Consider the following 461,373-nt stretch of genomic DNA (forward strand, 5'->3'; position numbering starts at 1 on the left):
ATCTGCCTGGCGGCTTTAGCGCGGTGGTCCCACCTGACCCCATGCCGAACTCAGAAGTGAAACGCCGTAGCGCCGATGGTAGTGTGGGGCCTCCCCATGCGAGAGTAGGGAACTGCCAGGCATCAAATTTAGTGTGCTGATATGGCTCAGTTGGTAGAGCGCACCCTTGGTAAGGGTGAGGTCCCCAGTTCGACTCTGGGTATCAGCACCAGTTAAGACACGAGTTCGGTAAATAAAAGAATTTGCCTGGCGGCTGTAGCGCGGTGGTCCCACCTGACCCCATGCCGAACTCAGAAGTGAAACGCCGTAGCGCCGATGGTAGTGTGGGGTCTCCCCATGCGAGAGTAGGGAACTGCCAGGCATCAAATAAGAGAGAGCCCTTCGCACATGCGAAGGGCTTTTTTCGTTGTGTGGCAATAACGCTTTCACTTTCTGGCGTCTGTTATCCCCTCACTCTGCCGTCAGTGCATCTGCCAACAGTCAAAAAGCGAAGCTGCCTGAGTTATTCAGGCCATAAAAAACCCGGCACCAGGCCGGGTTAACAGGTTGTCTGAGCGTCTTATCAGTGGATAACCTGCGACAGAAACGCCCGGGTGCGCTCCGATTTTGGATTGGCAAAGAACTCCTGCGGTGGCGCGACTTCGACGATCTCACCGCGATCCATAAAGATCACCCGGTCTGCGACCGTTCGGGCAAAACCCATCTCGTGCGTTACACAGAGCATCGTCATCCCATCTTCAGCCAGGCCAATCATCGTATCCAGCACCTCTTTCACCATTTCAGGATCCAGCGCCGACGTTGGCTCATCGAACAGCATAATTTTCGGCTTCATACAGAGCGAGCGGGCAATCGCCACACGCTGCTGCTGACCGCCCGAGAGCTGTCCGGGAAACTTATGCGCATGTTCAGCGATACGCACGCGCTGCAGATAGTGCATGGCCAGTTCGTCCGCTTCCTTCTTAGGGATCTTCCTCACCCACGACGGCGCCAGCGTGCAGTTCTGCAACACGGTCAGGTGGGGGAAAAGGTTGAAGTGCTGGAAGACCATACCGACTTCGGTGCGCACGCGCTCAATATTACGCACGTCATCGTTGAGGTGAATTCCATCCACCACAATGCGCCCCTGCTGATGCTCCTCCAGATGGTTGATGCAGCGAATTGTGGTCGATTTTCCGGAGCCGGATGGGCCGCACAGCACGATGCGTTCGCGGGGTTTTACCTGCAGATTGATGTCTTTCAGTACGTGGAACTGCCCGTACCATTTATTTACGTTCTCAAGCGAGATCATCAGCGGGTCGGAAGAGTGTGTCATAGAGTCAGTCATGTAAAACCTCAGTGCGGTGTACGCCCGGTGTGAAAGCGCTTTTCCAGATACTGGCTATAGCGCGACATGCTAAAACAGAAGATCCAATAGACCAGCGCAGCAAATACATAGCCCTCGGTCGACATGCCCAGCCAGGCCGGATCGACCGTCGCCTGCTGGACGCTGCTGAAGAGATCGAAGAGGCCAATGATGATGACCAGACTGGTATCTTTAAACAGGGCGATGATGGTGTTCACCAGGCCGGGGATCGTGAGCTTCAGAGCCTGTGGCAGGATCACCAGCATCTGTGTCTTCCAGTAGCCGAGCGCCAGCGATTCGGCGGCTTCATACTGCCCTTTAGGCAGCGCCTGCAGGCCGCCGCGAACTACCTCGGCCACATAGGCGGACTGGAAAAGGATCACCCCGACCAGCGCACGCACCAGCTTGTCGATCGTTGTGCCTTCCGACATAAACAGCGGCAGCATTACGGATGACATAAACAGCACGGTGATCAGCGGAACGCCACGCCAGAACTCGATGAAGATAATCGACAGCGTGCGCACCACTGGCATCCGCGAACGACGACCCAGCGCCAGCAGGATGCCCAGCGGCAGTGCACCGGCAATCCCGACCGAGGCGATAATCAGCGTCAGCGTTAACCCACCCCATTGACGGGTTTCAACCCGCTCCAGCCCCAGATAACCGCCATAGAGCAGGAACCAGACTGTCAGCGGATAGATGACCGCCCAGGCGGCGATATAACGTCCGCGATAAGGCAGGCTTTTCACGAACATCGGCACAATCGACAGCAGGCCAATCACCAGTGCCAGGTTAATGCGCCAGCGCAGCTCATGCGGGTAGAGCCCATACATGAACTGACCAAATCGCGCATGGATAAAGACCCAGCAGGCGCCCTCTTTGGTGCAATCGGCGCGCGTGGAGCCGATCCAGTTGGCCTGAAAAACCAGCCAGTTCAGCGCGGGCGGAATGACATGCCAGATTATCCAGAGGCATAGCAGCGTCAGTAAGGTATTAAACCAGCTTGAAAACAGATTTTTACGAGCCCAGAGCCAGGCGCGACTGAACAGCGTCGTCGGGACGGGGGGCGTTTCATGTGTAGTCACAGACATAGGGATCCCGTTCTCTTAACGCTCAACCAGCGCAATCTTGCGGTTGTAGACGTTCATAAGCAGCGATATCAGCAGGCTGATAATCAGGTAAACGCCCATCGTGATCGCGATTGTTTCGATAGCCTGACCGGTCTGATTCAGGACCGAGCCGGCAAACAGCGACACCATATCGGGATAACCGATGGCGGCGGCCAGTGAGGAGTTCTTCACGATGTTCAGATACTGGCTGGTCAGCGGCGGAATAATCACCCGCATGGCCTGCGGGATAATCACCTGGCGCAGCGTCACCGGATTCGGCAGGCCCAGCGAACGTGCGGCTTCATGCTGACCATGCGGTACCGACTGAATGCCGGAGCGGATAACTTCCGCGATAAACGACGAGGTATAGATCGAGAGTGCCAGCGTCAGCGCCGCCAGCTCCGGAATCATCACCGAGCCACCCCGGAAGTTGAACCCGCGCAGTTGCGGCACATCCCAGTGCGTTGCCGGACCAAAACCCATGTAGGCCAGCAGCGGGAAAAGGATCAGCATCCCCACCGCAGCGGGCCATGTGCGACGTAACTGACCGGTTTTCAGCTGGTGCGTTCGGTTAAAGCGGAACAGGCCATAGCTCACAGCCAGTGCCAGAAGCAGCGCGATAACAAACGGCCAGCTGCCGGGGGCGTAGGTCGGCCACGGCACGTAGAGCCCGCGATTGCTGACATAAGCCAGATCGAAGGCGTTCAGCGCCTGGCGCGGGCCGGGCAGGTTGCGCAGTACCGCAAAGTACCAGAAGAAGATCTGCAGCAGAGGCGGGATATTACGGAAGGTTTCGATATAGATATTTGAAAGCTTCCGCAGCAGCCAGTTGTCAGACAGGCGGGCCAGACCGACCGCGAATCCGATAATCGAGGCGAAAACAATACAGAGTGCAGAGACCAGCAGCGTGTTGGTTAATCCGACCATAAACACGCGCGCGTAGGTATCTCCCTCCGTGTACTCAATCAGGTGCTGCACGATGCCGAAACCGGCCGTGCGCTCAAGAAATCCGAATCCCGATGTAATGCCGCGACTGGCGAGGTTGATAATGGTGTTGTGCACCAGATAACCCACCACACCAAGCACCGCGACGACGGCGATGAGCTGATAAATCCAGGCGCGAACCGTGGGATTACCAAATGAAAAATCCCTTTTCACGGTTGGGCGTTGTGACATGTTGAAACCTCAGTAACGAAAGCTGGGGTAGGGCACCGCAGAATACGGTGCCCGATTGGCGAGGTCTGTTAACGTACCGGCGGTGCGTACTGAATGCCGCCCTGGTTCCACAACGCATTCTGACCGCGAGCAATCTTCAGTGCGCTATCTTTACCGACGTTACGGTCAAAGCTTTCCTGATAGTTGCCCACCTGCTTGATGATGTTGTAGGCCCACTTGTTATCCAGCTTCAGATCTTTACCAAAATCACCTTCTGATCCGAGCAGATGCGCCATATCCGGCGTCGTTGGCTTCGCGGCCATCTGGTCGACGTTCTTCGAAGAGATACCCATCTCTTCCGCGTTCAGCATGGCGTAGAGCGACCATTTCACGATGGTGAACCAGTCATCATCGCCGCGGCGTACCAGCGGCCCCAGCGGCTCTTTAGAAATCACTTCTGGCAGCACGATGAAGTCGTCAGGCTTGCCCAGCTTGATACGCAATGCATAAAGCTGAGACTGGTCAGAGGCCAGCGTGTCGCAGCGACCGCTATCCAGCGCCTTAGCCGACTCATCAGAACGATCAAAGGTCACCGGGGTATATTGCATCTTGTTGGCTTTGAAGAAGTCCGCCACGTTCAGCTCGGTGTCGGTGCCCGCCTGGATACAGACGGTGGCGCCATCCAGCTCTTTCGCACTTTTCAGACCGGCTTTCTGGTGAGTCAGGAAGCCGATGCCGTCGTAATAGTTCACGCCCGCAAACAGGAAGCCCATACCGCCATCACGCGATGAGGTCCAGGTGGTGTTACGTGACAGCACATCGACTTCGCCGGACTGCAGGGCGGTGAAACGCTCTTTGGCGGTCAGCGGGGTATATTTGACTTTGGTGGCATCGCCAAATACTGCGGCAGCCGCAGCACGACAGACATCCACATCGATACCCGTGAACTTGCCACTGGCGTCGGCATAGGAAAAGCCCGGCAAGCCGTCACTGATCCCACATTGAACAAATCCTTTTTTCTTGATCGCATCCAGTGTGGTGCCTGCGTGTGCCTGCTGAGCAAGGCCAGCCAGCGCAGCAGCGGCGATCAGCGTAGAGAGCATCATCTTTTTCATAAAGCATCCTGTGTGGCGGGATTATGTTGTTATGTTTGCGCACTTTAGTGTGCGTTTTTTTCCTGTCTGTGGCAGTCAGCCATCCACGACTCTGCAAAGCTGATGCCAGGTTTGCAGAGGCCTGAATAGGATTGAAAGAACGGCTAATAATCGGAAGCACCCTGAAAGTTCCGCTAATATCGCGCACCAAAAGGAAGCAATGCGAGTCGACCCGATCACATTTAGTGCAAATAGTTTCACTAAATGAGAGCAGTGTGAGCGTTCACTCAGGGCGAAATGTATGGAAAGCATCTGTTGCTTTTTAATGCGCAGAAAATCACACAATCAGAGGTGACAGGGAGGGAGAGCCAGACCAGAAGTAAAACAGCAGAGAGAACAGGGAAAGCGAGGGGGCGAAATATCACGCCAGCAACTGCAACTATAGTTACCATATTGCGGGCAACTGTTTCACGTCCTGTGCCGCGACTTTGTGGGATAACGCACAAATAAAAACGCCAGCCCGAAGGCTGGCGTGATTAACAGACTGAACTAAAAATCAGTTCATGCCGTATTTTTTCAGTTTCTTACGCAGCGTACCGCGGTTGATACCCATCATCAGGGCAGCACGGGTCTGGTTGCCACGGGTATACTGCATCACCATGTCCAACAGAGGCTGCTCGACTTCAGCCAAAACCAGCTCATACAGGTCGCTCACATCCTGACCATTCAGTTGAGCAAAATAGTTCTTCAGTGCCTGTTTAACCGAATCACGCAAAGGTTTTTGAGTTACCTGATCCTGTGAGTTAACGGTAGAAACGGTCAGTACGTCAGAATTTACGCGTTGTTCGAACATAGTTCTTTCAGCTCTTTATTTCGTTACGCAAGATTTTCGAAGTATGCCTCCAACGCCTCCAGCTGTTCGCTGGCATCCTCAATGGCGTTGAATGTGCGCCGAAACTGGTCATTAGGGGCATGCTCCTGCAGGTACCAGGAGACGTGCTTGCGCGCTATACGGTATCCCTTGCCTGAACCGTAAAAGTCGTGCAGCTCACGTATATGCGAAACAAGCAAGCGCTTGACCTCTGCCAGCGGCAGCGGGGCAAGCAGCTCCCCAGTGTCCAGATAATGCTGGATTTCCCGGAAGATCCACGGTCTTCCCTGAGCAGCGCGTCCTATCATCAGAGCATCGGCCCCTGTATAGTCGAGCACCGCTCTGGCTTTATGCGGGTCAGTTATGTCTCCATTCGCGATAATCGGAATGGAAACACTCTGCTTAACTGTCCGAATGCTGTCATATTCAGCTTCTCCGTTGAACAGGCAGGCACGAGTGCGGCCATGTATCGTCAGAGCCTGGATACCGCAGCGTTCAGCCAATTGGGCAATCGCGACACAGTTCCTGTTTTCAGGATCCCAGCCAGTACGAATTTTCAGCGTGACCGGCACGTTCACTGCATTAACCACTGCGGAGAGAATCGACTCCACCACGGCGGGATATTGCAGCAAGGCTGAACCCGCCATTTTGCGGTTAACCTTCTTGGCAGGGCACCCCATATTAATGTCGATAACCTGTGCACCAGCTTCAACATTAATGCGTGCAGCTTGCGCCATTTCGCTGGGATCGCAACCGGCAATCTGCACGGCGCGAATGCCTGGCTCATCACTGTGCACCATACGTAAGCGAGATTTGTCGCTTGCCCAGACTTCGGGGTTTGATGACAACATCTCAGAAACTGCCATGCCTGCACCCATTTCATGACACAACGTCCTGAACGGCCTGTCGGTAATACCGGCCATAGGCGCTGCAATCAGTCGATTTCTCAGCTGGAGGTTTCCAATACGCATGAAGTCAGAATGGCCATACTGTGTCTGCAAGGCGGCGTATATTACGCATTTTTGCAGGAAGATGAAAGGCCAAACTTTGAACAATCAGCAAGAAAGATCAATGAAAACGGGGTGATGACAGGAACTATTAATAATTAAACTTAAATATCAGACACTTAATAATTTATGCTGAAATTGTGAACAAAAGTTTTTCCAGAAAAGTACGCCAATTCACCAGATAATAAACGTCACATGCCGTGATTAACGATACAAGCATCCAGTCCAGGTCAGAAAAGCCCGCAACTTACGCTGCGGGCTGGTTGAATATGCTGTTACGACGCTTTGCGCCTGAAACTGCGCTATCCGTGAGGCAGAGGGGGGCAAAAATCAGGATTTAATTCCGGTAATCCGGCACCACTCCTCTTTGACCGCCACCGGGTCGAGAGCGAATTCGCCCGCGTAGGCTTCACAGACACCCTCCGCCTGGCTCTCTAACACACCGGACAGGCCCAGATGGCCGCCAGACTTCGGCAACACGCTAATCAGCGGGGCCAGCTCACGCAGCGGGCCTGCCAGGATATTGGCGACGACCACATCCGCCTGCAGATTATCGGGCTGCTGGTGGGGCAGATAGAGCGACAGACGGTCGGCAACGCCATTACGCTCGGCATTATCCCGGCTGGCCTGAATCGCCTGCGGATCGATATCAATGCCGATCGCCTGAGCGGCACCCAGCTTCAGGGCGGCGATCGCCAGGATCCCCGAACCACAGCCGAAATCGATCACGGTCTTGCCGGCCAGATCCAGCCCGTCAAGCCAGGTGAGGCAGAGCGACGTCGTGGGATGCGTGCCGGTGCCGAATGCGAGCCCGGGATCCAGCATCACGTTGACGGCATCGGGATCCGGCACGTCGCGCCAGCTTGGACAGATCCAGAGACGCTCGCCAAAACGCATCGGGTGGAAGTTTTCCATCCATTCGCGCTCCCAGTCTTTGTCTTCGATCTGCTCGATCCGGTGGCGAAAACCTGCACCCAGCAGCGGATGCTGGGCCAGTTCGGCGGTGACAAAAGCCATGTCCGTCTCTGCATCAAACAGGCCGATAACATCAGTATCGCCCCACAGGCGTGTCTCACCCGGCAGCGGTTCATAAACCGGCGTGTCGTTGGTATCCTGAAAAGTCACGGAGACGGCACCGATCTCCATCAGTGCGTCGCTCAGCGTTTCCGCATGTTCACCTGAGCTGTTTATTTTGATTTGAATCCACGGCATAACGTCTCTCTTTCCGTCAATGTTGCGACGCGTCGACCCTATGCGGCGCGCGTCCAAACAGGTTGCCCACTAAAAAGGCCAGCAGGCTCAGAATCAGTGAAGGCACGATGGGGTGAAAACCCAGAATCTGCAGGTTGAGGCTCGCCAGAAAGGCGTAGCAGCCTCCGCCCACCACCATGCCGGTAATGGCACCAGCGGCATTGGCGCGCTCCCAGTAGAGGCCCAGAACCAGTGGCCAGAGGAACACCGCCTCAAGGCCGCCAAAGGCCAGCAGATTCAGCCAGATAATCATATCGGGCGGGTTCCATGCCGCAATCAGCAGCAGGATACCCAGTGCAAAGGTAATGGTGCCAGACAGCCGTCTCAGCCGCGTCTCATTCTCCAGATGTTGCGGGGCGACACGCAGATAGAGATCTTTTATCAGCGTAGCCGACGCCTGCAACAGCTGGGCATTGATGGTCGACATAATGGCGGCCATCGGTGCAGCCAGAAACAGACCGGCCGCCAGCGGCGGCAGAACGGTAATCATCAGGGTCGGTATTACGCTATCCGGCACGGTCAGGTTCGGCAGGACGGCCCGGCCCAGCGCACCGGCCAGATGCATACCCAGCATCAGGATCACCACCACGATGGTGCCCAGAATAATAGCCCGATGCACGGCCTTGCTGTCTTTGTATGAGATGCAGCGCACCGCCGTATGGGGCAGGCCAATTACTCCAAAGCAGACCAGAACGATAAACGAACTCAGGAACGTTGGCGTAATAATCTCGCCAGGCCCCTGCGGCGACAGCAGCGCAGGATCGATCGCATGCAGTTTCTCAACGGCCATGCTGAGGCCGCCAGCCTGATGGATCACCGCGAACAGCAGCAGGAAGGTGCCAATCAGCATCACGATTCCCTGCATCGCGTCATTGAGAACGCTGGCGCGGAAGCCGCCAAACGCCGTATAGAGCGCGATGGTGCCGCCAAAGATCAGCAATCCTTTGTCATAGGGGATGCCCGCGGCTGTTTCGAGCAGACGGGCACCGCCAATAAACTGCACCGTCATGGCGCCGATAAAGGCGATTAGCAGGCTCAGGCTCGCCAGCCAGATCAGCAGCGGGCTCTGATAGCGGGCATAGAGCATATCATTCAGCGTGACTGCATTATATTTCCGCGCCAGGATGGCAAACTTTTTCCCCAGCACGCCCAGCGAAAGCCAGACTGCGGGCACCTGTACCATCGCCAGCAGAACCCATCCCAGCCCATATTTATAGGCCGCACCGGGACCGCCGATAAACGAGCTGGCGCTGATATAGGTGGTGGTGAGGGTCATCGCCAGCACAAATCCGCCCATCGAGCGGCTGCCAAGGAAATATTCCGTCAGAAAACTGCCCTGACGCCTTTTGCGCACGGCAAAAATCGACAGTGCAGCAATCAGCACCAGATAGATCAGTAACGGCAGGATAATTTCACCGTTCATTTTTATCCTCCAGCGGCATATCGCGGAAAATCATCCGCACCATCAGCCAGCACAGAAAAATGAACAACAGGGGAGCAAACAGGCAGGAGAGTTCGAACCAGCGCGGCAGTCCGGTCACACCGCTTTCGCTGCCACCCAGCCAGGCGGAAAGCCCCCAGGCAGCCAGCCAGAGCAGGGTGAGATAGAGAGACCAGCGTGCCTCTTTATGTGCCTGGATAAAACGAGCATCCATGATTCAACCTTAACGCCAGCGGCAAAAGAAAAAGGCCGGATTAACCGGCCTCTGACTGACTCAGCGTTGCGATTACTTCTCGTGCAAGCCGAGTTTTTTCTCCAGATAGTGGATATTGGTTCCACCGTGCTGGAAATTCTCATCGGACATGATTTTCATCTGCAGATCAACGTTGGTCTTGATACCGTCGATGATCAGTTCCGCCAGCGCATTCTTCATGCGGGCGATGGCCACGTCACGCGTTTCGCCGTAGGTGATCAGCTTGCCGATCATGGAATCGTAATAAGGCGGCACGGTGTAGCCTGAGTAAATGTGCGACTCCCAGCGCACGCCAAAACCGCCTGGCGCGTGGAAGCGGGTGATTTTACCCGGGCTTGGCAGGAAGGTCACCGGATCTTCGGCGTTGATACGGCACTCAACCGCATGTCCGCGAATCACCACTTCATCCTGTTTGATCGACAGGGGCTGACCGGCAGCAATACGCAGCTGCTCTTTGATCAGATCCACACCGGTGATCATCTCTGTCACCGGATGTTCCACCTGAATACGGGTGTTCATTTCAATGAAGTAGAACTCACCGTTTTCATACAGGAACTCGAAGGTGCCTGCGCCACGATAGCCGATCTCAATACAGGCTTTTGCACAGCGATTGCCGATGAAGCTGCGCAGCTCCGGCGTGATGCCCGGACCTGGTGCTTCTTCGACCACTTTCTGGTGACGACGCTGCATGGAGCAGTCGCGCTCGCCCAGATAGATCGCGTTGCCCTGACCATCGGCCAGAACCTGAATCTCGATATGACGCGGATTCTCCAGATACTTCTCCATGTACACCATGTCGTTGTTGAAAGCCGCTTTGGCTTCCGCTTTCGTCATGTTGATGGACTGTTCCAGATCTTTGTCGCTGCGCACGACGCGCATACCACGACCGCCGCCGCCGCCAGACGCTTTGATGATGACCGGATAGCCGATGCGCTTAGCAAAGGCACGGTTCTTTTCCATGTCATCCGTCAGCGAACCGTCAGAGCCCGGTACGGTCGGGACGCCAGCTTTCTTCATCGCGTTGATCGCAGAAACTTTGTCGCCCATCAGACGAATCGTTTCGGCTTTCGGACCGATGAAGATAAAACCAGAGCGCTCAACCTGCTCGGCAAAATCGGCATTCTCAGACAGGAAGCCGTAGCCCGGGTGAATCGCGACTGCGCCCGTGATCTCTGCAGCAGAGATCAGCGCCGGGATGTTGAGATAACTTTTAACTGACTGCGCAGGGCCGATGCAGACGGTTTCGTCTGCCAGCAGCACATGCTTCAGGTCACGATCCGCGCTTGAGTGTACCGCAACAGTCTTGATGCCCAGTTCTTTACAGGCACGCAGAATGCGCAGCGCAATCTCACCGCGGTTAGCAATAACAATTTTATCCAGCATGATCTGCCCCGTTACTCGATGATAACCAGTGGCTCGTCAAATTCGACCGGCTGACCGCTCTCAACCAGGATCGCTTTCACCACGCCTGATTTGTCTGCTTCGATCTGGTTCATCATTTTCATGGCTTCGACGATGCACAGGGTATCGCCCGCATTCACTTTCTGACCGACTTCCACAAAGGCTTTCGCATCCGGGCTCGGCGTGCGGTAGAAGGTACCGACCATCGGTGAACGCACGATGTGACCGCTGATTTCAGCCGGTGCCGCGTCGGCAACCGCCGCAACAGGCGCAACCGCCGTCGCCAGCGCAGGCTGCTGAACAGGGGCAGCGTAAGCCTGCTGCATCATCGGGTAACCGCTATTTGCAGGTGCACGGCTGATGCGAACGGATTCTTCACCTTCAGAGATTTCCAGCTCAGAAATGCCAGACTCTTCAACCAGTTCGATCAGTTTTTTAATTTTACGAATATCCATGAGTGGGGTTCCGTACTCAGTTTGATTAATTAGTTTGAGACAGGCGTTTGACTGCCGTTTGTAAAGCCCATGTGTAGCCGTCAGCGCCAAGCCCACAGATCACGCCAGCAGAAACATCAGAAAGATAGGAGTGATGACGGAAGGGCTCGCGGGCATGCACATTGGAGAGATGAACCTCGATAAAGGGTATTTCTACCGCTAACAAGGCATCACGCAGTGCGACACTGGTATGGGTAAACGCGGCAGGATTAATGATGATGTAATCCACATTGCCTTTGGCCTCATGAATGCGATCAATCAGCTGAAATTCAGCATTGCTTTGCAGGTGGCTCAACTCCAAATTCAGCTGGTCTGCCTGGCGTGTCAGATCGTCAACAATCTGACGCAGCGTGGTGTGACCATACTTCTCAGGTTCGCGGGTTCCCAGCAGGTTAAGGTTGGGTCCGTTCAAAAGCAGAATATGTAATTTATGCGCCATCGTGCTGCCATCTCCCGCAATCATTGAGGCATCGCGTAAAATACCTTGCGAATCTTCATTTGTCACCTTTCAGGATGAAAAAGAAGACCCGACGAGCAATAAAGCCGGGCATTATATCCGTTTCGTGTCATTTCGCAGCAAAATACTGGTCTTATCTGCGAAGATGATCGGATGTGGCCTGGAGGCCACATCTTTTATCAGAAAACAGCAGAGGAAAACAACGGGCGAAGCGCTAACGGGGCCACCCTTTGAGGAATTTTTTGTAACGCCAGGCTAACAGTATCGCCGCCAGCAGCGCATAGATAAGTGGCTGGGGGGAGAGGATTTTTACCGACCAGATATAGTGGATCGGCGCCAGGATAGCGACCAGATAGACCAGATTATGCAGGGTCTGCCAGCGTTTGCCGAGTTTGCGCTGCGCGCGCTGAAACGAGGTCAACGCCAGGGCCAGCAAGATCAGCCAGCTGATAATGCCCAGCGTCAGATAAGGCCGGGAGATCAGCTCGCTGCCCAGCAGACGCAGGTTATCGATGCCCAGTTCCAGCAGGTAGTAACTCAGCAGGTGGAGAGAGGCCCAGACAAATGTCCAGACGCCCAGCAGACGACGGGTGCGGATTAACAGCGGCTGTTTACCGTAACGGGCCAGCGGTGAAACCAGCAGCGTACCCAGCAGCAGCTTCAGCGCCATCCGGCCGGTAAAGTGCTGAATATCTTTGGCCGGATCCGCGCTCAGTCCACCCTGCATCGCGGCAAGGATCAGATAGACCAGCGGCAGAAAGGCCGCCAGATGCAGGATCACCTTGAGCCACACGATCTGTTTCAGTGTCAGGCGCACCACTTAGTAATTCTCCCGTAAATCCATGCCACGGTAGAGCGAAGCCACCTGATCGGCATAGCCGTTGAACAGCAGGGTGGGTTGACGTTCAACCTTCAGCGTGCCGCCCGGACCAATGAAACGCTCGGTCGCCTGCGACCAGCGCGGATGGTTAACATGCGGGTTCACATTGGCATAAAAACCATACTCATCGGCGGCGATCTGGTTCCAGGTGGTCGGCGGCTGTGTCGCGGTCAGCGTAATTTTGACGATCGACTTGATGCCCTTGAAACCATACTTCCACGGCACGGTTAGCCGAATCGGCGCACCATTCTGCGGAGGCAGCGCTTTACCATAGACGCCGGTCGTCAGTATCGTCAGCGGATGCATCGCCTCATCCAGACGCAGACCCTCGACATAGGGATAGTTGAGGCCGCCACCGATAAAACGATCTTTCTGGCCCGGCATCTGCTCAGGATCGTAAAGGGTCTGGAAAGCAACAAAGCGCGCCTTGCTGGTGGGTTCCGCCAGAGAGAGCAGCTTATTCAGTTCAAAGCCTATCCAGGGCACCACCATCGACCAGGCTTCGACGCAGCGCATGCGATAGATCCGCTGCTCCATGGCGAACTTTTTAAAGATGTCATCCATATCCAGCGTCACCGGCTTCGCGACTTCCCCGTCAATGGTCAGTTTCCATGGCTCCGTTTTCAGGGTTCCGGCATTGGCGGCGGGGTCGGCCTTGTCCAGCCCGAACTCATAGAAGTTGTTATAGCCGGAGACTTTATCTGCGGGCGTTAAGGTGAGGTCGGCCTGATATTGCGCGGGTCTGGTGAACTCCAGCGGCCGGCCTGCGGGGGCGGCCGGGCGATCGTTGCCTTTAAACCAGCTGAGAATGTCGGCATTTGCCATGCCCGGCATCCCCATCGCCGCCGCGCTGAGTCCCAGCGTTTTCAGCACCTGACGGCGCTTCATATTAAAAATGCTTTCCGGCGTTACGTCGCCTTCGGTCAGATAGGGTGTGCGTTTCATGGGCCTTCTCCAGACAGGATGTCATCAACCAGCATGATGACTATCGCTGATATCAGCCAGTTTCGCCGTGAAAATGTGAAATTTCCTGGCTGCGCTTAGCGATGAGATTGCACTGAAAAGTGTCGGGATCAACGTCAGCTTCGCTATCACGACGATATACTTCGGCTTCATGCGACCCGGCGCTGTCGACAGCGGCAAATTATGCTATTTTTGCTCGCGTTTTCGTCAGGCTGACGGTACAAGGTTGGGTGATCCGGTTATCACCCCAGTAAGACAGGCACAGGGATGCGACTAACCACAAAATTATCGGCGATTATTACGTTTTTAAGCCTGCTGGCCATGTCACTGATGCTGGCGGGCTGCGTATTCAGCGTGATCTGGTTCAGTCATGAACGGGTTGAACATCGGGCGCAGGCGCTGGCCACGGAAGTGGATCAGGCGATGTTCACCCAGACGCCGTCAGAGATACAACGCTGGCTGGTGCGCATGATGCCGGTCATGAATGCCGAGCAGATCCTGCTTCACAACGGCAGGCAGACGTTTCTCACCCTCTCCCGACATGAAAACCCGATGCTGGAAGATGAGCCTAACCGGTTTATCCAGGTTGATGTGCCGTTGATGCATCAGACCGGACTGGCACTGCGGGTCGTCACCCTCGATCCCGCCAGAACCTGGCTGGGCTCGATCACCGGCACCTCCACGCTGAGCCTGCTGTTTGCCATCATACTGGTGATGAGCCTGACGCTGCTGATGATGCATCGCTGGCTCACGCGTCAGTGGCGCGGCATGGAGCATCTTGAAGCGCGGGCCGAGGCGATTATCAGCGGAGAGCGGGGCGTGATGCCGGAGCGCGCCATGGATGAGTGGCCACCCCGCGCCAGCCGCGCACTGGATGTGCTGCTGGCCGATCTGCAGGAGGCGGGCGAACAGCGTCTGCGTATCGACACGCTGATCCGCACCTTTGCCGCCCAGGATGGCCGCACCGGCCTGAATAACCGGCTCTTCTTCGATAACCAGCTGGCGACGCTGCTGGAGGATCAGGAAAATGTCGGCACCCACGGCGTGGTGATGATGATCCGTCTGCCCGATCTGGACACGCTGAGAGACGCTCTGGAGCCGGGGCTGCCAGAGGAGTACCTCTTTAACTTCGTCAATATGCTTTCCACTTTTGTGCTGCGCTATCCCGGCGCACTCCTGGCGCGCTACTTCCGCAGCGATTTCGCCGTACTGCTGCCGCATCGCAGTCTTAAAGAGGCCAACGCGATCGCCGATCAGCTGATCAATGCGGTGGACTCTCTGCCGCCGATGCGGCTGGTGAACCGGGATGATCTGATTCATATCGGTATCAGCGCCTGGTGCAGCGGTCAGACGGTGCCACAGGTGATGGAAAATGTTGAGATGGCGACGCGTCGCGCGACGCTGCTGGGCGGCAACAACTGGACCAACGGCGCCGGTAATCCGCAGGATGCCGGGCGGGGAAGCGTACGCTGGCGGACGCTGCTGGAGAATACGCTGAGTCGGGGCGGGCCACGGCTCTACCATAAGCCCGCCGTCAACCTCGAAGGCAAGGTGCAGCATCGGGTCATGCTGACCCGCATCTTCGACGGCGATAAAGAGGTGCTGGCCGCGGAGTATATGCCACTGGTACAGCAGCTCGGCATGGCGGAGAGCTGGGATCGCCAGCTGATGACTCGCATCGCGGCGCTCTCTGAACTCTGGCCCGAAGAGACGCTGGTGATCCCGGTGACGATTAACTCACTTCTGCAGCGCCCCTTCGTGCTCTGGCTGCAGAACATGCTGCTGCAGTGCCCGAAATCGCAAAGAAAACGATTTTTATTTGAACTTGCCGAGGCAGATGTTTGTCAACACATCAACCGGTTAGCGCCGGTATTCCGTGCGCTGAAGGCTTTTGGCTGCCGGATTGCGGTGAATCAGGCCGGTTTAACCGTGGTCAGCAGCGCCTATATACGGCAGCTGCCGCTGGAAGTGATCAAGCTGGATGCCGGTCTGGTGCGCAACATCGAGCGGCGGACCGAAAATCAGCTGTTCGTGCAGAGTCTGCTGGAAGTCTGTAAGAGTACGGGTGTGCGGGTGTTTGCTGCCGGCGTCCGGACGAAAGCGGAGTGGCAGACGCTGGCGGCGCTGGGTGTGGCTGGCGGTCAGGGCGATCTTTTTGCCCCTTCGCTTCCGGTTAACAGTAACGTGAAAAAGTATTCACAACGTTACCGTATTTAATCAATTGCCGTCGTGCAGACGGCAATGTGCGGTTTTTTTTAATGTTTAGCCGCGTCTGAATCCCGGACTTTTCTGCCGGAAATGTTAGATTTTATGTCGGGCAGGAAAGGGGCCGATATCGCGAAAGGCACTACTGATGGCCTCTGGTCGCCATTCTGCCATGACAGATCGCCGGTTCGGATGACTTAAACGCAATCAGGCCTCTTTTTTCACCGAAGCAGAACGTTTTTGCGCCTTGTGGCCGCTTCGTGTGGTTGGTAAAGTAAGCGGATTTTATTTTCCGCCCCCAGCTTGCAGGATTATCCCTTAGTATGTTTAAAAAATTTCGTGGCATGTTTTCCAACGACCTGTCCATTGACCTGGGTACTGCGAATACCCTGATTTATGTAAAAGGACAGGGCATCGTGCTGAACGAGCCTTCCGTTGTCGCTATCCGACAGGACCGTGCCGGTTCACCGAAAAGTGTCGCGGCCGTGGGTCATGACGCCAAACAGATGCTTGGCCGTACGCCCGGCAATATTGCCGCTATCCGTCCGATGAAAGATGGCGTTATCGCTGACTTCTTCGTGACCGAAAAGATGCTGCAGCACTTCATCAAACAGGTTCACAGCAACAGCTTTATGCGTCCCAGCCCACGTGTGCTGGTCTGTGTCCCCGTCGGAGCAACCCAGGTTGAACGTCGCGCCATCCGTGAATCCGCCCAGGGCGCAGGCGCTCGCGAAGTCTTCCTGATTGAAGAGCCGATGGCTGCCGCGATCGGTGCAGGTCTGCCCGTGTCAGAAGCGACCGGTTCAATGGTCGTCGATATTGGTGGCGGTACCACTGAAGTCGCCGTGATCTCCCTGAACGGCGTGGTTTACTCCTCCTCGGTCCGTATTGGCGGCGATCGTTTCGATGAAGCTATTATTAATTATGTGCGTCGTAACTACGGTTCACTGATTGGTGAAGCGACCGCAGAACGCATTAAGCATGAGATCGGTTCTGCCTATCCGGGCGACGAAGTCCGTGAAATCGAAGTGCGCGGCCGTAACCTGGCAGAAGGTGTGCCGCGTGGTTTCACGCTGAACTCCAACGAAATTCTGGAAGCGCTGCAGGAGCCGTTAACCGGCATCGTGAGTGCGGTGATGGTTGCCCTTGAGCAGTGTCCGCCTGAGCTGGCCTCTGATATCTCAGAGCGCGGCATGGTGCTGACCGGTGGTGGCGCGTTACTGCGCAACCTGGATCGTCTGCTGATGGAAGAGACGGGCATTCCGGTCGTGGTAGCTGAAGATCCGCTGACCTGCGTGGCACGCGGTGGCGGCAAGGCGCTGGAAATGATCGACATGCATGGCGGCGATTTGTTCAGCGAAGAATAATTGCCTCAACCGGCTGAGAACGCGATGATCATGCAAGGGAGCGGCATGTGAACCGGCGAAGTCTGTACCGGTACATTGCGTTCAGCCCAGGGAAGCACGGCATTCTGCCGCTGCTTCCTCTCCTGTTGTCGAGGATCACGCAGATTATATGAAGCCGATTTTTAGCAGGGGGCCTTCCCTGCAGTTGCGTCTTTTTCTGGCGGTTATTGTGGCCATTGCCATCATCATCGCCGACAGTCGTGTGGGCTCTTTCACCCAAATACGCAACTATCTGGATACGTCGGTCAGCCCGTTTTACTTCCTGGCCAATGGGCCACGTCAGCTGCTGGATGGCGTGTCAGAGTCGCTGGCGTCCCGTCAGCAGCTGGAGCAGGAAAACAAAGCCTTACGTCGTGAGCTCTTCCTGAAAAACAGTAACCTGCTAATGCTGGGGCAATATAAGCAGGAAAACGCACGTCTGCGTGAACTGCTGGGTTCACCGCTGCGCCAGGATGAGCAAAAGATGGTGACGCAGGTCATTTCGACCGGCACCGATCCTTATACGGACCAGGTGGTGATCGACAAAGGCAGCGTTAACGGCGTCTATGAAGGACAGCCGGTGATCAGTGATAAAGGCGTGGTCGGTCAGGTTATTGCGGTCGGGCAGCTCACCAGTCGCGTGCTGCTGATCTGCGATGCCTCTCATGCTCTGCCGATTCAGGTTCTGCGCAATGACATTCGTGTGATTGCGGCGGGTAACGGCTGTACCGAAGATCTCCAGCTTGAGCATCTGCCGGGGAATACGGATATCCGGGTCGGCGATGTGCTGGTCACGTCCGGCATCGGTGGTCGCTTCCCTGAGGGCTATCCGGTCGGGGTGGTCTCCTCGGTGAAAGTGGATACTCAGCGCGCCTACACGGTGATTCAGGCCCATCCGACCGCCGGGCTGCAGCGTCTGCGTTATCTGCTGCTGTTATGGGGAGCGGATCGCAATGGCGATATGCCGCTGCCGCAGGATGAAGTTCATCGCGTGGCGAATGAGCGTCTGATGCAGATGATGCCGCAGGTTTTACCGCCTGCAGGTGAAATGGGCCCGCCTGCGCCTTCCACGCAGATGGGACCGCCTGCACCTTCCACCAGCAGCAGCAGTAGCGGGCAGAGCGGCACCTCGCGTTCACGCGGGGGCCAGCCTTGAGTCGATATCGCAGCCAGGGACGTTGGGTCATCTGGCTCTCTTTCCTGGTGGCGCTCGTCCTGCAGATCATGCCGTGGCCGGATGAGATTTATATGTTCCGGCCTTCATGGCTGCTGCTAATCCTGATCTACTGGGTGCTGGCCCTGCCACATCGGGTCAATGTCGGCACCGGTTTCGTGCTGGGTGCCATCATGGATCTGATCGCGGGCTCCACGCTCGGTGTGCGGGCGCTGGCGCTCAGTATCATCGCCTACCTGATTGCCTTTAAGTTTCAGCTGTTCCGTAATTTAGCGTTATGGCAGCAGGCGCTGATGGTAATGGTCCTGTCGCTGGCGATGGATGTGATCGTCTTCTGGGCTGAATTCCTGGTAATCAACGTTTCATTCCGACCTGAAATTTTCTGGAGCAGTGTTGTCGACGGTATTCTCTGGCCCTGGCTATTCTTGTTAATGAGAAAAATTCGTCGTCAGTTTGCTGTTCAATAAGGAAATTTATGGTAACCCTCTATCTTGCTTCCGGTTCACCGCGTCGCCGTGAGCTGCTGACTCAGCTTGGCCTGACATTCGAACGCATCGTGACTGACGTTGAGGAGCAGCGTCAGCCCAACGAAGCGGCAGCAATCTATGTCCGCCGTCTCGCTAATGACAAAGCGCAGGCGGGCGTCCGGCTGGCCGCGCAGGATCTGCCTGTGCTGGGCGCGGATACCATCGTGGTGCTGAATGGCGAAGTGCTGGAAAAACCGCGCGATGCCGCCGATGCACACGCAATGCTGCGCAAACTCTCCGGGCAGACGCATCAGGTGATGACCGCGGTGGCGCTGGCTGACAGTCAGCAGGCGCTGGATTGCGTCGTGACGACGGATGTGACCTTCCGCACCTTAACCGGCAGCGACATCGACGACTATATCGCGACCGGGGAACCGATGGATAAAGCGGGCGCGTACGGTATTCAGGGCAGGGGAGGAAACTTTGTCCGCAAAATTAATGGAAGTTACCATGCAGTGGTGGGATTACCCCTGGTTGAAACAGCGGAGCTGATCAGCCATTTCCAGTCACTGCGTGCCGTAAGGGGTCAACATGACGGCTGAATTACTGATTAACGTCACGCCTTCTGAAACGCGGGTGGCCTATATCGACGGTGGCATCCTTCAGGAAATACACATTGAGCGTGAAGCGCGGCGCGGCATCGTTGGCAATATCTATAAAGGACGGGTAAGCCGTGTTCTGCCGGGTATGCAGGCGGCCTTTGTTGATATCGGTCTGGAAAAAGCAGCGTTCCTGCACGCCTCGGATATCATGCCGCACACGGAATGCGTCGCGGGTGATGAAAAGAAAAACTTTGTCGTTCGTGACATCGCCGAGCTGGTGCGTCAGGGCCAGGATCTGGTGGTGCAGGTGGTGAAGGATCCGCTCGGCACCAAAGGTGCGCGTCTGACCACCGACATCACGCTGCCGTCGCGTTACCTGGTCTTTATGCCCGGCGCATCGCACGTTGGGGTGTCTCAGCGCATTGAGAGCGAAAAAGAGCGCGACCGGCTCAAGGCGGTGGTGGCGGATTATTGCGATCATCTGGGCGGCTTTATTATCCGCACGGCGGCAGAAGGGATCGGTGAAGAGGAGCTGGCGCAGGATGCCGCGTTCCTCAAACGTCTCTGGACCAAAGTCAGCGAGCGTAAAAAGCGTAACCAGACCCGCTGTCTGCTCTACGGCGAGCTGGCGCTGGCCCAGCGTATTCTGCGCGACTTCGCCGGTGCTGCGCTGGACCGCATCCGGGTCGACTCCCGCCTGACCTGCGACATGCTGGTGGAGTTCACCAGTGAATATATCCCGGAAATGGCCGGTAAACTGGAGCTCTACAACGGTAAACAACCTATTTTCGACCTGTTTGATGTCGAAAATGAGATTCAGCGCTCGCTGGATCGCAAGGTTGAGCTAAAGTCAGGCGGATACCTGATTATCGATCAGACCGAAGCGATGACGACCATTGATATCAACACCGGTGCCTTTGTCGGTCATCGCAATCTGGATGAGACCATATTCAACACCAACGTTGAAGCCACTCAGGCGATTGCGCGCCAGCTGCGACTGCGTAATCTGGGCGGCATTATCATTATCGACTTCATCGATATGAGCAACGAAGACCATCGCCGGCGGGTCCTGCATTCGCTGGAGAGCGCGCTCAGCAAAGATCGGGTGAAGACCGGCATCAACGGCTTCTCTGCGCTGGGACTGGTGGAGATGACCCGTAAGCGAACCCGTGAAAGCATCGAGCATGTGCTGTGTCAGGATTGCCCGGTCTGCAAAGGGCGCGGCACGCTGAAAACGGTTGAAACCGTCTGCTACGAAATCATGCGTGAGATTGTCAGGGTACACCACGCCTACGATTCTGACCGTTTTCTGGTCTATGTCTCCCCGACGGTCGGCGAGGCGTTGAAAACTGATGAGTCGCATGCGCTGGCCGAAGTGGAAATCTTTGTCGGCAAGCAGGTTAAAGTGCATGTCGAGGCGCTCTACACGCAGGAGCAGTTCGACGTTGTTATGATGTAATGCCAGCCCGGTCACCGGGCTGATTCAGCGCCCTTGTTGGGGATAAAATGCGTACAGGCGCTTTTATCTGAAGACGGTCGGGTATGCGGACCCATTATCCACTGTTTACGGAACACAAGGAGAGGCGTGAGTGAGGCAGTTGCCGAGGATTTTGTTACTGCTGGTCGCGGCAATCATCGTGATTGTTGCGCTGCTGGTCAGTGGATTGCGTCTGGTGATGCCGCATCTCGACAGCTATCGCAGCAACCTTCTGCAATTCATCTCTGCGCGCAGCGGTGTGCCGGTCGAGGCCAGCCAGCTTCAGGGAAAATGGGAGAACTTCGGCCCGACGCTGCAGGTTCGCGATCTCAGCGTGGATCTGCATGACAACGGCCGGCTCACCATCAAACGCATCCATCTCGCGCTCGACGTCTGGCAATCCCTGCTGCACTGGCGCTGGCAGTTCCGCGATCTCACTTTCTGGCAATTACACCTCGACAGCAATCGTCCACTGCTGGATAACGACAAAGAGAAAAACAGTTTCCGTCCGGCGCAGATCAATGAACTTTTCCTGCGTCAGTTTGACCACTTCGATCTGCGCGACAGCACCATCCGTTTTCGCACCCCTTCCGGCCAGCACGCTGAGCTGACGATCCCCCGCCTGACCTGGCTCAACGAAAATAACCGCCACCGTGCCGAGGGTGAAGTCAGCCTGTCGAGCTTTACCGGCCAGCATGGCGTGGTTCAGGTGCGGCTCGACCTCAATGACAGCAACGGGCTGCTGAACGATGGCCGGATCTGGATGCAGGCCGACGATGTGGATATGCGACCGTGGCTGGGCCGCTGGATGCGTGATAACACTCGTCTGGACAGTGCCCGTTTCAGCCTGGCCGCCTGGGTCAGCCTGCGTGATGGCGACATCTATGCGGGCGATCTGCTGTTGCGCCAGGGCGGTGCCAGCTGGCAGGGCGAAACCGGACGGCACCAGATCACGGTCGACGGGCTGACCGCGCACCTGTCGCGCTTCCGGAATGGCTGGGTAGTCAACGTACCGCAGACCCGCCTCAGCACCGACAACCAGCCCTGGCCCGCAGGCCACTTCTCGCTGTTATGGCGTCCCGAAGACAAACAGCTGCCAGGTACCGAAAGTCAGGCTGAAGTCCGCGTGCGCGCCACGCAGCTGGTGCTGAAACACATTGCGCCGATCGTTCCGCTGTTCGCGCCGCTCTCTCCGGCGCTGTCTGAGAACTGGCAGGCGCTGCAGCCGCAGGGCACCGTCGATGGCCTGGCGCTGGATATACCGCTGCAGCAGCCTGAAAACACCCGTATGCAGGTGAAGTGGCACGATTTCAGCTGGCAGCACTGGAAGCTGCTGCCGGGTATCAGTCACCTCAGTGGCGAGGCGCGCGGCAGCCTGACCCATGGACAGGTCAGCGTCGATATGGGCGCGGCGACCGTTCCCTATGGCGACATGTTCCAGGCCCCGCTGGAGATTAAAAAGGTGACCGGCGCGCTGCGCTGGCTGCGTGATGAACATGGACTGACGCTGGCGGGTGAGGATCTGGATCTCCAGGCGCGTTCACTTCATGCGCGTGGAGACTTCAGTTACCAGCAGAACAGCGGAAGCGAGCCACGTCTGGATATTCTGGCCGGTATCCGGGTGACGGATGCAGGTGATGCCTGGCGCTATTTCCCGGTTCCGCTAATGGGCAACGGCCTGACACACTATCTGAGCGGGGCCGTGAAGGGCGGCAAAGTCGATAATGCCACGCTGCTGTTTGCCGGTAATCCGGCTCTGTTCCCGTTTAAGCACAATGACGGCATGTTTCAGGTCTGGGTGCCGCTGCGTCAGGCGACCTACGCGTTTCAGCCAAAATGGCCTGCGATCAGTAATCTCGATATCGATCTCAACTTCCTGAATGATGGCCTCTGGATGAACGCGCCGGTGGCCAGACTGGGCGAGGTGGAGGCGCGCAACGTCAGCGCAGTCATTCCTGACTACCTGAAAGAGAAGCTGATTATCGATGGCGATATCAGCGGGCAGGGCCCTCAGGTCGCGGATTATTTCCAGCAGACGCCGCTGAAGCCCTCTCTGGGTGCCGCGCTGGAGCAGCTGCAAATCAGCGGACAGGTCGGGGGGCATCTGAACCTGGATATCCCGCTGGATGGCGAGCAGGTGCATGCCAGAGGCAACGTCGACCTGCAAGATAACGCGCTGTTTATCAAACCGCTAAAAACCACTATTAACCGTCTCTCAGGCCGCTTCCGCTACGACAACGGCAATCTGGTCAGCGACGATCTGCGTGCAGAGTGGTTTGGTCAGCCGATGGGCGTGCGTTTCAGCACCCGGGAGAACCCGGATGACTTCGGCGTCAACGTCAGCCTTCAGGGCGACTGGCAGCCCGCTAAAATCCGTGAGATCCCGGCCGCCGTCAGCAGGCAGCTGGGTGGACATCTGCCGTGGCAGGGCGAGGTCGGCATTACGTTACCGCATCAGGGCGGCGCACGTTATGACGTCGCGTTGAACGGCAATGCAAAAGAAGTAAGTAGTCGCTTACCTGCGCCGCTTGCAAAACAGGCTGGCGAGGCGATGCCTGTTACCATTCAGGCCAGTGGTGACCTGCACCATTTCGATCTCAGCGGCAGCGTTAACGGCAACCAGCGTTTCAACAGCCGCTGGCTGCTGGAGCCGACGCTGCGTGTGGATCGCGGTATCTGGCTGAACGATGCACGCAAAACGCCGGCACTGCCCGATCGCGCGGGTATGGTGCTGAATCTGCCTGCGCTGGATGGCGAAGCCTGGGTGGCGATGCTGGCCGCCGGGGATTCCGCAGGCGGACGGAAAGCGGACAGCGGTGATTTCCAGACCGGCCCCGTCACGCTGCCCGGCAATGTCACCCTGCGCAGCCCGGCGGTCACGCTGGGCGGGCAGCAATGGCATGATGTCGATGCGACCCTGGCACAGAGTGCGGGCGGCAAAAGTCAGGTCAGCGTGAATGCGAAAGAGCTGCGCGGCAGACTGACTATGGCGCCTGCTGCGCCGTGGCAGGTCAGCCTGGATTATCTCTATTACAATCCGCAGTGGGAGAACGGGGCCAGCGAAGGCGGCAAAGGCGCTTCTCAGCAGGCCACGAAGATTAACTTCAGCCAGTGGCCCGCGCTGCAGCTCTTCTGCAAAGAGTGCTGGGTGCTCGGCCAGAAATATGGTCAGGTATCCGCACTGCTCCAGCCTCGCGGGGATACGTTAGCACTTACTAACGGAAAGGTGGATACCGGCAGTTCACAGCTGAAAATCGACGGCGAGTGGGTCAACCGCCCGGGCGACCCGCGCACCTCGCTGAAAGGCACGCTGAAAGGGGCGAATATCAACAACGCCACCAACTGGTTTGGCGTGAATACCCCGCTGCGCGATGCACCTTTCGATATCGCCTACGACCTGCACTGGAAATCGGCGCCGTGGCAGCCCGCTGCAGAAACCCTGAGCGGCACCCTGAAAACCCACTTCGGCAAAGGGCAGATCGCGGATGTGAACACCGGCACGGCGGGGAAAATCCTGCGTCTGGTGAGCTTCGATGCGCTGCTGCGTAAGCTGCGCTTCGACTTCAGCGACACCTTCACCAACGCCTTCTACTTCGACTCCATTAACGGCACGGCCTGGATTGAAAACGGCGTGATGCGCACCGACAACCTGCTGGTAGACGGACTGGAAGCCGACATCGCGATGCAGGGTAAACTCGACCTGGTGAAGCGCCAGATCGATATGGAAGCGGTGGTCGCGCCGGAGATATCGGCGTCGGTCGGCGTGGCAACCGCCTTTGCCATCAACCCGGTGATTGGCGCGGCAGTTTTTGCGGCCAGTAAAGCGCTGGGACCGCTGTGGAATAAGATCTCACTGCTGCGTTATCACATCGGCGGCCCGCTGGATAAACCGGAAATCAATGAGGTACTGCGCAAACCGCGTGAAACTGACAACAAGTGAATTTGACGCCGTACCGGAATTACCGCAGGCTATGATTATCTGAGCACATAATGAGTGAGAAACGATGACTCTGAACCTGGTAAGTGAGCAGTTACTGACTGCTAACGGCATTAATCAGCAGGACCTATTTTCCCTGTTAGGGCAGCTTTCAGAACGTCGTCTGGATTATGCCGATCTCTATTTTCAGTCCAGCTTCCACGAATCTTGGGTGCTGGAAGATAAAATCATCAAAGATGGCTCATACCATATCGATCAGGGTGTGGGCGTGCGCGCGGTCAGCGGAGAGAAAACCGGCTTCGCCTATGCGGACCAGATTACGCTGAATGCGCTGCGTCTCTCGTCTGAAGCGGCGCGCAGCATCGTGCGCGAGCAGGGCAATGGCAAAGCCCACACGCTCTCTGCCGTGATGAACCGCTCACTCTATCCGGCGGTCGATCCGCTGAGCAGCCTGACGCGTGAAGAGAAAATTGCCCTGCTGCATCGCGTCGATAAAGTGGCCCGCGCCGAAGATCCGCGCGTGCAGGAGGTCAATGCCAGCCTGACCGGCGTCTACGAACAGGTGCTGGTGGCAGCCACCGACGGCACGCTGGCCGCCGATGTGCGACCGCTGGTGCGCCTCTCTGTCAGCGTTCAGGTGGAAGATCAGGGCAAGCGCGAGCGCGGTGCCAGCGGCGGCGGTGCGCGTACCGGCTATGCGTTTTTCCTGGCGGATGAGAATGGTGAAGTCCGCGCTGACGCCTGGGCGCGGGAAGCGGTGCGCATGGCGCTGGTGAATCTCTCTGCGGTCGCCGCGCCAGCCGGTGCCCTGCCAGTGGTGCTGGGTGCGGGCTGGCCTGGCGTCCTGCTGCATGAAGCGGTCGGTCACGGTCTGGAAGGCGATTTCAACCGTCGCGGCACCTCCGTCTTCAGCGGTAAAATCGGTCAGCAGGTTGCGTCTGAACTCTGTACGGTGGTCGATGATGGCACCCTTGAAGGGCTGCGTGGATCGCTGGCGATTGATGATGAGGGCGTGCCGGGTCAGTACAACATGCTGATCGAGAACGGCGTGCTGAAAGGCTACATGCAGGACAAGCTGAATGCGCGACTGATGGGCGTCAGCCCGACCGGCAACGGCCGTCGTGAATCCTATGCGCACCTGCCGATGCCGCGCATGACCAACACCTACATGCTGGCGGGTAAATCCTCACCGCAGGATATTATCGAAAGCGTGGATTATGGCATCTATGCGCCAAACTTTGGCGGCGGTCAGGTTGACATCACCTCCGGCAAATTTGTCTTTTCTACCTCAGAGGCCTATCTGATCGAGAAGGGCAAAATTACTAAGCCGGTTAAGGGTGCCACGCTGATTGGTTCCGGTATCGAAGCGATGCAGCAGATCTCGATGGTGGGTAATGACCTGGCGCTGGACAAAGGCGTCGGCGTCTGCGGCAAAGAGGGACAGAGCCTGCCGGTCGGCGTCGGTCAGCCAACCCTGAAGCTCGATAAACTGACCATCGGCGGCACTGCCTGATGTGACCTCCGCAACCTGCCGCCCGGCGGGTTGCGGAACGGTTACCCGCACGCTTCCGGCAGGCAATGGACCTGCTGAAAGCGCAGGGAAGAAACGTGCACCTCAGTAAAAGATCCTCTGCCGCTTTCCGGCACTTCGCTGGACTGGTTTCAACGCCTGCGCGGGCAGAGGTTTTCAACGCCCTTCTGTCAGCTTTTACGATGCAGCTGATACTGCTCAGCCACCTGTTCAAAATAGCCGGTCAGATAATCGATACAGACCTGCACCTTCAGCGGTAACTTATCCTTCTCGGTGTAAAGCGCATAGACCGGACGCGGGTCAGACTGATACTGCGGAAACAGAATATCGATCTCGCCCGCGGTAATCTCATCGATCACCCACATCATCGGAACATAGGCGATGCCATTGCCCGACTTCAGCCAGCGCAGCAGCGTCAGCGAATCGTTGGTGACAAAACGGCCCTGCGGTGCCAGGCGCGTCACTAATCCTTCCGGCGCAATCAGCTCGAAATTGTTGTCGGGCCGCACGCTATATTCCAGCCAGGAGAAGTTATCGATATCACCCGGCTTCTCCGGCGTGCCATGCTGTGCCAGGTAGCTTTTTGCGGCGCACACCACCATCGGCATCGCGCCAAGACGCCGGGAAAAGAGGCTGGAATCTTTCAGCGCGCCGACGCGGATCACCAGGTCCAGCCCGTCGGCGATCAGGTCCGGCGCCGGTACGCCGGTGACCAGGTTCACGCTCAGCCCCGGATACTCCCGCAGCATTTCGCTGGTCATCCCGGCTAACACGTTTTGCGCCATGGTCGAGGAGCTGCCAATCCGCAGTACGCCAATGGGCGTATTGTTAAACGCATAGAGCTGTTCATGCACCTGCGTCGCTTCCGCCAGCATCCGGCGGCAGCCCTGATAGTAGATTTTGCCCGCCTCGGTCAGCCCGATACTGCGGGTGCTGCGATTCAGCAGCTTGACCTGCAGTGCATCCTCCAGTCTGGCGACGATCTGACTGATTGAGGAGACGCTCAGATGAAGCTGACGCGCCGCAGCAGTGAACGAACCCAGTTCGACCACCCGGGCGAAAACGGACATACCTTTCAGTCGTTCCATTGTTTACTCTGGCTTAAAAGTGATTTAGATCACATTCTGTAGAAAATGGTTAGTAATGCACGTTATTATAAGCGCGCCGGGGTATTTCCCGGTGATTCTTCATTGCCTGATACCCCTCGATGATACGCTATTATTAAGCCAGCTGCGGTTCCGATAGCGCTGGCAGAGGGTTTTGCTGTGGCATCTGCAGAAGGCAAAGGCGTGTCCCGGCAAGGTCGAACTAAGGATTTCTGATGAGTGTGCTTCCGGTATTTGTCATGTTTGGGCTCTCTTTCCCGCCCGTTTTCATCGAACTGATTATTTCACTCATGCTGTTCTGGTTAGTGAAACGCGTGCTGACGCCGAGCGGCATCTACGATCTTGTCTGGCATCCGGCACTTTTTAATACAGCGCTTTACTGCTGTGTGTTTTACCTTGTCTCCCGTTTATTAGTCTGAGGTTTAAGTGAAAGCACTCATAAGAAAAATCGCGCGTTACGCGATTACGCTCCTGCTGGTCATCATCGCAGTGGTTATCATCTTTCGTGCCTGGGTCTTCTATACCGAATCCCCCTGGACGCGTGATGCACGTTTCGCGGCTGACGTGGTGGCGATCTCGCCCGATGTCACCGGCCTGATCACCGATGTACCGGTTCATGATAACCAGCTGGTGAAGAAGGGCGATACGCTGTTTGTGGTGGATCGGCCGCGCTATCAGAAAGCGCTCGCGCAGGCTCAGGCGGACGTTGAATATTACCAGGCACTGGTCAGCGAAAAACGCCGTGAAGCCGGACGTCGTAATCAGCTTGGCACCTCGGCGATGTCGCGCGAAGCGATTGAACAATCCAACAACGATCTGCAAACCAGCGAACATCAGCTGGCGAAGTCGATGGCGACACGCGATCTGGCGGAGATCGATCTGGAGCGCACCAACATCAAAGCGCCATCCGATGGCTGGGTCACTAACCTGAACGTCTATCAGGGCGAGTTCATCACCCGCGGCTCCGTGGCGGTGGCGCTGGTTCAGCAGCACTCCTTCTATGTGCTCGCTTACCTGGAAGAGACCAAACTGCACGGCGTGGAGAAGGGCTTCCGGGCCGAAGTCACGCCGCTCGGCAGTAACATAGTGCTGCGCGGCACCGTCGACAGCGTGGCCGCGGGCGTCACCAACAGCAGCAGCTCGGTTGACAGCAAAGGGATGGCGACGGTGGACTCCAACCTGGAGTGGGTCCGACTGGCGCAGCGTGTGCCGGTACGTATCCGGCTGGATCAGCAGCCTGGCAATCGCTTCCCGGCGGGCACCACGGCGACGGTGGTCATCACCGGGCAGGGGGATCGCCAGCCTGAACAGGTTTCGCCGCTGGTCCGTCTGCTGAATCGCCTGCGTGAGTTTGGTTAAGAGGGCGATATGATCGAGTTCCTGCGGTTCCCGGTAAAACTCACCTTCGCGCTGGTTTTAGCGCTGATGGTGGGCTTCCACCTTAACCTCGAAACGCCGCGCTGGGCGGTGATGACCGCCGGGATTGTGGCGGGCGGCACCGCCTTTGCTGCGGGGGGTGACCCCTATTCAGGGGCGCTGCGCTATCGCGGTGTTTTGCGTATTATCGGGACCTTTATCGGCTGTATCGCCGCGCTGACCATCATGATCGCCACCGTTCGGGCGCCGGTCGTGATGCTGCTGCTGTGCTGCATCTGGGCAGGGCTCTGCGTCTGGCTCTCCTCGCTGATCAAGGTCGAAAACTCCTACGCGCTGGGACTGGCAGGCTACACCGCGCTGATTATCGTGGTGACGGCGAACGCCAGTGGCGGGCTGACGCTGGTGCCCCAATATGCGGTCGAGCGTTGCAGCGAGATTGTGCTCGGCATCCTGTGCGCCATCCTGGCCGATATGATCTTCTCGCCCCGTTCAATCAAAAAAGTGATCGATGCAGAGGTCGATTCGCTGCTGGTGGCGCACTATCACCTGCTGCAGCTCTGCGTCGCCCACGGTGATAAAGAGGAGGTGGACAAAGCCTGGAGCGCGCTGGTCCGGCGTACCACGGCGCTGAACACCATGCGCAGCCAGCTGATGATGGAATCCTCCCGCTGGAAGAACAGCCATCGCCGTTTGCAGATGCTGAATACGCTGTCGCTGACGCTGATTACCCAGGCCGCCGAAACCTTTCTGATCCAGAACTCCCGCCCTGACTACATCCCGCCTCAGTATCGCCTGATGGTTGAGAAGCCCGCCACCACGGTAGAAGAGGTGCACAAGCGGATGAAAGTGATGCGACGGGTGATGGGCGCCAGCGACAAAACGACGCCGGTCACGCTGAGCAGCTGGGTCGGTGCCGCCACCGAATATCTGCTGCTGATCAACGGCATTAAAAGCAACAGCCGGATTACCTCCCTGGAAGAGACGATTCTGCAGCGCGAAGTCGTGATTCAGGCGCGTTCTGCGGAGACACATCATGCGATGATCAACGGTATCCGGACCTTTGTGGCGACCGCGCTGGGTTCGCTGTTCTGGCTCTACACGGGATGGACCTCCGGCAGCGGCTGCATGGTCATGCTGGCGGTGATCACCGCGCTGGCAATGCGTATGCCAAACCCGCTGATGATGGCGAAAGACTTCCTCTACGGCATGACGGTCGCGGTTCCGCTGGGGGCGTTCTATTTTATGTATGTCCTGCCCGCCACGCAGCAGAGCGCGCTGCTACTCTGCATCGCCATCGGGCTGCTGGGTTTTATTGGCGGCATCTTTATCCAGCGGCGTCAGCTCGGTACACTCGGCGCACTGATTGGTACGCTCAACGTGCTGGTGCTCGATAACCCGATGCAGTTCCACATCAACGTCTTTCTCGACAACGTGCTTGGCCAGGTTATCGGCTGCTTTGTGGCGATGATGGTGATCCTGCTGATCCGCGATAAATCGAAAGCGCGCACCGGCCGTAAACTGCTGAACCGCTTTATGTATGCGGCCGTATCGGCGATGACGACCAATCAGGCGCGTCGGCGCGAAAACCATCTGCCGGCGCTCTATCAGCAACTCTTCCTGCTGCTGAACCTGTTCCCCGGCGATATCAATAAATACCGTATCGCCTTAACGCTGATCATCGGCCATCAGCGGTTGCGGGACGCGGAAGTGCCGGTCAATGCCGATCTCTCAGCGTATCACCGGCAACTGCGCTACACCGCAGATCGGGTGATCGCCGCCAGCAGCGATGACAAGCGGCGTTACTACTTTGAACGGCTGCTGAAAGAGCTGGCGGTCTATCAGGAAAAGCTGGCCCATTACGAGGCACCTGAAAGCGTTACGGAGCCGGTAAAACGGCTGGCGCTCATGCTCGACAAATATCAGAACACCCTCATCCAAATCTGAATCTGGCCGCTGCGACCGGCAGCGGCCCGTCCAATCTCCGCCCGTCATAAAACCTGCTGCTTTTGCCAACTATACTCTCTGGACGGAAGCGTAAAACTGACAGGAGCGAATCAATGAAATCACTGCAAGAGAGCGAACTGTTCCGGACCGGCTATTTAGCGGATGGCCAGTGGCATCAGGCAGCCTCCACCTTCGACGTCACCAATCCGGCGACCGGCGAGGTGATTGCGCAGGTGGCAAAAGCGGGTAAAACGGAAACGGAACAGGCTATCGCCGCCGCAGAGCGCGCCTTTCCCGCCTGGCGGGCGCTCACCGCAAAAGCACGCTCTGAGATCCTCACACGCTGGTACCAGCTGATTATTGAGAACAAACGCTGGCTGGGCGAGCTAATGACCCTGGAACAGGGCAAGCCTGTGAAAGAGGCGGAAGGTGAAGTCGAGTATGCCGCCAGCTTTATTCAGTGGTTCGCCGAGCAGGCAAAACGGGCCAACGGTGAGATCATTCCGCCCGCGAAACCAGGCTCGCGTATCCTGGCCACCCGCGAACCGATTGGCGTGGTGGCGGCCATTACGCCGTGGAACTTCCCGATGGCGATGCTGACCCGCAAGCTGGGGCCGGCCCTGGCCGCAGGCTGCACCGGCATCATCAAACCTGCCAATAACACGCCGCTCTCCGCCTTTGCGCTGCTGGCGCTGGCGAAGCAGGCGGGCGTACCGGATGGCGTGCTGAATGCGGTGGCCGGTGACACTCACGCCATCAGTGACGCGATTATGGCCAGCCACGTAGTGCGCAAAATCTCATTTACCGGCTCGACGCAGGTGGGCAAGCTGCTGATGCGCAATGCCGCCGAAACCATGAAAAAAGTGTCGATGGAACTGGGCGGTAATGCTCCCTACATCGTGTTTGAGGATGCTGACATTGATGCCGCCGTACAGGGCGCGATCGCTAACAAATTCCGTAACGCGGGCCAGGTGTGCGTCAGCGTGAACCGCTTTTACATTCACAATGCGATCTATGATCGTTTCACGCAGCAGCTGGCGGCCGAGGTCAACAAGCTGAAAGTCGGTAACGGCATGGAAGAGGGCGTGATCGTCGGCCCCCTGATCGACGCCCCGGCGGTGGAAAAGGTGGAGCAGCACGTCAAAGACGCCGTCGCCAGAGGCGGCAAATTACTGGCGGGGGGCGAACGCCATGCTCTGGGCGGCAACTTCTGGCAGCCCACGGTGATCGCCGAAGCCCACGAAGAGATGCAGCTCGCGCAGGAGGAGACGTTCGGCCCGGTGGCAGCCTGTTTCCGCTTTGATGATGAAGAGGATGTCATCCGCCGCGCCAATGCCACGCCGTTTGGTCTGGCCGCCTACTTCTATACCCAGAATCTGCAACGGGTGTTCCGCGTCTCAGCGGCGCTGGAGAGCGGCATGATCGGCATTAACGAATGTGCCGTTTCAACCGAGCTGGCCCCCTTCGGCGGCGTGAAAGAGTCGGGGCTGGGCCGTGAAGGTTCGGTACTGGGGATGGAGGAGTATCTGGAAGTCAAAACGCTCCATCTGGGCGGTTTGGGCTGACGGACAGAAACGGGCGGCAGAGGTCGCCCGCAGACGGAGCATGGGAGCGGTCAGCATGAAAATCGAGCGTTTTGATTTTAATGAAATTGTCGATCAGGCCCATTTCTTCCGCCAGTTCAGCGAGCGATTTGCGCTGGAAGAGCGCCGCATCTGCGATCTGGATGGATTATGGGATGTGGTGACGGGCGACCTGTTACCCATGCCGCTGGAGATTGAATTTATCAATCTGGGCAGGGGGCAGCGACGGCGTTATGGTGCGCTGATTCTGTTGTTCGATGAAGCGGAAGAGGAGCTGGAAGGGCAGCTTCACTTTAACGTCAGATAAAAAAAGGCCCCGGAGAGCGGGGCCAAAGGGTTCGTCATTATTCTGACGAGGAATTACTTATAAAGCTGTGCGGTGATGTGGTAGTTGTCACCGGTACGCGCTTCAATCACTTTGTAGGCGCTGGCACCCTGCGCATCGGCTTTCTGAGAAAGCTCAGCACGGTAATCCATTGGCGCACCCGCTGTGCCACTGATGGTCACGGTTCCCGCAGGCTGCAGATTCTGAGTCTGGTCGCCGGTTACCAGCTGCGCGGCAGATGCGCCGAACGCCATAACGGAAAGCAGGCTGACTGTAGCGATGGTTGTTTTGATATTCATGTTCGTCTCCTCAATATATTCAACAACCTGCGGTTCATCGTAAAGGCGGGTCGTCGATATTTTCAACGCCGTTCAGGCGTCATCATGGTCGGTTATTTGTAAAGTTCAGCGGTGATATGCCAGGTGTTATCCTGGTTGTTTTCAATGATCCGATAGTGACCGGCACCCTGGGCATCCGCTTTCTCTGACAGCACCTGACGGACATGCGTCTGGTCGCCATTACGGCCACTGATGCTGATGGTCTGGTTCATCGACTGCAAACCCTGCGCTTCCTGATTAGTCACCAGGCTGGCAGCGCCTGCACCCATTGAGATCAGGGAAAGGCCAAGGGCGGCGATAGCTAATTTCATTTTCATAATCAACTCTCCTGCAATATCTGTTTCTGCTTCCGCTCTCCGGCACGGCAGTGTGCGTGTCTGACAAGATAGGCGGGCTTAATCGGGCTACGTCTTAGTTATAAAGCGCGGCGGTAGCGTGGTAGTTGCCGTTGTTATAAGCCTCAATGACGCGATAGGCTTTTGCGCCCTGCTGATCGGCTTTGTCACTGAGCTGCTGACGGATATCCATTGGTGAACCGGCAACGCCGCTGACGCTGATGGTGCCTGCAGGCTGCAGATTCTGCGCCTGGGCAGCATCGATAGATTCTGCTGCTACAGCGCCAAATGAAAGAGCGGAAAGGATACTCAGAGTGGCGATGGTAGTTTTAACGTTCATAGATATTTCCTCGTCGTCTATTTTTATCTTTCTGGTTTGTGTGATTTGCGTCACGAAAAGAAGTATAGAACTAATAACGACAGAAATTAATATCCCGCTAATAATGTTTTTTTGTGATACTTTATCCTTATGGCTACTTTTAATAACTCAACGTTATAAAAAACGTTTAAAAAATAGCCTTTTCGCCGCTTTTAAGTGCAAAAACAGTGATATAGATCACTTTAACTTTTAGTGCGAAATGCAGGGGTGTTTCAGGCTGGGGTTTGATCTGGATCCGGGCAATGGTGCCGGATTAATGTTGTAAGGCAGCGTAAAATAGCGCAGAAGGCGAAGCAGAAGATGATTTCTGCCCACAGGCGCCGTAATTAAAGCGGTCTGTGGTGCAGGGCCAGGCGGGCAAACCGGAAAGCCGTGGTAAGGCGCGGGAAGCTGACGGCCAGGTCTGTACCGGAAGCCGTCAGTCTGCTATCAGAGTTCCTGCTCAAACAGGTTGAGAATGGCGCTGTGCAACTGCTTCACCGTAAAGTCGCGCGCACGGGTAATAAAAATCGTGTCATCACCGGCAATCGTTCCCAGAATCCCTTCCGATTTACCCAGCGAATCCAGCAAGCGGGCAATCAACTGCGCGGCACCAGGACTGGTATGGATTACCACCAGGGCGTCATTGTAGTCGATATCCAGTACCAGATTTTTCAGCGGGCTGGTGGTGGTCGGTACGCCAAGTTCTGCCGGCAGACAGTAAACCATCTCCATCTTGGCATTGCGGGTACGCACCGCGCCAAACTTCGTCAGCATGCGTGAGACTTTGGACTGATTGATATTCTCAAAGCCCTCATCCTGCAGCGCCTGAACAATCTCGCCCTGGGAACTGAATTTTTCTTCTTTTAATAAGGCTTTGAAAGCCTTGATCAGATCGTCTTGTTTAGATGGGTTTCGCATAGGTTACCAATATATAGAGTGAATAACCGCGCATCCGCCCGCGGCAGAGTGGTGATTATGCATTTAAATGCATTTTTATGCAATCGTTCGATTGGTGAGCGGGGTTCGGGCGGCTGGCGGGCGGCGATAATAGCAAATAAATCCGCTCAGACCAAAACCCCCGTCACAGCCGCAGAAAGCGAAGGTTGCAAAGTTGTTATATTATTGGTGGTGTAGTAACAGAAAACGCACGCAGCCGTTCTCTGTCTGACGACGGCAAGGTTGTCGGTCATTCAGGCGTAATGATAAGTAACTTTTGAATCCGGAGATTAAGTGCGAAAGCACGTAGAATTAACAGCGGATAATTATCATCGCCTGAGCAGTTGATTAAGGTCTGACACAGATAGAATTTCGGCCCATCTCTGCCCCACCTTAATAAGGAGTTAAGAATGAAAGTTGCCGTTCTCGGTGCCGCTGGCGGCATAGGCCAGGCGCTCGCACTTCTGCTCAAAACCCAGCTTCCTGCAGGTTCAGAACTCTCACTGTATGACATCGCGCCGGTTACGCCTGGCGTTGCCGTTGATCTCAGTCATATCCCTACTGCCGTCTCCATTCAGGGATTCAGCGGCGAAGATGCAACACCGGCTTTACAGGGCGCAGACGTGGTATTGATCTCCGCCGGTGTCGCCCGTAAGCCCGGTATGGATCGCGCAGATCTGTTTAATGTGAATGCCGGCATCGTTCGCAACCTGATTGAACAGGTGGCCACGACCGCACCGAAGGCGCTGATTGGTGTCATTACCAATCCGGTTAATACCACCGTGGCTATCGCGGCAGAAGTGCTGAAAAAGCACGGCGTCTACGACAAAAATCGTCTGTTCGGTGTCACAACGCTGGATATCATCCGTGCCAATACTTTTGTGGCGGCGCTGAAGGGCAGGCAACCTGACCAGGTTGAAGTCCCGGTTATCGGCGGGCACTCCGGCGTGACGATCCTGCCGCTGCTGTCTCAGGTTAATGGCGTCAGCTTCAGCGATCAGGAGGTTGCCGATCTGACTAAGCGGATCCAGAACGCCGGAACAGAAGTGGTGGAAGCCAAAGCGGGTGGCGGATCGGCGACGCTGTCGATGGGTCAGGCTGCTGCCCGTTTCGGTCTGTCTCTGGTACGCGCGCTGAATGGCGAGCCGAATGTAGTGGAGTGTGCCTATGTGGAAGGCGAAGGCGAATATGCACGCTTCTTCTCACAGCCGCTACTGCTGGGTAAAAACGGTATTGCGGAACGCAGGCCGATTGGCACGCTGAGCGCGTATGAGCAGCAGGCGCTGTCGGGCATGCTGGAGACGCTGAAGAAAGATATTGCTCAGGGTGAAGCGTTCGTTAAGCAGTAACGCACTCCACAGCGTGAAAACGCCCGGCTCAGCCGGGCGTTTTGCGTTACAGACCGCCAGATTTATAGGCGCGTGCAGCCGGTGTGCCGTTGCTGGCAGGCAGCTTCTTACCCAGCGTTTCCATGCGCATCTGGAAGGGCGGGAACGGCATCTCAATACCGTGCTGATCGAATCCACGCAGAATCAGTTGATGCAGTTCATGACGCAGCGGCATCCGGTGTCCCATCTCTGCGGCATGTACGCGCAGTTCAAACAGCTGAATACCCTGCTGCAGATCCACAAGGAAGGCTTCCGGCTGTGGGGTGTCCAGCACATAGCTGCAGCGTTCGGCCGCCTGTATCAGAATGGTGGTGACCTCTTCACTGCTGACTTTAGCCGGGGCCGGGATAGTCAGTACCACGCGCGTGACCGAATCGGACAGCGACCAGTTGATAAACTGCTCCGTGATAAAGGCTTTGTTCGGCACGATAATCTCTTTGCGGTCCCAGTCGGTAATGGTGGTCGCGCGGGTATTGATCCGGGTGATACTGCCGGTCAGGTCACGGATCGTTACGGTGTCGCCGATACGGATCGGTTTTTCAAACAGAATAATCAGACCAGAGATAAAGTTGGCAAAAATCTCCTGCAGACCAAATCCCAGTCCCACACCGAGTGCTGCAACCAGCCACTGCAGCTTCGACCACTCAATCCCGATCATCGAGAACCCAATCAGCCCGCCAACCAGCAGCAGCAGATACTTGGTCAGGGTCGTGATGGCGTAGCCTGTGCCGGGTGTCAGATTCAGGTGCTGCAGCAGCGCCAGTTCAAGCAGCGCGGGCATATTGCGCACCAGCTGGGTAGTGATGATAAACACCAGAATGGCAATCAGCACCGCTCCCAGGGTGATTGGCTGGATCGACTCCACACCCTGCACGGACGTACTGACATCCCACAATTGAATATTCTCCAGGAAGCCAAAGGCGGAGTGGATTTCCGACCAGAGCACAATCACGGAAACCAGGGCAATCAGCGTCAGGATAGAACGCACCAGCCGCAGTGACTGGGCGCTGATCGCATCCAGGTCGATCACCGGCTCTTCGATTTCAATCGCATCGGTGTTCTGAGTGCCTTGCTCTTTCTCTTCTTCGCTGCGCGCCCGATTGGCCAGCATATCGGCGCGGCGCTGACGGGCGCGGTCAAAGCCGAGCCGGCGGCGCTGAATCAGCATCCAGCGCCGGATGATGTAGTAGATGACCAGCAACAGGAACCAGATGGCGACGGAGGTTTCCAGACGCGCCAGCAGCGCCTGCGCGGTCGCCAGATATCCCACGGCGGAGGCGAGGGCGGCCATCAGCGGCATGGCGATCATCAGGTTCCATAGCATCCGGTTGACCATGTTCTCGCCGTTCCCCTCTTTATCGAGGTAGAGCGGAATACCGGAACGCTTCAGGCTCACGGTGACAATACTGATTGCCCCACAGATCAGGATAAAGCAGAGACGGCCCAGCGATGCAGAGAACTGGCGATCTTCCAGATTCCCTAAGGCGATCAGCAACATGATCAGCGGCACAATCAGGCCGATGCTCAGCGAATAGTAGCGCATGGCGCGCGCCACCCGGTTCTGCGGCCAGCGGAAATGCACGATAAACAGGCCGTTGGGCCGGGCAAAGGCGGCGCTGATCATAAAGACCCACAGCAGGGGTAGTGTGGCGGTAATGCCATCACCAATCGCCACGGCAATAGGGTAGGGCCAGGCGTTCTGCAGGCCATAGCCCAGCGCCCCCCACAGCACCGGCAGCGGCAGCGCCACCAGAATCGACCAGAACACCGTACGGATGGTCAGGCGGAAGCGATCCTGCGTGACCTTACCGACTTTACTGGCGGAGCGTTCAAGAAATGCATTGAAGTGACGGCGTGAGCTGATACTGAAACCGACCAGCAGCAGCGCGCCAATAATCGGCAGCACCGAATGGCGGCTGGTAAACATCATCGCCATCGCTTTGCCGAGCTGACCCAGGGTGTCCAGCGACAGCAGGCGGGAGAGATCTTTCGCCAGATCCAGCGGGTAGCTCAGGCTGATCGGGCTGACATCGGCGGTCCAGAACAGGTAGCGGTGGGTTGCATCCTTGACCTCGGTCAGCGCGTCCTGCAACTGAGTGTTGCCGACTTTCAGTTTGGTGATCTCCAGGATCAGCGTGTCGCAGCCGGAGATCAGAGAGTTAAGCAGCTCACGCTGGGTGCGGAGCTGGGCATCAAGAATACGTTTCTGATCGGCCGTGTAGGCCTGACCATCGGCCTGGTGTCCTTTACGCAGGGACTCCTGGCGCTCCAGCAGATCTTCGTAGTAAAGACGCTGCACGCGAAGCTGCGCCATCTCATTGTCAATCTGCTGTGATTTCGGCATCTCCGGCAGACGCGCAACCTGCGCGCGCAGCGCTTCCCCCAGCAGGTTCGAGGCGCCCAGCCACTGCGACTGTTCGCGCAGGGTAGAGAGCGCCTGACGGACCTGAATAATCTGGTTGGTGGCAAGGCGCTGCTGCGACGCCACCAGATCCATGCGCTGCGCCTGCTGATTCAGCGCACCAGAGAGTTCGCGGTTGACCCGGAACTGATCGCTGATCGCCGGCGGCAGATCGCCACTGTTTTCGGCCAGCTGTTCGGTGCGCGCCAGCGCAACTTCCGCCTCACGCTGCCGCTGGTCGTTGAGCTGATTGCGCAGCGCCTGCAGATAGTTATCCAGCTGCGTCGCTTTACGCTGATGGACCTCTGCGCGCATCCGCGCCAGCTCCTGACGGTTGTTGGCTGAAAGCTGCGCCAGTTCGAGTTCATCGACGCGCGCTTTGTTGGCGGCGTTTTCAGCCTGGCGGGCCGCCAGTTGCAGCTGACCCTGAGGCGAACTGCTGCTGACGCCCTGTAAGCGGCGTTCGCTCTCTGTCATCGCCCGGCGGGCGTCGGTCTGCTGCTGGGGCAGCTGAGATAAGGAGTCACTGATCTCCCGCGCCCGATCCTGCTCCTGTCGCGCCTGACGACCCTCCTCCAGCAGCTGACTGCTGACCTGCAGGATCTCCTGATCCAGCTCGGCGCTGCTCATATTGCTGCGCACGGTTTTCCCGCTGTCGCTCAATGCGGCAATCTGCTGACGCAGTTCACGCGCCAGACGCGGGAAATCGTCAATGACCTGCTGATATTGCGCGGCGCGCTCCAGTGATTCATCGCGTTCAGAGAGGAAATTCAGGGCAGCTTCGATCGTCTGGATCTGCTCCGCCTGCGTCGGGGAGCTTTTGGCCGATTTGATCTCTTCCAGCTGCTGTTTAAGCTGGCTGGCGTCAGGAAGGCTGGCCGCAGAGGCCGGGCTGCTGAGCCAGAGGCTCAGCAGCAGGAGGAGAATCGGGCGCACAGAGGACTCTCAATTTAGTCAGTGATGACGTCAGACATGTCCGTGGCGACCGGCAGCGCAATTGCCAGCGGCTGGCCGAGACGGGTTTTGCTTTCCGCTTCCAGGCTTTCCGCCAGTTTGACGCGGCCTGGTGCGAACAGGTTGATTACAGTCGAGCCGAGTTTAAAGCGGCCCATCTCCTGACCTTTCAGCAGGACCACCGCGCCTTCATCTTCGGCTGCCGGATAGTGCCAGCGTTTAATCACCCCTTCACGCGGCGGCGTGATAGTGCCCGCCCAGACGGTTTCGATGCTGCCGACGATGGTGGCACCGACCAGGATTTGCACCATCGGGCCGATATCGGTTTCAAAGTAGCAGATCACGCGCTCATTGCGGGCAAACAGGTTCGGGATATTACGCGCGGTCAGTGGGTTGACCGAATAGAGGTCGCCAGGCACATAGATCATCTCGCGCAGGATACCGTTGCACGGCATATGGACGCGGTGATAGTCGCGTGGTGCCAGATAGGTGGTGACGAATTCGCCCTCCACAAAGCGGGCTGCCATGCGCTCATCGCCCGCCAGCAACGCTTCCAGGGAGTAGTGATGACCTTTAGCCTGGAAAATCTGGTCGCCGTCAATGTGACCGAGCTGGCTGATCGCGCCATCTGCGGGCAGGGCGATCAGGCTGGCATCGGCATCGACCGGACGCGCGTCATCTTTCAGCGGACGCACGAAAAAGTCATTAAAGGTGCGATAGCTGGCCGTGTCAGGCTTACGTGCCTCTGCCATGTCTACCTTGTAAAACCAGACAAAGATGTCGATGACCAGTTTGGTTAACCAACCACCGCGGCGACTGGCGCCCCAACCGGCAAGTTCAGTCAGCCATTTCTTCGGGAGAATATGATTCAAGCCGAGTTTTAAACGATCAAACACCTTAGCCTCCTGGCTATTTATGACGTTGTAAAAAAGGGGGCGGATTGTAGCAGTGCCCCGTTCAGATCGCGACTATATCCGATTTCCGGCACGCTGCACGTTCCGTGTGCACGACTGGAATGCACTTCGCAAAATGCAGCGGCTGGTGGGCGCAGAGGCGGTTATACCGGTTAACTCTCACCGTCAGGGAAATTTTTACGCGTTTTTACCTGCGCCATGCTCTCCAGGATACGGTGGTAGTTATCGAAACGGGAGCGGTTGATTTTTCCCTCTTCAACCGCTTCGCGAATGGCGCAGCCCGGATCGCTGCCGTGCTTACAGTCTCGGAATTTACATGCGCCCAGGAAGGCGCGGAACTCGACAAACCCACGGGTCACCTGTTCCGGCTCCAGATGCCATAAACCGAACTCACGCACGCCCGGTGAATCGATCACGTCGCCGCCGTGCGGGAAGTGGTAAAGCCGGGAAGCGGTGGTGGTGTGCTGGCCCAGGCCTGAACCGTCGGACACGTCGTTGGTCAGGATAGCGGCCTGCTCATCTTTGTCGAAGCCGAGCAGGGCATTCAGCAGGCTCGATTTGCCGACGCCCGACTGTCCGGCAAAGATACTGACGCGGTCGGTGAGCGCCGCTTCCAGAGCGTCCAGACCATTTTTCGCCCGGCTGGAAACCATGACCACGCGATAGCCAATCTGGCGATAGATATCCATCTGCTGGTCAACACGGAGACGCGCAGCCTCATCCAGCAGATCGGTTTTGTTCAGGACCAGCAACGGTTCGATCTCCAGCGTTTCGCTGGCTACCAGGTAACGATCGATGATGTTCAGCGACAGCTCTGGCAGGATGGCGGAGACGATAATAATCTGATCGATGTTTGCCGCCATCGGCTTTACGCCGTCGTAAAAGTCGGGGCGGGTTAAGACGCTGGTGCGCTCGTGCACCGCTTCGACAATACCTTTGCCGCCGCTGGTTGCCGGACGCCACAACACCCGATCGCCTGTGACCAGCGAACGGATAGTACGGCGGATATTGCAGCGGTGGGTGACGCCTGCGCTATCCTCAACGTCAGCATGCATGCCAAAACGGCTGACAACGACCCCATCTGCAGCTTCACCAAACAGGTTGTCATCCGCTTCCGGACGCTCTCTGCGCTGGTTGAGACGGCGATCGTGGTTTGCGCTTACGCGGCGTTGTTGGCCCTTCGACAGTTTATTTTTACTCACTCACCCTCACAGCGTTAGCCAGATTTCGCCCGGCTGGGCAAAACGTCTATGATACACCTTATTCATTGTGAATGACGACTATAGCAACCGCAGGAAACAGCATGGCTACTGGAAATGAACAGAATCTGATCTGGATTGATCTTGAGATGACCGGACTCGATCCGACGCACGATCGCATTATTGAGATTGCGACCCTGGTGACCGACGCCAATCTTAACATTCTCGCGGAAGGGCCGGTTATGGCCGTTCATCAGTCGGATGAACAGCTGGCGCTGATGGATGAGTGGAATGTCCGCACCCACACCAACAGTGGTCTGGTGGCGCGGGTCAAAGAGAGCAAAATTGACGATCGCGCCGCGGAGCTGGCGACCATCGAATTTCTGAAGCAGTGGGTGCCCGCGAATAGCTCGCCGATCTGTGGCAATAGTATCGGGCAGGATCGCCGCTTCCTGTTTAAATATATGCCCGAGCTGGAGGCTTATTTCCACTATCGCTATCTGGATGTCAGTACGCTGAAAGAGCTGGCCCGCCGCTGGAAGCCCGAGATCCTGCCGGGCTTCAAAAAAGGCGGCACACATCAGGCGCTGGATGACATCCGCGAGTCCGTGGCGGAGCTGGCTTACTACCGCGAACACTTTTTGCAGCTTTAATCGCCGGGGGGTGCGCATGAAATCGCCAGGTTGACGATTAAATCGGCAAACGCGCAGAAAGCGAAAATTTTTGCTTTCAGAGGCTTGCAGCAGCAACGATTTCTCGTATAATGCGCACCCCGTACCGGTGAAGAATTTTGTAACGGTACAAGGCGCGGGAATAGCTCAGTTGGTAGAGCACGACCTTGCCAAGGTCGGGGTCGCGAGTTCGAGTCTCGTTTCCCGCTCCAGATTTAAGATGTAAGCAGTACCCTCTTTGCGGGAATAGCTCAGTTGGTAGAGCACGACCTTGCCAAGGTCGGGGTCGCGAGTTCGAGTCTCGTTTCCCGCTCCAGTTTTATATAGCAGTGCCCTTCTTATGCGGGAATAGCTCAGTTGGTAGAGCACGACCTTGCCAAGGTCGGGGTCGCGAGTTCGAGTCTCGTTTCCCGCTCCAGATTTAACATCACACTGTTTCAGTCAAAACTTGCGGCTGTTTTGCGTCGTAACGCCTTAATGGTTTCCTCAGGGTTATCCACAGCGCGACACCCCATTCTCAGCGCCCGTTAGCGCGATCTGCAAATCATTTCTGAACAGAGTTATCCACAGCTTTCTGTTTTAAGCGAAGCGCTAGTCTCATTATCAAATAAACACAACTTTTTTATAACCTTTTGATATTTTTGCTTTTGATAATATTTCAATTTGTTATCTGGCAGCAAAAACAGCGTCATTGCAGTTGAATGACAACAACTTTTTATTTTTATTCACAGCATGTGGAAAACGATAATCTGCGCCGGGCTGGTCATTCACGCATCGCGCGGTAAACCTTTCTCAACGGCACGCACCAGCCGTTTCTGCTGGGCAGGCTGCACGTCGACAACGAGCTGTTCGCGTTTCTGCTGCTGCTGCGCGATCGCCCACTGAATATGTTCATCCAGCAATTCACTCTCGCCGAGACGCCGTTCCAGCACCGGCATGATGTCGGCCGACCAGGGCGCGTTACCCAGCGCGACGGCGATATTGCGCAGCCAGCGTAAATGTCCGATGCGCCGAATCGCCGAGCCTTCGGTGATGCGCAGAAACTTCGCTTCATCCCACTGAAACAGATCGATCAGCGCCGGCGCATGCAATGCGGCGCGTGGCGAAAAGTCGCTTTCGTCACTGAGCTGACCATAGCGATTCCACGGACAGATGAGCTGGCAGTCATCGCAGCCATAGATCCGGTTGCCCATCAGTGGACGAAACGCTTCCGGGATTGCGCCTTCCAGCTCAATGGTGAGATAAGAAATACAGCGGCGGGCATCCACAACGTAAGGTTCTGTGATGGCGCCGGTGGGGCAGATTGTCATGCAGGCGACACAGCGGCCACACTGCTCCGGCTGCGGCGTATCCACCGGCAGCGGAATGTCGATCAGCAGTTCGCCGAGGAAAAACCACGAGCCCGCTTCGCGATTCAGAATCAGCGAATGTTTACCGGTCCAGCCAAGCCCGGCTTTCGCCGCCAGCGGGCGTTCCAGCAGCGGGGCGGAGTCGACAAAGGGGCGAAAATTAAGCTCGCCACAATGCGCCTGGATCATTTCCCCGAGCTTTTTCAGTCGATTGCGCAATACTTTGTGGTAATCGCGGCCTAACGCATAACGGCTGACATAGCCCAGACGGGGATTTTTCAGCGTGCTGGCAAAGGCGGCTTTAGCCGGAAGGTAGTTCATGCGAACGCTGATCACGCGCAGCGTGCCGGGCAGCAGTTCATGCGGACGCGCCCGCATCATGCCGTGTCGCGCCATCCACGCCATCTCGCCATGATACTGCTTGTCCAGCCACGCCTGCAGACGCGGCTCTTCGGCACTGAGATCGGTGTCGGTGATGCCAACCTGCTGGAAACCGAGTTCGGCTCCCCACTGTTTAATCTGCTGTGCGAGTTGATGAAGATCGAGAGGGTATGACATGAGTGACCAGGATTCGAAGAAAAACAGCCGCAGTTTACCATATTCTGTCTGGCCTGCGCAGGCAGTGGCGCAGCTTGAGCAACAGGGGGCCGACGCACTCGGCATCACCCTGTATGAGCTGATGCTGCGCGCCGGGCAGGCGGCCTTTACGCATCTGACTGCGCACTGGCCGCAGGCCAGCCACTGGCTGATTCTGTGTGGTCACGGCAATAACGGCGGGGATGGCTATGTGGTGGCGCGGCTGGGGCAGGCGGCAGGCAAAACGGTGACGCTGCTGGCGTGCGAAAGTGACAGGGCGTTACCGGAAGAGGCGCAGCGGGCCCGCGATGCCTGGCTGGATGCGGGCGGTGCAATCCATGCGGCCGATGCGGTCTGGCCAGAGCAGGTCGATGTGATCGTCGATGCGCTGCTGGGCACCGGCTGCCAGCGTGCGCCGGACGAACCTTACGCCTCGCTGATCGCACGCGTTAATGCCCATGCAGCGCCGGTTCTTGCCATCGATATCCCGTCCGGCTTATCGGCCCGCAACGGCACGGCGCCCGGCGCGGTCATAGACGCCTGCCATACGCTGAGCCTGGTCGCGCTGAAGCCGGGACAGATAACCGGCAAGGCGCGTGACCACGTTGGCAAACTCTTCGCTGCCGATCTGGGGCTGGCCGCGTTTCTGGCGGGCGAGACGGCCCCCATCGCCCGTTACGACGCCAGCGTACTCTCCCGCTGGCTGAAACCGCGTAAGCCGACCTCGCACAAAGGCAGTCACGGTCGTCTGCTGGTGGTGGGAGGCGATGCCGGTACGGCGGGTGCGGTGCGCATGACGGCAGAGGCGGCGCTGCGCAGCGGCAGTGGATTAGTGCGAGTGCTTACTCACAAAGATAACATCATCCCGATTCTCACCGCCCGCCCGGAAATTATGGTCGATGAACTGACCGACGAACGGCTGACGGAGGCGCTGACGTGGGCCGATGTCATCGCTATCGGCCCCGGTCTGGGCCAGCGTGAGTGGGGAAAGCGGGCGCTGAAGCAGGTCGCGGCCAGTGAAAAGCCGATGCTTTGGGACGCGGATGCACTTAACCTGCTGGCAATCAGTGCGGAGAAACGTCAGAATCGCATTATTACGCCGCATCCTGGCGAAGCGGCGCGTTTGCTGAATATTGAGACCAGTGAAATTGAGAGTGACCGCTTACATGCAGCGCAGACACTGGCGCAGCGTTACGGTGGCGTGGTGGTTCTGAAAGGTGCCGGTACACTGATTGCCAGCGAGCAGGGCGAAATGGCCTTTGCCGATGTCGGCAATGCCGGTATGGCATCGGGCGGAATGGGCGATCTCCTGAGTGGGATCATCGCCTCGCTGGCAGGCCAGAAACTGACGCTGTTTGACGCGGCCTGCGCGGGCTGTGTGGCCCACGGAGCCGCCGCCGATGCGGTCGCGGCGCAACGCGGAACGCGCGGTATGCTGGCAACCGATTTACTGGATCTCCTGTGGCAGTTTGTTAATCCTGAGATGAATAAAGAAGCATGAAGACCTGTGTTATCTCTTTGCCCGATGAGGCGGCTACGCTCAGTCTGGGCGCTCAGCTGGCGCGCGCCTGTGGCAGCGCGGCAGTCATTTATCTCTATGGCGATCTGGGGGCGGGTAAAACCACCTTCAGCCGCGGCTTTCTGCAGGCGCTGGGCCATCAGGGCAACGTCAAAAGTCCCACCTACACTCTGGTTGAGCCTTACGCGCTGGCCGACCGCACCCTTTACCATTTCGACCTCTATCGCCTCGCCGATCCGGAAGAGCTGGAATTCATGGGGATCCGCGACTATTTCAGCGGTGAAGCGATCTGCCTGGTCGAGTGGCCGCAGCAGGGGGCCGGATTCCTGCCGTCGCCCGACCTTACCTTAACGCTGCGCTATGTGGGCGAGGCGCGTGAAGCGGCGCTGACGGCACAATCCGCGTCAGGCCAGCAGTGGGTTGAACGGTTCAGCCAGGGCAGGGAACAGGCATGATGTCACGGATGAAAATCGCGCTGGTGTCACTGCTGCTGCTGGTCTCTGCTCCCCTGTTTGCCGCCACGCTGTCAGATATCAAAGTGGCCAACGGTGACAGCCAGGCAACCATCACCCTGAATTTTTCCGGCCAGCCGATCTATGGCTATTTCCCGCTGCACAATCCCAATCGCGTGGTGATCGACGTCCGCCAGAGCGGTGTGGTGCAGGGGTTACCGCTGAACTTCAGCGGTGAGAACATCGTCAGGCGCATTCGCAGCAGTTCCCCAAAGGACAAGCAGAGCGTGCGGCTGGTGTTTGAACTGACCCAGGCGGGGAAAACCCGGGCGGTCACTCAGCGCGACGGCAACAACTACAGCGTGGTCTTTACCATTACCGGTAAAGCGCCGGTGGTGACGCGCAGCGAGCCCGCACCGGTCATCGCCCCGACGCGCGTACCGACCCCGAGTGCCGCCGCGGCCAATCCGTTTAATGCCAATCCGGTGACCTCGGTGACCAGCACGGCCAGCACCGTGCGCCCCGGCAGTCGCGTCAGCCAGAATGACACCGTGATTGTGGCGATAGATGCCGGACACGGCGGCCAGGATCCGGGTGCTATCGGCCAGCGCGGGTTAAAAGAGAAGAACGTAACGATTGCGATCGCCCGAAAACTGCGGGTGCTGCTGAATAACGATCCGATGTTCAAAGGCGTGCTGACACGCGATGGCGACTATTTTATCTCAGTTATGGGCCGTTCCGATGTGGCGCGTAAAGCCAACGCCAACGTGCTGGTGTCGATCCATGCGGATGCGGCCCCAAGCCATGCGGCGACCGGCGCGTCAGTCTGGGTGTTATCAAACCGTCGCGCCAACAACGAGATGGCTAACTGGCTGGAGCAGAAAGAGAAGCAGTCTGAGCTGCTGGGCGGTGCCGGTGACCTGCTGGCCAACAGCCAGGCCGATCCTTATCTCAGTCAGGCGGTACTTGACCTGCAGTTCGGTCACTCGCAGCGCGTTGGCTATGACATCGCGCAGAAAGTCCTGCAGCAGCTGCGCGGCGTTACCTCGCTGCACAAGCGTCTGCCTGAGCACGCCAGCCTTGGGGTCCTGCGCTCGCCGGACATTCCTTCTCTGCTGGTGGAAACCGGCTTCATCAGTAATTCCTCGGAGGAGCGACTGCTAGGCAGTAGCGCACACCAGGATAAGATTGCGCAGTCGATCTATAAAGGTCTGCGCACTTATTTCCTGGCGCACCCGCTGCAATCCATCCCAAAGGAGGAAAACCTGCCGCTGGGCTCGTCGCCAGCGGTGAGCGTCGCCAGTAATCCGGCGACCGGGGTGACGCAGTATACCGGCGTGACTCAGCGCCATACCGTTACGCGCGGGGAGACGCTCTCCGGCATCGCCGCGAAATATGGTGTCAGCATGGCCACGCTGCGTGAGATGAACACCCTGAAGCGTGATGTGGTGTGGGTCGGCCAGCGGCTGAAAGTCCCGGCCAGTGCGGCCGCCAGCCGGACCACCCGCGCCGCGCCGCGCGGTATGGTTCGCCATAAGGTCGTCGTCGGCGATTCCCTGACCGGGATTGCGGCGCACTACGGCGTCAGCCCGAAAGCCATAATGCAGACCAATAATCTGAAGTCGACCAACGTCATGCTGGGGCAGAACCTGAAAATTCCTGCATCCTGATTGTGTGCCCGGCCGCTGCGCCGGGCTGTCAGCTAAGAGGATATCCACGATGCCGATACAAATTTTACCGCCTCAGCTGGCAAACCAGATTGCAGCGGGTGAAGTGGTTGAACGTCCTGCCTCGGTTGTTAAAGAGCTGGTGGAGAACAGTCTGGATGCGGGCGCAACGCGCATCGATATCGATATTGAGAAGGGCGGCGCGAAGCTGATCCGCATTCGTGACAACGGCTGCGGCATCGTGAAAAGCGAGCTGGCGATGGCGCTGGCCCGACACGCCACCAGTAAAATCGCCTCGCTGGACGACCTGGAGGCGATCATGAGCCTGGGCTTCCGGGGTGAGGCTCTGGCCAGTATCAGCTCGGTCTCCCGTCTGACGCTCACCTCCCGCACTGCCGATCAGAGTGAAGCCTGGCAGGCTTATGCCGAAGGGCGCGATATGGCAGTGACGGTCAAACCGGCGGCACATCCCTGTGGCACCACGCTGGAGGTGCTGGATCTGTTTTACAACACGCCGGCACGCCGCAGATTCATGCGCACCGAGAAAACCGAGTTCGGGCATATCGACGAAGTGATCCGTCGCATTGCGCTGGCACGTTTTGATGTCGCCCTGTCACTGAGTCACAACGGCAAAATGATGCGCCAGTATCGCGCCGTCAACGAAGAGAGTCAGCGCGAACGGCGGCTGGCCGCAATTTGCGGCACCACCTTTATGCAGCACGCGCTGCGCATCGACTGGCAACACGACGAACTTGCGCTGCGCGGCTGGGTAGCCGATCCGGCCGGGTCGCGCCAGGTGACCGAGCTGCAATACTGCTATGTTAACGGCCGGATGATGCGCGATAAGCTGATTAACCATGCTATCCGCCAGGCCTTCCAGACCCAGCTTCAGGATGATCAGCAGCCCGCCTACGTGCTCTATCTGGAGATCGATCCCCACCAGGTGGATGTCAACGTCCATCCGGCCAAGCATGAGGTCCGGTTCCACCAGTCGCGCCTGGTGCATGATTTTATCTATCAGGGCGTAGTCAGCGTGCTGCAGGCGATTGCGACACCCGCGCTGCCTGCGCTGAAGGCTGAAGAAACCGCTCCGCGCTGGCAGCCCGAAAACCGTCAGGCGGCTGGCGGCAACCATTTCGCCCAGCCTGCGTCGTCACCCGGGGAGCGCAAACCGTCTGCCCCCGCCCGGGACACGCCGCCCGCTGCGGCACCGGCCTGGCAGAATAAAGAGAACCTATACCGGCAGCGTGAAGGGGCGGTGTACCAGCAGCTGCTGAAAACGCCCGTCGACAGCGCGCCGCCGCCGGGCGCGCGTGAGCCTGAACCGCGCCGGACCGAAAAGGCTTCGCCGCTGGCGGCCCATGCGCAGAGTTTTGGCCGGGTACTGACCGTGCTGCAGCACCACTATGCGCTGCTGGAACAGGATCAGACGCTCTCGCTGATGGCGCTGCCGGTGGCGGCGCGCTGGCTGAAACAGGCGCAGCTGGAACCGGGCGAAGAGGGGCTGAAACCGCAGCCGCTGCTGATTCCCGTGCGGCTGAAAATGGCCAAAGATGAACGCGAGGCGGCCCGCAAAAATAGCAGCCTGCTCAATCAGATGGGCATCGAACTTCAGGCCGATGGCGACCACGTCACCCTGCGCGCAGTGCCTTTACCGTTACGAACACAAAATTTACAAATCTTGATTCCTGAGCTGTTAGGCTATCTCGCCCGGCAGCAGGAGAACTCTGCGACGCAACTGGCCCGGTGGCTGGCGCGACAGCAGGATACAGAGTCCTCCAGCTGGAATCACTCACAGGCGATTAACCTGCTGGCTGAGCTTGAACGGCTCTGCCCACAGTTACTGAAATCGCCGCCTTCAGGCTTATTACAGCCCCTAGAGATTGAGAGCGCGGTGAACGCGTTGAAGCATGAGTGAATTAAACCAGGCTGGCCGGCCAAAGGCTATTTTTTTGATGGGACCCACGGCATCTGGCAAGACGGCATTAGCCATCGAGCTGCGTAAGCAGCTACCAGTGGAACTAATCAGCGTCGATTCCGCCTTAATCTATCGTCAGATGGATATTGGCACGGCGAAACCGTCGGCTGAGGAGTTAGCCGTGGCGCCCCATCGCCTGCTCGACATTCGCGATCCCGCAGAGGCCTATTCGGCTGCGGAGTTCCGGCGCGATGCGTTAGCAGAAATGGCGGAGATCGTTGCAGCCGGACGAATACCGCTGCTTGTTGGTGGAACCATGCTCTACTTCAAGGCGTTACTTGAAGGATTGTCGCCGCTGCCCCCGGCCGATCCGGAGGTTCGTCAGCAGATAGAGCAAACGGCGCGTGAAAAAGGCTGGGAAGCTTTGCACCGCCAGCTGTGTGAAATTGACCCGGTTGCCGGCAGTCGTATTCATCCGAATGATCCGCAGAGACTTTCGCGAGCACTGGAAGTTTTTTTTATTTCGGGTAAAACTTTAACGGAACTGACTAAAACATCCGGTGAAGCGTTACCCTACGACGTGTACCAGTTTGCCATCGCCCCCGCGAGTCGCGAACTGCTGCACCAGCGCATCGCGTTGCGTTTTGAGCAGATGTTGGCGTCAGGATTTGAAGCGGAGTCTCGGGCCCTGTTTGCACGAGGTGATTTGCATACGGACATGCCTTCCATCCGGTGTGTCGGTTATCGTCAGATGTGGTCTTATCTGTCAGGCGAAATCGATTATGACGAGATGGTTTATCGGGGAATTTGCGCAACCCGGCAGCTTGCTAAGCGCCAGATGACATGGTTACGTGGCTGGGAAAATGTTCACTGGCTTGACAGTGACGAGCCCCGGCTGGCGCGTGATACAGTGTTACAGGTTCTTAGTGCGAAGCATGGGTGATTGTGTACAATTGATGGGTTATCGTGCGCAAATTTTTACGCAGTTTTTTCAGAACCATAGGTTCTACGAGCAACAAACAACAAGCATATAAGGAAAAGATAGAATGGCTAAGGGGCAATCATTACAAGACCCGTTTTTGAACGCACTGCGTCGTGAACGTGTTCCGGTTTCGATTTATCTGGTTAACGGTATTAAGTTGCAGGGTCAGATTGAGTCATTTGATCAGTTCGTCATCTTGCTGAAAAACACGGTAAGTCAGATGGTTTATAAGCACGCCATTTCTACCGTTGTGCCTTCGCGCCCGGTTTCTCACCATAGCAATAATACCGGTGGCGGCAGCAACAATTATCATCACGGTGGCAGCAACACACCTGCACAGCCACAGTCACAGCCACAACAAGACGGTGACCACGCAGAATAACGCGTCGCCGTACAGCCAGGTGCGGAGAACAGCGGTTTTCCGTCCTGGTCTTTTATTAAGCGAGGTTATAGCTTGTTTGACCGTTATGATGCCGGTGAGCAGGCCGTACTGGTACACATATGGTTCTCCCAAGACAAAGAAGTAGAAGATTTGCAGGAGTTCGAAACCCTGGTCTCTTCTGCTGGCGTTGAGGCGCTGCAAGTGGTCACTGGCAGTCGTAAAGCGCCACACCCCAAGTATTTTGTCGGTGAAGGAAAAGCCGTTGAAATTGCCGATGCGGTAAAAACAACTGGAGCATCGGTCGTATTATTCGATCATGCCCTTACGCCCGCTCAGGAGAGAAACCTTGAGCGTCTGTGCGAATGCCGGGTTATTGATCGCACCGGTTTAATTCTGGATATCTTTGCCCAACGCGCACGTACCCACGAAGGTAAATTGCAGGTTGAGCTGGCGCAGCTACGCCATCTTGCCACACGTCTGGTGCGCGGCTGGACTCACCTTGAACGTCAGAAAGGCGGGATCGGCTTACGCGGTCCGGGTGAAACACAGTTAGAAACCGACCGCCGCCTGTTGCGCGGTCGTATCAGCCAGATTCTGTCCCGTCTTGAGCGGGTGGAAAAACAGCGCGAGCAGGGACGTCAGTCGCGAGCCAAAGCGGACATCCCGACCGTGTCGCTGGTGGGCTATACCAACGCCGGTAAGTCGACGCTGTTTAATACTATGACATCGGCCAATGTCTTTGCCGCAGATCAGCTGTTTGCGACGCTGGACCCGACGCTGCGCCGTCTGAATGTCGCCGATGTCGGAGATGTGGTCCTGGCGGATACCGTCGGCTTTATCCGCCATCTTCCTCACGACCTGGTTGCCGCTTTTAAGGCCACGCTGCAGGAGACCCGTCAGGCGACGCTGTTACTGCATGTGATTGATGGCGCAGACCTGCGCGTCACGGAGAATATCGCGGCCGTCGATACCGTTCTGGAAGAGATTGAAGCGGACGAAATCCCGACGTTACTGGTCATGAATAAAATCGATATGCTCGACGGGTTCGAACCGCGTATCGATCGCAACGAAGAGAATCTGCCCGTCCGCGTCTGGCTGTCTGCCCAGACGGGTGAAGGCATTCCGTTGCTGTGGCAGGCGCTGTCTGAGCGTCTGTCGGGTGAAATTGCCCAGCACGCATTACGTCTGCCGCCGGAAGCGGGGCGACTTCGCAGCCGTTTCTATCAGCTGCAGGCGATTGAGAAAGAGTGGAATGAAGAAGACGGCAGTGTAGGATTGCAGATACGTATGCCCATTATTGAATGGATGCGTTTATGTAAACAGGAACCGTCGCTGACCAGTTACATTGTTTGATATTGCCCAAACGCATTTACCTTAAAAATGGAAGATTGTCGCATTTTCGTTGCATGACCGAATACGCAGGATTTACCCGGGTAGCTCGGATTTCAGCAAGGCGGCAACTGAGTGTATCGCCGGACGCTTACGCAGGTAAGTGGCCGGGGTGAGCAAAGGCAGCCAACACTGCTGCAATCCGAAAAATGAAGGGTAAAAACCGTAATTACAATAAATGGAGTAGAAACATGGCGTGGAATCAGCCCGGAAATAACGGACAGGACCGCGACCCGTGGGGAAGCAGCAATAATCAAGGCGGCAACTCTGGGGGGAATAAGGGAGGACGGGAATCCGGGCCTCCTGATCTGGATGATATCTTCCGTAAGCTGAGCAAGAAGCTTGGTGGACTGGGCGGTGGCAAACAGAGCGACAATGGTCAGCGCGGCTCTGGCAGCGGCGGCAAAATCGTGGGCATCGTGGCGGTTGCTGCGGTGGTCATCTGGGCTGCCAGCGGTTTCTACACTATTAAAGAAGCGGAGCGTGGCGTCGTGACGCGCTTCGGTAAATTCAGCCATCTGGTCGAGCCGGGCCTCAACTGGAAGCCGACCTTTATCGATCAGGTGCGTGCGGTTAACGTCGAATCGGTACGTGAGCTGGCGGCGTCTGGCGTGATGCTGACCTCGGACGAGAACGTGGTTCGCGTCGAGATGAACGTGCAGTATCGCGTGACCGATCCTGAACGCTATCTCTATGCGGTGACCAGCGCGGATGACAGCCTGCGCCAGGCCACCGACAGTGCCCTGCGTGGCGTGATCGGGCGTTCTACTATGGATCGCATCCTGACCGAAGGCCGTACCGTCGTCCGTAGTGATACGCAGCGTGAAATCGACGAGACAATCCGCCCTTATAACATGGGTATTGCGGTGCTGGACGTCAACTTCCAGGCTGCCCGTCCGCCGGAAGAGGTGAAGTCCGCGTTTGATGACGCCATTGCTGCACGCGAAAACCGTGAGCAGTATGTCCGCGAAGCCGAAGCCTACGCGAATGAAGTGCAGCCGCGTGCTAATGGCCAGGCGCAACGTATTCTGGAAGAGGCGCGTGCGTACAAAGAGCGGACCGTTCTGGAAGCGCAGGGTGAAGTGGCGCGTTTTGCCAAGATCCTGCCGGAGTATAAAGCCGCACCGGAAATCACCAAAGAGCGCCTGTATATCGAAACCATGGAGCGTGTGCTGAGCCATACCCGCAAAGTCCTGGTTAACGATCGGGGTAACAACCTGATGATGCTGCCGCTGGATCAGCTGATGCGTGGCGGTCAGGCTTCTTCAGGCCAGAACGGTCAGAAGGGCGCGAACGGTGCTTCTCTGCCTGCCATCTCCGACCGCAGCGCAAGCCGCAATGACACGTCGTCATACAGTCCGGACAACATCATGGATCAGCGTCGGGCCAATGCTCAGCGCAGCGACAGCCAGCGCGAAGGGAGAGAGTAATCGATGCGTAAGCCAATAGTATTTTTGATCATTGTCGTGCTGGTGGCGCTCTATGCGTCGCTGTTTGTGGTACAGGAAGGGCAGCGGGGCATCGTCCTGCGCTTTGGTAAAGTCCTGCGTGATGGCGAAAACAAGCCGCAGGTCTTTGCGCCGGGCCTGCACTTCAAGATCCCGTTCCTGGAAACGGTTAAAACGCTGGATGCACGTATTCAGACCATGGACAACCAGGCCGATCGCTTCGTCACCAAAGAGAAGAAAGATCTGATTGTGGACTCCTACATCAAGTGGCGTATCAGCGATTTCAGTCGCTACTACCTGGCAACGGGTGGCGGTGATGTCTCTCAGGCGGAAGTGCTGCTGAAACGTAAGTTCAGTGACCGCCTGCGTTCTGAAATGGGCCGTCTGGATGTGAAAGATATCGTCACTGACTCCCGTGGTCGCCTGACGACGGATGTCCGCGATGCGCTGAACACCGGTTCGGCGGGCAGCGATGATGAAATCGCCACGCCAGCAGCGGATGACGCGATTGCCAGCGCAGCGGCCCGCGTCGAGCGTGAAACCAACAGCAGCGAGCCAGCGCCAAACCCGAACAGCATGGCCGCGCTGGGTATTCAGGTGGTGGATGTGCGTATCAAGCAGATCAATCTGCCGACCGAAGTCTCAGATGCGATCTTCAACCGTATGCGTGCTGAACGTGAAGCGGTCGCGCGTAGCCAGCGTTCGCAGGGTCAGGAAGAGGCCGAAAAGCTGCGCGCCCAGGCGGACTACCAGGTAACCCGTACACTGGCTGAAGCCCAGCGTGAAGCGCTGATCACCCGCGGTGATGGCGATGCGGAAACGGCCCGGTTGTTTGCGGATGCGTTCAGCAAGGATCCTGACTTCTACGCCTTTATCCGTAGCCTGCGTGCTTACGAAAACAGCTTCAGCGAAAATCAGGACGTGATGGTGTTAAGCCCGGATAGCGACTTCTTCCGATATATGAAGGCACCCTCTAACGCGACACGTTAAGAACTGATATAACCTGTGGGCCGACAATGTTGTCGGCCTTTTTTTGGGTATCAGCATGAAAACAAGCATCTGGATGGCGCTGGCACTGGTATTGGTGCTGGAAGGGTTAGGGCCTATGTTTATGCCGCGCGCGTGGCGACGCTGGATACTGACGCTCTCCCGGCTGCCCGACCGTCTGCTGCATCGCTTTGGTGGCGGACTGGTGGTCGCAGGGATGGTCATCTACTGTATGCTCAGTCTGCACGGCAATCTGTAAGCATAGGGTTAAGACCGGCTAAATTGTGCCTTTTGCCGCGCGCATCCCCAACATATTGTAGTGAGCAAAACTCAGACAAAAAAGCGCGCAATCGTATGCTAAAAGTGCTGAAAACCACGGGATCAGATGGTAGAATCCTTTTTTAAGCAATCGGTGATTTTGAGAAATGGGTAAGAACGTCGTCGTACTGGGCACCCAATGGGGTGACGAAGGTAAAGGTAAGATTGTAGACCTTCTGACTGAACGCGCGAATTACGTTGTGCGTTATCAAGGCGGCCACAATGCGGGCCACACGCTTGTCATCAACGGTGAAAAAACCGTCCTCCACCTGATCCCTTCTGGCATTCTGCGCGATAACGTGACCAGCATCATTGGTAACGGCGTAGTGCTCTCTCCTGAAGCCTTAATGAAAGAGATGAAAGGCCTGGAAGCGCGCGGGATTCCGGTACGTGAACGTCTGCTGATTTCTGAAGCCTGTCCGCTGATCCTGCAATATCACGTTGCGATGGATATGGCGCGTGAACGTGCGCGTGGTGCGAAAGCGATCGGTACCACCGGTCGTGGCATCGGACCGGCTTATGAAGATAAAGTTGCGCGCCGCGCACTGCGCGTCAGCGACCTCTTTAACAAAGAAACCTTTGCTGCCAAGCTGAAAGAAGTCGTCGATTTCTACAACTTCCAGCTGGTCGAGTACTACAAAGAGCCGGCCGTTGACTTCGATAAAGTGCTCAGCGATGTGATGGAAGTCGCCGACATCCTGACTGGCATGGTGGTTGACGTCTCTGAACTGCTGGACACGGCGCGTAAGCGTGGCGACCTGATCATGTTTGAAGGCGCACAGGGTACGCTGCTGGATATCGATCACGGCACCTATCCGTATGTAACGTCATCCAACACGACCGCAGGCGGCGTGGCAACCGGTTCAGGTATCGGTCCGCGTTATGTGGACTACGTGCTGGGTATCGTAAAAGCCTACTCAACCCGCGTCGGTGCAGGTCCATTCCCGACCGAACTGTTTGATGAAACCGGCGAGTTCCTGTGTGCGCAGGGCCATGAGTTTGGCGCAACCACCGGACGTCGTCGTCGTACCGGCTGGCTGGATGCGGTCGCTGTTCGCCGCGCTGTTCAGATTAACTCTCTGTCAGGTTTCTGCATGACCAAGCTGGACGTGCTGGATGGTCTGAAAGAGGTGAAAATCTGCGTGGCCTATCGTATGCCTGATGGCCGCGAAGTGACTACTACACCCCTGGCCGCAGAGAACTGGGAAGGCATTGAGCCGGTCTACGAAACTCTGCCAGGCTGGAGCGAGAAAACATTTGGCGTGAAGACGCTGGAAGGCCTGCCTCAGGCTGCACGCGATTACATCAAGCGTGTGGAAGAGGTGACCGGTGTGCCGATTGATATCATCTCAACCGGTCCCGATCGCAGTGAAACAATGATTCTGCGCGATCCGTTTGACGCGTAATCATTCAGGCCGGACACTGTCCGGCCCTTGTTTTTCCACTCTCTGATGCCACTTAATCTCCCTTCGCTTGTCAAATCCTGTGCTGGCTGAAAAAAACGCACGTCAAATCAGACTCTGGTTTATCATCGTAGTTAATCGAATGGCGATCCGATTTAATCCTGATATCAACCCTAAGGCGATTTATGCAATGTCGTGCCTGAAGGTTCACTGAGGTTACTGTGCAGCTCACAAGTTTTACTGATTATGGCCTGCGGGCCCTGATTTATCTGGCCTCTCTGCCCGAAGGCCAGCAGACCAATATTACTGAAGTGACGAACACCTACGGTTTGTCACGTAACCACATGGTCAAAATCATTAATCAGCTGAGCCGGGAAGGGTATGTCGCAGCCACACGCGGCAAAAATGGCGGGATTCGCCTGGGGATGTCGCCCCGTGAGATTGTGATTGGCGATGTCGTACGAAAAATGGAGCCACTACAATTAGTGGATTGTGCCTCCTGTGCTATTACGCCAGCCTGCCGTCTTAAGCAGGCGCTGCATGATGCAGTACAGCGATTTTTGCAGGAGCTGGATAGCTATACGCTGGCAGATTTGGTCGAAGGGAATACACCACTTTATGAAATCATCCTGTCCCTGTCGCCAGCGGAAATAAATATTAAATGACATCGGAGGAACCGTTATGTCAAAAGATCCTTTTCAGGATAGAGAAGCTGAAAAATACGAAAACCCTATTCCAAGCCGTGAATTTATTCTGGCGCTGTTAGAGAAACGTGAAAAACCGGCCAGCCGTGAAGAGCTGGCTGAAGAGATGAATCTGCACGACGAAGAGCACCTTGAGGCGCTGCGTCGCCGCCTTCGCGCGATGGAGCGCGATGGTCAGCTGGTCTTCACCCGCCGTCAGTGCTATGCGCTGCCAGAACGGCTTGATCTTCTGCGCGGTAAAGTGATCGGCCATCGTGATGGCTATGGTTTCCTGCGGGCTGAAGGTCAGAAAGATGACCTCTACCTCTCTGCCGAACAGATGAAATTCTGTATGCACGGGGATGTGATCCTGGCGCAACCGCTGGGTGCCGATCGCAAAGGCCGTCGCGAAGCGCGCGTGGTTCGCGTGCAGGAGCCGCGCAACAATCAGATCGTTGGCCGCTACTTTACCGATGCCGGAGCGGGCTTCGTGGTGCCCGACGACAGCCGCCTGAGTTTCGATATTCTTATTCCACCGGAAGAGACGATGAACGCCCGCATGGGTTCTGTGGTGGTGGTCGAGCTGGTTCAGCGTCCGAACCGTCGCAGCAAAGCGATCGGTAAAGTGACCGAGATCCTGGGCGACGATATGGGTACCAGCCTGGCCGTCGATATGGCGCTGCGCACCCATGAGATCCCGCACACCTGGCCGCCGGAAGTGGAAGCGCAGGTCAGCCAGCTGAAAGAGGAGGTCCCGGAAGAGGCGAAAAAAGGTCGCGTCGACCTGCGTAAGCTGCCGCTGGTCACCATCGATGGTGAAGATGCCCGTGACTTCGACGATGCCGTTTACTGCGAGAAAAAACGCGGTGGCGGATGGCGTCTCTGGGTCGCTATCGCCGATGTCAGCTACTACGTTCGTCCTGGCACGCCTCTGGATAACGAAGCGCATCAGCGTGGCACCTCGGTCTACTTCCCGTCGCAGGTCGTACCGATGCTGCCGGAAGTGCTCTCCAACGGCTTATGTTCGCTCAACCCGCAGGTCGATCGCCTCTGTATGGTCTGTGAAATGACCATTTCCAGCAAAGGTAAACTCACCGGCTTCAAACACTACGAAGCGGTGATGAACTCCCATGCGCGTCTGACCTACAACAAGGTCTGGAACATCCTGCAGGGTGACAAAGAGCTGCGTCAGCACTATGCGCCGCTGGTCAAAGACCTGGAAGAGCTGCACAACCTCTATCAGGTGCTGGATGCGGCCCGCGAAGAGCGCGGCGGCATCTCCTTTGAAACGGAAGAGGCGAAGTTTATTTTCAACGCCGAGCGTCGTATCGAGCGGGTTGAACGCGCCTCGCGCAATGACGCACACAAGCTGATCGAAGAGTGCATGATCCTGGCGAACATCGCCTCGGCACGCTTCGTGGAGAAAAATCAGGAGCCTGCGCTGTTCCGCGACCACGATCGCCCGACGGATGAGAGCATCAAGAGCTTCCGGACCGTGCTCAACGAGCTGGGTCTGAGCCTGCCGGGCGGCAACAAACCGCAGCCTGTTGACTACGCGGCCCTGCTGAAGCAGGTGGCCGACCGTCCTGATGCGGAGATGCTGCAAACCATGCTGCTGCGCTCCATGAAGCAGGCCGTGTACGACCCGGAAAACCGTGGCCACTTCGGTCTGGCGCTCTCGTCGTATGCTCACTTCACGTCGCCGATTCGGCGTTACCCGGATCTGACGCTGCACCGCGCCATCAAATATCTGCTGGCCAAAGAGCAGGATCAGGGGAAAGGGCTGGTTCAGCGTGCGATCAAATACCTCATGCCGAAAGAGCGCAGCGTAGCCAGTGACATGACGACGGCGACCGGCGGCTATCACTACGACATGCCGCAGATGCTGCAGCTGGGTCTGCACTGCTCCCTGACCGAACGCCGCGCCGACGAAGCGACTCGCGACGTCGCGGACTGGCTTAAGTGTGACTTTATGCAGGATCAGGTCGGCAACGTCTTCAACGGCGTGATCTCCAGCGTCACCGGCTTTGGCTTCTTTGTGCGCTTAAGCGATCTCTTTATCGATGGTCTGGTCCATGTGTCTACACTGGACAACGACTACTACCGTTTTGACCCGGTGGGTCAGCGTCTGATCGGCGAATCCGGCGGCCGCACCTATCGTCTGGGTGACGCGGTCGAGGTTCGAGTGGAAGCGGTTCATATGGACGAACGTAAGATCGACTTTGCCCTGATCTCCAGCCAGCGCCAGGTGCGTGGCGAAGGCAAAACCGCGCGTGACCGCGCGAAGCGTGACGATCAGGCGCCCGCAAAACGTCGTCGTAACGTGAGCCGGAAGTCCAATTTTGAGCCGGATGCTGCGTTCCGCGGTAACAAGGGCAAGCCCGATGCCGGAAGTGGCGGGAAAAAAAGTAAAAACGTCTCGGAAAAAACCCGTAAAATCGCCGCCGCCACCAAGGCAAAGCGCGCCAGGAAAAAGGCTGAGCCTGAGAGCTGAGCCTGACCTGATACGCGCATCCGCCCTCTCTTCCCGGAGAGAGGGCGGTTATTCATTCCTATCCAAACACTGAGCAGATCGATGAGCGAAATTATTTTTGGTATCCACGCCGTGCAGGCGCTGCTGGAACGTAACCCACAACGTTTCCAGGAAGTCTTTATCCTCAAAGGCCGCGACGATCGTCGCCTGCAACCCGTGGTCGCCGCGCTGGAAGCTCAGGGGATCGTGATTCAGCTGGCGGACCGTAAATGGCTCGACAGCCAGGTCGAAGGCGGTGTTCATCAGGGCATCATCGCCCGGGTGAAGCCTGGCCGTCAGTATCAGGAGGGCGACCTGCCGGACCTGCTGCAGAGCCTGGAAAAACCGTTCCTGCTGGTGCTGGATGGCGTCACCGATCCGCACAACCTGGGTGCCTGCCTGCGCAGCGCCGATGCGGCGGGCGTACACGCGGTCATCGTGCCGAAAGATCGCTCTGCGCCGCTGAATGCTACCGCTAAAAAAGTGGCCAGCGGTGCGGCCGAAAGTGTGCCCTTGATCCGCGTGACTAACCTGGCCCGGACGCTGCGTCTGCTGCAGGAGTACAATATCTGGGTGGTCGGCACCGCAGGTGAGGCCGACCATACGGTCTTCCAGAGCAAAATGACCGGCCCGATGGCGCTGGTGATGGGCGCGGAAGGCGAAGGAATGCGCCGTCTGACGCGCGAGCATTGCGATGAGCTGATCAGCATTCCGATGGCGGGCAGCGTCTCTTCACTGAATGTGTCGGTCGCGACCGGTGTCTGTCTGTTTGAAGCGGTGCGCCAGCGTAACGCCTGATGTCCCCTGTGATCCTCGCCACAAATTAGTTTCTGTGCCAGGCATAACCGCGCGTCATTCGCATAATTACTGAGTGACATCCGTGAGGAGTGGTTATGACCTGGACAACACACACCGTTTTTAATCAGCCCCATCCTCTGAGCAACAGCAACCTCTTCCTGTCTGATACGCCGCTCGGCGAGGCACTCTCCCGCGAAGGCGCAGGCTGGGACCGGGAGTGGCTGGCGTCGGTGGGCCAGCAACTGGGCAGCGCCGAGTCGCTGGAGCTGGGCCGGCTGGCCAATGCGGAACCGCCCGAACTGCTGCGCTACGACACCCGTGGCGAACGTCTGGATGAGGTCCGTTTTCATCCTGCCTGGCACCTGCTGATGCAGGGCGTCTGTGCCAGTCGGTTGCATAACCTCAGCTGGCAGCCGACGGTGCGGGAGCAGGCCGGGGTGGCGCGCGCGGCGCGCTTTATTCTGCACGCCCAGGTAGAGGCGGGTACCCTCTGCCCGATGACCATGACGCACGCGGCGATTCCGCTGCTTCAGCGCTGGCTGCCCGCCCTGTTTGAGGGCTGGCTCGATCCGCTGCTCAGCGATCGTTACGACACCCATGCCCAGCCCGGCGACCAGAAGCGTGGGCTGCTGATCGGGATGGGGATGACAGAAAAGCAGGGCGGCAGCGATCTGCTCATCAGCACCACCCGCGCGGAACCGCTTGCGGCGCGCGGCCCCGGTGAGGCGTACCGGCTGACCGGTCACAAATGGTTCTTCTCCGTGCCGCAGAGCGATGCGCATCTGGTGCTGGCTCAGACACCTGCCGGATTAAGCTGCTTCTTCCTGCCGCGTCTGCTGCCTGACGGAACCCGCAACGCCATTCAGCTTGAACAGCTCAAAGATAAACTGGGTAATCGCTCAAATGCCAGCGGCGAGGTGGAGTTCCGCGATGCCACCGGCTGGCTGCTGGGGGAAGAGGGCGAAGGCGTGCGGCTGATCCTGAAAATGGGGGGGATGACGCGCTTCGACTGCGCGCTCGGCAGTCATGGGCAGATGCGACGCGCCTTCTCGGTGGCGCTCTGGCATGCCCACCAGCGCCAGGTGATGGGCAAGACGCTGCTGGAACAACCCCTGATGCGTCAGGTGCTGGCCCGGCAGGCGCTGCAGCTGGAGGGACAGACCGCGCTGCTGATGCGGCTGGCGCGCGCCTGGTCACAACCGGCAAACGCGCATGAGGTCACCTTTGCCCGGCTGATGACGCCAGCGGCGAAATATCAGATCTGCAAAGCGGGGATGCCGTTTGTGGCAGAGTCGATGGAAGTGCTGGGAGGGATCGGCTACTGCGAAGCGAGTGAACTGCCTCGTCTCTATCGCGATATGCCGGTCAACAGTATCTGGGAGGGATCGGGCAACGTCATGTGCCTGGATGTCCTGCGTGTGCTCGTCCGCCATGCAGAGGTGATGACGATGCTGAATCAGGAGTTTGAGGCGGTGAAAGGAAGCAATCGTCACTTCGATGCCCGCTGGCGTCAGCTGCGGCTGAAACTCCGTCAGGTGCCCGAAGAGCAGGCGCGCGAGGTGACCTGCGCGCTGCTGCAGCTGGCGACGGGCGCGCAGCTGCTGAAACATGCCGAACCACCGCTGGCCGATGCGTGGTGCCAGCAGTGGCTTGATCCCCGCGGTCTGCGTCCGCTCGATCCGGTCGTGACCGAACGACTACTGGCGCGCGCCTGCGGCCGGTGAGGCGCCATAGAGGATTGCGCTGGCGTACCATAAGCCCGGCATAACCGTTTCGCTCAGCATCACAATCTGATAGTAAGCGGCGCCAGCCTGATTCGCCTGAGCGGCAACGGCCCGCTGGGCGTCATCCGGCGATCCGTGCACGTTAACGGTAATGTTGCCCAGCTTCGGTAATCCGCCACTCTGTGCCCGTGAGATCTCCTGCGCCTGCGACGTCGGCGCGGGCGGCGCTTTAGGCGTCGTCTCCAGCGCGGAACAGCCTGCCAGCAGCAGGCTCATCACCAGTAAATAAGCGGAACGCATAGCAATACTCCTGTTCAGGACGAAACAGTAAGTGTACGTCATCGCCCTGAACGCCGTCAGGATTTCAGGCTGAACACGCTGACCAGCTGCGTCAGGTGATGCCCTTTATCGCTCAGGCTCTGTGCGCTGTTCTCCGCCTGGGCCACCAGTTCGCTGTTCTGGTGCGTGGCCTGGCTGATCTGGTTCATCGCCAGATTGACCTGACCGATGCCCGCCGCCTGCTGCTGCGCCGCCACGTTGATTTCGCCCATCAGCGCCTGCACCTGCTCAATGTGCGTCACAATGTTGCTCATCGCCTCGCGCGTCTGCTCAGACAGCTGATGACCCTCCGCCACGTTGCCAATGGAGGTGGCAATCAGCCCGTCAATCTCTTTAGCGGCCTGCGCAGAACGCTGCGCCAGCGCGCGCACCTCGGCGGCGACCACCGCAAAACCGCGCCCCTGTTCACCGGCACGCGCGGCTTCCACCGCGGCGTTCAGCGCCAGGATATTGGTCTGGAAGGCGATCGACTCAATGACGTGAGTAATGTCCGCAATGCTTTGCGAGGAAACCTTGATGGCTGACATAGTGCTGACCGAGCGCGTTACCGTCTGGCTGCCGTGGCTGACGATCTCGCTGGCTTCGGCCACCAGTGACATCGCCTGCCGGAGGCTGTCCGCAGTGTGCTCAACCGTGGCACCAAACTGCTCCATGCTGGCGGAGGTCTCCTCCACGCTGCTGGCCTGACGGCCGATCTGCTCGCTGATGTTATGACTGCTGGCTGCGATGGTGTCGGTGCCCTGGCTGATCTCCTGGGCGGCACCACGCACCTGACTGACGATCTTCTCCAGGCCATCGCCAATGCCGTTAATGGCGATGATCAGCTGGCCCACTTCGTCACGGCGCGGGGTCTCCATGTGAACCTGCAGATTACCAGCGGCATACTGCTCTGCCAGATGAATGACCTGCTGCAGCGGACGGGTAATCGCCCGGCGGCTGTACCAGACAAACCCCAGCGCAAAGATGACGACCAGCACCAGTCCGGTCATCAGGAACAGATTGCGGCTCTGCATGATCGGTGCGAGCAGGCTGGCCCGGTTGACTTCGCCGGTGATGACCCAGTTCCAGCCCGGCAGCTGCTGCCATGCCAGAATTTTATGCTCACCCTCGATCTCCACCTGCTGCATGCCCTGCGACTGCGTCAGCAGCGGCGTTAAGATGGCGCTGTCCCATGCGGGCTGTTTCCCTTCGTTTTCCTGTGCGAACAGATACTCGCCCTGTGACTTGCCGGGGGTGCCGTTAAGCACAAAGAAGCGACCGCTGTCGCCCAGCCGACGCGCCAGGATCTTTTCACGCATCAGCGCATACTGCTTATCGATTCCTACGCCGACAAACAGGATCGCGACGACTCTGCCACTCTCATCTTTGACCGGCTGATATTGTGTGATGTAGCGATGGCCAAACAGCGTCGCCAGACCCTGATACACATTGCCCTGATGAACGCTTTTCCATGCCGCGCCACTGCGATCGAGCTGGGTGCCAATCGCCCGACTGCCATCCTGCTTTTTCAGCGAGGTTGAGATACGGATAAAATCATCGCCGTCACGCACGAAAATGGTGGCAACGGCGGCAGTGCGTTCGGTGAAATCGTCGACGGCGGTCTGATCGAGGTTCAGCGTCTTTAATCCGGCGCGCAGCACCGGCGTCGAAAAGTCGCCCACCTGCACCCTGGCGGTTTCATCCAGGCTGAAACGCCTGGGCAGGAAGCTGGTAAACAGACTGGTGTAGTGTGTGACCTCTTCGGTCAGGGTGGCGTTGAACATAGTGGCCATTTCACTGATGCCCTGCACCTGATTGTGCATGTCATCGATGGCGAGATTTTCCAGCTGGCGCGAGGCGTTGTGGCTCTGAGTCAGTGTCAGAACCAGCAGCAACAGCGCTACGCTCAGGGACGTCATAACTGACAGCTTAACGCCAAGACTCAGTCCGCTGAGAGAGAGACGCTTCATAAATTACCTTTGAATAAGTTAGAGGGGTACACCATCAACGGCAACGCGCTGAAAAAGTTTAGCGCGATGTCTGCGGCGTTCGTCGCGCAGGACATTTCGCAAACGCCTGTGCAGGACGTACACTTGAACTCCCTGTTTTTCCCCTTTCAGGAGAGACCATGATCGAACTCACCACCGACACGCTGGCCGGTATCGAATGCCTGCACGCCGCGCCCGCCGGACAGCGCCATCAGCCCCTGCCCACTGTGCTGTTTTATCACGGGTTTACCTCCTCTAAAGAGGTCTATGCCTACTTCGCCGTGGCCCTGGCGCAGGCGGGATTCCGGGCGGTGATGCCGGACGCCGAGCTGCACGGTGCGCGTTATTACGGTGACGCAGAGACCCGCCTCGACCGCTTCTGGGAGATCCTGAAACAGAACATTGATGAGCTGCCGCAGCTGGAAGCCGCGCTGCGTGACAGTCACCTGATCGCGGAGGAACGTTTTGCGGTGGCGGGGGCGTCGATGGGTGGCATGACGGCGCTGGGAGCAATGGTGCGTTATCCGCAGATCCGCAGCGTCGCCTGTATGATGGGGTCAGGCTATTTTATGCAGCTCAGCCAGTCGCTGTTTCCGCCGCAGGTGGCCGACACACCGGCGCGAAAGGCGGCATTCGACGCCCGCATGGCACCGCTGGCGGAGTATGATCCCTGCAACCGGCTGGAGGCGCTGGCCGATCGTCCGCTGCTGCTGTGGCATGGTGAGGCGGATGAGGTCGTGCCCTGGGCGGAAAGCGTGCGGCTGGAGAAGGCGCTGCGTGACAACGGGCTGGCGCAGCATCTGACAGCGCTGTCAGAAAAAGCCATCGGGCACAAGATCACTCCGTCGGCCCTGACGGCGCTGGTGCGTTTTTTCACTCATCATCTGTAAAACAGACGGGCGGCGCGTCATGCTGCCGCCCGTTACGTTACGGCCTTACCAGTGCGCAGACGCCTTTTCTGCGGCACGGGCGGGCATGCCGACCGGGTTTCTTTCCGGCGTATCGAGCCGGTTGACGTAGACATAACCCGATGCCACTTCGCTGCTGTGACTTCTCATCTGCTGCGCACAGTCAGCGTGGCTGGCAAGAGCGGGTAGAGACAGGAAGAGACCCAGGAGGGTGGCGATGACGAACCTTTTCATGTCCGACTCCTCACTTCAGGGAACACACTCTGAACGCCGCCACCAGAGCATCTGCGGCGTCTCAGTTAATTTTAGCGATCGGCGACATTATCGCCAGCGTGCCCCACTGAACCTCATCATCAGCCTTTTTGAACAAACCCGGATTAACCCGCTGTATTCCCGTCATTAGCACAAAAAGCCACAGGTTGTGGCACGACGCCTGCGATTTGTTTAAATGTGCGCTTGAGTTCGGGGGCGGTCGCCAGTATGATTACGCGTCAATTTTTCAGCCGCATTCTCAGGCTGTGTCCCACAAGTGCTCGCCCTGGCGAACGTTTGTGGGACACAGCCTATAACGTTCCTTGCTTCCATGGGCCGCGGCTGACCCCGACAGGAGGCTGAATAATCCGTAAGGAGCAATTTCGATGCGTCATTACGAAATCGTATTTATGGTTCATCCTGACCAGAGCGAACAGGTTCCTGGCATGATCGAGCGTTACACTGGTGCTATCACTGGTGCACAGGGCACGATTCACCGCCTGGAAGACTGGGGCCGTCGTCAGCTGGCTTACCCGATCAACAAACTGCACAAAGCGCATTACGTTCTGATGAACGTTGAAGCGCCGCAGGAAGCGATCGATGAGCTGGAAACGAACTTCCGCTTCAACGACGCCGTTATCCGTAGCATGGTTATGCGCGTTAAACACGCGGTAACTGAAGCATCACCGATGGTTAAAGCGAAAGATGAGCGTCGTGATCGTCGCGAAGATTTTGCTAACGAATCCGCTGATGAGTCAGATGCTGGGGATTCTGAAGAGTAATCCATCGTGACGGTTAATCGACTGCGCTTGTCGGGCACTGTGTGCAAGACGCCGGTTCGAAAAATTAGCCCGTCAGGAATTCCTCACTGTCAGTTTGTGCTTGAGCACCGCTCAGTGCAGGAGGAGGCCGGGTTTCACCGGCAAGCCTGGTGTCGTATGCCGGTGATTATCAGCGGCAGCACCCATCAGGTGATTACTCAACATATAACGGTCGGCACGCAACTCTCACTCGACGGTTTCATTAGTTGCCATCAGGCACGAAATGGCCAGAGCAAAGTGGTGTTCCATGCCGAGCAGATTGAATTGATAGATTCTGGAGACTAGCCTAATGGCACGTTATTTCCGTCGTCGCAAGTTCTGCCGTTTCACCGCGGAAGGCGTTGTTGAGATCGATTACAAAGACATCGCAACGTTAAAAAATTACATTACCGAAAGCGGTAAAATTGTCCCGAGCCGTATCACCGGTACTCGTGCAAAATACCAGCGTCAGTTGGCTCGCTGCATCAAGCGCGCGCGTTACCTGTCTCTGCTGCCGTACACTGATCGTCATCAGTAATCGGCAACTGTCCATTAACGACTTTAAGAGGATAAGGTAATGCAAGTTATTCTGCTTGATAAAGTAGCAAACCTGGGCAGCCTGGGTGATCAGGTTAACGTTAAAGCGGGCTACGCTCGTAACTTCCTGGTTCCACAGGGCAAAGCTGTTCCTGCCACGAAGAAAAACGTTGAGTATTTCGAAGCACGTCGTGCTGAACTGGAAGCCAAACTGGCTGACGTTCAGTCTGCAGCGACTGCACGCGCTGAGAAGATCAATGCACTGGGCACCGTGACCATCACGTCTAAAGCAGGCGATGAAGGTAAACTGTTCGGTTCAATCGGTACCCGCGACATCGCTGATGCAGTCACTGCAGCAGGCGTTGACGTAGCGAAGAGCGAAGTTCGTCTGCCGAACGGCGTTCTGCGTACCACCGGTGAGCATGAAGTGGACTTCCAGGTTCACAGCGATGTATTCGCTAAGCTGACCGTAAAAGTTGTTGCTGGTTAATCTGATTAACTGAGCACGACAAAAAAGACGCCGGCCTTGTGCCGGCGTTTTTGTTTTTATCGTTTACCTCACCGCAGTTCGCCGCTTACTGCGCCCGGATAAAGCTGCCGTCCGGCTGACGGGTAAAGAGTACCGGACCGCTGGCACTGTCAACCGTCAGGCCGGTCACCGTGCCCTGCGCATCCTGACGAATCTTCACCTGCTGACCACTTTTCAGTGAGCTGAGCGGCTGATCGTTGCCTTCCACCCGCGCCATCGCAAACACATCGTTCACCGGCAGGCTATTGTCACGAAACAGCTGCGCCAGCGTCTGACCCGAGGCGATAGTCAGGCTGCGCCATGCGCCCTGCGAATCGGCCTTTGGCGTCTGCTGTGAGGCAGAAGAGGAGGGCTGACGGCTGCTGTTGTCATCATAGATATCCGCCTGCATCGGCACCTCTTTTTCTGCAGAGGGGGTCGCAGGCTGTTCGACCGGATAGCGCAGCGTGCTGGCAGGCCAGAGAAACGCTACCAGCATCACCAGCAGGGCCGCCACGATGCCGCGCCGGTGCGGTGCGGGCAGCGGATCCATCCAGCCGATGTGGTCGGTAAAGTGCCAGATACGCTGAAGCCATGCTGGCAGGCGGGACGACGCGTCTGAAGCCATTCGGGGTTCCTCCTCTCCGGCAGGGCGCTGTGGCCTGCGTGCGGCCAGCCAGGCCTGCAGCCGGGAAACGGTCTGTGTTGCACGCATCCTGCGGCGGCGGGGGGCAATCTGGCCCATGTTTACTCTCTTATTAGTATGCTTGAGACGGGGTAAATCCCGTCCATAGTTATAGTATGGGCAATACCGGCGCGAAGTGCCTGCCAGCATTCATAAAATTGACGACTCTATTGTTTCCTTTTCATCAGCAAAAGTCATCTGCGACGCAGGGCATTTTACGCCAGCGGCCTGCGCTGCTATGCTGCCGGTTCGAATTTATCCGAGAGTGAAAGGAACGAAGATGACTACCCCTTCTTTCGACAGCGTCGAAGCACAAGCAAGTTACGGTATTGGTTTACAGGTTGGCCAGCAGTTGCTGGAATCTGGTCTGCAGGGGCTGCAACCAGAAGCACTGCTCGCGGGCCTGCGCGACGCGCTGGAAGGGAACTCGCCGGCCGTTCCGGTTGATGTGGTTCATCGCGCACTGCGTGAAGTGCATGAACGTGCTGAAGGCGTGCGTCGTGAGCGCACCGAAGCGATGGCAGCAGAAGGCCAGGCCTTCCTGCAGGAAAATGCGCAGCGTGAAGGCGTGAACAGCACCGAGTCGGGCCTGCAGTTCAGCGTGATTACCCAGGGTGAAGGTCCAATCCCGTCACGCCAGGATCGCGTTCGCGTTCACTATACGGGCAAACTGATCGACGGCAGCGTGTTCGACAGCTCCGTTGCGCGTGGTGAACCGGCAGAATTCCCGGTAAGCGGTGTGATCCCAGGCTGGATCGAAGCCCTGACCCTGATGCCGGTTGGCTCGAAATGGGAACTGGTGATCCCACAGAACCTCGCCTACGGTGAGCGTGGCGCGGGTGCCTCCATCCCGCCATTCAGCACCCTGATCTTCGAAGTCGAACTGCTGGAAATTCTGTAATCTTCAGCGCTGCAACCCGCGGGTTGCAGCGTTTCCCCGCCTGTTACTGCTGTAAATTCACCTGCCACAACGCAAAGCCCGTCGCATCAGTCCCTTTGGGCTGCAGCGGATATTGCGCATGCTGCTGAATAAACCCGGTCGCTTTCTCACCTGGCGCCGTTTCGAACTGAATGTCGAGCGGTGTGGAGGCGCTTATCGGCGCCAGCCGCCAGTTATTATCCGCCTTTGGCTGCACCTCACCGTGCGCTTTGGTTTCAGCGCTGATGTAGGCGGCCACCACGGCGCGGTTCTCATCCGGCGAGGCAAAGGCGATATAGCGATCGCCGGTGCCGGCAAACTTGCCGCCATAGGCGCGATAGTTATTGGTCGCCACCAGGAAGGTTGCCTGCGGGTCGATGGGCTTACCCTGCCAGCTCAGCTGACGGATACGTGACGACTCCGGATGGATCAGCTGACACTCCGCATCGTAGCGGGCGGGCTGGGTGACATCGATCTGATACGTGACGCCATCGATCACATCAAAGTTATAGGTGCGGAAATCCCAGTTGATCAGCGACTGCGTTTTCGGGCTGTTCGGATCGATCTGATTAAACTGCCCGGCTGAACACTCCAGCCACTCTTTGACCTGCGCGCCGCTGACCTTCATCACCACCAGGGTGTTCGGATAAAGATAGAGATCGGCGGCGTTTCGGAAGGTCAGCGCGCCTTTTTCCACTTCGACATAGCTGGCCGGATCGTTTTTACGTCCGCCCGCCTTAAACGGCGCGGCCGCAGAGAGCACCGGCAGGCGGCCCAGATCGGGGTCGCCCTGGATAAAGTGCTCAACGTAGGCGCGCTGGGCATTGTTGACGATCTGCACCGTGGGATCGTCCTGCACCAGCGACAGATAGCTGTACATCACGTCGGCAGAGCGGCCGATGGGCTTCGCCACAAACTCGCGGGTGGCGCGGTGATCCTCAGCCAGAACGTTTACCAGCGCCGGGTCTTCTGCCGCCAGCGACTTCTTCGCGGCGGTATCGTAGATGGGCCGGGCCTGGGCCTTACCACTGCTTACCTGCCAGCGATCGCCCTCCTTGCTGAGCACCAGGTCAACCACGCCGAGATGATCGCCCCACATGCCCGGCATCACCGCCGGGATCCCGTTCAGCGTACCCTGGGTGATATCGGCGCCCCGGATGGTCGCAAAATCTTTGCCAGGGAAGACCGCATGTGCATGACCGAACAGAATGGCGTTAATGCCCTCCACCTGGCTGAGGTAATAAACCGAGTTCTCCGCCATAGCGTGCCAGGGCTCGCTGCTGAGACCGGAGTGGGGAATGGCAATGATCAGGTCTGCGCCCTGCGCGCGCATCTCCGGCACCAGGCGGCGCGCCGTCTCTGTAATGTCATCGACCCGCACCTTACCCTGCAGATTGGCTTTATCCCACACCATAATCTGTGGCGGCACGAAGCCGATGTAGCCTATCTTCAGGGTCTGCATATTGCCGTCGCGATCCACAACCTGAGTGGATTTGATGAGGTAGGGGGTGAACAGGGGTTTACCGCTCTTCACGTCAATCACGTTGGCGTTTACATAGGGGAAGCGGGCGCCCGCCAGCGCTTTTTTCAGATAGGGCAGACCATAGTTGAATTCGTGGTTGCCGAGATTGCCGACGCTGTAGTCCAGCGTGTTGAGCGCCTTGTAAACCGGGTGGATCTCGCCCTCGCGCAACCCTTTCGCGGCCATATAGTCGCCCAGCGGGCTGCCCTGAATGATGTCGCCGTTATCGACCAGTACGCTGTTTTTTACCTCCTGGCGCGCGGCATGAATCAGCGTAGCGGTGCGCACCAGGCCAAACTTCTCGGTCGGCGTGTCTTTGTAGTAGTCGAAATCCATCATATTGCTGTGCAGATCGGTGGTTTCCAGTATCCGCAAATCCACCGTTGCGGCCTGTGTGGCGACGGAAACGCTCAGGGCCAGTAACATCATTCCGGGCTTAAACATGCTTGCTCCTGCTGCAGATTAATTTAAGGCTCTCAAAATAATGTAAAAGCATGACAGATAGTCATTTTAAATCGTGATGGATATAACGTTTTGGCCGATCGGCCTGCGGCAAAGTCCGATACGACAGCACCACCACAGTGCGGGCGTGGCGATAAGGCGATAACTATGATATTGATATATCTATAAATTGGTTCGCTGATTCGCCCGTTAACCGGCGCATCAGGCGAAACTGCTAAAATGTCACTATCTGACGCTGAGCTCTTCCCGCAGCAGATCGACATAATGAGGTGAAAAATGTTAGAGCAACTCTGCCAGCTGGCACGCGAAGCAGGCGACGCGATTATGCAGGTCTATGACGGCGCCGCGCCGCTTGACGTTTCTCACAAATCGGATGATTCGCCGGTCACCGCCGCAGATATCGCCGCGCACAAGGTGATCCTGGCGGGGCTGAGGGCGCTGACGCCCGATCTCCCCGTCCTGTCAGAAGAGGATCCGCCCGCCTGGGAGGTGCGTCAGCACTGGCAGCGTTACTGGCTGGTTGATCCGCTGGATGGCACCAAAGAGTTTATCAAGCGCAACGGTGAGTTTACCGTGAATATCGCGCTGATCGAGGCGGGCAAGCCGGTGATGGGCGTGGTCTACGCGCCGGTGCTGGACGTGATGTACTCCGCGGCCGAAGGCAAAGCGTGGAAAGAGGAGGGCGGTCAGCGTGAGCAGATTCACGTACGTGACGCCCGGCCGCCACTGGTGGTGGTGAGCCGCTCTCATGGCGACGACGAGGAGATGAAAGAGTATCTGAAGCAACTCGGAGAGCATCAGACCGTCGCAACCGGCTCCTCGCTGAAATTCTGCCTGGTGGCTGAAGGCAAAGCGCAGCTCTATCCCCGCTTCGGGCCGACCAACATCTGGGATACGGGCGCGGGTCACGCGGTGGCGATGGCAGCGGGCGCGCATGTGCATGACTGGCAGGGCAGAACGCTGGACTACACGCCGCGCGAATCTTTCCTTAATCCCGGCTTCCGCGTTTCGCTGTTTTAAGACGGCGCTGAGCCTGAAAACCCCGGCGGGCGCCGGGGTTTTGCTGTTACGCCTTCAGCAGCGAGGTCACCAGTGCTATCACCCGGGTCACCTCATCCTGCGTCAGCGGTCCATCCTTCACGAATCTCACCTTGCCCTGCTTATCCAGCACCACGATCGCAGAGCTGCCCGGCTGAAGCTGCCAGGCACGCTGTACCTCGCCCTTGCTGTCGACAATAAACTGCGACCAGGGATACTGCTGCTTATTGGTTTCGATGCTGCTGCGCACAAACATGCCTGTACCGGGTATCGCATCATCGGTATTCACGATAGTCGTGGTCTGATAACGATCGTGGGGCAGCTTCGCGGCCTTGATCGCCTCTATCAGCGCCGCGTTCATCTGCTTCGCCGATGAGCGACCGGCAATATGCTGGATGACGCGAACTTTTCCACTCAGCTGCGCGCTGTTCCAGTTTTTATAGCTAAACTTCTCCTGCTGCAGGATCAGTTCGCCTTTGTCATTGACGCCCACCGCCGGAACACGCGTCTCCTGTCTGAGATCGTGCGCCATAGCACCTGTCGGGATCAGAAACGAGAGCGCCAGTGCGGCCAGAGTTGTTCGCATTGCTATTTCCTTAGGTGATCAGACCAGTTAGTCATTTTACTGCAATAGTAAGCAGGGATGATGCGCCTGTCCTGGAAAGGTGTCAGGTTTGTTATGCCCGCCACAATTCCTTAACCAATGAAGGTTTATACTGTGTCATGTGAGCCTGATAACAGAGTGTTCTGTAATGATGTGTCAATTCAGTAAAAAAATTCACTTTTTGGCACACCACCCAGACTGAGTGTTCTATAGTTATCGCGAATTCGCGCTTCATGGGCTGGCACCAAATTTGGAAACGGCGAAGCGTGCTTTAAAAATGTACAGGAGTTAGTCAGTATGAAGATCTTCCAGCGCTATAATCCGCTGCAAATAGCGAAATATGTAAAAACGCTGTTCAAAGGAAGGTTGTATATCAAGGACGTTGGCGCGTTCGAGTTTGATAAAGGGAAAGTCCTTATTCCGCGCGTCAAAGACAAACAGCATCTGAGCGTGATGTCAGAAATTAACCGCCAGGTCGTGCGTCTCAAGCTTGAGTTCAACTAAAGACAAGGGCGCCGATGGGCGCCCTTGATGCTTACGGGGTCAGAGGGTCTGCGTCATCACTCTGAACCGGGGCATATCACCCCTTCACCGATGCCCACAGTCTGACACCCGACGCCCGCCAGAACAGGCGCTGAGTGAATCTACTCTTCTTCGCTTTTGGTCATACTCAGCACCGGCGGTCGTTCATCAATGCGGGTGACCAGTAACTGATCGATACGGTAGCTGTCGATATCCACCACCTCGAATTTGTACCCCGCGAACTTCACAAAGTCGGTGCGTTTCGGGATCTTACGCAGCATATACATCATAAAGCCGCCGATGGTTTCGTAGTTGCCGGACTGCGGGAATTCATCAATGTCCAGCACACGCATCACGTCATCGATCGGCGTGCCGCCTTCAACCAGCCATGAATTCTCGTCACGGGCGACGATCTGCTCTTCCATGCCCTGACCGACCAGATCGCCCATCAGCGTGGTCATCACGTCATTCAGGGTAATGATGCCGACGACCAGCGCATATTCGTTCATGATCACCGCGAAATCTTCACCGGCGGTTTTGAAACTTTCCAGCGCCTCAGAGAGGGTCAGCGTATCCGGCACGATCAGCGCAGAGCGAATCTGCAGGCCGCTGTTCAGCGCCATGCTCTGATTGCCCAGCACGCGCAGCAGCAGCTCTTTCGAGTCGACGTAGCCGACGATATGGTCGATGTCGCCGCTGCAGACTAAAAACTTGGAGTGCGGATGCTCGGCGATTTTTGTTTTCAGGCTGGTTTCATCTTCGTGCAGATCAAACCAGACGATATTCTCACGCGAGGTCATGGAGGAGGGAACGGTACGCGACTCCAGCTCGAACACGTTTTCAATCAGTTCATGCTCCTGCTTACGCAGCACCCCGGCCAGCGCACCCGCTTCAACGACGGCGTAGATATCGTCGGAGGTGATGTCATCTTTACGCACCATCGGCAGTTTAAAGAGGCGGAAGAAGACGTTAGCCAGGCCATTAAACAGCCACACCAGCGGGCGCATGACCAGCAAACAGAAGCGCATCGGATTGATGATGCGTAGCGCGATGGTTTCCGGGGCCACCATGCCGACCCGTTTCGGGGTTAAATCGGCGAACAGGATAAACATGCTGGTGACGATGGTGAAGGAGCAGATAAAGCTGAGCTGTTCGGCCAGCGCCGGGGAGACAAACTGATCAAACAGGCCCCGGAAGACCGGCGAAAACGCCGCATCACCGACGATACCGCCCAGAATGGCGACGGCATTGAGACCAATCTGCACCACGGTGAAGAACATGCCTGGCGTTTCCTGCATTTTCAATACGCGCTGCGCATTGACATTGCCTTCATCGGCCAGCAGTTTCAGTTTGATCTTACGGGCCGCGGCCAGCGAGATCTCGGACAGAGAAAAAAAAGCACTGATTACGATCAGCAACAGAATGATGAGTAAGCTATCTAACATATGAGATCCAAAGGGTTATCCACATGTCATTTTTGGCCTGGGCAGCGTGGGTAAGCGCAAACAGAGCGGGTTTATCCATGAAACAGAGCTATCCGTGCCAAAAATGTCTGCGCCATATCGACAGAGAATGAGATGTCGGGGCAGAAATGAAAACAGGCGGGATGCCTGTGGTGGCCGATTATAGCAGGAGCGCTCATCGTGCCGCCAGAGGGCAAACCACCGTGTCACGACGCCTGAGCGGCCAGCGTGTTCCGGATTTATCTGAGTGCGTCATTCCGGACCGATCATTCCCGCCTGCAGGAGTTGTATCCCCCCGTTCATTTACCGACAATATGGCGTTATTTGACTTAGATGTCAGCGTTGCGTCGCCGTTTGCCATAAAGTGCGGCTATGATGAGGGTGTTGCCGTTGCGGTAGTGCGGGCAAAGATGATTAATAAATGCCCCGTGGAAAAGGGGCCGGCATGATTAACAGGAGTACAGGTGCCACGATTTTACACTTATTGCATGGCCAGCCTGCTGCTTGCCGCGCCCGCCCTTGAGGCGGCGACCGTGCGATTGCAGGTAGACGGCTTAACCGGGGATTTGCAAAAGAATGTCAGGGCGCGCCTGTCGACCATTGGCAGCGATGAGGTCTCAAACGATGGCCGTTTTCGGGCACGCGTCTCCGTCGCAATAAAAGAGGGGCTGCGCGCACTCGGTTATTACGAACCCACTATCGACTTCGAATCCCGTCCTGCGCCAGAACAGGGCGGTCGCCCGGTGCTGGTGGCAAAAGTGACGCCCGGCCAGCCGGTTAAAATCGGCGGCAGCACCATCGTGGTCGAAGGCGATGCGCGCAACGACGCCGATTACAAAGCCTGGGTAAAGCAGGGGCGGCCAAAAGTGGGCACCCAGCTCAACCACGGGCAATATGACAAATTCAAAAGCGGCTTCTCTAATCTCGCCCTGCGCAACGGCTACTTCGACGGCACCTTTAAAAAGAGCCAGCTTGGCGTGTCGGTTGAGCGGCACGAAGCTTTCTGGGATATCGATTACGACAGCGGCGAGCGTTACCGCTTCGGCGACGTGACCTTCCAGGGCTCGCAGATCCGCGAAGAGTACCTGCAGAATCTGGTGCCCTTTAAAGAGGGGGACTACTACAACTCCCGCGATTTAGCCGAGCTGAACCGCCGCCTCTCGGCCACCGGCTGGTTTAATTCGGTGGTGGTCGCGCCGGAATTCAGCAAGGGCCGTAAGACCAAAGTGCTGCCGCTGAATGCTGCTATGTCGCCCCGTGTCGAAAACACCATTGAAACGGGTGTCGGCTACTCCACCGATGTGGGGCCACGCCTCAAGGGAACCTGGAAGAAACCCTGGGTTAACGATCGGGGCCACAGCCTGACGGCCAGTGCCTATGTCTCTGCGCCGGAACAGCAGGTCGATTTAAGCTACAAAGTGCCCCTGCTGAAAAGCCCGCTGGAGCAGTACTACACCTTCTCCGGTGGCCTGAAGCGAACCGACCTCAATGACACCAAAGCCGATACCAGTACACTTGCCGTGTCGCGCAACTGGGACAACAGCAGCGGCTGGCAGAAGGCCGTTAATCTGCGCTGGAGCCTGGATCACTTTACGCAGGGCAACGTAACCAATACCACCATGCTGCTCTATCCGGGCGTCAGCGTAAACCGCACCCGCTCGCGTGGTGGCCTGATGCCGACCTGGGGCGACACCCAGCGTTACTCCGTCGATGTCTCAGACACGACCTGGGGATCTGACGTCGACTTCCTGATCTTGCAGGCGCAAAACGTCTGGATCCGCACCCTGGGCGACAGTCACCGCTTTGTGGCCCGCGGCAACCTTGGCTGGATAGAAACCAACGATTTCGACAAAGTCCCGCCGGATCTGCGCTTCTTCGCCGGGGGTGACCGCAGTATTCGTGGCTATAAATACAAAAATATCTCTCCGCGTGATGAAGACGGAAAACTTACGGGTGCCTCAAAACTTGCAACCGGATCGCTGGAGTATCAGTACAACGTCACCGGTAAATGGTGGGGGGCCGTCTTTGTAGACTCCGGCGAAGCGGTCAACGACATCAAACAAAGCAACTTTAAAACCGGCGCGGGCGTCGGCGTGCGCTGGTCTTCACCTGTAGGGCCCATCAAATTTGATATCGCCAGACCTGTTGGTGATAACGAGGAGCATGGATTGCAATTTTACGTCGGACTGGGGCCTGAACTATGAAGCTATGGAAAAAGGTCCTGATTGGTATTCTGATCTTTCTGGTGCTGCTGTTGGGCGGCGTGGCGTTTTTAATCGGTACCACGCCGGGGCTGCATCTGGTGCTGAAGGGCGCATCGCGCTGGGTGCCCGGCCTGTCGATCAAACAGGTAGACGGCGGCTGGCGCAACCTGACGCTCAACGGTCTGCGTTACGAGATGCCGGGCGTCAGCGTGGATGCCGGGCAGATCCATCTGGCAGTGAATCTTAACTGCCTGCTGCACTCGTCGGTCTGCGTGGACGACATCTCCCTGCGCGACATCAGCGTGGTGGTCGACAGCAAAAAGATGACGCCATCTGCGCCAGCGCCGGAAGAGGAGAGTGGCGACACCAACCTCAGCACGCCATACCCGATCACGCTGAGTCATCTTGGCCTGCACAATATTAATGTGAAGGTCGATGACACGGCGATCTCGCTGCTCGATTTCACCACCGGCCTGCAGTGGCAGGATCGCGCCCTGACGCTGAATCCGACCCATATCCAGAGCCTGCTGATTGCGCTGCCCAGGGCGGCGAAAGTTGTGAATGAAGAGGTGGTGCAGCCGAAAGTGCAGCAGCCTCATCCCGCTGAAAAGCCGCTGGGTGAAACGCTGCAGGCGATGTTTGCGCAACCTCTGCTGCCTGCGCTGCCCGATTTCCGTCTGCCGCTGGATATTGATGTGCAGCAGATTCTGGGCGAACAGCTGCGTATTACCGGCGACACCGATATTTCGGTCAGCCGGTTACTGCTGAAAGCCAGAACCGCCGACCGTCAGATGCAGCTGACAACGCTGGACGTGGACTCGAATCTGGGCAAGCTCAACGGCAGCGGACAGGCGACACTGGCGGATAACTGGCCGGTCGATTTCGCCCTCAACGGCACGGTCAACACCGACCCGATTAAAGGCGAAAAGCTGGCGCTGAAGCTGAGTGGCGCGATGCGTGACGAGCTGAAGCTGGGGCTGAACCTCTCCGGCCCGGTCAACGCGCAGCTCGACGCCACGACGCAGCTGGCGGTCGCCGGACTGCCGCTGTCGCTGCAACTGACCAGCCCGCAGCTGCGCTGGCCGTTAACCGGCCCGGTACAGTATCAGGCGGATAAGCTGGACTATCAGTTCAAAGGCAAGGCCACCGACTACGTGATGACACTGCAGACCGCCGTGAAAGGGGAGTCGGTGCCGCCGGCCAGCGTCTCGCTGACGGGTAAAGGCAATGTCGAACAGTTCAGCCTCGACCGCCTGCGCATTGCCGCGCTGCAGGGCAATATTGACCTCACCGCCCTGGTGGACTGGAGCAAAGCCATCAGCTGGCGCAGCGAACTGACGCTGGCAGGCATTAACACCGCGAAACAGTACCCCGACTGGCCCGCGCGACTGGATGGCAAAATCACCACCCGCGGCAGTCTCTATGGCGGCAGCTGGCAGCTGAGCGTGCCGCAGTTGCAACTCAAAGGCAATGTGAAGCAGAACGCGGTGACTGCGGACGGCTCACTTACCGGTAACAGCTACAACCAGTGGACGGTGCCGGGCATCAAACTGGCGCTGGGACGCAACCACCTGGATGTTAAAGGGGCGCTGGGCGACAGCCTGGATCTCGACGCCAGCATCAACGCGCCGCAGCTCGACAATGCGCTGCCGGGCCTGGGGGGGGTTGTCAACGGCACGATTAAAGCGCGCGGCACCCTGAAAGCGCCGCAGCTGCTGGCCGACCTTAACGGTCGCGGCCTGCGCTGGCAGCAGATGCAGATTAACCGCGTTACGCTGAACGGCGACGTTCGTTCCGGCGAACAGGTGGCGGGCAAGCTGCAACTGCGCGTCGAGCAGCTGAAGCAGGATGCGCTGAACATCAGCCTGCTGACGCTGAACGCCGACGGCAACGAAAAGCAGCATCAGCTGAAGCTCAATGTGCAGGGCAAGCCGGTGTCCGGCCAGCTGGCGCTGAACGGCAGCTTCGATCGCCAGACCGAACGCTGGAAAGGGTCGCTCAACGACACGCGCTTTGATACGCCGGTCGGGGAGTGGCGTCTGACCCGCGCGATGGCGATCGACTACCTCAACAGCCGCCAGACGGCGACGATTGGTCCGCACTGCTGGCAGAACCCCAATGCGCAGCTCTGCGTACCGGAGCCGGTCGAAGCCGGACCGGCAGGCCATGCGCATGTGGTGCTGAACCGCTTTGACCTGGCGATGGTTAAACCCTTTATGCCGGATGCCACACAGCTGAGCGGCCTGTTCAGCGGAGATGTGCGCGTAAACTGGACCGCAGAGGGTGGATTGCCGACCGGCACCGTGGCGCTCAAGGGCAACGGCGTCAAAGTGGTGCAGGATGTGCAGGGCAACAGCCTGCCGATCGCCTTTGACACGCTGAACCTGAATGCGGCGCTGCGCAACGGCCGCGCGCAGCTCGACTGGCTGATCCGCATCGCCGGTAACGGGCAACTGGATGGCAATGTGCAGATCGACGATCCGCAAAACCGCCGCAGGCTGGGCGGTAACGTCAACATCCGCAATCTCTCGCTGGCGATGCTCAATCCGGCGCTGATGCAGGGCGAAAAAATCAAGGGCAGTCTGAACAGCGCCCTGCGCCTGGGCGGCAGTATTCAGCAGCCCCAGGTGTTTGGTCAGCTGGGACTGACCGGGGTGGATGTGGATGGCAACTTTATGCCGGTGGATCTGACCAATGCCAGCCTGAACCTGGTGTTCAACGGCATGAGTTCGACGCTCAACGGCCTGGTGCAGACCGCGCAGGGCAACATCAACCTCAGCGGCAACGCCGACTGGAGCCAGCTCGATAACTGGCGTGCGCGCATCGCGGCGCAGGGCAGCCGGGTGCGTGTCACGGTGCCGCCAATGGTGCGTATGGATGTCTCGCCGGATCTGGTCTTTGAAGCGACGCCAGCCGCCTTTAACCTGGATGGCCGTGTCGATATTCCGTGGGCGCGTATCACGGTGCAGGAAGTGCCGGAGAGCGCCACCGGCGTCTCGTCCGATGAGGTGATGCTGGATGAACAGCTGAAGCCGATTGCACCAAAAACCGCCTCGATCCCGATTAACAGTAATCTGGTGATCCACGTCGGTAACGATGTGCGGCTCTCAGCGTTTGGCCTGAAAGCGAAGCTGAATGGCGACCTGAAGATGGTGCAGGATAAATCCGGGCTGGGCCTGAACGGCCAGATCAATATCCCGTCCGGGCGCTTCCATGCCTATGGTCAGGATCTGATCGTGCGTAAAGGTGAGCTGCAGTTTGCCGGTCCGCCGGATCAGCCTTACGTCAACCTCGAAGCGATTCGTAATCCGGATGCCACCGAAGATGGCGTCACGGCGGGTCTGCGGGTCACCGGGCTGGCGGATGAGCCGAAGGCGGAAGTCTTCTCCGATCCGGCGATGTCGCAACAGGAGGCGCTCTCCTACCTGCTGCGTGGTCAGGGATTAGGCAGCGACGGCGACAGTAACGCGCTGACTTCGGCCCTTGTTGGCTTAGGGGTTGCACAAAGTGGTCAGGTTGTGGGTAAAATCGGGGAGACGTTCGGTGTCAGCAATCTTGCTGTTGATACTGCGGGTGTTGGCGACAGCCAGCAGGTGCAGGTCAGTGGCTATGTGCTGCCGGGTCTGCAGGTAAAATACGGTGTTGGCATATTTGATTCACTGGCGACGTTAACCTTGCGTTACCGCCTGATGCCCAAACTCTATCTGGAAGCCGTGTCCGGTGTGGATCAGGCTCTCGATTTGCTCTATCAGTTTGAGTTTTAGCAATGCGAATAATTGTCTACGGCAGTTTACGGCGCAAACAGGGAAACAGTCACTGGATGACGAATGCGCAGTGGCTGGGTGATCACCAGATTGAAGGCTTTGAGCTTTACAGTCTGGGCCATTATCCCGGCGTAATTGAGGGCAACGGAACGGTACATTGTGAAGTGTACCGCATTGATGCCTCAACCCTGGCGGAGCTGGATGCGCTCCGTACCAAAGGGGGAGAGTACAAACGTTATCTGACTCAGACGCCGTTTGGCAGTGCATGGCTTTATGTCTATCAACGCTCAGTGGCAGGACGCCAGCACATCACGAGTGGAGACTGGCTGAAGCGCGATGAGGAGCCAGGGGCCTGAACAAAAACACCGTCCAGATGGACGGTGTTTTTTTTTCGACTTACAGACCGGCAGCAGAATTATTTCTTCTGAGCGCGCTCGTAAGAGGAGATGATTTCGGCTTTAGCCGCTTCGGCGTTGTCCCAGCCATCCACTTTCACCCATTTGCCTTTTTCCAGATCTTTGTAGTGCTCAAAGAAATGGGTGATCTGGGCGCGCAGCAGTTCTGGCAGGTCGTTCACATCTTTGATGTGATCGTACTCTTTAGAGAGCTTGGTGTGCGGAACGGCAACCAGTTTGGCATCTTCGCCAGACTCGTCGGTCATTTTCAGCACGCCAACCGGACGGCAGCGGATCACTGAGCCTGGAACCAGTGGATACGGGGTTGGAACCAGTACGTCAACCGGGTCACCATCCAGAGAGAGGGTGTTGTTGATGTAGCCGTAGTTGCACGGATAGAACATCGCGGTAGACATGAAACGGTCTACAAACAGGGCGCCAGACTCTTTATCAACTTCATATTTGATCGGATCAGCATTCGCTGGGATCTCAATGACAACGTAGATATCTTCTGGCAGGTCTTTACCTGCTGGCACCTGGTTCAAACTCATCGGGCATTCCTTCAATGGTCGTATGTTGAGTGTCGGCTATTATAGCCAACTGACTCTGAAAGTATGCCCTCTTTTTAGCGTTTCGGAATGCGCCCAAAGGCTACTTCGCGGTCACTAACAGCGAAACAATCCCTGCAGCAATCAATGGTCCTACCGGCACACCCCGGAAGAACGCGACACCGATGATCGTGCCGATCAGCAGCCCGCCAATCACCGAAGGCTGGACGCTCATAAAATTCACGCCCCGTCCGCCCAGCCAGGCGACGAAAATACCGACCAGAATCGCCACAATTGACTGCCAGTTAGCAAACGACTTTATCAGCGACGAGGCGGGCAGCGACCCGCTGGCCAGCGGCGCCATCACCGCCACGGTCAGGATAATGATGCCCAGCGTAATGCCCTGTTTTTCCACATAGGGAAAAAACCGGGAGAGTGGGGTCAGTTTGATCGCCAGCAGCACCAGAATGGAGATCGTGACTGCGGTGTTGTGAACGAAGTAACTCAGTACGGCGAGGCCGATAAGAATAAGGGTCGGGACGTAAGGTGCCATGGTCTCTTCCTGAAAGTGAGTGGGCGCACTGACTCGCCAGCGTCAAAACCGCTGCGATCAGCAATCATCAGGGTTAGCGCAGCTGCCTTTACCCAGCGACTGCAGCATCAGCGCCTGATTGCGCACCAGGCTCAGCCCCTGGGCGCTCAGAGCCACGCTGCCCAGCGAACCCTGGGTCTTGAGCCGGCTCCGGCTGGCCTCAAGCCAGCTATCGCGGTAGCTCAGCCACGCACGCTGTGCGCGCCGCAGCGTCGTCTTCTCCTCCCCGCTGAGGCGTGTCATCAGCGTGTTGTACTGCGCATTCATCTCCTGATCCCAGGCCCGCGTCGCCGCCGCGTAGCACTGGTTCATGGCAAGGGTGGTCGAGGCCCTATCCAGGCAGCGGTCGAGGGAGGCATCGGTTTTCAGATCTTCGGCCATCGTCGCGGTGCTCACAAGCAGCAGCATCAGAAACAATCCTGATTTCATCGGTTTCTCCGGATAAAAAGGGGCGGCGTTCAGCTTGCTGGATGTTTCCGGGATGATCAAGGCGTTAACACTCTATTAATCAGGGTTAAAGTTTCGGAGCGTTATTGCCGATACCTCTTCCGCATTAGGGCCGCTTAAATTTTCGCCTTTTCTCATACATGGAAATCATCAGGATGAAACAGATATCACTTCGCACGGGGTTGCTGGCACTGCTGGCATTTATGACACTGCTGCTGCTGGCGGTGAGTTTTATGGGGATCGTGGCAATTAATAAAGGCAACCGCTCGCTGGATGTGATCAACCGCATTCAGGGGATTGAGCTGAACAGCCTTTATCAGAGTAACGCCGATCTGATGCGGGCCCGCGCCAACGCGGCGCTGGCGGTGCGTAAAATCGAAATTGGTATGCTGGAGGAGGGCGCGGCCGTGACCAGGCTGTCGCAGGCCGATGTGGTGTCATCCCAGCAGAACCTGAAACGTTTTGTGGATGCGGGAACGGTGACGGCGCACGGAAAAATGCTGGCGGATGCGATTGCGGCCAGCTACAAGGCCTATCTCGACCAGGGCATTAAGCCGATGATGACCGCGCTGGATAAGCAGTACACCGACGAATATTACCAGCTGCTGGAAGGCAACCTGGCGACGCTGGCGGCCGGATACAACAAGGCCGTCACCGACTTCAGCCAGTTCGCTGAACAGGTGACGCAGGCCCAGCTGGCGCAGGCGGCCCACAACGAAACCAAAATGAAAATCCTGATCGCCGTGGCGGTGATCTTAACCCTGATGCTGCTGGTTCTTGCCTGGCAACTGTTGCGCCGGATGCTGCTGCTGCCGCTGAACCAGGCGATCGTGCATCTTGAGCAGATCTCGATGGGCGACCTGTCACAGGCGCTGCCGCCCTCCGGCAACAACGAACTGGGACGGCTTAACCATGCGCTCGCCGACATGCAGGCGTCGCTGCGCAACTCGGTCAGCCTGGTGCGCGAAGCGAGTATGCAGATCGACATCGGCAGCCGTGAACTGGCGGCGGGCAACGTCAACCTGTCGCAGCGCACCGAAGAGTCTGCCGCTTCGCTGGAGCAGACCGCGGCCAGTATGGAGCAGCTCACAGCAACGGTCCGCCTGAACGCCAGCAATGCTCAGCAGGCGCACAAGCTGGCGAATGCCGTCTCCGACACCGCCGATCGCGGTGCGGAGGTGGTTTGCTACGTAATGGAAAAAATGCATGAGATCACCGACAGCGCCAATCGCATTGGCGATATCCTGAGCGTGATCGACGGCATCGCCTTCCAGACCAACATCCTGGCACTTAACGCAGCCGTGGAAGCGGCGCGCGCGGGCGAACAGGGACGGGGCTTTGCGGTGGTGGCAAACGAAGTGCGCACGCTGGCACAGCGCAGCGCCAACGCCGCCAAAGAGATCCGCACGCTGATCAGCGATTCACAGTCACGGGTGAAAGAGGGCAGCGAGATGGCGACGCGCGCCGGAGAAACCATGGATGAGATTTCGGGCGAGGTGATGCGCGTCACCTCACTAATGAAAGAGATCTCTATGGCCTCCGACGAGCAGAGTCGCGGTATTGAGCAGGTCAATCAGGCCGTGACGCAGATGGATGCGGCAGCGCAGCAGAACGCCGCGCTGGTAGAGCAGGCGACTGCGGCGACGCAGTCGCTGGAAGCGCAGTCCGATCAGCTTCAGGCCACGATGGCGCAGTTCAGGCTGCAGACGGCATAACGATCAGGGGAGCAACCCGCCCTCCGGGCCCGAACGGCGGCGGTCTGCCGGTCGGGCCATCGTTACGCCGGATCAAAAAAGCCAGCGCACGTTAACCGCGCGCTGGCTTTTTGCTTTTCTGGCTTAAACCGCGACCGGATTAGCCCTGACGGCAATCCGGGAACTCGGCCAGGAAACGCTCAACGTCGTTCACCATCGCCTCATTACCGCAGTAGAACGGGCAGCGCTGATGCAGCGTGACCGGTGGAATATCCAGAATACGTCGCTGACCATCGCTGGCTTTACCCCCCGCCTGTTCGGCCAGGAAGGCCATCGGGTTGCACTCATACAGCAGACGCAGCTTACCCTGAGGATGGCTGGCGGTGCTTGGATAGAGGTAGATGCCGCCTTTCAGCAGGTTACGATGGAAATCTGCGACCAGCGAACCGATGTAACGCGAGGTGTAAGGACGGTGGGTTGGCAGATCCTCTTCCTGACAGAACTTCAGATATTTCTTCACGCCCTGCGGGAAACGAATGTAGTTACCTTCGTTGATGGAGTAGGTGTAGCCGGTCTCCGGGTAGGTCATACGCTCGTGGCTCAGACAGAACACACCCAGCGACGGATCGTAGGTAAACGCATGTACGCCTGCACCGGTGGTGTAAACCATCATGGTGGAGGAGCCGTAAACCACGTAGCCTGCAGCGACCTGCTTGTTGCCCGGCTGCATAAAGTCCGCTTCAACCACTGGCGTACCCGGTTCGCTGACGCGGTGATAAATAGAGAAGATTGTGCCGACGGACACGTTAACGTCGATATTAGACGAACCATCCAGCGGGTCCATCAGCACCACATATTTGCCGTTCTCCTCACCTTCGAAGATCACGAACTCATCTTCTTCCTCAGAAGCGATACCGGCGACGATGCCACGCGCTTTCAGGGCTGCCTTGAGTTTTTCATTGGCGAACAGATCCAGTTTCATCTGCTGTTCACCCTGAACATTTTCCACACCACTGGCACCGAGGATATCCACTAACCCGGCTTTGTTGATGTCGCGGTGAATAATTTTGGCACCCAGCTTGATAGCTGAGATCAGTGCCGTCAGTTCACCTGTGGCGTGCGGAAAGTCGTGCTGCTTCTCGACGATAAATTCGCCCAACGTTTTCATAACACATTCCCTGAATCTGCGATGGAGTGGCAGCACGCGTAACAGTCTGCCAACGGATGCGTACGCAGTTTAGCCGATTGAACTTCAAAAACCATAGTCCTAATCCGTTTCTTCCGTCTGCGAGCAGGGTTACACTGTGCGCCGAACTTTTGAGTAATGGATCATGTTATGCGCATTCACATCCTCGGGATTTGTGGCACGTTTATGGGCGGTCTGGCGGTGCTGGCTCGCTCACTGGGTCATCAGGTGACCGGTTCCGACGCCAACGTTTACCCGCCAATGAGCACGCTGCTCGAACAGCAAGGTATTGAATTAACTGAAGGTTACGACGCGAGCCAGCTTGACCCGGCACCCGACCTGGTGATTATCGGCAACGCGATGACGCGGGGTAATCCCTGTGTGGAAGCGGTGCTGGAACGTAACATTCCTTACCTTTCTGGCCCGCAGTGGCTGCATGATTTTGTGCTGCGCGACCGCTGGGTGCTGGCGGTCGCCGGAACCCACGGCAAAACCACTACAGCCGGCATGGCAGCGTGGATTCTGGAGGCCTGCGGCCTGGAGCCGGGCTTCATTATTGGTGGTGTGCCCGGAAACTTCGATGTCTCGGCAAAATTAGGAAAAAGTCCATTCTTCGTCATCGAAGCGGATGAGTATGACTGTGCCTTTTTCGATAAGCGTTCCAAGTTTGTCCACTACGCGCCACGCACCCTGATCCTCAACAACCTTGAGTTTGATCACGCGGATATCTTTGACGATCTGCGCGCCATCCAGAAGCAGTTCCACCACCTGGTGCGGATCGTACCGGGGCAGGGCAAGATCCTGCTGCCGGAACACGATGCTAACCTCAGGCAGGTGATGGCGATGGGCTGCTGGAGCGAGCAGGAGAGCGTGGGCGACCACGGACGCTGGCAGGCGAAGAAACTGACGCCCGACGCCTCACACTGGGAAGTATGGCTCGACGGCGAAAAAGTGGGTGAAGTGAACTGGGCGCTGGTGGGCGAGCACAACATGCACAATGGCCTGATGGCGATTGCGGCCGCGCGTCATGTCGGTGTCCGGCCGGAAGATGCCGGGCAGGCGCTGAACAGCTTTATCAATGCCCGTCGCCGGCTGGAGCTGCGTGGCGAAGTGAACAGCATCAAGGTCTATGATGACTTTGCGCATCATCCGACCGCGATTCTGGCGACGCTGGCCGCACTGCGCAGCAAGGTCGGCGGCCGGGCACGCATCCTGGCCGTGCTGGAGCCGCGCTCTAACACGATGAAGATGGGCATCAGCAAAAACGACCTGGCACCGTCACTGGCGCGCGCGGATGAGGTGTTTCTGTTCCAGCCGCACCATATCCCGTGGCAGGTGTCCGATGTTGCCGAAGCCTGTATCCCGCCAGCCCACTGGAGTGCAGATATCGACACGCTGGTGGAGATGGTGGCAAAAGCCGCTCAGCCAGGCGACTCGATCCTGGTCATGAGCAACGGCGGCTTTGGGGGGATTCATCAGAAGCTGCTGGACAGGCTGCAGTAACACGACAGGCGCCCGCATCGGGCGCTTTTTTTGCCAGCGATACCGGCGGCTGGCCTGTATCAATGACCGAGGCGAACCGGTCAGAACGTGCGTTAATCTGCCTGCAACTGGGGTCAGGTCTGGCTTTAGTTTGCTTCGGCCAGTTCGCGCAGGTACTGGAAAATCTGACGGGCAGATTTTGGCGGCTTGTTGCCCGCTTTCTCTTTCTGCGCGTTACGGATCATGCTGCGTAACTGCTGACGGTCGGCCTCAGGATAAAGTGCAATCACGTCGCTCATCGCCTCATCGCCCTGCTCAATCAGACGATCGCGCAACATTTCCAGCTTGTGGAACAGCGCAACCTGCTGGTTGTGACGGTTCTTGAGCTTGTCCAGCGCCACGCGGATTGGCTCGACGTCGATACTGCGCAGCAGTTTGCCGATCAGCTGCAGCTGACGGCGGCGACCCTCTTTCTTAATGCGCTGTGCCAGTTCGATCTCGGTGCGCAGGCGTTCATCCAGCGGGATCTTATCCAGCGAGTTTTTCCCCAGATCGACCAGTTCGGCACCCAGGCGTTTTAACTCTTCGGCATCGCGTTTAATTTCACTCTTACTGACCCAGATAATCTCTTCATCTTCTTCTTCGTCATTATCTGGCACATCGTCGAGCCACTCATCGGGCTTTTTAGTCATTTCCGGGCTCCCAAAAAAAAGAGGCTAATCCTACCAGTTTATCGGGTGACTGCGAAATTGTTCTCTGACTCTGATAGACTCAAATCATTCACACATAAGATTAGACGGCAGGTCGATGAACGTATCTACTCAGGTTGCAGAACAGCGAAAAGTACTGGAGCAGGCGATTGCGCAGGCACTTGAACTGGCTAAGGCAAGCACTGACAGCGCGGAAGTCGCGGTCAGTAAAACCACCGGCATCGGGGTCAGTACCCGTTATGGCGAAGTGGAAAACGTCGAATTCAACAGCGACGGTGCGCTGGGCATCACCGTTTATCATCAGAACCGTAAAGGCAGCGCCTCATCGACCGACCTCAGCCCGGATGCGATCAAACGTACCGTGCAGGCGGCGATTGATATTGCGCGCTACACCTCCCCCGATCCGTTTGCCGGTCCGGCCGATGCAGAACTGCTGGCCTATGATGCGCCGGATCTGGATCTCTACCATCCGTGGGAGATTGACGCCGATCGCGCTATCGAGCTGGCGGCGCAGGCCGAAGAGGCCGCGCTGCGCGCCGACAAGCGGATTACCAACACCGAAGGCGGCAGCTTCAACAGCCATGTCGGCATCAAAGTCTTTGGTAACAGCCACGGCATGTTGCAGAGCTACTGTTCAAGCCGTCACTCGCTCGCCAGTAGCGTGATTGCCGGGCAGGATGACAACATGGAACGCGACTACGCCTACACCATTGGCCGTGCGTTTGAGGATCTGAAAAGCCCGGAGTGGGTGGGTGCAGAGTGTGCGCGCCGCACGCTTTCCCGTCTGGCACCGCGTAAGCTGCCGACCATGAAAGCCCCGGTGATTTTTGCTGCGGAGGTGGCGACTGGCCTGTTTGGCCATCTGGTGGGAGCGATCAGCGGCAGCAGCGTCTACCGTAAATCGACCTTCCTGCTGGACGCAATGGGACAGCAGATTCTGCCGGAGTGGCTGACCATCAATGAACAGCCGCATCTGCTGAAAGGGCTGGCCTCTACGCCTTTTGACAGCGAAGGCGTGCGTACCCAGTCGCGCGACATCATCAAAGCGGGCGTCCTGCAGACCTGGCTGCTGACCAGCTACTCGGCGCGCAAGCTGGGCCTGACCAGCACCGGTCACGCTGGCGGTATCCACAACTGGCGCATCGCAGGCCAGGGTCACAGTTTCGATGACCTGCTGAAGCAGATGGGCACCGGCCTGGTGGTCACCGAGCTGATGGGTCAGGGCGTCAGCGCCATTACCGGCGATTACTCTCGCGGGGCAGCCGGCTTCTGGGTTGAGAATGGCGTGATTCAGTATCCGGTCAGCGAAATCACCATCGCGGGTAACCTCAAAGAGATGTGGCGCAACATGGTGACCATCGGTGACGACATCGAAACCCGCAGCAACATTCAGTGCGGTTCCGTATTGCTGCCTGAAATGAAGATAGCGGGACAATAAGATGGATTCCTGAAGCAGCCGGCTGGCTGCTTTTTTTTCATCACAATAAAAAAGGAAATAATGATGCGTAAGCATGTGATTGCAATGTTGTCGGCTTCTCTGCTGTTCTCCAGCGTCAGCCTCTATGCGGCGGATCTGGAAGAGGATATGGGCACGCTGAATGCGAACCTGAAAATTGTCAAAAAAACGGACAATGCTCAGGAGATGCAGCAGGCGTTAGCGAAGATGCGCACTGCCGCGCAGGATGCGAAGCAGTCCACGCCGGATAAGCTGGAAGGTCAGCCTGCTGACAGCGCGCAGGTAAAAGCGTATCACGCCGGTCTGGACTCGCTGATTGCCCAGATCGATGTGGTCGATGCGCTGGCGAAAGCGAACAACGTGGATGGCGCAAAGCGCGAAGCCGCTAAATTTGATGACATCCGCAATACCAACCATAAGAAATTCCGTTAATCAGACCGCCGGTCAGCCCGACCGGCGGTTTTTTATCATCACCTCTGCTTATCACGTCCTCCTCTTTTAGCGCTCGTCCACCACTGCGCCGCACGACCTCCCGCTTTATGACCGTCCGGCGTCACGTTCTGTGCAATCTGTGATGTCTGCCGCACTAATCGTGCAGGCTGCGATCTGACGCACAACCTTCACCTCGATTTCCACTTGCTGCTGGAAATGTTGCCTCTCCACAGCCGGTGCGATGCGGGCTAATTTATTTTCAACGCGAATTATCCGGCTTAACAGGAGTAGCAAGGTGAGCAATAACGGCGTCCCGGTGTATGAAGCGCCACCGGAGAAAGTGCAGGCGCTGGCTGAGCGCGTGATGAGGCAGATTGAGGCGATTTACCAGCAGCATGGCATTCAGCCCAATGCGGTGCAGCAGCAGATGCTGCAGTCCCATGTCACCGCCATGGCGTCACGCTCACTGAGCGGGGAGCCGCTGCCGGATGTGGAAGCGGAGCTGTTTGAGGATATTCCGCCGGAGACGTTAGTGCTGGCGCAGCAGGTGGTGGCGCTGTTTGGCAATCTGCCCCGTGAAGAGGCGTGGCTGCTGTCAGTCCATATTGAAGTCGCGCGATCCAACAACTGAAGAGGAACAGAACATGGTCACAGTCGTGATTGGCGATCGGTTAGGTAAAGGGCAGAAAGTGGCGGCAGGCATCGAAAAAGCGGGTGGCCGGGCCATCGTGGTGCCGGGGGTGGCGGCCGACATGAAGCTGGGTGATGTGATGAAGGCTGAAAACGCTGATTTTGGCATCTCTTTCTGCGGCAGTGGCGGTGCAGGCGCGATCACCGCGCAGAACAAACATGGTTACAAAGCAAAACATGGCATGCGCTCGGTCGATGAGGGCGTTACTGCCATCAATGAAGGCGCCACGGTGCTGGGTTTTGGTTTTATGGACAAGGAGGAGTTAGGCGAGCGGCTGGTGCAGGCCTGGAACAGGAAGCACGGCAGCGGATCATGAAAGAACACTACGTGACGCAGGTGACGGTCGACGGCAAAGGCGACACCAAAGCGCAAGCCTTTGCCGATGCCCTGAGCCGTGTGCAGAACCAGGTTCTGCGCGCAACGCAAAAAATCCTGCTGCGCATCGAGCCTCAGGATGTCCGGGTGCTGCGCGCGCAGGAGAGCGTCAGAACCGAGAAGTTTCTCTTCTTCTTTCTGGCGCGTCAGCGCCGGCGCTTCAGCGTCACGCTGGAGATCACCGTCAGCGTCACCGTTTTCGACACGGAGCAGGTGGTGTTCACGACAACATCATAAGCCTGTCAGCATCGGGCCGTTCTGCCACATTTCTGCCGTCGCGACGGTGCGGCGGGCAGCGCGAGGCGGCGGCTGACGCCGGGCGGGCAAAAAACGACAATAAGGTACAACAACATGTTTTTAATCATTTTGTTTAAGTCGTTGATCATTGGCGGGCTGGTTGGCGTCGGCGTGGGTGCAGGCGCCGCGCGCATGTTCCACGCGCCGACGACCCAGGGGATGGGCGCGTTTCGAACGCTGGGCGAGCTGAACTCGTGCGAAGGCGATCCGGCATCCCACTTCTCCTTTGGTCTTGGCTTCTTTTTCAATGCCTGGGCATCTTCTGTTGCAGCCGGTTCCTTCACGCAGGATGTGGATCACCGCATCATCCCGAACTGGGGCGCGGCGGCGCTGATGGTGAAGAATCGTAACGTGGCGGAGACGCTGCACAACCCGAAAAAAATGGCTATCGCCTGCGGCATCATCGGCATGATCGTGGTCGCCTTCCTCAACTCGACCGCCTCGGCGGTACCGGCTGCGCTGCAGGTCACGGCGGTTAAAGTACTGGTGCCTGCCGCGAATCTGCTGGTGAACACCGTCATGCCGGTCATCTTCTGGCTGGCGGCGATCGACGCGGGCAGGAAGTCGGGCTTCTGGGCCACCATTTTTGGCGGTCTGGCGCAGCTGATCATGGGCAACGCCGTGCCGGGCCTGGTGCTGGGAATTCTGATCGGTAAAGGCGTGGAAGAGAGCGGCTGGAACCGGGTCACCAGGGTCATGATGACCGCAATTGTGCTGCTGTTTGTGCTGAGCGGCTTCTTCCGGGGTTTCGACATGAAACTGCTGCAGTCATTCCAGCTCGGCATTCCTGGCTGGCTTGACCTGATCCATAACGCCGTCAGCGGCAAATAGAGGGCGATGCGATGAACGAAAACAGAGGCTTCTGGTACGCAGACTGGTCTTTCCCGATCTTTGTTGGCCTGCTCTCCTCGGGTGTCTTTGCCGGAACCCACATGTATTACCTCTACGGCATCGGTGCGTTTAACGAAGTGGCGTTTGTCTCGATGCTGCGCGCAGGCATGGAAAGCGGCGTCTATGGCGCGGTCGCCGCCTTTGGTGCCAGCTTCCTCTTTGCCCGCATTATCGAAGGCTCGCTGGTAGGCATCCTGGATATCGGCGGCGCGATTCAGACCGGTGTTGGGCTGGGCGTTCCGGCGCTGCTGCTGGGCGCAGGCATCATCTTTCCGGTGGCAAACTTCGCCGCCTCGCTGGCGACCGGGCTGGTGATCGGCCTGGCCATTGGCTACCTGATAATTCTGGCACGTAAATTCACCATCAATCAGAGCGACTCGACTTACGGCGCTGACGTGATGATGGGCGCGGGTAACGCCTCCGGGCGCTTCCTGGGGCCGCTCATCATTCTCTCCGCGATGGGCGCCTCTATCCCGATTGGACTGGGTTCGCTGCTGGGCGCGCTGCTGTTCTATCTCTGGAACAAGCCGATTACCGGCGGCGCGATTCTGGGCGCAATGATTCTGGGTGCGATTTACCCGATTGCGCTCTGATCTCACCGGTAGCCCGGCAGCGGGCTGCCGTTAAGGAGAAACCATGTACGATTTAATTATCCGCGCCGCGCGCCTCTGCGATGAGCAGGTGGTCGATATTGCGCTACAGGATGGCCGCATCGCGGCGATAGGCCATGTGCAGGGCCGCGCCCGCCGCGAGCGCAACCTGGCGGGCCGCTTCTATCTCAGCGCGGGCTGGATCGACTCCCATGTTCACTGTTATCCCAAATCCCCGATTTACCATGATGAGGCGGATGCGATTGGCGTGGCGCACGGCGTCACGACGGTCGTCGATGCAGGCAGCACCGGCGCAGATCACATTGATGACTTTTACCGGCTGACGCGCACGGCTACGACGCAGGTCTATGCGCTGATCAATATCGCCCGTACCGGCATCGTCACCCAGAACGAGCTGGCCGATATGACGCAGATCGATGGCGAGGCGGTGCAGCAGGCGGTGACACGGCTGCCTGATTTTATTGTCGGCCTCAAGGCGCGTATCAGCAGTAGCGTGGTCGGTAAAAATGGCGTGCAGCCGCTGATAAAGGCCAAAGCGATCCAGCAGGAGAGCGGCGGGCTGCCGCTGATGGTGCATATTGGTAACAATCCGCCCGATCTCGACCAGATTGTGGATCTGCTCACCACCGGCGACATCATTACTCACTGCTTTAACGGCAAGCCCAACCGCATTCTGACACCGCAGGGCGAACTGAAAGTGGCGGTAAAGCAGGCCATTGCGCGCGGTGTCCGGCTTGATGTCGGTCACGGCAGCGCCAGTTTCAGCTTTGAGGTCGCCCGGACGGCGATCGCGCAGGGCATTCTGCCCGACACCATCAGCTCAGACATCTACTGCCGCAATCGCATGGCCGGGCCGGTGCACAGTCTGGCGCATGTCATGTCGAAGTTTTTCAGCGTTGGCATGACGCTGCCGCAGGTCATCGACTGCGTCACGGTCAGGGCGGCCGCAGGGCTTCACCTGCAGCGTAAAGGCCAGCTGAAAGTGGGTTATGACGCCGATCTGACGGTGTTTAGCGTTAACCAGGCGATCCGGCCCTTCATCGATTCAGAAGGTGAACAGGTGGCCGGTGACAAACATCTGATCCCGCTGGCGGCCGTGGTCGCCGGAGAGTGGTTTGCGACTGAAGAAGGAGCCGCGCATGAATTCGGTTTATGAAAAGTATGGCCTGAAGCCGGTGATTAACGCCTCTGGCCGTATGACGATCCTCGGTGTCTCCACGCCGTCGAGTGAGGTAATCGACACGGTGAAATATGGCCTCGAACACTACTTCGAAATGAACGATCTGGTGGATAAGACGGGCGCCCATATCGCCGATCTGCTGAAGGTGGAGAACGCGCTGGTGGTCTCCTGCGCCTCGGCCGGTATCGCCCAGAGCGTGGCGGCGGTGATTGTCAAAGATAACGACTGGCTGCTGGATAATCTGCATGCTGCGCCGCTGACCGTTCCGCATCAGATTGTGGTGCCGAAAGGGCACAACGTGAACTATGGCGCGCCGGTGGGAAGTATGGTGGCGCTGGGCGGCGGAGTGCTGGTAGAGGCAGGCTACAGCAACGAATGCTCAGCCGCTCAGCTCGCCGCGGCGATCACACCACAGACCGCAGCCATCCTCTATGTAAAATCGCACCACTGTGTGCAGAAGAGCCATCTTGATGTGGCGCAGGCTGCCGCCGTAGCGCGCGAGCACGGCGTGCCATTGATCGTCGATGCTGCCGCAGAAGAGGATCTGTACTGCTACTACGCGGCGGGCGCGGATCTGGTGATCTATAGCGGTGCCAAAGCGATCGAAGGGCCGACCAGCGGACTGGTGATCGGCAGGCATCAGTATGTCGAATGGGTGAAGCGTCAGAGCAACGGTATTGGCCGGGCGATGAAAGTCGGCAAAGAGGGCATTCTGGGGCTGACCCAGGCCATCGAAAGCTATCTGACGCAGCCGAAGATCAGCGGCGCGCAGATGGTGGAAAAAATGACGCCGTTTATTGAGCAGCTCAACAGCCTGCACGGCGTGACGGCCCGTGTGGTGTGGGACGGGGCCGGGCGCGATATCGCCCGCACGGAGATCGCCTTCGATGAAGCCGCGATCCCGCACCGCACCGGCGATCTGGTGCAGGCGCTGAAAAAGGGCGACGTGGCGATCTACTTCCGCGGCTACAAAGCCAACGAAGGGATCATCGAAGCGGACGTCCGCAGCGTCAGCGCCGATCAGCTGAATACCATCTTTACCCGCATCCAGGCGCTGTTAAACGGAGAAAACCACGCATGACGCTGACCCCCCATTTTTATCAGGATCGTCTCTGCCTGAATGTGCTGGCAGGATCAAAAGAGAATGCGCACGCCATCTGGCAGGCGGCAGAAGGGCATGTGCTGGTGGGCGTACTGTCGAAAAACTACGCCAGCAACGCGGCCGCGATCGCCGATATGCGCGAGTATGCCGCGCTGATCGACAACGCGCTCTCGATCGGGCTGGGCGCGGGCGATCCTAATCAGTCACAGATGGTGAGTGAGATCGCGGCGGTGCTGCAACCGCAGCATGTAAACCAGGTCTTTACCGGCGTCGCCACCAGCCGCGCCCTGCTGGGCCAGTCGCAGACGGTGGTGAACGGCCTGATTTCACCGACCGGCACGCCGGGTCGGGTAAAAATTTCCACCGGGCCACGCAGCGCAAAACAGCGGGACGGGATCGTACCGGTCGAAACCGCCATCGCGATGCTGCAGGATATGGGCGGCAGCTCGGTGAAATATTTTCCGATGGGCGGGCTGCAGGCGGTGGCGGAGTATCGCGCCGTGGCGGAAGCGTGCGCAAAGCAGGATTTCTGGCTGGAGCCGACCGGCGGCATCGATCTGGAAAACTTCGGTGAGATCGTCCGTATTGCGCTGGAGTCCGGCGTCAGTAAAGTGATCCCGCACGTTTACAGTTCGATCATCGACCAGGCCAGTGGCGAGACGCGCGTGGAGGATGTGCGGCAGCTGCTGGCCATCTCTAAAACATTGCTGGCCTGAGGATCGATACGATCGAACCGCCCCGGCACGATCGCGCAGCATGGACGTTGCGCGACGATCGCCGTAGGCTGATTTCCACCTTTTGTCTGCTAACAGGTAACGCTTGTGAGATTTCCCAATCAGCGCCTTGCGCAACTGTTCGATGCCCTGCAAAACGAAACGCTGCCTCAGGATGAGCTGGCGCGGCGCTTTGCGGTCTCGACACGAACCGTGCGCACCGACATTACGGCGCTGAATGCGCTGCTGGCAGAGCATGGCGCGCAGTTTATCCTGAATCGCGGCGCGGGCTATCAGCTGAAGATTGAGGATGCGCAGCGTTTTCAGCATCTGCAACAGCACAGTGCGTCGCCGCTGCGGGTGCCGCGAACCGCACCGGATCGGGTCCGTTATCTGCTGACCCGCTTTCTCACCGCCGCCTATTCGCTGAAGCTGGAGGAGCTGGCCGAAGAGTGGTTTGTCAGCCGCGCCACCCTGCAGAATGATATGGCCGAAGTGCGCGAATGGCTGGGGCGCTATCACCTGACGATCGAGAGTAAGCCGCATTACGGCATGAAGCTGTTTGGCAGCGAAGTGGCGATCCGCACCTGTCTGACCGACCTGCTGTGGCAAATCGATCAGGTGCAGCCGGAGAGCCCGCTGCTGACCATCGAGGCGCTGAACAGCGGCATACTGGAGACGCTGCGCCCGCTGCTGCAGCGCTGTTTCGCCCGGCATAACATCCGGCTCAGTGATGAGGGGGAGCGCTACCTGCGGATCTACTGCGCCGTGGCGGTGCGGCGTATCAGCGAAGGCTATCCGCTTAACGATCCGGGTGCCGAAGAGATTGGCGATGAGGAGCGTGAAGCCGCACATCAGCTGATCACGCTGATGCGACCGCTGGTCAGTAAGCCGATCTCCCCGGCCGAAGAGCACTGGCTGCGGATTAACATTGCGGCGCGGCGGATTCAGGCGGTGGCCCCCAGCGCGATCAACGCAGATGATGGCGATGCGCTGGTGGATTATCTGCTCAGCTTTATCAACACCCACTACAACTTCAATCTGCAGAACGACCAGCAGCTGCGTGCCGATCTGCTTACCCACATCAAGACCATGATTACCCGGGTACGCTATCAGATTCACATTCCCAATCCGCTGCTCAGTAACATCAAGCAGCACTACCCGATGGCCTATGATGTCACTCTGGCGGCGGTAACCAGCTGGGGGAAATATACCCCTTATGTGATCAGCGAGAATGAGATTGGCTTTCTGGTGCTGCACATCGGTGTCGGGCTGGAGCGCCACTATGATGTGGGCTATCAGCGCCATCCGCAGGTGCTGCTGGTGTGCGACAGCGGCAACTCCACGCTGCGGATGATCGAGGCGATGCTGCTGCGCCGCTATCCGCAGCTGCAGGTCACGGCACGGCTGTCACAGCGTGAATATGAGGCGCGCAGCCGCATCGAAGAGGATTTTGTGATCTCGACCATCCGGCTCAGCGAAAAAGAGAAGCCGGTGGTGGTCATGTCGCCGTTTCCCACCGGTTTTCAGCTGGAGCAGATTGGCAAACTGGTGCTGGTCGATCGCACCCGTCCCTATATGCTGGCGAAATTTTTTGATGCGCAGCATTTCCATATTGTTGATCGACCCATGACCCGCTCTGCGCTGTTTCGCCAGCTGTGCGACCAGCTGGAGGCGGAGGGATTCGTGGATGCGGCGTTCTGTCCGTCGGTGGAGGAGCGCGAGGCGATTGTCAGCACCATGCTCGGCGAAGGCATTGCGCTGCCGCACTCGCTGGGGCTGCTGGCAAAGAAAACCGTGGTCTGCACGGTGCTGGCCCCGCAGGGGATCGCCTGGGGCGACGACACCGCCTATGTGATTTTCCTGCTGGCGATCAGCAAAAGTGAGTATGAAGAGGCGATGGCGATCTACGATCTGTTTGTGACGTTTCTGCGTGAAAGGGCGATGACCCGCCTGCGGGACTGCACCGATTTCAGCAGCTTCAGGGCGGTCGCAATGGATTGTCTGAGCCGCCCCTGAGTATCAGTTTTTTTTCGCCAGCAGGCGCGGGATCTCACGCAGACACCAGGATTTGGCTTCGCCCATGCTGTCACGCCGCCACGCCATAATAATATCGACCTCGCGGGTATACTCCGGGCTGACGACCCGCAGGCGACCTTCGGCAATATCCTGCTCCACTAACGAATAGGGCATGGTCGCGACGCCCAGGCCCGCCAGCAGCGCGCGGCGCTTGTCATCCATACTGCTCACGGTCAGGCGCTGCTGCTTATCCAGCAGCTGCACGGTCAGCACCGGCCGCTCTCGGGCGGTGTCTGCCACCGCAATGCCACGGTATTTCACCCGCGTCACTTCTGACTGCGGTTCAGGCTCGTTGTGAATCGGGTGATCGGCGCTGGCGACATAGACACTCATCATGGTGTAGAGCTTGCGGGTATTGATCTCGGTGGAGGCGCGGAAGTGCATATCCGGCGCGATCACGATGTCGGCGCGACCCTGTTCCAGCCGCTCCCAGGCCCCCGCCAGCACTTCGGTAACCAGCGAAAACTGCGTGTTGGCCTTGTCGGCCAGCCGCGTGACCAGCGGAAACAGTGCCTCCACCGGCACCAGCGCTTCGGTCACGATGGTCAGGTGGGTCTCCCAGCCGCGCGCCAGCGCTTCCGCGTCGGTGGTGAGTTTATCGGCGGCTTCCAGCAGCACCCGGCCACGCTCCAGCAGCATGCGTCCCACGTTCGTGAATTTGGTGCGATGACCGGAACGGTCAAACAGCACCACATCCAGCTCCTCTTCCAGCTTCTGCATGGTGTAGCTGAGGGCGGAGGGGACGCGGCCCAGTTCATCCGCGGCGGCGGCAAAACTGCCTCGCCGATCGATCGCATCCATCACACGTAAAGATTCAAGGGTTAACGCACGCTCTTTAGCCATCCCGGTTCTCTGTCAGGAAATTTGAACATGCCGGGCAGATTAACTGGCTAACAATCCGGCGTCCAGACTTTTACCATGAGGGTATAGAGTCCGTGACCGATCCTCGTCAACGGATGCCGGAGGTAAATCATGATCACCACACGCAGCGCGTCCGCATGTGGCCAGGCCGATTTTGGCTGGTTACAGGCCCGCTACAGTTTCTCTTTTGGCCACTATTTTGATCCAAAGCTGATGGGCTACGCGTCACTGCGCGTCCTGAACCAGGAAGTGCTGGCACCGGGCGCGGCGTTTCAGCCGCGCTCCTATCCCCAGGTCGATGTGCTGAACATCGTGCTGCAGGGTGAAGCGGAGTATCGCGACAGCGAAGGCAACACCATCAGCGTGCAGGAAGGGGAGGCGCTGCTGCTCTCTGCGCAGCCGGGGGTCAGTTACACGGAAATCAACCTGAGCAAAGAGCGTCCGCTGACGCGTATGCAGCTCTGGCTGGCCGCCTGCCCGGAGCGGGAAAACCCACGGATGCAGAAAATGGCGCTGGCCGACGGGCAGCTGTCGCAGCTGGTCGCCTCGCCGGATGGCGTGGAAGCGAGTCTGCAACTGCGTCAGCAGGTGTGGATTTATCAGGTTGAACTGGCACCCGGTGAGCAGCACGCGCTGCGCCTGCAGGGGCCACGCGCCTATCTGCAGTCGATTCACGGATCGCTGACGGCCATGTCCGGCACCGACCATCAGGAAAAGCTGGGCTGCGGCGACGGCGCGTTCCTGCAGGAGGAGAAGCTGTTGCAGCTGACCGCGAAAACAGCGACCCGCGCGCTGATCATCGACATTCCTGTCTGAATTACAGGCAATAAAAAAGGCGGCCAGGGCCGCCTTTTTTGCTTTCTGCCGGTTACTTCAGCATGGTGAATGCGGTGGTAACGTGCTTCACGCCGCTGACACGGCTCGCAATATCGGCCGCTGCCTGCGCTTCCTGTGGCGTCACCAGACCCAGCAGGAACACTTCGCCATTCTCCGTCGTCACCTTCACGTTAGACGATTTCACCTGATCGCTGCCCAGCAGCTGTGAGCGGATTTTGGTGGTGATCCAGGTGTCGGACGAGGTGGTGCCGAGCGTCACTTTCTGGCCGATACGGATCTCGTTATACACCTCGGTTGCGCCATCAACGCCCATCGTGATCTGTTTGGCGCGATTAGCAATCTCCTGCGACGGTGCCTGACCGGTCAGCAGCACTTTGCCCTGGTAAGCCGTGGCAATCACGCGGGCATCGGTTTTGATCTGCTGATCTTTAGCTAACGCGTTTGTGACGCGCAGCTCCAGCGTGCCATCATCCACCTGCGTCCCGACAGAGCGGGGATCGGTCGCCGTTTTGGTCGCAACGGCAGCTCCGCCCGCAACGACCGCAACGCAGCCCTGCAGCAGCATGGCAGTTAACAGAATAGCTATAGCGTTCAATGCTTTCATTCGTGCTCCTTCGTTCATTCCTGATGGGGAAAGAGAGTGTTATCGATCAGATCGCACAGGCAATTCACGGTGAGCATATGCATCTCCTGAATCCGGGCACTGCGATGAGAGGGAATACGGATTTCCACATCCTGCGGGCCCAGCAGTCCGGCAAGCTCTCCGCCATCATACCCGGTTAGCGCAACGATAGTCATATCGCGTGTCACTGCGGCTTCCACCGCCTTGATAATGTCACGCGTGTTGCCGCGGGTAGAGATCGCCAGCAGTACATCGCCAGCCTGTCCCAGGGCGCGCACCTGCTTGGCATACACTTCATCATGCAGCCGGTCATTGCCGATTGCCGTCAGCATCACGTTGTCTGCACTCAGCGCCAGCGCCGGTAAGCTGGGGCGTTCGGTCTCAAAACGATTGATCATGCTGGCGGCAAAATGCTGGGCATTGGCCGATGAGGCCCCGTTGCCACAGCTCAGGATTTTATTGCCATTGAGTAACGACTGTACCAGCGTCATGGCCGCACGGGAGATGGCATCGGGCAATGCCTCGGCGGCGGCTATCTGGGTCTGAATACTTTCAGTAAAACACGCTTTAATTCTTTCCTGCACACGACCACCTGGTTCTAAACGTCTGCATTAAAGGCATTCGGCAGCCATTCAAGCGCCGTGCCGGTAATGGCGATGATATCGAAACGGCAATTCACTGTTTCAAAACTGCCGCCGCGTTGCGCCAGCCAGAGAGCGGCAGCGCGCAGCAGCTTTTGTTGTTTATTCCGGGTTATGCTGGCGAGTGCGCCACCATAACGCGCGTCGCGACGGTAGCGGACTTCCACAAACACCCAACAGTGCCCGTCACGCATAATCAGGTCAAGTTCACCATGATGAAAGTGAACATTGCTGGCGACCCATTTCAGGCCAGCCTGCTCCAGATAGCGCCGGGCCGCATCTTCATGCCCGGCACCTATCTGGCGGCGGGTCAGTTGGCCGGTGCGATTTCGCCCCGACGATACTGGTTCCATGTCAACTTCCTGTTGATCACACAATCCGTGTTGGCGCTGAGCCTGCCGGTGTTGCCGTCCAGCGTAAAGCCTGGTGTCTGGCGCATCTGGTTAAAGTGATTCGCCAGCGTCCAGGCATCCATTCCCATGGCGTAGAGGCGCACCAGCGAGTAGTCATTGTTAAATGACTTCGCGGTCTGCTGCATCAGGCCAGGGTTGCTGCCGGAAAGCAGCGGGATGTCACTGAACTGCAGGCCATCCATCTCCAGACGAAAATCGGGACCGGCACCGGCCTGTGCGCTGCGTGAGCTGGCGTAGAGCGAGATGTTGCTGCGGCTGCCGGTGCGCATCGTGATCATCGGTTTGATCAGCTGCAGTTCATCCTGAGTCGATACGATATAGACTGCGTCGACGCTGCCACCGCTGCTGGTGCTGACCGCATCCGGCGTGCTCTGCTGTGGAGCAGGAATCGTCAGCCCTGCGATAGAAACACCCTGCGACGCGGCAGGGGCGGCATTCACCGGCGTACCGGAGAGACTGATGCCTGCGCCACTGTTGATGCCCTGTTTCAGTTCAGCAGTGGAACCGAAGCGCTGCTGCATCACCGTCGTGCCACCCAGCGACTGCCACTCCTGAGCAAAGGCGTTGGTGACGCGATCGCCCAATCCGCTACGCGGAACCAGCAGCAGCGGCTGGCGTTTACCCTGATCCCAGATATGGTGCGCCGCGTCGCGGGCTTCATCTTCAGGCGAGAGCGCAAAGTAACAGATGTTTGGATGATTCTGGATCTGCTCTGGCTCGTTAAGCGCCAGCACATTCAGCGGCGTCTGGCTGTTGGCGACTTTCTCGACGTTGCTCTTCAGCAGCGGGCCGACCACGATGGTGGCGCCATCCTGCTGAGCCTGCTGCATCACCTGCTCAATTGGCTGGCTGCTGGTGTCATACACCTTGATTTGAGCACTGCTGGCCGGTTGTGCGGCAATCGGCTGAGACTGAGACTGAGGCTGAGCGGCGGTCTCGGCAGGCTGCTGCTGCTGTTGCTGCGGTGCGCTAATCGGATCGCTGGCAGAACCTGCGACGGCAGTGGGCTGCGTGCTGGCCGCGGCCTCGGCGGGCTGTGCGGCTGCGGCAGGCTGCGCGGCCGGAGCAGAGAGACCGTTCTTCGCGTCGTTAAAGCCTTTCTGAATCGCGTTGGCAAACACCTGCGCCTGGCCGTTCAGCGGCAGCAGCAGCGCGATCAGGCTGGTTGAGGCTTTGGTGTAGCTCTGCATCTGACTGAGCTGCGTCGGCAGGGTTTTGGCCGCCGGGTTCTGCGGGTAGCGGGTCTGCCAGTCTTTAATGCCTGACTTGAGCATCTCCGCATCCTGGGCATTAGCGCGCCAGACCGCGAGCAGATCCAGCCAGCCCTGCAGCACATTTTCGTCGGCATTGATGACCAGGTTGCTGACTTCCTGCGGTGACATCTGCGTCAGCGTCTGCCAGGTCGCGTCAATATTGCCCTGATGATCGGTGCCTTTCAGCAGCGGCTCCTGGGCGATATAAGAGCGCACCAGTGAGAGCGACGGGCGACCCTGGGCGCTGGCGATCTGCAGGCTGTAGTAGCGCGCCAGCTGATCCTGCGACAGTGCGCCGGTTTTCACCTGGGCTAACAGCGGTTCAGCCTCTTTAGTTTTCTGCTGCGCAATCAGCAATTGCGCGTTGAGCAGCAGAGATTCCTGCTGCTGCGTCTCAGAGAGCTGCTGCGGCAACTGGCTCAGTTGCTGCGTCGCTTCAGGATACTTTCCTTCCTTCAACAGGGCGCGGATTGCGAGTAATTGCCAGTCGGTCTTGCTATCATCGCTGCTTTGCTGCGCCTGTTGAAGATAGTAAGCGGAGCTGGCTGTGACAGGCCCCTGAATATTAACGGTTGAGGTTTGCGGCCCCTGACCGCTACACGCGGCTAAAATCAGCCCAGCAAGAATGACAGGCAGAAAGCGTCCTGCTTTATGACGAACGACTTTTGAAGGAAGCATACTGTATCCAGTGATGTTTTTTTCAAGATGCTCAATATTAAATCGGCAATTCGGATGAAACAATGAAACAACTCGATCGGGCAGAGATTTCTGCCAGCACGCTCTACATCGTTCCAACCCCGATTGGTAATTTGGGTGATATCACCCAGCGGGCGCTGACGGTGCTTTCGAGCGTCGATCTGGTCGCTGCGGAAGATACACGTCATACCGGGCTGTTGCTACAACATTTCGCCATCAATGCGCGACTCTTCTCACTTCATGACCACAACGAACAGCACAAGGCTGAGCTGCTGCTGACGAAGCTGCAGGAAGGTCAAAGCATAGCCTTAGTTTCTGATGCTGGCACGCCGCTGATCAACGATCCGGGCTACCATCTGGTGCGTCGCTGCCGTGAAGCAGGTATCCGTGTGGTGCCGCTGCCGGGTGCCTGTGCCGCGATTGCCGCCTTGAGTGCCGCCGGTCTGCCGTCCGATCGTTTCTGTTACGAAGGGTTTCTGCCCGCCAAAACCAAAGGCCGCTGTGATGCGCTGCGGGCGCTGGTGCAGGAGCCGCGCACGCTGATTTTTTATGAATCCACCCACCGTCTGATCGACAGCCTGCAGGATATGGTCAGTGAGCTGGGCGCTGACCGGTATGTCGTGCTGGCGCGTGAGCTGACCAAAACCTGGGAGTCCATCCACGGTGCGCCGGCAGGCGAGCTGCTGGCCTGGGTAAAAGAGGATGAGAATCGCCGCAAAGGTGAGATGGTGCTGATTGTCGAGGGGCATAAGGTCCTGGATGACGATGCGTTACCGGCTGACGCGCTGCGAACCCTGGCGCTGCTGCAGAAGGAGCTGCCACTGAAGCGCGCGGCGGCGCTGGCGGCAGAGATCCACGGCGTGAAGAAGAATGCGCTTTATAAGTATGCGCTGGCGCAGCAAGAGGCGTGACAAACGGCGGGGAATGTCCTATTATCCCGCGCCGAAGCTGACCAGACAGTCGCCGCTTTGTCGTCGTCCTCACTTGTGGGGAGACGGGCAGAGGGGAGGAAAGTCCGGGCTCCATAGGGCAGGGTGCCAGGTAACGCCTGGGAGGCGCAAGCCTACGACCAGTGCAACAGAGAGCAAACCGCCGATGGCCCAGAAATGGGATCAGGTAAGGGTGAAAGGGTGCGGTAAGAGCGCACCGCGCGACTGGCAACAGTTCGTGGCACGGTAAACTCCACCCGGAGCAAGGCCAAATAGGGGTTCACAAGGTACGGCCCGTACTGAACCCGGGTAGGCTGCTTGAGCCAGTGAGCGATTGCTGGCCTAGATGAATGACTGTCCACGACAGAACCCGGCTTAACGGTCAGCTTCGACTTTTACTGAAAACCCCGCTTCTGCGGGGTTTTTGCTTTTATGACACTCACAACCTTTAACCGCGACCGTGCGGCTCATCCCAGTCAAACGCCGGGCCCAGCGAAATGACGCCGTGCGGGTTGATGGTCTTGTGGCTGCAATAGTAGTGATGACGGATATGCGGCAGGCTGACCGTCTCTGCGATACCGGGCATCTGATAGATGTCGCGCAGGAAACCACTGAGGTTTCTGTAATCAGAAATCCGGTGACGATCGCATTTAAAGTGGGTCACATAGACCGGGTCGAAACGGACCAGCGTGGTCCAGAGTCGGAGATCCGCCTCGGTCAGCTGGTCGCCGGTCAGATAGCGATGCTGGCCTAAAATCTGCTCCAGCCGCGACAGCGAATGGAACAGGGCAGTCACAGCCTCATCGTAGGCGGATTGCGACGTGGCAAAGCCCGATTTGTAGACGCCGTTGTTCACGGTGTCATAGATCCAGCCGTTCAACTCATCGATTTCCTTACGCAGCGCCTCGGGATAATAGTCACCGGCGCGCGCACCCACTGCATCAAAGGCGCTGTTGAACATGCGGATAATATCCGCCGACTCATTGCTGACGATGGTGTTCTGCTGCTTGTCCCACAAAACCGGCACGGTGACGCGGCCGCTATACTGCGGGTCAGCATGCAGATAGAGCTGGTAAAGAAACTCATTCTGATAGAGCTTGTCGCCGGTCGCCTCTTCGAAGGTATCATCAAAGGTCCAGCCGTTCTCCAGCATCAGGGGATGGACGACTGACACATCGATCATGCTCTCCAGCCCTTTCAGCTGACGCATCAGCAGGGTGCGGTGCGCCCATGGGCAGGCCAGCGAGACATAAAGATGATAGCGGTCGCGTTCAGCGGTGAATCCCGCGCTGCCTGTCGGACCCGCACTGCCGTCCGCCGTAACCCAGTTACGGAACGCTGATTCTGAACGCTTAAATCGACCGCCGGTCGATTTGGTGTCATACCAGGTGTCATGCCAGACACCGTCAATTAACTGTCCCATAATGGCTCCAATGCAAACAGGGCGGGGAAACTTCCCCGCCCTGCTAAGTATATGTGGCATTACGCATTACGTGAGATTAGCGCGCAACGGCCTGCGGTTTTCTTTTGCTGATCAGGTGATCAAGGCTGTATGCGCCAGGACCGACCAGACCCAATACCAGGAAGCCACCGGCGATGGAGAGATTCTTCATAAACATCAGCTGGTTGACGCCTTCGGCAAAGTTACTGTGGAACAGGAACGCCGTCAGGATGGTGAAGCCTGCGGTAAAGAGAGCCGTAAAACGGGTCAGGAAGCCAAACAGGATGGCCAGACCACCGCCGAACTCCAGCAGGATCACCAGCGGCAGCATAAAGCCAGGTACGCCCATCGCTTCCATATACTGCTGCGTACCGGCATAACCGGTGATCTTGCCCCAGCCTGCCGTGATAAACAGGATTGGCATCAGGATGCGAGCCAGTAACAGACCAGTATCTTCGAATTTTTTCATCATTTACTCCAGCGCTATCAGTGATGCAGGGCAGGTTGCCCGCAGGGTTTATGCCCGCTGAAAGCAGTGCTGCGTTCATTGGGGTGATGGCTGGAGATGATAGTCGCGCGGCGAAAAGGTTGTAAGCGAGATAAACTGTCAGTGTTTTTCAGAAATTCTGATGAAGAAAAGCCGGCCTTTTCAGGGCCGGCTTTTAACAGGATTAGCGCGGTGGCATGGCGGACTTAATCATGCGCCAGGTGCTCCAGGCGCCAAAGCCCCGTTTTGCCCAGCGTAGCAGCCTGTTAGGGCTGCGAATCGAGTAGACGGCCAGAGCACTGCTGCCGATAGCCAGATAACGACGTAAGCTGAGGAAAGTAAACCAGCCGCGATCGTAGTGGGCGGTGCCTTCCAGCCAGTCACGCCGCGCAGCGCTCAAGTCCAGCCGCTGCTGCTGCACATGCTTAAGCAGTTCATGGATGCGTTCTTCACGCTCGCGGCGGCTCATCAGCGTTGCTCCTCCAGCAATTTACGATCGGTTTCCAGCTCTTTGCGCGTGTGGCGCAACAGCGTGGACTGACGTGTTTTGCGAAGTGTCCAGAGCCCGAAGATAACCGCCAGCAGGAACAGCGTTCCGGTGGTGATGCCAATCGCCATCAGACGATACTGTGCGTCGACCGCCCAGATGATCAGCACCATCAGGCTCATCAGACCGAATGCCGTGAACAGCATGGTCAGGCCTACCATCAACAGCAGCTGTATCAGGTTTGCTTTTTCCTGTTCCAGTTCCACCACTGCCAGACGGACACGCGTCTCAACCATACCCACCAGCGTGGTTACAATACGCTGACCGATGTTAATGACCCCTTTCGCCGGGCCGTGGTTCTGCTGTGAGTCAGTCATGATTAACGACGCGAAATGAGCATGCCCAGTGCGACGCCAATCGCTGCACCGATGCCCACACCATGCCAGGGATTTTCACGCACGTAGCCTTCAGCTTTCTGTGCCGCTTCGCGGGTGGTCGCCGCAATACGCTCGCCAGATTCGCCCAGACGTTCGCGCGAACTGTCCAGCGCCACACGCGCCTTGTTACGCAGTTTATCCAGCTCGCCTTTGGATTTTTCAGTGCCACTGCTCAGCACTTCTTCCAGCGTATCCGCCAGGTTTTTCAGCTCAGCACGCAAATGTTCCGATGATGTGTCTTTAGACATAAAATACTCCTTTAACATCAGTAGGTTAATTCCGATTAATAGGGCTCCGCCTGTAACTTTTTCAGCTCCCGGCGCGCTTCATCCAGCTTTTGTTGTCTTCTGGCCATTTCCCTGTCATGACCCTTTTCGCGCTCTTCCCTGAGTGCGTGCTCGCGTTCCGCCACTTTCTGCTTCTGCGCGTTAATTCTTTCCAGATGGGCTGCTTCGAGTTTTTTATCACTGCAGTCAGCCCGGACTTCTGTCAGCGCACGCTCCAGACCGTTAACCCGGCGCTGGTTGTTGTGCTTCTGTGCCATGCCGATTTCACGCTGAATGTCCTGCTCCTTCTGCTCACACAGCGCTTCGGCGGCCAGCAGTGAACCGGACAGCGAGAAGAGCGTGACACCCAGTAAAATTTGATATTTCATCGGTCCTGGACCCTTCCTTTGCGACCTGATCCGTCATCACTGGCGTAATCATCTGATTTCGGGTGCTGAGGATCGACTCTCGCTTAAGCATAGACAGCGTTAGTAAAAAGTTCAAAGAAGACCGGGAGATAGGGCCTCTTTCAGCCCACCCTGTAACAACGCGGTGGACTGAAGGAGGCGAGTTCGGGCGATCAGGCCAGAGAGAGGTGCTGCGAGTGATCGTGCTGCGCCACAATAAAGCCCTGTGGCAACAGACGACGCAGGACTTTTTGCGCCGCCAGGCTCTGCTCTTCGCTGTCAAAATGGATGACCAGCGCATCACCTGCAGGCGTGATGCTTTTGATACGAATACCCTGCGCGCTTAACTGCTGATAGAGATAAAAACCGTCGGGCAGCGTCGCTCCGGCATGGGAAACCCGAATCTGCACTACCGTTTCGTGTTTGATCAGACCGGGAACAAGACAGAGCGCGGCCAGCGCAAAGGCGGCAGCAATCAGCCACGGTAGCCACCGTTTGGGAACAGCCTGTAGCAGTTTCATTACTCGGCTTTCCCGTTCTGATTCGCCTGACGCTTACGCCATAACACGACCAGGGATCCGATCAGGCCAAAGACCAGCAGCGCCAGTGGCAGCATCATCAGGAAGAACATCATCTCATCTTCGTAACGCCGGAAAATCGGGGTTTTACCCAGCGCAAAGCCGATAACGGTTAAAATCACAACCCACAGGAAGGCGCTTACCCAATTGAAAAACTGGAAACGGGTATTGCTGAGGCCGGACAATCCGGCAATGGTTGGCAAGAGCGTCCGCACAAAGGCGATAAAGCGGCCAATCAGCAGAGCCGACAAACCGTGACGATGAAACATGCTGTGCGCGCGCTGGTGGTACTGGGCGGGAAGGTGAGAGAGCCACTTCTGCACGGTAGGCGTATTGCCCAGCCATCGCCCCTGGATATAGCTTACCCAGCAGCCAAGGCTGGCACCCGTGGTCAATACCAGGATCGTTAACGGGAAACTCATGGTGCCTTTGGCTATCAGCACGCCAACCAGAATCAGCAGGCTGTCACCCGGTAAAAATGCGGCAGGAAGCAGGCCATTTTCCAGAAACAGAATCATAAACAGCACGCCGTAAATGGCCCATACCAGCGTGGGATCGGAAAGAGTTTCGTAATCCTGTTGCCACAGGGCATGCAGCAACGCTTGCAAAATATCCATCAATCATTCCTGAACATCATTGTTAAACATGTCCCACAGGGACTTAAACGCAGACCGGCATTTCGTTATAAATTTTCAGGAGCACAGCCTGGGCGGGATTTTCCGGATCCTTCCAGAATCGATTGTTAAATCAGCGACTTTATAACCCCCTGTCGCAAAGGGTAATAAAAGGGTGATAACTGTAACAAAAATCGCCTGTCTGAGACAGGGAAACTCTCTGACAAGCAGGAGTTTTACCTTGTGAAACGACCTGTAAAAAGGAGCTTTACACGTCCTGACACTATTGCAGATTAACTGACCCTTTCAGGAGGATTCGGGCGCGTTCAGCGGGCGTTATCAGACCCTTCAGGCAGGATGACCGGGTTCTCACTGAACATGTAACGATCCACGTTAAATTCGAAATCATCCGCCGTCGCGTTAAACAGCATCTGCTTAGTATTTTCCAGATGTTGCCACATCGCCAGTTTGCTGGCGGCAGGATCTTTGCGCATCAGAGCTTTGAGGATCTGATCGTGGTCGTCGCACCAGCTGAGAATGCTGCGCTGGTCGATGTGCTCGTGGAGTTTGAGCCAGTAGGGATTGTGCAGGCGGTGCAGCCACATTTTTTCGACGATGGCGGCTAACGCGCTGTTCTGAGTGGATTGGGCAATGCGGACATGAAACTGCATATCCCACTCGGAGTCACGGAAGTGATCCTCCTGGCGGGCTTTCTCCTGAATCGCCATCAGGTCGATAATGTCCTGACGGGTTACCTGAGTGGCGGCAAATTCGGCCACGTTACTTTCAATCAGCTGGCGGGCCTGCAGTAATTCAAACGGGCCAAAGGTGGCGAACTCCAGCTGGCTGCTGCTGACGCTAATGCGTTTCTGTTGCTGACTGGCAATGACATGGATGCCCGAACCTTTGCGGACTTCCACATAACCTTCCACTTCCAGCATGATGATCGCTTCGCGAACCACCGTGCGGCTCACTTCCATCTCTTCGGCAATCAGCCGTTCAGCAGGCAGCTTATCACCCACCGGATAGATCCCGGTTTCAATGCGGCTTTTCAGCTCGCTGGCCAGCTGTTGATAGAGTCGACGGGATTCGGTGAGGTCCATAGCACAATCCTGGTAGCAGACAGATAAGTTGTTATACCACTTCAGGCCCGGCGAGGAAATGGGCTGACCTGCGCCAGCCCGACAGATTAGCTACGGACTGCACTGGCCTGCGGAATAACCGGTTCAGCGTTCAGCTCTGAGATCGGTTTATTCTTCAGCACCGTCCAGATCACTACCGCACCCAGCAGATCGAACACTGCCAGCGCAGCAAACAGCGGGCTGAAGCCCAGCGTATCGGCCAGCGCACCGACGACCAGCGCAAACATAGTGCTGGCGGTCCAGGCAGCCATGCCGGTTAAGCCGTTAGCCGTCGCCACCTCGTTGCGGCCAAATACGTCAGATGACAGGGTGATCAGCGCACCGGACAGCGCCTGATGCGCAAAGCCGCCGACGCACAGCAGCCCGATAGCGACATAGGGGCTGGTGAAGAGGCCAATGGTGCCGGGTGCGATCATCAATACCGCGCCCAGGGTCACGACCAGCTTACGGGAAACGATCAGGTTAACGCCGAACCAGCGCTGAAACAGCGGCGGCAGATAGCCTCCCAGAATGCAGCCAAAATCCGCGAACAGCATCGGCATCCAGGCAAACAGCGCGATCTCTTTAAGATTGAAGCCGTAAACCTTGAACATGAAGAGCGGAATCCAGGCGTTAAACGTTCCCCAGGCCGGTTCTGCCAGAAAGCGCGGCAGCGCAATGCCCCAGAACTGGCGGTTACGGATGATCTCCAGCGCCGACATTTTGCGGGTGTTACCGGTCTGATGCTGCGCTTCCTGACCGGAAATAATGTAATTCCGCTCTTCGTCGCTGAGTTTGGTCTGCTGTTTGGGATGCTTGTAAAAAATCAGCCAGCAGAGCGCCCAGGCCATGCTCAGTACGCCGGTGATGATAAAGGCCATCTGCCAGCTGTGCGCCACGATCGCCCAGACCACCAGCGGCGGAGCCAGCATCGCGCCGATAGAGGAACCGACGTTAAAGTAGCCGACCGCCACCGACCGCTCTCTGGCCGGAAACCATTCGCTGCTCGCTTTCAGGCCCGCCGGGATCATCGCAGCTTCTGCTGCACCGACCGCGCCCCGTGCCAGTGCGAAGCCACCCCAGCTGCCCGCCATCGCGGTGGCGGCGCAGAAGATTGCCCACAGCACTGCAAACATCGCATAGCCGATTTTGGTGCCGAGCAGATCCAGCACATACCCGGCGACCGGCTGCATCAGCGTGTAGCAGGCTGAGTAAGCTGCCACTATGTAGGAGTACTGCTGCGTGGTGATATGCAGCTCTGTCTGTAATGTCGGGGCGGCCACGGCGATCGTGTTGCGGGTCAGGTACCCCAGCACGGTGCCGAGCGTCACCAGCCCTATCATATACCAGCGTAACCCTTTGATCTTACGCATCCTCTACCTCTTCCAGTTCTGTATGCGGTCTTGCCGCTGTTGTTATCTGGAGCGGGACAGCTCGTGATGCAGTTTTGCTCACGCCCGCAGGTTCTGTCACAGCAACCCTGTTTTGACCTTGCCATTTGTCTGTCGTCAGCGATCTCACGACAGAGCGAGAGCCTAACTTGTTATACAACTTTAAAAGTTGAGAGCTATCACAAAAACCCTTTTTGCACTGTGGGATACTGGAAACCTGCGTAATGACAGCCATTTAGCGCGCTACCGGCGACAAAAACGTCCATAAAGGTCGCCCGGCAACGCTGTTTATGTGAGCAGGATCGCAAACAAATCGGTAACACACCAGAATTGGTATGATAACTTTGAGCCATTGGTGGTTCAGTAGATGAGGATGCTTGTATGTCACGTTTCATGACCGAGGATTTTTTGCTGGAGAGTGAATTCGCCCGTCGTCTCTATCACGACTATGCGAAAGATCAGCCGATTTTCGACTATCACTGCCATTTACCTCCGCAGCAGATTGCCGAAAATTATCGCTTCGCCAATCTCTATGATATCTGGCTGAAAGGCGACCACTACAAATGGCGGGCGATGCGTGCCAACGGTGTGGCTGAGGCGTTCATTACCGGAGACGCCAGCGACCGCGAAAAATTTGATGCCTGGGCGCGCACCGTGCCCCACACGATTGGTAACCCGCTCTATCACTGGACCCACCTCGAACTGCGCCGGCCTTTCGGCATCACTGATACGCTGCTTTCAGAAAAAACGGCTGACAGCATCTGGGATCGCTGCAATGCGCTGCTGGCGCAGGAGAGCTTCACCACGCGCGGCATCATGCAGCAGATGAACGTGAAGATGGTCGGCACCACCGATGATCCTCTGGACGATCTGCGGCATCACCGTGCGATGGCAGACGATGCCAGCTTCAGCGTCCGGGTGCTGCCGAGCTGGCGACCGGATAAAGCGTTTAACATTGAAGCGGAAACCTTCCTGCCGTGGATTGCATCGCTGGAGCAACTGACGGACATCAGTGTGCAGCGCTTCGACGATCTGCGCCGCGCACTGTATCAGCGGCTGGATCACTTCGCCGCGCACGGCTGCAGGATTTCGGATCACGCGCTGGACGTGGTCTGTTATGCCGAGGCGGATGACGCCACGCTGGATGCCATTCTGGCGCGTCGTCGCAGCGGTGCCGCGCCCGACCCACAGGAAACAGCACAGTTTAAAACCGCAGTGCTGGTCTGGCTGGGCAGCGAATATGCCCGTCGCGGCTGGGTGCAGCAGTATCACATCGGCGCACTGCGCAACACCAATCCGCGCCAGTTTCAGCTGCTGGGGCCGGATGTGGGCTTCGACTCCATCAACGACCAGCCGCTGGCAGAGCCACTGGCGCGCCTGCTGGGTGCCCAGAACCGGGATAACGCGCTGCCCAAAACCATTCTCTACTGCCTGAATCCGCGCGATAACGAAGTGCTGGCCACCATGGCAGGCAATTTCCAGGGCGAAGGTCAGGCGGGCAAGATGCAGTTCGGCTCAGCCTGGTGGTTTAACGATCAGCTGGATGGCATGCAGCGTCAGATGACGCAGCTGGCGCAGATCGGCCTGCTGAGTCGCTTTGTCGGAATGCTGACCGACAGCCGCAGTTTCCTCTCCTACACCCGCCACGAATATTTCCGCCGGTTGCTGTGCCAGATGATTGGCCAGTGGGTCGAGCGGGGCGAGGCACCAGCCGACGAGGCGCTGTTAGGTCAGATGGTCCGCAACATCTGCTTCGACAATGCCCGTGATTACTTCGGCATCGAGCTGGGAGCCTGATGATGAAAAGGCTGAACCGCCACGACTTTCCGGGTGCGGTCTACCGCGACCGGATCATCCAGTTCGGTGAAGGCAACTTTCTGCGTGCCTTTATCGACTGGCAGATTGACTGGCTGAATGAACATCAGGGCGTTGATGCCGGGATCGTGGTGGTGCGGCCGCGCAACCGTGAGGTCAGCGACAGCCTGAATCAGCAGGATGGTCTCTACACCACGCTGATCCGGGGACTGAACGATCGGGGCGAGCCGATCAGCGAAACCCGGCTGATCCGCAGCCTCAATCGCGAGATCCAGCCCTGGCAGCAGCATGACGCGTTTATGGCGCTGGCCCGCAATCCCGATCTGCGTATGGTCTTCTCCAACACCACCGAAGCGGGGATCACGTTCAGCGAGACGGATCGGCTCTCTGACGCCCCTGCCGGCAGTTTTCCCGGCAAACTGACACAGCTGCTTTGGGCGCGCTATACCCACTTCAGCGGCGCCAGCGACCGGGGCTGGCTGGTGGTGCCGTGCGAGCTGATAGACCACAACGGCGACACGCTGTGCGAACTTGTGCTCCGCTACGCCGACCTCTGGCATCTGCCATCAGAATTTAAAATCTGGGTTAATCAGCACTGTGCCTTCTACAACACCCTGGTGGACCGTATCGTGACCGGTTTTCCGGCGGAGAGTGAGCAGCTGCAAAGCGAGCTGGGCTATGAAGATCGCTATCTGGTGGCAGGCGAAGTCTACTACCAGTTTGTGATTCAGGGGCCATCGGCGCTGTTCAGTGAACTGAAACTGGCGGCGCTGTCGCCGCAGGTCCGGCATGTGGATGATATCGCGCCTTATAAAGCACAGAAGGTCGCCATCCTTAATGGTGCGCATACCGCGATGGTGCCGGTGGCGTTTCAGGCTGGTATTGAGAGCGTTGGTGAGGCGATGGCCGATCCGGCGATCGCCGGATTTGTGGATCGGCTGCTGCGCCACGAGGTGATCCCGACGCTGGATCTGCCGCCAGAGGAACTGCACAGGTTTGCCGATGCCGTCGTGCGCCGCTTCCGCAATCCTTTTATTCGCCACGCGCTGCTGTCGATTGCCCTGAATGGCATGACCAAATTCCGCACCCGACTGCTGACGCCGCTGCTTGCTGCCCATCAGCAAACCGGCACATGGCCGACGCACATGACCTTTGCACTGGCGGCGCTGATCGCTTTCTATCGCGGCGAGTCAGCCGGAAAATCGTGGCCGCTGCAGGATGAGCCGCACTGGCTGGCCTTTTACGCTGAAGCCTGGAAAGCCTGTGAGGCCGACCCGCATTCGCTGCCGCAACTGGTGCAGGGCGTGCTCGGCAACACGCAGCACTGGGGCCAGGATTTAACCTGTCAGCCCGGTCTGGCTGAACAGGTCACTCAACACCTGCAAAACATCGTCGCCCACGGAATGCGTGAGGCGCTGAGCCAACTGAGATAACACTATGCAAGATGCCATTAAAATTGATCCCCGCGACAATATCGCGGTGGCGTTACGTGACTTAGAGGCGGGTGCCACCGTCGAGCTGCCGTCACAAAGTGTGGTACTGCAGCAGGCGGTAGGGCGCGGGCATAAATTTGCTCTGCATCCGGTCGCGCAGGATGCGCTGATTATCAAATATGGGCTGCCGATTGCCCATGCGACTCAGCCGATCGTTGCCGGAGAGCTGATCCATTCGCAGAACGCCCGCACCAATCTCAGCGACCTGGACGACTACGCCTGGCAGCCCGATTTTGTGACGCTGCCGCCACAGCCGGGCGATCGCGAGGTGCAGATCTACCGTCGCGCCAGCGGCGAGGTCGGTATCCGCAATGAGCTGTGGATCCTGCCTACCGTCGGCTGCGTCAACGGTATTGCGCGCCAGATCCTGCAACGCTTCCTGAAAGAGACGCAGCAGGCAGAAGGGACAGACGGCGTGTTTCTGTTCAGCCACACCTTTGGCTGCTCACAGCTGGGGCAGGATCACGAAAATACCCGCACGATGCTGCAGAATATGGTGCGCCATCCCAATGCGGGCGCGGTGCTGGTGATTGGCCTGGGCTGCGAAAACAATCAGGTCGATGCGTTTCGCGACACGCTTGGCGCGTTTGAAAGCGACCGGGTGGCGTTTATGGTGTGCCAGCAGCATGACGACGAAGTTGAGGCCGGAGTCGAGCGCCTGCATGCGCTCTATCAGAAAATGCGCCACGACCGTCGCGAACCCGGCAGGCTCAGCGAGCTGAAGTTTGGTCTGGAGTGTGGCGGCTCGGATGGCTTATCCGGCATTACCGCTAATCCGCTGCTGGGCCGTTTCTCCGATCAGATGATCGCCAACGGCGGCACCACCGTACTGACCGAAGTGCCGGAGATGTTTGGCGCAGAGCAGATTCTGATGAGCCGCTGTCGCGACGAGGCGACCTTCCGCAAAACGGTGGCGATGATCAACGATTTTAAACAGTACTTTATCGATCACCAGCAGCCGATCTACGAGAATCCGTCACCGGGCAACAAGGCGGGCGGCATCACCACGCTGGAGGAGAAGTCGCTGGGCTGTACCCAGAAAGCGGGGCAGAGCCAGGTGGTCGATGTGCTGAAGTATGGCGAGCGGTTAAAAACGCCGGGGCTGAATCTGCTGAGTGCGCCGGGCAACGATGCCGTCGCCACCAGTGCGCTGGCGGGCGCCGGATGCCACATGGTGCTGTTCAGTACCGGACGCGGTACACCCTATGGCGGTTTTGTACCGACGGTGAAGCTGGCAACCAATACACCGCTGGCAGAGAAGAAGCCGCACTGGATCGACTTTAATGCCGGCCGATTGATCGAGGGAATGAGTATGGAGGCGATGCTGGAAGATTTTGTCGACCACATCGTTGCGATTGCCAGCGGTGAGCTGACCAACAATGAGAAGAATGATTTCCGCGAACTGGCGATTTTCAAAAGCGGTGTGACGCTCTGATTAGCCGGGCAAAAATGGCAACTCTGGCGTTGCCATCATCGTCGGTTAATTCTGTGCCCGTCGCGGGTGGCGGAGGCCGATCGCAACGTCGCTTAAAGCATCCCTGCTCGCTCAGCCCGCGCCTTCCCTGGCGCGGGACGCTTTACTCTTCGGACGCCGCCACCCGCTCTTTGAGCGGTTGCGCTATCTGAAAAATTAAGCCCGGCTGGTTTCGCGCTCTGCTTCTGACTGACAGACGGCGGCAGTAAACAGAATATCGGTCGAGGAGTTGAGCGCGGTTTCCGCCGAATCCTGCAGGACGCCGATAATAAAGCCCACCGCGACTACCTGCATCGCCAGGTCATTCGGGATGCCGAACATGTTGCAGGCCACCGGGATCAGCAGCAGTGAACCACCTGCCACCCCGGATGCGCCACAGGCACAGAGTGACGCCACCAGACTCAGCAGAATCGCCGTCGGCACATCGATGCTGATGCCCAGCGTATGCACGGCCGCCAGCGTCAGCACGGTGATGGTGATTGAGGCTCCCGCCATACTGATGGTTGCGCCCAGCGGAATCGACACTGAATAGGTATCCTCATCCAGGCCAAGACGTTTTGCCAGCGCCATATTCACCGGAATGTTGGCGGCAGAGCTGCGGGTAAAGAAGGCGGTGACGCCGCTTTCACGCAGGCAGGTAAAGACCAGCGGATAGGGATTACGACGGATTTTCCAGAACACCAGCATCGGGTTGACCACCAGCGCCATCAGCAGCATACAGCCCAGTAACAGCGCCAGCAGATGGGCATATTGCCACAGCGCGCCAAAGCCGGTTGACGCCAGAATCGACGCCACCAGACCGAAAATCCCGATTGGTGCGCAGCGGATGACGCAGCGCACCAGCCAGGTGACGGCCTCCGAAGCATCATTCAGCACCGCGCGGGTCGTGTCACTGCTGTGACGGAACGCCAGCCCCAGGCCAACGGCCCAGACCAGAATACCGATATAGTTAGCCTGCATCAGGGCAGTAATCGGGTTCGATACCATGCTCATCAGCAGTCCGCGCAATACTTCCGTGATCCCGGAAGGCGGCACGATCTCTGTGCTGCCCACCGCCAGCGTCAGCGTCTGCGGCACCAGATGGCTGAAGGCCACCGCAACGATCGCCGCGAAAAAGGTGCTCAGCAGGTAGAGCATAATAATCGGCCGGATGTTGGTTTTCTGGCCCTGCTGGTGGCTGGCGATCGAGGCGATCACCAGCATCAGAACCAGCACCGGCGCAACCGCTTTCAGCGCACTGACAAACAGTTCACCCAGCAGACCCACCGCCAGCGCGGCATCGTGTGAAATCCAGGCGAGCGCCACACCGGCGATCAGCCCAATCATGATTTGCTTCACCAGGCTTCCGGCGAGCAGCGTGCCCAGACGTGAGGAGAGAGTTTTCTGCATAATATTTTCTATATTTTGTCGCGGATGTAGTTTCAGGCGCGATGTTTTGCATCGGCTAAAACGGTTTGCCCGGCGGAGTATAAGGAAAAGATCTGACGAGAAAAGAGAAAATTCTGTCGCTGTGGCGGAGGTCGGGTTTTTATTATGCTGGATTGTGGAAGTGTGACAGAGGGATGAAATGTCGGGGCAGGGCGCCGCAAAATAAAACAGGGGCATCCGCTGCCCCCGCAGGTAATTATGGTGAGATCCTTTTCTGGTCTCTTTTGCGGTTGACCCAGGCATTAATCAGCAGGGTTGAGGCCAGAATCACGCCAACCACACTCAGTGAGATACCGACCGGAATATGGTAGAGGTCGACAATCAGCATCTTGAAGCCGATAAACACCAGCACAATCGCCAGACCATATTTCAGCATCGAGAAGCGTTCCGCCACGTTTGCCAGCAGGAAGTACATGGCACGCAGGCCCAGAATCGCGAACAGGTTTGACGTCAGCACGATAAACGGGTCGGTCGTCACGGCAAAGATCGCCGGGATACTGTCGACCGCAAAGATCACGTCACTGAGCTCCACCATGATCAGGACCAGCAGCAGCGGCGTGGCAAACAGCACGCCGTTTTTGCGGGTAAAGAACTTTTCGCCGTCCAGATCGTCGGTCATACGTAAGTGGCTGCGCAGCCAGCGCACCACCGGTTTGTCACCCACCGCACTGTCATCCTCTTTCGCCAGCGCCATCTTTACGCCGGTAAACAGCAGGAAGGCACCAAACACATAGAGGATCCAGCTGAACTGCGTTACCAGCCAGCTTCCGGCAAATATCATGATGGTACGCAGCACGATGGCACCCAGCACGCCGTAGATCAGCACGCGCCGCTGCAGGTTGGCCGGAATCGAGAAGTAGCTGAAGAGCATCAGCCAGACGAAGACGTTATCCACCGCCAGCGCCTTCTCCAGTACGTAGCCGGTCAGGAACGCCAGCGTCTGCGTATTGGCGACCTCACGGCCTGCGCTGCCCTCCAGATACCACCAGAAGGCGGCGCTGAACAGCAGAGAGACGGAAACCCAGATAAGCGACCAGACAGCCGCCTGTTTGAAAGACATGGTCTGCGCGCCACGGCGTCCCTGCAGCAGCAGGTCGATAGCCAGCATGATCAGCACCACAACCGCAAAGCTGCCCCAGAGAAGAGGCGTACCCACAGTCTGCATAGTCGTATCCTGTCTTAAAATAAAAAAACGGCTGAAGTCAGAAGACATCAGCCGCTTATTTTTCTGTAAGCAAACCTCGCCTTCCGGCAAGGTCTCACTTACAACACAGAAATCGATTCCGGGTTGCCTGATGACCGGATGCTTTCGCAACGTAGTGACGATCAATCAGCTTACAAGTTACTCCCCTTTGCAGGAGAGTACGTTACGGTTTCGCTACTCAGGAAGCAATCGTTCTCAGTCATATTTAGAAATATTTACACAGCGGCGCGATCCGCCGGGAAGATCACCCCGGTCTGGCGGCGGATCTCCGTCAGCAGCGCCGCCGTGGTGCGCGACACCGCCAGCCCAGGGTGCTCCACCTGACGCCGCGCAACCAGCCGGGCAAAGTCGGCGGCTTCATAGTACATCGTGTTGCTCTGTTGCGGCTCACTCAGCACCTTCTTCTCCCCGCCGCGCGGCGCAAAGATCAGCTGCTGGCACTCCGCTAACTTTTCGATCACCAGCGCGCCCGCTTCCCCCTGAATCTCGCTGGGCAGGCTTGAGTCGCTCACCTTGGAGTGCAGAATCGTCACGTCGAACTCACCGTAGCTCAGCACCACGACGCCATGAGCATCCACGCCGCTTTCCAGCAGCGTTGCGCTGGCCTGCACGCGCGCGGGCGCACCCCACAACGTCACCGCCGCGGCCAGGCAGTAATAGCCAATATCCATTACGGATCCATTCGACCAGCGCGGATCAAAGGTATTCGGGTGCTCACCGTTGAGATAGCGCGGATAGCGTGAGGAGTACTGGCAGTAACTCAGCAGCGCTTTTCGCAGCTTACCGACATCCGGCAGCGCCTGCCGGAGCCGCTGGAAGTTGGGCAGGCTGGCGGTTTTGAATGCCTCAAACAGCACGACCTGATGTTCACGGGCGCAGGCGATCATCTGCTCCACCTCTGCCAGATTCGACGCCAGCGGCTTTTCGCAAATGACATGCTTGCCGTGTGACATAAACAGCCGCGCCTGCTGACAGTGCAGGGCATTGGGGCTGGCCAGATAGACCGCTTCGATTTCCGGGCAGGCGGCCAGCGCGGCCAGCGAGGTAAAGGTCTGCTGACAGGGATAATCGGCAACAAACGCGTCGGCCTGTGACTGGCTGCGTGAATAAACCGCGTGCAGTGTCATCGCGCCGGTTTCATGAGCGGCATCAATAAACTGGCGCGTAATCCAGTTTGTTCCCACAATGGCAAAACGAATCACGTCATCTCTCCGGCAGCAGTAAAACGGCAGAGTAACATCTCTTCCACGCTGCGCAAGGGTGCCGGACGGGCAGAGATTGATCCTGCGATCTGCATTCCACTACTATGCGGACGCGACGATTTTCAGGCAGCAACAGGGAGCGCAGGTGAAAGCAAATAAGCACGCATTAAACTGGACCACACTCTTGATCGCCATTCCGGTCGGCTGCGCGGCATCGCTGGTCACGCTGGCGTTTCGCGGCGTCATTGAGCTGATCAACCATCTGCTGTTTGCCCGCAGCGGTGAGATTACCGAGTCCCTTGCGCTCTGGCCGTGGATCTTCTGGCCGCTGCTGGTGGGCGCAGGTGGCGTGCTGGCCGGCTTTTTTCTGCGTTATGCGGTCGCCCTCGAACAGCAGCAGACGATAAAAACCGATTACCTGGAAGTGATCAACGCCCGGCTCGATGCGGTGCCTACCCGGACCTCGCTGTTTCGCGCCCTGTCGTCGATAGCCAGTATCGGCAGCGGTGCGTCGATAGGTAAAGAGGGGCCGATGGTGCAGCTGTCGGCGCTCTGCGGCAGTGCGATTGGCCGTCTGTTACCTGCATCGCTGAACCTGAAAAACAGCGACGTGGTTGCGATGGCGGCAGCAGCGGGCCTCTCGTCGGTCTATCACGCACCGCTGGCCTCGGCGATTTTCGTGGCGGAGATCGCCTTCGGCATCTCGGCACTGCAGCGGCTGATCCCGCTGATTATCGCCTCCGCCACGGCAGTAATGACGATGTGGACGCTGGGCTTCCGCAACGCGCTCTATCCGCTGGCGGAGGCTGATTTCACCATGGACCTCAGCACGCTGCTGATGACGGTGGTGATTGGTCTGAGCGCCGGTCTGGCGGGCTGGATCGTCATCAAAAGCATCGCCCGCAGCAGACTGCTCTTCAGCCGGATCGCCTCGCTGCCGCTGCGGCTGGGCGCAGGCGGATTCGCCGTCGGCCTGCTGGCGCTGATCTCCACCGATATTCTCGGTAACGGCTATGAGGTGATCGTCAAAGTGATGGCGGGTGACTATCTGCTGCCGGGGCTGCTGTTACTGCTGGTGCTGAAAACGCTCGCCACCAGCCTGTCGGTGGGGTCGAATGCAGTAGGCGGACTTTTTACCCCGTCGCTGCTGATTGGCGCGCTGCTGGGGGTGACGCTCGCTACCGTCGGCGTGGCGCTGCATCTGCCACTCGGCAATGTGCTGCTCTATGCCGCCATCGGCATGGCGGCGGTGCTGGCAGCGGTCAGCCAGGCCCCGCTGATGGCGATGCTGATGGTGCTGGAGATGACGCTCAACAGCAGCCTGCTGTTTCCGCTGATGATCGCCACGGTGCTGGCGTCGATGGTGGTCTATCGCCTGCAGTCTGCCAGTACCTATCCGGTAGTGAGCCATCACTTCAGCCGGTCAGAAGCGAAATATGATTTCGATAATATGCGCATTGCCGAGCTGATTATTCCGGGAGCGGCGCTGCAGCCGGAAGAGTCGGTAGGGCAGGCGCTGGCGGTCAGTTCGCTGAAGCGTGAACGCTACGTCTATGTGATAAACGCGGCAGGTGCTTTTCTCGGCGTGGTGTCGATCCACGAGATCTCGCGCCGGGTGCTGGCGCAGGAGATCACCCTCGACTCACCGGTACAGTGCGTGATGGACCAGGATTTCCCGGTGGCCTATCAGAATCAGAGTATGCGCGAGGGGTGGGAAGCCTTTGCGGCCGTCACGCTGGAGCGGCTGCCGGTGCTCAATAATCCTGAAGAGCGACGCTTTCTGGGGGCGCTGACCAAAACCAGCCTGATCCAGAAAGCGCAGGAGTTTCTTTAAGCGGCGTTGCCGCGCATCGCCTGGTCGGTCATCCAGAGGCGCGCATCAAATTCGAGCTGGTGATAGTCGGGTTCCATGTGGCAGCAGAGCTGATAGAACGCTTTGTCGTGATCCTTCTCTTTCAGGTGCGCCAGCTCATGCACTACGATCATCCGCAGAAACGGCTCCGGCGCGAGGCGGAAAAAGGTGGAGATGCGGATCTCCGCTTTCGCCCTGAGCTTACCGCCCTGAACCCGTGAAATGGCGGTGTGCAGACCCAGCGCGTGCTTCATCACTTTGATTTTGTTATCCCACATCACTTTGCTGATTGGCGGGGCGTTGCGCATATAACGGTTCTTCAGCGCCTGGGTATAGTCATACAGCGCCTTGTCGCTCATGACATCGTGGGTGTCGGGGTAGCGTTCCTGCAAAAACGCACCTAAGCGCTGGTGGGCTATCAGCGTCTGAACCTGCTCAAGCAGCGGGGCAGGATAACCCTGAAGGTAGATCAGTTGGGACATTAGGGATTCCTGGCGAAAAAGAGTATACTGCGCGCCCTTTTTATCGGGGCGAAAATTAATCAAAGTGTACCACGCCGGAGAATTCATGAGCCAACTTGAACTGAACGATCGCACACTGATCCTGCATCGTTTCCCGCAGATGCGTGACGAAAGTCCATTACAAGCCTGGGACGCGGCTGATGAATACCTGTTGCAGCAGGCGCTGCCAGAGGGACCGGTGCTGGTGTTCAACGACAGTTTCGGGGCATTAACCTGTGCACTGAATCCGCGCACCGTCTGGCACGTCAGTGACTCCTGGCTGAGCCAGCAGGCTGCCCGTCAGAACCTGAAATTCAACGATATGGATTACAGCGACGTTCACTTTGTGGATAGCCTGGCCGAACTGCCTGCGGCCCCGGCGGCGGTGCTGATCAAAGTCCCGAAAACCCTGGCGCTGCTGGAGCATCAGCTGCGGGCTATTCGCGAGGTCGTCACTCCCGATACGGTGATCCTGGCGGCGGCGCGAGCCAAAGAGATCCATAACTCGACCCTGCAGCTGTTCGAACAGATCATCGGTGAAACCCGCACCTCGCTGGCGTGGAAAAAAGCGCGCCTGATCTTCAGCCAGTTCACCCGGCCCGCATTGCGCGAGGCAAAGCCGACGCTGGCCTGGCCGCTGGATGGCACCCCGTATCAGATCCATAACTACGCCAACGTGTTCTCACGCGCTTCGCTGGATATCGGCGCACGACTGTTTATACAGCATCTGCCGGAGAACATTGAGGGCGAGATTGTCGATCTGGGCTGCGGTAACGGCGTGGTGGGGCTGATGGCGCTGGCGCAGAACCCACAGGCGGACGTGCATTTTCTGGATGAGTCCTACATGGCGGTCGCCTCCAGCCAGCTGAACGTGGAGCTGAACCGTCCGGAAGATCTGGATCGCTGCCAGTTTCGGGTAAACAACGTGCTGAGCGGCTATCCGTCAGATCGGCTGCATGCGGTGCTCTGCAATCCGCCTTTCCATCAGCAGCACACGGTCACCGACCATCTGGCCTGGCAGATGTTCCGCGATGCGAAACGCACGCTGCAGTATGGCGGCGAACTGCGCATCGTCGGCAACCGTCACCTGGATTATCACCACAAGCTGAAGAAGATGTTTGGTAACTGCACGCTGATCGCCTCCAACCAGAAGTTTGTGGTGCTGCGTGCGGTGAAGATGCGTTAATCAGATTGCCAGGGCCAGCCGGGTCGCCTGCGCAATGGCGCGGCGCGCATCCAGCTCCTGCGCCACGTCGGCCCCGCCGATGACGGTTACGTTCTGGCCTCTGGCGCGCAGCGCGGCTTCCAGTTCGCGCTGCGGCTCCTGTCCGGCGCAGATAATCACATTATCCACCGCCAGCAGCAGGGTTTCCCCATTGCGCCTCAGATGCAAACCGTCATCATCAATCCCCAGATACTCCACACCGCCCCACATCTCAACCCCGCGCGCCTGCAGGCTGGCCCGATGGATCCAGCCGGTGGTTTTTGCCAGCCCGGCGCCCGGTTTACCTGAACGCCGCTGCAGCAGCCAGATCTGCCGCAGCGCGGCGGGCGGCTCGGGCTTCACGATGCCGCCACGCTGCGTCAGACTGTGGTCGATGCCCCATTCCGCATAAAACGAGGTCAGATCCTCATCATGCGAAGGCTGCGACAGATACTCCGCCACATCAAAACCGATGCCACCTGCGCCGATAATCGCCACCCGCTTGCCCACCGGGCGCCTGTCGCGCAGCACCTCCAGGTAGCTCAGCACGCTGGGATGATCGATGCCCGGAATGGCGGGGATGCGTGGCTGGATGCCGGTCGCCAGCACCACCTCATCGGCGTCACTCAGCCGATCCGCATCGACCCGACAGCCGGTCTTTACCGTCACGCCTGCGGCCGCCAGCTGATAGCGAAAATAGCGCAGCGTTTCACTGAACTCCGCTTTGCCGGGGATCTGCCGGGCAAGAATAAACTGTCCGCCAATCTCCGGTGCGGCTTCATAGAGCGTCACCTGATGGCCGCGCTGCGCTGCCTGTAGCGCAAACGCCATCCCGGCCGGGCCGCCACCGACTACCGCCAGCCTGCGCGGTGCGGCGCTGGCCACGACGGGCATCAGCGACTCATGGCAGGCGCGGGGATTGACCAGACAGGAGGTGATCTTACCGGCGAAGACCTGATCCAGGCAGGCCTGGTTGCAGGCGATACAGGTATTGATGCCGTCCGGTTCGCCGCGCTCCGCTTTGCTGACAAAGGCGGGATCGGCGAGAAAAGGGCGCGCCATTGACACCATGTCGGCGCAGCCCGACTGCAACAGCGACTCGGCGACCGCGGGGTGGTTGATGCGGTTGGTGGCGATGACCGGCACGGAAACATGGGCGCGCAGCCGCTGCGTCACCCAGGCAAAGGCCGCGCGCGGCACGCAGGTGGCGATGGTCGGGATGCGCGCTTCGTGCCAGCCGATGCCGGTGTTGAACAGCGTGACGCCACACTGTTCCAGCTCGCGAGCCAGCTGCAGCGTCTCCTCCAGCGTGCTGCCCTCTTCGATCAGGTCGAGCATCGACAGGCGGAAAATAATGATAAAGGCATCACCGGTTGCGGCGCGCACGGCACGGGTGATCGCCAGCGCGAACTGCATCCGCTGCTGAAAGTCGCCGCCCCAGCGATCGCTGCGCTGGTTGGTGTGCTTCACCAGAAACTGATTAATCAGGTAGCCTTCGGACCCCATAATTTCCACGCCATCGTAGCCCGCCTGCTGCGCCAGCCGGGCGCAGCGTGCAAAGTCATCGATGGTCTGTTCAATTGCCGCCTCGCTCATCGCCTGTGGCGTAAAGGGGTTAATCGGGGCCTGACGGGCGGAGGGGGCGACCAGATCGGGCTGATAGCTGTAGCGACCGGTATGCAGGATCTGCAGCGCGATTTTACCCTGATGCTGATGCACTGCCTCGGTGATCTGCCGGTGCCAGTTACACTGGGATTCGTCGGTAAGCATGGCGCCATGCGCCGTGGTGACGCCCTGAGCATTGGGCGCAATGCCGCCGGTGACGATCAGCGCGACACCCTCGCGCGCCCGCTCGCCGTAGAACGCCGCCAGCCGGGCGGCACCCTCGGGATGCTCTTCCAGACCGGTGTGCATCGAGCCCATCAGAAAACGGTTTTTCAGGCGGGTAAAGCCCAGATCCAGAGGCGTAAACAGCGCAGGGTAGGCGGCATTCGCAGGCATAAGCGTGACTCAGTGTAAAGTGGTCGGATGAGTTAACTCTAGCCGCTTCCCGGTTAAAAAAAAGTGAAAAAATGTCAGGGTGTGAGTGAAATCAAAAACAGCGGCAGGCGGTGAGCCGGTCAGGGTCACAGAGACGGGCCTTCCGCCTGCGTGCGGTCAGCCCGATAGCGCCAGCACCGTTATCGCGCCGCATCGTCCGGTGAGGGGCGCTGGCGGATCCACGAATAGCGTGAGCGATAGCCGCTGCCAGAGTGGGTGTTAAAGCGGTAGCTGGAGCCGCTCTCTGCCATGCAGTAGGTACAGACATTCACGTTGTCGATCTGCGAGGCTGGCACACCTGCCTCCACCAGCAACTGTGTCGCCAGCGCAGGCAGATCGAACCAGACGCCCTGCTGCCGGGCAGTGGCCTGCGGACGCTGCGCCAGCGGATTGACCGGCTGGTGCTGATGCCAGCGCAGCCCGCGGGTGAAGGCCGGATCCTGCGCGATCGCCGTCAGCTGCGGTTCAGCCAGCTCGTAGCAGCAGGGCCCCATTGCCGGGCCGATCGCCACCACCAGATTCTGCGGTGTGCAGCCCTGTTCACACAGTTTTTCCACGGCGCGGGTCAGGACGCCCGCCAGCGTGCCCTTGAGTCCGGCATGCACTGCGGCCACGATCCGCGTTTCACGATCCGCAAACAGAACGGGCAGGCAATCCGCCGTGTAAACGGCGACCGGACGCGTTCCGCTGGCGATCACCCCATCTGACTCGCAGCTTTTGGGAGGAATGTTCTCACTGTCATTGACCACGGTCGCGCTGTGGCGCTGATGACCATAGGCGGCATCGGCGGGCGGCGGCTCACCGGCGGGCTGAAACGCGTAATCGAGCCACGTCAGCGCGTCGAGCAACGGCGAGTGCGGGTTCACGGCCATAAGAATCTCCTGTTATAACAGCATGCGTTGGGCTGCCCACAGCTTACGTTAACTGCTACATTTTTGAAGCTTCTCCCAAGCCCTTTCTCACATTAAGGATGAAATGATGAAAACCTCCGCAACACTCGCTGCATCCGGTCTGGTCGCGCTGTTACTGACCGGCTGTGCTCCCTCGGCACAGCAGACCGCGCAGCAGCAGCTGGGCCAGCAATCGGTGCTGGCGGCCAACTGGTTCCAGCAGTCTGGTGAATATCAGGCGCTGACCTGGCAGGCTTTTAATATTGCACGCATGGCTTTTGATCAGGCGCCCTCGCTGACCGGCAAACCTAAAGCGGTCATTGTCGATCTGGATGAGACCATGCTGGATAACAGCGCCTACAGCGCGTGGCAGGCGAAGAACGGTCAGCCGTTCAGCAGCAAAACCTGGTCAGCCTGGACGCAGGCGCGGCAGGCGAAAGCGGTGCCCGGCGCCGTTGAGTTCGCCCGTCATGTCACCCAAAACGGCGGCACGCTGTTCTATGTCTCGAACCGCGACCAGAAAGATTACGCCGCCACTGTCGCCAATATGCAGCAGCTCGGTTTCCCTGAGGTCAGCGAAAAAACAGTGCGTCTGAATAGCGACAGCTCCAACAAACAGGCACGTTTCGATGCCATTAAACATGCCGGCTATAACGTGGTGCTCTACGTAGGGGATAACCTCAACGATTTCGGTGGGGCCACCTGGCATCAGGGGAATCAGCAGCGGCGCGATTTCGTCAACCTTAACCATCAGCGCTTTGGTACGCAGTTCATTGTGCTGCCGAACCCGCTCTACGGTGACTGGGAGAGCGGCATGGCGGAAAACTACAACAAGCTGACCCCGGAACAGCAGCTGTCGGTGCGGGAGTCGCGCCTGCAGAGCTGGAACGGTAAATAATTCGTCAAGAAAAAGAGCCTGAGCGTTCAGGCTCTGATAATTTCCGGCCCTGATTTACTAACTTCCGTCACTATATCCGTGCAAATTAAATTAATTATCTCCCGCTTTATTCTTAACTCAAATCAGGTGGATTAAACTGGCTCCCTTCAATCAGGCTGGTGAATTGTGCTAATGGTTAATTTTTTAATTAAGAGCAATCCTAATAAAAGTCCGGCTGATTTTGAGAATAAACAATATCCCCTGAGTTACTGCTTGTATTTATTTGTCAGCACTAACTTTACTTATTAATCTGTGATTGTTTAACTTAATGATTTAAGTGATAAAAATACTAGTAATTTATATTTCATCCAGAATCGTGTGCTGAATTAAATTTACTTGTAACTGACTCTTGTTGACATCTTACTGACAAACGAAGCGATGTTAATGCGCTGTGAAATATTGCTCGTGCATTGATAATGGTTAACGTCTATAACCTTTTTCTGTGACTCAGTTCTTATTTACCTGGCGGCTTACCCTTTACCGGTCAGCCGAAACACTTTGTGGTCAGCCAGGATGCGACATCCCGGTAGTAGAGAGAAGATGATTGTGACGACACTTAAACCCTTATTAGCGAAAAATCGCAGTTGGGCCTTACAGCGCCGCCAGCGCAATCCGGACTATTTTAAAAAATTCCTTCATCAGCAAAAACCGCACTCACTCTGGATAGGCTGCTCTGACAGCCGCGTTCCTGCCGAAGTCCTGACCGGCTCCCAGCCTGGCGAACTCTTTGTCCACCGCAACATCGCCAACATGGTGATTGAAGAGGATGACAATTTACTCAGCGTCCTGCAGTACGCCCTCTTTTTTCTCGGCGTGAAACGCATTGTTCTTAGCGGCCACTACGGCTGCGGCGGGGTGGAGGCCGCGCTGAATCTGCCGGGCAGCGTGCTGGACGGCCAGGAGAGTGCGCTGGCTAGGCGCATCAGCAGGCTGCGTCAGGATATTGAGACAGAACTGGCAGAGAACCCGTCGCCGCAGGCCGAAACGGCTGAACGGCTCGACCGGCTGGTTGAAGCGAACGTCAAAGCGCAGTTCGCCAGACTGGTGAACGCCGGACCGGTCCGGCAAATCTGGCAATCGGGCCAGGAACTGGCGGTGTTTGGTTGTGTATATGACCTGCGATCCGGCCATCTTAAAGAGCTGATCCATCAATCTGCAGAGGAGCCTTCCTTATGAACCTCGATACCCTGCGCCGCGACATCCCGGCGGGTCTGGTGGTTTTCCTGGTCGCCTTACCACTCTGCCTGGGGATTGCCCAGGCGAGTGGATTGCCGCCGTTTGCCGGTCTGCTGACGGGTGTGATTGGCGGACTGGTGGTCACGTCGCTGAGTCCCTCCCGGTTTGCCGTCAGCGGTCCGGCGGCGGGTCTGGTCACTATCGTCGTCGCCTCAATGGCATCGCTGGGCAGCTTCTCCGCCTTTCTCACTGCGCTGATCATTGCCGGGGCGCTGCAGTGCCTGTTCGGGCTACTGCGCGCCGGGCGCTTTATTTCGCTGGTGCCAGGCAGCGTCATCAAGGGGATGCTGGCGGCGATTGGTCTGCTGCTGATCATGCAGCAGATCCCGGTGGCGTTTGGTGCGGCAGGCGATGCGGAACTGGTGTCGCTGGTGACGGGTGAAATGACCTTTTCACTGCCCGCGATAGCCGTGGCGGGGGCGGGCCTGGCTATCCTCTGCCTCTGGACCACCGGGCCGATCAAACGGATCAAAGCGCTGGCCTGGATCCCCGGTCCGCTGATAGCCGTACTGTCCGGCTGCCTGGCGACGGTCGTCGGTGGGCGACTCTTTCCTGACCTCGCCAGCGGTCTGGCGCGCATTTCGCTGCCTGCCTTCGACAGCGTTTCTGCGCTGATGGCCGGACTGGAGACGCCCGACTGGATGGCCTGGCAGAATCCGCAGGTCTGGGTGGTGGCCGTTACCCTAGCGCTGGTCGCCAGCCTGGAAACACTGCTGAGCCAGGAGGCGCTGAAAAAGTTACGTCCGCAGACGCCTGCGCCGTCGCCTAACAAAGAGATGTTTGCGCAGGGGATTGGTAATCTGACCGCCGGATTGCTGGGTGCCATGCCGATCACGGCAGTGATTGTGCGCAGTTCGGTCAACGTCAGCGCAGGCGCGCAGACGAAGCTGTCGATTTTCATTCACGGCCTGCTGCTGCTGATTTGCGGCATGTGGTTCAGCGAGATGCTGAACGCTATTCCGCTGGCCAGCCTGGCCGCCGTGCTGCTCTACACCGGCTATAAACTGGCGACGCCGCGTCTCTTTGTTGAGCAGTTCCGGATGGGCCCGCAGCAGTACGTACCGTTTCTGGCGACGATCGTCGGGATCATCACGCTGGGTATGCTGGCCGGCATCGGGATCGGGATCGCCACGCAGATCCTCTGCAGCATCTATAAGAGCCATCGCAACGCGCTGCAGCTTACCCGTTACGACGACCACTATGTACTGCGCTTTCAGCAGAACCTGACCTTTATGCACAATCCAAAGCTGCAGGGATTGCTGGATGAGATCCCGGAGAACAGCGTGGTCATCGTGGATAACGATAATGCAGAATATATCGATCCCGACGTCAGAGCGGTGCTTAAAGATTTCGGCGATAATGCCGATAAAAGGGGTATCCGCCTGAGTCAATGGCCGGTGGCTGTAAAATAGCGTTAAGCGCAAAGACAGGGTGTCATAACAGCAAAAATCGGATATCCCGGATATCCGATTTTTTTGTATGCAGGGCATAATAAGCCCCCATTTGCTGGCGTCATCGGGTATCAGTCACCTCCCGGATTGACCCATTAAGTGGTGTTTTATCGCAGGATGATACAGCGGGTCCCCAGGATGTAATTATTCTGACACCACGCGCCTGTTCAGGCTGATGTGGAAACGCCTCTTTGCAACAAGGTCCGGAAGTATGCGTATAGAGCTGTTTGAAGAGCACAACGCTAAGAAGAATGCCTTTTCGCTGTTTTTAATCACGCTGCTATTCTGCTTTATTGGCGGACACCTGCGCTTTCCGCAGGAGCTGTCGCTATTCTGGCCGGTCAACGCGATCATCACCGGCATCATCGTTCGCCATCCCTTTCTGCATCAGACCCGCTATTACCTCGCCAGCTTTGCCGCGATGGTGTTTAACGACACCGTTTTTTCGGGCTGGGCGCTGACCGCGTTTACGCTTAACCTGGCGAATCTTCTGTTTGTGCTGGTGGCGGTACTGCTGCTGGTGAAACATCTTCAGCACAATTCCGGCAGCGAACGTATTACCAGCGTACTGCGCATTTTTCCGGCCTGTCTGCTGGCGGCCCTGGCCTGTGCCAGCTGGGGAGCACTGGCTCAGCAGGCCGACTTTGATACCGGACTGGCGACAGCATGGGGTGAGTGGTTCAGCGAGCAGTTCTCTACCGGGCTGATGCTGCTGCCTTTTCTGCTGACGCGCGACTGGTCGTCGCTGTCGCCCCGGCAGTTCAGGGAGCTAGGCAAACTCTTCCCTGTCATCGCGGTGGTCCTGTCGCTGATCATCGGCGCGATGATGGGCGGGGCGGGCAGCCTGACCTTTCCGGTTCCGGCGCTGGTCTGGTGCGCCGTTGTGCTGCCGATGCCGCTGACCAGCCTGGTGATCCTGCTGACCGGTATTACTGAGATTATCCTGGTGTCACACGGGCTGATGAATATTCAGGGTGATGACAATCTGCTGCCAGTCAGCCATCTCACCTCGGCACGACTCGGCGTGGCGACTATCGCGATCAGTCCGCTGATCGTGGCTGCAAGCATGGACGCGATCCGCCAGCTGAATGAGCGGCTGGCGCTGCGGGCAAACTACGATTTCCTGACCCGACTGCTGTCGCGTTCGGGTCTCTATGAAAGCCTGCATGCCGAGCCGATTAACCCGGCGCGCACGGCAGGCGTGATCCTGATTGATGTCGACTACTTCAAAACGATTAACGACAATTTTGGCCATGATGCGGGCGACAGCGTGCTGGAAGAGATCGCCCGCCGGATGCAGCGCGTCGTGGGCAAAGCGGGACGCATCTGCCGTTTTGGCGGCGAAGAGTTTGTGGTGATACTGTTCGATCAGAATCCGGACAAGCTCTACTTTCTGGCAGAGGCGATCCGGCAGAAGATGGCGAAAGAGAAGTTCTGGCTGCAGGGTAGTAAGGTGACGGTGACCATCAGCCTGGGGCTGGCGCACGGCCGGGCGGGCAGGGCGGCAGAGTGGCATCGCGTCATCAACCGGCTGATCTCCGCCGCAGACAAAAATCTCTACCTGTCGAAACGCAATGGCCGCAATCAGACCTCCCCGGTCGGCGAGCAGGCCATGACCAGCGACGTGGCATAACGCCACGCCGCCGGCTGGGATCAGCTGACGCTGCTTTTCAGGGTGCTGGCCTGCTGGTGACGTGCTATCGCCAGATCGATCAGGCGGCTGATCAGATCCTGATAGCTGAGTCCGGCCGCCTGCCAGAGTTTCGGGTACATACTGATGTTGGTGAAGCCGGGCAGGGTGTTCACCTCGTTGACGATAATCTCACCGTCGTCAGTCAGGAAGACATCGACGCGGGCCATGCCAAAGCACTCCAGCGCAGTGAAGGCCCGGATGGCGACGGCCTGAATGGCCTCGCTGGTCTGCGCGGAAATCGCCGCCGGAACGACCGTCTGTGCGCCGCTTTCAGAGATATATTTGGTGTCGTAAGAGTAAAAGGCGTCATGCACCACCACTTCACCGCACGGGCTGGCTTCAGGGGCGTCGTTACCCAGCACCGCACACTCGATCTCCCGGCCTTTGATGCCCTGTTCAATCAGCACCTTACGGTCAAAGGAGAAGGCCAGCGCCAGCGCCGCCTCAAATTCGTCAGGCGAGTTCACTTTGCTGACGCCTACCGATGAACCCTGGTTGGCCGGTTTGATAAACAGCGGCAGGCCCAGGCGGGCAATCACGGCCTCTGCGTCCAGCTGCGCGCGCTGCGCCTGCGTGACGCTCAGCCACGGCGCGACCTTCAGCCCGGCATCGCGTAACAGGCGCTTGGTAAAATCTTTATCCATGCTGACGGCGGACCCCAGCACATCGGAACCGACGAAGGGTAACGAAGCCATGCGCAGCAGACCCTGCAGGGAGCCATCTTCGCCCAGCGTGCCGTGAACAATCGGAAAGATGACATCGATTTGCGACAGTGGATGGGCATCGTGACGGGTGATGATCTGCTGCTGTGTCTGACCCGGCACCAGCGCCACCGCTTCGGCAGCAGAATTCAGCGCGATCAGCGCCGGATTCTCCGCGTTAAGTAAGAAGTCTGACGCATCGTTAAGGTGCCACTGTCCCTGCTTGTCGATGCCCAGCAGCACCACATCGAATCTGGTTTTATCGATCGCCTCAAGGATATTTTTGGCCGACTGCAACGACACCTCATGCTCAGCCGATTTCCCGCCAAACACGATCCCTACCCGCAACTTTGTCATCAATTTTGCCCACTGAAAAAATCAAAACCACAAGATAGCATGGGCTTTGCGCGGGAAAACAGGGCAGAGCGGCAGATAATTACGCCCGGTGGATTAGCCTTCGCTGCTGACCAGAAAACTGCCGTTCAGCTGCCACTGCTGCCGTTCGCGAACGCGGGTAACAGCGGCCGGCAGCCAGGTATTTATCGTCACTTTTGCGCGCAACGTCGTGCCTGACGCGGGCTGGCCCTCCTGCAGAAAACGGAGGGGATTATTGCCGCTAAAGGCCATTTCCGCCGCCTGCCTGCCGGCACTGTCGATCATGACCGGATGGCCGTCGAGGGTCACATCATGCAGGGTCAGCGTCGCGCGACCCTGCTCGCCAAACGCATAGCTCTCACTGTCTTTTCCCCGCGCGCTGAACGTCAGGGCCAGCGACGACGGACGATCGCAGATCACGGTAAGGTCAGCTTCACGCTCCTCACCCATGCGCAACTCTGTGGCGGCGAACGAGTTGCCGGGGCGTGAAAGCAGTTCGCCGCGAGTCACGTCGCCATAGTGGATCTGAGGGTCGCTAAGCTGAATCGCGCAGGCTGCACAGGCAGTGGTGGTTATAAACAGGCCACTGAGGGCCAGCAGCAGGATCAGAGCTGATTGCTGTTTCATGGGTCGCATCTCGCTGAAAGGGAAGCATAAAGGGTGCCGGGTTCGTTATACCAGGGCGTGACGATGTTCAGTGAACAGGACGCACCGTTGCGGCCCAGGCTGAACAGCGGCTCATCCGGCAAATCGTCGAAGAAGAGCGTGCCGTCTTCATTCACAAAGGCGACCAGAGTGCCTTTGCCATTCTTCACCGGCGCGCCCGGTGCCGGGCCTTCATCCGCCGGGAAGCTCACCAGTGCACGGCGCACAGTAAAGGCGGGGAGCACAACCGGCACAACCGCACCGCGATAAGGCGTGATATCCGCGATCCCGCTGATGACCTGGACATTTTCAGGCAGGCTCTGATTTTCGATCTGAACGCTATTCTTCTGCCAGGGCGTCCATGAAGCGATAGCGTAGCCCTGGCGATCGCTCCATACCGTTCCGCCCGGGGTACGTATCTTCACATCCGGCTGTGGGCTGTTGAGGGAAATAATGCCGAAGGTATCGCCCACCTTTCGCGGGGTAAAGGTCAGGCCGCCGCTGTGCAGCACTGCACCGCCGCGAGCGCCAAGATTGTAGCTGGTGCTGTTTTCATTACGCGATGCACCACCGCTCAGTTGGCTGTACTTCGTAGTCCAGGTCCCTGAACCGGCTATAGAGGCCGCTTCCTGCTGGCTCTTTTCACCGGACAGGCTCCAGGAAAATTTGTCATTCAGCGTGCTGTCAAAACCGATTCCTGCCCGGGTTTTACGATCATTGTTACTGACCCAGCTGCGCATGCTGCTGTTGCCCAGAGGAACGGAGAGGTTGAGATAAAAGTAGCGACTATCGCTGCGGCGCTCATCGAGTGAGAGCCGGTTTTTCTGGATACCGAGGTTCACATTGACGCTGCCAAAGGCGCGGCCCCAACTGAACATATAGCCCACATTTTCTGAACCTTGCCAGCTTTGAGAGAGGCTGCCGGAAAAAGAGAATACGCCAAGCTGAGGCTGGTTGTAGCTCACTCCAATAGCATACTGTGACTTCATCTGCCCCGTCTGCTCACTGGTCTTTTTCGAACTCCACGAGCTGCCCGGATCCATGTAGTCCCGGCTGCGGAAGCTGGCCGAAGAGGTGAGTGACAGTCGGGGAGTGACGCCCGCGCTGAGGCTGATCTGATGATTCAGACCCTGTTTTTTACGTTCACTCCCGACCGCATCCTGAGTCTGCGAGGCTATCTGCGTCACTGAGGTCATCAGGTGTTCAGTCAGGCGCAGCGTCGTGCGCCAGGAGGCGGCCTGATAGTTTTCGCTCAGCACGCCTCCGGCCGTCAGCGCCATAACGTGATTCTGAAAAAGCCCCGCCGAACCTACCACCAGTGGAAACCGATCGTCGGTTAACCGCAGGCGGCCCACGCCCAGAGAGGGGCCGGCATCTGCCAGCGCGAGCGTGGATTGGGCCTGAATATAAGGAATGGACTGTGTCTGACGATTGCCAGCCTGATCGTGGGTGATGACTTCAAAATCATCTGATGCGTTAATGGCCGGAATATCATCCAGCTTATTCATGCCCGCCGTGACCTGAAAGGTCTTCAGCAAAATGCCCCCCTGCCAGATTTCGGCCGTGCCTGCCTGAGGTACCAGCAGCTCCAGTGAGACACTCCGGCCTCCGCCATTCTGTAAACCGCGTTCTGGCGTGAGTTGAGCACCCAGCAGGTTAATGCCGGGAAAGAGTGAGCCGCCTGCCGTGATTTCACCGATTTGTATCACTGAAGACCAGCCGGGGACAGAGCGTTGCGCATAACTATAGAGTCGGGTCAGTTGATGCTGCTCATCCAGACTGGCGTAGCTTTGCCCACTGCGAAAAATCCAGTTATTGATGTTCGCGCCCACCTCAGAGGTCAGTGCCTGGGAGGTATGGCTCGCGCCGGCACGCGGCTGATACTGATAGCGCTGGCCATCGTAGTTCACGATCAGGGCATTGCCGCCGCGAGAGTAGTGCAGGTCACTCAGCAGATCGCTGGCTGGCACATTAAGTTCGAGAGTGCTGCGATCGACCTTTTGCTCCATCAGGATGGGAGACTCTGTTGGAAAGTGCAGGCAGGCATCATGATCGACACGACGAAAGCGTTCAGGGTTGATGCCCAGCGCCTGCAGAAGTGTCTCTGACCAGCAGGGATTACCCGCCTCATCAAACGTCAGGATATGTACGCCTTTGCTCTGCCTGTTGACGACGATATTGACGGGCTGTTCACCAGGAAGAAAATGGCTGCCGGCATCAAGCAGCTCTGCCGCACTGGCATCGTAGCCCAGCGCTTTTAGCATCTCCTGGTCATAGCCGCCCGCCGCCAGCGTAGTAACCGGGGAGATAAACAGGCTGAGTAACAGAAATCTTTTCATCGTCTTCAGCAAGCAGCTTATAACTGTGCTTCATACGGCGTCGTTAATATCCCATAGCGGGTGACGGGGTGCAGCCGGACAGACTTGATCCCCCCGGAGACTGCAGGCAGGGGCAGAGTGATTTTTTCACCCGGCAGAATATAGGTTTTCTTCAGCTCCACTGTGGCGTTACCCGGCAGCAGGTCGACCTGCTTAGTGAGCCTGACGATATAGGGAGTAGGATTCTCAATGTTCAGCGACAAACCGCTGCGCTGGAATTTAAGGCCGGTCCAGGGGGTTGTATTTAAGGGCAAATTACCAGGGGAGATAATCACCGGGATATTCTGACCAATAAGAATGCGGGCACGATTTTTTTCGCCGTCATCCTGCGGGATAGAGACGAAATCAATGCGCTGCATTTTTTGTTTATCAAGCCTGATGCCATCTTTCAGTATCACCCGTATCTGCTGCTTTTTCCCCCCTTCAACTTTCACCAGTTGTGGCGTAATAATCAGTTTATTTTCCTTGTCTTCGGCGATGGTCTGCAGGCTGCTGTGCAGCAGAGCCGGACTATTGTCGGTATTAAGAACCGTAATAGTGGCTTCACGCGTCTCGTCGTTGAGAAACAGTACAGGCACCTCTGGTTTCATGCCCGCAGCCAGAACTGAATGTGAAATGAGAAATAACGAAGCAGCAAGAGAGAGAGATTTAAGCAATGTATATGCCTCCTGAAGAGATATCGCGAAGGCTATACAGCCTTCGCGATAATTAAATAAGGATTAAAGATAAACCACAGAAAAGGTAATATTTCCGTCAAGGTTTACTGCTTCACCTGAAGGGTAAAGGCTTGCTTTTTTCAGAAGCATTTGTGAAGAAATGGTATAGGTTGATTTGGTGTAAGCAGCTGGTGAGGTTGCATCAGCAGCAGACGCCAGACCGAAGTAACCATTTTTTTCCAAAATCTGATTGCTGCCTTCAACAATGGCCTGCGAGCTCCATGCGGATTTATCACTGCTGACAACAAGATTGCTATTAGCCTGACCATCGGATGTCGCTGCATTGATGCCGAGCAGCAGTACACCGATTTTTGACTGTGCGCTGTCAGTGCCTAAACCAAAAATATTACTATCCGCTAAATCCGTAATAGTGACTTTCATCGTATCATTCAATTCAGTGCCAGTCATGGCGCTGGAAGCACGGTTGTCAGTTGTCTGAATGGCAGTAGCCGCCGCTGCGTCGCAATCGACATTCAGGGTAACGTTACCACCCGCTTTAGGGTTTACATCATCTGTAAGCGTTGACGCAGCAATGTTTCCAAATGAAATAGAGGGTGAGCTCAGAGAAACATCGCAGGTGGCAGGCGTAATTGTGCCTGTCACTGTGAGGGTTGCTGATTCAGCAGCCTGTCCGGCAAAGCTGACAGATGCCAGAGTACTTGCAATAACGGTACTTAAAAGTAATTTACGCATAATATTTCTCAATTAAATGATGGTAATAGTGATTTTATCGAACTCTTTTTTTTGTTAATCAACGCGCAATATAGTGTAAATAAAGGTGCGTGAAACAGTTTCTCCTTATTTACAAAGGCCGGATTGAGTGTTGATTAATTTTTTCTGAATCAATTTATTAATCCAGAGTCAATAGGCTAACATATTCGTTTATTAATGGTTAAGTTAGCTGGGCGGCAAAGTTATTTTTATTCTGGGAAGTGTGTTATAAAAGAGCTCTGTTTTTTTACTTATCAGAAAAAAGCGGTTCAATAATATAATGCGCAGGTTAAAATAGCGGCGATATGAGAGGGATATTGCAGCGTTTTTAGCGGGAAATGTGTTGCCTGTGCGATCGGCCTGTTTATTATTGACACGAAAACGGCAGGAAAAGTTGTTTTTTTGACAAAAAATCTGATGGCAGCGATTTCCTGATTTCTGACGGCTTTCTTACGACTGTGCTCAGGCCATTCTCACAGCCTGAAAAGGAGCATAACTACGCTTGCGGCAGCCGAACCCTGTTTGAGCTGATGGAAGATGCTTTCCACTCCCTCCCAGCTACGTTCAGGATCCTGAATGCCATTCTGTAAACTTAAATAAAATCTGAATCGTTTCCAGCCTGACACCGTCGGAAAGCGCCATGGCAACATGGACAGCCGGTTTGCGGCCCGCATCATCAGTTTTGCCGACTATCTGGTAAGCGGTCGCAGCGAGAATGGTCAGCCGGAATAGAACATTATCTCTTCTCTGGTTGATGAAGAAATGCTTTGTAGTATCAACTCTGATTATCAAGGCTAAATCCTGAAAGGTGCCGGGATGCTGACCTGCACTGAATCCTGACGCCGGGCATCTGAAATAATCAGAATAACGGAATCCAGTAATACTTTATCGTCTGACTGACCAGCCTGAAGATTAACCTTCAGGGGAGCAAAATCACCGGATTAAACGGGATTTCGGAATAAATTAAAATATTGATTTTTCAGCCAGTACGTTAACTGTTTTGTTGTTATTTCGTTTTATCTGCCGAATCCCATAAAACCTCTCTGTGTTTAAGGCTGGTGGATTAGCATGTGGGTTATCCCGTAAATTTATTCTGACCTAACCTGCTGATATTTAATGCGTAAGTATAAAGGCGGGGTTCATGGTTGAAGGTAAGTGTCTGATAGTTAATTATAGTATCTTAAATCCTCTGGAATCCCGGTAAAGGAACGCTATTTACCGCGTTATAATGCTTGCCGCATCGGACTGAAAACGGCAAAACATCCCGCTCTAACCTCATCAATTCATCTTTCCTGTAATAGAGGTGCCCCGTCTGGCACCGACGACTTATTGATTCAGATCAGCACTCCGCCGCGGCAGGTAGCTTAATTAATAAGGCGTGAAAATAATTTCTTTCTTCACGGTTATCATTCCGCCCTGACCGGCTGCGGCATGAAATGGAAAACCACTCCTATTTATAAAGGGATTTTAAAATGACGCTTCAGTTTACCAGCGAATTCATTTCGGCCCTGCCGGACGCAATGGATAAGCCCCCGTTCACGGCGGAGCAGTTGGCAGAGATGAGCAGTGAAGCACGGGCGCTGGTGGCTGAGCAGGCAGCTCCCTGCCGTCAGTATCCTGTAAACGCCACTGACCGGCTGGCGGCGGAAAGCCTGACCCGGCGCTGTAGTACTGGCGCAGAGTTTAATCCGGAACAGAAGGAAGGCTGCCGAATCCGCCTCGCAGACGACGGGCGAGCAAGCGTACTGATCGAAGGCTGTTCGGCTGTTTGCTCTGATGGTACCCGGACCCGGATAGTCAGCAGCGCCGGAAAGCGGAACCGGCTGCATGGCCGGGACGTGGCGCTGGCCGGGAGCAGACCCGATAGCGGGGGGTGAGATTATCAGCACCCCGCAGATAAGCAGCCTGATAGCCGGATGGGAAGACGCACCGGTGCCGGATGATTTTCTGACGATGCCCGGAGCGTAACCGGTGAGATATCGCACAGATAATTACGGGCGGGGTCAGGCTCTTGAATTCGACAAAACCACGACCGGGGCAAAATGCATTGCTTCAATCGACGACACCGAGTTTGGCCGCCGGATAGTCCGCGTCGGTGATGTCACCACAGCATGTCCGAAATGCGGGAAGACGGGCCGCATCATCAACGGCGAAGACCGCGTCACCTTTTACGGCGTCGCCGTGGCGGTTAATCGCTCAGAAGTCCTTTGTGGCTGTCCTCCCGGAACAAACAGGGTGAAAGCACCTGTCGGGGAATGGCTTGGTGAAGGGCCTTCTCCGCAACAGAGGGCATGGCAGAAGCACGACGAACAACAGGGGCAGCGTAAAGCTGAACGTGAGGCGGAAGAAAAGCGACTGGCCGAAGCGCGGGAACGTAACCGGGTATTTGCGAAATCCTGCCTGCGGGGGGACGGCTGCAACGATGCCGGAGAGCAGAGCGAACCGCACACCAACTTTACGGACATGTGCTTTTTCCGGGCGCTGCCGCCAGCGGATAGCGTAACGGATACTGATGCTCCGCAGCACGGCCGCGCAGCGAATAATAAGCCCAAAGGGCCACAGGATATCCCGAAGCCGAAAAAACGCAGCGCACTCTGGCGGTGGTGGAACGGTAATTATGAGGAGACGGACTATCAGGCGGCCTTAGCGACGGCAGCAGCCGTGTCGCGGGCGCAGGCTGCGACTGCCGGAGCAGGTGTACTGGAACAGCTTACCGGGCGCTCACTGACTTACGGAACCTGGGCTGTGAGTAATAACTGGCTGGCATGTAATAGGGAAATTAAGGGAATTTGCAATGAAACAAAGATCATGCGCGCGCTGATGGAGAGCCTGTGCTCGATTGATGTCATCTCCGGGACGGATCGTTATTTCAGGTTTTAAAGTAATATTGGTGAAACATCCTTTTTTCCCTTCTCGCATCGTTCCATGTGCCCGGTCAACATAGCTCATAACGCTTATCCCTGCTTCCGAACAGAGATGCAGATACCATAATTTATGGCATGCTGAAGCAGAAGCAACGAGCAGGTCCTCCGGATTCCAGCATTTGGCATCGCCCAGAAATGCGGGGTCTGATGACCCCAAAATTACAGGTTTTTCGCCCTCCGAAATCTCATAATTTCGCTCATAGTCTTTGTAAGACTGCGTGCCATTACCTGTATTTCCCGTCCATTTAACGTTTACATGGTAGTGATGTTCTCTCTCGATCATTTTGGTCTCCGCGTGCATTAACTCATTTTTTTGGAAATATTAGAACTGTCTCGCCGTAGCATTTATGGACTCAATCTATCAAATGGTATACCATTATACCATTGTTTTTCGGAGTCGTTTATGAGCTTTAGAGCTGTTTCAACCGCAGACTTACTCGCTAGTAAGTTAAGAGAAATGATTAATAACGGTAGTCTTCGTGATGGTGAAAGGCTTGTCGAAAGAGACCTTGCAAGTCATTTTGATGTAAGCCGTATTCCAATGCGGGAGGCGATCAGACAACTTGAACATGAGGGTCTGGTGGAGATATTCAGAAATCGTGGAGCAATTGTCAGAACGTTATCGGTTGATGATCTTAATGAAATTTACCAGTTGCGTTCTCTGCTCGAGGGCGAGGCAATATTTCAGAGCGTCAATAATCTGAGTGCTGATAATCTGGCGAGAGCGGAGCTGACGCATAGTCTTCTTGCTTCATGTACCAAATTCGAACTGCAAGGGCAACTAAACCATGAGTTTCACGATCTTCTCTATAGTGGGTGCGAAAATCATCGACTACTGACCATGATTAATGATTCTCGCAATCAGATTGAGCGGTATGAATACCTCCAGCGAAAGCTACTCTCTGAAACCCCCCTGTTTCAGGATGACCACGCGAGTATTCTTATTGCCTGCCAGCAACGAAACGCCGAACAAGCACGAACTGAAGTTAAGCGACATATTCAGATTGCCGGAAAAATGTTGAAAGACCTGGTAAGTAGACAGGTAAGTTAATCGACCTGAAGACAGGTAAGTTATCCTGATGATGTCCGCTTCTGGCACAAAGCGAACATCGCATAATGCGTATTAGTTGTGAGCAGAAGGCTCTGGTCTTTTGAAGATTCCATCAGGAACCCGTGCTGACATAGCATAATTGACTTACCTGAGTGATGCTCAGGCACCGTCTCTGGGGCAGCGATGATTTGCCAGATTTCGATGGATGTGGCAAAAAAGAAAAAAAGGAGCCCCGGACAGCGGGCCCCCTGGCAGAACAGCCTGCCAGCACAGCAAGGGTAAACCGTCAGGCGGTATGCCGCCCGAATCCCATCCGTTTCAGTCGGGGTGAAAGCTCTGCCAGGGCACTGCAGCCCAGCTTCTGCATGATGTTTTTACGGTGCTGACTGATGGTCTTGACGCTCAGCTGAAGGCGGTGGCCGATGTCAGTCAGGGTGCGCTGTGTGGCCAGCAGGCGCAGTAAACCGAACTCCCGCGCCGTCAGTGCCTCTTTACTGCATTTCACCGTAAATTCATCAGCCTGAGAAGATGAACCGGTGGCACTGCCGAAGACCTCACCGGCAAGCTGCAGAATGTCACAGCGTTTGGAGAGCACGCAGGCACCGGGCAGCCGGGCCATTACATGGCTGATGACGGCCTTCTCGTGCAGGTCAGTCAGGATAATCAGGCGGGTACGCGGGGACGCAAAGCGCAGGCTTAACAGCAACTCGGTCATGGCCTGCACGTCCTGGCCAAACCCGCAGAGCTCACTGATAACCACATCCGAGCCCGCCGCAATGCGCAGAGCATTATCAATCTGTGCCTGCTCAACCACGCGGACACGGATATGTTTTTCACTGAAGTAGCAGGCAATACCCTGTGCAATCCATCTGTCGCTGTCCATTACGGTAACTGTGAACATCTCTTTCTCCCTGCATTCGCTTTCCGTTATTACACGGCAGAAAGCAGCGCAGAGGTATCAGACAGCGGCATGACGGCCTGTAGGCACAGTCCTGGTTTCAGTGGTGTGAAGCGGCCCGGGCGCGCGCAAAGGCTTCCAGCATCTCTGCGGCTTTCGAGATGTGATGGAGGATGATCTTCTGCTCTTCCTCCATTTCAGCCAGCTCCTCAAGCTGCGCGCACTGTTCATCCAGGCGGCGGATACCGGTGACCCGCAGGGTGCCGGCAATACGGTGAAAGATGCGCCGGGCAGTGGACAGGTCATCCTCCTGCACCGCCTGCCGCGCATCCTGCAGGTCGCGGCGCGTTTCGCTGATGACGGTGCGGATAAAACTATCCGCCGCCTCGGGACTGTCCGGAATAAACGCATCCAGCGCGGCCATATCCAGCCAGTCACTCAGATCGTTTTCCGGCTCATCCCCGGGCGGGTCAAAGGTGCGGATAGCCTCCGCCAGGCGTGAGAGTTCGACTGGCCTGAACAGGCAGGTATTCATGCCCGCAGCCAGGCAGCGGTCCCGCTCGGCTTCCTGCGCATTGGCAGTGATGCCGATGATGACAACGTCCGTGTCCTCCTGCCGGATAAGGCGGGCCATCTCCGGGCCATCCATCTCCGGCATACTGCAGTCAGTGAGGATGATGTCCGGACGCGACGCCCGCCAGGCCTGCAGCCCGGCCCGGCCATCTTCGGCTGTTTTCGCCTGATGCCCGAGCAGCACAAGCTGGCGGGAGATCAACAGCCGGTTGGCCGGATGGTCATCCACGACCAGTATCCGGCGTGGCAGCCCCTGTGGCAGTACCGGCGTTTCTTCGCTTACCGCCGTCACCGGCCGCGTCTGCACCGGTATCTCCAGTGTGAAGGTGCTGCCGTCACCGGGCACGCTTGTCAGGGCCAGGGTGCCACCCATCAGCGTGGCGATTTCACGGCTGATGGCAAGCCCGAGGCCGCTGCCTCCCGCAGCGGCACCCTGTACCTGCTCAAACGGGGCAAAGAGCCTGGCCTGGTCGGCGTCCGTAATACCCGGTCCTGTGTCCTCTACGGCAACCCGGAGTTGCTCAGGCGTCAGCATAACCCGCACACGGACCTCTCCCTGTTGCGTGAACTTCACCGCATTACCCGTGAGATTTGCCAGGACCTGCCGCAGGCGATGGTCGTCGGTAAGGATTTCAGCGTTGTCCGGCATCGTCAGCGAAAGCACAACGCCCTTCTGGCGGGCCAGGCCGCTGAAGGCCTGCACAACCGGCCTTATTATCGTATCAAGAGCGCTCCAGCGGCGCTGCAGACTCATTTTTCCGGACTCAATGCGGGCGATATCCAGCACGTCACCTATCAGCGCCAGCAGGCTGAGCGACGACTCGTGAGCCACACGGATTAGCTCGGTGTCGGTGCGCCGCTCCTGTACCTGCAGCTCAAGCAGGCCGATGACAGCGCTCAGCGGCGTGCGGATTTCATGGCTCATGGTGGCCAGGAACCGGCTTTTGGTCCGGCTCGCCGATTCAGCCTCCGTGCGCGCCTGTTGCAGCGCAGTCTGCATGTTGAGGTATGCTGTAACGTCCTGCCATCCCCCGATATAACCGCCGGTCTCTCCGCCGTCCGACTGAAAACTTGTCATCCAGTGGCGGATGGTCTGCCCGTTGCCGTCTCCGGCATCCAGCACAAACTCCGCTTCCAGCGGAACGTCACCCGCAGGCGGGGTGCGCATGCAGGTCGTCCACACAGCGTAAAGCGGATGCCGGCTGTCCCAGAGCGGCAGGGCAAGCTGCGCGGCCGCTTCTCCGGTAAAGTAGCGGCCGAATGCGGTGTTGCTGTGAATAATTACGCCATCGCGATTAGTGACGTAGACGGGCCGGGGCGGCCCGTTAATCAGCTGGTCGCGAAACGCCACCTCCTGGCGCAGCAGCGATTTGGCATGGCGGGTGCGCCGTACCTGACGGCGCAGTGCGGCCGCCCAGGCCGCGGTTACCAGGAGCAGCGCCAGGGCCGCGGCCGCGCCCGCGTAAAATTCGGTGCGATAAATTTTCCAGGTGTCGAAACGCGCAGAAGGTGTTGACTGCCAGTGCGCGAGAATGGCGGTGATAATATCGGGGGGGACCAGGGCCAGGGTCTTGTTGAGTATGCCCAGCAGTTCCGGATCGGCGCGGCGGACACCAAAGACCACGGCCGCCTCATCCACCGGGAGGCTCTCACGAAGGCTGAGCCTGTCCCGGTAGAGGCCCTGCTTCAGGTAGCGGGCACTGGTGAGCGTAGTCAGGGTCGCATCCGTGTCACCGTCAGCGACCCGCTGCATGGCAAGGCCGGGATTACCGCTCCAGTTCACCTTCGCCTGCGGCCAGGACGCAGTAAACCAGTCGGAGGCGTCCTGTCCCGGCACCAGGTCGGCACGCCGGATCGTGCCTGTGAAGCCACTGCGTGTGACCATGACCACCGGCGTATACATAAACGGCGCACTCAGCATCAGGCTCCGGCTTCGCTCACGGCTCCAGATCAGGGGGGCCGTCATCATGACATCCCCCCCGTCAAGTCTTTCAGTGAGATCCCGGCTGTCACCTATATCGGTGTAGCGGAACCGGATACCGGTCCGCAGGCTCACCAGGGCGAGCAGCTCCGGACCGATACCGGCGGGTACGCCGCCGGGTCCGGTAAAAAAGAAAGGGGCATTGAAAGAGGAGGCGGCAACCGGCACTTCCGGATGGGCCTGCAGCCATGCCTTCTCCTCACGCGTGAGGTTAAGTGACGTGGCGACAAAGCGCGTCAGGTCACTTTGATCCCAGCGCGCCGCCAGCGCTTCGCCCGCCGGACTGGCCCGTAAATTCTCCACAGCAGTGCGGAGTGCGCCGCCGAACAGTGGTTCGCGCCCGCTGGTGACGAGACGGTAGGGCTCCATCGGGACGTCAGAGACACGGCTGACCTCCAGCGTATTGACGTAGTTTCGCCCGGTCAGGAACCAGGCTTCGCCAGCGGGCAGGGTCACGGATGCCGCTATGCCCTGGTCCAGCTGTGCAAGCTGCCGGGCGGGACTGATATCTGCCGCGGCGGGTATTCCACGCGCTGACGCTGATGCCGTGTCGCGTCGCGTGACCACAACGGGCACGGCCTGGGCCATGACGATGGTATCGTGGGATGCACTATTTGCAGGCACAGCGATACCGGCAGGACTGAATACCACATCCGCTTCGCCCGCATCCAGCGCGGCATACGCCTCCTCCGGACGTTCGTAATGTACCACGCGCAGCGTCAGCCCCAGGCTGCGTGCCGCTGTCCAGATAAAGTCCGGGAGATAGCCGGTGACACGCTGCGCCGGGTCCGTTCTGACCACCGGCGGCCGGGGCGGACCATACAGCGCCAGCGTCAGCTCGCGCTTCTGTCCAAGCCGGCGCCATTGCGCGTCAGTCAGTACCGGGGACGCCACATCCGGCAGCGAGGATGGGGTGTATGTGAGTTCCGCCGGTTTCTTTCCGGCCGTGGCCACGAAGGGCAGCAGCGCGCACAGCAGCAGAAGGCCCAGGCGCATCATGAGATATTGTTCCGGCGCGTGAAGTCCAGCAGGTCGCGCTGGTTTTTCAGGCCGAGCTTCTCCATCAGGCGCGCCTTATAAGTGCTCACGGTTTTGTTACTGATTTCCATGCGGGCGGCGATATTCATGATTTCCCGTCCCTCTCCCAGATAGCGCAGCACCTCGAACTCACGCTTCGAGAGCAGGCGCAACCGATCCGCGTCCGGATCGGCCACGCTCTCCTCCCAGGTCTCATGCATCCTCAGCGGAAAGTAGCCGTAGCCGGAAAAGACAGCGCTGACGGCCTGTGACAGGTCAGCCAGGCTGTTCTGCTTGCTGATAAAACCGTTGGCACCGGCCTTCATGCTGAGCTGCGTGTAATAGGCGGGGTTTTTCCCGCTCATCACAATCACCGGTACGCGGATGTTCGCCGCGCGCAGCAGCGCAATGGCTTCCGTGCCGCTGATACCCGGCAGATCGATATCCATAATCAGCGCCCCGGCGTCGTGCTTTCTGACCAGATTAACCACCTCATCAGCGGTGTCAGACTCCGCCACCACGCTGTGCCCGTCTTTTTCCAGCAGCATCCGGATGGCCAGGCGCGCCAGCGGATGGTCGTCGATGATGATAAACGCGGCCATGTTTATTCTGCTCTGTTAAATAAATTAATCATATTCCGCAGAAAGAGAGTATGCAAAAAATATATTTTTGTAGTCCTGTTCCTACGTAGGGATTTCATTTTTCTTAGTCCGGTCAGCGACAATTAAAAAAAGTAAGAATAAAAAAAATCTTCTGTAGTCTCCGGCCTACAGCGCGTCTCCTGTCGTCTGATTTTTGCTGTGGTCACAAAGTGACAGAATCATGCCCGGACGTGCTCACACCTGCGCTGAGCCCCTGATTACATGAGCTGAAAAATGAAAAAAATAACCTCTCTGATGTGCAATGAACTGCTGCGGCCATCTGCCTGGATCTTTGTTACCGCTTTTTCCCTGGGCACCTGGTGCCTGGCGGGTGTCCTTATTCAGATGACTTTCTGACCCTTTATTTAAAATTGCGAGCACAACACCATGAACCGGATATTTAAAGTTAAATGGAATGCCGCCTGTCAGCGGTATGACGTCACCTCGGAACTGGCGCGGGGGAAAACTAAATCCTCAGCCACGTCATCAGGTATCTGCTCTCCGGCATCGCGTATTTCACGCATTGCCGGAGGTATATTGCTCCTTCTTGGAGGGGGTGCTGATGCGGCTGATATCAGACTGGATATGTTCAATCCTGAAACCGATGGCGGACATGTACAGTATGTCACAGGGCAGGATAACCTGGCCGACAGCAACTGGGCGAATATAGCGTCAGGACGATCCGGTTCACGCCTGATGACGCTCGGGGCAGCCTATAACATGGGGCTGGTGACGGGAGAAGGCGCGGCCCTGATTCCGGAAGGCTACATCAGAACCGGGCAGCTCACAGGTTACAACTATGTCAATCCGGTGACCGGTAAGACAGAAACGTTCAGCGGGTACGATAACACTCAGCTCGGTATGCAGAATATATCCGGAACTGTCATTCCGATTTTTGAGGCAGTGGGGAAAAATGGTCAGTATGTCGATCGCAACCTGATTCAGGTGCAGTCAGGGGGAAGCCTGGATGTGAATACAGGAAATCCGGGCGCCACACAATGGTTCAATGATGCCTCCAATCGCCTTCTTGCCTATCTGAAAGGCAATAATAAAACGAACGTGATTTCTTCAGTCTTTAAGGCTGACTCAGCTGATGCAAGCAGCCCGGCCGTAATTAACTACAACAGCAAAACTGTTGTCGACCTGGGGAATTTTTTTAGTCAGGCTACTCCCGGACAGCCATTATCATCAATTCCAAATAAATTTGCCGGCAGCTTCACAAGTGCGATCGGAGCGCAGAGTGTTAATAGCATCGGCGAGCTTAAGGCCTATAATGAAGCGCTTATTAATGCGGTAAAAAACCATGTAATCAGGCCTGAGGATTATATGAGTGAGTTTAACAGGGCAGTTATTTATAGTCCGCGATATATATATCAGGATTATGTCACTCCAATTGCGGATGATGATGCGGTCCTTCAGACGGTCAGTACTGGTCGTGTCGCCTACCTGCTGGGCACAGGTGCTGGCGCGGTCATTAATGTTAACAGTGGGGCATCGATACAGGGTGCTGGTACTGACAGCGCGATTGTGAATCTTCAGGACGGCGCTACGCTTAATAATGCAGGTGAACTCGGCCATTTTGCGAGCAGCAGCAGAGGTACCATTGTTGTAAAAGCCAGTAACAGCATTGTTAATAATAGCGGTGTTATTGATGCCGGTACCAATGCCGAAATGGCTGCATACCGGCCTGATTTAGCCACCGGTGCCGTTACAAACGTTTTTTCGGGGCACAACACTGCTCTACAAGCCAGTAACTCCGAAGTTAATAATTCAGGCGTAATCAATATCGCCCCGAATGGAAGCTATGCGACCAATCCGGGAGTGGACCTGTATAATAACAGCACTATGGTTAATACTGGCAATATCAATGTTGCCGCTATCGCTCGCCCGTATAATGCAATTTTTTCCGGAATCTACACCATCGGCGTAAATATTTCCGGAAAATCAGATTTTGTTAATAACGGCACACTTTATCTTGGGCGCGAGGCACAACGTAACACGGCGTCCCCCACTAATGATATTGATGCCAGCTCACCGGGAAGTACGCTTGTCCGAATCAATGAGGGGACTTTTACAAACAGACAGTCGATGGTTATCGGCAGTAAAACCCAGGGCGGAAATGCAGTGTATGCCAGGGGAGCGGGCAGCTCTGCCACCAATGAGGGGACCATTGAGATCCTCGGGCGTCCAGACGTACCGGCTCCGCTGCAGAACGCGGGCATGGTGGCCGCTGAGGGAGCGGTAAACGTCCTTAATGCCGCGACCGGACTCATCAGCCTGAAAGGTATTAACGCGGTGGCCATGCAGGCCATCAGCAAAATGACCGACCGTATGGCCTCTGCAGTACGCAATGCGGGCACCATTGAGGTGGAAACGGGGGTGGACCCGGTTACCGGCACCGCTAACTACGGCCTGTGGGCTGAGGGTACCATGGCCACCGCCTCTAACGCGGGAGACATTAACCTTGAGGGCGAACGCGCCATCGCCGCTCACGCGCGCAGCGGCGGGCAGCTCGTGGTGGAAGACGGCGCAGCCGTGAACTTCCGCGATAAAAATCAGACTGGCTACTACGTCTTTGGCGCAGGTTCGGGTATTACCGACAACAGCACCGGCATCCAGAGCGTCTCGACAGAAGGCTCCACCCTGTACCGGATCGACGGCGGTGCGGCCTTTGACGGCACCGGCACTGGTACGCAGCTGGGCGTGAACGGTAAAGACGCCACCGGCCTGCTGGTCACCGGTGCGCAGGGCACTGGCAGTACGCTCACTACCGGCAACATGAACCTGAACGTCACCGGCGAGCGTGCTACGGGTATCCGCGTGGCGGGCGACGCCACCGGCGTGCTTGCGGCGGACACCTCCGTGAACCTCAGCGGCGCGGGCAGCTCGGCCGGTATTGTGGAAAATACGTACACCGACATCAGCGGCAGTCAGAGCCAGGTACAGGGCGCCACGCTCACGAGCTTTGCAACCCTGAACAGCGCCAACGCGGCGCCGGGTGCCGTGGGCTACATCGCCCGCAACGGCGGCACGCTTGACCACCGCGGAACCGTCGACTTTACCGCACCGGATACTACCGGCGTGCAGGTTGAGGGCGGCGTGCTGGACAACAGCGGCAGCATCCGCGTGAACGGTACGGCCGTGGACGTCTTGGGGGCAGACTCGGTGGTCACCAACAGCGGCACGGTAGAGGCCACAGACGGCACGGCCGCCTTCCGTGTGCGCGACGGCGCGGCCCTTGATCTCAACGGCAGCGGCACGGTGCGCGCGGGCGGCAGCGCCCACGGCGTGCTGCTGGACAGCGGCGCAACCGGCCTGACGGTAGACGGCGCCACCATTGAGATGACGGCGGGCGGCACCGGCAGCGCGATCGAAAACGCCGCGGAAATCGAAGGCATTCAGCTCAGGGACACCACCATCACCGTGGGCGACGGCTACGGCGTGCGCACGGCCGCCACACTTGCAGCGGAGAACAGCGGCACCATCACCGTGAGCGGCGCGGGCGCCGGCCTCTATTTCGGACATGCAGACGGTTCGGAGTCGGATAAGGATTTCGATACATCCGGGTCACAGGGCCTGGTCATTAACGTGGACAGCGCGCAGGGCCGCGGCGTTGTAACCAGCACCCGCGGCGACGTGAAGTCGGGCGCGAGCGTTAACGTGAACGACACCGCAGGCGGCGCGGCGCTGGTCGTGAAGGGCAGCACCCGCAGCGTGGAGCAGTCGGGCACGCTGACCTCGCAGTCCCTGACCTCGGCGGTGGTGGACGTCTCCGGCGCCAGCGTCAGCAGCTTTGTCAACAGAGGCACTATTCAGGCGGCGGGCGCGGCCTATGACGCCCTGCGCGTGGCGGCCGGCAGCTACCTCAACTTCACCAACGCGCGCGGCGGCCACATCACCGGACGGGTCGGGCTTGCGGACGGCAACAACAGCGTCACGCTGGAGGGCAGCAGCACGGCGGACGACGTCATGACCGGCAGCGGCAGTGACAACTTTTACCTGAGCGGCATCCGCCCGTCCGACACCGGGCTGTTCCGTTCGCTGCAGGCGGGCGCGGGTGCGGACACGCTGAACCTCAGTGACTCCGTCCTGACGGTCACCGACCCGGCAACCCTGACGGGCTTTGAGGCGGTGGCGCTGTCGCGCGGCTCTGAGCTTACGCTTGACGGTACGCTGCTGCCGCTCGGTGACGCACGGAACGACGCGGCGGGCACCGGGTACACCCTCAGCGGCGACAGCACGCTGCGGATCCGCAGCGCGGGCGATACGGCCTTTAACAGCTTCCTGCGCGGCGCAGGAACCGTTGCGGCAGACGCGGCAGGCGGCGCCTTTGACTTCACCGCGAACAACGCCGCCATGGCGGGCCGGGACTTTACGGGTACCCTGGCGCTGACGGATGCCACCTTCGCGCTGGGCGGCCTGAACGCGCAGGCGCTGGCCGCTGCCCGTCTTCTGGCGGGCGCGGGCAGCACCGTGAGCGTGGCGGACGGCGTGCAGCGTACCGGCGGGCTCGCCTTTGACGGCGGCACCGTGGCCTTCAATACCGGTACGCCAGGCGAAAGCGCGGCGAAAAGCAGCGTGCAGACCGCGAACCTGCTGGACCTGAGCGGCCGCGGCACGGTGCAGGTGAATGCCGGCACCGTGGACAATGCGCCGGTGCTGCCACCGGATGCGCTGCCGCTGATGGCACAGGACGACGCGAACACCCTGCTGAAGCTGGCGGGCAGCGACGGCGCGGTCACCGGCAGCGGCGGCAGCCTGGTGCTGAAGGACCAGAACGGCAGCGTCATCAGCAACGCGCTGCACACGCAGGTGGCGCAGAACGGCCTGTCCGTGGCGGACGCCACCTACGACTACCGCCTGACCGGCGGTGCGGCTCAGGACGGGCTCTACGTAAACTACGGCCTCACGGCGCTGAACCTGCTGAGCGCCGGCAGCGACGCGCTGGTGCTGGACGCGCGCGGGCTGACCGGCAGCGCGGCGGACCTGAGCGCCGCGCTCAGCGGCCGCGGTGACCTGGCGATTGACACCGGCGCGGGCCAGACCGTGTCGCTCTCAAACGCCGGCAACAGCTTCACCGGGCGCACGGACGTGCGCAGCGGCACGCTGCAGATGGGCAATGATAACGTGCTCGGGCAGACGTCTGAGCTGTCGCTGGCCGCAGGCACGGCTTTTGATATGAACGGCCACACTCAGGCGGTGGGCATGCTGAACACCGCAGCAGGTTCACTCACTGACCTGAACGGCGGCAGCCTGACGGTGAGTCAGGGCGGCACAGCGGAGGGCCGCCTGCGGGGCGCAGGCGCACTGAGCGTAACCGGCGGCACGCTGACGGTAAAAGGCAGCAACGCCGGACTTACTGCCACCACCTCCATTGCGGGCGGCGCGGCGGCAGAGCTTGACGACGTTCAGGGACTGGGCTCGGGCGGCATCGTCAGCGACGGCCTGCTGGCCCTGAAACGCGCGGCCGGCGGGATGATTAATCAGCTGAGCGGCCGCGGTAAGGTGGCGCTCAGTGACGGCAGCGACGTGGTGCTGACGGGCGATAACCGCGACTTCGGCGGAGAGTTCACTGTCGCGGAGGGCAGCACGCTCACCGCCACCGGCGCAGACAGCCTGGGCACGGCCGCCGTGGCTAATCAGGGGCAGCTTAAGCTGAACGGTGCTGCCGGCTGGCTGCTGGAAAACAGCATCACGGGCAGCGGCGCGCTGGCCCAGAACGGCAGCGGCGTGGTGACCTTAAGCAATCCGGCGGCGCAGTACACCGGCAGCACCGCGGTGAACGCGGGCGGACTGCAGCTCGGTACCGCCGGGCAGGCGGTGACGCTGGCCTCTGGCAGCACGGACGTGGCAGCAGGTGCGGTGTTTGGCGGCTTCGGCGGCACGGCAGGCGACGTAAACAATGCCGGCACCCTGCAGCTGGGCACCCTGGGTCCGGCACCGCGCGCGGTGGCCGGAGCCACGGACTTCACAGTCGGCGGCGACCTCACCAGCAGCGGCACGCTGATGGTAGCGCAGCCGGGCGCGGCGGGCAGCCTGCTGCACGTGAAGGGCGACTATACCGGCAGCGGCGGGCGCCTGGTGCTGAACACCGCACTCGGCGGCGACGGCTCGCTCACCGACCGCCTGCTGGTTGACGGTGATACCCGTGGCAGCACCGCGGTGGCGGTAAACAACGCCGGCGGCAGCGGTGCCAGCACCATTGACGGTATTGAGGTCATCACGGTCCGCGGTAAGTCAGAGGGCGAGTTTACGCAGGAAGGGCGCATCGTGGCCGGTGCTTATGAGTATCATCTGGCCCGCGGCGACGCGGAAAACAGCGCGAACTGGTACCTGCGCAATACCGTGAAAGAGGACGGCGGCGAAAGCGGTAACGGTGGCGGCGGCACGCCGGGAGAGAACGATGACGACGTCGTGCGCGTCTACCGTCCGGAGGCGGGCGCCTACGCGGCGAACCTGGCGGCGGCAAACACCCTGTTCAGCACGCGCCTGCACGACCGGCTCGGCGAAACGCACTATACGGACGCCGTCACCGGCGAGCAGAAGGTGACCAGCATGTGGCTGCGCAACACCGGCGGGCATACGCGCTTCTCTGACAGCAGCGGCCAGCAGAAAACGCAGGCCAACCGCTACGTGATGCAGCTAGGCGGCGACGTGGCGCAGTGGAGCTCTGACGGCGCAGATCGGTATCACCTGGGCGTGATGGCCGGCTACGCCAACCAGCACAGCAGCACGCAGAACCGCGTCAGCGGGCAGTCGGCGAAGGGCAGCATCCGCGGCTACAGCGCGGGCCTCTACGGCACCTGGCTGCAGGACAACGCGGAGAAGACCGGCGCGTACGTGGACACCTGGGCGCAGTACAGCTGGTTTGACAACAGCGTGCAGGGCGACTCGCTGGCACCGGAGTCTTATAAGTCAAAAGGCATCACGGCCTCAGTGGAGAGCGGCTACACCTGGAAACTCGGCGAAAAGAACGCGCGTGAAAGCTACTACGTTCAGCCGAAGGCACAGGTGACATGGTCGGGCGTGAAGGCAGGCGACATCCGTGAGGGGAACGGCACGCGGGTCAGCGGCACGGGCGAGGGCAGTGTGCAGACGCGCCTCGGCGTGCGGGCCTTCATCAAGGGCCACAGCGCCATTGATGAGGGCAAAGATCGTACCTTCCAGACCTTTGCAGAGGTGAACTGGATAGCGAACACCAAACCCTACGGCGTGAAGCTGAACGGCGTGGACGTGCGCCAGAAGGGGACGCGCAACCTGGGCGAGCTCAAGCTCGGCGTGGAGGGGCAGCTGAAGCCCGGCGTGAACCTCTGGGGCAACGTGGCGCAGCAGATGGGCGGCAGCGGCTACTCGGACACCGGCGCGATGGTGGGCCTGAAGGTGAGTTTCTGACATAACACTCAGAACCAGAAGGCGCCTGCGGGCGCCTTTTTTATGGTGTTTTTTCACCCTGAAACTTACTGTCGTTGCTGTTGTTTAGCAGACTGTGGCTGACCGCCGCAGCCTGAACCGAATGATTGCCGGAAAGAGCCGCGTCCGTGATGAGCGAAAAGCGGACATTACTGACATCATCAGGGAAATTAATGGGAAGCAGGTCAATGCGCTTCTTGTACAAAAAAGTCTTAACAAGACTAAAGCGCACAACATTTTATCTCAAAAAATCATAAGTTTAATAGGTATTTAGAATAAGGTATTACTGAGCTGATTAAACTTCGGGCAGGCTTTCCTTGCTCTGTTACACTCAAGACAGGTGTGATTTCATAATTTCAGCAAGGGCAGGGTTGCTACTAAAAAAACAGACATCAGTGATGAGCGTGCAAATGCAGTACTATTTATCCGCAGCGACGGACATCTACGGTTATGTAACAGGAAGGTTAGTATGTCCGGTAGTGAAGAAGAAAAGGTCAATATCATTATTGGCGAAGCCACATTTACGCTGCTTGAGAACGACGATTACGTCGGCGCGCGCGCCCTGGTCCGACAATTGACACAGATGCTTGAGATTGAAACTGAGGCAGACCGTCGTCAATCTATTAAAGAAGCAATCCGGCAGATCAGCAGGCTTATCACTGCAGCCATCTATTCCGATAAATGTTGTACTGAAATAAAAAGTTTATCGCGCACTATTTCTGGCCAGAGTAGCATGGTGTACTGGTAGTTTTTGGAATATTCAATGCACCGGGTATATCCCGCCTCACCAGTTCAATGCACCCGCTGACGCAGCATCTGAATTGCTCTTATGCTGGTTTCCCGCACCTGGTTGTCAATGGTGCTCTTGCTCAGAAGCTCTAGTGCACTTATCAGATCATCCTTCCGTGCCATGGCTTTCTGGCTGAGCAGCCTGCGAATAATGCTACCAATGAGCTCTAATGCTTTTTTATTGTCATCATCGCCCGAATCCATAACTCCTCCGATGAACGAAGCAGCTGTAAATATAGCACCATGTTATGTGGGCGAGGTAACTTTGCCAGCAGCGGGGAAGCTGATAACTTCATAAACCTTAAGAGCCGGTAATAGAGTGTTTCTAACAGCGGCTCAAACCATTTTTCCCCGTGAACAAGCATACCTGGATGTGAGCAACGTCAGCTTATGGCATAAAGCGGTCTGCGAGCAGGCAAAGGTCCGCTAAGAGCGAGGAGCGGACGCCCGGTGTCCGCTAATGTGAACTAGCCAGGTTACTTAAACCGTCTTCCTGCCTCATCAGTCACCTTTTCTCCATCCTCTTTGGTGAAAGAACCTTTCTGACCTTCAGGGAGAATATCCAGCACAATTTCTGAGGGACGGCAAAGTCGTGTCCCTAACGGTGACACTACTACCGGCCTGTTAATCAGGATCGGGTGCTGAAGCATAAAATCGATCAATTGCGCATCAGAAAATTTATCTTCATCCAGACCCAATTGCTCATAAGGCTCAACATTCCTACGCAGTAATGCACGTACAGAAATCCCCATTTCTGAAATCAGCCTGGTAAGCTCTTCTCGTGTCGGTGGCGTATCGAGATAATAAATAATTGTTGGTTCGGTGCCGCTGTTACGGATCATCTCCAGCGTGTTACGTGAAGTACCACAGGCCGGGTTGTGATAGATAGTAATGTTGCTCATATCAGTATCTCATTACAAAGTGATAGAGAGCCGCCATACCAGCGCGGCCAGAGTGACGAACAGCACCGGCAGGGTCATAATTATGCCTGTCCGGAAGTAATATCCCCAGGTAATGCTCATGTTTTTCTGTGCCAGTACATGCAGCCACAGCAGGGTTGCCAGACTCCCGATTGGGGTAATTTTGGGACCTAAATCGCAGCCAATCACATTGGCGTAAATCATTGCTTCTCTGACGACGCCAGTCGCAGTACTCCCGTCAATGGACAGCGCACCAATCAGCACCGTCGGCATATTGTTCATCACCGACGACATGAAGGCAGTCAGGAAGCCTGTGCCGAACGTGGCGGCCCATAAACCGTTGTCTGCCAGCATATTGAGTACGGCAGAAAGATACTCAGTGAGTCCGGCATTACGCAGGCCATAGACGACCAGATACATACCCAGCGAGAAAATCACGATCTGCCAGGGCGCACCACGAAGCACTTTCCCGGTATTAATGGCCTGGCCCCTCTTTGCCACCACGAACAGCACCGCTGCGCCAACTGCTGCTATAGCGCTGACAGGGATCCCCAGCGGCTCAAGAACAAAGAAACCGACCAGCAGGAACAGCAGAACAATCCAGCCAGCCCCGAACGTCGCAGGATCCTTAATCGCACTGCCAGGAGTCTTCAGCAGTGAGACGTCATATCTGGCAGGGATATCGCGGCGGAAGAAGAGATGCAGCATGACCAGCGTGGCAGCAATGGCTGCCAGATTCACAGGAACCATCACCGAGGCGTACTGCGTAAAGCCCAGGCCAAAGAAATCCGCCGAGACAATATTTACCAGGTTAGAGACAATCAGCGGCAGGCTGGCGATATCAGCGATGAATCCTGCAGCCATGACAAATGCCAGTGTCGTTCCCTGGCTGAACCCCAGAGCGAGCAGCATCGCAATCACAATCGGTGTCAGTATCAGTGCTGCACCGTCGTTAGCAAACAGCGCAGCAACAGCAGCGCCAAGCAGCACTATCCACGTAAACAACAGGCGACCGCGCCCGTTACCCCAGCGGGAAACATGCAGTGCGGCCCATTCAAAGAAACCAGACTCATCGAGCAGCAGGCTGATGACGATTACCGCAATGAACGCCGCTGTTGCATTCCAGACGATATTCCAGACGACAGGGATATCTTCAAAGTGGATGACTCCCGTTCCCAGCGCCAGCGCGGCTCCGATACTTGCGCTCCAGCCAATGCTGAGGCCTCTGGGCTGCCAGATGACCAGGACCAGCGTGAGTATAAAGATACTTCCTGCCAGAAACATTTTCAGACTCCTTTATATATGCTTATGTGTATGTGATTAAGCTTGTCAGCAAGAAGTACATGCGGATTTTTCCAGTCGTTCACGCACATCATCGCGCAGGCAGTGCCATGCCGTCGTTATCGTCTCGCCGGCCCATGCAGGCATGTGCGGTGAGAGACGATAGTGAATCCATTTCCCTTCCCGGCGGTCCAGTACCAGTTCAGCCTCACGCAGGATAGCCATGTGACGGGAAACTTTAGGCTGTGATTCAGTGGTAGCCGCACATATATCGCATACGCACAGTTCGCCCGACTCCCGGAGAAGCATGACAATTGCGAGCCGGGTTTCATCCGACAGGATTTTAAAAAGCTGAACAGGCTGTAGCATTTATTACTCCGTTCTCTTTAGAATACATATATGTTAAATCATATGTGTTTATTTTGAAATCACCAGAGCCACCCGAAGGAGAAAAAATGGAGCACTTTCCTGCCCTGAACGCTGATTGCTTCGATCAGCATATTGCTGAACGTCTGCAGCTCCATGAGCCGCCACGCATTCTGATTCTGTATGGCTCGGTAAGAGAGCGTTCTTACAGTCGTTTTACAGCAGAAGAAGCAGGTCGCCTGCTGGAGGCGATGGGAGCGGAAGTCAGACTGTTTAACCCTTCAGGTTTACCCCTGCCGGACGACGCCCCGGATACGCACCCAAAAGTCACCGAGTTGCGCGGGTTGGTCAGGTGGTGTGACGGGATGGTGTGGAGTTCCCCGGAGCGGCATGGGGCAATGAGTGCCGTGATGAAGGCACAAATCGACTGGATTCCCTTAAGCGAAGGAGCCATTCGCCCATCCCAGGGAAAAACTCTGGCGGTCATGCAGGTGTGCGGCGGTTCGCAATCTTTCAACGCCGTGAACCAGATGCGAATTCTGGGACGCTGGATGCGGATGTTTACGATCCCCAACCAGTCTTCAGTTGCCAAAGCATGGCAGGAATTTGATGAGAACGGGAGAATGAAACCCTCGTCCTGGTACGATCGTATCGTCGATGTCGCCGAAGAGTTGTTTAAAATTACCCTCATACTGAAGGGACAGACCGGTTACCTTGCCGATCGCTACAGTGAACGAAAAGAGAGCCATGAGGAGCTTTCATCCCGCGTTAATCAAGACAAAATATGACGTTCCTGTTTTCATGAGTTCATGCTGTGTGAACTCAACAACGTCCGCTTCTGGCACAAAGCGGACTTTCAACCGGGTACATCTTCTGAGAGCGAATAGTGGAATTTTGCAAGGAATCACTGACACCATAATGTTTTAATCAACGGGCAGTAGGTCTGTGAACTTCGCCTCAGAGTTTTTCACTACCAACAGCTTACTGCCTTATGTAGACGCACAGTCGTATGCAAAGCCGGGCATTTCATCATCAAGCGCCTGTAGTGCTAACTGCCGCTCATTTCCAGAGCGGTTCACTAAGTTAAAACACAAGGTGTATGTCTTTTCCACGCCAGCCAAAGCATGTGCATTTTATATACGAAAGCTGATGTTAGCGTTTTCAAATTCTGATCATTGCATTGTTTACCGTTCAACGCTTTTGATCATTATCCAGTGATCAGAATTCATGATCATATTCTTCAGCGACAGCCTTGAACAATCACATCCAGGGTTTAATCAACATTGGGTCAAAAAGCCCAATGGGAAAGTTAAACAGATACTGGCGGGCGGCTTTCTCTATAGGGGCAGCCAGACGTTTTTCCAGCGCCTCAATTTTTCCTTTTAGTGCCACGTTTTCAGCTTTCAAATCCAGTGTATCTTGTTCAAACATCAGTGCTTCTGGCCTTGCAGTATCAAGCGGAACTCCAGGCGCGTCAGCAATTTCTGTCCGCAGAAAACCATAATCAGCCAGCTTATCAATATTCATGACCTCATCACTTACCGCCCGCAGTGCCGCCTCGGCATTAGGATAATAGTCAGGAGCACCAATGTTTGGCGCGCCATGTTTATCCAGGAGCTGGTATGGGGCAACGGGTGGAGTGTCATACCAGCTTTCATATCTGAACCAATAAAGCGAAGGTTGATGCTCTGAACGTCGATACTTTTTCAGAGTTAAAAGGCACAGGGCGTTGTAGCTCTGATCTGGATAACGCTGTTTGAGCTGTTCAAAAAGAGCTTTAACACTGATGAAGCGTTCTGTATCTGACCGGCGCGCAAGTTGCTCATTACGCAGTTGCTGAATGGAATCATCAAAACTCATAACTTGTTTTTGACCTGCAATCCTGGGATGGTTCAGATAAGGCTGTCTTAATGATTGAATCAGGATGGCTGTCAGGCTTTTCGAAAAAGGAAATCAGGTTTCTGGCACCGGCCAGGCAGACATTTAAACCCACACTACTTACGTCACCCAGCCATTCACTTACGTCCCCCACTACATCACCTGATTCGCGCCCAAAGAAAAAGGAGTCAGACGATTTCTCATCTAACTCCTTGTTTTATTTGGTGGCCCCTGCTGGGTTTGAACCAGCGACCAAGCGATTATGAGTCGCCTGCTCTAACCACTGAGCTAAGGGGCCAGCGGAGCGGGGATTATAAAGTATCTCTTCAGGCCGATCCAGCACTCAGCCGCCGGTTGCTGAAATAATCAGCACTGATTTACCTGCTGATTTTTATGATAAATCTGACGAGTTGCGTGAGCGACGTTTCAAAATCGCATCGTTCAGGACGCTCTGCGCCGTTAAGGAAACCTCAGGTTGCGGGTGCCGCTATGATGCCCGCATGAATGTTTCTCTTCTGAAGATGAGTTTGCCAGGCCCGGCACAGCTGTTATCCCCAATCGCTGCTCCACCAAAAAATCGTCAGGCTGGAATGCCCACAGGTGTAATAATTACTATCTTAATCAGTGATTACACAGCAGAGAGGGCAGGACGACATATGGAGCAGCAGGGCAGTAAAGCGCATCATTATCGTGTGCGCAGGAGATCTGAAGCGAGCCTGGACGCGACAGGCCCTGTGCCGATGAAAAACAGCCAGTCTGTTTATGGCCGTATCCAGACGGCTTCGGCCTCACAGGATAAACATGCACTCTCACGAGCCTGTTTGGAACAGTCGTCCGGTCTGATGAGTTGTAATGTGCCAAAGCTTCGCATACTCATGGTGGCAGCATGATCGAGCATGACATCCGCGATATCATCGCCCCGGACCTCGATGTGCTGTTCTGTGGCATCAATCCGGGCCAGTCGACCGCCCATCAGGGCTTTCACTTTGCGCATCCCGGCAATCGCTTCTGGAAAGTGATCCATCTGGCAGGATTTACCCGGCAGCAGCTGAAACCGGAAGAGGAGCAGCGTCTGACGGAAACCGGCTGCGGAATTACCATGCTGGTGGAGCGCCCCACGGTGCAGGCAAGCGAGTTGGCGGCGGATGAGCTGCGCGAAGGCGGTCAGCGCCTGACGGAAAAGGTGCTGAACTATCAGCCTGCCGCGCTGGCGATCCTGGGCAAAGAGGCTTTTCGTCGTGCCTTTAAACTGAACAGGGTCGAATGGGGCAAACAGCCAGCAGGCATGGGGAAAACGCAGGTATGGGTGTTGCCGAACCCCAGCGGACTGAATCGCGCTTCACTGGAGGAGATGGTGGCAGCGTATCGCCAGCTTTATGTGGCACTGCATCCGGTGAATCACTGAGTCTGTGCAGGGCAGGGAGAGACGGTAACAGACGGGCATAAAAAACCCCGGCGAACCGGGGTTTTCAGGACTTAATCGTCGAGGAAGCTGCGCAGCACTTCCGAACGGCTCGGATGGCGCAGTTTACGCAGGGCTTTCGCTTCAATCTGACGGATACGCTCACGCGTCACGTCAAACTGTTTGCCCACTTCTTCCAGCGTATGGTCGGTGTTCATATCGATACCAAAACGCATGCGCAGCACTTTCGCTTCACGCGCGGTCAGGCCAGCCAGCACATCGTGGGTTGCAGAACGCAGGCTCTCTGAGGTAGCAGAATCCAGCGGCAGCTCCAGCGTGGTGTCTTCGATAAAATCGCCCAGATGTGAATCTTCATCATCACCAATCGGCGTCTCCATAGAGATCGGCTCTTTCGCGATTTTCAGCACCTTGCGGATTTTATCTTCCGGCATCAGCATACGCTCAGCCAGCTCTTCCGGCGTCGGTTCGCGGCCCATCTCCTGCAGCATCTGGCGCGAAATACGGTTGAGCTTGTTGATGGTCTCAATCATATGCACCGGAATACGGATGGTACGCGCCTGGTCGGCGATAGAGCGGGTAATCGCCTGACGGATCCACCAGGTCGCATAGGTCGAGAACTTGTAACCACGGCGATATTCAAACTTATCGACCGCCTTCATCAGACCGATGTTACCTTCCTGAATCAGGTCGAGGAACTGCAGACCGCGGTTGGTATATTTCTTCGCAATCGAAATAACCAGACGCAGGTTCGCTTCCACCATCTCTTTCTTGGCGCGACGCGCTTTGGCTTCACCGATCGACATGCGACGGTTGATATCTTTCACCTGCTCGATGGTCAGGCCGGTCTCTTCTTCAACCTGCGCCAGCTTCTGCAGGGAACGCATCACGTCATCCTGCACTTCCAGCAGTTTTTCAGACCACGGCTTGTTCATCGCCAGCGCAGCTTTGAACCAGCTCTCGTTGGTTTCGTTACCGGTAAACAGGGTGATGAAGTTCTTCTTCGGCATTTTGCACAGCTCAATACAGAGCTTCATGATCAGACGTTCCTGAGTACGGACACGTTCCATCATGTTACGCATGCTGCCAACCAGGTAGTCGAACTGCTTCGGTACCAGGCGGAACTGTTTAAAGACGTCAGAGAGGTTCTGGATCTCGGCGATGGCGGCGGCGTGGCTGCGGCCTTTGCTCTTGATGACGCTGCGGGTGGTTTCGTACTGCTTACGCAGGTCAGAGAACTTCTCACGCGCCAGCTCCGGGTCGATGGAGTTATCATCTTCGGAGTTGTCGTCATCCTCATCATCATCATCTTCGTCGTCATTACGATCGGCTTCAGAGAGTTCAGAGCCCACATGCGTTGCGGTAGGGGCCAGATCTTCTTCTGCGTTAGGATCGACGAAGCCGGTGATCAGATCGGAGAGGCGTGATTCGCCTGCTTCGACTTTGTCATACTGATCCAGCAGATAGGTAATCGCTTCAGGGTATTCGGCAACGGAACACTGAACCTGGTTGATACCATCTTCGATACGCTTCGCGATGTCGATTTCGCCTTCGCGCGTCAGCAGTTCCACGGTACCCATTTCACGCATGTACATGCGCACCGGGTCAGTCGTGCGCCCGATTTCAGATTCAACGCTGGATAATACCTGAGCGGCAGCTTCCGCGGCATCTTCGTCAGTATCGGAGCTGTTTTCATTCAGCATCAGATCGTCAGCATCCGGGGCTTCTTCAACCACCTGAATACCCATGTCGTTAATCATCTGGATGATGTCTTCGATCTGATCTGAGTCGACGATATCTTCCGGCAGATGGTCATTGACCTCAGCATAGGTCAGATAGCCTTGCTCCTTACCACGGGTGACAAGAAGCTTGAGCTGTGACTGCGGGTTTTGCTCCATAAGACGGTATCCACACTTCTGTTAAATTAGATTGGTGTCGGTCGGCAGCGCGCCAACAATAGCAGTGAAGGCGTTTAATTCTTGCCGCTGCCTTCGTCGCGGCGTGGGCTATGCCCAACAATAATCGGCACTTAAGCCGCTTGTATAAATTTTTGGTGGTACGGGCCTGGCTTACTCGCCATTCTGCTTCCCGGCAGTGCTCGCTCTCCTCACATACTTCCGTACGCTCCGGGAGCTGCGCGCTGGCGGTAACCAGACTGGCTTCGACGCCGACGGCCATTGAAATTTGTGCTGACGGCCTGGCTTAACGCTCCCGGCCTTAAAACAGCCACGCCGCCCATCTTCAGCGCGGGCAGCGTGCTAAAACTTATTTTCTGGCAAACGCCTGGCTGAGTGTCCAGAGCTCACGGCGCTCATCGGCGGTAAGCCCCTGAATGCGTTCACGCGCGATCAGAAACTCCAGTCGCTCTTCAAGCGCAGAATCGTAGATGCTGGCCAGCGAGTCCTGAAACACCGCTTCGGCTTCCTCATCTACTATCATGTGGTTCCAGATCGCCAGCGTTTCAAGCGTCTGACTAAAATTTGTCCCGCGATATAACTCTAGTAGCTGCCCGGTGGTCAATCCAGGATTCTCGTTACAACGCCCCACCAACTCGATAAAGAGCGGTAGTCCGGGCATTTTCGACTCCGACAGGCCATCCAGCGAGGGCACCATCGAGGCCAGCTGCGGATTCTGTACCAGCAGGGCGATAAGCACGCGCATGGTGGTACGTTTAAGCGGTGGCGCGACCGGCGCGGCGCCGCTGGCAGCCTGCTTTGGCATCAGCTTTTCAAGCTGATTGTCATCGAGGATCCCCAGCTTATTTCCCAGCTCCTGACGCATATAAATACGCAGGGTTTCACCAGGGATCTGCGTAATCAGCGGCAAAGCCAGCGTGCTCAGGCGCGCTTTTCCATCGCGTGAGCTCAGATCCACCTGCGGCAGCAGGCTATCAAATAAAAACGAAGAGAGCGGCATCGCCTGCTCCATCCTCGCTTCGAAGGCGGCTTTACCCTCTTTGCGCACCAGCGTATCGGGGTCTTCACCATCGGGTAAAAACATAAAGCGTAGCTGACGACCATCATTCATGTAAGGCAATGCGGTCTCAAGTGCGCGCCATGCGGCTTCGCGTCCAGCCCGGTCGCCGTCGTAACAGCAGATGACCGTATCGGTGCTGCGAAACAGCAACTGAATGTGTTCAGCGGTGGTTGAGGTGCCTAATGACGCGACAGCGTAATCTATGCCGTACTGCGCCAGCGCAACCACGTCCATGTATCCCTCGACCACAAGCAGGCGGGCAGGTTCAGGATGGCTCTTGACTGCTTCATAGAGGCCATAGAGCTGGCGGCCTTTATGGAAAATCGGTGTTTCCGGCGAGTTCAGATACTTCGGTGTTTCGTTACTCAGAACCCGACCGCCAAAACCGATAACGCGGCCACGCTTATCGCGAATCGGAAACATGATGCGATCGCGAAACCGGTCATAGGTCCGGCCTTTATCATTGCTGACCAGCATGCCCGCTTCCATCAATGACTCGCGATCTTCCGACTGCTTACCGAAACGCCTGAGAACGTTATCCCAGCCGGCGGGTGCGTAACCGATAGCGAAATGATTGATGACGTCGGCGCTCAGGCCACGACGGTCTAAATAGTCGCGTGCGGGCTGTGCACTGGACTGCTGCAGACCCTGCTGATAAAACCCGTTCAGGTTCTCCATCAGCTGGTACAGGCTCTGGCGCTGATGGCGTTCCATCTGGCTGGGCCCGCTGCCTGCTTCGTAAGGCACGTCTAAACCGTGGGAAGTGGCTAACTCTTCAATTGTTTCAACAAACTCCAGTCGGTCGAAGTTCATTAAAAAGTCGATAGCGTTACCGTGGGCACCACAGCCGAAACAGTGATAGAACTGCTTTTCGCCGTTTACGGTGAAGGAGGGCGTTTTTTCATTATGGAAAGGACAGCACGCATGGAAATTCTTACCCTGCTTTTTCAGCTTAACGCGGGCATCGATAAGATCCACGATATCCGTGCGGGCAAGTAAATCGTTGATAAATACGCGTGGAATTCGTCCAGCCATACGCCCCAGATTTTCAGCTCATAAACGGCAACAAGCCGCGCTTCCTTTCGGAAAGCACGGCCTTTTACTTGACTCTGTCTGCGTGAATCACGCAATGGAGGCGAACCTCCGGAACGACTTAGTACAGACGAGTGCGGCGTGCGTTTTCGCGAGCCAGTTTCTTGGCGTGACGCTTAACTGCTGACGCTTTAGCGCGCTTACGTTCGGTAGTCGGTTTTTCATAGAACTCACGACGACGAACTTCAGCCAGAACGCCTGCTTTCTCGCAAGAACGTTTGAAGCGACGCAGTGCTACGTCAAATGGCTCGTTTTCACGTACTTTAATTACCGGCATGTAACTCTCACCTCGATAAAATTCGGTTTTGCTGCTGACTGCGGCGCCAGCACATTTCAAAATGGTGCAGCATTTTACTCCAACTCACGTCGGTTTGTAAAGCACCATGGATAATTTGAAACCAACAGGAGCGTTTGCCTGTGCGGCTGCCGGTTTTTCCAGGGGCGGGAGTATAGCGCACTCTTTAGCCGACAGAAAATGACTTTTTACGCCGGATGCCTGCGCTGCTCATCCCATTGCTGTGATAAACTGCTCGCCGCAAGAATGAGGTGATGCAATGCGAATTCTGGGTATTGAAACGTCGTGCGATGAAACCGGCATCGCAATCTATGACGATGAGGCCGGATTACTGGCAAACCAACTCTACAGCCAGGTAAAACTGCATGCCGACTACGGCGGTGTGGTGCCGGAACTGGCCTCACGGGATCATGTGCGGAAAACCGTGCCTCTGATTCAGGCGGCGCTGAAAGAGGCGAATCTGACGCCGCAACAGATTGACGCGGTGGCGTACACCGCCGGGCCGGGCCTGGTCGGTGCGCTGCTGGTTGGCGCAACCATCGGCCGTGCGCTGGCGTTTGCCTGGAAAGTGCCTGCCGTGCCGGTTCACCATATGGAAGGCCACCTGCTGGCACCGATGCTGGAAGAGAATCCACCGGCATTTCCGTTTGTGGCACTGCTGGTGTCGGGTGGACATACACAGCTGATCAGCGTCACCGGCGTCGGTGAATATGAACTGCTGGGCGAATCGATCGATGATGCCGCCGGTGAAGCCTTCGACAAAACGGCGAAGCTGCTGGGCCTGGATTATCCGGGCGGGCCTATGCTGTCGAAGATGGCGCAGCAGGGTACGGCAGGGCGCTTTACCTTCCCGCGCCCGATGACCGACCGTCCGGGGCTGGATTTCAGCTTCTCCGGCCTGAAAACCTTTGCCGCCAATACCATCCGCGCCAATCCTGACGACGAGCAGACCCGCGCAGACATCGCCCGCGCCTTTGAAGATGCGGTGGTGGATACGCTGTCGATCAAGTGTAAGCGGGCGCTGGATCAGACCGGCTTTAAGCGTCTGGTGATTGCAGGTGGCGTCAGCGCCAACCGCACCCTGCGTGAGCAGATGGCGGTCATGATGCAGAAGCGTGGCGGTGAAGTCTTCTACGCCCGCCCGGAGTTCTGTACCGATAACGGTGCGATGATCGCGTATGCGGGCATGGTGCGGTTAAAAGGCGGCACGCGCGGCGAGCTGAGCGTCAGTGTACGACCACGCTGGCCGCTGGCGGAACTGCCCGCCATCTGAAGAGCGGGTTTCAAAAAAAACTGGCCACAACGGATAAGCGCAACGCGCAGGAAACCGGGTCAGAAGAGAAAGGCAGCGCCTGGCGAAAAACGTCAGGCGTTTTCATATAACGCCCTGTGCTGGCCCGGTTACGGGCAACGCTCAGGGATGAAGTGCGCGGTTTTTATCTCCTGCCGATCTGCTCCGGCACCCCGGGCTGTCACGGTCACGAACCACCGCTCATCTGCAACCTTACGGCTGCGATTTCTTCTTACGCTTCCAGATCTTGCCTTCCTGTCCCCGCCACAGCCGCTGAATATTGTCGTGATGACGCAGCAGGATCAGGCAGGAGAGCATAGAAACCGGGAAGGTGAACTGCGGTTTGAACCACCAGACATAGAAGGGTGCGATCAGCGCGCTGACAATCGCGCCCAGCGAAGAGTAACCACTCAGTAACACCGTCAGCAGCCAGGTACCGGTTACCAGGCCGGTCAGGTCCCAGCCAATCGGCGCAATGGCCCCGAATGCCGTCGCCACTCCTTTGCCACCGCGGAAGTGAAAGAACACCGGGTAGATGTGACCCAGACAGGCGGCAATCGCCGTCAGACCAAGATAAAACGGTGTCACATGCAGCAGATACGCCAGCCAGACCGGCACCATCCCTTTCAGCACATCAAACACCAGTACGCTGGCGGCGGCGCCTTTGCCGCCCAGACGCAGGACGTTGGTTGCCCCCGGATTGCCGGAACCCTGTGTGCGGGGATCGGGCAGGCCTGCGAGTTTGCAGATCAGAATCGCACTGGAAATCGAGCCGCAAAGATACGCGAAAATAATCATACCAAGCGCGAAAGCACTCATAACACCGTACCGTTTCCTTTAGGGTCGTTTTGATCTCATCAACCGTGGATAATACGCATAATCCGCCGGAAGTGGTATCCGGCTCAGCCAAAAACAGAGACTCTCATCATGGATATCGTATTTATAGAACAACTCACGGTGTTCACCACCATTGGCGTTTACGACTGGGAACAGGGCATACAGCAGAAACTGGTGCTCGATGTCGAAATGGCCTGGGATAACCGCCTGGCGGCCCGCAGCGACGACGTCAGCGACTGTCTCAGCTATGCCGATGTCGCGTCGGCGATCCTGACCCATCTGAACGGCAGCCGTTTTGCGCTGGTAGAGCGTGTGGCTGAAGAAATCGCGGATCTGTTGATGAACCGTTTCAGTTCGCCTGGCGTGCGTATAAAGGTCAGCAAACCGGGCGCGGTGGCCCAGGCGGCGCAGGTTGGCGTGCGAATTGAGCGCGGGACTATTCCTAAATAATCTGGATGTGATTGCCATCACAATGAAACCAAACCAAATTACTGTCTGTCATAGCGTGAGCCGTTTCGTTACAGCAGGCGAAAAAGGGCAGGACCTTAAGGTTTAATTCAGGCTGGGCGCGGCATATTTAAGGCGATAGCAACGGGCTACCGCCTTTTTAATGGTTTTGAAACAGATAGAGGGAACATTTGATGGCAGATATTCATCAGCTTTGGGTTGCTGCAATCCTGGGCATTGTGGAAGGGCTGACCGAGTTTTTACCGGTCTCTTCCACCGGCCACATGATTATAGTGGGTCACCTGCTGGGCTTTGAGGGTGAAAAAGCCGAGACCTTTGAGGTAGTAATCCAGTTAGGTTCGATTCTGGCCGTCGTGGTGATGTTCTGGCGTCGTCTGTTTGGCCTGATCGGTATCCATTTTGGTGAAGTCAGACACGAGGGTGTGGGCACCGGACGTCTGTCGCTGATCCACATCCTGCTGGGTATGATTCCGGCGGTGGTGATCGGGCTGGTACTGCATGATCAGATTAAAACGCTGTTTAACCCGATCAACGTGATGTATGCCCTGGTGGTCGGCGGTGTGCTGCTGCTGGCTGCGGAATTCCTCAAGCCTAAACAGCCGAAAGCGGTAGGCGTTGATGACATTACTTATCGTCAGGCGTTCATGATTGGCTGTTTCCAGTGCCTGGCGCTGTGGCCGGGCTTCTCCCGCTCCGGTGCCACTATCTCCGGCGGGATGCTGATGGGCGTGAGCCGCTATGCCGCGTCCGAGTTCTCCTTCATCCTGGCGGTGCCGATGATGATGGGGGCAACCGTACTGGATCTCTATAAGAGCATCGGTTTCCTGACGATGGCTGATTTCCCGATGTTCGCGGTAGGCTTTGTGACGGCGTTTATCGTGGCGATGATCGCGATTAAAGTCTTCCTTGAGCTGATCAAACGCATCTCCTTTGTCTCGTTCGCTATCTACCGCTTTATCGTGGCGGCTGCGGTTTACGCCCTCTTCATGTAAACCTCAGGGCAGCCTGCTAGTCAGGTTGCCCGCTCGTCAGACCCTGCGCGACGGCCGCTATGCGCCGTCGCGTTAACTCTTCCCGAACGTCCGCCCCTTTGAATCCCGCTTCGATCACCGCTTTCGTCGGCACCGCCTGGGCCAGTGCAAACGCACGACGCAGATAATCTCCCTGCGGATAGGCCATGCTCTCCAGCCCGGCGCGTCCGCGCGCATCCGCTTCGCTGGTCAGCGCCATCTGCTCCACACGCTGCGGCTTGCGCCAGGCATCAATCCGGTCGAACAGTCCCACGAGTGACGCCGGCGATTGCCGTTCAATGGTGTGGACGATGTCGTGAAACTCGGTGACGATCAGCGCCAGGTCACGCATCGCATTCGGCACGCGCAGGCGCTGGCAGAGCGCCGCGACCAGCGGCACGCCCGCCAGACCGTGGCCGTGATGGCTGGGCCACAGTTCGGGCGGCGTCAGCGCCTTGCCGACATCATGGAACAGCGTGGCGAAGCGCACATCAATCTCATCGGAGAGGGCGGCGGCCATCGCCAGCGTCATCAGCGTGTGCACGCCGGTGTCGATCTCCGGATGCCAGCGGATCGGCGCAGGAACGCCAAACAGGTTGTCCAGCTCCGGGAAGAGGACCTTCAGCGCACCGCAGTCCCGCAGCACCTGAAAATAGACCTGCGGATTGCGACTGCCGAGCGCCTTTTCCGTCTCTTTCCAGACCCGCTCTGCGGTAAGATTCGACAGCTCGCCGCTCTCTGCCATCTGCTGCATCAGCCGCTGGGTTTCCGGGGCGATACGAAAGTTAAGGTGGGCAAAGCGCGCGGCAAAGCGTGCCACCCGCAGCACCCGCAGCGGATCTTCGCTGAAGGCGTCAGAAACGTGACGCAGCAGGCGCAGAGTAATATCGCGCTGGCCATGATAGGGGTCGACCAGCGCGCCCTGTTCATCCTGTGCGATCGCATTGATGGTCAGATCGCGGCGCTGCAGGTCCTGCTCCAGCGTCACGTCGGGCGCAGACCAGGTCACAAATCCGGTGTAGCCTTTCCCGTTTTTCCGCTCCGTTCGCGCCAGCGCATACTCTTCGCGGCTTTTGGGATGCAGGAAAACGGGAAAATCGCGACCGACCTGTTGATAACCCTGCTCAAGCATGGCCTCGGGCGTGGATCCCGTCACCACCCAGTCTTTGTCTGTCACAGGCAGATTCAGCAGCGCATCTCGCACCGCACCGCCAACTAAAAAGGTCTTCACGCAAAACTCCAGAGAAAGAGAAATGACCTGCACGCCGGGCGTGTCCTGCGCCTGAAATCAGCAATGCATCTCATTTCATTGTTGCACAGATTCCCCGGATTGCAGACATGCCAAAAAGGGGATCAGTCGATCCCCTGTGTTAATCCGGTGAAAGGGTGTCAGTTCATCCAGCGATCGCTTTTCTTGCGGCGCGGCAGCATATGCGGCAGCAGCAGGCCCAGCAGAAGACCTACGCCGAGCACGCCGCCGCCATACATAAACCACTGCATAATGATGGTGCGCTGCTTGTCATCCAGCTGAACGTTCGCCGCGCTGACTTTCTTCTGCGCCACGATCAGCTCATTTTTCAGCTTCTGGTTTTCGCCTTTCAGCCCATTGATGACGCCATCGCTGCTGGCGACTTTGTTCTGCATTTCTGCGGTGCGCTGGTTCCAGCTGTTGTCGATGTTATCCAGTTTTGCCGTCAGATCTTTCACCTGCTGCTCAAGCTGAGGCACACGGGTGCGCAGGCTCGGACTGGCGCTGAGCTGTGACAGCGGGATCCAGGTGGTGCGGCCTTCTGAATCACGGATCTGGCCATAATGCGTGTCATTGTTGGTCTGCAACAGCTGCACCTCTTCCCCGGCATTCAGCTTACCGAGCAGGCGAAACTGGTCGCCAGGTCCACTGCGGACCCAGGTCGAGAGTTCATCAGAAACGTAACGTTTTTCGTCGGCATGGGCAGGTGCAAGGGTGCTGAGGGCCAGCAAAGTGAGTCCGGCAAGTGTGATTTTTTTCATTCGATTTCGTTTGGCTTAGTCTGACTAAAATTTACCGGCACAGTCTGGAGAGGCCTCACATAAATCTGAATGAGAACTATCCTGGTCTCATCAGAGTGCGAAAAGGTCTGCGAAAGAACAAAGAAAGCAGAGACAGCGCGGCTTCTGTGCATTAATCTTCGCCTGATAACCCCCTGCCATCCGGGCGGCAGCGTAACTAACCCGCTGATAATCGCCTGAAATATGCAGGAAACACCCTCTTTAGTGCCAGCAGCGTAGTGAATAAAAAATTATGACCATCGAAATCGAACTAAAGTTCATTGCAACATCACAGGCAGCCGGGAAACTGGCTGAACGACTCTCCACGTTGCCGCACCAGCATCAGGCTGCACGCGAGCTGACTAACATCTATTTCGAAACCGATGATAACCAGCTGCGGCGCTGGGATATGGGATTACGCATCCGTGGCGTCGATCAGCGTTATGAGATGACGCTGAAAGCGGCGGGCCAGACGCTCGGCGGACTGCATCAGCGCCCGGAATATAATGTTGAGCTCAGCGAGCCGGTGCTGGACATCGCGCGCCTGCCCGGGGCGATCTGGCCAGAGGGCACCGATGTCGCGGCGCTGCAGCAGCGTCTGCAGCCGCTGTTCACGACCCATTTTCAGCGCGAAGTCTGGCTGGTCACCACCGGCAACAGTGAAATCGAAGTCGCCTTTGATCAGGGCGAGGTGACGGCGGGCGAGCTGAGCGAACCGCTGTGTGAGATCGAACTGGAGCTGAAACGCGGCGAACGCCAGGATCTGCTGGCATTTGCTCAGGAGCTGGTGGCGCTGGGTGGTCTGCGCATGGGCAGCCTGAGCAAGGCCGCCCGTGGCTATCAGCTGGCGCTGGGCAATCCGCCACGTCAGAGAGTGGCGTTTCCGCTGCTGAAAGCGGGAGCCAAAGCCACCATCGAGCAGGGCATGATCGCCGCAATGTCAGCCGGTCTCCAGCACTGGCAGTATCATGAAGAGGTCTGGCTGCGCGGGAATGCGGCGGCGCAGGATGCGGTACGTGAAGCCCTGGACCTGCTGCGTCAGGCGTTCAGCCTGTTTGGCGCGCTGGTGCCACGCAAAGCCAGCAGCGCGCTGCGTCAGCAGCTGACCACACTGGAAGAGACGCTGGTTAACGAAGAGCAGGAAGCAGCCTCGTTCTGCTTATCCTCCCTGTCGGTGGAGACGCAGCTGGCGCTGACGCACTGGCTGGCTGAATCGCAGTGGCGTCAGTGGGTCGACGCCAAAGGCGAGGCCAAGCTGCAGGGATCGTTCAAACGCTTCAGCGATATCATGCTCAGTCGCGTTAATGCCGATCTGCGTGAGACCTTCGTTACGGTCAGACAGCCAAACGAATATCAGGATAAAGCTACCCGGCTGGCGCGTCAGCTGCTGACAGTGCATCTGCTGGCCGGATCCTATCCCACCGAAACCGTGATGGCCTGGCTCGAACCCTGGCAGCAGCTCCTTTCCGCCATCCACGAGAAGCAGTCATCTGGTTTAGCCTGGCTGGCGACACAGGCGCTGAAACAGTCACCATTCTGGCTCACCAGCGGCGCTGGCCGCTGACGGGCATCCGTTTTGCCATCTAAGGAGGGAGTTATGTTGTCAGCACTTCCCGCGTTGCTTCGCGACCAGGCTGAAAAGGCCGCCCGGCTGCTTGGTGTTCCACTGAATTCGCTCAGCCCTGAACAGGCCGCCGGGCTGGCGTTCAGCGATTTTGTTCTGGAAAACCTGCAACAACATCCCGACTGGTGGCAGACGATGCGGGACCAGCCGCCTCAGCCCGACGAATGGCAGCACTATTCCGGGTGGCTGAATGAGGCCCTGAGCGGTATCGACAGCGAAGCGAGTCTGATGCGGGAGCTGCGGCTGTTCCGCCGCCGGATGCTGGTGCGCATCGCGTGGATGCAGGCGCTGCGGCACGCGACCACCGAACAGAGCCTGCAGCAGCTCAGCCTGTTAGCCGAAGTGCTGATTAGCCGGGCGCGCGACTGGGTCTGGCAGGCGTGCTGTCAGGACTTTGGCACGCCCTGCAATGCAGAGGGGGAGCCGCAGCCGATGCTGATCCTGGGCATGGGCAAGCTGGGTGGGGGGGAACTCAACTTCTCGTCTGACATCGACCTGATTTTTGCCTGGCCGGAGAATGGCACCACGCGCGGCGGACGGCGTGAGCTGGACAATGCTCAGTTTTTCACCCGCATGGGCCAGCGGCTGATCAGGGTGCTGGATCAGCCCACGATGGATGGTTTTGTCTATCGGGTGGATATGCGGCTGCGGCCGTTCGGCGACAGCGGCCCGCTGGTGATGAGCTTTGCCGCGCTGGAAGATTACTATCAGGAGCAGGGTCGTGACTGGGAGCGCTACGCGATGGTGAAGGCGCGCCTGATGGGGGACGATCACGACCGCTGGAGTCTGGAGCTGCAGCAGATGCTGCGGCCCTTTGTTTATCGCCGCTATATCGACTTCAGCGTGATCCAGTCGCTGCGTAATATGAAAGGGATGATCAGCCGTGAAGTGCGGCGACGGGGACTGAAAAACAATATCAAACTGGGCGCGGGCGGCATCCGTGAAACCGAGTTTATCGTGCAGGTCTTCCAGCTGATCCGTGGTGGACGTGAGCGTTCACTTCAGTTGCGTGCGCTGCTGCCGACGCTGGAGGCGATCAAAACCCTGGCGCTGCTGCCCGCAGAACAGGTCGATGCGCTGCGGGAAGCCTATCTCTTCCTGCGGCGGCTGGAAAATCTGCTGCAAAGTCTGGGTGACGAACAGACGCAGACCCTGCCAGAAGATGAACTGCATCGCGCACGGCTGGCGTGGGCGATGGAGTGCCCCGACTGGGCGGCGCTGATGACAGAGCTCGACAGCCAGATGGCGGCGGTGCGGGCCATCTTTGATGAGCTGATTGGCGAAGACACGCCCGATATCGACGATCAGCGTGAGCTGGCAGAGTTTCAGGTGCTGTGGCAGGACCAGCTGGAGGATAACGAACTGGCCCCGCTGGTGCCGCAGTTCAGCGACGAAAACCGTCAGACGCTGCACCAGACGCTGGAGGCGTTTCGTCAGGATATCAACCGGCGCACCATCGGACCGCGTGGCCGTCAGGCGCTGGATCAGCTGATGCCGCGCCTGCTGAGCGAAGTCTGTCCGCGTGACGATGCGGCGGTGACGCTCAGCCGCCTGACCCCGCTGCTGCTGGGCGTGCTGACCCGCAGTACCTATCTGGAGCTGCTGACCGAATATCACGGTGCGCTGCGCCATCTGATTCGCCTGTGCGCCGCCTCCCCGATGGTCGCCAGCCAGCTGGCCCGCTACCCGCTGCTGCTGGATGAACTGCTCGATCCGGCCACGCTCTATCAGCCCACCGCCACCGATGCCTATCGCGATGAGCTGCGGCAGTATCTGCTGCGCATCCCCACCGAGGATGAAGAACAGCAGCTGGAAGCGGTAAGGCAGTTTAAGCAGGCGCAGCATCTGCGTATCGCGGCTGCCGACATCGCCGGCACGCTGCCGGTGATGAAAGTCAGCGATCACCTCACCTGGCTGGCGGAAGCGATTATCGAATCCGTGGTGCGCCAGGCGTGGCATATGATGGTGCAGCGCTACGGTCGTCCTTCTCATCTGATCAATGAACATGAGCGCGGATTCGCGGTGCTGGGCTACGGAAAGCTGGGAGGCTGGGAGCTGGGCTACAGTTCCGACCTCGATCTGGTCTTCCTGCACGACTGTCCGGCCGATGCCGTCACCGACGGGGAGCGCAGCATCGATGGCCGTCAGTTCTATCTGCGCCTCGCCCAGCGCATCATGCATCTGTTCAGTACCCGCACCTCGTCCGGGATTCTTTATGAGGTTGATGCGCGGCTGCGTCCTTCCGGCGCGGCGGGCATGCTGGTCAGTACCTTTGAGGCGTTTGAAGAGTATCAGCGCAGTGAAGCCTGGACCTGGGAGCATCAGGCGCTGGTCCGCGCGCGCGTGGTCTTTGGCGAAGCGGCACTGAGCGAGCGCTTCAACGCGATTCGTCTGGCGATCCTGTCGCTGCCGCGTGCCGCCGGGATCCTGCAGACCGAAGTGCGCGAGATGCGAGAAAAGATGCGCGCTCACCTCAGCAACAAACACAAAGGGCGCTGGGATATTAAAGCCGACGAAGGCGGCATCACGGATATTGAATTCATCGCCCAATATCTTGTCTTACGCTACGCCGCCGATCAGCCAGCGCTGACGCGCTGGTCTGATAACGTGCGCATTTTCGAGCTGATGGCGAAGTTTCAAAAAATGCCTGCCGATGAGGCGCAGGCCCTGACGCAGGCGTATGTGACGTTGCGCGACGCACTGCATCATCGCGCCCTGCAGGAGCTGCCTGGCCACGTTGAGCCAGAGGCGTTTGCAGCGGAGCGGCAGACGGTGCTGAACAGCTGGCAACGCTGGCTGGTCGCGCCGTCTTCTATCCTGGCGTGAGGCTGATAGCACCATTCGCAACTGTGCTATCATCCGCGCACTATTTTTAATGCAGTCTGGAGTGTCTGGAATGAAAGTGACTCTGCCCGCGTTCGGCCAAGCCTCAGTGCTGGTTGTTGGCGATGTAATGTTGGATCGTTACTGGTATGGCCCAACCAGCCGTATCTCCCCTGAGGCACCGGTGCCGGTGGTGAAGGTGGACACGGTTGAAGAGCGTCCTGGCGGGGCGGCAAACGTGGCGATGAACATTGCAGCACTCGGTGCCGCGTCACGCCTGATTGGCCTGACCGGTGAAGATGATGCGGCGCGCGTGCTGAGTAACACGCTGAAAGACGTTAACGTTCACTGTGACTTCGTTGCGGTAAAAAGCCATCCGACGATCACCAAACTGCGCGTACTCTCCCGCAATCAGCAGCTGATCCGCCTCGATTTTGAAGAGGGTTTCGAACAGGTTGATCCGGAGCCGATTCATCAGAAGATGCGTGAGTCTCTGGCGGCAGCGGGTGCGCTGGTGCTCTCCGATTATGCCAAAGGCGCACTGAGCAGCGTGCAGACCATGATTACCCTGGCACGCGAAGCGAAGGTGCCGGTCCTGATCGATCCGAAAGGCACCGATTTCGCCCGCTACCGGGGCGCAACGCTGCTGACGCCGAATCTCTCTGAGTTCGAGGCCGTTGTCGGCAAATGCAAAAGCGAAGAGGAGATTGTGGCGCGCGGGATGCAGCTGATTGCTGATTTCGACCTCGCTGCGCTGCTGGTCACCCGCTCCGAAAATGGCATGACGCTGCTGCAGCCGGGCAAAGCGCCGTTACATCTGCCGACTCAGGCGCAGGAAGTGTATGACGTGACCGGCGCCGGAGATACGGTCATTGGCGTACTGGCGGCAGCGCTGGCGGCGGGTGACTCGCTGGAAGAGGCCTGTTTCCTTGCCAATGCCGCCGCCGGTGTGGTGGTGGGTAAACTGGGTACGTCGACCGTCAGCACCGTCGAGCTGGAGAATGCGATCCACGCCCGTCCGGAGCAGGGCTTTGGCATCATGACAGAAGCGCAGCTGAAAGCCGCCGTCGAGATGGCCCGCCGCCGTGGCGAGAAAGTGGTGATGACCAATGGCGTTTTCGACATCCTGCACGCCGGGCATGTCTCCTACCTCGCCAACGCCCGCAAGCTGGGCGATCGGCTGATCGTCGCGGTCAACAGCGATGCCTCGACAAAACGTCTGAAAGGGGAGAGTCGCCCGGTCAATCCACAGGAAAACCGGATGATCGTGCTCGGCGCGCTGGAGGCGGTCGACTGGGTTGTGGTGTTTGAAGAGGACACCCCGCAGCGCCTGATTGCCTCCATTCTGCCGGACCTGCTGGTAAAAGGCGGGGATTACAAGCCGGAAGATATCGCTGGCAGCAAAGAAGTGTGGGCAAATGGCGGTGATGTGCAGGTACTGAACTTTGAAGACGGTATCTCCACCACCAACATTATCAAAACCATTCGCGGCAGTTGAAGCAACGACTGAGCGGGAGCCGCCAGGCTCCCGCCTGAGCACTTATTCTGACTTGTTTTCCGGCACAGGTTTTACCACGTCGGCAACCGGTGGCGGAGAGACCGCAGGTGAGGTCGCTACCGCAGCCGCCGGGGTCACGGGGGTGGCTGTAACGGCCGGAGCGGCTGCCGCTGGCGGCGTACCGGCTGAGGAGCCCCGGCTTTCCAGCTGAGCCAGGCGCTGCTCCAGCGCCGCCAGCTTCTCCCGCGTACGCAGCAAGACCTGGGTCTGCACATCAAACTCTTCACGGTTGACCAGATCCATTCGGGTCAGCTGCGCCTGAAGAACCTGACGAATTTTCTTTTCGACATCATCCCCAAACTCACGCACACCTTTAGGCATCGCGTCGTGAACCTGACGGGCAAGTTGTTCAATTTTTTTCGTGTCGATCATGATGATTTCCTGGTTACGGGGAGCTGTGTCAGCGTGTTTACCAACGTAATAAGTGTTAAGTGTAATGCCAGAAATGAAAAGGATAAACCTCAAATCCGTAACGCAGAAAATGCAAAAGCAATTGCGCTATTGACGATTGCCGCTTCAGACATTCAGCGTTATAGTTGAACTGCTTATTCTCAGGGCGGGGCGCAATTCCCCACCGGCGGTAAATCAGCTTCGGCTGAAAGCCCGCGAGCGCTTTATCTCGCTGAAAAGAGGGGTAAAGGTCAGCAGATCCGGTGTAATTCCGGGGCCGACGGTTACAGTCCGGATGGGAGAGGGTAACGACATCTGTCGGACAATTGTGTCTGCTTCACGTTATTGCCACGTCTTTTTGACGTCACTCCTAAGCACGCCCTGATTCTGGTAACCCATACATATTAAGGTTTTTATTACCATGAATCAGACGCTACTTTCTGAATTTGGCACGCCTGAACAGCGTGTAGAACGTGCTATCGCCGCCCTGCGTGAGGGACGCGGTGTGATGGTACTCGACGATGAAAATCGTGAAAACGAAGGCGACATGATCTTCGCCGCAGAAACCATGACCGTTGAACAGATGGCACTGACGATTCGTCATGGCAGCGGCATCGTCTGCCTTTGCCTGACGGAAGAGCGTCGCCAGCAGCTTGATCTGCCGATGATGGTGGAGAACAACACCAGCTCCTTTGGCACCGGCTTCACTGTGACCATCGAAGCGGCAGAGGGCGTCACGACCGGCGTTTCCGCGCAGGATCGCATCACCACCATCCGCACGGCGATTGCCGATGATGCAAAGCCGGCCGATCTGCATCGTCCTGGTCACGTCTTCCCGCTGCGCGCCAGCGAAGGTGGGGTCCTGACCCGTGGCGGCCACACAGAAGCGACCATCGATCTGGTCACGCTTGCAGGCTTTAAGCCCGCCGGTGTCCTGTGTGAACTGACTAACGATGACGGCACCATGGCGCATGCGCCTGAAGCGATTGCGTTTGCCCGTCAGCATGAGATGCCGGTCGTTACGATCGAAGATCTGATCGCCTGGCGTCGCACGCACGAAACACGCCACGCCAGCTGATTACCCGGCTGCAATAAAACAGGCCTGCGGGCCTGTTTTTGTTTCTGCAGCACACGCCTGTCGCGCTTTCCTCCTCTTCCTGCTGTCCGCCGCCTGGTTAACAACATCGCGCTTTTCATTCAAATTTCCTGACGATCTTCATCATGCTTATCCGCGTGATCCCGGCATAAATGCGCGTATCGTAGTGAGCATAAAACAACCGGATCCCGGAGTTCACGAATGAGTCAGTTACGTATGCCAGCGCTGTTTTTGGGTCACGGCAACCCGATGAATGCTCTTGAAGAGAACCGTTACACCGCCGCGTGGCGTCAGGCTGGTGACACGCTGCCACGCCCGCGCGCGATTATTGCGGTTTCGGCGCACTGGTATACGCGCGGCACCGCCGTCACCGCCATGGCGCAGCCGAAAACCATTCATGATTTCGGGGGATTTCCCCAGGCGCTGTTTGATACGCGCTATCCGGCACCCGGATCGCCGGCGCTGGCGCAGCAGCTGGTGGAACAGTTAGCGCCGGTGGCGGTGAAGCTGGATCATGAATGGGGACTGGATCATGGCACCTGGGGCGTCCTGATAAAGATGTATCCGGATGCCGATATTCCGGTGGTGCAGCTCAGTATCGATGGTACCCAACCCGCCGCATGGCATTTTGAGATGGGGCGAAAACTGGCTGCGCTGCGCGATCAGGGCGTAATGATTGTCGCCAGCGGCAACGTGGTGCACAACCTGCGAAAAGCGCACTGGAACGGCAGCAAAGATATCTATCCCTGGGCCAGCGGCTTTGTACAGTTCGTTCGCGATAACCTGGCGGTGCAAAGCGATGCCGCGTCACATCCGCTGGTGAACTTTATGGATCATCCTGACGCCGCGCTCTCCAGCCCGACGCCTGAGCACTATCTGCCGCTGCTCTATGTGCTGGGCGCACGTCAGCCGGATGACGCCATTACCATCCCGGTTGACGGGATAGAGATGGGGGCCATCAGCATGCTGTCGGTTCAGGTCGGTTAAGCAGAGAATCGTGAGCAGGGACAGAAGCGGAAAACGCCCTGCGGCCTGAAGAGCACGCCTGGCGTTTCTGAACCACATCGCACGCGTACCCACCCAGGGCTGAGTAGGCGCGGGCAGGCGTGCCTGAGTTTCTCGGCTTTCCGGGCTGCCGGCACCAGCCCGTATTTACGTTAATCGTGGTGCGTCAGCCGATAAAGGCGTGCGGATAGAAGCGGGAGAGATCCTGTGTGATCAGATCGCGATCCTCACGCAGACCAATACCCGCCGGTTGATCGTCAATCAGCCAGCTGCCGATCAGCGTATAACTGTCGCCAAATTTTGGCAGCGGATGGAACTGCTGGACGATCATTCCCTCTTCGCCATAAGGCCCCTCCACCCGGGCGATCTCCTGACCGTTTTCCACGATGCGGATATTAGCGCCTTCACGGGAAAACAGCGGCTTGACCACATATTTCTCCATCGGCGGAACCTCATCTTCCGCAAACCAGGCGGGCAGCAGGTTAGGGTGATTCGGGAACATCTCCCACAGCATCGGCAGCAAGGCTTTGTTCGAGATAATGCTCTTCCAGGCCGGTTCCAGCCAGCGCACGCCAGCATCTCCCAGCTTGGTTGAGAACATCTCGCGCAGCATGAATTCCCACGGATAGAGCTTGAACAGGTTACTGATCACCTGATCCTGAGCGTCGGTAAATTCCCCTTTTTCACCCAGGCCAATCTCATCGATGTAGAGAAACTCACCCGGCAGTCCCGCTTCGCTGGCGCAATCCTGAAGGTACTGCACGGTTCCGCGATCTTCATCGGTGTCGCGGCAGCAGGCGAAGTGCAGGAGGTTAAACCCGTGCTGCTGATGTAAGTCGGCAAAACGCTCGATCAGCTTCTCCTGCAGGCTGTTAAACTGGTCGCTGCCTGCGGGTAACTGACCCGCGTTGAGCTGATCTTCCAGCCAGAGCCACTGGAAGAAAGCCGCTTCATACAGCGAGGTCGGCGTATCGGCATTGTTTTCCAGCAGTTTGACCTCGCCTTTTCCATCCCAGGCGAGATCGAGGCGCGAGTAGAGCGAAGGCTGGCGCTGACGCCATGAATCGCGCACAAAGTCCCAGGTATGCTTAGGAATGCGGAATTTCATCAGCAGCGCCTCGCTGTTGACCACTTTCTCCACCACCTGCAGGCACATCTGATGCAGTTCAGCGGTCACCTCTTCCAGATGTTCGATCTGCGCCAGCGTGAACTGGTAATAGGCATCTTCACACCAGTAGGGTTCACCATGCATGGTGTGAAAGCGGAAACCGAACTCGGTAGCTTTTTCGCGCCAGCCGGGGCGTTCTGAAATGGCAATGCGTTCCATCGGGGCGTCAGCCTCCCATTGAGCGGCTGGAGTTGCCGGTGGCGCTGCTGCGCTGCATGCTGTTCTGCTTCGCAACGGTTTCACCGAAGCCACCGCGGGTGATGGTCGAGGTGGTTGCCGGTTTCGGGGCCAGCGCCGTTTTCGGTACGGTCATGCTTTTACCCGACGTCGCCGGGCCATAGTTGCGGCCGGACGCATCCACAAACTGACCGTTGGCCGGGCTGCGGGCCGTTTTAGGCGAGAACAGCGGCTGCTGCGCAAAGCCAGAACCACCGCCCATCATACGGCCCATCATGTAACCGGCCATGAGCGGCATCCAGAAGCTGCCGCCACTCTGCTGAGATTCTGCATTAGTGGTGCCCACGCCCGCCTGAGCCGGCGTCTGCTGGCACTGATTCTCACCAAATTCCGCAACGCAGTCTTCACGCGTGGCATATTTTGGCGCGGTGCGTTCGGCCTCTTTTTTGGCCTCATTGAAGGCGGTGGTGCACTGTGCGCTCTGGCCCGGATTGGCTTTGGAACAGTCATCCGCGTTCTGGTACATCGACACCGTTTCATCGTTCTGTTCGCAGCCGGCCAGCATAAAGACAGCCGAAACAGCGAAAGCAACGGGCGTTAAATGGCGTGCCTGCCAGCTCTTACGAAAAGCGGCATAGCGAATAGATTTTGTGCGTTTCATTATGATTATCCTGTGCCCAAAGGTAGGGCATAGAATAGGGGATGGGGGGGTAAAATTGAAGCTGAAGGCCTGATGCAGCAGGGATCTTTACTTAGTTATACGTTCAGCAGAGAGGCGGGCCGCAAAGCAGCCCGCCTGCTGATTAATTACCGAAAGGATTACCGCTGCTGCGACGTGCCGCCTCCGGCGAGCTGGTTGCCACAGGGCCATTATCCACGCGTGCGGTCTGCTGCGCGTTTTCCGGCGCCACCGTTTCCGGTGAGGTAGGGATCTCTTTACCCAGCTGGCTGTTCAGTTTCTGCAGGCTCTGCTCATTGAGCGTACCCAGCGCATAACTGATATTCAGCTGGTTGATCAGATAGCTGTAACGCGCGTCAGAGAGTTGCTGCTTGGCGTTATAGAGCACGGTTGTGGCATCCAGCACATCAACGATAGTACGTGTACCCACCTGATAGCCCGCTTCTGACGCATCCAGAGAGCTTTGTGCAGAGACCACGGCCTGTTTATAAGCATTGATACTACTGATGGAGGCGTTGACGTTGTTAAACGACTGGCGTACGTTCTGAACCGCTGAACGGTGCGCACTTTCCAGCTGCTCACTGGCGCTGACAAAATTATACTGCGCCTGTTTCACCTGCGAGGTCACGGTGCCGCCGCTGTAAAGAGGCAGAGAGAAGCTCAGGCCAACCTGATTTGAACCGATGATCGCGTCCGTCGAACCTGAACTCTGGTTCGCACGGCTGCCGCCATATTTGCTGTTCGACAGATTGGTTGAGGCCTTCAGATCCAGCGTAGGCATATGGCCGCTTTCAGCGTAGCGGATCTGCTCGCGCGCTAAGTCCTGGCTCAGACGCGCAGAGAGCAGCGACAGGTTACGGTTCTCGGCTTGCTTAAGCAGAGCGTTGACCGCGTCCGGCTTCTCGGTTTTGAAGCGATCGATGTTCAGCGAAGCCAGTGACAGGTAGTTCATGCCGGTGATCTGACGTAACGTTTCCACGCTATTATCAAGATCGTTTCGCGCGGTCACTTCGTTCGCCAGCACGCTGTCATACTGTGCACGGGCGTTCTGGACGTCGGTGATGGCGACCAGACCCACGTTGAAACGCTGAGTGGTCTGATCCAGTTCGCGATAGATAGACTGTTTCTGCGCTTCAATGTAAGAGAGCGTATCAATGGCTTTCAGCACGTTGAAGTAGGCGGTGGCGGTTTTCTGGATCAGATCCTGCTGTGCCACCTGATAGGTAACATCCTGTATTCCGGCCGTTTTCTCCTGCACCGTCAGCGCACGCCATTTCGACATATCGAAAAGGGTCTGGGTTAATTGCAGTGTGCCGCTGGTGGTATCGGAATGCAGACCGCTGTTATCGCGATAACCGCTGCTATAGGTATAGTCTGCACCCAGGCCGAGCTGGGGTAACAATGAGCCGCGCGATTCGTTAATCTTCTCAAATGCAGAATCGCGATCGGCAGCGGCGCTGCGCAGATCCGGGTTGCTCAGACGCGCTTGCTGGTAAACCTGAAGCAGGTCTTCGGCCTGGCTGGCGAAGCTGAAACCGCCCAGGCTCAGCCCAATAAAAAATGGGAGCAGTTTTTTCATTTGCATTCCTTTTGTTGCAGCAAATTGCAGTGGGTGCGCTGCCGGGTAAGCCAAAAAATTATCGCCGATTCTAGCAGAGGGCAACTGTGAGATAAGTTGGCTGAACGTGCCTTCTCCCTCTAATTTACGTAAATAATTCATAAAGAACCACTTACATGGAGCACGGTGACAGGCTTTTTTCGCTCCATCCCACTCTGCACAAGGAACCTGATGATGTCGGAAGAAAAAAAATCCCCTGTGACTTTTACAAAAAACGATGTAGAAATTATTGCACGCGAAACCCTCTACGACGGTTTTTTTTCCATTGGGCGCTATCGCTTCCGCCACCGCCGGTTTAATGGCGAAATGAGCGGGGAGGTGCAGCGCGAAGTTTTTGAGCGCGGACATGCTGCCGTGCTGCTACCTTATGATCCCTTACGCGACGAAGTGGTGCTGATTGAACAGATCCGCATCCCGGCTTATGACAGCAGTGCGTCACCCTGGCTGCTGGAGATGGTCGCCGGTATCATTGAGCCAGGCGAAACGGTCGAGCAGGTGGCGCGTCGCGAAGCTGTCGAAGAGGCGGGATTAACGGTCGGCCGGATTAAGCCCATGCTGAGCTATCTGGCCAGCCCCGGCGGTACCAGCGAACGTCTGTCGGTGCTGATTGGGGAAGTGGATGCCAGCCAGGCAGAGGGATGCCATGGTCTGGAGGAAGAGAATGAGGATATTCTTGTCCATGTGGTGAGCCGCGAACAGGCTTATCGCTGGGTGGAAGAGGGGATAATCGACAATGCGGCGTCTGTCATCGCCCTGCAATGGCTGGCGTTGCACCATGAAAAACTACGCGAAGAGTGGATACAAAAATGAAACAGCGCTATACCCCTGACTTTCCCGAAATGATGCGGCTCTGCGAAACCAATTTCGCCCAGTTGCGCCGCCTGCTGCCGCGCAACGATGAGGCGGGCGCATCGGTGATCTATCAGGTGAGTGGCGCCCGTTACCAGCTGACGATTCAGGAGTCGACCCGCTACACCACCCTGGTGGAGATCCGCCAGGTTGCGCCTGCCGTCAGTTACTGGAGCCTGCCTTCAATGTCGGTCCGGCTCTATCACGATGCGATGGTCGCCGAAGTGTGTTCAACTCAACAGATCTATCGTTTCAAAGCGCGCTATGATTATCCTAATAAAAAACTGCATCAGCGCGATGAAAAACATCAGATAAACCAGTTTCTCGCAGACTGGCTGCGCTACTGCCTGGCGCATGGCGCGATGGCAGTTCCGGTCTGCTGATGCGTATAATGCGGTAAATGGCGTGGAGACGAAGGAAACGCTTTGGATAGCCTGCTAACTCTTTCTGCGGCGAACGGTTCCGGATTCAGGATTTTACAAATTACGGATACCCACCTGTTCGCGGGAAAACATGAATCGTTGCTTGGGGTAAACACCTGGTCGAGCTACAAAGCGGTACTGGATGCGATTATCGCGCAACAGCGTGACTACGACCTGATCATCGCCACCGGCGATCTCGCCCAGGATCACTCAGCCGAAGCCTATCAGCATTTTGCTGAGGGTATCTCACGTTTGCCCCGGCCCTGCGTCTGGCTGCCCGGCAATCATGATTTTCAGCCCGCGATGGTCGATACGCTGGCCGCCGCCCATATCAATGCCCATAAACAGGTTTTGCTGGGTGAGCAGTGGCAGATTGTCCTGCTCGACAGTCAGGTCCCGGGCGTACCGCATGGGATGCTGAGCGACTATCAGCTGGAGTGGCTCGACAATGCGCTGGGGCGCTTTCCGCAACGGCATACGCTGGTCCTGCTGCATCACCATCCGCTGGCTTCGGGCTGTACCTGGCTCGACCAGCACAGCCTGCGCAATTCCCATCAACTGGACGCCGTACTGCAGCGTTATCCGTTAGCCCGGACGCTGGTCTGCGGGCATATACATCAGGAGCTGGATCTGGCGTGGCAGGGCCGCCGGGTAGTGGCGACCCCTTCAACCTGCGTACAGTTCAAACCGCACTGCACCAGCTTTACTATCGACACGGTGGCACCGGGCTGGCGCTGGTTTACTCTCTATCCGGATGGCCGTCTTGATACCGAGGTCAACCGGCTCGACACCGACGCTTTTCGTCCTGATTTAGACTCAGAAGGATACTGACGCGTGGCGGCTTTGCTCTATCTGCACGGGTTCAACAGTTCGCCCCGGTCGGCGAAGGCAACGCAGTTCCGGCAATGGCTGGAGGCACAGCATCCGGCGATCGAGATGATCGTTCCCCAGTTGCCCACTTTCCCGGCCGATGCCGCCGCAATGCTGGAGGACCTGGTGCTGAGTCGCAGTGGTGAAACCCTGGGACTGGTCGGCTCGTCGCTGGGCGGCTACTACGCCACCTGGCTGTCGCAATGTTTTATGCTGCCAGCGGTGGTCGTCAATCCTGCGGTGCGGCCGTTCGAGTTGCTGACAGATTTCCTGGGCGAAAATCAGAATCCCTACACCGGCCAGCAATATGTGTTAGAGTCTCGCCACATTTACGATCTCAAAGTAATGCATATTGAACCGCTGGAAGCGCCCGATTTACTCTGGCTGCTGCAACAGACCGGCGATGAAGTTCTCGATTACCGTCAGGCACTCGACTATTACAGCGCGTGCCGGCACACGGTAGAAGAGGGCGGAAATCATGCGTTTACTGGATTCGAGCGCCATTTCCCGCAGATTCTGGACTTTCTTGGTCTGAATCATCCCTGAGTAACGCGGAAATCGCACCCCATTTTATCTTTCTAATCAGACATTTACGATGAGTCAATCGAACTATAACGCGGATGCCATTGAGGTCCTGACTGGCCTTGAGCCTGTTCGCCGTCGCCCGGGGATGTACACCGATACGACGCGGCCCAACCATTTGGGTCAGGAAGTGATTGATAACAGCGTCGATGAGGCGCTGGGCGGCCACGCGAAGCGGGTTGAAGTGATTCTGCACGCTGACCAGTCGCTGGAAGTTATTGATGATGGTCGCGGCATGCCGGTGGATATTCATCCGGAAGAGGGCGTGCCTGCGGTCGAACTGATCCTGTGTCGTCTGCACGCGGGCGGCAAATTCTCCAATAAAAACTATCAGTTCTCAGGCGGCCTGCACGGTGTCGGGATTTCTGTGGTTAACGCCCTGTCAAAACGTGTTGAAGTCACGGTGCGTCGTAACGGCGAAATCTATGACATGGCGTTTGAAAATGGCGACAAGGTGCAGGATCTTACCGTCACCGGCACTGTGGCGAAACGCAACACCGGCACCCGCGTCCATTTCTGGCCGGATGAGAGTTTCTTCGACAGCCCGCGCTTCTCTGTGTCGCGCCTCTCGCATCTGCTGAAAGCCAAAGCGGTACTCTGTCCGGGCGTGGAAATTGTCTTTAAAGACAAGCTCAACAATACCGAACAGACCTGGTGCTACCAGGATGGTCTGACCGACTATCTCTCGGAAGCCGTCAATGGCCTGCCAACGCTGCCGGAAAAACCTTTTGTCGGCAGCTTTGCCGGGGATGTGGAAGCGGTAGACTGGGCGCTGCTGTGGCTGCCGGAAGGTGGCGAGTTACTGACCGAAAGCTACGTTAATCTGATCCCGACGATGCAGGGCGGTACCCATGTTAACGGTCTGCGTCAGGGGCTGCTGGACGCGATGCGCGAGTTCTGCGAATACCGCAATATTCTGCCGCGTGGCGTAAAACTCTCTGCGGAAGATATCTGGGATCGCTGCGCCTATGTGCTGTCGGTGAAGATGCAGGATCCGCAGTTTGCCGGACAGACCAAAGAGCGTCTCTCTTCACGTCAGTGCGCCGCCTTTGTCTCTGGCGTGGTGAAAGATGCCTTCAGCCTGTGGCTGAACCAGAATATTCAGACTGCAGAACTGCTGGCGGAACTGGCCATCTCCAGCGCCCAGCGCCGTATGCGGGCCGCCAAAAAGGTGGTGCGTAAAAAGCTGACCAGCGGACCGGCTCTGCCGGGTAAGCTGGCGGACTGTACCGCGCAGGATCTGAATAAAACAGAACTCTTCCTGGTGGAAGGGGACTCCGCAGGTGGATCGGCCAAACAGGCGCGCGATCGCGAGTATCAGGCGATCATGCCGCTTAAAGGCAAGATCCTGAACACCTGGGAAGTCTCGTCCGATGAAGTGCTGGCGTCGCAGGAGGTGCATGATATCTCGGTGGCGATCGGCATTGACCCGGACAGCGAAGATCTGTCACAGCTGCGCTACGGCAAAATCTGCATTCTGGCAGATGCGGACTCGGATGGTCTGCACATCGCCACGCTGCTCTGCGCGCTGTTCGTGAAACATTTCCGCTCGCTGGTGGTGGGTGGACACGTCTATGTCGCGATGCCGCCGCTCTACCGTATCGACCTCGGTAAAGAGGTCTACTACGCGCTGGATGAAGATGAGAAAGAGGGCGTGCTGGAGCAGCTGAAACGCAAGAAGGGCAAACCCAACGTCCAGCGTTTTAAAGGACTGGGCGAGATGAACCCGATGCAGCTGCGTGAAACCACGCTGGATCCAAACACCCGTCGCCTGGTGCAGCTGACGATCAGCGATGAAGATGTCGATCAGACGCTGCGCATCATGGATATGCTGCTGGCGAAAAAACGGTCCGAGGACCGGCGTAACTGGCTGCAGGAAAAAGGCGATACCGCCGATATCGAAGTGTAAAAAAACAGGACGCGCAAGCGTCCTGTTCGCTTTATGACGCCGGCATGATCTACCCGGAGCCTCTTTCGCCGCACCGGGCAGGTTTCAGTGAGCAGAGACAGTAACTATTGTGAAAATTACGCTGGAAGAGTTACGCGCCTGGGTCGCGGTGGTGGACAGCGGGTCGATTACGGCGGCTGCCGCCCAGCTGGCGCAGACCAGTTCGGGCATCAGTCGCGCTCTGTCGCGGCTGGAGAGCAAGCTGCAGACGACGCTGCTGCATCGTACCACCCGGCGGCTGGCGCTGACGGAAGAGGGTCAGGTATTTCTGACGCATGCGCGCCAGATCCTGGCCTCGGTTGAGCAGGCGGAAGAGCAGATCGCACAGCGACGGGAGGTTCCCTCCGGACGGCTGCGGGTCAACGCCGCCACCCCCTTTATGCTGCATGTGATTGTGCCGCTGGTGGATGCGTTCCGCGCCCGCTATCCGCTGATTCAGCTTGAACTCAATACCGACGATATTCTGATCGATCTGCTGGAGCAGCAGACCGACATTGCCATTCGCATCGGCGAACTGCGCGACTCCACGCTGCATGCCCGGATGCTGGGCAGCAGTGCGATCCGGCTGATGGCCAGTCCGGCCTACCTGGCGAAAGCGGGCACCCCGCAGAGCATTGCGGATCTGGCCCGGCATCAGACCATCGGCTTCAGCTATCCCGATACCCTTAACGTCTGGCCCCTCTGGCAGTCGGAAGGCAATTTTATGCGCTTCAGACCGACGATCGCGGCCTCCAGCGGCGAAACCATCCGGCAGCTGGCGCTGGCGGGACAGGGGATCGCGCGCCTCTCTGACTTCGTCAGCCGGGAAGATTGCGTGGCAGGACGGCTGGTGCCGGTGCTCCCCGCTGAAACCCGCGATCTGCGGTTGCCGGTTCATGCCGTTTACTACCGCAACACCACGCTCTCTTCCCGTATCGCCTGCTTCCTGGACTTTCTCCGCAGCGAGATCGATCGGCGTCAGCTGCTCTGAACCGGGCAGTCAGAAAGAAAAAACCCCTGTCACAGGGCAGGGGTTGAGTGATGCGGGTCAGGCCAGGTTTGCTTTCTGATCCTGCCTGCTCAGAGAGCAGCGTCAGGGTCAGCTGAGGCGTTGCTCTCAGTAACGCCTGGGTGTGAATCTGTCAGCCTTTGACCAGTGACGGGAGCATCAGTTATCAGCCTGTTAATCAGGCACTGGGCTCCAGTACCAGAATCTTCACATCCACTACGTCATCTTTAATGATGGCGCGATGCGCATCCATGTGCGGCATCTGCTGATGCTGCTCCAGATGGCGCAGGGTTTCCCACTGTTCCAGCATAAAAATGGAGTCTGGCGAGTTCTGCTTCCACGGCACCTGCGCCTGATGGTCCAGCAGCGCGTCATACTGATGGCAGCCCTCTTCCGCCAGGACCTGCGGGATCAGCTTTTTCACCGCATCCAGCACAGCCTGACGGCGACCGGGTTTAACACAAAGTTCAGCAACGACTGTTAACATTCGCGAATTCCTCTTTCATGGGAGAATAGGGAGTAGCCCCCCATCATCTTACGCAAAAACGCGGCTCAGATGGGTCCGATAAGCGGCGATATCGCGCGGCACGTCCGGTGCTTTAATCACATCGTTACAGATAAAGGTCGGCAGTGCTTCCATACCCAGGAACTGGTTGGCTTTATGGAAGTGCAGATAGAGCCCGTCGACGCCGACGCCTTCAAAGAACTGTTCAGGATCGGTAAAGGCCTGCAGCGGCGCGTTCCAGGTCAGTGACAGCATATACTTTTTGCCCTGTAACAGACCGCCGGAACCATACTTCTTCGCGGCATCGGCGCGGGTGCGGCCATCGCTGGCATAGAGTGAGCCGTGACCTTCCGTAAAGACTTCATCGATGTAACGCTTCACCGTCCAGGGTTCGCCCATCCACCAGCCGGGCATCTGATAAATCACAACGTCGCTGTCGAGATACTTCTGCACTTCGTCGGCGATGACATAGTCGCTGTCGGCAACCGTGACCGACACGTTATGCCCCATGTCCCGCAGCTGGCTGGCGGCCACGTCGGTCAGGGTGTGGTTCAGTTCGCCTTTGGAGTGGGCAAAGGTTTTGCCGCCATCGATAATTAAAATGTTGCTCATGAATCGTCTGCCTCGTTTTCTGAATATGCGCTCAGCTTACGCGCGCAGAGGCCAGAGAAAAATGGGAGGATGATCACAACACTTTTGCTTTGGCAGCAATAATGCGCCGCTTTATGGCACCATCGACGGGCAAACTCACTCTGAAAAAATCAAAAATGAAAAAAATTATCTTCTCGTTGCTGCTGGTCAGCGGGGCTGTCCAGGCTCAGTCGCATCTCGATACTATTCTCACCACTAAAACGCTGAAGGTCTGCACCACCGGGGATTACAAACCCTACAGCTTTCTGCGGCCCGATGGTCAGTATGAAGGGCTGGATATCAGCATGGCGAATGCGCTGGCGACCTCGCTTGGCGCAAAAGTGGAGTGGGTGCCCACCAGCTGGAAAAGCCTGATGCCGGACTTTCTGGCAAAGCAGTGCGACATTGCCGTCGGGGGGATCTCCGTGACCCTGAAGCGTCAGCAGACCGCCTGGTTCGCCCAGCCGCTGGACGTGGACGGCAAGATCCCGCTGGTGCGCTGCGCCGATAAAGCCCGTTATCAGACGATTGAGCAGCTGAACCGGCCCGGCGTGCGGCTGATTGAACCGGCTGGCGGCACCAACGAAGCCTTTGTACACAGCCATCTGCCTGACGCCACGCTGACGCTGTTCCACGATAACGTTACCATCTTCCAGCAGCTGGTGGATAACAAGGCGGACGTGATGATCACCGATGCCTCTGAGGCGCGTTACCAGCAGCAGCACTATCCGTCGCTGTGTGCGATCAACCCCGACAAACCGCTGCAGTATGGCGAGAAGGCGTACATGATCCCGCGGGACGACATCAGCTGGAAACTCTATGTCGATCAGTGGCTGCATCTCAGCACCGCCACCGGCGAATATGGCGGGATTGCCCGGCAGTGGATGGGAGCTAAGTCCTGAGTCACCGCCCGGGCGTGACGCGGCGTCAGCCGCGCTGAAGCGGGCGTTGCGTCGGCGGGTAAAATCCGGCTGGCGCAGGGCCTGATCTCCCGCGCTTCCCCTGTGACTAACACCAGCGAATAAGGTACTATCCTCGCCAAACCACCGCCGGGTGTCCCGCCGTTGTGGGCCACGATGTGAGGATGAGAAATTAATGAGCGAACTGACTCAGGATGGTGCAGAGCGTCTTGCCCTGCATACATTCACCGAGAATGCGTACCTGAAATATTCGATGTACGTCATTATGGACCGCGCGCTGCCTTATATTGGTGACGGATTAAAGCCGGTTCAGCGACGTATCGTCTACGCCATGTCCGAACTGGGGCTTAACGCCAGCGCAAAATTCAAAAAGTCGGCGCGTACCGTGGGTGACGTGCTGGGTAAATACCACCCGCACGGCGACAGCGCCTGCTATGAAGCGATGGTGCTGATGGCACAGCCGTTCTCCTACCGTTATCCGCTGGTCGACGGCCAGGGAAACTGGGGGGCACCGGACGATCCCAAGTCATTTGCGGCGATGCGTTACACCGAATCCCGTCTGTCAAAATATGCCGAGCTGCTGCTGGGTGAGCTGGGTCAGGGCACGGTCGACTATCAGCTGAACTTCGACGGCACCCTGCAGGAGCCGAAGATGCTGCCGGCGCGCCTGCCCAATATCCTGCTGAACGGCACCACGGGCATTGCCGTCGGGATGGCGACCGATATTCCGCCGCATAACCTGCGCGAAGTGGCGCAGGCGGCCATTGCGCTGATCGACTCCCCGAAAACCACGCTGGATCAGCTGCTCGATATCGTTCAGGGGCCGGATTACCCGACCGAGGCGGAGATCATTACGCCGCGTGACGAAATCCGCAAACTCTACCAGAGCGGTCGCGGCTCCATCCGTCAGCGCGCGGTCTGGAAAAAAGAGGAGGGCGAGGTTGTTATTACCGCGCTGCCTTATCAGGTGTCGGGCGCGCGCGTGCTGGAGCAGATTGCCAGCCAGATGCGCAATAAAAAGCTGCCAATGGTCGAGGATCTGCGCGATGAGTCGGATCATGAGAACCCGACCCGTCTGGTGATCGTCCCGCGCTCCAACCGCGTCGATCTCGATCAGGTGATGAATCATCTGTTTGCCACTACCGATCTGGAGAAGAGCTACCGCGTTAACCTCAACATGATCGGGCTGGACAACCGTCCGGCGGTGAAAAATCTGCATGAGATCCTGACCGAATGGCTGGTGTTCCGCCGTGAAACGGTCAAACGCCGGCTTAATTACCGGCTGGAACGCGTGCTGCGCCGCCTGCATATCCTTGAAGGTCTGCTGGTCGCGTTCCTGAATATCGATGAGGTTATCGAGATAATCCGGACAGAGGATGAGCCGAAGCCGGTGCTGATGTCGCGCTTTGGTATCAGCGAAACCCAGGCCGAATCGATCCTCGAACTGAAGTTGCGCCACCTGGCAAAACTGGAAGAGATGAAGATCCGCGGCGAGCAGGCGGATCTGGAAAAAGAGCGCGATCAGCTGCAGGCGACGCTGGCCTCTGAACGCAAGATGAATACCCTGCTGAAGAAAGAGCTGCAGGCTGACAGTGCCAGCTACGGCGACGATCGTCGCTCACCACTCTGCGAGCGCGAAGAAGCCAAAGCCCTGAGCGAAACAGAGCTGGTGCCGTCTGAACCGGTCACTATTGTGCTCTCCCAGATGGGCTGGGTGCGCAGCGCCAAGGGTCACGATATCGATCCGGCCGGGCTCAGTTACAAAGCGGGCGACAGCTATCTGGCGGCCGCACGCGGCAAGAGCAATCAGCCGGTGGCCTTTATCGACTCCACCGGCCGCAGCTACACGCTGGATCCGACCTCGCTGCCGTCGGCGCGCGGGCAGGGCGAGCCGCTGACCGGCAAGCTGACGCCACCGCCGGGCGCGGTAGTTGAACAGGTGCTGATGGAGCCGGACGACCAGCGTCTGCTGATGGCCTCCGATGCGGGTTACGGCTTTATCTGTACCTTCAGCGATCTGGTGTCGCGCAACCGTGCCGGTAAGGCGCTGCTGACGCTGCCGGAAAATGCCCGGGTGATGACGCCGATGGCGGTGCATCACGAAGATGACATGCTGCTGGCGATCACCCAGGCGGGACGGATGCTGATGTTCCCGGTCGGTGAGCTGCCGCAGATGTCGAAAGGCAAGGGCAACAAAATCATCTCGATCCCGTCGGCGGAAGCGGCTGCCGGTCAGGATAAACTGGCCTGGCTGATGATCCTGCCACCGGGCAGTGCCATCACGCTCCATGTCGGCAAACGTAAAATGTTGCTGCGCAGTGAAGAACTCCAGAAATTCCGCGCCGATCGCGGACGTCGCGGCACGCTGTTGCCGCGCGGCCTGCAAAAAATCGATCGTGTAGAACTGGATGCGCCCGCGCGTCCGGCAAGCCCGGATAGCGAAGCGTAAACTACCCGGCTGACCCTGCGTCAGCCGTGGCTCAATGAGGGAACTATGTTACTGATTCTGCGTACCATTATCGTCGTCATCTATTCGATCGCCATCTGTATCTTTGGCTCTGTCTGGTGTCTTTTCTCGCCGCGCGACCCGCGTCACGTCGCCCGGTTTGGTCATCTGTTTGGCAAACTGTCGACGGTGTTCGGCCTTAAAGTGGAGCTGCGCAAGCCGGAAGGCGCGGAGAAATATGGCAACGCGATCTACATTGCGAACCATCAGAACAACTATGACATGGTGACTGCGGCTAAAATTGTGCAGCCATCGACGGTGACGGTGGGTAAAAAGAGCCTGCTGTGGGTGCCGTTTTTCGGCCTGCTCTACTGGCTGACCGGTAACCTGCTGATCGACCGCGATGACCGCGCCAAAGCGCGTGGTACCATCGGCGAGCTGGTCGATCAGTTCAATCGCAAGCGCATCTCCATCTGGATGTTCCCGGAAGGGACGCGCAGCCGTGGCCGTGGCCTGCTGCCGTTTAAAACCGGTGCCTTCCATGCGGCGGTGGCGGCAGGGGTGCCGATCATTCCGATTGTGGTCTCTAACACCCACGGCAAGGTCAACCTGAACCGCCTGAAGAACGGGCTGGTGATCGTGGAGATGCTGCCACCGGTTGACGTAAAGGCGTTTGAATCCTCATCGGTGCGTAAGCTGGCTACCCACTGTCGCGAACTGATGGCGGCGAAGCTGGAAGAGCTGAACGCCGAAGTCGCAGAACGCGAAAAAAACGGAAAAATCTGACCGGCGACTCCTTCGCCGAACTATCCTGCATGGATGCCCACGGTGAGCCCGCGCTGGCTCGCCGTGAACGCAGCACAGCAAAAACAGATCAATAAAAACAGGGTCGGCGCTTAGCGCCACGCGTAAAGGGTCAGAAGTTTTATGTCTTTCAGCAGACGTCAGTTCATCCAGCTTTCTGCTGGCGTGGCGCTCAGCGCCACGGTTATGCCCCGTGCGGCCCAGGCCGCCTCATCCGCCAGCGGCGACACGCCGCTTCCCGTTCCGCCGCTGCTGGAGTCCCGTCGCGGCCAGCCGCTGTTTCTCACGATGCAGCGCAGTCACTGGTCGTTCAACGGCGATAACAACAAGGTGCCGGTCTGGGGCATTAACGGTCTCTACCTTGGCCCGACTGTGCGGGTCTACAGCGGTGATGACGTTAAACTTATCTACAGCAACAGGCTGAATGAGCCGGTTTCCATGACCGTCAGCGGCCTGCAACTGCCGGGCGCGCTGATGGGCGGCGCACCGCGAATGATGTCGGCGGGCGTGGACTGGTCGCCGGTGCTGCCGATCCGTCAGGCGGCCGCGACCTGCTGGTATCATGCGAACACCCCAAACCGCATGGCACCGCACATCTACAACGGTCTGGCAGGAATGTGGCTGGTGGAAGATGAGGTCAGCAAACAGCTGCCGCTGCCGAAGCACTACGGCGTGGATGACTTCCCGATCATCATTCAGGACAAACGCCTCGATAACTTTGCGACGCCGGTGTATGACCCGCCACAGGATGGCGGCTTCCTGGGTGACACGCTGCTGGTCAATGGCGTGCGCAATCCGTTCGTCGAGGTCTCGCGCGGCTGGGTTCGTCTGCGTCTGCTGAACGCGTCGAATGCGCGCCGCTACGAGATGGTGCTCAGCGACAACCGGCCGTTTATGGTGATTGCCAGCGACCAGGGTTATCTGCCTGCACCGGTGGCGGTGCAGCGTCTCTCTCTGGCACCGGGCGAACGCCGCGAAGTACTGGTCGATATGTCGCAGGGCGACGAAGTCTCGATCACCGCAGGCACGGCGGCGGGCATTATGGATCGGCTGCGCGGCTTCTTTGAGCCCTCATCCATTCTGACCTCGACCCTGATCCTGACCCTGCGGCCCACCGGTCTGCTGCCGCTGGTGACCGATAATCTGCCGATGCGGCTGCTGGCCGATCAGATTCTGGATGGCACGGCGGTTCGCACGCGGGAGTTCCGTATCGGTGACAGCATGCCGGGCATCAACGGCGCGGTATGGGATATGAACCGCATCGACACCACGACCCAGCAGGGCACCTTCGAACGCTGGATCCTGCACGCTGACCGGCCCCAGTCGCTACATATTCAGGGCGTGATGTTCCTGATCAAAAGCGTCAATGGCGCACAGCCGATGGGCGAAGATCGCGGCTGGAAAGATACGGTGTGGGTTGATGGCAGCGTGGAGCTGCTGGTGAGCTTCCCGCAGAGTTCGTCCGACCACTTCCCGTTCGTCTACTACAGTCAGACGCTGGAGCTGGCGGATCGCGGAACCGCAGGTCAACTGGTGGTTCAGCCCACTGCATAAGCGCGCGGTCAGGCCGGATAACCCGCCTGACCGCGTTTTTCACCCGCCGCCGGTGACCAGACGGCGGATATGATTACCCTGAAACTGCGTCTCAGTTAAAGGTTTCCGGGTCTGGCCCCAGACGGTTGCCGCTGTCCAGCTTCGTTATCTCACTCATTTCATGCTTATCCAGACGGAAATCGAAGACCTTAAAGTTCTCTTCGATACGCGCTGGCGTCACGGACTTCGGAATCACCACCAGGCCGCTGTCCAGATGCCAGCGGATCACGATCTGCGCCGGGGTTTTGCCATATTTCTTCGCCAGAGATTTGATGATCTCCTGATCGAATACCCCTTTACCGCCCTGAGCCAGCGGACTCCAGGATTCGGTCTGGATCTGATGCAGCGCGTTCCAGGCGTGCAGGGTGCGCTGCTGCAGCATCGGGTGCAGCTCAATCTGGTTCACGACCGGCGTCACGCCGGTTTCATCCAGCAGTCGCTTCAGGTGCGCCTCGTGGAAGTTACAGACGCCGATGCTTTTAGTCAGTCCCTGCTGCTGCAGTTCAATCATCTTCTTCCAGGCGTCAACGTAGTGATCTTTTTCCGGGCACGGCCAGTGCATCAGATAGAGATCCACCTGCTCCAGTTTTAGTTTCTCCAGACTGGTTTCCATCGCCTGCTGAACGTTCTGCTGATCGTCGTTCCACAGTTTGGTGGTCACGAAAATCTCTTCACGCGGCACATCGGTCTCCTGCAGTGCCTGACCAATCGCCTCTTCGTTTTTGTAGGCGGCGGCGGTATCGATTGAGCGATAGCCGACCTCAAGCGCTTTCAGCACCGCATGGCGCGCATCTTCGATACTGGCCTGCCACACGCCGAGTCCCAGTTGCGGCATCATATTGCCATCGCGCAGTTTGATAATGGGCTGGTCTGCCATAGTTGCTCCTTTCCGTTGCGGTTAACCCGTGAGATTTCACTGTGCTTAAGTCTAGCCAACAATTGTCAGCCTGCTCAGCTCAGGCAACATCTGCCGCCCCGGGTTATGCCTGATCCCGTCAACTTCTTGCCTGATTCTCCAGACCGCTGGCGATTCAGGCACAGTCACGGCACACTGAATTTTTGTCCGAAAAGGAGTCACTATGGCGCACGATGCACTGTGTCACCGGCTGGCACAGCAGGTAGTTACCTTAATGACGCACGGTCATGACCGTCTCTGTCCGGTTGAAAATGTGTCGCTGATTTATGCGAACCAATATCGTCCCCGCACGCCGATGATGTATCAGCCCGGCATCGTGATCCTGTTTCAGGGCAGCAAAACCGGCTATCTCGGCAGCACTACCTTCCAGTATGACGCCAGCAAATACCTGATGCTGACGGTGCCGCTGCCGGTAGAGTGCGAAACCTGGGCCTCGCCGGATGTCCCGATTGCCGGGCTCTGTCTGAACGTCGATACCGCCAGCCTGCAGGATCTGCTGATTGAAATCGGTGATGACGACCAGTTCCAGCCGCAGCCGCTGACCTCCGGTATTCACTCGGCGTGGCTGACGGAACCGATGCTGTGTGCCGCCGAACGGCTGCTCGATGTCATGACTCAGCCGCGCGATGCGCGGGTACTGGGGCCGCACATCGTCCGGGAGGTTATCTACTATGTGCTGACCGGCCCGATCGGCGGGGCGCTGCTCTCACTGGTCAGCAGACAGACGCAGTTCAGCCTGATTGCGCGTGCGCTGCGACGGATTGAGAATCACTATGCGGAAAACCTCAGCGTGGATGCGCTGGCGGCCGAGGTAAACATGAGCGTTTCCGCCTTTCACCATAACTTCAAGGCGGTCACGCAGACCTCGCCGTTGCAGTATCTCAAGCGCTATCGCCTGCATCAGGCGCGCCTGCTGATGCTGCATGATGGGCTGAAGGCGAGCGCGGCGGCGGTGAGGGTTGGCTACGAAAGCCCGTCCCAGTTCTCGCGGGAATTTAAACGTTATTTTGGCGTGACGCCGGGGGAGGAGGTCAGCCGGGTCAGGCAGACGGTTGCGGATCCGTCCGCCTGAGCAGCGGCGGACCCGGAGGCAACGGGCGCGTCAGGCCCGTTTCTGCCGACGCTTCTTCCAGATGACCAGAATGCTGCCGGAGAGGCCAAGCACCAGCAGCACCATCGGCAGGACCATCAGGATTGCCATCACCTGATCTTCGTGGCGCTTGATAAACGGTACCTGGCTGATGCCATAGCCAAAGGCCACTACAATTCCGACCCACAGCACGCCGCTCAGCCAGTTAAACAGCTGGAAGCGACCATTCTGCAGGCCGGAAATCCCGGCCATGGTTGGCAGAATGGTGCGGACAAACGCGAGAAAACGGCCAACCAGCAGCGCCATCAGGCCATGTCGGTTGAACATATTCCAGGCGCGCTGGTGATACTGCGCGGGCAGATGCATCAGCCAGCTCTTTACCAGCCGGGTATTGCCCAGCCAGCGCCCCTGCAGATAACTCAGCCAGCAGCCCAGACTGGCGGCTGTCGTCAGGATCACCATCGTTGGCACAAAATCCATTACCCCTTTTGCCACCATCGCGCCTGCCAGCAGGAGCAGGCTGTCGCCTGGCAGAAACGAGGCGGGTAACAGACCATTTTCCAGAAACAGCGTCAGGAACATCACGCCGTACACCACCCACACCACATCCGGGTTCGCCAGCGCGGCAAAATCCTGATGCCAGAGCGCCTGGACTATCTCGTGTAAAACACCCATTAGCTATTCCATCACGTCACAAGGAACTATCCGTCGGCATCCAGATTACACAGTTAATGCACGAGTGACCTGAACGATGCGGGATAAATTTTAACAACAAAAATGCGATTGCCCGGCAGACTCTGCGGACAGCCGCCATCGGTTTAGCATCCGTTTACGCTTTGTTTAACTGACTCAGCGCGTCAGACGCGAAAATCCCGCCTCCAGGTCAGCCAGCAGGTCATCAACGTGCTCCAGGCCGATGTGCAGTCGAACCAGGGTTCCTGTGAAATCCACACCGCCCGCCGGACGAATAGCGGCCAGCTCTTCGGGCTGATTCGCCAGAATCAGCGACTCATAGCCACCCCAGGAGTAAGCCATGCTGAAATGATGGAAGTGGTCGAGATATTCCGCCAGCTGGGCGTCACTCAATCTTTCCTGCAGGATAAAGGAGAACAGGCCGCTGCTGCCGTTAAAATCGCGCTGCCAGTACGCATGCCCCTTGCTTTGCGCCAGCGCCGGATGGTTGACCCGCGCCACTTCCGGACGCGCCGCCAGCCACGTCGCCACCTGCAGGGCGCTCTCTTCATGCTGACGCAGACGGGTGCCCAGGGTGCGCAGACCGCGACTCGCCATGTAGGCGGTGTCGGCATCGACCATCTGACCCATCAGATAGGAGTTCTCGCGCAGCTGATCGATACAGCGTGCATTGGCTACGGCGGTGCCGATCATCGCATCGCTGTGGCCAATCAGATATTTGGTGCCGGCCTGAATGGAGATATCGACGCCGTGCGCCAGAGCATTAAATAAAATCCCGGCTGCCCAGGTATTGTCGAGCATGATGATCGCGTCGGGTGCGCGGGCGCGAACGGCCGCGACGATCGCCGGGATATCCTGCACTTCCATGGTGATGGAGGCGGGCGACTCAAGGAAAACCACCCGGGTGTTAGGCTGCACAAGCTCAGCGATTTCGCTGCCCATAGTGTGATCGAACCAGCCCGTCGACACCTGCATTTTCGCCAGAATCTTTGTGCAGAAGTCCTGCGTCGGTTCATAGACCGCGCCGCTCATCAGCACATGATCGCCAGCTTCCACAAAGGCCAGAATCGCGTTCGCCACCGCTGCCGCGCCACAGGGGTAGAGCACGCAGCCTGCGCCCCCTTCCAGCTCGGTCATCGCATCCTGCAGCGCAAAGTGGGTGAGGGTGCCCCGGCGGCCATAAAAGAGTTCGCCTTTTGCCCGGCCTGCGGTGGCGCGTTTTTTCTCCGCAACGCTATCGAAAACCAGCGAGGAGGCGCGCTGAATGACTGCATTCACCGAACCCTGGGTATAACGCTTACTGCGTCCTGCGCTAACGAGCGTGGTATCAATTTTTCTGGTGGTCATGAGTCGCCTTTGCCGCTTCTGACTAAGCCCTCACGTTATCATGAAACGACCAGCAGGGTTGAGACTCAATGGCGATTATCAGAGTGCGTCGCAGCATAAAAAAACGGGCCCGCGAACGGGCCGCTTTTATTGTGCTACATCACGCCCATCAGGTGGGGTAACCAGAGTGAAATGGCAGGGATATAGGTAATCAGCATCAGCACCAGGAACAGCATGCCGTAGAAGGGCAGCATCTCGCTGACCACCTGTTCAATCTTCTGCTTACTTACCGCGCTGGCCACAAACAGCACCGTGCCGACCGGCGGCGTAATCAGCCCGATCCCCAGGTTGGTCAGCATGATCATGCCGAAGTGAACCGGATCGATGCCCAGCGCGGTCGCTACCGGCAGCAGCACCGGGGTCAGGATCAGGATCAGCGGTGCCATATCCATCAGCGTTCCCACCACCAGTAACAGGATGTTGATGCACATCAGAATCACATATTTGTTATCGGAGAGGCTGGTGAAGGCTTCTGTAATCAGGGTCGGCAGCTGCATAAAGGTCATGACCGCCCCGAAGCCTGCCGCAAAGGCGATCAGCACCATAACGATGGTGACGGTTTTAATGGTGCGGAACAGCAGGATGTGCAGCTGCCGCCATTTGAAATCGCGGTAGATAAACATCGTCACAAAGAAGGCCCAGAGACAGGCGATGGCGGCAGATTCCGAGGCGGTAAAGATGCCGGAGAGGATGCCCCCCATGATGATCACCACGGTAAACAGCCCCCAGAACGCATCGAAGAAGATCTTCAGCGCCTGACGAAACGGGATCCGTTCACCTTTGGGGTAGCCGCGTTTACGGGCAAAGCCCAGACACATCACCATAAGGCAGGCCGCCAGCAGCAGGCCAGGGAAAATCCCGGCAACAAACAGGGAGGAGATAGTCACCATGCCGCCCGTCGCCAGTGAATAGATGACCGAGTTATGACTGGGGGGCGTCAGCACCGCCTGCACCGAGCCGCTGGCGGTGACGGCGGCGGCAAAATCCCGTGGATAGCCTTTCTCCTCCATCTGCGGGATCATCACCGAGCCAATCGAGGCGGTATCCGCCACCGATGAACCGGAGATCGCGCCAAAGAAGGTCGAGGCGACGATATTCACCAGGGAGAGCCCGCCGCGAATAAAGCCGACAAAGATATAGGCGAAGTTGACCAGCCGCCGGGCAATGCCGCCCTCTGCCATAATCGCGCCAGCCAGAATAAAGAACGGGATGGTCAGCAGCGAAAACTTGTTGATGCCGTTAGTCACCTGAATCACCACCGCCTCCAGCGGCAGATCGATCCACCACGCCCCGATAAAGGCGCTGAGGCCGACGGCGAAGGCGACCGGAAAGCCCACCATCAGCAATACCAGCAAACTGCCTATCAGAATCAATGCATCCATTTTTCTGCTCCGCGTTAGTGGGTGCCGCCCAGCGAGACGATCGGCCGCTGGCTCTGATCGCCGTTCAGCAATCGCTCAATGACAAACAGCAGGGTAAAGATCGCGCCGATCGGGATCGGCAGGTAGATCTCGCCGTATGTTATCGCGGGCAGTGCCGCGAGACTCTGCACCCACATCGCTTCACACAGGCTGTAGCTGGCCTGAAAGATCACCAGGCAGGTGACGATCATCAGCAGATCGCTGACGCGCAGCATCAGGCGCTGTCCGGCGGGTGACAGGCGATCGGTGATCATCGACACGCAGATATGGGTTCCGGCGCGCAGGCCCACCGGTGCGCCGATAAACGTAAAAATGATCATGCAGATAATGGCGACCGGTTCCGGCCAGGAGAGGGCACTGTTCATCACGTAACGGGCGAAGATCCCAATCGGGATCACCGTCACCATGATCAGCAGCGCCACAGCGGCCACCAGCATACAGAGCAGATAAAGCCCATCCATCAGACGCGTATAAGCAGTCATAATTGATACCTGATTAAGCACGCCACACGGCAGTGTGGCGCCGGGATTATTTCACCTCAGCGATCCGGGTCATCAGATCCTGATATTTGCCGCCAAACTGATCGCGCACCGGCTGCGTCGCTTTAACGAAATAGTCGCGGTCGGTCTGCTGGAACGTGACGCCGCCCGCCTTCATCTTCGCGATCGAGTCGTCGGTGTAGGTCGCCCAGAGCTGGCGCTCTACATCCTGCGCCTCTTTACCGAGCTTCTTCAGCAGCGCCTGATCGTCGGGCTTCAGGCGATCCCAGGCGCGTTTTGAATAGAGGATCATCTCCGGCTGAATAAAGTGGCCGCTGAGGGTGTAATACTTCGCCACCGGCAGATAGTTGTGGGCCACAAAGGTCGGGGGGTTGTTCTCGGTGCCATCGACCACGCCGGTCTGCATGGCGCTGAACACTTCACTGACGCCCATCGCCACCGGGTTTGCGCCCATCGCTTTCAGCGTTGCCAGCGAGATGGCGCTGTTCTGCACCCGGATCTTCATCCCTTTGAGATCCCCGGGCTGCGCGAGGGGCTTTTTGGTGATCATGTTGCGCTCACCGGCGTCGGTCCAGCCGAGAAAGACCATGCGGGCGTTGGGATCGTTATCGAACCGGCTGGCGATCTCGCGACCTATCTCACCATCCAGAACCTTGTGCATGTGGTCAACGTCGCGAAAAATATAGGGCAGCGTCAGCACGCTGGTTTCCGGGGCAATCGAGGTCACCGGTGCCAGCGAAACGCGGATCATATCGATGGCGCCGAGTTGCACCTGTTGCAGCGTCTGGTCTTCATCACCCAGCACACCACCGGCATAGATCTTCATCTCCAGCCGTCCGTCGGTAGCCTGTTTCAGTTTGTCACCCATATGCTGCAGAGCGATCACCGTCGGATAGCCCGCGGGCTGCACTTCGGCAACTTTAATGACCTGTGCCTGGGCGGCAGCGCTCATCATCATCACCGCCAGGGCAGTCGCCAGGCCTGTTTTTGTCATTCTCATTATATTGTCTCCCGCAGAGGTAGGACGGCCCGGGATTGGGGCAAACCGGAGAGGGCCGTGAGGAGCCAGCATAGTGAAAACCGGCCTGAGTAAAATGCAGCGATGCTGATTGAATGAATTCCATCACATTTTGAAACGTTGTTTTAATAAATTTTCATGCAGCTTCACATTTTAGAAACATCCGGGCATATGCCCTCTGAAAGCGGTCGCAGACAGCGCCGCCGGCCGACTGCTGTTTGTAAATACTAATGAGAACTACTATCAATTCGGCACCAGTTTGCTATTATTTGCGCTTGTTTTGCATCCCTGAATCAGAAGTTGGAGAAGCAGCGTGGTAGCCAGTGAGTTGATGCAAACGGACCTCTCCGTTTGGGGCATGTATCAACATGCCGATATCGTGGTAAAGGTGGTTATGATTGGCCTGTTGCTGGCCTCTGTCGTAACCTGGGCGATCTTCTTCGGCAAATATGCCGAACTCAGCGCGGCGAAGCGTCGCCTGAAGCGCGAGCAGCAGGCGCTGGGCGAAGCCCGCACTCTCAATGACGCCGCCCGCATCGCCCGGTCGTTTACCGGTCACAGCCACAGCGCGGTGCTGCTGAACGATGCGCAGAACGAACTTGCGCTGTCGGCGGGTGTGGAAGACACCAACGGCATCAAAGACCGCACCAGCTTCCGCCTGGAGCGCCGCGTCGCAGCCTTCAGCCGCCACGCCGGACGCGGCAACGGTTTCCTGGCCACCATCGGTTCGGTGGCGCCGTTCGTAGGGCTGTTCGGCACCGTCTGGGGCATCATGAACAGTTTTATCGGCATCGCAAAAACCCAGACCACCAACCTTGCCGTGGTCGCGCCAGGCATCGCCGAAGCGCTGCTGGCGACCGCGGTCGGCCTGGTGGCGGCTATTCCGGCGGTGGTGATCTACAACGTGTTTGCCCGCATGATCGCTAACTATAAAGCCTCGCTGGGCGATGTGGCCGCTCAGGTCATGCTGCTGCAAAGCCGTGATATCGACCTCGGCACCGTTGCCCCGGATGTTCCGCGTCCCGCCACCGCTCAGAAACTGCGGTTAGGGTAAGCACCGATGGCAATGCGATTAAACGACGACCTGGAGACACAGGGTGAAATGCACGAGATCAACGTGACGCCGTTTATCGACGTTATGCTGGTCCTGCTGATCATCTTTATGGTGGCCGCGCCTCTGGCGACGGTCGACGTGCGGGTCAATCTGCCCGCATCAACCAGCGCGCCGCAGCCACGACCGGAAAAGCCGGTCTACCTGTCGATCAAGGCGGATAAGCAGCTTTATGTCGGCAACGACCACGTGACGCCCGATTCGCTGGTGAACGTACTGACCAGCCAGACCCAGGGTAATAAAGAGACCACCATCTTTTTCCAGGCAGATAAGTCGGTGGACTATGAAACGCTGATGAGCGTGATGGATAAGCTGCGCACTGCGGGCTACCTGAAAATCGGTCTGATGGGTATGGAAACCGTGAAGAAATAGCGGGTTATCCGTCCGCTGAACAGGGCGACGGCTTCCGTCGCCTTTTTTTATGGCTGCGCGCCAGCCACACAAAATCAGGCCAACCGGCGATCGCACCGATCGGTTATGCTGGCTGAGCTGAATTGTTAATTTGTTGTTACCTATGTACATAGTTTTGTAAAGTGCAATGGTGAGCCTGGTCACATTAATCCTGACGCAGGCAGGCTAAAACGGCTAAAAAACAACAGGAAGCCGTTATGAGTCACACCCCGTCTTTACAAAAACCACCCAAAAGTGCCGCCCGAACGATCTTTAACGTCACCAGTGGTAACTTCCTGGAGATGTACGATTTCATGGTCTTTGGCTACTACGCGACCGCGATAGCCAAAACCTTCTTCCCTGGCGATGATCCCTTTGCCTCCCTGATGCTGACCCTGATGACCTTTGGCGCGGGCTTCCTGATGCGCCCGCTGGGGGCGATCGTTCTGGGTGCCTACATCGACCATCATGGCCGTCGCAAAGGATTGCTGCTGACGCTGAGCCTGATGGCAATCGGCACGCTGACCATCGCGCTGGTGCCAGGCTACGCGACCCTGGGCGCGGCGGCACCGATCCTGATTCTGCTGGGGCGACTGCTGCAGGGCTTCTCGGCGGGTGTTGAGCTGGGCGGCGTGTCGGTCTATCTGGCGGAAGTGGCCCCCAAAGGGCGTAAAGGCTTTTTCGTCAGCTGGCAGTCGGGCAGTCAGCAGATTGCGGTGATCTTCGCTGCGCTGCTGGGGCTGATGCTGAACCACCTGCTGGCGAAAGAGGCAGTCACGGAGTGGGGCTGGCGCATCCCGTTTGTGGTCGGCTGTCTGATTGTGCCGTTCCTGTTCTATATCCGCCGGATGCTGGAGGAGACCGAAGCATTCAGCAAACGCAAACACCACCCGAGCATGACGGAAATCATGCGGTCGGTGGCGAGCAACTGGGCGCTGGTGCTGGCGGGGATGCTGATGGTGGTCACCACCACGGTGATGTTCTACATGATCACTGCGTTTACCCCTACCTTTGGCAAAACTGTGCTGATGATGAGCGACAGGCAGGCGTTTATGGTGACGCTCTGCGTCGGCCTCTCAAACCTTTTCTGGCTGCCGCTGATGGGGGCGCTGTCCGATCGCGTCGGACGCCGCCCGCTGCTGATCGTCTTTACGCTGCTGATGATTGTCACCACCTGGCCGGTGCTGCACTGGATGGTGGGCTCGGCCAGTTTCGCCCATCTGCTGGAAGCGGAGCTGTGGCTGTCGTTCCTCTACGCCAGCTATAATGGCGCGATGGTGGTCTATCTGGCGGAAATTATGCCTGCCGAGGTGCGTGCTGCCGGTTTCTCAATGGCTTACAGCCTGGCAACGGCGCTGTTTGGCGGCTTCACCCCGGCCATCTCCAGCTATCTGATCCACGCCACCGGTGATAAGGCGATGCCGGGCGTCTGGCTGACCTTTGCGGCCGTCTGCGGGCTGATCGGCACGCTGCTGATTGGCCGGATGGTGAAGCAGTATCAGCTGCGTCACCGCACCGCACCGGTCAGCGCCTCGCTCTAAAACGACAAATCGACCACCACGCTGTCGCTGTAGTTTCCGGCTGGCGGCGTGCTCTGCGAAGTCAGGATGCGCGCGGTGTAGTTATAGCCGCGCGTCAGTCCATCCGCTGACACCGCCGAGGAGATCGTACTGCTCCAGCGTTCCGTTCCTGCCGACCCCCAGCGATTGCTGCTGGATCCTTTATAGATCTCATAGCTCAGACGATTAGCCCCGCTGGCCATATTTCGCACGCTGCCCACCGGATAACTGCCATTGCTCAGTCCGACCGTATAGGTGCTGCCTTTGCTGCACAGGACATTAATGGTCTGCGTAACGGCGGAGAAACTGCCGACCAGCGGCGCACTGCCAAAGCTGATATTGGGCGAGGTAATCGTCGTACAGTCATTGGTGAGGATGGCGGTGAGGTTGATCGGGATGACGCCGCTGCCGTTCTGTTCGCTTAAGCAGAGTCCCCCTATCGCGATGCTGGTGCAGATGCGGTACGTCACCGCCATATTCAGCGTCACCTGATATGTCCCGGCGGCCACCACCTGGCCGGGCACCGTTCGCAGATAGACCGGAATGGCAAAATTCAGGCTGCCCAGCAACCCCGCCAGGTTGATCAGGGTCTGGGATCCATAGACGAACGGCGTGCCGCCAATCGTCAGTTCGCTGGCGCAGGCTGAGTCGGTACAGAGCCGGACCGGCACATTGTCGCTGCCGGTGTCACCGCTGCGCTTTAATATCCCGCGCGTGCCGTTACTGTTGGTCGCGCCCGTCAGCTGAAAGGTGATCTGGTTATTGCCCAGCAGCGACACTGCGGACCCTGACCCGCAGTTGACGTTGGCATTGGTGGTCACTGAACTGATGGTGGTGTTCGCCACAAAGGTAGAGACCGATCCGAAGCTGGCGCTGGAGGCGGGCAGGGAACAGGCGGCGTAGCCCAGCGAGGGCAGCAGCAGCAGGCCAGCCAGTAGCAGAGATCTCATCATGGTTGCGCTCCGTAGAGAGGATCAGCGGAAGTGGCGCTGCCTGTCGCCGGGGGCGGCAGCGCACAGGTCAGGGGACCGTAGGTTTTCAGCGCCTGCGGCTGACCGCTGGCGATGCGCAGTTCGGTTTCACAGCGGCGACCGTCGGGCGTAAGCACCGCAATCGGGTTACTGGCGGTGAGATTTTCCATCCAGACGAGTCCATCCCAGCCGACATATTCGGTGGGACGGCCGGGACGCAGCACCTGGCTGGAGACTGGCAGCGGCTGCCTCCGGCTGTCGAGCAGGATCACACTGGCCGAGCGCAGCTTCTCTACCGGGAAATCGAGCAGGTAGCCGCTCTGGCGTTTCACCGCGAAGCGCTGCTCCACCCGAGGGGTCGTCATATCGGCGGGCAGATCGAGCGTGTCAATATCATAGCGGGCCGGGTAGTAGCTGCTGATGGCGGGCACCAGCAGGTAGCCCTGCTGACTGGTGCGGCCCATCGGCTGATTTTCGTAGCGGACGGTCACGTCGGGGTAGCGGGTTTTCACCAGCACAAAGGCGTCATTGATCGCATTAGCGGCAAAGAGATGATTGTCCATCAGCACCAGCGCGCCGGAGAGATCGGCCCACTGCGTCAGGTTTTCATTGTCGCCGTAGAAGCCCGCCGAAGTGTCGATCTGATTGTTGCGATAGCGCAGGCTGCCCTGACGATAGTCACCGCTGTTACCGCTCTGATTCGCCCAGCCCGCATCCCAGGCAATGCCGCCGTCGCTGGGCATGGCGCGGGAAGCATAGAGGCGCTGGCTGTCGCGGCCGCGCTGATCGCGTTCGGTGCTGATCGCGGCGCTGCCCTGTTCGCCAAACGGGATCACCAGCGAAATAGCGCCGGTCCAGCTCTTCTCCTGCTGATCGCGGCTGGCGGAGACATAGAGGCTGCTGTTGCCCCAGAGGTTTTTGCTCCAGGAGAGGTTCCACAGCCGGGTGCGATCGCCCTGGCCGTCCGTGATATCGATAAAGGCGGCCCCCACGCTGCCAAAGCGGTTCAGTGAGACGCTGGCACTGTACTGCGCGCTGCGGCGCGACAGCGCGTAGCGGCGGCTGTCCGGCAGGCCTCCGGCACGACTGCCGACCAGTGCCAGGTTGCCGAACGTGCTGCTGCGCTGGATCTGCTGCGTGCCGAGGTTGAACCAGCGATTGTTGTACTGGTATCCCCAGCTATATTGTCTGCCGTTGTCGCCCTCAAGCTGGCTCTGGGCTACCGCACCGTTGACCACGCCCCAGCTGCCAACGCGCAGCTGCCCGCCGACGCCCCCCATCGCCAGGCTTTTGCTGCCTTCGGCGTGGCTCTCCAGCGTCAGCCAGTCGGTCATGCCGTATCGCCAGGATCCGCTGGCGGCGGCAGCACCATAATCGAAGTTGCGGATACCGTAGTTTTGGCGGATCGCGCCTGCAGAGAGCGCGTAGTCAGACAGTCCCGGCTTCAGCAGATTACTGGAGACATAAAACGGCATGGTGGTGGTGACGCGACGTCCCACCGCGTCGGTGGTAGTGATCACGGCGTCACCCGCGCCGTTAACAAAGGGCACATTGGTCATCGACCAGGGACCTGGCTGCACATTTGCCTGGCTGGATCGATAGCCGTTAATAAAAAGATCGACGGTAGAGGGCACGGCGGCCTGGCCGGAGAAGGCGGGCAGCGGATAGGTCACCAGATCGGGGCGGACACTGAAGTCGCGGCCCACCTGCAGGCCGCCGAGCCGCACGCTGCTGCTCCACGCCAGCGAGTCGGTGACCAGGTCGCCGACCCGCCAGCTCATCGCCGTGTTCTCATCGTCGCGACTCCACCAGCTGTCATAACGGATATAGCCATCGTCCTGATAGGTGGTCTGGCCTTCGAGCTGCTGCAGCCAGACGCCATTGCTGGAGATGTGTCCGGCCTCCCCGAACAGGCGCAGCTCATTCCAGAGCGAGAGGCGGGTGCCGCTGTTGTCGGTGCGGCTGGCGTAGAGATCGTAGTTAATCAGTGCGCCGCGGCTGGTGCGTCCAGGATAGCGTGGCCCGTTTTTCGCCTCGCCGATCACCTGACCCGGCAGCCACGCGGGCGGCACGGTGAGCAGCAGCCGCTGCCGTGCCGCGTCATACTCCACCTTTACCGCCTGCAGGCTGCTGACATCGACCAGCGCCTCAGCGCCCAGCTTCTCCGCTGGCAAACCGGCACGCTGCAGATCGCCACTGCGCAGCCGGAAATGTCCGTCGCGCTGCTCGACCGGCACGATGTTGCCGTTGGCCTGCTGGTTAACCACCAGCTCCAGCATATATTGCTGCGCGTCGCCCTGGCTCTGCAGGCTGGGCGGCGGCGGCAGGGCGGAGTAAGTCTCCGCCCGCAGCGCGTCGGGTGCGGCGGTGCAGAGGAGGCTGGCGACCGCCAGCGCACAGGGATGCAGGGAGAAAGATCGCATTCAGCGCTTACTTCTGAGCCGCGCTACGCCACTGCTTTTTATTCACTTCTGCGCTGAGTTCACCACTGACCGGTGAGCTGAGGGGCCAGCGGTGATTGCTCTCCGCCAGCACGTAACCATAAAGGCCTTCTCCCAGTCGGCGACCGCCAATCGTCACATTGCTCAGCCGGGCATGGCCGTTGCCGCTGTTCGTCAGCTGAAGCCAGCGCCTGCCGCCCTCGCTGACCTGCTGCCAGCGCAGCGCCGGGCGCACGCTGTCGGCGGTGACGCCCTGACCATACACAAACAGCGGCACCGAGTAGCGCATCTGGAAAGTCAGCCCGGCCTGGTTTTCACCGGGATTGCGCGGCGTCGGGATCTCATCCAGTACCACCCGATAGGCCCGCTCTTTACCGGCCGCAGGCGCGGTCTGTTTGATCAGCCTCACCAGCTGTTTCTGACCCGGCTCCATCCGCACCATCGGTGGACTGGCGACCACCTCCTGCTGGGTCTGATACTGCTCCTGGCCATTAATCTGCTGCCAGCTGAAGACCCGGACCTGCATCATGGTGGTGCTGTTTCCGCGATTCTCCAGCCAGAGTTCGCTGGCTTTCTCCTCGGGATTGATGGCGGGGTCGATGGGCCAGATCATCACCGAGTTAGCGGCAAAGGCCGGTGAGAGCAGGCCGGAACTCAGCAGTAACAGCAGGGCGCGCAGTGGCTTCATGTGCATATCCTTATTTTATTGCCTCACCAGCTCAGGGTGACGGTCAGCGTGTCGGTATAGACGCCCGCGCGTGCAGTGCCGGGAAGTTTCAGCTGGCCGTAGATCGGCAGCGTAATGTTGCTGGCATTGCTGTAGCTCAGTGGCACCGACTGATTAACCGGGATCACCGAGGTGCGGCTGGCGTCACTAAAGAGCGTATAGGGAACGGTACTGCTGAAACCGGGCAGCTTCAGGTTGCGGGTGGTGGTGAAATTACTGCCCTGATTGATGCTCATGTTCAGCGTGGTGCCCGGCGTACAGGCCAGGTTAATGGAGGTGCTCTGCACAAAGCTGGCGTTGACGGTATTGGCTGACACGCCAGATTGCGAACCGAAATCAAGCGCACCGAAAACGCCGGTGTTGGTGCCGGAGATCACGCAGCCTGCCACAATCGACGCGGTGACCTGGAAGGTGCTGGTCGGCAGACCCCAGGCGCGGAGGCTGCCTGTCAGCAGCGTCAGGCCACACGCGATCGTCAGGCAGGCTCGCCAGAGAACCACCTTTTCTGTCCTGCAGCAGCAGTTAATAGTTCACGGCGACGTTGATCGTATCGGTGTAAGTACCGGCAGGGATCAGCGGATTAAAACCACCGCCCACCACCCGGCCGTAGATGGCGTAGTTGGTGCCCAGCGTCGGATCGGAGGTGCCGCTGGCCGCGATCGGCGTATTGTTCGCGATTGCGGTCGTAAAAGAGGCGTCACTGTAGAGGGTATAGGCGATGCCCTGCGCATTGTTCGATCCCAGCAGCAGATAGCGGGGGGAGGCAGAGGCAGTACCGTAAATCGTGGCGGGTGCCGCATTGCTGCTGGTCACCACTACGTTGTAGTCCTGACCGGTAGTGCAGCGCACAAAAATACCGTTACCCGCCGCGCCGACAAGGGTGGCATTCAGGGTATCAAAGGTGGCTGCGCTGCTGCCGAAGTTCAGGGTACCGAAGTTAACACCGGCTGTAGCGGACTGGCCATTGACCAGGCACCCGGTGGTCAGTGTCAGGGTGGCGTTGATCGTTCCCGAGGTCGTCGCCGCCTGGGTTAATGCGGGAAGGGCGACAGTAAACCCTGCAGCGGCAATAAGAAAAAGCTTGAGTTTCATAATATTTCCTTACGGATTATCGAGAGTCAGTGCTTTTTCACCCGGTGTTAATTAATAATTCAACCCAAAAAAAGGAAATAAAAACAGCAGAGCGGTCGGCGCCGCAGTCATAAGAAAAATCTTAGGCTTAAGAGTGATGATTTATATCAGTTTTACTTACTATAGATCAGTTAAAGCGTTCCGCGAAGCACGGGCTTTTATTTTTCCCTAATCTAATGCGCGTCCTGGCCGATAACCCAGTAACAGCAAGGCGTAAAGCGAGACGGCAAAACGAAATTGCCCGCTATTTTTGGCCGCTGGCACGCTTTCTGCTTCGGTGATATGTTCCTGTACCAATCAGACAAAATAACGTTTTACCGGCTGGCACCGCTGGCGGGTAATAAGATGCAGCATAGAGAAAACCTGCGTCTGCGGGCACGTTTGGCCGGAACTTAAGAACCAAAAATACCGGCATTTATCTGCTTTCACCCGTTGGGTGCTTTTTTAATGACTTTTAAAGACTGTACACAGCACCCGTTTTTCCACGGGTGGTGAGGAGTTATCTATGTTGCCTGTCACCTGGGATAGCGTTCTGATCTGCGTTTCGCTGCTCGTGGCCTTTATTGCCTCTTTTACTGCGCTGGATACCGCCGGACGCGTAGCGGTTTCCCGTGGCTGGCGCGCCCGGTTCTGGCTGCTGGTGGGCGGAACCACTATGGGCATCGGCGTCTGGGCGATGCATTTTATCGGTATGCTGGCGATGATGATGCCTATGACGATGCGCTACGACATCCGGCTGACGATCCTCTCGCTGCTGGTGGCGATCCTGACGTCGATGCTGGCCTTTGGTCAGACGGTGGGCGGGCTGCATCTTACCCGACAGCGACTGCTGCGCGGCAGCCTGATCCTGGGCTCCGGGGTAGTGGTGATGCACTATCTCGGCATGTGTGCGCTGCTGGTTGAACCGCGACCCGAATGGAATGGGCTGCTGGTGGCGCTTTCGGTGCTGATTGCATTTGTCGCCTCCGGCGTGGCGCTCTGGCTGGCGTTTCATCTGCGCAAGGGCGATCACCATCTGCTGCTGATGCGGGGGCTGGCCTCGCTGGTGATGGGGATCGCGATTGCCGGTATGCACTATGTGGGCATGGCGGCGGCGACATTCAGTGACGACAGTACGATGCAGGCGCACGGTCTCAGTAATCCGGGGCTGGCGGTGTGGGTGACGCTGATTACGCTCTCGATTCTGGGGATCACGCTGCTCTGCTCGATGCTGGATGCGCAGATGCGCGCCGCCCGGCTGGCGACGCGACTCAGGCAGGCGAACAAGGAGCTGCGGCAGCTGGCGCTGCATGACAACCTGACCGCGCTGCCCAATCGGGTCATGCTGGAGCAGCAGCTCGATCAGGCGATCAAAAAAGCGATGCTTAACGGGCATCGCATTGCCGTGATCTATATGGATCTTGACGGCTTCAAGGCCGTGAATGACACCTGGGGTCATCACGTCGGCGATCGGCTGCTGATGGCGGTTGCGGAACGGCTGCGCAGCCAGCTCAGCGAGACGATGCTGCTGGCGCGTCTGGGCGGTGATGAATTTGTGCTGATGGTTAAGGGATGCGATTTCAGCGTGGCCTGCCAGCTGGCGCAAAGACTGGTAAACGTGATCGGCGCGCCGTTTGAATTTGACCGCTATGTCCTGCACGTTTCGCTCAGCGCGGGCATTGCGATCTTTCCCCTGCACGGCCGCAATCGTCAGGAGCTGATGTTTAACGCCGACGCGGCGATGTACCACACTAAACACAGCGGGCGCAACGGCTGGTGCCTGTTTGAGCTGGCTATGAGCGCCGCAACGCAGCATCAGCTGGAGCTGACCAACGACCTCTGGGAGGCGCTGGATCGCCAGCAGATGCGCCTGTTCTATCAGCCGAAATTTCGTTCCGGCGGCACACGCCTGATGGGATTTGAGGCCCTGCTGCGCTGGCAGCATCCGCAGCGCGGCCTGCTGACGCCTGAGATGTTTCTGCCGCGTGCCGAAAAAACCGGGCAGATTGTGGCGCTCGGCAACTGGGTGATCGAGGAAGCCTGTCGTCAGCTCAGCATCTGGCACAACCAGGGCCACAGTGAATGGACTGTCTCGGTCAACCTCTCCGCGCTGCAGTTCCATCAGCGCGATCTGCTGTTTATCCTGACCCAGACGCTGACCCGTTATCAGTTACCGGGCTGCGCGCTGATGCTGGAGGTCACCGAAGCGATCGCGATGCGCGATCCCGCGTTCAGCCAGCAGCGTATCCGCGAACTGCAGCAGGCGGGCGTCAGCATCGCGATCGACAATTTCGGCATCGGCTATGCCAATCTGCTGCATCTGAAAGATCTGGATGCCAGCGAACTTAAGATCGATCGCAGCTTTATTAACTGCCTGCGGCCCGGCAGTGAAGATGCGACGGTGGTCAGCGCCATGCTGACGCTGGCGCAGAGTCTCAACCTGCGGATGGTGGCGGAAGGTGTCGAGACGGAAGAGCAGCAGCATCTGCTTACCAGCCTGGGCTTTGATGCGCTGCAGGGCTATCTGCTGGGCAAGCCGACGCCAGCAGACCGGGTGGAAGTGTTTGGCCTCATGGCCCGGCAACCCCCGATGGCGTCGGCGTCAGGCTGACGATAATGGACGATAACGATAGGTTTCGGCACTTACAATGAGTGGAAACCTGCGGCGTTAACGGCTCATCAGCCGTCACGCCGCGCCGATAATAACGAAAACAGTCACAAAAACCTCTGTTCAACGCCAGACGCGGCTTTACCCGGGAATGCACAATGTTAGCAACCTCATACGACTCTTTTATCGTCATCGTCTCGATTCTTGTCGCGATGCTGGCCTCGTTTACCGCCTTAGATATGGCCGGCCGGGTGGTGCATTCGACCGGCAAAGTGGCCCTGGTCTGGCTGTTTGGCGGCGGTTTTTCCATGGGCATTGGCATCTGGGCGATGCACTTTATCGGCATGCTGTCGATGAACATGGATATGGTCATGAGCTACGACGCCGCACTCACGGCGTTATCGGCCGCTATCGCCGTGTGTGCCTCTATCTTTGCGCTGTGGCTGGTCTGCCATGGCGAACTGCCTCTGCGACGGCTGGCGGGGGGAGCTCTCATCCTCGGCAGCGGCGTGGTGGCGATGCACTACACCGGCATGGCGGCCCTGATGTTCTCTCCTGGCATCGTCTGGAAATGGGGCTGGGTGGCGCTGTCGGTGGTGATCGCGCTGGCCGCTTCCGGCGCGGCGCTGTGGCTGGCGTTTAACCTGCGTGAAGGGAGAACCGGCCGGATCACCATGCTGCGCATCGGCGCCTCGATCGTGATGGGATGCGCGATTGCGGGGATGCACTACACGGGCATGGTGGCGGCAGAGTTTCCCGCTCACAGTCATTCCGTCGGACAGGGGGTCAACAGTGACTGGCTGGCGATTCTGGTCACGGTGGTCACGCTCTCCATCCTGGGCATCACGCTGCTGGTGTCGATGCTGGATGCGCGGCTCCAGGCGCGCACCTCGCTTCTCGCCAGTTCGCTGGCGGAGGCCAACCGCGAGCTGGCGCAACTGGCGCTGCACGATAACCTCACGCGGCTGCCAAACCGCATTCTGCTGGAAGATCGGCTGGAGCAGGCGATCAACAAAGCGAATCGCGAACAGACGCAGTTTGCGCTGATGTTTATGGATCTCGACGGCTTCAAGGCGGTGAACGATGCCTTCGGCCACCATATTGGCGACAGCCTGCTGGTAGGCGTAACCGAGCGGATGAGTCAGCAGATGACCGGCTACTACACGCTGGCGCGGCTGGGCGGCGATGAGTTTGTGCTGCTGGCAGAAATCGAGGATCCCAACGATGCGGCGACCATCGCCGACAAGCTGGTAAAAGCGGTGGACTGCCCGTTCGATATCTCCCGCTACGAGCTGGTGGTGTCGCTGAGTATCGGCATCGCGGTCTACCCCGGCGATGGAGTGGATGAGCGTGAGCTGATGTTTAACGCCGATGCGGCGATGTATCACACCAAAAACAACGGCCGCAACGGCTACACCTTCTTCCAGCCCTCCATGAACATCCAGGCGCAGAGCCAGCTTCAGCTCAACAACGATCTCTGGCAGGCGCTGGACAATCAGGAGCTGCGGCTCTTCTATCAGCCTAAATATTGCGCCCCGCGTGGCCCGATCCTCGGTTTTGAGGCGCTGCTGCGCTGGCAGCATCCGCATCACGGCCTGCTGTCGCCCGATAAATTCCTGCCGATGGCGGAAAAGACCGGCATGATTGTCAGCATCGGTAACTGGGTGATCCACGAAGCGTGCCGGCAGCTGCGTCAGTGGCATCTGCAGGGCCATCCGGACTGGTCGATCGCGGTAAACCTGTCGCCGTTACAGTTTGAACAGGCGAATCTGGTTGAAATCGTGACAGAGGCGCTGAAAAAGCATCAGATCCCGGCTGAGCAACTGACGCTGGAGGTGACCGAAACCACCGCGATGCGCGATCCGGATGCGAGCGTGCGCATCCTCACCGAGCTGACCCGGCTGGGTGTCAAAGCCTCGATCGATGACTTTGGCACCGGCTACTCCAGCCTGCTCTATCTGAAGCGACTGCCGGCCAGTGAACTCAAGATCGACCGGGCGTTTGTCAGCGAACTGCAGCATCAGAAAGAGGATGCCACTATCGTCTCGGCGATTGTGGCCCTGGCGCAGTCGCTGCAACTGAAGGTGGTGGCCGAGGGAGTAGAAACCGCCGAACAGCAGGCTTTCCTGACCCGCCTGGGCTGCAATATGTTGCAGGGCTATCTGCTGGGCAGGCCGGTTCCGCCTGAGCGGGTGCCGGAAATGGCGAACTTTGTGGCGGAAGAGATTGAAGAGGCGGTCGCCAGCGTAAGCCACTCTGCAGACGCCGACGAGCCGCTGATGCCGCAGGTCGCCTCCCTCTGACGCGCCGCTGGCCGGGCAGAGAAGCTTCTCTATCCGGCCGATAAGCGACGCGTAGCGCCTGTCATTGATCGCTGTGCGTGGTAAAGTCTCGCGGTTAAACAAGGAGAGGTCACCCGTGGCGAAATACCAGCGATTGATGGATGAGATTCAGCAACAGATAGAGGCCGGTATCTGGCTGCCGGGCACCCGTTTGCCGTCGCTGCGTCAGCAGGTGGCGCAGCAGGGCGTCAGCCTGATGACGGTGCTTCATGCCTATGAGTTGCTGGAGAGTCAGGGCTGGATCGTCTCGCGTCCCCAGTCGGGCTATTACGTGGCGCCGCGTGCCCTGGCCCCCGCGCCGATGAGCGTGGCGATCAGCGAACAGGTCGATATCAACGACTTCGTGTTCGATGTGCTTCAGGCGACACGCGATCCCGCCATCGTCCCGTTTGGCTCCGCCTTTCCCGATCCCGCGCTCTTTCCGCAGCGCCAGCTGATGCGCTCGCTGGCGAACGTCTCACACCATCTGACCCCCACCGATGCGCTGCACAACCTGCCACCCGGCAACGCCACGCTGCGGCAGCTGCTGGCACAGCGTTATGCGCGGCAGGGCATCACTCTGTCGCCGGATGAGATTGTGATCACCAGCGGGGCGCTGGAGGCGCTGAACCTCAGCCTGCAATCCCTGACGGAGCCGGGCGACTATGTGGTGATTGAACAGCCGGGCTTTTATGGGGCGCTGCAGGCGATCGAGCGGCTCAGGCTCAAGGCGCTGGCGATCCCGGTGGACGCCAGAGAGGGCATCGATCTGGTGCAGCTGGAGGAGGCCCTGCAGCGCTGGCCGGTAAAAGCCTGCTGGCTGATGACCACGCTGCAGAACCCGCTCAGCGTCACCCTGACCCCGGAGCGTAAGCAGCAGCTGGTGGCGCTGCTGGCGCGGTATCAGGTGCCGATGATCGAAGACGATGTGTATGCCGAACTCTGGGCCGGAGATGTGCCGCCGCTGCCAGCCAAAGCCTGGGATCGTCAGGGAAACGTGCTGCACTGCGGGTCGTTCTCGAAATCGCTGGTGGCGGGATTCCGCGTCGGCTGGGTCGCCGCAGGCCAGCATGCGCAGCGGATCCAGCGCCTGCAGCTGATGAGTACGCTCTCAACCAGCGCGCCGATGCAGCTGGCGCTGGCCGATTTTCTCGCCACGCGGCGTTACGACACCCACCTGAAACGGCTGCGGCAGATTCTGGTGAAGCGACAGCAGATGGTGCGTCAGGCGTTGCTGAAGGTGCTGCCGCTGCAGGCGACGGTCAGTGAAGCCCGCGGGGGGTACTTTCTCTGGGTGACCCTGCCTGAACGTATTGATACCACCCGGCTCTATCAGCAGGCGCTGGCGCTGGGGATCAGTATTGCACCGGGACAGCTATTTTCGGCAGGCGAGCAGTTCCGTCACTGCTTCAGGCTGAACACCGCCTGGCCGTGGGATAGTCGGGCCGAGGCGGCAATCGAAACGCTGGGGCAGTTGATGGCGGAAGGGCTGGCGGATTAAACGTTCGCCGCCTGCTGGTGGCCCCAGGTCAGGTAGTAGACATCGTAGAAATCCACTTCCCCTTTTTGCGTCAGCAGACGCTGGATGCCGCTCTTCACCCGCTCCGGCGTATCGGGCAGGGAAAGGATGCGTGAGATGGCCTGCTCACGCACCGGCTGAACGTAATACCATTCGCCGTTGTAACAGACACGCAGGTCGAGCGCATCGATATCTTCAAAGCGATACTTCGGGTTGATATCAAGCAGCATCAGCAGGCTCATCACCAGCACAAACACGGTAGCAAACCAGAAGGCAGGCCAGCCCAGCATCTCGGTGGTGAAAATCAGCGCCACGCAGAGGCCGTAGCAGAGGTACATCACGGCCCAGAGACCCGGATGGTTTTTCAGAAACGAGAGGCTGAAGCGCGGCAGGTTGTCGCGACGTTCTTCACGGTTAAGCGTGGCGATCTCGTCGATCAGGATTTGTTTAATAGCGTCCATTAGTTACCTCACTGTCATCTGTTAGCTATTACAACAGATAACAGTCAAGCACATCAGAAACAGATCTGCGCATTTTTTATATAACAGTTAAGCAACCGGCTGCCGGAACGTGCGCGGCCCGAAACGGGTTCTGCGGCGGGCTGACAATTTGCAACACTTTAGCGCAGCAAGAACCGCTCTCCGCCGTCATCCCGGCACAGTCTGGCCCTACAGATCGCGACACATTTGGCTTTAGTCAGCAATATCAGTTAATTATCACAATTCTGCTGGCTGGCGCACATTGCATTGTGGCCGGGGTTTGCCACACTTAGAAAAAAGCCGGAGAACCTGTATGCGAGCCCCATCCTCCAGTCTGTTATTAATGATGTCTTTTGCCGCAGGCACCTTCTCGGCCGGGGCCTCTGACAATCCGCAGCACCTGATGCTTGCCAGCCCCTCGGGTGGCGTGCCCAACAATCCGTTACCACTGATCATCTGGCCGCGCGTGGTGCCGGAAGATGAAGAGATTGCGCTCTGGTTTGAGAAAACCTTTGAAGAGAACGGCTGGCCGCCAGCCTGGCGCTACCCGATCTACCCTTACACCCACTACCATCCCAACACCCACGAACTGCTGGGCGTCGCGGAAGGCTGGGCGGAAGTGCTGTTCGGCGGCGATTCCGGCCGGATGGTCACATTGCGCGCCGGAGATGCGGTACTGATCCCGGCGGGTGTCGGCCACCGGCAGGTCAGCGCCAGCGACGACTTTATGGTGGTGGGCGCCTATCCCCGTGGCATGTCACCCGAGACGTTACGCGATGAGCCTGCGATGCTGCAGCGATCGCAGGAGCAGGTAAAAAACGTGCCTCTGCCCACGCAGGATCCCTTTACCGGTAAAGAGGGCGCGTTAACGGAGATCTGGCAGCCCATTGCGGCAATGCATTTGCAGCAACAGACCGACTTTTAGACGCCTGTCAGCCCTGGCAAATAAAAGCGCGCGAGCCGTCCCGCGCTTTTTTCTGGCTGCCGGAGCCTGCTGTCACGATGCACTATCTGCACCCATTTCCGCTGCGGCACCATTGAACATTTGCTCACCGCTGCCGATAACCCTCCTGTTAAGACTCACTATTTTTCTTAATACGCTTGTCTTTGCCGGCCTTTTCCGTTTTAGTCCCGGCCAGCGTATTAACAGAATTTCAGGCCCACATCCGGCTTCCGAGTAGCAGGCAAATAACAATGGATAATCACTCAGATGTCATGTATCGCATGCTGGTACACAGCGTGATCGACTACACGATCACCATGCTTAAACCGGACGGAACGGTCGCCAGCTGGAACGACGGCGGTCAACAGGTTCTGGGTTACCAGCCTGACGAAATCATCGGACAGTCCGTCGCCCTGTTCTACAGCGAAGAGGATCGTCGTCGCGGTTATCCGCAGCGGGATCTTGAGAGGGCCGTCAGCACCGGACGTGCTGAAAGCGCAGGCTGGCGCTGCCGTAAAGATGGCAGCACCTTCTGGGCCGAGGTGATGATCTATCCGATCCGCGACGAGGCGGCTCATCTGCTGGGATTTTCGCTGGTCTGCCGGGACTGTACCCGGCAGCAGGAGCAGCAGCGAAAAGAGCGTGAGCAGGAGATGCGCTTCCGTCTGCTGGTCGAGGGCGTCACCGATTACGCCATCTATATGCTCGATCATGACGGCAACGTAGTGAACTGGAATGCCGGCGCGCAGCGTGCCAAAGGCTATGTGGCGGAAGAGATCGTCGGTCAGCACTTTTCCCGATTCTACAGCGCCCAGGATCGCCTGAATCATATTCCCGATCAGAACCTGCAGACCGCGTTCCGCACCGGCCGTTTTGAAGATGAAGGCTGGCGCTATCGCAAAGATGGCAGCGCCTTCTGGGCGCATGTGGTGATCGATGCGATCCGCGACGATCAGGGCAAACTGCTGGGCTATGCCAAAATCACCCGCGACTGCACGGAGCAGCAGCGCATCCGCAGAGAGCAGCAGCAGCAGGAGCAGCGTTTCCGTCTGCTGGTGGAGGGCGTTACCGACTATGCCATCTATATGCTGGATATCGACGGGGTCGTGGTGAACTGGAACGCCGGTGCGCAGCGGGCCAAAGGCTACCGGGCAGACGAGGTGGTGGGGCAACACTTTTCGCTGTTTTACAGTGCGCAGGAGCGGCTCAACAGGACACCGGAAGCGAACCTCGGCATTGCGCTGAAGACCGGCCGCTTTGAAGATGAGGGCTGGCGTTACCGCAAAGATGGCAGCGCCTTCTGGGCGCATGTGGTGATCGATGCCATCCATGACGATGAGGGTAAACTGGTCGGTTTTGCCAAGATCACCCGCGACCGCACGGAACGCCGTGAACAGGAGCAGCAGATCCTGCGCGCCCGCGATCTGGCGGAAGCGCAGAGTGCTCAGAAAACCGCGCTCTCCCGCTTTCTGGATAACATCATCGCCAACATCCCCTCCTGCGTGATCGTTGAGGATGCGATCACGCGCGAGATCCTGCTGGTCAATGACCGCACGCAGCAGCTGTTCGGCCTGTCGAAAACGCTGATCGTCAATAAGCGCCCGCATGAATGTATGTCGCCTGAACTCAGCGACTACTTCAACAATCTGGCCGACGTTGCGCTGCGCAGTGAGGGCGTTCATGAGCGTGAGCAGCTGCTGATGACTGCCAGCGGCGAACGGATCCTGCACTCCCGTGCGAAAGCGATTACCGGGCAGGATGCGCGGCGCAACTATCTGATGCTGCTGGTGGAGGATGTCACCGACCAGCGCGCCGCCGATGCCCGTATTCACCATATGGCGCATCACGACAATCTGACCAGCCTGCCGAACCGCATCCTGTTTCGTCAGCGGCTGAGCGAAGCCCTGCGCATCGCCGGTCAGACAAAGCAGCAAAGTGCCGCGCTCTGCCTTGACCTCGACCACTTTAAAAATGTGAACGACGCGCTGGGTCACCAGATCGGCGATGAGCTGCTGCGCAGCGTGGCAAAGCGGCTGCGCAGCGCGCTGCGTGACCAGGATACGCTGGCGCGCATCGGCGGCGATGAGTTCGCCATTGTGCTGCCGTCGATCGCCAGCAGTGATGAGGCGAGCATTGTGGCGAGGCGCCTGATTGAGGCGATTCGTCCGCCGGTCAACATCGAAGGTCATAATCTGTCGGTCGGGCTGAGTGTGGGGATTGCGCTCAGCACCACCATCACCAATACGCCCGAGCAGCTGCTGCGCTGTGCAGACATGGCGCTGTATGAAGCCAAACGCAACGGCCGCAACCGCTACGAGCACTTTACGCTGGAGATGGATGATCAGGCGCGCAGCCGGCGGCTGATTGAGAACGATCTGCGTGATGCCATCAGCGGCGGGCACCTGCGGCTCTACTATCAGCCGATCACCAACGGCGATCATCACACCATTATTGGCTACGAGGCGCTGATGCGCTGGCACCATCCGATCCGTGGCCTGATCATGCCCAACGACTTTATCCCCATTGCCGAAGAGACCGGCCTGATTCATATGCTGGGCGCGTTCGCGCTGTATGAAGCCTGCCGCGAAGCAGCGAGCTGGGAAGGGGAGCAGTCGGTTTCGGTCAACCTTTCTCCGCTGCAGTTTAAAAACAGCTCGCTGGTGCCGGTGGTGGAAGGTGCCCTGAGGGAGTCAGGGCTGGACCCGGCGCGGCTGGAAGTGGAGATCACCGAATCGGTGCTGCTGGATGATTCGCTGGGCAATATCCGCACCCTGCAGAATCTCAAGGCGCTGGGCGTGCAGATTGCGCTGGATGACTTCGGCACCGGCTATTCGTCGCTGAGCTACCTGCGATCCTTTCCGTTCGACAAGATCAAAATCGACAAGTCATTCATTAACGATATGGGCGACAGCCGCGAGGCGCTGGCGATTATCCGGGCCATCACCGGCATGAGCCGCAGTCTGGATATCCAGATCACCGCCGAAGGGGTGGAGAGCGATGAGCAGTTCGCGCGGCTGCGCGACGAAGGATGCACCCTGTTTCAGGGCTTCCTGTTTGGCCGCCCTCAGCCGTCGGAACTGCGGCTTAAAACGCTGGATTAATCGTAGAGGCCATGCTGCTGAACCGGCGCATGGCTGAGATTATCCCGAATGCGGCGCACCGAATCGCGTACCACCAGCCTGCCATTCAGCAGCAGGCTGCCCGTGGGGGTAGCGGGATTCAGGCGCATCTCCTGCAGCAGCTTTACGGCGGCGGCTCCCAGCTCATCCCGTGGAACCTGCACCGAGGTCAGCGGAATATCGTGGATGGTCGCCAGGTTAAAGCCATCCATACTCATCACCGAAATATCCTGCGGCACCCGCAGTCCGGCCTGTTGCAGCGCACTGACCGCCCCGGCGGCAATGTAATCCCCGCTGGCGAGGATCGCAGTGGGGCGCAGCGTGTCCGGGCAGTGGCGCAGATAGTCACCGAGGCGTTCCGCCGCCTCATGGCTGCTGAAGCCGTTCAGAGTCAGCAGATGCTGGCGGCTGTCAAAGCGCAGATTCATCGCGTGCCAGGCGTCACGGACCCCCTGCAATCGCTGCTCCATGGTGTAGCGGCGCAGACAGTGCAGCGACAGGATCTGCCGGTGCCCCTGCTCAAACAGGTAGCGCGCTGAAAACTCGCCAATCAACTGGTGATGGGGGGAAACCGAAGGCAGGCGCATACGGCGATCGCGGGCGTTGATCAGCACACAGGGTTTATTCATCTCTGCCGCCAGCTGATGAATATGCTCATCATCAATGCCAATCAGCACGGCCGCTTCGGTCTGCTGCATTTTATCGATAAACCGCGCGGCATCACTTTCCAGCTCGTCCAGCGGGCAGAAGCGCAGCCGTACCTCATGCGGCTCCACCGCCTGGCTGATCCCCTGAATCACCTTGTAATAGAAGATGTCGCTGCGCACGTCAAAGGCGCGAGGCGGAGCGAAGACCATCAGATCATTCAGCAGCAGGCGACCGCTGTGCAGATTATTCAGCACGCCCTGCTGCTGCGCCACGGCCAGCACTTTATCGCGGGTCGCGGGCCGGGTATTGGCTTTACCCGCCAGCACCCGCGACACCGTACTGATGGAGACGCCGCTCAGGGCCGCAATTTCACTGACTTTCAGCCTTTGTTTCATTCTGTGATCGCCTTCAAATCTGCCAATGAAAAATTTTTCATAGCCTGCTAAATCGCTTCAGATAAGAGTCTGGAGGCCATTTTTCGCCCCTGTTAAGCCTGCCATGAAAAGAGTTGCAAAAAAGAGGCTGTACCCGCGTTTCGCACTTTTTTAAGTTCGAAAAAAAGGACACGCGGTACGCCAGCAGGCGGTGTGCGTAATCAATGGTAATAAGGAGTGGCACGATGAGCCTCGAATCGACAACCAAACCCATTAGTGCTTCGCGCACGGTGCGCGTGATTAAAAATTTACGCTGGTGGATGCTGGGGATGTTTCTGCTGGGGGTAACCGTCAACTACATCACCCGCAACTCGCTCGGTATTCTGGCACCGGAGCTGAAAACCAGCCTCAACATGACCACCGAGCAGTACTCCTGGGTGGTGGCCGCGTTCCAGCTGGCCTACACCCTGTTTCAGCCGCTGTGCGGCTGGCTGATCGACGTGATCGGCCTGAAAATGGGCTTTCTGATCTGCGCGCTGGTCTGGTCGGTGACCTGTCTGCTGCATGCGGGCGCAGGAAGCTGGCTGCATCTGGCCCTGCTGCGCTTTGTGATGGGCGCATCGGAAGCGGCGGCGACCCCGGCTAACGCCAAAGCCATCGGTGACTGGTTCCCCAAAAAGGAGCGGCCGGTCGCTGCGGGCTGGGCGGGGGTTGGCTTTTCGATTGGGGCGATGCTGGCACCACCGATCATCTATGTCGCGCACGTTACCTTTGGCTGGCAGGGCGCCTTCCTGCTGACCGGCGGGCTGGGGCTGCTGTGGGTCGGACTCTGGTGGTGGGGCTATCACTCGCCTCAAAATCATCCCCGTCTTTCTGCGGAAGAGCGCGATTTTATTAATCAGGACAATGAGGCCGTCGGCGAAAAGCTGCCGTTCTTCACTGCGCTGAAAGTGATCGGCAAAGAGAAAAAATTCTACGGCATCGCGATCCCGGCCTTTCTGGCCGAACCGGCCTGGGCAGTGCTGAGCTTCTGGGTGCCGCTCTATCTTGCCAATGAGCGCGGCATGGATCTCAAACAGATCGTGATGTTCGCCTGGCTGCCGTTTCTGGCCGCCGATCTCGGCAGCGTGGCCAGCGGCTATCTGACCCGACTCTATGTGCGCTGCTTCGGCATGACCCGCGTCAATTCGATTGTCGCCAGCTCCGTGACCGGCGCGCTGCTGATGGTCTCGCTGGCGCTGATGACCCTGGTGAAAGATCCCTGGCTGGCGATCGCCCTGATCTCCGTGGGGGGCTTCGGACATCAGGTGATCTCCTGCATGTTGAGTGCGCTGGTGGTGGAACGGTTTGATCGCCGCCAGATGGCCACGGTCAACGGGATGCGCGGCTCCTGCGCCTGGATCGCCAGCTTTATCTTCTCGCTGATTATCGGTGTAACCGCCGATACCATCGGCTTCAATCCCCTGTTTGTGGCGATGGGCTTCTTTGACCTGATTGGTGCTGTTTTCCTGGTGATGCTGATCGCCGAACGCCGCCAGCGCCCTGCTAACCTGTAAGGATACCGCGATGAAAACTCTGAAGAACTGGACGCTGCATCAGCACGCCGATCACTTTGTTGAGCTGAAGGTCGACGATCGTCACTTCCTGCGGCTGTACGTGCTGGAAGATAAGCTGATGCGTGTGCTGCTGAAGCGCGACGGCGAGCTGGCGCTGAACCGCACATGGAGCATTGCGCCTGTGGGAGATGTGCCCTGGCAGGGACGCGATCGCGAGGCGCTGGATGGCTTTACGCTGCCCGCCTTTCAGCTGGAGCACGATGCACAGCAGCTGCGGATCAGCACGCAACGGCTGCGGGTAACGGTGCATCAGCCGCTCTGCCTGAGCTGGGAGCAGTTCGACGGCGAGACCTGGCAGCCGCTGACGGCGGATCGCCACACCGGGGCCTATCTGCTCAATGCGCATGGCGATGGGGTGGAGCACTATCAGCGGCGTCAGCCGCAGGATCGGGTTTACGGTCTGGGCGAAAAAAGTGGCGACCTGAACCGGGCTAACCGGCGCTTTGAGATGCGCAATCTCGACGCCATGGGCTACAACGCCGCCACGACCGATCCGCTCTATAAACATATTCCGTTTACCCTGACGCAGCGCGACGGCGTCAGCTTTGGTCTGTTCTATGACAACCTCAGCAGCAGCTGGCTCGACCTGGGCAATGAGCTGGACAACTACCACCTGCCTTACCGCCGCTACCGTGCCGAGGCGGGCGATCTCGACTACTACATGATGCTTGGCCCGACCCTGCTCGACGTCACCAAAGCCTTTGTCCGCCTGACCGGGCGCACCCTGTTTCAGCCGAAGTGGAGCCAGGGCTACAGCGGCTCCACGATGCACTACACCGACGCGCCCGACGCGCAGCAGCAGCTGCAATCCTTTATCCGCCTGTGTCGTGAGCATGAGATTCCCTGTGACTCGTTCCAGCTCTCATCGGGTTATACCTCGATTAACAATAAACGCTACGTCTTCCACTGGAACTACGACAAAGTTCCGAATCCAGACGCGCTGAGCGATGCCTTCCATAACGCTGGCATGAAGCTGGCGGCCAACATCAAGCCCTGTCTGCTGCAGGATCATCCGCGCTATCAGGAGGTGGCGGCGCAGGGACTGTTTATCCGTGACTCGGAGCAGGATCGCCCGGAACGTTCGGTGTTCTGGGACGATGAGGGATCGCACCTCGATTTTACCCATCCGCAGGCGGTGCGCTGGTGGCAGGAGAACGTCACTCAGCAGCTGCTGGAAAAGGGGATCGATTCCACCTGGAACGACAACAACGAATATGAGGTCTGGGATGGCGAAGCCCGCTGTCACGGTTTTGGTCAGCCGATCGCCATCAAGCACATCCGGCCGGTGATGCCGTTGCTGATGATGCGCGCCTCAATGGAAGCGCAGCAGCAGTTCGCGCCGCACAAGCGGCCCTATCTGATCTCACGCTCCGGTTGTGCCGGGATGCAGCGCTATGTGCAGACCTGGAGCGGCGACAACCGCACCAGCTGGCAGACGCTGCGTTATAACATCCGCATGGGGCTGGGGATGAGCCTGTCGGGGCTGTTTAACGTCGGCCACGATGTCGGCGGATTCTCGGGCGACAAACCGGATGCCGAGCTGTTTGTGCGCTGGGTTCAGAACGGCATTATGCATCCGCGCTTTACCATTCACTCCTGGAATGACGATCACACGGTCAATGAGCCCTGGATGTACCCGGAGGTGACGCCGATGATCCGCGAGGCGATCCGGCTGCGTTATCGCCTGATGCCGTATCTCTACACTCTGGCGTGGCAGGCCAGTGCCGAAGATGAGCCGATGCTGCGGCCGACCTTCCTCGATCACGAGCAGGATCCGCAGACCTGGCAGGAGTGCGATGACTTTATGCTGGGGCGTGACCTGCTGGTGGCCAGCGTGGTGGAGCAGGGCGCGCGCAGCCGTGAAGTCTATCTGCCCCGTCATCGCGGCGGCTGGTATGACTGGCACAGCGGCAGAGCGTTTGCGGGCGGCGAAACGGTCACCCTGGATGCGCCGCTGGATCGGCTGCCGCTGCTGGTGCGGGCGGGCGCGGTGATCCCGCTGGGCGAGTGCGAAACCACCACCGATGCGCGTCGCGATACGGTGCGGCAGTGGCAGATCTGGCCTGCACCGGAAGGCGTGACCACTATGGGGGAGACCTTTGACGATGATGGCGAGAGCCACGGCTGGCAGCAGGGGAATGCTCTGTGGCTGAACTGGACGCTCAGCAGCAGCGCCACCCGTATCGATCTGACGGTAGAGAAACGCGGGGATTATCAGCCTGCCTGGCGCGAGATCACCCTGTTACTCCCGGCGGGAGAACACCGTGAGCTGTGGGTAAATGGCGAGAAAGCAGCGAGTTACCGGCTGTAAAAGGGGTGATGAGGTAGCAGACGGAGGGAAAGGCGTTCGGCCCAAAAAAGGGCCGAACGGGGCAGCCGGTAAAAGCGGATTCGCTTCGCCGCCGGAAGCTGTTTCCGGCTGATGTCGCGTGATGACCGCGGCCGGTAAGGGAACTGTCAGCGATCTGAGGCGGCCCCGATAACGATTACTCGGCGTGATTCTCGGTGCTCATGCGGCCCAGATCTTTATCGACCAGGAACAGGCCGTTGCCGCTGTTGCTGACCAGCGCCAGTTTATCCAGCACGGTTTTAAACAGCTTCTCTTCTTCATGCTGCTCGGCGACATACCACTGCAGGAAGTTAAAGGTGGAGTAATCCTGTGAGGTCATGGCGGCATGCGCCAGTTCGTTGATCTTGCGGGTGATCAGCTGCTCATGATCCAGCGCCTGCTCCAGCACTTCATTCAGCGAGGTGAACGCAACCGGCGGCGCGGCAATGGTGCCCAGTACCGGCATCGCGCCGGTGTCGCTCAGGTAATCAAACAGACGCTGCATATGCTGCATCTCTTCGCGTGAATGCATTTTCAGGAAGGAAGCGGCACCCTCGAAGCCTTTATCGCTGCACCAGGCGCTCATTTGCAGATAAAGATTGGCAGAGAAAAATTCCAGGTTTAGCTGGTCGTTTAAACGTCCAGTCATTTCAGCAGTCAGCATGGCCGGGTCCTTTTAAGAAGATGTTAAATACAGAGGTTAAGCGGTGGATTATGCATCAGAGATGTTAGGGGTGTGAAGCCTTTTTATCAAAAAACGTGAATTTATCTGTTTGATTTAAATAGAATTATTTCGGAAATTGAATGCGACCAATTCTCATTTTTGCACGCGACCAGCCGGGCCATAAAGCCAGATAAATCAGCACCATGATAGTGCGGACAGGCGGGCCTCTGCGGGTGACGGGGGCGCAGTCGCCGGGGGAATTTCTGATTCGCTGATGGCCCGGCTCGATGACGCCGGATTCTGAAGCGATGATCCCGCCCGCTGATAAGGGCAATGACGCGGCCTGCGTCGCCCCTGCCGTCAGCGCGACGGTTTATTATGCGGCTCTGGCATAGATCCTGCTTGAAACCGCATTCCCTTAGTGACACCTGCCTGCAACGGAAACAGGCAGTTAACCCGGTTTACAGGAGACGATTATGTCAGATGAACAGCTGGTAGCGAATCCGGTGAAAATAGCGGCCACCAAAGGCAGCTACGTCGCATTAATTTTTGCCATTCTGTTTTTCTCAGGGCTCTTTTATAAGGTGGAGGGACTTTCCTGGCTCGGCGCCTTTGACTTTACCACCCTGGGAGGCAGCTTCGGCACGATGAAAGATCCCGCCAGTAATACCTTTCTGGGCGCAGGGGGGCTGAGCGCCAAAGCGGGCTTCCTGTTCGCCCTGTCGCTGACGCCTACGGTAATGCTGGCGCTGGGCGTGCTGGAGATATTCACCCACTACGGCGCGATCCGCGCGGCACACCGGTTGCTGACGCCGCTGCTGAAGCCGCTGATGGGGCTGCCAGGCCGGTGTGGTCTGGCATTAATCACCGATCTGCAAAGCACCGACGCCGGGGCGGCCTTAACTAAAGAGATGGCCGACCAGAAACAGATCGGTAAAAAAGAGCTGGTGGTGATGAGCGCCTGGCAATATTCCGGCGCTGGCTTAATTAATAACTATTTCGCCATCGGCTCCGCACTGTTTGCCTCGATGACGCTGCCGATCATCATTCCGCTGTTACTGATGTTCGTACTGAAATTTGTCGGTGCGGCGATAACGCGTGCCGTGTTAAACAGTGTCTACAAAAAGGATTTCGCCGATGAAAAGTAATCCCGTCACAACATCAGGTAACCCCTTCGATGTATTTGTCACCGGGGCGCGTAAAGGGTTTCACATCGCCATCCATAACCTGATGCCCAATGTGGTGATGGCTTATGTGCTGGCCGAAGTCCTGAACCTGCTCGGGATTATGCCGTTTCTCGGCCAGGTTTTTGCGCCGGTGATGGGGCTGTTTGGCCTGCCGGGCGAGGCGATCACGGTGCTGCTCACGGCATGGCTGTCATCATCGGCTGGCACCGGTGTTGCGGTCAGCCTGCTGACCAAAGGGCTGCTGACAGGTGCCGACATCACGATTCTGGCTCCGGCGATTTTCCTTATGGGATCACAGCTGCAATATATGGGGCGGCTGCTGGGCGTGGCCGACGTGCCCAAAAAATACTGGCCGCTGCTGATGCTGGTCAGCATCATCAACGCGCTGATCGCGATGTCTGTTATGCGTCTGTTTATACAGGAGTAACGCTGTGTCTGAGGTTTTAGAGCATTACCACTATTTGCACGAGATTCCGGAGCTGGGTTTTCAGGAGGTGAAAACCTCGGCCTATATCGCAGACCAGCTGAAGAGAGCGGGCCTGAAGGTGACGCGCAACATCAATAACACCACCGGCATCGTGGCGGAGATCGACAGCGGCGTGCCGGGCCCGGTGCTGGCGCTGCGCGCGGATATGGATGCGCTGGGGCACATTATTGATGGCGTGCCCTGCGCGCGTCACACCTGCGGCCACGACGGCCACTCTTCGGTGGTGCTGACGGCGGCGGCGGCGCTGCTGCGCGAGGGCACGGTAAAACGTGGCCGGCTGAAGATCCTGTTCCAGCCCGCCGAGGAGTTAGGGGCCGGGGCGCTGTCGATGATTGAGGGGGGCGCGCTGGATGATGTGGAGATGATTCTGGGGTTCCATCTGCGTCCGCTGGAGGAGTGTGTGGTCGGCCAGGCGGTGCCCGCCGTGCTCTATTCCGCCTGCAGCACGCTGGAAGCCACGATCAAAGGCCAGCCCGCCCATGCGGCCCGTCCGCATCTGGGCGTCAATGCGCTGGATGCCGCCGTGCAGGCGGTGCAGGCCGTTAACGCTATTCATCTGCCACCCGGCCTGACCTGGAGCGTCAAAGCGACCCGCTTCCTCTGCGATGCGGGCGTCACCAACTCGGTGCCGGATGAGGCCCGCGTGGTGTGGGATCTGCGCTCGCAGGAGAACGGACCGATGACGCTGCTGAAGGAGCAGGTCACGCGCGCCATCACCCACAGCGTCGCGGCGCTGGGGGCCAGCGCGGAGGTCCGCGTGCTGAAAGAGATGCCCGCAGCCGAGATCGACGATGAGGCGACCGCCGTGATCCGCGCCGCCATCGTCGAGGTGCTGGGCGAAGAGGGGGCGCTGCCGACCCGGACCACACCAGGCAGTGAGGACTTCTTTTACTATCCGGTGACGCGGCCGGGCGTAAAAGCGGGATTCTGGGGGCTGGGCACCAACCTGACGCCGGGTCTGCATCATCCCGATATGCGTTTCGACCTCAGCTCACTGGAGATCGGGGTACAGATCTTTAAAGCCTGCGTCAGAAAGGTGCTGGGATAACCGGGACCGGGCGGGCGCAACTGCGGCCGCCTTCTCTGTTTACCGTTCCGCCTCCGATAAATCGCGTTTCTCTCCCTGTAGGCCGCGCGCGCAAAATATTGTATGCTATGCCGCCTTAAAGCTGACCAGGTAACCGGACTTCACGCCAATGTAACGTCGCGCTGACCCGCCAACGATGAAAGATCGTTTTAGGCACCGTTTACCCGCCGGTAAGGTTCTGCCGGCCACCATGATTTATCAGCAGCGCCAGCAGGTGCGCTGCCTATTGAGAAAAATTCCATGTCTAATCCCTTTTTAGAAGAGGTGGCTCGCCGCCGCACCTTCGCGATCATTTCGCACCCGGATGCCGGTAAAACCACCATTACCGAAAAAGTGCTGCTGTTCGGACAGGCTATTCAGACCGCCGGTACGGTGAAAGGCCGTGGTTCTAACCAGCACGCCAAGTCAGACTGGATGGAGATGGAGAAACAGCGTGGTATCTCCATCACCACCTCGGTCATGCAGTTTCCCTATCGCGACAGCCTGGTGAATCTGCTGGATACCCCGGGCCACGAAGATTTCTCCGAAGATACCTACCGTACCCTGACGGCGGTTGACTGCTGTCTGATGGTGATCGATGCCGCGAAAGGCGTCGAGGATCGTACCCGCAAGCTGATGGAAGTGACCCGCCTGCGCGACACGCCGATCCTGACCTTCATGAACAAACTTGACCGTGACATCCGCGATCCGATGGAGCTGCTGGATGAGGTCGAGAGCGAGCTGAAAATCGCCTGTGCGCCGATTACCTGGCCGATTGGCTGCGGCAAGCTGTTTAAAGGCGTCTATCACCTCTACAAAGATGAAACCTATCTTTATCAGACCGGTAAAGGCCACACCATTCAGGATGTGCGCATCGTGAAGGGGCTGAACAACCCGGATCTCGACGCCGCCGTAGGCGAAGATCTGGCGTCGCAGCTGCGCGAAGAGCTGGAGCTGGTTCAGGGTGCCTCGCACGAGTTCGAGCAGGAAGCCTTCCTGAATGGCGAACTCTCACCGGTCTTCTTCGGTACCGCGCTGGGGAACTTCGGCGTCGACCACATGCTGGATGGCCTGGTCTCCTGGGCGCCGCGTCCGATGCCGCGCGACACTGACACCCGCCGGGTGGAAGCGAAGGAAGAGAAGTTCACCGGCTTCGTGTTTAAGATCCAGGCCAATATGGACCCGAAACACCGCGACCGCGTTGCCTTTATGCGTGTGGTGTCCGGTAAATATGAAAAAGGGATGAAGCTGCGTCAGGTGCGCACCGGCAAAGATGTGATGATCTCCGACGCGCTGACCTTTATGGCGGGCGACCGTGCGCATGTTGAAGAAGCCTACCCCGGCGATATCATCGGCCTGCATAACCACGGCACCATCCAGATTGGCGACACCTTTACCCAGGGTGAGAACATGAAGTTCACCGGCATTCCGAACTTCGCCCCAGAGCTGTTCCGCCGTATTCGCCTGCGCGATCCGCTGAAGCAGAAACAGCTGCTGAAAGGGCTGGTTCAGCTGTCGGAAGAGGGCGCCGTACAGGTCTTCCGTCCGGTGCATAACAACGATCTGATCGTGGGCGCTGTTGGGGTGCTGCAGTTCGACGTGGTCGTGGCGCGTCTGAAAAGTGAATATAACGTCGAAGCGATCTACGAAGCGATTAACGTCTCAACGGCGCGCTGGGTAGAGTGTGACGACGCGAAAAAGTTTGATGACTTCCAGCGTAAAAACGAAGTGAACCTGGCGCTCGATGGCGGTGATAATTTGACTTATATCGCGCCAACCATGGTCAATCTGAATATTACTCAGGAACGTTATCCCGACGTCCGTTTCCGTAAAACACGCGAGCACTGATCGCGCTGTTTCCGGGCCACTCCAGCTGGGAGTGGCCCTGTTTCCCCCGCTCCAGACTCCTCCTAAAAACACTGCTTTTATTCTGTTTTGACGTGTGATCAACCAGTTAGCCAGGCAAGTTGCAAAATGCCGTCTATGATTATTTTATCGGACGGCGGAAGAGACTTCTCTTGTCCTTACGTCCTGTAACGCAGTGGCCTTATTGCCGCTGTTTCGCCCACAGTTTTTGGGTGAGTTAACTGATAGAAGGAAGATATCGATGAACAAGACTAAGATTGCTAAAACCCTGATGGCCGCCATGATTGGTTCAGCTCTGATCAGCGGCAGCGCACTGGCTGATGAATCCATGTCGCAGAAAGCGTCACAGACAGCCGACAGCGCGGGTTCAAAAATCGATAGTTCTATGAAAAAAGTCGATGGTTTTATGGATGACAGCGCCATCACCGCCAAAGCCAAAGCGGCCCTGGTGGATGACGACGCGATTAAAAGCACGGATATCTCGGTAAAAACGCATCAGGGCGTCGTGACCTTAAGCGGTTTCGTCACCTCACAGGAGCAGGCTGAAAAGGCTGTGGCTGTGGTGCAGAAGATCGAAGGTGTTAAATCCGTCAGCGACAAACTACACGTCAGAGACAGCAAATCATCTTCAGTGAAAGGTTATGCGGGCGATGCCGCAACGACCAGCGAAATTAAAGCTAAGCTATTAGCAGATGACATTGTTCCGTCGCGCAACGTCAAAGTTGAGACTACCGACGGTGTTGTTCAGCTTTCAGGGCATGTTGCTAATCAGGCACAGTCAGACCGTGCAGAAAGCATCGCTAAAGCCATTGAAGGCGTGAAAAGCGTTAAGAATGACCTGACGGTTAAATCTTAATAGCTGACGTGCGGTTGCTCCGGTGGCCGCACGAATAAAAGACACCCATCCGGGGATGAAATAAGCAGTTCGAATTTAAATAGGGTAAGGAGAGGCTTATGTTTCGTTGGGGCATTATTTTTCTGGTAATCGCACTGATTGCTGCAGCGTTAGGTTTCGGCGGTTTAGCGGGTACAGCAGCATGGGCAGCTAAAGTTGTCTTCGTTGTAGGTATTATCCTGTTCCTCATCAGCCTGTTCACCGGCCGTAAAAAGCTTTAGCCGATGAGTCCTGCAGTATAATGCAACCTGTTGCATAAAGCGGAGACCCGTCATCCGCAGCGAGTCACCTGAAGAGAGGGATCCCTTCATTTCGCTGCGATGGCAAGCCAGCACGCTGGCCTGCTGGTTAAAGGATGAGATGACTGGTTCTCCGGCATGCTGCCTTCATCAACGGAGCGATCCCTCAGCATACCCGGAACCCTGATGAGGTTCGCACAGTGGGTATTCGCATTCCTGTCACGCTCGGCACCCTTGAACCTCTGGCCCTGACCCCCTTTAAATCACGAAAAATCGCGCTCGTCTGCGAAGGCGGCGGTCAGCGAGGCATTTTCACTGCCGGTGTTCTGGATGAATTTCAGCGCGCCCGCTTTAATCCCTTTCAGCTTATGCTCGGCACCTCTGCCGGCGCACAGAATCTCTCTGCCTATGTCTGCGGTCAGCCCGGCTATGCCCGGCGCGTGATTACCCGCTATACCACCAGTAAACTCTTTTTTGATCCGCTGCGCTTTGTGCGGGGCGGCAATCTGATCGATCTCGACTGGCTGATTGAGATTACCCGCAGCGAATTTCCACTGGCGATGCGACAAGCCGAGCAGGCCTTTGCCAGCGGGCGTGAATTTTATATGTGCGCCTGCCGCAGCGACGACTACACGCCAGGTTACTTTACTCCTACGGCTGATAACTGGCTGGAGCTGATTAAAGCCTCCAGCGCCATTCCTGGTTTCTACCGGCTGGGCGTGAACCTGGAGGGGGTCAGCTACCTCGACGGGGGCATCAGCGATGCGATCCCGGTGCGGGAGGCCGCGCGTCGCGGTGCCGATACGATTGTGGTGATCCGCACCGTGCCCTCGCAGATGTTCTACACGCCCAAATGGTTTAAACGCATGGAGCGCTGGCTCAGTACCGGCGCGCTGCAGCCGATGATCAATGTGCTCAATATGCATGAGCAGAGCTATCGCGAGATTCAGCAGTTTATTGAAAATCCGCCGGAGGATTTGCGTATTATTGAAATCTTTCCCCCGCACGCGCTGGCCAGCAGTGCGCTGGGCAGCCGGATCGCCTCGCTGAATCAGGATTATCATCTGGGACGGCGCTGCGGGCGCTACTTTATCGCCACGCTGGGCCAGTGGCTGAGCGACGCGGAGCCGCTTAGCCCGCCGCGCATCGTGACGCCGCCCGCGCCGGTCGCCAATGCGCCCGATACCCGGCTGATTATCACGCCGTCGCTGGCGGACAACGATGCAGATTACGACAAAGGATCGCTGGCATGAAATTTATCGACACGCACTGTCACTTTGATTTTCCGCCCTTTGAGGGGGATACCGTCGCGAGCCTGGCCCGCGCGGCGGAGGCGGGCGTTGAGAAAATCATCATTCCGGCTATCGATGCCAGCCGCTTCGGGCGGGTCTGCGAGCTGGCCGCAACGCATCCGGCGCTCTATGCCGCGCTGGGGCTGCATCCCATCGTGATTGAAAATCATCGGGAAGCGCACCTTGATCAACTGGAAACCCTGCTGCAACAGCGGCCGCGTAAGCTGGTGGCGATCGGTGAGATCGGGCTGGATCTCTATCGCGACGATCCGCAGTTTGATAAGCAGCAACGCTTTCTGGAAGCGCAGCTCAGGCTGGCGAAACGCTACACGCTGCCGGTGATCCTGCATTCCCGCCGGACCCACGACAAGCTGGCGCAGATCCTGCGTCGTCACGATCTGCCACGCCGGGGCGTAATACACGGTTTTGCGGGCAGCCTGCAGCAGGCGCAGGCCTTTATAAAACTGGGTTATGCGATTGGCATCGGCGGCACCATTACCTATGAACGCGCCAGTAAAACCCGGCAGACCGTGGCGCAACTGCCGCTGGCGTCGCTGCTGCTGGAAACTGATGCACCGGATATGCCGCTGCACGGCTTTCAGGGCCAGCCTAACCGCCCGGAACGGGCGCGTCAGGTGTGGCAGACGCTCTGCAGCCTGCGTAAAGAGTCACCTGAAGCGATCGCCGACGCGCTGTGGCAGAACAGTCAGCAGCTGTTTCAGCTCGATTCCGCGTTTCCCGCAGTGCGCAACTGATCCCTTCCGTATCGCCCGGCCGGTCGCCCGTTAAATGTGATAATAGTAACATTGCCCCGGCTGGCGTATAATGGCGATCAGGCCCTGTTATCTGAGATTTTAGTCACAGTATACGCGCCAGTTTTGCAGCAGATTCTTATTTCTATGTGACTCCTGGCACATATCAGTGCGCGTCAGAGTGTTATTATTATAACATTCCGCCGACGAGCCGGTGGGTTGCATCCCGATCCTTTGGAGAGCCACATGACCGATATCAAACACCTTGCCCTGCGCGCCCTGAAACTGATGGATTTGACCACCCTGAATGAAGATGACACCGACGCAAAAGTGATCGCCCTCTGTCATCAGGCCAAATCCCCGGCGGGCAACACCGCTGCGATCTGTATCTATCCACGTTTTATTCCGATCGCGCGTAAAACGCTGCGCGAGCAGGGCACCCCGGAGATCCGTATCGCCACCGTCACCAATTTCCCGCACGGCAACGACGATATTGACATTGCGCTGGCAGAAACCCGCGCGGCTATCGCCTACGGTGCCGATGAGGTGGATGTGGTCTTCCCGTACCGTGCGCTGATCGCCGGTAACAGCCAGGTTGGTTTCGATCTGGTGAAAGCCTGTAAAACCGCCTGCGCGGAAGCGGATGTGCTGCTGAAGGTGATCATCGAAACCGGTGAGCTGAAAGAGGAGGCGCTGATCCGTCAGGCCTCTGAAATTGCTATCGACGCGGGTGCGGACTTCATCAAAACCTCCACCGGGAAAGTGCCGGTTAACGCCACGCCGGAAGTGGCGCAGATCATGATGAACGTGATCCGCGATAAAGGTGTCAGCCAGCAGGTCGGTTTCAAACCGGCGGGCGGCGTACGTACCGCTGAAGATGCTGCGATCTACCTGCAGATGGCCGACGCGACACTGGGCGCAGAGTGGGCCGACGCACGCCATTTCCGCTTTGGTGCCTCAAGCCTGCTGGCGAGCCTGCTTAACACGCTGGGTCACGAGAGCGACACCAGCAAAGCCGGTTACTGATCCCTCTGGCGGTCGCCGACCGCCTGTTCTTCACTCTTTCCCTGAACCAGGGGGCTACCTTGTTCCTGCCACAAGAAATTATTCGTAAAAAACGTGATGGTCTTGCGCTGACGGAAGAGGAGATCCGCTTCTTCATCAACGGCGTGCGTGATAACACCGTGTCGGAAGGGCAGATCGCTGCGCTGGCGATGACCATCTATTTTCATGATATGACGCTGCTGGAGCGGGTGGCGCTGACGATGGCGATGCGTGATTCCGGCACGGTACTGAACTGGAAGTCGCTGAACCTCAACGGCCCGCTGGTGGATAAGCACTCGACCGGCGGCGTCGGCGACGTCACGTCGCTGATGTTAGGGCCGATGGTCGCCGCCTGCGGTGGCTATGTACCGATGATCTCCGGGCGTGGCCTGGGCCACACCGGTGGCACGCTGGACAAGCTGGAGGCGATTCCGGGCTTCGATATCTTCCCCAGCGACGACCGCTTCCGCGAGATCATTAAGCAGGTGGGTGTCGCCATTATCGGCCAGACCAGCTCGCTGGCACCGGCGGATAAGCGGTTCTACGCGACGCGTGACATTACCGCCACCGTCGACTCCATTCCGCTGATTACCGCCTCGATTCTGGCGAAAAAGCTGGCCGAGGGGCTGGATGCGCTGGTGATGGATGTCAAAGTGGGTTCCGGCGCGTTTATGCCAACCTATGCGGCGTCAGAGAGCCTGGCGCAGTCGATCGTTGGCGTTGCCAATGGCGCGGGCTGCCAGACCACCGCTCTGCTGACCGATATGAATCAGGTGCTGGCCTCCTCAGCCGGTAACGCGCTGGAGGTGCGTGAAGCGGTGCGCTTCCTGACCGGCGAGGCGCGCAATCCGCGCCTGCTCGACGTCACGCTGGCGCTCTGCGGTGAAATGCTGATCTCCGGCAGACTGGCGGCGAGCGAGAGCGAAGCGCGTCAGAAGCTGATGAGGGTGCTGGACAATGGCCAGGCCGCCGAGTGCTTTGGCCGCATGGTGGCCGCGCAGAAGGGGCCTGCCGATTTCGTCGAGCGTTACGCGACCTACCTTCCGCAGGCCACACTGAGTAAACCGGTCTATGCCGATCAGCCGGGGATTGTCAGCAGCATGGATACCCGTGCACTGGGCCTGGCGGTAGTGGCGATGGGCGGCGGACGTCAGCGCGCCAGCGATACGATCGATTACAGCGTCGGGTTAGACGAAATGATCACCCTGGGCGAACGCGCTGATGCGCAGCGTCCGCTGGCCGTCATTCACGCCAGCAGCGAGGATCAATGGCAGCAGGCCGCCGCCGCGGTGAAAGCCGCGCTGGTGATCGGTGACAGCGCCCCGGCGGAGACGCCGGTCGTCTACCGTCGTGTGACTGATATCAGCTAACTGATCCGTAACCGGTGCCAGCGGCGATCCATTCGGGTATACTGATCTGATCGCTTTTTTTTGACTTGTCACGCGCGGATGCGCAGGAGACTTGCATGAAACGTGCTTTTATTATGGTTCTCGATTCCTTTGGAATTGGTGCCAGTAAAGATGCCGATAAATTCGGCGACGCAGGTTCGGACACCTTAGGTCACATCGCCGAAGCCTGCTTCAAAGGTGAAGCAGATAAAGGGCGCAAAGGCCCGCTGCATCTGCCGAATCTCACCGCGCTGGGTCTGGGTAAGGCGGCTGAACTCTCTACCGGTCGCTTCCCGGCAGGTCTGGATCCTGAAGCGAAAATCACCGGCGCGTACGCCTACGCCAGCGAACTTTCGTCAGGTAAAGACACGCCCTCTGGTCACTGGGAGATCGCCGGAGTACCGGTGCTGTTTGACTGGGGCTACTTCAGCGACAAAGAGAACAGCTTCCCGCAGGAACTGCTGGATAAGCTGGTTGAGCGCGCGGATCTGCCGGGCTACCTCGGTAACTGCCACTCTTCCGGTACGGTGATCCTCGACCAGCTGGGCGAAGAGCATATGAAAACCGGCAAGCCGATTTTCTATACCTCGGCGGACTCCGTTTTTCAGATCGCCTGTCACGAAGAGACCTTTGGTCTTGAGCGTCTTTACGCGCTGTGCGAAATTGCCCGCGAAGAGCTGACCGAAGGGGGCTATAACATTGGCCGGGTCATCGCGCGTCCGTTTGTGGGTGACAAGGCGGGTCAGTTTGAGCGCACCGGTAACCGTCACGATCTGGCGGTCGAGCCACCTTCAGCGACCATGCTGAAAAAGCTGGTGGATGAGAAGGGCGGTCATGTGATCTCCGTAGGTAAAATCGCCGATATCTACGCGGAACAGGGCATTACCAAAAAGGTCAAAGCGACCGGTCTGGATGCGCTGTTTGACGCCACGATTCAGGAGATGAAAACGGCGCCGGATCAGGCGATTGTTTTCACTAACTTCGTGGATTTTGACTCCACCTGGGGCCATCGTCGCGACGTCGCCGGTTACGCGGGCGGACTGGAACTGTTTGACCGCCGCCTGCCGGAGCTGATGGAACTGGTCGGGGAAGATGACATTCTGATTCTGACCGCAGACCACGGCTGCGATCCGACCTGGCAGGGTACGGAGCACACCCGTGAGCACATTCCGATTCTGATCTACGGACCGAACGTAGAGCCTGGCTCGCTCGGCTATCGCGAAACCTTCGCCGATATCGGTCAGACAATTGCACACTATTTTGGCCTGTCCGAGATGGACTATGGCAAGAACATGCTGTAAATCAGCAATTTAATAAGGATTAAACAATGGCAACCCCTCATATTAATGCTGAAATGGGTGATTTCGCAGACGTCGTACTGATGCCTGGCGACCCGCTGCGTGCGAAACACATCGCAGAAACCTTCCTCGAAAACGCGGTAGAAGTGAACAACGTGCGTGGGATGCTGGGCTACACCGGCACCTACAAAGGCCGTAAAGTCTCTGTGATGGGCCACGGCATGGGGATCCCTTCCTGCTCAATCTACACCAAAGAGCTGATCACCGATTTCGGCGTGAAGAAGATCATCCGTGTGGGCTCCTGTGGTGCGGTACGCGCGGATGTCAAACTGCGTGACATCGTGATTGGTCTGGGTGCCTGCACCGATTCCAAAGTGAACCGTATGCGTTTCAGGGATCACGACTTCGCGGCGATTGCGGACTTCGACATGGTGCGTAACGCGGTCGATGCGGCGAAAAACCTGGGCGTTGACGCGCGCGTGGGCAACATCTTCTCTGCCGATCTCTTCTATACCCCGGATCCGCAGATGTTCGACGTGATGGAAAAATATGGCATCCTGGGCGTGGAGATGGAAGCCGCAGGTATTTACGGTGTGGCCGCTGAGTTCGGTGCGAAAGCGCTGACCATCTGTACCGTTTCTGACCATATCCGTACGCACGAGCAGACCACCGCTGCCGAGCGCCAGACGACCTTCAACGACATGATCAAAATTGCGCTGGAGTCTGTCCTGCTGGGAGACTAATCCGCGTGGCGGACGGGCGCGCCCGTCTGCTGCCTCTCTCCCTGAACCGATCCTCCTCTGCCGGAGGATCGGCATTTTCCGCCGACTTCCCGTAACATTCACATCAAATGACATACTTTAACTGAGGCTTGTGCATCTTCGCGCTGGCACCCCGGCGTTCGCGCCTTATCATGGTGCGCAACAACAGATAATAATGAATTGTCCGATAATACCCCCTGATGAACTTTCGTAACTTCGACGCTGAAGAGAAGCTGTTTGCCCGCCGTGCCGCGATAGCCTTTGCTCTGGTCTGCACCTGTTTCACTATTCTTGGCGTAAACCTCTACCGCCTGCAGGTGCGCGATCATAGCTACTACCAGACGCGCTCTAACCAGAACGACATTAAGATGATCCCCATCGCCCCTACGCGCGGGCTGATCTATGACCGCAACGGCATTCCGCTGGTGCGCAACGTCAGCTGGTACGCCATCACGCTGACGCCTTACAAGATCAGCGACATGGACGCCACGCTGCGGGCGCTGACGCCCATCGTGAATCTGACGCCTGACGAGATTGAGACGTTCCGCCATGCGCTGAAGCAGACCAGCCGTTACAAGCCGGTGGTGCTGAAAGAGGAGCTGACCGAGGAGGAGGTCGCCCGCTTTGCGGTGAATCAGTTCCACTTTACCGGGGCGACGATTGAAACCTATCAGGATCGCGAATATCCCTATGGCGCGGATCTGGCGCATGTGGTCGGCTATGTGTCGAAAATTAACGACAGCGACTACAAACGGCTGAATGGCGAAGGCATTGCGGAGAACTACGCGGCAGACCATAACATCGGTAAGCAGGGGATTGAGGGCTATTACGAAACGCTGCTGCATGGCAAACCAGGCTATCAGGAAGTGGAGGTGGATAACCACGGCCGGATTGTGCGGGTGCTGAAAGAGGTGCCGCCGGTCGCCGGTAAAAACCTGACGCTGACGCTGGATCTCCACCTGCAGCAGTATGTGGAGAGCCGTCTGGCGGGGCAGCGTGCGGCGCTGCTGATAGAAGATCCGCATGACGGATCGGTGCTGGCGATGGTCTCCAGCCCCAGCTACGATCCCAATCCCTTCGTTAAAGGCATCAGCTATCAGGCCTATAAAAAACTGCTGCAGGACAAGGATCTGCCGCTGATCAACCGCGTGACGCAGGGACTCTATCCGCCCGCCTCGACGGTGAAGCCGTATATGGCGATGTCGGCGCTGCTGACCCATGTGATCACGCCACAGACGCAGTTCTTCGGTGCGCCAACCTGGACGCTGCCCGGCACCGATCGGCGCTATCGCGACTGGAAAAAAACCGGTCACGGTATGCTGGATGTGACGCGCGCCATCGAAGAGTCCGCCGACACCTTTTTCTATCAGGTGGCATTCATGATGGGCATCGACCGGATTCACACCATGCTCAGCCAGTTCGGTTATGGCAGGCCCTCCGGCATCGATCTCAATGAGGAGTACAACGGCTTACTGCCGAGCCGCGAATGGAAGCAGAAGGTGCATAAAAAGCCCTGGTATCAGGGAGACACGGTGTCCGTGGGCATCGGCCAGGGGTACTGGATTGCGACGCCGATTCAGATGGTGAAAGCGATGGTGGCGCTGATCAACAACGGCCGGGTCATCGCGCCCCATCTGCTGGAGAAAACCCAGCGCGGCACACTGGTTGAAAATTACCATCCGCAGCAGCGCGAAACGCAGATTGGCGATCCCCGTTCACCTTACTGGTCGCTGGTGCGCCACGCGATGTTTGGCATGGCTAACTCACCCAACGGCACCGGGTATAAATATTTCCACACCGCACCTTATGGCATCGCGGCGAAAAGCGGGACCTCTCAGGTGTTCAGCCTGCGCCAGAATCAGACCTATAACGCGAAGATGATCCCGGTCCGGCTGCGCGACCATATCTTCTATACCGCCTTTGCGCCCTTTAATGACCCGAAAGTGGCGGTGGCGCTGATTCTGGAGAACGGAGGCGGGGAAGGGGTCACGGCAGCGCCCGTAATGCGGGATATACTGGATCACATTTTCCTTCCGCCGACGCCGGACGCGACCGCCCCGGCCACGCCATAAAAAAAGGGGGCGACTGCCCCCCCTGCGCGTCAGACGCTGAGCGTTTTCGTGACCTGACCAATCGCGTGCACCACGTCCGTTGCGCCCTCCCGAATCTCCGCAATGACGCCACCCGCCTCCTGCGCCAGCTGCACGCCCTGATCGGCGCGCTTCAGGTTCGACTCAATCCCTTTCAGTGCCCGGCTCGCCAGCAGATGGTTCTGCTGTATCCGGTTTTCGATGTCGGTGGTCGCGCGGTTGATGTTCGCCGCCAGCGTGCGAACTTCGTTCGCCACCACCGCGAAGCTGCGGCCATGCGTGCCGGCGCGCGCCGCTTCGATGGCCGCATTGAGCGCCAGCAGGTTGGTCTGATCGGCGATCCGACGAATCCCTTCAACAATTGCTCCGATACGATCAGAGGATTCACTCAGTCCGGTAATATCCCCGGAGATCCCCTGCAGTTCGCCGGCCAGCGCGTTCATGGTTTCGACGCTGCTGGCGATCACATCCGCCCCCAGTTTTGTGCTCTTATCCGTTTGCAGCGCAGTATGATAAGCCCGCTGCGCCGCATCATGCTCCTGTTGATTCTTCTCCACCTGGGCGGTGACGTCGGTCGCGAACTTGACGATTTTGTAGAGCCTGCCCTGTTCATCAAATACCGGGTTGTAGGTGGCACGCAGCCAGATCGTCTCGCCCTGCTTGTTGACGCGGGGAAACTGACCCGAGACAAATTCACCCCGATTCAGCTGCTGCCAGAATTCGCTGTACTCCCGGCTGTCACGCACGGCCGCAGAACAGAAGCGGCTGTGATGAACGCCTTCCACCTCTTCGCGACGGTAGCCCATGGTTTTCAGGAAGTTGTCGTTGGCTTTCAGGACTTCCCCTTTGAGGTTAAAGGCGATCACCGCCATCGATCGTTCAATGGCGGTGGTGATGGCGCGCTGCTCCTGCGCATCGTTAATATGGCTGGTAATGTCGGTGGCCAGCTTGACGATTTTGATTACCCGACCGTGACGGTTCTGCACCGGAACATAGTTGGCTTCCAGCCAGATCGGGCGGCTGTTCTTCGCCATGCGCAGAAACTTATCGCTGAAGCTTTCGCCCCGGTTGAGTCGCTGCCAGAAGTCGCGATAGGCCTGCGACTGCAGCTGTTCCGGCGTGCAGAACAGGCTGTGGTGCTGGCCCTCGATCTCCGCCAGCGTATAGCCCATGCTCGCCAGAAACAGCGCGTTGGCGCCGAGAATGGTGCCATCGGGTGAGAATTCGATCATGGCGATGGAGCCGTTGAGAGAGCTCAGCGTAGCCGCTGAGTGTGAGCGCTTCTGCCAGCTATGACGGGAAGCAATACCTGATGTAATAGTAGAAAACATGATGATCCTTATTATTAGTGTGGGTCTCGCAAGTTATATCGGCAAAATAGCGGCGCAATAGAGAGGGCAGCCCGCTGCTGGCTGAAATTTATTCGATCGACGGCCGCTTTTTTGCCGTGAAACAGACCCGATGGCCGGGTTGATGGAAAAGCGGTCAGTTGGTGTGATTTTGGTGAAAAGCGTTTGACGCTGCCGGGCCGCTTTGGTTTAATGCGCCCCGTTGCCCGAATAGCTCAGTCGGTAGAGCAGGGGATTGAAAATCCCCGTGTCCCTGGTTCGATTCCGGGTTCGGGCACCATATTTAAAGAACCCGCCTCTGGCGGGTTTTTGCATTCTGAGGCGAACCCGTTATCGACAGGTTCGATTCACTCGCCACATCCCGCCGAACAATCCGAATTTCCATTTCCGCCGTTCATTCCGGCTCTGAATTGAGTAGCCACACAAACAGATTTCACGGCGAAACCAATTTGCCGTCCCGGCTCTGTGCTGCGTTGCCAGAGTGTCACCGCCTGATATGCTGTCCAGCGTGCAATTGACCGCGACTAATCGTGTTTTATAAGCCACTCTTTACAGAATCCACCTGACAGGCACAATACCCCTTTTTTCCAGCGCTCTCACGGTCATGTCAGAAGAAGCACTGCGGCTGCAGATACAGAACCTGAAAAAGCATAATGCGCGTCTGAAGCGTATAGCCCATGACGCCCGGAACAAACTCAACGCGGCGCTGGATGGCACCGGGCTGTTTCTCTGGCAGCTCGATATCCCCAGCGGCAAACTGGTGATCTTTAACCGGCGCTGGGGCGCGATGCTGGGTTTCCAGCCGAAAGAGACCGACGCCAACTTTGAATCCTGGAAAGAGAGCCTGCACCCCGATGATGCCGCTGAGGTTCTGCGGGCGTTTTACGATCATATTGCCGGCAAAGCGCCTTACTACGAGGCGCTGCACCGCATGATCGCAAAGAATGGCAGCATTACCTGGGTGCTGGATCGTGGCCGGGTCAGTGAGTGGAACGCCCAGGGCGAGCCGGTAAAAGTGATCGGCACCCATATCGACATGACGAAAGAGAAGCAGTATGAAGCGCAGCTCGCGCTGCTGGCACTGCACGATCCCCTGACGCTGCTCAACAATCGCCACGCTCTGCAAAACTATTTCTGCGAAATGAAAGCGCAGGGAGCACTCTGTGTTGCCTTTATCGATCTGGATAACTTCAAGCATGTTAACGACACTCTGGGACATCGCAGCGGGGATGAGGTACTGATCCAGCTCAGTCAGCGTTTAACGGAATGCGTACCCGCTGAGGGGGTCATTGGCCGGCTCGGCGGCGATGAGTTTGTTCTGTTATTGCCCTATCCGCTGCACCACCCCCTGGTCCGCGAACTGACTGACGCCTGTCTTGATGCGGTGCTCACCCCTTTTGATATGTCAAACGGTCACGCTCAGATCGGCGCCTCTGTCGGCGTGTCGCAGGTGCAGGAAAATGATGACTTCGATACCGCACTGGCTCGGGCGGATGCAGCGATGTATCGCATTAAGAAAAATGGTAAACGCGGTATCGCGATAGATGACGCCTTTCCCGACGCAGTCGACCTTTGCTGAGCCTGACCGCTGGCGCAGCCGTTTCTTCTGACCTTACCGGATCCTCCCTGGCTTTTTTTTCCCTGCCGGTCGCCTCAGCGATCGGTGCGCAGCACCACACGAACTAAATTTTAGTATTAATCCTAAAACGGCTTTTCATTTTCTCACCTCTCTCTATTACCGCTTCGTTTATTCTTTAATACCCATCGCTGATGATGAGGTGACATTTGAATTTAATTTTCATTAAATCAGCATATTTGATCGTTTATCGATCAAAAATGGTTATTTTCAACTGGCGCGATTGACCTTCTGCGTCTCGCTTAATTCCTGGGTGATAACAAAGTAACCTGATTATATTTACCGCTTCGCTTAGGTAAATTGATCGTTTGTTGATCATCTTCACTAACTGATATTGATGAGGTTATCTTTCTGCCGCTTCGTTTACTATTTTTTCAATTGGACATTTTTCGAAAATGATCGATTAATAGGGCGCGGCTTTTTATGTGAAAAAGCATTGCCGCGTCGTTGCGCTTCTTTCGAATAGACGCGCAGCGATAGTTTAAATACGTTATCAATCCAGGATAGGTAACTCTCTCTAATAATCCAGAGCGTGACGGATTGTTATTTTGTCGCTTGATCGGTCCGATTTTCTGTCTACATTTAGATTGCTGAATCGGCCTGATGAAGCATTAACTGTGCAAATTCTGATTTTTAATTTCAAAGAGGAACACAGAATGACTCAATATCGTGGTGGGGCCGGAAATTTTGCGGCTGACAAAGAGCGTGCTGCGGAAGCGGGACGTAAAGGTGGCCAGAAAAGCGGCGGGAACTTCAAGAACGATCCCGAACGTGCGATTGAGGCAGGGCGTAAGGGAGGGAAGGTAAGTCGCCGGAGCTAAACGAATCTGATGCTGCTGTCAGGGCTGTGGATGCCGTTTACCGGGCTGTAAAAGATCTCTTTTATTTTCCTGCAAGATAATTACATTCTGAATTGTGTCGCTGCTGAATCAACAGCAGGCAAAGACGCCGTTAATTAAACCGGAGAGGCTTCCTTTCCGGTTTTTTTTATTTCCGATCGATTAAATCTATACCATTTAATAAAACTTTGTACAGGTAATGCCTGGCCGGTGCAATTTTTATGCGCCAGATTGAAAAATGTATACAGCTATTTATAAAATTGTACAAATTGCAGCTTGGCTGACGAAGCGGCTGCAGGAAAAAGAATTAAGAGCTAACGTGTTGCTGTAAAAGGGTAAAGTGCATCTGATATGCTACTTTTGTCTTAAATTTATACCGATGCGGTGGGCGATATTATAAATCTCCACTAGACTTTCCGTGTGTCAACGAAATGACTGGCGTTGCGTTATTAACGGCGCAGCTTTTTTAACAGTGAGGCTATCTTATGACAGTGAAAACGTTAAATGACCTGTTCATCCACGACTTGTCCGATGTCTATAGCGCTGAGAAACAGATAACCCGTGCATTGCCTAAAATGGCGCGTGCTGCCAGTGACGAAAATCTTATCGCTGCCTTTAATCAGCATCTGGAAGAGACCCGTGCGCAGATTGAGCGACTGGATGAACTGGTGGAGGTCACACCTGAGGTCAGAATTAAACGAATGAAGTGTCATGCGCTGGAAGGGCTGGTCGAAGAAGCGCAGGAGATTATCGAATCCGTCGAAAAAGGCGAAATCCGCGATCAGGGGCTGATCGGTGCGGCGCAGAAGGTGGAGCACTATGAGATTGCCACTTACGGTACGCTGCATGCGCTGGCGCTGAAGCTGGGGTACACCAAAGCGGCAGAGTTGCTGGAGACGACCCTGAATGAAGAGAAGCAAACGGATGAGAAGCTCACCTCGGTAGCCGAAGCGATTACTGTTTCTTAAGGAGAACGACATGACTGCGATTGAACATTATCACGACTGGCTGCGCGACGCGCATGCTATGGAAAAACAGGCAGAAAGCATGCTCAGCAAGATGTCGGGCCGTCTTGAACACTATCCGGCACTGGAGCAGCGTCTGGCTCAGCATCTCGACGAGACGAAACATCAGCTGACGCTTCTGGAACAGCTGCTCGACAGCCACGGTATCGACCACTCAGTGATGAAAGATGCGATGGGTAAGATGGCGGCCACCGGTCAGGCTGTCGGCGGGATGTTCAACTCAGATGAAGTGGTCAAGGGCGCAATCAGTGGCTATGTTTTTGAAAATGCCGAAATCGCCAGCTATACCAGCCTGATCGCCACGGCTGAACAGGTCGGTGACGCGCAGGGCGTTCGCATACTGAGTGAAATCCGCGATCAGGAAGTGGCCATGGCGGAGTGGCTGCTGCAGCATATTCCTGAAGTCACACAGCAGTTCCTGCAACGTGCCTCACAGCCGGGCACCGAAGCGAAGAAGTAGTCCCGCAGGATGACCTGCATGAAAAAGCCGGGCGAACCCGGCTTTTTGCGTTGCTGGTGTGACGGACTCAGTCCGCCATCAGATGGCCATACATCGTCATCAGCTTACGCGTGACGCCGTTGGTCCAGCCAAAACCATCCTGGAGCGGATATTCGCCCCCGCCGCCCGGACGGGCGCGTTCGCCGCTGATGTCATACTTCTCGACCAGCTTATGGTGCAGCTGGTAGAAGTTATTCACGGTATTAAGCCAGTTCACCGCCACTTCCGTCGCCAGCGTCTCTTCACCGTAGTTGTTCAGGCCGACGATCGCCATCCACTGCATCGGTGCCCAGCCGTTGGGCCGATCCCACTGTTCGCCGCTCTCTACCATCGAGGTCAGCAGGCCGCCATTGCTCAGCAGCAGGTGACGCAGGGAGATCGCCTGCAGGTGCGCCTGATGCGGCGTTGCCAGCCCGACAAACAGCGGAACCACCGACGCCACGGTAAAGGCACCGAAACGCTCACGCCGCCAGTCGTAGTCGCGGAAGACGCCAGCGGTGCTGTCCCACAGATAGCGGGTGATCGCACGTTTACGCGCTTCGGCCTTTTTCTGCCACGCCAGCGCGGTCAGCTCTTCGCCCTTGGCGTGCGACAGGGTGGCGATCATCAGCTCCAGCTTGTACAGGAACGCATTCAGATCGATAGGAATAAATTGTGTGGTGCGAATGCTCGACAGCCGTTTCGGGTTACGCAGCCAGCGCGAGGAGTAATCCCAGCCCGATTCCGCGCCCGCACGCAGGTCGCGATAGACCTCGCTGGCCGGACGTTTCGATTCGCGGGCGGTTTCCACATCTTCCATCCACGACTCATCGCGCGGCGTATCGCGGTCGTCCCAGTAGCGGTTCAGCAGCGAACCGTTCGGCATCCGCACGACATGGCGATAGGCCTGATTAGGCATCAGCGACCCGGCGCCATCCATCCAGAACTGATACTCCTTCATCAGCTGTTCCTGATAGCGTTTCGCCCCGCGCACGCCATCCTCTTCGAACAGCTCGACCATCAGCGCAAAGACCGGCGGCTGCGAGCGGCTGAGGTAGTAGGTCCGGTTGCCGTTGGGCACATGACCGTAGTTGTCGATCAGCCAGGCGAAGTTATCCGCCATGTGACGCAGCAGATCGTCACGGCCCGACTCCGCCAGGCCGAGCATGGTGAAATAAGAGTCCCAGTAGTAGGTTTCGCCAAAGCGGCCGCCCGGCACCACATAGGGTTTCGGCAGCGGCAGCAGCGATGAGTGCGGCATATGCTGCTGCGGCATTTTGGTCAGGACCGGCCACAGATCATCGATATGCTCGTTGAGCGTTTTATCCGGGTTGGAGACATAAAAGCTTTCGTTTACGCCAGGCAGATAAAAGTGATCGGCGACAAAACGCGACAGGTCGAAGTCACTGCTGCGTTTCTGACGACGATAGCGCATCAGCACATCCAGCGGATCGTACTTTGGCGAACAGTCGGGGAAGGTTTTGCTGTCCTCGAAGATCCGCGACATCTGGACATGTTCAAACAGTTCCAGATAACGATCGGCAGGCGTGAGCGCATCCGGGGCAGGCAGGCCTTCAATCAGCTCCGGCTCCGGTTCGGAATCCTGCATGCGCTCCAGTTTCAGTTCATGGGGATCGTATTGATACTCAACTTCCGCCCCGGCACGAACCTCTTCAAGTGCATTCTGTTGCTGGCGATAAGTATTAATAGCGGCCTCCTGAGCGGTCGGGGTTGCACAAAGGACAAATTATAGCCTCCCCGACCTGCGGAACAACAATGCAGAATATCTATGAACGTAATAAAAATTGTCTATTAATCGAGGTTTTTTAATAAATTTCAGTCAATTCAACCAAATATAGCGCTGTTCACCAAAAACACATTTCGGATGAATCTCTTAGCGGCCTGAATTTAAAAAATTAACCTGAAGAAAATCGACGTCTGTTAACATTCTGACACAGAATCCCGGGCCGGAAAGGGGACAAAAAATGGCATACGCAACGGGAAAGCGGGGCGGACGGCGGCGCTGAGCGGGAGGGGCTCCCGCTCAGCATCTGGCGCATCAGGCCTTCGCCAGCGCAGCGCGGATCACCGCCTGCCACGTGGTCGTCGGACGGCCGGTCAGGCTGCTCAACTGACGGGAATCACTGAAAAGCGCGCCTTTCTCTGCACCTGCATCGGAGTCAGCCAGCATCTCTGCCAGGCCTTCCGGCAATCCGGCGCTTTTCAGCGCGGCCGCAAACTCAGCCTGGGAAAGATTCACGTAATCGACCTTTTCACCACTCTGCGCGGCGATTTCGGCCGCAAACGCCGCTAGCGTATAACTGTCGTCACCGGCCAGCTCATAGACTTTCCCGGCCTGGTCCGGCCGGGTCATCACTTCCGCCGCGGCATCCGCGTAATCCTGACGCGCAGCCGAGGCGATGCGGCCTGTGCCCGCCGCGCCGATAAATGCATGGTGTGCCAGCGCTGGCGGAATGCTGGCGGCGTAGTTCTCGGTGTACCAGCCGTTGCGCAGCAGAGCGAACGGAATGCCTGAATCTCTCAGCAGCGCTTCCGTGGCGCGGTGCTCCAGCGCCAGGCCCAGCGGCGAGGTATCCGCATGCAGCAGGCTGGTGTAGGCGATAAAGCGCACGCCAGCGGCGCGGGCGGCCGCAATGACTGCCCTGTGCTGCGCTTCACGCTGGCCGACTTCACTGCCGGAGATCAGCAGCAGTTTTTCCACACCGGCAAAAGCGGCCTCCAGCGTCTCTGGCTGGCCGTAGTCGGCCTGGCGGACGATGACGCCCTGTGCGGCCAGATCGGCGGCTCTGGCGGGCGTACGCACCGCGGCGACGATCGTCTCTGCCGGAACTTTCTTCAGTAGTGCTGCAATCACCTTACGGCCGAGCTGGCCGGTTGCGCCTGTCACTGCAATCATGATCTTTCTCCTGTGGCTGTTGGTGAAATTCAGACTAGGGGATAAACTAACTTTAAGTAAGTACTTACAGAATTGTTAGTATGGGAAAGGCAGAGTAAATGGCTGAAAAACTGAGTGAAAAATTTATTCGTGGCGAACTGCTTAACGTTGATTGCCCCTCGCGTGACGTCCTGAAGCGGGTCACCAGCCGCTGGAGCGTACTGATTCTGCTGGCGCTGCAGGACCAGACGCTGCGCTTCAGCGCGCTGCGCCGGGCCGTCGGCGGCGTCAGCGAACGGATGCTGGCGCAGAACCTGCGTTACCTGGAGGAGGATGGTTTTGTGCAGCGCATCGCTTTTGATGTGGTGCCGCCGCACGTTGAGTATCGCCTGACACCGCTCGGTCGCGAGGTCGGGGAGCAGGTCGTGGGGCTGGCGGACTGGCTGGAAGAGAATCTGGGCCGGATTCTGGCGCAGCGCGGCAGCCTTCCGGCAGCCTGAATTTCCGCGCTGGTGGTCAGAATGTGACGACACCGGCATTTTTTAATCTGCAATTCTGCTTTTCGGCCCAGCGCATTTCTGCACCGCCACCGCGCCACCGGCAGGGTGGCGCAAATAACCCAGCCGGCCTCCCAACTTATTGCCGCTAATTAAATCGATTTATCCGGTCCGGGCCAGCAATAATCTGCGGCCTGGCTTTCATTGTTAATTCATCCGTAAATTTTGACTCATTTTATTAACATTCCTGCGGCCTCTTAATTCCCGGCTCCGCCGTTTATTTTGTCAGAATCCCCGACGGGATCTGCCGGAGTAAAACCAAAAATAAAACAAAGCGGCAGAGACGGCTGTTTTCAGGTTTAACCTGTTAAGAAATAAGATGATTTCATGTTTTCTGCGTCACTTTTCGGCCCGCGTGGTCAGTGTGATCAGCAAAATAGTGTCTGAAAACAGGCCGTTGAGACCCTTTTTCAGGCGGAATTTGTGTTCGCCGGCCCGCTTTTTAATGCGGCAAATACCGTAACATTAATGACACAAAAACACCCTGTGGTTAACCTTTAAGCCTTATTTTTAAATAGATAATTCCTGCTAAAAACAATGATCAAAATCAAAAAAGACTGTTATAGTTTTCATTAACCCCACTGTTTCTGTTTCCTCGCCGCGAATAGTTCTAAATTTGCGGCGGGAATTTCAATAAGCGCAGAGAAGTCGCGTATCAGGCTTAAGTTGTTAATTATAAGTAAATACATGGTGTTCTATGTGGCAAATCTATGTGGCAAAGAGGTAAGCAATGTTCGGATTAGATGCCTTTCATCTGGCCAGGATACAGTTCGCCTTTACTGTTTCCTTCCATATTATCTTTCCCGCCATCACCATCGGTCTCGCCAGCTTCCTGGCCGTCCTCGAAGGTATGTGGCTCAAAACCCGCGATCAGACCTATCGCGATCTCTACCACTTCTGGTCGAAAATCTTTGCCGTTAACTTCGGCATGGGTGTGGTCTCCGGGCTGGTCATGGCCTATCAGTTCGGCACCAACTGGAGCGGCTTCTCGGAGTTTGCGGGCAGTATCACCGGTCCGCTGCTGACCTATGAAGTACTGACGGCGTTCTTCCTGGAAGCGGGCTTCCTGGGCGTGATGCTGTTCGGCTGGAATCGCGTCGGTCCGGGTCTGCACTTCTTTGCCACCTGCATGGTCGCCCTGGGCACGCTGATCTCCACTTTCTGGATCCTGGCATCCAACAGCTGGATGCACACCCCGCAGGGTTATCTGATCCAGAACGGCGTGGTGGTTCCGCAGGACTGGCTGAAAATCGTCTTTAACCCCTCATTCCCTTACCGCCTGTTCCATATGTCGGTGGCGGCCTTCCTGGCGAGCGCCTTCTTTGTGGGATCGTCGGCGGCCTGGCATCTGCTGAAGGGCAACAATAATCCGGCTATCCGCAAGATGTTTTCCATGGCGCTGTGGATGGCCCTGATTGTCGCCCCGATTCAGGCGATGATTGGTGATGCGCACGGTCTGAACACCCTGGAGCATCAGCCAGCCAAAATCGCGGCGATCGAAGGACACTGGGAAAACCCGCCGGGCGAAGCGACGCCGCTGATCCTGTTCGGCATCCCCGATATGGAGCAGGAGCGGACCAAATATGCGCTGGAAGTGCCTTATCTCGGCAGCCTGATCCTGACGCACAGTCTGGATAAGCAGGTGCCGGCACTGAAGTCGTTCCCGAAAGAGGATCGGCCGAACTCAACGGTCATTTTCTGGTCCTTCCGCGTAATGGTGGCGCTGGGCCTGCTGATGATTACGCTGGGTGTGGTCAGCCTGTGGCTGCGCGTTAAAGGCCGCCTCTATGAGTCGCGTCCTTTCCTGTGGTTTGCGCTGCTGATGGGGCCATCGGGTCTGATTGCGATTCTGGCGGGCTGGTTCACGACAGAGATTGGTCGTCAGCCGTGGGTCGTCTATGGCGTACAGCGAACGGTTGATGCGGTCTCCGCGCATGGCGACATGCACATGAGCATCAGTCTGCTGGCCTTTATTCTGGTTTACAGCTCGGTATTTGGCGTGGGGTATCACTATATGATGCGCCTGATTAAGCAGGGACCGGTTGTCGGCGAAGGTCACGTTACCGAAGAGGGCGGGCCCGGTCAGAAGAAAACCCCGGCACGTCCGCTTTCCGCTGCCACCTTTAAGGATGGAGAGCACTAAGATGATCGATTTTTCCGTAATCTGGTTTGTGATTATCGTCTTCGCAACCCTGATGTATATCGTGATGGATGGCTTCGACCTGGGGATTGGTCTGCTGTTCCCGTTCAATAAAGATGCCGGTGAGCGCGACATGATGGTGAACACCGTCGCGCCGGTCTGGGATGGCAACGAAACCTGGCTGGTGCTGGGCGGCGCGGGCCTGTTTGGTGCGTTTCCGCTGGCCTACGCGGTGATCACCGACGCGCTGTCGATTCCGCTGACCGCCATGCTGATTGGCCTGATTTTTCGTGGTGTCGCCTTTGAGTTCCGCTTCAAGGCGGTTGAAGGCCACCGGGCATTCTGGGACAAATCCTTTATTGCGGGTTCGGTCATCGCGACCTTCAGTCAGGGGGTGGCGGTCGGCGCTTTCCTGGATGGCATCCCGGTTGAGGGCCGTCGCTTCGCCGGTTCGGCCATGGACTGGCTGGCGCCGTTCCCGCTGTTCTGCGGCCTGGGTCTGGTCGTCGCCTATGCGTTGCTGGGCTGCACCTGGCTTATTATGAAGACCGAAAATGAGCTGCACCGTAAGATGTCCGCGCTGGCGACGCCGCTGGTCATCGCGCTGTTAGTGATCATCGGTATCGTCAGCCTGTGGACGCCGTTCTCACACGCGGACATCGCCCATCGCTGGTTCAGCCGGCCAAACCTGTTCCTGTTCCTGCCGGTTCCGGTGCTGGTGCTGCTCTGCTCGTGGGGAATTGTGCGCGCCATCAAGCGCGAGGCGCACTATTCGCCGTTCCTGCTGACGCTGGCCCTGATCTTCCTGGGCTTCTCCGGACTGGGTATCAGCGTCTGGCCAAACATTATTCCGCCATCGGTCACAATCTGGGATGCGGCCTCACCGCCGCAGAGCCAGGCCTTTATGCTGGTCGGTAGCCTGCTGATTATCCCGATGATCCTGGGCTACACCTTCTGGAGCTACTACGTGTTCCGTGGAAAAATCAAAGCAGACGCAGGATACCATTGATATGAAAAGCCTCAGCAGCATGAAAGACCACAAGGACGAAACGAAAGCCCCCTGGTGGAAGCGTGTGATGTGGCTGGTCGTTATCTATGCCGCCAGCGTACTGGCGCTGGGCGTTGTTGCCTCGCTGTTCCGTATGATGATGACGGCAGCGGGCATGCGCAGCCATTAGTCGCAGGCAGCAGAGAGCCGATCCTTTTGCAGGGGCGCTCTCTGCGATATGCCCGGTGCGGGCGGCCTGCTCCTCACTCTGAGGTGCGCCCGTCACGCCGGGTAGTGTTACGTGAAAGGCTGACGCGGGTCAGCCTTTTTTAATTAGTAACCTAAGCAATTAATGCGGTATGCCGCTGAAATCGCGGTTTATCGCACCTCTCATCTTATGGCGAATGGCGATTTTTGCTATTCTCTTGTGCCGAAAATTCCAGCGCTAAACTGCACCGTAACTTGCCATCATGCTCACTCAGGCCATTAAAAAACAGCACATCAACGATCTGGTTGAGTGGATAGAAGCCAATCTCACCGACGACCTCAATATCGATCAAATCACCCTCAAGTCCGGGTATTCCAAGTGGCACATGCAGCGCATGTTCAAAGAGATGACCGGGCAGACGCTGGCGGCCTATACCCGCAAACGGCGTCTGACGATGGCGGCGATGGCGTTGCGACTGACGCGCATGACGCTGATCGATATCGCCGTTCGTTTTGGCTTTGATAATCAGCAAAACTTTACCCGGGTTTTTAAAGGTCACTTTTCGCTGACGCCTGGCGCGTTTCGCCGCATTCCCCATCTGCCGGTAAAGAACTTTCATGGTCGCATCCTGGTGCGAACCCTGGCCGAGCGCGCAACGCTGGTGGAGCGCGAGGAAGCGTTGCCTCTGTGCGGTGAGACGCTGGAGTGGGAGTGTAAGTTTGGAGATTACATCGCCGATCGCGACCACCGGGTCGCCAGTCAGGCGCGGCAGCTCGTCGCGCTGGCGGGCAGCAGGGTGACGCAGGGCTGGCTGGGTTTTCAGTATGGCCCAGGCTACAGCTCTGCCGACCAGCAGAATATCAGCCTGTTTCAGGCGCTGGAGCCGCAGCATGCCGGGCTGCTGGGAGAGACCACCCGCTGGCACGAGGAGTGCGGCCTCTACGCGTCGATCCGCTGGAGCGGCAAACCGGAGCAGCTGACGCGCTTTATCGAAGATATCTACTATCAGCATCTGCCCGCGCTGGGCGTGTCGCGCCGTCCGGGCAAAGATCTGCTGCGACTCGATTTCGCGCACTGCAGAGCCGACTGGCTGAGCGGCGTCTTTTCCATTCCGGTGACGCAGGCGTAAGCAGCCGGGCAGGGGAATGGCTCATTCATCTTTCGTGCGGTATACCGTGACAAACCGCACGATTTTATAAAATAACGCGCCCGACTGGCGTAAAATCCTCCTCCGAAACCTCATCATACCTTAATCATCGTGCATCTGTGATGAGGCTGGAATATTCATCTGCATTTCAGGCCGTTTCCGGCCAGAACGACAACCGAAGACCACTATGCGACGCTTATTGATTTCACTTATTCTGGCATTGCCTGTTATGGCAGTGGCGCAGCAGGCTGAGCCTTTCTCACCGCCTGACGGACTGCATCCGCATGCTCAAAGCTCTCAGCATGAAATTCTGGGCGACGGGGAGCTGCCGGCGCACACCACTTCCCACTCTTCTCTCTCCGGATTTAACGACATGCTGTAAGCGTGGCTGCGCTGCCAACATCTGCGGCGCACAACCGTGTCCGGCTCAGCAGCAGCCGGACGCGCTTACGCAATCCGACGCCTGGCTCCTTTTCACCTGCTCTATCTGTCTGACTTTTCTGCTGGCTACGACGCTCTTCCTGCCTCTCTTTTCTCTGTCGCTCCTGCGCTGGATGACGCCTCGCGTCCGTCGCGTAAAATATATCTTATCCCGGCCGATCGCATTTTTCGTTCTTGTGCTGAAGATATATCATAGCTAATCTTCTGGCTTCAGATGCGAATGATTGTTATTTAACTCCGGCGCGCCCCGGCCTGCGGGCACACCGGTTTCCGGGAGAGACACTTTGCCTTTATCAGCGAACCCACGCACGCCGCAGCGCGTCCGTAATGAATTACGTTTCCGTCATATTGAAGTGGTCAGTAAAACGCGGGTCGCCGGTCATTTCTGGCGCATCCGCTTCAGCGGCAGCGATCTGGCGGGCTTTACCTCGCCAGGCTTTGACGATCACATCAAAGTCTTCTTCCCGGCTGACGATACGCCACTCGCTCTGCCGCAAATCACGGAAGAGGGGATTGTCTGGCCGGAGGGGCAGCATCCCCAGGCGCGGGACTACACGCCGCTGGCGTTTGATGGTGAGTCTTCACTGACCCTGGACTTCTATATTCACCAGCAGGGTGTAGCCAGTGACTGGGCAACGCGGGCACAGCCGGGCGATCGGCTGATTATCGGCGGGCCGCGCGGTTCGCTGGTGGTGCCGACCGATTATGCCTTCCAGCTCTGCGTCTGCGATGAAACCGGTCTGCCTGCCTTTGCGCGTCGTCAGCGTGACGTTCAGGCGCAGGCGCTGCATCTTTACGCCTTTACCGATAGCGCGACGGGCCGCGACTATCTGTCGGAGACGGATAACCTCACAGCACACTGGCTCGGCAGCGGTCAGATGCAGAAGGCGCAGATCAGCGAACTGATGGCCCGGCTGGATGCGATCGCGCTGCCGGCAGAGGATTACTTTATCTGGCTGACCGGCGAGGGGGAGGCGGTGAAAGCCCTCTCGGACTACTTCACGCTGCAGCGCGGCCTCGACAGCCGCTTCGTGCGGGCGGTGGCCTACTGGCACGCGAAGTAGGCGGTTACGGCAATTGAGTTTTGTCAGGCGGCGAACTACCATCAACCTCCTTTTTCTCCGCAGGGCAGGCCATGAAACCGTATCCGACTTCCACTTCCTCTGACGCGCAGGCTGGCTGCGGCGGGCGTCGTAAACGACGTGAAAAAATGCTGGAAGCGAGTGAGATCCGCCTGCTGATGCTGCACTTTCTGGAACAGCGTGCGGCGCACGGCTATGAGCTGATTAAGTCGGTTGAGGAGCTGTCAAAGGGAGAGTATTCACCGAGTCCGGGAATTATCTATCCCAATCTGACGCTGCTGGAGGAGATGGAGGCGATTCAGGTGGTGGATGCGCAGGCCACACGCAAAGCCTATCGCCTGACGCCCGCAGGCAGGGCGCAGCTGGCCGAACAGCGTGAAATGGTTCTCAGCCTGATTGCGCGGCTCTCTTCACTGGCGGTGCTGGTCAACAACCGCAGCATTCCTGCCGTGGAGCAGGCGATTCACGGGCTGAAGGTCGCGCTGAATCGGCGGCTGGCGCAGGAAGATATCTCAGACGCCGCGCTGCAAACGCTGATTCAGGCGCTGCATGACGCGGCAGAGAAAATCACCGGCAGCGAATAGCCCTTAGCTGATTTCCGTTTTGTGCTTGTCGATATGACCCAGCGTGCGGTCCGGGAAGCAGATGTCGCGCACGCGCTGCTTCAGCGTGGTCGCGTCGGGGAAGCCGCCATCGCGCTTACGTTCCCACAACAGATGCTCATCCAGCGTAATTTCAAAGACACCGCCGGTGCCCGGTTTCAGTGTCACTTCCGCCAGATCCTCCGCAAAAGTGTGCAGAAGCTCCTGTGCCATCCACGCTGACCGCATCAGCCAGTTGCACTGCATACAGTAATGAATAACAACCACCGGTTTTTGCGCCATCACTCTCTTCCTTTATGTATTAATAAATGCAGATGCATTCGGGTTAAAAATCTGTGCGCTGTGGTGAGTTATCCCGTTAAACCTGCCAGAGGGCATAGAGGCGGGTAAAAAGTCTGGATCGTCGGCATGGTGCTCATGCCTGGTGCCGCGTTGACCGCGTGCTTTTTTATGCTGCCGGCAGGCAGGAAGGCGAAGAGTAACAACTAATCCGTGGCTGCGCGCCTCTGCGACCCGTTTTTCAGCGATTGACGCAGCTTCCCGCCTGCCTGCGGAGAGGCCGCGCGGCCGCGTGTACGCGCTGCCGGACAGCCTCTGCCACGGCGCGCTCAGCCCGATCCTCAGGGTCATGCTAAGTGTAACCCGCCTGATATTCAACCCTGATTTCTGGCCGTTTCGCTTTTAAAAACATTGCTTTGCGCGCTTTTAATTGCCGATTTTGCGCTATACCTGGAGTGCCTGACAGACTGAGGAGACCACTATGGCGACATCACTTGATCAGACCGCTGAACAACTGGGTAAAATTTTACTCGCTTCCGGATGGCATCTGACCACCGCTGAATCCTGCACCGCCGGGCTGATCAGCATGACGCTGGCTGCAGTAGAGAGCAGCGGCGACTTTTACACCAGCGGCTTTGTGACCTACAGCGAAAACGCCAAAATCCGCCTGCTGGGAGTACATCCCGACACGCTGAAGCAGCATACGGCGGTAAGCGAACAGACGGCGAGGGAGATGGTGCAGGGGGCCTGCGCCCGTTCGGGTGAACCGGTGGGATTATCGATTACCGGCTATGCCGGGCCGGATGGCGGAGACGATGGTACCCCGGCGGGCACCATCTGGTTCGGCTGGATGCTGCCGGATGGCACGGATGAGGCGGAGTGCCACCAGTTCAGCGGCGATCCAAAATCCGTGATGGAGCAGGGCACAGAGTTCGCGCTGCAGGGGCTGATCAAACGGTTACGGCGGGCCGCCCGCTAGAGGCGCGCACCGCACCTTTCTGGATTCAGCGACAGTCGACGATCAGCCGACCCTGCACACGGCCCTCCAGCAGAGCCTGCGCGCCCTCTCTGGCTTCGCTCAGCGGGATCACCCGGCTCAGCCTGCTGAGCCGTTCGCTATCCAGCAACTCACCGAGGCGCTGCCACGCCTGCTGGCGAAGCGGTTTCGGACACATCACGCTATCGACACCGGCCAGGGTCACGCCACGCAGGATAAAGGGCGCGACGCTGGCTGGCAGGTCGAGCCCCTGGGCCATGCCGCAGGCTGCGACCACGCCGTCCCGCCGGGTGGCGGCCAGGACATTCGCCAGCGTGTGGCTGCCGACGCTGTCGATGGCGGCGGCCCACTGCTCTTTAACCAGCGGTTTGCCGGGCTGTGAGAGCTCTTCACGATCCATCACCGAGGTTGCGCCCAGAGTGTCGATTAACCAGCCGTGGTCGCTGGCGCGTCCGCTCGACGCCGTGACCTCATAGCCCAGACGCGCCAGCAGGCTGACGCTATAGCTGCCGACGCCGCCGCTGGCGCCGGTCACCAGCACCGGCCCCCGTTCCGGCGTGATGCCCTGCTTTTCCAGCGCCATCACACAGAGCATCGCGGTCAGGCCCGCCGTGCCGATCGCCATCGTCTGCAACGGACTCAGCGTGGCGGGCAGCTTCACCAGCCAGTCACCACTGACGCTGGCTTTCTGCGCCAGGCCGCCCCACTGTTTTTCACCGACGCCCCAGCCCGTCAGCAGCGCCACATCATCCTCTTTCCAGTCAGGATGGCGGCTGGCCGTCACCCGGCCAACAAAATCGATACCCGGCACCATCGGAAACTGGCGCACGATCGGGCCTTTATTGCAGATCGCGAGGGCATCTTTGTAGTTCAGGGATGAGTAGCTGACGTCGAGCGTGACATCGTGGTCGGGCAGTTGGGATTCGGGAAGATCTTTCAGCAGAGAACGGTAACCCTGTTCGTCATTTTCAATGACCAGTGCCTTGAACATGCAGCCTCCGGCAGAGTGGAAAAGAGAGGCTAAGTCTACGCCAGGCGGTCGCAATGCGGTAGGGCACGGGGTGCGTGTGCGGGCCAGCAGAGCGACGGCCTGGAAAATACGCGTTTAACGCTGGCAGGCAGAAGTGCATAAATCTGCATATATTTCATATAATTAATCGCGCCTGAAAAGGCTGTTGTTTGAATTATATTATATAAATCATAAGGTTGAGTTTTAAATCAATGAATGAACAATTCCCGTCTCTGGCTTGTCGGTGCTTAAAAAAGATGACATGATGAGCGCCACTTTTTTGACCCTGCTTCTTCACCATCGAGGACGTCGCCATGTCCGGTTTACCGCGCATCCGCCCGTCTTACCGTTCGCGTTTTCCGGCGCACTGCGGGCTTTTCTCTTTCCCGATCTCTCCGTTACTGACCATGCGGTGAGTCCGTCAGGCGGTGGCGGTGAAGCACCCTTCACCCGCTGCGTAATGCCTGCCGAACGTTCATTATTCGCCGGGGCACCGTCCCCATAATTGTGCCGCAGGCACTTCTCCCTGACGTTGGGGATTCGCTATGACTCCACTGAAAATTGCTGCCAGCGCCGCCGTTGCGCCCAGCCTGACCCTGAACACCGCGCGTGATGTGGTGACGCTGGATAACACCGACTTTACCGATGTGGCGGCGGTTGTCGTCTCGCTGGCGGATACCCGCAGCGGTGTACTGGCCCTGCTGCGCCACACCGGCTTCAATCTGCCGGTCTTTGTCGCGAACGCCTTTGAAGAGGAGGTGATGCACCTGCCCGGCGTCAGCGGTGAGCTGAATGGCGAGCCGGAGGCGTGGCAGGCGCTGGAGGCGGCTGCGCAGGCGTATGAAGCGGCGCTGCTGCCGCCGTTCTTTGAGACGCTGAGCCGCTATGTCGATATGCAGAACAGCACCTTTGCCTGTCCCGGTCATCAGGGCGGTGCGTTCTTTAAAAAGCATCCGGCAGGCAAACAGTTCTTCGACTTTTATGGCGAGAACGTTTTCCGTTCGGACATGTGCAATGCCGACGTCAAGCTGGGCGACCTGCTGATCCATGAAGGCTCCGCCAAAGATGCGCAGAAGTATGCTGCGAAGGTGTTTAACGCCGACAAAACCTACTTTGTGCTGAACGGCACCTCCAGCGCCAATAAGGTTGTTACCAATGCGCTGCTGACCCGGGGCGATCTGGTGCTGTTCGACCGCAACAATCACAAGTCGAATCATCATGGTGCGCTGATTCAGGCGGGCGCGACGCCGGTTTATCTGGAAGCGGCGCGTAATCCCTTTGGCTTTATTGGCGGCATTGATGCGCACTGCTTTGATGACGCTTATCTGCGCAGGCAGATTGCGGCGGTAGCGCCCGAGCGTGCCGGAGAAGAGAGGCCGTTCCGTCTGGCGATTATTCAGCTGGGCACCTATGACGGCACGGTTTACAACGCGCGTCAGGTGGTGGACCGCATCGGCCACCTGTGCGACTACATCCTGTTCGACTCCGCGTGGCTCGGCTATGAGCAGTTCATTCCGCTGATGGAGGGCTGTTCACCGCTGACGCTGGAGCTGAATGAGAACGATCCAGGCATCTTTGTGACGCAGTCCGTGCACAAGCAGCTGGCCGGTTTTTCGCAGACGTCGCAGATTCATAAAAAGGATAATCACATCCGTGGCCAGCGGCGCTTCTGCCCGCATAAGCGCCTGAATAACGCATTTATGCTGCACGCATCCACCAGCCCGTTTTACCCGCTGTTTGCCGCGCTGGATATCAACGCCAGAATGCATCAGGGCGAAGCGGGGCGTCGGATGTGGGATGAGTGCGTCAGGCTGGGGATTGATGCGCGCAAAGCGATCCTGGAACGTTGCGAAATGATCCTGCCGTTTGTGCCGGAGAAGGTAGCGGGACAGCGCTGGCAGGATGCCCCGACGGAGACGATCGCCCGCGATCTGCGTTACTTCAGCTTTGAACCGCAGGAGAAGTGGCACGGATTTGCCGGATATGCGCGCGATCAGTATCGGGTCGATCCCTGTAAGCTGCTGCTGACCACGCCGGGCATCGACGCGGCCAGCGGTGAGTATAGTGAGTTTGGTATACCGGCGACGATCCTGGCGAACTACCTGCGTGAGAACGGCATCGTGCCGGAGAAGTGCGATCTCAATTCAATCCTGTTCCTGCTGACGCCCGCAGAGAGTCCGGAGAAGATGGCCAATCTGGTGGCGATGCTGGCGCAGTTTGAGCAGCACGTTAAAGAGGATGCGCCGCTGGCCGAAGTGCTGCCGACCCTCTACCGCAAAAATGCCGGACGCTATGCGGGTTACACCCTGCGGCGTCTCTGTCAGGAGATGCACGATCTCTACGTCAGCCACAATGTGAAGGATCTGCAGCGCCTGATGTTCCGCGCCGCAGAGTTCCCGGCGGTCAGGGTGAATCCACAGGATGCGCATCAGGCCTATATTCGCGGCGAGGTGGAGCTGGTGCCGATAGCCGAAGCGGAAGGGCGGATCGCGGCGGAAGGAGCGCTGCCTTATCCTCCGGGCGTGCTCTGCGTGGTGCCGGGAGAGATCTGGGGCGGCGCGGTGCAGCGCTATTTCCTGGCGCTGGAAGAGGGGCTGAATCTGCTGCCTGGCTTCTCGCCGGAGCTGCAGGGTGTTTACACCGAAGAGGATGAGCAGGGACGGAAATATCTGGTGGCGAATATGATGGTGGCGGGCTGATTTAAGCCGGGGCAGCGGCCCGCCGGGTGAAGGGGAGTTCGCTGCGCGAACGGGGCAATGGTTTCGCCGGGCAGCGGATTTACGCTGAGCGGGTTTCGCCCGCCAGGCGAGAAGGAGTTTCAGTTCACCCGTGCGGGCGGACGCGTCAAGGGGCGGACGCCCGCCCCTTAACAATCCCGGCGTCCGGCTGCCTTCGCGCCCCGCTTCGTGCGGTACCCTCGTCACGCCCTGCGGCCTGCGGGCCGTCCGGACGCGCCATCCCTGGCGCGTGCCGTCCTTTCGCCGACGTCCTGTCGGCTCATCCTGGCCTCCGGTTGTTCCCCGGCGCTGCGGACGCCTCTGTCAGACTGTCGCCTGTGAATTCTTTTTGTTTATTACGATGCAGCCTCGTCTGCTGGCCTGGAAGCCAGAGCCAGAGCCAGAGCCAGAGTCAGAGCCAGAGTCAGAGCCAGAGCTAATCCTCTGAACCTGAAGCGATAAAGTACCCAACACAGAAAGAAGAAGTTACAGCGGGGAGGGAGGCCGTCAGAGCCGCTGAGCGGATGAGGGATTTCAGGACGAGCGACAGGGATGTCGCGAAGAGGCGGGCTCACGCCAGGGATGGCGCGTCCCGCCGGTCCGTGAGAAACCCGGAAGAATCGAAGCGGCGGTGATGCAGGCCGGAGCCCGGGGTCAGGGGGGCGCGGCGACTGGCGCCCCCTTGTCGGTCGCCTGCTGAAGCGGGCCTGAAACTGCCCCAGCCACCAGGCGAACGAAACCCGCACAGGGTAAAACGACTGCCAGGCGAAGCCCAGCCTGTTTGCGCAGCAAACACCCCCAGTCAGAACCCTCTGTAACTCTTCTGCGCAGTATTCACCTTATAAAGATAACGGCGCGACTCCGCCGACGGATGCTGACTGGTCAGGGTCTGATAAACCTTACCCGGTGACATATTGTTTATCATCGCAAACGCCCGATCTTTATCGCTTGAGAAGACGCGCAGCACGCTGCCAGCCCCGCCGTTATAAGCCGTGATCACTGCATAGCGGCGTGACAGGGGGTCCTGAATGCCGCCCAGATAGTTGCGCTGCAACAGCGCCAGATAGGCCGTACCGGCGTCGATATTATTCTCCGGATCCAGCAGATAGCTGCGGCTCGGCTTGCCCCATTTGCCCTTCATACGGAACACATCCACACCGGCGGTATGCTGCACGACCTGCATCAGGCCCAGCGCATCTGAGTGACTGACCGCATAGGGGTTAAAGCTCGACTCGGTCTGCATAATCGCCAGGATCAGCGACGCATCGACGCCATACTCTTCGGCGGCTTTACGCACCATCGGCAGATATTTGTGCGCACGCTTGTCGAGGTGGTTCGGCACCATCGGAATCGAAATAGAGTAAATCACATGCAGACCGGACGTGCGGCGCATCAGTTTGTGCTGGATCAGATAGTCCGCAAAGGCTTCAGCGCGGCCCTGCCAGCGAATCGGCTGACCGGTGTTGTCCAGTACCTGACCATAGAGCAGCGGCTCTTTACTGATCTCGATGTCGTTGGCATCGGAGTAGAGATCGACATTGCCCGGATCTTCGCCAATCAACAGGGTGGTTACGATCGCCTGGCGCAGGCTGGCCATAGGATCGGTGCCTGAGATCGTTTCGATCGTCAGCTTACCGCTCTCAAAGTTGATGTGGCTGCGGGTGTAATAGTTGTCGCTGTATTTGACGTAATCTTTTGGTCCGGCAATCAGGACCTCATTGATACCCCAGATATTCTCAATATTGTGAGCAAACTGCCCCATCAGAATATCAAAGCCATTGGTATCTTTTACCCACTCTTCGTGAGACTGCTGATGCTTCGACCCGGAACAGGAGACCAAAAGTGGAGCTATCACCAATAAGGCGATTAATTTTTTATTCATTGGGAGTGCAAGCCTGACCTGGATAACCGGCCTCACTGAAGAGGCCCGGAATGTTTACGCTTCTGGCGGAGTATAGCCTTCGATATGAACGTCCTTGCCTTCGAACAGGAAATTAACCATCTCCTTCTCCAGCACTTTACGATCCTCAGGATTCATCATGTTGAGCTTCTTTTCGTTGATCAACATGGTCTGTTTGGCCATCCACTTCTGCCAGGCTTCTTTGGAAATCTCATTATAAATACGCTTACCCAGATCGCCCGGGTAGAGCTGAAAATCCTGTCCTTCCGCGTCGCGCTGTAAAAAGGTACAAAAAATCGTGCGGCTCATTACTCTTCCTCATTAATCTCACAACTGTTCAAAGCCAGTTGTCGGGGATGGCGCAGCTCGTGCAAAAGTCGCTCAACGGGTGCGGCTAATCCCACAGATGGTGGCAGCGCTAAGTTATACCAGAGACCGCCTGCTTCATCCATCGCCGCCCCGGCAGAAGGCCATGCCAGCCACATCGGAACAATATCCAGATGGAAATGGCTGAAGGTGTGACGGAAAGCGGTCATCTGCTGCGGTTTCGCATGGATGCCCCGCGCCGCCAGCCAGTCGGTCATGGCCGCTTCGGTGGTGAACTGCGGGAAGCAGAACAGACCGCCCCACAACCCCACCGGCGGACGCTGCTCCAGCCAGACCTCATCGCCATTCTGCATCATCAGGAACCAGCCACTGCGCTCCGGCAGCACCTGCTTCGGCTTCCTGCCGGGATAGCTCGCCCAGCTGCTGCTGGCGTAGGCCTCACAGCCGCTGTTCAGCGGGCAGATCTCGCACTTCGGCTTCGAGCGGGTACAGACGATCGCCCCCAGATCCATCATCGCCTGATTGAACTGGCTGACGCCTCTGGCGGGCGTGACCTCTTCGCTGATCTGCCAGAGCCGCTTCTCCACCTCTTTTTTACCCGGCCAGCCGCTGACGGCGTAGCAGCGCGCCAGTACGCGCTTAACGTTGCCATCCAGAATCGGAAAATGCTGACCCAGGGAGAGCGACAGGATCGCGCCTGCCGTCGAGCGGCCAACGCCGGGCAGGGCGGAGACATCCTCAAAGTTCTGCGGAAACTCGCCGTGATGAACTTCGACCACCTGCTTTGCGGCTTTATGCAGATTACGCGCACGGGCGTAGTAGCCGAGGCCGGTCCAGAGATGCAGCACTTCGTCCAGCGGTGCCGCAGCCAGATCGGTGACCGTGGGGAAACGCGCCATAAAGCGTTCAAAATAGGGGATAACCGTGGCAACCTGGGTCTGCTGGAGCATTACTTCGGAGAGCCACACCTTGTAAGGTGTCTTCTCCAGCTGCCACGGCAGGGTTTTGCGACCGAAGCGCTGATACCAGTCCAGCACCTGTTGCGCGAACTGCGGCGCTTGCATCATAAGAAGGAAATTTTCCGTGTTTACTCTACACTCAGGCAGGAATTCCAGCACATGCGCACCTGGGTGTAAACCGGAAGATTGCAAAGGCTTGCTTCTGCTTATGAACTTTGCATAATGCCCGTTTCCCGGAACAGGCTAACCAGCAGGCTTTTACATGATTAATGACGTCATCACCCCAGAATTTGATGAGAACGGGCGGCCATTGCGCCGGATCCGCAGCTTTGTGCGCCGCCAGGGTCGCTTAACAAAAGGCCAGCAGCAGGCGCTGGATACCCTGTGGCCGGTTATGGGCGTGGAATACCAGCCGGAACCTGTCGATCTGACCGAGCTGTTTGGCCGTGATGCCCCGGTGACGCTGGAGATCGGCTTTGGCATGGGCGCTTCGCTGGTGACGATGGCGCAGAACACGCCGCACCAGAACTTCCTGGGAATTGAAGTGCATGCGCCGGGCGTCGGTGCCTGCCTGGCCTCTGCGAAAGAGGCCGGTGTGCAGAACCTGCGGGTCATGTGTCATGACGCGGTGGAAGTGCTGGAGAAGATGATTCCGGATAACTCGCTGCGCATGGTTCAGCTCTTCTTCCCCGATCCCTGGCATAAAGCGCGTCACAACAAGCGCCGTATCGTTCAGGTGCCTTTCGCCGAGCTGGTAATGCGCAAGCTGAAGAAGGGCGGCGTGTTCCACATGGCGACCGACTGGGAAGCCTATGCCGAACATATGCTTGACGTGATGAACAGCATCGATGGCTATCGCAATCAGTCAGAACAACAGAATTACGTGCCGCGTCCTGAAACGCGTCCACTGACCAAGTTTGAGCAGCGCGGGCAGCGTTTAGGCCACGGCGTATGGGATTTAATGTTTGAGAGGGTGAAATAATGGCCACACAACGCAGCCGCCGTTTACGTAAAAAACTGCACATCGACGAGTTTCAGGAACTGGGTTTCTCGGTTGCCTGGCGCTTCCCGGAAGGCACCAGCGAAAGCGAAATCGATGAGACGCTGAACCAGTTCATCAATGAAGCGATCGATCCTAATGGTCTGGCCTTCGATGGCAGCGGCTATCTGGTGTGGGAAGGTCTGGTCTGCCTGCAGAAAACCGGCAAATGCACCGAAGAACATCGTGCGCTGGTACGCAAATGGCTGGAAGAGCACAAGCTGCAGGATGTGCAGATGACGGAACTCTTTGACGTCTGGTGGGACTAATAGCCACGCCCCCGGTGCATATCGCGGGCCAGGTTGTCAGTCACACAGCGTCGGGCTGAGTCCCGATCTCTGAACGGTTTCAGACCAGATGTTAGGGAGTGGATATGATGCGTAAAGCGCTACTTGCTGTGCTGCTGGTGGCAGCGACCCAGGCGCAGGCCGCCTATGAATGCAGCGTTAAGCCGCAGGACGATGTGGTGATTAAGCCGCAGAGCGTGCAGGTGGTCGGGGCCAACGGCAACATGGAAATCTCGCCGCAGGGCGATGTGCAGTTCAACGGCAAGCGGGTCACGCTCGATGCGGCCGGCCGTCAGAAAGCGATCGACTACCAGAATGCGCTGCGCCGCGATCTGCCCTGGATCGATAGCGGGGCGACGTCACGGCTGGAGAAAGGGCGTGCGGCACTGGATCGGGTCATCGTCGAAAAGCTGGGAAGCGGCAGCAACGTTCGTAATCGCCTGACGACCCTGAATGGTCAGCTGAAACAGCAGATGAACCGCATCATCGAGCATCGCGAAGATGGCCTGACGTTCCATCATCAGGCGATCGATAAGGTGCGCGCCGAAGGCGAACGGCTGGTGCAGTCGACGCTGGGCGGCGTTATGCAGGACAGTCTGAATGAGATGGGCAGTCAGCAGGGCAGTGGCGGCAGTAACCCGCTGCAGGCGATTATGGGAAATCTGGGGGGGCTGCAGCAGTCGATTCAGGCTGAGTGGAGCAGGCAGGAGCAGGATTTCCAGAACTTCGGTCACGAAGTCTGTAATCGCGTCATCTCCCTGGAAGACCAGCGCAAACAGCTCGCTGGCGCACTGAAAAACTAAGTTAACGCCTCAGCCTGCCGGGCTGAGGCGTCCTGCCTACTCTTCCGCTAAGAACAGCTCCAGCAGCGAATTCAGGAACAGTTTCCCCTTCTCCGTAATCTGCCACTGCGCCGGGGTTTCGATCACGTAACCGGCGGCGATCGCGGCATCCATCTGCGGACGGATCGTCTGTTCGGCTAAGCCGGTGTAGCGGCTGAACGCGTCGCGCGGCGCGGCTTCCAGCAGGCGAAAACGGTTCATGAAATATTCAAACGGCTTGTCGCTGTCTGCTACCTCATACTGCTTTTCGCGGTAGTTGCCCTGCATAAAGCCACGCGGATGACGGGTTTTTACCGTGCGCACGATGCGGCCATCCGGCTGCGTCAGCTTGCCATGCGCGCCACAGCCAATCCCCAGATAGTCGCCAAAGCGCCAGTAGTTGAGGTTATGTTCACAGCGGTAGCCCGGCTTCGCATAGGCGGAGGTTTCATACTGCTGATAACCGGCCTCCCGCAGCAGCCGATCGCCCTGTTCGAAGATATCCCACAGCGCATCATCGTCCGGCAGCACCGGCGGACGCGAACCAAACAGCGTGTTGGGCTCGATGGTGAGCTGATACCAGGAGAGATGCGGCGGATTAAGCGCAATCGCCCGGCGTAAATCGTCGAGCGCCTCCTCCAGCGACTGATCGGGCAGACCATGCATCAGGTCGAGGTTAAAGCTGCGCAGCGACAGGGATGCCGCCAGTTCAGCGGCGCGAACCGCCTCTTCCGGGCCATGAATACGGCCCAGACGCTGCAGTTTCTGCGGGCTGAAGCTCTGAACACCAATCGAAATACGGTTGATACCGGCGCGCTGATAGGCGCTGAAGCGGTCCGCTTCCACGGTGCCGGGATTGGCTTCCATCGTCACTTCCGCATCCGGCGCAAGGTTCAGGCGCGCCCGCACGCCATCCATCAGCATCTGCATCGCGCTGCTGCTCAGCAGACTGGGCGTGCCGCCGCCAATAAAGATCGTGCGCACTTCCCGGCCATGAATCAGCGGCAGGTCGATCTCCAGATCGCGCAGCAGATGCTGCACGTATTCAACGTGCGGCACCTCATCTTTCAGCGCGTGGGAGTTAAAATCACAGTAGGGACACTTCTGTACGCACCATGGAATATGGATATAGAGACTCAGTGGCGGCAGATTAGGCATTACGCATCGCTTCCAGCAACAGCGTCAATGCTTTACCCCGGTGAGACACTGCACCCTTTTCCGCTTTGCTCAGCTCGGCAGCGGTTTTACCCAGCGCCGGAACAGAGAAAATCGGGTCGTAGCCAAAGCCACCGTTGCCAGAGGCTGAGCGAGTGATCTCACCCGCCCAGCTGCCGTGGAACACCAGCGGTGTCGGATCTGCCGCATGGCGCAGATAGACCAGCACGCAGTGAAACTGCGCCTGACGCTGACCGTCCGGCACATTTTCCAGCGCCTGCAGCAGCTTCTCCAGATTCTGCTGATCGCTGGCATTCTCGCCGGCATAGCGCGCCGAATAGATGCCAGGCGCGCCGCCCAGCGCATCTACGGCCAGGCCGGAATCATCGGCAATCGCCGGTAAGCCGGTGATCTGCGCCGCGTGACGCGCCTTGAGAATCGCATTCTCGATAAAGGTCAGGCCGGTCTCTTCCGCCGACTCAACCCCAAGGTCACTCTGTGCGACGATATCCAGACCAAAAGCGGAGAGTAACTCCGCCAGTTCACGTACCTTGCCGGGATTGCCGGTGGCGAGGACAACTTTTTGCATAACGGTTCCAGTTTGATTCATTTACAGCAGATACCAGAGACCCGGGAACAGGTCCATGCCGAGAAAGTTCAGGGCATACAGCACCAGGATGACGATCATCGCCGAGAAATCGATGCCGCCCATCGCAGGCAGAATGCGGCGAACAGGGGCCATCAGCGGCTCGGTTAACTGCACCAGCAGGTAATCAACGGGGCCACGGCCCTGACTGATCCAGCTCATCAGCGAGCGGACAATGATGACCCAGAAGACCAGATAACCGGCGGATTTCAGCAGCGACAACAGACCGACCAGCAGATTGGTCGGATCGACCGAGAACACGCCGACCTGAATCAGCAGCAGAATCGGGTATTTCAGGGTGGTCAGCACAAAGGCCAGCAGCAGCGAGGCGGTATCGATTGGCCCCAGCGCCGGAATGATGCGGCGCAGCGGCTTCACAACCGGCTGCGTTACTTTCACGACAAACTGCGCCACGGGATTATAAAAATCGCAGCGCGACCACTGCATCCAGATGCGCAGCAGCAGCACCATCACGTAGAGATCGATTAGCGTTTTTACTAAAAACGTCAGTGTTAACATGAAGTTCCTCTGTTATTTTTGTGAGTTGTGCGCATAGTCTCGTGCGCCAAAAATGGCGGTGCCGATACGCACCATTGTACTGCCTGCGGCGATTGCCGCCTCCATGTCATCGCTCATTCCCAGCGAGAGCGTATCAACGCCTGGATAGTGCTGCTGCAACTGCCGGAAGGCCTCCGCCATCTGCTGGCATACCGCCAGCTGCTGTGCGTAATCACTCTCCGCGGCCGGAATCGCCATCAGCCCGCGCAGTCGCAGGTGTGGCAGGGCTGCGATCTGCTCTGCCAGCCCGGAAACGGCCTCCAGCATGATGCCAGATTTGCTGTTCTCGTCACTGATATTTACCTGAATTAACACATTCAGGGGAGGCAGCGTTGCAGGCCGCTGATCGTTGAGCCGCTGCGCGATGCGCTGACGGTCGATCGTATGACACCAGGCAAAGTTTTCCGCCACCAGACGACTTTTGTTGGACTGCAGCGGGCCAATGAAGTGCCACGCCAGCTCAGGATGTGCGGCCAGCGCCTGAACCTTTTCAACCCCCTCCTGAACGTAATTTTCGCCGAAGGCTATCTGGCCAGCGGCAAACGCCTCTTCGATCGCGCTCGCAGGTTTGGTTTTGCTGACTGCAAGCAGGGTAATTTCTTCTGGTGCGCGGCCGCAACGCGCGGCAGCGGCGGCGATTCTCTGCCGCACTTGCTGTAGGTTCTGCTGGATTGAGGTCATAGTCAGGAGAAATCATGGATCTGGATGAAATGGTGGCGCTTAGTGTAAAGCATAATGCCGCCGATCTGCACCTTTGCAGCGGACATTTGCCCTGCTGGCGGCGGCAGGGAAGGCTGGAGACGATGCCGCAGCAGCCCCGCATCACCACGGAGGGCATCGCGCAGTTTATGGCGCAGTGGCTCAGTGACTCACAGCGCCAGCAGCTGGCGCAGGCGGGCCAGATCGATTTTGCCCTGAGTATGGCGGACGGCTCACGGCTGCGTGCAAATCTCTTCAGGCAGCGCGAGGGTCTGTCGCTGGCGCTGCGGATTATCGCCACGACATGCCCGACACTGGCAGAACTGCAACTGCCCGCCAGCGTACCCCCACTGCTGGCGCAGCAGGATGGGCTGATTCTGGTGACCGGTGCGACGGGCAGCGGCAAATCCACCACGCTGGCGGCGCTGGTGGATGCGCTGAACCGCCAGCAGGCGTGTCATATCATCACGCTGGAAGATCCGATTGAGTTTATCCATCAGAGCCGGCAGTCGCTGATTCAGCAGCGGGAGATCGGTCTGCACTGCGCGTCGTTCGCGCTGGGCATCAGGGCGGCACTGCGTGAAGACCCGGACGTTATCCTGCTGGGTGAGCTTCGCGACAGCGACACCATTCGTCAGGCGCTGACGGCGGCGGAAACCGGCCATCTGGTGCTGGCAACGCTGCATACCCGGGGGGCGGCGCAGGCGGTGGATCGGCTGGTGGATGTCTTTCCGGCGGAGGAGAAGCCGCTGGTGCGGAGCCAGCTGGCGGGCAGCCTGAAGGCGGTGATCGCGCAGCGTCTGGTGCCGTCAGCGGCGGGCGGGCGCATTGGACTGTTTGAGATACTGATCGCCACGCCCGGCATCACCAATCTGATCCGCGAGGGGAAGATGCACCAGATCCCCGCGCTGTTGCAGACCGGCGCGCAGGCCGGTATGCAGACGTTTGAGCAGAGCCGTCTGGCGCGGCAGGCCGCCGGTCTTATTTAGCGGGCATCAGTAATGGTTTTCGAACCAGTCCTGCAAAATGATGGCGGCAGACTGTGAATCGACCGACCCTTTGTTGAGCGCACGATAGCCGCCGCGCTCGAACAGCCCGGCCCGCGCTTCTACCGTGCTGAGGCGTTCATCCTGCAGCTCAACCCGTATGCCAAAGCGGCCATGCAGGCGATTGGCAAATTTACGGGCGCGGGCCGTCAGCGGCTGCTCGGTGCCATCCATATTCAGCGGCAGTCCCACTACCACGAAGTCGGGCTGCCACTCTTTCAGCAGTTTTTCGATCAGCAGCCAGTCGGGGGTGCCATCCTGCGCTTTCAGCGCCGCCAGCGGGCGGGCGCTGCCGGTGAGTTGCTGACCCACGGCGACACCAATACTTTTAGTGCCGAAATCGAAACCTAACAGAGTCTGCGTTGACATCAGGCGTGTCCGGCGTCGCTGGCCATATTGTGAATATCGACGCCAATACTGCGCGCCGCTTCGCGCCAGCGCTCTGACACCGGCGTCTGAAACAGGATGTTGCTATTAGCGGGTGTGGTCAGCCAGGCGTTTTCCATCAACTCATTCTCCAGCTGATCTTTCTCCCAGGCACAGTAGCCCAGCGCCACCAGCACGTTAGCAGGCTGAGAAGGGGTGCCTATCGACTCCAGCACATCGCGGGACGTGGTGATGACCGTGTTATCGGAGACACGAATGCTGGAGGTAAATGTGCGTTGCGCTGAATGCAGAATAAAACCGCGATCTTCCGCCAGCGGACCGCCGGTAAAGACCGGTTTGTCCAGCCGGATCGCCGGGTCGCGATCCTCAGCGGAGATTTTCAGCTTTTTCAGAATGCCTTCAACCGTCAGGTTTTCCATGGGTTTATTGATGATCAGTCCCATTGCACCCTCTTCATTATGTTCGCAGAGATAGACTACGGAACGTTTGAAGAAAGGATCCTGCAATGAAGGCATGGCAATCAAAAAGTGATGTTGTAAATTCATTCTCACACGATGTACCAAAAAATAACCGGCACGCGACGGCCGCACCGGTATTGGGTTGATCACGGAGCTACGCCCCGGCGTCTTGCTCAGCCCAGGCGTTTCTCAATGGCATCCATCAACATGCCGGTGATGGAGATCGGGAACGCAGCCTCAATTTCACGTACGCAGGTCGGGCTGGTTACGTTAACTTCAGTTAGTTTATCACCGATGATGTCCAGACCGACAAAAATCAGCCCTTTTGCTTTCAGCGTCGGGCCGACACGACGTGCAATCTCCCAGTCGCTTTCGCTGAGCGGGCGCGCTTCACCGCGTCCACCGGCCGCCAGGTTGCCCCGGGTCTCGCCGCCCTGCGGGATACGCGCCAGGCAGTAAGGCACCGGCTCGCCGTCCACGACCAGCACGCGTTTGTCACCCTCTTTGATCGCCGGAATGTAGTTCTGCGCCATGCAGAAGCGGCTGCCATGTTCGGTCAGGGTTTCGGTAATGACGCCAAAGTTCGGATCATCCTGCTTCACGCGGAAGATAGAGGCGCCGCCCATGCCATCCAGCGGCTTCATGATGATGTCACCATGCTCCTGCCAGAAGTCGCGCAGCTGCGCCTTGCTGCGGGTGACCAGCGTATCTGGCGTGAATTCGGCAAACCAGGCGGTGTAAAGCTTTTCGTTGCAGTCACGCAGGCTCTGCGGTTTGTTGACGATCAGCGTACCCAGCTCTTCTGCGCGCTCCAGAATATAAGTCGCATAGATAAACTCGGTGTCGAAAGGGGGATCTTTACGCATCAGCACTACGTTCAGATCGGCCAGCGGGATCACCTGCTCACTGCCAAACTGATACCAGTTGTCAGGGTTCTGCTCGACGCTCAGCAGGCGGGTACGGGCAGAGGCCACGCCACCGCGCAGGGAGAGATCCTGCATCTCCATGTAGTGAATTTCGTAACCACGGCGCTGTGCTTCCAGCAGCATGGCGAAGCTGGTGTCTTTTTTAATATTGATGGACGAAATCGGGTCCATCACGATGCCAAGTTTAATCATTATTATCTCCTCGGTGAGGCGGCGTCTGCCGCCTCGTCTGGTTCGGTCTGCAGTGGGCCGATGGGTCAGGACATTATGCCTGCGCTCTCACCGCTGAAAGTATCGCTTAACCCAGGTCGCCAAACCTCACCTGAAGTGCCGTAATAGCCGTCAGCGCGGTGGTTTCGGTTCGCAGTACCCGTGGGCCAAGCAGAATGTCAGTAAAACCGTGCTCTGCTGTCATCGCAATCTCATCCGCAGACAGCCCGCCTTCAGGGCCAATCAGCAGCCGCACCCGTCCGACAGGCTGCGGCAGCGTATTGATGCTGTGGCTGGCGCGGGGATGCAGGTTGAGCTTCAGACCGCTGTCCGCCTCCGCACACCAGGCCTCCAGCGTCATCGCGTCACGAATCAGCGGCACGCGATTGCGGCCACACTGCTCACAGGCGGCAATCGCAATTTTCTGCCACTGCTGGATTTTCTTTGCCAGACGCTCAGCATCAAGCTTTACGCCACAGCGCTCGGAAAACAAGGGTGTAATGACATTCACGCCCAGTTCGATCGATTTCTGGATAGTGAATTCCATTTTTTCACCGCGCGACATCACCTGACCTAAATGCAGGTGCAGGGGTGACTCGCGATCGTCCGGCTGGCTCTCTGTGACCGATACTTTTACACGCTTTTTATCAACATGCGTGATCTCTGCTGCAAAAGTCAGATTAGTGCCATCAAAGAGTTCCAGACGCTGACCGGCCGTCATCCGCAGCACCCGGCCGACATGATTGGATGCATCTTCATCCAGGGTAATTTCACTGCCGATGCTGAGGGGCTCGGGGTGATAGATGCGAGGTATGCGCATAAGTTTCCTGAAACCGGACGCCGCACGGCGGCGGCGTCATGGGAAAAAAGCTAGTGTAGGGCAGGGATTTTAGCGCTGGCAAGCCTGCTGCACATAAGGATTGTGATTGCCCTGGACTCTGGCGATGCGCTGGTCGCGTTCACACTCCCATTTTGTGACCGGATAGAGCTTATCCCAGGCCGTAAACAGCTGCGTCTGCTGGCGCGAAATACGCAGATGATACTGGTCACGCATGTAGAAGTAGGTGCGGGCAATCGCGCCGCGTGCCCGCGCAGGCGGCTCAGCCTGTTTGAGTTTAAAGTCGATCTTCATCTCGCACTGGCCATACTGCTTTTCGCTGCCGTTCCACTGACTGTAGGCGAAGTTGCCCCGGTCGCCGTTCACTTCACCCACCGCAGGCTGCAGGTTATGCAGGTCGGTTTCGATACGACGATAGTCGGGATCTTTGCTGCAGTTTTTACGGCCGCCCGCCTGCCAGCACTGGCGCTGATGACCAAACTCCCAGGCTGGCATCACATGTTCCCACTCAATACGCGCAGCGCGATTGGCGTTTTTACGCACCTGATAGCCGCAGCTGTTGAGATCGGGAACGCCTTTTTTCCCCTGCCAGGTAATTTTACAGCCACAGTAGAACGATCCAGGCGCATCGGCGTTGATCGCCGCGGCAAAGGTTTTGGCCTGCTGGAAATTATTCTGGTGATAGTTATTCAGATTGAGGGCGTCAGCGGCGGGCGCAAACAGCAGCGCCAGCGCCAGACTTATTATGCGAGACATATTCCGGATTTTTACTCAGTACGAAAAAGGGCGGCAGGTTAACAGAATGTGGAATAGGGCGGAATGGGGATTCTTCTCAGGTCGCGATAAACTCGCCCGCAATAAGCAGGCTGCCGCAGTGTACGCAGCGATATTCGCTCTCTTTGCGCAGCACGCGATTGTGGCGGCGCACGGTCAGCTGATGCTGCTGGCACTGACAGCGATACGCAAAGGTCTTGCTGCGCACGGAGGCGATCTCAAACTGATGGGTACGTCGTGCCGGCACGCCCAGCACCTGCTCCATCATCCATTTCCACTCTTTGCCGTGCGGGGCAACACGACCGAACTGCTTCCAGACCAGCAGATGCGCCAGCTCATGCGGCACCACTTCATCGATGAAGGCCTGCTGGTTTTCCAGCAGCAGCACCGGATTAAGGCGGATCTCCCAGGCGTTGAGCCAGGCGGTGCCCGCCGCCGTGCCGCGCTGCTGATAAAGCAGTTTTGGTTCGGGCCAGGCGGTCTCCAGTGTCTGATTGGCGCGTTCAAGCGACTGGCGCAGCGAGCGCATCACGGCCTGCTGCAGAGCGATGGGAAGTCGGGGCGTTTTCATGGCGCCCAGAATAGTCGCCGTCGCGTCGGAACTCAACGTTGTCCGCGAAAATCGGCGGCGCAGTAGCTATACTTTGCCGCCAGTTTCCCGCCAGATAATCTGTAATCGCGATCCTGCTTTGAGAGACCTGGCGACCGGCTGAAATTTCTGGATTAAATAGGGTTATGGCCTCTTATAGAATATCCTGTCGACAGGGTTCACTGCAGAGTGGATGGATAAGAAGCGGATGGCAGAGTGTACGGACAACGCAATGAAAAATAAGAACATCAGGAAACAGCGGATAGTGCTGGTGACCGATTTGATGGCTGGCCGCGGCGGCATGGAAAATGTGACCTGTCAGCTGATCACCGCTCTGAATGCCCAGGCTGGAACGGAAGCGGGGCTGTTCATTATCAACAGCGGCGAAGAGAGCCACTCCCGCGCCTGGACCGCCAACGCCGTTTTAGCCGAGAGCGTCTGCACGCTGCGGAATAAGAAGATAAAGAATCTGATTCATACGCTGAGAATGGCCGTCTTTTTCCGTCGCTATCGGCCCGACCATGTGCTGACCCTGAACACGATCCCCACGTTAATGGCCCGCCGGGCAATCGCGCTCTCCGGCCGTAAGATCGTCCTGTCGAGCTGGATGCATCTGCCCCCGCGGGATCGCTACCGTCCGCACTATCTGCGACGGGCCGATCACCATTTTGCGATCAGTCATCAGATTAAACAGCAGCTGGTGGAGCTGGGCGTACCGGCCGCCGCTGTCGACGTCATCCATAACCCTGTCAGGCGCAGCGACGTGGTGATTGGCAGGCCGCAGGCGCTGAAATTTCTCTACATCGGCCGTGTTCACTTCCAGCGCCAGAAACAGCTGAAAGATCTCTTTGATGCCCTGCATCAGCTCACCCTGCCCTGGACGCTGGAGATGGTGGGCGATGGTGAGGATCTGGCGCAGTGTCAGCACTACGCGGCGCAGCTCGGCCTCCAGGATCGCATCACCTGGCATGGCTGGCAGGAGGACGCCTGGGCGTATGTCAGCAGCCACATTAAACAGGTCTCCTGTCTGATCATGACCTCTAACTTTGAGGGCTTCCCGCTGATCCTGCTGGAGGCGATGTCGCGCGGTGTCTACTGCGTCTCATCCGACTGCGTCAGCGGGCCATCGGAGATTATTCAGAACGGTCTCAATGGTCAGCTCTACCCGACTAATGACAGCATGGCGCTGGCCGCGATTCTCAACGCCATGAACGACGATTTTCACTTCCCTGAGCATCAGGTTATTAAAGCGAGCATTGCCGGTTTTTATGAGGAGAATTATATGAAGCACCTGCTGAGTGTGTTTAACCGCCTGACTGAGGTTAAACATGACGATTAAAACCAGCCGCAACGGATTGACGTTGCTGGTGAATTTCTCCGTTATTGCGCTCTGCCTGGCGCTGTCGCTGAATATGTTTGTTACGGGCCTGCCACAAAAGATCTTCTATCTGGTTTCCTATCTCTCTGTCGCCTCCGTGCTCTATGGCGTGGTGCGCAGGCGGATGGACTTTAAAGAGAACCGCTTTTACCTGCTCCTGTTTGCGGTGCTGATCCTGTTCGCGCTGATTCGTCTGTGCTGGGCGATTCACGTTAAAGGCGTTGAAACTGCGCCCTCGACCGACGCCATCACCAATATCGGCAACTATCTTCTGGGGGCGAAGCGTCTGCTGCTGGGGGCCTTTGTCCTGCTCAGTCTGGCCATTTACGGGCAGCGGGTTTCGTTAACTACGCTGCGTATCGGCAGGCTGCTGATGCTGGCGGGGCTGCTGATCACGCTGGGCTTCGGGATTCATGAGCATCTCTATACGGAGAATGTCCGCATTAAGCTCACCACCGAAGCGGCCTCGATGTCCTCCTATATGATTCTGTTTATCTACTGCGCCTGGCTCTGGCTGAGCCGCTTTGAGACGCACGCGTACTGGAAGGTGGCCGATATCACGGCGCTGGCGGTGACTCTCGCGCTGCTCTATCTGTGCGGCACCCGCGTCACCCTGATTGCGCTGGTCGCCGTCGGGCTGCTGTTCCTGTTACAGACCTACAGGCTGGCGCTGTTCGCCAGCTGGCGGACGGGCTCGCTGCTGGTGGGGCTGCTGGCGGTGCTGGTGCTGATGACCGGTAATCGCTGGGTGGAAGGCGTTCAGGATATTGAGAACTACGGCTCGAACAGTTCGACCTCGCTGGGTGCACGCGTGGCGATCTGGGGTGGGGCGATGGACTTCATCGAACATCATGATGGCTTTGCGACGCCGGATGCGCGGACCACCGAGGCGCGGAAGTTCATCATGGCGCACTATCCTCTCAATATCGAAGGCTACACCAACGTCAAATACAACATGCACAACGAGTTTCTGGAGGTTACGACGCTGCAGGGCTGGCTGGGAACGCTGTCGCTGGCGTTACTCTATCTGACCGTGCTGGCGGGCTGGCTGAAGAGATGCCCTCTGCGCGGCGTGGCGCTGCCGATTGTGGGGCTGTTTATCTGCGGGCTGACCGACTCGGTGCTGCCCTATAATCAGACCGCCACCATTTTTATTATGGCGCTGGCGCTCTGCTGCCTGCCGCGCGCTTTACCGGCGGCGCGGATGACATCCTCATCCTGATGCGCTGAACCAATAAAAAGGGCGGGGTTTCCAGAGAAACCCCGCCCTTTTTTTCATGCGTAATCTTAGTCGCGTGAACCGATATCGCGCAGTTTTTTACCAGCCATCAGATTGCGTTCGATGTGCTCCAGCGAGACGTTTTTGGTCTCCGGGATCAGCATCACCGTCAGCAGAATGAAGAACAGGTTAAGCGCCGCGTAGACCCAGAAGGTGTTGGCATTGCCCAGCGTGTTCAGCATCGTCAGGAAGGTCGCACCCACGATCATGTTCGCGATCCAGTTGGTGGTGGTGGAAACGGTGATACCGAAATCGCGGCCTTTCAGCGGCTGAATCTCGGAGCAGAGTACCCAGATCAGCGGACCGGCTGACATCGCAAAGCCCACGATGAACATCAGCAGCATACCGATAGCGAAGTACTGCGCGCCCGGAGTATGGATGCCGAAGTGCAGCATAGTACCCAGCACGCCCATACCGGCCGCCATCACCATGAAGCCCAGAATCAGGGTCGGTTTACGGCCCCAGCGATCCACCAGACCGATGGCAATAAAGGTCGCGAGTACGTTAATCAGACCCACAATCACCGTGCCCCACATCTGCTGGGTGGTGTTGGCGAAGCCGGCGATTTCAAAGATTTTCGGCGCGTAGTACATGATGACGTTCATGCCGGTAAACTGCTGCATCACCTGCAACAGGATGCCGAGATAGACCGCGCGGCGGAAGTGGCTGCTGCTGGTGAACAGACCCCAGCCAGACTGCTTAACTTTCAGGCTTTCACGAATCTCTTCCAGCTCACGTTTGGCCTGTTCGCTGGTGTCACGCAGACGATCCAGAACGCGTTGTGCATCGCGGAAGTTGCCTCGTGCCGCCAGCCAGCGTGGGCTGTTTGGCAGGAAGAAAACCCCGATCAGCAGCAGCAGTGCCGGAATCGTGATGATGCCCAGCATCCAGCGCCAGTTGCCGGTAAAGCTGAACGCGGTATCGGTCAGGTACGCACCCAGGATACCGATGGTGATCATCAGCTGATACAGCGAAATCATACTGCCGCGAATTTTTTCTGGTGCAATTTCAGAAAGATAGAGTGGGGCGGTATAAGAGGCGATACCGACAGCCAGACCCAGCAGCACGCGGGCGCTGATCAGCATCTCCGGGTTCGGCGACATTGCCGACCAGAGTGAACCGATGACGAACAGAATCGCGCCGGTCATCAGGCTTTTTTTACGGCCCAGACGGGATGACATCCAGCCGCTGCCGATCGCGCCGACGGCGGCACCAAACATCATCGAACTGACGATCCACTCCTGCTGATGAGCGGTAACGTTGAAGTCCTTTGCGATAAACGGCAGGGCACCGGCGATCACGCCGATATCCAGACCGAACAGCAGACCCGCAAGGGCCGCCAGAAAGCAGACAAATAAGGTCATCGCCTTATTTGAAGTTCTGCTTTTGTGTGTATTGCCAGGCATTTTAGCCTCCAGGTTTATCCATCATTGTTTTTATCGATGTTAAAAAACCTTTTGCGAGAAAAAAGTGAAACCGATCACATCAGTGTAATCGCTTACACATGCTGAAACCCTGAAATTCAGCCTATTTCTCTCGTAAAGATTCATTAATCAGTGAGGTATAGCACTCATTAAGTTTCTGACAATGCTCTGTTTACCGGCTATCAGACGACGCTGAAAATAACGCATTTTCAGAAGAATAACTACGTGCGTTAAATCTTAAATATCAGATAAACAAAGCATTTCGATTTGTAATCGTTAACATTTTGTTGTCAGAAAAAGCGAAAGGAAGTGTAGCTGAGAAATAAGAAATTGCCCTGGCGCGAAAAGATCACGCCCGAAATTGCGTTTTTAGCAGGGAAGCCAGGCCAGAAACAGCCGCTGCCCAGAGTGCGGAAAGGAAGAATCTGCGCCTGCCGTCAGTGATGCGGCTGAAAAGGGCATAAAAAAACCCTGCCGGAAGGCAGGGCTTCATGGGCAGCCGGTGACCTTACAGGCCAGCCGCGTCACGCAGCAGGGCGGCTTTGTCGGTTTTTTCCCATGGGAAATGTTCGCGACCAAAGTGACCGTATGCGGCGGTCTCTTTGTAGATCGGGTGCAGCAGATCCAGCATCTGAATCAGACCGTATGGACGCAGGTCGAAGAACTCACGCACCAGCAGCGTCAGCTGCTCGGTTGACACCTTCTCGGTGCCAAAGGTTTCTACCATGATAGAGGTCGGTTCAGCCACGCCGATGGCGTAGGAGACCTGGATTTCACAACGGTCAGCCAGACCCGCCGCGACGATGTTTTTCGCTACGTAACGCGCGGCATAGGCTGCAGAGCGGTCTACTTTAGAGGGATCTTTACCGGAGAATGCACCGCCACCGTGACGCGCCATGCCGCCGTAGGTATCCACGATGATTTTACGACCGGTCAGGCCGCAGTCGCCCATCGGGCCGCCGATCACAAAGCGACCGGTTGGGTTGATGTGATATTTGGTGGTGGCGCTCAGCCACTCTGCTGGCAGAACCGGCTTGATGATCTCTTCCATCACCGCTTCCTGCAGATCTTTCTGGCTGATGGATTCGGCATGCTGGGTCGACAGAACCACGGCATCGATGCCGACGATTTTGCCATCATCATACTGGAAGGTGACCTGGCTCTTGGCATCCGGGCGCAGCCACGGCAGCGTGCCATCTTTACGGACTTCAGCCTGGCGCTGAACCAGACGGTGCGCATAGGTCACCGGCGCAGGCATCAGCACGTCGGTTTCGTTTGTGGCATAGCCGAACATCAGACCCTGGTCGCCCGCACCCTGTTCCAGCGGATCGGTACGGTCAACGCCCTGGTTGATATCCTGAGACTGTTTACCAATCGCGCTTAATACCGCGCAGGAGTTGGCATCAAAGCCCATATCGGAATGAACATAGCCGATTTCACGTACAGTTTTACGGGTAATCTCTTCGATATCGACCCATGCGCTGGTCGTGATTTCACCGCCAACCAGCACCATACCGGTCTTGACGTAGGTTTCGCAGGCCACGCGCGCTTTAGGATCCTGCTCCAGGATCGCATCCAGCACAGCATCGGAGATCTGGTCGGCGATTTTATCGGGATGTCCTTCTGATACGGACTCGGACGTGAAAAGGTGTTTAGCCATTCTGTTCTTTACCTTAAATATGGTTTGAGTACGACTGCATAGCGTCAGGGAGGGTTTCTGGCCTGACGCCCCTTCAGGCAAAGCCGCGAGCAGTGAGGAAGTATCAGCACAGCAGGCTGACACCGCCTGGATCGTAACCTGTTTAGATGGAAAACCATCTGGACGGCTATTTTAGGATAGAGGATAAACCAATTGCCAGCCCTTTTTCTGTTTCCGCGTTCGCCCTGCCACTGTTATCGGCATAATTTACTGAGGCTACACACAATTCGCCGATAATCTTTTTGCATTTCCAGACGGTAAACTGTATAAAACGCCGCTGCTTTTGATAGCAGCAGCAAGGATGACGCCCCTGTCTGCGTCGCGCCTGTCAGACCCGGGTCTGGCTTTCACCCTGGTTGTTCTCCATGTGCCCCTGGCATATGCGGAGGTGATACAAGTAATGAACCACGCGTTTTCTTCTTTCGGTTCTCTGCGCAGCGCGGCTGCGCTGGCTCTCTCCTGCTTCCCATCTGTTTCTCATGCCTGCCGACACGCTGTCCGGTGCGGTAATTTTACCGACACAGGCACCGGCTAATCTTTATCTCTGTTCTCAGGGGTTTGTTACTTCTCTGCGGCTGCGCAGCGGAACGACACTGGTTATCTCTGGTCTATACCGATCGGTTAAATGTTCTCTGTTTAAACCGGGATGGTCAGGGTGTTTTACACTTAACGCTGAGGCGTGAATCGCGCTGACGAGAATGTCAGGTGAACAGGACATTGCATTTAATGTGGCGACAGGTTTTCAGATTGGCGGCCATACAGCCGGTTAACAGTTTCATCTTTCAACGGAAAATTGAGGTTCGCGATGTCTGACGACATGAAGAATATCAAAGGTTCGTCAGCTGGCGAACAGGGTACACTCCGCTCCATGCAGGAGGTTGCAATGAACGATCAGGATGCGAGCAAAATGTTGCGCACGTACAACATCGCCTGGTGGGGCAACAACTATTACGACGTTAACGAGCTGGGCCATATCAGCGTCTGCCCGGACCCGGATCGCCCCGAGGTGCGCGTCGATTTAGCCCGGCTGGTTAAAGAGCGCGAAGCGCAGGGCCAGCGTCTGCCCGCGCTCTTCTGCTTCCCGCAAATCCTGCAGCACCGTCTGCGCTCTATCAACGCCGCCTTTAAACGTGCGCGCGAATCTTACGGCTATACCGGCGACTACTTCCTGGTTTACCCGATCAAGGTTAACCAGCATAAGCGGGTGATTGAGTCGCTGATCCACAGCGGTGAGCCGCTGGGACTGGAAGCTGGCTCAAAAGCAGAGCTGATGGCGGTGCTGGCGCATGCCGGTCAGACCCGTTCGGTGATCGTCTGTAACGGCTACAAAGACCGTGAATATATTCGTCTGGCGCTGATTGGCGAAAAGATGGGCCACAAGGTCTATCTGGTGCTGGAGAAGATGACCGAGGTCCGGCTGGTGCTGGAAGAGGCCGAGCGTCTCAACGTGGTGCCGCGTCTGGGTATCCGTGCGCGTCTGGCGTCGCAGGGCTCCGGCAAATGGCAGTCAAGCGGCGGCGAAAAGTCGAAGTTCGGTCTGTCGGCAACCCAGGTACTGAAACTGGTTGAGATCATGCGCGAAGCGGGTCGCATCGACAGCCTGCAGCTGCTGCACTTCCATCTGGGATCGCAGATGGCCAACATCCGCGATATCGCCACCGGCGTGCGTGAGTCGGCGCGCTTCTATGTGGAGCTGGCGAAGCTGGGCGTCAACATCAAATGCTTCGACGTCGGCGGCGGTCTGGGTGTCGATTACGAAGGCACACGCTCGCAGTCTGACTGCTCGGTCAACTATGGGCTGAATGAGTACGCGAACAATGTAATCTGGGCGATTGGTGCCGCCTGTGATGAGCATGGTCTGGAACACCCGACGGTCATCACCGAGTCGGGCCGTGCCGTGACCGCACACCATACCGTGCTGGTCTCAAACATCATCGGCGTGGAGCGCAACGAATTCAGCGAACCTGAAACGCCGGAACCGGATGCGCCACGTCCGATCCTCAGCATGTGGGAAACCTGGCAGGAGATGCACGAGCCGGACACCCGCCGTTCGCTGCGTGAATGGCTGCATGACAGCCAGATGGATCTGTCTGATATCCACACCGGCTACTCGTCCGGCACCTACGATCTTAAACAGCGTTCATGGGCCGAGCAGCTCTACCTGAGCATCTGCCATTACATCCAGCAGCATCTCGATCCCAGCAACCGTGCGCACCGTCCGATCATCGACGAACTGCAGGAGCGGATGGCGGATAAGATCTATGTGAACTTCTCGCTGTTCCAGTCAATGCCGGATGCGTGGGGTATCGACCAGCTCTTCCCGGTGCTGCCGCTGGAAGGGCTGAACAAAAAGCCGGAGCGTCGTGCCGTGCTGCTCGACATCACCTGTGACTCCGATGGCACCATCGATCACTACGTGGATGGCGACGGTATCGCAACCACGCTGCCGATGCCGGAATATGACCTGGATAACCCGCCGATGCTGGGCTTCTTTATGGTCGGCGCCTATCAGGAGATCCTGGGCAACATGCACAACCTGTTCGGCGACACCGAGGCGGTGGATGTCTACGCGCGCGAGAACGGGGAAGTGGAAGTGCAGCTCTCCGACGAAGGGGACACCGTGGCAGACATGCTGCGCTACGTGCAGCTGGATCCCAACGAGCTGATGACGCTGTTCCGTAATCAGGTTCAGACCTCCGATATCGACGACGAGCTGCGTGCGCAGTTCCTCGAAGAGTTTGAGAGCGGCCTTTACGGATACACCTATTTAGAAGATGAGTAACCGACGCGGGCAGGCGGCGATCGCATATTGCAGTTGCCGTTCACTATGTCGATAATCTGACACACTCAATCCCTTCCTCGTCGGGCCTAACGACGCGGAGGGGATTTTTTTCATCTCAACCTTAATGGCTTGCGGGCCTGGCCCGACTCACGCACAAAGAGAGAGCAATTATGTACAACACGCTTGGCAATCAGTACGACAACTCCCTGGTCTCTAACGCCTTCGGCTTTATGCGTTTCCCGCTGAACTTTCAGCCTTATGACAGCGACGCCGAATGGGTGATCACCGGCGTTCCTTTCGATGCCGCCACCTCGGGTCGTCCGGGCAGCCGCCTGGGGCCGGGAGCGATCCGTCAGATCTCCACCAACCTGGCGTGGGAAGGCTGCCGCTGGCCGTGGGATTTCGATCTGCGTCAGCGTCTGAACGTCGTCGACTGCGGCGATCTTGTTTACGCCTTCGGTGATTCGCAGGATCTCTCCGACAAGTTACAGGCCCATGCAGAAAAACTGCTGGCGAATGGCAAGCGCATGATGACCTTTGGCGGCGACCACTACGTTACGCTGCCGCTGCTGCGCGCTCATGCGAAACATTTCGGCAGGATGGCGCTGGTGCACTTCGATGCGCACACTGACACCTACTCGAATGGCCCGACGTTCGACCACGGCACCATGTTCTTTACCGCGCCGAAAGAGGGGCTGATCGATCCACAGCACTCCGTGCAGATCGGTATCCGCACCGAGTTCGACAAGAGCCTGGGCTTCAACGTGCTGGATGCGGCGCAGGTCAATGACCGCAGCGTTGATGATATCCTGGCTGAAGTAAAACGTACCGTCGGCGACCTGCCGGTCTATCTGACGTTCGATATCGACTGCCTGGACCCGGCCCATGCGCCTGGCACCGGTACGCCGGTCATTGGCGGTCTTACCACCGACAAGGCGACCAAACTGATCCGTGGCCTGCAGGGGATGAACATTGTCGGCATGGACCTGGTTGAAGTCGCCCCGGGCTATGACCACGCCGATCTGACCGCGCTGGCTGCGGCCACGCTGGCGCTGGATATGCTGCATGTTCAGGCTGTGAACAAAGGTTAATCCCCGCGCTATCCCACGCCTGCTGGCTGCGTCCGGCAGGCGTTTGTCCTCTGTTTCTCTCTGTGCCCACGCCTCGCCCGCACCGTCTCCACCCGCCACGTCAGCCCGTGATCCGGGCGCAACCCCGCATCAGCAACTAAACTTATTGATACCCATTCTCAATGTGGAGGCAATCATGGGCTTTCTTGATGAACTGGCGGGTTCACTGCAGAACCACCAGAGTGACGGGCATCTTCCGGGGCAGCTTCAGGCTGTCTGGCACTGGGTGCAGGAGCAGGGCGGTGTCGAAGTGTTGCTGCAAAAATTCCAGCAGGGCGGACTGGGTGACGTTTTCAGCTCGTGGATTGGCACCGGCGCGAACCAGCCGCTGGCGCACAACGATATTCACTCGGCGTTTGGCCAGTCTGAGCTGCAGTCGCTGGCGGATAAACTGGGCACGGATGTGCAGGGGGCGGCGGGGACGCTGGCGGTGATTCTGCCGCAGCTGATTGACCGGATGTCACCGCAGGGGCAGATGGATGAAGCCTCACTGCACGAGAACAAACTCGATCTGGGCTCTATGGTGAATCAGATCTTCCACCGCTAGACCGCTGAGCCGCATGGCGGGCGCATCCCTCCGGCTGCACCCGCCTTTGACGTTACTTCGCGTCTGCCGCGATGCGCTCACGAATATGCTCCGCACGCGCTTCAGAGGCCGGGTGAGAGTCAAACATTGAACTCTGACGACCCTGTTCCAGCTTCGCCAGCTTCTCGAAACTGGTCACCAGACCCATCGGGTTGATGTTGCGCTTCTTCATCAGATCGTAAGAGTAATCATCCGCCTGCGACTCCTGAGACTGAGAGAACTGGGCGTTAACCAGCTTTTCACCCATTTCGCCCAGCTGCGACTGCGACAGGGAGCCGATTACACCCCCCACCGACGCGGCAGCCGTGCGGGCGGCGGTGGTGGCATACGCCAGCTGCATCGCCTTGCGCGTATGGCCCAGCGCGACGTGGCCCATCTCATGGCCCAGCACGCCTTCAACTTCGTTGTCGGTCATCATATCCATCAGGCCGCTGTAAACACGGATACAGCCGTTTGCCATCGCCCAGGCGTTGACATCTTTGGTCTGATAGACCTTGTAGTTAGCCGGCACGCCATTAATGTTATCGCCCAGCGCGGCCGCGATCTTGTTCAGCCGCTGCTGATAGTCGCTGTTTGCCGGGGCGATCTGATTATCCTTGTCCATCTGCTCACAGGATTGATCGCTCAGCTGCTTTACCTGATCGTCGCTCAGGGTATAAGCCTGAAACGCCTGTGCGCCTGACTGCATCAGCCCGTTATTGTCTAAACCCTGACAGCCGCTGAGCAGCGTCGCCAGCCCCAGCGCACATACCGTTTTCTGGATTTTCATGCTCTATCCCATTCATAACAAGGTAAGAAAAACAAACACCTGAAACGCAGTCAGGTGAATAAACGTTTTGGTTATAGCGTGCCCGTCCGCACTTTGCTAGCAGAGTTGGCCGGAAAAGCCAGACGAAGCGGCTGCATTTAGCGTTTTACAGCATGTACTTTTGCCCCGATTTTCATGTACATTGATGGGCAACTTTTTCCTTGTTTTGCCCGCTAACTCATTAATAACAATAAGTTAAGGTGCGAAGCATTAATCCGACCTGGAGTAGAAAATGCCCTCTCGTAAAGAGCTTGCCAACGCCGTTCGTGCGTTAAGTATGGATGCAGTACAGAAAGCGAAGTCGGGACATCCGGGTGCCCCGATGGGTATGGCGGACATCGCTGAAGTCCTCTGGCGCGGCTATCTGAACCACAACCCAACGAACCCGCAGTGGGCTGACCGCGACCGTTTCGTGCTCTCTAACGGTCACGGCTCAATGCTGATCTACAGCCTGCTGCACCTGACCGGCTACGATCTGCCGATGAGCGAGCTGGAAAACTTCCGCCAGCTGCACTCAAAAACTCCAGGTCATCCGGAATATGGCTACACCGCAGGCGTGGAAACCACCACCGGCCCGCTGGGGCAGGGCATTGCGAACGCCGTTGGCTTCGCGATTGCTGAGCGCACACTGGCAGCCCAGTTCAACCGTCCGGGTCATGATATCGTAGACCACAACACCTATGTCTTCATGGGCGATGGCTGCATGATGGAAGGCATCTCTCACGAAGTCTGCTCGCTGGCGGGAACCCTGAAGCTGGGCAAGCTGGTGGCCTTCTATGATGACAACGGTATCTCTATCGACGGTCACATTGATGGCTGGTTCACTGATGACACCGCGAAGCGCTTTGAAGCGTACGGCTGGCATGTGATCCGTGGCATCGATGGCCACGATGCAGACGCGATTGCTAAAGCGATCGACGAAGCGAAAAGCGTCAGCGACAAGCCTTCACTGCTGATGTGCAAAACCGTGATCGGCTTCGGTTCACCGAACAAAGCGGGCACCCACGATTCTCACGGCGCGCCGCTGGGCGATGACGAAGTAGCACTGACCCGCAAACAGCTGGGCTGGAACCACGCACCGTTTGTGATCCCTTCTGAAATCTACGCTGAGTGGGACGCGAAAGAAGCGGGTCAGGCGAAAGAGTCTGCCTGGAATGAGAAATTTGCTGCCTATGCGCAGGCGCATCCGGAGCTGGCGGCTGAGTTCACACGTCGCGTCAGCAACGAGCTGCCGGCGAACTGGCAGGAAGAGTCACAGAAATTTGTTGAGCAGCTGCAGGCCAACCCGGCGAAGATTGCCAGCCGTAAGGCCTCACAGAACGCCATTGAAGCCTTTGGTAAAATTCTGCCAGAGTACCTGGGTGGCTCAGCCGATCTGGCGCCAAGTAACCTGACCATCTGGTCCGGCTCTAAGCCGATCAATGAAGATGCGGCCGGTAACTACATCCATTACGGCGTGCGCGAGTTCGGTATGACCGCCATCGCCAATGGCCTGGCGCTGCACGGCGGCTTCCTGCCTTACACCGCAACCTTCCTGATGTTTGTGGAGTATGCGCGTAACGCCGCGCGTATGGCGGCCCTGATGAAGATCCGTCAGATCATGGTCTACACCCATGACTCCATTGGTCTGGGCGAAGATGGCCCGACGCATCAGCCGGTTGAGCAGATGGCGAGCCTGCGCACCACGCCAAACATGAGCCTGTGGCGTCCTTGCGACCAGGTGGAGTCTGCGGTGGCGTGGAAATATGCTATTGAGCGTAAAGATGGCCCGACGGCGCTGATCTTCTCCCGTCAGAACCTGGCGCAGCAGGAACGTGATGCTGCACAGCTGGCGAACGTCGCGCGCGGCGGATACGTGCTGAAAACCTGTGAAGGTACGCCGGAGCTGATCCTGATCGCTACCGGTTCAGAAGTGGAACTGGCAGTAGGCGCCTGGGATAAACTGACCAGCGAAGGCCGTAAAGTGCGCGTGGTCTCCATGCCATCGACCGATGCTTTCGACAAGCAGAGCGAAGAGTACCGTGAATCTGTGCTGCCGAAAGCGGTCAGCGCACGCGTTGCTATTGAAGCGGGCATCGCAGATTACTGGTTCAAATACACCGGCCTGAACGGCGCGATTGTGGGCATGACCAGCTTTGGCGAATCTGCTCCTGCGGATCAGCTGTTTGAACTGTTTGGCTTTACCGTCGACAACGTGGTCGCGAAAGCGAAGGCGCTGCTGGCATAAAAACGCGGCCAGGCGGCGCTTCACCCGCCTGGCAGTAAAACTCGGGGACGATCTTTTCGTCCCTTTTTCCTCTTTTATTCCTGCAGTAATAACTGATTTTTGCCCGTTTTTGTGATGCAGATCCAAATTTAAGCAGGCAGATTGATCACAGTCATTCCCGTTATTCCTTCCTTCTATTATTGTAGCTGAACCGTTTCAGTCGCCGGGCAGATCGCCCTGGTTTCGGACAATGCCGGGTAAGAATCTCCTGTACAAAATGCAGTGAAACGCTCAGGCTAACGGCACGTTTTTTTCAGTCTGACGTGGCAGGAGAGAAATGACGGTACGGGTAGCGATAAATGGTTTTGGCCGGATTGGACGCAACGTCCTGCGCGCGCTCTATGAAACGGGCCGGCGGGCGGAAATCACCGTGGTCGCCATCAACGAGCTGGCAGAGGCCACCGGTATGGCGCACCTGCTGAAGTATGATACCAGCCACGGCCGTTTTGCTTTCGATGTGCGCCAGGAGCGCGATGTGCTCTGTGTCGGGGGCGATACCGTGCGCATTCTGCACCGCGCCGCCATTGCCGATCTTCCCTGGCGCGAACTGGATGTGGATATAGTGCTGGACTGCACGGGCGTCTACGGCTCGCGCGCTGATGGCGAAGCGCATCTGCAGGCGGGGGCGAAGAAGATACTCTTCTCGCATCCCGGCGGCCATGACCTCGACGCGACCGTCGTGTATGGCGTGAACCAGCAGGATCTGACGGCCAGCGACCGCATCGTCTCCAACGCCTCCTGTACCACCAACTGCATTATTCCGGTGATCAAACTGCTGGATGACGCCTTTGGCATCGAGTCCGGCACCGTCACCACGATCCACTCCGCGATGCACGATCAGCAGGTGATCGACGCCTATCACAGCGATCTGCGTCGCACCCGCGCCGCCAGTCAGTCGATCATTCCGGTCGATACGCGTCTGGCGGCCGGAATCACCCGCATTTTTCCGAAATTCAACGATCGCTTTGAGGCGATAGCCGTGCGTGTGCCGACCATTAACGTCACGGCCATCGATCTCAGCGTCTCTGTGCGCCAGGCCGTGAAGGCGTGTGAGGTGAACACCCTGCTGCAAAGCGCAGCAGAGGGGGCATTTCGTGGTATAGTTGACTATACGGAATTACCGTTAGTCTCAGTCGATTTTAACCATGATCCGCACAGTGCCATTGTGGATGGAACACAAACGCGGGTCAGTGGTCAACACCTTATCAAGACCCTGGTCTGGTGTGACAACGAATGGGGCTTCGCTAACCGGATGCTCGACACGACGTTAGCGATGGCCGCAAGTGGTTTCAGGTAAGACGCGGTTTGCGTCTGGCAAAACTTATGAGAATCAACGAGAGGATTCACCATGTCTGTAATTAAGATGACCGATCTGGATCTGGCTGGCAAACGCGTGCTGATCCGTGCCGATCTGAACGTACCTGTTAAAGAAGGTAAAGTGACGTCTGATGCACGTATCCGTGCTTCACTGCCAACCATTGAAGCGGCGTTGAAACAGGGCGCGAAAGTAATGGTTACCTCTCACCTGGGTCGTCCGACCGAAGGTGAATACAACGAAGAGTTCTCACTGCTGCCGGTAGTTAACTACCTGAAAGAGAAGCTGAACGGCACCACCGTGACGCTGGCTAAAGATTACCTCGACGGCGTTGACGTCGGCGCTGGCGAGCTGGTCGTTCTGGAAAACGTTCGCTTCAACAAAGGCGAAAAGAAAGACGACGAAGCGCTGTCTAAAAAATATGCTGCACTGTGTGACGTGTTTGTGATGGATGCCTTTGGTACCGCGCACCGCGCACAAGCCTCTACCCACGGCGTCGGCAAATTTGCCCCTGTCGCCTGTGCAGGCCCGCTGCTCTCTGCTGAGCTGGAAGCGCTGGGTAAAGTAATGAGCAACCCTGAGCGTCCGCTGGTTGCGGTCGTCGGTGGCTCTAAAGTCTCTACCAAATTTGACGTGCTGCAGTCGCTGGTGAAAATCGCGGACACCGTGATTGTCGGCGGCGGCATCGCTAACACCTTCGTGGCTATCGACAACAAGGTCGGTAAATCACTCTATGAGCCAGACTTCGTGGAAGCGGCTAAAGGCCTGCGCGACCAGTATGGTATCCCGGTTCCGGTTGACTCCCGCGTCGGCACGGAATTCTCTGAAACTGCCCCTTCAACCGTGAAAAAGGTTTCGGAAGTGGCGGATAACGAAGAGATTATGGACTTCGGTGATGAAACCGCACAGGCGATGGCTGCGATCCTGAAGGATGCTAAAACCATCCTGTGGAACGGCCCGGTAGGCGTGTTTGAGTTCCCTAACTTCCGTAAAGGCACCGAGATCGTGGCTAATGCCATTGCAGACAGCGACGCGTTCTCTGTAGCAGGCGGCGGCGATACCTTAGCGGCTATCGATCTGTTCGGCATTGAAGACAAAATTTCCTACATCTCGACCGGCGGCGGCGCATTCCTGGAGTTCGTGGAAGGCAAAAAACTGCCGGCCGTTGCCATGCTGGAAGAGCGTGCGAAGCAGTAATCCTTTGGGGGCGATGCCTGACGGCATCGCCTGAAGTCTTGCCCGACTGGGCGTTTAAATCGACGTTCCTTAAGGGGAACAACGGTCACGAAACAGGACACAATCATGTCTAAAATTTTTGATTTCGTAAAACCCGGCGTTGTCACTGGTGATGACGTACAGAAGATCTTCAAAGTTGCAAAAGAGAACAAATTCGCACTGCCAGCCGTAAACTGCGTCGGCACCGACTCCATCAATGCGGCACTCGAAGCTGCAGCGAAAGTGAAAGCGCCAATCATCATCCAGTTCTCTAACGGCGGTGCAGCCTTTATCGCGGGTAAAGGCTTCAAGAGTGACAAGCCACAGGCCGCGGCCATCTTCGGTGCGATCGCCGGTGCACACCACGTTCACCTGATGGCAGAGCAGTATGGCGTGCCGGTTATCCTGCACACCGACCACTGTGCCAAGAAACTGCTGCCGTGGATTGACGGTCTGCTGGACGCGGGCGAAGAGTATTTCCAGAAAAATGGTAAGCCACTCTTCTCATCTCACATGATCGACCTGTCAGAAGAGTCTCTGGAAGAGAACATCGAAATCAGCAGTAAGTACCTGGCGCGCATGGCGAAACTCGACATGACCCTGGAGATCGAACTGGGCTGCACCGGTGGTGAAGAAGATGGCGTGGATAACAGCCACATGGACGCGTCAGCACTTTACACCCAGCCAGAAGATGTGAACTACGCGTACGAAAAACTGCATGCGATCAGCCCGCGCTTCACCATTGCGGCCTCATTCGGTAACGTTCACGGCGTTTACAAGCCAGGCAACGTCAAACTGACCCCGACCATCCTGCGCGATTCGCAGAAATTCGTGTGTGAAAAACATGGCCTGCCGCACAACGCGCTGGACTTCGTTTTCCACGGCGGTTCAGGTTCTTCAGCAGCAGAAATCGAAGAGTCTATCAGCTACGGCGTGATCAAGATGAACATCGATACCGATACCCAATGGGCGACCTGGGACGGCATTCTGCAGTACTACAAAAAGAACGAAGGCTACCTGCAGTCGCAGCTGGGTAACCCGGAAGGCGACGACAAGCCAAACAAAAAATATTACGACCCACGCGTCTGGCTGCGTTCTGCCCAGTCCTCGATGGTCGTGCGTCTGGAGCAGGCTTTCAAAGAGCTTAACGCTGTCGACGTTCTGTAACCTTTATCCGTTACCGTACAAAAAAGGCCCGAAAGGGCCTTTTTTTATGCGTTAATCCTGCCGGAAGCCGGGGGGATTTGGCACTTCATCCGATAATTGATTACCCTTGTTAACAGGGTGTCGGATTACATCTGGCAGTTTTGTCATTCCCCGATGGGAATCTAACAACAGGGCTTATTAATGGAAGAGTTACACGTCGTCGACGGCATCAATAACGCGGGCAACTGGCTGATACGCAATCAGGCGCTGATCCTCAGCTATGCCGTTAATATCGTTGCGGCCATCGCCATTCTTATTGTCGGGATGATTATCGCCCGCATTATCTCTAACACGGTCAATCGCCTGCTGCGCGCCCGTCACATCGACGCCACGGTCGCGGATTTCCTCTCTGCACTGGTGCGTTACGGCGTCATCGCCTTTACGCTGATCGCCGCGCTGGGACGCATTGGCGTCCAGACCGCCTCGGTGATCGCCGTGCTGGGTGCCGCCGGTCTGGCCGTGGGTCTGGCCTTACAGGGCTCGCTCTCAAACCTGGCGGCTGGCGTACTGCTGGTGACCTTCCGTCCGTTCCGGACCGGTGAATTTGTCGATCTGGGCGGCGTCATGGGCACCGTCCTGCATGTGCAGATCTTCTCCACTACACTGCGCACGGCAGATGGCAAAATTGTGGTCGTGCCCAACGGCAAGATCATTAGTGGCAACATCGTTAACTTCTCGCGCGAACCGGTTCGCCGCAATGAATTTATCATTGGCGTCGCCTATGACGCGGATGTGGATGAGGTGATCGCCTTACTGCAGCAGGTGGTTGAAGCTGATAGCCGCGTGCTGAAAGATAAGGGCATTCAGATCGGCCTGAACGAGCTGGCTACCTCCTCTCTCAACTTCGTAGTGCGCTGCTGGAGTAACAGTGGAGACCTGCAGAATGTCTATTGGGACCTGATGAAGAACTTCAAGCGGGCGCTGGATGAGAAAGGTATCGGTATTCCTTATCCGCAGATGGATGTGCATCTGCACACCAGCCGTCAGCCGGAGGCCGCTTCAGCCGGGGCACAGCCGCAGTAATCCTTTTGGGCGGCTGCAGTCGCCCATTAATTTTGCTAATCGCAGATTAAATCTTTCAATTTCCGCTTATTATCTTCTCTCCTTATACTTCATCACATCCAATCCTGTGAGGAAGTTATTCCGTGTTATCTCTCTATTTTCAGGGGCTTGCCCTGGGTGCTGCGCTGATCCTGCCACTGGGCCCGCAGAACGCGTTTGTCATGAATCAGGGTGTGAAGCGTCAGTATCATCTGATGACGGCGGCACTCTGCTCGCTGAGCGATATTCTGCTGATTTGTGGCGGGATCTTCGGCGGCAGCGCACTGCTGAACCAGTCGCCGCTGCTGCTGATGGCGATCACCTGGGCAGGCGTTGCCTTTCTGTTGTGGTACGGCTGGGGTGCGCTGCGCAGTGCTTTTCGCGGCGACGCCGATCTGGCGGATGGCGAGCTGTTAAAGCAGGGCCGCGGGCGGATTATCGCAACGCTGCTGGCGGTCACCTGGCTCAATCCGCACGTCTACCTTGATACTTTTGTGGTACTGGGCAGTCTGGGCGGTCAGCTGCCGACCACCACAGCGCGCCAGTGGTTCGCACTGGGGACCATCAGCGCATCGGTTCTGTGGTTCTTCGGTCTGGCGCTGCTGGCAGCGTGGCTCTCTCCGCGACTGCGCACGGTGAGAGCACAGCGCATCATCAATCTGCTGGTCGGCGCGGTCATGTGGTTTATCGCCCTGCAGCTGGCACGCCAGGGTATGGCTGGTTTTTGATCCCGGCCCGCGATCCGTGCCGGTAATTGCCGCATGGCGGGCGAACTTTTGCCATAATGACCACTCAAAGCATGGCGCATACCGATGCGCTGCTGGGCTTCGCCGGTTAGAAGCCGTCATAGTGACCTTTTCAAGGAGGACTTTCATGAAACTGAAAGCATTGGCTCTGGCCGCAATCATGAGCGCCGGGGCACTGCCTGGCGTACACGCTGATGAGTTACCAAACGGGCCCCACGTGGTGACCTCAGGCAAGGCAACAGTCGATGCCCGTCCCGATATCGCCACGCTCTCTATTGTGGTGAATGTCTCATCCAAAGACGCTGCCGATGCGAAAAAGCAGGCGGACAGCCGGGTTGCACAATATTTCGATTTTCTGCAGAAAAACGGTATTGAGAAGAAAGATATCGATGCCGCTAACCTGAGCACTCAGCCTGAGTATGACTATACCAAAGAGGGGAAATCGGTGCTGAAAGGCTACCGTGCCGTCCGTCAGGTGCAGGTCACGCTGCGTCAGCTGGATAAGCTGAACGATCTGCTGGATGGGGCGCTGAAGTCCGGTCTGAACGAGGTTCGCAGCGTCGAGTTAGGCGTGGCCAACCCGGAGAGCTACAAAGAGCAGGCGCGTAAAGCGGCGATTCAGAATGCGACCCAGCAGGCCTCTCAGCTGGCGGAAGGATTCAACGCGAAGCTGGGGCCGATCTACAGCATTCGCTATCAGGTTGCCAACTATCAGCCGATGCCGATGAACCGCATGTATAAAGCGGCGGCGGCACCAGAGACTTCTGCGCAGGAGACCTACGATCAGCAGAGCATCAACTTTGACGATCAGGTCGATGTGGTGTTTGAGATCAAGCCCAACGCGGCACAATAAAAAAACGGGGCTGATGCCCCGTTTTTGTTTTCAGGCAGCGACCTCATCCTGACGCAGCACCCGATGTCCATGCGCAATCAGCGCATCGGTCACCCGGCGCATTAACCGGCTTTCTGGCGCAAACCGATGCCAGTAGAGCATCCGGCGCTGATAGAGGCCCGGCGTCAGATCGATCAACTCACCGCTCGCCAGCTCACGCTCAATCTGCAGATGCGGGATCATACAGCAGGTCGAGCCCTGGCGTGCCATCTGCACAAAAGCCTCCGAGGAGTTCACGATGTGGCAGGGCACGCTGCCGGGTGACAGGTCAAAGTTCTGCTGCAGAAAGGCCTGATGCATATCGTCAAGATGATCAAACGCCACCGCAGGCGCTTTCAGCAGGGCAGAGCGTGTGACGCCGTTGGGGAAGAAGCGATCGGCAAAGTCACGCGACGCCACGAACAGGTAGTCGAGCGCGCCGAGCTGATCCACCAGGCAACTGGGCAGAGGCTGCGGCTGGATACTGACCGCACCGACGACTTCACCGCGACGCAGGCGCTCCTGCGTGCGGGTCTCATCTTCAACCTGCAGGTTAAGGCGCACTGGCGAGTCTGCCAGCACATCCTTCAGCGCAGGCAACAGCCAGGTTGCCAGACTGTCGGCGTTGACCGCCAGCGACAGCAGCAGCGGCGTGGTGCCACTGTTCTCATCGCCCAGCCACTCCTCTTCCAGCAGTTCCACCTGATGCAGTAATGCCAGTAGTTTCTGACCCTGTTCGGTGGGCCGCGGCGGCACCGTGCGCACCAGCAGCGGCTGACCAAACAGGTTCTCCAGCTGCTTGATGCGCTGCGACACCGCCGACTGAGTGATGCACAATTTCTGTGCAGCACGCTCAAATCCGCGTTCGCGGATCACTGAATCCAGCGCCTGAAGCGTTCGATAATCCGGGCGTTTCATTTTTGTTTTCTCTCCTTCAGGGTGGACGTCACTATGCCACAGAAGTGTCACCGGTGATGGCTCACTTGTTTTTGTGGGCTGGCTTCCAAACCGATAAATCCACGTCGGTCAGCCGCGCATTTTCAGCAAGCCTTGTTTTATACTACGCGCACTTCGTTGTCGCACAGGTTTTAAACATACCATGACCCAGGATGAACTGAAAAAAGCCGTTGGCTGGGCTGCACTTGAGTACGTGCAGCCAGGCACTATTGTTGGTGTTGGTACCGGATCGACCGCGTCCCACTTTATCGATGCGCTTGCCACGGTCAGACATCAGATTGACGGTGCCGTCTCCAGCTCCGATGCCTCGACCCAGAAGCTGAAAAGCCTGGGCATTCAGGTGTTCGATCTGAACGAGGTTGACCAGCTGTCGATCTATGTCGATGGCGCGGATGAGATTAATCCCCGGATGCAGATGATCAAAGGCGGCGGGGCGGCGCTGACGCGGGAGAAAATCGTGGCCGCGGTGGCGCAGACCTTTATCTGCATTGCGGACGCCTCCAAAGAGGTGGATATCCTGGGCCGTTTTCCGCTGCCGGTTGAGGTGATCCCGATGGCGCGCAGCTACGTGGCGCGTGAACTGGTGAAAATGGGGGGCCTGCCGGAGTATCGTCAGAACGTGGTTACCGACAACGGCAACATTATTCTCGACGTGCATAATCTGCGTATCCTCGACCCGATCGAACTGGAAAAAACTATCAATGCCCTGCCAGGCGTGGTTACCGTTGGCCTGTTTGCCGCGCGCGGTGCCGATATCGCGCTGATCGGCGGGCCGGATGGGGTGAAAACCATCAAAAGATGATCTGGCCGGCGTCACTCCGGCGCCGGTTATTTCTGCCTGCAAATCATCTTTTCTCGCCAGGATGAAATTTGGTGACTTATGTCACATAACTGTCATCGGCAGCGGGTTCGTTCTCTCTTCCACGCCCACCTCATGATTTTGTCCGGCAATGTGCTGCCGTCAGCCGTTGCCGTGCTGGCCTTCGGGCAATCGTTTGTATTGCCGGACGCGATTTTTTTGATATTTTGACAGAAGGCTGGCTTATGGTAGTCCTCATTGAACGCTGAATAGGATCGGGAAATGGCAAAGGTATCACTGGAAAAAGATAAGATTAAGTTCCTGCTGGTGGAAGGTGTCCATCAGAGTGCGCTGGATAACCTGCGGGCAGCAGGCTACACCAACATCGAATTCCACAAGGGCGCACTGGACTCTGACGCATTAAAAGCATCGATCCGCGATGCGCATTTCATTGGTATCCGTTCCCGCTCCCAGCTCACTGAAGAGATTTTTGCCGCGGCTGAAAAGCTGGTTGCCGTGGGCTGTTTCTGTATCGGGACCAACCAGGTGGACCTGGACGCTGCGGCCAGCCGCGGGATCCCCGTGTTCAACGCGCCGTTCTCCAATACCCGCTCAGTAGCGGAACTGGTGATTGGTGAGATGCTGCTGATGCTGCGTGGCATCCCGGAAGCGAATGCGAAAGCTCACCGTGGCATCTGGAACAAGAATGCCAAAGGGTCGTTTGAAGCGCGCGGCAAGAAGCTGGGTATCATCGGTTACGGTCACATCGGTATGCAGCTGGGCGTGCTGGCGGAAAGCCTGGGGATGCACGTCTTCTTCTACGACATTGAAAACAAGTTGCCGCTGGGTAACGCCACCCAGGTTCGTCATCTGGCCGATCTGCTTAACATGAGCGATGTTGTCAGCCTGCACGTACCGGAAACCCTCTCCACGCAGGATATGATTGGTGCAGAGCAGCTGGCACAGATGAAGCCTGGTGCGCTGCTGATTAACGCCTCACGCGGTACCGTAGTCGATATTCCGGCGCTGTGCGACGCGCTGGCCAGCAAGCAGGTGGGTGGCGCTGCTATCGACGTCTTCCCGGTCGAGCCGGCCACCAACAGCGATCCTTTCATCTCTCCGCTGAGCGAGTTCGATAACGTAATCCTGACGCCGCACATTGGCGGCTCAACGGAAGAAGCGCAGGAGAACATCGGGATTGAAGTGGCGGGCAAGCTGGCGAAATACTCCGACAACGGATCAACCCTGTCAGCGGTGAATTTCCCGGAGGTGTCGCTGCCGATCCACGGTATCAGCGCCAGCCGTCTGCTGCATATCCATGAGAACCGTCCGGGTGTGCTGACGGCCATCAACCAGATTTTTGCGGAGCAGGGCATCAACATTGCCGCGCAGTATCTGCAGACCTCGCCATTTATGGGCTATGTGGTGATCGATATTGATGCGGAGCCAGAAGTGGCGGATAAAGCCCTGCAGCTGATGAAGGCCATTCCGGGCACCATCCGCGCCCGTCTGCTTTACTAAGCCGTTCAGACAGGAGGTGGCGCAAGGTCGCGCCACTTCCCGTTGTCAGCAACGTCAGGCTCAGGCTGCTTTGCGGCTGAGCCCGTTCCTTTTACGCTGCACTCTTTTTTCTGCCCGATCGGGTTTTTCAGCCGTCTGAAAAGGGCGCTGCTACTCCCACTGCCAGAGCGTCGACGGCGTGATGACCGCAGGCAGCGGCACATCCCACTCTGCTACCGGCAACTCCTCTACCTGCTGACAGTCGTGCGCCACACCCACGGGCAGGAAGCCGTGCTGCCGCCAGTGCTGCAGCGTGCGATCGTAGAAGCCGCCGCCCATTCCCAGCCGCTGCCCGTGGCGATCGAATGCCACCAGCGGCACCAGCATCAGATCCAGCTGCTCCAGCGTGATCAACTGCCGGATATCCAGCGGCGGTTCCGGGATGCCCAGCCTGTTCGTCATCAACGGGGTGTCGGGCGTGTAGCGTAAAAAGAGTAAATGACCGGGAGAGAAGGGGTGTAACACCGGCAGGCAGACCGTTTTTTTCAGGTGCCAGAGCCGGGCGATCAGTGGCCGGGTATTGAGCTCACCATCGACAGAGAGGAACAGCGCCACAGTGTCTGCCGCAGAGAGTGGCGCGAAGTTCAGGGCGAGTTCAGCGAGCTGTTCCGCCGCCTGAGCCTGCTGCTCATCGGTCAGAGCACGCCGCAGATGGCGGACCTGCTGACGAATCGCCTGACGTTGTGTCATGGAAGGTTCTGACATGATTTCCCCGCCGGATAAGCCGCTGAGCAGCCACTATAACATGTCGGTCGGGGGAAAAAAGCAGGACGAAAAGAAGGGAGATCTCCGAGATGCCGCCGCAGGCTGTAACCCTTGAACCCTTGGTTCAAGGTGAACATGCCGTCGTAACCATCAGGCTTCTCGGACGAACCGAGCATGCACACAGGTTACAGAGCGTCACATTCTGTTTTTTCGAAATATCGGCTCAGGGGACTGGCCCACATGCAAACATCTCAGAGAAAATTTACCTCACCGTTGCCTGACACAGAGCAACCATGAAGTTTTATTCGAACTTCGCACCTTCACGTTCAGAGATGCGACCCTGCTCAACCAGTGCCTGTTCAATCGTCTGCTGCAACATACGGATGCGCTGTTCCATATTAGCAGCATAGTCGCGCGTTTTCACTTTCTCCTGCGCCAGCTCGTGGCAGATGTTTAACGCGGCGATGAACACCAGTTGTTCTGTATTTGTGACTCTAGTGCGAACTTTTAGATCTTGCAACCGTTGATTGAGATCGTCAGCCGCGCTATTGAGCGCATCTTGCTGCTCTGGCGGACAATTCACTCTCAACGAACGACCAAAAATTTGTAAATCTACCGGTTGTGCAGACATGCCACCTTCCTGACTGATTACTTCGCTCGCAACTCCCTTAGCAGTCAATGGCTTGGGAGGCGGGCAACTATATAGACCCACGAAATAAGATACAACCCCTTTTCTGGAAACCTTGAGGCAGCTAGTGGTAGCATAACACGAACTTATTCTGCCAACGACGATGAAAACTTATGTCCTTACAGAACGCAACCCCCGATTACAACGCGCTTGCCGCCGTACTCTCACAGCAGGGTGTGGGAATGACACCAGCAGAAATGCACGGTCTCCTGAGCGGCATCCTTTGCGGCGGTAACCAGGACACCAGCTGGAAGACGCTGGTACACGATCTGGCTAACGAAGGCATGGCGTTTTCACACACTCTTGCCGTGCCACTGGCGGCGCTGCATGAACACACGGCGACTACACTGGAAGATGACGGTTTCCTGTTTCAGCTGCTTCTGCCCGCTGACGATGACATCACCGTCTTTGACCGCGCCGACGCGCTGGCCGGCTGGGTTAACCATTTTCTGCTCGGCCTGGGCGTAACACAGCCTAAACTGGATAAAGTCACCGGTGAAACCGGCGAAGCTATCGACGATCTGCGCACGATTGCACAGCTCGGTTATGAAGAAGATGAAGACCAGGAAGAGCTGGAGCAGTCGCTGGAAGAGGTGATCGAATATGTGCGCGTGGCGGCACTGCTGTGTCACGACAGCTTCACCCGTCCGCAGCCCACCGCGCCAGAAGTTCAGAAGCCGACGCTACACTGATTTCAGGGCAACCCGTTTAACCGGTCAGTTTACAGGGAGTGCAGAAATGATTTCACTGGAACGATTCCTGCAGCGCCGTCAGGCACTGCTGGCGAAGATGGCGCCAGGAAGCGCAGCGCTGATTTTTGCTGCGCCCGAAGTAACCCGCAGTAACGACAGCGAGTATCCGTTCCGCCAGAGCAGCGATTTCTGGTATTTTACCGGGTTCAATGAACCGCAGGCGCTGCTGGTGTTGATTAAAAGCGATGAAAATCATAACCACAGCGTGCTGTTTAACCGGGTACGCGATCCCAACGCAGAAATCTGGTCTGGCCGCAGGCTGGGCCAGCAGGCGGCGCCGGAAAAACTGGGCGTCGATCGCGCTTTACCCTGGAACGACATCGGCGAACAGCTTCACCTGCTGCTCAACGGCCTGGATGTGATCTACCACGCGCAGGGCGAATACGCCTACGCGGATACGCTGGTCTCCGGCGCGCTGGATAAGCTGCGCCGCGGGTTCCGCCAGAATCTCAGTGCGCCAGCGACCGTGACGGACTGGCGTCCGTGGGTGCATGAGATGCGCCTGTTTAAAGATGAGGATGAGATCGCGCTGCTACGCCGTGCCGGGGAGATATCCGCGCTGGCGCATACCCGCGCGATGCAGACCTGTCAGCCGGGCATGTTCGAGTATCAGCTCGAAGGGGAAATTCATCACGAATTTACCCGTCACGGTGCACGTTATCCCTCCTATAACACCATCGTGGGCGCGGGCGAAAACGGCTGCATTCTGCACTACACCGAAAATGAAAGTGAGATGCGCGATGGCGATCTGGTGCTGATCGATGCGGGCTGCGAGTTCCAGGGCTATGCAGGCGACATCACCCGAACCTTCCCGGTGAACGGCAAATTCAGCCCGGCCCAGCGCGCTATCTATGACATCGTACTGGCCTCCCTGAAACGCTCGCTTGAGCTGTTCCGTCCCGGCGTCAGCATCCGTGAAGTGAATGATGAAGTGGTACGCATCATGGTCACGGGGCTGGTGGAGCTGGAGATCCTGGAGGGTGATGTCGATACCCTGATCGCGGAAGAGGCGCATCGCGCATTCTTTATGCATGGTCTGAGCCACTGGCTGGGTCTGGATGTGCATGATGTCGGTCATTATGGCACCCCCAGCCGCGATCGGATTCTGGAGCCGGGCATGGTGTTAACCGTCGAGCCGGGCCTCTATATCGCGCCGGATGCGGATGTGCCCGCCCGCTATCGCGGGATTGGTATCCGCATCGAAGATGACATCGTGATCACCGAAACCGGCATCGAGAATCTCACCGACAGCGTCGTGAAAGAGGCCGATGAGATTGAAGCACTGATGGCGGCGGCTCGACAGGCATGACGATTCTGATTGCCGGTGGCGGCATGACCGGGGCGACGCTGGCGCTGGCGATCTCCCACCTGACTCAGGGCACGCTGCCGGTTACGCTGATTGAAAGCAGCGAGCCGGGCAGCCGCGCGCATCCGGGTTTTGATGGCCGTGCAATTGCGCTTTCTGCCGGCACCTGCCAGCAACTGGCGGACATTAACCTGTGGCAGCACATCGCCAGTTGTGCCACGCCGATTACCGATATCCACGTTTCTGACCGGGGTCACGCCGGTTTTGTCTCGCTGACGGCAGCAGATTACGCTATTCCGGCGCTGGGGCAGGTGGTCGGTCTGTTCGACGTCGGGCAGCGGCTGTTTGCGGAGCTGAAAAAGGCCCCGGGTGTCACTCTGCGCTGTCCGGCCCGCGTAGTCCGCGCGGAGCGTACCGCGCAGCAGGTGGAGGTGACGCTGGATAATGACGAGCGGCTCAGCGGTCAGCTGCTGATCGCGGCAGATGGGACGCGCTCTGCGCTGGCCGCCTCCTGCGGCATCCAGTGGCAGAGAGAGGCCTATCAGCAGATTGCTGTGATCGCGAATGTCTCTGCGGCACTGCCGCATCAGGGACGGGCGTTTGAACGTTTCACCGAGCATGGTCCGCTGGCGCTGCTGCCGATGTCCGACAACCGCCTGTCGCTGGTCTGGTGTCATCCGGACACGCAGCGCGACCGGGTTGCACAGTGGAGCGACGCCGACTTTCTCAGCCAGCTGCAGCGCGCCTTTGGCTGGCGACTGGGCAAATTTACCCATACCGGCCGGCGCGAATATTATCCGCTGGCGCTGCATCAGGCGGTGTCACCGATTGCGCACCGCGTGGCGGTCGTCGGCAATGCGGCTCAGACGCTGCATCCGATTGCCGGGCAGGGCTTTAACCTGGGGCTGCGCGATGTGATGTCGCTGGCTGAAACGCTGGCCGCCGCCCATCGGCAACAGCAGGATCCCGGCAGTTATCCGGTGCTGCATCACTATCAGCAGCGTCGCCAGGCCGACCGCACCGCCACCATCGGCATCACCGACGGGCTGGTGCGCATCTTCGCAAATCGTTATGGACCGCTGGTGGCGGGACGTAACCTGGGCCTGCTGGCGATGGATCATCTGCCGTGGCTACGAAATCAACTGGCCGAGCGCACGCTTGGCTGGGTCAAGCGTTAATAAAGAGGCTCAGATGCAAACTTTTGATGTGGTGATTGCCGGTGGCGGTATGGTGGGACTGGCGGTAGCCTGTGGCCTGCAGGGCAGCGGACTGCGCATTGCCGTGCTGGAGAAATCGCCAGAGCCATCGATGGCGCTGAGTGCGTCACCCTCCATTCGCGTGTCAGCCATCAATGCCGCCAGCGAACGGCTGCTGCAGAAGCTCGATGTCTGGTCGGCCATTCTCTCACAGCGATGCCGCGCGTATCACGGCATGGAAGTGTGGGACAGAGACAGTTTCGGCACCATCGCCTTTGACGATCAGCAGCAGGGCCTGTCGCATCTGGGCCATATCATCGAGAATCCGGTCATTCATCATGCGCTCTGGCAGCGCGCCACTGAGTGCAGCGATGTTACGATCATGGCGCCCGCGCAGCTGCAGCAGGTTGCCTTTGGTGACAACGAAGCCTTTATTACCCTGCAGGATGGCACCATGCTGAGTGCGCGACTGATGATTGCCGCCGACGGTGCCCACTCCTGGCTGCGCAACAAGGCTGACATCCCGCTGACCTTCTGGGATTACGATCATCACGCGTTAGTGGCCAACGTTCGCACGGAAAAGCCGCATGACGCGGTGGCCCGTCAGGTGTTCCACGGCGACGGCATTCTGGCCTTCCTGCCGATGCAGGACCCGCATCTGAGCTCGATTGTCTGGTCGCTCTCACCGCAGGAGGCGAGCCGTCTGGAAACCATGCCGGACGCGCTGTTCAATCAGCAGCTCGCCGTGGCGTTTGATATGCGGCTTGGCCTGTGCCAGCTGGAGAGTGAACGCAAATCGTTCCCGCTGGTGGCGCGCTATGCCCGTCAGTTCGCTGCGCACCGTCTGGCGCTGGTGGGCGACGCGGCGCACACCATTCATCCGCTGGCAGGCCAGGGCGTGAACCTGGGCTTTATGGATGCCGCTGAGCTGATTGGTGAAATTCGCCGCCTGCATCAGCAGGGCAAAGATATCGGTCAGCACCTCTACCTGCGCCGCTACGAGCGCAGCCGCAAGCACAGCGCGGCCATGATGCTGGCAGGCATGCAGGGCTTCCGTGAAATGTTTGCGGGTAATCATCCGGCGAAAAAACTGCTGCGCGACGTGGGCCTGAAACTGGCCGATCGTCTGCCGGGCGTCAAGCCGATGATGCTGAAGCAGGCGATGGGGCTGAACGACTTGCCCGCCTGGCTCCGCTAATATCCCCCCTCTGAAAGCCAGCCTGCGCTGGCTTTTTTTATCGCTTAACGCCCTCTGCACCCTAAAAAGGCAACGCTGCACCAGCAGGGTTCCTCATTTGATTTATTCTAATTTTGCCGCTCAATTCGCATTAGTTTTTTTCATTTCCGACGTTTCTGCGGCTGGCATTTTTTTAACATCCCGGACGTCGTCTCGCATAAATTTGCTACGTATATTTAGAAGACCTGCATTTATTGCGCGATTAATCACAAAATCGCAGTTTTTTATCCTGCTGCCTCCCCTTCCTGGTTAGGCTGTGCTTCTGATTTCGCCCCCGGTTTGCTTATGGTTAATCTTCAGATTCGGTGGTAACGTCAGCCGTAAGAGAACGTTTGCGTCGGTGCTGAACGCCGGCGCACTTTTGCACTCACTCGCTTCTGCACAGGATCGTTATGACTCAGCAAACACCTCTGTTTGAACAGCATCAGGCCTGCGGTGCCCGCATGGTGGATTTTCACGGCTGGATGATGCCGCTGCACTATGGCTCGCAGATGGATGAGCATCATGTGGTGCGCACCGACGCCGGTATGTTTGACGTCTCCCACATGACCATTGTCGATCTGACGGGCCCGCGGACCCGTGAGTTTCTGCGTTATCTGCTGGCAAACGATGTGGCAAAACTGACTCAGCCGGGAAAAGCGCTCTATACCGGCATGCTGAATGCCTCAGGTGGCGTCATTGACGATTTAATTGTTTACTTTATGAGCGAAACTTTTTTCCGGCTGGTGGTTAACTCCGCGACCCGTGAAAAGGATCTCGCCTGGATCGCGCAGCACGCCGAAGGCTATGGCATCACGATTGCCGAACGCAATGACCTGGCACTGATCGCCGTGCAGGGTCCGCAGGCGCAGCAGAAAGCTCAGACGCTGTTCACCGCAGCGCAGCGCGAGGCAGTGGCGGGCATGAAACCTTTCTTCGGTGTGGAGTCGGGTGATCTGTTTATCGCCACTACCGGCTACACCGGAGAGGCGGGCTATGAGATTGCCTTACCCGCTGCGGAAGCGGCCGGGTTCTGGCAGCGTCTGCTGGCTGCCGGCGTTAAGCCCGCCGGACTGGGCGCGCGCGACACGCTGCGACTGGAAGCGGGTATGAACCTCTATGGTCAGGAGATGGATGAGAGCGTGTCACCGCTGGCCGCCAATATGGGCTGGACTATCTGCTGGGAACCCACCGATCGCGATTTCATCGGCCGGGAGGCGCTGGAAATGCAGCGCGAACGGGGCACCGACAAGCTGGTGGGGCTGATCCTCACAGAAAAAGGGGTGCTGCGTAACGGCCTGCCGGTACGCTTCACCGATAGTCAGGGGCAGTTGCAGGAGGGGATCATCACCAGCGGCTCTTTCTCACCGACACTGGGTTGCAGCATCGCCCTGGCGCGCGTACCGGCCAGCATCGGCAGCAGCGCCATCGTTGAGATCCGTAATCGCCAGATGCCGGTCCAGGTAACCCGTCCCGTTTTTGTCCGCGCCGGTAAACCGGTCGCTCAGTAAATTTTATTCAGGAGAAAAGGCCAATGAGCAATGTGCCAAATACGTTGAAGTACCGTGACAGCCACGAGTGGGTACGTAAAGAAGCTGACGGCAGTTACACCGTAGGCATCACGGAACATGCGCAGGAGTTACTGGGCGACATGGTGTTCGTCGACCTGCCGGAAGTGGGCGCGACCTTTGCCGCAGGTGAAGAGTGCGCCGTTGCCGAGTCCGTTAAGGCCGCCTCAGATATTTATGCGCCGATCAGCGGTGAAGTGGTCGCGGTTAACGAGGCGCTGACCGACTCACCTGAGCAGGTCAACAGCGAGCCGTATGACGGCGGCTGGTTATTTAAAATCAAAGCCAGCGACGAGTCTGAAATCGACGCGCTGCTGGATGCAGATGCCTATAAAGCGTCTATCGACGAGTAGTCGTCAGGCGGCCTCGCCGTGAGGCCGCAGATTTCTGTTTGACCTCCGGTTCCCCCAGCCCGATTCAGGATTTACTGCTAATGACCCAGACTCTCAGCCAGCTTGAACACAACGGTGCCTTCATCGAGCGCCATATTGGTCCTTCACCTGAGCAGCAGGCGCTAATGCTCGAAGCCATTGGCGCCCGTTCGCTGGAGGCGCTGATCGGTACGATTGTGCCGGCAGACATTCAGCTGCCAGGCCCGCCCGCGGTGGGCGATGCCGTCACGGAACAGCAGGCGCTGGCGGAACTGAAAGCGATTGCCAGCCAGAACCTGCGCTACAAATCCTGGATTGGGATGGGATACAGCGCGGTGATCACCCCGCCGGTGATCCTGCGTAACATGCTGGAGAATCCAGGCTGGTATACGGCCTATACCCCTTATCAGCCCGAAGTTTCCCAGGGCCGTCTGGAAGCGTTGCTGAACTTCCAGCAGCTGACGCTGGACCTCACCGGCATGGATATCGCCTCAGCTTCTCTGCTGGATGAAGCGACCGCCGCCGCAGAAGCGATGGCGATGGCAAAGCGCGTCAGCAAGCTCAAAAACGCCAACAAATTCTTTATCGCCGATGATATTCATCCGCAGACGCTGGATGTGGTCCGCACCCGTGCGGAGACCTTTGGCTTTGAGCTGATCGTCGATCGCGCAGAAAAGGCGGTTGAGCATGAGGACCTGTTTGGTGTGCTGCTGCAACAGGTGGGCACCACCGGTGACGCGCACGATTACAGCGCGCTGATCGGCGACCTGAAAGCGCGCAAAGTGGTGGTGAGCATGGCGGCGGACTTTATGTCGCTGGTTTTACTGGAGGCACCAGGCAGGCAGGGCGCAGACATCGTCTTTGGTTCAGCCCAGCGTTTTGGCGTGCCAATGGGCTACGGCGGCCCGCACGCAGCCTTCTTCGCCAGCCGCGACGAGCATAAGCGTTCTATGCCTGGCCGTATCATCGGGGTGTCACGCGATGCCGCAGGCCACACTGCGCTGCGTATGGCGATGCAGACCCGCGAACAGCATATCCGTCGTGAAAAGGCTAACTCCAACATCTGTACTTCACAGGTGTTGCTCGCCAACATCGCCGGTCTCTATGCGGTGTTTCATGGCCCGGCGGGTCTGAAACGCATCGCCTCACGCATTCACCGCTTCACCAGCATTCTGGCTGCCGGGCTGCAGCAGGGCGGCCTGAAACTGCGCCATCAGCACTGGTTCGACACGCTGACGGTTGAGGTGGCAGATAAAGCCGCTGTGCTGAATCGCGCGCTGAGCTTTGGCGTAAACCTGCGCAGCGACATTCACAATGCGGTCGGCATCACGCTGGATGAAACCACCAGCCGCGACGATATTCTGGCGCTGTTCGCTATTCTGCTGGGCGATGATCACGGTCAGAATCTGGACGTGCTCGACAGTGACGTCGCCCGTGCAGGCCACGCGATTCCGGCGGGGCTGCAGCGTCAGAGTGAGATCCTGACCCATCCGGTATTCAATCGTCATCACAGTGAAACCGAGATGATGCGCTACATGCACAGCCTGGAGAAAAAGGATCTGGCGCTGAACCAGGCGATGATCCCGCTCGGCTCCTGCACCATGAAGCTCAACGCCGCCGCCGAGATGATCCCGATCACCTGGCCGGAATTTGCGGAGCTGCATCCGTTCTGCCCGGCTGAGCAGGCCACCGGCTACCTGCAGATGATCGGCCAGCTTTCTCAGTGGCTGGTACAGCTCACCGGCTATGATGCGCTCTGTATGCAGCCTAACTCCGGCGCGCAGGGCGAATATGCCGGACTGCTGGCAATCCGTCGTTACCACGAAAGCCGTGGCGAGGGCGATCGCCACCTCTGTCTGATCCCGGGTTCGGCGCACGGCACCAATCCGGCTTCCGCGCAGATGGCGGGCATGGACGTGGTGGTGGTGGCCTGTGATAAGCAGGGCAACATCGACCTGAACGATCTGCGTGAAAAAGCGGCGCAGGCGGGCGATAAGCTCTCCTGCATCATGGTGACCTACCCGTCTACGCACGGCGTCTATGAAGAGACGATCCGTGAAGTGTGCCAGATTGTGCATCAGCATGGCGGTCAGGTTTATCTGGATGGCGCGAACATGAACGCGCAGGTCGGCATCACCACGCCGGGCTACATCGGCGCGGACGTCTCGCACCTGAACCTGCATAAAACCTTCTGCATCCCGCATGGCGGCGGTGGTCCGGGCATGGGGCCAATTGGTGTGAAAGCGCACCTTGCGCCTTTTGTACCGGGACATAGCGTCGTGCAGATCGACGATATCCTGACGCAGCAGGGGGCGGTCTCCGCAGCGCCGTTTGGCAGCGCCTCCATTCTGCCAATCAGCTGGATGTACATCCGTATGATGGGCGCAGAGGGGTTAAAGCAGGCCAGTTCGGTGGCAATTCTGAACGCCAACTACATCGCCAGCCGCCTGAAATCCGCCTATCCGGTGCTCTATACCGGGCGTGACGGGCGCGTGGCGCACGAATGTATTCTCGACATCCGTCCGCTGAAAGAGCAGACCGGCATCAGTGAGCTGGATATTGCGAAGCGCCTGATCGATTACGGCTTCCATGCACCGACCATGTCGTTCCCGGTCGCTGGCACCCTGATGGTCGAGCCGACAGAGTCAGAGAGCAAAATCGAACTGGATCGCTTTATCGACGCGATGCTGGCTATCCGTATGGAGATCGATCGGGTGGCCGCTGGGGAGTGGCCGCTGGACGACAACCCGCTGGTAAATGCCCCGCATACCCAGCTGGAAATCGTCAGTGAGTGGTCGCACCCTTACAGCCGTGAACTGGCGGTCTTCCCGGCAGGCAGCCACAACAAATACTGGCCGACGGTAAAACGTCTGGATGATGTCTTTGGTGACCGTAACCTGTTCTGCTCCTGTGTGCCGATGAGCGACTATCAGTAGAGCAAATAGTAATAACCCCTAAAGGGCCGATTCATCGGCCCTTTTTTTTCGGAGAAGCAGCATGAAACTGGCACTGGTGACAGGCGGCAGTCGGGGCATCGGACGTGCCACGGCGCGGTTACTGGCCGCACGGGGATACCGGGTTGCGGTGAACTATCGTCAGCGTGAAGAGGAAGCCCGGCAGGTGGTGGCGCAGATCCGGCAGCAGGGAGGTAACGCCTTTGCGATCCGGGCAGACATCAGCGATGAAGCAGAGGTGATGGCTCTGTTTGCGCAGCTCGACCAGCAGCCGGAACCGCTGACGTTACTGGTCAACAACGCCGGGATTCTGTTTCAGCAGTGCCGGACCGAAGAACTGGATGCGGCGCGTCTGCAGAAGGTCTTTGCCACGAACGTTATCGGAACCTTTCTCTGCTGCCGCGAGGCGGTAAAGCGGATGGGGACCCATCATGGCGGGCAGGGCGGGGCCATCGTTAATGTCTCATCGGCCGCGTCCCGCCTCGGTGCGCCGGGCGAATATGTTGATTACGCCGCCTCAAAAGGGGCAATGGATACGCTGACGCGCGGATTGTCACTGGAAGTGGCGCAGCAGGGGATTCGGGTGAACGGCGTTCGTCCGGGATTTATTTACACAGAGATGCATGCCGATGGCGGCGAGGCAGGCAGAGTGGAGCGGCTCGCCAGCGCGATCCCGATGGGACGCGGCGGTGAAGCTGAAGAGGTGGCGGAAGCGATCGTCTGGCTGGCCAGTGAGGCGGCCTCTTACGTCACCGGCAGCATCATTGACGCTGCCGGCGGCCGTTAATCCGCGCAGCCCGGCGGCGGGGGATTAGAGGTTTTCGCCGTTACTGGCGATAACCTGCTGATACCAGCCGAAGCTCTTCTTCTTCGCACGGGAAAAATCGCCACTGCCGTCATCGTTTTTATTCACATGAATAAAGCCGTAACGCTTGTCGTACTGACCGGTGGTGAAAGAGACACAGTCCAGACAGCCCCACGGCGTGTAACCCATCAGGTCGACGCCATCCCAGGTCACGGCTTTCTTCATCTCTTCGATATGCGCACGCAGATAGTCGATGCGATAGTCATCTTCAATCACGCCCCCGGCGTTGGGCTTGTCGATAGCGCCAAAACCATTCTCCACGATGAACAGCGGCTTCTGATAGCGCTCATAGAGGTCGTTCAGGACATAGCGCAGGCCCACCGGGTCGATCTGCCAGCCCCAGTCTGAGGCTTTTACATGCGGGTTCTTCACAACACCCTCAAAGCCGGTGATAGGGTCATCAACACCGCTGGCATCGGTCTTCACGGCGTTACTCATGTAGTAGCTGAAGCCCACATAGTCTGCACATCCTTCGCGCAGTGTGCTGGCATCGTCAGCTTCCATCTGAATCTCATACCCTTTGCGCGCCCACTCTTTCAGGGTGTAGGCCGGGTAGGCGCCGCGCATCTGCACATCACTGAAGACATAACGCTGGTGCATCGCTTCCTGAGCCAGCACCACATCGTCCGGATGACAGGAGAAGGGGTAGACCGGCACCATGGCGATCATGCAACCAATCTTAAATTCAGGGTTGATGGCGTGGCCGAGCTTCACTACCCGGGCGCTGGCCACAAACTGGTGGTGCATCACCTGATACATCGCCTGTTCCGGCTTCTCATGCTCGGTGAAGATCACGCCTGAGCAGCAGTAGCCAAACAGCGGATACTGCCAGTTGCGCTGGTTGTTGATCTCATTAAAGGTCATCCAGTATTTCACTTTGTGCTTATAGCGGTTAAGTACCACTTCGCTGAAGCGCACAAAGAAATCGACCACTTTGCGGTTGTACCAGCCGCCATACTCTTTCACCAGGTGATAGGGCATCTCGAAGTGCGAAAGGGTGATGACCGGTTCAATGCCATACTTCAGCAGTTCATCGAACAGGTCGTCATAAAACTGCAGGCCGGCTTCGTTGGGCTGCTGCTCATCGCCGTTGGGGAAGATGCGGGTCCAGGCGATGGAGGTGCGGAAACATCTGAAGCCCATCTCGGCAAACAGCGCGACATCCTGCTTGTAGTGGGAGTAAAACTCCACGCCCTGATGGTTTGGATAGAAGTGGCCGGGCTGCACGCCATCGGTGATCACCCGATCCACACCATGTGAACCGCCGGTCAGGACGTCAGCAATGCTCACGCCTTTGCCACCCTGATCCCAGCCGCCTTCGACCTGATGCGCGGCAACGGCGCCGCCCCAGAGAAAGCCCTTTGGTAACTGCAATTCTGCACTCATGCGCGACTCCATTCCGGATAGTGAAATTGAGCTGAGTGTAGCAAGGCAATAAAGAAAGTCACGATATAACACCGGGCCGGATAGTGCGTTTGTTACATCTGAAAAACAGGCTGTTTTATTTTTTCAGCTGGCGACCAATCGCTTCGATAATATAGGTGACCGGCACCTGAGTCGTGATATCGCAGTGATCCGCGGTGCGGATAATGGGGACATGATAGCAGAGTGAAAAATCTGCCAGCTTTGCCAGCGAACAGCTTTCCGTATTGGTAATGGCCACGATTTTGCACTTATTCTGGCTGAACTGGCTGGCAATGCGCAGGATCTCTGCGGTTTCACCGGACACCGACAGCATAATCGCCATCGCATTTTCATAGAGATCTGCTGTCACCGGATAATAGGGATCATCAATTGCGTGGCTGAATTTTCCGAGATTAGAAAAGAAACGCGCACCATATTTCGCCAGGCTGCCAGAGGTGCCGACACCAATAAAGAAAACCTGCTCCGCCTGATTAATTTTCCGGGCAACCTGCGCAATCAGTTCTTCAAATTCGGGATTATTAATGCTTTTAAAAAAGCTCAGCATATCGCTGACGCCCGCCGTGTTGAGCAGCGGCGGGCTCTTCTCGTCTAAGCGCAGGCGGATACGGAACTCTGACCAGCCTTCACAGCCCATTCTGCGGCAGAAACGCAGCACGGTGGTGGTGGAGACCCCCGTCTGCTCAGCCAGTTCGCGAATCGTCATATAGCTGACGCTTTCACGGTGCTTAATGATGAACTGATAGACCTGCATTTCCAGATCGTTAAGGCGGGCGAGATCGCGATGCGAAAACATGAATGACTCGTTGAACAGTTGACCGGCGGCTAGTTTATCAGATTTGGCGTGCGGTTTAGCGGCAGAGAATCACATCAGAAATTTTTAGCGTACAGCTGTACACTGAAAAATTTGTTGGTTACGCTGGAAGGCGTGACCTCGCGCTAATGTTGTTCAGGATAGGGAAATGACCACGACGCTCTCTCATAAAACCCGGTCTGCTGCGGGCGACTGGTTCGCAGAAGAAATCGCCAACAGTATCAGTCACGGTCTCGGCTGCCTTTTCGGCATCGTCGGACTGCTGCTGATGCTGCATCAGGCCGCTGAAAGGCAGGCGGATACGCTGACGTTTATCAGTTACAGCCTCTACGGCGGCAGTATGATCCTGCTGTTTCTGGCGTCGACGCTCTACCATGCGATCCCCAATGGCCCGGTCAGGCCCTGGCTGAAAAAGCTGGATCACTGCGCCATCTATCTGCTGATCGCCGGTACCTATACGCCGTTTCTGCTGGTCGGTCTGCGGACGCCGCTGGCCTACGGATTGATGGCCGTCATCTGGCTGCTGGCGCTGGCAGGCGTGCTGTTCAAGCTCACGATAGCCGAGCGTTTTAAGGCGCTCTCGCTGGTGACCTATCTCTGCATGGGGTGGCTGTCGCTGATTGTGGTTTATCAGCTGGCGATGATCCTGCCGGCGGGCTGCGTCTGGCTGCTGGCGGCGGGCGGGATAGTCTACTCGCTCGGGGTGATTTTCTATGTGGCGCGGCGTATTCCCTATAATCACGCGATCTGGCATGGATTTGTGCTGGGAGGCAGTCTCTGCCATTTCTGCGCCATCTACTTCTATGTACGCTAACCCAGCCCTGTTCCGCTGAGCCGGGCTGGCCCCTCCACAGAGTGGAAGGACCTGCGGGCGAAATCAGCCCTCATCCAGCGAATAGGGCAGCGGCTGAATGGTCAGGTGGCCGCCCTCATCACCTTCGACCCGCAGCACGCTATCCGGCTCCAGATCGTTGTTAAGCACCACCTGAACCCAGCTGGTGCCGTCATCTAACTGCACCGCAGCCAGTACGCTGCCGGTACGACGCCAGCGATCGCCCATCTGAAGCTCCAGTGAGCCATTCGCCTCGGGAAGATGGCTCGCCTGACCCGCCAGCCAGTAAAGTGCGCGCTTATTGGCACCGCGATATTTGGCCCGGGCCACCATCTCCTGACCGGCATAGCAGCCCTTTTTAAAGCTGATGGCATCCAGCGCCTGCAGGTTAGTGGCCTGCGGAATGAACTGCACGCTGGTCGCGGGCTCGATCACCGGGATCCCCGCTTCAATATCCAGCGCCAGCCACTGCTGACTGTCATTGAACTGCGCATCGTCGTTGAGCTTCTGCTTCAGCGTCTCCGCCACGGCCTGCGAGGTGACAATCAGAAAACGTTCTGCCGGGTGCGCGAACCAGAGCAGCGTAGTCTCTCCCTGCTGCACCACCGGTTTTTCGCTGTCGGGCAGGCTGTCAAACAGAGTGGTCAGCGCGGCGCGCGCCTGAAAACCGGCCACGCCCAGCACGACTGACTCATCGTCGGCGACCATTGTCACTTTCGAAAAGACAGCATATTTCTTTAATTCGGTCAGCTGGGTGTCGCGCAGTGCACGGCGGATCAGATAGGCATAGCCCTCACCGCGATGGAACAGGCGCAGGCTGCTCCACATCTTGCCTTTGGCATCGCAGTGTGCGGCGGGCGCGTGGTGATCACTATCCAGTGCGGCGACATCCAGCGTCAGCTGACCCTGCAGGTAAGCGGTGCTATCGGCACCGGTGATGGAAACCAGTGCCCAGTTATCCAGTGACATCAGGGTTAATGGCAGACGGGACGACGCGGCAGGCTGGCGCGGCGGTAAAGTAAAAGTGGGCATGGAGATATCCTGTATAAGAAGGTTCATCCGGAACAGTTTCTTCAATGTTAAAAGAGCCGACTGGCAATGCAACCTGTTTACGGAAAACGGCGCACAAAAGGCGTGATAACCCTGAAAAGATCCGGCCTGAAATGTGGCAGGTTGCACAGCGTGCGACGCCGCGCCTGCGAGCCGTATTAAACCAGGTTACACTAGGCGCCACGTTGTGAACTGTGGAAACTGATGCATGGATATTAATGATAAATCACGTATTCAGTGGGCCTGCCGTCGCGGCATGCTGGAACTGGATGTGGCGATTATGCCGTTCTTCAAATTTGAGTATGACACGCTGAGCGACACCGATAAGCGGGTCTTTGTGGCCCTGCTGAAGAGTGACGATCCCGATCTGTTTAACTGGCTGATGAATCACGGTGAGCCAAAAGATCCTGAGCTTAAGCGGATGGTGAATCTGATCCAGCAGCGCAACCATGATCGCGGCCCCGTGGCAATGTGATCTGCGACCCTCCCGGCTGGCGTATGGATTGCTGTGCGCCTGGCTGGCAGCCGCCGTGACGGGCACAGGGCTGCTGACGCTGCCGGTCGGGGAGGGGCTTTTCAAAGGGGCGGTGATGCTGCTGTTGCTGGCGGAAGGCTGGCAAAGCTACCAGCGCCTGACGCAACGGCGCGGTGTGCTGCAGCGGGAAAGCGTGCACTGCTGGATCTGGCAGGGAAAACGCTTCCGGCCCGTACAGCCACTGCGCTGGTTGCCGATTGGCGTACTGCTGGTGGCGAAGAACGAGCAGGGTGAAGTCCTGCGCTGGTGGCTGATGCAGGACAGCATGCAGCCTGGTGAATGGCGGGCATTACGCGCCTGCTGCTTCAGCAAGGCGCAATACTAAAGGCCGTCTGGCGGACAAAAGGGTGACGATCTTTCGCCGGCCTGCGTCCGGCAGGAGGGGCGCTACAGCAACGCGGCGGTTTCGGTCAGCACCTGTTCGCACCACTGCTCTACACGCTCATCAGTGATCTCAAACTGATTCACATCATCCAGCGCCAGACCCACAAACTGTGAACCATCGGCACTGAGCGGTTTTGGACTGGTGAACTCATAGCCTTCAAGCGGCCAGTAACCGACAAAACGCACGCCCATCGGCTTCAGCAGATCGTGCAGCATTCCGAGCGCATCTAAAAACCACTCGCCATAGCCAATCTGATCGCCCATGCCATATAGCGCGACGATCTTATTCTGCAGGTTCAGCGCGGGGAGCTGTGACCAGATCGCCTCCCAGTCCTCCTGCAGCTCACCGAAATCCCAGGTCGGGATGCCCATGATCAGCAAGTCGTACTGCTCCATCAGGCGCGGATCATCATCTTTCACGTTGTGCAGCGTCACTAACTCTTCGCCAATGAAATCGCGAATTTTCTCCGCTACGATTTCGGTGTAACAGGTACTGGAACCGTAAAAAAGACCGATTTTCATGCAGATAACACTCTGTAAATACTGACTCTGGCGCAATTGTACCAGAAGCACCGCTGAATCAGGCATAATGAGCATGATTTTACACCAGACGGCGGAGATAACGTGCAGGACAGCGAACTGACAGAACAGTTTCTCGATGCGCTCTGGATTGAACGCAATCTGGCGCAGAACACGCTCGCCTCCTATCGTCAGGATCTGCAGACGCTGACCGGCTGGCTGGCGCATCACGGGCTGACATTACTCAGCGTGACCCCGCTGGATCTGCAGCAGTTTCTGGCCGAACGGCTGGGGGGAGGGTACAAGGCGACCAGCTCAGCGCGACTGCTGAGCGCGATGCGTCGCCTGTTTCAGTATCTTTACCGCGAAAAGCTGCGCCCGGACGATCCCAGCGCGCTGCTTTCCGCGCCGAAGCTGCCACAGCGGCTGCCGAAAGATCTCACTGAGGCGCAGGTTGAACGGCTGCTGCAGGCGCCCGATCCTAATATTCCGCTGGAGCTGCGTGACAAGGCGATGCTGGAGCTGCTCTACGCCACCGGACTGCGCGTTTCCGAACTGACCGGCCTGACGCTCAGCGATATCAGCCTGCGCCAGGGCGTCGTCCGCGTCATCGGTAAAGGGGATAAGGAGCGTCTGGTGCCTTTAGGTGAAGAAGCGGTTTACTGGCTGGAGCAATATATGGAACATGGTCGCCCGTGGCTGCTTAATGGCCAGACGCTGGACGTGATGTTTCCCAGCAACCGGGCGCAGCAGATGACGCGGCAGACCTTCTGGCACCGCATCAAGCATTACGCCACGCTGGCGGGCATCGACAGCGAAAAGTTATCGCCACATGTGATGCGCCATGCCTTTGCGACCCATCTGCTGAACCACGGTGCCGATCTGCGTGTCGTACAGATGCTGCTGGGACACAGCGATCTCTCCACCACCCAGATTTATACGCATGTTGCGACTGAGCGCCTGCGTCAGTTGCATCAACAACACCATCCGCGGGCCTGACCCGCGGCCATAAGGACAAAAATGAACAAGCATTTCGCGATGCTGGCCCTGTTAGCCAGCGCCTTTTCCGGTCTGGCCCATGCCGATGACAGCGCCATTCAGCAATCACTTAAAAAGCTCGGTCTGAACCAGACTGAAATCAGTCCGTCACCGCTGCCCGGTTTCAAAACCGTGCTCTCGGAAAGCGGTGTGCTCTACGTTACCGATGACGGAAAACATATGATCCAGGGGCCGCTCTACGATGTCAGCGGCAAACAGCCGGTCAACGTCACAAACCAGTTGCTGGACAAAAAGGTTGAGGCGCTGGTGCCGGAAATGATCGTGTATAAAGCGCCGAAAGAGCAGCATGTGATTACGGTCTTTACCGATATCACCTGTGGTTACTGCCACAAGCTGCACGAGCAGATGGCCGACTACAACGCGCTGGGCATTACCGTGCGCTACCTGGCGTTCCCGCGTGAAGGTCTGAACGGTCAGATTGAGCCGGCGATGAAGGCGATCTGGTGCAGTGCTGACCGCAACAAAGCGTTTGACGAGGCGATGAAAGGCAATGCGCCGAAGATGGCCGCCCCGGACAGTTGCAAAATCGACATTGCGCAGCACTATAAACTGGGTGTGCTGTTCGGCATCCAGGGCACCCCGGCGATGCTCACGGACACTGGCATGATGATCCCGGGCTATCAGTCGCCGCAGGAGCTGAAGCAGGTGCTCGACAATCAGAAGCGTGGTGGTTAATCGGTGGTAAAACAGGATGTGGAACTCCGTCGCCGTGAGGTGACGGTCGACGATGCGCTACCGGCCACCCTGCCGCCGCTGCTGAAACGACTCTATCTGCAACGCGGCGTGCGTGACGCCGCCGAGCTGGAGCGTGGTGCCAGAAATCTGCTGCCGTTTCAGTCCCTGAGCGGGATTGATAACGCGGTGGCGCTGCTGCATGAGGCGCTGCTGGATGGGCGTCGTATTATGGTGGTGGGCGACTTCGATGCTGATGGCGCAACCAGCACCGCGCTGACAGTAATGGCGCTGCGCAGCATGGGCGGCAGCAATGTGCAGTATCTGGTGCCCAATCGTTTTGAAGATGGCTATGGCCTCAGTCCGGAAGTGGTTGAGCAGGCGCGCGCGCGCGGTGCCGCGATGATCCTGACGGTCGACAATGGCATCTCCTCTCACGCCGGGGTTGAGTGTGCGCATCAGTATGGCATTCCGGTTCTGATTACCGACCACCATCTGCCGGGCGAGACGCTGCCCGCCGCAGAGGCGATCGTCAATCCCAATCTGCCCGACTGCGACTTCCCCTCGCGCGCCCTCGCCGGTGTTGGCGTTGCGTTCTATCTGATGCTGGCCCTGCGCGCCCACTTACGCACGCAGGGCTGGTTTGGTGCCACCCGCGCGGAACCTAATCTGGCGGAGATGCTGGACCTGGTGGCGCTCGGCACGATCGCCGATGTGGTGCCGCTCGACGTGAATAACCGCATCCTGGTGTGGCAGGGGCTCAGCCGGATTCGGGCCGGGAAATGCCGGCCAGGCATCCGTGCGCTGCTGGAGATTGCCAATCGCGATGCCCGCCAGTTAGCGGCCAGCGATCTGGGTTTTGCACTGGGACCCCGTCTCAACGCCGCAGGACGCCTGGACGACATGTCGGTGGGCGTGGCGCTGTTAATGACGGAGGATCTCAGCCAGGCACGGATGCTGGCCAGTGAGCTGGATGCGCTCAATCAGACCCGAAAAGAGATCGAGCAGGGTATGCAGAGCGAAGCGCTGGCGCTCTGTCAGGCGCTGGAGCGTGAACAGCGCGATATGCCGCTGGGACTGGCTTTCTATCATCCTGAGTGGCATCAGGGCGTAGTGGGGATCCTTGCGTCACGCCTGAAAGAGCGTTTTCACCGCCCGGTGATCGCCTTTGCCCCAGCGGGCGATGGCACGCTGAAAGGTTCGGGCCGCTCAATTGCCGGTCTGCACCTGCGCGATGCCCTGGAACGTCTGGATACGCTCAACCCAGGGCTGATGCTGAAGTTTGGCGGTCACGCGATGGCTGCAGGCCTGTCGCTGGAGACTGAGCGCTACGAGGAGTTTCGTCAGCGCTTTGCCGATCTGGTGGGCGAGTGGCTGGATGGGGAATCCCTGCAGGGCATCATCTGGTCAGATGGCGCGCTGCAGCCGCAGGAGTTTTCGCTGCAGACGGCGGAGATGCTGCGCGAAGCCGGTCCCTGGGGCCAGGCTTTCCCGGAACCGGCGTTCGACGGCAAATTTAAGCTGCTGCAACAGCGGCTGGTAGGGGGGCGGCATCTGAAAGTAATGGTCGAGCCGCTGGATGGAGGGCCGCTGATCGACGGTATCGCCTTTAATGTTGATACCACGCTGTGGCCTGACAGCAGCGTTCGCCAGGTCGAACTGGCCTATAAACTGGATATCAATGAGTATCGCGGCCATCGCTCGGTGCAGCTGATCATCGATCATCTCTGGCCCCTGAGCTAAATCAGCCTGACGCGCGCGCCGCCAGACATCGCGGACCGCGCGTGGGGCCGATTACCCTTCCTTAGCCGCAGCGAATAACGAAATGGCGTCATAACCTGATGCCGGATGGGGCAGGTCACGCCGGCACGGCATCAGCCCGCTGTCTCAGCGCTACAATCTGCCGACAGTTTCGGGTAAACTTGAACGTTAATTTTCCTGTCCCATCGAACATAAGAAAGACGCCAAAGCCATGTTTGAAATCAACCCGGTCAAAAATCGTATTCAGGACCTCAGTGAGCGCAGCGACGTTCTTCGGGGGTATCTTTGACTACGATGCCAAGAAAGAACGCCTCGAAGAAGTAAACGCGGAGCTGGAACAGCCCGATGTCTGGAACGAGCCTGAGCGAGCCCAGGCGCTGGGCAAAGAGCGCTCCTCGCTGGAAGCGATCGTACAGACGCTGGAGCAGATGTCTCAGGGTCTGGAAGATGTACAGGGCCTGCTTGAGCTGGCCGTCGAAGCGGAAGATGAAGAGACCTTCAACGAAGCCGTTGCCGAGCTGGATGGCCTTGAGAGTAAGCTGGGCGAGCTGGAGTTCCGCCGCATGTTCTCCGGCCAGTATGACAGCGCCGACTGTTACATCGATCTGCAGGCCGGTTCCGGCGGCACTGAAGCGCAGGACTGGGCCAGCATGCTGATGCGTATGTATCTGCGCTGGGCAGAAGCCAAAGGCTTCAAAACCGAAATTATCGAAGAGTCTGAAGGTGAAGTCGCAGGCATTAAATCTGTGACCATTCGTGTGTCAGGCGACTACGCCTTTGGCTGGTTGCGGACCGAAACGGGGGTGCATCGCCTGGTGCGTAAGAGCCCGTTCGACTCCGGCGGCCGTCGTCACACCTCCTTCAGCTCCGCCTTTATCTATCCGGAAGTGGATGACGATATCGACATCGACATCAACCCGGCCGATCTGCGTATTGACGTTTACCGCGCCTCCGGTGCGGGTGGTCAGCACGTTAACCGGACAGAATCTGCGGTACGTATTACCCATATTCCAACCGGCACCGTGACCCAGTGTCAGAACGATCGCTCTCAGCACAAGAACAAAGATCAGGCGATGAAGCAGATGAAAGCGAAGCTGTATGAGCTTGAGATGCAGAAGAAAAATGCTGAGAAACAGGCGCTGGAGGACAACAAGTCCGACATCGGTTGGGGAAGTCAGATTCGTTCTTACGTTCTCGATGATGCACGCATCAAAGATCTGCGCACCGGCGTAGAAACACGTAACACCCAGGCGGTGCTGGACGGCGATCTGGATCGATTCATTGAAGCTAGTTTAAAAGCAGGGTTATAAGGAACCGACATGTCTGAACAAGAACCGCAGAGCGCTGATGCCGCCGTAGAGTTAAATAACGAACTGAAAACGCGTCGCGAAAAGCTGAGCGTACTGCGTGCAAACGGTGTGGCGTTCCCTAACGATTTCCGTCGCGACAGCCTCTCAAATCAGCTGCATGAGCGCTACGACGAGAAGAGCAACGAGGAGCTGGAAGATCTCGGGATCGAAGTCAGCGTTGCCGGACGCATGATGACCCGTCGTATCATGGGCAAAGCCTCGTTCGTAACGCTGCAGGATGTGGGTGGTCGCATTCAGCTCTACGTTGCCCGTGACGATCTGGCGGAAGGTATCTACAACGAGCAGTTCAAAAAGTGGGATCTCGGCGATATTCTCGGCGCACGCGGCAGACTGTTCAAAACCAAAACCGGCGAACTGTCGATTCACTGTTCTGAGCTGCGCCTGCTGACCAAAGCTCTTCGTCCGCTGCCAGACAAGTTCCACGGCCTGGCCGATCAGGAAACCCGTTACCGTCAGCGTTACCTCGATCTCATCGCCAATGATGAATCGCGCAACACCTTCAAAATTCGTTCGCAGATCATGGCTGGCATCCGTCAGTTCATGGTGGGCCGCGACTTTATGGAAGTGGAAACCCCGATGATGCAGGTGATCCCGGGCGGCGCGTCTGCGCGTCCTTTCATCACCCATCACAATGCGCTGGATATCGACATGTATCTGCGTATTGCGCCGGAGCTTTACCTGAAGCGTCTGGTGGTAGGCGGACTCGATCGTGTGTTCGAGATCAACCGTAACTTCCGTAACGAAGGCATTTCGCCACGCCATAACCCTGAGTTCACCATGATGGAACTCTATATGGCCTACGCGGATTACAAAGATCTGATCGAACTGACCGAAAGCCTGTTCCGTACCCTGGCGCAGGATGTGCTGGGCAGCACGGTCGTGCCATACGGTGAGCAGGAGTTTGACTTCGGTAAGCCGTTTGAAAAACTGACCATGCGCGAAGCGATCAAGAAATATCGTCCGGAAACGGACCTGGCCGACCTGGAAGATTTCGACAAAGCGGTAGCGATTGCAGAGTCACTGCATATCAAAGTCGAGAAGAGCTGGGGCCTGGGCCGTGTCGTCACGGAGATCTTCGAAGAGACGGCAGAAGCGCATCTGATCCAGCCAACCTTCATCACCGAATATCCGGCTGAGGTCTCTCCGCTGGCGCGTCGTAACGATGTGAACCCTGAAATCACCGATCGTTTTGAGTTCTTTATTGGTGGTCGCGAAATCGGTAACGGCTTCTCCGAGCTGAACGATGCCGAAGATCAGGCAGAACGTTTCCTGCAGCAGGTGAATGCCAAAGATGCGGGTGACGACGAAGCGATGTTCTACGACGAAGACTATGTGACCGCGCTGGAACATGGTCTGCCGCCAACGGCGGGTCTGGGTATCGGGATTGACCGCATGGTGATGCTGTTTACCAACAGCCACACCATCCGCGACGTGATCCTGTTCCCTGCACTGCGTCCGGGCAGCAAGTAATCGTTAAGCGTCAGATAAAGGCCGGGTTTTCCGGCCTTTTTTATGTCTGTGGTGTGTCCCGGCACGCCTGATGCTGTCTCCTCTGCCTGCGCACATCCCTCAATCCGGAGCAACGATAACGACGCAACGCCCTGACGCTATGCGTCACTGGCAAACGCGGGAAGGCGAAGAGCGCGAACTTTATGCCGACAGCGATGCGCGCATGTCGGTTGGTGCGTCACTGGGGAGATTGCTGGGGTCAATCCGCCCGGGCATTCACCACGAAAGGCTTTTTCCCGGACGGCGCAGGTCATGTCCCCATGCGGAGCGCGCGGAAGAGGCGTTCATCTTCGTGCCTGACGGTTATCCTGACGCCTGGATCAACGGCGAACTGCATTCGCTGTCGCCGGGTGATGTGGTGGCCTTTCCTGCGGGCAGAGGCATCTGCCACACCTTTATTCACAACAGCGAGCATGAGGCCCGCTTCTGAGTGGCAGGTGAACCCCCAACCCTGAGAATCAGATTACTTATCCTCTGAACCCGGATTATTAAGCAACCCGTAAAGACAGGTGGCTCAATCCCCCTGAACCGTCAATGGGTAACCCTCCCGGTTTGCCTGACAAAAAATCTTAAGATTTCAGGGTCTCTTTCAGCCAGGTCTGAAACCGCGAATACGGCACATAGAGGGCAACATCTTTATATAACGTCTTACCGGTCGCATTGTCATCAATGTTGTTACTGTAGCCAATAATCACCCCTGCCAGCGTATCATCAGAGGCGTTATACACCGCGCCGCCCGACATCCCTTTCACCACACCCGCATTCGCCGCAACCACGACACATGCTGGCTTGTTCCAGCTATTCGCCAGCGTGGTGTTGATCAGGTTCTGTCCGCTGGAGCTGACTGGCATGGCTGAAATAAAACTGTAGCCGTAGAGATTAACCCGATCGCCGATATGGCTATTGCGAAAGCTGGGGGGCAGGTTCATTTCGCTGTTCTTATGGTAGACCACCGCCAGATCGCATTCAGGATGCCAGGCTTTGACCCGGTAAAGCGAAAATTTCGCCACATGCGCAGCGGTCAGGCTGTATTCCGGCGTCAGCGGGATGGTAGTACCGAGCGTACCTAAACCCAGTATGGTGGGAATACCGGTCACGGTCATATCAACCCGTTTTTCCGCTTCCCGACTGTACTCATAGTGACCGACCGAGCAACCCGTTAAGCCGAAAACCATCAAGGCTATGAGTCGTTGCATTCTTTCTCCCTGCGTCAGAAGTGGATGACATCACCTGGCAATTTATTAGGGATATATCGGCAAGGTTGCGAATTAATTGATTAATTCCCAGTTAAAAAGCGTAAACGCTCAGCAGAAAATCACAACCTGGCGCGGCCCGCACAAGACGCACGCGATACGTCAGCGCGTCAGCAGGATTATTGCAGTGCAGGCAATAATCCTTTGCTGCGTACAGGCTATGTCGCTCTCCGGGGCTATGCTGTAATACGCCGCGTGACGCAGATCAAATTTTAAAGCGCGTCGTGGCGCTGCGCAGCTGCGCGGTTCACCTGCAAATAAGACCGGGAGAGTGTTATGCCTGTAGCATTACTGGCGCTGGCGCTGAGTGCGTTCGCCATCGGAACGACGGAATTTGTCATTATGGGATTGCTGCCGGAGGTGGCCCGCGACCTTCAGGTGTCGATTCCCTCGGCGGGCTGGCTGATCAGCGGCTATGCGCTGGGTGTGGCGATCGGCGCGCCGATTATGGCGCTGCTGACCGCGCGGCTGCCGCGCAAAAAAACGCTGATCCTGCTGATGGTGATTTTTATCATCGGTAATCTGCTGTGCGCGCTGGCTTACAATTATCACCTGCTGATGCTGGCCCGGATCGTTACCGCACTCTGTCACGGTGCGTTCTTTGGTATTGGCGCGGTGGTCGCCGCCAGTCTGGTGCCTGCCGATCGTCAGGCGTCCGCCGTGGCGCTGATGTTTACCGGCCTGACCTTAGCCAACGTGCTTGGCGTTCCGCTGGGCACCAGCTTCGGACAGATGTTTGGCTGGCGGGCCACCTTCTGGGGCGTGGCGGTGATTGGCGTGCTGGCCTTTATCGCTCTGATCGTGAGTCTGCCGCAGAACAGAGAGGAAAAACCGGTTCATCTGGCGAGTGAAATCGGCGCGCTGGCTAACGGCAAACTGTGGCTATCACTGCTGATGACGGTGTTCTTTGCCGCAGCGATGTTCGCGCTGTTCAGTTATATTGCGCCGCTGCTGTCAGAGGTGACCGGCATCAGCGGTCGCGGAGTGAGCTGGACGCTGTTCCTGATTGGCGCGGGCCTGACGGTCGGCAACATTCTCGGCGGCCGGCTGGCCGACTGGAAAGTCTCCTTTAGCCTGATCCTCAGCTTCTCACTGATCGCCATCTTCTCATTGCTGTTCAGCTGGACCAGCCATGCGCTGTGGCTGGCCGAGGTCACGCTGTTCCTGTGGGCGATGGCCACCTTTGCTACCGTGCCGGGGCTGCAGATCAACGTGGTTCGTCACGGTAAAGAGGCGCCTAATCTGGTGTCCACCCTGAACATCTCGGCATTTAACGTCGGCAATGCGCTGGGTGCCTGGGCAGGCGGTGCAGTGATTGGCAAAGGATTTGGTCTGACGGCGGTGCCGGTTGCCGCGGCTGCGCTGGCCGTTATCGGCCTGCTGATCTGCCTGATCACCTTCCGCAAATCGGGACGCGCGGCCGTCAGGGCGCGCGCTTAAGTCAGGCGCGCGGCGATACGGGCCGGAAAGTCAGCCACCTGCTGCTGCAGGTGGCTGACAAAGGCATCGACCAGCGCCGAAGCGGGGCGATGACGTGGCCTCACCAGGCTGACGGTAAACGGCACCGCTACGCTGAACTTACGCATCACCACACCGCTGTCGGCGTAATCCAGCGCCGTCAGCGGATTCACGATCGAAATCCCTACGCCTGCTCTGACCATCGCACACACCGAGGCCGCGCTGTGAGTCTCCATCACCATACGTCGTTCGACGCCCTTTTCCTGAAACAGCGTATCCAGCAGCTGACGATAGCTGTCGCTGCGCGACAGGCTGACATACTGTTCGCCCGCAAAATCCTGAGGCGTCAGCTCGTCACGCTTACAGAGGGGATGCTGCTGCGGCAACACGCACACCTCATCACAGGTCAGCAGGGCGAGGCGATCCGTACCGGCCGGGGCGTGCTGCGTTTCGGTTAAGCCGATATCGTAACGCTGTGCAGAGAGCCACTCTTCAAGCAGAGGTGACTCCTGAGGAATGACGTTGAGGCTTACATCCGGGTAGCACTGCAAAAAAGGCTGGCAAAGCGGCGGCAGCAGCGACTGCGAAAACACGGGCAGGCAGGCGATCGACAGCTCTCCCTGGCGGAACTGGCGCAGCCCCTCAGCGGCTTCCATGATGCGGTCCAGCCCATACCAGGATCGCTGAACCTCTTCAAACAGACGCAGCCCCTGCACCGTGGGTTGCAGGCGGCCGCGGACCCGGGCGAACAGCGCCAGTCCCAGCTGCTGCTCCAGACGTGCCAGCTCCCGGCTGACGGTCGGCTGCGAGGTGTGCAGCAGCGTAGCGGCCTGAGTCAGATTGCCGCTGGTCATGACAGCGTGAAAGACCTCAATATGCCGCCAGTTTATGTTTGCCACAGCCGCTTCCTATATCCATTCTGCATAGATCCTATTAAAACAGATATTTTCCGCTATGGCATGTTTCTGGCTTAATGCCGGTATCGCCACAGGAGAATTGCTATGCCACGTCCTTTACAGAATACCGAAACTGCTCTTAACGCCGCACATCTGCTGCCGCTGGCACGCCGCTATGCCGGACCATTCTGGGCTTACGATGCGCAGATCATTCAGGCGCGCATCGCCCAGTTGCAGGCGTTTGATGTGGTGCGCTTTGCGCAGAAAGCCTGCTCGAATACCCATATTCTGCGCCTGATGCGCGCGGCAGGCGTAAAGGTTGATTCGGTCTCTCTGGGCGAGATCGAGCGTGCGCTGGCCGCCGGTTATCAGCCCGGCGGTGATGAGATCGTCTTTACCGCCGATCTGTTTGATCAGCCGACGCTGGAGCGGGTCGCCGCGCTGAAGGTGCCGGTGAATGCCGGATCGATCGATATGCTGCATCAGCTGGGAGCGGTGTCGCCGGGACATGCGGTGTGGCTGCGGGTCAATCCGGGATTTGGTCACGGCCACAGCCAGAAGACCAATACTGGCGGTGAAAACAGCAAGCACGGAATCTGGCACGGCGACCTGGAGGAGGCGCTGGCTGCGATTACGCAGCATGGCCTGAAACTGGTGGGCATTCACATGCACATCGGTTCAGGCGTGGACTATGGGCATCTGCAGCAGGTGTGTGATGCGATGGTGGAACTGGTGATGGCTTCCGGTCAGGATCTGACAGCGATCTCCGCAGGCGGCGGTCTTTCTGTGCCTTACCGCTATGGCGAAGAGGCTATCGATACCGCGCACTACTTCGGGCTCTGGGATGCGGCACGCCAGCGTATTGCTCAGCATCTGGGCCACGCAGTCAAGCTGGAGATCGAACCCGGCCGCTTCCTGGTAGCCGAGGCGGGTGTGCTGGTGTCGCAGGTCCGGGCGGTGAAGTCGATGGGCAGCCGTCACTTCGTGCTGGTCGACGCCGGTTTCAGTGACCTGATGCGTCCTTCGATGTACGGCAGCTATCACCATATTTCGCTGATGGCGGGTGACGAACGGGCGATTGATGAGCAGCAGACCCTTGATACTGTGGTGGCAGGCCCGCTGTGCGAGTCGGGCGATGTCTTTACCCAGCTTGAGGGTGGCATGGTCGAGCCGCGTGCGCTTCCGGCGGCAAAGGTGGGCGATTATCTGGTCTTCCACGACACGGGTGCCTACGGCGCTTCGATGTCCTCTAACTACAACAGCCGTCCACTGATCCCGGAAGTGCTGTTCGAACAGGGCCAGCCGCGCGAGATCCGCCGTGCGCAGACGATTCAGTCGTTGCTGGCACTGGAAATCAGCTAATTCCCCTCTCTGGCGGCCAGCGTGCCGCCTCAGCAACGACCCGTGTTACGGCTGCGTGCTCTGTCTCGTCTGCGTGCGGTGACGAAGAAAATCGCCTTTTCTGGCGCGGCCTTCAGCGATATCTTAAGCCCGGATCTGTACTCCCAGTAAAGGATAAGAATGTGATTAAGATCGTTCCGCTCAGTGAAATGCCGCAGTTTGCCGGTCAGATCATCGACTGGCAGTGGCGCGCATTTGGTGACGCTAACAGCCGGGCGTTTTTCGCCAGCGTGGTAAACAGCAGCCTGAGCGGCGCTGAATTTCCGATCACCTTTGTTGCAATTGAGGCGGGCAGGGCGATCGGCACCGTCGGCTTCTGGCGCTGCGACCTCATCAGCCGTCAGGATCTCTTTCCCTGGCTGGCGGCTCTCTATGTGGATGAACCGGCAAGGGGCAAAGGCGTGAGTGAGGCGTTGCAGCAGCACGTCATTGCGTGGGCACGGGAACAGGGCTATCCGCGATTGTGGCTATGGTCCACTTTTTCGGGCTACTACGAACGGTCTGGCTGGCTGCCACAGGGTGAAGCCCTGGAGTATCCTGACAAACCGGTCAAGCTCTATTGCCGCGACCTGTAAGCGAGGCCAGCCGCCAGTGAGGCAGCTGGCAGGCGTGATCAGGGAGCCGGATAGGTATAGCGACGATGGATCGCCTCAATACCTTCCAGGATCTCTGCATTTAAGGTCAGATTGAAGCTGTCGATATTCATCTGCAGCTGCTCAAGCGTGGTGGCACCCAGCAGCGTGCTGGCTACAAATGGCTGCTGACGCACATAGGCGAGTGCCATCTGCGACGGATCGATCTGATGCTGCTGAGCCAGAGCCACATATTCGGCAATCGCCTGCTGTGACTGCTCGCCGCTGTAGCGGGTGAAGCGGCTGAACAGCGTGTTACGCGCGCCTGCGGGCTGTGCGCCGTTGAGATATTTGCCGCTCAGCGTGCCAAAGGCCAGGCTGGAGTAGGCCAGCAGCTCAACCCCTTCATGCTGGCTGATCTCCGCCAGACCCACCTCAAAGCTGCGGTTCAGCAGGCTGTAGGGATTCTGAATGCTGACGATACGCGGCAGCTCATGTTTTTCCGCCAGCTGCAGGTAGCGCATTACGCCCCACGCGGTTTCATTCGACACGCCGATATAGCGGATCTTACCGGCGCGCACCTGTTCAGTCAGTGCTTCCAGCGTCTCCAGCAGCGTCACCTGTGCGGTGGTTTCGCTGTACTGATAGCCGAGCTTGCCAAAAAAGTTGGTCTGGCGCTGAGGCCAGTGCAGCTGGTAGAGATCAAGGTAGTCGGTATTCAGGCGTTTCAGGCTGGCGTCGAGCGCGGCACGGATATTTTTACGATCCAGCGCCATATCGGGACGAATGGAGGCATCAGCGCCGCGCGTTGGTCCGGCGACTTTGCTGGCCAGAATGACTTTGTCGCGACAACCGCGCTGTTTAAGCCAGCTGCCAATATAGCGTTCAGTCAGACCCTGGGTTTCCGGGCGCGGTGGCACCGGATACATCTCGGCAGTATCAATCAGGTTGATGCCGGAACGGATAGCCAAATCCAGCTGAGCATGCGCGTCGGCTTCGCTATTCTGTTCGCCAAACGTCATAGTGCCCAGTCCCAGCTGACTCACTTCCAGCGTGCTGTGGGGAATACGATGATAGTGCATTGCCAGCGTCCTTTTCTTTATGGAACGGAATGTTGTGTCCTCAGGGACTATAGCGCGAGCAACGGCGGGGAAGGAAGGGGGAAAAGTCGGGGAAATCACCTGTCAGCGGGGAATCGTTGACAGGTGATCAAAACAGGTACTTAACGTTCAATGATCGTTGAGACCTCATCGCTGTTAATCTGCACGGCGTGGCCTGTCTGATCGGTGTATTCCACCAGGCCCGTCTCTTTATCGATGCTGGGCTTCCCCTCGGTCATGATCATCCGGCCATCTTTGGTCGCCATAACATAATCAGAACTGCATCCGCTTAAGCATGCTGCGGTCATTACTATCAGTGCTGCCCCTGCCAACCCTCTCATCACGCCTTATCCTCACAAATCGTCAATTGCAAAAAGTGTAGTAATAAATGGTTTTGCTGGCGGGGTTAATCGAAGGAATCTGAAAATAACCGGGCGAGCAGGCTCGCCCTTGACTTTCTCAGGCGTGCTTTTTCTTACTGCGCATCAGGTTAAGACACTCAACCGCCATTGAGAAGAACATGGCGAAATAAATGTAACCTTTTGGTACGTGCACCGCAAAACTCTCCAGAATCAGGGTAAAACCGACCAGAATCAGGAAAGAGAGCGCCAGCATTTTCACGGACGGATGGCGGTCGACAAACTCACCAATGGCTCGCGCGGCGAACATCATCATAAACACGGCAATCACGACCGCCGCCATCATGATGAACAGATGATCGGAAAGGCCGATGGCGGTGATGACGGAGTCGAGGCTGAAAATGATGTCGAGCATCATGATCTGCACAATCGCGCCCAGGAAGGAGTGCACGCGCGTATTATGTTCGCCTTCGCCACCTTCAATCGTTTCATGGATCTCCATGCTCGATTTCCACAGCAGGAACAGGCCCCCAAACAGCAGGATCAGATCGCGCGCGGAGAAGGGGTGATCCATCAGCGTGAACAGCGGGTTAGTCAGACGCGCGACCCACGCAATGGAAGCCAGCAGGCCCAGACGCATTAACATCGCGCCCATCAGACCGATGCGGCGTGCGCTGGCTTGCTGATGTTTCGGCAGTTTTGCGACCACCAGTGACAGGAAAATGATGTTATCAATACCCAGCACCACCTCAAGGATGGTCAGGGTACCCAGCGCCAGCCAGGCGTTGGGATCAGAAATCCACTCAAACATACCGACATTCAATCCTAAACGAAAAGTAAACGGCGATTATACGCATTCGGTTCGCCGATCTCCCGCAAAATTGCGGTCCTGTCAGTATTGAAGGCGATTCAGAGCAGAAAATGGCGCGCCAGCAGTGGCCCGGTGAAACTCTTTTTGAGGTAAAAGCCGCGCGGCAGGGTCATGATCGGCTGGCCCTGATCGCCAATACCTTCGGTCAGTGCCTTGCTGTTGGCGGCTTTAGGACGGATCTGCAGCCAGGCACCATGGCGTGCCGTGATCTGCTCGACGCGTCCCAGCACGATCATATCCATCAGCTCTTCCCAGTCCTGGCGCAGCATCTCATCTTCTTTCTCGTCCGGGCTCCATAACAGCGGCGCGCCGACACGGCGTTCACGCAATGGGATCGCCCGTTCGCCTTCCACCGGGATCCAGAGGACGCGGGCCAGCTTATGGCGGACATGGCTGGTCTGCCAGGTGACGCCGCTGTTGCCGGTCAGGGGCGCGACGCAGACAAAGGTAGTTTCCAGCGGTTTACCCTGCGCATCAATCGGGATGGTTTTCAGTTCAATGCCCAGATGCGCAAAATCCTGTTCCGCTTTGCTGCCAGCGCAGGCACCAAGGTGCCACTCCAGCAGCATTCCGACCCAGCCTTTATCACGTTTCAGATCGGCAGGCATCGGCAGGCCCGCGCGCGCCGCCAGTGTTTCCAGGGTGAATCCGGCTAACGCCTGGGCGCGTGCCAGCAGGCTGGCTTCGTCTTCGGGTGGTCCGGGCTGGTTACTCATGTTGCTCACTCATGGTGGTTGAAAAATGTACAGAGGCGGACAGATAAAATCGTTGACGAAAATAAATCGTCTCCGGGAGCGATAATAACATGATTGATCGCGCTTTTTTTACTGCAGAGCCTTTGGGTCATCCACAGGAAGCCCGGGTTATCCCAGCTTACCCGCAAGAATGAACAGGATCTCCAGTCCGGTTATCCACAGAAAAATGGGATAACCCCCCATTGTGTGCGGTACTGGTTCCATTTACAGCCTTGACTTTTCGCGATCTGAGCATAATTTCACCGCTCTGACCTGACTCTGAGCAATTATCTGTGGATAAAAAAGGCGGCGGCTAAATTTTAACCATTTGTCAGCCGTCGCAAAACTATTCGCTGTCTGTAAAAAGCATCCGCATAACCGTTCTGAATTTAATAGCAATATAATCAGTAAGATAATAAGTTTTCTGATTCCGCCTATCCGTTACCCGCCTGGGGGGTTATTCAGTTAACTCCCGCGTTCTGCACAAAGCTATCCACAGAAATAGTGAATAAGATCGATCTTTTTTGCGGTTGTTGTTTATAACTTCGCGATTTTCTGTGAGTTATCCCGATAAACAGGACTTAACCCCTCATGAATCCAGTGGTTTACCGCCTGTAAGGAGTGTGAAACAATCAGCGCATTCAAATTTTGCTTTGAGGTAGTCCGGTGATCGATGATGATGGCTACCGCCCGAATGTTGGTATCGTAATCTGTAACCGGCAGGGACAAGTGTTATGGGCCAGGCGCTTTGGACAGCACTCCTGGCAATTTCCTCAGGGAGGCATCAATCCCGGTGAAACCGCAGAGCAGGCGATGTATCGCGAACTGTTCGAAGAGGTCGGATTACACCGGAAAGATGTGCGAATACTTGCTTCTACCCGTAACTGGTTGCGTTACAAGTTGCCAAAACGTTTGGTGCGTTGGGACACAAAGCCGGTATGTATCGGCCAGAAACAGAAGTGGTTTCTCTTGCAGTTAATGTGTAATGACGCGGATATCAATGTGCAGCACAGCAGCACGCCGGAGTTTGACGGCTGGCGCTGGGTCAGCTTCTGGTATCCGGTACGTCAGGTTGTCTCCTTCAAGCGCGATGTCTACCGTCGGGTGATGAAGGAATTCGCTGGCGTGGTGATGACTATGCAGGAGAGTGCGGGGCAGCGAAATAATCCTGCCCATCGACGTAAGAGAGGATAGGCCACGCCCTTTATGCTCACTCAGTTGCGCGAAATTGTAGAAAAAGTGGCGAGTGCGCCGCGTCTCAATGAAGCACTCGACATTCTGGTCAATGAGATCTGTCTGGCGATGGAAACGGAAGTCTGTTCCGTTTACCTCGCCGACCACGATCGTCGCTGCTATTACCTGATGGCGACGCGCGGACTTAAAAAGCCGCGTGGCCGCACGGTGACGCTGGCGTTTGATGAAGGGATTGTCGGTTTAGTGGGCCGTCTGGCCGAACCGATCAACCTCGCGGATGCGCAGAGCCACCCCAGTTTCAAATATATTCCCTCAGTGAAAGAGGAGCGCTATCGCTCCTTCCTCGGCGTCCCCATTATCAGTCGTCGCCAGCTGCTCGGCGTGCTGGTAGTGCAGCAGCGCGAACACCGTCAGTTTGATGAAAGCGAAGAGTCGTTTCTGGTCACGCTGGCCACGCAGATGGCGACGCTGCTGTCGCAGTCTCAGATGGGGCAACTGTTTGGTCAGTTCCGGCAGACGCGGGTGCGTGCTATTGCGGCAGCACCGGGTGTCGCCGTGGCGCCGGGCTGGGTCGATGAGACACAGCCACTGCTCGATCAGGTTTCCGCCGCCTCCACGCTGGATGTTCAGCGTGAGCGCGAACGTCTGTCGCTCGCCATGAGCGAAGCGGCCAATGAATTTCGTCGCTTCAGCAAACGTTTCAGCGCCAGCGCCCAGAAAGAGAGCGCGGCTATCTTCGATCTCTACTCTCACCTGTTGACCGATGCCCGGCTGAAGAAGGATCTCTTCGCGGAGATCGAGCGCGGATCCGTAGCCGAATGGGCCGTAAAGCAGGTCATCGAGAAATTTGCTAAGCAGTTCGCCAGCCTGAGTGACAGCTATCTGCGCGAACGCGCAGGCGATCTGCGGGTGCTGGGTCAGCGGCTGCTGTTTCACCTCGATGATACGCTGGTCGGGACCAACGCCTGGCCGGAGCGTTTTGTGCTGGTGGCCGATGAGCTGACCGCCACCACCTTAGCGGAGCTGCCGCAGGAGCGGCTGGCGGGCGTGGTGGTGCGTGATGGCGCGGCCAACTCGCACGCCGCTATCCTGACGCGTGCCATGGGCATTCCGACGGTGATGGGGGCAGATATTCAGCCTCATCAGCTCAATAAACGCCTGCTGATCGTCGATGGCTACCGTGGTGAGCTGTTGATCGATCCCGAGCCGGTGCTGGTGCAGGAGTATCAGCGGCTGATCAGCGAAGAGAATGCGCTGAGCAGGATGGCGGAAGGGGTCGTCGACCAGCCGGGTGAGCTGAAAAGTGGCGAGCGCGTGCAGGTGATGCTGAACGCTGGCTTAAGCCCGGAGCATGAGCAGGCGCTGGGCAGCTGGGTGGATGGCATCGGCCTCTACCGCACCGAAATCCCCTTTATGCTGCAGAACGGCTTCCCGTCGGAAGAGGAGCAGGTGGCACAGTATCAGGGCATGTTGCAGCTGTTTCACGATAAGCCGGTGACGCTGCGAACGCTTGATGTCGGGGCTGATAAGCAGCTGCCTTATATGCCGATCAGTGAAGAGAATCCCTGCCTGGGCTGGCGCGGCATTCGCCTGACGCTCGATCAGCCGGAGATTTTCCTGGTGCAGGTGCGCGCGATGCTGCGAGCCAACGCCGCCTCCGGCAATCTCAGTATTCTGCTGCCCATGATCAGTCATATCGATGAGATCGATGATGCAAAACAGCTGATCGATCGCGCCGGACGTGAAGTGGAAGAGATGTTGGGTTACGCCATTCCTGCGCCACGTATCGGCATCATGATCGAAGTGCCGTCGATGCTGTTTATGATCCCGCACCTGGCATCGCGGGTCGATTTTGTTTCAGTCGGGACCAACGACCTGACACAGTATCTGCTGGCGGTGGACCGCAATAACACCCGCGTTGCCAATCTCTATGATTCGCTGCATCCGGCGATGCTGCGCGCGCTGAATGCGATCGCCCAGGAAGCCCGTCTGGCTAATCTCGAATTATGCCTGTGTGGTGAAATGGCAGGCGATCCGATGTGCGTCGCCCTGCTGGTGGGTCTGGGTTATCACCACCTCAGCATGAACGGCAAAAACGTGCCACGCGTGAAATATCTGCTGCGTCATCTGGATTATGAAGAGGCGCAGGCGCTGAGCGAGCAGGGGATGCATGCTCACACCGCCACCGAAGTCCGCCATCTGGTTTCAGCCTTTATGGAGCGGCGCGGTCTGGGTGGGTTGATTCGCGGCGGTCGCTGACCGCCTGGCTCGTCAGGCGATGTTCTGCCATTCCGGCTCCAGTCAGTGCTTACCATCCTCACGTACTCTCTGTACGCTCCGGTGGTTCCGCGCTGTCACTGTACGGAGTGGCTGCAACGGGTGCCTCCGACGGGGCAGGCTAAACGGGTTATCCGCGTTTACATTTGCGCGGCATTTCACAAAACCGGCTGTGCTATGATGCGCAGCCTTAATTTATGTGCCTGACAACACCCCTTTTCAGGGCTGAAAAATAGACGGTGAATGATGAATAACGGCTATATTGCATTTCCGCAGTTCGATCCGGTGATCTTTTCGATCGGACCAGTTTCGCTTCACTGGTACGGACTGATGTATCTGGTGGGCTTTGTTTTTGCCATGTGGCTGGCGGTACGCCGGGCAAATAAACCTGGCAGCGGCTGGAAGAAAGAGGAAGTTGAGAACCTGCTGTACGCCGGTTTCCTGGGGGTCTTCCTGGGTGGACGTATCGGCTATGTGCTGTTCTACAATCTGCCGCTGTTTTTGGAAAACCCTCTCTATCTCTTCAAGGTCTGGGATGGCGGTATGTCGTTCCACGGTGGCCTGATCGGGGTGATTGTGGTGATGCTGATCTTTGCCCGCCGCACCAAACGCACCTTCTTCCAGGTCTCTGATTTTATTGCACCGCTGATCCCGTTTGGTCTGGGTGCCGGACGTCTCGGCAACTTCATTAACGGCGAACTCTGGGGACGTGTCGATCCGAACTTCCGCTATGCCATGCTCTTCCCCGGCTCACGCAGCGAGGATGTCGCGCTGGCCGCCAGCAATCCGCAGTATCAGGCCCTGCTGAATACCTACGGCGTGCTGCCGCGTCACGCGTCGCAGCTCTATGAACTGGCGCTGGAAGGTATTGTACTCTTTATCATCCTCAACCTGTTTATCCGCAAGCCACGCCCGATGGGCAGCGTCTCTGGCCTGTTCCTGATTGGCTATGGCGCATTCCGCATTATCGTGGAATTCTTCCGCCAGCCGGATGCTCAGCTTGGCCTGTTTGAAGGCGGCATCAGCATGGGCCAGATCCTCTCTGTGCCGATGATTGTTGCCGGCATTATTATGATGATCTGGGCGTATCGTCGTCGCCCGCAGCCCCAATTTCGCGAGGAAAAATGAAACAGTATCTGGATTTAATGCAGCATGTGCTGAACGAAGGCACACCAAAAGCTGACCGTACCGGCACCGGCACGCTTTCAATTTTTGGTCACCAGATGCGTTTCAATCTGCAGGATGGTTTTCCGCTGGTCACCACCAAAAAATGTCATATCCGCTCGATTATTCATGAGCTGCTGTGGTTCCTGAAAGGTGACACCAACATCGGCTATCTCAAAGAGAACAAGGTCTCGATCTGGGATGAGTGGGCGGATGAGAACGGCGATCTTGGCCCGGTCTATGGTAAGCAGTGGCGCAGCTGGGGAACCGCCAGCGGCCAGGAGATTGACCAGTTAAGCCAGGTGATGGAGCAGCTGAAGCGCGATCCCGACTCCCGCCGGATTATCGTCTCTGCCTGGAACGTCGGTGAACTCAGTGAGATGGCGCTGGCACCCTGCCACGCGTTCTTTCAGTTCTACGTGGCGGACGGCAAGCTCTCCTGCCAGCTCTATCAGCGTTCGTGTGACATCTTCCTGGGCCTGCCGTTTAACATCGCCAGCTATGCGCTGCTGGTGCACATGGTCGCGCAGCAGTGCGATCTGCAGGTAGGCGACTTTGTCTGGACTGGTGGCGATACGCACCTCTACAGTAACCATCTGGAGCAGGCGCGCCTGCAGCTGACCCGCGAACCGCGTCCGCTGCCAAAGCTGGTCATTAAGCGCAAACCGGCGTCACTGTTTGACTATCAGTTCGACGACTTTGAGATTGAAGGCTACGATCCGCATCCCGCGATCAAAGCCCCGGTCGCCATCTGATCGATAAAAATGAGAAAGCCCTGGCTCGCAACCGGGGCTTTTTTTTGCCCGCCGAACGCTGAATCTGCGGCACCGCTCGCACGCTTTTGACCGTCACTGTCGATGAGGCCGATTCTCTGCCACCTTCGTTCCAGCGTGCCCTAAAATTCCTTGTTTCACCGCTCCGCAGACCGCACTCTGCCGCTATGAAAACCACACTCATACGGGGTTTTACCCTGCCGGAACTGCTGCTGGTGCTGGTGATTGCCGGCACATTAAGTCTCGCGGCACTGCACGGCTGGCAGCGCTGGCAACAACGACAGCAACTGCGCGACAGCGCGCAGCAGCTGCAGGGTTTTCTGCTGCGGGTTCGCGCCCGGGCGAACCGGCACAACAGCGATCTGGTTTTGTGGTCGCGGCCTGGCGCGCCCTGGTGCATTGGTGTCGGCAGCCCTGCCGGTGAATGCCATCCTGGCAACCCGCTGCATTTCGTGGCCCCGCATCCGGATGTGGAACTCACGGGCATCCGGGGAGAGCCGGGTTTTTATGGCCGTCGTAACGTCGCCACGGCGGGCAGCATCGGGCTGGGCAACCGTGCCGGAGGCATAAAACTGGTTATCTCCGCCCGGGCCCGTATTCGCCTCTGTATGACGGAGGAGGAGAGCTGTCGTTGAAAGCAAACGGATTCAGCCTGCTGGAGATGCTCATCGCGATGGCAATCAGTGCCGTTGTGATGATCAGCGTTGGACACTTCCTGCCACGACTGCTGGCAGAGAATGCCAGCATGCTGCAGCGGGCGCAGCTGCGCCAGGAGTTACAGCAGATAGTGGCCACGCTGGAAAAGGCGGTGCGGCGGGCCGGATATTGTCATGGCGAATGCGGGCCGGGCGCACTCACCCTTCGCGAGAACTGCCTGCTGCTGCGCTGGGATGAGAACAGTAACGGAAGATGGGAGGCGGTGGGCCATACCGGCAGTGATTATTACGGCTATCGCCTGCGACAGCGGCAGCTTGAGACACAGCGCGGGGTCGATGAGTGTCACTCTGCGGGCTGGGAGCGGCTCTCCGATCCCGCCTTTATGACGCTGGAGCAGTTCAGCATCAGTCGGCAGGATGCCCAGATCAGAATCGTGCTGCAGGGGCGGGCCGGACGCTGGCTGGAAACGATCGAGAGCTGGGTCGAGGGAGAAAATCTGTGAAAGAGCGAGGCAGCAGCGCCTTGGGCATGGTTCTGATGATGCTGCTGATCGGCAGCGTCACGCTGCACGCCAGCCGCAGGCTGTCTGAGCAGGGGATGCGGCTGCTGGCGGATGAACAGCACTACATCAACGATTTCTGGCGGGCGCAGTCTGCGCTGCAGTGGGGTTTCTCCCTGCGCTGGTCAGCCAGCGAGACCGCGCACTGTCAGCAGGACGATCGTCACGGCTGGCGCAGTTGTTTACAGCGAGGTGAAAAAGATGAGGCACTGCTTAAAGGCGAGGCCAGCAACAGTGGTATGGCCGTCTGGCACTGGGTCCGGTTACAGGGCCACCAGGTTATCGCACTGCCGCACGGCTGGATCGACTATTGTCCGCTCACGCCGCCTGCCACCTGCCTCTGAATGCTGCGGATTCAGTCTGCCGGAACTCCTGTTTGCGCTGCTGCTGATGGCGCTAAGCAGCAGCACGCTGCTTCACTATCATCGCGCACTGGCGCTGAGCTTCAGCCAGCAGTGGGCGCAGCGTGAGGCATGGCGGGTCGCTGAGCAGCGACTGAACGGGCATGAAGTGGCGGGCTGGACATCCAGTCTGCAACAAAAAGGGGGGCCGTCAGGCTGTACCCTGGAGCAGGCTGACGTCACGGGTCCCTGGCAGCGCCGGGCCACGCTCACACGGCTGCGTTGTTAAGCGCGCCAGGTCGCCCTTTTGATGGGTTTCAACCGCGATACGCGGTAAAGTGACAGGGCCGCAATACCGCAGTCATGTTCAGCGTTATCACAGGAGTTTTCATGTTTCACGTCTATCACTCAAATCAGCTTGATGTGCTGAAGATTCTGGCGGCTGCGGTGATTAAACATGACCCTCTTGATGACCCCTTCGCCTCCGAGATGATCCTGGTGCAGAGCCCCGGGATGGCGCAATGGCTGCAGATGGAGCTGGCGCAAACCTTTGGTATCGCGGCCAACATTGAGTTTCCGCTGCCCGCCAGTTTTATCTGGGAGATGTTTGTCCGGGTATTGCCCGGCATCCCGGTAGAGAGTGCCTTCAGCAAGGCCAGCATGAGCTGGAAACTGATGCACCGGCTGCCGGTCATGCTGGAGCAGGATGAGTTTATCTCGTTACGCCACTACCTTCATGACGACGGTGACAGGCGTAAGCTGTTTCAGCTCAGTTCCCGTGTCGCCGATCTCTTCGACCAGTATCTGGTCTACCGTGCCGACTGGCTCAACAGCTGGGAGCGCGGTGAAAGCATTGACGGGCTGGGAGAGGCACAGCGCTGGCAGGCCGCCCTGTGGCGCGATCTGGTCAGCTATACTGAAGCCCTGCGCCAGCCGGGATGGCATCGCGCCAACCTCTATGCGCGCTTTATTCAGGCGCTGGAGCAGGCGCAAAGCACACCGGACACGCTGCCAAAGCGGGTGTTTATCTGTGGCATTTCGGCGCTGCCGCCGGTCTATCTGCAGGCGCTGCAGGCGCTGGGCCGTCACATTGATATCCATCTGCTGTTTACCAATCCCTGTCGTGACTACTGGGGCGATATTCAGGATTACGCGTTTCTGGCAAAACTGCAGAGTCGTCAGCGCCGGCGTCACGGAGCAGATGAAACGCGCGCGCTCTTTCGCGATGCAGCGCAGGCACCGGCGCTGTTTAACGACGCCGGGGAACAACAGCTGACGAATCCGCTGCTCGCCTCCTGGGGCAAGCTGGGACGTGACAACCTCTTCCTGCTCAGTCAGATGGAGTCAAATGACGATATCGATGCCTTTGTGGATGTTGAGCCGGACAACCTGCTGCACTGTATGCAGCACGATCTTCTCAATCTGCAGGACAACGCCATCATCGGACTGAACGCCGTGGAACTGGCACACAGCGATCGGAAGCGTTGCCTGGATCCGGACGATCGCTCGATTGCGGTACAGGTCTGCCACAGCGCCCAGCGAGAGGTCGAAGTCCTGCAGGATCATCTGCTGGCGATGATGGAGGCCGATCCCGATTTAAAAGCGCGTGACATCATCGTCATGGTGGCCGATATCGACGCTTACGCGCCTTTCATACAGGCGGTGTTTGCCAATGCGCCAGCCGATCGCTATCTGCCTTTTGCCATTTCAGACCGGCGCGCCAGTCAGGCGCATCCGGCCATTGTGGCGTTTCTGCAACTGCTGGCGCTGCCGGATAGCAGGTTCGTCTCGGAAGATGTGCTGGCACTGCTGGACGTTCCGGCGCTGGCTGCTCACTTCTCTATCGATGAAAGCGGCCTGCGTTTGCTGCGGCGCTGGGTCAGCGAATCGGGCGTGCGCTGGGGGCTGGATGACGCCAGCGTGGAGGCGCTGTCACTGCCGGTTACCGGCCAGCACACCTGGCGTTTTGGCCTGCAGCGTATGCTGCTGGGCTATGCGATGGAGAGCCACAACGGTGACTGGGAAGGGATCCTGCCCTATGACGAGTCGAGTGGCCTGGTGGGAGAGCTGGCAGGGCATCTGGCAGAGCTGCTCTCCCGGCTTAACGACTGGCGACAGCGGCTGGCGGAACCCCGGCCACTGTCGGCGTGGCTGCCTCTGTGCTGTGAACTGCTGAACGCCTTTTTCAGTCCCGACGCAGAAACCCAGGCCGCACTGCTGCTGGTCGAGGAGCAGTGGCAGCAGCTGATCGACTACGGCATGGCTGCGCGCTTTGAAGAGGCGATTCCGGTGGCGTTGTTGCGCGACGATCTGCGCAGCCGGCTTGACCAGCAGCGCATCAGTCAGCGTTTCCTGGCCGGACAGATTAACTTCTGTACCCTGATGCCGATGCGCTCTATTCCCTTCCAGCTGGTCTGTCTGCTGGGGATGAACGATGGCGTCTATCCCCGTACGTTAGCCCCGCTGGGCTTCGATTTAATGCAGCAGCAGTCCCGCAAGGGCGACCGCAGCCGCCGGGATGATGACCGCTATCTCTTTCTGGAGGCGATGATCTCTGCACAGCGACAGCTCTACATCAGCTATATCGGCCGGGCGATTCAGGATAATACGGAACGCTACCCCTCCGTGCTGGTCACAGAGTTGCTGGATTACATCGGACAGAGTTTCTATCTGGAGGGAGACGGTCATCTGGAGCTGGATGAGAGTGCGGAACGGGTACGGAACCACCTGCAGCATCTGCACAGCCGGATGCCGTTTGATGCGGAGAACTTCCAGCCCGCTGCCCGGGTGCAGAGTTTTGCCCGCGAATGGCTGCCTGCCGCGCAGAAAGCGGGGCAGCCACAGCCTGACTTTGTGCAGCCGCTGGCCGCCCCGGAGATTGAGACGCTGACGCTGGAGGCGTTTCTGCGCTTCTGGCGGCATCCGGTGCGCGCCTGGTTCCACCAGCGGCTCGGCGTCAGCTTCTGGCTGGAGGAGAACGAACTGCCTGACAGTGAGCCTTTCGCGCTCGACAATCTGGAGCGTTATCAGATCAATGCGCAGCTGCTGAATGCGCTGGTTGAAGGTGAGGATACAGAACGGCTCTACGCACATCATCGTGCGGCCGGTAATCTGCCGTATGGCGCGTTCGGTGAGCTGTTCTGGCAGGCACAGCGCGAGGAGATGCAGGAAGTCGCTGCAGAAGTGGTTACGCAGCGCAGCGATGGCGAAAGCTGGGAGGTCAATCTGCCCCTGGACCAGGTCAGCTTAACCGGCTGGCTGACGCAGGTGCAGGATGATGGGTTGTTGCGCTGGCGGCCCGGCGTGCTCAACATGAACGACGGGCTGTTACTCTGGCTGGAGCACCTGGTTTACTGCGCGCTGGGCGGCACCGGCAGCAGCCGGATGTTTGGCCGTCAGAAAAGCCGCTGGACGTTTCTGGCGGTGCCGCAGACGGAGGCCACTGCGGCGCTGAACGAGTATGTTGCGGGCTATCTGGCCGGAATGCGGCAGCCGCTGATGCTGCTTAACAAAAGCGGGGGCGCCTGGCTCACCGCCAGCTATGACAAAAAAAGTCAGCAGCTGCTTACCGATGAGGCGACGCAGCTTAAAGCGCGTAATCGCCTGCTGACCGCCTGGCAGGGTAACTATCAGGTGGAAGGTGAGGGGGGTGATCCCTATCTGCAGCGTCTTTGCCGGACGCTGGATGAAACGCAGCTGCAGCAGATCACTGAGGCGGCACAGCGCTGGTATCTGCCGGTGCTGACGGCGCATCAGGACGATGAATAACCGCTCAGTAGACGTATTAGCACACTGATTTATTACACAGCAATTTTGCTCTGCTTTGAGCCGCCGGGTCAGAAATTGGCGGCTTATCGGGAAACGAGAGGAGTTTACATGCGGGTATACGCACGCTGGATAGCGGCGCTGGTGTTCGGCCTGACGGCTTGCACGGCTCTGGCGGAGAGCTCATCAGGCTGGCAGCCGGTTAATGAGACCATTCGCAAAAGTGAACAGGATCCGCGCCATTATCAGGCGATCCGGCTGGATAACGGCATGACGGTGTTGCTGGTTTCCGATCCGGTTGCGCCGAAATCCCTGGCCGCGCTGACGCTGCCGATAGGTTCGCTGGACGATCCCGATCAGCAGGCAGGACTGGCGCACTATCTGGAACACATGGTGCTGATGGGCTCAAAGCACTATCCGCAGCCGGACAACCTGGCTGAGTTCCTGAAAAAGCATGGCGGCAGTCACAATGCCAGTACCGCCTCTTATCGCACCGCTTTCTATCTGGAAGTGGAAAATGATTCGCTGGCGCCTGCGGTTGATCGGCTGGCCGATGCGGTGGCTGAGCCGCTGCTGGATCCGGTTAACGCCGATCGCGAACGCCATGCCGTCAATGCCGAACTGACGATGGCGCGCTCGCGCGACGGGCTGCGTATGGCGCAGGTCGGCGCGGAAACCCTGAACCCGGCGCATCCGGCGTCACGTTTCTCGGGCGGTAATCTCGATACCCTGAAAGATAAACCTGGCAGCAAACTGCATCAGGCTCTGCTGGATTTCTACCACACCCACTACTCCGCTAACCTGATGAAGGCGGTTATCTACAGTAACAAGCCGTTGCCGGAGATGGCGGCGATTGCGGCAAAAACCTTTGGCCGGGTGCAGAATCATGATGCCAGCGTGCCTGAGATCCGGGTGCCGGTGGTGACCGAGGCACAGCAGGGCATCATTATTCACTACGTTCCGGCTCAGCCGCGCAAGCAGCTCAAAATTGAGTTCCGCATCGCTAACAACAGCGATCGCTTCCGCAGTAAAACCGATACGCTCATCAGCTATCTGATCAGCAACCGCAGCAAAAACACGCTCACCGACTGGCTGCAGAAGCAGGGGCTGGCTGACGGTGTCAACGCGGGCGCTGACCCAATGACCGAGCGTAACAGCGGCGTCTTCGCGATTACCGCCTCCCTGACCGATAAAGGTCTGGCACAGCGTGACGAGGTGGTGGCGGCAATCTTCAGCTACATCAATCTGCTGCGTCAGCAGAGCGATGATAAACGCTACTTTGATGAGGTATCGCACGTACTGGCGCTGGACTTTCGTTATCCCTCCATCACCCGCGATATGGACTACATCGAGTGGCTGGTAGATACGATGCTGCGTGTCCCGGTTGAACATACGCTGGATGCCCCCTATCTGGCGGACCAGTATGACGCGGCCGCGATACACGCCCGGCTGGAAGAGATGACGCCGCAGCATGCGCGCATCTGGTACATCAGCCCGCAGGAGCCACACGATAAAAAGGCCTATTTCGTTGAGGCACCCTATCAGGTTGAGAAAATCACGCCAGCCACCTTCGCTGACTGGCAGCAGCGCGCCAGCCAGATCACCCTGGCGATGCCGGTGCTCAATCCCTATATCCCGGATGATTTCACCCTGTTACCCTCAGACGGCAAAACCTACACCCATCCGATCAGGCTGGATAATAAAGATGGGATGCGTATTTACTGGATGCCCAGCCGTTACTATGCCAGCGAGCCGAAAGCTGCGATAACCCTGGCGCTGCGCAATCAGCACGCTATCAGCGATGCCCGTCAGCAGGTGCTGTTCGGGCTGAATGACTACCTTTCCAGCCTGGCGCTGGATGAGCTGAACTCACAGGCTTCAGTCGGCGGCATCAGTTTCTCAACCGGCGAAGATGAAGGGCTGGTGTTCAGCGCCAATGGCTTTACTCAGCGTCTGCCGACGCTGCTGAAGAAGCTGGTGGAAGGGTACGCGAGTTTCCAGCCGACAGAACAGCAACTGGAGCAGGCTAAATCCTGGTATCTGGAGCGGCTCGACGCGGCGGAAAAAGGCAAGGCGTTTGAGCAGGCTATTCAGCCGATGCAGCTGCTGTCGCAGCTGCCCTACACCCAGCGCGAAACGCGCCGCAGGCTGGTCAGTGGGATCTCACTCCGGGATGTCACCGACTACCGCGATGCACTATTCCGTGATGCAACGCCGGAGATGATGGTGGTGGGGAACCTCAGCGCGGAGAGCGTGATCCGGCTGGGGCATGAGCTCAGAGAGCAGATGCAGAGCCGTGCGCCGCGTAACTGGCCCAGCCAGTTCGTCACCTTTAACAAACCGCTGAAAGCTAACCTGCAGCAGCAGGGCAGCAGCACGGACTCTGCTCTGGCCGCCCTCTATGTGCCGCTGGGATACAGTGAATATCAGAGCATGGCAAACAGCGCGATGCTGAGCCAGATCGTGCAGCCGTGGTTCTACAATCAGCTGCGCACCAAAGAGCAGCTCGGCTATGCGGTGTTTGCCTTTCAGATGCCTGTAGGACGTCAGTGGGGCCTCGGCTTCCTGTTGCAAAGTAACAGCAGGCAGCCCGGCTGGCTGCTGCAGCGGTACCAGGCGTTCTATCCTCAGGCAGAAAAAAGATTGCGCAGCATGAGTCAGGCCGATTTTGTGCAGTATCAGCAGGCGATGATCAACGATCTGCAGCAGCGTCCTCAGACGCTGTATGAAGAGGCCGATCGCTTCAGCCGCGACTTTGACCGTCAGAACGACCGGTTTGATACGCGGCAGAAACTGATCGAGCAGGTGCAGCAACTCACCCCAGTCAGCCTGGCGGACTTTTTCCGGCGCGCCGTGATTGAACACAAAGGCATGGTGATGACCTCACAGATTGCCGGCACCGGCAATGGCAAAGCCGAATTTGCCCGGCAGCCTGGCTGGAAAACCTGGGCTGAAGTGGCAAAACTGCAGCAGTCGCTGCCGGTAAAGAGTGAAACACCATGACGCAGCGACCTGCTATTTCGCTGAATCCACTGACGCTGCCGCTCAGGGGCGAGCGGCTGATTGAGGCATCCGCAGGTACCGGAAAAACCTTTACCATCGGTCTGCTCTATCTGCGACTGCTGCTGGGTCTGGGCGGCGAAAATGCTTACAGCCGGCCGCTCTCTGTGGAGGAAATTTTAGTAGTGACCTTCACCGAGGCCGCGACCGCTGAGCTGCGCGGACGCATCCGCGAGAATATTCATCAGTTACGTCTGGCCTGCATTCGCGGCAAAAGCAGCAATCCGATGCACCAGTTACTGCTGGAGCAGATGCCGGATCTGAGTCAGGCAGCCGCACAACTGCTGGCGGCTGAACGGCAGATGGATGAAGCCGCCATCTTCACTATTCACGGATTCTGTCAGCGGATGCTCAACCTCAATGCCTTTGAATCGGGGATGCTGTTCGAACAGGAGCTGATTGAAGATGAGCAGGCGCTGCTGAAACAGTCGACCGCCGATTTCTGGCGCCGTCAGTGCTATCCACTGAGTCTGGATGTCGCGCGGATCATCGCCGCAGAGTGGAGCGGGCCAGACAGCCTGCTGGCCACGCTGCGCCCCTGGCTGCAGGGGGAGTCGCCGGGGCTGAAACGCCCGCCCGCAGCCGATGAGACGCTGGAGAAACGTCACGCCCGTAATCTGGCGCGTATCAGTGCCATCAAGCAGCAGTGGCAGGCGCTGAGTGCGGATGTGGCAGGGATCATCAGCGCATCAGGCGTTGATAAGCGCAGCTACAGCAGCAAACATCTGCCCAACTGGGTGGCCCGCGTCACGCAGTGGGCTGGCAGTGAGACGCTGGACTACGAGCTGCCCAAAGAGCTGGAGCGATTCGGGCAGCAGGTGCTGGAGGAGAAAACCAAAAAGGGCGACGCGCCCCGTCATGCGCTGTTTGCGGCGATCGATCAGTTCCTGGCAGAGCCGCTGTCGCTGCGGGATGTGATCATCGCTCAGGCGCTGTCCGATGTGCGTGCTACGGTGCAACGTGAGAAACGGCTTCGTGCGCTGTTAGGCTTCGACGATCTGCTCAGTAAGCTGGATGAGGCGCTGCAGCAGCCTGGCGGCGTCCTGCTGGCTGACACTATCAGAGCACGCTTCCCGGTTGCCCTGATCGATGAGTTCCAGGATACCGATCCACAGCAGTACCGCATCTTCCGCGCGCTCTACATTAATCAGCCGGAGCAGGCACTGTTTCTGATCGGCGATCCCAAGCAGGCGATCTATGCGTTTCGCGGCGCGGATATCTTTACCTATCTGCGGGCCAGAAACGAAGTCAGCGCTCACTATACGCTGGACACCAACTGGCGCTCCTCGCCGGAGATGGTCGCGGGCGTCAACCGCCTCTTTTCGCAGGTCGATTCGCCTTTTCTCTTCTCGGCGATCCCCTTCCAGCCGGTGAAGCCCGCAGCATCGAATCAGTCGCTGACGCTGACGTTTGATCAGCAGCAGCAACCGGCGCTGCGCTTCTGGCTGCAGCCGGGCGAGGGTGTCGGCAGCAGTGACTACCAGCAGTTTATGGCGCAGCAGTGTGCGGCCGACATCAGCCGCTGGCTGGTCGCCGGTCAGCAGGGACGCGCCCTGCTGGGCAAAGGCGAGGCGCTACAGCCTGTGCGGGCGTCCGATATCACCGTGCTGGTGCGCAGTCGCAATGAGGCCGGGTTAATCCGCGATGCGCTGAATGCGCTGGCGATCCCGTCGGTCTACCTCTCCAGCCGGGACAGCGTCTACACCACGCCGGAAGCGCGCGAGTTACTCTGGCTGCTGCAGGCGATACAGGCACCGGAACAGGAGCGTCTGCTGCGCAGCGCGCTGGCAACCTCCATTTTTGCCATCGACGCGGCAACGCTCGACGCGCTGACGCAGAACGAACGCGAATGGGATGCGCTGGTGGAGCAGTTCGCCGTCTGGCAGCAGCTGTGGCATCAGCGCGGTGTCCTGCCGATGCTGCGGGATGTGATGATTAAACGGCAGCTGGCGGAAAATATGCTGGCTTCGGAGAATGGTGAGCGGCGGCTGACGGACCTGATGCATCTGGGTGAGCTGCTGCAGGAGGCGTCGGTGCAGCTGGAAAGCCCGCACGCGCTGGTGCGCTTCCTGGCGCAGCAGATTGCCCGGCCAAACAGCCAGGCTGCCAGCCAGCAGCTGCGTCTGGAAAGCGATCGGCACCTGGTGCAGATCATCACCATCCATAAATCGAAAGGGCTGCAGTATCCGCTGGTCTGGCTGCCGTTTGCTGCCGGATTCCGCGAGGCGGCCAGCGCGCTCTATCATGACCGCGACACCTTTACGGCGCTGCTGGATGTACAGGGCGATGCTCAAAGTCTGGCGCTGGCCGAAGAGGAGCGTCTGGCGGAAGATTTGCGTCTGCTCTACGTGGCATTGACCCGCTCGGTCTATCACTGCAGCGTCGGTATTGCACCGCTGATCAAAGGCAGCCGCAAAAAAGAGGGCGAAAGCGATCTGCACAAGAGCGCACTGGGTTACCTGGTGCAGCAGGGTGAGGCGGCCGATGCCCGGCAGCTCAGCCAGCGTCTGAACGCCTTAACCGGTGAGGGCATTGCCCTGACAGAAGAGGATCTGCTGCCCGGCGAGATGTGGCAGGATGCCCGGCAGGGGGATGAAGCATTAAGCAGCCGTGACATGACGCGCACGCTGACGGATCTCTGGCGGGTCACCAGTTACTCTGGCCTGCAACAGCACCACAGTTCACCGCTGCTGGATGCGCTGCCCAGCTTCGATATTGACGCGGCGGGAGAGGAGGAGACTGGCGAAGAGGCGACGCTGACGCCTCACCATTTTCCGCGCGGTGCGGCACCCGGCACGTTTTTACATGGTCTGTTTGAGTCGATCGACTTTACCGAACCACCGGACCGCATCTGGCTCGAAGATCAGCTGCAGCATAATGGCTATCCGCTCAGCTGGCTGCCGGTTCTGGAGCAGTGGATTGAACGCGTCCTGCGCACCCCGCTCAACGCAGAGGGCTTGACGCTGTCGGCGATAAAGAGCAGCGAACGCCTGATTGAGATGGAGTTCTACCTGCCGATCAACAACCTGTTGACTGCGGCCGGGCTCGACGCGCTGCTGCGGCGGCATGACCCGCTTTCCCGGCAGGCCGCCGCTCTGGATTTCCGCCAGGTGCGCGGAATGCTCAAGGGCTTTATCGATCTGGTCTTCCGCTGGCAGGGCAAATATTATCTGCTCGACTATAAATCGAACTGGCTCGGGGAGAGTCACGCCGCTTACACCCCTGAGGCGATGGCGCAGGCGATGATCGGCCACCGCTACGATCTGCAGTATCAGCTCTATACGCTGGCGCTGCATCGCTATCTTCGGCATCGTCTGCCCGGCTACCGCTACGAGCAACATTTTGGCGGCGTATTTTATCTGTTTTTACGCGGGATGGATGGCAGCTCGCCGGATAACGGCATCTTTGCGACCCGTTCTGACGAAGCCTTTGTGGAAGAGATTGATGCACTATTTGGTCAACCCGGGGAGGGGTTATGAGTGAGATGCTGAGCCTGCTGCTGCAGGCGGCAGAGAAGCGCCTCCTGCGGCCGCTGGATATTCAGTTCGCGCGGCTGATCGCGCCGGAATCACAGCCCGCGCTGCTGCTGGCAGCGGCCTGCGTCAGTGCTGAAGCCGGTGAGGGACATGTCTGCCTGCCGCTGAGTCACCTCTCTGAAGCGAACCTGTTTGCCGGTCGTCAGCCTGCGCTGGCCCAGGCGATCTGGCAGGCAGCGGGCGCGCCGGATGACTGGCCTGCACATCTGGCTGACTGGCCCGCCGTCAGCGACGGCAGTCGGGTGACGCCGCTGGTGCTGAGCCACCAGCGTTTGTATCTGCACCGGCTGTGGCAGAGTGAAGGCCGGGTTGCCGACTTCTTTGCGGCTCAGGAGATGAAAACTGCCTTCGATATCCAGGCCGCGGGCGAGGTACTGAACACGCTGTTCGGTGACCAGCCAGAGGACTGGCAGAAGATTGCGGCGGCTGTGGCGCTGACCCGCAAGACGGCGGTGATCTCCGGCGGACCTGGCACCGGCAAGACCACTACCGTGGCGAAGCTTCTTGCGGCACTGATTCGGCTCAATCCGGGCGCGCTGCGGATCCAGCTGGCCGCACCAACCGGTAAAGCCGCAGCAAGGCTGACCGAATCCCTGGGCAGGGCCCTGCAGGATCTGGCCGTCAGCGACGAAGAGCGTCGGCGTTTTCCGGCCGAAGCCACTACGCTGCATCGTCTGCTGGGTGCCCAGCCCGATACCCAGCGGATGCGCTACCACGCCGGAAATCCGCTGCATCTGGATGTGCTGGTCGTTGATGAAGCGTCGATGGTTGACCTGCCGATGATGGCAAAACTGATCGCTGCGCTGCCAGGCCATGCGCGTGTGATCTTTCTGGGCGATCGCGACCAGCTCGCCTCGGTTGAGGCGGGGGCCGTGCTGGGCGATATCTGTCGCTGCACCGAGGGCGGCTATAGCCTGGAGCGGGCAGAACAGCTCGCGCGGCTGACCGGCTGTGCCCTTGAGGGCAGTGATGATATGCAGGCGCCGTCCGTGCGCGACAGTATCTGCCTGCTGCAAAAGAGTTATCGTTTTGACGCCAGGTCAGGCATCGGCCAGCTGGCTAAAGCGATCAACCGGGGGGATGCAGCAGAGGTCAATGCCCTGTTTACCTCGGCCTGCGAAGATGTCAGCTACCAGACGCTGAACAGCGCCGAAGCCTATCAGACGATGCTGGATGAGGTCGCGCAGGGATATCAGCCTTTCCTGCAGCTCATCAGAGAACAGGCGCCACCGGCGGAGGTCATCGCCGCGTTTGGCCGCTATCAACTGCTGTGTGCATTACGTGAAGGGCCATTTGGCGTGCAGGGGCTGAATCAGCGCATCGAACAGCGGCTGATGCAGTTACAGCGCATCCGGCGTCCCGGCGTCGGCAGCCGCTGGTATGCCGGACGACCGGTCATGATCAGCCGGAATGACAGCGCGCTTGGCCTGTTCAATGGCGATATTGGCATTACGCTGCGCGATGAGGAGGGCAACCTCAAGGTCTTCTTCCCGCTGCCGGATGGATCCATCAAGGCCATTCAGCCGAGCCGCTTGCCGTCACACGAAACGGCCTGGGTAATGACGGTGCACAAATCGCAGGGATCGGAGTTTGACCACACCGCGCTGGTGATGCCGACGCAGTTTCTGCCGGTGCTGACGCGGGAACTGGTCTACACCGCGATCACCCGCGCACGTCGGCAGCTGACGATCTACAGCGAGCCGGGGGTGTTTCAGCGTGCGGTTCAGCTGCAGACGCAGCGACGCAGCGGTCTGGTCGAGCGCCTGGGCGCAGGCGGCTGAGAAGGGCAGGGAACAGGCGGCCGGTAAGCCGCCTGTTGATTACTCTGAGCCTCAGGTAAGGTCGGCCATCAGCACTTTTGAACGGCGCTGATAGTTATACATCTCTTTTTTACTCTCCGGCAGTGACTCGATATCGACCGGGGTAAAGCCGCGCTCCTGGAACCAGTGGATGCTGCGGGTGGTTAGCACAAACAGTTTTTCCAGCCCCATCTGCTTCGCCTGCAACGCTACGCGCTGCAATAGCATCTCACCCCGGGATGAGCTGCGATAGTCCGGATGCACGGCCACACAGGCCATCTCGCCAATCTTCTCATCCATAAACGGATAGAGCGCGGCGCAGGCGATGGTCAGATTATCGCGCTGAATGATGGTGAACTTGTCGATCTCCATCTCCAGCTGCTCGCGGGAGCGACGCACCAGAATACCCTGCTGCTCCAGCGGACGGATCAGTTCGAGAATACCGCCGATATCATTGATGTTGGCGCGGCGGATCTGCTCTGCCGACTCCATCACGATCTGCGTGCCGATACCGTCGCGGGAGAAGAGCTCCTGCAGCAGCGCACCATCTTCCTGATAACTGATCAGGTGGCTGCGGCGCACGCCACTGCGGCACGCTTTTACTGCGCCACGCAGGAAACGAACGGTGCCGGAGAGATAATCACCCTCTTTTTCAATCTCGTCGATTCGGGCCTGGGCGTCATTCGGGAACAGCTCGGAGATAATTTCGCCGTCACTGTCCAGCACCCCCTGTTCAGAGCAGAAGCCGATCATCTTTTCCGCTTTGAGCTTAATGGCCAGCTGGGTAGCTACCTCTTCGGAGGTCAGATTAAAGCTCTCACCGGTCACGGAAACCGCCACCGGGCCCAGCAGCACAATGGCGCCGTTATCCAGCTGGCGATGAATCGCCTCTTCATCGATACGACGGATACGCCCGCTGTGGCAGTAATCCACGCCATCATCCACGCCCAGCGGCTGTGAAATAATGAAGTTGCCGCTGACGACATTGATATGCGCGCCCTGCAGCGGTGTATTGTTAAGGCTCATTGAGAGGCGGGCGGTGATATCCAGCTGCAACCGGCCAGCCGCCTGCTTCACCAGCTCCAGGGACTGTGCGTCGGTGACCCTTGTGAACTTGTGATAAACCGGCTCCAGCTGCTGCTGAGCGAGGCTGGCATCAATCTGCGGCCGCGCACCATAGACCACCACCAGCCGGATGCCCAGGCTGTGCAGCAGGCCGATATCGTTGACGATGCCAGAGAAGTTCTCATGCTCAATCGCTTCGCCACCCAGCATGATGACAAAGGTTTTGCCACGGTGGGCATTGATATAGGGAACGGTATGGCGAAAACCCTGAACCAGCTCGGTACTACGTTCCTTCACGGCCAACCCTCAATGAATGTTTATTCGTATTTTATGTATTTTTATGCTTTTACAGGCGGTTTTGCAAGCCTTTATCCTGACGAAAATTTACGTTTTTTCGGGTGTCAAAGCCGCTAACAGCCTGCATTATTTAGGGTTTCCGGGGTGACATCATGCTGCGGATTGGATAAAGTTTTCGCCGCCATTTTATTAACTGGCGCATTTTCAGACATAACACAGCAGCTGGAGCGGCATGTCAGACGGTAATTCCCATTTTTCACGCAGACGATTCTTACAGGGGACAGGCGCCTTACTGCTGTTAAGCGTCAGCCGCACGGGGCTGGCGGCCAAAAACCACATTGTGGCCGTGCGGATCTGGCCCTCATCCACCTATTCACGGATGACGCTGGAGTCCAGCGTTGCACTGAAGTACAAACAGTTTGCCCTGACAAATCCCGATCGCCTGGTGATCGATATCCAGGGCCTGCACCTTAATCCGGTCCTGAAAGGGGTGGATAAGCAGGTCCGGGTCGACGATCCCTTTATCAAAAATGCCCGCGTCGGCCAGTTCGACAGCAACACGGTGCGCGTGGTACTGGAGCTGAAGCGCAACGTCGCGCCGAAAATCTTTAACCTGGCACCGGTCGCCGGGATCAATCACCGGCTGGTGGTTGACCTCTATCCGAGCCAGGATCATGTGGAAGATGATCCGCTGCTGGCGCTGCTGAAAGATTACAACCAGGGCGATCTGGAGAAAGATGAAGGGGTACAGGCTCCTCTGCCGGGCAAAGCGGGACGCGACCGGCCGATTATCATCATGATCGATCCCGGCCACGGCGGCGAAGATCCTGGCGCGCACGGCAAATATAAGACCCGCGAGAAGGATATTGTGCTGAAGATTGGCCGGCGACTGAAAGCGCTGATCGACAAACAGCCCAACATGAAAGCCTACATGACGCGCAACGAAGATGTCTTTATTCCGCTGCGGGTCAGGGTTGCCAAAGCCCGCAAGCAGCGCGCCGATCTTTTTGTCTCTATTCATGCGGATGCGTTTACCAGCCGCGCGGCGCGGGGATCCTCGGTGTTCGCCTTGTCCACCAGCGGGGCGACCTCCGCAGCCGCCCGCTTCCTGGCGCAGACGCAGAACGAATCAGACCTGATAGGCGGCGTCAGCAAAAGCGGTGACCGCTATCTCGACCACACCATGTTCGATATGGTGCAGCGGCAGACGATTCACGACAGCCTGAAGTTCGGTAAAGAGGTGCTGCATCGCATGGGGCGCATCAACCACCTGCATAAACGCACGGTGGATCAAGCCGGATTTGCGGTGCTCAAAGCGCCGGACATTCCTTCCATTCTGGTTGAAACGGCCTTTATCAGTAATGTGGAGGAGGAGCGTAAACTGCGAACCACCCGCTATCAGCATCAGGTAGCCCAGGCGATTCTGGATGGCATCAAAGCCTATGTAGAGAGTGGGGCGGCGCTGGCCCATCGGTAATGCAAGGCGGATAGCCCGGGCTATCCGCACGCTTTTCAGGGCGGAGGGGGCGCAAAAGAGGATTCGGGAACGCCAGAAACAAAAAAACACCCTTTCAGGTGTTTAAATGATTGGTTGCGGGGGCCGGATTTGAACCGACGACCTTCGGGTTATGAGCCCGACGAGCTACCAGGCTGCTCCACCCCGCGTCCGTATCATACTGACTTCACATTGTGACTTCTGAAAACGGCGTCAGAAGTGTTGGTTGCGGGGGCCGGATTTGAACCGACGACCTTCGGGTTATGAGCCCGACGAGCTACCAGGCTGCTCCACCCCGCGTCCGTATTGCGCATTGCGACTTTTCACATTGTGACTTCTGAAAACTGCCTCAGAAGTATTGGTTGCGGGGGCCGGATTTGAACCGACGACCTTCGGGTTATGAGCCCGACGAGCTACCAGGCTGCTCCACCCCGCGTCCGTGGAAGCGCACTATACTCTCCGCGCTGATTGATGCAACCCCTTTTTACAGATAAAAGCTAAATTAACAGCCAGTTGCTGAAGGAACCGCCCATCTGATTAATTATTGAACTGATCCGCACAGCGTGAAAGCGGATGCATTTCATTCTGCCGGGGGCTTTGCTATCGTCGCGGGGCGAACAGTTATAAGAAGAGAAGAGAATGAAATTACATTGGGTGAAGTATGCACTCACTGGCACTTTGATCACGCTGCTGGCGGCCTGTAGCTCTAAACCGACCGATCGCGGTCAGCAATATAAAGATGGCAAACTGGAACAGCCGCTGGCGCTGGTGAATCAGCCCAATGCCAAAGGCGCACCGGTAAACGGCCGGGACTTTGGTGAGCAGGTACGCCAGATCCAGTCCGCCTCATCGGCGCTCTATGGCCGTCAGAGTGGCACCTACAGTGCGATTGAGAGCTGGCTGATGGCGGGGGCTGATACCCGACAGCTTCGTCAGTATGGCCTGAATGCCTGGCAGATGGAGGGCACGGACAACTACGGTAACGTGCAGTTTACCGGCTACTACACGCCGGTAGTGGAAGCGCGTTACACCCGTCAGGGTGAATTCCAGTACCCAATCTATCGGATGCCGCCACGTAAACGGGGTGAAAAATTACCGAGCCGCGCCTCTATCTACAGTGGCGCACTCGATGACCGCTACGTTATTGCCTACAGCAACTCGCTGATTGATAACTTCATGATGGATGTGCAGGGCAGTGGTTATGTCGATTTTGGCGACGGCCGCCCGATGACCTTCTTTGGTTACGCCGGTAAAAATGGCTGGGGATACCATAGTATCGGTAAAGAGCTGATCGACCGCGGCGAAGTAAAGCGCGAAGATATGTCGATGCAGGCGATCCGTCAGTGGGCGCAGGAGCACTCGCCTCAGGAAGTGCGCGCACTGCTGGAAACCAACCCGTCATTCGTCTTCTTTAAAGCTGAGCCTTTTACGCCGGTACGCGGCGCCAGCGCGGTGCCGCTGGTGGCGAAAGCCTCTGTCGCCTCTGACCGCTCCATCATTCCACCGGGCACGGTACTGCTGGCGGAGGTGCCACAGCTCAATGAGAAGGGCAAGTTCAACGGTAAATATGAGATGCGCCTGATGGTGGCCCTGGACGTAGGCGGCGCGATTAAAGGACAGCACTTTGATATCTATCAGGGTATCGGTCCCGATGCCGCGCATCTGGCGGGCTTCTATAATCACTATGGCCGCGTCTGGGTACTGAAAGCCGCGCCGGGTGCCGGACAGCCGCTGTTCTCCAGCCCGCAAAACGGTAATAATGGTTCACTGCTCCTCGGCGCTAACTAATTTCTTCTCTGCGGGCCTGCGGGCCCGCACGACGTTACAGGTTCAACTATGAAAGTGTTAAATGACGCCTGGCATCAGCGCTTTGGCGGCACGGCGCGTCTCTATGGTCAGGATGCGCTGCAACGGTTTGCTGACGCCCACTTCTGCGTCATCGGAATCGGCGGCGTCGGCTCCTGGGCGGCGGAGGCGCTGGTACGCACCGGGATTGGTAAAATCACCCTGATTGATATGGATGATGTCTGTATCACCAATACCAACCGTCAGCTGCATGCGCTGCAGGGCAATGTCGGCAAGGCCAAAACAGAGGTCATGGCAGAGCGGTTGCGTGCCATCAATCCTGATTGTGAGGTGATCTGCATTGATGATTTTATTACGCCAGAGAACACCGCAGACCTGATGGCTGCCGGTTTTGATTATGTGATCGATGCTATTGACAGCGTGCGGCCTAAAGCGGCCCTGATCGCCTGGTGTCGCCGGAATAAGATCCCGCTGATCACCACCGGTGGCGCGGGTGGTCAGATTGATCCAACGCAGATCCAGGTCGCGGATCTGGCAAAGACCATTCAGGATCCGCTGGCGGCGAAGCTGCGCGAACGGCTCAGGAGCCTGGGCGTGATAAAAAACAGTAAGGGTAAACTGGGCATCGACTGCGTTTTCTCCACCGAGGCGCTGGTCTATCCGCAGGCCGATGGCAGCGTCTGTGCCTCACGCAGCACGGCAGAGGGACCGAAGCGAATGGATTGCGCATCCGGTTTCGGCGCCGCCACCATGGTCACCGCCACCTTTGGCTTTGTGGCCGTTTCGCATGCGCTGAAGAAGTTTCTGGCGCGCGCCGCGCGTCAGGACGTCGCCAGCGCCTGACGCGCGGCGTGCTCTACCGCGGCGGCCAGCGCCTGCAGGCCGCTGCTGCGTGACGCGCTGAGCTGGGCGCGCAGACCCAGTTCATCAAAAAGTTGCAGGGGATCGCTGGCCAGCAGCTGCTGTGGCGTCTGACCCTCAACGGCAGTCAGCAGCACCGCCAGCAGGCCACGCACAATCCGTCCTTCGCTGTCGCCATAGAAGTGCAGCGTACCCGCCTCCTGTCGCTGGCTGCCCAGCCAGACCCGGTTCTCACACCCGCTCAGTTCAATCTCCGGGCGCTTCAGTTCCTCTGGCAGCGCGGGCAACTGACGGCCCAGCTGAATCAGCTGGCGATAACGATCTTCCCACTGATGAAAGCGACCAAAGCTCTCCTTCAGCGTAGCGACAGTGATCTCTGCGCCAAACGGGTGTGGCGCTAACGGCGATGAACTCATTGCTAAAACTCCGATAACAGCGAAATGGCGCGCTTCATGGCATGCACCAGCGCATCAACATCCTGCAGATTATTATAGGGGGCAAAAGAGGCGCGCAGCGTGCCACTGACGCCCAGTGCCGCCATCAGCGGCTGCGCACAGTGCTGACCGGCGCGCAGGGCGATGCCCTGTTCCGCCAGCAGCGTCACCAGATCGCTGTGGTGCAGACCGTCAAACTCAAACGCCAGCAGGCTGGCGTTGCCACAGCGGAAACTGCGAAAGCCAGGCAGTTCCGCCAGCTGTTGCTGAGCCTGAGTGGCGAGCCGCTGACTCCAGCATTCAGCCTGCGGCAGATCGTACTGCGACAGCCAGCTCAGCGCGGCACTCAATCCCACGACGCCCGCCACATTTGGCGTGCCCGCTTCAAAACGCCAGGGCACCGGCTGCGGGGTGAAGTCACTGAAATCAACCTGAGTCACCATTTTGCCGCCCCCCTGCCACGGCGCCATCGCCTCCAGCAGTTCCGCTTTGCCATAAAGCGCGCCAGTCCCCATCGGACCGTAAATCTTATGGGCGGAGAAGGCGTAAAAGTCGATGTCGAGCGCCTGGAGATCCGGCGGGCAATGCACCACACCCTGCGCGCCATCGACCATGACTTTCGCTCCCACGCCATGAGCCAGCGCGATCGCCTGACCAAGATCGGGACAGCCGCCGGTGACGTTCGACATCTGACCCACCGCCAGCAGCCGCGTCCGGCTGTTAAGCAGGGCAGGTAACTGGCTGATATCCGGCAGGCGATCCGGACCTAACGGCCATTTTACGACGCGGGCACCGCAGGCCCTGGCGGCCATCAGCCACGGAACCAGATTGGCATGATGCTCGGCTTCGCTGACCACGATCTCATCACCCGGCTGCAGGCGCGGCCGCAGCCAGCTGTTGGCCACCAGATTTATCGCTTCGGTGGTGCCGCGCGTCCAGACAATTTCACGATCGTCAGCGGCATTAAGCCAGCGGGCCACCTGACTGCGCGCCTGTTCATAGCGCTGCGTCAGGTCCCTGGCGGCAGCGAACTGGCTGCGATGCACCGTGCCGGCGCTGAGGCTGTAAAACTGCTGTGTACTCTCAATGACGGCGTGGGGTTTCAGCGTGGTAGCTGCGCTGTCGAGATACACCCCGGCGTCAGTGAGCGCGGGAAACTGCTGGCGAAAAGCGGTGGGATTAAATGCGGTCATGCCGGGTCCATGATGAAAATAATTAGGACCAAACTGAAAGAATGGTCTGCGTCTGGCAAAGCTGAAAAAGCGCGTTATGCTGAATATTGCAAGGTTTAAACCAGACCCGCATAACGACGCAACGTTTCGTAGTCGATCTCACTTTTCGGCTGCCTCTGATTAGCGTAACGCGGGCGGTTTAATGCAATCAATCTACAAGGAGATAGCAGATGAATAAACTTACCGCAGTACTGGCCGTATGTACTCTGGCTTTCACCCTGAGCGCCTGTTCAAGCAACTACGTTATGCATACCAATGATGGCCGCACTATCGTGGCTGCCGGCAAGCCAAAGGTCGATAATGACACCGGTATGATCAGCTATAAAGATGCGAATGGCAACGAGCAGCAGATCAACCGCTCTGACGTCAAAGAAATGGTTGAATCAGGCCAGTAAGAGCAAAAAAAAAGCACCGCAATTTGCGGTGCTATTTAAAATCACTATGGACAGACAGGGTAAATCTACAGGAATTAAGAGTTCGATCCGCAATCGTCGGATCAAAAATTGCAAACACAACATCACGACCACAAGCCAAAAGCTTTCAGAAAATCTGCGAACTCACTCACAAATCTAAAAACTTTTCGTTCCGGCTCTGGAAGTGCGGCAACTATAGGTATTTGCTGGTGGTTCCTCAACGGACAAATTATAATGCCTCGGATTAAAAATTCTAATACGTAAACGCTTTGTATAAGCCTGCGTATTTTTCGTCGCGCCGGATACGGAAAACCATGTCGAAACGCCTTCCTCCCCTTAACGCACTGCGTGTTTTTGACGCAGCCGCACGCCATTTAAGCTTTACCAAAGCCGCTGAAGAGCTGTTTGTCACCCAGGCTGCTGTAAGCCATCAGATTAAATCTCTGGAGGATTTTCTGGGGTTAAAGCTGTTTCGCCGGAGGAATCGTTCGCTGTTACTGACCGAGGAAGGACAAAGCTACTATCTCGATATCAAAGAGATCTTCTCCGCCATTAATGAAGCGACGCGCAAACTGCAGGCGCGCAGTGCCAAGGGTGCACTGACCGTCAGTCTGCTGCCGAGTTTCGCCATTCAGTGGCTGGTGCCTCGCCTCTCCAGCTTTAATATGGCTTATCCGGGAATCGACGTGCGCATCCAGGCCGTGGACCGCGATGAAGAGAAGCTGGCCGACGATGTCGATGTGGCGATTTTCTATGGGCGCGGTAACTGGCCAGGACTGCGGGTCGAAAAACTCTATGCCGAATATCTGCTGCCGGTCTGTTCCCCGACGCTGATGACCGGCGATAATCCGCTGAAAACGCCGATGGATCTGTCACGCTTTACCCTGCTGCATGACGCCTCGCGGCGGGACTGGCAATCCTATATTCGTCAGCTGGGGCTGCAGCATATCAATGTGCAGCAGGGGCCAATCTTCAGCCACAGCGCGATGGTGCTGCAGGCGGCGATTCATGGTCAGGGGGTGGCGCTGGCGAATAATGTGATGGCGCAGAGCGAGATCGAGGCCGGGCGCTTAATCTGCCCGTTTAACGATGTGCTGGTCAGTAAAAACGCTTTTTATCTGGTTTGTCATGACAGTCAGGCAGAACTGGGTAAAATAGCCGCCTTCCGACAGTGGATCCTGGCAAAAGCCGCAACAGAACAAGAAAAATTCCGCTTTCGTTACCAACAATAACATCTTGATTTAATTGCATTATGATGCAAAAGCATCCAGAGGAACGGTGAATGTCCAGTCGTGCCATGTTTATTTTTGCCGCGATCAGCGGGTTTCTGCTGGTGGCGTTTGGCGCATTTGGTGCCCATGTGCTGAGTCGATCGCTTGGCGCAGCTGAAATGGCCTGGATCCATACCGGGCTGGAATATCAGGCTTATCACACTTTAGCCGTGATGGGGCTGGGAGCCGCGATGTTACGTCGCGCTAATATCTGGTTTTACTGGAGCAGTGCGCTGATGGCGCTCGGCACCGTGTTGTTCAGTGGCAGCCTCTACTGTCTGGCGCTGTCACATCTGAAGTTTTGGGTTTTTATCACGCCAGTGGGCGGAGTCTGTTTCCTCGCCGGTTGGGTATTGATGTTGATTGGCGCGCTGCGTCTTAAACGAAAGGCAGAACGCCATGAATAAAGTTTTACTCTATTGTCGTCCCGGTTTTGAAAAAGAGTGTGCAGCAGAGATCAGCGCCAGAGCCGCTGAACGCGAGATCTACGGCTTTCCACGGGTCAAAGATGACGCCGGTTATGTGCTGTTTGAGTGCTACCAGTTCGAAGATGCCGAGCGCCTGGCGCGGGAACTGCCGTTTGATGAGCTGATTTTCGCCCGGCAGATGCTGGTCGTCGGCGAACTGCTGCGTGATCTGCCGCAGGAAGATCGAATCACCCCGATTGTCGGCATGCTGACCGGTGTGGTGGAGAAGGGGGGCGAGCTGCGTGTTGAGGTGCCGGACACCAACGAAGCCAAAGAGCTGACGAAATTCTGTCGTAAGTTCACCGTTCCGCTGCGTGCCGCACTGCGCGAAAGCAAGATCCTGCTCAATTATGAGAGCCCGAAACGCCCGGTGGTGCATGTGTTCTTCATTGCGCCGGGCACCTGTTATGTCGGCTACTCCTTCCGCGAAAACAGTTCACCGCTGTACATGGGGATCCCCCGGCTTAAGTTCCCCGCCGATGCGCCAAGTCGCTCCACGCTGAAGCTGGAAGAGGCGTTTCACGTCTTTATCCCGGAGGATGAATGGGATGAGCGTTTAGCCAGCGGCATGTACGCGGTGGATCTCGGGGCCTGTCCGGGCGGCTGGACCTATCAGCTGGTTCAGCGCAGCATGATGGTCTATGCGGTGGACAACGGGCCAATGGCGCCGAGCCTGATGGATACCGGCCAGGTGATGCACGAAAAGGCCGATGGCTTCAAATACCGGCCACCCCGTAACAACATCAGCTGGCTGGTGTGTGACATGGTGGAGAAGCCGGTGCGCGTGGCTAACCTGATGACCGACTGGCTGGTGAATGGCTGGTGCCGTGAGGCGATCTTCAACCTGAAGCTGCCGATGAAGAAGCGTTACGAAGAGGTGACGCAGAATCTGGCGATGATGCAGGAACGCTTTGATAGCGAGGGCATCAACGTGCAGATCCGCGCCCGCCAGCTCTATCACGACCGCGAAGAGGTAACGGTGCACGTACGCCGGATCTGGGCCGCGATGGGTGGTCGTCGCGACGAACGTTAATCACCGGGCTGAGTGCAGCCGCACTCAGCCTGTATAACGCAGCGTATTCAGGTTTCCCTGTAACACCAGATCCCGCTTCAGCGTTGCGACCTCGCGGCTGATCTCCGCTATCCGCTGACCTTCCGCAATCTTTTCCCGCCACTTTGCAGGCACCCGCGCCAGTTGCTGATAGATCCCCTCAAGCGTGTGAAACTCTGCCAGCAGCTGTTTCGCGCTTTTCGGGCCGATACCGGCGATGCCCGGGATCTTACTGCTGCTGATCCCGCAGAGTCCCCAGTAGTCGGGCAGTCGCTCCGGGGCCACGCCAAACTCCGCTTCGATAAAGGGCAGGTCGAGCCACCGTTTCTGAAAGTAGTCGCGGATACGGATGTCGGGAGCCAGCAACTGACAGTATCCTTTGTCCGTGGAAACAATGGTGGCCTGATGTCCCGCCTGGGCCATTTTCACCGCCAGCGTGGCCGCGAGGTCATCCGCCTCATCGTCGCCGGCGATCCAGCAGCTGACGCCGGCCACGCGAAACGCTTCCTGCAACGCCGGAATTTCCGCCTGCAGGTCATCAGGCATAGGGGGACGTCCGCTTTTGTAATCGGGCAGCAGCTGATGACGCCAGCCCTGATGACGCGCTTCGCCATCAAACACGGCGACCGCATGAGTCGGTCGCGTGTGACCCAGCACCTGACGCAGCGCGGCCACACAGCCGTCCACGCAGGGCGAACCCTGAACCGCGTGCAGACGGCGAATCAGATTCAGGGCATCAATAATAACAAGATGAAAAGCCATGAGCGTATGGGCAGCCCGGAGGCTGCCTCCTGATTTATTTGATAATTTCGTAGCAGGGGATGTAGGCGGTGCCGGGCAGTTTCATACGTTGCTGCGCCACAAATCCCTGTAGCAGCTCATCCATCCGATGCATGATGTCGGGATCGCCATGCAGCTTGTAGCGGCCCTTTTCACGGATCTCGCGGATCCCCATCTCTTTAACGTTACCGGCGACGATGCCTGAGAAGGCGCGACGCAGGTCGGCAGCCAGCTTTTCAGGTGCCTGATTGGTATAGAGATTAAGGTTGGCCATATTCTCGTGGGTCGGAAGGAACGGCACCTGCAGATCGGGTTCAATGCGAATCGACCAGTTAAAGCTATACGCATCACCGGTTTCGCGACGATTCTCTTTGACCTGCGGCATCGCTTTCTTCATCAGACGCGCCACTTCCGCCGCATCGTTGATGATGATCTGATAATGCTTACGAGCCTGTTCGCCCAGGGTGTTGACGATGAAATCATCCAGCACGCGGAAGTAGTCGGCGCTCTCTTCGGGGCCGGTCAGAATCAGCGGCAGCAGCTGGTCGTTGTTCTGCGGATTCATCAGGATGCCCAGCAGATAGAGCAGCTCTTCTGCGGTGCCGACGCCGCCCGGGAAAATGATGATGCCATGCGCGATGCGTACGAACGCTTCCAGACGTTTTTCGATGTCCGGCATGATGATCAGCTCGTTCACCAGTGGGTTTGGTGGTTCCGCGGCAATGATTGAAGGTTCGGTCAGGCCGATAAAGCGGCTGTCACGGTAGCGTTGCTGGGCATGGCCGACCGCGGCCCCTTTCATTGGCGCTTCCATCACACCTGGCCCGCAGCCGGTACAGATGTTCAGTTCACGCAGACCGAGCTGCGTTCCGACGTTGCGGCAGTACTGATACTCAACGGCGTTGATGGAGTGACCGCCCCAGCAGACCACCGTGTTGGGATCTTCGCCGATATGCAGTGCCCGCGCATTGCGCAGAATGGAAAAGACGGTGTTAGTGATCGTGACCGAATCGTTCTCTTCGGCTGCGGTAAGCCGCCCCGGCATGGTGAGCTGTCCGCTGACAAACAGGATGTCACGCAGTACGGCAAACAGGTTCGCCTGCAGCGAGCGGATAATGCGGCCATCCACGAACGCCTCTTCCGGCGGATTGATCAGCTCCAGTTTAACGCCGCGCTCCTGGCGCAGCACATTGATGTCGAAATTTTCAAAGCGGGAGAGCAGTTCGTGGCTGCTGTCAGTCTGGCTGCCGGAGTTAAGCACGGCCAGAGAGCAATTGCGAAACAGCTGGTAAAGGTCGCTGCTGGCTGTGCGCTTAAGCATATCGACTTCCAGCTGCGAGAGCAGATCCATTGAGCCAAGAGGGCTGATGTGGGTAATCAAATGAGCTCCTTTACACCCGCCTGGGTGCGTGTTGGCACTGCAACGGCAGTGACGAAAATCCCGGGGCGGCATCCATGGGTTGCCGCCATCACCAGAGTAGCCTTGTCAGCCCGCACAGCTCAAGCGGAACTGCGCGCGCATCACGCAGCCTGCGAGAAAACTCGCAAACTACTGACGAACCAGCCGTGAAAAGCCGGGCGTGAAGGGCACATTGGTGCGCCACGGGTTGATATCCAGCCCGCCCCGGCGCGTGTAGCGCGCATATACCGTCAGGGCGTCCGGATGACAGAAGCGCATCACATCATTGAAGATGCGCTCGACGCACTGCTCATGGAACTCATTGTGCTGGCGGAATGAGATCAGGTAGCGCAGCAGGGCCTCACGATCGATGCGCGGGCCTGAGTAGCGGATCATCACCGAACCCCAGTCGGGCTGGTTCGTGATCAGGCAGTTAGATTTGAGCAGATGACTGACCAGCGTCTCTTCAACGATTTCACTGCCTGCGGCATTGGCGAGATAGTCAGCATTGAAGCGATAATCCTCGATGGTGATATCCTGCTCATCAATACAGCGGCCCTCAAAGTGCCCGATTGGCTGTCCTTCCACCTCACTGAGCCGGAACAGCGCAACCTGCACTTCTCCCTCTGCGCAGGCGCTCAGGTCGCGCTCCAGCGTCTGACGGACTTCACCCCAGTCGGCAAAGCGGGTCTGGTTGAAGCTGTTCAGGTAGAGTTTGAAACTCTTGGATTCGATAAGATTACGGCTCTGCGCATCCAGCACCACTTCACCCACGGCGACCTGCGGCAGCCCTTTGCTGTTAAGCCACGACAGCTCATACAGCGTCCAGATATCGGCGCCGGTGAAGGGCAGGCTGTCGGGAAACAGGCCAAGGGGTTCACGGTTCAGGCTGCGCGGCACCGCCTGCAGTAAGCCATTGTCATAGCGATCGTGATAGGCTGTGGGTTTGCCCAGCGTCAGGTTGCTGAGTGCCTGATCCTGTTCGTGAGTAGTCATTGCGGTTACCACCAAAATTAATCAAAGTGGCTAAGTGTAACCCATCAGAAGTGAGAATATGAATGATGCAGCAAACTGCCGCCGCGTTGCGCGACTTTACCCAGCGCTACTGCCAGCACTGGCTTCAGCAGACCGGCCATGCACCGGCCAGCAGCGATCTCTATGGTGTGTCGTCGCCCTGCGCGCTGGAAGATCGCGGGCAGCAGGTCCTCTGGCAGCCGCAGCCGTTCACGCTGCCGCCCACGCTGGAGGCCATTGAGCGTGCCATCGATCTTCAGCTTCAGCCGTCGATCACGGCGTTCTACACCACGCAACTGGCGGGCGACATGCGGGCCACGCTGGGTGAGCAGTCGCTGACTCTGTTACAGGTCTGGAGTGAAGAGGATTTTCTGCGGTTGCAGGAGAATCTGATTGGGCATCTGGTGATGCAGCGCCGTCTCAGACAGTCGCCGACGCTGTTTATTGCCACCACTGATTCAGAGGAGGAGATCGTCTCGGTCTCGAATCTGACAGGCGAAGTAATTCTGGAACAGCCGGGGCGTAAACAGCGCACCGTAGTAGCCGAAAGCCTTGAGATATTTCTTAAGTCATTACAACCGGTTATCAACTGACTCGCAGTGATTTGCCGCTGCGTTTGTGCGAGATCTCTTACATATACTGTAAGAGATCGCCATATCGTTCATGAGACATCCGGTAGGCCAGAATGTAAAAATATTGTGAATCATAAACTTAATGGCGATTATCTGAATTTGCACCGCACATTTCGTAAAGTTTTGCCATAAGTCCCTTGTGCGCTTTACGCGTTCTGTCAAAATGTTTCTCGCTGCAGGATGCTCAGGAAACGGGTTCGTCAGGACGATGATAAGCCATGAGGCAGGAACGTAACGGAGCTTACGGCACACGGAAGGTTTCAGGATGAAACAGGATCGCTCAGGATTGAGTCAGGGACACCTCCAGGATGGAGAATGAGAGCCCCTCAGAAGAGGTGGTGGGCCAGGATGCTAAGGATACATCAGGACGATGCGCGACAGGAGTTCGCACGGGACAAGTTGTCATGGAAGAGCAGGGAGCACTAACGTAGCGGGATAGCTGCAAACGAACCGGGAGCACTGTTTATACAGTGCTCCCTTTTTTTGTGCCTGTGCCAACTAGTGATATGCTTGCCGCCCATTTTTGACGGCTTGCTGGAGGTGGCGCATGACGCCTGAACAATTGATTACGCAACGGCTGGAACAGCTGGAAGCGGTGATGCGTGAATATCAACTCTGGCAGAGTACGCCGCCGCCGGAAGGCGCACTCGACAGCCGTGAACCCTTCTGTATGGATACGCTGGAGCCGCTGCAGTGGCTCCAGTGGGTGCTGGTCCCACGGATGCATGCCCTGATTGCGGCGCGGCATCCGTTACCGCAGAACTTTGCCGTTGCCCCCTATTATGAAGTGGTGCTGATGCCTGACCAGCCGGGTATTGCGCCGCTGCTGCTGACCCTGCGTCAGCTCGATCTACTACTCCAGGATGCGGCTCACTGATGCTGGAAATAGTCTATCAGGATGAGTGGCTGGTGGCGGTCAACAAACCCAGCGGCTGGCTGGTTCATCGCAGCTGGCTGGATCGGCATGAAACGGTGTTTGTGATGCAGACCGTGCGCGATCAAATCGGCCAGCATGTCTTTACCGCGCATCGGCTGGATAAACCGACGTCAGGCGTGCTGCTGATGGGGCTCTCCAGCGAAGTGGGTCGGCTGCTGTCCCAGCAGTTTGAACAGCATCAGATGCAGAAAACTTACCACGCCGTTCTGCGCGGCTGGCTGGAGAGCAGCGGGACGCTCGACTATCCGCTGGTGGAAGAGCGTGACAGGATTGCGGACAGGCACGCCAGCGAACCGCTTGCCGCCCAGTCGGCGATCACCGATTATCAGGCCCTGGCAACCGCCGAGATGCCGGTCGGCATTGGCCGTTATCCCACTTCGCGTTATAGCCTGGTCGAACTCTCACCCCGCACCGGCCGCAAGCATCAGCTGCGTCGCCACATGTCACACCTGCGCCATCCGATTATTGGCGATTCGGCGCACGGCGATCTGCGGCAGAACCGGGGCGCCGCGCAGCACTTTGGCGCGAACCGGCTGATGCTGCACGCCAGCAGCCTGGCGCTGACCCATCCGGTAACCGGTGAACCTTTGCTGATACGCGCCGGGCTGGATAGCGTCTGGCAGAATCTGATGAGCCAGTTTGGCTGGCAGGATACGCTGCCGGAGGTGCCGCGGGTTGAGTTTGCCGCTGCGCCAGGCGAGGATAAGGTTTCAGAATAAGGGAGAAAGCAGATGGCAAAGATTGGCATTTTTGTAGGCACGGTATATGGCAATGCGCTGCTGGCGGCCGAAGAGGCGGAGCCGATTCTGCAGCAGCAGGGTCACAGCGTGACGCTGTTTGACGATCCGACGCTGGCCGACTGGCAGGCGTATACCAGCGATGTAGCGTTGATCATCACCTCAACCACCGGTCAGGGCGATTTCCCCGACACCCTTTCAGGGCTGTTCCACGCGATAAAAGATAAGCTGGGGCATCAGCCTGCGCTGCGCTATGGCGTGATTGCGCTGGGTGACAGCAGCTATGACCATTTTTGTGGCGCGGGCAAAGCCTTCGATGCGCTGCTGCAGGAGCAGGGCGCACAGCGGGTCGGTGAGACACTGCTGGTGGACGCCACGGAAAATCCGGAGCCGGAAACCGTCACCTCGCCCTGGGTTGAGGCCTGGGGCGCACAGCTCTGACGCCGCCGCCAGGCTTATCGCGGCTGAAAGGCCCGCAGATAAGCCTGGCCCGGACGCTATAGGATCAGGTGACCGGGGCCGGATTAAATACCGCCAGCTGATTGCGGATCCCCCAGCGATCGGACCAGGTCTGCTTCCGGCCGCTGGCGATATCCAGGATCAGTTCAAACAGTCGCCAGCCCACCTGTTCAATACTCTCTTCACCGGTAGCAATCGTCCCGGCATTGATATCCATCAGATCGTGCCAGCGTTCGGCCAGAGCATTTCGCGTTGCCATCTTGATCACCGGGATCGCTGCCAGACCATAAGGCGTTCCGCGGCCCGTGGTAAAGACCTGCAGGGTGATGCCGGAGGCCAGCTGCTGCGTGCCGCAGACAAAATCGCTGGCGGGGGTCGCTGCATAGATTAATCCACGTCGCGTAGGTCGCTGACCGGGGGAGAGCACTTCGACAATGGCGCTGCGGCCTGACTTGGCGATTGAGCCAAGCGCCTTTTCCACCACGTTGGCCAGCCCGCCCTTTTTATTGCCCGGCGACGGGTTAGCACTGCGATCGGTCTGCCCCTGGTCGAGATAGTCATCATACCAGGCCATCTCCTCCAGTAAGCGCTTACCGACCTCCTGATTAATGACGCGCGGCGTCAGCAGATGAATCGCATCGCGAACTTCGGTGACTTCCGAGAACATCACCGTCGCGCCACAGCGCACCAGCAGATCGGAGGCGAAGCCCACCGCCGGGTTGGCCGTCACGCCAGAGAACGCATCGCTGCCGCCACACTGCATGCCGACAATCAGATCAGCCGCAGGGCAGGTTTCGCGCTGGCGCTGATTCAGCCGCTGGAGATGCCGCTCCGCGACCTGCAGGATCTCCTGCACCATCGCACCGAACCCCACCAGCTTTTCATCCTGCAAACGCACGATGTCCCTGTCGTCCAGTGAGATCGCCTGCACGTCAGCGGTGCCGGTCAGCAGACGCTCCGGCTGTAACTTCTCACAGCCCAGGCCGACGACCATCACTTCGCCGCCAAAATTCGCATTCAGCGCCAGGTTGTGAATGGTGCGAATCGGCACTACCGCCGCAGGCGCGTTGATCGCGACGCCGCAACCATAGAGGTGATTCAGGGCAACCACGCCATCTACATTGGGATAACGCGGCAGCAGCTCCCGCTCGATAATCTGTACAACATGATCGACCACGCCCGCCACGCAGTGAACGCTGGTTGTGATGCCGAGCAGATTGCGTGTGCCGACGCTGCCATCCGCATTGCGGTAGCCCTCGAAGGTATAGCCCTCCAGCGGCGGCAGCTCGGGCGGTACCTGCGTGGCTAATGGCAGGCTTGCCAGCGGCGGGGCGTCCGGCAGTGCGACCAGCGACTCATCAATCCAGCTCCCCTGAGCGATATCCCGCAGGGCATAGCCAATCACTTCGCCATAACGCAGGATCGCCTCGCCCTGACGAATCGCACTCAGCGCCACTTTGTGGCCCTGGGGCACATGTTCCGTCAGCGTCAGCCCGTCAGCAAACCGGGTTCCGGCGGGCAGACCCAGACTGTTCACCACAATGGCCACATTGTCGTGCTCATGGACTTTGATATAGAGCGGTCGTTCATCTGTTTTGAGATTCATCGCTTACCTTGCCTCTGTCGCGCCGGCGTGATGCGGCACGCTGTAATGATTTGACCTGTCACACGGGGGTTTGCCAGCTTTAGTATAAGGAGCAGGGCCGGGGCGCGCATTGTGCAAATGTCCACCATTAAGGCGAATCCTTCCGCCGTTTTGGGTCGCTTATCCAAAAGCAAGTGAAGACCCTCACAAACAGCAGGGGAAAGCGTCGCCGGAGGCACCGATCGACCCGGAAAAACGCGCTTTCGTGAGCCATCCCGCAGGCTTTTGTGCATTCGCAAGATAATCCCTTCAACACCTTCGCCATTCCAGGGCAATGCGCCAATGTGCTGGCCGCAGGCTGTTCTTATACTGAGTCCCGTTAGCCAAAGTCAGGTTATCTGTCACGACGTATTACCCACCCGGAAAAGGCGGCAGAGCGTTTATCTCGCCGCACCCGCCAGACGCCGGATGGATAAATAAAGGTTTGCCAGAACAAAAAGATCGCCGTGTTTAACCCAACTTCTCTCTGATACCCAACGCGATGTGTATGCAGTCAGAGCGAATGTAGCTCACGCTATATTTCAGGAGTGCATCATGAATAGTTTCAGCCAGACCGCGGAAACGGTGCAGAAACGCACCAATGCCCGCTACTGGATTGTGGTGATGTTGTTTATCGTCACCTCATTCAACTACGGTGACCGCGCCACCATTTCCATTGCCGGTTCGGCGATGTCGAAAGATATCGGCCTGGATTCAGTCGGACTCGGCTACATCTTCTCTGCCTTCTCATGGGCCTATGTGATCGGTCAGATCCCGGGCGGCTGGCTGCTCGACCGCTTCGGCTCAAAACGGGTCTATTTCTGGAGCATCTTCACCTGGTCGCTGTTCACCCTGCTGCAGGGCTTCGTCGATATCTTCAGCGGCTTTGGCATCATTATGTCGCTGTTTATCCTGCGTTTCCTGGTCGGTCTGGCCGAAGCGCCCTCCTTCCCCGGCAACAGTCGCATCGTGGCAGCCTGGTTTCCGGCGCAGGAGCGCGGCACGGCGGTGGCGATCTTCAACTCGGCTCAATACTTCGCCACCGTAATCTTCGCACCCATCATGGGCTGGCTGGTTTCCGAAGTGGGCTGGGCGCATGTGTTCTGGTTTATGGGTGGTCTGGGCATCATCCTCAGTTTTATCTGGCTGAAAGTGATCCACGATCCCAACGATCACCCTGGCGTCAATAAAGCGGAACTGGAGTACATGGAGCAGGGCGGGGCTCTGATCAATATGGACGCCAGAAAAGAGACCCGCAAAGTCAGCTGGGGTGAAAAGTGGTTCCAGATCAAGCAGCTGCTCACTTCGCGCATGATGGTTGGGATCTACCTCGGTCAGTACTGTGTTAACGCCTTAACTTACTTCTTTATCACCTGGTTCCCGGTCTATCTGGTGCAGGCGCGCGGCATGTCGATCCTCAAAGCGGGCTTCGTGGCCTCCGTGCCGGCGGTGTGCGGCTTCCTCGGCGGCGTGCTGGGCGGGGTGATCTCCGACTGGCTGATGCGTAAAACCGGCTCGCTGAATATTGCGCGTAAAACCCCCATCGTGCTGGGTATGCTGCTCTCTATTTCGATGGTGATGTGTAACTACACCGACACTGAATGGATGGTGGTGTTCTTTATGGCACTGGCGTTCTTTGGCAAAGGCATTGGCGCGCTGGGCTGGGCGGTGATGGCGGATACGGCACCGAAAGAGATCAGCGGCCTGAGCGGCGGTCTGTTCAATATGTTCGGTAACTTCTCCGGCATCGTGACGCCTATCGCCATCGGCTACATCATCGCCACCAGCGGATCCTTTGAAGGGGCGCTGCTCTACGTCGGTATTCATGCCTTTGTCGCCGCATTCAGCTTCCTGGTGATCGCCGGTGATATCAGACGTGTCGAACTGAAACCCTGGACCTGTAAGGACGCCTCATGAACACACAAAGCTCACCGGTAATCACGGAGATGCAGGTTATTCCGGTCGCGGGTTATGACAGCATGCTGCTCAACATTGGTGGCGCACACAACGCCTGCTTCACCCGCAATCTGGTGGTGCTCACCGACAGTGCCGGGCACACCGGCGTCGGTGAAGCGCCCGGCGGCGACACCATCTATCAGACGCTGGTGGCGGCCATTCCGCAGGTAAAAGGTCAGCAGATCGCCCGGATGAATCGTCTGGTGCAGCAGGTCCATCAGGGCAATCAGTCGGCTGATTTCACTACCTTTGGCAACGGCGCCTGGACTTTTGAGCTGCGGGTCAATGCGGTCGCTGCGCTGGAAGCGGCGCTGCTCGACCTGCTGGGACAATGCCTGGGCGTGCCGGTGGCCGAGCTGCTGGGGCCGGGCAAACAGCGGGATGAGGTCAGGGTGCTGGGCTATCTGTTCTATCTCGGCGACCGCCGCAAAACCGATCTGCCCTATCAGTCAGGAGAGCAGGCTACGCACGACTGGTATCACCTGCGTCATCAGGAGGCGCTGACCAGCGAGGCCGTCGTCAGGCTGGCCGAGGCGGCACAGGATAAGTATGGCTTCAGAGACTTCAAGCTCAAGGGCGGCGTGCTGCCGGGTGAGCAGGAGATCGCGACGGCGGCGGCGCTGAAACAGCGCTTCCCCGACGCCCGCATCACGGTCGATCCCAACGGCGCCTGGCGGCTGGATGAGGCGATAGCACTCTGCAAGGGGATGCAGGATGTGCTGAGCTACGCCGAAGATCCCTGCGGCGCGGAAGCGGGCTATTCGGGACGTGAAGTAATGGCGGAGTTCCGGCGCGCCACCGGTCTGCCGGTCGCCACCAACATGATCGCCACCAACTGGCGTGAGATGAACCACGCGGTGATGCTGAATGCGGTCGATATTCCGCTGGCCGATCCCCACTTCTGGACGCTCAGTGGGGCGGTCCGTGTGGCTCAGCTGTGCGATGAGTGGGGGCTGACCTGGGGCTGCCACTCCAACAATCATTTCGATATTTCGCTGGCGATGTTTACCCATGTCGGCGCCGCCGCGCCGGGCAACCCGACGGCGATTGATACACACTGGATCTGGCAGGAGGGCGACCAGCGCCTGACGAAAAATCCGCTGCAGATTCGCAACGGCAAGATTGCCGTGCCGGAGGCACCGGGTCTGGGTGTCGAACTTGACTGGGATCAGGTGAAGAAAGCCAGCCAGCTTTATCACGCTCTGCCCGCCGGGGCGCGTAACGATGCAACGGCAATGCAGTATCTGGTCCCGGGCTGGACATTTGATCGCAAGCGCCCGGCATTTGGCCGCAAAACAGCATAAGGAGCAGGAGATGAGTTCAACACCGAAAGTGACCGCCATGCAGGTAATCCCGGTGGCAGGCTACGACAGCATGCTGCTTAACCTCAGCGGTGCGCACTCGCCATTCTTTACCCGCAACATCGTGATCATTAAGGATAACGCCGGACACACCGGCGTCGGTGAAATCCCGGGCGGTGAAAAAATTCGTCAGACGCTGGAGGATGCCGCGGCGCTGGTGATCGGCAAGACGCTGGGCGAGTACAAAAATACCCTCAGTCTGGTGCGCACCACCTTTGCTGACCGCGATGCCGGCGGGCGCGGCAACCAGACCTTCGATTTACGCACCACGATCCACGTAGTGACCGGCATTGAAGCGGCGCTGCTTGACCTGCTGGGCCAGCACCTGGGCGTCAACGTCGCTTCACTGCTCGGCGACGGGCAGCAGCGCGACCGCGTTGAGATGCTCGGCTATCTGTTCTATATCGGCGACCGCACGAAGACGTCGCTCTCTTATCAGAGCCAGCCAGACGATCCGTGCGACTGGTACCGGCTGCGCCACGAAGAGGCGCTTACGCCGGATGCGGTGGTGCGCCTGGCGGAAGCGGCTTATGAGAAATATGGCTTTAACGACTTCAAGCTGAAAGGCGGCGTATTGCGCGGCGGCGAAGAGGCGGAAGCGGTGACGGCGCTGGCGAAGCGTTTCCCTGAAGCACGGATTACGCTCGACCCCAACGGCGCCTGGTCACTCAACGAGGCGATCATCCTCGGCAAACAGCTCAAAGATGTGCTGGCCTACGCGGAAGATCCCTGTGGTGCCGAGCAGGGCTACTCAGGGCGAGAAGTGATGGCGGAGTTTCGCCGCGCCACCGGCCTGCCGACCGCGACCAATATGATCGCCACCGACTGGCGACAGATGGGCCACACCCTGTCGCTGCAGTCGGTAGACATTCCGCTGGCCGATCCGCACTTCTGGACCATGCAGGGCTCGGTGAGGGTGGCGCAGATGTGCCACGACTTCGGTCTGACCTGGGGCTCCCACTCGAATAACCACTTCGACATTTCGCTGGCGATGTTTACCCATGTGGCCGCGGCCGCGCCGGGTGCGATTACCGCCATTGATACGCACTGGATCTGGCAGGAGGGCAACCAGCGCCTCACCAGAGAGCCGTTCCAGATTAAAGGCGGCATGGTGCAGGTGCCGCAGAAGCCGGGTCTTGGCGTCGAGCTGGATATGGATCAGGTCATGCAGGCCAACGCGCTCTATCAGAAGCAGGGATTAGGCGCGCGCAATGATGCCGAAGCGATGCAGTTTCTGGTACCGGGATGGACTTTCGATAACAAGCGCCCGTGCCTGGTTCGTTAATCTTCCGGGCTTCCGCTGCGAAGCCCTGTCACAGGAGTTGAAACATGAGTAATGCAGCCTGGGCCAATGGATTTCGCCGCCGCCTGTTAGCGGGCGACACCCTGATCGGCAGCTGGTGCGCGCTGGCCAGTCCGATTTCGACGGAAATTCTGGGGCTGGCCGGTTTTGACTGGCTGGTACTCGATGGCGAACATGCGCCCAACGATATTACGACCTTTGTGCCGCAGCTGATGGCGCTGAAAGGCAGCCAGAGCGCCGCCGTAGTGCGTCCGCCCTGCAATGAGCCGGTGATCATCAAGCGTCTGCTGGATATCGGCTTTAGCAACCTTCTGGTGCCCTTTGTCGAAACCCAGGAGGAGGCGCAGCGAGCCGTTGCGTCAACCCGCTATCCGCCCGCCGGTATCCGCGGTGTCTCGGTCTCCCACCGCAGCAACATGTACGGCACGCTGCCCGACTATAACCAGCAGATCAATGACAACATCACGGTGCTGGTGCAGATCGAAACCCAGCAGGCGGTGGACAACATAGATGCCATCGCGGCGGTAGAGGGCGTCGACGGGATTTTTGTCGGGCCGGGCGATCTCTCGGCCGCGCTGGGCTACCTCGGCCAGCCCGCGCATCCTGAGGTGCTGAAAGTCATTAAACACATTTTTGAGCGCGCCAGCGCGGCCGGTAAGCCGAGCGGCATTCTGGCACCGGTGGAGGCGGACGCGCGTCGCTATCTGGAGTGGGGTGCCACCTTTGTGGCGGTCGGCAGCGACGTCGGAATGTTCCGCAACGCCTCGCAGGCGCTGTGCGACAAATTTAAGCGCTAATTCATTAAGGGGAAACGCAATGAAGATTGGATTTATCGGCCTGGGCATTATGGGCAAACCCATGAGTAAAAACCTGCTGAAAGCCGGATATGCGCTGGTGGTACGGGACCACAATGCCAGCAACGAAGCGGAGCTGACGGCGCTGGGTGCGACCGTCGCGAAATCGCCCAGAGAGGTGGCAGAACAGTGCGACGTGGTGATTACCATGGTGCCCAACTCGCCGCAGGTTAAAGAGGTCTGTCTGGGAAAAGAGGGCATTATTGAGGGCGCGAAGCCGGGCCTGGTGGTGATCGACATGAGTTCGATTGCGCCGCTGGCGAGCCGGGAAGTGCACGATGCGCTGGCAGAAAAGCAGATCAAAATGCTGGATGCGCCGGTCAGTGGTGGTGAACCCAAAGCGATTGAGGGCACGCTCTCGGTCATGGTCGGCGGCGATAAAGCGGTGTTTGATCAGTGCTACGACATCATGAAAGCGATGGCGGGCTCGGTTGTCCACACCGGTGATATCGGCGCAGGCAACGTCACGAAACTGGCTAATCAGGTGATCGTGGCGCTGAATATTGCGGCGATGTCCGAAGCCCTGTCGCTGGCGACCAAAGCCGGGGTTAATCCGGATCTGGTCTATCAGGCGATCCGTGGCGGGCTGGCGGGCAGCACGGTGCTGGATGCCAAAGCGCCGATGGTGATGGATCGCAACTTCAAACCCGGCTTCCGCATCGATCTGCATATCAAGGATCTGGCGAACGCCCTTGATACCTCGCACGGCATCGGCGCGCATCTGCCGCTGACGGCGGCAGTGATGGAGATGATGCAGGCGCTGCGTAACGACGGTCAGGGTAACGCCGACCACAGTGCGCTGGCCTGCTATTATGAGAAGTTAGCGAAGGTTGAAATCGCCCGCTAAAACCTGGTGCCGGTTTCCCGGAACCGGACTGGTTCAGAGCCGTTTCAATTACTCAACAGTGCTCGGATTGCCTATGAAAATCGTAATCGCACCGGATTCATATAAAGAGAGTTTATCCGCCCTGGATGTGGCATCGGCGATTGAAGCGGGTTTCCGTGACATCTTCCCCGATGCGCATTACGTGAAAATACCGCTCGCCGACGGTGGCGAAGGCACGGTAGAAGCGATGGTGGCGGCGACGAAGGGAAAGATCGTCAGGCTGAAGGTGACCGGGCCGCTGGGCACCCAGGTTGATGCCTTTTATGGGCTCTCCGGCGATGAGTCAACGGCCTATATCGAAATGGCCGCCGCCAGTGGGCTGGAACGGGTGCCTGCCTGCCAGCGCGATCCGCTGATCACCACCTCCTTCGGAACCGGTGAGCTGATCAGACATGCGCTGGATAAAGGGGTCGATCACATCATTATCGGGATCGGCGGCAGCGCCACCAATGATGGTGGTGCCGGAATGATGCAGGCGCTGGGCGCGCGGCTGCTGGATGCCAGTGGTCAGCAAATCGGCTACGGTGGCGGGGCGCTAGCCCGGCTTGCCAGTATCGATATCGATGCGCTCGACGCCCGCCTTCAGGGCTGCCGCATTGAGGTGGCCTGCGACGTGACCAATCCGCTGACCGGCAAAGAGGGCGCGTCGGCGATATTCGGTCCGCAGAAGGGGGCGACACCGGCGCTGGTGCAGCAGCTCGATCAGGCGCTGGGCCACTACGCCGCGATCATCCAGCGCGACCTCGATATCGATGTACTGACGATTCCGGGCGGCGGCGCAGCGGGGGGAATGGGGGCCGCGCTGCACGCCTTCTGTCACGCGGAGCTGCGGCGTGGCATTGAGATTGTCACGGAGGCGCTGGGGCTGGCGGAGCAGGTGAAAGATGCCGACCTGGTGATCACCGGAGAGGGGCGTATCGACAGCCAGAGTATCAATGGCAAGGTGCCGATCGGGGTCGCCAGGGTTGCAAAGCGGTTTGATAAACCGGTCATTGGCATCGCGGGAAGTCTGACAGCGGATGTGGGAGTGGTGCATCAGCACGGCATTGATGCGGTCTTCAGCGTGCTCTACAGCATCTGTACGCTGGATGAGGCGCTCGCCAGCGCCGGAAAGAACGTCGAGATGACGTCGCGTAATGTGGCGGCTACGCTGAAGCTGGCCGGCTTTCATGCCCTCTCTGCGCCGTCCGGCCTCTCTGCAGCTGCGGGTCTCAGCGTGCAGCTCGACAGAGCCTGAGTTCTCTTCCGCAGGGGAACGGGGCCGCGTCTGCGGCCCCGAACGTACCCGGCCTTACGCTATTCCCAGCAGCTGCCGGGCTTCTCTGGCGACGTTCTCCATCTCATCCTGCAACTCCAGCAGTTCCGGTTCCAGCGCCACGATATCGCTGACCTCAGGCAGCTCTCTCTCCAGCTGGTGACAAAGCTGCTTCATGCGCGGCACGCCGCTGTAGCTGGCACTGCCATGCAGTTTGTGAATGATCTCGCGCAGGGCGCTGACGTCATTGTCCGCCATAAACTGCGCGATCTTCGCATGCACTTCCGGTAAAAACTCCAGCAGCATACGCAGCAGATCGCGCGCCAGATCAGGCTTATTGGCCGCCTGTCGCAGCGCCAGTTGCCAGTCCAGCGTCGGTAATATGGCCGGCAGCTCCGGCACAGGTACGACCGGCGGCGGCGTATAGCGCGCCAGCAGCTGTCTTAACTTGCTCTCATCGATGGGTTTAGCAAGATAGTCGTTCATGCCCGCTTTGATTAACTGCTCGCGTTCGCCATCAATGGCATGGGCGGTGACCGCCACGATAGGCGTACTGGCGTGATGCGGCAGGGTGCGGATGATTTCGCTGGCGCGGATGCCATCGATGTCAGGCATCTGAATATCCATCAGGATGACATCCAGCGCATGCTGACGGGCTTCCCGGATGGCGTGTTCGGCGTTGCTGCACAGCAGGATATTCTGCACCTGCTCCTCCAGCAGCGCGCCAATCAGCTTGAGGTTGGCGGGGTTATCATCCACCGCCATCACCGTCAGCGGCAGACGGGGAGAGAGCGGCAGTTCGCTCATCTGACGGGTATGCAGATCCAGTAACATAGGCAGCAGGCGCGTCAGGGAGATCGGCTTCGCGATGCAGCCATCAATGCCGCGCACTTTCAGCTCATCGGCCAGCAGCATCATCGGACTCGGCAGCGCCATCAGTACGTTATCTGCCCGCTCCAGCAGCGCATTGATCCTTCTCTCACTGAGCAGTTCAGGCTGACTGACATCGACCGGCATCGCCATCAGCAGCAGCGGATAGTGCGCCTCTTTTAATCCCTCCAGCGTTTCGCTGTAGTCGATCTGCAGCGGTGTGGCGCTCAGCATCTCCAGCGCCGCACTGGCTACGATAGCGTCCGCCTCTACATAGGCGATGCGCGCATGCGACAGCGCGTCCAGCACGCGAGGCATACCCGGCGCATTCGGGTTGAGATCGAGCTGCACACGAATTACAAAGGTCGATCCCTGATCCGGCTGGCTGCTGAAGGTGATATCGCCGCCCATCTCCCGCACCAGTTTCTGCGTGATGACCAGCCCCAGCCCGGTTCCGCCGTGGCGGCGTGAAATGCTGGCATCCGCCTGACGGAACGCCTGGAACAGCTGCGTCTGCTGCTGCTCAGAGATGCCGATGCCGCTGTCCTCCACCTGGATCTCCAGCTCGACCCGCGACTGGGTGATCACACGCTGCCCGACGCGCAGGCCCACATACCCCTGTTCGGTAAATTTAATCGCGTTGCCGATCAGGTTAATCAGGATCTGCTGCAGGCGCAGCGCATCACCAATCACGTTATCCGGCACGCTGCTGTCGCAGACTACCGTCAGCTCCAGCCCCTTTTCATGCGCCGAAGGTGCGAGCAGCACCAGGGTTTCATCCAGCGTGGCGCGCAGCGGGAAGGGGATCGCCTCCAGCATCAGCTTGCCCGCCTCCAGTTTCGAAAAGTCGAGCACGTCGTTAATAATACTGAGCAGATTATTGGCCGAGCGTTCTATGGTCTGCATGTAGTCGCGCTGGGTCGCGCGCAGCTGGGTTTTCAGCATCTGCCGGGTAAAGCCCAGTACCCCGTTCAGCGGCGTTCGCAGCTCATGCGACATATTGGCCAGAAACTCCGACTTGATGCGCGCCGCTTCCTGAGCGCGCTTCTTCGCCAGATCCAGCTCCACGTTCTGAATCTCCAGCTGCTCCAGCGTTTCCCGCAGATCGTAAGTTGCCTGGTCGATATTGTGCTGCATCTCCTCGTGATAGGCGGTCAGCGACATCGCCATCGCATTAATGCCGTTCTTCAGAATACTGAGTTCACCCAGCATGTAGCCCTCTACGCGGCTGTCAAGCTGGCCGCGCCGGATGCGGTCAACGGTGGTGACCATATTGCGGATCGGCCCCGTGACGTCGCGCATCAGGCGATAGGCAAACAGCATTGCGAGACAGAGACAGAAGAGCAGCATCAGCGTGGCGACAAACACCTCTTTATACTGCTGGAGGCGCACAGACTGCAGGTCCAGCTCTATCGCCACATAGCCCAGCGGATTGCCTGAGGGTTTGGCATCTTCATCGGGTAACTCATCCGCGTCGTAGCGCTCGCTGGTAATCGGGGTGCGCAGAATCAGCAGAGTGCCGTGACGCTCCATCGAGACATCATCGGTCAGCGTGAGGATATCAGACTGCTGCTGCAGGCTGAGGTTCTGCTTGTGATTGGAGGTGGCGTAGAGCTGATTATGGTTATCAAACACCGAGATCGCCCGGACGATCCCCGAATGGCGGCGGTGCAGCAGGCTGACCAGTTCACGCATGGCATCCCGGTTGTGCCAGGTCATGCTGTATTCGCTGGAGATTGCCAGCGGTTCGATGATGTTGGCTCCGGCATCAATAACCTGACGCTGTAGCTCATTGTAGCGGTGCACCACAAAAAATGAGCTGAGCAGCAGGCCAACCATCAGCACAGGTGCCAGAATTAAAATCATCATTCGCGCCCGCAGGCTGTATTTGGTCATAATAGTCGCCTGGCTACTCCGGCATTAACGTCCCTGTGCAGGCTGTCGGTGACACTCTGCAGGCCGTATCGATAAAGAGAAAGAAGAACACTATGGCGCAATTTTACGTTGCAAAACAGCGCGCGACGACGCAACAGCGCATCACCGTCACCATCGATGAGCTCGACCCGTTCGGGCAGGGCGTGGCGCGCCACAAGGGCAAAGCCCTGTTTGTCACGGGCGCTCTGCCGGGTGAACAGGCGGAGGTCACGCTGACAGAGGATAAACGTCAATTTGCCCGGGCGAAAGTGACACAACTGCTCAGCCGCAGCCCGGCGCGTGTGACGCCGCCCTGTCCGCACTATGAACGCTGCGGCGGCTGCCAGCAGCAACATGCGGAGGTGGCGCTCCAGCAGCAGAGCAAGGTTCAGGCGCTGAGCCGGATGCTGAGCCAGGCCGCCGCCCGGGAAGTACCGGTCGATGAGGTGATCGCCGGGGCGCCCTGGGGCTATCGCCGCCGCGCCCGGCTGGGCCTGCAGTGGCACAACAAGGCGCAGCGGTTGCAGATGGGATTCCGTCAGGCGTCCAGCAACGATCTGGTCGATGTGCAGCATTGCCCCGTTCTGGTGCCCGAACTTGAGGTATTACTGGTTCCGCTGCACCACTGCCTTAGCGGGCTGCGGGCGGTGCGGCGGCTCGGTCATGTGGAGCTGGTGCTGGCGGACAATGGCCCGCTGATGATCCTGCGCCATCTTGATGCGCTCCATGCGGACGATCGTGAAAAACTGGAACGCTTTTCGCATGAGCACCAGCTGATGCTGTTCCTGGACGCGGGCGATGAAACGCTGACCGCGTTACAGGCGACCACGCCGTTTTATCATGCGCATCAGCTTAAGCTAACCTTTAGTCCACAGGATTTTATTCAGGTTAACGATGGCGTGAATCAGCAGATGGTGGCGACGGCCATAAGCTGGCTCGATCTGCAGCCGCAAGACCGGGTGCTGGATCTCTTTTGCGGTATGGGAAACTTCACACTTCCTATAGGAATCTTCGTACAAAATGTCGTAGGTGTGGAGGGGATTGCAGCATTAGTGCGGCAGGCAGCGTATAATGCTGATTTGAATAATCTTAAAAATGTCAGTTTCTTTCAGCATAACCTGGAAGAAGAAGTGTCGCGCCAGCCGTGGGCGGCACAGGGATTTAACAAGGTATTACTCGATCCGGCACGCGCCGGGGCTGCGGGCGTAATGGCGCATGTGGTTAAACTTGCACCAGAACGCGTGGTCTATGTTTCGTGTAATCCGACAACGCTCGCCCGTGACAGCCAGACATTGCTGTCGGCGGGCTACCAATTGGAAAGGGTCGCGATGCTGGATATGTTCCCACATACCCGCCATCTCGAATCCATGGTGCTGTTCAGAAAAACATAAGCGATGTATGTCGTTGTGCAGGAGAGGTTATGGTTGCGGTCAGAAGTGCGCATTTAAATACTGAGGGGGATTTCGCCCTCGACCAGTGGATCGCCAGTCTCGGTATTGCCAACCCGCAATCATGTCAACGCCTTGCTGAGACCTGGCGCTACTGCGAAGCGCAGACGCAGGACCATCCCGATCAGTCGCTGCTGCTGTGGCGCGGTATTGAGATGGTAGAAATCCTCTCGATGCTCAGCATGGATATCGAAAGCCTCTGTGCGGCGCTGATCTTCCCGCTGGCTAACGATGAAGTGGTCAGTGAAGAGGAGCTGGAAACTGCCGTCGGCAAAGGCATCGTCTCGCTGGTCCACGGCGTGCGCGACATGGACGCTATCCGTCAGCTGAAAGCCATCCATAACGACTCCATGGCGTCTGAACAGGTGGATAATGTCCGCCGTATGCTGCTGGCGATGGTGGAAGATTTCCGCTGCGTGGTGCTGAAGCTGGCCGAACGCATCATGAACCTGCGCGAAATGAAAGATGCGCCGGAAGATGAGCGGGTGCTGGCCGCCAAAGAGAGCACCAATATCTATGCGCCCCTGGCTAACCGGCTGGGGATCGGCCAGCTCAAATGGGAGCTGGAAGATTACTGCTTCCGTTACCTCCATCCCGACGAATATAAGCGCATCGCGAAGCTCCTGCATGAGCGGCGGATCGACCGTGAGCAGTACATCGAAAACTTCGTCAATAACCTGCGTAAAGAGATGGCCAAAGAGGGCGTCCGCGCCGAAGTCTATGGCCGTCCGAAACATATCTACAGCATCTGGCGCAAGATGCAGAAGAAGTCGCTGGCCTTTGACGAGCTGTTTGACGTGCGGGCGGTGCGCATCGTGGCTGACCGCCTGCAGGATTGCTACGGCGCGCTGGGTACGGTGCATACGCTCTATCGCCATCTGCCGAGCGAGTTCGACGACTACGTCGCCAACCCGAAGCCCAATGGCTATCAGTCGATCCACACCGTGGTGTTAGGACCGCAGGGCAAAACGGTGGAGATCCAGATCCGTACCCGCCAGATGCATGAAGATGCCGAACTGGGCGTGGCGGCGCACTGGAAATATAAAGAGGGGCCGACCTCCAGCAGCGCGCGCGGCGCCGCCGGTCACGAAGAGCGGATCGCCTGGCTGCGTAAGCTTATCAGCTGGCAGGAGGAGATGGCCGACTCCGGCGAGCTGCTGGAAGAGGTCCGCAGTCAGGTGTTTGATGACCGGGTCTACGTCTTTACCCCGAAAGGCGACGTGGTGGATCTGCCGGCGGGATCGACCCCGCTCGACTTTGCCTACCACATTCACAGCGACATCGGGCACCGCTGCATCGGTGCAAAAATCGGTGGCCGCATCGTACCGTTCACCTATCAGTTGCAGATGGGCGACCAGGTCGAAGTCATCACGCAAAAGCAGCCGAATCCAAGCCGCGACTGGCTCAATCCGAATCTGGGCTATATCACCACCAGCCGTGGGCGGTCGAAGATCCATAACTGGTTCCGCAAGCAGGATCGCGACAAAAACATTGTCGCCGGCCGTCAGATTCTGGACAACGAACTGAATCAGCTGGATATCAGCCTGCGCGAAGCGGAAAAACTGCTGCTGCCGCGCTACAACGTGACCTCGCTGGAGGAGCTGCTGGCGGCGATCGGCGGCGGCGATATCCGCCTGAACCAGATGGTCAACTTCCTGCAGGCGAAGCTGAACAAGCCAAGCGCCGAAGAGGAAGATCGCGAAGCGTTGCGTCAGCTGACCCAGAAAGCGCATACCCCTTCGGCCCGCAAAGAGAGCGGGCGTGTCGTGGTAGAGGGCGTGGGCAATCTGATGCACCACATCGCCCGCTGCTGCCAGCCGATCCCCGGTGATGACATCGTCGGTTTTATCACCCAGGGGCGCGGGATCTCAATTCACCGCGCCGACTGTGACCAGCTGGCGGAGCTTATCTCCCATGCACCGGAGCGTATTGTCGATGCGGTGTGGGGCGAAAGCTATTCCAGCGGCTACTCGCTGGTGGTGCGCGTCACCGCCAACGATCGCAGCGGTCTGCTGCGCGATATCACGACGATTCTCGCCAACGAGAAAGTCAATGTTCTGGGCGTCTCAAGCCGCAGCGATACCCGCAAGCAGCTGGCGACCATCGACATGGATATCGAGATCTACAACCATCAGGTCCTGGGGCGGGTGCTTGCGCGCCTGAATCAGGTCTCTGATATCATTGACGCCCGTCGCCTGCACTGAGTGGCAGCCAGCGGAGCAACCGGCTGGACGAGGTTGCGCGGGTGTTATCTGCTCTGCCTGAGAGCCGGACGCGATTCAGCGTCCGGCTCTCGCCGCCTCGCGCTTCGCCCCCGATCTGACACGTTAAGGACCCGCCTGAAATGAACGCTATTGATCGCCTGCTTGGCATCATGAAAACCCTGCGCGACCCGCAGCAGGGCTGTCCGTGGGATCGCGAACAGACCTTCGCCTCCATCGCCCCCTACACGCTGGAAGAGACCTATGAAGTGCTGGATGCCATTCAGCGCGAAGATTTTGACGATCTGCGCGGTGAGCTGGGCGATCTGCTGTTTCAGGTGGTGTTCTATGCGCAGATGGCGAACGAACAGGATCGCTTCAACTTTGAAGATATCTGTCACGCCATCAGCGACAAGCTGGAGCGCCGTCATCCGCACATCTTCGGCGATGCCATGGCTGAAACCAGCGATGAGGTGCTGAAAAACTGGGAAGCGATTAAAACCGCTGAACGGGCGGACAAAGCCCAGCACTCGGCGCTGGACGATATCCCGAAAGCGTTGCCCGCGCTGATGCGCGCCCACAAGATTCAGAAACGCTGCCACAACGTCGGCTTCGACTGGAGCACGCTGGGGCCGGTGGTGGCGAAGGTGCATGAAGAGATCGATGAGGTGATGCACGAGGCGCAGCAGAGCGTGGTGGACAGTGAGAAGCTGGAGGAGGAGATCGGCGACCTGCTGTTCGCGACCGTGAACCTGTCGCGGCATCTGGGCAGTAAAGCGGAAACCGCGCTGCAGAAAGCCAACGACAAATTTGAGCGCCGCTTCCGCCAGGTCGAGGCGATCATCGTAGCCCAGGGGCTGGCGATGCCGGGCGCCACGCTGGAGCAGATGGAAGCCGCCTGGCAGCAGGTGAAATCAGACGAGAAGCGCTGATTATTCCAGCGCTGTGCATAAAGTCGCCGTTCGAGCTTACTCGATTCAGCGCGGAGGCAACTTTGTGACGCACGTCAACATTTAGGCAACGGCTATCCGCTATGTTAGCCGTAGCAATGCGTTGGAGGATGGCTGTGATTCATCAATTGTGGCTGATAGCGGTTTCCAGTATACTGTTTTCCCGTCCTGGTTATTCCACCGTCTTTAAACCTAAACTCTCAGGTTCAGCATGACAACGAATTATATTTTTGTGACCGGCGGGGTCGTTTCCTCTCTGGGTAAAGGCATTGCCGCAGCCTCCCTCGCAGCCATTCTCGAAGCCCGTGGTCTGAACGTGACCATCATGAAGCTGGACCCGTATATCAACGTGGATCCAGGCACCATGAGCCCGACACAGCACGGTGAAGTGTTCGTCACCGACGACGGCGCCGAAACCGATCTGGATTTGGGTCACTATGAGCGCTTCATCCGTACCAAAATGTCGCGCCGTAACAACTTCACCACTGGCCGCATCTACTCCGAAGTCCTGCGCAAAGAGCGTCGTGGCGACTATCTGGGCGCCACCATTCAGGTTATCCCGCACATCACCAACGCCATTAAAGAGCGCATCATTGAAGGCGGCGAAGGTCATGATGTGGTGCTGGTCGAAATCGGCGGCACGGTAGGGGATATCGAATCGCTGCCGTTCCTGGAAGCGATTCGCCAGATGGCCGTTGATGTGGGTCGCGAACACACAATGTATATGCACCTGACACTGGTGCCTTACATGGCGGCGGCGGGTGAAGTGAAAACCAAACCGACCCAGCACTCGGTAAAAGAGCTGCTGTCGATTGGTATCCAGCCTGACGTGCTGATTTGCCGTTCCGATCGTGCCGTTCCGGCCAACGAACGCGCCAAAATCGCCCTGTTCTGTAACGTCCCTGAAAAAGCGGTAATCTCGCTGAAAGACGTGGATTCCATCTACAAGATCCCAGGCATGCTGAAATCACAGGGCCTGGATGACTACATCTGCAAGCGTTTCAATCTGAACGCACCGGAAGCCAACCTGGCCGAGTGGGAGCAGGTGATTTACGAAGAAGCCAATCCGGGCGGTGAAGTCACCATCGGTATGGTGGGCAAATATGTTGAGCTGCCTGACGCCTACAAATCTGTGATTGAAGCGCTGAAGCATGGCGGCCTGAAAAACCGGGTGACCGTCAACATCAAGCTGATCGATTCGCAGGATGTTGAATCACGCGGTGTCGAATTACTGAAAGATCTGGATGCGATTCTGATCCCGGGTGGCTTCGGTTACCGTGGGGTGGAAGGCAAGCTGATGACCGCGCAGTACGCCCGTGAAAACAACGTGCCTTACCTCGGCATCTGCCTGGGCATGCAGGTCGCGCTGATGGAGTTCGCCCGCAACGTCGCCGGGATGCCGGGCGCCAACTCCACGGAATTTGTGCCAGACTGTAAATACCCGGTGGTGGCGTTAATCACCGAATGGCGTGACGAAGATGGCAACGTCGAAGTCCGCAGCGAGCAGAGCGATCTGGGCGGCACCATGCGTCTGGGCAGCCAGCAGTGTCAGTTAACGCCGGGCAGCCAGGTTCGCCAGCTCTACGGCTCTGATACCATCGTTGAGCGCCATCGTCACCGCTATGAAGTCAACAATATGCTGTTAAAGCAGATTGAAGCAGCCGGTCTGCGTGTGGCGGGTCGTTCTGGCGACGATCAGCTGGTCGAGATCATTGAGATCCCGAACCACCCCTGGTTTGTAGCCTGCCAGTTCCACCCGGAGTTTACCTCGACCCCACGCGATGGCCATCCGTTGTTTGCCGGCTTTGTGAAAGCCGCGCATGAGCATCAGAAGCGTTTAGCGAAGTAAGTTTCACAGACAACGCGCGAACTTTTCGCGCGTTGCTTGTCTTAGGATTGACTAACTTGTACTGAGGAAAATCGTAATGTCCAAAATCGTAAAAGTCATCGGTCGCGAAATTATCGACTCACGTGGTAACCCGACTGTTGAAGCTGAAGTGCATCTGGAAGGCGGTTTTGTTGGCCTGGCCGCTGCGCCATCAGGTGCCTCTACCGGTTCACGCGAAGCGCTGGAACTGCGTGACGGTGACAAATCACGTTTCCTGGGCAAAGGCGTAACTAAAGCCGTTGCTGCAGTAAACGGTCCGATTGCTGAAGCGGTAAAAGGCAAAGACGCGAAAGATCAGGCGAACATCGATAAGATCATGATCGACCTGGACGGTACTGAGAACAAATCTAACTTCGGTGCTAACGCCATTCTGGCCGTTTCACTGGCCGCCGCGAAAGCCGCTGCAGCCTCTAAAGGCCAGGCGCTGTATGAGCACATCGCTGAACTGAACGGCACCCCAGGCAAATACTCTATGCCACTGCCAATGATGAACATCATCAACGGCGGCGAACATGCCGACAACAACGTCGACATCCAGGAGTTCATGATCCAGCCGGTTGGCGCGGCAAACGTGAAAGAAGCCATCCGCATGGGTTCTGAAGTGTTCCACAACCTGGCAAAAGTGCTGAAAAGCAAAGGCATGAGCACCGCTGTTGGTGACGAAGGTGGCTACGCGCCAAACCTGGGTTCCAACGCCGAAGCGCTGGCCGTTATCGCAGAAGCGGTAAAAGCTGCAGGCTACGAGCTGGGCAAAGATATCACCCTGGCGATGGACTGTGCGGCATCTGAGTTCTACAAAGATGGCAAATACGTTCTGGCCGGTGAAGGCGGTAAAGCTTTCACTTCAGAAGAGTTCACCCACTTCCTGGAAGATCTGACTAAACAGTATCCGATCGTCTCTATCGAAGATGGCCTGGACGAATCTGACTGGGATGGCTTCGCCTACCAGACCAAAGTTCTGGGCGACAAAATCCAGCTGGTGGGTGACGACCTGTTCGTCACCAACACCAAAATCCTGAAAGAAGGTATCGAAAAAGGTATCGCTAACTCCATCCTGATCAAGTTCAACCAGATCGGTTCTCTGACCGAAACCCTGGCTGCGATCAAAATGGCGAAAGATGCAGGCTACACCGCTGTGATCTCTCACCGTTCAGGCGAAACCGAAGATGCGACCATCGCTGACCTGGCGGTCGGTACGGCTGCAGGCCAGATCAAAACCGGTTCAATGAGCCGTTCTGACCGTGTTGCTAAGTACAACCAGCTGATCCGTATCGAAGAAGCGCTGGGTTCTAAAGCGCCATTCAACGGTCTGAAAGAAGTTAAAGGTCAGTAATGACCCCTGCTGATGTCGCTTCACGCGGCATCACAGATGCTGAAAGCCCCGCCCCGTGCGGGGCTTTTTGTTGGCGGCGGCTTACCGATGCGAAGGCGTCGGCCCGGCAGCAAACGGCCAGACCCGGCCTCTCTGCCCGCCCGCCCAGTTCCCTGCGCAGAACGCCTCTCCCTCCGCTGCGTTTTGCGCCTGTCAGTCGTCTTAACGCGCCTTTCTCTGTTCTGCCCGGCGCAGAGAAAAAGCACGACGCGTGGTTGAGCTGCGCGGCAAATCTGCCATAATCAGCGCCCCGATTTCTCCAGGTGAGTAAAAAATGTTCTACCCGATTAACGAAATGTTCCAGACGCTGCAGGGCGAAGGCTATTACACCGGCGTGCCTGCTATCTTCATTCGCCTGCAGGGATGCCCGGTAGGCTGCAGCTGGTGCGATACCAAACATACCTGGGAAAAGCGGGCAGATCGGGAAACGTCGCTGGGCGATATTCTGATTAAAACGGTGGAAAGCGACGCCTGGGGCGACGCCGACGCGACGACGCTGCTGCGCGCCATCGCAGAGCAGGGCTGGACGGCCCGGCATGTGGTCATCACCGGCGGTGAACCGGCGATCTACGACCTGCGTCCGTTGACCACAGCCCTGGAAGAGCAGGGTTTTCAGTGTCAGATCGAAACCAGCGGCACGCATGCGATCCACTGTTCCGAACAGACCTGGGTGACCGTCTCGCCAAAGGTCAACATGCGCGGTGGCTACGACGTGCTGGATCAGGCGCTGAGCCGGGCCGATGAGATCAAACATCCGGTCGCCCGCGAGCGGGATGTGGAAGCGCTGGATCAGCTGCTGGCAGGCGTCAAGGATGCCAAAGCGCGCATCATCGCGTTACAGCCGATCAGCCGCAAAGAGGATGCCACCCGGCTCTGCATTGAAACCTGCATTGCCCGCAACTGGCGTCTGTCGATGCAGACCCACAAATATCTCAATATTGCCTGACCCTGCGGCAGCGCGCCGGGGAGCTAAACCTAAGGTGAGCGGGAGCGGAGAGGGGACGTGTCGGATCGAAAACTTCGATCCGACAGGGTTAGCCGCGGTAAACGCAGCCTGCAGTGCAGGTTTCTTTGATCATAACCGCGGTTAACAGCGGCAGCTGCGGCTTCATCTGATCCCAGATCCATCTGGCCAGCACTTCGCTGGTGGGATTTTCCAGGCCGGGAATCTCATTCAGGTAGTAGTGATCCAGACGATCATAGACCGGCTTAAACGCCGCTTTTAATTCAGCAAAATCCATTACCCAGCCGGTATGCGCATCCACTTCGCCGGTGATCTCCAGACGAACCAGGAACGAGTGACCGTGCAGACGGCCACATTTGTGTCCGGCCGGCACATTCGGTAAATGGTGCGCGGCTTCGAACTGGAACTCTTTAAACAGGGTGGTAGACATAGTGGTTCTCAGACATTTAAAAACCGCTGGATTCTACCTGATTAGCGCTTTTTTCGCACCCGCATAGCACAAAGCGTCTCTTTTCCCGCCGCACCGCCTGCGGGTGCCCAGCTAATTAACTGATATATCACCGCTTTAATTACCACTTTTAGCGATTAGGCCTATCTGGAAAACCACTTAGTCATTTTGGTTATTTGATATGTCGAAGGTGTATTTAATCGTTAATATACAGCCCGGTAACCTACGTACTCTTCCGCCATTTACGGTCCGGACTTCTGATACTGGAATTTTTTACGCGATGACGACTCAGGCACCTGGTTCAATGCTTCCGCTCTCCCCGGAACAACTCGCCCGCTTACAGGCGGCGACGACAGATTATTCCCCGACTCAACTGGCGTGGCTGTCAGGCTATTTCTGGGGCCGGGTGGAACAGACCCCGGGCAGCGCCGTCGCCAGCCCGCCACCCGCCGCGGTCGAAGCGCCAGCCATTACGCTGCTCTCCGCCTCGCAGACGGGCAATGCCCGCCGACTGGCTGAGCAGCTGCGCGATGACCTGCTGGCCGCGAAGCTGAACGTCAGCCTGGTGAATGCCGGGGATTACAAGTTCAAACAGATTGGCCAGGAGAAGCTGCTGGTCGTCGTGACCTCCACCCAGGGTGAAGGCGAGCCGCCGGAAGAGGCGGTGGCGCTGCATAAATTCCTGATGTCGAAGAAGGCACCAAAAATGGAGGGTGCGGCCTTTGCCGTTTTTGGCCTGGGCGATACCTCCTACGAATTCTTCAGTCAGGCAGGCAAGGATTTCGACAGCCGCCTGGCCGAGCTGGGCGCCGAGCGTCTGCTGGATCGGGTCGATGCCGATGTCGAGTATGCGGATCAGGCCATCGCCTGGCGCAGCGCGCTGACGGCGATCCTGAAACAGCGGGTGCCCGCCGAATCGCCCGCCCAGGCGACGGCGACCGCCGCAGGCAGCGTCAACGAAGTCACCACCAGCCCTTACAGCAAAGAGTCACCGCTCAGCGCAAGCCTGGCGGTGAACCAGAAGATCACCGGCCGTGATTCCGACAAAGATGTGCGCCATATCGAAATCGATCTGGGCGACTCGGGTCTGCGCTACCAGCCTGGCGATGCGCTGGGCGTCTGGTATGAAAACGATGCGGCGCTGGTCAGCGAACTGCTGGAACTGGTCTGGCTGAAAGGCGATGAGCCGGTCGCGGTGAATGGTGTCACGCTGCCGCTGGCAGAGGCGCTGCAGAAACATTTTGAACTGACGGTGAACACCGCACAGATCGTAGCGCAGTATGCTCAGCTGTCGAAAGATGCTGAGCTGCTGTCGCTGGTGGATGATAAAGCGCGCCTGCAGCAGTATGCGCAGCGCTATCCGATCGTGGATATGGTGCGTCTGGCCCCGGCTGAACTTACCGCTGAACAGCTGACCACGCTGCTGCGTCCGCTGACGCCGCGACTCTACTCTATCGCCTCATCCCAGGCGGAAACCGACAGCGAAGTGCACATCACCGTCGGTGCCGTTCGCTTCGATATCGAAGGTCGTCAGCGCGGCGGCGGGGCCTCCACCTGGCTGGCCGATCGCATCGAAGAAGAGGGCGAGGTCCGCGTCTTTATCGAACACAACGACAATTTCCGCCTGCCAGCCAATCCGGATGCACCCGTGATCATGATCGGCCCGGGCACCGGCATCGCCCCGTTCCGCGCCTTTATGCAGCAGCGCGACAACGACGGTGCCAGCGGTAAAAACTGGCTATTCTTTGGTAATCCGCACTTCACGGAGGACTTCCTCTATCAGGTGGAGTGGCAGAAATATGTGAAGGATGGTCTGCTGACCCACATCGACCTCGCCTGGTCACGCGATCAGGCCGAAAAGATTTACGTTCAGGATAAGATCCGCGCGAAAGGGGCGGAAGTGTGGCGCTGGATTGAAGAGGGCGCACACCTTTACGTATGCGGTGACGCAAATCGTATGGCAAAAGACGTCGAGCAGGCACTGCTGGATGTGGTGGTCGAACACGGCGGAATGGATCGTGAAGCGGCCGACGAATTTTTAAGTGAGCTGCGCATTGAGCGCCGTTATCAGCGAGACGTTTACTAATGAGCGATAAACACCCTGGACCGCTGGTTGTAGAAGGCAAACTGTCAGATGCCGAGCGTCTGAAGAAGCAGAGCAACTATCTGCGTGGCACTATTAAAGAAGATCTGGAAGAGGGCCTGACCGGCGGCTTTACCGGCGATAACTTCCTGCTAATCCGTTTTCACGGCATGTACCAGCAGGATGACCGCGATATCCGTGCCGAGCGCGCTGAGCAGAAGCTGGAGCCGCGTCACGCCATGATGCTGCGCTGCCGTCTGCCGGGCGGCATCATTACGCCAACGCAGTGGCTGGCTATCGACAAATTCGCCACCGATAAAACGATTTATGGCAGCATCCGTCTGACGAACCGTCAGACCTTTCAGTTCCACGGTATTCTGAAGAAGAACGTGAAGCCGACGCACCAGATGCTGCACGAAGTGGGGCTGGATGCGCTGGCGACCGCCAACGACGTGAACCGTAACGTGCTCTGTACCTCAAACCCGGTGGAGTCAGAGCTGCATCAGGAAGCGTATGAGTGGGCGAAGAAGCTCTCTGAGCATCTGCTGCCGCGCACCCGCGCCTATGCGGAGATCTGGTGGGATCAGGAAAAAGTCGCGACCACCGATGAGGAGCCGATCCTCGGCGAAACTTATCTGCCGCGTAAATTCAAAACGACCGTCGTGATCCCGCCGCATAACGATGTGGATCTGCACGCCAACGATCTGAACTTTGTCGCCGTTGCCGAGCAGGGCAGGCTGACAGGCTTTAACCTGCTGGTCGGTGGCGGGCTGTCAATTGAGCACGGCAACAAAGCTACGTATGCCCGCACCGCCAGTGAGTTTGGCTACTTCCCGGCAGAGAAGATCCTGGATGTGGCCGCCGCGGTCGTCACGACGCAGCGCGACTGGGGTAACCGTACCGATCGTAAAAACGCTAAGACCAAATACACTCTGGAGCGCGTTGGCGTCGAAACCTTTAAAGCGGAAGTCGAGAAGCGCGCAGGCGTGACCTTTGAACCGATCCGCCCCTATGAGCTCACCACCCGTGGCGATCGCATTGGCTGGATTAAAGGCATCGACAATAAATGGCACCTGACGCTGTTTATCGAAAACGGCCGCCTGCTCGACTATCCGGGCCGTCCGCTGAAAAGCGGGATTGCGGAAATTGCGAAAATCCATCAGGGCGATTTCCGCCTGACCGCCAACCAGAACCTGATTGTGGCAGGCGTGCCGGAAAGTGAAAAAGCGACGATTGAAGCGATTGCCCGTGAACATGGTCTGATGGAGCAGGTGACGCCGCAGCGTGAAAACTCCATGGCCTGTGTGGCCTTCCCGACCTGTCCGCTGGCGATGGCGGAAGCTGAGCGCTTCCTGCCTGCGTTCGTGACCAAAGTCGAAGAGATTATGCATGCGCATGGTGTGGGTGATGAGCACATTGTGTTACGCGTCACCGGTTGTCCTAACGGCTGTGGCCGTGCCATGCTGGCAGAGCTGGGCCTGGTGGGTAAAGCGCCGGGGCGTTACAACCTGCACCTGGGCGGTAACCGCATCGGGACGCGCATCCCCCGTATGTATCGGGAAAACATTAACGAAAGCGAAATTCTCGCCACCATTGATGAGCTGGTGGGACGCTGGGCCACCGAACGCCAGGCCGCGGAAGGCTTTGGTGACTTCACCATCCGCGCAGGCATTGTTGCGCCGGTGCTGGACCCGGCACGCGATTTCTGGGAGGAAGCAAAATGAGTCAGCCCGACCTCGCCGCACTGAATGCGATGTCTAAGGTCCAGCGCGCAATGGCGCTGGCCGCGACCAATGCGCAGCTGGAGAAAGCCTCAGCGGAAGAGCGGGTCAGCTGGGCGCTGGAGAATCTGCCGGGTGCCTATGTGCTCTCGTCCAGCTTCGGGATTCAGGCCGCGGTGTCGCTGCATCTGGTGACGCGTCAGCAGCCCAATATCCCGGTGATCCTGACGGACACTGGCTATCTCTTCCCGGAGACCTATCGTTTTATTGATGAGCTGGCCGACCAGCTCAATCTCAACCTCAAAGTTTTCCGCGCCGACACCTCACCGGCCTGGCAGGAAGCGCGCTACGGCAAACTGTGGGAGCAGGGCGTAGAGGGGATTGAGAAATATAACGAGATCAACAAGGTTGAGCCGATGAACCGCGCGCTGGAGACGCTGGGTGCGCAGACCTGGTTTGCCGGCTTACGACGCGATCAGTCCGGCAGCCGGGCCAATCTGCCGGTGCTGGGCGTGCAGCGTGGCGTCTTTAAGCTGCTGCCGATCATCGACTGGGACAACCGTCAGATTCATCAGTATCTGGAGCAGCACAAGCTGAAGTACCATCCGCTGTGGGATGAGGGCTATCTCTCCGTGGGCGATACCCATACCACCCGCAAGTGGGAACCGGGTATGGCAGAGGAGGAGACGCGCTTCTTCGGGCTGAAACGCGAGTGCGGCCTGCACGAAGGGTGATGCTGCGCTTCTCTCCCGCTGCGGGAGAGAAGCCCTGAACGGCCCTGCGCCCGACGCATGGCCGTTCGCCGCTAAATCCCGCTTAGTGCGGCAAAGGCGTCCGCTGACCGGGTCACATTAACCTTCGTCACCTCATACTGCGCCACGGCGACAAACGGATCTTCCGCCAGAATCGCATCCAGCCGCTCCCGTTCGATATCCCTGACCAGCAGCATACCGCCGGTGCGCGGATCTTTGCGGCCTGCCGCGATAAACACCTCTGCCGCAAAATAGCGGTCAAGCCAGTCAATATGGGGGGCCAGCAGGGCTTCCACCTCCTCAACCGGACGAACATAGTTCAGAAAGACCACGTACATGTCAGATCCTTACACTTTGGGGTTGGCCAGTTCGCTGATCAGCGGCAGCAGCACGCGCACGCTGTCGCGGGTTCGCAACGCTATCTGGCCCGGCAGCCAGCGGTCAAGATAGCTCAGGTTATCCAGATCGGTCTGATGACGGGTGACGCCATCCGGAAAGTGACGGCTGCGATGACGCTGGATACCGCCATCTTTGTTACCCAGCGCCCGGTTGCTGGCGGTCACATCCAGCAGCGGGAAGCCCGCCCGGTCAAAGGCATTCGGGCCTTTAAAATCGTTGTGGCTGATCTGATAGCTGGCCGCCGGGATACCCTGCTGACGCGCCAGCACCAGCGCGCGTTCGCTGGTCTGCTTGCGCACGACGCGTGGCGTGTTCATGCCGCTGTTGAAATAGAGATGATCGCCGGTGATCAGGCTGTTCAGATCGATCACCAGCAGCGTGTTTTTCTTTTCACGCGCGCTCATCCGCGCAACATAATCGTCCATACCGTGCAGGTCCGACTCCCCGGCGCTCAGCGCCACAAAGCGTATGCCGTAGTGCAGCGGTTTATGGCTCAGCTGCTGGGCCAGCTCCAGCATCACCCCCAGGCCCGAGGCGTTATCGTCGACACCCTGCAGGCGTAAGCCGCCCAGGTTACGGCGGGCCTGACTGCTGTTTTGCGGCGTCCAGGTATCGAGATGCGCCACGATCAGGATTTCCTGCGGCACGCTGCCTGCGCGTGCGGCAATGACCGAGGTGGCCGTGAGCTTATGCCAGCGCTGCGTGCCGTCATCCTCCTGCCACCTGTAGCCGGTGTTGAACTGCCGGGTATTAGTCTGATAACCCAGTGCGGAGAATTGCTGCTGCAGATAGTCCGCTGCCATCAGCTCCGCCGGGCTGCCGCTCATCCGGCCGGGGAAGAGGGTGGCGATGTGCCGGACCTGCTGCTCGGCAAACTGACCGGCTGGCAGCGCCAGCGCCAGCGGAGAAATGAGTGCGCCAAACAAAACTGTCGCTACCCTCAAGCGGAGGGAACAAAACATAGTGCATCCTTTTTTTTCGTTATCCGGGAGCCGTGCTGTGTGCGGGTCACGGCCCGTCACGCCGGACGCATTATACTCCTTTTGTTCCGCTATCTGGTGAGTGGATTCGGGCGCTGAGGCCGCCGCTCAGCACGGCGTGCTATTACTGCTGGCACTTATCTGCTTTTGGCCAGGCGCCGGGGCGCCTGAATCTGTGAACCGTTTCACGAAAAAGCCATTAAATTTCATCTCTTAAGATCAATTTGTTCTGTGCTTTGCGGGGGCTTTATTCCATTCGGTAACTACTCATTCCAATTCGTAATTTCATCTGCCTGAACCCCGCGACGTATAGTCCCGTTAATACAAAGTTAAAACATCAGGGTTAACGTGAACTATCTGCCTCTTTTTGCCGATCTCTCTGGCCGCCCGGTTCTGGTTGTCGGCGGTGGAGATATTGCGGCGCGTAAAATTGAACTGCTGCGCCGCGCGCGCGCGCATATTCAGATCGCGTCCCGTGAGCTCTGCCCTGAACTGCAGGCACTGCTGGATGAGCAGGCGCTGGAGTGGGTGGCGACAGAATTTGATCCGGCCCAGCTGGATAACGTCTTTCTGGTGATTGCCGCCACCGACGATAACGCACTCAATACCCGGGTTTTCGAAGCCGCTAATGCGCGGCATAAGCTGGTCAACGTGGTCGATGACCAGCCGAAATGCACCTTTATCTTCCCTTCGATTGTTGACCGCTCACCACTGGTGGTGGCGATCTCCTCCAGCGGCACCGCACCGGTGCTGGCCCGTATGCTGCGCGAAAAAATCGAAACGCTGCTGCCCGCCAGTCTGGGACAGATGGCGGAGGTGGCCGGACTCTGGCGCGATAAGGTCAAACAGCGCTTCAGCCGCATGTCTGACCGTCGCCGCTTCTGGGAACGCGCCTTTGAGGGGCAGTTTGCCAGCCAGATGTCCGCCGGCAATGTGGAAGAGGCGAAACAGACGCTGGATCGTGAACTTCAGGCCGAACCCACCCGTCAGGGCGAGATCTTCCTGGTGGGCGCGGGCCCGGGCGACAGCGGCCTGCTGACGCTGCGCGGGCTGCAGGTGATGCAGCTGGCCGACGTGGTGCTGTATGACCATCTGGTCAGTGAAGAGGTGCTGGATCTGGTGCGCCGCGATGCCGACCGCATCTGCGTCGGCAAACGCGCCAGCGCCCATACGCTGCCGCAGGACGAGATCAACCAGCTGCTGGTTTCCCTGGCGCTTAAGGGTAAGCGGGTCGTGCGGCTCAAGGGGGGAGATCCCTTTATCTTTGGCCGCGGTGGCGAAGAGCTGCAGGCGGCACAGCAGGCGGGTGTTCCCTTCCAAGTGGTGCCGGGCGTTACGGCCGCCGCAGGCGCAACGGCCTATGCCGGTATTCCGCTGACGCATCGCGACTACGCGCAGAGCGTAATGTTTATCACCGGTCACTGCCGCCCGGACGGGCATGACATCGACTGGCCATCGCTGGCGCGTGCGCGTCAGACGCTGGCGATCTATATGGGTACCGTGAAGGCGGCCGCGATCAGCGAAGCGTTAATCACGCACGGTGGTGCGCCATCCACGCCGGTAGCGGTCATCAGCCGCGGTACCCGCCAGGATCAGCAGGTGCTGACCGGCACCTTAGAACAACTTGAGGCGCTGGCCGCCTCAGCACCCACTCCGGCGCTGCTGGTGATTGGAGAGGTGGTCAATCTGCACGGGCAACTCGCCTGGTTTAAACATTCGGCACAGCAGGGGACTCGCGAGTCCGCCGTTGTCAATCTGGCTTGAGGGAAAATCATGGACCAAAAACGACTCACTCATCTGCGTCAGCTGGAGGCGGAGAGTATCCATATCATTCGCGAAGTGGCGGCGGAGTTCAGCAATCCGGTGATGATGTATTCCATCGGTAAAGATTCGTCCGTCATGCTGCATCTGGCGCGCAAAGCCTTCTACCCCGGCACGCTGCCATTCCCGCTGCTGCATGTGGATACCGGCTGGAAATTCCGTGAAATGTACGAATTCCGTGACCGCACCGTGAAGGCGATGGGCGCAGAGCTGCTGGTTCACCGCAACCCGGAAGGCGTGGCGATGGGGATCAACCCCTTTGTCCACGGCAGTGCCAAACACACGGACATCATGAAGACCGAAGGGCTGAAGCAGGCGCTGAACAAATATGGTTTTGATGCGGCCTTTGGCGGCGCACGTCGTGACGAAGAGAAGTCTCGCGCGAAAGAGCGTATCTACTCCTTCCGCGACCGTTTCCACCGCTGGGACCCGAAAAACCAGCGTCCTGAGCTGTGGCACAACTACAACGGTCAGATCAACAAAGGCGAAAGCATTCGCGTCTTCCCGCTGTCGAACTGGACCGAACTGGATATCTGGCAGTACATCTTCCTGGAAAACATCGAGATCGTGCCGCTCTATCTCGCCGCACCGCGTCCGGTGCTGGAGCGTGATGGCATGCTGATGATGATCGATGACGATCGCATCAACCTGCAGCCGGGCGAGGAGATCACCGAACGGATGGTGCGTTTCCGTACGCTGGGCTGCTGGCCGCTGACCGGCGCCGTAGAGTCGGAGGCGCAGACGCTGCCGGAGATCATCGAAGAGATGCTGGTTTCCACCACCAGCGAGCGTCAGGGCCGCGTGATCGATCGCGATCAGTCCGGTTCGATGGAACTGAAAAAACGTCAGGGTTATTTCTAAGGAGACGCCAGATGAATACCGTAATTGCACAACAGATTGCCGACCAGGGCGGCGTTGAAGCCTGGCTGACCGCGCAGCAACACAAAAGCCTGCTGCGTTTTCTGACCTGCGGCAGCGTGGACGATGGAAAAAGTACCCTGATCGGTCGTCTGCTGCATGACACCCGTCAGATCTATGAAGATCAGCTCTCCTCGCTGCACAACGACAGCAAGCGTCACGGCACCCAGGGTGAGAAGCTGGATCTGGCACTGCTGGTGGATGGCCTGCAGGCGGAGCGTGAGCAGGGCATTACCATCGATGTGGCCTACCGCTACTTCTCAACCGAAAAGCGTAAATTTATCATCGCCGACACGCCGGGCCACGAGCAGTACACCCGTAACATGGCGACCGGCGCTTCAACCTGTGACCTGGCGATCCTGCTGATCGACGCGCGCAAAGGCGTGCTGGATCAGACCCGCCGTCACAGCTTTATCTCGACGCTGCTGGGGATCAAACATCTGGTCGTGGCGATCAACAAGATGGATCTGGTGGAGTACAGCCAGGAACGCTTCGAACAGATCAAACAGGATTACCTCGATTTTGCGGCCCAGTTGCCGGAGGATCTCGACATCCGCTTTGTGCCGATGTCGGCGCTGGAAGGGGACAACGTCGCCTCTGCCAGCCAGACCATGCCGTGGTACAGCGGCCCGACGCTGCTGGATGTGCTGGAAACCGTGGAGCTGAAGCGCGTCGTCGATCATCAGCCAATGCGGTTCCCGGTGCAGTACGTCAACCGTCCGAACCTGGATTTCCGTGGCTATGCCGGTACGCTGGCGTCGGGCAGCGTGCAGGTGGGACAGCGTGTGAAAGTGCTGCCTTCCGGCGTCGAGTCCACCGTTGCGCGCATCGTCACCTTTGATGGCGATCTGCAGGAAGCGGGCGCTGGCGAGGCGATCACGCTGGTGCTGCAGGATGAGATTGATATCAGCCGCGGCGATCTGCTGGTTGACGCTGGTGAAACGCTGACGGCGGTTCAGTCGGCCAGCGTTGACGTGGTCTGGATGGCAGAGCAGCCGCTGCAGGCCGGTCAGAGCTACGACCTGAAAATCGCCGGTAAAAAGAGCCGTGGCCGGGTGGAAAAGGTGCTGCATCAGGTTGAGATCAACTCGCTGGAGACGCATCAGGTCGATGCGCTGCCGCTGAACGGCATCGGTCGCGTTGAGATCACCTTTGATGAGCCGATGGTGCTCGACAGCTATCAGCAGAACCCGGTAACCGGCGGCATGATCTTTGTCGATCGCCTGAGCAACGTCACCGTCGGGGCTGGCATGATCCATCAGCCGCACCTGGATGCGCCGGTTAACAGCGGTGAGTTCAGCGCCTTTGAACTGGAACTGAATGCGCTGGTGCGCCGCCACTTCCCGCACTGGAATGCGCGTGATCTGCTGGGCGGTCAGTAATGGCCGTGCATGATGAGAACGTGGTGTGGCATGATCATCCGGTGACCCGCGCCTCACGCGAGCAGCAGCATGGCCATCAGGGGGTGGTGCTGTGGTTTACCGGGCTGTCTGGCTCGGGTAAATCGACCGTTGCGGGCGCGCTGGAGCAGGCGCTGCATCGCATCGGCGTCAGCACCTATCTGCTGGACGGTGATAACGTGCGTCACGGCCTCTGCCGTGACCTCGGTTTCAGCGATGATGACCGCAAAGAGAATATCCGGCGGGTCGGCGAAGTGGCGAAACTGATGGTGGATGCCGGGCTGGTAGTGCTGACGGCCTTTATCTCGCCGCATCGCGCCGAGCGGCAGATGGTGCGCGATCTGCTGGAACCGGGGCAGTTTATCGAGGTGTTTGTTGATACGCCGCTGGCGGTGTGTGAAGCACGCGATCCCAAAGGGCTCTATCGAAAAGCGCGCGCCGGTGAACTGCGTAATTTTACCGGCATTGACAGCGTTTACGAGGCACCGGACAGCCCGGAAATCCTGCTGGATGGCGAACAATTGGTTACAAAACTGGCGGCCCAATTGTTAGACCTGCTGCGCGACCGCGATATCATCAGATCCTGAAGAGACAGCGGCAGATCGCTTCTGATTTGCCGCCCTCGTGCCAACAGGATGCCTATGCAGAACATTACCCCAATGCTCGCCCGTAAAGATGACGCCTCCCGTGATGAGCCGCGCTCATTGCTGCCGGGTGGCGTAATCGGCTTTCTCGCTTACTGGTGCGCGCTGGCGATCCCTTTCCTGCTGTTCGGCTCTAACACGCTGTTTTTCTTTCTTTATACCTGGCCATTCTTTCTGGCGCTGCTGCCGGTTGCCGTGGTCACAGGTATTGCACTGAACACGCTGCTCAGCGGTCAGTGGCTCTGGGCTGCGCTCGCCACGGTATTTATCGTGGTGACGCTCTTCTGGCTGATGTTCTCTTTTCTTTCCGGCTGGTAACGCCTCTCTCCGCCTGCACTGATGTGCAAACGCATCGGCAGGTTACAAATCTTTTCCCTAAGAATCGGCACTGATTCATATTTTGCGCAGACACAGCGCAAAGCGCGCCATTTTCGCCGCTGGTGTGGAGTCCTTGGCAAAGTTATGGGATGATTGGGCCGTTTTTAGGGGGCGGGATGGGAAAACTGACGTTACTGTTACTGGTGCTGCTGGGCTGGCTGCAATATTCGTTGTGGCTGGGGAAAAATGGCATCCATGACTATACGCGCGTCAATGATGATGTCGCGGTGCAACAGGCAAACAATGCCAAACTGAAATCGCGCAACGATCAGCTGTTTGCCGAAATTGACGATCTCAATGGCGGCTCGGAAGCGATCGAGGAGCGTGCACGCAATGAACTGGGCATGATTAAGCCCGGTGAGACTTTCTATCGTCTGGTGCCTGACCAGAACAAACGCAACGCGCAACTCTCTGCGCAAAACCAACAACGATAAAACATGAACACTCTGGCCTCCCTTGCGGATGTGATTGCCGTGGTGCCCGCTGCCGGGATCGGCAGCCGCATGCAGGCAACCTGTCCGAAGCAGTATCTGACGATTGGTCAGCACACCCTTCTGGAACACAGCATTGCCCGTCTGTTTTCCCATCCTGCTATCCGACAGGTTATTGTCGCCCTCAGCCCCGACGATCAGTACTTCAGTTCACTGCCGCTGGCCCAGGATCCGCGTGTGCTCCGGGTGACGGGCGGTGAGACGCGTGCTGAATCGGTGCTGGCTGGCTTACAGGCCGCTCAGGGTTCCGCGTGGGTGCTGGTCCATGACGCCGCGCGTCCCTGCCTGCATCCCGACGATCTTCAGCAACTGCTGAATGTGCGTCAGCAGAGTCACGTCGGCGGCATTCTGGCCGCGCCGGTGCGCGACACCATGAAACGGGGCGAGCCGGGCAAAGCGGCGGTCGCCCACACGGTGGAACGCGATGACCTCTGGCACGCCTTAACGCCGCAGTTCTTCCCGCATGCGCTGCTTACCGCCTGCCTGACGCGGGCGCTGGCCGAAGGTGCCACCATCACCGATGAAGCCTCGGCGCTGGAGTACTGTGGCTACCATCCGCTGCTGGTCAGCGGACGCAGCGATAACATCAAAGTCACCCGGCCAGAAGATCTGGCGCTGGCGGCATTTTATCTCAGTCAGATTCAATTAAAGGAGAGCGCATGATGCGTATCGGTCACGGTTTTGACGTTCACGCCTTTGGCGGAGAAGGTCCGTTAGTGATTGGCGGTGTGCGGATCCCATTTGAGCACGGTTTTATCGCCCATTCGGATGGTGATGTGGCGCTGCATGCGCTCACTGACGCTCTGCTGGGGGCCGTCGCGATGGGCGATATCGGCAAACTGTTTCCCGACACCGATCCCGCCTTTAAAGGCGCGGACAGCCGGGGCCTGCTGCGCGAGGCCTGGCGTCGTATCGAAGCCAAAGGCTATCGCATCGGCAATGTGGACGTCACGATTATCGCGCAGGCACCTAAAATGCTGCCGCATGTGCCGCAGATGCGAATCAATATTGCAGAAGATCTGGGCTGCCATATGGATGCGGTCAACGTGAAAGCCACCACCACCGAAAAGCTGGGCTTTACCGGGCGCGGTGAAGGGATCGCCTGCGAGGCGGTGGCCTTACTGTTGAAAGCAGACAGCCAATGAATCTGACTTACCTGCACGGTGCGCCCGCCGCCTCTGGCGTCATCAAGGCGAAGCCGGAAGACTTTGTGGTGGTGGAAGATCTGGGTTATGGCCCGGATGGGGAAGGTGAGCATCTGCTGGTGCGCATCCGGAAAGTAGGGGCTAACACCCGCTTCGTGGCGGAAGCGCTGGCAAAATATCTTGGCGTACCTGCGCGCGATCTCAGCTATGCCGGAATGAAAGACCGCCACGCGGTAACAGAGCAGACACTCTGTTTTCGTCTGCCGGGCAATACCATGCCCGATCTGCGCGGTTTCGCGCTGGAAGGCGTAGAGATTCTGCAGGCGGTACGTCACAAGCGTAAGCTGCGCATCGGTGCGCTGGCAGGCAACGCCTTCCGGCTGGTCATTCGTGAAATCAGCGACCGTGATGCCGTTGAAACCCGGCTGGCGCAGATCTGCGCGGCGGGCGTGCCGAACTATTTCGGTGAGCAGCGTTTTGGTCGCGGTGGTAACAATCTCGCGATGGCGCAGAAGTGGGCGCGCAATGAGATCACCCTGCGCGACCGCAACAAACGCAGCCTGATGCTCTCTGTCGCGCGCAGTGCGCTGTTTAATCAGGTGACCAGCGCACGTCTGCAGCAGCAGGGTGGACTGACTCAGGTGCTCAACGGCGATGCACTGCAGCTGACCGGGCGCGGCAGCTGGTTTGTCGCCCAGCCCGATGAGCTGGCTGAGTCGCAGCGCCGGGTCAACCAGCATGAGCTGCGCATTACCGCGCCGCTGCCGGGGCGGGGCGAGCCAGGCCCGCAGGCGGAGGCGCTGGCCTTTGAACAGCAGGCACTGGCGGATGCCACGCTGCTGACCGGACTGCTCGAACGCGAGAAAGTGGACGCCGCACGCCGCGCGATGCTGGTGGTGCCGCGCGATATGCAGTGGCACTGGCAGGATGCGGCGACACTGGCGCTGGCGTTCTGGCTGCCCGCCGGCAGCTTTGCCACCAGCGTTGTCCGGGAACTGCTGACTTACGCGGACTCGCCCGACCAGCCTGATGAATAAGCATTGCCGCAACCTGACCCGCTGTGTGGGTAATGTTGCGGCAAACCCCCGTCGTCCTGTGATTTACGCCTACCACTTCCTCGCGTGCCTCGCTAGAATGCAAAAATCGCTGTCCATGTCCCACCTGTCGCCATGCCGTTCAGACAGGTTCAGTTACAGCGACCAGTCGAATAAAAAAAGGTCAGAACGAAATGCGGATATTGCTCAGCAACGATGACGGCATTCATGCGCCAGGGATTCAGACTCTGGCGAAAGCCCTGCGGCAGATTGCTGACGTGCAGGTGGTTGCCCCCGATCGTAACCGAAGCGGTGCCTCGAACTCATTAACCCTGGAAACGCCTCTGCGCACCTTTACCCATGAAAACGGCGATATCGCGGTTCAGATGGGCACGCCGACCGATTGTGTCTATCTGGGGGTGAATGCACTGATGCAGCCGCGTCCCGATATTGTGGTGTCAGGCATTAACGCCGGTCCCAATCTGGGTGATGATGTGATCTACTCCGGCACGGTGGCGGCCGCGATGGAGGGGCGGCATCTTGGCTTACCGGCCATTGCGGTGTCGCTGAACGGCCACGAGCACTACGCGACGGCGGCGGCGGTGGTCTGCGCCATCCTCAGGGCGCTGACCCATGAACCGCTGCGCACGGGCCGTATTCTCAATATCAACGTTCCCGATTTGCCACTGGCAGAGCTTAAAGGCATCCGCGTTACGCGCTGCGGCAGCCGTCATCCTGCCGATCAGGTGATTGCCCAGCAGGATCCGCGCGGCAATACCCTCTACTGGATTGGCCCGCCCGGCGAACAGCTGGATGCGGGGCCGGATACGGATTTCGCCGCCGTGGATCAGGGCTACGTGTCTGTCACCGCGCTGCACGTCGACTTAACGGCGCACAGCGCGCAGGATGTGCTCAGCGACTGGCTGACCAAAGCTGAGGTAAACCTGGCATGGTGAACCGGCGTATCGAGACATTGCTGTCACAACTGCGTCAGCAGGGCATCGACGATGAAAATCTGCTGAAGGCCATGAGTGACGTGCCGCGTGAGCGTTTTATCGACGAGGCGTTTGAGCACAAAGCCTGGGACAATGTTGCTCTGCCTATCGGCTCCGGACAGACGATTTCTCAGCCCTATATGGTGGCGCGAATGACCGCACTGCTGGCGCTAAATCCGCATTCGCGGGTGCTGGAGATTGGCACCGGCTCCGGCTATCAGACGGCGATTCTGGCCCATCTGGTCGATCACGTCTATTCCGTGGAGCGCATTAAAGGGCTGCAGTGGCAGGCTAAACGCCGTCTCAAGCAGCTGGATCTGCATAATGTCTCCACCCGCCACGGCGATGGCTGGCAGGGCTGGCCGTCGCGTGGCCCGTTCGATGCCATTATCGTCACGGCGGCACCGCCGGAAATTCCGATTGCGCTGATAGCACAACTGGCAGAAGGCGGCATTATGGTGCTGCCGGTTGGCGAGGATCAGCAGGTACTGAAGCGCCTGCGTCGTCAGGGTGAAGATGTCGTGGAGGAGATCATCGAGCCGGTGCGTTTTGTGCCTCTGGTACAGGGCGATCTGGCCTGACCTTCTACGTATTTCTTCACAACTGTTTCATGGCACCACGTAGCTGATGTTGTTACTATCCGGTTTATTCAATAAAAACGCAGATTTTACCGCGCCATGCAGAGCATTCTGCTGGCAGGTACAGTGAAACACACAGAACAGCGCTGCCATCACGGGGGATTAATGAGCACGGGAAGCACACTTTTTCAGTTACGCCGTCTGGCGGCTCTTTCACTGGTAGGTTTCTGGCTGGCAGGATGCAGCTCTGGCGACAATTCTCAGGCGCCCATCAGTCGCGTCGGCGATGATGGCGGCATGCTGAATAGCCAGTCGGGCGGAGGCCAGGTTTCGGGTGGTATTCCTGCCGCACCCACTCAGGGACAAATGTTAAGCAGAAATTCAGCATCTGCCCCAGCCAGCGGTGGAATGATTAGTACCAGCAATAATGTTGAGACGCAGAATGGCCGTATAGTGTACAACCGCAGTTACCAGAATATTCCCAAGGGTAGCTACTCCGGTGAAACTTATACCGTTAAGCGCGGAGACACATTGTTTTACATTGCCTGGATTACCGGCAACGATTTCCGCGATTTAGCCCAGCGCAACAACGTTCCTGCGCCATACAGCCTGAATGTCGGACAGACTTTACAGATTGGAAATGGGTCGGGCCAGCCGATTACCGGTGGAAATTCCATTACCGCTGCTGATGCAACGCAGGGCGGGGTTCCGGCGGCACCACAAATTAAATCTCCTGCTGTTGCACAGCAACCTGTTATTACGTATTCTGATGATTCGGGAACTTCGGGTGGCAGCAAACTGTTGCCTTCGAAAGGAGCAAATGTTGCAACGACAACAGCTCCAGTGATTACCGCACCCCCTACGGTTAGCAGCACAACCAACAGTTCAACGCCGGTCGGAAGCTGGCGCTGGCCGACTGATGGGAAGATTATCGATAACTTCTCTGCCGCCGAAGGTGGCAATAAAGGCATCGATATCGCCGGGACACGCGGACAATCTGTGGTTGCCACGGCTTCAGGACGCGTGGTGTACGCAGGTAACGCACTCCGGGGTTACGGTAATTTAATCATCATTAAACACAATGATGATTACCTGAGCGCCTACGCCCACAACGATACAATGCTGGTCCGGGAACAACAGGAAGTTAAGGCGGGGCAAAAGATCGCTACCATGGGTAGCACCGGAACCAGTTCAGTCAGATTACATTTTGAAATTCGTTACAAGGGGAAATCCGTAAACCCGTTGCGTTATTTACCGCAGCGATAATCCGGCAGAACACAACAGCTTTATGTTCTGCCCTGGAATCACGGGTAGGAGCCGCTTATGAGCCAGAATACGCTGAAAGTAAACGAGTTACATGAGAACGCGGAATTCGATGAGAACGGAGCTGAAATTTTTGACGAGAAGGCTCTCGTTGAAAACGAAGCCAGTGATAGCGACGTAGCGGAAGAGGAGTTGCTATCACAGGGTGCGACGCAGCGTGTCTTAGATGCGACGCAGCTCTATCTTGGGGAGATTGGCTATTCTCCGTTGTTAACGGCAGAGGAAGAAGTGTTCTTCGCTCGCCGTGCATTGCGGGGTGATATCCCTTCCCGTCGCCGTATGATTGAAAGTAACTTACGCCTGGTGGTAAAAATCGCCCGTCGTTACAGCAATCGTGGTTTAGCCCTGCTGGACCTGATTGAAGAAGGTAACCTCGGGCTGATTCGCGCCGTTGAGAAATTTGACCCGGAGCGCGGGTTCCGTTTTTCAACGTATGCCACCTGGTGGATTCGTCAGACTATTGAACGGGCGATCATGAATCAAACCCGTACCATTCGTCTGCCGATTCACATCGTGAAAGAACTGAATGTTTATCTGCGTACTGCGCGTGAACTTTCGCACAAGCTTGACCATGAGCCGAGTGCGGAAGAGATCGCTGAGCAGCTGGATAAACCGGTTGATGATGTAAGCCGCATGTTGCGTCTCAACGAACGCATCACCTCAGTCGATACGCCGTTAGGCGGAGATTCTGAGAAAGCGCTGCTGGATATTCTGGCCGATGAAAAAGACAACGGCCCGGAAGACACCACGCAGGACGATGATATGAAACAAAGCATCGTCAAATGGCTGTTCGAACTGAACGCCAAGCAGCGTGAAGTGCTGGCACGTCGCTTCGGCCTGTTAGGCTATGAAGCTGCAACGCTGGAGGATGTGGGTCGTGAAATCGGCTTAACCCGCGAGCGTGTACGTCAGATTCAGGTTGAAGGTTTGCGCCGTCTGCGCGAAATCCTGCAGGCGCAGGGCCTCAACATTGAAGCACTCTTTCGTGAATAATCGTCACTAAGCCATTCGGCTGACTGACGCGAAAAGCGGTGGTGAAAACCACCGCTTTTTTTATGCCTGCGGAAAAGTGAGACGTGATCGGAAGGCGGAAAGCAGGGAAGAACCGCACCGCATGGCGGCGCGGCAGAGTGTCAGACCAGCGACTTAAGACGGTAAATCCAGTCGAGAGCCTGACGCGGTGTCAGCGTATCCGGGTCCAGTGCTTCCAGCGCCTCTACGGCAGGCGATGTCTCCTCAACCAGCAGCGGCAGCTGAGACCCATCCACGGTCGAGGACGCGGCGTGGCCGGACACCGTTTCCAGCTCCTTCAGCTTGTTCCGCGCCCGCTTAATCACCTCTTTGGGCACGCCAGCCAGCGCGGCCACGGCCAGACCATAGCTCTTACTCGCCGCGCCATCCTGTACGCTGTGCATAAAGGCGATCGTCTCTCCATGCTCGACGGCATCCAGATGGACGTTGACGACGCCCTCCATTTTTTCCGGCAGGGTGGTCAGCTCAAAGTAGTGCGTAGCAAACAGCGTCATGGCCTTGATGCGGTTGGCCAGGTTCTCGGCGCAGGCCCAGGCCAGCGACAGACCGTCATAGGTTGAGGTGCCACGGCCAATCTCATCCATCAGCACCAAACTGTTTTCGGTGGCGTTGTGCAGGATGTTGGCGGTTTCCGTCATCTCTACCATAAAGGTCGAACGGCCGGAGGCCAGGTCATCAGCCGCCCCGACGCGGGTAAAGATGCGGTCCAGCGGGCCAATCAGCGCCTCATCGGCGGGCACAAAACTTCCCGTCCAGGCCATCAGCGCAATCAGCGCCGCCTGCCGCATATAGGTACTTTTACCGCCCATATTGGGCCCGGTAATAATCAGCATCCTGCGCTGAGGCGCCAGCGACAGCGGGTTGGCAATAAACGGCTCTTTCAGCACCTGTTCAACCACAGGATGGCGACCGCCGCTGATTTTAATCCCGGCTTTATCCTGTAATACCGGACGGCAATAGTTAAGCGTCCAGGCGCGTTCCGCCAGGTTGCTTAGCACATCCAGCTCAGCCAGCGCCGCTGCACTCAGCTGCAGATCTTCAAGATGGGGCAGCAGCTGGTCGAACAGCGCCTCATAGAGACTTTTTTCCAGCGACAGGGCTTTGCCTTTGGAGGTGAGAACTTTGTCTTCATACTCCTTGAGTTCCGGAATGATGTAGCGCTCGGCATTTTTCAGCGTCTGACGGCGTACATAGTGCATCGGAACCTGATGGCTCTGCCCGCGGCTGACCTGGATGTAATAGCCGTGTACGCCGTTAAATCCGACCTTCAGGGTATCCAGCCCCAGCTTCTCGCGCTCACGGACCTCCAGCCTGTCGAGGTAGTCGGTGGCACCATCGGCCAGCGCGCGCCACTCATCCAGCTCCGCGTTGTAGCCGGGGGCAATTACGCCGCCGTCGCGGATCAGCACCGGCGGTGACTCGATAACCGCCTGCTCCAGCAGCTCGCGCAGTGCGGCAAACTCGCCCATGCGGGTACGCAGCTTCTGCAGCAGAGGAGCCTGCACATCGGCCAGCAGCCGGTTAAGTTCCGGCAATTGCTGGAAAGCGTGACGCATACGGGCCAGATCGCGCGGGCGGGCGGTGCGCAGAGCCAGACGAGCCAGAATACGCTCCAAGTCGCCAACCTGACGCAGCACCGGTTGCAGTGCTTCGCTGAGGTTCTGCAGCTCGGCAATCGACGCCTGGCGCTGGGTGATCGTCTCCACATCACGCAGCGGCATATGCAGCCAGCGCTTCAGCATCCGGCTTCCCATTGGCGTGACCGTTTTATCCAGCACGGCCGCCAGAGTATTGTCGGTGCCGCCTGCCATGTTCTGAGTGATCTCCAGATTACGGCGGGTGGCGGCATCCATGATAATGCTGTCCTGCTGCCGCTCCATGCTGAGTGAGCGGATATGGGGCAGCGTGGTGCGCTGCGTATCTTTGGCATACTGCAACAGGCAGCCCGCCGCGCTCAGTCCCAGGTGCGCACTCTCCACGCCGAAGCCGTTAAGATCGCGGGTGCCGAACTGCAGATTAAGCTGCTGACGCGCGGTATCGATCTCAAACTCCCACAGCGGACGGCGGCGCAGGCCGCGTCGCTGGTCGATCAGTGACATCGCCTGAAAATCTTCGGGGTAGAGCAGCTCCGCGGGATTGGTGCGCTGCAGCTCGGCCGCCATGGTTTCGGCATCGGCGGGTTCGCTCAGGCGAAAGCGGCCTGAACTGATGTCCAGAGTGGCGTAGCCAAAACCGCGCGGGCTCTGCACAATCGCCGCCAGCAGATTGTCATGCCGCTCCTGCAACAGCGCCTCATCACTGATAGTGCCGGGGGTCACGATGCGCACCACTTTGCGCTCAACCGGCCCTTTGCTCAGCGCCGGATCGCCGATCTGTTCGCAGATGGCAACCGATTCACCCAGCTGCACCAGCTTAGCCAGATAGCCTTCAACCGCATGATGGGGCACACCAGCCATCGGAATCGGTTCACCTGCGGATGCACCGCGTTTGGTGAGTGAGATCTCCAGCAGTTGTGAGGCGCGCTTAGCGTCGTCATAAAACAGCTCGTAGAAGTCACCCATCCGGTAAAACAGCAGAATGTCAGGATGCTCTGCCTTGAGGCGCAGGTACTGCTGCATCATTGGCGTATGAGAAGGAAAGTCCTTTTCGGTTGGCTCTTGCATAAGGTTTTAACTCATCTTTGCTGCGGTAAAGTTCTGGCGGTCAACGCCCATGAAACCGAAAGGGATTAGCGTCGGCGCGCAGGATGACCCGATGATAACGAATAGGGCAGGGCATATGCCAGCCTGACGCGGTGCTGCGATCCTGACCGGGTGAAACCTGACAGGCATCCTGGCAAATGTGGCGGCGGCTGGCGACAGAAAAGTCGCGGTTTTCACCTCCCTGCGCGATTGCTGCGAGACGGCTCGCGGTTTATGCCGCCATTCAGCGAGCCAGACCGCCACAGGATTGCTTCAGGGCGTGGTCCCGGTCAGTGCAGCCCGTTCTGCAACGCCCAGACAGCGGCTTCGAGCCGGGATTTGAGGTTCATCTTCTTCAGCAGGTATTTGACGTGAACCTTGACGGTGCTTTCGCTGATCGCCAGTTTGCGGGCAATGGCTTTGTTCGTCATCCCGTCACTGATCAGTTGCAGAATGTCCCGTTCACGCCGGGTCAGCTGACTGATGTCGCGCGGCCGCGCAGGCTGCGCTTCACGCAGTCGGGCAACCAGAATCGGCGTCAGCGCCTCACTCAGGACAATCTGACCGGCCGCCGCCTGATACAGGGCTTTCAGCAGGGCTTCCGGCTCCATATCTTTCAGCAGATATCCGTCAGCGCCGCGCTTCAGTGCGCTGACGACATCCTCCTCGTTATCTGAGACGCTGAACACCACCACCCGACCGGACAGGGCCATTTCGCGTAACTGCGTCAGGACATCCAGACCGTTCAGACCGGGCATGTTGAGATCGAGCAGGATCAGGTCAGGATCGTGCTGCTGAGCCAGCGCCAGCCCCTCGGTGCCGTTACCGGCTTCGGCCACCACCTGCAGTCGCGGATCCAGTTCCGTCAGCTGCTTCAGCCCGCTACGCAGCATGGGATGATCGTCAATCAATAAGAGCGTGTATTTCTCAGCCGTCACAATCTCTCCTGTTTCTGTCAGACCGCCAGCGTCGCGCAGACGACGAGGCCTATTTTAACGGGGAAGCAGGGAGGCCACATACCCCCAAAGGACTACTCCTTTATTTCCATCTGACCCTCCCCCGGCGGGGGCGGTGGAGAGGTGCGTTTAAACCTTATGATTTATAAGGATTATCGTTTTCCGGTCCGCTACTTAACCGGGACGAGCCGGGGCGGCGGCGCGCGGGTAACCTGCCTTGCCGTTGATTTGTGTCAAGCAAGCGGGCAGGACGGATACGCAGGATATGCACAATTATTATTCTGCTGATGAGAGATCTATGACCCAATCTGCCCCTTTGCAAACCCCGACGCGCGGCGCCTTAATTCAGGACTGGCAGCCGGAAAATGAAGCGTTCTGGCAGGCGCGTGGTAAACGTATCGCCAGCCGTAATCTGTGGATTTCTGTGTTCTGCCTGCTGCTGGGCTTCTGCGTCTGGATGCTGTTCAGCACCGTTGCGGTTAACCTGAATAAAGTTGGCTTTAACTTCAGCACAGAACAGCTCTTTTTGCTGACCGCGCTGCCTTCTGTCTCCGGGGCGCTGCTGCGGGTGCCTTACTCTTTCGTCATTCCCATCTTCGGCGGACGCCGCTGGACCGCTTTCAGTACCGGTATCCTGATCATCCCCTGCCTGTGGCTCGGCTTCGCCGTGCAGGACAGTCAGACCTCCTTCGCAACGTTTATGGTAATTGCCCTGCTGTGCGGCTTCGGCGGCGCAAACTTCGCCTCCAGCATGGGTAACATCAGTTTCTTCTTCCCCAAAGCCCATCAGGGCGGCGCGCTGGGCATCAACGGCGGGCTGGGCAACCTCGGCGTCAGCGTGATGCAGTTCGTCGCACCGCTGGCGATCTCCTGCGCGATTTTTGCGTTTGCGGATAAAGGCCACGCTACCGTCGCCGGTGAGAGTATCTGGCTGGAAAACGCCGCCTGGATCTGGGTGCCGTTCCTGGCGGTCGGCACACTCGCGGCCTGGTTTGGCATGAACGATCTGGCGGCGGCGAAATCTTCGCTGCGTGAACAGCTGCCAGTGCTGAAACGGCCGCACCTGTGGGTGATGGCGCTGCTCTATCTGGCGACGTTCGGATCCTTTATCGGCTTTTCTGCCGGTTTTGCCATGCTGACCAAAACCCAGTTCCCTGGCGTGGTGATCATGCATTACGCCTTTTTCGGGCCGTTTATCGGCGCGCTGGCGCGTTCCGCAGGCGGCATCATTTCTGACCGTTTTGGTGGTACGCGCGTCACCCTGATCAACTACGTGCTGATGGCGCTGTTTGCCGCGCTGCTGTTCCTGACGCTGCCGGGTGACGGACACGAAGGCTCGTTCATCGCCTTTTTCGCCATTTTTATGGGCCTGTTCCTGACCTCCGGTCTGGGCAGCGGCTCTACCTATCAGATGATTGCGGTCATCTTCCGCAAACTGACGCTGGAACGCATCAAAGCCGAAGGCGGTGACGATGCGCTGGCTCAGCGTGAAGCGGCAACCGAGACCTCGGCGGCGCTGGGCTTTATCTCTGCGATCGGTGCGCTGGGCGGCTTCTTTATCCCGCAGACCTTTGGCCTGTCGCTCGCTATGACCGGCTCACCTGCCGGCGCAATGAAAATCTTCCTGGTCTTCTATCTCTGCTGCATCGCGGTGACCTGGCTGGTTTACGGGCGAAAAGCGCGCGCCTGATAACAACAAGGCCGGTGTGGCGCACCGGCACCATTTTCCTTTCTGTGTCGCGACAGATACAGAGTCAGCAATGTCATACCAGGCCTTCAGGAGTATTCCGGATGAGCAAGTTTCTTGATCGATTTCGTTATTTCAAACAGCTGGCCGAGCCCTTTTCCGGCCAGCACGGCCAGACGCTCAACAGTAACCGCGACTGGGAAGAGGGTTACCGCAGCCGCTGGCAGCACGATAAAATCGTGCGCTCAACCCACGGCGTGAACTGCACCGGCTCATGCAGCTGGAAAATCTATGTGAAAAACGGACTGGTCACCTGGGAGACCCAGCAGACCGACTATCCGCGCACCCGGCCCGATCTGCCCAATCATGAACCCCGTGGCTGTCCACGCGGAGCCAGCTACTCCTGGTATCTCTACAGCGCGAACCGCCTGAAATATCCGCTGATGCGTAAGAAGCTAATCCAGCTATGGCGGGAAGCAAAAGCGCAGCACCGCGATCCGGTTGACGCCTGGGCGTCCATCATCAGCAACCCGGAGAAAGCCCGCAGCTACAAACAGGCGCGGGGACGCGGAGGCTTTGTCCGCTCCAGCTGGCAGGAGGTCAACGAGATGATCGCCGCCGCCAACATCTGCACCGCGAAGACCTTCGGCCCGGACCGCATCATGGGCTTTTCGCCCATCCCGGCGATGTCGATGGTCTCTTACGCCGCAGGCGCGCGCTACCTCTCTCTGATTGGCGGCACCTGCCTGAGCTTCTACGACTGGTATTGCGATCTGCCACCTGCGTCACCCATGACCTGGGGTGAGCAGACCGACGTGCCGGAGTCGGCCGACTGGTATAACTCCTCCTATATCATGGCCTGGGGTTCAAACGTGCCGCAGACCCGTACCCCGGATGCGCACTTCTTTACGGAGGTGCGCTACAAAGGCACCAAAACCGTGGCGATCACGCCGGACTATGCCGAAGTCGCCAAGCTGTGCGACCAGTGGCTGAATCCGAAGCAGGGCACCGACAGCGCGATGGCGCTGGCAATGGGCCACGTCATGCTGAAAGAGTTTCATCTTGACCGTGAAGTCACCTATTTCCGCGACTACGTGCGCCGCTATACCGACATGCCGATGCTGGTGCTGCTGGAGCCGCGTGAGGGAGGCTACTATGCCGCAGGCCGCCAGCTGCGCGCCAGCGATCTGGTGGATGGACTCGGTCAGGAAAATAACCCGGAATGGAAAACCGTGGCGCTGAACCAGGCGACCGGTGAACTGGTTGCGCCGCAGGGCTCTATCGGCTTCCGCTGGGGCGAGAAGGGCAAATGGAATCTGGAGCAGCGCGATGGCCTGACACAGCAGGAAGTGGAGCTGCAGCTCAGCCTGCTCGGCAGCCACGACGAGGTGGTTGAGGTCGGTTTCCCCTACTTTGGCGGCATCACCCGCGAGCATTTCAACAGCGTCGCGCTCGATGAGATTCTGCGGCATAAGCTGCCGGTGAAACGGCTGCAGCTGGCGGATGGCAGTGAGGCGCTGGTTACCAGCGTCTACGACCTGACGCTGGCGAACTACGGCCTGGATCGCGGCCTGGAGGATGCCAGCTGCGCGCAGAGCTACGATGAGATCAAGGCCTATACCCCGGCCTGGGCCGAGCAGATCACCGGCGTCTCCCGTCAGAACATTATCCGCATTGCCCGCGAATTCGCCGAAAACGCCGAAAAGACCCGCGGTCGTTCGATGATCATTGTCGGTGCCGGTATGAACCACTGGTATCACATGGACATGAACTACCGTGGCCTGATGAACATGCTGATCTTCTGCGGCTGTGTCGGTCAGAGCGGCGGTGGCTGGGCGCACTATGTCGGCCAGGAGAAACTGCGTCCGCAGACCGGCTGGACGCCGCTGGCCTTTGGCCTCGACTGGCAGCGTCCGCCGCGCCAGATGAACAGCACCTCCTTCTTCTATAACCACTCCAGCCAGTGGCGCTATGAAACCCTGGCGACAGAGGAGCTGCTGTCACCGCTGGCGGACAAAAGCCGCTACACCGGCAGCCTGATCGACTTCAACGTTCGTTCCGAACGCATGGGCTGGCTGCCCTCCGCGCCACAGCTTAACGTCAACCCGCTGCACATCGCGGCACGGGCGAAAGCGGCCGGACAGTCGCCGCTGGCGTACACCGTAGAGAGCCTGAAGCAGGGCACCGTACGTTTTGCGGCCGAGCAGCCGGACGATCCACAGAACTTCCCGCGTAACCTGTTTGTCTGGCGCTCCAACCTGCTTGGCTCGTCAGGTAAAGGCCATGAGTACATGCTGAAGTATCTGCTGGGCACTGAAAATGGCATTCAGGGTAAAGACTTAGGCCAGCAGGGCCGCGAGAAGCCGGAAGAGGTGGAGTGGCAGGAGCAGGGGGCCGAAGGCAAACTCGATCTGGTGGTCACCCTCGACTTCCGTATGTCGAGTACCTGCCTCTACTCCGATGTCGTGCTGCCCACTGCGACCTGGTATGAAAAGGACGACATGAATACTTCGGACATGCATCCGTTTATTCATCCGCTGTCAGCCGCTGTTGATCCGGCGTGGGAGTCGAAAAGTGACTGGGAGATCTATAAAGGCATCGCCAGAGCGTTCTCCGATCTCTGCCCGGGCCATCTGGGGGTGGAAACCGATGTCGTCACGCTGCCGGTATTGCATGACTCGCCTGCGGAGCTGGCGCAGCCATTTGACGCAAAAGAGTGGAAAAAGGGCGAGTGCGACCTGATCCCCGGCAAAACCGCACCACACATCATGGTGGTGGAGCGCGACTATCCGGCGACCTGGGAACGCTTCACCTCCCTGGGACCCCTGCTGGAAACCCTGGGTAACGGCGGCAAAGGTATCAGCTGGAACACCTGCAAAGAGGTCGATTTCCTCAAGCAGCTCAATTATGTCAAAGCGGCAGGCCCGGCAGCGGGTCAGCCCAATATCGACACGGCAATTGATGCGGCAGAGGTGATTCTGGCGCTGGCCCCGGAAACCAATGGGCAGGTGGCGGTAAAAGCCTGGCAGGCGCTGGGCGAGATCACCGGCCGCGATCACACCCATCTGGCGCTGAACAAGGAAGATGAGAAGATCCGCTTCCGCGACATCCAGGCGCAGCCGCGCAAAATTATCTCCAGCCCGACCTGGTCTGGTCTGGAAGATGAGCATGTCTCCTATAACGCCTGCTACACCAACGTCCATGAGCTGATCCCGTGGCGTACGCTGAGCGGCCGTCAGCAGCTCTATCAGGATCATGAGTGGATGCGCGCCTTTGGCGAGAGCCTGATTGTCTATCGTCCGCCTGTCGATACCCGCGCGGCGAAACCGTTACTGAACAGCAAGCCCAACGGTAACCCGGAAAAAGCGCTGAACTTCCTGACGCCACACCAGAAGTGGGGCATTCACTCAACCTACAGCGACAACCTGCTGATGCTGACGCTGTCGCGCGGCGGACCGATCGTCTGGATGAGTGAAGATGACGCCCGCGAACTGGGCATTGCGGACAACGACTGGATCGAGGCGTTCAACGCCAACGGGGCGCTGACCGCCCGCGCGGTGGTGAGCCAGCGTATTCCGGCCGGGATGACCATGATGTATCACGCGCAGGAGCGCATCGTGAATATTCCCGGTTCGGAGATCACCAGTCAGCGCGGCGGGATCCATAACTCGGTGACGCGTACCTGCCCGAAACCGACGCATATGATCGGCGGCTATGCGCAGCTCTCCTGGGGCTTTAACTACTACGGCACCGTCGGCTCTAACCGCGATGAGTTTGTGGTGGTAAGAAAAATGAACAACGTTAACTGGTTAGATGGCGAGGGCAACGATGCCTGCCAGGGCAGCCAGCAGGAGGTAAAACCATGAAAATTCGTTCACAGGTCGGCATGGTGCTGAACCTCGACAAATGTATCGGCTGCCACACCTGCTCGGTAACCTGTAAAAACGTCTGGACCAGCCGCGAAGGCATGGAATATGCCTGGTTTAACAATGTGGAAAGCAAGCCGGGCGTCGGCTATCCGCACGCCTGGGAAGATCAGCAGAAGTGGAAGGGCGGCTGGATCCGTAAGATCAACGGCAGGCTGGAGCCGCGCATGGGCAGCCGCGTCGGCCTGCTGTCGAAGATCTTCGCCAACCCTGACGTGCCTGCGCTGGATGACTACTATGAACCCTTTGATTTTGACTATCAGCATCTGCACACGGCACCCGCCGGTAAACATCAGCCGATCGCCCGCCCGCGCTCGCTGATCACCGGTCAGCGGATGAAAAAGATCGAGAACGGCCCGAACTGGGAAGAGATCCTCGGCGGCGAGTTTGCCAAGCGCTCGCAGGACAGGAACTTCGACAACATCCAGAAGGAGATCTACGGCCAGTTCGAGCACACCTTCATGATGTATCTGCCGCGCCTGTGTGAGCACTGTCTTAACCCGGCGTGCGTGGCGACCTGTCCGAGCGGCGCAATCTACAAGCGCGGCGAAGATGGCATCGTACTGATCGATCAGGATAAATGTCGCGGCTGGCGGATGTGCCTGACCGGCTGTCCCTACAAGAAAATCTACTTCAACTGGAAAAGCGGCAAATCAGAAAAATGTATTTTCTGTTATCCGCGTATCGAGGCGGGTCAGCCCACCGTCTGCTCGGAAACCTGTGTCGGCCGGATCCGTTATCTCGGTGTGCTGCTCTATGACGCCGACCGGATCGAACAGGCGGCCGCTGCGAAAAACGAGAAGGATCTCTATCAGAGCCAGCTGGATATCTTCCTTGATCCCAACGATCCGGCGGTGATCGCCCAGGCGCTGAAAGATGGCGTCGCGCAGAGCGTGATCGATGCGGCGCAACGCTCGCCGGTCTACAAAATGGCGATGGAGTGGAAGCTGGCGCTGCCGCTGCATCCTGAATACCGTACGCTGCCGATGGTCTGGTATGTGCCCCCGTTGTCACCGATTCAGTCGGCGGCAGATGGCGGCGCGCTGGCGCACACCGGCGTGCTGCCGGATGTAGAAAGCCTGCGGATTCCGGTTGAGTATCTGGCGAATCTGCTGACCGCCGGTGACACCGCGCCGGTGCTGATGGCGCTGAAGCGGATGCTGGCGATGCGTCACTACAAGCGCGCGGAAAGCGTGGAGGGAGAGCGGGATATCCGGGCGCTGGAGCAGGTCGGCCTGACCGAAGCACAGGCGCAGGAGATGTACCGCTATCTGGCGATCGCAAACTATGAGGATCGCTTTGTGGTGCCCTCCAGCCATCGCGAACTGGCAGGCGAAGCCTTCCCGGAAAGCAAGGGCTGCGGCTTCAGCTTTGGCGATGGCTGCCGCGGCAGCGACAGCAAATTTAACCTGTTCAACAGCCGCCGTATTGATGCTATCGACATCGGTAAGAAGACGACGCGCCCGGAGGATGCCTCATGATCACGCTGCGTATTGTGTCGCGCCTGCTCGACTACCCGGACGAGGCGCTATTTACCCACGCCCGCGACCTGACGGAGGCGCTGGATAGCGCCTGCGAACTCAGCGAGCCGCAGCGCGCACGGCTGGCAGACTTTATTCAGCAGCTCTGCGCCCGGCCTCTGCTCGACGTGCAGGCTGACTACTGCGAACTGTTCGATCGCGGCCGCGCCACCTCGCTGCTGCTGTTTGAACATGTGCACGGGGAGTCACGCGACCGCGGTCAGGCGATGGTCGATCTGCTGGAACAGTATCGCGCCGACGGTCTGGAGCTGGACAGCAAAGAGCTGCCCGACTATCTGCCGCTTTACCTTGAGTATCTCGCCTGCAAAAGCGATGAGGACGCCCGTCAGGGGCTGGATGACATCGTACCGATTCTGGCACTGCTGACCGCCCGCCTTGAGGCGCGACAGAGTCCTTACGCCGACCTTTTCGCGGCATTGCTGGCGCTCTCCGGCAGCGCAGTGGATGCTGCGGCGCTGAAACCGCAGGTAGCGCAGGAGGCACGCGACGACACCCCGGCGGCGCTCGATGCCGTCTGGGAAGAGGAGCAGATTAAATTTCTCGGCGAACAGGGCTGTGTCCCGGCGCAGCAGGCGATGCATCAGCGTCGCTTCGCCGCTGCGGTCACGCCGCAGTATCTGGATATCGCCGCGGCCACGGCGCGTACCACTGGAGAATCAGCATGAATTTTATCAACACCTTCTTCTTCGATATTTACCCCTATCTCGCCGGGACGGTCTTCCTGGTGGGAAGCTGGCTGCGCTATGACTACGGGCAGTACAGCTGGCGCGCCGGTTCCAGCCAGATGCTGGACAAGAAGGGGATGCGCCTCGCCTCCAACCTCTTCCACATCGGCATCATCGGTATCTTCTTTGGTCATGCCGTCGGGATGCTGACGCCGCACTGGATGTATGAATCCTTTCTGCCGATCGATGTGAAGCAGAAGCTGGCGATGATCGCCGGTGGCCTGTTCGGTGCAATGACCCTGGCGGGTGGGGCGCTGCTGCTGAAGCGCCGGCTGACCAATCCCCGGGTGCGCGCCACCAGCAGCGTCGGTGACATTCTGATCATCACACTGCTGGTGGCGCAGGCCACGCTGGGCCTGCTGACCATTCCTTTTTCCGCTCAGCATCCGGACGGCAGTGAAATGATGAAGCTGGTGGGCTGGGCGCAGGCGGTGGTGACGTTCCACGCGGGTGCGTCTCAGCATCTGGACGGGGTGGCGCTGATCTATCGCATCCACATGGTGCTGGGAATGACGCTGTTCCTGCTCTTTCCGTTCTGCCGCCTGGTGCACATCTGGAGCGCGCCGGTTGAGTATCTGACCCGCCGCTATCAGCTGGTGCGAAACCGCCGCTAAACGCAGCCTGGCCGCGGGAAAAACCCTCCCCCGCGGCCATCGTGACCGCTCCCCTCATTGACGTTTTTTTAAGATTTTGACCTGTATGTCATGGTCCTGAACGTCTACTATTAGCGCATCTGAATTCACCCCTCGTTTATGGATAACCGATGCGTTTCAAGTTAGCCCTTCTTGCGTTTATTCCGCTTCTGGCTTCCTGCAGCAGCAAACCTGAAGTTCCTTCACAGCAGAAGATGCTGCCTGCACCGCAGGGCGGTTTTTTACTGCAGCCGGCGCACAGCGGACAGGCGATGTCTGGTGACTTCGCCGGTAATCCGGCAGCCGAACAGTTCATCGATAAGATGGTGGAGAAGCATGACTTTGATCGTCAGCAGCTGCACAACATCATCGGGCAGGCAAAACGACTGGATTACGTGCTGCGGCTGATGGATCGTCAGGCGCCGAGCTACACGCCTGCGCCGGGTCCTAACGGCGCCTGGATCCGCTATCGCAACAAGTTCATCACCCCGGACAACGTGCAGAACGGCGTGGCATTCTGGAATCAGTATCAGGATGCGCTGCAACGCGCGCAGCAGGTCTATGGGGTACCGCCGGAAATTATTGTCGGCATCATCGGCGTGGAAACCCGCTGGGGTCGTGTGATGGGCAAAACCCGCATTCTGGATGCGCTGGCGACCTTATCGTTTAACTATCCGCGCCGCGCCGCCTACTTCAGCAGCGAGCTGGAGACCTTTCTGCTGATGTCGCGTAAAGAGCAGGATGATCCTCTGGCGCTGAAAGGCTCGTTTGCCGGGGCAATGGGCTACGGTCAGTTTATGCCCTCTTCCTACAATGACTATGCGGTTGATTTCAACGGCGACGGTCATGCCAACCTGTGGGATCCGGTGGACGCCATTGGCAGTGTGGCGCACTACTTCCAGAAGCATGGCTGGCGCAGCGGCGAAAATGTGGCGGTTCCGGCCAGCGGCCAGGCGCCGATGCTGGAAGATGGCTTTAAAACCCGCTACAGCGTGAGCATGCTGGCGGCTTCAGGCCTGTCACCGCAGGGTTCGCTGGATGGAAACGATCAGGTCAGCCTGCTGCGCCTCGATCTGGGCACCAGCTATCAGTACTGGTACGGCTTACCCAATTTCTACGTGATCACCCGCTACAACCACAGCACCCATTATGCGATGGCGGTGTGGCAGCTGGGCGAGGCGGTGAGCAAGGCACGGCAGGGCGGTCTGTTATAAAGGCTGTCCTTATTAACTGTAAGGTTATATGATGACGCCCTTTTTCAGGTCACCGCGCCGCTGATACTTCCGGAGTCGTTATGTCTTTACCTGCCTGCCCAGCCTGTCACGCCGATTACACCTGGCAAGATGGCGATAACCTTAACTGCCCCTCCTGCGGTCATATCTGGACCGAGGGAGAAGGCGACAACAGCAACGCCACACTGGAAGTGCGTGATGCCAACGGCAATCTGCTGGCAGATGGCGACAGCGTAACGGTGATTAAAGATCTCAAGGTGAAGGGCAGCTCCTCATCGCTGAAGATTGGCACCAAAGTGAAAAGTATTCGTCTGGTCGAAGGCGATCACAACATCGATTGTAAAATCGACGGTTTTGGCCCGATGAAACTGAAGTCTGAGTTTGTGAAAAAGAACTGAGATCGGGGGGGCAGGGACGCGCCCGCTGTGTTCAGTACGGTTTTAGTTCCAGTCATCCCGCCTGCCGTGCAGCCCCTATCTCTTTCCCGCGCCTTTTCCCGCGCCGTAACGCCACGATAATCGGTAAAGGTCTGCACTTTTTCGCTTTTCATCCGTCTGACTAAGCAGATGTCTCTGATAACCTGGTGAGAGGTCATGATGAAAGAGTGGGATCCCGTGCTGTATCGTAAATTTGAAGCGGAACGAACCCGTCCGGCCCGGGAGCTGCTGGCGCGCATCACGATGGAGCAGGTCGAGCGGGTTACCGATCTGGGATGCGGGCCGGGTAACAGCACTGAACTGCTTACTGACGCCTGGCCGCTGGCACAGATCACCGGGCTCGACAGTTCAGCGACGATGCTGACGCAGGCCAGAGAGCGCCTGCCGCAGTGTCGCTTTGTTCAGGCCGATATCCGTAGCTGGCAGGCGGATGCCCCGCAGCAGGTGGTTTATGCCAACGCTTCACTGCAATGGCTGGATAATCACTCCACGCTATTCCCTCATCTGGTTGCTCAGCTGGCGCCCGGCGGTGTGCTGGCCGTGCAGATGCCGGATAATCTGCAGGAGCCTTCGCATCGGCTGATGCGCGAGGTGGCGGCATCAGCGCGCTGGCGGCCACTGATCAACGCAGAGGCCGCTGAGCGCACGCAGCTGCTCTCCGCGGGTGACTATTACGATCTGCTGACGCAGGCGGGTTGTGAGGTCGATATCTGGCGCACCACCTATTATCACGTCATGGCCGATGCGCAGGCGATTATCAGCTGGCTGCGGGCCACCGGCCTCAGACCATTTCTGGCGAGCCTGGATGAGGCCGGACAGCGCGCCTTTCTGGCCGATTATCATCAGCGTCTTGTCACCGCCTATCCTGCTCAGGCGGATGGCCAGGTTCTGCTCGCCTTTCCGCGTCTTTTTATGATTGCGGTGAAAAAACGGTAAGCGCGGTGGAAAGTCTGCCGCAAAAATAGCGCAATCGTGGCGGATGACCTTGAAAAAGTGCACTTTCTGCACCACCTTCAACCCACAGCTAAACGGAGAGATGCAATGGACGATCAGCAATTGCAGGCGCTCAGCGCCCGGATAGGGGAGCAACTGAAGCAGCGCAATGCCACTGTCACCTGTGCGGAATCCTGTACAGGCGGATGGATTGCCAAGGTGTTTACCGATATCAGCGGCAGTTCCGCCTGGTTCGAACGCGGGTTTGTGACCTACAGTAATGAGGCGAAACAGCAGCTGGTAAACGTTCAGGCGGCGTCGCTGGAACAGGCTGGCGCAGTCAGTGAAGTGGTGGTGCGCGAGATGGCGCTGGGGGCCCGCGAGGCTGCCCGTGCCGACTACGCAATCTCGGTCAGCGGCATTGCCGGCCCGGATGGCGGCAGTGCAGAAAAACCGGTAGGTACGGTGTGGTTTGGCTTTGCCGGGCCACAGGATAACGTGTTGACTTTTCTGCAGCATTTCAGCGGCGATCGTGATGCCGTCCGCCGCCAGTCGGTGGCGTGGGCCCTGCAGACACTGTATGGCGAATTTCTGACAAATTAAACTTGATACTGTATGACTATACAGTATAATTGTCGGCAACAGAAAGAGTGCAGGCACCAACTGAGTGCGTGTTTACCCGGCTTGATTAGGAGTTGAAATGGCGATTGATGAAAACAAACAGAAGGCTTTAGCTGCCGCGCTGGGCCAGATTGAGAAACAATTTGGTAAAGGTTCCATCATGCGCTTGGGTGAAGACCGCTCAATGGATGTGGAAACCATCTCGACCGGTTCGCTGTCGCTGGATATCGCGTTAGGGGCTGGCGGTCTGCCAATGGGCCGTATCGTTGAGATCTACGGACCGGAGTCTTCCGGTAAAACCACGCTGACCCTGCAGGTCATTGCGGCGGCACAGCGTAAGGGTAAAACCTGCGCCTTTATCGATGCGGAACATGCGCTGGATCCGGTCTACGCCAAGAAGCTGGGCGTGGATATCGAAAACCTGCTCTGCTCACAGCCCGATACCGGTGAACAGGCGCTGGAAATCTGTGATGCTCTGGCGCGTTCCGGTGCCGTTGACGTCATCATCGTCGACTCCGTTGCTGCGCTGACGCCGAAAGCGGAAATCGAAGGTGAAATCGGTGACTCACACATGGGCCTCGCGGCACGTATGATGAGCCAGGCGATGCGTAAACTGGCGGGTAACCTGAAGCAGTCAAACACCCTGCTGATCTTCATCAACCAGATCCGAATGAAAATTGGTGTGATGTTCGGTAACCCGGAAACCACTACCGGTGGTAACGCACTGAAATTTTACGCCTCTGTCCGTCTCGATATCCGCCGTATCGGTGCGATTAAAGAGGGCGATAACGTGGTCGGCAGTGAAACCCGCGTGAAAGTGGTGAAAAACAAAATCGCTGCGCCATTTAAACAGGCTGAGTTCCAGATCATGTATGGCGAAGGGATCAACACCTATGGCGAGCTGGTTGACCTGGGCGTCAAGCACAAGCTGATCGAAAAAGCGGGTGCGTGGTACAGCTACAACGGCGACAAGATTGGTCAGGGTAAATCGAATGCGAGCAACTTCCTGAAAGAGAATGCTGCTGTGGCAAACGAGATTGATATGAAGCTGCGTGAGATGCTGCTCAACGGCGCGGATGAAAAAGTGGCAGCGGATAAATCTGCTGACATCGAAAACGCCGAAAGCGAAGCGAACGAAGACTTCTAATCACAACAGCGGGAGAGGCGAAAGCCTCTCCCGCTGTTTTTGCCTCCTCAGTGTCCTTTTCCGCCTTTCCTCTGTCCTGTTCTGTCGCCATAATCTCCTCTCTGTTTGTACAAGGAGCGCAGTATGACTGAATCTTCACAGCCTCAGGCTCAACCTGACGTCGTCTCTTACTCCCGCCTGCTTGACCGCGCGATGCGCATTCTGGGTCAGCGCGATCACAGCCGTGCCGAACTGGCGCGTAAGCTGCAACAGTCTGCTCAGCGTGCCGCATGGGCACAAAAGAAAGAGCCCGAAATTATCCCCGACGATCTGCTGGAGCAGGTGCTGGACTGGTGTCAGGAGAGTGGCTGGCTGAACGACGAACGTTTTACCGAACGTTTTATTCAGAGCCGAAGCCGCAAAGGTCTGGGATCACAGCGCGTGCGCCTTGAGCTGGCCCAGAAAGGTATTGATCGCGAGGCGATTGACCTCGCGATGGAGGAGACAGAGGTTGACTGGGCGGCGAGAGCGGCACAGATGGCGGAGAGAAAATTTGGCCATCCGCTACCCACTGAGTGGAAAGAGAAAGCGAAAGTGCTGCGCTATCTGCAATCGAAGGGCTTTAAGAGCGAGGATATCCAGTCTGTTTTCAGAAATTTTGATGACTAAAAGCCGATGTAATTTTACTTCCCACTGAAGAAATTTTATCTTATTCCCACTTTTTGTTCCTCTGGTCAGGCACCACGAAAAGTGGCTGCGCCGATCGGAGGGAACGTTCGTTAGCGTGATTCCAGGACATATATGAGCAAGAGCACTGCTGAGATCCGTCAGGCGTTTCTCGACTTTTTTCATAGCAAGGGACATGAGGTTGTAACCAGCAGCTCCCTCGTACCGAATAACGATCCAACGTTGTTGTTTACTAACGCCGGGATGAACCAGTTTAAAGATGTGTTCCTCGGTCAGGACAAACGTGACTATACCCGTGCGACCACGTCGCAACGCTGCGTTCGCGCAGGGGGTAAACACAACGATCTTGAAAACGTCGGTTACACCGCCCGCCACCACACCTTCTTCGAAATGCTGGGTAACTTCAGCTTTGGTGATTACTTCAAGAGAGAGGCGATTGGTTTTGCCTGGGAACTGCTGACGAGCGAACAGTGGTTCAGCCTGCCAAAAGAGCGCCTGTGGGTGACGGTTTATGAAACCGATGATGAAGCCTTTGATATCTGGGCGAACGAAATTGGTGTGCCGCGTGAGCGCATCATTCGCATTGGCGACAACAAAGGCAGCGCCTACGCGTCAGATAACTTCTGGCAGATGGGCGACACCGGCCCTTGTGGCCCGTGCAGCGAGATTTTCTACGATCATGGCGATCACATCTGGGGTGGCCCGCCAGGCAGCCCGGAAGAGGATGGCGATCGCTACATCGAGATCTGGAACATCGTCTTTATGCAGTTCAACCGTCAGGCGGATGGCACCATGCTGCCGCTGCCAAAACCGTCGGTTGATACCGGAATGGGCCTTGAGCGTATCTCCGCCGTTCTGCAACACGTCAACTCAAACTATGAAATCGACCTGTTCCAGAAACTGATTCAGGCTGTCGCGAAGGTGACCGGCGCGACCGATCTCAGCAATAAATCACTGCGCGTGATTGCTGACCATATCCGCTCCTGCGCATTCCTGATTGCGGATGGCGTAATCCCGTCGAACGAGAACCGTGGCTACGTGCTGCGTCGTATCATTCGTCGTGCGGTGCGTCATGGCAACATGCTGGGCGCCAAAGAGGCATTCTTCTACAAGCTGGTTGCGCCGCTGATCGAGGTTATGGGGGCCGCGGGTGAAGAGCTGCAGCGTCAGCAGGCTCAGGTTGAGCAGGTGCTGAAAAGCGAAGAGGATCAGTTTGCCCGTACGCTGGAACGCGGACTGGCGCTGCTGGATGACGAGCTGGAAAAACTGCAGGGCGACACGCTGGATGGCGAAATCGTCTTCCGTCTCTACGACACCTTTGGCTTCCCGGCTGATTTGACGGCGGATGTCTGCCGCGAACGTAACCTGAAAATCGACGAAGCGGGCTTTGAGCAGGCGATGGAGCAGCAGCGCCAGCGCGCGCGTGAAGCGAGTGGCTTCGGCGCAGACTACAGCAATGTAATCCGCATTGACGCGGCCTCTTCCTTTGAAGGTTACGAGCAGCTTGATTTAGCGGCCACGGTGAAAGCGCTCTATGTTGCTGGCGAGGCGGTGGATGAAGTGACCGCCGGTCAGGATGCCGTCGTTGTGCTGGATGAAACCCCCTTCTATGGTGAGTCGGGTGGTCAGGTTGGCGATACCGGGTTGCTGAAAGGGAAGAATGCTGAATTTAGCGTTCAGGACACACAAAAATATGGTCAGGCCATCGGTCATGTCGGTAAGCTGGCCGCAGGGCAGTTGCGTATCGGTGATCGCCTTGAGGCGCAGGTCGATGCGGCACGTCGTGCGCGTATCCGCCTGAACCACTCTGCGACCCACTTATTACACGCCGCATTGCGTCAGGTTCTGGGCGAACATGTGGCTCAGAAAGGCTCACTGGTTAACGACAAATATCTGCGTTTTGACTTCTCGCACTTCGAAGCGATGAAACCTCAGGAGATTCGCCAGGTCGAAGATATTGTCAATGCACAGATCCGCCGCAACCTGCCGGTAGAAACCGAAGTGATGGATCTCGACGCGGCGAAGTCTAAAGGTGCGATGGCTTTGTTTGGCGAGAAATATGACCAGCGCGTACGTGTTCTGACTATGGGTGATTTCTCTGTTGAGCTGTGCGGGGGAACCCATGCTGCACGGACCGGTGATATTGGTCTGTTCCGCATTCAGGCTGAATCAGGCACAGCGGCCGGTATTCGTCGTATTGAAGCGATTACCGGTGAAGCTGCGCTGGCCCAGGTCAATGCGCAGAGCAGCCAGCTGCACGATCTGGCGCAGCTGGTCAAAGCGAACAGCAGCAATCTGAACGAGAAGGTGCGTGGTCTGGTCGATCATGTCCGTGCGCTGGAGAAAGAGTTGCAGCAACTGCGCGATCAACAGGCCGCGCAGGAGAGTGCTTCACTGAGCAGCCAGGCTGTTGATGTGAAGGGCGCGAAACTGCTGGTCAGTGAGCTCAGCAATGTCGAACCTAAAATGTTGCGTACCATGGTGGACGATCTCAAGAATCAACTGGGGTCTGCGATTATCGTGCTGGCAACCGTGGCAGACGGCAAAGTGTCGCTGATTGCGGGCGTGACCAAAGATCTGACTGACCGCGTTAAAGCGGGCGAACTGATTGCCGGTCTGGCCCAGCAGGTGGGCGGGAAGGGCGGTGGTCGTCCTGACATGGCGCAAGCGGGTGGTAATGATGCTGAGGCGCTTAAAGGCGCTCTGGCAGGGGTAGAGAGCTGGGTCAACAGCCGCCTGTAATGAAATAGAATAAAGCATTGTATGAAGCGTCAGAACCCCGGTTCCGGCGCTTTTTAATACAGTGCCAGAGCAGCAAATGACAAAGTCAGGTTGATGTAGTGTATTTCGGCTAAACTAACTATCAGCAGAATGTATTGGCGCATCGATGCGCATAGGTGTCATTCTCACAGCCAATGTGCAGCGTTAAATGATGGATAATGCCGGGTGCCTGTACAAGCCCGACTCTTTTAATCTTTCAAGGAGCAAAGAATGCTTATTCTAACTCGTCGAGTTGGTGAAACCCTCATGATCGGTGATGAGGTAACTGTAACGGTACTGGGTGTGAAGGGTAACCAGGTTCGTATAGGGGTTAACGCGCCGAAAGAGGTTTCTGTGCATCGCGAAGAGATCTATCAGCGCATCCAGGCTGAAAAAACGCAACAAACCAGCGTTTAACGGATTCAGCGCCTCGCACCTGTGCGAGGCGCTACCGCTTTCTGCAAAATTCCTGCCTTTCCTTCTCCTCTTCACGTCGCATTTTTGCCAACACGACCTGCTTTCAGTGTTGATAATTCACTCTTTTTGCCGTCATTTTGTCCCGATTGTGTGTGATTTGTGCAATCGAAAAAAGTTTTGGAAAAATTGTTTGACTTAAAAGTCCGGGAAAGTAATATGTGCGCCACGCAGTGCCGATGAGCAGAAACAAGTTCAGAAGCACGGTTCGAAAGAAAGCGTAAGGTGAGGTGGCCGAGAGGCTGAAGGCGCTCCCCTGCTAAGGGAGTATACGGTCAAAAGCTGTATCGAGGGTTCGAATCCCTCCCTCACCGCCATTTTCGATGCATCCATAGCTCAGCTGGATAGAGTACTCGGCTACGAACCGAGCGGTCGGAGGTTCGAATCCTCCTGGATGCACCATATTTTCGGGTATGGCGAAGTGCCTCAGTGTGACATAACGCATTCGCGTTAAGACCGCACTAAGGAGGATAACGTTGCATCAGCAACGGCGCCACAGGGCGAAGCGTAAGCTGAGTCATCCTCCTTGATGCACCATCGAAAAGAAAGAAACAAAGCGAACTAGCAATTCCTTCATGGTGAGTAGTCAGCACCCTGCGTTGTACAAGAATTTGATTTATGCATCCATAGCTCAGCTGGATAGAGTACTCGGCTACGAACCGAGCGGTCGGAGGTTCGAATCCTCCTGGATGCACCATTCTTCGTATCATCCTCAGGTTGGTTTCTGTCAGTCCATAAAAAGTTACACCCTCAATGCATCCATAGCTCAGCTGGATAGAGTACTCGGCTACGAACCGAGCGGTCGGAGGTTCGAATCCTCCTGGATGCACCATTCTTCGTATCATCCTCAGATTACTTTCTGTCAGTCCATAAAAAGCTACACCCCTCAATGCATCCATAGCTCAGCTGGATAGAGTACTCGGCTACGAACCGAGCGGTCGGAGGTTCGAATCCTCCTGGATGCACCATATTCTCCCTTATGATCAGCCCCTCAGTGTGTCATAACGCAATCCGCGTTCAGATCGCACTCAGAAGGATAACGTTGCGTCAGCAACGGCCCGCAGGGCGAAGCGTAAGCGGAGTCATCCTCCTGGATGCACCATATTCTCCCTTATGATCAGCCCCTCAGTGTGTCATAACGCAATCCGCGTTCAGATCGCGCTAAGGAGGATAACGTTGCGTCAGCAACGGCCCGCAGGGCGAAGCGCAGGCTGAGTCATTCTGCTTTCAGTCATACCCGGTGCACCATGCCGTCTCAGCGCCTGAGCTACAGACCGGCTTTCCAGCCGCAATATCATGCGCAGCCAGCGTCGCAGAGATAACCTGAAATCTCTCTCACTCAGCTTCCCACTGGCTTTGCCGGCAGGGCTTTTCTCCCCGATGGCTGCCATTGATCCATCACCCGGACTTAAGCGGATAATGACGCCTGCCTGCTGCGATAACCTATCTGGTTTTGCTCTTCCTGCCCGTCTTATGGCGTGCGGCGCTGAAAAGATTGTCAAAAAATCGCTGCAAATTCGTACTGTTATGGCTGGGCGCAGACGATCACCTTTATCTGAAAAGAAAAATTGTTAATGCTTTCAAAGCATTTGCTGTTCATCCACCCTGGCGACAACCTGTCCACATTAGGCTAAAGTAATGTCTCGTTTGGTGAACGTCCGGAGTGACAATGTACGATCAATATGACGCCCTGATTTTCGATATGGACGGCACCATTCTGGATACCGAGCCAACCCATCGAAAAGCGTGGCGTCAGGTACTGGCGCGTTATGGATTGACGCTGGATGAAGCCCGTATCATCGAATTCAATGGCGCGCCCGCCTGGCGGCTTGCGCAGTTCATCATTGAGTCCAATCAGTCGTCACTCGACCCCCGTCTTCTCGCCGCAGAAAAAACAGCGGCAGTGAAAGCGATGCTGCTGGACAACGTGACACCGCTGCCTCTGCTGGAGGTGGCAAAAGCGTATCACGGGCGTCGTCCGATGGCGGTAGGGACCGGAAGCGAACATAGCATGGCAGAGGCGTTACTGACGCAGCTGGGTGTGCGTGCGCTGTTTTCGGCCGTGGTCGGTGCTGACGACGTAAAACATCACAAACCCGAGCCGGAAACCTTTTTACGCTGCGCCGAATTACTGGGCGTGGCACCGGCACGCTGTGTGGTGTTTGAGGATGCCGATTTTGGTATCCAGGCAGCAAAAGCAGCAGGCATGGCCGTGGTGGATGTCCGTTTACTGTGAGTGACATCTTCACCCTGGCCTCGATGTTCGGCAGTAGCTTTTTAAGTGCAACGCTCCTGCCAGGAAGTTCAGAAGCACTACTGATCGCATTTCTGATAGCAAAAAAGACATCAGTTTACGGGTTGCTTTTGGCCGCATCACTGGGAAACACCCTGGGCGGCTTAACCAACATTATTATTGGTCGCTTACTGCCGTTAAAACGTCAGGGGCGATGGCATGACACAGCAATGACGTGGTTGCACCGACTGGGACCCGCAGCACTGTTATTCAGCTGGCTGCCGGTGATAGGTGATCTGCTCTGCGTGCTCGCAGGCTGGTTACGTTTCGCCTGGCTGCCCGCGATGCTGTTTCTCGCTGTCGGCAAGACACTGCGTTATATCGTTATCGCGACTGCCACATTACAGGGGCTGGAATGGTGGCATTGATTCGCACAGATTCGAGGCTACGGTTAACATTATGCTGAACAAAAATAAATTATTATCACAGCGGGGGGGTAATGTGATCCCGGACGTATCTAAAGCGCTCTCCTGGCTGGAGGCGCATCCCAATGCCCTTAAAGGTATTGGCCGTGGCATCGAGCGTGAAACGCTGCGTGTGCAGGCAAATGGCGAACTGGCAAAAAGCGGCCACCCGGACTCTCTGGGGTCGGCGCTGAAACATGACTGGATCACCACCGATTTCGCCGAAACGTTGCTGGAATTTATCACGCCCGTCGACCACAGCATTGATCATATGCTGGCATTTCTGCGTGATATCCATCGTCACGTTGCGCGCGAACTGGGCGATGAGCGCATGTGGCCGTTCAGTATGCCCTGTGTGATCGACGATGCCGATAATATCGAGCTGGCGCAGTATGGCACCTCCAATATCGGGCAGATGAAAACGCTCTACCGCGAAGGGCTGAAAAACCGCTACGGCGCGCTGATGCAGACCATCTCCGGCATTCACTATAACTTCTCGCTGCCGCTCTCGTTCTGGCAGGAGTGGGCTGACGTGAAAGATCAGGAAAGCGGAAAAGAGACGATCTCCGCGGGCTATCTGCGCCTGATCCGTAACTATTATCGCTTCGGCTGGGTGATCCCCTATCTGTTTGGCGCATCACCGGCCATCAGCTCCAGCTTCCTGCAGGGCCGTGAGAGCGCGCTGCCGTTTGAAACCAATGACAAAGACACGATGTGGCTGCCCTACGCCACCTCGCTGCGTCTGAGCGATCTGGGCTATACCAATAAGTCGCAAAGCGCGCTCGGTATCACCTTTAACTCACTGGAAGGCTATGTCACGGCGCTGAAGAAAGCGATCAGGACGCCCTCCGAAGAGTATGCGGCGATGGGAACAAAAGATGCAGACGGCAACTGGCTGCAGCTGAATACCAACGTGCTGCAGATTGAAAACGAACTCTATGCGCCGATCCGGCCGAAGCGCGTGACGCGCTCGGGTGAAGCGCCGTCTGATGCGCTACTGCGTGGCGGGATTGAGTATATCGAAGTGCGTTCGCTGGATATCAACCCGTTCTCTGCCATTGGAGTCGATGAGAATCAGGTTCGCTTCCTCGACCTGTTCCTGATCTGGTGTACGCTGGCCGACGCGCCGGAAATGAGCGCGGATGAGCTGCAGTGTACCCGTAAAAACTGGAACCGGGTCGTGCTGGAAGGGCGTAAACCGGGGCAGAAAATTGCGGTGGGCTGTGGCGAAGCGGAACATTCGCTGGTCGAAGTGGGTAAAACCCTGTTTGCCGATCTGCGCCGCGTTGCTGAAGTCTTAGACAGTCACAATCAGGACAGCACGGAATATCAGCAGGTCTGCGATCAACTGGTAGCATCGTTTGACGATCCTGAGCTAACCTACTCGGCGCGTATCCTTCAGGCGATGAAGGACAACGGTGTTACCGGCACCGGCGTAGCACTGGCAGAACAGTATGCGCATCTGCTCTGTGAAGAGCCGCTGGAAGTCCTGACGGAAGACGATTTCACGCGTCAGGCGCAGGAATCAGTCGCGGCACAGCAGCAGCTGGAAGCGAGCGATAAGCTGGATTTTGAAGCGTATCTGGCGAGCCGGGAAGGGTAGAAAAGAAAAAGGCCACATCAATGTGGCCAAATTAACATCTCTGTTGTCAGGGATGATGATGATAACAAATGCGCGTCTTTCATATATTCAGACGTTGGGCGAACAGAAAAGTTTCATCGTTTTAAAAAAAATTCTCAGAACAGGAGGTGACGTATGCCACTACTGGACAGTTTTACCGTTGATCACACTATCATGGGCGCACCGGCCGTTCGCGTTGCCAAAACCATGAAGACTCCGCATGGCGATACGATTACCGTTTTTGACCTGCGTTTTTGCCGCCCGAACATTGATATCCTCACCGAGCGTGGCATCCATACGCTGGAGCATCTGTTTGCCGGCTTCATGCGTGATCACCTGAACGGTGACGGTGTGGAGATTGTTGATATCTCGCCAATGGGCTGCCGCACCGGCTTCTACATGAGCCTGATTGGTACACCGGACGAGCAGCGCGTCGCAAAAGCGTGGAAAGGGGCGATGGAAGACGTTCTGAAAGTAAAAGATCAGAACCAGATCCCGGAACTGAATGAATACCAGTGTGGCAGCTACAAGCTGCACTCACTGGATGAAGCGCAGCAGATCGCCCGCAATGTGCTGGCGCATGAGATTGGCGTCAACCGCAACGAGGATCTGAAACTGCCAGCCGAAAAGCTGAAAGCTCTGCAGATCTAGTTCGCGATTCCGCAATAAAAAACGCCGCATCATGACGATTGCGGCGTTTTTTTTGGCTTCAGGAACCGACCGATTTCTTCAGCGGTGTCTTCGGCGTGATGCGCACCTGCTTAATCATATTGTCCTGCACGTCGAGAATATCGACGTTGTAGTGGCCGATCTGCACCCGGGTGGCGATAGCCGGGATCTCCTCCAGCGCTTCCAGCAGCATGCCGTTGATGGTGCGCGCCTCCTGCTCCGGCAGATGCCAGTTAAAGGCTTTATTAATTTCGCGCACGTTTGCGCTGCCTTCAATCAGGACCGAGCCATCATTCTGCGGCATCACTTCTTCGGCCAGCGACGGTGACATTGAGGTGGTGAAGTCACCCACGATCTCTTCCAGAATGTCTTCGATGGTCACCAGTCCCTTGATGTCGCCATACTCATCCACTACCAGGCCCGCTTTCTTTTTGTTGCGCTGAAACTTCACCAGCTGGGTGTTGAGCGGCGTGCCTTCCGGGATGTAGTAGGTCTCATCGGCGGCGCGCAGCAGGGTCTCTTTGGTGAACTCTTTTTTCTCGGTCATCATGCGCCAGGCTTCGCGCACCCGCAGCATACCGACGCAGTCATCCAGCGAGTCGCGAAACAGCACAATGCGGCCATGCGGGGAGTGGCTCAGCTGACGCACCACGGATTTCCAGTCATCGTTAATGTTGATGCCCACAATCTCGTTACGCGGCACCATGATGTCATCCACGCTGACCTTCTCCAGGTCGAGCACCGACAGCAGCATATCCTGGTTACGGCGTGACATCAGACTCCGCGACTCATAGACGATGGTGCGCAGCTCCTCCTTGCTCAGCGCCGAGCTGATGGCTCCCTCGGTGCGGATACCCACCATTCTCATCAGCAGACGGGTAATCGAGTTGAGCAGCCAGACCAGCGGCAGCATGATGTATTGCATCGGCACCAGCAGCAGGCTGCTGGGAAAGGCGACCCGTTCAGGGTAGAGGGCGGCCACGGTTTTCGGCAGCACCTCAGCGAAGACCAGCACCACAAAGGTCAGGATGCCGGTGGCGATCGCGACCCCTTCGTCGCCGTGCAGACGCATGCCAACGATGGTGGCCAGCGCAGAGGCCAGGATATTAACGAGGTTATTGCCAATCAGCACCAGGCTTAGCAGCCGGTCAGGGCGACGCAGGAGTTTCTCTACCCGGCGTGCGGCGCGACTGCCGTTCTTAACCTGATGACGCAGCTTATAGCGATTAAGGGTCATCATCCCGGTTTCTGACCCGGCAAACCAGGCAGAAACCAGTACCATGACGCAGAGAATGATAATCAGCGTGGTGGTTGAAACATGTTCCAACGCAGAACTTCCTTTTTAACGAGAGACAGGGACAAGCAGATGCTGCAGGATGCGACTGCCGAAGTAGGCCATGGTTAACAGCACCGCACCGCTGCAGTTGAACCAGACGACGCGGCGACCACGCCACCCTTCATGATAGTGCCCCCAGAGCAAAACGATATAAACAAACCACGCGATGATTGAGAGAACGGCTTTATCGACGTTTTCAGCGCTGAAGAGATCCTGCATATAGAACAGCCCGGTGCAGAGCACCAGCGTCAGCAGCACGACGCCCACCTGGGTGATGTGAAACATCTTACGTTCGATGGTCAGCAGCGGCGGCATATCCTGCGTAAAAGCCAGGCGCTTGTTTTTCAGCTGGTAGTCGATCCATGCCAGCTGCAGCGCATAGAGCGCGGCGATAATCAGCGTCGCATAGGCGAACAGCGACAGGCCAATGTGGATCATCATGCCCGGCGTGGTTTCCAGATGCGTGATGAACGCATTGGGAACAAAGGTGGCGAAGGCGAGGTTGATCAGCGCGAAGCTGTAGACGATCGGCAGCAGCAGCCAGCCACGGTTGCGTGACGCCACGATGGTCATGATGGCGCAGATCAGCAGGCTGACCAGCGAGCCAATATTGAGCAGGCTTAAGTTCTGTCCGCTATCAATGGCGAAGATGCGTTGCTGCAGGGCAACCGCATGGGTGATCAGCGCCACACAGGCAGAGATCATCGCCATTCGCCGCCAGCCGCCATGACGCTTCAGCAGGCTGGGAATGATCAGGGCAAGGCTTAAGGAGTAGGCGAACAGCGCCACTATCGCGAAAACGAACATAGATCCTTTCAGGTTCAGTCAGATAAGGAAAAAGGCAGTATAGCGCCAGCCGGAGCAGGCTCCAAACGATCTGAGGGGCAATTGCAGAGATCGCCGGGGCTTCGTGTTATAATCCGCCGCATTCTGCCGATCAGGCGCCTCGCGATCTTTTTAAGTGAGAGACCATGTTTGATAATTTAACCGATCGTTTGTCGCAAACCCTGCGAAACATCAGTGGCCGCGGAAGGCTGACTGAAGAAAACATTAAAGACACCCTGCGCGAAGTGCGCATGGCGCTGCTTGAAGCCGACGTTGCGCTGCCGGTGGTGCGTGACTTCATCAACCGTGTGAAAGAGAGCGCGGTCGGCCATGATGTGAACAAAAGCCTGACGCCGGGTCAGGAGTTTATCAAAATCGTTCGTAACGAGCTGGTTGCGGCGATGGGTGCGGAAAACAACGCGCTGGACCTGGCCGCTCAGCCGCCTGCTGTCGTGCTGATGGCGGGCCTTCAGGGTGCCGGTAAAACCACCAGCGTCGGTAAGCTGGGTAAATTCCTGCGCGAAAAGCATAAAAAGAAAGTGCTGGTGGTCTCTGCCGACGTCTATCGCCCGGCGGCGATCAAACAGCTGGAAACCCTGGCTCAACAGGTCGGCGTGGATTTCTGCCCCTCCGATCTCAGCCAGAAGCCGGTCGACATCGTTAATAATGCGCTGCGCGAAGCGCGTCTGAAGTTCTACGACGTTCTGCTGGTGGATACCGCCGGTCGTCTGCACGTCGACGAAGCGATGATGGAAGAGATCAAGCAGGTGCATGCCGCGGTTAAGCCGGTAGAAACCCTGTTTGTGGTCGATGCCATGACCGGTCAGGATGCGGCAAACACCGCAAAAGCCTTTAACGAAGCGCTGCCGCTGACCGGGGTTATCCTGACCAAAGTCGACGGTGATGCCCGCGGTGGTGCGGCGCTGTCGATTCGTCACATCACCGGCAAGCCGATCAAGTTCATGGGTGTCGGTGAGAAGACCGATGCGCTTGAGCCGTTCTATCCGGACCGTATCGCGTCACGCATCCTCGGCATGGGCGACGTTCTCTCCCTGATCGAAGATATCGAAAGTAAGGTCGACCGCGATCAGGCTGAGAAGCTGGCGAAGAAGCTCAAGACCGGTGACGGGTTTGATCTTAATGACTTCCTTGAGCAGCTGAAGCAGATGCGCAACATGGGCGGCATGGCCAGCCTGATGGGGAAACTGCCCGGTATGGGACAGCTGCCTGACAATGTGAAGTCGCAGATGGATGACAAAGTGCTGGTGCGCATGGAGGCGATCATCAACTCGATGACCCGCAAAGAGCGCGAGAAGCCGGAAATCATTAAAGGCTCGCGCAAGCGTCGCATCGCGAACGGCTCGGGCATGCAGGTGCAGGACGTTAACCGCTTATTGAAGCAGTTCGACGACATGCAGCGCATGATGAAGAAAATGAAGAAGGGCGGCATGGCGAAAATGATGCGCGGCATGAAAGGTATGATGCCGCCAGGTTTCCCTGGTCGCTAAGTGTTCCACAAAAAAGCCTGGAAGGACGCGGTTTAGGTTGCTTTTTGCGCCAAAATGAGTAAAATTTTCGGGCTTTTTATATAGCACCCGGACCCCGTTCCTCGATGGGGGCCGGGTGTTTTATTAACTGAAGAGGATGTTATGGTAACAATTCGTTTGGCACGTCACGGCGCTAAAAAGCGTCCGTTCTATCAGGTCGTCGTCACTGACAGCCGCAATGCACGCAACGGTCGTTTCATCGAGCGCGTTGGTTTCTTCAACCCGATCGCATCTGGTCAGGCTGAAGCACTGCGTCTTGATATGGATCGTATCGAGCACTGGGTTGGCCAGGGCGCAACGCTTTCTGATCGCGTTAACGCGCTGGTCAAAGAAGCAAAGAAAGCAGCTTAATCTGTCACGGTGGTGAGCATGAGCAGACAACTTGCCGCACAGCCTCCTGTTAATCCAATCGTATTGGGTAAGATGGGAGCCGCCTACGGTATTCGCGGCTGGCTCAAAGTGTTTTCCTCCACTGAAGACGCTGAAAGCATCTTCGACTACCAACCCTGGTTCATCCAGCGCGCCGGTAAATGGCAGCAGGTCGAACTGGAAAGTTGGAAGCACCACAATCAGGACCTGATCATCAAAGTCAAAGGCATTGACGATCGGGATGCGGCGGCTCAGTTAACCAATTGCGAAATTCAGGTTGACTCGACGCAGTTGCCATCGCTGGAAGAGGGCGATTACTACTGGAAAGACCTTATGGGCTGCCAGGTGGTTAACCTCGAAGGCTACGAGATGGGTAAAGTCATCGATATGATGGAAACCGGCTCGAACGACGTTCTCGTCGTTAAGGCAAACCTGAAAGATGCATTCGGTGTTCAGGAGCGGTTAATTCCGTTTCTTGATGAACAGGTTATCAGGAAAGTCGATCTCTCTACTGGCGTCATTGAGGTAGATTGGGATCCTGGTTTTTGATCTCCGAATCGAACGGTAACGTAACGGCGAATACAATGTGGATTGGTGTTATTAGCCTGTTTCCAGAAATGTTTCGCGCTATTACCGATTACGGGGTAACTGGCCGGGCTGTAAAAAACGGTCTGCTCAGCATTCAGAGCTGGAGTCCGCGTGACTTCACGCACGACCGGCACCGTACCGTGGACGACCGTCCTTACGGTGGCGGACCGGGGATGCTGATGATGGTACAACCTTTACGGGATGCCATCTCCGCAGCGAAAGCAGCGGCAGGTGAAGGTGCCAGGGTGATTTATCTTTCACCTCAGGGTCGCAAACTGGACCAACAGGGCGTTTGCGAACTGGCGGCATGCAACAAGTTAATTCTTGTCTGCGGCCGTTATGAAGGTATTGATGAGCGCGTAATCCAGACCGAAATTGACGAAGAGTGGTCAATCGGTGATTACGTTCTCAGCGGCGGGGAACTGCCGGCAATGGCGATGATTGACTCAGTCGCCCGGTTTATTCCCGGCGTACTTGGCAAACAGGCGTCAGCCGATGAGGATTCGTTCTCGGACGGTTTGCTGGATTGTCCGCACTATACCCGACCTGAAGTGTTAGAGGGCATGGAGGTTCCGGCAGTATTACTGTCAGGCAACCATGCCGATATTCGCCGCTGGCGTCTGAAGCAGTCGCTAGGCCGTACCTGGCTGAGAAGACCTGAACTTCTGGAAAACCTGGCTCTGACTGAAGAGCAAGCAAGGTTGCTGAATGAGTTCAAGCGTGAACATCAGCAGCAACAAAACGATGATGCGGAAGAGTAATCTTCCCCGACTATCAGTTTACCCAGGATATGAGATTTAATTATGAGCAACATTATCAAGCAACTTGAACAAGAGCAGATGAAACAGGACGTACCTTCCTTCCGCCCGGGTGATTCCGTGGAAGTGAAAGTATGGGTCGTTGAAGGTTCTAAAAAACGTCTGCAGGCATTCGAGGGCGTGGTTATCGCTATTCGTAACCGCGGTCTGCACTCTGCATTCACTGTTCGCAAAATTTCTAACGGCGAAGGCGTTGAGCGTGTATTCCAGACTCACTCGCCGGTTATTGACAGCATCGCTGTTAAACGTCGTGGCGCTGTGCGTAAAGCCAAACTGTACTACCTGCGTGAGCGTACTGGTAAGTCTGCTCGTATTAAAGAGCGTCTTAACTAAGGTATCGCTAACGCGACATCTGAAAGTTAATAATTATCAGGGGGTTAGCGGTTTGCTGACCCCCTTTTTTGATTTAATGCCTACGAAATGCCTACGCAGGATCATTTTGCCGGTATGTGTCGCTCTAATGATGCTTAGTCCTCGACTCAAACACGCACTGCTTAGTGAGATTTATGATGAATAAACCAAAAGTATTTATTGCATCTTCAAGTGAAAGCATCGCAGTTGCCAGCTCTGTAAATGTAAACCTTGAACGAGAGTATGAGGTGACCCCTTGGGCTAATGGAACTTTCACATTATCCTCTTCGACAATAAGTGACTTGGTAAGGATGTCATCTTCAGTTGATTTTGCTGTGTTTATTTTTTCTCCTGATGATATCTCTATAATTCGGAAACGTGAAGAACACACCGTTAGAGATAATGTCGTTTTTGAATTGGGACTATTTATAGGTTCAATAGGTATTTCTCGATGCTTTATAGTTAAGCCTAGAAATCAAGATTTAAAATTACCTAGTGATTTACTGGGAATAACTGTAGCTGACTATGATGATGCTCGTTCCGATGGTAATCTTGAAGCGGCTTTAAGTGCGCCTTGCTTCAGGATGCATAAAGCAATGCAGTCTCAGGGGGGATTAAATCGTCAAAGTATTTCTGCTAATACCAAGCTTAAAGTTAATCCGTTAGAATACTCTATTAACTCGACAACTCTTGAAGTGTTAACTTGCTGTCTTGCCAGCCATACAACTAAACCAGAAGGTGTTTCACTGGCAGATATAGTTTTCCAGAGAAAGCTTGATGATCATCAGGTAGCTTTACAGTTGGTTAAACTTGAAAAAATGTCATTGATTGAGAGAAGTATCTATGCATCAAATTATGATGGTGAAGAATATTATGCTTATACAATCACCGAAGAAGGTATAAACATAATATTAAAAAATGAAGATGATTTTTAAGTAAAATTTATATCCTATGATTTTTAACCTGCTAACGCAGATCGCAGTTTAAAGCCATGGAATATTACATTGTCCGCGCTCAGGATGAGGTGGTGCTGGCTTAACCTGTCTTGGACACATAATTATGTCTGTCACAGTTTCAAGGGATTTGAATGTACAACCGCAGTTAATATTTTGGCACTGATTGTATCTTTCCTTCGTCTTTTCTGAAAGCTGAACACTACTACGTGTATGAGCGGCATGTAAGCATAGCGGGCAGTTCATCATTTAGGGCTAGTCCTGTTCATGTTTTTTTGCAAAGCATACCTTCAAATAATCCATTTGGATACTTTATTGCACTATTGCATACCGAATTCGTCAATTTTTACTTCTAGTTCCAAGCTTGTAGTAAATCCGCTATCAGCTTTCAGGCTGTGCATTAGCGTTGTGATAATCCATTCCCCCGCATCAATCTGCTGTTTGAACCCGCTGACCTTCACCGGCATTTCTGTATAGAGTTCCGCGCGTCCCTTCGCTAATTGAATGGAAAACGTTGCTGCACCACGCTGCAGGCGTTCCCACTGCATTTTCGCAGCACGTTCTGCATTGCCCCGGTTAGCGTAAGTGCGACTCAGTACCAGCACATTTTCATCGGTGCCGATCAGGTAATCTCCCTGCTTAGCTTCAGGCTCTTTTTTCTTTGTCGTGGATTTACGTCTGCGCTTCACCTTTGCCACCGGTTTTTTTTCGGGTTCGCGCGTATGCAGCCAGCTGGCGATTACGCCGGTATAAGCGTCGCGGTCCGCCAGAGTGAAGCGGTGGCTGTCTCCGTCGCTGCGCTGAAGGGTAATCACTGGTAACGCCTTGCCACTGGCTGTTTTGCCCTGGCCCTGGCGGATGAACAGCAAGTTTCCATCCTTGACGCAGGCCACCGCGCCGCACTGTTTAGCCAGGCGCATCAGAAAGCTGGCGTCTGATTCATTGGTCTGATCAAGGTGGTCAATTTCTTTTGCCGCCATGTCCTCACTCATCGCCGCATTCAGCTTATGGCGCCCGGCAATATCCCGGACGATTTCGCCCGCGGTGGTTTTGTGCCAGGACTTCTCCCGTTTCGTGTTCAGCGTCTGACGGAAGTCTGCGCTGCGCGCCCGCAGCGTCAGGCGGTCAGGCGTGCCGCTGTGCTCGATTTCGTCAACCGTATAGCTGCCCTTCGGGAAAAGCGCCTCACCCTGCCAGCCAAGCGACAGCGAGAGCACGACGCCACGGCGCGGCAGTTGCAGCTGACCGTCCGCGTCGTCCAGCTCAATGTCCAGCTGGTCCGCCTCAAATCCCCGGTTGTCGGTGAGCGTCAGGCTCAGCAGGCGCTTTTCCAGCTTCTGCGTGATGTCTGCCCCGTCCATCGTCAGCCGGAAGGCTGGAGCACCTTGCTGGCCGGTTAACCAATTTGAAGCGATCATTATAAAATTCCTCCCACTAAAGCACCGGCTGAGGCTCCAGCCGCAAGCGCCGGGCTTTGCAGTGCAGGAAGCTGGCTGCTGAGGCTACCAAACATTTCACTCAGTGACTCATCATTACGTTTCAGGGTCAGCGTGAACTCAATCCGGCGACAAACGCCGCTGCTGAAGAACTCCGTTTTAGTCAGGCTGAAGCTCTCGATCACGAACATCCCGTAGATAGTCCCGCTTCCCTCAATAAGCGGCCACGCGCGGCCCAGATCCGCAATCTTTTCCAGAGCCAGCAGCGACAGCCTGCCGCCGGTGATTTCCGGCAGAAGCACACCGGAAAGCGTCAGCGTGTCGTTGTCCGGGCCTAAGAACTGCAGCGAAGATCGCACGCCAACCCGGCTGTTTGACGGAAAGCGCCAGCTACGCTGATACTGCAGCTCCTGATAGGGAACCGTTTTCAGCATGAAAACAAATAAGCCCAGCGTCATCATCATTCGTCAAATCCCCCTCTGTCGCGGTAGCTGCTGCGCTCACGCGCCTCAGCCTTCCTCTGTTCTGCTTTAAGCCTGCGCATCACTTCATCAACCAGATCCTGCTGGCTCTGGCCCGGCTGCTGCACGATGGTGAAGGAGGCGTGAATCTGCGGTGCAGCTTCCTGTGTAGCGTTGCCACTCATGCGCGGTGCTTCCTGCCGGTACGCCTGAACTGGCAGGCTGAGCGGGTGCAGCGGCTTCGCCTCCGCCGTCGCTCCGGCACCACCCAGCGTCAGCGCAGCCAGTGCTGCCAGCCGTGCAGTGCTCCGGCGGCTGGTCACGTTCGCCGGACCGCTGACCAGCTCCGGCCCGTTCTCACCGGCAACGCCGAACTGCCCGGACGGAATAAAGCCGCCGCTGTCGTACATGCCCGCAAATCCGGGGAATCCGCCCGGCGGCAGGGATATACCACCACCCGCATTTGCTGTTGCCGGTCGCGGCAGCTGCGGTGCGCCGGGCTTATCGCCGCCCGGCTTCAGAAAGTCCGGCAGATAGTCGGTCAGTGAAGACAGCTTGTTTTTGATCGCGTCCCACTTCTGGCTGATACCCGCCATCAGTCCGTCAATCATCTGCGAACCTGCCTCCTGAAACCTTGCGGGTAGGGCCTGCACGTCGGCGACAATCTCCCCCCACTTTGTGCTGATGTAGGTGCGGATGGCGGTCCATACGCTGCTGACCTTTGTGCTGATACCATCCCACAGCGCGGCAAGTTTTGGCCCCAGCGTGTCCCAGTTCTGCCAGATAAGCAGCGCCCCGGCGGCAATCAGCCCGATCACGGCCAGAATCGGGTTTGCCATCATCAGCCGCCCCAGCCACAACACGCCGTTCCCCACGATGCCGATGGCGCTTTTTATTAATCCGAACGCGCTGAACGCTTTTATTCCCAGCACGTTAAAGCTCAGGCGCAGCAGCGCCATCGGCCCCAGCACTGCCGCAAGGCCAATCATGAACGTACCCAGCGCCAGCACAATCACGGAGATCACAGCAGCAGTTTTTACCAGTGCGCCCGCCAGCTCCTTGTGGTTTTCCACCCAGCGGCGGGTCGCGCCGGTGACTTTTTTCACAATGTTCATGATGTCCATCAGTGGCGTACGCAGCGAATCGCCCAGGCCGCTCATGGTGTTGGAAACACCGGTTTTGGTCAGCATCCATTGCGCAGAAATCGAGTCCTTATTGATGTCCGACTCTTTCTGCATGGAGCCTTTCGCCCCGTCGCCCTGCGTCAGTTGCAGCTGTCGTCTCAGCTCCGGCATGTTGTTAGCGAGTTTGGCCGCGTCCTTGCCGAACTCCTTACCGAAAATCATCGTCATGGCCGTCAGGCGCTTATCGTCAGGCAGGTTATTCACCTTTTCCAGCACGCGCTGGATGGTTCCCATCGCGTCCATGGTCATCTGCTTTTCAATCTTTGCCGGATCGAGTTTCAGCAGCGCCATGCCGCCCATAAACGACTTGCCCTGCATGGTCGCAACGGACAGCTCGCGCACCATTGCGTTCGCCGCACTGGCGGCGGTTTCCGACGTTGCGCCCAGGCTCAGGAAGGTTGAGCCAAGCGCGGCGGCCTTGCGGTAGTCCAGCCTGTCAGCCACGCCGCCCATACGCTGCAGCACGTCGATGATGTCCGAACCTTTGGACATGGCGTTATCGTCCAGGTAGTTCAGCGCGTCGCCCAGCTGCTCGATGTTGCGGGTAGGGATTTTGTACAGCTGCGCAATTTTTCCCAGCCCTTCAGCCAGCTCACCGGCGGGCAGCTCAAACGCGGTTGACGCCTTCGCCGCCGTGGTGGCAAAGGCCAGCAGGTCGCGCTTCTGATCCTCATAAGAATCGTTCTGGTTTGTCACGCCCATGCGCGCGCCGCCCTCAACCAGCGCGGCGTAATCTATCGCGCCGTTTTCCATCGGCAGCTGCTCACTGGCGGCCTTGATAGCGGCCTGCATGTCATAGAACTGCTTCGTGCGGTTTCCGTTGTTGTCGCGCAGCCCGTTAACCTGCTTTGCCACGCCCTTCATGGCGTCTTCCATTGCCGCTGAAGATTTCACGGCGGCCAGCACCGGCGCGCCCATTGCCAGACCGGCGGCTGACGTTGCCGCACCGGCACCGGCCACGCGATCGCGCACCTCAAGCGATCGGGAATATCGCTCACGTACTGCGCTCAGCTTTGCCTGCCGCTCTCCCAGCTTTTTAAGCGACAGCTGCTGCCGGTCAATCGCAGCGCGCGCCTCGTCAGCCTGACTTTTAAGCTCGCGCTGTGCCTGACTCAGTTTCTTCGTGTCGATACCGGCAGCGCCCAGCGCCTCACGCTGACGCTGCACCGACAGGCGCAGCCCGTTGTAAGTCTGCTGCAGCTGGCTGGCGCGGTTTTTTGCCTGTTCCAGCACGCGGGCCTGTGCCGCTGTTGGCTTGTTTGTTTCCGTAAACTGCACGGCCAGCCGCGCCGCTTCTTCGCGGGCGGCTTTGAGATTGTTTGCGGTGATGGCAAGTTGTGAGCGGGTTTTACGGAAGCCGTCAATGCGCCCGGCCTGCGCGTCCAGCTCTTTCAGGGTGTTGCGGGTGTCGCGCAGCGTGCCAGCCAGCTCACGGGTGCTGTCGCGGGCGCTGCGGAATGGGCGGGTCAGCTTATCGACCGCGCCCAGCACGACCTGCAGACGCAGATTTTTATCACTCATCGCTGGCCCCGTGTCGCAGGATTGCTTTGTGCCGCCACTCCAGCACCTCGGTCAGCGTCATGGATTCGGTAACGGAGGGCGGCCAGTGAAAGACGGTGGCGATGTCCGCCACCAGATCGTCTACCGTCAGGCCGTCGCTAAATCCGACAGGACCGACTTCTTCAGCAAAAAAGTGACCACCTCTACCGACAGGCTCACCAGATCGGCGGGGTCCATTTCGTTAATTTCCGCCGTGGTCAGCGCCGGGGTGGTGATACGCGGCAGCACGGTGATCAGTGCATTCACGTCCATGTCCAGCAATGCCTGCAGGCGGGTGCCGCGCAGCGCGCCGGATTGTGGCTTGCGCACGGTGACGGAGGTGATTTCGGTTTTGCCGCGCAGGATCGGGGTGTCCAGCTCAACGGCCTTTTCGTTTGGTGCAGCTTTGTCTGTCATGATTTGATTCCGTTAAAAAGAGAGATAAGCGGCAGGCGCAGCGCCTGCCGGTGTGATTACAGGCCCAGCGCGTTGCGGTGCGCTTCCATCAGGTCTTTACCGTCCACGATGTGGATCATGTTCACGATGTCGATCTCGTAAACCACTTCACCGTTGATGGTCAGCTTTGCGTAGCTGTTGGTTGCGGACACTTTGGTGGTGCTGGATTCGCCGGTTTTCCATTCGCCGGAGTCCAGCTCCTTATAGCGTCCGCGCGTGACAAGCTCGACCGCCTGCACTTCGCCGGTGTCGTCGCGCTGAATGGAGCCGGTAAAGCGCAGTTGAATGCCGTCCACGGTTTCGGTGCCAAGCTGCTTAAACAGCAGCGCTTCGGTGCCGCCCACGGTGAACTCTGTATCCAGCGCGCCGTCGTCCAGGCCCATGTCGATATCCACCGCACCGGCCATGCCGCCGCCGCGATACTTTTCAAACTTGCGCGTGAATTTCGGCAGCGTCACGGACTCAACCAGCCCCTGCCAGTTGTTGCCTGCGTTGAACAGGTTCAGATGCTTGAGTTTGCGGGGTAATGCCATCTTTCCGTCTCCTTATGCGCTGACGCGGCTGCTGAAATCGACCAGATACTGGTCAGTGATACGCTGGCGCAGCAGCAGGTTTTCCAGCGGGGGCACCGGCGTGTAGTCGTAATCGATCAGCAGCTTGCCCGCCTTCAGCGTGTCCTTATCGTTCACGCTTTCATCCAGCCAGCAGTCAGCGCCAATCAGATAGCCCTGAGTCACCAGGCTGCGCAGCTTCGCGCGGATGCTCTCGATGATGTCGCGGGCCAGCGACGGGTTCAGAGTTCCGTCAACGGACCACATCTGCGCTTCTGCCATCGTGTCCTTCAGCACCTGCGCAGTGCGGGTGTAGCACTCAAACTGAAACAGCGCGTCATCGCTGAGGCAGCGGGAACCCCAGAAGCGGAAGCCGTCTTTGCGGATCAGCGTGGTGATGTCGTTCTGGTTCAGCAGGCCCGCATCAGTGTCCGGGTCCTGCAGGTCCCAGAAAACGTCTTTTGAAATGCCGGTGACGCCGTTCACGCCAACGTTTGACAGGGACTTGTGCCAGCCGGTCTGCTGGTCAATTTTGGCGCGCAGGCCCAGCGCGCGTGCGGTGGCGTAGGCCGTCGCGTCCGCCTTCAGCACGGTGTCAAAGCTGATGAAGTCAGGCCAGATCAGCATCCCTTCGCGCTGGCTGAAGTTGGCGCGGTAGGCAATCGCCTCCTCAACGCTCTTGCAGCCATACGCGGACAGGTAGGCAAAGCCGCGCAGGCTCTGCGCCACGCTCAGCAGTTCGGTGGCGACGGCTTTGGTGTCGTGGCCGGGCACGCCCAGAATACGGGGGTTAACGCCGCACTGAGACTGCGCAGCCAGCAGCGCCTTCATGCCGGTGCGCTGGCCGTCGGTCACGCCGCCGATGATGTTGGCGGTGGTTTCCGCTTCGGTCTGGCCCTGCGGCACGCGCACAACGACCGTGACGGGTTTTGACTGATCCGCGATGGCGTCCAGTGAACGGGCCAGCGTACCGGATTCCCCGGCTTTGCCGCTGGCGGTGAGTACGTCGGTTAACAGCACCGGGCGGTTCAGCGGGAAGGTGGCCGCGTCGGCGTCGTCGCCGGTGCAGACAAGCCCCACAATCGCGGTGCTGACGGTGGTGATGGTTCGGGTGCCCTCATTGATTTCCTCAACGCGCACGCCGTGATGATAATCCTGTGCCATGTGGCGGTTCTCCTGTGAAGGGGTTCCGCTATGGTCTATGGTCCGCTATGCCGGGGCACGCGCTGGCCGTTGTGCCGTCTCTGGCACAACAGACAAACGATTTTCGCGCAGGGCTTTCTGTTCCGGGGCGGGTATGTAGCGGTAAATCGTCTTCACGGACACGTCCAGCACCAGTGACACCTGCAGCAGCGTTGCGCCCTGCACCAGCATCCGCCGGGCACGTTCTGCGGTTTCCGGCGTCATCTTCCGCCGCCTGCCGCCGATGCGCCCTTTATCACGCGCGGCGGCCAGCCCGGCGCGGGTGCGCTCTACGATCAGCTCGCGTTCCATTTCCGCCAGGGCGCCCATGACGTGGAAGAAAAAACGGCCCATTGGCGTGCTGGTATCAATACTGTCGGTCAGGCTGCGGAAGTTAACGCCACGTTCGCGCAGCTCCTCCGTCAGCATTACCAGATGGCGCATACTCCTGCCGAGCCGATCCAGCTTCCACACTACCAGCGTGTCACCGGGCTGCAGGCACCGCAGCGCCTTCTTCAGCCCCGGCCTGTCGCTGGTCTTTCCGCTTATCCTGTCCTCAAAAATCAGCTCACAATATGCGCTCTGCAGCGCAATCCGCTGTAAGTCCGTGTTCTGGTCATTTGTTGACACCCTGATGTAGCCAATAAGCACGCTGATTTCTCCGCAAATGGGCGCAAGTGTGCCAGCGCAGCCCGCCGCAGGGCCAGGCTCTTGTTTCTCATAAACCTCGGTTTAAAAGAAGCAGCGAAACGCGATGTCGGGACTGGCGATAAGCAGCTGCCGGATATGTCCGCTTTCACCTTTTCCCGGAACGGGCAAAACGGCTGGGATGTGTTACCCAACGGCATGATCAGGCAGTTTGGAACGGCTACGCTGGCACCTGTGGGCAACTTTAATAAGCAGACGCTCGGCGGCGTTGATTACTACACCCACTATTACCGCGTTGCTTTTCCGAGGCAGTACCTGAATGCGCAGGTGTCAACGACGGCCACGCTTGCCAGCCAGGCCTATACAGCTCAGGGATCGATGGCAGGCAGAACGCTGGCCACACATCGCGATACGGATACAGGCAGCGATGTGTCAAAAACGCGATTTACTGTGGCGTACACTACGCCTGTGCTGGGTGAAGCACCGACCATTCATTTTGAATCAATAGGGTACTGATATGAAAAACATGCTTTTTAGTCCCGGTGCGGCTGGCTTCTTTCTTCCGGGTCTGGATGCACCCGCTGATGCTGTTGAGGTGTCAGCTGTGGTAGAGGATTTTTTAAGGCAGGCAATTATCTGGGGCGCAGAAGAATTTAATTTTTCCGGGGAATTAGTGTCTGTGACATACCCCGCCCACCTTCAGAAATATGCCTCGGACAATAAAGCCCCTACACAATATCCGGCGGCGCAGGTCAGCTGATTAGCGTCAGCTTTACATGAATAAAGCCCGCATATGCGGGCTTATTTTATGACAGCCTGAACTCTTTATAATCGGTCTTATAATCCGCATCGCCATAAAAACGGCCATCATCTGGATTGTAATAAGCACCAGGCTGCGCGGCGTTGTCTTCGCTGATTTCAATCAGATAGCAGCCCTTGATAATAAAGTCAGATGGTGCGGCGATAGTGTTTTCAACAAGGTAGCCGCCAGTTTTAATTACTGCATATTGTTTGTTCATTATGCGTACTCATAAAAGATTGCTACGCCATTGGCTCCATCGCCGGATTTTTTGGCGTTGTAAACTGCTGCATCCGGTTTAGTCTCATCATAAAGGTTACATGTTGCGCTTCCCCCGGCCCCATAACCTGCATCCGTACCGTTCGCGCCGCTGCCTTTGTTACCCGTTGCAGATGTTTCGCCTGAAAGAGCACTGGCACCGCCGCAACCGCCTAACTGCCCCTGCGTCCCCAGATAGCCCCAGCCGCCATAGTTGCCGTTAGCCTTACGGATAAGCCTGTACCCGGACGCAGTCTCTTTAAACTCTCCGACACCTGGCAGGCCCGGAATCACCATCAGTGAACTGATCGTATTCGAATAATCAGCGCGCGGGCGTGTTGCTATCGAACCTGTATTACCACCTGATGCAGAAATTTTGGTACCGAACCACGTAGTGCCGCCTTTGATACCTTCCGATCCTGTTACTGCTGCACCGCCCAGGCCAATGGTCACAGGAATGCTGTCAACCTTTGCCTTTGTCAGATCAATTTCAAACTCCACATAACCGCCGCCCCCACCGCCGCCGCCAGCACCAGTATAGGAGGAAGAGTTTACCGCAGCGGGACTGCTTCCACTGGCACCGGCACCGACTATCTTACAGAGCACCTTTGTAGCCGCCGGGTCAGGCGTGTAATTGCCAGAAACAGTCATAACTACAGTGCGCAAAAGCCTGCCGGAAAACTTTTCGCTAATACCGAGGTTTTTGAGAACGTCAGCAACCAGCCCGGCGTCTTTGATTTCTGCCAGGGCGCTTGCGATTTGCAGGTACTGGCTGTGTGGGTTTTTTGCATCGGTGTGCGTTTTCATTACGCTGTCAGCGTAGGCTTTCACCTCGATCACAGCATCATCCACATACTTCCGCGTTGCCAGCACCACGGATGGGTCAATCTTTAGGGGGATGGCGTCGGTGCTGTTAACGATTAGGATCATGCGCACGGTCTGCGTGCGCCCGCTGCCTTCCTGCAGCGCGGGCTTGTAAGTTTCAGGCGTGTTACACACGGCAATCAGCGTGCCGTCTGCGTCGAACAGGCCCATTTCCCTGATCCAGAATCCGCCCTCATTCTCCGGGATCACCTGTTCGGCAATCACCTGGCTGGCGTTGGTCGGGTCAATGCTCAGCGTGTTGATGGCAGCACGTCGCCACTCGTTAACCAGCTTTGTCTGGCTGGCGTTCGGTGTTGGCAGCGTGCCGCCGCCGTCACCCACGGCCATCTGCGTGATGTTCAGTTTATTGCCGAGCGCGGCAGCGTTGGCAATCTTCGCCGCACCCTGGCTGGTTACAATGGCATAGTATTTTTGTGTCATGGTCCCACTTCCATCATGTCAATAACGTGAACCGCCGCGCCGCCATAAAGTGCGCCGCTGACGGAAATAATTTCCGGGGTATACGGGTAAACGGTCAGGTCATCACCGTCATAACTGGCTGCCGCTATCCGCGTTTCGCCACTGACCTGCAGGTTGATGGACATTCCCAGCAGGTGGCGGCTGCAGGGCTTCGCATCGCTGATCAGGCGTTCCAGCTCCTGATAGGTTTCTTCAGTTATGCCCTGGTCCTGCACGCCGATGTCCAGCCGGAACGTGCCGGGTGCTTCACCGTTTTTCCACCACTCAACAACCCGGATCAGGAATCCGAACGGCTCCACCACGCGGCGGATGGCGCTGATGGTGCCCTTATGCTGATGGATGTAAAACGCATCGCTGACCACCTGCCGCTTGACGCTTTCCGCCCAGCTTTCGTCCCAGCGGTCCACCGAAAAGGCCCAGGCCAGATAAGGCAGAAAATTCACCGGGCAGGTGGCCGGACTCCATAAATCCCGCAGCGGCACGCTCAGCCCGGAAATGCCGCTGCACGCTTCCGCCAGGCGGCGTTCCAGCGCAGACGAACCGGGCGGCATCAGGCTGCTGTTGCTCATGTCACCCCCTGATCATTTGCCACGGAAATGTCCGTGCCGGTGCAGTAGCCCGCCGCCGTCCGGTCCATGATGATGTCTGTCGCCGGTTCGGTGATTTCCACCCAGTCCACACCGGCCACGCGCATCACCGCCCCGTAAGACTCACGCCGCACGCTGCGCCCCAGCTTTTTCTGCTCGACAAGGTAAGCCGCCAGCGCCGCGTTTGCCGCCTCAAGGCAGGGACCGGCGGCCACGCCGTCGAACAGATGCAGCCTGGCCTTCACGCTGTAGCTGTGAATCTTCGCCCCCTGAACCGTCACGCGGTCCGCCACCGGGCGCACGCTTTCGGCACTCAGCGAGGCGTTCACTGTAGCCAGCAGATCATCAGCTGCCGTACCGTCACCCTCACGGCTCAGGACGGTGATCAGCACCGTTGCCGGTGACGGGCTGGTCGCGGACACGTCCTGCACGCGGCCATCGGCGCTTTTCGCGTGAAACTCATATGCGCCCGTCGGTCCGGCCACGCTCAGTCCCTCAAACGCCTCCGGCACGCGCACGCGCAGCGCGTCGTCTGATTCCTTCACCGCATCCACCGGCGGCACCGCGTCAGGATTGGCAGGCGTAATGGTCAGCCGCTTCACGTTGTTACGGGCGGCCAGTTGGTCCAGATCGCTGCCGATGGCATAGGCCACCATTACCGCCTGCGCCGCCTCGTTAATACGCTGGCGCAGCAGGACTTCCCGGTAGGTGTTCTCCTGCAGGTTTTTAACAATCGGTTCAGACTCCAGCGTCAGCACACGGCGCATGGCGGCCTGCTCATCCGCCGGATAAAGCGCAATCAGCGCCTCTTTACGCTCTGCCAGCAGCGTTTCAAAGTCCGGCACCTCAATAACCTGCGGCGCGGGCAGCTGGGAAAGGTCAATTACTGCCACTGCTCACCCCCGTTGAAACAGACATAGCAACCGGCGAGCCGTCAGCGCGCTGGCCGGTCAGGTCAACCTGCATAGAGCCGTCCGCATTGGGCGTGATGTTTACCGAGGCCAGCCGGATGCGTGGCTCCCAGCGGCTCAGTGCGGTATAGGTGGCAGCCATTACCTGCAGTTTGGTGACATCGTTCTGCGGCCAGTCAATCATCGCGGACAGCATCGAACCGTAATCACGCCGGGCAAGGCGGCTGCCTTCCGGGGTGATCAGAATGTCGCGTATGCTCTGCCGAATGTGATCGATGTCGGTAATGGCTTTGCCGGTGTCGCGGTTCATGCCGAGGTACATCATTGCGGGCCTCCTGACATATCGGTGCCACTCTTCACTTTGTCGTGTAGGTGCTTATCAGCGATCACGCCGTTAGAACTCATTGCGCCGCCGCCGTGGGTCACATCGCCGTTCATCGTGGTGTCACTGTTGATCCGCGTCTGGCTGGCCTCAATCCCCAGCGCGTCGGTTATCAGCTGAATGCCGTCCTCCGCCTCGATGCGCACGCTTTTAATGTTCTTTATCAGCAGCTGGCCGTTTTCCGGCTCGTACTGAAACCAGCCGCCGTCCTTAAACACGGTGGTGGTGCCATCTTCTGAATAGTCGGGCGGCGGGAAGGCTTCGGAATAAATGGCGGGCAGCGCAAAGGCGGTTTCAAGATTGCCGCCCAGGCTCAGCAGCACAACCTGTTCCCCGACGGTGGGCTGCCACCATGTGCGGGTGCTACCGGCGCGCAGGGTGAGCCAGTTAATCCAGTTGGTTTCAAGGTCGCCCGTTTTCACCCGGCACAGCCAGTTCACCGGGTCCACTTCGGACACGGTGCCGGTGCGGATCAGGTTGGTGATAAGGCGCATGATTTCGGTAAGTTCTCTATTCATCATCTAAAGATCTACTTGTAGTGACCGAAAATAAATATTGGTCCGTTGTGCCGTTCGTGGCACAACGAAAAAAACAAAGGGATATGCAAATGCAAGAAAAAATCGATTTAATAAAAAATAATGTTGAAAAACTTAAAATTAATGATTTGAAAACTTTCCTTGAGATGGAACTCAATGAGGCAAGGCTAGCTAGTAAAAATTCAGAAGCTGAAAGCAATCTTTTTCATGCTCTAAACGGCACTGAACAAAACCATTACTTTGATAAGTTGGCTTTTTTCATTGAGTTAACCAAGGATTTTCAATACAGTATTACAGACTGCGATGATAGACTTATAAAAAGCCAGCTTAAATACATTGAAGTGAATGAAGATATTGAGAATGGAAAAAATTATTTTCAATCATGGCTATCTTTGCTTCAAACAGAGCTGGAGGGAATAATACGTACTCTTACTGATGGGAGCCTGTTCGACAATAAAGAAGAACTACCTTTATATGAATGTTTGACTAAACTTAAGCTTCATGATCGCATTGATTTTGAACATGTAAAAAAGACCATTGAGGCTTCAAACTTTAGCCCCAGAGGCATAAACAAGCTTTATAATAAGTTTTATGTAACCCCTGGTTACTTTGAAGATTATGCTACACATCGGTCAAAAGCATTGGCTTTATTAAAAGAATTTGACTCCGATGAATTCAAAAAAAAGAATAAGGAGTTACTAAGTCAAATCAAAAGAAAAGAGAGGCTCGAGAAAATACCTTTTAAGATTCGCTCTTTGAAGGTTTCCTGGAGGACAGGTTTGATGGATTGTTTTAATATCAAGTATAATGAGCACGAAATAAACCCAAACTGCTTATTAATACACGGCAACTGCTGAAAGATATAATTATTGGTTTTCTGCTCAGAACATAAAGGGCCTAGCAACCTAAATTCTAGGCTTTTTGTTTTGAGCTAATCCAAAAAAGCAAAATCCCATACACTAAGCTTTCGACTTCTTTATTTACACCCAGCAGCGGACGTTCAGCATATTTCACCATCGGGCCGCGACGGCTTACCCGGTCCCGCAGACCATAGTGATGGACGCGGGCCAGCCTCTGGACTCCCGGCACAAAGGCAACCTCAGCGGCGTCTGAGCCTGCCTGCGCTTTGAGGTACTTTGCTGTTTTCATTTTTGCGAACATGCCGCCACGGATGCGGCCCTTTTTACTGCGGGCACTGACGCGACGCGGCTCCCATGCAGTGCCGTCCGGGGAACGCTGCGCGGTGATGTTTGTCTGCTGAATCCGGCGTACGTCGCGTGCCACCTCGCGCAGCATCTTTTTCCGGGCCGCCGGTTCCAGCTGCGACAGCAGCGCCGCCAGCCAGGCATCCACTTCATGCAGTTCAGCCACGTTTCACCGTCCAGACTTCCTCCGGCACGTCCGGTTCCGGCACCGCCTCAACGCTGGTTTTACCGTCCACCGTCGTTGCCACAATGCGTTCTGTCAGTTTCAGATCCATGCTGATGTCACAGCGGTCGTTTGCCAGAATATCCACCTCAAACGAAAACAGCTTTTCGCGCGCTTCGCTGTTCTGCAGCGCGTCGGGCTGGTTTTCCCGCAGCCATAAAAGCACCGGGGCCATCAGCAGGTTCTGATCGCCGGTGAAGTCGGTGATCACCACGTTCAGCGTGTAGCGATATTCCCACGACAGGGACGGGGCAGACGTGGCAACCACCTGCCCGCTGTCCACGAACAGGTGCAGGCGGTCCGGGTTGTCGGCCACATAAGGGACCGACTTATTCAGGGCGCTGCGTAAGGACTGCGGCTTGTTCATCGTCTTTTTCCTGACAGCTGATGATGGTATCAACCTTACCGGCACACGCCGACCAGGCGGCTTCCGTTTCGTCCAGCAGGTCCAGAAGGTCGCCGTTAGTGCGCGGTGCTGCCGGGTCCAGCTGGCAGCGGGTGATTTTCGGACAGCCACTCACGGTAAGATTCACCTCCTGAGAGGGCCGGTCGCTGGCGCAGCCGGACAACAGGATCAGGCAGAGCGGCATCAGCCCAGCGGCGCAGGTCTTCATTTTCACGTTTCAGCTCCTCAATCTTTCGCTGCCGGTCGCGCAGCAGCTGGCCGTTGCGTTCGGCGGCGGCGTAAAGCTGCGTCTGCGCCTGGCTGCTGGTCTGCGTCAGAATGTTAAGGGCGATCAGCTGGCTGTTTTTCTGGCTCAGCTTTTTGCCCTGGCCCGCAATGGTGGTCTGCTGCGCATCGATCCTGCCGTGGGCGCTGCTCAGCCGGTAAGACTGCACGCCAGCGAATACCAGCAGGATCAGCACGATGGCCGCCAGTGCGCGCGTCATGCCGCTACCCGCTTCAGCTCTGGCCTGATCATCCAGCGATAAAACAGAGCATTCAGGCTCATGAGTACCGCCAGTTGCCATCCTGCTGTCCACATCACCAGAGCGACGATCACGCGGTGATACCACCTGAGCGGCACGCGGTCAGCCAGCTGCGCAAACCTCAGCAGCCAGGCAAACGTCCGCTTACGCTCTCCGCCGGTCAGCGTGGCGGCGCAGCACAGCCCGGAAAAACCGATGAAAGCCCAGGCTATAAACTCCGCCCAGAGCAGGGCCGCCAGCGGATAGCCCGCAAAGCTGCCGTGACTGATACTGACCAGCGTCAGCAGGACGGTGAGTAACGCCGTAAACCACCATTTTTTTAACATCTGTATCTCAGACTCCTTTAAGGCACCATGCCAGTTCACGTCCGCGCCGGTTATCCAGCCCCTGATTAAATACGCCTTTCACGTACACCCAGCGCGGCAGCTGATAACACGCCTCGCGCCATTTACCTTTTTTCAGCAGCGCAACCATTGTTGAACCGCACACGTTGCCGGTTCCCACGTTGAACGCCAGCGACACCAGCGCGTCATAAACCTGCTGCGGCATGGAAACCGCCACGCAGCGCGCCAGTGCCGCTTCAGTGCGCAACACGTTGGTGATGAAATTCCCCGCCGCCTGCCGCTCCGTGATGGATTTACCCGGCACCACGCCGGACGTGTTGCCGATCCCGTCGGTCCACTTTCCCGCGCTGCACTGGTACGGCTGCAGGCGGCAGCCCTCATAATCGGCAATCAGCCGCAGCCCCTCCACCGAGGTGTGCAGCTGCTGAAAGCCGGGCATCGTGGCGGCCAGCGCCAGCACCACGCCCACGGCGCAGCGTTTAACGGTCTGCAGATTCATACTCCCCCCGCGTAATGCGCCCGCTTGCCAGCAGCTGGTAGGTTTTGTGCTTGTAGTACCAGCTGATAAGCGCCATCAGCAGGCCGATTAACACACCGGCCACGGTGGACACGTCTTTCAGGTCCATGCCGCCCAGCCACGCCATCACCACCGCAATGCACCAGGTAATAAAGGTGCTGATTTTTTCCCACATGATTCAGTCCCAAAGCTGGACGGCCTGCACGGTGGCCGTCGCTGTCACGTCCGGCAGCTCCACTTCCAGCCCGTGCGGTAAGAGGGGACCGTGCTCCGCCAGCCCCGGATTTGCCTGCAGCACCTGTTCCGTCATGCCCTGCGTGCGCCCGTAGTGACGCCAGCAAAGTGCGTCCACCGTGTCATACTGCTGCGCACGCACCTTCATCAGATAAGCTCCACGGAGCAGTGCGGCATGTCCTGCACGCGGCTGACGGCCCAGCGCGCATCACGCCAGAGGTCGCCGCTGGCATCATTCAGTTCTTCGCCGCGCTTCGCTGCGGCAGCGGTGGCATCAAAGTCCTGATAACGTTCGTTCAGCACCGCGCGGGTCCAGCACCACACCGCATTTTCATAGTGATGCAGCCGCACGCTCACACCGGCCAGCTTCTCCGCCGGCACGTCAACCAGGCTGTTATGACCGGCCAGCTCCTGCCGCTCACGCCACGGGTAAAGCTCCGCGTTAACCTCCGCCATCGCGGTCAGTACCACCTGCCGCAGACGCTCCGGCGTCACGGTGCCGTCAACGCGCATGACGCTGCGGAACTTCGCCAGATCAATGTCGGGCCAGAATGAGTTGTTGGGGATAATGTCCGGCGTTCCCGTCGCCTTCTGTGGCGCGATAAATTCCATTGCTCTGTTACTCCTGAATAGGTGGGCGGTGGACGGGGTTTTGATGCGGCGCTGCCTGTCGCCACCCCGTGCCGCCCCGCGCGTGGGCACGTCCGGTTATCAGCTGGCGTTACGGATTTTCCGCTCCAGCTGCTCAATGTCTTTTTTAACGCCGCACTTCTCGTCCAGCTGCAGGGCGTGCTTCAGATGGTTCAGTGCGGACGCCGGGCTGCTTTCCGTCAGCACCCAGCCGATGGACTTGTGCAGGCGGGCACGTGACTGATCGGGCATGTCGTGTGCGTCCACAACCTCCAGCGCCTCCAGCAGCAGGGCCGGATCAAACGGCGTCTTCGCCAGCACGGCAGCCTTTGCCGCGTCGGCAATTTCTTCAGCCAGCACGGTTGCGGTGGTGCGGTGTCCCAGCGGCATCGACCAGCCGTGCTTGAGCGCATGGCGACCAATCGCGAGCGCACCGGCATAGTCACCGGCGTCAACGCGCCAGAGCATCACGTACATCAGCACGTCGTCCTGCTGCGCGCCGTCAGCACTCAGCACGCCCTCAGCCCAGGCGGCGTACTTCGGCAGCACCTCCACCTTGATTTCGGCCTTACGGACGTTGGACTGAATGCCCTTGAGGCGGCGGCGGTCTTCGTTCAGCTGGAGCAGCATCAGGTCATAGCCCTTTGTGCTGCGGCCACTGCCGCCCGACCGGGCGGCCTCCTGAGCCTGAATAAAACGCGTGTGCGCGCGGAAAGGGTTAGTCACGGGTTACGCTCCGCCTTTGCTGCCGTCACCGGCATCACTGGTCTGCGTGGTATCCGCGCTGGCGGCTGAACTGCTGCCCCCGGTCATGGACTTAACCACGCTGGCCGCCACGGCGGCGATGCGTGCGATTTCCGCGTCGCTCATCTCACCCGGCGCTTTTTCCGGTTCCTGCTCCAGCAGCTCGATGTTTTCCACCAGGCAGGTGCAGTCGTAGTCCTCGACCACATAAGCCTCGTTAACCGACTCAAGGTTTTCGATGCGGTCACGTTTCGGGTTATCGATGATTGAACGGCGGCGCGTTTCTTCCTGCCAGTAGATGGACAGGTTATCCAGACGGGTGATCAGCAGCGCATTCGCCGGGAAGTACGGCGCGCGAACCGCCTGCAGGCCACCGATGCGCTTCTGGCTGATGATCAGATCGGCGGCCAGTGCTTCGGTGTTGGGCTGGCTCTGATTGACCAGCGGGAAATACTTATCAGCCAGCAGCTGGCGTCCGCAGATAACCACCAGTTCGGTGTCGTCCTGATACTGCACGCCGATTTTTTCCGACACCGCGCCCATCACCACGGCGTCCAGGTTACGGAACAGGCCATTTTTACCCACGGTGATTTTGTCCGACACCACCTTGCCGTCGTCACCGATGTGCTGACCCAGCACCTGCGCCGGTTTTTCCTGTCGGATTTTTTCCAGCCAGCCGATGTTCACGTCCTGTAGCAGCGGGTTCTGCACGCGATTAGAGGTTTTCTCGCGCTTCAGGCCGTTGAAGCCGATCATGATGCGGTCCAGTGCCTGACGCTTCACGATGGCGTCACGGATGCGGGTCTGGAAATCACTGAACTTCGCCCACATGTCCAGCTTTGAATAAGGCAGCGCGGTGTCAAAGTTGGTCTGCGTGCATTTGTAGCCGTCGCCATCGATGTAAGTCGGATCGGTAGGCTCGCGCTCTTTCTGGGTGGTGTCGGTGGTGCCCGCAATGGTGGTGCCGATCCCCAGCCCCAGCCGTTCACCGCTCTGCTCACTGACCGGCATGATGTTGATGGCCTGCAGGAACGCGGACGACTCCTGAATTTTGCTTTCCAGCGTCTGCGACACGGACGGCTCAATGGTGAATTTGCTGTTCAGCGCGGACAGGTCAATCTTGTTGATTTCTGCCAGCACCGACATGTAAGCATTCAGCTTAAAACGGGTAGTATTTTTCATCGCTCTGCTTTCTCTGTTCGTTAAAAAGGTTTGCCGCCGCTGTATCAGCAGTCGGTGCGCACTTCGCCGCCGCTGCCGTTACCCGGCGTGCGCGGGCGGACCTGCTGGCGGCCATCTTCCCGGCTCAGCTGCTGCTGCAGTTCGGTGAAGTCCGCCTGCAGCTGTTCGCGCTTCAGCACTTCCTCACCCAGCGCACTGCTGAAATGTGATTTCAGGCTGTCGGCCTGTTCGCTCAGTGCCGTTTCAAGGCGCGCGCTCAGGTCCTGCTGCTCGGTGGCAATCAGCTCCACGGCCTGATGCACGTCGCTGAAGCGGGCCGCGTCGGTCTGCTGCTGTCTGCTGAACATCGCCTTGATGCGGGCAAACAGGGCGGGCTTTTCGTCTGCCACGTCCTCAAACTCGATCAGGGTTTCTTCAGCGGCAGAGAAAACGTTGTCAGGGTGCTGCTTGCGGTTTGCCAGCGGGTTCGCCCCGGCGCTGGCGCTGAACTGCAGCATTTCCGTGCCGAGGCTGGCCGGATCGTCGGTCACGGCCAGGCCAATCAGATAGGCCGCGCCGGTGTCCGCGAACTCCGGGCGGATTTCCATAGAGGTGAAGATTTTCTGCATGGCACCGGTCAGCGTGACCAGCTCGTCAGTCGGGTTAATTACGGCATACAGCCCCAGCTTGCCCTTCAGCGGGCCGTCGCTGATTTCTTCAGCGTCCAGCGCCTCTACCACGCCAAAGCGGCGAAACGGGCTGTCCGGGGTATAACCTTTAATGTGCTCCATGTTGATCACGGCGGTGTACAGCTCAGGGCTGTAATTTGCCGCCATCTGTTCAAGCCAGCTGCGCTCGATGGTGCGCCCGTCCGTGGTGGCACCTTCCACCCCGATACGAAAACGCTTTGCTTTCTTTGCCATTGTCCAGGCTCCGGTCAGTAAAACTCTGTGAGGCCCTATGTTTGCGGCGGCAGGGGTATCGAAACAACGCGCGGACGTTGTGCGGGAAACCACACAATGAGGGGCAGCAGAAAAGGTGGCGGCGGGGCCGTATTTTGGCTGCATGAACATGACACCCGCCCCCGACGACCTCGATCCCCGCAGGCAGGCTTTGCTGCTGTACTTTCAGGGATACCGCATCGCCCGCATTGCTGAAATGCTGGGAGAGAAACCCGCAACCGTTCACAGCTGGAAAAAGCGCGACAGGTGGGGCGACTACGGCCCGCTCGATCAGATGCAGCTGACCACCGCCGCACGCTACTGCCAGCTCATCATGAAGGAGCAGAAGGAAGGGAAAGACTTTAAAGAAATTGACCTGCTGGCGCGCCAGTCAGAGCGTCACGCCCGGATCGGTAAATTCAGCAACGGCGGTAATGAAGCGGACCTGAACCCGAACGTGGAGAACCGGAACAAAGGCCCGCGTAAGCCCCTGGAAAAAAACCTGTTCAGCGACGAGCAGATTGAGAAGCTGCAGGAGGTTTTCCACGGCTCGATGTTCGGCTACCAGCGCCAGTGGTGGGAAGCCGGAAATAAATATTCGGTCCGCAACCTGCTGAAGTCGCGCCAGATTGGGGCCACCTTCTTTTTTGCCCGCGAGGCGCTGATCGATGCGCTGACCACCGGGCGCAATCAGATTTTCCTGTCGGCCAGTAAGGCGCAGGCGCACGTCTTTAAACAGTACATTATCGAATTTGCCCGCGAGGTGGACGTAGACCTGAAGGGCGACCCGATGACGCTCAGTAACGGCGCGTGCCTGTACTTCTTAGGTACCAACGCCCGCACCGCGCAGAGCTATCACGGAAATCTGTACCTGGATGAATATTTCTGGATACCGAAGTTTCAGGAACTGCAGAAAGTGGCGTCCGGCATGGCGCTGCACAAAAAGTGGCGCGAAACCTACTTTTCCACCCCGTCCAGCCTCACCCACAGCGCCTATCCGTTCTGGTCCGGTGCGCAGTTCAACAAGGGCCGGGCCAAAGCGGATCGGGTTGATATCGACCTAAGCCATCAGTCACTGGCCGCCGGTCGCCTCTGCGAAGACGGCCAGTTTCGTCAGATCGTCACTGTTGAAGATGCGGTGCGCGGCGGCTGTGACCTGTTTGACCTGGAGCAGCTGCGCACGCGCTACAGCCCGGAGGATTACCAGAACCTGCTGATGTGCGTCTTTATGGACGATCTGGCGTCGGTGTTCCAGCTGGCCATGCTGCAGAAGTGCATGGTGGACAGCTGGGAAGTCTGGACCGATTTTGAGGCGCTGGCGCTGCGCCCGTTCGGCTGGAAAGAGGTCTGGATCGGTTATGACCCGGCGAAGGGCACGCAGAACGGCGACAGCGCCGGATGTGTGGTCATGGCACCGCCTGCCGTGCCGGGCGGCAAGTTCCGCATCCTTGAGCGTCACCAGTGGCGCGGGATGGACTTCCGGGCGCAGGCGGACGCCATCAGGACGCTGACGCAGCAGTATAACGTCACCTATATCGGCATCGACTCCACCGGCGTCGGGCTAGGCGTGTATGAGAACGTCAAAGCGTTTTTCCCGCAGGTAAAGGAGTTTGTTTATAACCCGAATGTTAAGAACGCCCTGGTGCTGAAGGCTTACGACACCATCGCCAGCGGGCGGCTGGAGTTTGACGCCAGCCATCTCGACATCGCGCAGTCATTCATGTCTATCCGCAAGGCCACCACGGCCAGCGGCAACCGTCCGACCTATGAAACCAGCCGCAGCGAGGAAGTCAGCCACGGCGATTTAGCCTGGGCGACCATGCACGCGCTGGCAAACGAGCCGCTGCAGGGACAGGCGGCACACACGCAGAACATTGTGGAGATTTATTAATGAGCAAACGCAGAAACCGCACCCGCACGCAGCCTGTGCCGCAGCCGGAAAACATGACCAGCGGGGCAGCGTCTGAGGCGTTTACCTTTGGCGACCCGATCCCGGTGCTGGACCGCCGCGAACTGCTGGATTACGTGGAGTGCGTAATCAATGATCGCTGGTATGAACCGCCCGTAAGCGTTGACGGGCTGGCGCGCACGTTCCGAGCCGCCGTGCATCATAGTTCACCCATCAGCGTGAAGTGTAATATTCTGGCGAGCACCTTTATCCCGCACCCGCTGCTGAGTCAGCAGGCGTTCAGCCGCTTTGCGCTGGATTATCTGATTTTCGGCAATGCTTACCTGGAAAAGCGGACCAGCCGCCTCGGTAACGTGCTGAAGCTGGAGCCGTCGCTGGCGAAGTTTACCCGGCGCGGCCTCGACCTGGACACGTACTGGTATGCGCACTATGGCATTAACACGGAGCCGTATGAGTTTGCGAAGGGCAGCGTGTTTCACCTCATGGAGCCGGACATTAATCAGGAGATTTACGGCCTGCCGCGCTACCTGTCGGCCATCCCTTCGGCGCTGCTGAACGAGTCGGCCACGCTGTTCCGCCGTAAGTATTACCTCAACGGCAGCCACGCGGGTTTCATCATGTACATGACCGACCCCGCGCAGAGCCAGCAGGACGTGGACAATATCCGCGGTGCCATGAAGAGCGCAAAGGGACCGGGTAACTTCCGTAATCTATTTATGTACAGCCCGAACGGGAAAAAGGACGGCATCCAGATCATTCCGCTGTCAGAGGTGGCGGCGAAGGATGAGTTTCTGAACATCAAAAACGTGAGCCGTGACGACATGCTGGCTGTACATCGTGTGCCGCCGCAGCTGATGGGGATTATCCCCAGCAACACGGGCGGGTTCGGGGACGTGGAAAAGGCCAGTAAGGTGTTTGTACGTAATGAACTCATCCCATTGCAAAGACGCTTTGAAGAACTGAACAGCTGGCTGAGTGAGGATGTCATCAGATTTAAAGAATACGACCTTGATTAAATGAAAATCGACACTTTAAAATGACAATTTGTGCCCCTTATTGTAGGGGCACAAAATTCATGGATCTTCAGTAATGTAGAATCTATGATTTTTGTCTAAAAAAACTACGTAAAAAGTATTACTGTCAAATGGTTCTTTTAAAACAACATCTTTTTGGCAAGCAAGGCCTCTTGGAATAATAAATCCTACGACCCTAACCATATTTTCTAACCTAAATCTTGCCCACTGCACGTCATGAGGAACATGCTTAGGGTGTTTAAAATCTGATTTAGCGGGGAATTTTCCATACACCTCGAATACTTTAAGCCCCCCACCGCCTACTCTCTGATGACGCCAATAATCTAAAGATGAATTAGTATAGTTTTTAAACTTTTCCGCTAATTTCAATAATTCTTCATATGACCAGTCAGAATAATCCTGGCCGGCTTCCTGAGTGCCATCGAAATATGAAAAATTAAATTTGCACTTTTCGGCAATCTCTCCTGAATCCAAACCGGTGTCAGGTATTGCTTTTAAGAAATTAACTTTTCGGGTACTGCCAAATTTATTTTTCATAGCTTTGGCACCCCGCCAATCTTCCCTTCGTTATATATAGGTGAAATTGGACGCCCATGACGCAACAAATCCCCTCCAATTTCGTCTAAACGGTAGCAAAATGATTCATTATTTTCTTTATTTACAAGGTATGTTCTAAATTTTGTTAACTTTTCAAGCACTTCAGTTATATGGGATGTAAATATAAATTGTGAATTAAGCGTGTTAGTTTCATGAGACTCAAACAATTCAAGCAACTTTGGCAAAATAAATGGATGGCAATTCAAGTCAAACTCATCAAGAATCAAAGTGCCGCCAAAGGTAAGTACATACCAATATCTTTGCAATTTCACATACAAAGACTTCGTGCCACTTGATTGATCATATGATGTAAGATAATGATAATCATCTACAACAGGATGACGGAAAAGAGGGTAGTATATTTTCTCACCTTTCTCATCTAATCTTTCGCGTATTTCAATATCACTGATACCTAAATCACTTTTCCTTATTATGTCTTTCGCAAACTCAAAAGCTTCTGGGACTCTATTGTAAAACTCTGAGACTTTATAAATGCTCTCAGAATCCTGAGAAAAATCATTCATCCCAGTGTATATTACATTAGAAATACTCAATGAGAAGAATTCAAATATTTCATTTAATAAAGTAGAAGGTTTGGAAAATTTATAATTATGAGCCGTGCTTATTAAAGATGCATTTTCACGTAAGGAAATAACATCTATTTCGCTTATTTCGTCAAGTCTTTTTGTGATTTTGCTAAACTTCCTTTCAAAAACACAAATTTTACGGCCCATCTTATTTTCTGAACCTGACTTTATTTTCTTCCTATATAATCTCTCATAATGTACTTCTTTCCTGGATGCTCCTAACTGATATGTATATCTATAGTCGCCTTTTTTGAAATCAATATAAAACTCTGAAGGAGCTTTACTGTCAAAGTAAGGATCAGCTTTGATAGTTTCTGTTGGACTCCTGCGAAATGAATATGAACAGAAATCAAACAAAAAACCTAAAGCTTTTAAAACATTTGTTTTACCTGCACCGTTAGCTCCTTTGACACCTAAGATTGTGGCAACCTCCCTGTTAAAAGAGACATCTTTGGGAACTCGACTATTAAGAACAAATGATACTTCAGCACCTTCTTTGAAACCGAAGTAATTAGAAAAACCATACGAATAAATCATTATAACTCTACCTTAAAGACATTAATTTTATCTTAGCTAGTACGCTCACACTAACATAGCACAATGTCAATTGTTATTCGACTTTCATGACAAATCTGTCATGAATTTTTACTTTGACCTCGATTGACACATTCCGTGCTTGAGCCACCTCATGCGCGCGCGCTCGTACCCCCGCCACGCCTGCCCGCTTTAT

General features: G+C 57.7%; 417 protein-coding genes, 14 tRNA genes, 2 rRNA genes, 2 other RNA genes, 3 pseudogenes and 1 riboswitch. Of the genes and pseudogenes, 258 read left to right on the top strand and 180 right to left on the bottom strand.

The window, feature by feature from the left end:
* Positions 1–5: 5 nt before the first annotated feature.
* The 3 genes from rrf (ACR6AS_RS12685) to rrf (ACR6AS_RS12695) all read left to right on the top strand — a co-directional run bounded on the left by rrf (ACR6AS_RS12685) (position 6) and on the right by rrf (ACR6AS_RS12695) (position 361).
* Positions 6–121 (top strand): 5S ribosomal RNA (gene rrf, locus ACR6AS_RS12685).
* A gap of 14 nt (positions 122–135) precedes the next feature.
* A tRNA-Thr gene (locus ACR6AS_RS12690) sits at positions 136–211 on the top strand.
* A 34-nt stretch (positions 212–245) separates the two neighbouring features.
* A 5S ribosomal RNA gene (gene rrf, locus ACR6AS_RS12695) occupies positions 246–361 on the top strand.
* Positions 362–562: 201 nt separating this feature from the next.
* Here rrf (ACR6AS_RS12695) and ACR6AS_RS12700 read toward each other — a convergent pair.
* The 14 genes from ACR6AS_RS12700 to msrP form a co-directional block, all read right to left on the bottom strand.
* Positions 563–1,324: an amino acid ABC transporter ATP-binding protein gene (locus ACR6AS_RS12700; protein WP_111139686.1), complete on the bottom strand. Its 762-nt coding sequence runs from the start codon at positions 1,322–1,324 to the stop codon at positions 563–565.
* 8 nt (positions 1,325–1,332) lie between these two features.
* Positions 1,333–2,433: an amino acid ABC transporter permease gene (locus ACR6AS_RS12705; protein ID WP_293774344.1), complete on the bottom strand. Its 1,101-nt coding sequence runs from the start codon at positions 2,431–2,433 to the stop codon at positions 1,333–1,335.
* Between the two features lie 15 nt (positions 2,434–2,448).
* On the bottom strand, positions 2,449–3,627 hold the full coding sequence (locus ACR6AS_RS12710; RefSeq protein ID WP_293774346.1) for an amino acid ABC transporter permease: 1,179 nt from the start codon (positions 3,625–3,627) through the stop codon (positions 2,449–2,451).
* Between the two features lie 68 nt (positions 3,628–3,695).
* Positions 3,696–4,721 carry an amino acid ABC transporter substrate-binding protein gene (locus tag ACR6AS_RS12715; RefSeq protein WP_111139683.1) on the bottom strand — a complete coding sequence of 342 codons (1,026 nt, stop codon included), beginning with the start codon at positions 4,719–4,721 and terminating at the stop codon, positions 3,696–3,698.
* 535 nt (positions 4,722–5,256) lie between these two features.
* The gene (fis, locus tag ACR6AS_RS12720) at positions 5,257–5,553 is read right to left on the bottom strand and encodes a DNA-binding transcriptional regulator Fis (RefSeq protein ID WP_003855228.1); all 297 of its coding nucleotides are present in this window, start codon (positions 5,551–5,553) and stop codon (positions 5,257–5,259) included.
* Between the two features lie 23 nt (positions 5,554–5,576).
* Positions 5,577–6,542, bottom strand: a complete 966-nt coding sequence (dusB, locus tag ACR6AS_RS12725) for a tRNA dihydrouridine synthase DusB (RefSeq protein WP_009087532.1) — start codon at positions 6,540–6,542, stop codon at positions 5,577–5,579.
* Positions 6,543–6,908: 366 nt separating this feature from the next.
* Positions 6,909–7,790, bottom strand: coding sequence for a 50S ribosomal protein L11 methyltransferase (gene prmA / locus ACR6AS_RS12730; RefSeq protein ID WP_111139682.1), 882 nt, complete (start codon positions 7,788–7,790; stop codon positions 6,909–6,911).
* A gap of 16 nt (positions 7,791–7,806) precedes the next feature.
* Positions 7,807–9,252, bottom strand: a complete 1,446-nt coding sequence (panF, locus tag ACR6AS_RS12735) for a sodium/pantothenate symporter (protein WP_293774351.1) — start codon at positions 9,250–9,252, stop codon at positions 7,807–7,809.
* Positions 9,242–9,484, bottom strand: a complete 243-nt coding sequence (locus ACR6AS_RS12740; RefSeq protein WP_111139680.1) for a YhdT family protein — start codon at positions 9,482–9,484, stop codon at positions 9,242–9,244. The genes panF and ACR6AS_RS12740 overlap by 11 nt, the downstream gene beginning before the upstream one ends.
* Positions 9,485–9,556: 72 nt before the next feature.
* Entirely contained in the window at positions 9,557–10,906 is a 1,350-nt protein-coding gene (gene accC, locus ACR6AS_RS12745; RefSeq protein ID WP_111139679.1) for an acetyl-CoA carboxylase biotin carboxylase subunit, read from the bottom strand.
* A gap of 11 nt (positions 10,907–10,917) precedes the next feature.
* Positions 10,918–11,379: an acetyl-CoA carboxylase biotin carboxyl carrier protein gene (gene accB, locus ACR6AS_RS12750; RefSeq protein ID WP_111139678.1), complete on the bottom strand. Its 462-nt coding sequence runs from the start codon at positions 11,377–11,379 to the stop codon at positions 10,918–10,920.
* Between the two features lie 25 nt (positions 11,380–11,404).
* A complete protein-coding gene (aroQ, locus tag ACR6AS_RS12755) occupies positions 11,405–11,857 on the bottom strand; it encodes a type II 3-dehydroquinate dehydratase (RefSeq protein WP_434162738.1) in 453 nt (150 codons plus the stop codon).
* A 232-nt stretch (positions 11,858–12,089) separates the two neighbouring features.
* Positions 12,090–12,692 carry a protein-methionine-sulfoxide reductase heme-binding subunit MsrQ gene (msrQ, locus tag ACR6AS_RS12760; protein ID WP_111139688.1) on the bottom strand — a complete coding sequence of 201 codons (603 nt, stop codon included), beginning with the start codon at positions 12,690–12,692 and terminating at the stop codon, positions 12,090–12,092.
* Between the two features lie 3 nt (positions 12,693–12,695).
* Complete coding sequence (gene msrP / locus ACR6AS_RS12765) at positions 12,696–13,700, bottom strand: protein-methionine-sulfoxide reductase catalytic subunit MsrP (protein ID WP_111139677.1); 1,005 nt, start codon at positions 13,698–13,700, stop codon at positions 12,696–12,698.
* Positions 13,701–13,985: 285 nt separating this feature from the next.
* Between msrP and csrD the strand changes: the two genes are divergently transcribed.
* The 8 genes from csrD to tldD all read left to right on the top strand — a co-directional run bounded on the left by csrD (position 13,986) and on the right by tldD (position 26,478).
* On the top strand, positions 13,986–15,935 hold the full coding sequence (csrD, locus tag ACR6AS_RS12770; protein ID WP_111139676.1) for an RNase E specificity factor CsrD: 1,950 nt from the start codon (positions 13,986–13,988) through the stop codon (positions 15,933–15,935).
* Between the two features lie 311 nt (positions 15,936–16,246).
* Positions 16,247–17,290, top strand: a complete 1,044-nt coding sequence (gene mreB, locus ACR6AS_RS12775) for a rod shape-determining protein MreB (protein ID WP_003855260.1) — start codon at positions 16,247–16,249, stop codon at positions 17,288–17,290.
* Positions 17,291–17,438: 148 nt separating this feature from the next.
* Positions 17,439–18,464 carry a rod shape-determining protein MreC gene (mreC, locus tag ACR6AS_RS12780; protein WP_111139675.1) on the top strand — a complete coding sequence of 342 codons (1,026 nt, stop codon included), beginning with the start codon at positions 17,439–17,441 and terminating at the stop codon, positions 18,462–18,464.
* On the top strand, positions 18,461–18,949 hold the full coding sequence (gene mreD / locus ACR6AS_RS12785; protein WP_111139674.1) for a rod shape-determining protein MreD: 489 nt from the start codon (positions 18,461–18,463) through the stop codon (positions 18,947–18,949). Before mreC ends, mreD begins: the two co-directional genes overlap by 4 nt.
* Before the next feature lie 8 nt (positions 18,950–18,957).
* Positions 18,958–19,551 carry a Maf family protein gene (locus tag ACR6AS_RS12790; protein ID WP_111139673.1) on the top strand — a complete coding sequence of 198 codons (594 nt, stop codon included), beginning with the start codon at positions 18,958–18,960 and terminating at the stop codon, positions 19,549–19,551.
* Entirely contained in the window at positions 19,541–21,010 is a 1,470-nt protein-coding gene (rng, locus tag ACR6AS_RS12795) for a ribonuclease G (RefSeq protein ID WP_434162405.1), read from the top strand. Before ACR6AS_RS12790 ends, rng begins: the two co-directional genes overlap by 11 nt.
* 130 nt (positions 21,011–21,140) lie before the next feature.
* Positions 21,141–24,968 (top strand): AsmA2 domain-containing protein YhdP, encoded by a 3,828-nt coding sequence (gene yhdP, locus ACR6AS_RS12800; protein WP_434162407.1) that lies wholly within the window; start codon positions 21,141–21,143, stop codon positions 24,966–24,968.
* Between the two features lie 64 nt (positions 24,969–25,032).
* Complete coding sequence (gene tldD / locus ACR6AS_RS12805) at positions 25,033–26,478, top strand: metalloprotease TldD (RefSeq protein WP_111139670.1); 1,446 nt, start codon at positions 25,033–25,035, stop codon at positions 26,476–26,478.
* A 188-nt stretch (positions 26,479–26,666) separates the two neighbouring features.
* Here tldD and aaeR read toward each other — a convergent pair whose 3' ends face one another.
* Positions 26,667–27,584, bottom strand: a complete 918-nt coding sequence (aaeR, locus tag ACR6AS_RS12810; RefSeq protein ID WP_111139669.1) for an HTH-type transcriptional activator AaeR — start codon at positions 27,582–27,584, stop codon at positions 26,667–26,669.
* 233 nt (positions 27,585–27,817) lie between these two features.
* On the opposite strand from aaeR, the gene aaeX reads away from it, so the two are divergent.
* The 5 genes from aaeX (at position 27,818) to ACR6AS_RS12835 (ending at position 32,813) form a co-directional block, all read left to right on the top strand.
* Complete coding sequence (gene aaeX, locus ACR6AS_RS12815) at positions 27,818–28,021, top strand: p-hydroxybenzoic acid efflux pump operon protein AaeX (protein WP_003855277.1); 204 nt, start codon at positions 27,818–27,820, stop codon at positions 28,019–28,021.
* A gap of 7 nt (positions 28,022–28,028) precedes the next feature.
* On the top strand, positions 28,029–28,961 hold the full coding sequence (gene aaeA / locus ACR6AS_RS12820; RefSeq protein WP_111139668.1) for a p-hydroxybenzoic acid efflux pump subunit AaeA: 933 nt from the start codon (positions 28,029–28,031) through the stop codon (positions 28,959–28,961).
* A gap of 9 nt (positions 28,962–28,970) precedes the next feature.
* The gene (aaeB, locus tag ACR6AS_RS12825; protein WP_293774364.1) at positions 28,971–30,923 is read left to right on the top strand and encodes a p-hydroxybenzoic acid efflux pump subunit AaeB; all 1,953 of its coding nucleotides are present in this window, start codon (positions 28,971–28,973) and stop codon (positions 30,921–30,923) included.
* A gap of 113 nt (positions 30,924–31,036) precedes the next feature.
* The gene (locus ACR6AS_RS12830) at positions 31,037–32,488 is read left to right on the top strand and encodes an NAD-dependent succinate-semialdehyde dehydrogenase (RefSeq protein ID WP_111139666.1); all 1,452 of its coding nucleotides are present in this window, start codon (positions 31,037–31,039) and stop codon (positions 32,486–32,488) included.
* Positions 32,489–32,543: 55 nt separating this feature from the next.
* Positions 32,544–32,813: a barstar family protein gene (locus ACR6AS_RS12835; protein ID WP_111139687.1), complete on the top strand. Its 270-nt coding sequence runs from the start codon at positions 32,544–32,546 to the stop codon at positions 32,811–32,813.
* 53 nt (positions 32,814–32,866) lie between these two features.
* Here the strand turns inward: ACR6AS_RS12835 and yhcN (ACR6AS_RS12840) are convergent, their stop codons facing one another.
* From yhcN (ACR6AS_RS12840) to argR, 4 genes are all read right to left on the bottom strand, one after another.
* Entirely contained in the window at positions 32,867–33,130 is a 264-nt protein-coding gene (gene yhcN / locus ACR6AS_RS12840; RefSeq protein WP_111139665.1) for a peroxide/acid stress response protein YhcN, read from the bottom strand.
* Positions 33,131–33,222: 92 nt separating this feature from the next.
* Positions 33,223–33,486, bottom strand: a complete 264-nt coding sequence (locus ACR6AS_RS12845; protein ID WP_111139664.1) for a YdgH/BhsA/McbA-like domain containing protein — start codon at positions 33,484–33,486, stop codon at positions 33,223–33,225.
* A gap of 94 nt (positions 33,487–33,580) precedes the next feature.
* Positions 33,581–33,844: a peroxide/acid stress response protein YhcN gene (yhcN, locus tag ACR6AS_RS12850; protein ID WP_111139663.1), complete on the bottom strand. Its 264-nt coding sequence runs from the start codon at positions 33,842–33,844 to the stop codon at positions 33,581–33,583.
* A gap of 468 nt (positions 33,845–34,312) precedes the next feature.
* The gene (gene argR, locus ACR6AS_RS12855; protein ID WP_009087485.1) at positions 34,313–34,783 is read right to left on the bottom strand and encodes a transcriptional regulator ArgR; all 471 of its coding nucleotides are present in this window, start codon (positions 34,781–34,783) and stop codon (positions 34,313–34,315) included.
* Positions 34,784–35,211: 428 nt separating this feature from the next.
* Here argR and mdh point away from each other — a divergent pair, with 428 nt between their 5' ends.
* Positions 35,212–36,150 carry a malate dehydrogenase gene (gene mdh / locus ACR6AS_RS12860; protein WP_293774372.1) on the top strand — a complete coding sequence of 313 codons (939 nt, stop codon included), beginning with the start codon at positions 35,212–35,214 and terminating at the stop codon, positions 36,148–36,150.
* A gap of 46 nt (positions 36,151–36,196) precedes the next feature.
* Here the strand turns inward: mdh and mscM are convergent, their stop codons facing one another.
* From mscM to rsgA, 3 genes are all read right to left on the bottom strand, one after another.
* On the bottom strand, positions 36,197–39,526 hold the full coding sequence (gene mscM, locus ACR6AS_RS12865; protein WP_367395868.1) for a miniconductance mechanosensitive channel MscM: 3,330 nt from the start codon (positions 39,524–39,526) through the stop codon (positions 36,197–36,199).
* A 14-nt stretch (positions 39,527–39,540) separates the two neighbouring features.
* Positions 39,541–40,440, bottom strand: a complete 900-nt coding sequence (gene asd / locus ACR6AS_RS12870; protein ID WP_111139660.1) for an archaetidylserine decarboxylase — start codon at positions 40,438–40,440, stop codon at positions 39,541–39,543.
* 170 nt (positions 40,441–40,610) lie between these two features.
* Positions 40,611–41,660 (bottom strand): small ribosomal subunit biogenesis GTPase RsgA, encoded by a 1,050-nt coding sequence (gene rsgA / locus ACR6AS_RS12875; RefSeq protein ID WP_367395867.1) that lies wholly within the window; start codon positions 41,658–41,660, stop codon positions 40,611–40,613.
* Between the two features lie 101 nt (positions 41,661–41,761).
* Here rsgA and orn point away from each other — a divergent pair, with 101 nt between their 5' ends.
* The 4 genes from orn (at position 41,762) to ACR6AS_RS12895 (ending at position 42,746) form a co-directional block, all read left to right on the top strand.
* Entirely contained in the window at positions 41,762–42,310 is a 549-nt protein-coding gene (gene orn / locus ACR6AS_RS12880; protein WP_293774378.1) for an oligoribonuclease, read from the top strand.
* Between the two features lie 154 nt (positions 42,311–42,464).
* A tRNA-Gly gene (locus ACR6AS_RS12885) sits at positions 42,465–42,540 on the top strand.
* A 28-nt stretch (positions 42,541–42,568) separates the two neighbouring features.
* Positions 42,569–42,644: transfer RNA gene (locus ACR6AS_RS12890), tRNA-Gly, on the top strand.
* Between the two features lie 26 nt (positions 42,645–42,670).
* A tRNA-Gly gene (locus tag ACR6AS_RS12895) sits at positions 42,671–42,746 on the top strand.
* A gap of 349 nt (positions 42,747–43,095) precedes the next feature.
* Here the strand turns inward: ACR6AS_RS12895 and queG are convergent.
* Complete coding sequence (queG, locus tag ACR6AS_RS12900) at positions 43,096–44,235, bottom strand: tRNA epoxyqueuosine(34) reductase QueG (RefSeq protein ID WP_418798291.1); 1,140 nt, start codon at positions 44,233–44,235, stop codon at positions 43,096–43,098.
* On the opposite strand from queG, the gene nnr reads away from it, so the two are divergent.
* From nnr to ACR6AS_RS12975, 15 genes are all read left to right on the top strand, one after another.
* A complete protein-coding gene (gene nnr, locus ACR6AS_RS12905) occupies positions 44,234–45,754 on the top strand; it encodes a bifunctional ADP-dependent NAD(P)H-hydrate dehydratase/NAD(P)H-hydrate epimerase (protein ID WP_418803503.1) in 1,521 nt (506 codons plus the stop codon). The genes queG and nnr overlap by 2 nt on opposite strands.
* Positions 45,751–46,227: a tRNA (adenosine(37)-N6)-threonylcarbamoyltransferase complex ATPase subunit type 1 TsaE gene (tsaE, locus tag ACR6AS_RS12910; protein ID WP_293774384.1), complete on the top strand. Its 477-nt coding sequence runs from the start codon at positions 45,751–45,753 to the stop codon at positions 46,225–46,227. The genes nnr and tsaE overlap by 4 nt, the downstream gene beginning before the upstream one ends.
* Entirely contained in the window at positions 46,224–47,894 is a 1,671-nt protein-coding gene (amiB, locus tag ACR6AS_RS12915) for an N-acetylmuramoyl-L-alanine amidase AmiB (protein WP_434162417.1), read from the top strand. The genes tsaE and amiB overlap by 4 nt, the downstream gene beginning before the upstream one ends.
* Positions 47,895–47,943: 49 nt before the next feature.
* Positions 47,944–49,809 (top strand): DNA mismatch repair endonuclease MutL, encoded by a 1,866-nt coding sequence (mutL, locus tag ACR6AS_RS12920; protein ID WP_293774388.1) that lies wholly within the window; start codon positions 47,944–47,946, stop codon positions 49,807–49,809.
* Complete coding sequence (miaA, locus tag ACR6AS_RS12925) at positions 49,802–50,752, top strand: tRNA (adenosine(37)-N6)-dimethylallyltransferase MiaA (RefSeq protein ID WP_293774390.1); 951 nt, start codon at positions 49,802–49,804, stop codon at positions 50,750–50,752. Before mutL ends, miaA begins: the two co-directional genes overlap by 8 nt.
* A 103-nt stretch (positions 50,753–50,855) precedes the next feature.
* A complete protein-coding gene (hfq, locus tag ACR6AS_RS12930) occupies positions 50,856–51,173 on the top strand; it encodes an RNA chaperone Hfq (RefSeq protein WP_111139211.1) in 318 nt (105 codons plus the stop codon).
* A gap of 72 nt (positions 51,174–51,245) precedes the next feature.
* Positions 51,246–52,526: a ribosome rescue GTPase HflX gene (gene hflX, locus ACR6AS_RS12935; protein WP_111139212.1), complete on the top strand. Its 1,281-nt coding sequence runs from the start codon at positions 51,246–51,248 to the stop codon at positions 52,524–52,526.
* Positions 52,527–52,753: 227 nt separating this feature from the next.
* The gene (gene hflK / locus ACR6AS_RS12940; RefSeq protein ID WP_111139213.1) at positions 52,754–53,992 is read left to right on the top strand and encodes an FtsH protease activity modulator HflK; all 1,239 of its coding nucleotides are present in this window, start codon (positions 52,754–52,756) and stop codon (positions 53,990–53,992) included.
* A 3-nt stretch (positions 53,993–53,995) separates the two neighbouring features.
* On the top strand, positions 53,996–55,000 hold the full coding sequence (gene hflC / locus ACR6AS_RS12945) for a protease modulator HflC (protein ID WP_111139214.1): 1,005 nt from the start codon (positions 53,996–53,998) through the stop codon (positions 54,998–55,000).
* Positions 55,001–55,055: 55 nt separating this feature from the next.
* On the top strand, positions 55,056–55,256 hold the full coding sequence (locus ACR6AS_RS12950; protein ID WP_111139215.1) for a DUF2065 domain-containing protein: 201 nt from the start codon (positions 55,056–55,058) through the stop codon (positions 55,254–55,256).
* A gap of 166 nt (positions 55,257–55,422) precedes the next feature.
* Positions 55,423–56,721: an adenylosuccinate synthase gene (locus ACR6AS_RS12955; RefSeq protein ID WP_293774396.1), complete on the top strand. Its 1,299-nt coding sequence runs from the start codon at positions 55,423–55,425 to the stop codon at positions 56,719–56,721.
* Positions 56,722–56,939: 218 nt separating this feature from the next.
* Entirely contained in the window at positions 56,940–57,383 is a 444-nt protein-coding gene (gene nsrR, locus ACR6AS_RS12960) for a nitric oxide-sensing transcriptional repressor NsrR (RefSeq protein WP_111139217.1), read from the top strand.
* A gap of 16 nt (positions 57,384–57,399) precedes the next feature.
* On the top strand, positions 57,400–59,895 hold the full coding sequence (gene rnr, locus ACR6AS_RS12965; RefSeq protein WP_111139218.1) for a ribonuclease R: 2,496 nt from the start codon (positions 57,400–57,402) through the stop codon (positions 59,893–59,895).
* Between the two features lie 81 nt (positions 59,896–59,976).
* Positions 59,977–60,711, top strand: coding sequence for a 23S rRNA (guanosine(2251)-2'-O)-methyltransferase RlmB (rlmB, locus tag ACR6AS_RS12970; RefSeq protein WP_111139219.1), 735 nt, complete (start codon positions 59,977–59,979; stop codon positions 60,709–60,711).
* Between the two features lie 95 nt (positions 60,712–60,806).
* On the top strand, positions 60,807–62,435 hold the full coding sequence (locus ACR6AS_RS12975) for an isovaleryl-CoA dehydrogenase (RefSeq protein WP_434162424.1): 1,629 nt from the start codon (positions 60,807–60,809) through the stop codon (positions 62,433–62,435).
* Here the strand turns inward: ACR6AS_RS12975 and bsmA are convergent.
* Both bsmA and ACR6AS_RS12985 read right to left on the bottom strand, forming a co-directional pair.
* Positions 62,409–62,735: a biofilm peroxide resistance protein BsmA gene (bsmA, locus tag ACR6AS_RS12980; protein WP_111139221.1), complete on the bottom strand. Its 327-nt coding sequence runs from the start codon at positions 62,733–62,735 to the stop codon at positions 62,409–62,411. The genes ACR6AS_RS12975 and bsmA overlap by 27 nt on opposite strands.
* A gap of 56 nt (positions 62,736–62,791) precedes the next feature.
* A complete protein-coding gene (locus ACR6AS_RS12985) occupies positions 62,792–64,723 on the bottom strand; it encodes a methyl-accepting chemotaxis protein (protein WP_111139222.1) in 1,932 nt (643 codons plus the stop codon).
* A 158-nt stretch (positions 64,724–64,881) separates the two neighbouring features.
* Here ACR6AS_RS12985 and yjfP point away from each other — a divergent pair, with 158 nt between their 5' ends.
* On the top strand, positions 64,882–65,631 hold the full coding sequence (gene yjfP / locus ACR6AS_RS12990; protein WP_367395863.1) for an esterase: 750 nt from the start codon (positions 64,882–64,884) through the stop codon (positions 65,629–65,631).
* A 45-nt stretch (positions 65,632–65,676) separates the two neighbouring features.
* Here the strand turns inward: yjfP and ACR6AS_RS12995 are convergent, their stop codons facing one another.
* Complete coding sequence (locus tag ACR6AS_RS12995; RefSeq protein WP_111139224.1) at positions 65,677–65,883, bottom strand: hypothetical protein; 207 nt, start codon at positions 65,881–65,883, stop codon at positions 65,677–65,679.
* 404 nt (positions 65,884–66,287) lie between these two features.
* Between ACR6AS_RS12995 and rpsF the strand changes: the two genes are divergently transcribed.
* Genes rpsF through rplI form a run of 4 tightly spaced genes read left to right on the top strand, consistent with a single transcriptional unit; the run spans position 66,288 to position 67,728 of the window.
* On the top strand, positions 66,288–66,683 hold the full coding sequence (gene rpsF / locus ACR6AS_RS13000) for a 30S ribosomal protein S6 (protein WP_009087450.1): 396 nt from the start codon (positions 66,288–66,290) through the stop codon (positions 66,681–66,683).
* A gap of 6 nt (positions 66,684–66,689) precedes the next feature.
* A complete protein-coding gene (priB, locus tag ACR6AS_RS13005) occupies positions 66,690–67,007 on the top strand; it encodes a primosomal replication protein N (RefSeq protein WP_111139225.1) in 318 nt (105 codons plus the stop codon).
* A gap of 4 nt (positions 67,008–67,011) precedes the next feature.
* Positions 67,012–67,239 carry a 30S ribosomal protein S18 gene (gene rpsR / locus ACR6AS_RS13010; protein ID WP_002210155.1) on the top strand — a complete coding sequence of 76 codons (228 nt, stop codon included), beginning with the start codon at positions 67,012–67,014 and terminating at the stop codon, positions 67,237–67,239.
* A gap of 39 nt (positions 67,240–67,278) precedes the next feature.
* Positions 67,279–67,728 carry a 50S ribosomal protein L9 gene (rplI, locus tag ACR6AS_RS13015; RefSeq protein WP_058956512.1) on the top strand — a complete coding sequence of 150 codons (450 nt, stop codon included), beginning with the start codon at positions 67,279–67,281 and terminating at the stop codon, positions 67,726–67,728.
* Positions 67,729–67,813: 85 nt separating this feature from the next.
* On the opposite strand, the gene ACR6AS_RS13020 is transcribed toward rplI, so the two are convergent.
* Positions 67,814–68,491: a LysM-like peptidoglycan-binding domain-containing protein gene (locus tag ACR6AS_RS13020; RefSeq protein WP_293774408.1), complete on the bottom strand. Its 678-nt coding sequence runs from the start codon at positions 68,489–68,491 to the stop codon at positions 67,814–67,816.
* A gap of 220 nt (positions 68,492–68,711) precedes the next feature.
* Between ACR6AS_RS13020 and bamJ the strand changes: the two genes are divergently transcribed.
* Positions 68,712–69,332, top strand: coding sequence for a BamJ family beta-barrel-assembly machinery protein (gene bamJ / locus ACR6AS_RS13025; protein ID WP_128085096.1), 621 nt, complete (start codon positions 68,712–68,714; stop codon positions 69,330–69,332).
* Between the two features lie 43 nt (positions 69,333–69,375).
* Here bamJ and ACR6AS_RS13030 read toward each other — a convergent pair whose 3' ends face one another.
* Positions 69,376–71,316, bottom strand: a complete 1,941-nt coding sequence (locus ACR6AS_RS13030) for a bifunctional 2',3'-cyclic-nucleotide 2'-phosphodiesterase/3'-nucleotidase (RefSeq protein WP_367395862.1) — start codon at positions 71,314–71,316, stop codon at positions 69,376–69,378.
* A 294-nt stretch (positions 71,317–71,610) separates the two neighbouring features.
* Here ACR6AS_RS13030 and cysQ point away from each other — a divergent pair, with 294 nt between their 5' ends.
* The gene (gene cysQ / locus ACR6AS_RS13035; RefSeq protein ID WP_111139229.1) at positions 71,611–72,354 is read left to right on the top strand and encodes a 3'(2'),5'-bisphosphate nucleotidase CysQ; all 744 of its coding nucleotides are present in this window, start codon (positions 71,611–71,613) and stop codon (positions 72,352–72,354) included.
* Positions 72,355–72,400: 46 nt separating this feature from the next.
* Here the strand turns inward: cysQ and ACR6AS_RS13040 are convergent, their stop codons facing one another.
* Positions 72,401–72,958 (bottom strand): YtfJ family protein, encoded by a 558-nt coding sequence (locus tag ACR6AS_RS13040; RefSeq protein ID WP_111139230.1) that lies wholly within the window; start codon positions 72,956–72,958, stop codon positions 72,401–72,403.
* A gap of 315 nt (positions 72,959–73,273) precedes the next feature.
* Between ACR6AS_RS13040 and ACR6AS_RS13045 the strand changes: the two genes are divergently transcribed.
* Entirely contained in the window at positions 73,274–73,480 is a 207-nt protein-coding gene (locus tag ACR6AS_RS13045) for a DUF1107 domain-containing protein (RefSeq protein WP_003855513.1), read from the top strand.
* A 140-nt stretch (positions 73,481–73,620) separates the two neighbouring features.
* Here ACR6AS_RS13045 and paeA read toward each other — a convergent pair whose 3' ends face one another.
* Positions 73,621–74,943 carry a polyamine export protein PaeA gene (paeA, locus tag ACR6AS_RS13050; RefSeq protein WP_111139231.1) on the bottom strand — a complete coding sequence of 441 codons (1,323 nt, stop codon included), beginning with the start codon at positions 74,941–74,943 and terminating at the stop codon, positions 73,621–73,623.
* A 506-nt stretch (positions 74,944–75,449) separates the two neighbouring features.
* On the opposite strand from paeA, the gene tamA reads away from it, so the two are divergent.
* From tamA to ACR6AS_RS13065, 3 genes are read left to right on the top strand one after another with little or no spacing between them, the layout of a single operon-like run.
* The gene (tamA, locus tag ACR6AS_RS13055) at positions 75,450–77,165 is read left to right on the top strand and encodes an autotransporter assembly complex protein TamA (protein WP_293774610.1); all 1,716 of its coding nucleotides are present in this window, start codon (positions 75,450–75,452) and stop codon (positions 77,163–77,165) included.
* Positions 77,162–80,929, top strand: a complete 3,768-nt coding sequence (tamB, locus tag ACR6AS_RS13060) for an autotransporter assembly complex protein TamB (protein WP_367395861.1) — start codon at positions 77,162–77,164, stop codon at positions 80,927–80,929. Before tamA ends, tamB begins: the two co-directional genes overlap by 4 nt.
* 2 nt (positions 80,930–80,931) lie before the next feature.
* Positions 80,932–81,285 (top strand): gamma-glutamylcyclotransferase family protein, encoded by a 354-nt coding sequence (locus ACR6AS_RS13065; RefSeq protein WP_111139234.1) that lies wholly within the window; start codon positions 80,932–80,934, stop codon positions 81,283–81,285.
* Positions 81,286–81,344: 59 nt separating this feature from the next.
* Here ACR6AS_RS13065 and ppa read toward each other — a convergent pair whose 3' ends face one another.
* From ppa to ACR6AS_RS13080, 3 genes are all read right to left on the bottom strand, one after another.
* Positions 81,345–81,875, bottom strand: a complete 531-nt coding sequence (gene ppa / locus ACR6AS_RS13070; RefSeq protein WP_111139235.1) for an inorganic diphosphatase — start codon at positions 81,873–81,875, stop codon at positions 81,345–81,347.
* Positions 81,876–81,975: 100 nt separating this feature from the next.
* Positions 81,976–82,425 (bottom strand): DUF441 domain-containing protein, encoded by a 450-nt coding sequence (locus tag ACR6AS_RS13075; RefSeq protein ID WP_111139236.1) that lies wholly within the window; start codon positions 82,423–82,425, stop codon positions 81,976–81,978.
* Positions 82,426–82,482: 57 nt separating this feature from the next.
* Complete coding sequence (locus ACR6AS_RS13080) at positions 82,483–82,893, bottom strand: lysozyme inhibitor LprI family protein (protein ID WP_434162433.1); 411 nt, start codon at positions 82,891–82,893, stop codon at positions 82,483–82,485.
* Positions 82,894–83,066: 173 nt separating this feature from the next.
* Here ACR6AS_RS13080 and ACR6AS_RS13085 point away from each other — a divergent pair, with 173 nt between their 5' ends.
* Positions 83,067–84,626: a methyl-accepting chemotaxis protein gene (locus ACR6AS_RS13085; RefSeq protein ID WP_111139237.1), complete on the top strand. Its 1,560-nt coding sequence runs from the start codon at positions 83,067–83,069 to the stop codon at positions 84,624–84,626.
* Positions 84,627–84,765: 139 nt separating this feature from the next.
* Here ACR6AS_RS13085 and fbp read toward each other — a convergent pair whose 3' ends face one another.
* Positions 84,766–85,773, bottom strand: coding sequence for a class 1 fructose-bisphosphatase (gene fbp / locus ACR6AS_RS13090; protein ID WP_009087416.1), 1,008 nt, complete (start codon positions 85,771–85,773; stop codon positions 84,766–84,768).
* Positions 85,774–85,941: 168 nt separating this feature from the next.
* On the opposite strand from fbp, the gene mpl reads away from it, so the two are divergent.
* A complete protein-coding gene (gene mpl / locus ACR6AS_RS13095) occupies positions 85,942–87,294 on the top strand; it encodes a UDP-N-acetylmuramate:L-alanyl-gamma-D-glutamyl-meso-diaminopimelate ligase (protein ID WP_111139266.1) in 1,353 nt (450 codons plus the stop codon).
* 125 nt (positions 87,295–87,419) lie between these two features.
* On the opposite strand, the gene yjgA is transcribed toward mpl, so the two are convergent.
* Positions 87,420–87,965 (bottom strand): ribosome biogenesis factor YjgA, encoded by a 546-nt coding sequence (gene yjgA, locus ACR6AS_RS13100; RefSeq protein WP_111139238.1) that lies wholly within the window; start codon positions 87,963–87,965, stop codon positions 87,420–87,422.
* Positions 87,966–88,080: 115 nt separating this feature from the next.
* Between yjgA and pmbA the strand changes: the two genes are divergently transcribed.
* The 11 genes from pmbA (at position 88,081) to ACR6AS_RS13155 (ending at position 97,750) form a co-directional block, all read left to right on the top strand.
* Positions 88,081–89,421 (top strand): metalloprotease PmbA, encoded by a 1,341-nt coding sequence (gene pmbA / locus ACR6AS_RS13105; protein WP_111139239.1) that lies wholly within the window; start codon positions 88,081–88,083, stop codon positions 89,419–89,421.
* A gap of 63 nt (positions 89,422–89,484) precedes the next feature.
* The gene (gene cybC, locus ACR6AS_RS13110) at positions 89,485–89,871 is read left to right on the top strand and encodes a cytochrome b562 (protein WP_111139240.1); all 387 of its coding nucleotides are present in this window, start codon (positions 89,485–89,487) and stop codon (positions 89,869–89,871) included.
* Between the two features lie 295 nt (positions 89,872–90,166).
* Complete coding sequence (locus ACR6AS_RS13115) at positions 90,167–90,502, top strand: glycine dehydrogenase (RefSeq protein ID WP_111139242.1); 336 nt, start codon at positions 90,167–90,169, stop codon at positions 90,500–90,502.
* Positions 90,503–90,515: 13 nt separating this feature from the next.
* Positions 90,516–90,878: an SFCGS family glycine-rich protein gene (locus ACR6AS_RS13120; RefSeq protein WP_111139243.1), complete on the top strand. Its 363-nt coding sequence runs from the start codon at positions 90,516–90,518 to the stop codon at positions 90,876–90,878.
* The gene (locus tag ACR6AS_RS13125) at positions 90,875–91,174 is read left to right on the top strand and encodes a DUF4312 family protein (RefSeq protein ID WP_111139244.1); all 300 of its coding nucleotides are present in this window, start codon (positions 90,875–90,877) and stop codon (positions 91,172–91,174) included. Before ACR6AS_RS13120 ends, ACR6AS_RS13125 begins: the two co-directional genes overlap by 4 nt.
* Before the next feature lie 114 nt (positions 91,175–91,288).
* The gene (locus ACR6AS_RS13130) at positions 91,289–92,065 is read left to right on the top strand and encodes a DUF4311 domain-containing protein (RefSeq protein WP_367395857.1); all 777 of its coding nucleotides are present in this window, start codon (positions 91,289–91,291) and stop codon (positions 92,063–92,065) included.
* A gap of 11 nt (positions 92,066–92,076) precedes the next feature.
* The gene (locus ACR6AS_RS13135) at positions 92,077–92,718 is read left to right on the top strand and encodes a DUF4310 family protein (protein ID WP_418798312.1); all 642 of its coding nucleotides are present in this window, start codon (positions 92,077–92,079) and stop codon (positions 92,716–92,718) included.
* A 43-nt stretch (positions 92,719–92,761) separates the two neighbouring features.
* Positions 92,762–93,892 carry an amidohydrolase/deacetylase family metallohydrolase gene (locus ACR6AS_RS13140; RefSeq protein WP_111139247.1) on the top strand — a complete coding sequence of 377 codons (1,131 nt, stop codon included), beginning with the start codon at positions 92,762–92,764 and terminating at the stop codon, positions 93,890–93,892.
* Positions 93,876–94,997: a DgaE family pyridoxal phosphate-dependent ammonia lyase gene (locus ACR6AS_RS13145; protein ID WP_293774424.1), complete on the top strand. Its 1,122-nt coding sequence runs from the start codon at positions 93,876–93,878 to the stop codon at positions 94,995–94,997. The genes ACR6AS_RS13140 and ACR6AS_RS13145 overlap by 17 nt, the downstream gene beginning before the upstream one ends.
* Positions 94,994–95,734 carry a 2-dehydro-3-deoxy-phosphogluconate aldolase gene (gene dagF / locus ACR6AS_RS13150; protein ID WP_111139249.1) on the top strand — a complete coding sequence of 247 codons (741 nt, stop codon included), beginning with the start codon at positions 94,994–94,996 and terminating at the stop codon, positions 95,732–95,734. The genes ACR6AS_RS13145 and dagF overlap by 4 nt, the downstream gene beginning before the upstream one ends.
* A gap of 105 nt (positions 95,735–95,839) precedes the next feature.
* Positions 95,840–97,750, top strand: coding sequence for a BglG family transcription antiterminator (locus ACR6AS_RS13155; protein ID WP_111139250.1), 1,911 nt, complete (start codon positions 95,840–95,842; stop codon positions 97,748–97,750).
* A gap of 3 nt (positions 97,751–97,753) precedes the next feature.
* Here the strand turns inward: ACR6AS_RS13155 and ACR6AS_RS13160 are convergent, their stop codons facing one another.
* Positions 97,754–98,653 carry a LysR family transcriptional regulator gene (locus ACR6AS_RS13160; protein ID WP_111139251.1) on the bottom strand — a complete coding sequence of 300 codons (900 nt, stop codon included), beginning with the start codon at positions 98,651–98,653 and terminating at the stop codon, positions 97,754–97,756.
* A 129-nt stretch (positions 98,654–98,782) separates the two neighbouring features.
* Between ACR6AS_RS13160 and ACR6AS_RS13165 the strand changes: the two genes are divergently transcribed.
* Complete coding sequence (locus ACR6AS_RS13165) at positions 98,783–99,487, top strand: pirin family protein (protein WP_111139252.1); 705 nt, start codon at positions 98,783–98,785, stop codon at positions 99,485–99,487.
* Between the two features lie 52 nt (positions 99,488–99,539).
* Here the strand turns inward: ACR6AS_RS13165 and dolP are convergent, their stop codons facing one another.
* Genes dolP through ACR6AS_RS13185 form a run of 4 tightly spaced genes read right to left on the bottom strand, consistent with a single transcriptional unit; the run spans position 99,540 to position 103,115 of the window.
* Positions 99,540–100,112 carry a division/outer membrane stress-associated lipid-binding lipoprotein gene (gene dolP, locus ACR6AS_RS13170; RefSeq protein ID WP_111139253.1) on the bottom strand — a complete coding sequence of 191 codons (573 nt, stop codon included), beginning with the start codon at positions 100,110–100,112 and terminating at the stop codon, positions 99,540–99,542.
* A gap of 14 nt (positions 100,113–100,126) precedes the next feature.
* The gene (gene diaA, locus ACR6AS_RS13175; RefSeq protein WP_111139254.1) at positions 100,127–100,714 is read right to left on the bottom strand and encodes a DnaA initiator-associating protein DiaA; all 588 of its coding nucleotides are present in this window, start codon (positions 100,712–100,714) and stop codon (positions 100,127–100,129) included.
* A 14-nt stretch (positions 100,715–100,728) separates the two neighbouring features.
* The gene (locus tag ACR6AS_RS13180; protein ID WP_111139255.1) at positions 100,729–101,124 is read right to left on the bottom strand and encodes a YraN family protein; all 396 of its coding nucleotides are present in this window, start codon (positions 101,122–101,124) and stop codon (positions 100,729–100,731) included.
* Positions 101,082–103,115: a penicillin-binding protein activator gene (locus ACR6AS_RS13185; protein WP_434162445.1), complete on the bottom strand. Its 2,034-nt coding sequence runs from the start codon at positions 103,113–103,115 to the stop codon at positions 101,082–101,084. The genes ACR6AS_RS13180 and ACR6AS_RS13185 overlap by 43 nt, the downstream gene beginning before the upstream one ends.
* Before the next feature lie 62 nt (positions 103,116–103,177).
* Between ACR6AS_RS13185 and rsmI the strand changes: the two genes are divergently transcribed.
* Positions 103,178–104,044, top strand: a complete 867-nt coding sequence (gene rsmI / locus ACR6AS_RS13190) for a 16S rRNA (cytidine(1402)-2'-O)-methyltransferase (protein ID WP_111139257.1) — start codon at positions 103,178–103,180, stop codon at positions 104,042–104,044.
* Positions 104,045–104,077: 33 nt separating this feature from the next.
* Positions 104,078–104,456: RNase P RNA component class A (gene rnpB, locus ACR6AS_RS13195), an RNA gene on the top strand.
* Positions 104,457–104,510: 54 nt separating this feature from the next.
* Here rnpB and ACR6AS_RS13200 read toward each other — a convergent pair.
* The 10 genes from ACR6AS_RS13200 to ACR6AS_RS13245 all read right to left on the bottom strand — a co-directional run bounded on the left by ACR6AS_RS13200 (position 104,511) and on the right by ACR6AS_RS13245 (position 111,273).
* A complete protein-coding gene (locus ACR6AS_RS13200) occupies positions 104,511–105,485 on the bottom strand; it encodes a glutathione S-transferase family protein (protein WP_418803477.1) in 975 nt (324 codons plus the stop codon).
* Positions 105,486–105,561: 76 nt separating this feature from the next.
* A complete protein-coding gene (locus tag ACR6AS_RS13205; RefSeq protein ID WP_111139259.1) occupies positions 105,562–105,972 on the bottom strand; it encodes a DoxX family protein in 411 nt (136 codons plus the stop codon).
* Positions 105,973–106,174: 202 nt separating this feature from the next.
* Positions 106,175–106,459: a YqjK-like family protein gene (locus ACR6AS_RS13210; RefSeq protein WP_111139260.1), complete on the bottom strand. Its 285-nt coding sequence runs from the start codon at positions 106,457–106,459 to the stop codon at positions 106,175–106,177.
* Complete coding sequence (locus tag ACR6AS_RS13215; RefSeq protein ID WP_199559984.1) at positions 106,459–106,854, bottom strand: phage holin family protein; 396 nt, start codon at positions 106,852–106,854, stop codon at positions 106,459–106,461. The genes ACR6AS_RS13210 and ACR6AS_RS13215 overlap by 1 nt, the downstream gene beginning before the upstream one ends.
* A gap of 2 nt (positions 106,855–106,856) precedes the next feature.
* Positions 106,857–107,162 (bottom strand): ElaB/YgaM/YqjD family protein, encoded by a 306-nt coding sequence (locus ACR6AS_RS13220; RefSeq protein WP_111139262.1) that lies wholly within the window; start codon positions 107,160–107,162, stop codon positions 106,857–106,859.
* Positions 107,163–107,197: 35 nt separating this feature from the next.
* Positions 107,198–107,569, bottom strand: coding sequence for a DUF1090 domain-containing protein (locus ACR6AS_RS13225; RefSeq protein WP_434162451.1), 372 nt, complete (start codon positions 107,567–107,569; stop codon positions 107,198–107,200).
* Between the two features lie 191 nt (positions 107,570–107,760).
* Complete coding sequence (gene mzrA, locus ACR6AS_RS13230; protein ID WP_367395852.1) at positions 107,761–108,108, bottom strand: EnvZ/OmpR regulon moderator MzrA; 348 nt, start codon at positions 108,106–108,108, stop codon at positions 107,761–107,763.
* Positions 108,108–108,782, bottom strand: coding sequence for a DedA family protein (locus ACR6AS_RS13235; protein ID WP_111142125.1), 675 nt, complete (start codon positions 108,780–108,782; stop codon positions 108,108–108,110). Before ACR6AS_RS13235 ends, mzrA begins: the two co-directional genes overlap by 1 nt.
* Before the next feature lie 323 nt (positions 108,783–109,105).
* Positions 109,106–109,882 carry a transcriptional regulator ExuR gene (exuR, locus tag ACR6AS_RS13240; protein WP_111142126.1) on the bottom strand — a complete coding sequence of 259 codons (777 nt, stop codon included), beginning with the start codon at positions 109,880–109,882 and terminating at the stop codon, positions 109,106–109,108.
* An 86-nt stretch (positions 109,883–109,968) separates the two neighbouring features.
* Positions 109,969–111,273, bottom strand: coding sequence for an MFS transporter (locus ACR6AS_RS13245; RefSeq protein ID WP_111142127.1), 1,305 nt, complete (start codon positions 111,271–111,273; stop codon positions 109,969–109,971).
* 399 nt (positions 111,274–111,672) lie between these two features.
* Between ACR6AS_RS13245 and uxaC the strand changes: the two genes are divergently transcribed.
* The 3 genes from uxaC to ACR6AS_RS13260 are packed head-to-tail and all read left to right on the top strand — an operon-like array spanning position 111,673 to position 116,034.
* Positions 111,673–113,088 (top strand): glucuronate isomerase, encoded by a 1,416-nt coding sequence (uxaC, locus tag ACR6AS_RS13250; RefSeq protein WP_111142128.1) that lies wholly within the window; start codon positions 111,673–111,675, stop codon positions 113,086–113,088.
* A 2-nt stretch (positions 113,089–113,090) separates the two neighbouring features.
* A complete protein-coding gene (locus tag ACR6AS_RS13255; protein ID WP_434162741.1) occupies positions 113,091–114,539 on the top strand; it encodes a tagaturonate reductase in 1,449 nt (482 codons plus the stop codon).
* A 4-nt stretch (positions 114,540–114,543) separates the two neighbouring features.
* Positions 114,544–116,034, top strand: a complete 1,491-nt coding sequence (locus tag ACR6AS_RS13260; RefSeq protein WP_434162455.1) for a UxaA family hydrolase — start codon at positions 114,544–114,546, stop codon at positions 116,032–116,034.
* 195 nt (positions 116,035–116,229) lie between these two features.
* On the opposite strand, the gene sstT is transcribed toward ACR6AS_RS13260, so the two are convergent.
* The 3 genes from sstT to ACR6AS_RS13275 form a co-directional block, all read right to left on the bottom strand.
* The gene (sstT, locus tag ACR6AS_RS13265; protein ID WP_111142016.1) at positions 116,230–117,462 is read right to left on the bottom strand and encodes a serine/threonine transporter SstT; all 1,233 of its coding nucleotides are present in this window, start codon (positions 117,460–117,462) and stop codon (positions 116,230–116,232) included.
* 235 nt (positions 117,463–117,697) lie between these two features.
* On the bottom strand, positions 117,698–118,666 hold the full coding sequence (locus ACR6AS_RS13270; protein WP_111142017.1) for a TerC family protein: 969 nt from the start codon (positions 118,664–118,666) through the stop codon (positions 117,698–117,700).
* A gap of 254 nt (positions 118,667–118,920) precedes the next feature.
* On the bottom strand, positions 118,921–119,907 hold the full coding sequence (locus ACR6AS_RS13275) for a Gfo/Idh/MocA family protein (protein ID WP_434162458.1): 987 nt from the start codon (positions 119,905–119,907) through the stop codon (positions 118,921–118,923).
* Between the two features lie 145 nt (positions 119,908–120,052).
* On the opposite strand from ACR6AS_RS13275, the gene ACR6AS_RS13280 reads away from it, so the two are divergent.
* Positions 120,053–121,741, top strand: coding sequence for a chloride channel protein (locus ACR6AS_RS13280; protein ID WP_111142019.1), 1,689 nt, complete (start codon positions 120,053–120,055; stop codon positions 121,739–121,741).
* Here the strand turns inward: ACR6AS_RS13280 and ACR6AS_RS13285 are convergent.
* On the bottom strand, positions 121,738–122,241 hold the full coding sequence (locus tag ACR6AS_RS13285) for a M48 metallopeptidase family protein (RefSeq protein WP_111142020.1): 504 nt from the start codon (positions 122,239–122,241) through the stop codon (positions 121,738–121,740). The two genes, ACR6AS_RS13280 and ACR6AS_RS13285, sit on opposite strands and share 4 nt — an antisense overlap.
* An 85-nt stretch (positions 122,242–122,326) precedes the next feature.
* Here ACR6AS_RS13285 and rlmG point away from each other — a divergent pair, with 85 nt between their 5' ends.
* The gene (gene rlmG, locus ACR6AS_RS13290; RefSeq protein ID WP_434162461.1) at positions 122,327–123,445 is read left to right on the top strand and encodes a 23S rRNA (guanine(1835)-N(2))-methyltransferase RlmG; all 1,119 of its coding nucleotides are present in this window, start codon (positions 122,327–122,329) and stop codon (positions 123,443–123,445) included.
* Here the strand turns inward: rlmG and ACR6AS_RS13295 are convergent, their stop codons facing one another.
* Together ACR6AS_RS13295 and ACR6AS_RS13300 are read right to left on the bottom strand one after the other, a co-directional pair.
* A complete protein-coding gene (locus tag ACR6AS_RS13295) occupies positions 123,446–125,464 on the bottom strand; it encodes an FAD-dependent oxidoreductase (RefSeq protein ID WP_434162464.1) in 2,019 nt (672 codons plus the stop codon).
* 179 nt (positions 125,465–125,643) lie between these two features.
* Positions 125,644–126,375: a purine nucleoside phosphorylase YfiH/LACC1 family protein gene (locus tag ACR6AS_RS13300; protein ID WP_367395847.1), complete on the bottom strand. Its 732-nt coding sequence runs from the start codon at positions 126,373–126,375 to the stop codon at positions 125,644–125,646.
* Between the two features lie 106 nt (positions 126,376–126,481).
* Between ACR6AS_RS13300 and ACR6AS_RS13305 the strand changes: the two genes are divergently transcribed.
* The 4 genes from ACR6AS_RS13305 (at position 126,482) to ACR6AS_RS13320 (ending at position 131,650) form a co-directional block, all read left to right on the top strand.
* Positions 126,482–127,291 (top strand): 5'-nucleotidase, lipoprotein e(P4) family, encoded by an 810-nt coding sequence (locus tag ACR6AS_RS13305; protein WP_111141346.1) that lies wholly within the window; start codon positions 126,482–126,484, stop codon positions 127,289–127,291.
* A gap of 579 nt (positions 127,292–127,870) precedes the next feature.
* Positions 127,871–128,506 (top strand): carbonic anhydrase, encoded by a 636-nt coding sequence (locus tag ACR6AS_RS13310; protein WP_293774449.1) that lies wholly within the window; start codon positions 127,871–127,873, stop codon positions 128,504–128,506.
* Positions 128,503–129,978: a SulP family inorganic anion transporter gene (locus ACR6AS_RS13315; protein WP_111141348.1), complete on the top strand. Its 1,476-nt coding sequence runs from the start codon at positions 128,503–128,505 to the stop codon at positions 129,976–129,978. Before ACR6AS_RS13310 ends, ACR6AS_RS13315 begins: the two co-directional genes overlap by 4 nt.
* A 250-nt stretch (positions 129,979–130,228) precedes the next feature.
* Complete coding sequence (locus ACR6AS_RS13320; protein ID WP_293774452.1) at positions 130,229–131,650, top strand: GGDEF domain-containing protein; 1,422 nt, start codon at positions 130,229–130,231, stop codon at positions 131,648–131,650.
* Positions 131,651–131,670: 20 nt separating this feature from the next.
* Here ACR6AS_RS13320 and ddlA read toward each other — a convergent pair whose 3' ends face one another.
* From ddlA to ACR6AS_RS13350, 6 genes are all read right to left on the bottom strand, one after another.
* A complete protein-coding gene (gene ddlA / locus ACR6AS_RS13325; protein WP_111141350.1) occupies positions 131,671–132,768 on the bottom strand; it encodes a D-alanine--D-alanine ligase in 1,098 nt (365 codons plus the stop codon).
* A gap of 93 nt (positions 132,769–132,861) precedes the next feature.
* Positions 132,862–133,413, bottom strand: a complete 552-nt coding sequence (locus ACR6AS_RS13330) for a DUF1120 domain-containing protein (RefSeq protein ID WP_111141351.1) — start codon at positions 133,411–133,413, stop codon at positions 132,862–132,864.
* Entirely contained in the window at positions 133,410–135,770 is a 2,361-nt protein-coding gene (locus ACR6AS_RS13335; RefSeq protein ID WP_434162468.1) for a fimbria/pilus outer membrane usher protein, read from the bottom strand. The genes ACR6AS_RS13330 and ACR6AS_RS13335 overlap by 4 nt, the downstream gene beginning before the upstream one ends.
* Positions 135,771–135,787: 17 nt before the next feature.
* Positions 135,788–136,465 carry a fimbria/pilus chaperone family protein gene (locus tag ACR6AS_RS13340; RefSeq protein WP_158527496.1) on the bottom strand — a complete coding sequence of 226 codons (678 nt, stop codon included), beginning with the start codon at positions 136,463–136,465 and terminating at the stop codon, positions 135,788–135,790.
* 63 nt (positions 136,466–136,528) lie between these two features.
* Positions 136,529–137,218, bottom strand: coding sequence for a DUF1120 domain-containing protein (locus tag ACR6AS_RS13345; RefSeq protein ID WP_111141354.1), 690 nt, complete (start codon positions 137,216–137,218; stop codon positions 136,529–136,531).
* Positions 137,219–137,800: 582 nt separating this feature from the next.
* Positions 137,801–138,028 (bottom strand): hypothetical protein, encoded by a 228-nt coding sequence (locus tag ACR6AS_RS13350; protein WP_111141355.1) that lies wholly within the window; start codon positions 138,026–138,028, stop codon positions 137,801–137,803.
* Between the two features lie 680 nt (positions 138,029–138,708).
* Between ACR6AS_RS13350 and ACR6AS_RS13355 the strand changes: the two genes are divergently transcribed.
* On the top strand, positions 138,709–139,113 hold the full coding sequence (locus tag ACR6AS_RS13355) for a hypothetical protein (RefSeq protein WP_434162472.1): 405 nt from the start codon (positions 138,709–138,711) through the stop codon (positions 139,111–139,113).
* A gap of 94 nt (positions 139,114–139,207) precedes the next feature.
* A pseudogene (locus tag ACR6AS_RS13360) lies at positions 139,208–139,444 on the top strand (PAAR domain-containing protein); the annotation flags it as partial.
* A gap of 513 nt (positions 139,445–139,957) precedes the next feature.
* Here the strand turns inward: ACR6AS_RS13360 and ACR6AS_RS13365 are convergent.
* A complete protein-coding gene (locus tag ACR6AS_RS13365; RefSeq protein WP_434162474.1) occupies positions 139,958–140,443 on the bottom strand; it encodes an OsmC family protein in 486 nt (161 codons plus the stop codon).
* Between the two features lie 120 nt (positions 140,444–140,563).
* Between ACR6AS_RS13365 and ACR6AS_RS13370 the strand changes: the two genes are divergently transcribed.
* Entirely contained in the window at positions 140,564–141,211 is a 648-nt protein-coding gene (locus ACR6AS_RS13370) for a GntR family transcriptional regulator (RefSeq protein ID WP_434162476.1), read from the top strand.
* Between the two features lie 286 nt (positions 141,212–141,497).
* Here the strand turns inward: ACR6AS_RS13370 and ACR6AS_RS13375 are convergent, their stop codons facing one another.
* The 3 genes from ACR6AS_RS13375 to ACR6AS_RS13385 form a co-directional block, all read right to left on the bottom strand.
* Positions 141,498–142,112 carry a response regulator transcription factor gene (locus ACR6AS_RS13375; RefSeq protein WP_434162478.1) on the bottom strand — a complete coding sequence of 205 codons (615 nt, stop codon included), beginning with the start codon at positions 142,110–142,112 and terminating at the stop codon, positions 141,498–141,500.
* A gap of 97 nt (positions 142,113–142,209) precedes the next feature.
* The gene (locus ACR6AS_RS13380; RefSeq protein ID WP_434162481.1) at positions 142,210–145,662 is read right to left on the bottom strand and encodes an ATP-binding protein; all 3,453 of its coding nucleotides are present in this window, start codon (positions 145,660–145,662) and stop codon (positions 142,210–142,212) included.
* Positions 145,659–146,282 carry a response regulator gene (locus ACR6AS_RS13385; protein ID WP_434162483.1) on the bottom strand — a complete coding sequence of 208 codons (624 nt, stop codon included), beginning with the start codon at positions 146,280–146,282 and terminating at the stop codon, positions 145,659–145,661. The genes ACR6AS_RS13380 and ACR6AS_RS13385 overlap by 4 nt, the downstream gene beginning before the upstream one ends.
* A gap of 426 nt (positions 146,283–146,708) precedes the next feature.
* Here ACR6AS_RS13385 and ACR6AS_RS13395 point away from each other — a divergent pair, with 426 nt between their 5' ends.
* Together ACR6AS_RS13395 and ACR6AS_RS13400 are read left to right on the top strand one after the other, a co-directional pair.
* Entirely contained in the window at positions 146,709–153,713 is a 7,005-nt protein-coding gene (locus ACR6AS_RS13395) for an autotransporter outer membrane beta-barrel domain-containing protein (protein WP_491565901.1), read from the top strand.
* Between the two features lie 487 nt (positions 153,714–154,200).
* Positions 154,201–154,479 carry a hypothetical protein gene (locus ACR6AS_RS13400; RefSeq protein WP_146240873.1) on the top strand — a complete coding sequence of 93 codons (279 nt, stop codon included), beginning with the start codon at positions 154,201–154,203 and terminating at the stop codon, positions 154,477–154,479.
* A gap of 44 nt (positions 154,480–154,523) precedes the next feature.
* On the opposite strand, the gene ACR6AS_RS13405 is transcribed toward ACR6AS_RS13400, so the two are convergent.
* The 4 genes from ACR6AS_RS13405 to ACR6AS_RS13420 form a co-directional block, all read right to left on the bottom strand.
* A complete protein-coding gene (locus ACR6AS_RS13405; protein ID WP_111141357.1) occupies positions 154,524–154,724 on the bottom strand; it encodes a hypothetical protein in 201 nt (66 codons plus the stop codon).
* A 272-nt stretch (positions 154,725–154,996) separates the two neighbouring features.
* Positions 154,997–155,422 carry a glutaredoxin-dependent arsenate reductase gene (arsC, locus tag ACR6AS_RS13410; RefSeq protein ID WP_064365669.1) on the bottom strand — a complete coding sequence of 142 codons (426 nt, stop codon included), beginning with the start codon at positions 155,420–155,422 and terminating at the stop codon, positions 154,997–154,999.
* A 12-nt stretch (positions 155,423–155,434) separates the two neighbouring features.
* Entirely contained in the window at positions 155,435–156,724 is a 1,290-nt protein-coding gene (locus ACR6AS_RS13415) for an arsenic transporter (protein ID WP_434162488.1), read from the bottom strand.
* A 45-nt stretch (positions 156,725–156,769) separates the two neighbouring features.
* Complete coding sequence (locus ACR6AS_RS13420) at positions 156,770–157,090, bottom strand: transcriptional regulator (protein ID WP_111141359.1); 321 nt, start codon at positions 157,088–157,090, stop codon at positions 156,770–156,772.
* 86 nt (positions 157,091–157,176) lie between these two features.
* Between ACR6AS_RS13420 and arsH the strand changes: the two genes are divergently transcribed.
* Positions 157,177–157,875, top strand: a complete 699-nt coding sequence (gene arsH / locus ACR6AS_RS13425; protein WP_293774465.1) for an arsenical resistance protein ArsH — start codon at positions 157,177–157,179, stop codon at positions 157,873–157,875.
* 472 nt (positions 157,876–158,347) lie between these two features.
* Here arsH and ACR6AS_RS13430 read toward each other — a convergent pair whose 3' ends face one another.
* On the bottom strand, positions 158,348–158,947 hold the full coding sequence (locus ACR6AS_RS13430) for a hypothetical protein (RefSeq protein WP_111142253.1): 600 nt from the start codon (positions 158,945–158,947) through the stop codon (positions 158,348–158,350).
* A 240-nt stretch (positions 158,948–159,187) separates the two neighbouring features.
* A tRNA-Ile gene (locus ACR6AS_RS13435) sits at positions 159,188–159,263 on the bottom strand.
* A gap of 588 nt (positions 159,264–159,851) precedes the next feature.
* Here ACR6AS_RS13435 and mug point away from each other — a divergent pair.
* Positions 159,852–160,370 carry a G/U mismatch-specific DNA glycosylase gene (gene mug, locus ACR6AS_RS13440; RefSeq protein WP_111142252.1) on the top strand — a complete coding sequence of 173 codons (519 nt, stop codon included), beginning with the start codon at positions 159,852–159,854 and terminating at the stop codon, positions 160,368–160,370.
* A gap of 71 nt (positions 160,371–160,441) precedes the next feature.
* On the opposite strand, the gene rpoD is transcribed toward mug, so the two are convergent.
* The 3 genes from rpoD to rpsU all read right to left on the bottom strand — a co-directional run bounded on the left by rpoD (position 160,442) and on the right by rpsU (position 164,730).
* Entirely contained in the window at positions 160,442–162,283 is a 1,842-nt protein-coding gene (rpoD, locus tag ACR6AS_RS13445; protein ID WP_293774517.1) for an RNA polymerase sigma factor RpoD, read from the bottom strand.
* Positions 162,284–162,650: 367 nt separating this feature from the next.
* Positions 162,651–164,396, bottom strand: coding sequence for a DNA primase (dnaG, locus tag ACR6AS_RS13450; RefSeq protein WP_111142201.1), 1,746 nt, complete (start codon positions 164,394–164,396; stop codon positions 162,651–162,653).
* Positions 164,397–164,514: 118 nt separating this feature from the next.
* Complete coding sequence (gene rpsU / locus ACR6AS_RS13455; protein WP_001144069.1) at positions 164,515–164,730, bottom strand: 30S ribosomal protein S21; 216 nt, start codon at positions 164,728–164,730, stop codon at positions 164,515–164,517.
* Positions 164,731–165,007: 277 nt separating this feature from the next.
* Between rpsU and tsaD the strand changes: the two genes are divergently transcribed.
* Positions 165,008–166,021 carry a tRNA (adenosine(37)-N6)-threonylcarbamoyltransferase complex transferase subunit TsaD gene (gene tsaD, locus ACR6AS_RS13460; protein ID WP_111142200.1) on the top strand — a complete coding sequence of 338 codons (1,014 nt, stop codon included), beginning with the start codon at positions 165,008–165,010 and terminating at the stop codon, positions 166,019–166,021.
* Positions 166,022–166,252: 231 nt separating this feature from the next.
* Here the strand turns inward: tsaD and plsY are convergent, their stop codons facing one another.
* A complete protein-coding gene (gene plsY / locus ACR6AS_RS13465; RefSeq protein WP_293774520.1) occupies positions 166,253–166,858 on the bottom strand; it encodes a glycerol-3-phosphate 1-O-acyltransferase PlsY in 606 nt (201 codons plus the stop codon).
* Positions 166,859–166,966: 108 nt separating this feature from the next.
* Here plsY and folB point away from each other — a divergent pair, with 108 nt between their 5' ends.
* Together folB and bacA are read left to right on the top strand one after the other, a co-directional pair.
* On the top strand, positions 166,967–167,326 hold the full coding sequence (gene folB, locus ACR6AS_RS13470) for a bifunctional dihydroneopterin aldolase/7,8-dihydroneopterin epimerase (RefSeq protein ID WP_111139909.1): 360 nt from the start codon (positions 166,967–166,969) through the stop codon (positions 167,324–167,326).
* Positions 167,327–167,517: 191 nt separating this feature from the next.
* Positions 167,518–168,336 carry an undecaprenyl-diphosphate phosphatase gene (gene bacA / locus ACR6AS_RS13475; RefSeq protein WP_111139908.1) on the top strand — a complete coding sequence of 273 codons (819 nt, stop codon included), beginning with the start codon at positions 167,518–167,520 and terminating at the stop codon, positions 168,334–168,336.
* A gap of 16 nt (positions 168,337–168,352) precedes the next feature.
* Here the strand turns inward: bacA and ACR6AS_RS13480 are convergent, their stop codons facing one another.
* Both ACR6AS_RS13480 and ACR6AS_RS13485 read right to left on the bottom strand, forming a co-directional pair.
* Entirely contained in the window at positions 168,353–169,585 is a 1,233-nt protein-coding gene (locus ACR6AS_RS13480; RefSeq protein ID WP_434162496.1) for a multifunctional CCA addition/repair protein, read from the bottom strand.
* Between the two features lie 158 nt (positions 169,586–169,743).
* Positions 169,744–170,364 carry a TIGR04211 family SH3 domain-containing protein gene (locus ACR6AS_RS13485; protein ID WP_111139906.1) on the bottom strand — a complete coding sequence of 207 codons (621 nt, stop codon included), beginning with the start codon at positions 170,362–170,364 and terminating at the stop codon, positions 169,744–169,746.
* 271 nt (positions 170,365–170,635) lie between these two features.
* Between ACR6AS_RS13485 and ACR6AS_RS13490 the strand changes: the two genes are divergently transcribed.
* The 3 genes from ACR6AS_RS13490 to hldE all read left to right on the top strand — a co-directional run bounded on the left by ACR6AS_RS13490 (position 170,636) and on the right by hldE (position 176,327).
* On the top strand, positions 170,636–171,946 hold the full coding sequence (locus ACR6AS_RS13490) for a CYTH domain-containing protein (RefSeq protein ID WP_434162499.1): 1,311 nt from the start codon (positions 170,636–170,638) through the stop codon (positions 171,944–171,946).
* A 33-nt stretch (positions 171,947–171,979) separates the two neighbouring features.
* Positions 171,980–174,832 (top strand): bifunctional [glutamate--ammonia ligase]-adenylyl-L-tyrosine phosphorylase/[glutamate--ammonia-ligase] adenylyltransferase, encoded by a 2,853-nt coding sequence (gene glnE / locus ACR6AS_RS13495; protein WP_293774526.1) that lies wholly within the window; start codon positions 171,980–171,982, stop codon positions 174,830–174,832.
* A gap of 70 nt (positions 174,833–174,902) precedes the next feature.
* Complete coding sequence (gene hldE / locus ACR6AS_RS13500) at positions 174,903–176,327, top strand: bifunctional D-glycero-beta-D-manno-heptose-7-phosphate kinase/D-glycero-beta-D-manno-heptose 1-phosphate adenylyltransferase HldE (RefSeq protein ID WP_111139903.1); 1,425 nt, start codon at positions 174,903–174,905, stop codon at positions 176,325–176,327.
* 42 nt (positions 176,328–176,369) lie between these two features.
* Here the strand turns inward: hldE and ubiK are convergent, their stop codons facing one another.
* The gene (gene ubiK, locus ACR6AS_RS13505) at positions 176,370–176,759 is read right to left on the bottom strand and encodes a ubiquinone biosynthesis accessory factor UbiK (RefSeq protein WP_434162502.1); all 390 of its coding nucleotides are present in this window, start codon (positions 176,757–176,759) and stop codon (positions 176,370–176,372) included.
* A gap of 171 nt (positions 176,760–176,930) precedes the next feature.
* A riboswitch (FMN riboswitch) is annotated at positions 176,931–177,088 on the top strand.
* Positions 177,089–177,198: 110 nt separating this feature from the next.
* Between ubiK and ribB the strand changes: the two genes are divergently transcribed.
* Together ribB and ygiD are read left to right on the top strand one after the other, a co-directional pair.
* Positions 177,199–177,855, top strand: coding sequence for a 3,4-dihydroxy-2-butanone-4-phosphate synthase (gene ribB / locus ACR6AS_RS13510; protein WP_111139901.1), 657 nt, complete (start codon positions 177,199–177,201; stop codon positions 177,853–177,855).
* 219 nt (positions 177,856–178,074) lie between these two features.
* Complete coding sequence (ygiD, locus tag ACR6AS_RS13515) at positions 178,075–178,860, top strand: 4,5-DOPA-extradiol-dioxygenase (RefSeq protein ID WP_293774530.1); 786 nt, start codon at positions 178,075–178,077, stop codon at positions 178,858–178,860.
* Positions 178,861–179,044: 184 nt separating this feature from the next.
* On the opposite strand, the gene ACR6AS_RS13520 is transcribed toward ygiD, so the two are convergent.
* From ACR6AS_RS13520 to tolC, 3 genes are all read right to left on the bottom strand, one after another.
* Entirely contained in the window at positions 179,045–180,205 is a 1,161-nt protein-coding gene (locus ACR6AS_RS13520) for a glutathionylspermidine synthase family protein (protein ID WP_111139899.1), read from the bottom strand.
* A 7-nt stretch (positions 180,206–180,212) separates the two neighbouring features.
* A complete protein-coding gene (locus ACR6AS_RS13525; RefSeq protein WP_434162505.1) occupies positions 180,213–180,884 on the bottom strand; it encodes a DUF1190 family protein in 672 nt (223 codons plus the stop codon).
* Positions 180,885–181,026: 142 nt separating this feature from the next.
* Complete coding sequence (gene tolC, locus ACR6AS_RS13530) at positions 181,027–182,481, bottom strand: outer membrane channel protein TolC (RefSeq protein ID WP_111139897.1); 1,455 nt, start codon at positions 182,479–182,481, stop codon at positions 181,027–181,029.
* A 213-nt stretch (positions 182,482–182,694) separates the two neighbouring features.
* Between tolC and nudF the strand changes: the two genes are divergently transcribed.
* The 6 genes from nudF (at position 182,695) to ACR6AS_RS13560 (ending at position 188,161) form a co-directional block, all read left to right on the top strand.
* On the top strand, positions 182,695–183,330 hold the full coding sequence (nudF, locus tag ACR6AS_RS13535; RefSeq protein ID WP_111139896.1) for an ADP-ribose diphosphatase: 636 nt from the start codon (positions 182,695–182,697) through the stop codon (positions 183,328–183,330).
* Positions 183,327–183,752: a DUF1249 family protein gene (locus tag ACR6AS_RS13540; protein ID WP_111139895.1), complete on the top strand. Its 426-nt coding sequence runs from the start codon at positions 183,327–183,329 to the stop codon at positions 183,750–183,752. Before nudF ends, ACR6AS_RS13540 begins: the two co-directional genes overlap by 4 nt.
* 42 nt (positions 183,753–183,794) lie before the next feature.
* Positions 183,795–184,622 carry a 3',5'-cyclic-AMP phosphodiesterase gene (gene cpdA / locus ACR6AS_RS13545; RefSeq protein ID WP_111139894.1) on the top strand — a complete coding sequence of 276 codons (828 nt, stop codon included), beginning with the start codon at positions 183,795–183,797 and terminating at the stop codon, positions 184,620–184,622.
* Positions 184,623–184,625: 3 nt separating this feature from the next.
* Positions 184,626–185,207: an esterase YqiA gene (gene yqiA / locus ACR6AS_RS13550; RefSeq protein WP_434162508.1), complete on the top strand. Its 582-nt coding sequence runs from the start codon at positions 184,626–184,628 to the stop codon at positions 185,205–185,207.
* 49 nt (positions 185,208–185,256) lie between these two features.
* Positions 185,257–187,152, top strand: coding sequence for a DNA topoisomerase IV subunit B (gene parE / locus ACR6AS_RS13555; protein ID WP_111139892.1), 1,896 nt, complete (start codon positions 185,257–185,259; stop codon positions 187,150–187,152).
* Positions 187,153–187,261: 109 nt separating this feature from the next.
* On the top strand, positions 187,262–188,161 hold the full coding sequence (locus tag ACR6AS_RS13560) for a LysR substrate-binding domain-containing protein (protein WP_293774539.1): 900 nt from the start codon (positions 187,262–187,264) through the stop codon (positions 188,159–188,161).
* Positions 188,162–188,357: 196 nt separating this feature from the next.
* Here ACR6AS_RS13560 and ACR6AS_RS13565 read toward each other — a convergent pair whose 3' ends face one another.
* A complete protein-coding gene (locus ACR6AS_RS13565) occupies positions 188,358–188,666 on the bottom strand; it encodes a putative quinol monooxygenase (protein WP_111139890.1) in 309 nt (102 codons plus the stop codon).
* Between the two features lie 48 nt (positions 188,667–188,714).
* Positions 188,715–189,296 carry an NAD(P)H-dependent oxidoreductase gene (locus tag ACR6AS_RS13570; protein ID WP_111139889.1) on the bottom strand — a complete coding sequence of 194 codons (582 nt, stop codon included), beginning with the start codon at positions 189,294–189,296 and terminating at the stop codon, positions 188,715–188,717.
* A 113-nt stretch (positions 189,297–189,409) separates the two neighbouring features.
* Between ACR6AS_RS13570 and ACR6AS_RS13575 the strand changes: the two genes are divergently transcribed.
* From ACR6AS_RS13575 to ftsP, 4 genes are all read left to right on the top strand, one after another.
* Positions 189,410–190,216, top strand: coding sequence for a transporter substrate-binding domain-containing protein (locus ACR6AS_RS13575; protein ID WP_111139910.1), 807 nt, complete (start codon positions 189,410–189,412; stop codon positions 190,214–190,216).
* A 193-nt stretch (positions 190,217–190,409) separates the two neighbouring features.
* Positions 190,410–192,683, top strand: a complete 2,274-nt coding sequence (gene parC, locus ACR6AS_RS13580) for a DNA topoisomerase IV subunit A (RefSeq protein ID WP_111139888.1) — start codon at positions 190,410–190,412, stop codon at positions 192,681–192,683.
* A 45-nt stretch (positions 192,684–192,728) separates the two neighbouring features.
* Positions 192,729–193,466, top strand: a complete 738-nt coding sequence (locus ACR6AS_RS13585; RefSeq protein ID WP_111139887.1) for a 1-acylglycerol-3-phosphate O-acyltransferase — start codon at positions 192,729–192,731, stop codon at positions 193,464–193,466.
* Positions 193,467–193,607: 141 nt separating this feature from the next.
* Positions 193,608–195,038 carry a cell division protein FtsP gene (ftsP, locus tag ACR6AS_RS13590; RefSeq protein ID WP_111139886.1) on the top strand — a complete coding sequence of 477 codons (1,431 nt, stop codon included), beginning with the start codon at positions 193,608–193,610 and terminating at the stop codon, positions 195,036–195,038.
* Between the two features lie 91 nt (positions 195,039–195,129).
* On the opposite strand, the gene dkgA is transcribed toward ftsP, so the two are convergent.
* Positions 195,130–195,954 (bottom strand): 2,5-didehydrogluconate reductase DkgA, encoded by an 825-nt coding sequence (gene dkgA, locus ACR6AS_RS13595; protein WP_434162513.1) that lies wholly within the window; start codon positions 195,952–195,954, stop codon positions 195,130–195,132.
* A gap of 202 nt (positions 195,955–196,156) precedes the next feature.
* Between dkgA and ACR6AS_RS13600 the strand changes: the two genes are divergently transcribed.
* A complete protein-coding gene (locus ACR6AS_RS13600; protein ID WP_434162515.1) occupies positions 196,157–197,065 on the top strand; it encodes an AraC family transcriptional regulator in 909 nt (302 codons plus the stop codon).
* Positions 197,066–197,095: 30 nt separating this feature from the next.
* Here ACR6AS_RS13600 and ACR6AS_RS13605 read toward each other — a convergent pair whose 3' ends face one another.
* The 5 genes from ACR6AS_RS13605 to ACR6AS_RS13625 all read right to left on the bottom strand — a co-directional run bounded on the left by ACR6AS_RS13605 (position 197,096) and on the right by ACR6AS_RS13625 (position 202,083).
* On the bottom strand, positions 197,096–197,758 hold the full coding sequence (locus ACR6AS_RS13605) for a DedA family protein (protein ID WP_111139883.1): 663 nt from the start codon (positions 197,756–197,758) through the stop codon (positions 197,096–197,098).
* A gap of 174 nt (positions 197,759–197,932) precedes the next feature.
* A complete protein-coding gene (metC, locus tag ACR6AS_RS13610; protein WP_418798432.1) occupies positions 197,933–199,123 on the bottom strand; it encodes a cystathionine beta-lyase in 1,191 nt (396 codons plus the stop codon).
* A 134-nt stretch (positions 199,124–199,257) separates the two neighbouring features.
* Positions 199,258–200,544, bottom strand: coding sequence for a TRAP transporter large permease (locus tag ACR6AS_RS13615; RefSeq protein ID WP_111139881.1), 1,287 nt, complete (start codon positions 200,542–200,544; stop codon positions 199,258–199,260).
* A gap of 14 nt (positions 200,545–200,558) precedes the next feature.
* Positions 200,559–201,065, bottom strand: a complete 507-nt coding sequence (locus ACR6AS_RS13620; RefSeq protein WP_293774549.1) for a TRAP transporter small permease — start codon at positions 201,063–201,065, stop codon at positions 200,559–200,561.
* 46 nt (positions 201,066–201,111) lie between these two features.
* Positions 201,112–202,083, bottom strand: a complete 972-nt coding sequence (locus ACR6AS_RS13625; RefSeq protein ID WP_434162519.1) for a TRAP transporter substrate-binding protein — start codon at positions 202,081–202,083, stop codon at positions 201,112–201,114.
* A 349-nt stretch (positions 202,084–202,432) separates the two neighbouring features.
* Between ACR6AS_RS13625 and exbB the strand changes: the two genes are divergently transcribed.
* From exbB to ACR6AS_RS13640, 3 genes are all read left to right on the top strand, one after another.
* Entirely contained in the window at positions 202,433–203,155 is a 723-nt protein-coding gene (gene exbB, locus ACR6AS_RS13630) for a tol-pal system-associated acyl-CoA thioesterase (RefSeq protein ID WP_293774552.1), read from the top strand.
* Positions 203,156–203,161: 6 nt separating this feature from the next.
* A complete protein-coding gene (exbD, locus tag ACR6AS_RS13635) occupies positions 203,162–203,584 on the top strand; it encodes a TonB system transport protein ExbD (protein WP_111139877.1) in 423 nt (140 codons plus the stop codon).
* Between the two features lie 236 nt (positions 203,585–203,820).
* Positions 203,821–205,143, top strand: coding sequence for an MFS transporter (locus ACR6AS_RS13640; protein WP_111139876.1), 1,323 nt, complete (start codon positions 203,821–203,823; stop codon positions 205,141–205,143).
* Here ACR6AS_RS13640 and ACR6AS_RS13645 read toward each other — a convergent pair.
* From ACR6AS_RS13645 to ACR6AS_RS13665, 5 genes are read right to left on the bottom strand one after another with little or no spacing between them, the layout of a single operon-like run.
* Entirely contained in the window at positions 205,140–206,114 is a 975-nt protein-coding gene (locus ACR6AS_RS13645; RefSeq protein WP_367395827.1) for a Csu type fimbrial protein, read from the bottom strand. The genes ACR6AS_RS13640 and ACR6AS_RS13645 overlap by 4 nt on opposite strands.
* The gene (locus ACR6AS_RS13650) at positions 206,111–208,555 is read right to left on the bottom strand and encodes a fimbria/pilus outer membrane usher protein (RefSeq protein WP_434162524.1); all 2,445 of its coding nucleotides are present in this window, start codon (positions 208,553–208,555) and stop codon (positions 206,111–206,113) included. The genes ACR6AS_RS13645 and ACR6AS_RS13650 overlap by 4 nt, the downstream gene beginning before the upstream one ends.
* Before the next feature lie 7 nt (positions 208,556–208,562).
* Positions 208,563–209,261, bottom strand: a complete 699-nt coding sequence (locus ACR6AS_RS13655) for a fimbrial biogenesis chaperone (RefSeq protein ID WP_111139873.1) — start codon at positions 209,259–209,261, stop codon at positions 208,563–208,565.
* A gap of 23 nt (positions 209,262–209,284) precedes the next feature.
* Entirely contained in the window at positions 209,285–209,800 is a 516-nt protein-coding gene (locus ACR6AS_RS13660) for a Csu type fimbrial protein (protein WP_111139872.1), read from the bottom strand.
* Between the two features lie 22 nt (positions 209,801–209,822).
* Entirely contained in the window at positions 209,823–210,392 is a 570-nt protein-coding gene (locus ACR6AS_RS13665; protein WP_111139871.1) for a spore coat protein U domain-containing protein, read from the bottom strand.
* Between the two features lie 544 nt (positions 210,393–210,936).
* Here ACR6AS_RS13665 and ACR6AS_RS13670 point away from each other — a divergent pair.
* The 3 genes from ACR6AS_RS13670 to ACR6AS_RS13680 all read left to right on the top strand — a co-directional run bounded on the left by ACR6AS_RS13670 (position 210,937) and on the right by ACR6AS_RS13680 (position 216,840).
* On the top strand, positions 210,937–213,021 hold the full coding sequence (locus ACR6AS_RS13670) for a putative bifunctional diguanylate cyclase/phosphodiesterase (RefSeq protein ID WP_434162528.1): 2,085 nt from the start codon (positions 210,937–210,939) through the stop codon (positions 213,019–213,021).
* Between the two features lie 155 nt (positions 213,022–213,176).
* Positions 213,177–215,321: a putative bifunctional diguanylate cyclase/phosphodiesterase gene (locus tag ACR6AS_RS13675; protein WP_434162529.1), complete on the top strand. Its 2,145-nt coding sequence runs from the start codon at positions 213,177–213,179 to the stop codon at positions 215,319–215,321.
* Between the two features lie 115 nt (positions 215,322–215,436).
* Positions 215,437–216,840 (top strand): aminotransferase-like domain-containing protein, encoded by a 1,404-nt coding sequence (locus tag ACR6AS_RS13680; protein WP_293774559.1) that lies wholly within the window; start codon positions 215,437–215,439, stop codon positions 216,838–216,840.
* Here ACR6AS_RS13680 and ACR6AS_RS13685 read toward each other — a convergent pair.
* Positions 216,837–217,319 (bottom strand): YlaC family protein, encoded by a 483-nt coding sequence (locus ACR6AS_RS13685; protein WP_111141810.1) that lies wholly within the window; start codon positions 217,317–217,319, stop codon positions 216,837–216,839. The two genes, ACR6AS_RS13680 and ACR6AS_RS13685, sit on opposite strands and share 4 nt — an antisense overlap.
* Positions 217,320–217,650: 331 nt before the next feature.
* Here ACR6AS_RS13685 and ACR6AS_RS13690 point away from each other — a divergent pair, with 331 nt between their 5' ends.
* Together ACR6AS_RS13690 and ACR6AS_RS13695 are read left to right on the top strand one after the other, a co-directional pair.
* Complete coding sequence (locus ACR6AS_RS13690; protein WP_111141812.1) at positions 217,651–218,262, top strand: cupin domain-containing protein; 612 nt, start codon at positions 217,651–217,653, stop codon at positions 218,260–218,262.
* A gap of 269 nt (positions 218,263–218,531) precedes the next feature.
* Complete coding sequence (locus ACR6AS_RS13695) at positions 218,532–221,381, top strand: bifunctional diguanylate cyclase/phosphodiesterase (protein ID WP_111141814.1); 2,850 nt, start codon at positions 218,532–218,534, stop codon at positions 221,379–221,381.
* Here the strand turns inward: ACR6AS_RS13695 and ACR6AS_RS13700 are convergent.
* Positions 221,378–222,442 carry a LacI family DNA-binding transcriptional regulator gene (locus ACR6AS_RS13700; RefSeq protein WP_111141816.1) on the bottom strand — a complete coding sequence of 355 codons (1,065 nt, stop codon included), beginning with the start codon at positions 222,440–222,442 and terminating at the stop codon, positions 221,378–221,380. The two genes, ACR6AS_RS13695 and ACR6AS_RS13700, sit on opposite strands and share 4 nt — an antisense overlap.
* Before the next feature lie 224 nt (positions 222,443–222,666).
* On the opposite strand from ACR6AS_RS13700, the gene ACR6AS_RS13705 reads away from it, so the two are divergent.
* Both ACR6AS_RS13705 and ACR6AS_RS13710 read left to right on the top strand, forming a co-directional pair.
* Positions 222,667–223,977: an MFS transporter gene (locus ACR6AS_RS13705; RefSeq protein ID WP_111141818.1), complete on the top strand. Its 1,311-nt coding sequence runs from the start codon at positions 222,667–222,669 to the stop codon at positions 223,975–223,977.
* Positions 223,978–223,987: 10 nt separating this feature from the next.
* On the top strand, positions 223,988–226,348 hold the full coding sequence (locus ACR6AS_RS13710) for a glycoside hydrolase family 31 protein (protein ID WP_434162531.1): 2,361 nt from the start codon (positions 223,988–223,990) through the stop codon (positions 226,346–226,348).
* Positions 226,349–226,523: 175 nt separating this feature from the next.
* On the opposite strand, the gene ftnA is transcribed toward ACR6AS_RS13710, so the two are convergent.
* Positions 226,524–227,030, bottom strand: a complete 507-nt coding sequence (gene ftnA, locus ACR6AS_RS13715) for a non-heme ferritin (RefSeq protein WP_111142294.1) — start codon at positions 227,028–227,030, stop codon at positions 226,524–226,526.
* A gap of 476 nt (positions 227,031–227,506) precedes the next feature.
* On the opposite strand from ftnA, the gene ACR6AS_RS13720 reads away from it, so the two are divergent.
* The 13 genes from ACR6AS_RS13720 to mrdA all read left to right on the top strand — a co-directional run bounded on the left by ACR6AS_RS13720 (position 227,507) and on the right by mrdA (position 241,377).
* Positions 227,507–228,178, top strand: coding sequence for a nucleoside recognition domain-containing protein (locus ACR6AS_RS13720; RefSeq protein WP_111142189.1), 672 nt, complete (start codon positions 227,507–227,509; stop codon positions 228,176–228,178).
* Positions 228,168–228,644, top strand: a complete 477-nt coding sequence (locus ACR6AS_RS13725) for a YjiG family protein (RefSeq protein ID WP_111142190.1) — start codon at positions 228,168–228,170, stop codon at positions 228,642–228,644. The genes ACR6AS_RS13720 and ACR6AS_RS13725 overlap by 11 nt, the downstream gene beginning before the upstream one ends.
* Before the next feature lie 4 nt (positions 228,645–228,648).
* On the top strand, positions 228,649–229,752 hold the full coding sequence (locus ACR6AS_RS13730) for a M20 peptidase aminoacylase family protein (RefSeq protein ID WP_367395823.1): 1,104 nt from the start codon (positions 228,649–228,651) through the stop codon (positions 229,750–229,752).
* 279 nt (positions 229,753–230,031) lie between these two features.
* The gene (prfC, locus tag ACR6AS_RS13735) at positions 230,032–231,618 is read left to right on the top strand and encodes a peptide chain release factor 3 (protein WP_111142192.1); all 1,587 of its coding nucleotides are present in this window, start codon (positions 230,032–230,034) and stop codon (positions 231,616–231,618) included.
* A 259-nt stretch (positions 231,619–231,877) separates the two neighbouring features.
* Positions 231,878–232,492 (top strand): molecular chaperone OsmY, encoded by a 615-nt coding sequence (gene osmY / locus ACR6AS_RS13740; protein ID WP_111142193.1) that lies wholly within the window; start codon positions 231,878–231,880, stop codon positions 232,490–232,492.
* Between the two features lie 98 nt (positions 232,493–232,590).
* Positions 232,591–232,752 carry a DUF1328 domain-containing protein gene (locus ACR6AS_RS13745; RefSeq protein ID WP_003848537.1) on the top strand — a complete coding sequence of 54 codons (162 nt, stop codon included), beginning with the start codon at positions 232,591–232,593 and terminating at the stop codon, positions 232,750–232,752.
* A gap of 218 nt (positions 232,753–232,970) precedes the next feature.
* Positions 232,971–234,023 carry a patatin-like phospholipase family protein gene (locus ACR6AS_RS13750; protein ID WP_434162537.1) on the top strand — a complete coding sequence of 351 codons (1,053 nt, stop codon included), beginning with the start codon at positions 232,971–232,973 and terminating at the stop codon, positions 234,021–234,023.
* Complete coding sequence (locus ACR6AS_RS13755) at positions 234,020–234,817, top strand: TatD family hydrolase (RefSeq protein ID WP_111140761.1); 798 nt, start codon at positions 234,020–234,022, stop codon at positions 234,815–234,817. Before ACR6AS_RS13750 ends, ACR6AS_RS13755 begins: the two co-directional genes overlap by 4 nt.
* A gap of 243 nt (positions 234,818–235,060) precedes the next feature.
* Positions 235,061–235,840 (top strand): deoxyribose-phosphate aldolase, encoded by a 780-nt coding sequence (deoC, locus tag ACR6AS_RS13760; RefSeq protein ID WP_111140760.1) that lies wholly within the window; start codon positions 235,061–235,063, stop codon positions 235,838–235,840.
* 59 nt (positions 235,841–235,899) lie between these two features.
* Positions 235,900–237,228, top strand: coding sequence for a thymidine phosphorylase (gene deoA / locus ACR6AS_RS13765; protein ID WP_434162539.1), 1,329 nt, complete (start codon positions 235,900–235,902; stop codon positions 237,226–237,228).
* A 95-nt stretch (positions 237,229–237,323) separates the two neighbouring features.
* On the top strand, positions 237,324–238,547 hold the full coding sequence (gene deoB / locus ACR6AS_RS13770; protein WP_111140758.1) for a phosphopentomutase: 1,224 nt from the start codon (positions 237,324–237,326) through the stop codon (positions 238,545–238,547).
* 26 nt (positions 238,548–238,573) lie between these two features.
* Entirely contained in the window at positions 238,574–239,287 is a 714-nt protein-coding gene (deoD, locus tag ACR6AS_RS13775) for a purine-nucleoside phosphorylase (protein ID WP_111140757.1), read from the top strand.
* Between the two features lie 218 nt (positions 239,288–239,505).
* Positions 239,506–241,377, top strand: coding sequence for a penicillin-binding protein 2 (gene mrdA / locus ACR6AS_RS13780; protein WP_434162543.1), 1,872 nt, complete (start codon positions 239,506–239,508; stop codon positions 241,375–241,377).
* 29 nt (positions 241,378–241,406) lie between these two features.
* Here the strand turns inward: mrdA and ACR6AS_RS13785 are convergent, their stop codons facing one another.
* Entirely contained in the window at positions 241,407–242,726 is a 1,320-nt protein-coding gene (locus ACR6AS_RS13785; protein WP_288495989.1) for a methyl-accepting chemotaxis protein, read from the bottom strand.
* A 222-nt stretch (positions 242,727–242,948) separates the two neighbouring features.
* On the opposite strand from ACR6AS_RS13785, the gene ACR6AS_RS13790 reads away from it, so the two are divergent.
* From ACR6AS_RS13790 to ACR6AS_RS13810, 5 genes are all read left to right on the top strand, one after another.
* A tRNA-Phe gene (locus ACR6AS_RS13790) sits at positions 242,949–243,024 on the top strand.
* 324 nt (positions 243,025–243,348) lie between these two features.
* Complete coding sequence (locus ACR6AS_RS13795) at positions 243,349–244,323, top strand: diguanylate cyclase domain-containing protein (protein WP_434162547.1); 975 nt, start codon at positions 243,349–243,351, stop codon at positions 244,321–244,323.
* Between the two features lie 713 nt (positions 244,324–245,036).
* Positions 245,037–245,201, top strand: coding sequence for a con-10 family general stress protein (locus tag ACR6AS_RS13800; RefSeq protein ID WP_004571242.1), 165 nt, complete (start codon positions 245,037–245,039; stop codon positions 245,199–245,201).
* Positions 245,202–245,704: 503 nt separating this feature from the next.
* Entirely contained in the window at positions 245,705–246,187 is a 483-nt protein-coding gene (locus ACR6AS_RS13805; RefSeq protein WP_111140753.1) for a YciE/YciF ferroxidase family protein, read from the top strand.
* 10 nt (positions 246,188–246,197) lie between these two features.
* Positions 246,198–246,704 carry a ferritin-like domain-containing protein gene (locus ACR6AS_RS13810; protein ID WP_111140752.1) on the top strand — a complete coding sequence of 169 codons (507 nt, stop codon included), beginning with the start codon at positions 246,198–246,200 and terminating at the stop codon, positions 246,702–246,704.
* A 67-nt stretch (positions 246,705–246,771) separates the two neighbouring features.
* Here ACR6AS_RS13810 and treF read toward each other — a convergent pair whose 3' ends face one another.
* Both treF and ACR6AS_RS13820 read right to left on the bottom strand, forming a co-directional pair.
* On the bottom strand, positions 246,772–248,430 hold the full coding sequence (gene treF / locus ACR6AS_RS13815) for an alpha,alpha-trehalase TreF (RefSeq protein ID WP_111140751.1): 1,659 nt from the start codon (positions 248,428–248,430) through the stop codon (positions 246,772–246,774).
* Between the two features lie 351 nt (positions 248,431–248,781).
* Positions 248,782–249,639, bottom strand: coding sequence for an SDR family oxidoreductase (locus ACR6AS_RS13820; RefSeq protein ID WP_418803435.1), 858 nt, complete (start codon positions 249,637–249,639; stop codon positions 248,782–248,784).
* Between the two features lie 98 nt (positions 249,640–249,737).
* Here ACR6AS_RS13820 and ACR6AS_RS13825 point away from each other — a divergent pair, with 98 nt between their 5' ends.
* The 7 genes from ACR6AS_RS13825 to ACR6AS_RS13855 all read left to right on the top strand — a co-directional run bounded on the left by ACR6AS_RS13825 (position 249,738) and on the right by ACR6AS_RS13855 (position 256,765).
* Positions 249,738–250,118, top strand: a complete 381-nt coding sequence (locus ACR6AS_RS13825) for a winged helix-turn-helix transcriptional regulator (protein WP_111140749.1) — start codon at positions 249,738–249,740, stop codon at positions 250,116–250,118.
* Positions 250,119–250,905: 787 nt separating this feature from the next.
* The gene (locus tag ACR6AS_RS13830) at positions 250,906–252,318 is read left to right on the top strand and encodes a cytochrome ubiquinol oxidase subunit I (RefSeq protein ID WP_293774568.1); all 1,413 of its coding nucleotides are present in this window, start codon (positions 250,906–250,908) and stop codon (positions 252,316–252,318) included.
* Between the two features lies 1 nt (position 252,319).
* Positions 252,320–253,324, top strand: coding sequence for a cytochrome d ubiquinol oxidase subunit II (gene cydB, locus ACR6AS_RS13835; RefSeq protein WP_111140747.1), 1,005 nt, complete (start codon positions 252,320–252,322; stop codon positions 253,322–253,324).
* 1 nt (position 253,325) lies between these two features.
* Complete coding sequence (locus tag ACR6AS_RS13840; RefSeq protein WP_111140746.1) at positions 253,326–253,493, top strand: DUF2474 domain-containing protein; 168 nt, start codon at positions 253,326–253,328, stop codon at positions 253,491–253,493.
* A gap of 280 nt (positions 253,494–253,773) precedes the next feature.
* Positions 253,774–254,640, top strand: a complete 867-nt coding sequence (locus tag ACR6AS_RS13845) for a helix-turn-helix domain-containing protein (RefSeq protein WP_111140745.1) — start codon at positions 253,774–253,776, stop codon at positions 254,638–254,640.
* Between the two features lie 743 nt (positions 254,641–255,383).
* Complete coding sequence (locus ACR6AS_RS13850; RefSeq protein WP_434162554.1) at positions 255,384–256,163, top strand: siderophore-interacting protein; 780 nt, start codon at positions 255,384–255,386, stop codon at positions 256,161–256,163.
* Positions 256,164–256,234: 71 nt separating this feature from the next.
* Positions 256,235–256,765: a PadR family transcriptional regulator gene (locus ACR6AS_RS13855; RefSeq protein ID WP_367395820.1), complete on the top strand. Its 531-nt coding sequence runs from the start codon at positions 256,235–256,237 to the stop codon at positions 256,763–256,765.
* Between the two features lie 3 nt (positions 256,766–256,768).
* Here ACR6AS_RS13855 and ACR6AS_RS13860 read toward each other — a convergent pair whose 3' ends face one another.
* On the bottom strand, positions 256,769–257,065 hold the full coding sequence (locus ACR6AS_RS13860; RefSeq protein WP_111140741.1) for an Rdx family protein: 297 nt from the start codon (positions 257,063–257,065) through the stop codon (positions 256,769–256,771).
* Positions 257,066–257,543: 478 nt separating this feature from the next.
* Here ACR6AS_RS13860 and ACR6AS_RS13865 point away from each other — a divergent pair, with 478 nt between their 5' ends.
* The gene (locus ACR6AS_RS13865; protein WP_111140740.1) at positions 257,544–258,041 is read left to right on the top strand and encodes a CinA family protein; all 498 of its coding nucleotides are present in this window, start codon (positions 257,544–257,546) and stop codon (positions 258,039–258,041) included.
* A 25-nt stretch (positions 258,042–258,066) separates the two neighbouring features.
* On the opposite strand, the gene acuI is transcribed toward ACR6AS_RS13865, so the two are convergent.
* Entirely contained in the window at positions 258,067–259,050 is a 984-nt protein-coding gene (acuI, locus tag ACR6AS_RS13870; RefSeq protein WP_111140739.1) for an acrylyl-CoA reductase (NADPH), read from the bottom strand.
* A 563-nt stretch (positions 259,051–259,613) separates the two neighbouring features.
* On the opposite strand from acuI, the gene ACR6AS_RS13875 reads away from it, so the two are divergent.
* Positions 259,614–261,767 (top strand): ornithine decarboxylase, encoded by a 2,154-nt coding sequence (locus tag ACR6AS_RS13875; protein ID WP_111140738.1) that lies wholly within the window; start codon positions 259,614–259,616, stop codon positions 261,765–261,767.
* Positions 261,768–262,587: 820 nt separating this feature from the next.
* Here the strand turns inward: ACR6AS_RS13875 and mltC are convergent.
* Genes mltC through mutY form a run of 3 tightly spaced genes read right to left on the bottom strand, consistent with a single transcriptional unit; the run spans position 262,588 to position 265,079 of the window.
* Complete coding sequence (mltC, locus tag ACR6AS_RS13880; RefSeq protein WP_111140737.1) at positions 262,588–263,667, bottom strand: membrane-bound lytic murein transglycosylase MltC; 1,080 nt, start codon at positions 263,665–263,667, stop codon at positions 262,588–262,590.
* A 54-nt stretch (positions 263,668–263,721) separates the two neighbouring features.
* Positions 263,722–263,994: an oxidative damage protection protein gene (locus ACR6AS_RS13885; protein ID WP_009087157.1), complete on the bottom strand. Its 273-nt coding sequence runs from the start codon at positions 263,992–263,994 to the stop codon at positions 263,722–263,724.
* Positions 263,994–265,079, bottom strand: coding sequence for an A/G-specific adenine glycosylase (mutY, locus tag ACR6AS_RS13890; RefSeq protein ID WP_111140736.1), 1,086 nt, complete (start codon positions 265,077–265,079; stop codon positions 263,994–263,996). Before mutY ends, ACR6AS_RS13885 begins: the two co-directional genes overlap by 1 nt.
* Before the next feature lie 154 nt (positions 265,080–265,233).
* On the opposite strand from mutY, the gene trmB reads away from it, so the two are divergent.
* From trmB to ACR6AS_RS13905, 3 genes are all read left to right on the top strand, one after another.
* A complete protein-coding gene (gene trmB, locus ACR6AS_RS13895) occupies positions 265,234–265,953 on the top strand; it encodes a tRNA (guanosine(46)-N7)-methyltransferase TrmB (RefSeq protein ID WP_111140735.1) in 720 nt (239 codons plus the stop codon).
* On the top strand, positions 265,953–266,279 hold the full coding sequence (locus ACR6AS_RS13900; RefSeq protein WP_111140734.1) for a YggL family protein: 327 nt from the start codon (positions 265,953–265,955) through the stop codon (positions 266,277–266,279). Before trmB ends, ACR6AS_RS13900 begins: the two co-directional genes overlap by 1 nt.
* 104 nt (positions 266,280–266,383) lie before the next feature.
* Positions 266,384–267,100 (top strand): YggN family protein, encoded by a 717-nt coding sequence (locus tag ACR6AS_RS13905; RefSeq protein WP_293774573.1) that lies wholly within the window; start codon positions 266,384–266,386, stop codon positions 267,098–267,100.
* A 36-nt stretch (positions 267,101–267,136) separates the two neighbouring features.
* On the opposite strand, the gene hemW is transcribed toward ACR6AS_RS13905, so the two are convergent.
* The 4 genes from hemW to ACR6AS_RS13925 are packed head-to-tail and all read right to left on the bottom strand — an operon-like array spanning position 267,137 to position 270,158.
* A complete protein-coding gene (gene hemW, locus ACR6AS_RS13910) occupies positions 267,137–268,276 on the bottom strand; it encodes a radical SAM family heme chaperone HemW (protein WP_418798477.1) in 1,140 nt (379 codons plus the stop codon).
* Positions 268,269–268,862, bottom strand: coding sequence for an XTP/dITP diphosphatase (locus ACR6AS_RS13915; protein WP_293774577.1), 594 nt, complete (start codon positions 268,860–268,862; stop codon positions 268,269–268,271). Before ACR6AS_RS13915 ends, hemW begins: the two co-directional genes overlap by 8 nt.
* Positions 268,863–268,883: 21 nt before the next feature.
* Positions 268,884–269,438 (bottom strand): YggT family protein, encoded by a 555-nt coding sequence (locus ACR6AS_RS13920; protein WP_111140730.1) that lies wholly within the window; start codon positions 269,436–269,438, stop codon positions 268,884–268,886.
* 12 nt (positions 269,439–269,450) lie between these two features.
* A complete protein-coding gene (locus ACR6AS_RS13925) occupies positions 269,451–270,158 on the bottom strand; it encodes a YggS family pyridoxal phosphate-dependent enzyme (protein WP_293774579.1) in 708 nt (235 codons plus the stop codon).
* A 14-nt stretch (positions 270,159–270,172) separates the two neighbouring features.
* On the opposite strand from ACR6AS_RS13925, the gene ACR6AS_RS13930 reads away from it, so the two are divergent.
* Complete coding sequence (locus ACR6AS_RS13930; protein WP_293774581.1) at positions 270,173–271,165, top strand: type IV pilus twitching motility protein PilT; 993 nt, start codon at positions 270,173–270,175, stop codon at positions 271,163–271,165.
* A 6-nt stretch (positions 271,166–271,171) separates the two neighbouring features.
* On the opposite strand, the gene ruvX is transcribed toward ACR6AS_RS13930, so the two are convergent.
* From ruvX to ACR6AS_RS13960, 6 genes are all read right to left on the bottom strand, one after another.
* Entirely contained in the window at positions 271,172–271,591 is a 420-nt protein-coding gene (gene ruvX, locus ACR6AS_RS13935) for a Holliday junction resolvase RuvX (protein ID WP_111142280.1), read from the bottom strand.
* Positions 271,591–272,154, bottom strand: a complete 564-nt coding sequence (locus ACR6AS_RS13940; protein WP_111142281.1) for a YqgE/AlgH family protein — start codon at positions 272,152–272,154, stop codon at positions 271,591–271,593. Before ACR6AS_RS13940 ends, ruvX begins: the two co-directional genes overlap by 1 nt.
* 86 nt (positions 272,155–272,240) lie before the next feature.
* Positions 272,241–273,185 (bottom strand): glutathione synthase, encoded by a 945-nt coding sequence (gene gshB, locus ACR6AS_RS13945; RefSeq protein WP_293774585.1) that lies wholly within the window; start codon positions 273,183–273,185, stop codon positions 272,241–272,243.
* Between the two features lie 106 nt (positions 273,186–273,291).
* Positions 273,292–274,023: a 16S rRNA (uracil(1498)-N(3))-methyltransferase gene (gene rsmE / locus ACR6AS_RS13950; protein WP_111140656.1), complete on the bottom strand. Its 732-nt coding sequence runs from the start codon at positions 274,021–274,023 to the stop codon at positions 273,292–273,294.
* A 69-nt stretch (positions 274,024–274,092) separates the two neighbouring features.
* A complete protein-coding gene (endA, locus tag ACR6AS_RS13955; RefSeq protein WP_111140655.1) occupies positions 274,093–274,797 on the bottom strand; it encodes a deoxyribonuclease I in 705 nt (234 codons plus the stop codon).
* Positions 274,798–274,873: 76 nt separating this feature from the next.
* The gene (locus tag ACR6AS_RS13960) at positions 274,874–275,386 is read right to left on the bottom strand and encodes a SprT family zinc-dependent metalloprotease (RefSeq protein WP_111140654.1); all 513 of its coding nucleotides are present in this window, start codon (positions 275,384–275,386) and stop codon (positions 274,874–274,876) included.
* 211 nt (positions 275,387–275,597) lie between these two features.
* On the opposite strand from ACR6AS_RS13960, the gene ACR6AS_RS13965 reads away from it, so the two are divergent.
* Together ACR6AS_RS13965 and ACR6AS_RS13970 are read left to right on the top strand one after the other, a co-directional pair.
* The gene (locus tag ACR6AS_RS13965) at positions 275,598–276,743 is read left to right on the top strand and encodes a glycosyltransferase (protein WP_111140653.1); all 1,146 of its coding nucleotides are present in this window, start codon (positions 275,598–275,600) and stop codon (positions 276,741–276,743) included.
* Positions 276,733–278,004 carry an O-antigen ligase family protein gene (locus ACR6AS_RS13970; protein ID WP_367395813.1) on the top strand — a complete coding sequence of 424 codons (1,272 nt, stop codon included), beginning with the start codon at positions 276,733–276,735 and terminating at the stop codon, positions 278,002–278,004. The genes ACR6AS_RS13965 and ACR6AS_RS13970 overlap by 11 nt, the downstream gene beginning before the upstream one ends.
* Before the next feature lie 65 nt (positions 278,005–278,069).
* Here the strand turns inward: ACR6AS_RS13970 and ACR6AS_RS13975 are convergent, their stop codons facing one another.
* Together ACR6AS_RS13975 and metK are read right to left on the bottom strand one after the other, a co-directional pair.
* Positions 278,070–279,467 carry a sugar porter family MFS transporter gene (locus tag ACR6AS_RS13975; protein WP_111140652.1) on the bottom strand — a complete coding sequence of 466 codons (1,398 nt, stop codon included), beginning with the start codon at positions 279,465–279,467 and terminating at the stop codon, positions 278,070–278,072.
* A 526-nt stretch (positions 279,468–279,993) separates the two neighbouring features.
* Positions 279,994–281,145 (bottom strand): methionine adenosyltransferase, encoded by a 1,152-nt coding sequence (gene metK, locus ACR6AS_RS13980; RefSeq protein WP_111140651.1) that lies wholly within the window; start codon positions 281,143–281,145, stop codon positions 279,994–279,996.
* 844 nt (positions 281,146–281,989) lie between these two features.
* Here metK and speA point away from each other — a divergent pair.
* The 3 genes from speA (at position 281,990) to ACR6AS_RS13995 (ending at position 285,643) form a co-directional block, all read left to right on the top strand.
* On the top strand, positions 281,990–283,966 hold the full coding sequence (gene speA / locus ACR6AS_RS13985; RefSeq protein WP_111140650.1) for a biosynthetic arginine decarboxylase: 1,977 nt from the start codon (positions 281,990–281,992) through the stop codon (positions 283,964–283,966).
* A 170-nt stretch (positions 283,967–284,136) separates the two neighbouring features.
* The gene (gene speB / locus ACR6AS_RS13990; RefSeq protein WP_111140649.1) at positions 284,137–285,057 is read left to right on the top strand and encodes an agmatinase; all 921 of its coding nucleotides are present in this window, start codon (positions 284,137–284,139) and stop codon (positions 285,055–285,057) included.
* A gap of 175 nt (positions 285,058–285,232) precedes the next feature.
* A complete protein-coding gene (locus tag ACR6AS_RS13995) occupies positions 285,233–285,643 on the top strand; it encodes a YidB family protein (protein ID WP_111140648.1) in 411 nt (136 codons plus the stop codon).
* Positions 285,644–285,695: 52 nt separating this feature from the next.
* On the opposite strand, the gene loiP is transcribed toward ACR6AS_RS13995, so the two are convergent.
* Entirely contained in the window at positions 285,696–286,451 is a 756-nt protein-coding gene (gene loiP / locus ACR6AS_RS14000; protein WP_111140647.1) for a metalloprotease LoiP, read from the bottom strand.
* A gap of 271 nt (positions 286,452–286,722) precedes the next feature.
* Between loiP and tkt the strand changes: the two genes are divergently transcribed.
* The 7 genes from tkt (at position 286,723) to ACR6AS_RS14035 (ending at position 295,132) form a co-directional block, all read left to right on the top strand.
* A complete protein-coding gene (tkt, locus tag ACR6AS_RS14005) occupies positions 286,723–288,717 on the top strand; it encodes a transketolase (protein ID WP_111140646.1) in 1,995 nt (664 codons plus the stop codon).
* A gap of 316 nt (positions 288,718–289,033) precedes the next feature.
* The gene (gene epd / locus ACR6AS_RS14010; protein ID WP_111140645.1) at positions 289,034–290,053 is read left to right on the top strand and encodes an erythrose-4-phosphate dehydrogenase; all 1,020 of its coding nucleotides are present in this window, start codon (positions 289,034–289,036) and stop codon (positions 290,051–290,053) included.
* Between the two features lie 51 nt (positions 290,054–290,104).
* Positions 290,105–291,268, top strand: a complete 1,164-nt coding sequence (gene pgk / locus ACR6AS_RS14015) for a phosphoglycerate kinase (RefSeq protein ID WP_111140644.1) — start codon at positions 290,105–290,107, stop codon at positions 291,266–291,268.
* A 105-nt stretch (positions 291,269–291,373) separates the two neighbouring features.
* A complete protein-coding gene (fbaA, locus tag ACR6AS_RS14020) occupies positions 291,374–292,453 on the top strand; it encodes a class II fructose-bisphosphate aldolase (protein WP_111140643.1) in 1,080 nt (359 codons plus the stop codon).
* Positions 292,454–292,633: 180 nt separating this feature from the next.
* Positions 292,634–293,515, top strand: a complete 882-nt coding sequence (gene mscS / locus ACR6AS_RS14025; protein ID WP_434162571.1) for a small-conductance mechanosensitive channel MscS — start codon at positions 292,634–292,636, stop codon at positions 293,513–293,515.
* Positions 293,516–293,637: 122 nt separating this feature from the next.
* Positions 293,638–294,261 (top strand): arginine exporter ArgO, encoded by a 624-nt coding sequence (argO, locus tag ACR6AS_RS14030; protein WP_111140641.1) that lies wholly within the window; start codon positions 293,638–293,640, stop codon positions 294,259–294,261.
* A 145-nt stretch (positions 294,262–294,406) separates the two neighbouring features.
* A complete protein-coding gene (locus ACR6AS_RS14035) occupies positions 294,407–295,132 on the top strand; it encodes an oxidative stress defense protein (protein WP_111140640.1) in 726 nt (241 codons plus the stop codon).
* A gap of 30 nt (positions 295,133–295,162) precedes the next feature.
* Here ACR6AS_RS14035 and ACR6AS_RS14040 read toward each other — a convergent pair whose 3' ends face one another.
* Entirely contained in the window at positions 295,163–296,068 is a 906-nt protein-coding gene (locus ACR6AS_RS14040) for a LysR family transcriptional regulator ArgP (RefSeq protein ID WP_128083922.1), read from the bottom strand.
* A 181-nt stretch (positions 296,069–296,249) separates the two neighbouring features.
* Here ACR6AS_RS14040 and rpiA point away from each other — a divergent pair, with 181 nt between their 5' ends.
* The gene (rpiA, locus tag ACR6AS_RS14045; protein ID WP_111140638.1) at positions 296,250–296,909 is read left to right on the top strand and encodes a ribose-5-phosphate isomerase RpiA; all 660 of its coding nucleotides are present in this window, start codon (positions 296,250–296,252) and stop codon (positions 296,907–296,909) included.
* 279 nt (positions 296,910–297,188) lie between these two features.
* Positions 297,189–298,427: a phosphoglycerate dehydrogenase gene (gene serA / locus ACR6AS_RS14050; protein WP_111140637.1), complete on the top strand. Its 1,239-nt coding sequence runs from the start codon at positions 297,189–297,191 to the stop codon at positions 298,425–298,427.
* Positions 298,428–298,577: 150 nt separating this feature from the next.
* Here the strand turns inward: serA and ACR6AS_RS14055 are convergent, their stop codons facing one another.
* From ACR6AS_RS14055 to zapA, 3 genes are all read right to left on the bottom strand, one after another.
* On the bottom strand, positions 298,578–299,171 hold the full coding sequence (locus ACR6AS_RS14055) for a 5-formyltetrahydrofolate cyclo-ligase (RefSeq protein ID WP_367395810.1): 594 nt from the start codon (positions 299,169–299,171) through the stop codon (positions 298,578–298,580).
* 77 nt (positions 299,172–299,248) lie between these two features.
* A non-coding RNA gene (ssrS, locus tag ACR6AS_RS14060) (6S RNA) lies at positions 299,249–299,432 on the bottom strand.
* A 40-nt stretch (positions 299,433–299,472) separates the two neighbouring features.
* Positions 299,473–299,802 (bottom strand): cell division protein ZapA, encoded by a 330-nt coding sequence (zapA, locus tag ACR6AS_RS14065; protein WP_111140635.1) that lies wholly within the window; start codon positions 299,800–299,802, stop codon positions 299,473–299,475.
* 170 nt (positions 299,803–299,972) lie between these two features.
* Between zapA and ACR6AS_RS14070 the strand changes: the two genes are divergently transcribed.
* From ACR6AS_RS14070 to ACR6AS_RS14105, 8 genes are all read left to right on the top strand, one after another.
* On the top strand, positions 299,973–300,551 hold the full coding sequence (locus tag ACR6AS_RS14070; protein WP_111140634.1) for a YecA/YgfB family protein: 579 nt from the start codon (positions 299,973–299,975) through the stop codon (positions 300,549–300,551).
* Between the two features lie 46 nt (positions 300,552–300,597).
* Positions 300,598–301,920 carry a Xaa-Pro aminopeptidase gene (gene pepP, locus ACR6AS_RS14075; RefSeq protein WP_418798503.1) on the top strand — a complete coding sequence of 441 codons (1,323 nt, stop codon included), beginning with the start codon at positions 300,598–300,600 and terminating at the stop codon, positions 301,918–301,920.
* The gene (ubiH, locus tag ACR6AS_RS14080; RefSeq protein ID WP_111142081.1) at positions 301,917–303,095 is read left to right on the top strand and encodes a 2-octaprenyl-6-methoxyphenyl hydroxylase; all 1,179 of its coding nucleotides are present in this window, start codon (positions 301,917–301,919) and stop codon (positions 303,093–303,095) included. Before pepP ends, ubiH begins: the two co-directional genes overlap by 4 nt.
* A gap of 13 nt (positions 303,096–303,108) precedes the next feature.
* On the top strand, positions 303,109–304,311 hold the full coding sequence (gene ubiI, locus ACR6AS_RS14085; RefSeq protein WP_111142082.1) for an FAD-dependent 2-octaprenylphenol hydroxylase: 1,203 nt from the start codon (positions 303,109–303,111) through the stop codon (positions 304,309–304,311).
* Positions 304,312–304,742: 431 nt separating this feature from the next.
* The gene (gene gcvT / locus ACR6AS_RS14090; RefSeq protein ID WP_111142083.1) at positions 304,743–305,840 is read left to right on the top strand and encodes a glycine cleavage system aminomethyltransferase GcvT; all 1,098 of its coding nucleotides are present in this window, start codon (positions 304,743–304,745) and stop codon (positions 305,838–305,840) included.
* Positions 305,841–305,863: 23 nt separating this feature from the next.
* Complete coding sequence (gene gcvH / locus ACR6AS_RS14095; protein WP_434162579.1) at positions 305,864–306,250, top strand: glycine cleavage system protein GcvH; 387 nt, start codon at positions 305,864–305,866, stop codon at positions 306,248–306,250.
* Between the two features lie 80 nt (positions 306,251–306,330).
* Positions 306,331–309,204: an aminomethyl-transferring glycine dehydrogenase gene (gene gcvP / locus ACR6AS_RS14100; RefSeq protein ID WP_293770428.1), complete on the top strand. Its 2,874-nt coding sequence runs from the start codon at positions 306,331–306,333 to the stop codon at positions 309,202–309,204.
* Between the two features lie 61 nt (positions 309,205–309,265).
* A complete protein-coding gene (locus ACR6AS_RS14105) occupies positions 309,266–310,009 on the top strand; it encodes an SDR family oxidoreductase (RefSeq protein ID WP_293770426.1) in 744 nt (247 codons plus the stop codon).
* Positions 310,010–310,033: 24 nt separating this feature from the next.
* On the opposite strand, the gene ACR6AS_RS14110 is transcribed toward ACR6AS_RS14105, so the two are convergent.
* Entirely contained in the window at positions 310,034–311,473 is a 1,440-nt protein-coding gene (locus ACR6AS_RS14110) for a 6-phospho-beta-glucosidase (protein ID WP_293770424.1), read from the bottom strand.
* A 115-nt stretch (positions 311,474–311,588) separates the two neighbouring features.
* Positions 311,589–312,305 carry a MurR/RpiR family transcriptional regulator gene (locus ACR6AS_RS14115; protein ID WP_111142227.1) on the bottom strand — a complete coding sequence of 239 codons (717 nt, stop codon included), beginning with the start codon at positions 312,303–312,305 and terminating at the stop codon, positions 311,589–311,591.
* A 166-nt stretch (positions 312,306–312,471) separates the two neighbouring features.
* On the opposite strand from ACR6AS_RS14115, the gene trhA reads away from it, so the two are divergent.
* Positions 312,472–313,137, top strand: coding sequence for a PAQR family membrane homeostasis protein TrhA (trhA, locus tag ACR6AS_RS14120; protein ID WP_111142226.1), 666 nt, complete (start codon positions 312,472–312,474; stop codon positions 313,135–313,137).
* 63 nt (positions 313,138–313,200) lie between these two features.
* On the opposite strand, the gene ygfZ is transcribed toward trhA, so the two are convergent.
* Positions 313,201–314,187 carry a tRNA-modifying protein YgfZ gene (gene ygfZ, locus ACR6AS_RS14125; protein ID WP_111142225.1) on the bottom strand — a complete coding sequence of 329 codons (987 nt, stop codon included), beginning with the start codon at positions 314,185–314,187 and terminating at the stop codon, positions 313,201–313,203.
* Positions 314,188–314,413: 226 nt separating this feature from the next.
* On the opposite strand from ygfZ, the gene sdhE reads away from it, so the two are divergent.
* Both sdhE and ACR6AS_RS14135 read left to right on the top strand, forming a co-directional pair.
* Positions 314,414–314,680 (top strand): FAD assembly factor SdhE, encoded by a 267-nt coding sequence (sdhE, locus tag ACR6AS_RS14130; RefSeq protein WP_111142224.1) that lies wholly within the window; start codon positions 314,414–314,416, stop codon positions 314,678–314,680.
* Complete coding sequence (locus ACR6AS_RS14135; protein ID WP_111142223.1) at positions 314,655–315,065, top strand: protein YgfX; 411 nt, start codon at positions 314,655–314,657, stop codon at positions 315,063–315,065. The genes sdhE and ACR6AS_RS14135 overlap by 26 nt, the downstream gene beginning before the upstream one ends.
* A 62-nt stretch (positions 315,066–315,127) precedes the next feature.
* Here the strand turns inward: ACR6AS_RS14135 and fldB are convergent, their stop codons facing one another.
* On the bottom strand, positions 315,128–315,646 hold the full coding sequence (gene fldB, locus ACR6AS_RS14140; RefSeq protein WP_293770417.1) for a flavodoxin FldB: 519 nt from the start codon (positions 315,644–315,646) through the stop codon (positions 315,128–315,130).
* A gap of 102 nt (positions 315,647–315,748) precedes the next feature.
* Here fldB and xerD point away from each other — a divergent pair, with 102 nt between their 5' ends.
* From xerD to ACR6AS_RS14170, 6 genes and pseudogenes are all read left to right on the top strand, one after another.
* A complete protein-coding gene (gene xerD / locus ACR6AS_RS14145) occupies positions 315,749–316,642 on the top strand; it encodes a site-specific tyrosine recombinase XerD (protein ID WP_434162585.1) in 894 nt (297 codons plus the stop codon).
* Between the two features lie 21 nt (positions 316,643–316,663).
* Positions 316,664–317,377 carry a bifunctional protein-disulfide isomerase/oxidoreductase DsbC gene (gene dsbC, locus ACR6AS_RS14150; protein WP_111142221.1) on the top strand — a complete coding sequence of 238 codons (714 nt, stop codon included), beginning with the start codon at positions 316,664–316,666 and terminating at the stop codon, positions 317,375–317,377.
* Between the two features lie 3 nt (positions 317,378–317,380).
* The gene (gene recJ / locus ACR6AS_RS14155) at positions 317,381–319,117 is read left to right on the top strand and encodes a single-stranded-DNA-specific exonuclease RecJ (RefSeq protein WP_434162587.1); all 1,737 of its coding nucleotides are present in this window, start codon (positions 317,381–317,383) and stop codon (positions 319,115–319,117) included.
* Positions 319,118–319,346: 229 nt separating this feature from the next.
* Positions 319,347–320,445 (top strand): peptide chain release factor 2 gene (gene prfB, locus ACR6AS_RS14160; protein ID WP_111142219.1). Its coding sequence is split into 2 segments (ribosomal slippage): positions 319,347–319,421 and positions 319,423–320,445, totalling 1,098 coding nucleotides; the frame shifts between segments, so codons are not numbered across the junction.
* Positions 320,446–320,454: 9 nt separating this feature from the next.
* Positions 320,455–321,975 carry a lysine--tRNA ligase gene (gene lysS / locus ACR6AS_RS14165; protein WP_434162589.1) on the top strand — a complete coding sequence of 507 codons (1,521 nt, stop codon included), beginning with the start codon at positions 320,455–320,457 and terminating at the stop codon, positions 321,973–321,975.
* 70 nt (positions 321,976–322,045) lie between these two features.
* Positions 322,046–322,587: pseudogene (locus ACR6AS_RS14170) on the top strand (cupin domain-containing protein).
* Here the strand turns inward: ACR6AS_RS14170 and ACR6AS_RS14175 are convergent.
* Complete coding sequence (locus ACR6AS_RS14175) at positions 322,584–323,210, bottom strand: S1 family serine peptidase (protein ID WP_434162591.1); 627 nt, start codon at positions 323,208–323,210, stop codon at positions 322,584–322,586. The pseudogene ACR6AS_RS14170 and the gene ACR6AS_RS14175 sit on opposite strands and share 4 nt — an antisense overlap.
* Positions 323,211–323,543: 333 nt before the next feature.
* Here ACR6AS_RS14175 and ACR6AS_RS14180 point away from each other — a divergent pair, with 333 nt between their 5' ends.
* Positions 323,544–324,707 (top strand): MFS transporter, encoded by a 1,164-nt coding sequence (locus ACR6AS_RS14180; RefSeq protein ID WP_293770408.1) that lies wholly within the window; start codon positions 323,544–323,546, stop codon positions 324,705–324,707.
* Here the strand turns inward: ACR6AS_RS14180 and ACR6AS_RS14185 are convergent.
* Complete coding sequence (locus ACR6AS_RS14185; protein ID WP_111141754.1) at positions 324,704–325,624, bottom strand: LysR family transcriptional regulator; 921 nt, start codon at positions 325,622–325,624, stop codon at positions 324,704–324,706. The genes ACR6AS_RS14180 and ACR6AS_RS14185 overlap by 4 nt on opposite strands.
* Positions 325,625–325,726: 102 nt before the next feature.
* Between ACR6AS_RS14185 and lysA the strand changes: the two genes are divergently transcribed.
* A complete protein-coding gene (lysA, locus tag ACR6AS_RS14190) occupies positions 325,727–326,983 on the top strand; it encodes a diaminopimelate decarboxylase (RefSeq protein WP_293770407.1) in 1,257 nt (418 codons plus the stop codon).
* Between the two features lie 161 nt (positions 326,984–327,144).
* The gene (locus ACR6AS_RS14195) at positions 327,145–327,597 is read left to right on the top strand and encodes a GNAT family N-acetyltransferase (protein WP_434162595.1); all 453 of its coding nucleotides are present in this window, start codon (positions 327,145–327,147) and stop codon (positions 327,595–327,597) included.
* 38 nt (positions 327,598–327,635) lie between these two features.
* Here the strand turns inward: ACR6AS_RS14195 and ACR6AS_RS14200 are convergent, their stop codons facing one another.
* From ACR6AS_RS14200 to mutH, 4 genes are all read right to left on the bottom strand, one after another.
* Positions 327,636–328,676, bottom strand: coding sequence for an NADP(H)-dependent aldo-keto reductase (locus ACR6AS_RS14200; RefSeq protein WP_111141760.1), 1,041 nt, complete (start codon positions 328,674–328,676; stop codon positions 327,636–327,638).
* A gap of 140 nt (positions 328,677–328,816) precedes the next feature.
* A complete protein-coding gene (locus ACR6AS_RS14205) occupies positions 328,817–329,035 on the bottom strand; it encodes a YgdI/YgdR family lipoprotein (protein WP_111141762.1) in 219 nt (72 codons plus the stop codon).
* A gap of 118 nt (positions 329,036–329,153) precedes the next feature.
* Positions 329,154–329,864, bottom strand: coding sequence for a TerC family protein (locus tag ACR6AS_RS14210; protein WP_293770406.1), 711 nt, complete (start codon positions 329,862–329,864; stop codon positions 329,154–329,156).
* A gap of 98 nt (positions 329,865–329,962) precedes the next feature.
* Complete coding sequence (gene mutH, locus ACR6AS_RS14215) at positions 329,963–330,640, bottom strand: DNA mismatch repair endonuclease MutH (protein ID WP_111140837.1); 678 nt, start codon at positions 330,638–330,640, stop codon at positions 329,963–329,965.
* Positions 330,641–331,324: 684 nt separating this feature from the next.
* On the opposite strand from mutH, the gene rppH reads away from it, so the two are divergent.
* From rppH to recD, 12 genes are all read left to right on the top strand, one after another.
* Positions 331,325–331,852 carry an RNA pyrophosphohydrolase gene (gene rppH, locus ACR6AS_RS14220; protein ID WP_111140836.1) on the top strand — a complete coding sequence of 176 codons (528 nt, stop codon included), beginning with the start codon at positions 331,325–331,327 and terminating at the stop codon, positions 331,850–331,852.
* A gap of 12 nt (positions 331,853–331,864) precedes the next feature.
* Positions 331,865–334,111 (top strand): phosphoenolpyruvate--protein phosphotransferase, encoded by a 2,247-nt coding sequence (gene ptsP / locus ACR6AS_RS14225; protein ID WP_111140835.1) that lies wholly within the window; start codon positions 331,865–331,867, stop codon positions 334,109–334,111.
* 264 nt (positions 334,112–334,375) lie between these two features.
* Entirely contained in the window at positions 334,376–335,257 is an 882-nt protein-coding gene (gene lgt, locus ACR6AS_RS14230; protein ID WP_111140839.1) for a prolipoprotein diacylglyceryl transferase, read from the top strand.
* Positions 335,254–336,048 carry a thymidylate synthase gene (thyA, locus tag ACR6AS_RS14235; RefSeq protein WP_111140834.1) on the top strand — a complete coding sequence of 265 codons (795 nt, stop codon included), beginning with the start codon at positions 335,254–335,256 and terminating at the stop codon, positions 336,046–336,048. The genes lgt and thyA overlap by 4 nt, the downstream gene beginning before the upstream one ends.
* A 185-nt stretch (positions 336,049–336,233) precedes the next feature.
* Positions 336,234–336,701, top strand: a complete 468-nt coding sequence (locus ACR6AS_RS14240; protein ID WP_111140833.1) for a prepilin-type N-terminal cleavage/methylation domain-containing protein — start codon at positions 336,234–336,236, stop codon at positions 336,699–336,701.
* Positions 336,698–337,225, top strand: a complete 528-nt coding sequence (locus ACR6AS_RS14245) for a prepilin peptidase-dependent protein (protein WP_199560024.1) — start codon at positions 336,698–336,700, stop codon at positions 337,223–337,225. Before ACR6AS_RS14240 ends, ACR6AS_RS14245 begins: the two co-directional genes overlap by 4 nt.
* Positions 337,222–337,626 carry a DUF2509 family protein gene (locus tag ACR6AS_RS14250; protein ID WP_111140831.1) on the top strand — a complete coding sequence of 135 codons (405 nt, stop codon included), beginning with the start codon at positions 337,222–337,224 and terminating at the stop codon, positions 337,624–337,626. The genes ACR6AS_RS14245 and ACR6AS_RS14250 overlap by 4 nt, the downstream gene beginning before the upstream one ends.
* Positions 337,627–337,672: 46 nt before the next feature.
* Positions 337,673–337,912 carry a prepilin-type N-terminal cleavage/methylation domain-containing protein gene (locus ACR6AS_RS14255; RefSeq protein WP_367395796.1) on the top strand — a complete coding sequence of 80 codons (240 nt, stop codon included), beginning with the start codon at positions 337,673–337,675 and terminating at the stop codon, positions 337,910–337,912.
* Positions 337,913–338,013: 101 nt separating this feature from the next.
* Positions 338,014–341,391, top strand: a complete 3,378-nt coding sequence (gene recC, locus ACR6AS_RS14260; RefSeq protein WP_434162603.1) for an exodeoxyribonuclease V subunit gamma — start codon at positions 338,014–338,016, stop codon at positions 341,389–341,391.
* Between the two features lie 108 nt (positions 341,392–341,499).
* Positions 341,500–344,391 carry a pitrilysin gene (gene ptrA, locus ACR6AS_RS14265; RefSeq protein ID WP_111140829.1) on the top strand — a complete coding sequence of 964 codons (2,892 nt, stop codon included), beginning with the start codon at positions 341,500–341,502 and terminating at the stop codon, positions 344,389–344,391.
* Positions 344,388–347,927, top strand: coding sequence for an exodeoxyribonuclease V subunit beta (gene recB, locus ACR6AS_RS14270; RefSeq protein WP_434162605.1), 3,540 nt, complete (start codon positions 344,388–344,390; stop codon positions 347,925–347,927). Before ptrA ends, recB begins: the two co-directional genes overlap by 4 nt.
* Positions 347,924–349,765, top strand: coding sequence for an exodeoxyribonuclease V subunit alpha (gene recD / locus ACR6AS_RS14275; protein WP_418798528.1), 1,842 nt, complete (start codon positions 347,924–347,926; stop codon positions 349,763–349,765). The genes recB and recD overlap by 4 nt, the downstream gene beginning before the upstream one ends.
* A 51-nt stretch (positions 349,766–349,816) precedes the next feature.
* On the opposite strand, the gene argA is transcribed toward recD, so the two are convergent.
* Entirely contained in the window at positions 349,817–351,145 is a 1,329-nt protein-coding gene (gene argA / locus ACR6AS_RS14280; protein ID WP_111140826.1) for an amino-acid N-acetyltransferase, read from the bottom strand.
* Positions 351,146–351,377: 232 nt separating this feature from the next.
* On the opposite strand from argA, the gene amiC reads away from it, so the two are divergent.
* A complete protein-coding gene (amiC, locus tag ACR6AS_RS14285) occupies positions 351,378–352,622 on the top strand; it encodes an N-acetylmuramoyl-L-alanine amidase AmiC (protein WP_111140825.1) in 1,245 nt (414 codons plus the stop codon).
* A gap of 111 nt (positions 352,623–352,733) precedes the next feature.
* On the opposite strand, the gene ACR6AS_RS14290 is transcribed toward amiC, so the two are convergent.
* The 3 genes from ACR6AS_RS14290 to ACR6AS_RS14300 all read right to left on the bottom strand — a co-directional run bounded on the left by ACR6AS_RS14290 (position 352,734) and on the right by ACR6AS_RS14300 (position 353,076).
* Positions 352,734–352,810, bottom strand: a tRNA-Met gene (locus ACR6AS_RS14290).
* A 53-nt stretch (positions 352,811–352,863) separates the two neighbouring features.
* Positions 352,864–352,940: transfer RNA gene (locus ACR6AS_RS14295), tRNA-Met, on the bottom strand.
* Between the two features lie 59 nt (positions 352,941–352,999).
* Positions 353,000–353,076: transfer RNA gene (locus ACR6AS_RS14300), tRNA-Met, on the bottom strand.
* Between the two features lie 203 nt (positions 353,077–353,279).
* Here ACR6AS_RS14300 and mltA point away from each other — a divergent pair.
* Positions 353,280–354,428, top strand: coding sequence for a murein transglycosylase A (mltA, locus tag ACR6AS_RS14305; RefSeq protein WP_111140824.1), 1,149 nt, complete (start codon positions 353,280–353,282; stop codon positions 354,426–354,428).
* Between the two features lie 48 nt (positions 354,429–354,476).
* Positions 354,477–355,289, top strand: a complete 813-nt coding sequence (tcdA, locus tag ACR6AS_RS14310) for a tRNA cyclic N6-threonylcarbamoyladenosine(37) synthase TcdA (protein ID WP_293770392.1) — start codon at positions 354,477–354,479, stop codon at positions 355,287–355,289.
* Here the strand turns inward: tcdA and csdE are convergent.
* The gene (csdE, locus tag ACR6AS_RS14315; RefSeq protein WP_111140822.1) at positions 355,268–355,723 is read right to left on the bottom strand and encodes a cysteine desulfurase sulfur acceptor subunit CsdE; all 456 of its coding nucleotides are present in this window, start codon (positions 355,721–355,723) and stop codon (positions 355,268–355,270) included. The two genes, tcdA and csdE, sit on opposite strands and share 22 nt — an antisense overlap.
* Before the next feature lie 2 nt (positions 355,724–355,725).
* Positions 355,726–356,934 (bottom strand): cysteine desulfurase CsdA, encoded by a 1,209-nt coding sequence (csdA, locus tag ACR6AS_RS14320; protein ID WP_434162607.1) that lies wholly within the window; start codon positions 356,932–356,934, stop codon positions 355,726–355,728.
* Between the two features lie 209 nt (positions 356,935–357,143).
* Between csdA and ACR6AS_RS14325 the strand changes: the two genes are divergently transcribed.
* From ACR6AS_RS14325 to rlmM, 4 genes are all read left to right on the top strand, one after another.
* Positions 357,144–357,368, top strand: a complete 225-nt coding sequence (locus ACR6AS_RS14325; protein WP_111140820.1) for a YgdI/YgdR family lipoprotein — start codon at positions 357,144–357,146, stop codon at positions 357,366–357,368.
* Between the two features lie 332 nt (positions 357,369–357,700).
* Positions 357,701–358,618, top strand: coding sequence for a transcriptional regulator GcvA (locus ACR6AS_RS14330; protein ID WP_293770386.1), 918 nt, complete (start codon positions 357,701–357,703; stop codon positions 358,616–358,618).
* Between the two features lie 50 nt (positions 358,619–358,668).
* Positions 358,669–359,064: a DUF423 domain-containing protein gene (locus ACR6AS_RS14335; protein WP_111141923.1), complete on the top strand. Its 396-nt coding sequence runs from the start codon at positions 358,669–358,671 to the stop codon at positions 359,062–359,064.
* Positions 359,057–360,157, top strand: coding sequence for a 23S rRNA (cytidine(2498)-2'-O)-methyltransferase RlmM (gene rlmM, locus ACR6AS_RS14340; RefSeq protein WP_434162611.1), 1,101 nt, complete (start codon positions 359,057–359,059; stop codon positions 360,155–360,157). Before ACR6AS_RS14335 ends, rlmM begins: the two co-directional genes overlap by 8 nt.
* Before the next feature lie 24 nt (positions 360,158–360,181).
* Here the strand turns inward: rlmM and xni are convergent, their stop codons facing one another.
* From xni to queF, 3 genes are all read right to left on the bottom strand, one after another.
* Complete coding sequence (gene xni, locus ACR6AS_RS14345) at positions 360,182–360,937, bottom strand: flap endonuclease Xni (RefSeq protein WP_111141919.1); 756 nt, start codon at positions 360,935–360,937, stop codon at positions 360,182–360,184.
* Between the two features lie 34 nt (positions 360,938–360,971).
* Positions 360,972–362,336, bottom strand: a complete 1,365-nt coding sequence (gene ppnN / locus ACR6AS_RS14350) for a nucleotide 5'-monophosphate nucleosidase PpnN (protein ID WP_111141917.1) — start codon at positions 362,334–362,336, stop codon at positions 360,972–360,974.
* A 168-nt stretch (positions 362,337–362,504) separates the two neighbouring features.
* Entirely contained in the window at positions 362,505–363,350 is an 846-nt protein-coding gene (gene queF / locus ACR6AS_RS14355; protein WP_111141915.1) for an NADPH-dependent 7-cyano-7-deazaguanine reductase QueF, read from the bottom strand.
* Between the two features lie 62 nt (positions 363,351–363,412).
* Here queF and syd point away from each other — a divergent pair, with 62 nt between their 5' ends.
* From syd to ACR6AS_RS14375, 4 genes are all read left to right on the top strand, one after another.
* Positions 363,413–363,961 carry a SecY-interacting protein gene (gene syd / locus ACR6AS_RS14360; RefSeq protein ID WP_434162613.1) on the top strand — a complete coding sequence of 183 codons (549 nt, stop codon included), beginning with the start codon at positions 363,413–363,415 and terminating at the stop codon, positions 363,959–363,961.
* A gap of 586 nt (positions 363,962–364,547) precedes the next feature.
* On the top strand, positions 364,548–364,877 hold the full coding sequence (locus ACR6AS_RS14365; RefSeq protein WP_111141911.1) for a YqcC family protein: 330 nt from the start codon (positions 364,548–364,550) through the stop codon (positions 364,875–364,877).
* Positions 364,877–365,656: a tRNA pseudouridine(65) synthase TruC gene (truC, locus tag ACR6AS_RS14370; RefSeq protein ID WP_111141909.1), complete on the top strand. Its 780-nt coding sequence runs from the start codon at positions 364,877–364,879 to the stop codon at positions 365,654–365,656. The genes ACR6AS_RS14365 and truC overlap by 1 nt, the downstream gene beginning before the upstream one ends.
* Before the next feature lie 12 nt (positions 365,657–365,668).
* Positions 365,669–366,115, top strand: a complete 447-nt coding sequence (locus ACR6AS_RS14375; RefSeq protein WP_111141907.1) for a flavodoxin — start codon at positions 365,669–365,671, stop codon at positions 366,113–366,115.
* A 64-nt stretch (positions 366,116–366,179) separates the two neighbouring features.
* Here the strand turns inward: ACR6AS_RS14375 and garD are convergent, their stop codons facing one another.
* Entirely contained in the window at positions 366,180–367,739 is a 1,560-nt protein-coding gene (gene garD / locus ACR6AS_RS14380) for a galactarate dehydratase (protein WP_111141905.1), read from the bottom strand.
* Positions 367,740–368,312: 573 nt separating this feature from the next.
* Between garD and ACR6AS_RS14385 the strand changes: the two genes are divergently transcribed.
* The 6 genes and pseudogenes from ACR6AS_RS14385 to ACR6AS_RS14410 form a co-directional block, all read left to right on the top strand.
* A complete protein-coding gene (locus ACR6AS_RS14385; protein ID WP_434162616.1) occupies positions 368,313–369,674 on the top strand; it encodes an MFS transporter in 1,362 nt (453 codons plus the stop codon).
* On the top strand, positions 369,671–371,017 hold the full coding sequence (locus ACR6AS_RS14390) for an enolase C-terminal domain-like protein (protein ID WP_367395791.1): 1,347 nt from the start codon (positions 369,671–369,673) through the stop codon (positions 371,015–371,017). Before ACR6AS_RS14385 ends, ACR6AS_RS14390 begins: the two co-directional genes overlap by 4 nt.
* 10 nt (positions 371,018–371,027) lie before the next feature.
* On the top strand, positions 371,028–372,359 hold the full coding sequence (gudD, locus tag ACR6AS_RS14395) for a glucarate dehydratase (RefSeq protein WP_111141432.1): 1,332 nt from the start codon (positions 371,028–371,030) through the stop codon (positions 372,357–372,359).
* 44 nt (positions 372,360–372,403) lie between these two features.
* Positions 372,404–373,174: a 2-dehydro-3-deoxyglucarate aldolase gene (gene garL / locus ACR6AS_RS14400; RefSeq protein WP_111141431.1), complete on the top strand. Its 771-nt coding sequence runs from the start codon at positions 372,404–372,406 to the stop codon at positions 373,172–373,174.
* 19 nt (positions 373,175–373,193) lie between these two features.
* Positions 373,194–374,078, top strand: a complete 885-nt coding sequence (gene garR, locus ACR6AS_RS14405) for a 2-hydroxy-3-oxopropionate reductase (protein WP_111141430.1) — start codon at positions 373,194–373,196, stop codon at positions 374,076–374,078.
* A gap of 73 nt (positions 374,079–374,151) precedes the next feature.
* Positions 374,152–375,288, top strand: a pseudogene (locus ACR6AS_RS14410) (glycerate kinase); the annotation flags it as partial.
* A 120-nt stretch (positions 375,289–375,408) separates the two neighbouring features.
* Here the strand turns inward: ACR6AS_RS14410 and barA are convergent.
* The gene (gene barA / locus ACR6AS_RS14415) at positions 375,409–378,138 is read right to left on the bottom strand and encodes a two-component sensor histidine kinase BarA (RefSeq protein WP_434162621.1); all 2,730 of its coding nucleotides are present in this window, start codon (positions 378,136–378,138) and stop codon (positions 375,409–375,411) included.
* Positions 378,139–378,230: 92 nt separating this feature from the next.
* Here barA and rlmD point away from each other — a divergent pair, with 92 nt between their 5' ends.
* The 6 genes from rlmD to queE all read left to right on the top strand — a co-directional run bounded on the left by rlmD (position 378,231) and on the right by queE (position 386,961).
* Complete coding sequence (gene rlmD, locus ACR6AS_RS14420; protein WP_418803391.1) at positions 378,231–379,547, top strand: 23S rRNA (uracil(1939)-C(5))-methyltransferase RlmD; 1,317 nt, start codon at positions 378,231–378,233, stop codon at positions 379,545–379,547.
* A 29-nt stretch (positions 379,548–379,576) separates the two neighbouring features.
* Complete coding sequence (gene relA, locus ACR6AS_RS14425) at positions 379,577–381,808, top strand: GTP diphosphokinase (RefSeq protein ID WP_111141427.1); 2,232 nt, start codon at positions 379,577–379,579, stop codon at positions 381,806–381,808.
* Positions 381,809–381,948: 140 nt separating this feature from the next.
* A complete protein-coding gene (gene mazG, locus ACR6AS_RS14430; protein ID WP_111141426.1) occupies positions 381,949–382,737 on the top strand; it encodes a nucleoside triphosphate pyrophosphohydrolase in 789 nt (262 codons plus the stop codon).
* Positions 382,738–382,966: 229 nt separating this feature from the next.
* Complete coding sequence (pyrG, locus tag ACR6AS_RS14435; protein ID WP_010248572.1) at positions 382,967–384,604, top strand: glutamine hydrolyzing CTP synthase; 1,638 nt, start codon at positions 382,967–382,969, stop codon at positions 384,602–384,604.
* A gap of 76 nt (positions 384,605–384,680) precedes the next feature.
* A complete protein-coding gene (gene eno, locus ACR6AS_RS14440) occupies positions 384,681–385,976 on the top strand; it encodes a phosphopyruvate hydratase (RefSeq protein WP_111141425.1) in 1,296 nt (431 codons plus the stop codon).
* Positions 385,977–386,289: 313 nt separating this feature from the next.
* On the top strand, positions 386,290–386,961 hold the full coding sequence (gene queE / locus ACR6AS_RS14445) for a 7-carboxy-7-deazaguanine synthase QueE (protein WP_293770360.1): 672 nt from the start codon (positions 386,290–386,292) through the stop codon (positions 386,959–386,961).
* A gap of 88 nt (positions 386,962–387,049) precedes the next feature.
* Here the strand turns inward: queE and queD are convergent, their stop codons facing one another.
* Complete coding sequence (gene queD / locus ACR6AS_RS14450; RefSeq protein WP_128086326.1) at positions 387,050–387,409, bottom strand: 6-carboxytetrahydropterin synthase QueD; 360 nt, start codon at positions 387,407–387,409, stop codon at positions 387,050–387,052.
* Between the two features lie 298 nt (positions 387,410–387,707).
* Between queD and cysJ the strand changes: the two genes are divergently transcribed.
* The 3 genes from cysJ to ACR6AS_RS14465 are packed head-to-tail and all read left to right on the top strand — an operon-like array spanning position 387,708 to position 391,965.
* Positions 387,708–389,513 carry an NADPH-dependent assimilatory sulfite reductase flavoprotein subunit gene (gene cysJ / locus ACR6AS_RS14455; protein WP_111141625.1) on the top strand — a complete coding sequence of 602 codons (1,806 nt, stop codon included), beginning with the start codon at positions 387,708–387,710 and terminating at the stop codon, positions 389,511–389,513.
* The gene (gene cysI / locus ACR6AS_RS14460) at positions 389,513–391,234 is read left to right on the top strand and encodes an assimilatory sulfite reductase (NADPH) hemoprotein subunit (RefSeq protein WP_434162627.1); all 1,722 of its coding nucleotides are present in this window, start codon (positions 389,513–389,515) and stop codon (positions 391,232–391,234) included. Before cysJ ends, cysI begins: the two co-directional genes overlap by 1 nt.
* Complete coding sequence (locus ACR6AS_RS14465) at positions 391,231–391,965, top strand: phosphoadenylyl-sulfate reductase (protein ID WP_293770354.1); 735 nt, start codon at positions 391,231–391,233, stop codon at positions 391,963–391,965. Before cysI ends, ACR6AS_RS14465 begins: the two co-directional genes overlap by 4 nt.
* A 71-nt stretch (positions 391,966–392,036) precedes the next feature.
* On the opposite strand, the gene ACR6AS_RS14470 is transcribed toward ACR6AS_RS14465, so the two are convergent.
* Together ACR6AS_RS14470 and ACR6AS_RS14475 are read right to left on the bottom strand one after the other, a co-directional pair.
* Entirely contained in the window at positions 392,037–392,321 is a 285-nt protein-coding gene (locus ACR6AS_RS14470; RefSeq protein ID WP_111141631.1) for a YciI family protein, read from the bottom strand.
* A gap of 9 nt (positions 392,322–392,330) precedes the next feature.
* Positions 392,331–393,344: an aminopeptidase gene (locus tag ACR6AS_RS14475; RefSeq protein WP_111141633.1), complete on the bottom strand. Its 1,014-nt coding sequence runs from the start codon at positions 393,342–393,344 to the stop codon at positions 392,331–392,333.
* A 366-nt stretch (positions 393,345–393,710) separates the two neighbouring features.
* Between ACR6AS_RS14475 and cysG the strand changes: the two genes are divergently transcribed.
* The 13 genes from cysG (at position 393,711) to rpoS (ending at position 405,082) form a co-directional block, all read left to right on the top strand.
* Positions 393,711–395,126, top strand: coding sequence for a siroheme synthase CysG (gene cysG, locus ACR6AS_RS14480; protein ID WP_434162631.1), 1,416 nt, complete (start codon positions 393,711–393,713; stop codon positions 395,124–395,126).
* A 9-nt stretch (positions 395,127–395,135) separates the two neighbouring features.
* On the top strand, positions 395,136–396,044 hold the full coding sequence (gene cysD, locus ACR6AS_RS14485; protein ID WP_111141637.1) for a sulfate adenylyltransferase subunit CysD: 909 nt from the start codon (positions 395,136–395,138) through the stop codon (positions 396,042–396,044).
* Between the two features lie 11 nt (positions 396,045–396,055).
* Positions 396,056–397,483 (top strand): sulfate adenylyltransferase subunit CysN, encoded by a 1,428-nt coding sequence (gene cysN / locus ACR6AS_RS14490; protein ID WP_111141639.1) that lies wholly within the window; start codon positions 396,056–396,058, stop codon positions 397,481–397,483.
* On the top strand, positions 397,483–398,088 hold the full coding sequence (gene cysC, locus ACR6AS_RS14495) for an adenylyl-sulfate kinase (protein ID WP_434162633.1): 606 nt from the start codon (positions 397,483–397,485) through the stop codon (positions 398,086–398,088). Before cysN ends, cysC begins: the two co-directional genes overlap by 1 nt.
* Before the next feature lie 54 nt (positions 398,089–398,142).
* A complete protein-coding gene (locus ACR6AS_RS14500; RefSeq protein WP_418803383.1) occupies positions 398,143–398,463 on the top strand; it encodes a DUF3561 family protein in 321 nt (106 codons plus the stop codon).
* A 176-nt stretch (positions 398,464–398,639) separates the two neighbouring features.
* Positions 398,640–398,957: a cell division protein FtsB gene (gene ftsB / locus ACR6AS_RS14505; protein WP_111141653.1), complete on the top strand. Its 318-nt coding sequence runs from the start codon at positions 398,640–398,642 to the stop codon at positions 398,955–398,957.
* A gap of 3 nt (positions 398,958–398,960) precedes the next feature.
* Entirely contained in the window at positions 398,961–399,677 is a 717-nt protein-coding gene (gene ispD, locus ACR6AS_RS14510) for a 2-C-methyl-D-erythritol 4-phosphate cytidylyltransferase (protein WP_111141645.1), read from the top strand.
* Complete coding sequence (gene ispF / locus ACR6AS_RS14515; RefSeq protein ID WP_293770465.1) at positions 399,677–400,159, top strand: 2-C-methyl-D-erythritol 2,4-cyclodiphosphate synthase; 483 nt, start codon at positions 399,677–399,679, stop codon at positions 400,157–400,159. The genes ispD and ispF overlap by 1 nt, the downstream gene beginning before the upstream one ends.
* Positions 400,156–401,196: a tRNA pseudouridine(13) synthase TruD gene (truD, locus tag ACR6AS_RS14520; protein WP_111141647.1), complete on the top strand. Its 1,041-nt coding sequence runs from the start codon at positions 400,156–400,158 to the stop codon at positions 401,194–401,196. The genes ispF and truD overlap by 4 nt, the downstream gene beginning before the upstream one ends.
* Positions 401,197–401,387: 191 nt before the next feature.
* A complete protein-coding gene (surE, locus tag ACR6AS_RS14525; protein WP_367395787.1) occupies positions 401,388–402,149 on the top strand; it encodes a 5'/3'-nucleotidase SurE in 762 nt (253 codons plus the stop codon).
* A complete protein-coding gene (locus ACR6AS_RS14530) occupies positions 402,143–402,769 on the top strand; it encodes a protein-L-isoaspartate(D-aspartate) O-methyltransferase (protein ID WP_293770342.1) in 627 nt (208 codons plus the stop codon). The genes surE and ACR6AS_RS14530 overlap by 7 nt, the downstream gene beginning before the upstream one ends.
* 162 nt (positions 402,770–402,931) lie before the next feature.
* Entirely contained in the window at positions 402,932–404,032 is a 1,101-nt protein-coding gene (gene nlpD / locus ACR6AS_RS14535; RefSeq protein ID WP_111142180.1) for a murein hydrolase activator NlpD, read from the top strand.
* A gap of 57 nt (positions 404,033–404,089) precedes the next feature.
* A complete protein-coding gene (gene rpoS, locus ACR6AS_RS14540; protein WP_009086923.1) occupies positions 404,090–405,082 on the top strand; it encodes an RNA polymerase sigma factor RpoS in 993 nt (330 codons plus the stop codon).
* Between the two features lie 140 nt (positions 405,083–405,222).
* On the opposite strand, the gene mutS is transcribed toward rpoS, so the two are convergent.
* Together mutS and narL are read right to left on the bottom strand one after the other, a co-directional pair.
* A complete protein-coding gene (gene mutS, locus ACR6AS_RS14545; RefSeq protein ID WP_111142181.1) occupies positions 405,223–407,784 on the bottom strand; it encodes a DNA mismatch repair protein MutS in 2,562 nt (853 codons plus the stop codon).
* 308 nt (positions 407,785–408,092) lie between these two features.
* Positions 408,093–408,740, bottom strand: coding sequence for a two-component system response regulator NarL (gene narL / locus ACR6AS_RS14550; protein WP_293770337.1), 648 nt, complete (start codon positions 408,738–408,740; stop codon positions 408,093–408,095).
* Positions 408,741–409,056: 316 nt separating this feature from the next.
* Here narL and ACR6AS_RS14555 point away from each other — a divergent pair, with 316 nt between their 5' ends.
* The 23 genes from ACR6AS_RS14555 (at position 409,057) to luxS (ending at position 430,508) form a co-directional block, all read left to right on the top strand.
* Positions 409,057–410,448, top strand: coding sequence for a NarK family nitrate/nitrite MFS transporter (locus ACR6AS_RS14555; RefSeq protein ID WP_293770335.1), 1,392 nt, complete (start codon positions 409,057–409,059; stop codon positions 410,446–410,448).
* Between the two features lie 101 nt (positions 410,449–410,549).
* A complete protein-coding gene (locus ACR6AS_RS14560) occupies positions 410,550–414,311 on the top strand; it encodes a nitrate reductase subunit alpha (RefSeq protein ID WP_434162640.1) in 3,762 nt (1,253 codons plus the stop codon).
* Positions 414,308–415,852 (top strand): nitrate reductase subunit beta, encoded by a 1,545-nt coding sequence (narH, locus tag ACR6AS_RS14565; RefSeq protein ID WP_293770331.1) that lies wholly within the window; start codon positions 414,308–414,310, stop codon positions 415,850–415,852. Before ACR6AS_RS14560 ends, narH begins: the two co-directional genes overlap by 4 nt.
* Positions 415,849–416,577, top strand: a complete 729-nt coding sequence (gene narJ / locus ACR6AS_RS14570; protein ID WP_111141441.1) for a nitrate reductase molybdenum cofactor assembly chaperone — start codon at positions 415,849–415,851, stop codon at positions 416,575–416,577. The genes narH and narJ overlap by 4 nt, the downstream gene beginning before the upstream one ends.
* A complete protein-coding gene (gene narI / locus ACR6AS_RS14575) occupies positions 416,574–417,251 on the top strand; it encodes a respiratory nitrate reductase subunit gamma (RefSeq protein ID WP_111141440.1) in 678 nt (225 codons plus the stop codon). The genes narJ and narI overlap by 4 nt, the downstream gene beginning before the upstream one ends.
* A gap of 149 nt (positions 417,252–417,400) precedes the next feature.
* On the top strand, positions 417,401–418,483 hold the full coding sequence (gene mltB / locus ACR6AS_RS14580) for a lytic murein transglycosylase B (RefSeq protein WP_111141439.1): 1,083 nt from the start codon (positions 417,401–417,403) through the stop codon (positions 418,481–418,483).
* Between the two features lie 80 nt (positions 418,484–418,563).
* Positions 418,564–418,899 carry a zinc ribbon domain-containing protein YjdM gene (locus ACR6AS_RS14585; protein WP_111141438.1) on the top strand — a complete coding sequence of 112 codons (336 nt, stop codon included), beginning with the start codon at positions 418,564–418,566 and terminating at the stop codon, positions 418,897–418,899.
* A 198-nt stretch (positions 418,900–419,097) separates the two neighbouring features.
* The gene (tam, locus tag ACR6AS_RS14590; RefSeq protein ID WP_293770462.1) at positions 419,098–419,874 is read left to right on the top strand and encodes a trans-aconitate 2-methyltransferase; all 777 of its coding nucleotides are present in this window, start codon (positions 419,098–419,100) and stop codon (positions 419,872–419,874) included.
* Between the two features lie 105 nt (positions 419,875–419,979).
* The gene (gene pncC / locus ACR6AS_RS14595) at positions 419,980–420,474 is read left to right on the top strand and encodes a nicotinamide-nucleotide amidase (RefSeq protein WP_111141437.1); all 495 of its coding nucleotides are present in this window, start codon (positions 419,980–419,982) and stop codon (positions 420,472–420,474) included.
* Between the two features lie 97 nt (positions 420,475–420,571).
* Positions 420,572–421,639, top strand: coding sequence for a recombinase RecA (gene recA, locus ACR6AS_RS14600; RefSeq protein WP_111141436.1), 1,068 nt, complete (start codon positions 420,572–420,574; stop codon positions 421,637–421,639).
* 123 nt (positions 421,640–421,762) lie between these two features.
* On the top strand, positions 421,763–422,287 hold the full coding sequence (locus ACR6AS_RS14605) for a regulatory protein RecX (RefSeq protein WP_111141435.1): 525 nt from the start codon (positions 421,763–421,765) through the stop codon (positions 422,285–422,287).
* Between the two features lie 132 nt (positions 422,288–422,419).
* A complete protein-coding gene (alaS, locus tag ACR6AS_RS14610; RefSeq protein ID WP_111141434.1) occupies positions 422,420–425,047 on the top strand; it encodes an alanine--tRNA ligase in 2,628 nt (875 codons plus the stop codon).
* A gap of 249 nt (positions 425,048–425,296) precedes the next feature.
* On the top strand, positions 425,297–425,482 hold the full coding sequence (gene csrA, locus ACR6AS_RS14615; protein ID WP_008927091.1) for a carbon storage regulator CsrA: 186 nt from the start codon (positions 425,297–425,299) through the stop codon (positions 425,480–425,482).
* A 281-nt stretch (positions 425,483–425,763) separates the two neighbouring features.
* A tRNA-Ser gene (locus ACR6AS_RS14620) sits at positions 425,764–425,856 on the top strand.
* 8 nt (positions 425,857–425,864) lie between these two features.
* Positions 425,865–425,941 (top strand) — tRNA-Arg (locus ACR6AS_RS14625).
* Positions 425,942–426,159: 218 nt separating this feature from the next.
* Positions 426,160–426,236 (top strand) — tRNA-Arg (locus ACR6AS_RS14630).
* A 58-nt stretch (positions 426,237–426,294) separates the two neighbouring features.
* A tRNA-Arg gene (locus ACR6AS_RS14635) sits at positions 426,295–426,371 on the top strand.
* Positions 426,372–426,430: 59 nt separating this feature from the next.
* Positions 426,431–426,507 (top strand) — tRNA-Arg (locus ACR6AS_RS14640).
* Between the two features lie 412 nt (positions 426,508–426,919).
* Entirely contained in the window at positions 426,920–427,114 is a 195-nt protein-coding gene (locus ACR6AS_RS14645; protein ID WP_418798570.1) for a hypothetical protein, read from the top strand.
* Between the two features lie 94 nt (positions 427,115–427,208).
* Positions 427,209–427,775 carry a fructose-1-phosphate/6-phosphogluconate phosphatase gene (yqaB, locus tag ACR6AS_RS14650; RefSeq protein WP_111142232.1) on the top strand — a complete coding sequence of 189 codons (567 nt, stop codon included), beginning with the start codon at positions 427,209–427,211 and terminating at the stop codon, positions 427,773–427,775.
* Between the two features lie 23 nt (positions 427,776–427,798).
* Positions 427,799–428,200, top strand: a complete 402-nt coding sequence (locus tag ACR6AS_RS14655) for a YqaA family protein (protein ID WP_199560057.1) — start codon at positions 427,799–427,801, stop codon at positions 428,198–428,200.
* 31 nt (positions 428,201–428,231) lie between these two features.
* Positions 428,232–429,839, top strand: coding sequence for a glutamate--cysteine ligase (gene gshA / locus ACR6AS_RS14660; RefSeq protein ID WP_111142230.1), 1,608 nt, complete (start codon positions 428,232–428,234; stop codon positions 429,837–429,839).
* 153 nt (positions 429,840–429,992) lie between these two features.
* Positions 429,993–430,508: an S-ribosylhomocysteine lyase gene (gene luxS, locus ACR6AS_RS14665; protein WP_293770320.1), complete on the top strand. Its 516-nt coding sequence runs from the start codon at positions 429,993–429,995 to the stop codon at positions 430,506–430,508.
* 58 nt (positions 430,509–430,566) lie between these two features.
* Here luxS and ACR6AS_RS14670 read toward each other — a convergent pair whose 3' ends face one another.
* Together ACR6AS_RS14670 and ACR6AS_RS14675 are read right to left on the bottom strand one after the other, a co-directional pair.
* Complete coding sequence (locus ACR6AS_RS14670; RefSeq protein ID WP_111141447.1) at positions 430,567–431,853, bottom strand: HlyC/CorC family transporter; 1,287 nt, start codon at positions 431,851–431,853, stop codon at positions 430,567–430,569.
* 15 nt (positions 431,854–431,868) lie between these two features.
* Positions 431,869–432,669 carry a cytochrome C assembly family protein gene (locus tag ACR6AS_RS14675; protein ID WP_111141448.1) on the bottom strand — a complete coding sequence of 267 codons (801 nt, stop codon included), beginning with the start codon at positions 432,667–432,669 and terminating at the stop codon, positions 431,869–431,871.
* A 164-nt stretch (positions 432,670–432,833) separates the two neighbouring features.
* On the opposite strand from ACR6AS_RS14675, the gene ffh reads away from it, so the two are divergent.
* The 6 genes from ffh to ACR6AS_RS14705 all read left to right on the top strand — a co-directional run bounded on the left by ffh (position 432,834) and on the right by ACR6AS_RS14705 (position 437,295).
* Positions 432,834–434,195 carry a signal recognition particle protein gene (gene ffh, locus ACR6AS_RS14680; protein WP_128085949.1) on the top strand — a complete coding sequence of 454 codons (1,362 nt, stop codon included), beginning with the start codon at positions 432,834–432,836 and terminating at the stop codon, positions 434,193–434,195.
* Between the two features lie 141 nt (positions 434,196–434,336).
* Positions 434,337–434,585, top strand: coding sequence for a 30S ribosomal protein S16 (gene rpsP / locus ACR6AS_RS14685; protein WP_111141450.1), 249 nt, complete (start codon positions 434,337–434,339; stop codon positions 434,583–434,585).
* Between the two features lie 18 nt (positions 434,586–434,603).
* Complete coding sequence (gene rimM / locus ACR6AS_RS14690; protein ID WP_111141451.1) at positions 434,604–435,152, top strand: ribosome maturation factor RimM; 549 nt, start codon at positions 434,604–434,606, stop codon at positions 435,150–435,152.
* Positions 435,153–435,187: 35 nt separating this feature from the next.
* Complete coding sequence (gene trmD, locus ACR6AS_RS14695) at positions 435,188–435,952, top strand: tRNA (guanosine(37)-N1)-methyltransferase TrmD (RefSeq protein WP_111141452.1); 765 nt, start codon at positions 435,188–435,190, stop codon at positions 435,950–435,952.
* Positions 435,953–435,994: 42 nt separating this feature from the next.
* Positions 435,995–436,342 carry a 50S ribosomal protein L19 gene (gene rplS / locus ACR6AS_RS14700; RefSeq protein WP_111141453.1) on the top strand — a complete coding sequence of 116 codons (348 nt, stop codon included), beginning with the start codon at positions 435,995–435,997 and terminating at the stop codon, positions 436,340–436,342.
* A 173-nt stretch (positions 436,343–436,515) separates the two neighbouring features.
* On the top strand, positions 436,516–437,295 hold the full coding sequence (locus tag ACR6AS_RS14705; protein WP_434162651.1) for a TIR domain-containing protein: 780 nt from the start codon (positions 436,516–436,518) through the stop codon (positions 437,293–437,295).
* Positions 437,296–437,343: 48 nt separating this feature from the next.
* On the opposite strand, the gene ACR6AS_RS14710 is transcribed toward ACR6AS_RS14705, so the two are convergent.
* The 9 genes from ACR6AS_RS14710 to ACR6AS_RS14750 all read right to left on the bottom strand — a co-directional run bounded on the left by ACR6AS_RS14710 (position 437,344) and on the right by ACR6AS_RS14750 (position 444,773).
* Entirely contained in the window at positions 437,344–437,562 is a 219-nt protein-coding gene (locus ACR6AS_RS14710) for an ogr/Delta-like zinc finger family protein (protein WP_434162653.1), read from the bottom strand.
* Positions 437,563–437,633: 71 nt separating this feature from the next.
* Positions 437,634–438,731: a phage late control D family protein gene (locus ACR6AS_RS14715; protein WP_434162656.1), complete on the bottom strand. Its 1,098-nt coding sequence runs from the start codon at positions 438,729–438,731 to the stop codon at positions 437,634–437,636.
* A complete protein-coding gene (locus ACR6AS_RS14720; RefSeq protein ID WP_434162659.1) occupies positions 438,731–439,213 on the bottom strand; it encodes a phage tail protein in 483 nt (160 codons plus the stop codon). Before ACR6AS_RS14720 ends, ACR6AS_RS14715 begins: the two co-directional genes overlap by 1 nt.
* Positions 439,210–441,915, bottom strand: a complete 2,706-nt coding sequence (locus tag ACR6AS_RS14725; RefSeq protein WP_434162661.1) for a phage tail tape measure protein — start codon at positions 441,913–441,915, stop codon at positions 439,210–439,212. The genes ACR6AS_RS14720 and ACR6AS_RS14725 overlap by 4 nt, the downstream gene beginning before the upstream one ends.
* Positions 441,908–442,027, bottom strand: coding sequence for a GpE family phage tail protein (locus ACR6AS_RS14730; protein WP_009086867.1), 120 nt, complete (start codon positions 442,025–442,027; stop codon positions 441,908–441,910). Before ACR6AS_RS14730 ends, ACR6AS_RS14725 begins: the two co-directional genes overlap by 8 nt.
* A 14-nt stretch (positions 442,028–442,041) precedes the next feature.
* Complete coding sequence (locus tag ACR6AS_RS14735; RefSeq protein ID WP_345753791.1) at positions 442,042–442,350, bottom strand: phage tail assembly protein; 309 nt, start codon at positions 442,348–442,350, stop codon at positions 442,042–442,044.
* Between the two features lie 56 nt (positions 442,351–442,406).
* Entirely contained in the window at positions 442,407–442,922 is a 516-nt protein-coding gene (locus ACR6AS_RS14740; RefSeq protein ID WP_434162664.1) for a phage major tail tube protein, read from the bottom strand.
* Between the two features lie 12 nt (positions 442,923–442,934).
* Complete coding sequence (locus ACR6AS_RS14745) at positions 442,935–444,104, bottom strand: phage tail sheath protein (protein WP_434162667.1); 1,170 nt, start codon at positions 444,102–444,104, stop codon at positions 442,935–442,937.
* A 45-nt stretch (positions 444,105–444,149) separates the two neighbouring features.
* Positions 444,150–444,773: a recombinase family protein gene (locus ACR6AS_RS14750; RefSeq protein ID WP_434162669.1), complete on the bottom strand. Its 624-nt coding sequence runs from the start codon at positions 444,771–444,773 to the stop codon at positions 444,150–444,152.
* Between the two features lie 60 nt (positions 444,774–444,833).
* Between ACR6AS_RS14750 and ACR6AS_RS14755 the strand changes: the two genes are divergently transcribed.
* Both ACR6AS_RS14755 and ACR6AS_RS14760 read left to right on the top strand, forming a co-directional pair.
* The gene (locus tag ACR6AS_RS14755) at positions 444,834–445,286 is read left to right on the top strand and encodes a hypothetical protein (RefSeq protein WP_434162670.1); all 453 of its coding nucleotides are present in this window, start codon (positions 444,834–444,836) and stop codon (positions 445,284–445,286) included.
* A gap of 1 nt (position 445,287) precedes the next feature.
* Entirely contained in the window at positions 445,288–445,530 is a 243-nt protein-coding gene (locus ACR6AS_RS14760) for a hypothetical protein (protein ID WP_434162672.1), read from the top strand.
* A 46-nt stretch (positions 445,531–445,576) separates the two neighbouring features.
* On the opposite strand, the gene ACR6AS_RS14765 is transcribed toward ACR6AS_RS14760, so the two are convergent.
* The 6 genes from ACR6AS_RS14765 to ACR6AS_RS14790 are packed head-to-tail and all read right to left on the bottom strand — an operon-like array spanning position 445,577 to position 449,569.
* Positions 445,577–445,789 carry a hypothetical protein gene (locus ACR6AS_RS14765; protein WP_434162674.1) on the bottom strand — a complete coding sequence of 71 codons (213 nt, stop codon included), beginning with the start codon at positions 445,787–445,789 and terminating at the stop codon, positions 445,577–445,579.
* Positions 445,789–447,132: a phage tail protein gene (locus ACR6AS_RS14770; protein WP_434162676.1), complete on the bottom strand. Its 1,344-nt coding sequence runs from the start codon at positions 447,130–447,132 to the stop codon at positions 445,789–445,791. The genes ACR6AS_RS14765 and ACR6AS_RS14770 overlap by 1 nt, the downstream gene beginning before the upstream one ends.
* Positions 447,129–447,740 carry a phage tail protein I gene (locus ACR6AS_RS14775; RefSeq protein ID WP_434162678.1) on the bottom strand — a complete coding sequence of 204 codons (612 nt, stop codon included), beginning with the start codon at positions 447,738–447,740 and terminating at the stop codon, positions 447,129–447,131. The genes ACR6AS_RS14770 and ACR6AS_RS14775 overlap by 4 nt, the downstream gene beginning before the upstream one ends.
* On the bottom strand, positions 447,737–448,651 hold the full coding sequence (locus tag ACR6AS_RS14780; RefSeq protein WP_434162681.1) for a baseplate J/gp47 family protein: 915 nt from the start codon (positions 448,649–448,651) through the stop codon (positions 447,737–447,739). Before ACR6AS_RS14780 ends, ACR6AS_RS14775 begins: the two co-directional genes overlap by 4 nt.
* Entirely contained in the window at positions 448,638–448,994 is a 357-nt protein-coding gene (locus tag ACR6AS_RS14785) for a GPW/gp25 family protein (RefSeq protein WP_434162683.1), read from the bottom strand. Before ACR6AS_RS14785 ends, ACR6AS_RS14780 begins: the two co-directional genes overlap by 14 nt.
* Positions 448,991–449,569 (bottom strand): phage baseplate assembly protein V, encoded by a 579-nt coding sequence (locus tag ACR6AS_RS14790; protein WP_434162747.1) that lies wholly within the window; start codon positions 449,567–449,569, stop codon positions 448,991–448,993. Before ACR6AS_RS14790 ends, ACR6AS_RS14785 begins: the two co-directional genes overlap by 4 nt.
* An 89-nt stretch (positions 449,570–449,658) precedes the next feature.
* On the opposite strand from ACR6AS_RS14790, the gene ACR6AS_RS14795 reads away from it, so the two are divergent.
* The gene (locus ACR6AS_RS14795; protein ID WP_434162685.1) at positions 449,659–450,444 is read left to right on the top strand and encodes a hypothetical protein; all 786 of its coding nucleotides are present in this window, start codon (positions 449,659–449,661) and stop codon (positions 450,442–450,444) included.
* A gap of 55 nt (positions 450,445–450,499) precedes the next feature.
* Here ACR6AS_RS14795 and ACR6AS_RS14800 read toward each other — a convergent pair whose 3' ends face one another.
* The 12 genes from ACR6AS_RS14800 to ACR6AS_RS14855 form a co-directional block, all read right to left on the bottom strand.
* Complete coding sequence (locus tag ACR6AS_RS14800; RefSeq protein ID WP_434162687.1) at positions 450,500–450,958, bottom strand: phage virion morphogenesis protein; 459 nt, start codon at positions 450,956–450,958, stop codon at positions 450,500–450,502.
* On the bottom strand, positions 450,951–451,382 hold the full coding sequence (locus ACR6AS_RS14805) for a phage tail protein (protein ID WP_345753777.1): 432 nt from the start codon (positions 451,380–451,382) through the stop codon (positions 450,951–450,953). Before ACR6AS_RS14805 ends, ACR6AS_RS14800 begins: the two co-directional genes overlap by 8 nt.
* Positions 451,345–451,584, bottom strand: coding sequence for an Rz1-like lysis system protein LysC (lysC, locus tag ACR6AS_RS14810; RefSeq protein ID WP_434162690.1), 240 nt, complete (start codon positions 451,582–451,584; stop codon positions 451,345–451,347). Before lysC ends, ACR6AS_RS14805 begins: the two co-directional genes overlap by 38 nt.
* Positions 451,478–451,906, bottom strand: a complete 429-nt coding sequence (gene lysB / locus ACR6AS_RS14815; protein WP_192810375.1) for an Rz-like lysis system protein LysB — start codon at positions 451,904–451,906, stop codon at positions 451,478–451,480. Before lysB ends, lysC begins: the two co-directional genes overlap by 107 nt.
* Entirely contained in the window at positions 451,903–452,277 is a 375-nt protein-coding gene (locus tag ACR6AS_RS14820; protein ID WP_434162750.1) for a DNZ54_00345 family protein, read from the bottom strand. The genes lysB and ACR6AS_RS14820 overlap by 4 nt, the downstream gene beginning before the upstream one ends.
* 1 nt (position 452,278) lies before the next feature.
* Positions 452,279–452,788, bottom strand: a complete 510-nt coding sequence (locus tag ACR6AS_RS14825) for a lysozyme (protein ID WP_211727612.1) — start codon at positions 452,786–452,788, stop codon at positions 452,279–452,281.
* Positions 452,769–452,981, bottom strand: coding sequence for an HP1 family phage holin (locus ACR6AS_RS14830; protein WP_376785704.1), 213 nt, complete (start codon positions 452,979–452,981; stop codon positions 452,769–452,771). The genes ACR6AS_RS14825 and ACR6AS_RS14830 overlap by 20 nt, the downstream gene beginning before the upstream one ends.
* A gap of 3 nt (positions 452,982–452,984) precedes the next feature.
* Positions 452,985–453,188 carry a tail protein X gene (locus tag ACR6AS_RS14835; RefSeq protein WP_033786650.1) on the bottom strand — a complete coding sequence of 68 codons (204 nt, stop codon included), beginning with the start codon at positions 453,186–453,188 and terminating at the stop codon, positions 452,985–452,987.
* Positions 453,188–453,652, bottom strand: coding sequence for a head completion/stabilization protein (locus ACR6AS_RS14840; protein WP_434162694.1), 465 nt, complete (start codon positions 453,650–453,652; stop codon positions 453,188–453,190). Before ACR6AS_RS14840 ends, ACR6AS_RS14835 begins: the two co-directional genes overlap by 1 nt.
* A 99-nt stretch (positions 453,653–453,751) precedes the next feature.
* Complete coding sequence (gpM, locus tag ACR6AS_RS14845) at positions 453,752–454,396, bottom strand: phage terminase small subunit (RefSeq protein ID WP_434162697.1); 645 nt, start codon at positions 454,394–454,396, stop codon at positions 453,752–453,754.
* Between the two features lie 3 nt (positions 454,397–454,399).
* Positions 454,400–455,596: a phage major capsid protein, P2 family gene (locus ACR6AS_RS14850; RefSeq protein WP_434162698.1), complete on the bottom strand. Its 1,197-nt coding sequence runs from the start codon at positions 455,594–455,596 to the stop codon at positions 454,400–454,402.
* A 44-nt stretch (positions 455,597–455,640) separates the two neighbouring features.
* Complete coding sequence (locus tag ACR6AS_RS14855; RefSeq protein WP_271152654.1) at positions 455,641–456,498, bottom strand: GPO family capsid scaffolding protein; 858 nt, start codon at positions 456,496–456,498, stop codon at positions 455,641–455,643.
* Positions 456,499–456,640: 142 nt separating this feature from the next.
* Here ACR6AS_RS14855 and ACR6AS_RS14860 point away from each other — a divergent pair, with 142 nt between their 5' ends.
* Together ACR6AS_RS14860 and ACR6AS_RS14865 are read left to right on the top strand one after the other, a co-directional pair.
* Positions 456,641–458,407: a terminase ATPase subunit family protein gene (locus tag ACR6AS_RS14860; protein WP_434162700.1), complete on the top strand. Its 1,767-nt coding sequence runs from the start codon at positions 456,641–456,643 to the stop codon at positions 458,405–458,407.
* Positions 458,407–459,441, top strand: a complete 1,035-nt coding sequence (locus ACR6AS_RS14865; protein WP_434162702.1) for a phage portal protein — start codon at positions 458,407–458,409, stop codon at positions 459,439–459,441. Before ACR6AS_RS14860 ends, ACR6AS_RS14865 begins: the two co-directional genes overlap by 1 nt.
* A gap of 57 nt (positions 459,442–459,498) precedes the next feature.
* On the opposite strand, the gene ACR6AS_RS14870 is transcribed toward ACR6AS_RS14865, so the two are convergent.
* Both ACR6AS_RS14870 and ACR6AS_RS14875 read right to left on the bottom strand, forming a co-directional pair.
* On the bottom strand, positions 459,499–459,996 hold the full coding sequence (locus ACR6AS_RS14870) for a hypothetical protein (protein ID WP_434162705.1): 498 nt from the start codon (positions 459,994–459,996) through the stop codon (positions 459,499–459,501).
* Positions 459,993–461,180: an AAA family ATPase gene (locus ACR6AS_RS14875; RefSeq protein ID WP_434162708.1), complete on the bottom strand. Its 1,188-nt coding sequence runs from the start codon at positions 461,178–461,180 to the stop codon at positions 459,993–459,995. Before ACR6AS_RS14875 ends, ACR6AS_RS14870 begins: the two co-directional genes overlap by 4 nt.
* Positions 461,181–461,373: the final 193 nt, after the last annotated feature.

It is taken from the genome of Pantoea phosphatilytica (assembly GCF_051025615.1).
Taxonomy (GTDB): domain Bacteria; phylum Pseudomonadota; class Gammaproteobacteria; order Enterobacterales; family Enterobacteriaceae; genus Pantoea.

Bases quoted from the DNA above. Each gene is read 5' to 3' on its own strand.
- tolC (WP_111139897.1), bottom strand. From the start codon at position 182,481: ATGAAAAAACTGCTCCCATTTTTTATTGGGCTGAGCCTGGGCGGTTTC.
- ACR6AS_RS13600 (WP_434162515.1), top strand. From the start codon at position 196,157: ATGGCGCACGATGCACTGTGTCACCGGCTGGCACAGCAGGTAGTTACC.
- garL (WP_111141431.1), top strand. From the start codon at position 372,404: ATGAGTAATGCAGCCTGGGCCAATGGATTTCGCCGCCGCCTGTTAGCG.
- ACR6AS_RS13185 (WP_434162445.1), bottom strand. From the start codon at position 103,115: ATGCTTCCTTCAAAAGTCGTTCGTCATAAAGCAGGACGCTTTCTGCCT.
- ACR6AS_RS12995 (WP_111139224.1), bottom strand. From the start codon at position 65,883: ATGAAAAGGTTCGTCATCGCCACCCTCCTGGGTCTCTTCCTGTCTCTA.
- arsH (WP_293774465.1), top strand. From the start codon at position 157,177: ATGGAGCACTTTCCTGCCCTGAACGCTGATTGCTTCGATCAGCATATT.
- hfq (WP_111139211.1), top strand. From the start codon at position 50,856: ATGGCTAAGGGGCAATCATTACAAGACCCGTTTTTGAACGCACTGCGT.
- ACR6AS_RS14715 (WP_434162656.1), bottom strand. From the start codon at position 438,731: ATGATCGCTTCAAATTGGTTAACCGGCCAGCAAGGTGCTCCAGCCTTC.
- fbaA (WP_111140643.1), top strand. From the start codon at position 291,374: ATGTCTAAAATTTTTGATTTCGTAAAACCCGGCGTTGTCACTGGTGAT.
- ACR6AS_RS14110 (WP_293770424.1), bottom strand. From the start codon at position 311,473: ATGAGTGCAGAATTGCAGTTACCAAAGGGCTTTCTCTGGGGCGGCGCC.
- deoC (WP_111140760.1), top strand. From the start codon at position 235,061: ATGACCGATATCAAACACCTTGCCCTGCGCGCCCTGAAACTGATGGAT.
- trmD (WP_111141452.1), top strand. From the start codon at position 435,188: ATGTGGATTGGTGTTATTAGCCTGTTTCCAGAAATGTTTCGCGCTATT.
- ACR6AS_RS14735 (WP_345753791.1), bottom strand. From the start codon at position 442,350: ATGACAGACAAAGCTGCACCAAACGAAAAGGCCGTTGAGCTGGACACC.
- ACR6AS_RS13395 (WP_491565901.1), top strand. From the start codon at position 146,709: ATGAACCGGATATTTAAAGTTAAATGGAATGCCGCCTGTCAGCGGTAT.
- ACR6AS_RS13620 (WP_293774549.1), bottom strand. From the start codon at position 201,065: ATGACTGCTTATACGCGTCTGATGGATGGGCTTTATCTGCTCTGTATG.
- ACR6AS_RS13045 (WP_003855513.1), top strand. From the start codon at position 73,274: ATGAAGATCTTCCAGCGCTATAATCCGCTGCAAATAGCGAAATATGTA.
- ACR6AS_RS13520 (WP_111139899.1), bottom strand. From the start codon at position 180,205: ATGGAACGCATTGCCATTTCAGAACGCCCCGGCTGGCGCGAAAAAGCT.
- rpsP (WP_111141450.1), top strand. From the start codon at position 434,337: ATGGTAACAATTCGTTTGGCACGTCACGGCGCTAAAAAGCGTCCGTTC.
- ACR6AS_RS13380 (WP_434162481.1), bottom strand. From the start codon at position 145,662: ATGATGCGCCTGGGCCTTCTGCTGCTGTGCGCGCTGCTGCCCTTCGTG.
- tsaD (WP_111142200.1), top strand. From the start codon at position 165,008: ATGCGAATTCTGGGTATTGAAACGTCGTGCGATGAAACCGGCATCGCA.
- ACR6AS_RS13975 (WP_111140652.1), bottom strand. From the start codon at position 279,467: ATGCCTGGCAATACACACAAAAGCAGAACTTCAAATAAGGCGATGACC.
- ACR6AS_RS13585 (WP_111139887.1), top strand. From the start codon at position 192,729: ATGTTACTGATTCTGCGTACCATTATCGTCGTCATCTATTCGATCGCC.
- acuI (WP_111140739.1), bottom strand. From the start codon at position 259,050: ATGTTCAAGGCACTGGTCATTGAAAATGACGAACAGGGTTACCGTTCT.
- mug (WP_111142252.1), top strand. From the start codon at position 159,852: ATGATCGAGCATGACATCCGCGATATCATCGCCCCGGACCTCGATGTG.
- uxaC (WP_111142128.1), top strand. From the start codon at position 111,673: ATGTCACGTTTCATGACCGAGGATTTTTTGCTGGAGAGTGAATTCGCC.
- ACR6AS_RS14720 (WP_434162659.1), bottom strand. From the start codon at position 439,213: ATGATGATGACGCTGGGCTTATTTGTTTTCATGCTGAAAACGGTTCCC.
- mreC (WP_111139675.1), top strand. From the start codon at position 17,439: ATGAAGCCGATTTTTAGCAGGGGGCCTTCCCTGCAGTTGCGTCTTTTT.
- gcvH (WP_434162579.1), top strand. From the start codon at position 305,864: ATGAGCAATGTGCCAAATACGTTGAAGTACCGTGACAGCCACGAGTGG.
- mltB (WP_111141439.1), top strand. From the start codon at position 417,401: ATGCGTTTCAAGTTAGCCCTTCTTGCGTTTATTCCGCTTCTGGCTTCC.
- ACR6AS_RS12715 (WP_111139683.1), bottom strand. From the start codon at position 4,721: ATGAAAAAGATGATGCTCTCTACGCTGATCGCCGCTGCTGCGCTGGCT.
- tldD (WP_111139670.1), top strand. From the start codon at position 25,033: ATGACTCTGAACCTGGTAAGTGAGCAGTTACTGACTGCTAACGGCATT.
- ffh (WP_128085949.1), top strand. From the start codon at position 432,834: ATGTTTGATAATTTAACCGATCGTTTGTCGCAAACCCTGCGAAACATC.
- exbD (WP_111139877.1), top strand. From the start codon at position 203,162: ATGGCAATGCGATTAAACGACGACCTGGAGACACAGGGTGAAATGCAC.
- ACR6AS_RS14870 (WP_434162705.1), bottom strand. From the start codon at position 459,996: ATGAAAAATAAATTTGGCAGTACCCGAAAAGTTAATTTCTTAAAAGCA.
- parE (WP_111139892.1), top strand. From the start codon at position 185,257: ATGAGTCAATCGAACTATAACGCGGATGCCATTGAGGTCCTGACTGGC.
- ACR6AS_RS13685 (WP_111141810.1), bottom strand. From the start codon at position 217,319: ATGGACGCTATTAAACAAATCCTGATCGACGAGATCGCCACGCTTAAC.
- ACR6AS_RS13970 (WP_367395813.1), top strand. From the start codon at position 276,733: ATGACGATTAAAACCAGCCGCAACGGATTGACGTTGCTGGTGAATTTC.
- ACR6AS_RS14055 (WP_367395810.1), bottom strand. From the start codon at position 299,171: ATGTCAGAACCTTCCATGACACAACGTCAGGCGATTCGTCAGCAGGTC.
- nlpD (WP_111142180.1), top strand. From the start codon at position 402,932: ATGAGCACGGGAAGCACACTTTTTCAGTTACGCCGTCTGGCGGCTCTT.
- ACR6AS_RS13405 (WP_111141357.1), bottom strand. From the start codon at position 154,724: ATGGATTCGGGCGATGATGACAATAAAAAAGCATTAGAGCTCATTGGT.
- ACR6AS_RS13665 (WP_111139871.1), bottom strand. From the start codon at position 210,392: ATGAAACTCAAGCTTTTTCTTATTGCCGCTGCAGGGTTTACTGTCGCC.
- ptrA (WP_111140829.1), top strand. From the start codon at position 341,500: ATGCGGGTATACGCACGCTGGATAGCGGCGCTGGTGTTCGGCCTGACG.
- rpoD (WP_293774517.1), bottom strand. From the start codon at position 162,283: ATGGAGCAAAACCCGCAGTCACAGCTCAAGCTTCTTGTCACCCGTGGT.
- serA (WP_111140637.1), top strand. From the start codon at position 297,189: ATGGCAAAGGTATCACTGGAAAAAGATAAGATTAAGTTCCTGCTGGTG.
- thyA (WP_111140834.1), top strand. From the start codon at position 335,254: ATGAAACAGTATCTGGATTTAATGCAGCATGTGCTGAACGAAGGCACA.
- ACR6AS_RS13295 (WP_434162464.1), bottom strand. From the start codon at position 125,464: ATGCCTGCGAATGCCGCCTACCCTGCGCTGTTTACGCCTCTGGATCTG.
- ACR6AS_RS14775 (WP_434162678.1), bottom strand. From the start codon at position 447,740: ATGAGCAACAGCAGCCTGATGCCGCCCGGTTCGTCTGCGCTGGAACGC.
- ACR6AS_RS13125 (WP_111139244.1), top strand. From the start codon at position 90,875: ATGAAAGAACACTACGTGACGCAGGTGACGGTCGACGGCAAAGGCGAC.
- panF (WP_293774351.1), bottom strand. From the start codon at position 9,252: ATGAACGGTGAAATTATCCTGCCGTTACTGATCTATCTGGTGCTGATT.
- mltC (WP_111140737.1), bottom strand. From the start codon at position 263,667: ATGAATAAAAAATTAATCGCCTTATTGGTGATAGCTCCACTTTTGGTC.
- ACR6AS_RS13235 (WP_111142125.1), bottom strand. From the start codon at position 108,782: ATGGATATTTTGCAAGCGTTGCTGCATGCCCTGTGGCAACAGGATTAC.
- ACR6AS_RS14375 (WP_111141907.1), top strand. From the start codon at position 365,669: ATGGCAAAGATTGGCATTTTTGTAGGCACGGTATATGGCAATGCGCTG.
- ribB (WP_111139901.1), top strand. From the start codon at position 177,199: ATGAATCAGACGCTACTTTCTGAATTTGGCACGCCTGAACAGCGTGTA.
- ACR6AS_RS13805 (WP_111140753.1), top strand. From the start codon at position 245,705: ATGACAGTGAAAACGTTAAATGACCTGTTCATCCACGACTTGTCCGAT.
- mazG (WP_111141426.1), top strand. From the start codon at position 381,949: ATGAACGCTATTGATCGCCTGCTTGGCATCATGAAAACCCTGCGCGAC.
- ptsP (WP_111140835.1), top strand. From the start codon at position 331,865: ATGCTCACTCAGTTGCGCGAAATTGTAGAAAAAGTGGCGAGTGCGCCG.
- ACR6AS_RS14335 (WP_111141923.1), top strand. From the start codon at position 358,669: ATGTCCAGTCGTGCCATGTTTATTTTTGCCGCGATCAGCGGGTTTCTG.
- ACR6AS_RS14210 (WP_293770406.1), bottom strand. From the start codon at position 329,864: ATGTTTGAGTGGATTTCTGATCCCAACGCCTGGCTGGCGCTGGGTACC.
- recB (WP_434162605.1), top strand. From the start codon at position 344,388: ATGACGCAGCGACCTGCTATTTCGCTGAATCCACTGACGCTGCCGCTC.
- csrD (WP_111139676.1), top strand. From the start codon at position 13,986: ATGCGACTAACCACAAAATTATCGGCGATTATTACGTTTTTAAGCCTG.
- ACR6AS_RS13140 (WP_111139247.1), top strand. From the start codon at position 92,762: ATGTACGATTTAATTATCCGCGCCGCGCGCCTCTGCGATGAGCAGGTG.
- orn (WP_293774378.1), top strand. From the start codon at position 41,762: ATGGCTACTGGAAATGAACAGAATCTGATCTGGATTGATCTTGAGATG.
- amiC (WP_111140825.1), top strand. From the start codon at position 351,378: ATGTCAGACGGTAATTCCCATTTTTCACGCAGACGATTCTTACAGGGG.
- ACR6AS_RS13995 (WP_111140648.1), top strand. From the start codon at position 285,233: ATGGGCTTTCTTGATGAACTGGCGGGTTCACTGCAGAACCACCAGAGT.
- ACR6AS_RS13345 (WP_111141354.1), bottom strand. From the start codon at position 137,218: ATGCGTAAATTACTTTTAAGTACCGTTATTGCAAGTACTCTGGCATCT.
- mutY (WP_111140736.1), bottom strand. From the start codon at position 265,079: ATGATGCAAGCGCCGCAGTTCGCGCAACAGGTGCTGGACTGGTATCAG.
- ACR6AS_RS14175 (WP_434162591.1), bottom strand. From the start codon at position 323,210: ATGCAACGACTCATAGCCTTGATGGTTTTCGGCTTAACGGGTTGCTCG.
- relA (WP_111141427.1), top strand. From the start codon at position 379,577: ATGGTTGCGGTCAGAAGTGCGCATTTAAATACTGAGGGGGATTTCGCC.
- ACR6AS_RS13905 (WP_293774573.1), top strand. From the start codon at position 266,384: ATGATGCGTAAAGCGCTACTTGCTGTGCTGCTGGTGGCAGCGACCCAG.
- pyrG (WP_010248572.1), top strand. From the start codon at position 382,967: ATGACAACGAATTATATTTTTGTGACCGGCGGGGTCGTTTCCTCTCTG.
- tsaE (WP_293774384.1), top strand. From the start codon at position 45,751: ATGAAGACCTGTGTTATCTCTTTGCCCGATGAGGCGGCTACGCTCAGT.
- cysD (WP_111141637.1), top strand. From the start codon at position 395,136: ATGGACCAAAAACGACTCACTCATCTGCGTCAGCTGGAGGCGGAGAGT.
- ygiD (WP_293774530.1), top strand. From the start codon at position 178,075: ATGAGTCAGTTACGTATGCCAGCGCTGTTTTTGGGTCACGGCAACCCG.
- ftsP (WP_111139886.1), top strand. From the start codon at position 193,608: ATGTCTTTCAGCAGACGTCAGTTCATCCAGCTTTCTGCTGGCGTGGCG.
- ACR6AS_RS13915 (WP_293774577.1), bottom strand. From the start codon at position 268,862: ATGCAAAAAGTTGTCCTCGCCACCGGCAATCCCGGCAAGGTACGTGAA.
- ACR6AS_RS13930 (WP_293774581.1), top strand. From the start codon at position 270,173: ATGGATCTGGATGAAATGGTGGCGCTTAGTGTAAAGCATAATGCCGCC.
- ACR6AS_RS13210 (WP_111139260.1), bottom strand. From the start codon at position 106,459: ATGAGCCGCCGCGAGCGTGAAGAACGCATCCATGAACTGCTTAAGCAT.
- ACR6AS_RS14655 (WP_199560057.1), top strand. From the start codon at position 427,799: ATGTTCGGCAGTAGCTTTTTAAGTGCAACGCTCCTGCCAGGAAGTTCA.
- ACR6AS_RS12740 (WP_111139680.1), bottom strand. From the start codon at position 9,484: ATGGATGCTCGTTTTATCCAGGCACATAAAGAGGCACGCTGGTCTCTC.
- ACR6AS_RS13310 (WP_293774449.1), top strand. From the start codon at position 127,871: ATGATTGTGACGACACTTAAACCCTTATTAGCGAAAAATCGCAGTTGG.
- prmA (WP_111139682.1), bottom strand. From the start codon at position 7,790: ATGCCGTGGATTCAAATCAAAATAAACAGCTCAGGTGAACATGCGGAA.
- ftnA (WP_111142294.1), bottom strand. From the start codon at position 227,030: ATGCTGACTGCTGAAATGACTGGACGTTTAAACGACCAGCTAAACCTG.
- ACR6AS_RS13375 (WP_434162478.1), bottom strand. From the start codon at position 142,112: ATGTTCACAGTTACCGTAATGGACAGCGACAGATGGATTGCACAGGGT.
- ACR6AS_RS13020 (WP_293774408.1), bottom strand. From the start codon at position 68,491: ATGGGCCAGATTGCCCCCCGCCGCCGCAGGATGCGTGCAACACAGACC.
- ACR6AS_RS13135 (WP_418798312.1), top strand. From the start codon at position 92,077: ATGAACGAAAACAGAGGCTTCTGGTACGCAGACTGGTCTTTCCCGATC.
- arsC (WP_064365669.1), bottom strand. From the start codon at position 155,422: ATGAGCAACATTACTATCTATCACAACCCGGCCTGTGGTACTTCACGT.
- cydB (WP_111140747.1), top strand. From the start codon at position 252,320: ATGATCGATTTTTCCGTAATCTGGTTTGTGATTATCGTCTTCGCAACC.
- mutH (WP_111140837.1), bottom strand. From the start codon at position 330,640: ATGAGTAACCAGCCCGGACCACCCGAAGACGAAGCCAGCCTGCTGGCA.
- ACR6AS_RS13965 (WP_111140653.1), top strand. From the start codon at position 275,598: ATGGATAAGAAGCGGATGGCAGAGTGTACGGACAACGCAATGAAAAAT.
- ftsB (WP_111141653.1), top strand. From the start codon at position 398,640: ATGGGAAAACTGACGTTACTGTTACTGGTGCTGCTGGGCTGGCTGCAA.
- bacA (WP_111139908.1), top strand. From the start codon at position 167,518: ATGGCAGATATTCATCAGCTTTGGGTTGCTGCAATCCTGGGCATTGTG.
- ACR6AS_RS13725 (WP_111142190.1), top strand. From the start codon at position 228,168: ATGAAAAGTAATCCCGTCACAACATCAGGTAACCCCTTCGATGTATTT.
- ACR6AS_RS14770 (WP_434162676.1), bottom strand. From the start codon at position 447,132: ATGACACAAAAATACTATGCCATTGTAACCAGCCAGGGTGCGGCGAAG.
- ACR6AS_RS13300 (WP_367395847.1), bottom strand. From the start codon at position 126,375: ATGGCCGTGAACCCGCACTCGCCGTTGCTCGACGCGCTGACGTGGCTC.
- ACR6AS_RS14875 (WP_434162708.1), bottom strand. From the start codon at position 461,180: ATGATTTATTCGTATGGTTTTTCTAATTACTTCGGTTTCAAAGAAGGT.
- rlmB (WP_111139219.1), top strand. From the start codon at position 59,977: ATGAGCGAAATTATTTTTGGTATCCACGCCGTGCAGGCGCTGCTGGAA.
- recD (WP_418798528.1), top strand. From the start codon at position 347,924: ATGAGTGAGATGCTGAGCCTGCTGCTGCAGGCGGCAGAGAAGCGCCTC.
- endA (WP_111140655.1), bottom strand. From the start codon at position 274,797: ATGTCTCGCATAATAAGTCTGGCGCTGGCGCTGCTGTTTGCGCCCGCC.
- ACR6AS_RS14105 (WP_293770426.1), top strand. From the start codon at position 309,266: ATGAAACTGGCACTGGTGACAGGCGGCAGTCGGGGCATCGGACGTGCC.
- epd (WP_111140645.1), top strand. From the start codon at position 289,034: ATGACGGTACGGGTAGCGATAAATGGTTTTGGCCGGATTGGACGCAAC.
- hflC (WP_111139214.1), top strand. From the start codon at position 53,996: ATGCGTAAGCCAATAGTATTTTTGATCATTGTCGTGCTGGTGGCGCTC.
- ACR6AS_RS13365 (WP_434162474.1), bottom strand. From the start codon at position 140,443: ATGATCGAGAGAGAACATCACTACCATGTAAACGTTAAATGGACGGGA.
- ACR6AS_RS13180 (WP_111139255.1), bottom strand. From the start codon at position 101,124: ATGGAACCAGTATCGTCGGGGCGAAATCGCACCGGCCAACTGACCCGC.
- ubiI (WP_111142082.1), top strand. From the start codon at position 303,109: ATGCAAACTTTTGATGTGGTGATTGCCGGTGGCGGTATGGTGGGACTG.
- ACR6AS_RS13940 (WP_111142281.1), bottom strand. From the start codon at position 272,154: ATGAATTTACAACATCACTTTTTGATTGCCATGCCTTCATTGCAGGAT.
- ACR6AS_RS14795 (WP_434162685.1), top strand. From the start codon at position 449,659: ATGCAAGAAAAAATCGATTTAATAAAAAATAATGTTGAAAAACTTAAA.
- yhcN (WP_111139665.1), bottom strand. From the start codon at position 33,130: ATGAATATCAAAACAACCATCGCTACAGTCAGCCTGCTTTCCGTTATG.
- ACR6AS_RS13080 (WP_434162433.1), bottom strand. From the start codon at position 82,893: ATGAAATCAGGATTGTTTCTGATGCTGCTGCTTGTGAGCACCGCGACG.
- surE (WP_367395787.1), top strand. From the start codon at position 401,388: ATGCGGATATTGCTCAGCAACGATGACGGCATTCATGCGCCAGGGATT.
- aroQ (WP_434162738.1), bottom strand. From the start codon at position 11,857: ATGGCGCATAAATTACATATTCTGCTTTTGAACGGACCCAACCTTAAC.
- queF (WP_111141915.1), bottom strand. From the start codon at position 363,350: ATGACTACTCACGAACAGGATCAGGCACTCAGCAACCTGACGCTGGGC.
- ACR6AS_RS14325 (WP_111140820.1), top strand. From the start codon at position 357,144: ATGAATAAACTTACCGCAGTACTGGCCGTATGTACTCTGGCTTTCACC.
- rpiA (WP_111140638.1), top strand. From the start codon at position 296,250: ATGACCCAGGATGAACTGAAAAAAGCCGTTGGCTGGGCTGCACTTGAG.
- ACR6AS_RS13485 (WP_111139906.1), bottom strand. From the start codon at position 170,364: ATGAAAAAAATCACACTTGCCGGACTCACTTTGCTGGCCCTCAGCACC.
- ACR6AS_RS12835 (WP_111139687.1), top strand. From the start codon at position 32,544: ATGAAAATCGAGCGTTTTGATTTTAATGAAATTGTCGATCAGGCCCAT.
- ACR6AS_RS13320 (WP_293774452.1), top strand. From the start codon at position 130,229: ATGCGTATAGAGCTGTTTGAAGAGCACAACGCTAAGAAGAATGCCTTT.
- fis (WP_003855228.1), bottom strand. From the start codon at position 5,553: ATGTTCGAACAACGCGTAAATTCTGACGTACTGACCGTTTCTACCGTT.
- accC (WP_111139679.1), bottom strand. From the start codon at position 10,906: ATGCTGGATAAAATTGTTATTGCTAACCGCGGTGAGATTGCGCTGCGC.
- ACR6AS_RS13840 (WP_111140746.1), top strand. From the start codon at position 253,326: ATGAAAAGCCTCAGCAGCATGAAAGACCACAAGGACGAAACGAAAGCC.
- ACR6AS_RS13720 (WP_111142189.1), top strand. From the start codon at position 227,507: ATGTCAGATGAACAGCTGGTAGCGAATCCGGTGAAAATAGCGGCCACC.
- ACR6AS_RS13255 (WP_434162741.1), top strand. From the start codon at position 113,091: ATGAAAAGGCTGAACCGCCACGACTTTCCGGGTGCGGTCTACCGCGAC.
- ACR6AS_RS14705 (WP_434162651.1), top strand. From the start codon at position 436,516: ATGATGAATAAACCAAAAGTATTTATTGCATCTTCAAGTGAAAGCATC.
- ACR6AS_RS13430 (WP_111142253.1), bottom strand. From the start codon at position 158,947: ATGAGTTTTGATGATTCCATTCAGCAACTGCGTAATGAGCAACTTGCG.
- ACR6AS_RS12950 (WP_111139215.1), top strand. From the start codon at position 55,056: ATGAAAACAAGCATCTGGATGGCGCTGGCACTGGTATTGGTGCTGGAA.
- xni (WP_111141919.1), bottom strand. From the start codon at position 360,937: ATGGCTTTTCATCTTGTTATTATTGATGCCCTGAATCTGATTCGCCGT.
- ACR6AS_RS13745 (WP_003848537.1), top strand. From the start codon at position 232,591: ATGTTTCGTTGGGGCATTATTTTTCTGGTAATCGCACTGATTGCTGCA.
- tamA (WP_293774610.1), top strand. From the start codon at position 75,450: ATGGCCAGCCTGCTGCTTGCCGCGCCCGCCCTTGAGGCGGCGACCGTG.
- ACR6AS_RS13605 (WP_111139883.1), bottom strand. From the start codon at position 197,758: ATGGGTGTTTTACACGAGATAGTCCAGGCGCTCTGGCATCAGGATTTT.
- mltA (WP_111140824.1), top strand. From the start codon at position 353,280: ATGAAATTACATTGGGTGAAGTATGCACTCACTGGCACTTTGATCACG.
- ACR6AS_RS14385 (WP_434162616.1), top strand. From the start codon at position 368,313: ATGAATAGTTTCAGCCAGACCGCGGAAACGGTGCAGAAACGCACCAAT.
- bamJ (WP_128085096.1), top strand. From the start codon at position 68,712: ATGACTACCCCTTCTTTCGACAGCGTCGAAGCACAAGCAAGTTACGGT.
- ACR6AS_RS14390 (WP_367395791.1), top strand. From the start codon at position 369,671: ATGAACACACAAAGCTCACCGGTAATCACGGAGATGCAGGTTATTCCG.
- ACR6AS_RS13525 (WP_434162505.1), bottom strand. From the start codon at position 180,884: ATGAAACGCACAAAATCTATTCGCTATGCCGCTTTTCGTAAGAGCTGG.
- ACR6AS_RS14760 (WP_434162672.1), top strand. From the start codon at position 445,288: ATGAAAAACATGCTTTTTAGTCCCGGTGCGGCTGGCTTCTTTCTTCCG.
- pepP (WP_418798503.1), top strand. From the start codon at position 300,598: ATGATTTCACTGGAACGATTCCTGCAGCGCCGTCAGGCACTGCTGGCG.
- ACR6AS_RS13800 (WP_004571242.1), top strand. From the start codon at position 245,037: ATGACTCAATATCGTGGTGGGGCCGGAAATTTTGCGGCTGACAAAGAG.
- csdA (WP_434162607.1), bottom strand. From the start codon at position 356,934: ATGACCGCATTTAATCCCACCGCTTTTCGCCAGCAGTTTCCCGCGCTC.
- ACR6AS_RS13085 (WP_111139237.1), top strand. From the start codon at position 83,067: ATGAAACAGATATCACTTCGCACGGGGTTGCTGGCACTGCTGGCATTT.
- ACR6AS_RS13920 (WP_111140730.1), bottom strand. From the start codon at position 269,438: ATGTTAACACTGACGTTTTTAGTAAAAACGCTAATCGATCTCTACGTG.
- ACR6AS_RS12845 (WP_111139664.1), bottom strand. From the start codon at position 33,486: ATGAAAATGAAATTAGCTATCGCCGCCCTTGGCCTTTCCCTGATCTCA.
- truD (WP_111141647.1), top strand. From the start codon at position 400,156: ATGAATCTGACTTACCTGCACGGTGCGCCCGCCGCCTCTGGCGTCATC.
- truC (WP_111141909.1), top strand. From the start codon at position 364,877: ATGCTGGAAATAGTCTATCAGGATGAGTGGCTGGTGGCGGTCAACAAA.
- ACR6AS_RS13200 (WP_418803477.1), bottom strand. From the start codon at position 105,485: ATGGGACAGTTAATTGACGGTGTCTGGCATGACACCTGGTATGACACC.
- ACR6AS_RS13655 (WP_111139873.1), bottom strand. From the start codon at position 209,261: ATGAAGCCACTGCGCGCCCTGCTGTTACTGCTGAGTTCCGGCCTGCTC.
- ACR6AS_RS14790 (WP_434162747.1), bottom strand. From the start codon at position 449,569: ATGAATAGAGAACTTACCGAAATCATGCGCCTTATCACCAACCTGATC.
- ACR6AS_RS13400 (WP_146240873.1), top strand. From the start codon at position 154,201: ATGTCCGGTAGTGAAGAAGAAAAGGTCAATATCATTATTGGCGAAGCC.
- narH (WP_293770331.1), top strand. From the start codon at position 414,308: ATGAAAATTCGTTCACAGGTCGGCATGGTGCTGAACCTCGACAAATGT.
- garR (WP_111141430.1), top strand. From the start codon at position 373,194: ATGAAGATTGGATTTATCGGCCTGGGCATTATGGGCAAACCCATGAGT.
- hldE (WP_111139903.1), top strand. From the start codon at position 174,903: ATGAAAGTGACTCTGCCCGCGTTCGGCCAAGCCTCAGTGCTGGTTGTT.
- mscS (WP_434162571.1), top strand. From the start codon at position 292,634: ATGGAAGAGTTACACGTCGTCGACGGCATCAATAACGCGGGCAACTGG.
- ACR6AS_RS13335 (WP_434162468.1), bottom strand. From the start codon at position 135,770: ATGAAAAGATTTCTGTTACTCAGCCTGTTTATCTCCCCGGTTACTACG.
- narJ (WP_111141441.1), top strand. From the start codon at position 415,849: ATGATCACGCTGCGTATTGTGTCGCGCCTGCTCGACTACCCGGACGAG.
- ACR6AS_RS13130 (WP_367395857.1), top strand. From the start codon at position 91,289: ATGTTTTTAATCATTTTGTTTAAGTCGTTGATCATTGGCGGGCTGGTT.
- ACR6AS_RS13160 (WP_111139251.1), bottom strand. From the start codon at position 98,653: ATGGCTAAAGAGCGTGCGTTAACCCTTGAATCTTTACGTGTGATGGAT.
- ACR6AS_RS14675 (WP_111141448.1), bottom strand. From the start codon at position 432,669: ATGTTCGTTTTCGCGATAGTGGCGCTGTTCGCCTACTCCTTAAGCCTT.
- miaA (WP_293774390.1), top strand. From the start codon at position 49,802: ATGAGTGAATTAAACCAGGCTGGCCGGCCAAAGGCTATTTTTTTGATG.
- ACR6AS_RS13215 (WP_199559984.1), bottom strand. From the start codon at position 106,854: ATGACTGACTCACAGCAGAACCACGGCCCGGCGAAAGGGGTCATTAAC.
- bsmA (WP_111139221.1), bottom strand. From the start codon at position 62,735: ATGCGTTCCGCTTATTTACTGGTGATGAGCCTGCTGCTGGCAGGCTGT.
- ACR6AS_RS14645 (WP_418798570.1), top strand. From the start codon at position 426,920: ATGGCTGCCATTGATCCATCACCCGGACTTAAGCGGATAATGACGCCT.
- rng (WP_434162405.1), top strand. From the start codon at position 19,541: ATGACGGCTGAATTACTGATTAACGTCACGCCTTCTGAAACGCGGGTG.
- mutS (WP_111142181.1), bottom strand. From the start codon at position 407,784: ATGCAAGAGCCAACCGAAAAGGACTTTCCTTCTCATACGCCAATGATG.
- narI (WP_111141440.1), top strand. From the start codon at position 416,574: ATGAATTTTATCAACACCTTCTTCTTCGATATTTACCCCTATCTCGCC.
- yjgA (WP_111139238.1), bottom strand. From the start codon at position 87,965: ATGACTAAAAAGCCCGATGAGTGGCTCGACGATGTGCCAGATAATGAC.
- hflK (WP_111139213.1), top strand. From the start codon at position 52,754: ATGGCGTGGAATCAGCCCGGAAATAACGGACAGGACCGCGACCCGTGG.
- ACR6AS_RS13860 (WP_111140741.1), bottom strand. From the start codon at position 257,065: ATGGCGCAAAAACCGGTGGTTGTTATTCATTACTGTATGCAGTGCAAC.
- rsmE (WP_111140656.1), bottom strand. From the start codon at position 274,023: ATGCGCATACCTCGCATCTATCACCCCGAGCCCCTCAGCATCGGCAGT.
- rsmI (WP_111139257.1), top strand. From the start codon at position 103,178: ATGAAACAACTCGATCGGGCAGAGATTTCTGCCAGCACGCTCTACATC.
- ACR6AS_RS13785 (WP_288495989.1), bottom strand. From the start codon at position 242,726: ATGTTTTCTACTATTACATCAGGTATTGCTTCCCGTCATAGCTGGCAG.
- ACR6AS_RS13270 (WP_111142017.1), bottom strand. From the start codon at position 118,666: ATGCAGACTGTGGGTACGCCTCTTCTCTGGGGCAGCTTTGCGGTTGTG.
- ACR6AS_RS14500 (WP_418803383.1), top strand. From the start codon at position 398,143: ATGCAGAACATTACCCCAATGCTCGCCCGTAAAGATGACGCCTCCCGT.
- ACR6AS_RS13065 (WP_111139234.1), top strand. From the start codon at position 80,932: ATGCGAATAATTGTCTACGGCAGTTTACGGCGCAAACAGGGAAACAGT.
- ACR6AS_RS13830 (WP_293774568.1), top strand. From the start codon at position 250,906: ATGTTCGGATTAGATGCCTTTCATCTGGCCAGGATACAGTTCGCCTTT.
- gcvP (WP_293770428.1), top strand. From the start codon at position 306,331: ATGACCCAGACTCTCAGCCAGCTTGAACACAACGGTGCCTTCATCGAG.
- ACR6AS_RS13670 (WP_434162528.1), top strand. From the start codon at position 210,937: ATGTTGCCTGTCACCTGGGATAGCGTTCTGATCTGCGTTTCGCTGCTC.
- rpsU (WP_001144069.1), bottom strand. From the start codon at position 164,730: ATGCCGGTAATTAAAGTACGTGAAAACGAGCCATTTGACGTAGCACTG.
- ACR6AS_RS13695 (WP_111141814.1), top strand. From the start codon at position 218,532: ATGGATAATCACTCAGATGTCATGTATCGCATGCTGGTACACAGCGTG.
- ACR6AS_RS14605 (WP_111141435.1), top strand. From the start codon at position 421,763: ATGACTGAATCTTCACAGCCTCAGGCTCAACCTGACGTCGTCTCTTAC.
- tamB (WP_367395861.1), top strand. From the start codon at position 77,162: ATGAAGCTATGGAAAAAGGTCCTGATTGGTATTCTGATCTTTCTGGTG.
- ACR6AS_RS14465 (WP_293770354.1), top strand. From the start codon at position 391,231: ATGAGTCAGCCCGACCTCGCCGCACTGAATGCGATGTCTAAGGTCCAG.
- fbp (WP_009087416.1), bottom strand. From the start codon at position 85,773: ATGAAAACGTTGGGCGAATTTATCGTCGAGAAGCAGCACGACTTTCCG.
- ACR6AS_RS14365 (WP_111141911.1), top strand. From the start codon at position 364,548: ATGACGCCTGAACAATTGATTACGCAACGGCTGGAACAGCTGGAAGCG.
- zapA (WP_111140635.1), bottom strand. From the start codon at position 299,802: ATGTCTGCACAACCGGTAGATTTACAAATTTTTGGTCGTTCGTTGAGA.
- ispD (WP_111141645.1), top strand. From the start codon at position 398,961: ATGAACACTCTGGCCTCCCTTGCGGATGTGATTGCCGTGGTGCCCGCT.
- aaeB (WP_293774364.1), top strand. From the start codon at position 28,971: ATGATCGAGTTCCTGCGGTTCCCGGTAAAACTCACCTTCGCGCTGGTT.
- ACR6AS_RS14865 (WP_434162702.1), top strand. From the start codon at position 458,407: ATGAGCAAACGCAGAAACCGCACCCGCACGCAGCCTGTGCCGCAGCCG.
- cybC (WP_111139240.1), top strand. From the start codon at position 89,485: ATGCGTAAGCATGTGATTGCAATGTTGTCGGCTTCTCTGCTGTTCTCC.
- dkgA (WP_434162513.1), bottom strand. From the start codon at position 195,954: ATGGCAGACCAGCCCATTATCAAACTGCGCGATGGCAATATGATGCCG.
- rplI (WP_058956512.1), top strand. From the start codon at position 67,279: ATGCAAGTTATTCTGCTTGATAAAGTAGCAAACCTGGGCAGCCTGGGT.
- aaeX (WP_003855277.1), top strand. From the start codon at position 27,818: ATGAGTGTGCTTCCGGTATTTGTCATGTTTGGGCTCTCTTTCCCGCCC.
- cysQ (WP_111139229.1), top strand. From the start codon at position 71,611: ATGTTAGAGCAACTCTGCCAGCTGGCACGCGAAGCAGGCGACGCGATT.
- lysB (WP_192810375.1), bottom strand. From the start codon at position 451,906: ATGACGCGCGCACTGGCGGCCATCGTGCTGATCCTGCTGGTATTCGCT.
- ACR6AS_RS13305 (WP_111141346.1), top strand. From the start codon at position 126,482: ATGAAAACCTCCGCAACACTCGCTGCATCCGGTCTGGTCGCGCTGTTA.
- lysA (WP_293770407.1), top strand. From the start codon at position 325,727: ATGCCACGTCCTTTACAGAATACCGAAACTGCTCTTAACGCCGCACAT.
- lysS (WP_434162589.1), top strand. From the start codon at position 320,455: ATGTCTGAACAAGAACCGCAGAGCGCTGATGCCGCCGTAGAGTTAAAT.
- rpoS (WP_009086923.1), top strand. From the start codon at position 404,090: ATGAGCCAGAATACGCTGAAAGTAAACGAGTTACATGAGAACGCGGAA.
- ACR6AS_RS13650 (WP_434162524.1), bottom strand. From the start codon at position 208,555: ATGCGATCTTTCTCCCTGCATCCCTGTGCGCTGGCGGTCGCCAGCCTC.
- ACR6AS_RS13700 (WP_111141816.1), bottom strand. From the start codon at position 222,442: ATGAAACAAAGGCTGAAAGTCAGTGAAATTGCGGCCCTGAGCGGCGTC.
- ACR6AS_RS13205 (WP_111139259.1), bottom strand. From the start codon at position 105,972: ATGAAAAAATTCGAAGATACTGGTCTGTTACTGGCTCGCATCCTGATG.
- tcdA (WP_293770392.1), top strand. From the start codon at position 354,477: ATGAAAGTGTTAAATGACGCCTGGCATCAGCGCTTTGGCGGCACGGCG.
- ACR6AS_RS13285 (WP_111142020.1), bottom strand. From the start codon at position 122,241: ATGTCCCAACTGATCTACCTTCAGGGTTATCCTGCCCCGCTGCTTGAG.
- deoD (WP_111140757.1), top strand. From the start codon at position 238,574: ATGGCAACCCCTCATATTAATGCTGAAATGGGTGATTTCGCAGACGTC.
- ACR6AS_RS14855 (WP_271152654.1), bottom strand. From the start codon at position 456,498: ATGGCAAAGAAAGCAAAGCGTTTTCGTATCGGGGTGGAAGGTGCCACC.
- ACR6AS_RS13330 (WP_111141351.1), bottom strand. From the start codon at position 133,413: ATGAAACAGCAATCAGCTCTGATCCTGCTGCTGGCCCTCAGTGGCCTG.
- aaeR (WP_111139669.1), bottom strand. From the start codon at position 27,584: ATGGAACGACTGAAAGGTATGTCCGTTTTCGCCCGGGTGGTCGAACTG.
- ACR6AS_RS13795 (WP_434162547.1), top strand. From the start codon at position 243,349: ATGTCAGAAGAAGCACTGCGGCTGCAGATACAGAACCTGAAAAAGCAT.
- ACR6AS_RS14475 (WP_111141633.1), bottom strand. From the start codon at position 393,344: ATGTTTTGTTCCCTCCGCTTGAGGGTAGCGACAGTTTTGTTTGGCGCA.
- fldB (WP_293770417.1), bottom strand. From the start codon at position 315,646: ATGAAAATCGGTCTTTTTTACGGTTCCAGTACCTGTTACACCGAAATC.
- metK (WP_111140651.1), bottom strand. From the start codon at position 281,145: ATGGCTAAACACCTTTTCACGTCCGAGTCCGTATCAGAAGGACATCCC.
- ACR6AS_RS13755 (WP_111140761.1), top strand. From the start codon at position 234,020: ATGAAATTTATCGACACGCACTGTCACTTTGATTTTCCGCCCTTTGAG.
- csrA (WP_008927091.1), top strand. From the start codon at position 425,297: ATGCTTATTCTAACTCGTCGAGTTGGTGAAACCCTCATGATCGGTGAT.
- ACR6AS_RS13075 (WP_111139236.1), bottom strand. From the start codon at position 82,425: ATGGCACCTTACGTCCCGACCCTTATTCTTATCGGCCTCGCCGTACTG.
- prfC (WP_111142192.1), top strand. From the start codon at position 230,032: ATGTCTAATCCCTTTTTAGAAGAGGTGGCTCGCCGCCGCACCTTCGCG.
- ACR6AS_RS14255 (WP_367395796.1), top strand. From the start codon at position 337,673: ATGGCGCTAAGCAGCAGCACGCTGCTTCACTATCATCGCGCACTGGCG.
- recA (WP_111141436.1), top strand. From the start codon at position 420,572: ATGGCGATTGATGAAAACAAACAGAAGGCTTTAGCTGCCGCGCTGGGC.
- rimM (WP_111141451.1), top strand. From the start codon at position 434,604: ATGAGCAGACAACTTGCCGCACAGCCTCCTGTTAATCCAATCGTATTG.
- ACR6AS_RS13640 (WP_111139876.1), top strand. From the start codon at position 203,821: ATGAGTCACACCCCGTCTTTACAAAAACCACCCAAAAGTGCCGCCCGA.
- paeA (WP_111139231.1), bottom strand. From the start codon at position 74,943: ATGTTAGATAGCTTACTCATCATTCTGTTGCTGATCGTAATCAGTGCT.
- ACR6AS_RS13565 (WP_111139890.1), bottom strand. From the start codon at position 188,666: ATGTTAACAGTCGTTGCTGAACTTTGTGTTAAACCCGGTCGCCGTCAG.
- tam (WP_293770462.1), top strand. From the start codon at position 419,098: ATGAAAGAGTGGGATCCCGTGCTGTATCGTAAATTTGAAGCGGAACGA.
- ACR6AS_RS14560 (WP_434162640.1), top strand. From the start codon at position 410,550: ATGAGCAAGTTTCTTGATCGATTTCGTTATTTCAAACAGCTGGCCGAG.
- parC (WP_111139888.1), top strand. From the start codon at position 190,410: ATGAGCGAACTGACTCAGGATGGTGCAGAGCGTCTTGCCCTGCATACA.
- ACR6AS_RS13415 (WP_434162488.1), bottom strand. From the start codon at position 156,724: ATGTTTCTGGCAGGAAGTATCTTTATACTCACGCTGGTCCTGGTCATC.
- rplS (WP_111141453.1), top strand. From the start codon at position 435,995: ATGAGCAACATTATCAAGCAACTTGAACAAGAGCAGATGAAACAGGAC.
- mutL (WP_293774388.1), top strand. From the start codon at position 47,944: ATGCCGATACAAATTTTACCGCCTCAGCTGGCAAACCAGATTGCAGCG.
- ACR6AS_RS13385 (WP_434162483.1), bottom strand. From the start codon at position 146,282: ATGGCCGCGTTTATCATCATCGACGACCATCCGCTGGCGCGCCTGGCC.
- rpsF (WP_009087450.1), top strand. From the start codon at position 66,288: ATGCGTCATTACGAAATCGTATTTATGGTTCATCCTGACCAGAGCGAA.
- ACR6AS_RS13420 (WP_111141359.1), bottom strand. From the start codon at position 157,090: ATGCTACAGCCTGTTCAGCTTTTTAAAATCCTGTCGGATGAAACCCGG.
- ACR6AS_RS13820 (WP_418803435.1), bottom strand. From the start codon at position 249,639: ATGATTGCAGTGACAGGCGCAACCGGCCAGCTCGGCCGTAAGGTGATT.
- ruvX (WP_111142280.1), bottom strand. From the start codon at position 271,591: ATGTCAACGCAGACTCTGTTAGGTTTCGATTTCGGCACTAAAAGTATT.
- yqaB (WP_111142232.1), top strand. From the start codon at position 427,209: ATGTACGATCAATATGACGCCCTGATTTTCGATATGGACGGCACCATT.
- recC (WP_434162603.1), top strand. From the start codon at position 338,014: ATGTTTCACGTCTATCACTCAAATCAGCTTGATGTGCTGAAGATTCTG.
- gudD (WP_111141432.1), top strand. From the start codon at position 371,028: ATGAGTTCAACACCGAAAGTGACCGCCATGCAGGTAATCCCGGTGGCA.
- ACR6AS_RS14825 (WP_211727612.1), bottom strand. From the start codon at position 452,788: ATGAATCTGCAGACCGTTAAACGCTGCGCCGTGGGCGTGGTGCTGGCG.
- mpl (WP_111139266.1), top strand. From the start codon at position 85,942: ATGCGCATTCACATCCTCGGGATTTGTGGCACGTTTATGGGCGGTCTG.
- cysN (WP_111141639.1), top strand. From the start codon at position 396,056: ATGAATACCGTAATTGCACAACAGATTGCCGACCAGGGCGGCGTTGAA.
- ACR6AS_RS12790 (WP_111139673.1), top strand. From the start codon at position 18,958: ATGGTAACCCTCTATCTTGCTTCCGGTTCACCGCGTCGCCGTGAGCTG.
- ACR6AS_RS14070 (WP_111140634.1), top strand. From the start codon at position 299,973: ATGTCCTTACAGAACGCAACCCCCGATTACAACGCGCTTGCCGCCGTA.
- ACR6AS_RS14830 (WP_376785704.1), bottom strand. From the start codon at position 452,981: ATGTGGGAAAAAATCAGCACCTTTATTACCTGGTGCATTGCGGTGGTG.
- ACR6AS_RS14710 (WP_434162653.1), bottom strand. From the start codon at position 437,562: ATGATGAACTGCCCGCTATGCTTACATGCCGCTCATACACGTAGTAGT.
- mreB (WP_003855260.1), top strand. From the start codon at position 16,247: ATGTTTAAAAAATTTCGTGGCATGTTTTCCAACGACCTGTCCATTGAC.
- yjfP (WP_367395863.1), top strand. From the start codon at position 64,882: ATGATCGAACTCACCACCGACACGCTGGCCGGTATCGAATGCCTGCAC.
- rlmM (WP_434162611.1), top strand. From the start codon at position 359,057: ATGAATAAAGTTTTACTCTATTGTCGTCCCGGTTTTGAAAAAGAGTGT.
- ACR6AS_RS13845 (WP_111140745.1), top strand. From the start codon at position 253,774: ATGCTCACTCAGGCCATTAAAAAACAGCACATCAACGATCTGGTTGAG.
- deoB (WP_111140758.1), top strand. From the start codon at position 237,324: ATGAAACGTGCTTTTATTATGGTTCTCGATTCCTTTGGAATTGGTGCC.
- ACR6AS_RS14530 (WP_293770342.1), top strand. From the start codon at position 402,143: ATGGTGAACCGGCGTATCGAGACATTGCTGTCACAACTGCGTCAGCAG.
- ACR6AS_RS14740 (WP_434162664.1), bottom strand. From the start codon at position 442,922: ATGGCATTACCCCGCAAACTCAAGCATCTGAACCTGTTCAACGCAGGC.
- speA (WP_111140650.1), top strand. From the start codon at position 281,990: ATGTCTGACGACATGAAGAATATCAAAGGTTCGTCAGCTGGCGAACAG.
- speB (WP_111140649.1), top strand. From the start codon at position 284,137: ATGTACAACACGCTTGGCAATCAGTACGACAACTCCCTGGTCTCTAAC.
- msrP (WP_111139677.1), bottom strand. From the start codon at position 13,700: ATGAAACGCACACCCTATCTGACCGAAGGCGACGTAACGCCGGAAAGC.
- ubiH (WP_111142081.1), top strand. From the start codon at position 301,917: ATGACGATTCTGATTGCCGGTGGCGGCATGACCGGGGCGACGCTGGCG.
- dsbC (WP_111142221.1), top strand. From the start codon at position 316,664: ATGAACAAGCATTTCGCGATGCTGGCCCTGTTAGCCAGCGCCTTTTCC.
- ACR6AS_RS14470 (WP_111141631.1), bottom strand. From the start codon at position 392,321: ATGTACGTGGTCTTTCTGAACTATGTTCGTCCGGTTGAGGAGGTGGAA.
- ACR6AS_RS12975 (WP_434162424.1), top strand. From the start codon at position 60,807: ATGACCTGGACAACACACACCGTTTTTAATCAGCCCCATCCTCTGAGC.
- ACR6AS_RS13865 (WP_111140740.1), top strand. From the start codon at position 257,544: ATGGCGACATCACTTGATCAGACCGCTGAACAACTGGGTAAAATTTTA.
- ACR6AS_RS14040 (WP_128083922.1), bottom strand. From the start codon at position 296,068: ATGAAACGCCCGGATTATCGAACGCTTCAGGCGCTGGATTCAGTGATC.
- ACR6AS_RS14745 (WP_434162667.1), bottom strand. From the start codon at position 444,104: ATGGCACAGGATTATCATCACGGCGTGCGCGTTGAGGAAATCAATGAG.
- hemW (WP_418798477.1), bottom strand. From the start codon at position 268,276: ATGCCTAATCTGCCGCCACTGAGTCTCTATATCCATATTCCATGGTGC.
- ACR6AS_RS13370 (WP_434162476.1), top strand. From the start codon at position 140,564: ATGAGCTTTAGAGCTGTTTCAACCGCAGACTTACTCGCTAGTAAGTTA.
- exbB (WP_293774552.1), top strand. From the start codon at position 202,433: ATGCAAACGGACCTCTCCGTTTGGGGCATGTATCAACATGCCGATATC.
- ACR6AS_RS12955 (WP_293774396.1), top strand. From the start codon at position 55,423: ATGGGTAAGAACGTCGTCGTACTGGGCACCCAATGGGGTGACGAAGGT.
- tkt (WP_111140646.1), top strand. From the start codon at position 286,723: ATGCCCTCTCGTAAAGAGCTTGCCAACGCCGTTCGTGCGTTAAGTATG.
- eno (WP_111141425.1), top strand. From the start codon at position 384,681: ATGTCCAAAATCGTAAAAGTCATCGGTCGCGAAATTATCGACTCACGT.
- dnaG (WP_111142201.1), bottom strand. From the start codon at position 164,396: ATGGCTGGACGAATTCCACGCGTATTTATCAACGATTTACTTGCCCGC.
- ACR6AS_RS13900 (WP_111140734.1), top strand. From the start codon at position 265,953: ATGGCCACACAACGCAGCCGCCGTTTACGTAAAAAACTGCACATCGAC.
- ACR6AS_RS14035 (WP_111140640.1), top strand. From the start codon at position 294,407: ATGAAACTGAAAGCATTGGCTCTGGCCGCAATCATGAGCGCCGGGGCA.
- queD (WP_128086326.1), bottom strand. From the start codon at position 387,409: ATGTCTACCACCCTGTTTAAAGAGTTCCAGTTCGAAGCCGCGCACCAT.
- plsY (WP_293774520.1), bottom strand. From the start codon at position 166,858: ATGAGTGCTTTCGCGCTTGGTATGATTATTTTCGCGTATCTTTGCGGC.
- ACR6AS_RS12985 (WP_111139222.1), bottom strand. From the start codon at position 64,723: ATGAAGCGTCTCTCTCTCAGCGGACTGAGTCTTGGCGTTAAGCTGTCA.
- ACR6AS_RS13040 (WP_111139230.1), bottom strand. From the start codon at position 72,958: ATGCGAACAACTCTGGCCGCACTGGCGCTCTCGTTTCTGATCCCGACA.
- ACR6AS_RS14180 (WP_293770408.1), top strand. From the start codon at position 323,544: ATGCCTGTAGCATTACTGGCGCTGGCGCTGAGTGCGTTCGCCATCGGA.
- yhcN (WP_111139663.1), bottom strand. From the start codon at position 33,844: ATGAACGTTAAAACTACCATCGCCACTCTGAGTATCCTTTCCGCTCTT.
- pgk (WP_111140644.1), top strand. From the start codon at position 290,105: ATGTCTGTAATTAAGATGACCGATCTGGATCTGGCTGGCAAACGCGTG.
- ACR6AS_RS13120 (WP_111139243.1), top strand. From the start codon at position 90,516: ATGGTCACAGTCGTGATTGGCGATCGGTTAGGTAAAGGGCAGAAAGTG.
- lgt (WP_111140839.1), top strand. From the start codon at position 334,376: ATGAATAACGGCTATATTGCATTTCCGCAGTTCGATCCGGTGATCTTT.
- ACR6AS_RS13145 (WP_293774424.1), top strand. From the start codon at position 93,876: ATGAATTCGGTTTATGAAAAGTATGGCCTGAAGCCGGTGATTAACGCC.
- ACR6AS_RS14860 (WP_434162700.1), top strand. From the start codon at position 456,641: ATGAACATGACACCCGCCCCCGACGACCTCGATCCCCGCAGGCAGGCT.
- ACR6AS_RS13690 (WP_111141812.1), top strand. From the start codon at position 217,651: ATGCGAGCCCCATCCTCCAGTCTGTTATTAATGATGTCTTTTGCCGCA.
- ACR6AS_RS13810 (WP_111140752.1), top strand. From the start codon at position 246,198: ATGACTGCGATTGAACATTATCACGACTGGCTGCGCGACGCGCATGCT.
- ACR6AS_RS13855 (WP_367395820.1), top strand. From the start codon at position 256,235: ATGAAACCGTATCCGACTTCCACTTCCTCTGACGCGCAGGCTGGCTGC.
- ACR6AS_RS13710 (WP_434162531.1), top strand. From the start codon at position 223,988: ATGAAAACTCTGAAGAACTGGACGCTGCATCAGCACGCCGATCACTTT.
- ACR6AS_RS13625 (WP_434162519.1), bottom strand. From the start codon at position 202,083: ATGAGAATGACAAAAACAGGCCTGGCGACTGCCCTGGCGGTGATGATG.
- csdE (WP_111140822.1), bottom strand. From the start codon at position 355,723: ATGAGTTCATCGCCGTTAGCGCCACACCCGTTTGGCGCAGAGATCACT.
- ACR6AS_RS14115 (WP_111142227.1), bottom strand. From the start codon at position 312,305: ATGTTTTCGCATCGCGATCTCGCCCGCCTTAACGATCTGGAAATGCAG.
- ACR6AS_RS13245 (WP_111142127.1), bottom strand. From the start codon at position 111,273: ATGCGTAAGATCAAAGGGTTACGCTGGTATATGATAGGGCTGGTGACG.
- ispF (WP_293770465.1), top strand. From the start codon at position 399,677: ATGCGTATCGGTCACGGTTTTGACGTTCACGCCTTTGGCGGAGAAGGT.
- syd (WP_434162613.1), top strand. From the start codon at position 363,413: ATGATGCAGCAAACTGCCGCCGCGTTGCGCGACTTTACCCAGCGCTAC.
- ACR6AS_RS14555 (WP_293770335.1), top strand. From the start codon at position 409,057: ATGACCCAATCTGCCCCTTTGCAAACCCCGACGCGCGGCGCCTTAATT.
- nudF (WP_111139896.1), top strand. From the start codon at position 182,695: ATGTCGGAAGAAAAAAAATCCCCTGTGACTTTTACAAAAAACGATGTA.
- rnr (WP_111139218.1), top strand. From the start codon at position 57,400: ATGTCAAAAGATCCTTTTCAGGATAGAGAAGCTGAAAAATACGAAAAC.
- loiP (WP_111140647.1), bottom strand. From the start codon at position 286,451: ATGAAAATCCAGAAAACGGTATGTGCGCTGGGGCTGGCGACGCTGCTC.
- folB (WP_111139909.1), top strand. From the start codon at position 166,967: ATGGATATCGTATTTATAGAACAACTCACGGTGTTCACCACCATTGGC.
- trmB (WP_111140735.1), top strand. From the start codon at position 265,234: ATGATTAATGACGTCATCACCCCAGAATTTGATGAGAACGGGCGGCCA.
- garD (WP_111141905.1), bottom strand. From the start codon at position 367,739: ATGAATCTCAAAACAGATGAACGACCGCTCTATATCAAAGTCCATGAG.
- ACR6AS_RS13645 (WP_367395827.1), bottom strand. From the start codon at position 206,114: ATGATGAGATCTCTGCTACTGGCTGGCCTGCTGCTGCTGCCCTCGCTG.
- ACR6AS_RS13575 (WP_111139910.1), top strand. From the start codon at position 189,410: ATGGCACCATCGACGGGCAAACTCACTCTGAAAAAATCAAAAATGAAA.
- ACR6AS_RS14240 (WP_111140833.1), top strand. From the start codon at position 336,234: ATGAAAACCACACTCATACGGGGTTTTACCCTGCCGGAACTGCTGCTG.
- ACR6AS_RS13960 (WP_111140654.1), bottom strand. From the start codon at position 275,386: ATGAAAACGCCCCGACTTCCCATCGCTCTGCAGCAGGCCGTGATGCGC.
- mzrA (WP_367395852.1), bottom strand. From the start codon at position 108,108: ATGAAACTGCTACAGGCTGTTCCCAAACGGTGGCTACCGTGGCTGATT.
- ACR6AS_RS13825 (WP_111140749.1), top strand. From the start codon at position 249,738: ATGGCTGAAAAACTGAGTGAAAAATTTATTCGTGGCGAACTGCTTAAC.
- gshB (WP_293774585.1), bottom strand. From the start codon at position 273,185: ATGATTAAACTTGGCATCGTGATGGACCCGATTTCGTCCATCAATATT.
- ACR6AS_RS13885 (WP_009087157.1), bottom strand. From the start codon at position 263,994: ATGAGCCGCACGATTTTTTGTACCTTTTTACAGCGCGACGCGGAAGGA.
- ACR6AS_RS13705 (WP_111141818.1), top strand. From the start codon at position 222,667: ATGAGCCTCGAATCGACAACCAAACCCATTAGTGCTTCGCGCACGGTG.
- ACR6AS_RS13315 (WP_111141348.1), top strand. From the start codon at position 128,503: ATGAACCTCGATACCCTGCGCCGCGACATCCCGGCGGGTCTGGTGGTT.
- ddlA (WP_111141350.1), bottom strand. From the start codon at position 132,768: ATGACAAAGTTGCGGGTAGGGATCGTGTTTGGCGGGAAATCGGCTGAG.
- alaS (WP_111141434.1), top strand. From the start codon at position 422,420: ATGAGCAAGAGCACTGCTGAGATCCGTCAGGCGTTTCTCGACTTTTTT.
- ACR6AS_RS12710 (WP_293774346.1), bottom strand. From the start codon at position 3,627: ATGTCACAACGCCCAACCGTGAAAAGGGATTTTTCATTTGGTAATCCC.
- ACR6AS_RS13165 (WP_111139252.1), top strand. From the start codon at position 98,783: ATGATCACCACACGCAGCGCGTCCGCATGTGGCCAGGCCGATTTTGGC.
- ACR6AS_RS13875 (WP_111140738.1), top strand. From the start codon at position 259,614: ATGACTCCACTGAAAATTGCTGCCAGCGCCGCCGTTGCGCCCAGCCTG.
- ACR6AS_RS14725 (WP_434162661.1), bottom strand. From the start codon at position 441,915: ATGAGTGATAAAAATCTGCGTCTGCAGGTCGTGCTGGGCGCGGTCGAT.
- luxS (WP_293770320.1), top strand. From the start codon at position 429,993: ATGCCACTACTGGACAGTTTTACCGTTGATCACACTATCATGGGCGCA.
- ACR6AS_RS14850 (WP_434162698.1), bottom strand. From the start codon at position 455,596: ATGAAAAATACTACCCGTTTTAAGCTGAATGCTTACATGTCGGTGCTG.
- ACR6AS_RS13260 (WP_434162455.1), top strand. From the start codon at position 114,544: ATGCAAGATGCCATTAAAATTGATCCCCGCGACAATATCGCGGTGGCG.
- dusB (WP_009087532.1), bottom strand. From the start codon at position 6,542: ATGCGTATTGGAAACCTCCAGCTGAGAAATCGACTGATTGCAGCGCCT.
- rpsR (WP_002210155.1), top strand. From the start codon at position 67,012: ATGGCACGTTATTTCCGTCGTCGCAAGTTCTGCCGTTTCACCGCGGAA.
- amiB (WP_434162417.1), top strand. From the start codon at position 46,224: ATGATGTCACGGATGAAAATCGCGCTGGTGTCACTGCTGCTGCTGGTC.
- ACR6AS_RS13675 (WP_434162529.1), top strand. From the start codon at position 213,177: ATGTTAGCAACCTCATACGACTCTTTTATCGTCATCGTCTCGATTCTT.
- cysI (WP_434162627.1), top strand. From the start codon at position 389,513: ATGAGCGATAAACACCCTGGACCGCTGGTTGTAGAAGGCAAACTGTCA.
- ACR6AS_RS13925 (WP_293774579.1), bottom strand. From the start codon at position 270,158: ATGACCTCAATCCAGCAGAACCTACAGCAAGTGCGGCAGAGAATCGCC.
- queG (WP_418798291.1), bottom strand. From the start codon at position 44,235: ATGTCATACCCTCTCGATCTTCATCAACTCGCACAGCAGATTAAACAG.
- ACR6AS_RS12830 (WP_111139666.1), top strand. From the start codon at position 31,037: ATGAAATCACTGCAAGAGAGCGAACTGTTCCGGACCGGCTATTTAGCG.
- ACR6AS_RS14585 (WP_111141438.1), top strand. From the start codon at position 418,564: ATGTCTTTACCTGCCTGCCCAGCCTGTCACGCCGATTACACCTGGCAA.
- metC (WP_418798432.1), bottom strand. From the start codon at position 199,123: ATGACCACCAGAAAAATTGATACCACGCTCGTTAGCGCAGGACGCAGT.
- glnE (WP_293774526.1), top strand. From the start codon at position 171,980: ATGTTGTCAGCACTTCCCGCGTTGCTTCGCGACCAGGCTGAAAAGGCC.
- gshA (WP_111142230.1), top strand. From the start codon at position 428,232: ATGCTGAACAAAAATAAATTATTATCACAGCGGGGGGGTAATGTGATC.
- nnr (WP_418803503.1), top strand. From the start codon at position 44,234: ATGAGTGACCAGGATTCGAAGAAAAACAGCCGCAGTTTACCATATTCT.
- ACR6AS_RS13570 (WP_111139889.1), bottom strand. From the start codon at position 189,296: ATGAGCAACATTTTAATTATCGATGGCGGCAAAACCTTTGCCCACTCC.
- ACR6AS_RS14200 (WP_111141760.1), bottom strand. From the start codon at position 328,676: ATGCACTATCATCGTATTCCCCACAGCACGCTGGAAGTGAGTCAGCTG.
- ACR6AS_RS13355 (WP_434162472.1), top strand. From the start codon at position 138,709: ATGACGCTTCAGTTTACCAGCGAATTCATTTCGGCCCTGCCGGACGCA.
- dagF (WP_111139249.1), top strand. From the start codon at position 94,994: ATGACGCTGACCCCCCATTTTTATCAGGATCGTCTCTGCCTGAATGTG.
- ACR6AS_RS14205 (WP_111141762.1), bottom strand. From the start codon at position 329,035: ATGAGAGGGTTGGCAGGGGCAGCACTGATAGTAATGACCGCAGCATGC.
- ACR6AS_RS12700 (WP_111139686.1), bottom strand. From the start codon at position 1,324: ATGACTGACTCTATGACACACTCTTCCGACCCGCTGATGATCTCGCTT.
- osmY (WP_111142193.1), top strand. From the start codon at position 231,878: ATGAACAAGACTAAGATTGCTAAAACCCTGATGGCCGCCATGATTGGT.
- gcvT (WP_111142083.1), top strand. From the start codon at position 304,743: ATGACTCAGCAAACACCTCTGTTTGAACAGCATCAGGCCTGCGGTGCC.
- exuR (WP_111142126.1), bottom strand. From the start codon at position 109,882: ATGGACCTCACCGAATCCCGTCGACTCTATCAACAGCTGGCCAGCGAG.
- ACR6AS_RS14765 (WP_434162674.1), bottom strand. From the start codon at position 445,789: ATGAACAAACAATATGCAGTAATTAAAACTGGCGGCTACCTTGTTGAA.
- trhA (WP_111142226.1), top strand. From the start codon at position 312,472: ATGACCACGACGCTCTCTCATAAAACCCGGTCTGCTGCGGGCGACTGG.
- ACR6AS_RS14835 (WP_033786650.1), bottom strand. From the start codon at position 453,188: ATGAAGGTGCGTGCGCAGCAGTATGACACGGTGGACGCACTTTGCTGG.
- ACR6AS_RS13615 (WP_111139881.1), bottom strand. From the start codon at position 200,544: ATGGATGCATTGATTCTGATAGGCAGTTTGCTGGTATTGCTGATGGTG.
- barA (WP_434162621.1), bottom strand. From the start codon at position 378,138: ATGACCAAATACAGCCTGCGGGCGCGAATGATGATTTTAATTCTGGCA.
- accB (WP_111139678.1), bottom strand. From the start codon at position 11,379: ATGGATATTCGTAAAATTAAAAAACTGATCGAACTGGTTGAAGAGTCT.
- ACR6AS_RS14785 (WP_434162683.1), bottom strand. From the start codon at position 448,994: ATGATGTACCTCGGCATGAACCGCGACACCGGCAAAGCCATTACCGAC.
- ACR6AS_RS13225 (WP_434162451.1), bottom strand. From the start codon at position 107,569: ATGAAATATCAAATTTTACTGGGTGTCACGCTCTTCTCGCTGTCCGGT.
- ubiK (WP_434162502.1), bottom strand. From the start codon at position 176,759: ATGATCGACACGAAAAAAATTGAACAACTTGCCCGTCAGGTTCACGAC.
- mdh (WP_293774372.1), top strand. From the start codon at position 35,212: ATGAAAGTTGCCGTTCTCGGTGCCGCTGGCGGCATAGGCCAGGCGCTC.
- rlmG (WP_434162461.1), top strand. From the start codon at position 122,327: ATGAGCCAACTTGAACTGAACGATCGCACACTGATCCTGCATCGTTTC.
- ACR6AS_RS13490 (WP_434162499.1), top strand. From the start codon at position 170,636: ATGACCATCGAAATCGAACTAAAGTTCATTGCAACATCACAGGCAGCC.
- cysC (WP_434162633.1), top strand. From the start codon at position 397,483: ATGGCCGTGCATGATGAGAACGTGGTGTGGCATGATCATCCGGTGACC.
- mrdA (WP_434162543.1), top strand. From the start codon at position 239,506: ATGAACTTTCGTAACTTCGACGCTGAAGAGAAGCTGTTTGCCCGCCGT.
- argR (WP_009087485.1), bottom strand. From the start codon at position 34,783: ATGCGAAACCCATCTAAACAAGACGATCTGATCAAGGCTTTCAAAGCC.
- dolP (WP_111139253.1), bottom strand. From the start codon at position 100,112: ATGAAAGCATTGAACGCTATAGCTATTCTGTTAACTGCCATGCTGCTG.
- ACR6AS_RS14805 (WP_345753777.1), bottom strand. From the start codon at position 451,382: ATGAACAAGCCGCAGTCCTTACGCAGCGCCCTGAATAAGTCGGTCCCT.
- rlmD (WP_418803391.1), top strand. From the start codon at position 378,231: ATGGCGCAATTTTACGTTGCAAAACAGCGCGCGACGACGCAACAGCGC.
- pncC (WP_111141437.1), top strand. From the start codon at position 419,980: ATGGACGATCAGCAATTGCAGGCGCTCAGCGCCCGGATAGGGGAGCAA.
- ACR6AS_RS13540 (WP_111139895.1), top strand. From the start codon at position 183,327: ATGAAACAGCGCTATACCCCTGACTTTCCCGAAATGATGCGGCTCTGC.
- queE (WP_293770360.1), top strand. From the start codon at position 386,290: ATGTTCTACCCGATTAACGAAATGTTCCAGACGCTGCAGGGCGAAGGC.
- ACR6AS_RS12705 (WP_293774344.1), bottom strand. From the start codon at position 2,433: ATGTCTGTGACTACACATGAAACGCCCCCCGTCCCGACGACGCTGTTC.
- ygfZ (WP_111142225.1), bottom strand. From the start codon at position 314,187: ATGCCCACTTTTACTTTACCGCCGCGCCAGCCTGCCGCGTCGTCCCGT.
- ACR6AS_RS13030 (WP_367395862.1), bottom strand. From the start codon at position 71,316: ATGTTTAAGCCCGGAATGATGTTACTGGCCCTGAGCGTTTCCGTCGCC.
- sstT (WP_111142016.1), bottom strand. From the start codon at position 117,462: ATGCAGAAAACTCTCTCCTCACGTCTGGGCACGCTGCTCGCCGGAAGC.
- ACR6AS_RS13220 (WP_111139262.1), bottom strand. From the start codon at position 107,162: ATGTCTAAAGACACATCATCGGAACATTTGCGTGCTGAGCTGAAAAAC.
- sdhE (WP_111142224.1), top strand. From the start codon at position 314,414: ATGGATATTAATGATAAATCACGTATTCAGTGGGCCTGCCGTCGCGGC.
- ACR6AS_RS14330 (WP_293770386.1), top strand. From the start codon at position 357,701: ATGTCGAAACGCCTTCCTCCCCTTAACGCACTGCGTGTTTTTGACGCA.
- ACR6AS_RS14135 (WP_111142223.1), top strand. From the start codon at position 314,655: ATGATCGCGGCCCCGTGGCAATGTGATCTGCGACCCTCCCGGCTGGCG.
- ppa (WP_111139235.1), bottom strand. From the start codon at position 81,875: ATGAGTTTGAACCAGGTGCCAGCAGGTAAAGACCTGCCAGAAGATATC.
- pmbA (WP_111139239.1), top strand. From the start codon at position 88,081: ATGAACGTATCTACTCAGGTTGCAGAACAGCGAAAAGTACTGGAGCAG.
- ACR6AS_RS14840 (WP_434162694.1), bottom strand. From the start codon at position 453,652: ATGGAATTTATCGCGCCACAGAAGGCGACGGGAACGCCGGACATTATC.
- cysJ (WP_111141625.1), top strand. From the start codon at position 387,708: ATGACGACTCAGGCACCTGGTTCAATGCTTCCGCTCTCCCCGGAACAA.